At 58.8% G+C, this 461373-nt stretch carries 401 protein-coding genes, 5 tRNA genes, 4 rRNA genes and 4 pseudogenes (2 of these 414 cut by a window edge); 204 read left to right on the plus strand and 210 right to left on the minus strand.

Annotated features, from left to right (window positions below):
• The 3 genes from ACYZTW_RS00525 to ACYZTW_RS00535 form a co-directional block, all read left to right on the plus strand.
• On the plus strand, positions 1-297 hold the end of the coding sequence (locus tag ACYZTW_RS00525; RefSeq protein ID WP_462003320.1) for an AraC family transcriptional regulator. Its footprint begins 696 nt before the window's first position; the window shows 297 of its 993 coding nt (coding positions 697-993); its start codon lies off the left edge, out of view; its stop codon occupies positions 295-297.
• Positions 298-561: 264 nt separating this feature from the next.
• On the plus strand, positions 562-1593 hold the full coding sequence (locus ACYZTW_RS00530; RefSeq protein WP_462003321.1) for a histone deacetylase family protein: 1032 nt from the start codon (positions 562-564) through the stop codon (positions 1591-1593).
• Positions 1594-1605: 12 nt separating this feature from the next.
• Positions 1606-2721 (plus strand): polyamine ABC transporter substrate-binding protein, encoded by a 1116-nt coding sequence (locus ACYZTW_RS00535; protein WP_462003322.1) that lies wholly within the window; start codon positions 1606-1608, stop codon positions 2719-2721.
• A gap of 15 nt (positions 2722-2736) precedes the next feature.
• On the opposite strand, the gene pdxR is transcribed toward ACYZTW_RS00535, so the two are convergent.
• Positions 2737-4287 carry a MocR-like pyridoxine biosynthesis transcription factor PdxR gene (pdxR, locus tag ACYZTW_RS00540; RefSeq protein ID WP_462003323.1) on the minus strand — a complete coding sequence of 517 codons (1551 nt, stop codon included), beginning with the start codon at positions 4285-4287 and terminating at the stop codon, positions 2737-2739.
• A 90-nt stretch (positions 4288-4377) separates the two neighbouring features.
• Here pdxR and ACYZTW_RS00545 point away from each other — a divergent pair, with 90 nt between their 5' ends.
• From ACYZTW_RS00545 to ACYZTW_RS00555, 3 genes are read left to right on the plus strand one after another with little or no spacing between them, the layout of a single operon-like run.
• Positions 4378-5001 (plus strand): FMN-binding negative transcriptional regulator, encoded by a 624-nt coding sequence (locus tag ACYZTW_RS00545; protein WP_462003324.1) that lies wholly within the window; start codon positions 4378-4380, stop codon positions 4999-5001.
• 9 nt (positions 5002-5010) lie between these two features.
• Positions 5011-5457: a GNAT family N-acetyltransferase gene (locus tag ACYZTW_RS00550; protein ID WP_462003325.1), complete on the plus strand. Its 447-nt coding sequence runs from the start codon at positions 5011-5013 to the stop codon at positions 5455-5457.
• Positions 5458-5474: 17 nt separating this feature from the next.
• Positions 5475-6146, plus strand: a complete 672-nt coding sequence (locus ACYZTW_RS00555) for a GNAT family N-acetyltransferase (protein ID WP_462003326.1) — start codon at positions 5475-5477, stop codon at positions 6144-6146.
• Positions 6147-6266: 120 nt separating this feature from the next.
• On the opposite strand, the gene ACYZTW_RS00560 is transcribed toward ACYZTW_RS00555, so the two are convergent.
• Positions 6267-7166: a homocysteine S-methyltransferase family protein gene (locus ACYZTW_RS00560; RefSeq protein ID WP_462003327.1), complete on the minus strand. Its 900-nt coding sequence runs from the start codon at positions 7164-7166 to the stop codon at positions 6267-6269.
• Positions 7167-7278: 112 nt separating this feature from the next.
• Here ACYZTW_RS00560 and ACYZTW_RS00565 point away from each other — a divergent pair, with 112 nt between their 5' ends.
• Together ACYZTW_RS00565 and ACYZTW_RS00570 are read left to right on the plus strand one after the other, a co-directional pair.
• Positions 7279-8100, plus strand: coding sequence for an ABC transporter substrate-binding protein (locus ACYZTW_RS00565; RefSeq protein WP_462003328.1), 822 nt, complete (start codon positions 7279-7281; stop codon positions 8098-8100).
• Complete coding sequence (locus ACYZTW_RS00570) at positions 8097-8933, plus strand: amino acid ABC transporter permease (RefSeq protein WP_462003329.1); 837 nt, start codon at positions 8097-8099, stop codon at positions 8931-8933. The genes ACYZTW_RS00565 and ACYZTW_RS00570 overlap by 4 nt, the downstream gene beginning before the upstream one ends.
• A 99-nt stretch (positions 8934-9032) precedes the next feature.
• On the opposite strand, the gene ACYZTW_RS00575 is transcribed toward ACYZTW_RS00570, so the two are convergent.
• From ACYZTW_RS00575 to ACYZTW_RS00590, 4 genes are all read right to left on the minus strand, one after another.
• A complete protein-coding gene (locus ACYZTW_RS00575; RefSeq protein WP_462003330.1) occupies positions 9033-10172 on the minus strand; it encodes a BsuBI/PstI family type II restriction endonuclease in 1140 nt (379 codons plus the stop codon).
• Complete coding sequence (locus ACYZTW_RS00580; RefSeq protein WP_462003331.1) at positions 10126-11919, minus strand: HsdM family class I SAM-dependent methyltransferase; 1794 nt, start codon at positions 11917-11919, stop codon at positions 10126-10128. Before ACYZTW_RS00580 ends, ACYZTW_RS00575 begins: the two co-directional genes overlap by 47 nt.
• Before the next feature lie 229 nt (positions 11920-12148).
• Positions 12149-12448, minus strand: a complete 300-nt coding sequence (locus ACYZTW_RS00585; protein WP_462003332.1) for a hypothetical protein — start codon at positions 12446-12448, stop codon at positions 12149-12151.
• Positions 12449-12758: 310 nt separating this feature from the next.
• Entirely contained in the window at positions 12759-13070 is a 312-nt protein-coding gene (locus ACYZTW_RS00590) for a helix-turn-helix domain-containing protein (protein WP_462003333.1), read from the minus strand.
• A 461-nt stretch (positions 13071-13531) separates the two neighbouring features.
• Between ACYZTW_RS00590 and ACYZTW_RS00595 the strand changes: the two genes are divergently transcribed.
• Entirely contained in the window at positions 13532-15784 is a 2253-nt protein-coding gene (locus tag ACYZTW_RS00595; RefSeq protein ID WP_462003334.1) for an autotransporter outer membrane beta-barrel domain-containing protein, read from the plus strand.
• A 78-nt stretch (positions 15785-15862) separates the two neighbouring features.
• On the opposite strand, the gene oadA is transcribed toward ACYZTW_RS00595, so the two are convergent.
• Together oadA and ACYZTW_RS00605 are read right to left on the minus strand one after the other, a co-directional pair.
• The gene (oadA, locus tag ACYZTW_RS00600; RefSeq protein ID WP_462003335.1) at positions 15863-17671 is read right to left on the minus strand and encodes a sodium-extruding oxaloacetate decarboxylase subunit alpha; all 1809 of its coding nucleotides are present in this window, start codon (positions 17669-17671) and stop codon (positions 15863-15865) included.
• A gap of 11 nt (positions 17672-17682) precedes the next feature.
• Positions 17683-19098, minus strand: a complete 1416-nt coding sequence (locus ACYZTW_RS00605; RefSeq protein ID WP_008156643.1) for an acetyl-CoA carboxylase biotin carboxylase subunit — start codon at positions 19096-19098, stop codon at positions 17683-17685.
• A 190-nt stretch (positions 19099-19288) separates the two neighbouring features.
• On the opposite strand from ACYZTW_RS00605, the gene ACYZTW_RS00610 reads away from it, so the two are divergent.
• Positions 19289-20251 (plus strand): LysR family transcriptional regulator, encoded by a 963-nt coding sequence (locus tag ACYZTW_RS00610; RefSeq protein ID WP_462003336.1) that lies wholly within the window; start codon positions 19289-19291, stop codon positions 20249-20251.
• On the opposite strand, the gene ACYZTW_RS00615 is transcribed toward ACYZTW_RS00610, so the two are convergent.
• The 3 genes from ACYZTW_RS00615 to ACYZTW_RS00625 all read right to left on the minus strand — a co-directional run bounded on the left by ACYZTW_RS00615 (position 20193) and on the right by ACYZTW_RS00625 (position 24646).
• Complete coding sequence (locus ACYZTW_RS00615; protein WP_462003337.1) at positions 20193-20405, minus strand: PA3496 family putative envelope integrity protein; 213 nt, start codon at positions 20403-20405, stop codon at positions 20193-20195. The genes ACYZTW_RS00610 and ACYZTW_RS00615 overlap by 59 nt on opposite strands.
• 230 nt (positions 20406-20635) lie before the next feature.
• On the minus strand, positions 20636-21502 hold the full coding sequence (gene hexR / locus ACYZTW_RS00620) for a transcriptional regulator HexR (protein WP_008156648.1): 867 nt from the start codon (positions 21500-21502) through the stop codon (positions 20636-20638).
• Between the two features lie 270 nt (positions 21503-21772).
• Complete coding sequence (locus tag ACYZTW_RS00625; protein ID WP_462003338.1) at positions 21773-24646, minus strand: EAL domain-containing protein; 2874 nt, start codon at positions 24644-24646, stop codon at positions 21773-21775.
• Positions 24647-24904: 258 nt separating this feature from the next.
• Here ACYZTW_RS00625 and uvrD point away from each other — a divergent pair, with 258 nt between their 5' ends.
• The 5 genes from uvrD (at position 24905) to ACYZTW_RS00650 (ending at position 30883) form a co-directional block, all read left to right on the plus strand.
• Positions 24905-27088: a DNA helicase II gene (uvrD, locus tag ACYZTW_RS00630; RefSeq protein WP_462003339.1), complete on the plus strand. Its 2184-nt coding sequence runs from the start codon at positions 24905-24907 to the stop codon at positions 27086-27088.
• A 160-nt stretch (positions 27089-27248) separates the two neighbouring features.
• Positions 27249-27689 carry an EamA family transporter gene (locus ACYZTW_RS00635; RefSeq protein ID WP_046053914.1) on the plus strand — a complete coding sequence of 147 codons (441 nt, stop codon included), beginning with the start codon at positions 27249-27251 and terminating at the stop codon, positions 27687-27689.
• Between the two features lie 179 nt (positions 27690-27868).
• Positions 27869-28756, plus strand: a complete 888-nt coding sequence (locus tag ACYZTW_RS00640; protein ID WP_462003340.1) for a Tim44 domain-containing protein — start codon at positions 27869-27871, stop codon at positions 28754-28756.
• 277 nt (positions 28757-29033) lie between these two features.
• The gene (locus ACYZTW_RS00645) at positions 29034-30365 is read left to right on the plus strand and encodes an IS4 family transposase (protein WP_462000820.1); all 1332 of its coding nucleotides are present in this window, start codon (positions 29034-29036) and stop codon (positions 30363-30365) included.
• A 110-nt stretch (positions 30366-30475) separates the two neighbouring features.
• Positions 30476-30883 carry an SMI1/KNR4 family protein gene (locus tag ACYZTW_RS00650; RefSeq protein WP_008156656.1) on the plus strand — a complete coding sequence of 136 codons (408 nt, stop codon included), beginning with the start codon at positions 30476-30478 and terminating at the stop codon, positions 30881-30883.
• Positions 30884-31034: 151 nt separating this feature from the next.
• Here the strand turns inward: ACYZTW_RS00650 and ACYZTW_RS00655 are convergent, their stop codons facing one another.
• Positions 31035-32798 carry a cation:proton antiporter gene (locus ACYZTW_RS00655; RefSeq protein WP_462003341.1) on the minus strand — a complete coding sequence of 588 codons (1764 nt, stop codon included), beginning with the start codon at positions 32796-32798 and terminating at the stop codon, positions 31035-31037.
• Positions 32799-33087: 289 nt separating this feature from the next.
• Here ACYZTW_RS00655 and ACYZTW_RS00660 point away from each other — a divergent pair, with 289 nt between their 5' ends.
• Entirely contained in the window at positions 33088-33570 is a 483-nt protein-coding gene (locus ACYZTW_RS00660; protein ID WP_074872148.1) for an acyl-CoA thioesterase, read from the plus strand.
• Between the two features lie 53 nt (positions 33571-33623).
• On the opposite strand, the gene pdxY is transcribed toward ACYZTW_RS00660, so the two are convergent.
• The gene (gene pdxY, locus ACYZTW_RS00665) at positions 33624-34496 is read right to left on the minus strand and encodes a pyridoxal kinase PdxY (RefSeq protein ID WP_462003342.1); all 873 of its coding nucleotides are present in this window, start codon (positions 34494-34496) and stop codon (positions 33624-33626) included.
• Positions 34497-34616: 120 nt separating this feature from the next.
• Between pdxY and ACYZTW_RS00670 the strand changes: the two genes are divergently transcribed.
• Positions 34617-35030 carry a DUF3301 domain-containing protein gene (locus tag ACYZTW_RS00670; RefSeq protein ID WP_462003343.1) on the plus strand — a complete coding sequence of 138 codons (414 nt, stop codon included), beginning with the start codon at positions 34617-34619 and terminating at the stop codon, positions 35028-35030.
• Positions 35031-35130: 100 nt separating this feature from the next.
• Here the strand turns inward: ACYZTW_RS00670 and ACYZTW_RS00675 are convergent, their stop codons facing one another.
• On the minus strand, positions 35131-36096 hold the full coding sequence (locus ACYZTW_RS00675; protein WP_462003344.1) for a CobW family GTP-binding protein: 966 nt from the start codon (positions 36094-36096) through the stop codon (positions 35131-35133).
• Between the two features lie 26 nt (positions 36097-36122).
• On the opposite strand from ACYZTW_RS00675, the gene ACYZTW_RS00680 reads away from it, so the two are divergent.
• Positions 36123-36479 (plus strand): hypothetical protein, encoded by a 357-nt coding sequence (locus tag ACYZTW_RS00680; RefSeq protein ID WP_008156668.1) that lies wholly within the window; start codon positions 36123-36125, stop codon positions 36477-36479.
• 4 nt (positions 36480-36483) lie between these two features.
• Here ACYZTW_RS00680 and ACYZTW_RS00685 read toward each other — a convergent pair whose 3' ends face one another.
• Positions 36484-37134 carry a DUF1826 domain-containing protein gene (locus ACYZTW_RS00685; protein ID WP_462003345.1) on the minus strand — a complete coding sequence of 217 codons (651 nt, stop codon included), beginning with the start codon at positions 37132-37134 and terminating at the stop codon, positions 36484-36486.
• Positions 37134-38342 carry a zinc metallochaperone GTPase ZigA gene (gene zigA, locus ACYZTW_RS00690; RefSeq protein ID WP_462003346.1) on the minus strand — a complete coding sequence of 403 codons (1209 nt, stop codon included), beginning with the start codon at positions 38340-38342 and terminating at the stop codon, positions 37134-37136. The genes ACYZTW_RS00685 and zigA overlap by 1 nt, the downstream gene beginning before the upstream one ends.
• A gap of 143 nt (positions 38343-38485) precedes the next feature.
• On the opposite strand from zigA, the gene ACYZTW_RS00695 reads away from it, so the two are divergent.
• The gene (locus ACYZTW_RS00695; protein WP_462003347.1) at positions 38486-38863 is read left to right on the plus strand and encodes a glutamine synthetase; all 378 of its coding nucleotides are present in this window, start codon (positions 38486-38488) and stop codon (positions 38861-38863) included.
• On the opposite strand, the gene ACYZTW_RS00700 is transcribed toward ACYZTW_RS00695, so the two are convergent.
• Positions 38860-40056: an N-acetylmuramoyl-L-alanine amidase gene (locus tag ACYZTW_RS00700; protein WP_462003348.1), complete on the minus strand. Its 1197-nt coding sequence runs from the start codon at positions 40054-40056 to the stop codon at positions 38860-38862. The genes ACYZTW_RS00695 and ACYZTW_RS00700 overlap by 4 nt on opposite strands.
• Positions 40057-40142: 86 nt before the next feature.
• Here ACYZTW_RS00700 and folE2 point away from each other — a divergent pair, with 86 nt between their 5' ends.
• The 7 genes from folE2 to ACYZTW_RS00735 are packed head-to-tail and all read left to right on the plus strand — an operon-like array spanning position 40143 to position 45905.
• Positions 40143-41039 carry a GTP cyclohydrolase FolE2 gene (folE2, locus tag ACYZTW_RS00705; RefSeq protein ID WP_462003349.1) on the plus strand — a complete coding sequence of 299 codons (897 nt, stop codon included), beginning with the start codon at positions 40143-40145 and terminating at the stop codon, positions 41037-41039.
• Positions 41036-41704 (plus strand): metal ABC transporter ATP-binding protein, encoded by a 669-nt coding sequence (locus ACYZTW_RS00710; protein WP_462003350.1) that lies wholly within the window; start codon positions 41036-41038, stop codon positions 41702-41704. Before folE2 ends, ACYZTW_RS00710 begins: the two co-directional genes overlap by 4 nt.
• Complete coding sequence (locus ACYZTW_RS00715; RefSeq protein ID WP_462003351.1) at positions 41704-42567, plus strand: metal ABC transporter permease; 864 nt, start codon at positions 41704-41706, stop codon at positions 42565-42567. The genes ACYZTW_RS00710 and ACYZTW_RS00715 overlap by 1 nt, the downstream gene beginning before the upstream one ends.
• Positions 42568-42581: 14 nt before the next feature.
• Positions 42582-43457, plus strand: coding sequence for a metal ABC transporter substrate-binding protein (locus ACYZTW_RS00720; RefSeq protein WP_462003352.1), 876 nt, complete (start codon positions 42582-42584; stop codon positions 43455-43457).
• Complete coding sequence (locus ACYZTW_RS00725) at positions 43454-44014, plus strand: gamma carbonic anhydrase family protein (protein ID WP_076029221.1); 561 nt, start codon at positions 43454-43456, stop codon at positions 44012-44014. Before ACYZTW_RS00720 ends, ACYZTW_RS00725 begins: the two co-directional genes overlap by 4 nt.
• 2 nt (positions 44015-44016) lie before the next feature.
• Positions 44017-45354, plus strand: a complete 1338-nt coding sequence (locus tag ACYZTW_RS00730) for a dihydroorotase (protein WP_462003353.1) — start codon at positions 44017-44019, stop codon at positions 45352-45354.
• Positions 45355-45371: 17 nt separating this feature from the next.
• Positions 45372-45905 carry a His/Gly/Thr/Pro-type tRNA ligase C-terminal domain-containing protein gene (locus ACYZTW_RS00735; RefSeq protein ID WP_462003354.1) on the plus strand — a complete coding sequence of 178 codons (534 nt, stop codon included), beginning with the start codon at positions 45372-45374 and terminating at the stop codon, positions 45903-45905.
• Between the two features lie 24 nt (positions 45906-45929).
• On the opposite strand, the gene ACYZTW_RS00740 is transcribed toward ACYZTW_RS00735, so the two are convergent.
• Positions 45930-46451, minus strand: a complete 522-nt coding sequence (locus ACYZTW_RS00740; protein ID WP_462003355.1) for a DUF3617 domain-containing protein — start codon at positions 46449-46451, stop codon at positions 45930-45932.
• A 131-nt stretch (positions 46452-46582) separates the two neighbouring features.
• On the opposite strand from ACYZTW_RS00740, the gene cls reads away from it, so the two are divergent.
• Positions 46583-48022, plus strand: a complete 1440-nt coding sequence (cls, locus tag ACYZTW_RS00745; protein ID WP_462003356.1) for a cardiolipin synthase — start codon at positions 46583-46585, stop codon at positions 48020-48022.
• On the opposite strand, the gene cfaB is transcribed toward cls, so the two are convergent.
• The 5 genes from cfaB to hflK (ACYZTW_RS00770) all read right to left on the minus strand — a co-directional run bounded on the left by cfaB (position 48019) and on the right by hflK (ACYZTW_RS00770) (position 55390).
• Entirely contained in the window at positions 48019-49206 is a 1188-nt protein-coding gene (gene cfaB / locus ACYZTW_RS00750; protein ID WP_462003357.1) for a C17 cyclopropane fatty acid synthase CfaB, read from the minus strand. The genes cls and cfaB overlap by 4 nt on opposite strands.
• A 226-nt stretch (positions 49207-49432) precedes the next feature.
• A complete protein-coding gene (locus ACYZTW_RS00755) occupies positions 49433-51343 on the minus strand; it encodes a cation-translocating P-type ATPase (protein WP_462003358.1) in 1911 nt (636 codons plus the stop codon).
• The gene (hflK, locus tag ACYZTW_RS00760; protein ID WP_462003359.1) at positions 51340-52398 is read right to left on the minus strand and encodes a protease modulator HflK; all 1059 of its coding nucleotides are present in this window, start codon (positions 52396-52398) and stop codon (positions 51340-51342) included. Before hflK (ACYZTW_RS00760) ends, ACYZTW_RS00755 begins: the two co-directional genes overlap by 4 nt.
• Complete coding sequence (hflC, locus tag ACYZTW_RS00765; protein WP_462003360.1) at positions 52395-53435, minus strand: protease modulator HflC; 1041 nt, start codon at positions 53433-53435, stop codon at positions 52395-52397. Before hflC ends, hflK (ACYZTW_RS00760) begins: the two co-directional genes overlap by 4 nt.
• Positions 53432-55390, minus strand: a complete 1959-nt coding sequence (gene hflK / locus ACYZTW_RS00770) for a protease modulator HflK (RefSeq protein WP_462005878.1) — start codon at positions 55388-55390, stop codon at positions 53432-53434. The genes hflC and hflK (ACYZTW_RS00770) overlap by 4 nt, the downstream gene beginning before the upstream one ends.
• Positions 55391-55607: 217 nt before the next feature.
• Between hflK (ACYZTW_RS00770) and lpdA the strand changes: the two genes are divergently transcribed.
• A complete protein-coding gene (gene lpdA, locus ACYZTW_RS00775) occupies positions 55608-57008 on the plus strand; it encodes a dihydrolipoyl dehydrogenase (RefSeq protein ID WP_462003361.1) in 1401 nt (466 codons plus the stop codon).
• Between the two features lie 122 nt (positions 57009-57130).
• On the opposite strand, the gene ACYZTW_RS00780 is transcribed toward lpdA, so the two are convergent.
• Positions 57131-57604, minus strand: coding sequence for an Lrp/AsnC family transcriptional regulator (locus ACYZTW_RS00780; RefSeq protein WP_140675785.1), 474 nt, complete (start codon positions 57602-57604; stop codon positions 57131-57133).
• Positions 57605-57749: 145 nt separating this feature from the next.
• Between ACYZTW_RS00780 and ACYZTW_RS00785 the strand changes: the two genes are divergently transcribed.
• Positions 57750-58379, plus strand: a complete 630-nt coding sequence (locus tag ACYZTW_RS00785; RefSeq protein WP_462003362.1) for a LysE family translocator — start codon at positions 57750-57752, stop codon at positions 58377-58379.
• A gap of 3 nt (positions 58380-58382) precedes the next feature.
• Here ACYZTW_RS00785 and ACYZTW_RS00790 read toward each other — a convergent pair whose 3' ends face one another.
• The 26 genes from ACYZTW_RS00790 to rpmH all read right to left on the minus strand — a co-directional run bounded on the left by ACYZTW_RS00790 (position 58383) and on the right by rpmH (position 85990).
• Positions 58383-60497 (minus strand): hypothetical protein, encoded by a 2115-nt coding sequence (locus ACYZTW_RS00790; RefSeq protein ID WP_462003363.1) that lies wholly within the window; start codon positions 60495-60497, stop codon positions 58383-58385.
• Entirely contained in the window at positions 60484-61680 is a 1197-nt protein-coding gene (locus tag ACYZTW_RS00795) for a DUF3142 domain-containing protein (RefSeq protein ID WP_462003364.1), read from the minus strand. Before ACYZTW_RS00795 ends, ACYZTW_RS00790 begins: the two co-directional genes overlap by 14 nt.
• A gap of 160 nt (positions 61681-61840) precedes the next feature.
• A complete protein-coding gene (locus tag ACYZTW_RS00800; protein WP_462003365.1) occupies positions 61841-63871 on the minus strand; it encodes a pyridoxamine 5'-phosphate oxidase family protein in 2031 nt (676 codons plus the stop codon).
• Positions 63872-63934: 63 nt separating this feature from the next.
• Entirely contained in the window at positions 63935-64561 is a 627-nt protein-coding gene (locus ACYZTW_RS00805) for a glutathione S-transferase family protein (RefSeq protein WP_462003366.1), read from the minus strand.
• Between the two features lie 132 nt (positions 64562-64693).
• A complete protein-coding gene (locus ACYZTW_RS00810) occupies positions 64694-65596 on the minus strand; it encodes a LysR family transcriptional regulator (protein WP_462003367.1) in 903 nt (300 codons plus the stop codon).
• A gap of 78 nt (positions 65597-65674) precedes the next feature.
• A complete protein-coding gene (glmS, locus tag ACYZTW_RS00815) occupies positions 65675-67507 on the minus strand; it encodes a glutamine--fructose-6-phosphate transaminase (isomerizing) (protein ID WP_462003368.1) in 1833 nt (610 codons plus the stop codon).
• Position 67508: 1 nt separating this feature from the next.
• Entirely contained in the window at positions 67509-68285 is a 777-nt protein-coding gene (locus ACYZTW_RS00820) for a DeoR/GlpR family DNA-binding transcription regulator (RefSeq protein WP_462003369.1), read from the minus strand.
• Between the two features lie 240 nt (positions 68286-68525).
• A complete protein-coding gene (gene glmU / locus ACYZTW_RS00825; RefSeq protein ID WP_462003370.1) occupies positions 68526-69893 on the minus strand; it encodes a bifunctional UDP-N-acetylglucosamine diphosphorylase/glucosamine-1-phosphate N-acetyltransferase GlmU in 1368 nt (455 codons plus the stop codon).
• A 116-nt stretch (positions 69894-70009) separates the two neighbouring features.
• Positions 70010-70435 (minus strand): F0F1 ATP synthase subunit epsilon, encoded by a 426-nt coding sequence (locus ACYZTW_RS00830; protein WP_008155716.1) that lies wholly within the window; start codon positions 70433-70435, stop codon positions 70010-70012.
• A 45-nt stretch (positions 70436-70480) separates the two neighbouring features.
• On the minus strand, positions 70481-71860 hold the full coding sequence (atpD, locus tag ACYZTW_RS00835; protein WP_462003371.1) for a F0F1 ATP synthase subunit beta: 1380 nt from the start codon (positions 71858-71860) through the stop codon (positions 70481-70483).
• 27 nt (positions 71861-71887) lie between these two features.
• Positions 71888-72748 (minus strand): F0F1 ATP synthase subunit gamma, encoded by an 861-nt coding sequence (gene atpG, locus ACYZTW_RS00840; RefSeq protein WP_123367463.1) that lies wholly within the window; start codon positions 72746-72748, stop codon positions 71888-71890.
• 50 nt (positions 72749-72798) lie between these two features.
• Complete coding sequence (gene atpA / locus ACYZTW_RS00845) at positions 72799-74343, minus strand: F0F1 ATP synthase subunit alpha (RefSeq protein WP_008155713.1); 1545 nt, start codon at positions 74341-74343, stop codon at positions 72799-72801.
• Between the two features lie 21 nt (positions 74344-74364).
• Entirely contained in the window at positions 74365-74901 is a 537-nt protein-coding gene (locus ACYZTW_RS00850; protein ID WP_033059683.1) for a F0F1 ATP synthase subunit delta, read from the minus strand.
• Between the two features lie 12 nt (positions 74902-74913).
• Positions 74914-75384, minus strand: a complete 471-nt coding sequence (locus tag ACYZTW_RS00855) for a F0F1 ATP synthase subunit B (protein ID WP_150657769.1) — start codon at positions 75382-75384, stop codon at positions 74914-74916.
• Positions 75385-75440: 56 nt separating this feature from the next.
• Positions 75441-75698 carry a F0F1 ATP synthase subunit C gene (atpE, locus tag ACYZTW_RS00860; protein WP_002555987.1) on the minus strand — a complete coding sequence of 86 codons (258 nt, stop codon included), beginning with the start codon at positions 75696-75698 and terminating at the stop codon, positions 75441-75443.
• 133 nt (positions 75699-75831) lie between these two features.
• A complete protein-coding gene (gene atpB, locus ACYZTW_RS00865) occupies positions 75832-76701 on the minus strand; it encodes a F0F1 ATP synthase subunit A (RefSeq protein ID WP_134421078.1) in 870 nt (289 codons plus the stop codon).
• Positions 76702-76717: 16 nt separating this feature from the next.
• Positions 76718-77125, minus strand: coding sequence for a F0F1 ATP synthase subunit I (locus tag ACYZTW_RS00870; RefSeq protein WP_007948092.1), 408 nt, complete (start codon positions 77123-77125; stop codon positions 76718-76720).
• Positions 77126-77273: 148 nt separating this feature from the next.
• Positions 77274-78146 (minus strand): ParB/RepB/Spo0J family partition protein, encoded by an 873-nt coding sequence (locus tag ACYZTW_RS00875; RefSeq protein ID WP_129439758.1) that lies wholly within the window; start codon positions 78144-78146, stop codon positions 77274-77276.
• A 9-nt stretch (positions 78147-78155) separates the two neighbouring features.
• Positions 78156-78953, minus strand: a complete 798-nt coding sequence (locus tag ACYZTW_RS00880; RefSeq protein ID WP_008155709.1) for a ParA family protein — start codon at positions 78951-78953, stop codon at positions 78156-78158.
• 18 nt (positions 78954-78971) lie between these two features.
• Positions 78972-79616 (minus strand): 16S rRNA (guanine(527)-N(7))-methyltransferase RsmG, encoded by a 645-nt coding sequence (gene rsmG / locus ACYZTW_RS00885; RefSeq protein ID WP_008155708.1) that lies wholly within the window; start codon positions 79614-79616, stop codon positions 78972-78974.
• Positions 79613-81511 (minus strand): tRNA uridine-5-carboxymethylaminomethyl(34) synthesis enzyme MnmG, encoded by a 1899-nt coding sequence (mnmG, locus tag ACYZTW_RS00890; protein ID WP_462003372.1) that lies wholly within the window; start codon positions 81509-81511, stop codon positions 79613-79615. Before mnmG ends, rsmG begins: the two co-directional genes overlap by 4 nt.
• A gap of 550 nt (positions 81512-82061) precedes the next feature.
• The gene (mnmE, locus tag ACYZTW_RS00895) at positions 82062-83432 is read right to left on the minus strand and encodes a tRNA uridine-5-carboxymethylaminomethyl(34) synthesis GTPase MnmE (protein WP_462003373.1); all 1371 of its coding nucleotides are present in this window, start codon (positions 83430-83432) and stop codon (positions 82062-82064) included.
• Positions 83433-83511: 79 nt separating this feature from the next.
• On the minus strand, positions 83512-85197 hold the full coding sequence (gene yidC / locus ACYZTW_RS00900; protein ID WP_462003374.1) for a membrane protein insertase YidC: 1686 nt from the start codon (positions 85195-85197) through the stop codon (positions 83512-83514).
• A 2-nt stretch (positions 85198-85199) separates the two neighbouring features.
• Positions 85200-85445: a membrane protein insertion efficiency factor YidD gene (gene yidD, locus ACYZTW_RS00905; RefSeq protein WP_074872215.1), complete on the minus strand. Its 246-nt coding sequence runs from the start codon at positions 85443-85445 to the stop codon at positions 85200-85202.
• Complete coding sequence (gene rnpA, locus ACYZTW_RS00910) at positions 85438-85839, minus strand: ribonuclease P protein component (protein WP_027926203.1); 402 nt, start codon at positions 85837-85839, stop codon at positions 85438-85440. The genes yidD and rnpA overlap by 8 nt, the downstream gene beginning before the upstream one ends.
• A gap of 16 nt (positions 85840-85855) precedes the next feature.
• Complete coding sequence (rpmH, locus tag ACYZTW_RS00915) at positions 85856-85990, minus strand: 50S ribosomal protein L34 (protein WP_003213577.1); 135 nt, start codon at positions 85988-85990, stop codon at positions 85856-85858.
• Positions 85991-86557: 567 nt separating this feature from the next.
• On the opposite strand from rpmH, the gene dnaA reads away from it, so the two are divergent.
• The 6 genes and pseudogenes from dnaA to ACYZTW_RS00945 form a co-directional block, all read left to right on the plus strand.
• Positions 86558-88078 carry a chromosomal replication initiator protein DnaA gene (gene dnaA, locus ACYZTW_RS00920; protein WP_462003375.1) on the plus strand — a complete coding sequence of 507 codons (1521 nt, stop codon included), beginning with the start codon at positions 86558-86560 and terminating at the stop codon, positions 88076-88078.
• A 40-nt stretch (positions 88079-88118) separates the two neighbouring features.
• Positions 88119-89222: a DNA polymerase III subunit beta gene (dnaN, locus tag ACYZTW_RS00925; RefSeq protein ID WP_017341709.1), complete on the plus strand. Its 1104-nt coding sequence runs from the start codon at positions 88119-88121 to the stop codon at positions 89220-89222.
• 20 nt (positions 89223-89242) lie between these two features.
• Positions 89243-90346: a DNA replication/repair protein RecF gene (gene recF / locus ACYZTW_RS00930; protein ID WP_056738504.1), complete on the plus strand. Its 1104-nt coding sequence runs from the start codon at positions 89243-89245 to the stop codon at positions 90344-90346.
• A 5-nt stretch (positions 90347-90351) separates the two neighbouring features.
• Entirely contained in the window at positions 90352-92769 is a 2418-nt protein-coding gene (gyrB, locus tag ACYZTW_RS00935; RefSeq protein WP_462003376.1) for a DNA topoisomerase (ATP-hydrolyzing) subunit B, read from the plus strand.
• A gap of 513 nt (positions 92770-93282) precedes the next feature.
• Entirely contained in the window at positions 93283-94575 is a 1293-nt protein-coding gene (gene ltrA / locus ACYZTW_RS00940) for a group II intron reverse transcriptase/maturase (RefSeq protein WP_462001131.1), read from the plus strand.
• Between the two features lie 255 nt (positions 94576-94830).
• A pseudogene (locus ACYZTW_RS00945) lies at positions 94831-95458 on the plus strand (sensor histidine kinase); the annotation flags it as partial.
• 189 nt (positions 95459-95647) lie between these two features.
• Here ACYZTW_RS00945 and ACYZTW_RS00950 read toward each other — a convergent pair.
• The 4 genes from ACYZTW_RS00950 to glyQ all read right to left on the minus strand — a co-directional run bounded on the left by ACYZTW_RS00950 (position 95648) and on the right by glyQ (position 100059).
• On the minus strand, positions 95648-96427 hold the full coding sequence (locus tag ACYZTW_RS00950; protein WP_462003377.1) for a lysophospholipid acyltransferase family protein: 780 nt from the start codon (positions 96425-96427) through the stop codon (positions 95648-95650).
• 83 nt (positions 96428-96510) lie between these two features.
• Positions 96511-97050, minus strand: a complete 540-nt coding sequence (gene gmhB, locus ACYZTW_RS00955; RefSeq protein ID WP_462005879.1) for a D-glycero-beta-D-manno-heptose 1,7-bisphosphate 7-phosphatase — start codon at positions 97048-97050, stop codon at positions 96511-96513.
• Positions 97051-97054: 4 nt separating this feature from the next.
• Positions 97055-99109 (minus strand): glycine--tRNA ligase subunit beta, encoded by a 2055-nt coding sequence (gene glyS, locus ACYZTW_RS00960; RefSeq protein WP_462003378.1) that lies wholly within the window; start codon positions 99107-99109, stop codon positions 97055-97057.
• Positions 99106-100059, minus strand: a complete 954-nt coding sequence (gene glyQ / locus ACYZTW_RS00965; protein WP_462003379.1) for a glycine--tRNA ligase subunit alpha — start codon at positions 100057-100059, stop codon at positions 99106-99108. Before glyQ ends, glyS begins: the two co-directional genes overlap by 4 nt.
• 81 nt (positions 100060-100140) lie before the next feature.
• Between glyQ and tag the strand changes: the two genes are divergently transcribed.
• The 3 genes from tag (at position 100141) to ACYZTW_RS00980 (ending at position 101939) form a co-directional block, all read left to right on the plus strand.
• Positions 100141-100698, plus strand: a complete 558-nt coding sequence (gene tag / locus ACYZTW_RS00970; RefSeq protein ID WP_462003380.1) for a DNA-3-methyladenine glycosylase I — start codon at positions 100141-100143, stop codon at positions 100696-100698.
• Positions 100699-100738: 40 nt separating this feature from the next.
• A complete protein-coding gene (locus ACYZTW_RS00975; protein ID WP_462003381.1) occupies positions 100739-101626 on the plus strand; it encodes a lysophospholipid acyltransferase in 888 nt (295 codons plus the stop codon).
• Positions 101627-101699: 73 nt separating this feature from the next.
• Positions 101700-101939 carry a PilZ domain-containing protein gene (locus ACYZTW_RS00980; protein ID WP_462003382.1) on the plus strand — a complete coding sequence of 80 codons (240 nt, stop codon included), beginning with the start codon at positions 101700-101702 and terminating at the stop codon, positions 101937-101939.
• Here ACYZTW_RS00980 and ACYZTW_RS00985 read toward each other — a convergent pair whose 3' ends face one another.
• The 5 genes from ACYZTW_RS00985 to def all read right to left on the minus strand — a co-directional run bounded on the left by ACYZTW_RS00985 (position 101940) and on the right by def (position 106659).
• On the minus strand, positions 101940-102254 hold the full coding sequence (locus ACYZTW_RS00985; protein ID WP_134421096.1) for a tetratricopeptide repeat protein: 315 nt from the start codon (positions 102252-102254) through the stop codon (positions 101940-101942). It abuts the gene before it with no gap.
• Positions 102255-102432: 178 nt separating this feature from the next.
• Positions 102433-103806 carry a Trk system potassium transporter TrkA gene (gene trkA / locus ACYZTW_RS00990; RefSeq protein WP_149628582.1) on the minus strand — a complete coding sequence of 458 codons (1374 nt, stop codon included), beginning with the start codon at positions 103804-103806 and terminating at the stop codon, positions 102433-102435.
• Positions 103807-103828: 22 nt separating this feature from the next.
• Positions 103829-105139 (minus strand): 16S rRNA (cytosine(967)-C(5))-methyltransferase RsmB, encoded by a 1311-nt coding sequence (rsmB, locus tag ACYZTW_RS00995; RefSeq protein ID WP_462003383.1) that lies wholly within the window; start codon positions 105137-105139, stop codon positions 103829-103831.
• Entirely contained in the window at positions 105136-106095 is a 960-nt protein-coding gene (gene fmt, locus ACYZTW_RS01000) for a methionyl-tRNA formyltransferase (protein WP_462003384.1), read from the minus strand. The genes rsmB and fmt overlap by 4 nt, the downstream gene beginning before the upstream one ends.
• Before the next feature lie 57 nt (positions 106096-106152).
• The gene (def, locus tag ACYZTW_RS01005; protein ID WP_462003385.1) at positions 106153-106659 is read right to left on the minus strand and encodes a peptide deformylase; all 507 of its coding nucleotides are present in this window, start codon (positions 106657-106659) and stop codon (positions 106153-106155) included.
• A gap of 171 nt (positions 106660-106830) precedes the next feature.
• Between def and ACYZTW_RS01010 the strand changes: the two genes are divergently transcribed.
• From ACYZTW_RS01010 to ACYZTW_RS01020, 3 genes are all read left to right on the plus strand, one after another.
• Complete coding sequence (locus ACYZTW_RS01010; RefSeq protein ID WP_462003386.1) at positions 106831-107856, plus strand: LysM peptidoglycan-binding domain-containing protein; 1026 nt, start codon at positions 106831-106833, stop codon at positions 107854-107856.
• Positions 107857-107936: 80 nt separating this feature from the next.
• A complete protein-coding gene (dprA, locus tag ACYZTW_RS01015) occupies positions 107937-109037 on the plus strand; it encodes a DNA-processing protein DprA (RefSeq protein ID WP_462003387.1) in 1101 nt (366 codons plus the stop codon).
• Between the two features lie 54 nt (positions 109038-109091).
• Positions 109092-109649, plus strand: coding sequence for an L-threonylcarbamoyladenylate synthase (locus ACYZTW_RS01020; protein WP_462003388.1), 558 nt, complete (start codon positions 109092-109094; stop codon positions 109647-109649).
• 99 nt (positions 109650-109748) lie between these two features.
• On the opposite strand, the gene ACYZTW_RS01025 is transcribed toward ACYZTW_RS01020, so the two are convergent.
• Positions 109749-110726, minus strand: coding sequence for an NADPH:quinone reductase (locus ACYZTW_RS01025; RefSeq protein ID WP_462003389.1), 978 nt, complete (start codon positions 110724-110726; stop codon positions 109749-109751).
• 179 nt (positions 110727-110905) lie between these two features.
• On the opposite strand from ACYZTW_RS01025, the gene hemF reads away from it, so the two are divergent.
• The gene (gene hemF, locus ACYZTW_RS01030; RefSeq protein WP_462003390.1) at positions 110906-111820 is read left to right on the plus strand and encodes an oxygen-dependent coproporphyrinogen oxidase; all 915 of its coding nucleotides are present in this window, start codon (positions 110906-110908) and stop codon (positions 111818-111820) included.
• 13 nt (positions 111821-111833) lie between these two features.
• Positions 111834-112655, plus strand: coding sequence for a shikimate dehydrogenase (gene aroE, locus ACYZTW_RS01035; RefSeq protein WP_462003391.1), 822 nt, complete (start codon positions 111834-111836; stop codon positions 112653-112655).
• Here the strand turns inward: aroE and ACYZTW_RS01040 are convergent.
• From ACYZTW_RS01040 to betC, 3 genes are all read right to left on the minus strand, one after another.
• The gene (locus tag ACYZTW_RS01040; RefSeq protein ID WP_462003392.1) at positions 112652-114220 is read right to left on the minus strand and encodes a SulP family inorganic anion transporter; all 1569 of its coding nucleotides are present in this window, start codon (positions 114218-114220) and stop codon (positions 112652-112654) included. The two genes, aroE and ACYZTW_RS01040, sit on opposite strands and share 4 nt — an antisense overlap.
• Positions 114221-114494: 274 nt before the next feature.
• On the minus strand, positions 114495-115415 hold the full coding sequence (gene choX, locus ACYZTW_RS01045) for a choline ABC transporter substrate-binding protein (protein ID WP_462003393.1): 921 nt from the start codon (positions 115413-115415) through the stop codon (positions 114495-114497).
• 16 nt (positions 115416-115431) lie between these two features.
• Positions 115432-116946: a choline-sulfatase gene (gene betC / locus ACYZTW_RS01050; RefSeq protein ID WP_462003394.1), complete on the minus strand. Its 1515-nt coding sequence runs from the start codon at positions 116944-116946 to the stop codon at positions 115432-115434.
• A 114-nt stretch (positions 116947-117060) separates the two neighbouring features.
• On the opposite strand from betC, the gene ACYZTW_RS01055 reads away from it, so the two are divergent.
• A complete protein-coding gene (locus tag ACYZTW_RS01055; protein ID WP_095126794.1) occupies positions 117061-118011 on the plus strand; it encodes a choline sulfate utilization transcriptional regulator in 951 nt (316 codons plus the stop codon).
• Between the two features lie 108 nt (positions 118012-118119).
• On the opposite strand, the gene ACYZTW_RS01060 is transcribed toward ACYZTW_RS01055, so the two are convergent.
• The gene (locus ACYZTW_RS01060) at positions 118120-118785 is read right to left on the minus strand and encodes an NAD(P)-dependent oxidoreductase (RefSeq protein ID WP_462003395.1); all 666 of its coding nucleotides are present in this window, start codon (positions 118783-118785) and stop codon (positions 118120-118122) included.
• Positions 118786-118866: 81 nt separating this feature from the next.
• Between ACYZTW_RS01060 and ACYZTW_RS01065 the strand changes: the two genes are divergently transcribed.
• Positions 118867-119193 (plus strand): DOPA 4,5-dioxygenase family protein, encoded by a 327-nt coding sequence (locus ACYZTW_RS01065; protein WP_462003396.1) that lies wholly within the window; start codon positions 118867-118869, stop codon positions 119191-119193.
• A 5-nt stretch (positions 119194-119198) separates the two neighbouring features.
• On the opposite strand, the gene ACYZTW_RS01070 is transcribed toward ACYZTW_RS01065, so the two are convergent.
• Positions 119199-119600 carry a GFA family protein gene (locus ACYZTW_RS01070; RefSeq protein WP_462003397.1) on the minus strand — a complete coding sequence of 134 codons (402 nt, stop codon included), beginning with the start codon at positions 119598-119600 and terminating at the stop codon, positions 119199-119201.
• A 319-nt stretch (positions 119601-119919) separates the two neighbouring features.
• On the opposite strand from ACYZTW_RS01070, the gene ACYZTW_RS01075 reads away from it, so the two are divergent.
• Both ACYZTW_RS01075 and ACYZTW_RS01080 read left to right on the plus strand, forming a co-directional pair.
• Positions 119920-121227, plus strand: a complete 1308-nt coding sequence (locus tag ACYZTW_RS01075) for a CitMHS family transporter (protein WP_462003398.1) — start codon at positions 119920-119922, stop codon at positions 121225-121227.
• Positions 121228-121312: 85 nt separating this feature from the next.
• Positions 121313-122080, plus strand: coding sequence for a TerC family protein (locus ACYZTW_RS01080; protein WP_462003399.1), 768 nt, complete (start codon positions 121313-121315; stop codon positions 122078-122080).
• A gap of 150 nt (positions 122081-122230) precedes the next feature.
• Here ACYZTW_RS01080 and ACYZTW_RS01085 read toward each other — a convergent pair whose 3' ends face one another.
• A complete protein-coding gene (locus tag ACYZTW_RS01085; RefSeq protein WP_046044899.1) occupies positions 122231-122512 on the minus strand; it encodes a DUF6124 family protein in 282 nt (93 codons plus the stop codon).
• A gap of 468 nt (positions 122513-122980) precedes the next feature.
• Here ACYZTW_RS01085 and ACYZTW_RS01090 point away from each other — a divergent pair, with 468 nt between their 5' ends.
• From ACYZTW_RS01090 to ACYZTW_RS01135, 10 genes are all read left to right on the plus strand, one after another.
• The gene (locus ACYZTW_RS01090; protein ID WP_462003400.1) at positions 122981-123478 is read left to right on the plus strand and encodes a PAAR domain-containing protein; all 498 of its coding nucleotides are present in this window, start codon (positions 122981-122983) and stop codon (positions 123476-123478) included.
• 18 nt (positions 123479-123496) lie between these two features.
• A complete protein-coding gene (locus tag ACYZTW_RS01095; RefSeq protein ID WP_462003401.1) occupies positions 123497-124654 on the plus strand; it encodes a DUF2515 family protein in 1158 nt (385 codons plus the stop codon).
• Complete coding sequence (locus ACYZTW_RS01100; protein ID WP_462003402.1) at positions 124654-125286, plus strand: hypothetical protein; 633 nt, start codon at positions 124654-124656, stop codon at positions 125284-125286. Before ACYZTW_RS01095 ends, ACYZTW_RS01100 begins: the two co-directional genes overlap by 1 nt.
• 282 nt (positions 125287-125568) lie before the next feature.
• Positions 125569-127227 (plus strand): Na/Pi cotransporter family protein, encoded by a 1659-nt coding sequence (locus tag ACYZTW_RS01105; protein WP_462003403.1) that lies wholly within the window; start codon positions 125569-125571, stop codon positions 127225-127227.
• Between the two features lie 195 nt (positions 127228-127422).
• Positions 127423-128811, plus strand: coding sequence for a M16 family metallopeptidase (locus tag ACYZTW_RS01110; protein ID WP_462003404.1), 1389 nt, complete (start codon positions 127423-127425; stop codon positions 128809-128811).
• A gap of 241 nt (positions 128812-129052) precedes the next feature.
• Complete coding sequence (locus ACYZTW_RS01115) at positions 129053-130081, plus strand: DUF5924 family protein (RefSeq protein WP_462003405.1); 1029 nt, start codon at positions 129053-129055, stop codon at positions 130079-130081.
• Positions 130082-130135: 54 nt separating this feature from the next.
• Positions 130136-131284 (plus strand): ABC transporter permease, encoded by a 1149-nt coding sequence (locus ACYZTW_RS01120; protein ID WP_462003406.1) that lies wholly within the window; start codon positions 130136-130138, stop codon positions 131282-131284.
• Positions 131281-132084 carry an ABC transporter ATP-binding protein gene (locus tag ACYZTW_RS01125; protein WP_462003407.1) on the plus strand — a complete coding sequence of 268 codons (804 nt, stop codon included), beginning with the start codon at positions 131281-131283 and terminating at the stop codon, positions 132082-132084. The genes ACYZTW_RS01120 and ACYZTW_RS01125 overlap by 4 nt, the downstream gene beginning before the upstream one ends.
• A gap of 1 nt (position 132085) precedes the next feature.
• Positions 132086-133024, plus strand: coding sequence for an MlaD family protein (locus ACYZTW_RS01130; protein ID WP_462003408.1), 939 nt, complete (start codon positions 132086-132088; stop codon positions 133022-133024).
• Positions 133021-133647 carry an ABC-type transport auxiliary lipoprotein family protein gene (locus ACYZTW_RS01135; RefSeq protein WP_462003409.1) on the plus strand — a complete coding sequence of 209 codons (627 nt, stop codon included), beginning with the start codon at positions 133021-133023 and terminating at the stop codon, positions 133645-133647. Before ACYZTW_RS01130 ends, ACYZTW_RS01135 begins: the two co-directional genes overlap by 4 nt.
• 116 nt (positions 133648-133763) lie before the next feature.
• On the opposite strand, the gene ACYZTW_RS01140 is transcribed toward ACYZTW_RS01135, so the two are convergent.
• From ACYZTW_RS01140 to ACYZTW_RS01155, 4 genes are all read right to left on the minus strand, one after another.
• Entirely contained in the window at positions 133764-134993 is a 1230-nt protein-coding gene (locus tag ACYZTW_RS01140; RefSeq protein WP_150657803.1) for a nucleoside recognition domain-containing protein, read from the minus strand.
• 204 nt (positions 134994-135197) lie between these two features.
• Positions 135198-136529, minus strand: a complete 1332-nt coding sequence (gene gltP / locus ACYZTW_RS01145) for a glutamate/aspartate:proton symporter GltP (RefSeq protein WP_462003410.1) — start codon at positions 136527-136529, stop codon at positions 135198-135200.
• 796 nt (positions 136530-137325) lie between these two features.
• Positions 137326-137490, minus strand: coding sequence for a DUF1328 domain-containing protein (locus ACYZTW_RS01150; protein ID WP_003177151.1), 165 nt, complete (start codon positions 137488-137490; stop codon positions 137326-137328).
• Between the two features lie 80 nt (positions 137491-137570).
• Positions 137571-137858 (minus strand): hypothetical protein, encoded by a 288-nt coding sequence (locus ACYZTW_RS01155; protein WP_462003411.1) that lies wholly within the window; start codon positions 137856-137858, stop codon positions 137571-137573.
• 435 nt (positions 137859-138293) lie between these two features.
• On the opposite strand from ACYZTW_RS01155, the gene algB reads away from it, so the two are divergent.
• Both algB and ACYZTW_RS01165 read left to right on the plus strand, forming a co-directional pair.
• The gene (algB, locus tag ACYZTW_RS01160) at positions 138294-139640 is read left to right on the plus strand and encodes a sigma-54-dependent response regulator transcription factor AlgB (protein WP_462003412.1); all 1347 of its coding nucleotides are present in this window, start codon (positions 138294-138296) and stop codon (positions 139638-139640) included.
• 10 nt (positions 139641-139650) lie between these two features.
• Positions 139651-141441, plus strand: a complete 1791-nt coding sequence (locus ACYZTW_RS01165) for a KinB sensor domain-containing domain (RefSeq protein WP_462003413.1) — start codon at positions 139651-139653, stop codon at positions 141439-141441.
• A gap of 12 nt (positions 141442-141453) precedes the next feature.
• Here the strand turns inward: ACYZTW_RS01165 and ACYZTW_RS01170 are convergent, their stop codons facing one another.
• From ACYZTW_RS01170 to ACYZTW_RS01200, 7 genes are all read right to left on the minus strand, one after another.
• On the minus strand, positions 141454-143067 hold the full coding sequence (locus ACYZTW_RS01170) for an EAL domain-containing protein (RefSeq protein ID WP_462003414.1): 1614 nt from the start codon (positions 143065-143067) through the stop codon (positions 141454-141456).
• Positions 143068-143142: 75 nt separating this feature from the next.
• The gene (locus tag ACYZTW_RS01175; protein ID WP_462003415.1) at positions 143143-143922 is read right to left on the minus strand and encodes an N-acetylmuramoyl-L-alanine amidase; all 780 of its coding nucleotides are present in this window, start codon (positions 143920-143922) and stop codon (positions 143143-143145) included.
• A 103-nt stretch (positions 143923-144025) separates the two neighbouring features.
• Positions 144026-146101 carry a GGDEF domain-containing protein gene (locus ACYZTW_RS01180; RefSeq protein ID WP_462003416.1) on the minus strand — a complete coding sequence of 692 codons (2076 nt, stop codon included), beginning with the start codon at positions 146099-146101 and terminating at the stop codon, positions 144026-144028.
• Positions 146098-146976 (minus strand): endonuclease/exonuclease/phosphatase family protein, encoded by an 879-nt coding sequence (locus tag ACYZTW_RS01185; protein WP_462003417.1) that lies wholly within the window; start codon positions 146974-146976, stop codon positions 146098-146100. The genes ACYZTW_RS01180 and ACYZTW_RS01185 overlap by 4 nt, the downstream gene beginning before the upstream one ends.
• Before the next feature lie 14 nt (positions 146977-146990).
• Positions 146991-147632: a thiol:disulfide interchange protein DsbA/DsbL gene (locus ACYZTW_RS01190; RefSeq protein WP_462003418.1), complete on the minus strand. Its 642-nt coding sequence runs from the start codon at positions 147630-147632 to the stop codon at positions 146991-146993.
• A 200-nt stretch (positions 147633-147832) separates the two neighbouring features.
• Entirely contained in the window at positions 147833-148444 is a 612-nt protein-coding gene (locus tag ACYZTW_RS01195) for a c-type cytochrome (RefSeq protein WP_462003419.1), read from the minus strand.
• 46 nt (positions 148445-148490) lie between these two features.
• Positions 148491-148781: a c-type cytochrome gene (locus ACYZTW_RS01200; RefSeq protein WP_007947948.1), complete on the minus strand. Its 291-nt coding sequence runs from the start codon at positions 148779-148781 to the stop codon at positions 148491-148493.
• Between the two features lie 191 nt (positions 148782-148972).
• Here ACYZTW_RS01200 and yihA point away from each other — a divergent pair, with 191 nt between their 5' ends.
• On the plus strand, positions 148973-149617 hold the full coding sequence (gene yihA, locus ACYZTW_RS01205; protein ID WP_033059788.1) for a ribosome biogenesis GTP-binding protein YihA/YsxC: 645 nt from the start codon (positions 148973-148975) through the stop codon (positions 149615-149617).
• A gap of 287 nt (positions 149618-149904) precedes the next feature.
• Here the strand turns inward: yihA and polA are convergent, their stop codons facing one another.
• Positions 149905-152676: a DNA polymerase I gene (gene polA, locus ACYZTW_RS01210; protein WP_462003420.1), complete on the minus strand. Its 2772-nt coding sequence runs from the start codon at positions 152674-152676 to the stop codon at positions 149905-149907.
• Between the two features lie 74 nt (positions 152677-152750).
• On the opposite strand from polA, the gene ACYZTW_RS01215 reads away from it, so the two are divergent.
• Both ACYZTW_RS01215 and ACYZTW_RS01220 read left to right on the plus strand, forming a co-directional pair.
• Positions 152751-153041, plus strand: coding sequence for a DUF2782 domain-containing protein (locus tag ACYZTW_RS01215; RefSeq protein WP_008156001.1), 291 nt, complete (start codon positions 152751-152753; stop codon positions 153039-153041).
• Between the two features lie 58 nt (positions 153042-153099).
• The gene (locus ACYZTW_RS01220) at positions 153100-154050 is read left to right on the plus strand and encodes a homoserine kinase (protein WP_462003421.1); all 951 of its coding nucleotides are present in this window, start codon (positions 153100-153102) and stop codon (positions 154048-154050) included.
• A 119-nt stretch (positions 154051-154169) separates the two neighbouring features.
• On the opposite strand, the gene znuA is transcribed toward ACYZTW_RS01220, so the two are convergent.
• Complete coding sequence (znuA, locus tag ACYZTW_RS01225; RefSeq protein WP_462003422.1) at positions 154170-155090, minus strand: zinc ABC transporter substrate-binding protein ZnuA; 921 nt, start codon at positions 155088-155090, stop codon at positions 154170-154172.
• A gap of 66 nt (positions 155091-155156) precedes the next feature.
• Between znuA and zur the strand changes: the two genes are divergently transcribed.
• Genes zur through ACYZTW_RS01245 form a run of 4 tightly spaced genes read left to right on the plus strand, consistent with a single transcriptional unit; the run spans position 155157 to position 157959 of the window.
• Positions 155157-155639, plus strand: a complete 483-nt coding sequence (zur, locus tag ACYZTW_RS01230; RefSeq protein WP_462003423.1) for a zinc uptake transcriptional repressor Zur — start codon at positions 155157-155159, stop codon at positions 155637-155639.
• Positions 155639-156424, plus strand: a complete 786-nt coding sequence (gene znuC, locus ACYZTW_RS01235) for a zinc ABC transporter ATP-binding protein ZnuC (protein ID WP_095126769.1) — start codon at positions 155639-155641, stop codon at positions 156422-156424. Before zur ends, znuC begins: the two co-directional genes overlap by 1 nt.
• Entirely contained in the window at positions 156417-157205 is a 789-nt protein-coding gene (gene znuB, locus ACYZTW_RS01240; protein WP_046044875.1) for a zinc ABC transporter permease subunit ZnuB, read from the plus strand. The genes znuC and znuB overlap by 8 nt, the downstream gene beginning before the upstream one ends.
• Positions 157206-157242: 37 nt before the next feature.
• The gene (locus tag ACYZTW_RS01245) at positions 157243-157959 is read left to right on the plus strand and encodes a PA5502 family lipoprotein (protein WP_462003424.1); all 717 of its coding nucleotides are present in this window, start codon (positions 157243-157245) and stop codon (positions 157957-157959) included.
• A gap of 120 nt (positions 157960-158079) precedes the next feature.
• Here ACYZTW_RS01245 and katE read toward each other — a convergent pair whose 3' ends face one another.
• Positions 158080-160218: a catalase HPII gene (gene katE, locus ACYZTW_RS01250; protein WP_462003425.1), complete on the minus strand. Its 2139-nt coding sequence runs from the start codon at positions 160216-160218 to the stop codon at positions 158080-158082.
• A gap of 262 nt (positions 160219-160480) precedes the next feature.
• On the opposite strand from katE, the gene ACYZTW_RS01255 reads away from it, so the two are divergent.
• From ACYZTW_RS01255 to ACYZTW_RS01265, 3 genes are all read left to right on the plus strand, one after another.
• Positions 160481-161488 (plus strand): methionine ABC transporter ATP-binding protein, encoded by a 1008-nt coding sequence (locus ACYZTW_RS01255; RefSeq protein WP_462003426.1) that lies wholly within the window; start codon positions 160481-160483, stop codon positions 161486-161488.
• Positions 161488-162162, plus strand: coding sequence for a methionine ABC transporter permease (locus ACYZTW_RS01260; RefSeq protein WP_033059807.1), 675 nt, complete (start codon positions 161488-161490; stop codon positions 162160-162162). Before ACYZTW_RS01255 ends, ACYZTW_RS01260 begins: the two co-directional genes overlap by 1 nt.
• 91 nt (positions 162163-162253) lie before the next feature.
• On the plus strand, positions 162254-163027 hold the full coding sequence (locus tag ACYZTW_RS01265; protein ID WP_462003427.1) for a MetQ/NlpA family ABC transporter substrate-binding protein: 774 nt from the start codon (positions 162254-162256) through the stop codon (positions 163025-163027).
• Between the two features lie 172 nt (positions 163028-163199).
• Here the strand turns inward: ACYZTW_RS01265 and ACYZTW_RS01270 are convergent, their stop codons facing one another.
• Genes ACYZTW_RS01270 through ACYZTW_RS01290 form a run of 5 tightly spaced genes read right to left on the minus strand, consistent with a single transcriptional unit; the run spans position 163200 to position 167123 of the window.
• Positions 163200-163835, minus strand: a complete 636-nt coding sequence (locus ACYZTW_RS01270) for an SCO family protein (protein ID WP_462003428.1) — start codon at positions 163833-163835, stop codon at positions 163200-163202.
• The gene (gene cyoE, locus ACYZTW_RS01275) at positions 163832-164731 is read right to left on the minus strand and encodes a heme o synthase (RefSeq protein WP_140676021.1); all 900 of its coding nucleotides are present in this window, start codon (positions 164729-164731) and stop codon (positions 163832-163834) included. The genes ACYZTW_RS01270 and cyoE overlap by 4 nt, the downstream gene beginning before the upstream one ends.
• Complete coding sequence (locus tag ACYZTW_RS01280; RefSeq protein ID WP_462003429.1) at positions 164719-165798, minus strand: COX15/CtaA family protein; 1080 nt, start codon at positions 165796-165798, stop codon at positions 164719-164721. The genes cyoE and ACYZTW_RS01280 overlap by 13 nt, the downstream gene beginning before the upstream one ends.
• A gap of 10 nt (positions 165799-165808) precedes the next feature.
• Positions 165809-166417: a hypothetical protein gene (locus ACYZTW_RS01285; protein WP_462003430.1), complete on the minus strand. Its 609-nt coding sequence runs from the start codon at positions 166415-166417 to the stop codon at positions 165809-165811.
• Positions 166383-167123 (minus strand): SURF1 family protein, encoded by a 741-nt coding sequence (locus ACYZTW_RS01290; protein WP_462003431.1) that lies wholly within the window; start codon positions 167121-167123, stop codon positions 166383-166385. Before ACYZTW_RS01290 ends, ACYZTW_RS01285 begins: the two co-directional genes overlap by 35 nt.
• 70 nt (positions 167124-167193) lie before the next feature.
• On the opposite strand from ACYZTW_RS01290, the gene ACYZTW_RS01295 reads away from it, so the two are divergent.
• Positions 167194-167397 (plus strand): twin transmembrane helix small protein, encoded by a 204-nt coding sequence (locus ACYZTW_RS01295; protein ID WP_094469789.1) that lies wholly within the window; start codon positions 167194-167196, stop codon positions 167395-167397.
• Between the two features lie 4 nt (positions 167398-167401).
• On the opposite strand, the gene ACYZTW_RS01300 is transcribed toward ACYZTW_RS01295, so the two are convergent.
• The 4 genes from ACYZTW_RS01300 to coxB form a co-directional block, all read right to left on the minus strand.
• On the minus strand, positions 167402-168289 hold the full coding sequence (locus ACYZTW_RS01300) for a cytochrome c oxidase subunit 3 (RefSeq protein WP_462003432.1): 888 nt from the start codon (positions 168287-168289) through the stop codon (positions 167402-167404).
• A gap of 25 nt (positions 168290-168314) precedes the next feature.
• Positions 168315-168866 carry a cytochrome c oxidase assembly protein gene (locus tag ACYZTW_RS01305; protein ID WP_462003433.1) on the minus strand — a complete coding sequence of 184 codons (552 nt, stop codon included), beginning with the start codon at positions 168864-168866 and terminating at the stop codon, positions 168315-168317.
• Positions 168867-169073: 207 nt separating this feature from the next.
• Positions 169074-170666: a cytochrome c oxidase subunit I gene (gene ctaD, locus ACYZTW_RS01310; protein ID WP_008152477.1), complete on the minus strand. Its 1593-nt coding sequence runs from the start codon at positions 170664-170666 to the stop codon at positions 169074-169076.
• Between the two features lie 82 nt (positions 170667-170748).
• Positions 170749-171876, minus strand: coding sequence for a cytochrome c oxidase subunit II (coxB, locus tag ACYZTW_RS01315; RefSeq protein WP_462003434.1), 1128 nt, complete (start codon positions 171874-171876; stop codon positions 170749-170751).
• Positions 171877-172247: 371 nt separating this feature from the next.
• Here coxB and ACYZTW_RS01320 point away from each other — a divergent pair, with 371 nt between their 5' ends.
• Complete coding sequence (locus ACYZTW_RS01320) at positions 172248-172898, plus strand: hypothetical protein (protein WP_033059826.1); 651 nt, start codon at positions 172248-172250, stop codon at positions 172896-172898.
• A gap of 124 nt (positions 172899-173022) precedes the next feature.
• On the opposite strand, the gene ACYZTW_RS01325 is transcribed toward ACYZTW_RS01320, so the two are convergent.
• The 6 genes and pseudogenes from ACYZTW_RS01325 to ACYZTW_RS01350 form a co-directional block, all read right to left on the minus strand.
• Entirely contained in the window at positions 173023-174549 is a 1527-nt protein-coding gene (locus tag ACYZTW_RS01325) for a SulP family inorganic anion transporter (protein ID WP_462003435.1), read from the minus strand.
• Positions 174550-174718: 169 nt separating this feature from the next.
• Entirely contained in the window at positions 174719-175450 is a 732-nt protein-coding gene (locus tag ACYZTW_RS01330) for a carbonic anhydrase (RefSeq protein WP_462003436.1), read from the minus strand.
• Between the two features lie 243 nt (positions 175451-175693).
• The gene (locus tag ACYZTW_RS01335) at positions 175694-176752 is read right to left on the minus strand and encodes a PA0069 family radical SAM protein (RefSeq protein ID WP_462003437.1); all 1059 of its coding nucleotides are present in this window, start codon (positions 176750-176752) and stop codon (positions 175694-175696) included.
• Between the two features lie 70 nt (positions 176753-176822).
• Positions 176823-178127 (minus strand): c-type cytochrome, encoded by a 1305-nt coding sequence (locus ACYZTW_RS01340; protein ID WP_462003438.1) that lies wholly within the window; start codon positions 178125-178127, stop codon positions 176823-176825.
• 12 nt (positions 178128-178139) lie between these two features.
• Positions 178140-179925 (minus strand): annotated as a pseudogene (locus ACYZTW_RS01345) (GMC family oxidoreductase).
• 2 nt (positions 179926-179927) lie between these two features.
• Positions 179928-180668, minus strand: a complete 741-nt coding sequence (locus ACYZTW_RS01350; protein WP_462003439.1) for a gluconate 2-dehydrogenase subunit 3 family protein — start codon at positions 180666-180668, stop codon at positions 179928-179930.
• A gap of 299 nt (positions 180669-180967) precedes the next feature.
• Between ACYZTW_RS01350 and ACYZTW_RS01355 the strand changes: the two genes are divergently transcribed.
• Positions 180968-181612, plus strand: coding sequence for a phosphatase domain-containing protein (locus tag ACYZTW_RS01355; protein ID WP_462003440.1), 645 nt, complete (start codon positions 180968-180970; stop codon positions 181610-181612).
• Positions 181613-181621: 9 nt separating this feature from the next.
• Here ACYZTW_RS01355 and ACYZTW_RS01360 read toward each other — a convergent pair whose 3' ends face one another.
• The 3 genes from ACYZTW_RS01360 to prlC form a co-directional block, all read right to left on the minus strand.
• Positions 181622-183664 carry a M3 family metallopeptidase gene (locus ACYZTW_RS01360; RefSeq protein ID WP_462003441.1) on the minus strand — a complete coding sequence of 681 codons (2043 nt, stop codon included), beginning with the start codon at positions 183662-183664 and terminating at the stop codon, positions 181622-181624.
• A 114-nt stretch (positions 183665-183778) separates the two neighbouring features.
• On the minus strand, positions 183779-184066 hold the full coding sequence (locus tag ACYZTW_RS01365; RefSeq protein ID WP_149628638.1) for a YheV family putative zinc ribbon protein: 288 nt from the start codon (positions 184064-184066) through the stop codon (positions 183779-183781).
• Positions 184063-186141 (minus strand): oligopeptidase A, encoded by a 2079-nt coding sequence (gene prlC / locus ACYZTW_RS01370; protein WP_462003442.1) that lies wholly within the window; start codon positions 186139-186141, stop codon positions 184063-184065. The genes ACYZTW_RS01365 and prlC overlap by 4 nt, the downstream gene beginning before the upstream one ends.
• A gap of 62 nt (positions 186142-186203) precedes the next feature.
• Here prlC and ACYZTW_RS01375 point away from each other — a divergent pair, with 62 nt between their 5' ends.
• Complete coding sequence (locus ACYZTW_RS01375; protein WP_462003443.1) at positions 186204-186749, plus strand: gamma carbonic anhydrase family protein; 546 nt, start codon at positions 186204-186206, stop codon at positions 186747-186749.
• A gap of 26 nt (positions 186750-186775) precedes the next feature.
• Complete coding sequence (locus ACYZTW_RS01380) at positions 186776-187426, plus strand: HAD family hydrolase (RefSeq protein WP_462003444.1); 651 nt, start codon at positions 186776-186778, stop codon at positions 187424-187426.
• A gap of 118 nt (positions 187427-187544) precedes the next feature.
• Here the strand turns inward: ACYZTW_RS01380 and ACYZTW_RS01385 are convergent, their stop codons facing one another.
• Positions 187545-188621 carry an aminopeptidase gene (locus ACYZTW_RS01385; RefSeq protein WP_462003445.1) on the minus strand — a complete coding sequence of 359 codons (1077 nt, stop codon included), beginning with the start codon at positions 188619-188621 and terminating at the stop codon, positions 187545-187547.
• 60 nt (positions 188622-188681) lie between these two features.
• Here ACYZTW_RS01385 and ACYZTW_RS01390 point away from each other — a divergent pair, with 60 nt between their 5' ends.
• Entirely contained in the window at positions 188682-189104 is a 423-nt protein-coding gene (locus ACYZTW_RS01390; protein WP_462003446.1) for a PA0061/PA0062 family lipoprotein, read from the plus strand.
• 40 nt (positions 189105-189144) lie between these two features.
• Positions 189145-189567: a PA0061/PA0062 family lipoprotein gene (locus ACYZTW_RS01395; RefSeq protein WP_462003447.1), complete on the plus strand. Its 423-nt coding sequence runs from the start codon at positions 189145-189147 to the stop codon at positions 189565-189567.
• A gap of 6 nt (positions 189568-189573) precedes the next feature.
• Here ACYZTW_RS01395 and ACYZTW_RS01400 read toward each other — a convergent pair whose 3' ends face one another.
• Positions 189574-189807 carry a DUF1161 domain-containing protein gene (locus ACYZTW_RS01400; protein ID WP_046044848.1) on the minus strand — a complete coding sequence of 78 codons (234 nt, stop codon included), beginning with the start codon at positions 189805-189807 and terminating at the stop codon, positions 189574-189576.
• Between the two features lie 157 nt (positions 189808-189964).
• The gene (locus ACYZTW_RS01405) at positions 189965-190396 is read right to left on the minus strand and encodes an OsmC family protein (RefSeq protein WP_415772518.1); all 432 of its coding nucleotides are present in this window, start codon (positions 190394-190396) and stop codon (positions 189965-189967) included.
• Between the two features lie 241 nt (positions 190397-190637).
• Between ACYZTW_RS01405 and ACYZTW_RS01410 the strand changes: the two genes are divergently transcribed.
• Complete coding sequence (locus tag ACYZTW_RS01410) at positions 190638-191639, plus strand: LLM class flavin-dependent oxidoreductase (protein ID WP_462003448.1); 1002 nt, start codon at positions 190638-190640, stop codon at positions 191637-191639.
• A gap of 64 nt (positions 191640-191703) precedes the next feature.
• Here the strand turns inward: ACYZTW_RS01410 and ACYZTW_RS01415 are convergent, their stop codons facing one another.
• Both ACYZTW_RS01415 and ACYZTW_RS01420 read right to left on the minus strand, forming a co-directional pair.
• Complete coding sequence (locus ACYZTW_RS01415) at positions 191704-191928, minus strand: DUF1161 domain-containing protein (RefSeq protein ID WP_129439601.1); 225 nt, start codon at positions 191926-191928, stop codon at positions 191704-191706.
• A gap of 122 nt (positions 191929-192050) precedes the next feature.
• Entirely contained in the window at positions 192051-192266 is a 216-nt protein-coding gene (locus ACYZTW_RS01420) for a dodecin (protein ID WP_462003449.1), read from the minus strand.
• Between the two features lie 155 nt (positions 192267-192421).
• On the opposite strand from ACYZTW_RS01420, the gene ACYZTW_RS01425 reads away from it, so the two are divergent.
• Positions 192422-192748 (plus strand): ElaB/YgaM/YqjD family protein, encoded by a 327-nt coding sequence (locus tag ACYZTW_RS01425; protein ID WP_008152522.1) that lies wholly within the window; start codon positions 192422-192424, stop codon positions 192746-192748.
• Here ACYZTW_RS01425 and ACYZTW_RS01430 read toward each other — a convergent pair.
• The gene (locus tag ACYZTW_RS01430; RefSeq protein ID WP_462003450.1) at positions 192745-193638 is read right to left on the minus strand and encodes a LysR family transcriptional regulator; all 894 of its coding nucleotides are present in this window, start codon (positions 193636-193638) and stop codon (positions 192745-192747) included. The genes ACYZTW_RS01425 and ACYZTW_RS01430 overlap by 4 nt on opposite strands.
• 126 nt (positions 193639-193764) lie before the next feature.
• Here ACYZTW_RS01430 and trpB point away from each other — a divergent pair, with 126 nt between their 5' ends.
• The 3 genes from trpB to ACYZTW_RS01445 all read left to right on the plus strand — a co-directional run bounded on the left by trpB (position 193765) and on the right by ACYZTW_RS01445 (position 196377).
• Complete coding sequence (gene trpB / locus ACYZTW_RS01435) at positions 193765-195000, plus strand: tryptophan synthase subunit beta (RefSeq protein ID WP_134421205.1); 1236 nt, start codon at positions 193765-193767, stop codon at positions 194998-195000.
• Positions 195000-195812, plus strand: a complete 813-nt coding sequence (trpA, locus tag ACYZTW_RS01440) for a tryptophan synthase subunit alpha (protein ID WP_462003451.1) — start codon at positions 195000-195002, stop codon at positions 195810-195812. Before trpB ends, trpA begins: the two co-directional genes overlap by 1 nt.
• Before the next feature lie 121 nt (positions 195813-195933).
• Positions 195934-196377, plus strand: a complete 444-nt coding sequence (locus ACYZTW_RS01445) for an anti-virulence regulator CigR family protein (protein WP_462003452.1) — start codon at positions 195934-195936, stop codon at positions 196375-196377.
• Positions 196378-196420: 43 nt separating this feature from the next.
• On the opposite strand, the gene ACYZTW_RS01450 is transcribed toward ACYZTW_RS01445, so the two are convergent.
• The 11 genes from ACYZTW_RS01450 to ACYZTW_RS01500 all read right to left on the minus strand — a co-directional run bounded on the left by ACYZTW_RS01450 (position 196421) and on the right by ACYZTW_RS01500 (position 206522).
• Positions 196421-198382, minus strand: coding sequence for a DUF7844 domain-containing protein (locus ACYZTW_RS01450; protein ID WP_462003453.1), 1962 nt, complete (start codon positions 198380-198382; stop codon positions 196421-196423).
• On the minus strand, positions 198379-198699 hold the full coding sequence (locus ACYZTW_RS01455) for a DUF2388 domain-containing protein (RefSeq protein WP_149628652.1): 321 nt from the start codon (positions 198697-198699) through the stop codon (positions 198379-198381). The genes ACYZTW_RS01450 and ACYZTW_RS01455 overlap by 4 nt, the downstream gene beginning before the upstream one ends.
• 27 nt (positions 198700-198726) lie before the next feature.
• Positions 198727-199044 carry a DUF2388 domain-containing protein gene (locus ACYZTW_RS01460; RefSeq protein WP_462003454.1) on the minus strand — a complete coding sequence of 106 codons (318 nt, stop codon included), beginning with the start codon at positions 199042-199044 and terminating at the stop codon, positions 198727-198729.
• Positions 199045-199151: 107 nt separating this feature from the next.
• Positions 199152-199469 carry a DUF2388 domain-containing protein gene (locus ACYZTW_RS01465; protein ID WP_134421211.1) on the minus strand — a complete coding sequence of 106 codons (318 nt, stop codon included), beginning with the start codon at positions 199467-199469 and terminating at the stop codon, positions 199152-199154.
• 144 nt (positions 199470-199613) lie between these two features.
• Entirely contained in the window at positions 199614-199823 is a 210-nt protein-coding gene (locus ACYZTW_RS01470; protein WP_462003455.1) for a DUF1127 domain-containing protein, read from the minus strand.
• Positions 199824-200081: 258 nt separating this feature from the next.
• Positions 200082-200297: a DUF1127 domain-containing protein gene (locus ACYZTW_RS01475; protein ID WP_008154465.1), complete on the minus strand. Its 216-nt coding sequence runs from the start codon at positions 200295-200297 to the stop codon at positions 200082-200084.
• A 319-nt stretch (positions 200298-200616) separates the two neighbouring features.
• Positions 200617-202110 (minus strand): acetyl-CoA hydrolase/transferase family protein, encoded by a 1494-nt coding sequence (locus tag ACYZTW_RS01480; RefSeq protein WP_462003456.1) that lies wholly within the window; start codon positions 202108-202110, stop codon positions 200617-200619.
• A 180-nt stretch (positions 202111-202290) separates the two neighbouring features.
• Positions 202291-203727 (minus strand): NAD(P)(+) transhydrogenase (Re/Si-specific) subunit beta, encoded by a 1437-nt coding sequence (locus tag ACYZTW_RS01485; protein ID WP_462003457.1) that lies wholly within the window; start codon positions 203725-203727, stop codon positions 202291-202293.
• A complete protein-coding gene (locus ACYZTW_RS01490; RefSeq protein ID WP_017335806.1) occupies positions 203727-204050 on the minus strand; it encodes an NAD(P) transhydrogenase subunit alpha part 2 in 324 nt (107 codons plus the stop codon). Before ACYZTW_RS01490 ends, ACYZTW_RS01485 begins: the two co-directional genes overlap by 1 nt.
• A 15-nt stretch (positions 204051-204065) precedes the next feature.
• On the minus strand, positions 204066-205187 hold the full coding sequence (locus tag ACYZTW_RS01495; protein WP_008154472.1) for a Re/Si-specific NAD(P)(+) transhydrogenase subunit alpha: 1122 nt from the start codon (positions 205185-205187) through the stop codon (positions 204066-204068).
• Positions 205188-205625: 438 nt separating this feature from the next.
• Positions 205626-206522 carry a LysR family transcriptional regulator gene (locus ACYZTW_RS01500; protein WP_462003458.1) on the minus strand — a complete coding sequence of 299 codons (897 nt, stop codon included), beginning with the start codon at positions 206520-206522 and terminating at the stop codon, positions 205626-205628.
• Positions 206523-206679: 157 nt separating this feature from the next.
• Here ACYZTW_RS01500 and ACYZTW_RS01505 point away from each other — a divergent pair, with 157 nt between their 5' ends.
• The 9 genes from ACYZTW_RS01505 (at position 206680) to ACYZTW_RS01545 (ending at position 217694) form a co-directional block, all read left to right on the plus strand.
• A complete protein-coding gene (locus ACYZTW_RS01505; protein ID WP_462003459.1) occupies positions 206680-207861 on the plus strand; it encodes an acyl-CoA dehydrogenase in 1182 nt (393 codons plus the stop codon).
• Positions 207862-207874: 13 nt separating this feature from the next.
• The gene (locus ACYZTW_RS01510; RefSeq protein WP_462003460.1) at positions 207875-209095 is read left to right on the plus strand and encodes a CaiB/BaiF CoA transferase family protein; all 1221 of its coding nucleotides are present in this window, start codon (positions 207875-207877) and stop codon (positions 209093-209095) included.
• A gap of 642 nt (positions 209096-209737) precedes the next feature.
• A 16S ribosomal RNA gene (locus ACYZTW_RS01515) occupies positions 209738-211276 on the plus strand.
• A 161-nt stretch (positions 211277-211437) separates the two neighbouring features.
• Positions 211438-211514 (plus strand) — tRNA-Ile (locus ACYZTW_RS01520).
• A gap of 27 nt (positions 211515-211541) precedes the next feature.
• Positions 211542-211617, plus strand: a tRNA-Ala gene (locus ACYZTW_RS01525).
• A 235-nt stretch (positions 211618-211852) separates the two neighbouring features.
• A 23S ribosomal RNA gene (locus ACYZTW_RS01530) occupies positions 211853-214744 on the plus strand.
• Between the two features lie 167 nt (positions 214745-214911).
• Positions 214912-215027: ribosomal RNA gene (gene rrf, locus ACYZTW_RS01535) — 5S ribosomal RNA — on the plus strand.
• A gap of 106 nt (positions 215028-215133) precedes the next feature.
• Positions 215134-215249: ribosomal RNA gene (gene rrf, locus ACYZTW_RS01540) — 5S ribosomal RNA — on the plus strand.
• The 16S, 23S and 5S rRNA genes sit together here with 2 tRNA genes alongside, the layout of an rRNA operon.
• Before the next feature lie 564 nt (positions 215250-215813).
• On the plus strand, positions 215814-217694 hold the full coding sequence (locus tag ACYZTW_RS01545; RefSeq protein WP_462003461.1) for a methyl-accepting chemotaxis protein: 1881 nt from the start codon (positions 215814-215816) through the stop codon (positions 217692-217694).
• Positions 217695-217848: 154 nt separating this feature from the next.
• Here ACYZTW_RS01545 and ACYZTW_RS01550 read toward each other — a convergent pair whose 3' ends face one another.
• The 5 genes from ACYZTW_RS01550 to ACYZTW_RS01570 all read right to left on the minus strand — a co-directional run bounded on the left by ACYZTW_RS01550 (position 217849) and on the right by ACYZTW_RS01570 (position 224939).
• Complete coding sequence (locus tag ACYZTW_RS01550; protein ID WP_462003462.1) at positions 217849-218316, minus strand: SRPBCC family protein; 468 nt, start codon at positions 218314-218316, stop codon at positions 217849-217851.
• A gap of 31 nt (positions 218317-218347) precedes the next feature.
• On the minus strand, positions 218348-221764 hold the full coding sequence (locus ACYZTW_RS01555; protein ID WP_462003463.1) for an amino acid adenylation domain-containing protein: 3417 nt from the start codon (positions 221762-221764) through the stop codon (positions 218348-218350).
• A 13-nt stretch (positions 221765-221777) separates the two neighbouring features.
• Positions 221778-222707, minus strand: a complete 930-nt coding sequence (locus ACYZTW_RS01560) for a diiron oxygenase (RefSeq protein ID WP_223433171.1) — start codon at positions 222705-222707, stop codon at positions 221778-221780.
• Positions 222704-223480, minus strand: a complete 777-nt coding sequence (locus ACYZTW_RS01565) for a DUF3050 domain-containing protein (RefSeq protein WP_462003464.1) — start codon at positions 223478-223480, stop codon at positions 222704-222706. Before ACYZTW_RS01565 ends, ACYZTW_RS01560 begins: the two co-directional genes overlap by 4 nt.
• A 748-nt stretch (positions 223481-224228) precedes the next feature.
• Entirely contained in the window at positions 224229-224939 is a 711-nt protein-coding gene (locus ACYZTW_RS01570; RefSeq protein WP_462003465.1) for a GntR family transcriptional regulator, read from the minus strand.
• A gap of 232 nt (positions 224940-225171) precedes the next feature.
• Between ACYZTW_RS01570 and lapG the strand changes: the two genes are divergently transcribed.
• On the plus strand, positions 225172-225864 hold the full coding sequence (lapG, locus tag ACYZTW_RS01575; RefSeq protein ID WP_462003466.1) for a cysteine protease LapG: 693 nt from the start codon (positions 225172-225174) through the stop codon (positions 225862-225864).
• 14 nt (positions 225865-225878) lie between these two features.
• Complete coding sequence (gene lapD / locus ACYZTW_RS01580; protein ID WP_462003467.1) at positions 225879-227825, plus strand: cyclic di-GMP receptor LapD; 1947 nt, start codon at positions 225879-225881, stop codon at positions 227823-227825.
• A 136-nt stretch (positions 227826-227961) separates the two neighbouring features.
• On the opposite strand, the gene ACYZTW_RS01585 is transcribed toward lapD, so the two are convergent.
• Together ACYZTW_RS01585 and ACYZTW_RS01590 are read right to left on the minus strand one after the other, a co-directional pair.
• Positions 227962-228300, minus strand: a complete 339-nt coding sequence (locus tag ACYZTW_RS01585) for a tryptophan synthase subunit beta (RefSeq protein ID WP_415772560.1) — start codon at positions 228298-228300, stop codon at positions 227962-227964.
• Between the two features lie 148 nt (positions 228301-228448).
• On the minus strand, positions 228449-243175 hold the full coding sequence (locus ACYZTW_RS01590) for a retention module-containing protein (protein ID WP_462003468.1): 14727 nt from the start codon (positions 243173-243175) through the stop codon (positions 228449-228451).
• Between the two features lie 360 nt (positions 243176-243535).
• Here ACYZTW_RS01590 and ACYZTW_RS01595 point away from each other — a divergent pair, with 360 nt between their 5' ends.
• From ACYZTW_RS01595 to ACYZTW_RS01665, 15 genes are all read left to right on the plus strand, one after another.
• Positions 243536-244888: a TolC family outer membrane protein gene (locus ACYZTW_RS01595; protein WP_462003469.1), complete on the plus strand. Its 1353-nt coding sequence runs from the start codon at positions 243536-243538 to the stop codon at positions 244886-244888.
• A 42-nt stretch (positions 244889-244930) separates the two neighbouring features.
• A complete protein-coding gene (locus ACYZTW_RS01600) occupies positions 244931-247087 on the plus strand; it encodes a type I secretion system permease/ATPase (protein ID WP_462003470.1) in 2157 nt (718 codons plus the stop codon).
• The gene (locus tag ACYZTW_RS01605; protein WP_462003471.1) at positions 247077-248444 is read left to right on the plus strand and encodes an HlyD family type I secretion periplasmic adaptor subunit; all 1368 of its coding nucleotides are present in this window, start codon (positions 247077-247079) and stop codon (positions 248442-248444) included. Before ACYZTW_RS01600 ends, ACYZTW_RS01605 begins: the two co-directional genes overlap by 11 nt.
• A 310-nt stretch (positions 248445-248754) precedes the next feature.
• Positions 248755-249651: a TauD/TfdA dioxygenase family protein gene (locus tag ACYZTW_RS01610; RefSeq protein WP_192409757.1), complete on the plus strand. Its 897-nt coding sequence runs from the start codon at positions 248755-248757 to the stop codon at positions 249649-249651.
• An 18-nt stretch (positions 249652-249669) separates the two neighbouring features.
• Positions 249670-250695: an ABC transporter substrate-binding protein gene (locus ACYZTW_RS01615; RefSeq protein ID WP_462003472.1), complete on the plus strand. Its 1026-nt coding sequence runs from the start codon at positions 249670-249672 to the stop codon at positions 250693-250695.
• Positions 250696-250700: 5 nt separating this feature from the next.
• Positions 250701-251561, plus strand: coding sequence for an ABC transporter ATP-binding protein (locus tag ACYZTW_RS01620; protein ID WP_462003473.1), 861 nt, complete (start codon positions 250701-250703; stop codon positions 251559-251561).
• 20 nt (positions 251562-251581) lie between these two features.
• Complete coding sequence (locus tag ACYZTW_RS01625) at positions 251582-252448, plus strand: ABC transporter permease (RefSeq protein WP_415758432.1); 867 nt, start codon at positions 251582-251584, stop codon at positions 252446-252448.
• Positions 252449-252648: 200 nt separating this feature from the next.
• A complete protein-coding gene (locus tag ACYZTW_RS01630) occupies positions 252649-253569 on the plus strand; it encodes a LysR family transcriptional regulator (protein WP_462003474.1) in 921 nt (306 codons plus the stop codon).
• 217 nt (positions 253570-253786) lie between these two features.
• Entirely contained in the window at positions 253787-255322 is a 1536-nt protein-coding gene (locus ACYZTW_RS01635) for an MFS transporter (protein ID WP_462003475.1), read from the plus strand.
• A 26-nt stretch (positions 255323-255348) separates the two neighbouring features.
• A complete protein-coding gene (locus tag ACYZTW_RS01640) occupies positions 255349-256413 on the plus strand; it encodes an HlyD family secretion protein (protein ID WP_462003476.1) in 1065 nt (354 codons plus the stop codon).
• A complete protein-coding gene (locus ACYZTW_RS01645; protein ID WP_462003477.1) occupies positions 256410-257978 on the plus strand; it encodes an efflux transporter outer membrane subunit in 1569 nt (522 codons plus the stop codon). Before ACYZTW_RS01640 ends, ACYZTW_RS01645 begins: the two co-directional genes overlap by 4 nt.
• A gap of 164 nt (positions 257979-258142) precedes the next feature.
• Complete coding sequence (locus ACYZTW_RS01650; protein WP_462003478.1) at positions 258143-258916, plus strand: efflux RND transporter periplasmic adaptor subunit; 774 nt, start codon at positions 258143-258145, stop codon at positions 258914-258916.
• Positions 258913-260232 carry an efflux RND transporter periplasmic adaptor subunit gene (locus ACYZTW_RS01655; RefSeq protein ID WP_462003479.1) on the plus strand — a complete coding sequence of 440 codons (1320 nt, stop codon included), beginning with the start codon at positions 258913-258915 and terminating at the stop codon, positions 260230-260232. Before ACYZTW_RS01650 ends, ACYZTW_RS01655 begins: the two co-directional genes overlap by 4 nt.
• A complete protein-coding gene (locus tag ACYZTW_RS01660; protein ID WP_462003480.1) occupies positions 260233-262329 on the plus strand; it encodes a site-2 protease family protein in 2097 nt (698 codons plus the stop codon).
• An 11-nt stretch (positions 262330-262340) separates the two neighbouring features.
• On the plus strand, positions 262341-262838 hold the full coding sequence (locus tag ACYZTW_RS01665; protein ID WP_462003481.1) for a GNAT family N-acetyltransferase: 498 nt from the start codon (positions 262341-262343) through the stop codon (positions 262836-262838).
• A gap of 124 nt (positions 262839-262962) precedes the next feature.
• Here the strand turns inward: ACYZTW_RS01665 and ACYZTW_RS01670 are convergent, their stop codons facing one another.
• Together ACYZTW_RS01670 and ACYZTW_RS01675 are read right to left on the minus strand one after the other, a co-directional pair.
• Positions 262963-263274, minus strand: coding sequence for a DUF6916 family protein (locus ACYZTW_RS01670; protein ID WP_462003482.1), 312 nt, complete (start codon positions 263272-263274; stop codon positions 262963-262965).
• 54 nt (positions 263275-263328) lie between these two features.
• Positions 263329-263916, minus strand: coding sequence for a phage tail protein (locus ACYZTW_RS01675; protein ID WP_462003483.1), 588 nt, complete (start codon positions 263914-263916; stop codon positions 263329-263331).
• A 249-nt stretch (positions 263917-264165) separates the two neighbouring features.
• Between ACYZTW_RS01675 and ACYZTW_RS01680 the strand changes: the two genes are divergently transcribed.
• From ACYZTW_RS01680 to ACYZTW_RS01710, 7 genes are all read left to right on the plus strand, one after another.
• On the plus strand, positions 264166-265737 hold the full coding sequence (locus tag ACYZTW_RS01680; RefSeq protein WP_462003484.1) for a glycosyltransferase family 39 protein: 1572 nt from the start codon (positions 264166-264168) through the stop codon (positions 265735-265737).
• Positions 265738-265854: 117 nt separating this feature from the next.
• Positions 265855-266700 (plus strand): sulfotransferase family protein, encoded by an 846-nt coding sequence (locus ACYZTW_RS01685; protein WP_462005684.1) that lies wholly within the window; start codon positions 265855-265857, stop codon positions 266698-266700.
• Between the two features lie 53 nt (positions 266701-266753).
• A complete protein-coding gene (locus tag ACYZTW_RS01690) occupies positions 266754-274649 on the plus strand; it encodes an Ig-like domain-containing protein (RefSeq protein WP_462003485.1) in 7896 nt (2631 codons plus the stop codon).
• Positions 274650-274691: 42 nt separating this feature from the next.
• Positions 274692-276206, plus strand: coding sequence for a TolC family protein (locus ACYZTW_RS01695; RefSeq protein WP_462003486.1), 1515 nt, complete (start codon positions 274692-274694; stop codon positions 276204-276206).
• Positions 276190-276795: an adenylyl-sulfate kinase gene (cysC, locus tag ACYZTW_RS01700; protein WP_462003487.1), complete on the plus strand. Its 606-nt coding sequence runs from the start codon at positions 276190-276192 to the stop codon at positions 276793-276795. Before ACYZTW_RS01695 ends, cysC begins: the two co-directional genes overlap by 17 nt.
• The gene (locus ACYZTW_RS01705; protein WP_462005685.1) at positions 276792-277577 is read left to right on the plus strand and encodes an aspartyl/asparaginyl beta-hydroxylase domain-containing protein; all 786 of its coding nucleotides are present in this window, start codon (positions 276792-276794) and stop codon (positions 277575-277577) included. The genes cysC and ACYZTW_RS01705 overlap by 4 nt, the downstream gene beginning before the upstream one ends.
• On the plus strand, positions 277565-278533 hold the full coding sequence (locus ACYZTW_RS01710) for a sulfotransferase family protein (RefSeq protein ID WP_462003488.1): 969 nt from the start codon (positions 277565-277567) through the stop codon (positions 278531-278533). The genes ACYZTW_RS01705 and ACYZTW_RS01710 overlap by 13 nt, the downstream gene beginning before the upstream one ends.
• Positions 278534-278662: 129 nt before the next feature.
• Here ACYZTW_RS01710 and ACYZTW_RS01715 read toward each other — a convergent pair.
• The 3 genes and pseudogenes from ACYZTW_RS01715 to ACYZTW_RS01725 all read right to left on the minus strand — a co-directional run bounded on the left by ACYZTW_RS01715 (position 278663) and on the right by ACYZTW_RS01725 (position 280661).
• Positions 278663-279044, minus strand: a pseudogene (locus tag ACYZTW_RS01715) (DUF6124 family protein).
• A 325-nt stretch (positions 279045-279369) separates the two neighbouring features.
• On the minus strand, positions 279370-280128 hold the full coding sequence (locus ACYZTW_RS01720; protein ID WP_129439535.1) for a slipin family protein: 759 nt from the start codon (positions 280126-280128) through the stop codon (positions 279370-279372).
• A gap of 2 nt (positions 280129-280130) precedes the next feature.
• Positions 280131-280661 carry an NfeD family protein gene (locus ACYZTW_RS01725; protein ID WP_462003489.1) on the minus strand — a complete coding sequence of 177 codons (531 nt, stop codon included), beginning with the start codon at positions 280659-280661 and terminating at the stop codon, positions 280131-280133.
• A 199-nt stretch (positions 280662-280860) separates the two neighbouring features.
• Between ACYZTW_RS01725 and ACYZTW_RS01730 the strand changes: the two genes are divergently transcribed.
• The 4 genes from ACYZTW_RS01730 to ACYZTW_RS01745 all read left to right on the plus strand — a co-directional run bounded on the left by ACYZTW_RS01730 (position 280861) and on the right by ACYZTW_RS01745 (position 282368).
• Entirely contained in the window at positions 280861-281322 is a 462-nt protein-coding gene (locus ACYZTW_RS01730; protein ID WP_462003490.1) for an aminoacyl-tRNA deacylase, read from the plus strand.
• Positions 281323-281460: 138 nt separating this feature from the next.
• Positions 281461-281706, plus strand: a complete 246-nt coding sequence (locus ACYZTW_RS01735) for a DUF2789 domain-containing protein (RefSeq protein ID WP_462005686.1) — start codon at positions 281461-281463, stop codon at positions 281704-281706.
• A 145-nt stretch (positions 281707-281851) separates the two neighbouring features.
• Positions 281852-282097, plus strand: a complete 246-nt coding sequence (locus ACYZTW_RS01740; protein WP_462003491.1) for a type II toxin-antitoxin system Phd/YefM family antitoxin — start codon at positions 281852-281854, stop codon at positions 282095-282097.
• Positions 282087-282368 carry a type II toxin-antitoxin system RelE family toxin gene (locus tag ACYZTW_RS01745; protein ID WP_109627206.1) on the plus strand — a complete coding sequence of 94 codons (282 nt, stop codon included), beginning with the start codon at positions 282087-282089 and terminating at the stop codon, positions 282366-282368. The genes ACYZTW_RS01740 and ACYZTW_RS01745 overlap by 11 nt, the downstream gene beginning before the upstream one ends.
• Positions 282369-282384: 16 nt before the next feature.
• Here ACYZTW_RS01745 and ACYZTW_RS01750 read toward each other — a convergent pair whose 3' ends face one another.
• The gene (locus ACYZTW_RS01750) at positions 282385-282567 is read right to left on the minus strand and encodes a hypothetical protein (protein ID WP_462003492.1); all 183 of its coding nucleotides are present in this window, start codon (positions 282565-282567) and stop codon (positions 282385-282387) included.
• 196 nt (positions 282568-282763) lie between these two features.
• On the opposite strand from ACYZTW_RS01750, the gene ACYZTW_RS01755 reads away from it, so the two are divergent.
• The 7 genes from ACYZTW_RS01755 to ACYZTW_RS01785 all read left to right on the plus strand — a co-directional run bounded on the left by ACYZTW_RS01755 (position 282764) and on the right by ACYZTW_RS01785 (position 290330).
• Positions 282764-283192 carry a MarR family winged helix-turn-helix transcriptional regulator gene (locus tag ACYZTW_RS01755; RefSeq protein WP_462003493.1) on the plus strand — a complete coding sequence of 143 codons (429 nt, stop codon included), beginning with the start codon at positions 282764-282766 and terminating at the stop codon, positions 283190-283192.
• The gene (locus ACYZTW_RS01760; protein ID WP_462003494.1) at positions 283189-285261 is read left to right on the plus strand and encodes an FUSC family protein; all 2073 of its coding nucleotides are present in this window, start codon (positions 283189-283191) and stop codon (positions 285259-285261) included. Before ACYZTW_RS01755 ends, ACYZTW_RS01760 begins: the two co-directional genes overlap by 4 nt.
• Positions 285258-285467 (plus strand): DUF1656 domain-containing protein, encoded by a 210-nt coding sequence (locus ACYZTW_RS01765; protein ID WP_008148151.1) that lies wholly within the window; start codon positions 285258-285260, stop codon positions 285465-285467. The genes ACYZTW_RS01760 and ACYZTW_RS01765 overlap by 4 nt, the downstream gene beginning before the upstream one ends.
• Positions 285464-286351 carry an efflux RND transporter periplasmic adaptor subunit gene (locus tag ACYZTW_RS01770; RefSeq protein WP_462003495.1) on the plus strand — a complete coding sequence of 296 codons (888 nt, stop codon included), beginning with the start codon at positions 285464-285466 and terminating at the stop codon, positions 286349-286351. The genes ACYZTW_RS01765 and ACYZTW_RS01770 overlap by 4 nt, the downstream gene beginning before the upstream one ends.
• Positions 286348-287796, plus strand: a complete 1449-nt coding sequence (locus ACYZTW_RS01775; RefSeq protein ID WP_462003496.1) for an efflux transporter outer membrane subunit — start codon at positions 286348-286350, stop codon at positions 287794-287796. Before ACYZTW_RS01770 ends, ACYZTW_RS01775 begins: the two co-directional genes overlap by 4 nt.
• 82 nt (positions 287797-287878) lie before the next feature.
• Positions 287879-288514, plus strand: coding sequence for an NADH:ubiquinone oxidoreductase subunit N (locus ACYZTW_RS01780; RefSeq protein ID WP_462003497.1), 636 nt, complete (start codon positions 287879-287881; stop codon positions 288512-288514).
• 310 nt (positions 288515-288824) lie between these two features.
• Complete coding sequence (locus ACYZTW_RS01785) at positions 288825-290330, plus strand: YdgA family protein (RefSeq protein WP_462003498.1); 1506 nt, start codon at positions 288825-288827, stop codon at positions 290328-290330.
• A 119-nt stretch (positions 290331-290449) separates the two neighbouring features.
• On the opposite strand, the gene ACYZTW_RS01790 is transcribed toward ACYZTW_RS01785, so the two are convergent.
• On the minus strand, positions 290450-291979 hold the full coding sequence (locus tag ACYZTW_RS01790) for an FAD-dependent oxidoreductase (RefSeq protein WP_462003499.1): 1530 nt from the start codon (positions 291977-291979) through the stop codon (positions 290450-290452).
• 139 nt (positions 291980-292118) lie between these two features.
• Here ACYZTW_RS01790 and ACYZTW_RS01795 point away from each other — a divergent pair, with 139 nt between their 5' ends.
• The 5 genes from ACYZTW_RS01795 (at position 292119) to ACYZTW_RS01815 (ending at position 295956) form a co-directional block, all read left to right on the plus strand.
• Positions 292119-292679: a YbhB/YbcL family Raf kinase inhibitor-like protein gene (locus ACYZTW_RS01795; protein WP_462003500.1), complete on the plus strand. Its 561-nt coding sequence runs from the start codon at positions 292119-292121 to the stop codon at positions 292677-292679.
• A gap of 89 nt (positions 292680-292768) precedes the next feature.
• Positions 292769-294478, plus strand: coding sequence for a vWA domain-containing protein (locus ACYZTW_RS01800; RefSeq protein ID WP_462003501.1), 1710 nt, complete (start codon positions 292769-292771; stop codon positions 294476-294478).
• A 1-nt stretch (position 294479) separates the two neighbouring features.
• Positions 294480-295046 carry an RNA polymerase sigma factor gene (locus ACYZTW_RS01805; RefSeq protein ID WP_462003502.1) on the plus strand — a complete coding sequence of 189 codons (567 nt, stop codon included), beginning with the start codon at positions 294480-294482 and terminating at the stop codon, positions 295044-295046.
• Entirely contained in the window at positions 295043-295672 is a 630-nt protein-coding gene (locus ACYZTW_RS01810) for a hypothetical protein (RefSeq protein ID WP_462003503.1), read from the plus strand. The genes ACYZTW_RS01805 and ACYZTW_RS01810 overlap by 4 nt, the downstream gene beginning before the upstream one ends.
• Positions 295673-295692: 20 nt before the next feature.
• Complete coding sequence (locus ACYZTW_RS01815; protein ID WP_462003504.1) at positions 295693-295956, plus strand: hypothetical protein; 264 nt, start codon at positions 295693-295695, stop codon at positions 295954-295956.
• Between the two features lie 143 nt (positions 295957-296099).
• Here ACYZTW_RS01815 and ACYZTW_RS01820 read toward each other — a convergent pair.
• Positions 296100-296176 (minus strand) — tRNA-Arg (locus tag ACYZTW_RS01820).
• A 350-nt stretch (positions 296177-296526) separates the two neighbouring features.
• Here ACYZTW_RS01820 and gabD point away from each other — a divergent pair.
• The 3 genes from gabD to ACYZTW_RS01835 all read left to right on the plus strand — a co-directional run bounded on the left by gabD (position 296527) and on the right by ACYZTW_RS01835 (position 300795).
• Positions 296527-297969 carry an NADP-dependent succinate-semialdehyde dehydrogenase gene (gene gabD, locus ACYZTW_RS01825; RefSeq protein WP_054050229.1) on the plus strand — a complete coding sequence of 481 codons (1443 nt, stop codon included), beginning with the start codon at positions 296527-296529 and terminating at the stop codon, positions 297967-297969.
• Between the two features lie 183 nt (positions 297970-298152).
• Complete coding sequence (gene gabT, locus ACYZTW_RS01830) at positions 298153-299430, plus strand: 4-aminobutyrate--2-oxoglutarate transaminase (RefSeq protein ID WP_033058568.1); 1278 nt, start codon at positions 298153-298155, stop codon at positions 299428-299430.
• A gap of 150 nt (positions 299431-299580) precedes the next feature.
• Positions 299581-300795: an HDOD domain-containing protein gene (locus ACYZTW_RS01835; protein WP_462003505.1), complete on the plus strand. Its 1215-nt coding sequence runs from the start codon at positions 299581-299583 to the stop codon at positions 300793-300795.
• A 124-nt stretch (positions 300796-300919) separates the two neighbouring features.
• On the opposite strand, the gene ACYZTW_RS01840 is transcribed toward ACYZTW_RS01835, so the two are convergent.
• On the minus strand, positions 300920-301909 hold the full coding sequence (locus ACYZTW_RS01840) for a GGDEF domain-containing protein (protein ID WP_462003506.1): 990 nt from the start codon (positions 301907-301909) through the stop codon (positions 300920-300922).
• Between the two features lie 253 nt (positions 301910-302162).
• A complete protein-coding gene (gene desA, locus ACYZTW_RS01845) occupies positions 302163-303350 on the minus strand; it encodes a delta-9 fatty acid desaturase DesA (RefSeq protein ID WP_462003507.1) in 1188 nt (395 codons plus the stop codon).
• Positions 303351-303497: 147 nt separating this feature from the next.
• On the opposite strand from desA, the gene dibA reads away from it, so the two are divergent.
• The 6 genes from dibA to ACYZTW_RS01875 all read left to right on the plus strand — a co-directional run bounded on the left by dibA (position 303498) and on the right by ACYZTW_RS01875 (position 309904).
• Complete coding sequence (dibA, locus tag ACYZTW_RS01850; protein ID WP_462003508.1) at positions 303498-305417, plus strand: phosphodiesterase DibA; 1920 nt, start codon at positions 303498-303500, stop codon at positions 305415-305417.
• 296 nt (positions 305418-305713) lie between these two features.
• Positions 305714-305896: a sulfur starvation response protein OscA gene (gene oscA / locus ACYZTW_RS01855; RefSeq protein WP_007945260.1), complete on the plus strand. Its 183-nt coding sequence runs from the start codon at positions 305714-305716 to the stop codon at positions 305894-305896.
• Positions 305897-306038: 142 nt separating this feature from the next.
• The gene (locus tag ACYZTW_RS01860) at positions 306039-307052 is read left to right on the plus strand and encodes a sulfate ABC transporter substrate-binding protein (RefSeq protein WP_462003509.1); all 1014 of its coding nucleotides are present in this window, start codon (positions 306039-306041) and stop codon (positions 307050-307052) included.
• A gap of 155 nt (positions 307053-307207) precedes the next feature.
• Positions 307208-308026 (plus strand): sulfate ABC transporter permease subunit CysT, encoded by an 819-nt coding sequence (cysT, locus tag ACYZTW_RS01865; RefSeq protein ID WP_046047286.1) that lies wholly within the window; start codon positions 307208-307210, stop codon positions 308024-308026.
• A 12-nt stretch (positions 308027-308038) separates the two neighbouring features.
• A complete protein-coding gene (gene cysW / locus ACYZTW_RS01870) occupies positions 308039-308911 on the plus strand; it encodes a sulfate ABC transporter permease subunit CysW (protein ID WP_415772639.1) in 873 nt (290 codons plus the stop codon).
• Between the two features lie 3 nt (positions 308912-308914).
• A complete protein-coding gene (locus ACYZTW_RS01875) occupies positions 308915-309904 on the plus strand; it encodes a sulfate/molybdate ABC transporter ATP-binding protein (protein ID WP_462003510.1) in 990 nt (329 codons plus the stop codon).
• 104 nt (positions 309905-310008) lie between these two features.
• Here the strand turns inward: ACYZTW_RS01875 and ACYZTW_RS01880 are convergent, their stop codons facing one another.
• Positions 310009-310533, minus strand: coding sequence for an Mpo1 family 2-hydroxy fatty acid dioxygenase (locus ACYZTW_RS01880; protein WP_462003511.1), 525 nt, complete (start codon positions 310531-310533; stop codon positions 310009-310011).
• Between the two features lie 84 nt (positions 310534-310617).
• Here ACYZTW_RS01880 and ACYZTW_RS01885 point away from each other — a divergent pair, with 84 nt between their 5' ends.
• On the plus strand, positions 310618-311304 hold the full coding sequence (locus ACYZTW_RS01885; RefSeq protein WP_462003512.1) for a Crp/Fnr family transcriptional regulator: 687 nt from the start codon (positions 310618-310620) through the stop codon (positions 311302-311304).
• 244 nt (positions 311305-311548) lie between these two features.
• The gene (locus ACYZTW_RS01890; protein WP_436275028.1) at positions 311549-311914 is read left to right on the plus strand and encodes a response regulator; all 366 of its coding nucleotides are present in this window, start codon (positions 311549-311551) and stop codon (positions 311912-311914) included.
• A 155-nt stretch (positions 311915-312069) separates the two neighbouring features.
• Here the strand turns inward: ACYZTW_RS01890 and ACYZTW_RS01895 are convergent, their stop codons facing one another.
• Positions 312070-313074 carry an AraC family transcriptional regulator gene (locus ACYZTW_RS01895; protein WP_462003513.1) on the minus strand — a complete coding sequence of 335 codons (1005 nt, stop codon included), beginning with the start codon at positions 313072-313074 and terminating at the stop codon, positions 312070-312072.
• Positions 313075-313174: 100 nt separating this feature from the next.
• Here ACYZTW_RS01895 and ACYZTW_RS01900 point away from each other — a divergent pair, with 100 nt between their 5' ends.
• The 8 genes from ACYZTW_RS01900 (at position 313175) to ACYZTW_RS01935 (ending at position 320764) form a co-directional block, all read left to right on the plus strand.
• Positions 313175-314248: a fatty acid desaturase gene (locus tag ACYZTW_RS01900; RefSeq protein WP_462003514.1), complete on the plus strand. Its 1074-nt coding sequence runs from the start codon at positions 313175-313177 to the stop codon at positions 314246-314248.
• 385 nt (positions 314249-314633) lie between these two features.
• Positions 314634-315215, plus strand: a complete 582-nt coding sequence (locus tag ACYZTW_RS01905) for an alpha/beta hydrolase (RefSeq protein WP_223432440.1) — start codon at positions 314634-314636, stop codon at positions 315213-315215.
• Positions 315216-315289: 74 nt separating this feature from the next.
• Positions 315290-316219 carry a sigma 54-interacting transcriptional regulator gene (locus tag ACYZTW_RS01910; RefSeq protein WP_462003515.1) on the plus strand — a complete coding sequence of 310 codons (930 nt, stop codon included), beginning with the start codon at positions 315290-315292 and terminating at the stop codon, positions 316217-316219.
• 254 nt (positions 316220-316473) lie between these two features.
• Positions 316474-317256 (plus strand): MetQ/NlpA family ABC transporter substrate-binding protein, encoded by a 783-nt coding sequence (locus ACYZTW_RS01915; protein ID WP_077432234.1) that lies wholly within the window; start codon positions 316474-316476, stop codon positions 317254-317256.
• Positions 317257-317816: 560 nt separating this feature from the next.
• Entirely contained in the window at positions 317817-318482 is a 666-nt protein-coding gene (locus tag ACYZTW_RS01920; RefSeq protein WP_462003516.1) for an amino acid ABC transporter permease, read from the plus strand.
• Positions 318463-319122, plus strand: coding sequence for an amino acid ABC transporter permease (locus ACYZTW_RS01925; RefSeq protein ID WP_462003517.1), 660 nt, complete (start codon positions 318463-318465; stop codon positions 319120-319122). The genes ACYZTW_RS01920 and ACYZTW_RS01925 overlap by 20 nt, the downstream gene beginning before the upstream one ends.
• Positions 319119-319901, plus strand: a complete 783-nt coding sequence (locus tag ACYZTW_RS01930) for an amino acid ABC transporter ATP-binding protein (protein WP_462003518.1) — start codon at positions 319119-319121, stop codon at positions 319899-319901. Before ACYZTW_RS01925 ends, ACYZTW_RS01930 begins: the two co-directional genes overlap by 4 nt.
• Positions 319898-320764: a transporter substrate-binding domain-containing protein gene (locus ACYZTW_RS01935; RefSeq protein WP_462003519.1), complete on the plus strand. Its 867-nt coding sequence runs from the start codon at positions 319898-319900 to the stop codon at positions 320762-320764. Before ACYZTW_RS01930 ends, ACYZTW_RS01935 begins: the two co-directional genes overlap by 4 nt.
• 214 nt (positions 320765-320978) lie before the next feature.
• On the opposite strand, the gene ACYZTW_RS01940 is transcribed toward ACYZTW_RS01935, so the two are convergent.
• Positions 320979-322139 carry an AAA family ATPase gene (locus ACYZTW_RS01940; RefSeq protein ID WP_462003520.1) on the minus strand — a complete coding sequence of 387 codons (1161 nt, stop codon included), beginning with the start codon at positions 322137-322139 and terminating at the stop codon, positions 320979-320981.
• A 302-nt stretch (positions 322140-322441) separates the two neighbouring features.
• Between ACYZTW_RS01940 and ACYZTW_RS01945 the strand changes: the two genes are divergently transcribed.
• The 3 genes from ACYZTW_RS01945 to ACYZTW_RS01955 are packed head-to-tail and all read left to right on the plus strand — an operon-like array spanning position 322442 to position 327680.
• Positions 322442-323545, plus strand: coding sequence for an efflux RND transporter periplasmic adaptor subunit (locus tag ACYZTW_RS01945; protein ID WP_462003521.1), 1104 nt, complete (start codon positions 322442-322444; stop codon positions 323543-323545).
• Entirely contained in the window at positions 323542-324609 is a 1068-nt protein-coding gene (locus ACYZTW_RS01950) for an efflux RND transporter periplasmic adaptor subunit (protein WP_462003522.1), read from the plus strand. The genes ACYZTW_RS01945 and ACYZTW_RS01950 overlap by 4 nt, the downstream gene beginning before the upstream one ends.
• On the plus strand, positions 324606-327680 hold the full coding sequence (locus ACYZTW_RS01955) for an efflux RND transporter permease subunit (protein WP_462003523.1): 3075 nt from the start codon (positions 324606-324608) through the stop codon (positions 327678-327680). The genes ACYZTW_RS01950 and ACYZTW_RS01955 overlap by 4 nt, the downstream gene beginning before the upstream one ends.
• A 188-nt stretch (positions 327681-327868) precedes the next feature.
• Here the strand turns inward: ACYZTW_RS01955 and ACYZTW_RS01960 are convergent, their stop codons facing one another.
• The 13 genes from ACYZTW_RS01960 to ACYZTW_RS02020 form a co-directional block, all read right to left on the minus strand.
• A complete protein-coding gene (locus tag ACYZTW_RS01960; protein ID WP_462003524.1) occupies positions 327869-328495 on the minus strand; it encodes a class I SAM-dependent methyltransferase in 627 nt (208 codons plus the stop codon).
• 174 nt (positions 328496-328669) lie between these two features.
• Complete coding sequence (locus tag ACYZTW_RS01965) at positions 328670-329026, minus strand: DUF6124 family protein (protein ID WP_462003525.1); 357 nt, start codon at positions 329024-329026, stop codon at positions 328670-328672.
• A gap of 559 nt (positions 329027-329585) precedes the next feature.
• Complete coding sequence (locus tag ACYZTW_RS01970) at positions 329586-330230, minus strand: methionine ABC transporter permease (protein ID WP_462003526.1); 645 nt, start codon at positions 330228-330230, stop codon at positions 329586-329588.
• Positions 330220-331353, minus strand: coding sequence for a methionine ABC transporter ATP-binding protein (locus ACYZTW_RS01975; protein ID WP_462003527.1), 1134 nt, complete (start codon positions 331351-331353; stop codon positions 330220-330222). The genes ACYZTW_RS01970 and ACYZTW_RS01975 overlap by 11 nt, the downstream gene beginning before the upstream one ends.
• A gap of 2 nt (positions 331354-331355) precedes the next feature.
• Positions 331356-332165, minus strand: coding sequence for a MetQ/NlpA family ABC transporter substrate-binding protein (locus ACYZTW_RS01980; RefSeq protein ID WP_462003528.1), 810 nt, complete (start codon positions 332163-332165; stop codon positions 331356-331358).
• 128 nt (positions 332166-332293) lie between these two features.
• Positions 332294-333652, minus strand: a complete 1359-nt coding sequence (locus ACYZTW_RS01985) for an LLM class flavin-dependent oxidoreductase (RefSeq protein WP_462003529.1) — start codon at positions 333650-333652, stop codon at positions 332294-332296.
• Positions 333652-334845, minus strand: coding sequence for an SfnB family sulfur acquisition oxidoreductase (locus ACYZTW_RS01990; RefSeq protein WP_462003530.1), 1194 nt, complete (start codon positions 334843-334845; stop codon positions 333652-333654). Before ACYZTW_RS01990 ends, ACYZTW_RS01985 begins: the two co-directional genes overlap by 1 nt.
• Positions 334846-334883: 38 nt before the next feature.
• Complete coding sequence (locus ACYZTW_RS01995) at positions 334884-336125, minus strand: SfnB family sulfur acquisition oxidoreductase (RefSeq protein WP_462003531.1); 1242 nt, start codon at positions 336123-336125, stop codon at positions 334884-334886.
• A gap of 356 nt (positions 336126-336481) precedes the next feature.
• Positions 336482-337246, minus strand: a complete 765-nt coding sequence (locus ACYZTW_RS02000; protein WP_462003532.1) for a hypothetical protein — start codon at positions 337244-337246, stop codon at positions 336482-336484.
• 499 nt (positions 337247-337745) lie between these two features.
• Positions 337746-338501, minus strand: a complete 756-nt coding sequence (tcyN, locus tag ACYZTW_RS02005; RefSeq protein WP_462003533.1) for an L-cystine ABC transporter ATP-binding protein TcyN — start codon at positions 338499-338501, stop codon at positions 337746-337748.
• Positions 338502-338505: 4 nt separating this feature from the next.
• The gene (gene tcyL / locus ACYZTW_RS02010) at positions 338506-339171 is read right to left on the minus strand and encodes a cystine ABC transporter permease (protein WP_128873853.1); all 666 of its coding nucleotides are present in this window, start codon (positions 339169-339171) and stop codon (positions 338506-338508) included.
• Positions 339171-339965 (minus strand): cystine ABC transporter substrate-binding protein, encoded by a 795-nt coding sequence (tcyJ, locus tag ACYZTW_RS02015; RefSeq protein WP_462003534.1) that lies wholly within the window; start codon positions 339963-339965, stop codon positions 339171-339173. The genes tcyL and tcyJ overlap by 1 nt, the downstream gene beginning before the upstream one ends.
• A gap of 317 nt (positions 339966-340282) precedes the next feature.
• Positions 340283-341275, minus strand: a complete 993-nt coding sequence (locus ACYZTW_RS02020) for a D-cysteine desulfhydrase (RefSeq protein ID WP_462003535.1) — start codon at positions 341273-341275, stop codon at positions 340283-340285.
• A gap of 192 nt (positions 341276-341467) precedes the next feature.
• On the opposite strand from ACYZTW_RS02020, the gene epsC reads away from it, so the two are divergent.
• Positions 341468-342394 (plus strand): serine O-acetyltransferase EpsC, encoded by a 927-nt coding sequence (epsC, locus tag ACYZTW_RS02025; RefSeq protein ID WP_462003536.1) that lies wholly within the window; start codon positions 341468-341470, stop codon positions 342392-342394.
• Positions 342395-342787: 393 nt separating this feature from the next.
• Positions 342788-344743 (plus strand): choline transporter BetT, encoded by a 1956-nt coding sequence (gene betT / locus ACYZTW_RS02030; RefSeq protein WP_462005687.1) that lies wholly within the window; start codon positions 342788-342790, stop codon positions 344741-344743.
• Positions 344744-344770: 27 nt separating this feature from the next.
• Here the strand turns inward: betT and ACYZTW_RS02035 are convergent, their stop codons facing one another.
• A complete protein-coding gene (locus ACYZTW_RS02035) occupies positions 344771-345031 on the minus strand; it encodes a hypothetical protein (protein ID WP_462003537.1) in 261 nt (86 codons plus the stop codon).
• A 135-nt stretch (positions 345032-345166) separates the two neighbouring features.
• Positions 345167-345907, minus strand: coding sequence for an SDR family oxidoreductase (locus ACYZTW_RS02040; protein ID WP_462003538.1), 741 nt, complete (start codon positions 345905-345907; stop codon positions 345167-345169).
• Positions 345908-346042: 135 nt separating this feature from the next.
• Here ACYZTW_RS02040 and ACYZTW_RS02045 point away from each other — a divergent pair, with 135 nt between their 5' ends.
• Both ACYZTW_RS02045 and mgrA read left to right on the plus strand, forming a co-directional pair.
• Complete coding sequence (locus tag ACYZTW_RS02045) at positions 346043-346933, plus strand: LysR family transcriptional regulator (RefSeq protein WP_462003539.1); 891 nt, start codon at positions 346043-346045, stop codon at positions 346931-346933.
• A 167-nt stretch (positions 346934-347100) separates the two neighbouring features.
• Complete coding sequence (gene mgrA, locus ACYZTW_RS02050) at positions 347101-348138, plus strand: L-glyceraldehyde 3-phosphate reductase (protein ID WP_462003540.1); 1038 nt, start codon at positions 347101-347103, stop codon at positions 348136-348138.
• A 137-nt stretch (positions 348139-348275) separates the two neighbouring features.
• Here mgrA and tauD read toward each other — a convergent pair whose 3' ends face one another.
• From tauD to ACYZTW_RS02085, 7 genes are all read right to left on the minus strand, one after another.
• Positions 348276-349118: a taurine dioxygenase gene (gene tauD / locus ACYZTW_RS02055; RefSeq protein ID WP_462003541.1), complete on the minus strand. Its 843-nt coding sequence runs from the start codon at positions 349116-349118 to the stop codon at positions 348276-348278.
• A gap of 131 nt (positions 349119-349249) precedes the next feature.
• Entirely contained in the window at positions 349250-350083 is an 834-nt protein-coding gene (tauC, locus tag ACYZTW_RS02060) for a taurine ABC transporter permease TauC (protein ID WP_462003542.1), read from the minus strand.
• Positions 350080-350874, minus strand: a complete 795-nt coding sequence (gene tauB / locus ACYZTW_RS02065; protein WP_462003543.1) for a taurine ABC transporter ATP-binding subunit — start codon at positions 350872-350874, stop codon at positions 350080-350082. Before tauB ends, tauC begins: the two co-directional genes overlap by 4 nt.
• A gap of 15 nt (positions 350875-350889) precedes the next feature.
• Entirely contained in the window at positions 350890-351867 is a 978-nt protein-coding gene (gene tauA, locus ACYZTW_RS02070) for a taurine ABC transporter substrate-binding protein (protein ID WP_462003544.1), read from the minus strand.
• 349 nt (positions 351868-352216) lie between these two features.
• The gene (gene gshA / locus ACYZTW_RS02075; RefSeq protein WP_462003545.1) at positions 352217-353800 is read right to left on the minus strand and encodes a glutamate--cysteine ligase; all 1584 of its coding nucleotides are present in this window, start codon (positions 353798-353800) and stop codon (positions 352217-352219) included.
• Between the two features lie 364 nt (positions 353801-354164).
• Positions 354165-354548, minus strand: coding sequence for a PaaI family thioesterase (locus ACYZTW_RS02080; protein ID WP_050482828.1), 384 nt, complete (start codon positions 354546-354548; stop codon positions 354165-354167).
• Entirely contained in the window at positions 354548-356872 is a 2325-nt protein-coding gene (locus ACYZTW_RS02085; RefSeq protein WP_033058447.1) for a Tex family protein, read from the minus strand. The genes ACYZTW_RS02080 and ACYZTW_RS02085 overlap by 1 nt, the downstream gene beginning before the upstream one ends.
• Positions 356873-357233: 361 nt before the next feature.
• Here ACYZTW_RS02085 and ompR point away from each other — a divergent pair, with 361 nt between their 5' ends.
• Together ompR and ACYZTW_RS02095 are read left to right on the plus strand one after the other, a co-directional pair.
• A complete protein-coding gene (ompR, locus tag ACYZTW_RS02090) occupies positions 357234-357974 on the plus strand; it encodes an osmolarity response regulator transcription factor OmpR (protein WP_414909052.1) in 741 nt (246 codons plus the stop codon).
• Between the two features lie 115 nt (positions 357975-358089).
• Positions 358090-359403, plus strand: coding sequence for an ATP-binding protein (locus ACYZTW_RS02095; RefSeq protein ID WP_008149285.1), 1314 nt, complete (start codon positions 358090-358092; stop codon positions 359401-359403).
• 219 nt (positions 359404-359622) lie between these two features.
• On the opposite strand, the gene rimK is transcribed toward ACYZTW_RS02095, so the two are convergent.
• Positions 359623-360528, minus strand: a complete 906-nt coding sequence (rimK, locus tag ACYZTW_RS02100; protein ID WP_008149287.1) for a 30S ribosomal protein S6--L-glutamate ligase — start codon at positions 360526-360528, stop codon at positions 359623-359625.
• On the minus strand, positions 360525-361004 hold the full coding sequence (gene rimB, locus ACYZTW_RS02105; RefSeq protein ID WP_008149289.1) for a retropepsin-like aspartic endopeptidase RimB: 480 nt from the start codon (positions 361002-361004) through the stop codon (positions 360525-360527). Before rimB ends, rimK begins: the two co-directional genes overlap by 4 nt.
• A gap of 216 nt (positions 361005-361220) precedes the next feature.
• Between rimB and ACYZTW_RS02110 the strand changes: the two genes are divergently transcribed.
• On the plus strand, positions 361221-361628 hold the full coding sequence (locus tag ACYZTW_RS02110; RefSeq protein ID WP_462003546.1) for an RNA-binding S4 domain-containing protein: 408 nt from the start codon (positions 361221-361223) through the stop codon (positions 361626-361628).
• A gap of 96 nt (positions 361629-361724) precedes the next feature.
• Here the strand turns inward: ACYZTW_RS02110 and ACYZTW_RS02115 are convergent.
• A pseudogene (locus tag ACYZTW_RS02115) lies at positions 361725-362045 on the minus strand (phosphatase PAP2 family protein); the annotation flags it as partial.
• Between the two features lie 104 nt (positions 362046-362149).
• Between ACYZTW_RS02115 and hslO the strand changes: the two are divergent.
• The 3 genes from hslO to ltrA (ACYZTW_RS02130) all read left to right on the plus strand — a co-directional run bounded on the left by hslO (position 362150) and on the right by ltrA (ACYZTW_RS02130) (position 366577).
• Positions 362150-363052: an Hsp33 family molecular chaperone HslO gene (gene hslO, locus ACYZTW_RS02120; RefSeq protein WP_462003547.1), complete on the plus strand. Its 903-nt coding sequence runs from the start codon at positions 362150-362152 to the stop codon at positions 363050-363052.
• Positions 363053-363234: 182 nt separating this feature from the next.
• Positions 363235-364776, plus strand: coding sequence for a phosphoenolpyruvate carboxykinase (locus ACYZTW_RS02125; RefSeq protein ID WP_462003548.1), 1542 nt, complete (start codon positions 363235-363237; stop codon positions 364774-364776).
• Between the two features lie 508 nt (positions 364777-365284).
• Positions 365285-366577, plus strand: coding sequence for a group II intron reverse transcriptase/maturase (gene ltrA, locus ACYZTW_RS02130; RefSeq protein WP_462001131.1), 1293 nt, complete (start codon positions 365285-365287; stop codon positions 366575-366577).
• Positions 366578-366808: 231 nt separating this feature from the next.
• On the opposite strand, the gene ACYZTW_RS02135 is transcribed toward ltrA (ACYZTW_RS02130), so the two are convergent.
• The 5 genes from ACYZTW_RS02135 to ACYZTW_RS02155 form a co-directional block, all read right to left on the minus strand.
• The gene (locus tag ACYZTW_RS02135) at positions 366809-367162 is read right to left on the minus strand and encodes a DUF1493 family protein (protein WP_462003549.1); all 354 of its coding nucleotides are present in this window, start codon (positions 367160-367162) and stop codon (positions 366809-366811) included.
• 313 nt (positions 367163-367475) lie between these two features.
• Positions 367476-367772 (minus strand): hypothetical protein, encoded by a 297-nt coding sequence (locus tag ACYZTW_RS02140; RefSeq protein WP_462003550.1) that lies wholly within the window; start codon positions 367770-367772, stop codon positions 367476-367478.
• Positions 367773-367942: 170 nt separating this feature from the next.
• A complete protein-coding gene (locus tag ACYZTW_RS02145; protein ID WP_462003551.1) occupies positions 367943-368125 on the minus strand; it encodes a hypothetical protein in 183 nt (60 codons plus the stop codon).
• Positions 368126-368179: 54 nt separating this feature from the next.
• Positions 368180-369307 carry a hypothetical protein gene (locus ACYZTW_RS02150; RefSeq protein WP_462003552.1) on the minus strand — a complete coding sequence of 376 codons (1128 nt, stop codon included), beginning with the start codon at positions 369305-369307 and terminating at the stop codon, positions 368180-368182.
• Between the two features lie 103 nt (positions 369308-369410).
• Positions 369411-369674: a hypothetical protein gene (locus tag ACYZTW_RS02155; protein ID WP_462003553.1), complete on the minus strand. Its 264-nt coding sequence runs from the start codon at positions 369672-369674 to the stop codon at positions 369411-369413.
• Positions 369675-369982: 308 nt separating this feature from the next.
• Between ACYZTW_RS02155 and ACYZTW_RS02160 the strand changes: the two genes are divergently transcribed.
• The 4 genes from ACYZTW_RS02160 (at position 369983) to ACYZTW_RS02175 (ending at position 374665) form a co-directional block, all read left to right on the plus strand.
• On the plus strand, positions 369983-370486 hold the full coding sequence (locus ACYZTW_RS02160; RefSeq protein WP_462003554.1) for a polysaccharide deacetylase: 504 nt from the start codon (positions 369983-369985) through the stop codon (positions 370484-370486).
• A gap of 284 nt (positions 370487-370770) precedes the next feature.
• The gene (locus tag ACYZTW_RS02165) at positions 370771-372699 is read left to right on the plus strand and encodes a RecQ family ATP-dependent DNA helicase (RefSeq protein WP_462003555.1); all 1929 of its coding nucleotides are present in this window, start codon (positions 370771-370773) and stop codon (positions 372697-372699) included.
• Between the two features lie 145 nt (positions 372700-372844).
• Positions 372845-374071, plus strand: a complete 1227-nt coding sequence (locus ACYZTW_RS02170; RefSeq protein WP_462003556.1) for a 3-hydroxyacyl-CoA dehydrogenase — start codon at positions 372845-372847, stop codon at positions 374069-374071.
• A 174-nt stretch (positions 374072-374245) separates the two neighbouring features.
• Complete coding sequence (locus ACYZTW_RS02175; protein ID WP_462003557.1) at positions 374246-374665, plus strand: acyl-CoA thioesterase; 420 nt, start codon at positions 374246-374248, stop codon at positions 374663-374665.
• A gap of 69 nt (positions 374666-374734) precedes the next feature.
• On the opposite strand, the gene ACYZTW_RS02180 is transcribed toward ACYZTW_RS02175, so the two are convergent.
• The 4 genes from ACYZTW_RS02180 to ACYZTW_RS02195 form a co-directional block, all read right to left on the minus strand.
• On the minus strand, positions 374735-375223 hold the full coding sequence (locus ACYZTW_RS02180; protein WP_462003558.1) for a glycine zipper domain-containing protein: 489 nt from the start codon (positions 375221-375223) through the stop codon (positions 374735-374737).
• A gap of 336 nt (positions 375224-375559) precedes the next feature.
• Entirely contained in the window at positions 375560-377908 is a 2349-nt protein-coding gene (locus ACYZTW_RS02185) for an FdhF/YdeP family oxidoreductase (RefSeq protein WP_462003559.1), read from the minus strand.
• The gene (gene fdhD, locus ACYZTW_RS02190) at positions 377905-378759 is read right to left on the minus strand and encodes a formate dehydrogenase accessory sulfurtransferase FdhD (protein ID WP_462003560.1); all 855 of its coding nucleotides are present in this window, start codon (positions 378757-378759) and stop codon (positions 377905-377907) included. Before fdhD ends, ACYZTW_RS02185 begins: the two co-directional genes overlap by 4 nt.
• Before the next feature lie 94 nt (positions 378760-378853).
• Positions 378854-379741: a LysR family transcriptional regulator gene (locus ACYZTW_RS02195; RefSeq protein ID WP_462003561.1), complete on the minus strand. Its 888-nt coding sequence runs from the start codon at positions 379739-379741 to the stop codon at positions 378854-378856.
• A 136-nt stretch (positions 379742-379877) separates the two neighbouring features.
• Between ACYZTW_RS02195 and lysM the strand changes: the two genes are divergently transcribed.
• Positions 379878-380318 carry a peptidoglycan-binding protein LysM gene (gene lysM / locus ACYZTW_RS02200; RefSeq protein ID WP_462003562.1) on the plus strand — a complete coding sequence of 147 codons (441 nt, stop codon included), beginning with the start codon at positions 379878-379880 and terminating at the stop codon, positions 380316-380318.
• Between the two features lie 120 nt (positions 380319-380438).
• Here the strand turns inward: lysM and yrfG are convergent, their stop codons facing one another.
• Positions 380439-381101, minus strand: a complete 663-nt coding sequence (gene yrfG / locus ACYZTW_RS02205) for a GMP/IMP nucleotidase (RefSeq protein ID WP_462003563.1) — start codon at positions 381099-381101, stop codon at positions 380439-380441.
• A 90-nt stretch (positions 381102-381191) separates the two neighbouring features.
• Here yrfG and nudE point away from each other — a divergent pair, with 90 nt between their 5' ends.
• Both nudE and cysQ read left to right on the plus strand, forming a co-directional pair.
• Positions 381192-381758: an ADP compounds hydrolase NudE gene (gene nudE / locus ACYZTW_RS02210; protein ID WP_033058385.1), complete on the plus strand. Its 567-nt coding sequence runs from the start codon at positions 381192-381194 to the stop codon at positions 381756-381758.
• Positions 381755-382582, plus strand: a complete 828-nt coding sequence (gene cysQ, locus ACYZTW_RS02215) for a 3'(2'),5'-bisphosphate nucleotidase CysQ (RefSeq protein WP_462003564.1) — start codon at positions 381755-381757, stop codon at positions 382580-382582. Before nudE ends, cysQ begins: the two co-directional genes overlap by 4 nt.
• A 99-nt stretch (positions 382583-382681) precedes the next feature.
• Here cysQ and ACYZTW_RS02220 read toward each other — a convergent pair whose 3' ends face one another.
• The 4 genes from ACYZTW_RS02220 to rfbC all read right to left on the minus strand — a co-directional run bounded on the left by ACYZTW_RS02220 (position 382682) and on the right by rfbC (position 387029).
• On the minus strand, positions 382682-383137 hold the full coding sequence (locus ACYZTW_RS02220; protein WP_462003565.1) for a YiiD C-terminal domain-containing protein: 456 nt from the start codon (positions 383135-383137) through the stop codon (positions 382682-382684).
• A gap of 40 nt (positions 383138-383177) precedes the next feature.
• Entirely contained in the window at positions 383178-384572 is a 1395-nt protein-coding gene (locus ACYZTW_RS02225; protein WP_462003566.1) for a sigma-54-dependent transcriptional regulator, read from the minus strand.
• Complete coding sequence (locus tag ACYZTW_RS02230) at positions 384569-386377, minus strand: sensor histidine kinase (RefSeq protein ID WP_462003567.1); 1809 nt, start codon at positions 386375-386377, stop codon at positions 384569-384571. The genes ACYZTW_RS02225 and ACYZTW_RS02230 overlap by 4 nt, the downstream gene beginning before the upstream one ends.
• 106 nt (positions 386378-386483) lie before the next feature.
• Complete coding sequence (gene rfbC / locus ACYZTW_RS02235; RefSeq protein ID WP_462003568.1) at positions 386484-387029, minus strand: dTDP-4-dehydrorhamnose 3,5-epimerase; 546 nt, start codon at positions 387027-387029, stop codon at positions 386484-386486.
• A gap of 645 nt (positions 387030-387674) precedes the next feature.
• On the opposite strand from rfbC, the gene ACYZTW_RS02240 reads away from it, so the two are divergent.
• The 6 genes from ACYZTW_RS02240 to ACYZTW_RS02265 all read left to right on the plus strand — a co-directional run bounded on the left by ACYZTW_RS02240 (position 387675) and on the right by ACYZTW_RS02265 (position 395980).
• On the plus strand, positions 387675-390587 hold the full coding sequence (locus ACYZTW_RS02240) for an aminotransferase (RefSeq protein ID WP_462003569.1): 2913 nt from the start codon (positions 387675-387677) through the stop codon (positions 390585-390587).
• 307 nt (positions 390588-390894) lie between these two features.
• A complete protein-coding gene (aguB, locus tag ACYZTW_RS02245) occupies positions 390895-391773 on the plus strand; it encodes an N-carbamoylputrescine amidase (protein ID WP_462003570.1) in 879 nt (292 codons plus the stop codon).
• A gap of 5 nt (positions 391774-391778) precedes the next feature.
• The gene (gene aguA, locus ACYZTW_RS02250; RefSeq protein ID WP_056745555.1) at positions 391779-392885 is read left to right on the plus strand and encodes an agmatine deiminase; all 1107 of its coding nucleotides are present in this window, start codon (positions 391779-391781) and stop codon (positions 392883-392885) included.
• A gap of 245 nt (positions 392886-393130) precedes the next feature.
• Positions 393131-393343, plus strand: a complete 213-nt coding sequence (locus tag ACYZTW_RS02255; RefSeq protein ID WP_462003571.1) for a hypothetical protein — start codon at positions 393131-393133, stop codon at positions 393341-393343.
• 429 nt (positions 393344-393772) lie between these two features.
• Entirely contained in the window at positions 393773-394444 is a 672-nt protein-coding gene (locus tag ACYZTW_RS02260; RefSeq protein ID WP_462003572.1) for a DsbA family protein, read from the plus strand.
• 252 nt (positions 394445-394696) lie between these two features.
• Positions 394697-395980, plus strand: a complete 1284-nt coding sequence (locus tag ACYZTW_RS02265) for an OprD family porin (RefSeq protein WP_415772744.1) — start codon at positions 394697-394699, stop codon at positions 395978-395980.
• An 83-nt stretch (positions 395981-396063) separates the two neighbouring features.
• Here ACYZTW_RS02265 and ACYZTW_RS02270 read toward each other — a convergent pair whose 3' ends face one another.
• Positions 396064-396360, minus strand: coding sequence for a DUF3077 domain-containing protein (locus tag ACYZTW_RS02270; RefSeq protein ID WP_462003573.1), 297 nt, complete (start codon positions 396358-396360; stop codon positions 396064-396066).
• Positions 396361-396855: 495 nt separating this feature from the next.
• Between ACYZTW_RS02270 and ACYZTW_RS02275 the strand changes: the two genes are divergently transcribed.
• A complete protein-coding gene (locus ACYZTW_RS02275; protein ID WP_462003574.1) occupies positions 396856-397041 on the plus strand; it encodes a hypothetical protein in 186 nt (61 codons plus the stop codon).
• A gap of 53 nt (positions 397042-397094) precedes the next feature.
• On the opposite strand, the gene ACYZTW_RS02280 is transcribed toward ACYZTW_RS02275, so the two are convergent.
• The gene (locus ACYZTW_RS02280; RefSeq protein WP_462003575.1) at positions 397095-397418 is read right to left on the minus strand and encodes a helix-turn-helix domain-containing protein; all 324 of its coding nucleotides are present in this window, start codon (positions 397416-397418) and stop codon (positions 397095-397097) included.
• A 219-nt stretch (positions 397419-397637) separates the two neighbouring features.
• On the opposite strand from ACYZTW_RS02280, the gene ACYZTW_RS02285 reads away from it, so the two are divergent.
• The 9 genes from ACYZTW_RS02285 (at position 397638) to ACYZTW_RS02325 (ending at position 403498) form a co-directional block, all read left to right on the plus strand.
• Complete coding sequence (locus ACYZTW_RS02285; protein WP_033058337.1) at positions 397638-397859, plus strand: tautomerase family protein; 222 nt, start codon at positions 397638-397640, stop codon at positions 397857-397859.
• On the plus strand, positions 397856-398512 hold the full coding sequence (locus tag ACYZTW_RS02290) for a DsbA family oxidoreductase (RefSeq protein ID WP_462003576.1): 657 nt from the start codon (positions 397856-397858) through the stop codon (positions 398510-398512). The genes ACYZTW_RS02285 and ACYZTW_RS02290 overlap by 4 nt, the downstream gene beginning before the upstream one ends.
• A 43-nt stretch (positions 398513-398555) precedes the next feature.
• Positions 398556-399266 (plus strand): SDR family NAD(P)-dependent oxidoreductase, encoded by a 711-nt coding sequence (locus ACYZTW_RS02295; RefSeq protein WP_462003577.1) that lies wholly within the window; start codon positions 398556-398558, stop codon positions 399264-399266.
• Positions 399267-399333: 67 nt separating this feature from the next.
• The gene (locus ACYZTW_RS02300; RefSeq protein ID WP_462003578.1) at positions 399334-400176 is read left to right on the plus strand and encodes an oxidoreductase; all 843 of its coding nucleotides are present in this window, start codon (positions 399334-399336) and stop codon (positions 400174-400176) included.
• Between the two features lie 530 nt (positions 400177-400706).
• On the plus strand, positions 400707-401105 hold the full coding sequence (locus ACYZTW_RS02305; RefSeq protein WP_462003579.1) for a carboxymuconolactone decarboxylase family protein: 399 nt from the start codon (positions 400707-400709) through the stop codon (positions 401103-401105).
• A 121-nt stretch (positions 401106-401226) separates the two neighbouring features.
• Positions 401227-401427 carry a hypothetical protein gene (locus ACYZTW_RS02310; RefSeq protein WP_462003580.1) on the plus strand — a complete coding sequence of 67 codons (201 nt, stop codon included), beginning with the start codon at positions 401227-401229 and terminating at the stop codon, positions 401425-401427.
• A 580-nt stretch (positions 401428-402007) separates the two neighbouring features.
• Positions 402008-402850 (plus strand): hypothetical protein, encoded by an 843-nt coding sequence (locus ACYZTW_RS02315; RefSeq protein WP_462003581.1) that lies wholly within the window; start codon positions 402008-402010, stop codon positions 402848-402850.
• Positions 402850-403179, plus strand: coding sequence for a hypothetical protein (locus tag ACYZTW_RS02320; protein WP_462003582.1), 330 nt, complete (start codon positions 402850-402852; stop codon positions 403177-403179). The genes ACYZTW_RS02315 and ACYZTW_RS02320 overlap by 1 nt, the downstream gene beginning before the upstream one ends.
• Positions 403148-403498, plus strand: coding sequence for a hypothetical protein (locus ACYZTW_RS02325; RefSeq protein ID WP_313934404.1), 351 nt, complete (start codon positions 403148-403150; stop codon positions 403496-403498). The genes ACYZTW_RS02320 and ACYZTW_RS02325 overlap by 32 nt, the downstream gene beginning before the upstream one ends.
• Positions 403499-403921: 423 nt before the next feature.
• Here the strand turns inward: ACYZTW_RS02325 and ACYZTW_RS02330 are convergent, their stop codons facing one another.
• The 14 genes from ACYZTW_RS02330 to ACYZTW_RS02395 all read right to left on the minus strand — a co-directional run bounded on the left by ACYZTW_RS02330 (position 403922) and on the right by ACYZTW_RS02395 (position 417839).
• Positions 403922-404416 carry a hypothetical protein gene (locus ACYZTW_RS02330; protein WP_024778028.1) on the minus strand — a complete coding sequence of 165 codons (495 nt, stop codon included), beginning with the start codon at positions 404414-404416 and terminating at the stop codon, positions 403922-403924.
• A 58-nt stretch (positions 404417-404474) separates the two neighbouring features.
• A complete protein-coding gene (locus ACYZTW_RS02335) occupies positions 404475-404825 on the minus strand; it encodes a hypothetical protein (RefSeq protein WP_462003583.1) in 351 nt (116 codons plus the stop codon).
• Positions 404822-405802, minus strand: coding sequence for an integrase domain-containing protein (locus tag ACYZTW_RS02340; protein WP_462003584.1), 981 nt, complete (start codon positions 405800-405802; stop codon positions 404822-404824). Before ACYZTW_RS02340 ends, ACYZTW_RS02335 begins: the two co-directional genes overlap by 4 nt.
• A gap of 1038 nt (positions 405803-406840) precedes the next feature.
• Complete coding sequence (locus tag ACYZTW_RS02345; RefSeq protein ID WP_462003585.1) at positions 406841-408868, minus strand: hypothetical protein; 2028 nt, start codon at positions 408866-408868, stop codon at positions 406841-406843.
• Positions 408868-409326: a hypothetical protein gene (locus ACYZTW_RS02350; protein WP_462003586.1), complete on the minus strand. Its 459-nt coding sequence runs from the start codon at positions 409324-409326 to the stop codon at positions 408868-408870. Before ACYZTW_RS02350 ends, ACYZTW_RS02345 begins: the two co-directional genes overlap by 1 nt.
• Complete coding sequence (locus tag ACYZTW_RS02355; protein WP_223543280.1) at positions 409326-410231, minus strand: hypothetical protein; 906 nt, start codon at positions 410229-410231, stop codon at positions 409326-409328. Before ACYZTW_RS02355 ends, ACYZTW_RS02350 begins: the two co-directional genes overlap by 1 nt.
• A gap of 880 nt (positions 410232-411111) precedes the next feature.
• The gene (locus ACYZTW_RS02360) at positions 411112-412434 is read right to left on the minus strand and encodes a tyrosine-type recombinase/integrase (RefSeq protein ID WP_462003587.1); all 1323 of its coding nucleotides are present in this window, start codon (positions 412432-412434) and stop codon (positions 411112-411114) included.
• Positions 412435-412605: 171 nt separating this feature from the next.
• Positions 412606-412681, minus strand: a tRNA-Thr gene (locus ACYZTW_RS02365).
• A gap of 103 nt (positions 412682-412784) precedes the next feature.
• Complete coding sequence (locus tag ACYZTW_RS02370; protein WP_462005688.1) at positions 412785-413312, minus strand: serine acetyltransferase; 528 nt, start codon at positions 413310-413312, stop codon at positions 412785-412787.
• A gap of 323 nt (positions 413313-413635) precedes the next feature.
• A complete protein-coding gene (locus ACYZTW_RS02375) occupies positions 413636-414865 on the minus strand; it encodes a methyltransferase (RefSeq protein WP_462003588.1) in 1230 nt (409 codons plus the stop codon).
• Entirely contained in the window at positions 414846-415535 is a 690-nt protein-coding gene (locus ACYZTW_RS02380) for an ABC transporter permease (RefSeq protein WP_462003589.1), read from the minus strand. The genes ACYZTW_RS02375 and ACYZTW_RS02380 overlap by 20 nt, the downstream gene beginning before the upstream one ends.
• Entirely contained in the window at positions 415532-416227 is a 696-nt protein-coding gene (locus ACYZTW_RS02385; protein ID WP_462003590.1) for an ABC transporter permease, read from the minus strand. The genes ACYZTW_RS02380 and ACYZTW_RS02385 overlap by 4 nt, the downstream gene beginning before the upstream one ends.
• A 78-nt stretch (positions 416228-416305) precedes the next feature.
• Positions 416306-417052: an ABC transporter substrate-binding protein gene (locus tag ACYZTW_RS02390; RefSeq protein WP_462003591.1), complete on the minus strand. Its 747-nt coding sequence runs from the start codon at positions 417050-417052 to the stop codon at positions 416306-416308.
• A gap of 13 nt (positions 417053-417065) precedes the next feature.
• Entirely contained in the window at positions 417066-417839 is a 774-nt protein-coding gene (locus tag ACYZTW_RS02395) for an ABC transporter ATP-binding protein (protein ID WP_007897462.1), read from the minus strand.
• A gap of 563 nt (positions 417840-418402) precedes the next feature.
• Here ACYZTW_RS02395 and gabP point away from each other — a divergent pair.
• Positions 418403-419794: a GABA permease gene (gabP, locus tag ACYZTW_RS02400; RefSeq protein WP_462003592.1), complete on the plus strand. Its 1392-nt coding sequence runs from the start codon at positions 418403-418405 to the stop codon at positions 419792-419794.
• A 72-nt stretch (positions 419795-419866) separates the two neighbouring features.
• Here the strand turns inward: gabP and ACYZTW_RS02405 are convergent, their stop codons facing one another.
• From ACYZTW_RS02405 to ACYZTW_RS02420, 4 genes are read right to left on the minus strand one after another with little or no spacing between them, the layout of a single operon-like run.
• Positions 419867-420319: a hypothetical protein gene (locus tag ACYZTW_RS02405; RefSeq protein ID WP_462003593.1), complete on the minus strand. Its 453-nt coding sequence runs from the start codon at positions 420317-420319 to the stop codon at positions 419867-419869.
• Positions 420320-420325: 6 nt separating this feature from the next.
• Positions 420326-420742 carry a hypothetical protein gene (locus ACYZTW_RS02410; protein WP_462003594.1) on the minus strand — a complete coding sequence of 139 codons (417 nt, stop codon included), beginning with the start codon at positions 420740-420742 and terminating at the stop codon, positions 420326-420328.
• A gap of 33 nt (positions 420743-420775) precedes the next feature.
• Positions 420776-421750, minus strand: a complete 975-nt coding sequence (locus ACYZTW_RS02415; RefSeq protein ID WP_462003595.1) for an alpha/beta hydrolase family protein — start codon at positions 421748-421750, stop codon at positions 420776-420778.
• A gap of 48 nt (positions 421751-421798) precedes the next feature.
• Positions 421799-422878 (minus strand): PDDEXK nuclease domain-containing protein, encoded by a 1080-nt coding sequence (locus ACYZTW_RS02420; protein ID WP_462003596.1) that lies wholly within the window; start codon positions 422876-422878, stop codon positions 421799-421801.
• 261 nt (positions 422879-423139) lie between these two features.
• Between ACYZTW_RS02420 and ACYZTW_RS02425 the strand changes: the two genes are divergently transcribed.
• Positions 423140-423589, plus strand: coding sequence for a carboxypeptidase regulatory-like domain-containing protein (locus ACYZTW_RS02425; RefSeq protein WP_462003597.1), 450 nt, complete (start codon positions 423140-423142; stop codon positions 423587-423589).
• Positions 423590-423667: 78 nt separating this feature from the next.
• Here the strand turns inward: ACYZTW_RS02425 and ACYZTW_RS02430 are convergent.
• The 5 genes from ACYZTW_RS02430 to ACYZTW_RS02450 all read right to left on the minus strand — a co-directional run bounded on the left by ACYZTW_RS02430 (position 423668) and on the right by ACYZTW_RS02450 (position 427888).
• Positions 423668-423743, minus strand: a tRNA-Phe gene (locus tag ACYZTW_RS02430).
• A 103-nt stretch (positions 423744-423846) separates the two neighbouring features.
• On the minus strand, positions 423847-424119 hold the full coding sequence (locus tag ACYZTW_RS02435; protein WP_008149405.1) for an oxidative damage protection protein: 273 nt from the start codon (positions 424117-424119) through the stop codon (positions 423847-423849).
• Positions 424116-425183: an A/G-specific adenine glycosylase gene (gene mutY, locus ACYZTW_RS02440; RefSeq protein WP_462003598.1), complete on the minus strand. Its 1068-nt coding sequence runs from the start codon at positions 425181-425183 to the stop codon at positions 424116-424118. The genes ACYZTW_RS02435 and mutY overlap by 4 nt, the downstream gene beginning before the upstream one ends.
• Entirely contained in the window at positions 425180-427405 is a 2226-nt protein-coding gene (locus ACYZTW_RS02445) for an AsmA family protein (RefSeq protein ID WP_462003599.1), read from the minus strand. Before ACYZTW_RS02445 ends, mutY begins: the two co-directional genes overlap by 4 nt.
• Before the next feature lie 78 nt (positions 427406-427483).
• On the minus strand, positions 427484-427888 hold the full coding sequence (locus ACYZTW_RS02450) for an acetyl-CoA sensor PanZ family protein (protein WP_462003600.1): 405 nt from the start codon (positions 427886-427888) through the stop codon (positions 427484-427486).
• A gap of 222 nt (positions 427889-428110) precedes the next feature.
• Between ACYZTW_RS02450 and ACYZTW_RS02455 the strand changes: the two genes are divergently transcribed.
• The 7 genes from ACYZTW_RS02455 to ACYZTW_RS02485 all read left to right on the plus strand — a co-directional run bounded on the left by ACYZTW_RS02455 (position 428111) and on the right by ACYZTW_RS02485 (position 433952).
• Complete coding sequence (locus ACYZTW_RS02455) at positions 428111-429775, plus strand: OFA family MFS transporter (RefSeq protein ID WP_462003601.1); 1665 nt, start codon at positions 428111-428113, stop codon at positions 429773-429775.
• Positions 429776-430038: 263 nt separating this feature from the next.
• Complete coding sequence (gene hisB / locus ACYZTW_RS02460; RefSeq protein WP_129439274.1) at positions 430039-430632, plus strand: imidazoleglycerol-phosphate dehydratase HisB; 594 nt, start codon at positions 430039-430041, stop codon at positions 430630-430632.
• Positions 430632-431270, plus strand: coding sequence for an imidazole glycerol phosphate synthase subunit HisH (hisH, locus tag ACYZTW_RS02465; protein WP_033058292.1), 639 nt, complete (start codon positions 430632-430634; stop codon positions 431268-431270). The genes hisB and hisH overlap by 1 nt, the downstream gene beginning before the upstream one ends.
• Complete coding sequence (locus ACYZTW_RS02470) at positions 431271-431531, plus strand: DUF2164 domain-containing protein (RefSeq protein ID WP_462003602.1); 261 nt, start codon at positions 431271-431273, stop codon at positions 431529-431531.
• 42 nt (positions 431532-431573) lie between these two features.
• Positions 431574-432311: a 1-(5-phosphoribosyl)-5-[(5-phosphoribosylamino)methylideneamino]imidazole-4-carboxamide isomerase gene (gene hisA, locus ACYZTW_RS02475; RefSeq protein ID WP_462003603.1), complete on the plus strand. Its 738-nt coding sequence runs from the start codon at positions 431574-431576 to the stop codon at positions 432309-432311.
• 9 nt (positions 432312-432320) lie between these two features.
• Complete coding sequence (hisF, locus tag ACYZTW_RS02480) at positions 432321-433091, plus strand: imidazole glycerol phosphate synthase subunit HisF (protein WP_007949037.1); 771 nt, start codon at positions 432321-432323, stop codon at positions 433089-433091.
• Between the two features lie 105 nt (positions 433092-433196).
• Positions 433197-433952, plus strand: a complete 756-nt coding sequence (locus ACYZTW_RS02485) for a substrate-binding periplasmic protein (RefSeq protein WP_462003604.1) — start codon at positions 433197-433199, stop codon at positions 433950-433952.
• 147 nt (positions 433953-434099) lie between these two features.
• Here ACYZTW_RS02485 and ACYZTW_RS02490 read toward each other — a convergent pair whose 3' ends face one another.
• From ACYZTW_RS02490 to gpmI, 4 genes are all read right to left on the minus strand, one after another.
• The gene (locus tag ACYZTW_RS02490; protein ID WP_462003605.1) at positions 434100-434876 is read right to left on the minus strand and encodes a divergent polysaccharide deacetylase family protein; all 777 of its coding nucleotides are present in this window, start codon (positions 434874-434876) and stop codon (positions 434100-434102) included.
• Between the two features lies 1 nt (position 434877).
• Positions 434878-436194: a S41 family peptidase gene (locus ACYZTW_RS02495; protein ID WP_462005689.1), complete on the minus strand. Its 1317-nt coding sequence runs from the start codon at positions 436192-436194 to the stop codon at positions 434878-434880.
• Between the two features lie 31 nt (positions 436195-436225).
• Entirely contained in the window at positions 436226-437524 is a 1299-nt protein-coding gene (locus ACYZTW_RS02500) for a murein hydrolase activator EnvC family protein (RefSeq protein ID WP_462003606.1), read from the minus strand.
• Between the two features lie 252 nt (positions 437525-437776).
• Positions 437777-439306: a 2,3-bisphosphoglycerate-independent phosphoglycerate mutase gene (gene gpmI / locus ACYZTW_RS02505; RefSeq protein WP_462003607.1), complete on the minus strand. Its 1530-nt coding sequence runs from the start codon at positions 439304-439306 to the stop codon at positions 437777-437779.
• Positions 439307-439459: 153 nt separating this feature from the next.
• Here gpmI and ACYZTW_RS02510 point away from each other — a divergent pair, with 153 nt between their 5' ends.
• Genes ACYZTW_RS02510 through secB form a run of 3 tightly spaced genes read left to right on the plus strand, consistent with a single transcriptional unit; the run spans position 439460 to position 440656 of the window.
• Positions 439460-439873, plus strand: a complete 414-nt coding sequence (locus tag ACYZTW_RS02510) for a rhodanese-like domain-containing protein (RefSeq protein WP_462003608.1) — start codon at positions 439460-439462, stop codon at positions 439871-439873.
• A 1-nt stretch (position 439874) separates the two neighbouring features.
• Positions 439875-440129 carry a glutaredoxin 3 gene (gene grxC / locus ACYZTW_RS02515; RefSeq protein ID WP_008149430.1) on the plus strand — a complete coding sequence of 85 codons (255 nt, stop codon included), beginning with the start codon at positions 439875-439877 and terminating at the stop codon, positions 440127-440129.
• Between the two features lie 41 nt (positions 440130-440170).
• Positions 440171-440656, plus strand: coding sequence for a protein-export chaperone SecB (gene secB, locus ACYZTW_RS02520; protein WP_007949026.1), 486 nt, complete (start codon positions 440171-440173; stop codon positions 440654-440656).
• A 129-nt stretch (positions 440657-440785) separates the two neighbouring features.
• On the opposite strand, the gene ACYZTW_RS02525 is transcribed toward secB, so the two are convergent.
• Complete coding sequence (locus ACYZTW_RS02525) at positions 440786-441241, minus strand: tRNA (cytidine(34)-2'-O)-methyltransferase (protein ID WP_007949025.1); 456 nt, start codon at positions 441239-441241, stop codon at positions 440786-440788.
• Here ACYZTW_RS02525 and ACYZTW_RS02530 point away from each other — a divergent pair.
• Positions 441240-441680, plus strand: coding sequence for a hypothetical protein (locus tag ACYZTW_RS02530; RefSeq protein WP_462003609.1), 441 nt, complete (start codon positions 441240-441242; stop codon positions 441678-441680). The two genes, ACYZTW_RS02525 and ACYZTW_RS02530, sit on opposite strands and share 2 nt — an antisense overlap.
• Positions 441681-442293: 613 nt before the next feature.
• Here ACYZTW_RS02530 and ntrC read toward each other — a convergent pair.
• The 4 genes from ntrC to ACYZTW_RS02550 all read right to left on the minus strand — a co-directional run bounded on the left by ntrC (position 442294) and on the right by ACYZTW_RS02550 (position 446166).
• Positions 442294-443730 carry a nitrogen regulation protein NR(I) gene (gene ntrC, locus ACYZTW_RS02535; protein WP_008149434.1) on the minus strand — a complete coding sequence of 479 codons (1437 nt, stop codon included), beginning with the start codon at positions 443728-443730 and terminating at the stop codon, positions 442294-442296.
• Positions 443727-444812, minus strand: coding sequence for a nitrogen regulation protein NR(II) (gene glnL, locus ACYZTW_RS02540; RefSeq protein WP_008024908.1), 1086 nt, complete (start codon positions 444810-444812; stop codon positions 443727-443729). The genes ntrC and glnL overlap by 4 nt, the downstream gene beginning before the upstream one ends.
• A gap of 230 nt (positions 444813-445042) precedes the next feature.
• Complete coding sequence (locus tag ACYZTW_RS02545) at positions 445043-445660, minus strand: DUF4124 domain-containing protein (protein WP_462003610.1); 618 nt, start codon at positions 445658-445660, stop codon at positions 445043-445045.
• On the minus strand, positions 445657-446166 hold the full coding sequence (locus ACYZTW_RS02550; protein ID WP_462003611.1) for a DUF4124 domain-containing protein: 510 nt from the start codon (positions 446164-446166) through the stop codon (positions 445657-445659). Before ACYZTW_RS02550 ends, ACYZTW_RS02545 begins: the two co-directional genes overlap by 4 nt.
• Before the next feature lie 394 nt (positions 446167-446560).
• Here ACYZTW_RS02550 and ACYZTW_RS02555 point away from each other — a divergent pair, with 394 nt between their 5' ends.
• Positions 446561-447985, plus strand: a complete 1425-nt coding sequence (locus ACYZTW_RS02555) for an IS1182 family transposase (protein WP_462002779.1) — start codon at positions 446561-446563, stop codon at positions 447983-447985.
• A 145-nt stretch (positions 447986-448130) separates the two neighbouring features.
• Here the strand turns inward: ACYZTW_RS02555 and glnA are convergent, their stop codons facing one another.
• Positions 448131-449537 carry a glutamate--ammonia ligase gene (gene glnA, locus ACYZTW_RS02560; RefSeq protein WP_415772798.1) on the minus strand — a complete coding sequence of 469 codons (1407 nt, stop codon included), beginning with the start codon at positions 449535-449537 and terminating at the stop codon, positions 448131-448133.
• 330 nt (positions 449538-449867) lie between these two features.
• On the opposite strand from glnA, the gene thiI reads away from it, so the two are divergent.
• Both thiI and typA read left to right on the plus strand, forming a co-directional pair.
• Complete coding sequence (thiI, locus tag ACYZTW_RS02565; RefSeq protein WP_462003612.1) at positions 449868-451322, plus strand: tRNA uracil 4-sulfurtransferase ThiI; 1455 nt, start codon at positions 449868-449870, stop codon at positions 451320-451322.
• 139 nt (positions 451323-451461) lie between these two features.
• Positions 451462-453282 carry a translational GTPase TypA gene (typA, locus tag ACYZTW_RS02570; protein ID WP_033055293.1) on the plus strand — a complete coding sequence of 607 codons (1821 nt, stop codon included), beginning with the start codon at positions 451462-451464 and terminating at the stop codon, positions 453280-453282.
• 189 nt (positions 453283-453471) lie between these two features.
• On the opposite strand, the gene ACYZTW_RS02575 is transcribed toward typA, so the two are convergent.
• On the minus strand, positions 453472-453915 hold the full coding sequence (locus ACYZTW_RS02575) for a YkgJ family cysteine cluster protein (protein WP_123366988.1): 444 nt from the start codon (positions 453913-453915) through the stop codon (positions 453472-453474).
• Between the two features lie 255 nt (positions 453916-454170).
• On the opposite strand from ACYZTW_RS02575, the gene ACYZTW_RS02580 reads away from it, so the two are divergent.
• The 3 genes from ACYZTW_RS02580 to ACYZTW_RS02590 all read left to right on the plus strand — a co-directional run.
• Positions 454171-456621 (plus strand): glycogen/starch/alpha-glucan phosphorylase, encoded by a 2451-nt coding sequence (locus ACYZTW_RS02580; protein WP_462003613.1) that lies wholly within the window; start codon positions 454171-454173, stop codon positions 456619-456621.
• Between the two features lie 185 nt (positions 456622-456806).
• Positions 456807-460394, plus strand: a complete 3588-nt coding sequence (locus ACYZTW_RS02585) for a DUF2339 domain-containing protein (protein WP_462003614.1) — start codon at positions 456807-456809, stop codon at positions 460392-460394.
• On the plus strand, positions 460391-461373 hold the 5' portion of the coding sequence (locus ACYZTW_RS02590; RefSeq protein WP_462003615.1) for a DUF3999 domain-containing protein. The gene runs 391 nt beyond the window's last position; 983 of the gene's 1374 nt are visible here — the first part of the coding sequence; its start codon is at positions 460391-460393; its stop codon lies beyond the right edge, outside the window. The genes ACYZTW_RS02585 and ACYZTW_RS02590 overlap by 4 nt, the downstream gene beginning before the upstream one ends.

Below are 461373 nucleotides of genomic sequence, written 5' to 3' on the forward strand. Positions count from 1 at the left end.
CTGGGACGCATCCGCCAACTCCTCGCCGCACAATTGAGCGCGGCGCCGGGGCTGGATGGGCTGGCTGAACAGCTGAACTGCTCGGCGCGCACCTTGCGCCGACATCTCAAGGATCTGGGGTGCAGCTATCAAGAGTTGCTCGATGAACTGCGGTTCGAGCAGGCCAAACGCATGCTCTGCGAGGACGAACTGCCGATCTATCGGATTGCAGAAGCGCTGGGGTTCAGCGAGACCGCGAGTTTCCGCCATGCCTTTGTGCGCTGGAGCGGCGTGGCGCCGAGTCAGTTCAGGTCCTGACCCGCCCCTGTGGCGAGGGAGCTTGCTCCCGCTCGGCTGCGCAGCAGTCGCGACCCGGCAAATGCTATCTGAAGGGAGGAATGCGGTGTTTGGTTTGGGTCTGCTGCGCAGACCAGCGGGAGCAAGCTCCCTCGCCACAGAGGGGCGAATTTCGGTCAAATCTTTTGGCCACATTAATCCCCTTTTGGCCTTTCCTGCCGTTCTCTCAAACGCCGTGCGCCGCAAGACTGTGTTCAACCGAATCAGCCTGCGGAGAACAAGAAAATGCTGACGATCTACTCGGACGATCACCACCTGCACCACGGCCGTTGTGAATTGATGGACGGGCAACTGATGCCCTGCTTCGAAATGCCCTCGCGGGCCGACCATGTTCTGCAACGCGTGCAGTACCGCGATCTCGGCCCCGTGGAGGCGCCCCAGGATTTCGGCCTCGACCCGATCGCGCGCATCCATAGCCGCGACTACCTCGACTTCTTCAAAGGTGCCTGGGCGCGCTGGACCGAATTCAATACCGACGGCGACTTGCTGCCCTACACCTGGCCGGCCCGCACCCTGCGCCGGATCATACCCACCAGCCTGCACGGCCAACTCGGCTATTACAGCTTCGACGGCGGCGCACCGATTACCGCCGGCACCTGGCAAGCGGCATACAGTGCGGCGCAAGTCGCATTGACCGCTCAAGCCGTCATTCAACGTGGCGCCCGCAGTGCCTTCGCCTTATGCCGGCCACCGGGACACCACGCCGCCAGCGATTTGATGGGCGGTTATTGCTACCTCAACAACGCCGCCATCGCCGCGCAGGCTTTCCTCGACCAGGGCCACAAGAAGGTCGCGATCCTCGACGTCGACTACCACCACGGCAACGGTACTCAATCGATTTTCTACGAGCGCAGCGACGTGCTGTTCACCTCGATCCATGGTCATCCGGAAGCCGAGTTCCCCTTCTTCCTCGGCTATGAAGATGAGCGGGGTGAAGGGGCCGGCGAAGGCTTCAACTTCAACTACCCTTTGCCGGCTGGCAGCGGCTGGGACAGTTGGAGCGCCGCGCTGGAACAAGCCTGCAAAGAGATCGAAAAGTACGGCGCCGATATCGTCGTCGTATCCCTGGGCGTCGATACGTTCAAGGACGATCCGATCTCCCAGTTCAAGCTCGACAGCCCGGATTACCTGGCCATGGGCGCGCGCATCGCAGGCCTCGGCAAGCCGACGCTGTTCGTAATGGAAGGCGGCTACGCGGTAGAAGAAATCGGCATCAATGCCGTGAACGTTCTCGAAGGTTTTGAAAGCGCCCAATGAGGAATTAGAACAATGATCAGTCTCAAGCGTTTTATCGCGCCCGCACTCTTCCCCGCAGTGCTGTGCGCCACGGTGCTCAGTGGTGCTGTCCACGCCGAAGAGCGAACGTTGCGCGTCTACAACTGGTTCGACTACATCACCCCCAAAGCGCTGGAAGACTTCAAGGCCCAGAACACCCAGACCAAACTGGTCTACGACATCTTCGACACCAACGAAGCCCTCGAGGCCAAGCTCCTTACCGGTAACTCCGGCTATGACGTTGTGGTGCCGTCCAACGTATTCCTCGCCAAGCAGATCGAGGCCGGCGTTTTCCAGCCACTGGACCGCAGCAAACTGCCGAACTGGAACCACCTCGATCCCAAGCTGATGAAGCTGATCGAAGCCAACGATCCGGGCAACAAATTTGCCGTGCCGTACATGTACGGGACCATCCTGATCGGCTTCAACCCGGACAAAATCAAGGCTGCACTGGGTGCCAACGCGCCGGTGGACAGCTGGGACCTGATCTTCAAGGAAGAGAACATCAGCAAGCTCAAACAGTGCGGCGTCGCCCTGCTCGACTCGCCGTCGGAGATCCTGCCGCTGGCCCTGCAACACCTGGGTCTGGACCCCAACAGCAAGAAGCCGGCGGACTACGACAAGGCTGAAGCGCTGTTGATGAAGATCCGTCCGTATGTCACCTACTTCCATTCTTCGAAGTACATGGCCGACATCGCCAACGGAGACATCTGCGTCGCCGTCGGTTATTCCGGCAGCTTCTCCCAGGCGGCGAACCGCGCCAAGGAAGCCAAGAACGGCGTGATCGTCGACATGCGCCTGCCGAAAGAAGGCGCGCCGATCTGGTTCGACATGCTCTCGATTCCCAAAGGCGCGAAGAATCCGGAAGACGCCTACACCTTCATCAACTACTTGTTGCAGCCGCAGGTCATTGCACCGGTCAGCGACTTCGTCGGCTACCCGAACCCGAACAAGGACGCCACCGAAATGGTCGACCCGGCGATCCGCAACAACCCGAATCTGTACCCAACCGAAACGGCGATGAGCACGCTGTACACCCTGCAACCGCTGCCCCGCGATGCCGAACGGGCACGGACCCGGGCCTGGACCAAGATCAAGTCCGGGACCTGAAACCTGTCCTTGACCTCAGGGACGCCAGGCCTTTTGCAACCGCCCGAGCGCTGCGCTGATTGCCGCCTCGGGCACCGCCGCAAAGCCCAGCACCAGCCCGGCGCGTTCATCCACACTATTTCTCGAATCAGGTAACCAGTAACTGCTCAGGCCGTTGATCTCGACATCGACACTGGCGGCGACTTCAATCAGTTCGCGCTCGCGGGCCTGAGTGTCGACCGCCACCGTCAGGTGCAACCCAGCCGCCACACTCGGCAGGCTGCCAACCCCGGGAATATCCGAGGGCCAATTGGCCAGAAGCGTATTGCGGCGACTCAACGCGGCGCGGCGCATGCGGCGGATGTGTCGCTGGAAATGCCCGGCTGCCATAAACTCGGCCATTACCGCTTGAGTGCTCACCTCGGAATGCCGAACATCGACCGCTCGACGTTGAGAGAAAGCATTTACCAATGCCGGCGGCAGGACAAGATATCCCAGACGCAGCGCCGGAAAGGCGACCTTGCCGAACGTCCCGACGTAAAGCACCCGACCCTGCCGATCGAGTGCCGCCAACGGCGCCAGTGGTGCGCCGCTGTAACGGTATTCGCCGTCGTAGTCGTCCTCGACGATCCAGCCTTGGGTGCGCTCTGCCCAAGCCAGGAGCTCAAGGCGTCGCGCCAGGCTCATGACCACCCCGGTCGGGTACTGATGCGATGGCGTGACATACGCCAGACGACAATCGCCGAGTCCCGTCAATTCGCTACAGTCGATGCCTTCGCTGTCCACGGCCACCCCGTGCAATCGCGCACCGGCCACGGCGAACGCATGACCCGCCGCCCGATACCCCGGATTCTCAATCGCCACCCCATCGCCCGGCTCTACCAGCAGCTGTGCACAAAGGCTAATACCTTGCTGCGCGCCACTGGTGATCACTATTTGTTCAGCCGAGCACTGCATGCCCCGCGAACTGCGCAAGTACGCGGCTATCAGGCCGCGCAATCGTGCATCGCCCGCCGGATCGCCGTAACACAGCTGCTGTAAATCCGGTTTGCGCCAGAAAGCCGCATTCAGCTTGGCCCAAACCTCGAAAGGGAACAGATCGAACGCCGGAACACCGACCCGAAACGCACGAGGCGGACCACTCGGCGGCAAGGCTAAATGGTTCTTTTCCACGCGTCCCAGCGCACCGCTGTGGATAACTTTACTGGATGAAACCACAGGCAAATCCAGCCAATTTGTGGATAAGGCTGTGGGTAAGCCTGTTGACAACCCTGTGGATACTTTTGTGGATAATTTTTTCGTCGGTAATGCGGCTTGAGGCAGTTGCGCGACATAAGTCCCGTCGCCGACGCGCCCCTCGATAAAGCCTTCGGCATAGAGCTGATCGTAGGCGCGCACCACGCTATTGCGGGAAATCGCCAGCGCCGCCGCCAGATCTCGACTGGCCGGCAATCGGGTGCCACTGGCCAACCGCCCGTCGAGCACACGCAGTCGCAATGCCTGATAGAGCTGACGACTCAGGCCTTGGCGACGATCAAGTTCGATACCCGCCGGGTTGAACGACAGAGAAAGCGGCGCGTCGGTCATTGCAATGGACCTATGAAATTGGTCGTTAATGGCTCTTACAACAGACCAATAGCCTGCCTAGGATGAAGGCATTCGCCAAGGAATATTTCTATGTACACGCCCAGCGCATTTGCCATCAATGATTTGGATGAACTGCACCAGCAGATACTCGGCACTCGCCTTGCCATGGTGGTCACCCACGGGGAGCAAGGCCTGCAAGGCAGTCATCTGCCGCTGCTGTTCAACCCCGACCACGGCCCGAACGGTACCCTTTACGGCCACTTCGCCAAGGCCAATCCGCAATGGAAGGAACTGCAGAACGGCGCCGAAGCCCTGGTGATTTTTGCCGGTGTCGACGCTTACGTCAGCCCAGCGTTTTACCCGAGCAAAGCCGACCACGGCAAAGTCGTGCCGACCTGGAACTACGTCGCCGTGCACGCCTACGGCACGGCCGAAGTGTTCACCGACGCCGATCGCCTGCGTAACCTGGTCAGTGCGCTGACTGATCGTCATGAAGCGGGCCGCGCCAATCCATGGAAGGTCGCCGATGCCCCGGCCGACTACATTGACGGGATGCTCAAGGCCATCGTCGGGTTTGCCTTGCCGATCCAGCGTCTGGAAGGCAAACGCAAGCTCAGCCAGAACCGCAACACTGCAGACATCGCCGGTGTGCGCGAAGGGCTTGCCGCCAGCCCTGATGTGCACGACCAGGCCCTCGCCCACTTGATGCGTTAAGGAATGAACATGAGTCAGATCGACATCCGCCAGGTCACCGCCGACGATCACGCCGCCTGGCTACCGCTGTGGCAAGCCTACCTGCGCTTTTACAATACCGAACTGCCCGTGGCGGTCACTCAAAGCACCTGGCAGCGCATGCTCGACCCGAGCGAACCGACCCACGCCGCCCTCGCCTGGGCCGATGGCAAAGCGGTGGGCATGGTGCATTTCATCTACCATCGATCGAACTGGAGCATCGAAAACTCCTGCTACCTGCAAGACCTGTTGGTAACGCCTGAAACCCGTGGCACTGGCGTCGGCCGGCAGCTGATCGAATTCGTCTACGCGACAGCCAAAGAGGACGGTTGCTGCAAGGTCCACTGGCTGACCCACGAAACCAATGCCACTGCGATTCAGCTTTATGAGCGCATCGCCGAACGCCCCGGTTTTATCCAGTTTCGCAAAGCCCTGTAAGGTTCAAGGAGAACAGCATGTCGACTTCACTCGCCGATTGGAAAGGCGTTCCGGCGCCATCAGTCCAAACCATTGAAGGGCGTTTCATCCGCCTGGAAAAACTCGACCCGGCGCGTCACGCCGACGGTTTGTGGGAGGCCCTGCAAGGCCCGGGCTCCGACCCGAAACTCTGGGACTATTTGCCATACGGTCCTTTCCCGGAGCGCAGCGCGTTCAACGATTGGCTGAACAATCATGCGGCCAATAGTGACCCGTATTTCTTCAGCGTGATCGACCGGGTCAGCGGCGATGTGCAGGGCATCCTCAGTTTGATGTCGATTGTTCCTTCACAAGGTCGGATCGAGATCGGTCATGTCACTTTCGGTGCGCCGATGCAGCGTTCGCCGAAGAGTACCGAGGCGGTTTATCTGCTGGCCAAAGAATCCTTTGCGCTGGGTTATCGGCGGCTGGAGTGGAAATGCAACAACGGCAACGCCCGCTCCAAATACGCGGCCGAGCGGCTGGGGTTCAGTTTTGAAGGCGTGTTTCGTCAGCACATGGTGGTCAAGGGTCAGAACCGGGATACGGCGTGGTATTCGATACTGGACTCGGAATGGCCAGCGATCGGAGCGGGGTTTGAGCGCTGGCTATCCGATGAGAACCAGACGGATTCGGGGCAGGTGAAAACGTTGGCGGAGTGCCGCGGGTAAATCTTCGGCGCCTGGACGGACGTCTTCGCGAGCAAGCTCACTCCCACAGCGGATAAGAGCTGATCACAATCTTGTGGCCAACCCGAAACCCTGTGGGAGCGAGCCTGCTCGCGAATGGCATCACGCTAGTTTCTGGGCCAGCACTGCGATGTGCTCAGGCCCGATACCGCAGCAACCACCCAAATGACTGGCTCCACGCTTCTGCCAATCTGCCGCCCAGTGCAAGTAACCCGGCGGATCGAGATCATCGCGCAGCGGGTCCAGACCGTCGTTCGCTGTGGCCTCTTTCGGTTGCGGCGGGAAGGCATTGGCGTACGCGCCTATGTGAATCTTCACCCCCAAACGCTCGAAGGTTTCCCGGGCGGCATCGATCGCAGCACCGATCACTTCCGGCTGGCTGCAGTTGAACAGCAACGTCTCGACGCCCAGCTCAGCCGCCACGGCGGCGGCTTCAGCCACCGGCTCACCCGAACGCAAGCGCGGCACCTCGTCCGTGTCCTCATCCTTCAGGGTAAACGACAGCCAGAACGGCTTGCCGTCTGTTGGCAGACCGGCATGGATCGCTCGCGCTTCAACGATCGAGCTCTGGGTTTCCGCCAGCCACAGATCGACATGAGGTGCCAGACCGTTCACCAGCGGCGCCAACAATTCGGTCACCCGAGCTGCATCGAAAAGGTCCGGACGATAGGACCCAAACAGCGGCGGCAATGAACCGGCCACACGCACCGCTTTGCCCGAAGCCTCTACCGCGCGCCGAGCCAGCTCACCGGCCAACGCCGCGAGCGCCTGCCCTTCTGCTGCAAAACGCTCTTCGCCAATATGAAACGGCACCACCGCGTAACTGTTGCTAGTGATCACATTCGCACCGCTTTCGATATAAGCCGTGTGCACCGCCTCTACCGCTTGCGGCGCTTCGCTCAAGGCCAGCGCCGACCACTCGGGCTGTCTGAACGGCGCGCCTCGGCGCTGCAACTCACGACCCATGCCGCCATCCAGAATTACTGTGCTTGCTGCGCCCATATGCTTTTCACTCATAAGCTTATGAAAATAACTCACTACCAGAGTAGCTCTTATAACTATTTAATACGCACCATCCGGTTAATAACAACCTCTTTTTTATCAGGGATCGACTGTGAAATTCCAACCACTACTGGCCCTGGGCCTGACGATTCTGGCTGCCTCCACCCAAGCCTTTGGCGGCGCCACGCTGGACCGCGTCGAGAAAAAGCACGAACTGGTGGGCGTGTTGATGGAAAGCTATCCACCCTTCTCGTTCCTCAATGATCAGAACCAGCTCGATGGATTCGACGTCGACGTGGCCAAGGCCGTGGCAGACAAACTGGGCGTCAAATTGCGCCTTGAAACCCCGTCCTGGGACGTGATCGCGGCCGGCCGCTGGAGTGGGCGCTACGACATCTGCATCTGCTCCATGACCCCGAGCAAGGCCCGCGCCGAGGTCTTCGACTTCCCGGTCGAGTACTACGCCTCACCAGCGGTGATCGTGGTCAACGCCAAGGACGACAGCATCCACAGCGCCAAAGACCTGAGCGGCAAAAAAGTTGGCCTCACCAGCGCCTCTAGCTACGAAAGCTACCTGAACAAGAACCTGGTGATCGAAGGCGCCGAAGACACTCAATTGCAGTACCCGTTCGAGGACGTGCAGATCGCGCCTTATGACACCGACAATGTCGCCTTCCAGGACCTCGGCCTGGGCGCTGGCGTTCGACTGGACGCGATCCTCACCAACCTTGTCACCGCGCAACCGCGCCTGACCGAAGACAAACGCTTCAAGCTCGCCGGCGAGCCTCTGTACTCGGAGCCAAACTCGGTGGCCATTGAAAAAGGCGACGCCCAGTGGGACGCCAAAGTGCGTGACGTCTTCGCTCAACTGAAACAGGACGGCACCCTGAGCACGCTTTCGCAAAAATGGATCGGTGCTGACATCAGCAAATGACTTCTTTCCCCACACCTCCTCAGCCACCACAACCGGTGGCTGAGTCGCTGTTACAACGGATCTTCGGTTTCCGCACGCGGCTGTACCTGACCTGGGCGGTGATGCTCGGGTTGTTCGCCAGTTTCTTCCTGAGCTTCGACCTGAAGTTCTCGATCATCCTCGACAAACTGCCGAACCTGATCGGCCTGCACCTGGCACCCAACGGCTTCTTGCAAGGCGCGGCGCTGACATTGTTTTTGTGCCTGTGCTCGATCGTGACCTCCTCGCTGCTGGGCTTCATCACTGCCCTGGCACGACTGTCGAAAAGCGCCGTAGCCTTCGGAATTGCGAGCTTCTATGCCTCATTCTTTCGTGGCACACCGCTGCTGATCCAGATCCTGCTGATCTACCTCGGCCTGCCACAACTCGGTATCGTCCCGGGCGCCATCGCCGCCGGCATCATCGCCCTGTCGCTCAACTACGGCGCCTACCTGAGCGAAATCTTCCGCGCCGGTATCCTCGGCGTCCCCCACGGCCAACGCGAAGCGTCCCTGGCCCTCGGCATGCGTGAAACCGTGATCTTCTGGCGGGTCACCCTGCCCCAAGCCATGCGCACCATCATCCCGCCGACCACCAACCAATTCATCTCGATGCTCAAAGACTCGTCGCTGATCTCGGTGATGGGGGTTTGGGAGGTTATGTTTTTGGCGCAATCGTATGGGCGGTCGAGCTATCGCTACATCGAAATGCTGACGACGGCGGCGGTGATTTATTGGTTGATGTCGATTGGGCTGGAGCTGATTCAGGCGCGGATGGAGCGGCATTATGGGAAGGCGTATTTGCATAGGCGCTGAGTTAGCGAACCGCAAAACGACCGTGACCAAATGAAATAGGGGGAGTAGAACTCCCCACTATTGATCCGATGTCCAGCGCAAGCAAAGGCGCTTCTGAGGCTATGCTGGCTCACCAGCGAGTACGTTAAGACCCGATAGTCGACTCACGCCATTTTGTAGTAGCACGAGATTTTCGGGCTCAGACATAAACCACGCGAAGGATCCCCAAGCCAGACCGGTTACTGTTTTTTTGAACCCGGCGGCGTCCCTATCCGCATAAGCGGTCACAAAAGCAACTTGTGATCGACTGAACCCACCTTTGTCAGTGATCGCATACAAAGCAGCCTGCCTACGAGGCGTAATGGCCCCATCAGTTGCGACGACCTCAACAAATACGATCAGTGGTTCGACCGGACCTAGATCTACCAGAATCAAGTCCGGAAGATTCTTATGAGCCTCTATATCGAGTCCAATCATTGATGCCAGTTTCAGATCAGGATGGGCAACCTTGTTTCCTGATTCACTGAGCCAAATGACACCCGGATGCTCTAAGAACTTAGCCGCAAAAACCTCAACAACTGCTTTCGAGATGTCAGAGCTTGGCCCTGACACTAACCGGCGAGTATCTCCATTCGGGAAGTAGACCAGAACTCCCTCCTTCCCTGCTGTCCCGGCCCGCATTAGCGATACACGTGCTCGTGCGCTGCGTGAGAGATGTTTTTCCTGCCACGAAAAGATGGCGGCGATCAGGTCCTCGCCTACAAGGTCTGGATTGAAAAGAGCCGCCAGGTCAGCCTTGAGCGCATAGCGAGGAGCCCCTGATGTCGTAGGTACATCTGCTCGCTCAAGCACGGCGCCCACCACTAATAAACCTTCCCGCAAAGTTTCGTCGCGAATAGGCTCGCGAGTGTTGTCTGCGTACCACCGGATGCCTGGGACCTGGAAGGATTTCTTTCGCAAATTCGCACGATAATCCAGACGGGCCGCCTCGCAGCAATCTTCCGCTTGCATATCGGTCATGCGATAAACGTGTACAGGTCCAAGCCAGACATCTGCGCCCTCGACTGCTCCGATGTAAAGCATCGCGAAAACCGTGCTAGCCGCCAGCTCACGTGTGCAGTAAGAACGGTTAGGTGTTCCTTCCGGAAAGATCAGAGGCAACCTTTCAGATATCAACGCTCGTGAGACATAGGGTGGTAACACTATTTCTTCCTTAGAAAAGTTTTGAGCAGGCGGCTTCGACGGATTCCTTTGAACCACCGGACTCCACCACCCTCGTTAATTCCTTTAAGGCTGCCGGCGCGGGTAGCGGCAATGATTCCAGCTCGTAAGCTGAAACTGCCACGGAACCACTAACGCAACGAAACGCACGATCAGCCGCCCCGCTATTTAGAAAAGCGGCAAGCACTGAAGCTTTGACTTTCGGAGCGTCAGTAACAGGCCTGACCATGTTGATGTGGTTCTCGATCACAACCCCCCCATGCAACTGCAAGAACTCAATGGGTAAAGCTGTTGCAATAAGACGACGGCTCTGCTCTTTAGCTGTAGTGCGTTGTAAGAGAACACAAGGCTGAATCGTTACTAACCACTGATCAGATGGTTTCAATTCGAAATACGGAGCATGGTTCTTTTTCTCTGCGCGGAAAATGAATTCGCCATCGGCAGTAATGGCTTCAGCCCAAATCAACGGCAACCGGTTGCTGCCTGGCTGATAGGTCAATTGAGATTTATGACGATTCCAAACCAATGGACCCGTGCTGACCCCATACCCCCAATCTGCAAGACGGTAAGGCATATTGACAAGCTTCGCTACGAGCTCAGTTTGACTTGAGTTTCTGGGCAGTAACCATGGCAGAGTGAGGTCTTTCGGGAGAGTAATCGAGCCTGTATTTCTGGCTTCGATCACTCCGTCAGACGACGTGATCTCTGAGACCGCGACGGGGACTGCCTCACCTGCTCTGCGATAGGTAGTCAGCGCCATTTCCTGAAGTACATCATCAAAAACGCCTTTGCGCGCAGCAACAAAATCAATTGCAATTGGAGGTGCTTCTTGACCTATCAGCGCACGAAGATTTTTGAAATAGCCCCCCGCGAGGAAAGAAGTCGGGGTGACATAGGCGATCAAACCACCGGGCTTGGTTTGGCGAATCGCAAAATCAGTAAACAGGCCGTAGAGGTTGGCATGTCCGTACAGCGAGCGTTTGTATAGCTCGCGTGTCTCGGTATCTAGCTTCGCTCTACCATACGGGGGATTCCCAATGACCAGATCAAACCCGTCGTTGGTTGGGCTGTGCCGCAATGAATCACAAACAGTGACCATGACTGGGAGCCGCAGACCAGACGGGCCACTAATTGGCAACAACACAGCGTCCAGCGCAACTTGGCTCAGCCAAGCACCGAATGGATCAATCTCAAAGCCATGCAAGCGGTTACCGATGCTTTGCAACAGCAGCTTTGGGCTGCAATGAGCAAGCGTCTTCATGATTCGCTGCGCGATTGGCGCAAGGAACGCACCACCGCCACACGCCGGATCCAGAACACGACATTTAGCCCAATCAACATTCGCCGATGTGGCCTGATCAATGAGCCGGGAAGTTAGAGCGGGCGGAGTGTAGAAAATACCGTACTCGCCACGATGTTCCACAGGAAGCATGCTGGTGTAGGTGAGACCAATTTGGTAAGCAGCTGTCTCTGCATCGAACTTGGCTGCTGCCAAGCCAATCTGCTCTGCTAGAAAACTGGCTGAAGTAGAGAGTGTAGACGTCTCAAATGCAGCGATGGGTGCGCGAAGCTCTTGAGGGACGTTGTCTTGTTCGGTAAGACCACGCCACCAAGCCTTAATAACTTGAGCACCAAAGGTTCTGGCTAGGACAAGCTGATTGTCTGCTGGAAAGGTGTTCGATATTGCACGAGCCTCCGCCCGAGCAGCTGCCAATGATTGAACAGGAGCCTCCAAAGCGAATGGACGATCCAGCTCAGCAAATGTGTTTTGCGCCTCTTGTGCCATACACCCCCCATTGCGGGTCGCGATTCTACCTTGCTTTGAAGGTATAGGCGTCCCGCCCATCGCTGTGACGCGATGTTGCGTTAAAAAAAAATATTCAACAATTGGCAATTAATCGCGCCAGAGAAATGTCCAGCAATTGAACAGCCAACATAGCTGTATAAATATACAGCTTTGTTGGCGCAACGCTAACGAATCAGCCCTGTGGTTACGCTTACAAACCTGCTAGGGTTTATGTGGAACGACCGGAGGTTGATGCATCAGGACCGAATTTTCGATCGAGGCTCCAATTCAGCGCATCCAAGGCGTCACAACCGTCCTGGATCAAGATATGTGCAGCGTTGGCGAAATGTTCCAAGTCATGACCTTCCGCATCCTTCACGCACAGACACGTAACGCTATTAAGCAGATTGCGTGCGGCTTTGATTCGATGGGTGGCAGTTTCAAGAAGGTCGGAAGAACGGGCTTCGGTGTCGATGTACAGCGTCGGGCCGACGCTGAAGTTGCCTTGGAGCGGGTGATATTTGGACATGGGGATTTCTCTCTGAGTGAAGAGCTCCCACCGTTCGCGGCTAAGCAAATTTAGGTGACAGCTGTACGCGGGTTAGCCGACCGGACAAAGAGAACTCCGGCACACCCGAAGGTGTCCCACGCACAGCCGCCATAGACATAAAAACATAGGCAGCAAAAAGCGCCTCCTTTCAGGGGCGCCCGTGCACTCTTTGTTCGACCGGCTAAGATCGATCACCGATTCGTCGGCGACGGGCGAACTATAGGCGAGCCCTCAATCGATGTAAAACCCGGTTTCTTTATCTCAGAGCAGTCCTACACGAAGGTCCGCATTAGGTGGCAAGTTCACTACTGGCTCGGACGGCGGACACATGAAGCGGCTGACGTTTCACAACCCCAATCCTCATCCCAAACAACGTGAAAACGGCATTCAGCGACTTCAACGTCTGATTCCCCTCTCCATGCTCCATTTGCACCAACGTACGCACTGAGATTTTGCACATCTTCGCGAATTGACTCTGATGTAGGCCCGTCACCTCCACCCGCAGACGACGAACTGCCTCACCGATGGTAAGTGAATCATTGGAAAGATCTTCGAGAATGCTTTCGAGCAGAATTGTCCGCTCACGAACCGTCATGTTCATCCATCAATCCCCATAATCTCAACAACGTGCAAAATAGTGCGTTTACGTCCCTGAAAAACAATCTCGGCATGCATTAAATTGCATCTACAAGTGTTTTAGTTCGGCATAAACGCAAAAAATTGCAGATCCCCCCCCATCAAAATGCGTCACTCGGTCGCTAGTGCAGCGACAATCACTGGCACTGGCAGCTCCAACAGCGGTGAGATCAGCCGCATCAGACTGGATCCGGGATTGATCGAGCAGTGGCAGATCAGTTTCCGAGTTTGCGATAGCCGACCGTGTCTCAATTTGTTGTAAGAAAAAGCATCAGCCCGAACGGGTAAAAACAACCTTCCTCAGGAGGCTGGCAATTTTCTACACAACCTTCTGACAACCCCCGCAAGCCCGCCGGAAGCAGCTGACATCGGCACCTATAGCCTTCCTCTTAGAGTTTGGCCTCCTGTCAAAAGAGGCCGTACTCGATGCCCGTTCAACACAAATACCGACCACAACACCTGGCGTTGGCCATTGCGCTTGCAGTGGGTTGCATAGAAGTCTCCATGGCGCAGCAACCAGAGCCTGAAGTCATTTCCGACGCGCCGACCACCAAACCTCGTAAAAAAACCGCCAAGCCCAACGAGCGCTTTGATGATCTTTCGGCGATCAAGGAGTTCATCGGCCCACGTAAAAACGCTGCCCGGGCCACAAACGGGTCGGCTGAAGGACAGACAGCTCGACCAGTAACAACTGAACCGTTTGCCACCGCGGCAATCGACTTCGATGACGCCTTCTATGAGTCTCTTAACTTTCCCGAGCCCACCGCTTCCGAAGTGCCATCCACTCCTGCGCAGGTAGACCCGTTCGATCAGTTCCAGAACGACTACACCACTCAACACGCGCTCATTTCAGAACCACTCCAAAACATCGACGGCGTCTCGCTGGTATTGGGCGACGCGGATGACCTTCTGGTCATCAACAGAGGCGCCCGATGGGATGGAGAACTGGATGGCGGCAACGGAGTCAACGGGCTGCTCCTTAATTCCGTAGACGGCGGCACAGTAGGAGACACAACCAATTTTGCTGCCCTGCGGGTCGCGAAAGGCGCATGGACATTTACCGGCAGCAACGACTTCCATGAAGGTGCCGAGGTAAGGAAAGACGCTACGCTATTTAACGTAGGCGCTATAGAAGGCACTGTGTACGTTGATAACGGAGGCACCTATGGCGGCTACGGTAAAGTAGGCGGCTTGCACGTGGACGGTCTGTTACTGGTCAATGCAAGTGTGGGGGCTCCTTCCATTAGAGGGGATCTTACGCTTAGCGAAAGCGCCACACTCGCCTACGAAGTAACAGATAAGGCTGATACTTCAGAGACTATTTTCGTCGATGGAATCGCCAAGCTTGGTGGCGCGTCTTTACTGGTTACCGCTCTGCCAGGCGACTACGCACAAACCACTAATCACACGGTAATTTCCGCAGATCGGATCGAAGGAACATTCGGTCGAGTCAGCAGCAACCTGGCGTTCATGACGGCTACCCCGGACTATGGCGACGAAAAGGCCGTACGCCTGACCTACGCTCGCAACGAAGTACCTTTCGAGAATCTCGCGACCAACGAAAACGGTCGTGAACTCGCCCGCAGTATTGAAGAGCCCAAAGCCAGTCCGACGGCGCAGACCCCCTCCATTACTGCGAATGCCGCCGTCACGGCCCTGCTCGCCTCCACCACCGAAACAGCCGCCATGGCCATCGACCAGCTGGACGGCAGCCAGAACGCCAACCTCGCCAAGGCGACCCTGAACAGTGACAGCCCAATCAGCGCGACCATGCTCTCGGCCATGCGCCAGCTGGACAGCGCCAGTAGCTACAGCAATTCCGCCAAACGCAATGCACCACGTCTGGCCGCCGGCGGCGAAGACAATGGCCGAGTCTGGCTTCAAGCATTGGGTCACGGTGGGACGCTGGATCGCGACTACGACGCTCTGAAGCACACAACCCACGGCTTGGTACTGGGAGCGGATTGGGGAATCGACAAGGAATGGCGCATCGGTGTCTTGGGCGGGAAGTCAGAGACTCGCCTGGACAGCCGCGGACTCGACGGCGATCTCGACAGCTGGCATTTGGGAGCTTATGCCCTACGTCAAAACGGACCCATGTCCCTGCGCCTGGGCGCGACCTATAGCAACCACGATGGCAGCACTAAACGCCGGGTTGCCTTCAAAGGTTTCAGCGACCGTCCTGAAGGCCGTTACGATGCCAACACCCAGCAGGCCTTTGCGGAAGCGGGTTACAACCTGGGCCAGGCCAACGTCAGCATCGAACCGTTTGCCAGCCTTGGCTACCAACGCTATCAGCGCGACACCTACACGGAAAAAGGCGGCGCAGCGGCACTGAAGGTCCACGGTCAAACCCAGAACAACATGAACAGCACAGTCGGCCTGCGACTGGCAAAGCTCAACACGCTGGATAACGGCATGCAACTGACACCCCGATTCAGTGCCGGGTGGAAACACACTTATGGGGACGTCTACAGCGATACCCGCCAACGATTGGTTTCGGGCGGAAAAAACTTCACCGTTTCCGGTGCGCCGCTGGATCGTGACAGTCTGCTGGTCGATGCAGGGCTGGACCTTGGAGTGTCAGCAAAACACACCCTGGGCGTCGGCCTCACTGGTGAGATCGGCACCGACAGTCGGAACCATGGCGTAACGGGTCAGTGGCGAATGAGCTTCTAATACCCACAAATCCCGGGCGAAAAAAAAGGGGGGCACATGCCCCCCCGAGGTTTAAAGCGGTCAATCGAGGCTGTTAACTCAGCCTTCGATCTCGATCAGGATTTCGCCCGGGTTCACCCGGTCGCCCTTGGCCACGTGGATGGCGGTGACTTTGCCGGCGATGGCCGATTGGACTTCGGTTTCCATCTTCATCGCTTCGGTGATCAGCACGGCCTGGCCGGCTTTCACGGTGTCGCCTTCCTTGACCAGCACGTCGACGATGTTGCCCGGCATGGTGGTGCTGACGTGGCCCGGTGCAGTGGCTTGCTTGCGCTTGCTGCTGCCGCCGCTGACGAATTCGTTGAGCGGTTCGAACACCACTTCTTCCGGCATGCCGTCGATAGACAGGTAGAAGTGACGCTTGCCTTCAGCCTTGACGCCGACACCGGTGATGTCGACGCGGTAGGTTTCGCCGTGGACGTCGATGACAAACTCGGTCGGCACACCTTCGCCACCGGCCGAGGTCACGCCGCCGGCTTCAGGAATCGGTAGCAGCACTTCAGGCGTCAGGGTGCCGGCGGCGCGTTCTTCGAGGAACTTGCGACCGATGTCCGGGAACATGGCGTAGGTCAGCACGTCTTCTTCAGACTTGGCCACCGTGCCGATTTCGGCACGCAGTTTGGTCATTTCCGGCTTGAGCAGGTCGGCCGGACGCACGTCGATCACTTCTTCGCTGCCGATGGCCTGGCGACGCAGTTTTTCGTTCACGGTGCCTGGCGCCTTGCCGTAGCCGCCCTGCAGGTAGAGCTTCACTTCGTTGGTGATGGTCTTGTAGCGCTCGCCGGCCAGCACGTTGAAGAACGCCTGGGTGCCGACGATCTGCGAGGTCGGGGTCACCAGCGGTGGGAAGCCGAGGTCTTCACGAACGCGCGGGATTTCGGCCAGCACTTCGCTCATGCGGTTCAGGGCGCCCTGCTCTTTCAACTGGTTGGCCAGGTTGGAAATCATCCCGCCCGGTACCTGGTTGACTTGAACGCGGGTGTCGACAACGGTGAACTCGCTTTCAAACTGATGGTACTTCTTGCGCACTGCGTAAAAGTACAGGCCGATCTCTTGCAGCAGTTCAAGGTTCAGGCCGGTGTCGAACTCGCTGCCTTTAAGGGCGGCAACCATCGACTCGGTGCCCGGGTGGCTGGTCCCCCAGGCGAAGCTGGAGATCGCGGTATCGATGTGGTCGGCACCGTTTTCGATGGCCTTGAGTTGGCACATCGCAGCCAAACCAGCGGTGTCGTGCGAGTGAATGAACACTGGCAGCGATTGCTCGGATTTCAATGCCTTGACCAGTTCGCCGGTGGCGTACGGAGTCAGCAGGCCAGCCATGTCCTTGATCGCCACCGAGTCGCAACCCATGGCTTCCATTTGCTTGGCTTGCGCCACGAATGCCTCGATGGTGTGCACCGGGCTGGTGGTGTAGGCGATGGTGCCTTGAGCGTGTTTGCCGGCGGCTTTCACCGCTTCGATGGCAACGCGCAGGTTACGCACGTCGTTCATGGCGTCGAAGATGCGGAACACATCGATGCCGTTGACCGCGGCCTTGGCGACAAAGGCTTTGACCACATCGTCGCTGTAGTGGCGGTAGCCCAGCAGATTCTGGCCACGCAGGAGCATTTGCAGGCGAGTGTTAGGCAACGCCGCGCGCAGTTGGCGCAGACGCTCCCACGGGTCTTCCTTGAGAAAACGTACGCAGGCGTCGAAGGTCGCACCGCCCCAGACTTCCAGCGACCAGTAGCCGACTTTGTCGAGCTTGTCGCAGATCGGCAGCATGTCTTCGGTGCGCATGCGGGTCGCGAGCAGCGATTGGTGGGCGTCGCGCAGGATTGTGTCGGTAACGTAGATTTGTTTGCTCATTGTTCTATTCCTCACAGGCCTGCGTGGGCGGCGATGGCGGCGGCGATGGCCAGGGCCAGCTCTTCGGGTTTGCGCTTGATCGAGTAGTTGGTCAGTTCAGGGTGGCTTTCAACGAAGCTGGTGTTGAACTGGCCGCTACGGAATTCCGGGTTACGCAGGATTTCCTGGTAGTACGCGGCGGTGGTCTTGACCCCTTGCAGACGCATGTCGTCGAGGGCGCGCAAGCCACGGTCCATCGCCTCTTCCCAGGTCAACGCCCAGACCACCAGTTTCAGGCACATGGAGTCGTAGAACGGTGGAATGGTGTAACCGGTATAGATCGCCGTGTCGGTGCGCACGCCGGGGCCGCCGGGTGCGTAGTAACGGGTTATCTTGCCGAAACTCGGCAGGAAGTTGTTTTTCGGGTCTTCGGCGTTGATCCGGAATTGCAGCGCGAAACCGCGGTGCTGGATGTCTTCCTGCTTCACCGAAAGCGGCAGACCGGAGGCAATGCGGATCTGCTCGCGAACGATGTCGATGCCAGTGATTTCTTCGGTGATGGTGTGCTCCACCTGCACCCGGGTATTCATCTCCATGAAGTACACCTCGCCCTCGGCGAGCAGGAACTCCACGGTACCGGCGTTCTCATAACCCACGGCCTTGGCTGCACGCACCGACAGGTCGCCGATGTAGGCGCGCTGTTCAGGGGTCAGCTGCGGGCTTGGGGCGATCTCGATGAGCTTCTGGTTGCGGCGCTGGATCGAGCAGTCACGCTCGAACAGGTGCACCACGTTGCCGAAGCTGTCGCCGAGGATCTGCGCTTCGATGTGTTTCGGATTGACGATGCATTTTTCGAGGAACACTTCCGCCGAACCGAAAGCCTTGGTGGCTTCGGAAATGACTCGCGGGAATGCTTGTTCAAGTTCTTCCCGGCTGTCGCAGCGACGGATACCACGGCCACCACCACCGGAAGTCGCCTTGAGCATCACCGGATAACCGATGCGGTCGCCTTCGATCAAGGCTTCCGCAATATCCGCGACGTTGCCTTCGGTCCCCGGGGTGACGGGTACGCCAGCCTTGATCATGCTGCGACGGGCTTCGGTCTTGTCGCCCATGCGGCGAATCACTTCAGCCGATGGACCGATGAACTTGATGCCGCGCTCGGCGCAGATATCTGCCAGTTCAGCGTTTTCCGAGAGGAAACCGTAGCCGGGGTGCAGCGCATCGCAACCGGTTTCTACCGCCAGATTCACCAGCTTGCGCGCATTCAGGTAGCCGGCCAGTGGCTCGGCACCGATGCTGTGGGCCTCGTCCGCACGCTTCACATGCAGCGCATGGCGGTCGGCGTCGGAATAGATCGCGACCGAGCGAATGCCCATCTCGGCGCAGGCACGTACGATTCGTACGGCAATCTCACCACGGTTGGCGATCAGGATCTTTTTTATCACTTGGAGGTTCCCTTGAGCCGGTGGTACCCACGACCTGCTAAACCAGGTCGACGCGTGACTAAATGTTTCGATTTAGTCGCAGCCCCACACTAGCCCCCACAAGGGATTAACAAAAATGATTAATAATTGGGTCAGACATAAGTAAAGACTTATAGTTGATGCATCAGCCTGCGGTGAGAGTGCCTATAAAATGCGTAAGTCCTTGATGCGTATGACATTGCGTCAATTGCAGATCTTCAATGAGGTCTGTGATTTGCGGTCATACAGCCGCGCAGCCGACGAAATGTCTCTCACACAACCTGCCGTGAGCCTACAGATTCGTCAACTTGAGGAGCTGATTGGTCAACCTTTGTTCGATTACGTCGGTAAAAAGCTCTACATGACCGAGGCAGCCGAAGCCCTTCAACGCGCCAGCCGGGACATTTTCGGACGCCTGGAAAACCTCGACATGCAGCTTTCAGACATGCAGGGATCGCTGCAAGGTCAGCTGAAACTGGCGGTCGAGTCCAGCGCCAAGTATTTCGTTCCGCATCTGTTTGCCGCGTTCAAGCGCCAGCATCCAGAAGTGAACCTGCACCTGACGGTGGTTAACCGCGGACAAGTGATTCGACGCCTTTCGGACAACCGCGATGACTTGGTGATCATGTCGATGGTGCCACAAGATATGGGACTGGAATTTCTGCCGTTTCTCAATAATCCAATCGTGGCCGTGGCGCCGCCGGATCATCCGCTGTCCCATATGGGACCGCTGCGCTTGCAGGATCTGGAGCCTTATACGTTGCTATTGCGTGAACCGGGTTCCGGTACGCGACTGGCTTGCGAGGAGTATTTCAAGGAGAAGCGCGTGCACTTCACGCAGACCCAAGAGGTGGCGTCGGCCGAAGCCCAGCGTGAATGCGTACGGGCGGGTCTGGGCCTGGCGCTATTGACGCGCCACGCCCTGAACCTTGAGTTGGCGACCGGCGCACTCATAGAGCTGCCGGTCGAAGAGCTGCCGTTGTACCGCAGCTGGTGCCTGGTGCAAGCCAAGGCGAAACGGCTGTCACCCGTGGCGCACGCATTCCTTGCGTTTATTCGCAGTGAGCGGGTGCAGATCAGCGCGCTGGTTGAGCGTTTCGACGGGAAGTTGCTGGCGCTGCCTGCCAGTAGTTGAGTTCCAGATCATCAGGAAAATCGCCGATTTCGGCCAGAAGCTGGCGGCGTTCGCAGCGATCTTCGATAGCGCGGCGAAACTCCATGCGGCGCTGGTCTTCCTGCTGACGACGGGTTCTGGCGGCGCTGTTGCGTTCTTCGTAGGGCTGGGCCATTTCGAGTCTCCCAAGGCGATTACGGGAGTTTCAAGATAGGCGCGAGGGATGACGGTTTGGCGGCGGGCGGGTTACAGAACGATGAACCTCACCGGCTGACTGCGAACCTGTGGTGAGGGAGCTTGCTCCCGCTGGGTCGCGAAGCGGCCCTAAGATTTTGCGACTGCTGCGCAGCTGAGCGGGACGGTGCGGCGATCCGACAAGCTCCCTCGCCACAATTCCAGCCAGAATCAATCGTCCAGCGCTTTTACCGACTTGGGCGACAGCCGCAAGCTGCGCAGGCTGCGCTTGACGCTCTTGAGGTGATTGACCAGGCTCGGCCCGCGCGCCATGGCCACGCCCATCGCCAACACGTCGATCACCACCAGGTGGGCGATGCGCGACGTCAGCGGCGTGTAGATTTCGGTGTCTTCGTGCACATCGATCGCCAGGTTGACGGTCGACAGCTCAGCCAACGGCGTCTGGCTCGGGCACAAGGTGATCAGCGAAGCGCCGCTCTCGCGCACCAGGTTGGCAGTGATCAACAAATCTTTGGAACGGCCGGACTGGGAAATACAGATCGCCACGTCGGTCGGTTTCAACGTCACCGCTGACATCGCCTGCATGTGCGGGTCGGAATACGCCGCCGCCGTCAGTAACAAACGGAAGAACTTGTGCTGGGCATCGGCCGCCACTGCACCCGAAGCACCAAAGCCATAAAACTCGACCCGCTGGGCCTGAGACATGAGCGACACCGCCCGCTGCAACTCCACCGGATCGAGCTTCTCGCGAACTTCCATCAGGGTGTGCAGGGTAGTGTCGAAGATTTTCAGGCTGTAGTCAGCGACCGAATCGTCTTCATGAATCGCAAACTGCCCGAAGCTCGCGCCGGCAGCCAGGCTCTGTGCCAGCTTCAGCTTCAAGTCCTGGAAACCGGAGCAACCGATGGCCCGGCAGAACCGCACGATGGTCGGTTCGCTGATGCCCACGTTGTGGGCCAGGTCGGCCATGGAGCTGTGCATCACCGCCGCAGGATCAAGCAGCACGTGGTCGGCGACCTTGAGCTCCGACTTGCGTAAGAGGTGGCGTGACTGGGCGATGTGTTGCAGCAGATTCAAAGGGCTGGACTCTTTGTTATTGGCAGATGCCGGGGATGTAGCAAGCTTGTAGTTATACTACATGAATCGGCTTTTTGCCTGCTCAATGCGTAACTCGATGTCCCCATTCCACGCCACATGCGCTCCATGTAGCCCCCGAGACCCTGTAGCAGCTGCCGAAGGCTGCGTTCGGCGGCGCAGCCGTCGTAAAACCTGAGAACCGGACTATCCGGTAACCGCGTAACGCCCATTCACGACGGCTGCGCCGCCGAACGCAGCCTTCGGCAGCTGCTACAAGGAATTTGTGTCCTGACGTAAAAGTGCAGCCAGGCCATCAGCCTCGACCGGACGACTGATGAGATAGCCCTGCACTTCATCGCAGTGCTCGGCTTTCAAAAACTCCAACTGCTCTGCCTGCTCCACCCCTTCAGCCACTACTTTCAACGACAAGCCGTGCGCCATGGCAATAATCGCCCGGGTGATCGCCGCGTCCTCGCTGCCCTCCCCCAGACCGCGGATAAATGCCTGATCGATTTTCACGTAATCCACCGGGATGCGTTTGAGGTAGCTCAGGGACGAATACCCGGTGCCAAAGTCGTCAATCGCCAACTTAACCCCCAAATTCCGCAATTGCTGGAAGGTCGCGATGATGTGCTCGACGCTGTCCAGCAACTGACTTTCAGTGAGTTCCAGCTCGAGGTAGTGCGGCGCCAGACCGGTTTCTTCCAGCACCTGACGCACCAGGCTGACCAGTTTGCCCTGACGCAATTGATGCACCGACAGATTGACCGATACTCGAATCGGCGCAAGTCCCTGACGCTGCCACTCACAGGCTTGCCAGCAAGCCTGACGCAGCACGAACTCGCCGATCGGGCCGATCAACCCGGTTTCCTCGGCCAGGCCAATGAAGTCCCCCGGCGGCACACGGCCCATGGTCGGGTGATCCCAGCGCACCAGCGCCTCGGCGGCATTCAACCGACCCGTGGCGAGGCACAACTTCGGTTGGTAAAACACCTTCAACTGCTTCTCTTCGATGGCCTTACGCAGCTGATTTTCCAGCTGCAAACGCTCCAGCGTGCTGGCTTGCAGGCTGTCGGTGTAGAACTGGAAGTTATTTCCGCCCAGGTGCTTGGCGTGCTGCATGGCCATATTCGACTGACTGACCAGCGCGGAAATTTCTCGCGCGTTGTCCGGCAACAGACTGATGCCCATGGACGCGCTAATAACCAGCTCATGGCCCTCGACAGTGATCGGCAAGCGCAGCTTGGTCGACAGTCGGGTCGCCACCCGCGCCAGGCTCGACAGGTTGCCGTAGGCATTGAACAACACGGCAAACTCATCGCCGGATAAGCGAGCGATGGTGTCTGCTTCAGGCAACGCATTGACCAGCCGCCGGGCGATTTTCTGCAAGAGTTGGTCGGCGATTTCATGGCCAAGGCTGTCATTGAGCAGCTTGAAGCGATCCAGATTGATGTGCAGCAACGCCAGACTGCGATAGCCGCCCTGGCGCACCCGCTGATGAGCCTCACTTAGTCGTTCGCGGAACAGAGAACGGTTAGCCAGCCCCGTCAATTCGTCGTAATGCGTCAGGTAACGCATGCGCTCTTCAGATTCGCGCCGAGCCGATAGATCGGCGAAGAAACCCACGATATGGCTCACATTTCCCCGAGCATCGCGCACAGCGTTTAGTTGCAACCATTGCGGATACAACTCGCCGTTCTTGCGGGTTTCTACCAGCTCGCCCTGCCAACTGCCGTGCTGCTCCAGCGCCTGATGAATCGCCGCGTAGTGCCGGCGGGCATCGCGGCTGCACGGCAACTCGACCACGTTGCGTCCGATCATGTCTTCAATGTCATAGCCGGTGACTCGGCTGAAGGCCTGATTGACCGCGATCAGTGCGTAGTTCGGATCGAAAATCACGATGCCTTCGCTGGCCGCCTCGAACACGGTCGCGGCCAGTTGTCGCTGCGCCTCCAGACCTTTGCTAACGCTGATGTCGCGACGGGTGCCGACCATACGGATCACCCGGCCATTTTCGCCGCGCTCAACCGCTCGACCTCGGTCCTCGATCCAGACCCAATGGCCATCGCCGTGGCGCACGCGGTACTCAATCTGGTAATCCTCGCTGCGGCCCTTCAAATGCTCGACCAGCGCGCGCTTGAGTGACGGCAAGTCATCGGGGTGCAGGCGCGGCTTGAGGTGGCGAAGCATCGCCGTCACGAATTCCGGCTCCAGGCCGAACAGCTCCTGAAGCTGGGTGTGGTGGACTTCGTCGGTTTGCAGGTTCCAGTCCCACAAGCCCAATTCACTGGCCTTCAACGCCAGCGCCAGACGCGCTTCACTCTTGCTCAGGGCCTGATTGGCGGCGTCCAGCTCCAGGCTGCGCTGGGCAACACGGCTTTCCAGCTCGATCTGAATTTGCCGCAGCTCGTCTTCGGCACGACGACGCTGATCGATTTCCTTGCCCAGCTTTTGATTGAGCTGATCGCTGCAGCTTTGAGCCTGCTGCAAGTGCTCGATCAGTGCCTGATTCTGAAAGCGCCGCAACAGTCCGCTATCGATGAGCCGGTTGACCTGCCAGGCGACCACACTCAACGCGCCCAGTAAAATCAGGCCGAACCAGCCCCAGCCTTGACCTTGCTCATCGCCGCCCCAGAACAGATAGCCGATGGCCGGCAACAGACAGGGCAAGGTAAAGGACAGGAACCCCGGCAGGCTGACCGCGTAGGCAACGCTGGCCGAAAGCGCGGCGGCGCCGATCAGGCCGAACACCCAGGCTTGCTGTATGAAGTTATCGGCAGGTACCAGCGCAATGCCGGCGCCGGCCAGGGTCAGGCCGGTCATGGCCGAACCCAGCAAAAACATGCGGCGCCAGATCGGATGGGCCTGACGGTTGGGTATCGCCGAATCGAAGGCCGCGACTTGAATCACCCGCAACGCCACCAGCGACAACAGCCACACCAGCCAGACGCTGACCAGGAAGTAACGCTGCGGACTCCAAAGCAAGCCAGCGCAGACCAGACCATTGATCAACATGAATAATGTGGGCAGCAACGAGCCCTGATAAAGCAGACGCGTGCGTTCGACCGCCATTTCCAAGGCGTACTGTTTGCGGATAACCCGGGGCTCCACAACGGGGCCCGACAGGTCGGTGCTGAGGGTCATAGGCAATGTTCTTGTTCTTATAATGGTGAGCATGAGCCCGAAACGTCGACGGAGCATACACAAGCAAGGGCCTGGACCAAACTGCCCCAAGTTATAAAGTAGACCAAAGTCTCGACTGCTTGCACCCCTGTAAAAGCAGCCAAGCAAGCCCCGCCAACGCTTGCAGCCAGTGACCGACCGGTCGTCCTGCACCTATCTTTCATCGGCTAAAGCAATGCGGGGTTTGCCCGGTGTGACGCCGCCCCCTAGAATGCCCCGATGCGCGATGATCTCTCCCTTCTGCTGAACTCCCTCAACGATGCCCAACGCCAGGCCGTAGCTGCCTCCGTGGGTCGTCAGTTGGTCCTGGCCGGTGCTGGTTCCGGTAAAACCCGAGTGCTGGTGCACCGTATCGCCTGGTTGATCCAGGTCGAAAACGCCTCGCCCCACTCGATCCTGTCGGTGACCTTCACCAATAAGGCCGCTGCCGAGATGCGTCATCGCATCGAGCAGCTGATGGGTATCAACCCGGCCGGCATGTGGGTCGGCACCTTCCACGGCCTGGCGCACCGCTTGTTGCGGGCGCACTGGCAGGAAGCCGGCCTGAGCCAGACGTTCCAGATTCTCGACAGCGACGACCAGCAACGGCTGGTCAAGCGGGTGATCCGCGAGCTGGGCCTGGACGAACAACGCTGGCCGGCCCGTCAGGCCCAGTGGTTCATCAACGGGCAGAAAGACGAAGGTCTGCGTCCGCAACACATTCAAGCCAGCGGCGACCTGTTCCTGGCGACCATGCGCAGCATTTATGAGGCCTACGAGGCTGCTTGCCTGCGCGCAGGCGTGATCGACTTCTCTGAATTGCTGCTGCGCGCCCTCGATCTGTGGCGCGATCATCCGGGTCTGTTGGCGCACTATCAAAAGCGCTTCCGGCACATTTTGGTGGACGAGTTCCAGGACACCAACGCCGTGCAGTACGCCTGGTTGCGTCTGCTGGCCAAGGGCGGCGACAGCCTGATGGTGGTCGGCGACGACGATCAGTCGATCTACGGCTGGCGCGGCGCGAAAATCGAGAACATTTATCAGTATTCCGACGATTTTCCGGATGCTGAAACCATTCGTCTGGAGCAGAACTACCGCTCCACCGCCGGCATCCTTAAAGCGGCCAACGCTCTGATCGCCAATAATACCGGGCGCATGGGCAAAGAGCTGTGGACCGACGGCGGCGAAGGCGAAGCGATCAATCTGTACGCCGCGTTCAACGAACACGATGAAGCACGCTACGTGGTGGAAACCATCGAAAACGCGCTGAAAACCGGCTTGGCCCGCAGTGATATCGCGATTTTGTACCGCTCCAACGCCCAATCGCGCGTTTTGGAGGAAGCCTTGCTGCGCGAGCGCATTCCGTACCGCATCTATGGCGGTCAGCGCTTCTTCGAACGGGCAGAAATCAAAAACGCCATGGCCTACCTGCGCTTGTTGGAAGGTCGCGGCAACGATGCAGCGCTGGAACGGGTGATCAACGTTCCGGCCCGTGGTATCGGTGAGAAAACCGTTGAAGCGATCCGCGACCATGCCCGTCACAGCGATGTGTCGATGTGGGAAGCCATGCGCCTGCTGGTGGCCAATAAAGGCCTGACCGGTCGTGCCGCCGGCGCGCTGGGCGCATTTATTGAGCTGATCGAGAACCTCGCCGCCAAGTGCATGGAGATGCCGCTGCACCTGATGACCCAGACCGTCATCGAGCAGTCCGGGCTGATCGCCTATCACGAAGCGGAAAAAGGCGAGAAAGGCCAGGCTCGGGTAGAAAACCTTGAGGAACTGGTCAGCGCCGCGCGTAACTTTGAAAACGCTGAAGAAGATGAAGACCTGTCGCCACTGTCAGCGTTCCTCGGCCATGCGTCGCTGGAAGCCGGCGACACTCAGGCAGACGAGCACGAAGACAGCATTCAGCTGATGACCTTGCACAGCGCCAAGGGTCTGGAATTCCCTTATGTGTTCCTGGTGGGCATGGAAGAAGGCCTGTTCCCGCACAAGATGAGCCTTGAAGAACCGGGTCGTCTTGAAGAGGAGCGCCGTTTGGCCTACGTCGGTATCACCCGGGCCATGCAAAACCTGGTGATGACCTATGCTGAAACCCGACGCCTGTACGGCAGCGAAACCTACAACAAGGTCTCGCGTTTCGTACGTGAAGTGCCGAAAGGCCTGATCCAGGAAGTGCGGCTGTCCAACAGCGTCAGCCGTCCATTCGGTGGCGGTCAGCAGCAGAGCTCCAGCAGTCTGTTTGGCGGTAGCGAGATTCCGGATACCGGGTTCAGCCTCGGCCAGGCCGTGCGACATTCGGTATTCGGCGATGGTGTGATCCTGAACTTCGAAGGCGCCGGGGCTCAGGCTCGGGTGCAGGTGAACTTCAGCGAAGGCAGCAAGTGGCTGATGCTGGGTTACGCAAAGCTCGAAGCTATTTAATAGCTATCTGATTAGCTTTTCTGTGGGAGCGAGCCTGCTCGCGAATGGACGCGCCTCGGTTTGCCTGATAAACCGAGGCGTGGCAATCGCGAGCAGGCTCGCTCCCACAGGGCTTTGTGTTGAACCTACCTCAACAGGTTATCTGTAAAGGCGCGAAATAATGGGCTCAGGCTTCTTTTCTTCCTGGACATTCTGGGCCCTGTTGTCGGCGGCATTTGCTGCCATGACCGCGATCTTCGCCAAAATCGGCATCGAAAACGTCAACTCCGACTTCGCCACCCTACTGCGTACCGTGGTGGTTTTGGTCAGTCTGGCCTTGATTTTGTACGCCACGGGCCAATATCAGTCATTAGGATCGATCTCTGCCAGGAGCTACCTGTTCCTGCTGCTGTCGGGACTGGCCACCGGTGCCTCGTGGATCTGCTACTTCCGCGCACTGAAACTGGGGCCGGCCTCGCTGGTCGCTCCGGTGGACAAGCTCAGCGTGGTGCTGGTGGCGGTGCTCGGCGTGATCCTGCTGGGCGAAAAACTCGACCTGCGCCAATGGGGCGGAATCGGCCTGATAACGGCCGGTGTGGTCATGCTGGCGCTGCGACGCTAGACACCCTTCCTACAGAACTAATCCACTCGTCCTACGAACCAAAGTTAACAGGCCTTATTGCGCTGACTGAAGCTGAACGCAACCTGTCAGGCAAAAGCCCGAAACACTCTGCCGCTAGCCAGTAACACTTCAGCTGTGCAACATGGCGCGCGTGCCATCCACAAATGGGAATTCCCTTTATGAAACGTTTTCTTAGCATCGCCATGGCGTTGTGCATCGGCCTGACGATGAGCCTGGACGCCAACGCCAAGCGCTTTGGTGGCGGCAAAAGCGTCGGCGCTGCGCCGACCCACCAGACCAGCCAAATGGCGCCTTCTTCTGCCGCGGGCGGTGCTGCCGCCACTGCCGGTGCCGCCACTGCCGGTGCGGCCGGTGCCGCGGGCGCTGCCGCCAAAGCTGGCGGTGCTTCGCGCTGGCTCGGCCCTCTAGCCGGTATCGCGGCCGGTGGCCTGCTGGCCTCCATGTTCATGGGCGGCGGCTTCCAGGGCATGCAGATCTTCGACATCCTGATCATGGCCGTCATCGCCTTCCTGATCTTCCGCTTCATCGCCGCTCGTCGACGCAAGCAGCAGGAGCACCTGGCTCCGGCGGGCCACGCGCCGATGCAGCGTGAAGCGTTCGAACAGAAGCCTGCTGGCGGTTCGATCTTTGGCGGTTCGGCAGCACCGGTTGCCGCTCGTCCGGTAATCAATGCACCGGCCTGGTTCAATGAGAAGAACTTCATTGAAGCGGCTCGCAACCACTTCCAGTCCTTGCAGCAGCACTGGGACGCCAACGAAATGGACAAGATCGCCGAGTTCGTGACCCCGCAAATGCTGGAGTTCCTAAAACGCGAACGTGCCGATCTGGGCGACGGTTTTCAGTCCACCTACATTGATAACCTCAATGTTCAACTGGACGGCGTGGATGACCGTGCCGACAAGACCATCGCCACCCTGACCTTCACCGGTGTGTCGAAGACCTCGCGCTTCGACCAGGGCGAAGTGTTCAGCGAAAGCTGGAACATGGAACGTCCGCAGGGCGAGAACCAGCCTTGGCTGGTCGCCGGTATCCGCCAGAACGGCTGATACTTCCCGGTTCTGTCTGGAAGGTGCCGAGCTAAGATCAGACAAGGCAAAAACAGGCGAGGAACGGCTGGGGTCGCACCCGACTTGACTTTAGTCAATGAGCATTCCGAGCCTGTTTTTAACGCAGTATGATCGACGCGCAGGCACGTTCCAGACAGAACCTAGCATGCTGTAATGAAAACCCCGGCCTCGGCCGTAATGCTGTTCACTTAAGCATTTGAGTCCTAGCTGGGCTTATCCGAAAATCCGATGCCAGACCTCTGGCATCGGATTTTTTATGTCTGTTCAACAGGACCTGCTCGACCTCGGCGACCTTTTCAACTTCTGCGACCTGAGCACCTTTACCCAAAACATCCCCATTGAGTGGGTAGCCTCTGCGCTGGATCTTTCCAGTCAGGCCACCATTCGCCGACGTCGCTTGCCTGCTGACCAGGTGCTTTGGCTGGTGCTCGGCATGGCGCTGTTTCGTGACGAACCCGTTCACGAGGTGGCCAGACGCTTGAACATTTGCGCCCAAGGCCTGGCCTCCGACCACCTGTTGGCCCGTAGCGGTGTAACCGAAGCTCGAAAGCGGCTCGGCGCCGATCCTGTTGAGTGGTTGTTCCGCAAGACGGGTACCCAATGGGGTGCAGAGCGCTATAGCGGTGACGCCTGGCACGATCTGCAGGTGTTCGCGGTAGACGGTGCGCTCTTGCGCACTGCGGATACGCCCGAGCTTCGGGATCACTTCGGCTCGGGAAATACTTCGACCGACCGCCAGACACCGTTTCCCATGATGCGTCTTGTGGCGTTGATGAATGTACGCTCGCACTTGATTCTGGATGCGCAATTGAGTCCCTACCGGCGCAGTGAAATGCGCTTGGCCGATGAGTTCCTGCAACAGATCCCCAACCACTCGGTGACGCTGTTCGATAAAGGGTTCTGGGGGGCTGAAATGCTGTCGAGCCTGAGCAAAGCCGGGATCAACCGTCATTGGTTGATCCCGGCCAAAAAAGGCATGGTCTGTGAGGAAGTGGCCCGTTACGGCCAGCACGACCGTTTGGTGCGCATGAAAGTCTCGCCGCAGGCTAGAAAGCGCATTCCGACTCTTCCAACGCACTGGGAAGCCCGCGAAGTCAGCTATGAAATTCAAGGCAAGCTAAAAACCGTCATGACGTCGTTGCCGGCCGATACCTACAACACCAAGGCGGTTGCCAGGCTTTATCAGGAGCGCTGGGAAATTGAATTGGGCTTCAGGGACATCAAGAGCTCGATGCAACAGAACGCAGTGACCTTGCGCAGCAAAAAAGTCGATCTGGTCTATCAGGAGGTATGGGGACTCTTGCTGGCTTACAACGTAATTCGTCGGGAAGCCAGTCAGGCGGCGGTGGCGTTTGGTCGAGCGCCATCGGACATCCGTTTCAAACCGGCCTGCCAGTACATCGCAGTCCAACTGATCGTCATGGCAGCGGCTAACCCGGTTTCAGCGACCGGGAGACGATTGGCAGAGTTGAGGGCAGGTATCGGAGGATTGTTTCTGGACCACCGCCCCAGGCCTTCGAGGCCAAGGACGGTGAAGATCTCAAAGACCCGGTTTCCAGTGGACCGTAAGGCTGCTCCGCTTAAGTGAACAGCATTACGGCCTCGGCCGGGGTTTTCTATTTCGCAGTTGCATCTATAGCGAGCTACTGTATAAACCGGCCCATATAAACCGCGCCATCAAGCAAGAGGATCCCGGACGTGGAAGAAATCATCGAACAACTGCGTGAAGCCAACGAACCGGTACCGGTCCCCTTGGAGTTGCCCGACGAAGATCAACTGGTGGAAATCGAAGAACAGCTGTTCATCGACATTCCGTTTGTCTTCAGAGAGTTTTTGCTGACCGTCAGCGACGTCGTCTACGGCAGCCTGGAGCCGGTGACCGTTACCGACCCGCAATCCCACACCTACCTGCCGGACGTTGCCGCCAACGCCTGGGATGCGGGTGTTGATCGCAGCATGATTCCAATCTGCCAGGACGGTGACAACTACTACCTGGTCGAAGAAGACGGCACCGTGGTGTTGTGGTTGGCCGAAGAAGAGCTGATTGCCGAAGAAACCTGGGAATCGGTGTGGCACTGGGCGCGGGACGTCTGGCTGGAAAGCTAAGACGCCTCAACTTTGTAGCAGCTGGCGCAGCCTGCGTTCGGCTGCGAAGCGGCCGCAATATCAGGCAACGAGGTGTTTCAGGAAAACGAGTCATCCGGGTTTACGACTGCTGCGCAGTCGAACGCAGCCTTCGGCAGCTGCTACAGAGGTCTCAGTGGCTTGAGGAGTCCTTGTGGTTGTCCAATGTTTCGAGCAACGCCACCTGCATCCGCGTGTGCACGCGGATGAACCAGCGCCAGAGCAGCGCCGCTACAGCGGCCGCGACGACGACGATCAGCACCAGCAACTTGTTGGTCGGCAGAATACTGGCCGACAAGGCTGCCAACAGCAGGAAAATCACCAACAGCGAGAGGATCGGGATCACTTCGGCGATTACCCGACGCACTCGCTGCGTGTGGCGGCCGGCCATCTCCGGTTTAACGCCCATCTCCGCCAACAGCATCGAGAGCGCCTTGAGCTTGCGATAGGCGGCGATCAGGAACGGCAGCGACAACAGCAACGCCCCACCCCAGATCAACGCTTTCTGCCAACTCGGGTCACTGATCCAGTCTTGCAGGTAAGCGGACATGCGCTCGGCGAAATAAGCGCCCGAGAAGAAGATCGCAATCACCAGCGCCAGATTGACCCCCACCTGTAACAGAATCCGCCGAATCATCGATGCCAGCAGCGCGCCCTCGCCCTGAGGCTGGATGCTGCGCAGCCATTCGCCATACATCCCCAATACCCTTCCCAGGCGCTGCGGCATCACCGCGGCAAGCTTGATCGACAGCGGATCAGCCGCGCGGATCAGGTAAGGCGTCAGCAACGTGGTGATCACCGAGACGGCCACGGCGACCGGGTAGAGGAAGTTGCTGGTGACCTGCAACGTCATGCCCAACGCGGCGATGATGAAAGAAAATTCGCCAATCTGCGAAAGCCCCATCCCGACGCGAAGTGAGGTGCGTCCATCATTGCCAGCGATAAAGGCACCAAGGCCGCAAGACAACATTTTGCCCAGCACCACGGCCACGGTGATCACCGCAATCGGCCACGCGTATTGCAGCAGAATCATCGGATCGAGCATCAACCCGATGGCGACAAAGAAGATCGCACTGAACAGGTCGCGAACCGGTTCGATTAAGCGCTCGATTTTCAGCAATTGCCGGGATTCAGCCATGATCGCGCCAATCAGGAAGGCGCCGAGCACCATGCTGTACTCAAGTTTGACCACCAGTAAACAGAAGCCGAAACACAGGCCCAACACAGTGATCAGCAGCATTTCATTGCTGTCGAACTTCGCCACGTAGGCCAGTAATCGCGGCACCAGCAGGATGCCGATGACCAGTGCGACGATCATGAACAGTGAGAGCTTGCCGACCGTGGAAAACACTTCGCCGGAACTGACCGTGCCGCTGACCGCGATGCTCGATAGCAACGCGATGATGCCGATGCCAAGGATATCCTCGACGATCAGCACACCAAAAATCAGCTGCGCGAAGCGCTCGTTCTTCATCTTCAGGTCGTTGAGCGCCTTGACGATGATGGTGGTCGAGGAAATCGCCAGGATCGCCCCGAGGAACAATGAGTCCATGGTGTTCCAGTCGAACCACCGGCCGATCTCGTAGCCGATCCAGATCATCAGCACGATTTCCAGGAACGCCGCGATGAACGCCGTGGCGCCGACCTTGAACAGCTTGCGCAGGCTGAACTCCAGACCCAGGCAGAACATCAGGAAAATAACCCCGAGCTCGGCGAGGGTCTTGATGGTTTCTTCATCGTGGATCAGGCTGAACGGCGGGGTGTGCGGACCGATGATGAAGCCGGCGACGATGTAGCCGAGCACCACCGGTTGTTTGAAGCGATGAAACAGCACGGTCACCACACCCGCGATCAACATGATCACTGCCAGGTCTTGAATAAAACTGATGGCATGCATGGTGTGGGCTCCTTGGGTGACATTGCTCAAGCGACAGACGTGGGAAAGGTCTATTCGAGCAAGGTAAAAAATCCACTTTCCGCGTAGGAATTACCCTTGAGAAGGGGCTTTTGAAGGGTAACACCGCGACTTCCGGCAGAAAGGCGGTGCAATATATGGAAACAGATCGATCCGGGCGTGACGGCAGTCACCCACCCGGCGTCCCGATAACTGTTGGTTTGAAAAAGCTGACGAGGCACCCGCAGAGGTGCCGCCCTCCCGAAATTCTGCCTTGAACCGTGAGAACGCTATGGAACCCGGAAACGCACAACTGTCGATGACGGTATTGATGACCCCCGACATGGCCAATTTCTCTGGCAATGTCCACGGCGGGACCTTGCTCAAATACCTCGACGAAGTGGCCTACGCCTGCGCCAGCCGCTATGCGGGCCGCTACGTGGTGACCCTGTCGGTGGACCAGGTGATTTTTCGTGAACCGATCCATGTCGGCGAACTGGTGACCTTTCTGGCCTCGGTGAACTACACCGGCAACACCTCCATGGAGGTGGGCATCAAGGTGGTGACCGAAAACATTCGTGAGCGCTCCGTGCGCCACACCAACAGCTGCTTCTTCACCATGGTCGCGGTGGATGACGACCGCAAACCGGCTGCGGTCCCGCCCCTTCAACCGCAGAACAGCGAAGACAAGCGCCGCTTCATGCAGGCCCAGCAACGTCGGCAGATTCGTCAGGAACTGGAAAAGCGTTATCAGGACATCAAGGGCGACGCCTGATATCGACAAGGTCGCAGCCAGCGCAAAGGCTGCGATTTTTTTCGCGAATGTTGTTACAAACTGATCGCCGTCGCTTCGAACCGCACCCGTGGATGGGCAATCCGGTCCTGAGCCCGCACCAGCTCCAGCTCATAGCTGGCGCAAGCCTGGGTTTCCAGCAGCACTTCATGCACCGCCGATGCTGCGAATTCAAAAGCCGCCACCAAGCTATCGCCCAACAGTACGCGAGCCAGAAACAACCCGGAAGTCAGGTCGCCGACACCCACGGGCTGACGCGGGAACGCCAGCAGCGGACGGCGCAAATGCCAACTGTCTTCGGCCGTCACCAGCAACATCTCAAAAACATCCGCCGGTTTACCGGGATAGTCCAGATGCTTGACCAGCACAGCCTTCGGACCGCGCGCCAGCAACGCTCGCGCCATGGCCAGGCAATCGAACAACGATTGCGGCTTGCGCCCCGAAAAGCTGTCCAGCTCCAGCTGGTTCGGGCACATGAAGTCCGCCACGGCAGCCGCCTCCTCCAGCAGGAAATCGCTGACTTCCGCGGGTACGCTGCACCCCTTCTCCGGATGGCCCATCACCGGGTCACACAGATACAGGGCCTTGGGATTCATCGACTTGATCCGCGCCACACCTGTCAGGATCGCCCGGCCCTGGGCAGCACTGCCGAGATAGCCGGACAACACGGCGTCGCAGTTGCCCAGTTCGCCAATCGCCGCGATGCCTTCGACCAGGTCGGGAATCTGATGCGGCGCCAGCACTTCACCGGCCCACTGGCCGTACTGGGTGTGGTTGGAGAACTGCACCGTATTGAGCGGCCAGACATTCACCCCGACCCGCTGCATCGGGAAAACCGCGGCGCTGTTGCCAGCGTGGCCGAACACCACGTGGGACTGGATGGCGAGCAGATGGGGCGTACGTTTCATGCGGTGAGTTTTCCGTCAAACGATTGAAATTCAAGCCGCGCAGTATGCGACTAAACGCAGCCTGTACGACAGACTGGCGACGCAGTTAAGCTGACACTATCTAGTTGGAGCAACGTGTTGATGCTGACCCTTGGAAATATCTTCGTCCTGATGCTGCTTGCCACCGGTGGCGCGTGGTTATGGCACAACCATGGCTTGCGCGAGCGCGCGCTGGAGCGGGTCAAGCTGCATTGCACAAAGCTCGGAATCGAGCTGCTGGACGGCAACGTGGCCTTGAAGAAGATCACGTTCATTAAAGACGCCAACGGCCGACGGCGCCTCGCCCGTGTGTATAACTTCGAATTCACCGTGACCGGTGAAAGCCGTCACAACGGCACCATCACCCAGTTCGGCGCCCACAGTGCGCAGATTGAGCTGGCGCCCTACCCGATGCCGTTCGACGACACGCCTGCGGTGGCCGATGTAGTGAAACCGCGCGCCGAGGTGATCGAGATGAGTCAGTGGCGGCAAGAACACACTAAATGGCGTCCTTAAGTCAAAAGATCGCAGCCTCTGGCAGCTCCTACATGGGAATCGTATTTCAAATGTAGGAGCTGCCGAAGGTTCGGGCCGCGTTCGGACGATCTTTTGATCTTTAACTCGACCGGCAGTCGGCTAGATCTCTTTGCAATGAATCAACCTCCTGCGGCTCACTGAAAATCAGCTCGATACGCGAATCACGCCGCCATTCGCTGGGCTGCCAGTCCAGCACCGAGTTCTGCAGCGCATTCACCGAAACCCAACCGTCGACGCTGTGGATAACCAGCTTCGCCCGCCACCAGGCAAGGCTTTCAAGCCAACGACCAACAAGTGTCGCATCGAAAATCTGACTCGGATGCCAGCGCCACCCCACGCTCCAGCCGCCGTCCTGCTCCTGGCTCAAGCAAATTGGCAGCGTGGGAGCGGTCCAGATGGCTGGCAGCTGTGCCAATCCTTGGGGCGCGACGAAGTTATCCACACCCGCTACAGCCTGAACCCCAAGCCCTGGTAACTCACTCAATGGCAACGCGGCTTGCTGCGTCCAGTACAACGGACGCGCCGGCAACTGTCCGGCGATTCTCTGGCGATCAGCATCGTCGATATTTTCGGCTTTATTCATCAGCAACAACCCGGCGCTGTTCAGCGCCTCCTGTTGCGCCTTGGGCAGTGGTTTGCCAGCGGCGAGCGCCTGGGCGTCCAGCACCAGCACGCAGGGTTGAACAGCCAACACGCCTTGCCACGGCGCCTCACTCAACTGCCTGAGCAATTGCGCCGGATGTCCCAGCCCGGAGGGCTCGATGAACAGCCGATCCGGCCGCGCCTTGCGCAGCAAACGCCCGAGGCCGATCTGAAACGGCGCACCATTCACGCAACACAAACAGCCCCCGGCCACTTCACCCAGTGCGATACCATCGACGTCCCGGGTCAGCAACGCAGCGTCGAGGCCGATCTGACCGAACTCGTTGATCAGCACCGCCCAACGCTCATTCGCCGGCCGCTGCGCCAGCAGGTGCTTGATCAGGCTGGTCTTGCCGGCACCCAAGGGGCCAGCAATGACGTGAGTGGGAATATTCTGCAACATGGTCGAAATTTTCTGAGGAGGTGAGGATGCGGTTGATGGGATTGTCGTTGCTCCTGGCGCTCACTTCAGGTGAGGCGCTGGCTCAAGCCTGCGTGGTACATAGCACGGCTGCGCGACTCGACGTCAAAGTCTGCCAGCAGAACCGCAACATTCCGGAAAAACTGTTCGCCGATGGTTTCTGCCAGCCGAACCTTCCTGGTCAGAAAGTCGAGGTGCAGTACGTCGATCAATGCCCTACCGGCGCATTCGGCGTGTGCAGCAATGCCCAAGTCGCCAATATGCCTTACCGGCAGGATATTCACTATTACGGCGTGGCCACGGATGCGGCGTATTTGAAGCCGTTTTGCGAAGCCCAGAGCCAGGGAACCTGGCTCAAGCCGTGAGCCGCTAGCTTAGCCAGTCGAGCGTCAAGATCAGCCGCCGCTCACCGAACGCAAGCTGTGGCGACCGGTGAATAAGGCCGAAGCCTTCGTTGCCATGCCATTTCTCGCCTTTGAGCAGCGCGACTTCGCCGCTGGCGATCTGCTCGATCAGCGGACCGTCCTGGGGTTCGGCTTCGGGCTTGCCCAGTTGTCGGCGATCCATCGCACCTTCCTTCAGCCACTGGCTGCCGAGCCCGGAATACGTGGTGATCAACCGCACCGGCACGTGATCCACATGGAAGCGCGGACACATGGCCTTGTCCAGGACCCGCAGGCGCAGGCCGATACGCTTGGCGCCCAGCAAACAGGCGAAAGCACTGACCAGCCAGGAAACGTCGGCGATGAAACCTTCATAACCTTCCAGATCGCCGAAACCTGAGGCCAATCCGTGAAGATTGGGTTCGGTGTCATCGCTGGGCAGTTCCAGGACCAGCGACTCGGCCAACGGCTCGTTCAGTGACAGCAGCAAACTCCCGAAATCAGCGATGTGCGCCGGCAGTTGGCGCTGCCAAACGGCGAGGTTTACACCGTCATCCAGTATTCGGGTCAGCACTTGCGGCGTCTCACCTTGAACCTGATAAATGATCGGCCGCAGTTTCAGACTGGGTGCCAACATCAGGCTGCCACCTCTTCATGCCACGGGCCAAATGGATCTGGCAGTAGTCGCCAGCCCTCGACGCCTAACGCCATTTCAGCGTCCGTCAGCAGGCAATTGTCGAGTTCGGTGGTGAGTTGCGCGAAGTCGATATTCTGGCCGATGAACACCAGTTCCTGGCGACAATCGCCGGTGGTTGCAGTCCAGTTTTCCATGATCCCGGCGGTGCTTTCTTCGTCCTGCGGCCACTGGGTTTTCGGCACGAAACGCCACCAGCGCCCGGCGAAACCATGGCGCATCAATCCGCCGGCCTGGGACCAGCTACCGGCGTCCATGTGCTTGCTGGCCAGCCAGAAGAAACCCTTGGAGCGCAGCAGTCTGCCGTTCACCCACGGGCGGTCGATGAAGCTGAAAAAGCGCTGGGGATGAAACGGTCGGCGTGCTCGGTAGGCTGTCGAGGCGATGCCGTATTCCTCGGTTTCCGGTACGTGTTCGCCACGCAATTCCTGTAACCAGCCCGGCGCCTGGGCGGCCTTTTCGAAATCGAAACGACCGGTATTCAGGATCTTCTCCAAGGGAATTTCGCCCATGACCATCGGGATGATTTCCGCCTGAGCGTTAAGCCGCTCAAGGATCGCGATCAGCTCTTGGCGTTCGCTGCTGCTGATCAAGTCGATCTTGCTGATCAGAATCACGTCGGCGAATTCGATCTGCTCGATCAACAGGTCGGTGATCGAGCGTTCGTCCTCTTCGCCCAAGGTTTCACCACGGGACGCGAGGCTTTCGGCGGCCTGATAGTCGAGTAGGAAGTTCATGCCATCGACCACGGTGACCATGGTGTCGAGCCGGGCGATGTCGGCCAGGCTCTGCCCTTCTTCATCGCGGAAGGTGAAGGTTTCCGCCACGGGCAGCGGCTCGGAAATGCCGGTGGATTCGATCAATAAATAATCAAAGCGGCCCTCCTTGGCGAGTTTGCTCACCTCTTCCAACAAGTCTTCGCGCAAGGTGCAGCAGATGCAGCCATTGCTCATCTCCACCAGTTTTTCTTCCGCGCGGTTCAGGCTGACATCGCGCTGGACTTCGCCGCCATCAATGTTGATTTCGCTCATATCATTGACGATCACGGCGACGCGCAGGTTGTCGCGATTGCGCAGCACATAGTTGAGCAGCGTACTTTTACCAGCGCCGAGAAAGCCCGACAGGACGGTGACGGGGAGACGATTGGGCATCAGATATTCCTCACAGAGATGCCCGGTCGCAATGTCGGGCTTAACTTGATGTTATAGTATAACAACACAATCAAGCCACTCTCCTCTTGCCCACGACGACAAAGGGCACGATGCTCAAGCCCGTTCGGTCCGTGAGAAATCCTATGCGTGTCGCCCTGAAAATAACGCTGATGAGCTTTACGCTGCTGGTCGCTGTCGATGCCTGGGCGCAAATCCCGGGCCTGGCAAAATGCACCCGAAGTGCCAATCTGCTGGCCTGCGTGGATGGCGACGGCAATGCCTATAGCGTCAACACCGTCGGAAGCACGATCTATCTGCGGGGCTTCGAAGCGGCCGGGAAACGCCACTGGGCGCAGACCAACAGTCGCTACGGGCAACTCACGTTCTTCACTGGGCTCGCTTCCGATGGCGAGGCCTGGGTCGGCTACAACCGTCGCGTCGGCTGGACCACGATCAATCGGTTTTCCAGTTCCGGTGGCAGCAGTGGCAAGTTCACCTGTAGCCGAATTACAGGGTGTTAGGCCTGGGATTTCTTCTGCTCTTGCTGCCAAGCGATGTAACTGTTTACCGGCGGATTTTTCTGGAAATAGCGCTGTAATCCTTCGAACAAGCCATCGGCTACGGCCTGCTGGTGGCGCGCGGTGACCAGTCGTTGGCTGTCGCGAGCGTTGGAGATGAAGCCGGTTTCCACCAGGATCGACGGCACATCCGGCGACTTCAGCACCGCAAATCCCGCTTGTTCCACGCGCTTCTGATGCAATGTGGTGATGCCCGCCAGACTGCCGAGTACCGTGCTGCCCAGCTGCAAACTGGCGGCGAGGGTGGCGTTCATCGACATGTCGAGAATCACCCCGGCGAGCATCGGGTCCTTGTCCTTGAGGTTGAGCAGGCTGGTGGCGCCCAGCAGGTCTGCGCCGTTCTCACGTTGTGCCATGAAACGCGCCGTAGCCGAGGTTGCTCCACCCTCGGACAGGCAGTAGACCGAAGCGCCTGACGCCGTAAGGCGTGGCGCCGCGTCCGCATGCACCGAGATGAACATGTCGGCGTTGTGCTTACGGGCGATCTCCACACGCTTGCGCAACGGGACGAAGAAGTCGTCGTTGCGCACCAGTTTCACGTCGAAGCCTTTCTCGCATTTCAGCCGTTTGGCCAACAGCTGGGCGATGGACAGCACCACGTCTTTCTCACGCTCTCCTTTGGCGCCGACCGCGCCGGGGTCTTTTCCGCCGTGACCAGGGTCGACCACGACGATGATGTCGCGCTTGGGGTGAGCCTTATCGATGGCCGCCTCGGGCGCGGCCGCCATTTGTAACGGCGCAACCGTCTTCAGATCGAGTACCAGTCGATGGCCCTGTCCGTCCTGTGGCGGTAGCAAAAAACTGGCGAGCTGCACTGGGCCGCTGAGGTCAAGGACGATACGCGTATCACCAACGCCAAATTGTCCGGAGCGGATCGAGCGAATCACAGTGTTGCTGAGCGCCAACTGACTGAAATCGCCACTGAAGTTGGCGCCTCTCAGATCGATGATCAACCGTTCGGGAGCGCTCAGGGAAAACGTCTTGTATTGCACCGGCCCGCTCAGATCGAACACCAATCGCAACTTGTCATCCGAACGCCAGAGCCGCGCATTGCGAATCTGCGTGGCCGAAACGCCAAAGGGTAAAGCGAAGGCCGCGCTGGCCAGGATCAGGTTCAACAAGTGACGTCTGTGCATGATGAAAGCCTGTTCATGAAAAAGGCATGGTCGATTTAGATGTAATAACATAACATATGACATCGACTCCCACGATGGACCTGCTCATGAATGCGCTGACTCTGCCGGATATCGCCGCGCAGGCCTCACGCCAAGCCCTGCCACTCGATTGGGTGGGCATGTGCGGCATTGCTCTTCCTGTTTTATTCGATGGCCAACGAATGAGTGCAAAGGCCGACGCCGGCGTTAGCCTCGATGATGGAGAGGCGCGCGGGATTCATATGTCGCGGTTGTACTTGGCGCTTGAAATGCTCGAGCAAGAAAATCTGACACCCGCCTTGTTGCGGCGAGTTTTGCAAAGTTTTCTCAAGACTCATGAAGGATTGTCCAACAGCGCGTACTTAAAAATTCACACCGATTTACTGCTCAAAAGACCAGCGCTGGTCAGTCCATTGGCCGGCTGGAAAACCTATCCAGTGAGCATCGACGCACGTTTGAAAAACGCGATGTTCCACGTGGAACTAAAAATCGACGTGCCTTATTCCTCGACTTGTCCGTGTTCGGCCGCGCTTTCCCGGCAGCTGATTCAGCAGCAATTCATCGACGACTTCGCCAACAAGCCGCTGCAACACGCCGACGTGTTGACTTGGCTCGGCTCCACAAAAGGCATCGTCGCAACACCACATAGCCAACGGAGCACTGCGAGATTGCGGCTTCGAGTGGACGACTATCTGGATGACTTGCCGCTGATCGCGATCATCAACGACGCCGAAGCGGCCCTCGGCACCGCCGTACAAACCGCCGTAAAACGCGCCGACGAACAAGCCTTTGCGCTGGCCAACGGTCAGAACCTGATGTTCTGCGAAGACGCCGCACGACGTTTGAACCTGGCCCTGAAACGCTCCCCCGGCATCAACGCCTTCCACATACGAGTCGTCCACGCAGAAAGTCTTCACGCGCACGATGCGGTCGCCGAAAGCCGCTGGAATTGGGAGGCCGCATGATTCATTGCCAAGCCTTGCGTTGGGGCGCACCCGGCCAGCCACTGACTCCATCCGTGGATTTCGAACTGGCCAAAGGAAGTCTGACCGCCGTAATCGGTGCGAACGGTTCGGGTAAAAGCAGCCTGCTGAAAGTCATCGCGGGTTTGCAAAAACCGCTGACCGGCAAAATCATCCTGGATGTTCCACGCAAGGGCGGCCTCTCGTTCCTTCCACAGCAACAACATCTGGACCGCCAATTCCCCATCAGCCTGCAAGAGTTAGTGGCCGCCGGTTTCTGGGGTAGCACGCAGTCTCCCGAGATACGCAGACAACGCCTCAAAGCCGTGCTGGAAAACTGGTGTCTGAGCGGACTGGAACAGCGCCCATTGATGGCCTTGTCCGGCGGCGAATTACAGCGTGCCCTACTCGCCCGTTTGAGCCTCGCGGAGTCGCCACTCCTGTTGCTCGACGAACCCCATGCCGCCCTCGACGAGCTCGGTCAGGCACTGCTCTGGAAACACATTCACGCCTGGCATGCCGAAGGCCGAACCCAGGTCATCGTGTGCCATGACCTGGCCGCCGTTCGCCAACACATTCCTCAAACATTGCTGATCAAAAGCACCGGCTGCATCCTCGGGTCGAGCATTGATCTGATCCACCAACAACCACAAACGCGGGTGGCCTGATGCTCGCTGCCGCTCATCTTTGGCAACCATTCCACGAGTTCGTGTTCATGCGTCGAGCACTTCTCGGCGGGTTGGTTCTGGCATGCAGCACCGCACCGTTGGGTGTGTTTTTGATCCTGCGACGCATGAGCCTGATCGGCGACGCGGTGGCTCACGGCATTCTGCCGGGGGCCGCATTGGGCTTCTGGTTCGCTGGATTGAGTCTGCCGGCGCTGACCGTCGGCGGCCTCGGTGCCGGTCTCGGCATGGCCGGACTCGCTGCCTGGATCACCCGTCGCACCGGCCTGCGGGAAGATGCCAGCCTCGCCGCGATCTACCCGATCTCCCTTGCCTGCGGTGTGCTGATCCTCGGCATCGCCGGCAAACGCCTGGACCTGTTGCACCTGTTGTTTGGCTCGGCGCTGGCGGTCGATGGCCCGACGTTGACAGGCATGCTCTGGGTCTCCGGCTTCAGCCTCATCGCCATGGCGTTCATCTACAAACCGCTGTTGCTGGACACCCTCGACCCACTCTTTCTGCAAACCGTCAGCCGACTCGGCCCCCTGGCTCACGGCGTATTTCTAACCCTTGTGGTGCTGAATCTGGTGATCGGTTTTCAAGCCATCGGCGCGCTGATGGTGGTCGGTTTGATGATGTTGCCCGCCGCCGCGTCGCGCTTCTGGAGTCGTCGCTTGCCGACGTTAATGGCCATCGCAGCCCTGCTCGGCTGCCTCTCGGTGTGGCTCGGACTGTTGCTGTCGTTCTACTACTCGCTCCCCAGTGGCCCGGCGATCGTGCTGGTGGCTGGTGGTTTGTATCTACTGTCCGTGGTGTTCGGACCGGTGCACGGTTTGCTGCGCCGCCCGCCTTTGCTCACATCCTAATGAGGTGTTACCCGATGCGCGTTTTACTCGTGCTGTTCAGTTTGCTGCTGTCGATGTCGCTGTCTGCTGCGGAAAAACTTCAGGTAGTCACCAGCTTCAGCATCCTCGCCGACATGACCCATCAAGTCGGCGGCGACCATATCCAGATCACCAACATGGTCGGTCCGGATGCCGATGCTCACACGTACGAGCCGACACCTGACGACGCCAAGGCGTTGCTCAAAGCCAAACTCATCATCAAAAACGGCCTGGGTTTCGAGCCATGGCTGGACCGCCTGGTAACCAGCACCGAGACCAAAGCGCCAGTGATCAGCGCGAGCCACGGCGTCATCCCGCGCTCCCTGGATGAGGACGGCGAGACCGTTCCCGACCCGCACGCCTGGCACAACCTGGCGAACACTGAGCTGTACGTCAGCAACATCACCAAGGCACTGATCGCCGTCGACCCGGCGAACAAAGCCGACTACGAACGCAACAGTCAGGTCTACCTGAAACAGATCTACGCGCTGCTCGCCGAAGCCAAGGCCAAACTCGGCTCGCTGCCACCTGGCAATCGCAAAATCGTGACGTCCCATGACGCCTTCGGTTATCTCGGTCAGGCTTACGGCATCGACTTCATGGCCCCTCAAGGTTTGTCCACTGAGCGCGAACCGTCAGCCGCCGAAGTTGCTGCACTGATCACCCAGATACGCCAGGCCAAGGTCAAAGCGGTGTTCATGGAAAACATCAAGGATGCACGCCTGCTCAAGCAGATTGCCGATGAAAGCGGCGCGCACATCGGTGGCACGTTGTACTCGGATGCGCTCGCGGCTAGCGGTCCGGCCAGCACCTTCGTCGGGTTGTTCGAGTACAACCTCAACACTCTGTACGACGCGTTGAGCAAGCCATGATCCGCAAGAATCCTTCCGGTGATTTGCCACTGATTGCCGAGTCAGCGTACGTGGATAAAACCGCCATCATCTGCGGCAAAGTGGTGATCGGCGAGAACGTCTTCGTTGGTCCCTACGCGGTGATTCGGGCCGACGAAGTGGATGCCTCGGGTGAGATGGAGCCGATCACCATCGGCGCCAACTCGAACATCCAGGATGGCGTGGTGATCCACTCCAAGTCCGGCGCGGCAGTGACCATCGGCGAGTTCAGTTCCATCGCCCACCGCTCGATCGTTCATGGTCCGTGCAAGGTTGGCGACCGGGTGTTTATCGGGTTCAACAGCGTGCTGTTCAACTGCGTAGTCGGTGACGGTTGCGTGGTGCGGCACAACTCGGTGGTCGATGGTCGCGACTTGCCCGAAGACTTCTATGTGCCCTCCACCACCCGCATCGGCCCGAAGACCGATCTGTCGCAGTTCCCACCGGTGAGCGTCAGTGCCTCGGAGTTTTCCGAAGACGTGGCGCGTACCAACGTCGACCTGGTGCGCGGCTACAAAGCCCTGCAGAACGAGTTCTGACCATGAGCAGCGTGCTGATTCGCAATGCCCGGCTGGTGAATGAAGGCCGTGAGTTTGACGGCGATCTGTTGGTGAGCAACGGTCGAATCGTGAAGATCGCCAGCAGCATCCATGATGAAAATGCCGACCTGGAAATCGATGCACAAGGGCAATGGCTGCTGCCCGGGATGATCGACGACCAAGTGCATTTCCGCGAACCAGGCTCGCCGGACAAAGGCAGCTTCTACACCGAATCCCGAGCCGCAGTGGCTGGTGGCATCACCAGCTTCATGGACATGCCCAACACACATCCGGCGACCCTGACCCTCAGCGCACTGGCCGACAAAAAGCGTCGAGCGGCGATCAGCTCCGTCGCCAATTACGGCTTTCATTTCGGCGTGAGCAACGACAATCTCGACACCGTTGCCAGGCTCAACCCCTGTGAAGTAGCCGGCGTCAAAGTGTTCATGGGCGCTTCCACCGGCAATATGCTGGTCGATGACCCAAGGATTCTCGAGCGGCTATTCGCCGAGGTGCCGACCCTTTTGTTGGCCCACTGCGAACACACGCCCAGCATCGACGCCAACGCCGCGAACCTGCGTGAATTGTTCGGTGAACACATTCCTGCTGCAGCCCACTCGCTGATCCGCAACGCCGAGGCCTGCTTTCGCTCCTCCTCAATGGCCGTGGACCTGGCCAGGCGTTACGGCACCCGTTTGCACGTTTTACACCTGACCACCGCCCGCGAACTGGCGTTGTTCGAAGACAAGCCGCTGGCCCAGAAACGCATCACCGCCGAAGTCTGCCTGCACCACTTGCTGTTCGATGATCGGGATTACCCGAGCCTCGGCAACCTGATCAAGTGCAACCCGGCGATCAAAACCCAGGCCGACCGCGATGCCTTGCGCGAAGCATTGCTGAGCCATCGGCTCGACGTGATCGGCAGCGATCACGCGCCACACACATGGGCCGAAAAACAGCGGCCTTACAGCCAGGCGCCTTCCGGCTTGCCGTTGGTGCAACACGCCCTGCCCGCGCTACTGGAGTTGGTCGCGGATGAAGTGTTGCCGATCACTACGCTCGTGGCCAAGACCAGTCATCGCGTCGCCGATCTGTTCGCCATTCCAGACCGCGGTTATCTGCGCGAAGGCTATTGGGCCGACCTCGTTCTGATCAAACCCGAACCCGGTGGCGTCGCCGTTTCCCAGCAGCCGATTCTGTCTGAATGCGGCTGGACGCCTTTTGCCCGACAGCGTTTTCGCCACAGCGTCAGCACCACGATCGTCTCGGGGCAAATTGCCTGGCACGACAAACGTCTTAATGACAACTGCCAGGGTTTACCACTACGGTTTATGCGCTAGCACTCGAGAGCACCGACATGATTCACATCACCCTGAGCGATGGTTCATTGCGTGAATACGACCAGCCATTGTCGGTGTACGAGCTCGCCGCGAGTATCGGACCCGGACACTTCGAATCTACGACCGCTGGCCCGCATGTCCCCGCGACCAGAATGCTGCAAGCGTTCACCCTCGATCACATCAGCGGTACGTTGCAGCAACGGATTTACGGTACGTGCTGGTCCTGCCAACAAGAGCTTGATAACTGGCGCACACCGCCACACGTCATGATCGTCAGCATGGACGAACGTCGGACGGATTACGCGCAATCGGTGACCGAGGCATTGCGCCGAAGTGGCGTGCGCGCCCGCGCGGATCTGCGTCACGAGAAAGTCCGTCAAAAAATTCGCGAGCACAGTCAGCACGTGCCGTATCTGGTGGTCATCGGCGAGAAAGAAAAGGAAGGTGGGTTTATCAGTGTGCGCAGCCGCACAGGGGAAGACTTCGGGAGGATGGCGGTTGAGACAGTGTGTGAGTGGTTGAATCAAGCCCGCCCCCATACGGCCCTGTAGGGAGCGAGTCTGCTGGCGAAGCCTTTAAGCTCTCGGCTTGACGGTCCCGCAATCCTGCCCCAACCACACGGCGCGGCTATCGAGGCTGCCCTTCTGCTGAATACCGGTGGCATTGAACGTGCCATTAACCTTGGTGGTGAACTCACGATCACTGAGGAAAGTGGCGACACCGGTGCCCTGTGCTTTCGGACAGCTGAAGCGGAATTTCCACTGGTTGCCAGTGCGGTCAGTGATTTCCTGTTTGCAGCCCGATTGCGGATCCGTCAGCGGAATGTCATCCGACTTCACCTGTTCCGGAGTCAGGCACGCGCGAATCCCTTTGCCGCCCATGGTGATGCCCTGCTTCTCCAGCTGCGCACGCTGTGCCGGGGTCATCTGGCCCTGTAATTGGCCCAGGATCAGCTGCAAGTCCGGGAGGTTCTGGTCATCGACTTTCATATTGCTTGTGGTCAATTCCCACAAACCGGGTTGCAGCATCTGCGCCTGAGCGGCCACAGGAAGTGATAAACCAACAGCCATGGCCAAACCCAGAAGACGAACGTTCATCGAGTAACTCCTGATCAGTAGTGGCCGTTAGACGTCAGCCAGTGGCTTCGGTTCATGGGCCAATTAAATAGCGACATTCTGCACGGAACATGGTCTGTTAAGCATTGAATCTTCAGGAGCAAGGCTGCCCCATGGATTACTTTGGACCGCATATTTTCGGCTACATGATTGCACTGCTTCACACGCTGGGCCTGATCGCTGCCATCCACGCCGTACTCACCGTCCGGACCGCCCAGGGATCAATCGCCTGGGCCCTGTCGTTGCTGTTTATTCCCTACCTCACGCTCATCCCCTATCTAGTCTTCGGCCGCAGTACCTTCGATGGCTACATCAAGGCTCGGCGCCAGGCCAACGAAGAAATGCGCAAGGCGATCTCCGAGCTCAACTGGCGCCCTTGGGTAGAAGAGGCGCTGACCGCTCGCGCCTCAAATGCTTACGCGTCCTTGAGGGCCATGCCGAAACTGGGGCGCATGCCGTGTCTGGCGAACAACGAAGTGCGTTTGCTGATCGACGGCCAAGCCACCTTTAACGCCATTTTTGACGCCATCAGCAACGCGAAGGAAGCGGTGCTGATTCAGTTTTTCATCATCCACGACGATCGCCTTGGCCAACGCCTGCAAACCTTGCTGCTGAAGAAAGCCGCCGAAGGCGTGGCGGTTTATTTGTTGTACGACCGCATCGGCAGCCATTCCCTGCCTCACGGTTACGTGCAGCCGCTGCGCGATGCCGGCGTCGAGGTCAAAGCCTTTGCGACCCGCAGCGGCTGGCTCAACCGATTCCAGGTCAACTTCCGCAACCACCGCAAGATTGTGGTGGTCGATGGAGTATTGGGTTTCGTCGGTGGGCACAACGTCGGCGACGAGTACATGGGCGAGAAACCACCCCTGGCGCCGTGGCGCGATACCCATGTACAAGTCCGCGGGCCAGTGGTTGCCTGCATGCAGGAATCGTTTGCTGAAGACTGGTTTTGGGCCGCCCGCTCATTGCCGCCGCTGATCCTGCCGGACGTTTACCCGGGCGACGGCGTGCTCTGCCAATTGCTCGCCAGCGGTCCGGCGGATTCCTACGAAACCTGTTCGTTATTCTTCGTCGAAGCCATCCATGCGGCAACCGAGCGGGTGTGGATCACCAGCCCATATTTCATCCCCGACGAAGCCGTGTTCGCGGCGTTAAGGCTGGCGGTTCTACGAGGCGTGGATGTGCGGCTGCTGCTGCCCTCACGACCGGACCACCGAATCGTCTACGCTGCCTCCAGCCTTTATGCCTTCGAAGCCGTGCGCGCCGGCGTGCGGGTGTTCCGCTACGAGCCGGGATTCCTGCATCAGAAAGTGGTGCTGATCGACAGCGAAATCAGCGCCATTGGCAGTGCCAATCTGGACAACCGCTCGTTCCGGCTGAATTTTGAAGTGATGTTGTTGACGGTCGACAGCGCGTTTGCCGCCGAAGTAGAACAGATGCTCATCGATGACTTCGCCCAGGCTCACGAGATCGCCAAAGAAGAAAGCCGGGAGACCCGCCGCCTGCAACAGATCGGCATGCGGGTCGCCCGGCTTATTTCACCGATACTTTAAGGGTTGTAGATATCGTCGCGCGTCCATGGCAGTTCATGGCTGCCATCGGGGTGGGCTTTCACCGCGAGTATCTGGTGCAGGTTGATCCAGCCCTTGGCGAATGCGTAAGCACATCCCGCCAGGTACAGCCGCCAGATCCGCAGGGCCTGCTCTGGTACCAGCCTGGAAGCCGCTTCCAGATTGTCTTCCAGGCGTTCACTCCAATGGTCCAGGGTGCGCGCGTAGTGCAGGCGAAGACTCTCGACGTCGACAATCTCCAGCCCTGCTTCGCTGATCTCGGCAGAGATCATCGACAGATGCGGCAGCTCGCCATTGGGGAACACATACTTCTCGATGAATTCGCCGGCACCGCGCCCCACCGGACGGCCGTCGGTGTGTTTGGCGGTGATCCCGTGGTTCATCACCAGGCCGCCCTCTTTAACCGCACCGAACAAGGTCTTGCAGTACTCGGCCAGATTGGCGTGGCCAACGTGTTCGAACATGCCGACACTGACCACTTTGTCGAAACGACCGTCCTGCGGCAGGTCGCGGTAGTCGAGCAGCTGCAGTTCGACCAGATCGTCCAGGCCTTCGGCGGTCACCCGTTCACGGGCAAGTGCCAGTTGCTCTTTACTGAGCGTGATCCCGAACACCTTCGCGCCAAACTCCCGGGCCGCGTAGCGAGCCAATCCACCCCAACCGCAACCGACATCCAGCAGGTATTCGCCTGGTTGCAACCGTAGCTTGCGGCACAGGTGGCGGAATTTAGCTTGTTGGGCTTGTTCCAGCGTTTCGCTGCCGGTCTCGAAATAGGCGCAGGAATACGCCATGTCACTGTCGAGCCACAGCTGATAAAACGCGTTGGAAAGGTCGTAGTGGTAGGAAATCGCCTTGGCGTCGGTTTCCTTGTCGTGGACCGTGCGGACAGGCTGATTGTCATCGTCCTCGCTCAACAACGCCTGGCTCCACTCATCGCAGACGCGGATCACGTCGCTGATGGAGCCTTCCAGCTCAAGTTTACCTTCGACAAACGCCGCTCCGAGCGCGTCCAGGCTTGGGTGAGTGAACTGGGTAACCATTTGTGGGTCCTTGACCACAATTGTGACGCTGGGCGTCGGCCCCAGATTGAATTCATGGCCGTCCCAGAGTCGCAGGCGTAGCGGTATCTGCAGATTCTGTAAGGCCGGAGGAAGGTGCGCGAGCATGGATAGTCCCTCTTGTTTCAGACGTCTGATGTGAGGGTAGACCATCCTGGAAAAATAGCTGGCTATCGATTTAATAGCCGTTTTCTATGATTCGTAGCGTTCGGACCAACCGTCGCGAATTCACAAAAGTGATTGCCCTCACCTAGATGACTACGAATTCGTCGTACAGTTCTGAAAACTTGAAATCGCCCGTGATCGCGCTGTTTAGAGCATTCACTCGGCGTACTCAATCCTCATCCTTAAGCTTGAGTAATGGCTCCTGAAACCGCAGTAAACGCCCGGCGTTCCCCAACACCAGCAAGGTGCTGAAGTTGTGCAGCAGCGCAGCAATCATCGCTCCCGCAGCGCCAAGCCAGCCGAAGGCGGCGAAGGCTACAATCGCCATCGTCCAGCCCAGACCGATGATCACGTTGACCTGCAACGTGTGCCGGCATTGGCGACTCAAGCGCACACACGTGCCGAGTCGACGCAGGTCGCTGCCGATCAGGACGATGTCGGCCGAAGCCAGCGCGATGTCCGCACCGCCTGCGCCCATGGCCACGCCGACTACACCTGCCTTGAGCGCCAGCGAATCGTTGATCCCATCTCCCACGACCATCGGCCGGAAGCCACTGCCGATTTCTTTCAAAACACGATTGAGTTTGTCCTCGGGCAAGGCTTGAGCTTCAACGTCGTTGATCCCGACATCACGCGCCAGTGTGTGCGCGACGCTTTGCCGATCACCTGTCAGCAGTAACTGCCTTCCCAACCCCAATTCACGTAGCTCGCTCAAAGCAAATCGAGCCTCGGGTTTGACGCTGTCGGCCAGCAATAGCCAGGCGAGGAATTCACCATTGAGCGCCAGCCCGGCAATCGGGCCATCGTGGTCGGGGACACTTGAAGTGGCGATACCCAATTGCGCGAATAGCTCCGGACGACCGAGCGCCGCCTCGCCCTGCTCCGTCATCGCCACCACGCCCAGCCCCTGACGCTCGTGGATGTCGGAGAGCAGCAGAAAATGCTCCTGGGTCACCAACCCGGCGAGCGCGCGGCTGACCGGATGACTGCTGGCGGACCCGAGGCTGGCGGCAAGTTTAAGGACGTGGCTACGATCCTCGATTGGGCTGTCGATGGATTGCAAACGCAAGGTGCCGAAGGTCAGGGTTCCGGTCTTGTCGACCACCAGTGAAGTCAGGTCTGCCAACTCTTCGAGGAACGCGGAGCTGCGAATCAGAATCCCGTGGCGAGCGGCCACCGCCACGCCGGCAATCGCCGTGGCCGGTGCCGACAACACCAGCGCGCAAGGACAGGCCGCCACCAACACCGCGAGCATGGCCTGGGCATCGTTAGTGATGAACCAGGTCACGGCGGCCAGCAGTAACACCAGCACCATGTAGCTGCCGGCGTAGCGCTCCAGTAAACGCGTGATTGGCGGTTTGGAACGCTCGGCACTTTGCATCAGCGCGATGACTTTGCCGAGGGTCGATTCATTGCCAGTGCGGGTCACTTCGATGCGCAACAGACCGTCGAGGTTGATCGCGCCGCCGAAGACTTGCATGCCAACACCCGCCTCTATCGGCACCGATTCGCCAGTAATCGAAGCGGTGTCCAGGCTCGCCTGACCGGACAACACCCGACCATCCGCTGGCACTCGATCACCCGCACGCACCTCGACGAGGTCCCCGGCCTTGAGTGTGCCGTTATCGACTTCGACGATGGCGCCGTCCGCCTGAATTTTGCGTGCATGGCTGCGCGTCAGTTTGCCGAGGGCGTGAATCGCCTCCTGGGAACCGATCACGCTGCGCTCCTCCAGCACGTGGCCGAAGATCATGATGATCGGCAGCAACGCGGCGGTTAGCAGATCACCTGTGGCCCACGCCCCCAGCATGGCCAGGGCGATCAATTGATCAGTGATCCCGTGCAAGCTTGGATAACGCAGGCTGTACCAGGCTGAACGCATCACGGGCACGGCCACCAATAACGAAGCAAAGCCCAGCAGCAATTGACTGACGCCCGTCTGCTCCGGCGACAACCAGCGCCAGGTCAGACCAAGCGCAAGCAGGCCCAGTGCGAGCATGGCCAGGGTCAATTGCCGGGCGGCGCTGCGTTGTTCAGCCGAGGACAACATGCTCGGTGCGGCGGCGGTTTGGGTGGTCATTGTGCAGCTCCCTGAATGATCAGGCGGGAATCGTCTTTCGGGTTGACCGTGGTCACCGAACCGGCCTGACCGAGTATCTTCGGCAACCGCTCGCGGTAGATGCGCAGCAGCATTTGCGGGTCGGTCCCTTGTTGTTGCGCCTTGGCCAGACTCAATACCGTGGCCGTGTCAGCCGAGGCTTTGGCCAGACGTTCGCTCGCTTGGGCGTGAGCGACTTGCAGCGTGCGATCGGCTTGTTCGTTGGCAGTCTGAGTCAGTTTCTCGGCTTCAGTGCGAGCATTGGCCACGGCTTTGTCGGCTTGTTGACTGGCGGTCAGAACAGCGTTGAAGGCGTTGACCGCCGGGCCGGGCAGACTCGATTGCACGTCGACCCGCGTCACTTCAATGCCTACCCCCTGCCCCGTCGCGGTCAGGTCAGCCAGGCGCTGATTGATGCCTTGCACCAGATCACCGCGCAACCGTTCGCGGCGTTCAGCAGCCTGACTATCTGCGCCGATCAGCTCCGGTCGAGCAACCAGAATAGTGTCCAGATCTCGTGCCGCAGTGAGGGTCACCGCGCTGCGAGTCACCAATCGATCCAATGCCGGCAGTACATGTTCGCCTTGAAGGACGAAGGCATACGGCTCGGTGACTTTGTAGAAAACACGCACATCCAGTTGCACCACGCCCGCGTCACCGGTGAGCAAATAACCGGAGCCGGCGAGTGCATCACTGATCGGTGTGGCGAAACTCGCCACTCGATCTGCCTGCAACGCGGCATCGTTGCGCAGCAGGTTTTCCACCCGACGCTCAATCACTCGATCTGCTGCGGGCAACAAAATCACCTGCTCAAAGGGACGCGGCCAGGCCAATAACAGGCCAGCATTCTGGATGCGATCCAGCGCGCCAAAGTGCAACACCACCGCGCGATTTTGTGGATCTATCTGCCGCACATTAGAAAATGCCCACACCAAAGCGGCTAGCACTGTAACCGCGTAAAGCGCCAAAAAAGCCAATCGCCCAGCCTGAATCCAGGGACTGCTTAACTCATTTGTTCCACGTGGAACTAATTTCATGGCTGCGGCCCGGGCTTGTTATCGAGGGTCGGCGGACCGTCAACCAACACCCGGAACGGCGCAGCATCGGTGCGCAGAATCAGTTTGGTGCCGGGCGTGACGATCGTGCCTAGTGTGTCGAGGGAGCGCAGAAGGTTGTAGAGCTGTGGCGACCCGGCGTAGGCGCGGCCATAAATCTGTGCGGCTTCGACGCGCGACTGTGCTTCGATGTCCGCCGCTTTTACCGTGGCGTCAGCCTGCACGATGCGCGCATCACGTTCGGCAGCGGAACGGATTTGCGCCGCTTCACGCTTACCGATGGCCGTGCGTTCGGTCGCGATTGTTTCACGCTCGGCACGCATGCGATCGACCGTAGCGGTGAGGGTTACCGACGGCAGGGTCAGACGCTCGATGCCGACTTGCAGCACCCGCACGCCATAAGTCGTGAGCAACTGCTGGTCGATTTGCTGACGCAGTTGCGCTTCAAAATCAGCGATGTGAACCTGGTTGGCGTCGGTGTTCACCAGGTTAGCCAGATCAAAACTGCTGGCCGTGGTTTCCAGAGCCGAACCCACAAATGTACGAATCTGCCGCGCCGCTTCGTCCGGTTGATTCTGTACGGCGCGCATAAAGCGTTGCACGTTGTCCGGATCGCCCTGAACCTGCCAGGCCACGTAAGCCTGCACGATGATGCGCAAACCGTCCCGCGTCCCCACATCCTGCAAACCACTCGAGGTAGTGCGCAGTCGCAGATCGACAGGAATCGCGGCTTCAAAAGGAGCAGGCCAACGCCAGCCAAGACCCGGCTCCAGCAGTACCCGCGACGGATTACCGAAACGCGTGATCACCGTGGCCTCCCCCGAACGCACTTGCACCAGGCTCGCTGCCGCGATGGCGAACGCCACCAGCAAAGCCGCCCAACCCATTCGCCGCCACGGGAACGGGCTAGCTTCTTGGGGATCACCGTGGTGGTGATGGTGATGTCCGTGGTGATGCCCGCCATGGCCGTGATCGTGGCCAGTGTGGTCATCGTGATCGTGAGTGTGCGACTGGCTCAATTGGCAGCTCCTGGCTGAGCGGTTTTACGCGGCGGCGCAGTGTCAGCCGGCAGCGTGAACGTACGGAGGTCGATAGTCGGCGCGTTACTGCTACCGCCCAGACGATGATCGAGCACCAGCAACCTGGCATTGGCCAGGCCCTGGGAAAGTTGGCTGAAGTACTGCTCCAGCACGAAGGCCTGACCGGCGCTGGCGTAAGCCTTTTGCTCGGCGCTGAACCTCAGATCTGCCGCTTGGGCAGTGGCGTTGATTTCACGAGCGCTGGCCGTCGCTTGATCGCGCGCGATGCTGGCCTGCAATTGCGCCTGGTTGGTGGCCTCCGCCGCCGCCCCACGCTCGCGGGAAATCAATGCCTGGGCGCCAATCTGCGCAGCCTGGACACCGTGATAGGCATTGGCGGCACCGGCCGGCGGATGAATCGCCTCGACCACGGTGGCGAGAATTTCCACGCCGCTGTCGAGTGTGTGCAGGTCAGACTGTACCGCCCGACCAATCTCTTCGGCGAGCCCTACCCTGTCCTCACCGAGCAAACCGTCGAGGGTTCGCGAAGCGAAATCGTGAACCAGAATCCGGCTGGCGGTGCTGCGGATCAGTGTCGGGACATCAGCGCTGTTGTAGGTCGCGGCCAACGCCGCTTGATCGCTCAGACCGATGCGATAAACGAAACGTACGTCCATGTTGACGATCTGGAAGCTCTGTTTGTCGGCTCGGCGGCTGGCAATGACTTGGGATTTGTCGTTCACATGGCTCGCGTCCCACAAGCGATTGGCAATCGCGGGCGCCGGGCCTTCAGCGGGTTCGGCCACGACCGGCGCCGGTGTGTCGCCAACACTGGTGGCCAACTCGTGGACCACACCGTTCTCGACGCTCAACACTCTGCCCAAAGGCCAGGGCAAACCCGCGTGCAAACCAGGACCGAATACCTCCACCGGTTTGCCGAATCGCTCGTAGATGCCCCGCCCTTGCAGCGGTATTTCGTGAATGCCGGTCAGTGACCAACCCACTATCGAGACCACGGTCAGCACCGGCAAAAATGCCCGACGCATGTAGGTGAAAGCCCAGATCTGTCGCAGGTCGATGCCGAAGCGGTTGTGCAATTCGTGCTGCAGCGCCAGCAAGGGTTGCGGCGGCCAGCGCAACATGTCGGCGACGAAGCTTCGCGCCAGCAAGGCAGGTTCGAGTTGTTCGCGCTGCGGACTGAACAACGACAGCAGAGCACGCAACAGCAGCTCGACGGCGACCAACCCCGGCAGCAAGCCAATCAGTACCGCTAGACGCACCGGCCAGATCGAGGTTTCGCCACCCAACAACAGGCACAAAGCGCTAAGCACCAGGCAAATGATCGCCACCCGAGTCAATTGCGCCAGCGATGCTGCTTCGGGCCATTGGGCGACGTTTTCCTGCGCCAGTTGACGTTCCAGCACCAGCAAACCGAAGGCCAGCAGCAACGACAGCGCCGCACCGACACTGGCCGACAACCCCAGCGCAGTGGGCGGCAGTGCCAGGTTCCAGACTTGTTCGATGCTCAATAACGTCAACAGCGACCAACCCGCGAGCCACAGCGTCGGGGCGCCTATTTGCATCAGCATTCGCAGCCATCGCTGGCTGAGCCGATCCAGCAGCCGCTCGTACCAGCCCACCGGGGCAACGTCTTCGTCAGCAACGACGACCTGCACGACCGGGTTCAACACCCGCGCGCGCCACTGCGTCACCCACCAGGCCGATTGCAAACCGGCGACCAGCACCAGCAAACCGGCGCTCTGATTAACCAGCAATGCGGGCCAGAGCGACTGCGGCGCAAACAGCCCGACAAAAAACGCCAGCAACCAACCCGTCGCCGCAAGAGCGCCCAGACCGATTGCGAACTGACGCAATCGTCGCCCTTGAAAAACCGCCTGCTGGAAACGCGGCAGCCCGGCTACTTGCGTCCCATCGACATCGAGATCGACTTGCATACCACCCCAGTGTTTATCGTTGCTCATATCGCAATACGTTACGGTATAACGAAAGCCGTGAAATTTCCGTTCTTAAATGCTTTATCTAAAGGCGCTCAACCTGTCGCTTGGCTGAAGCCTTGACCGAAATGCTGCGGAACGCACATATTACGTTCGTAATTTTACCCAAGGACTACGTTTACCCATTCCGATCCCCGTTCACTCCAGGAGTACAACCATGAGTATCTATGACGTCGTGATTCTGGGCGGAGGCCCCGGTGGTTATAACGCAGCTATTCGCGCCGGTCAGTTGGGCCTCAGAGCGGTTTGCGTAGAAGGACGCGCTACCCTCGGCGGCACCTGCCTGAACGTCGGCTGCATGCCGTCAAAAGCGTTGCTGCACGCCTCCGAACTCTACGACGCCGCCATGGGCGAGGAATTCGCCAACTTGGGGATTGACGTGAAACCCACACTCAACCTCGCGCAAATGATGAAGCAAAAGGATGAAAGCGTTGCCGGGTTGACCAAGGGCATCGAGTTTCTCTTTCGCAAAAACAAAGTCCATTGGGTCAAGGGCTGGGGTCACATCGACGGTCCCGGCAAAGTGACGGTAACCGACAGCCAGGGCGGCAAGACCGAACTGAACACCAAGGACATCATCATCGCCACCGGTTCCGAGCCCACTCCCCTGCCCGGTGTGGACATCGACAACAAACGCATCCTCGATTCGACAGGCGCCTTGTCGCTGACCGAAGTGCCCAAGCATCTGGTGGTGATCGGCGCCGGGGTGATCGGTCTGGAGCTGGGTTCGGTGTGGCGGCGTTTGGGCGCTCAGGTGACCGTGGTCGAGTTTCTCGACCGGATCTGCCCCGGTGTGGATGGTGAAGCCGGCAAAACCCTGCAACGCTCGTTGAGTAAACAGGGCATCAGCTTCAAATTGAGTTCCAAAGTCACCAGCGCCACAACCTCGGCGACCGGCGTTCAACTCAGCGTCGAACCCGCCGCCGGTGGCACGGCCGAAACAATTGAAGCGGATTACGTGCTGGTATCCATCGGGCGCCGGCCTTACACCCAAGGCCTGGGGCTGGAAAACGTCGGCCTCGCCACGGATAAACGCGGCATGCTCACCAACAAGGGCCATCGTACTGAAGCCGCTGGCATCTGGGTGATCGGCGACGTCACGTCCGGACCGATGCTCGCCCACAAGGCCGAAGACGAGGCCATGGTCTGCATCGAGCAGATTGTCGGCAAGGCTGCCGAGGTCAACTACGACCTGATCCCCAACGTGATCTACACCAAGCCCGAACTGGCCAGCGTCGGCAAGACCGAAGAGCAGCTCAAGGCCGAAGGTCGCGCCTATAAGGTCGGCAAGTTTCCCTTCACCGCCAACAGCCGGGCAAAGATCAATCACGAAACCGAAGGCTTCGCCAAAGTGCTGGCCGATGAACGCACCGACGAGATTCTCGGCGTGCACCTTGTGGGTCCAAGCGTCAGTGAAATGATTGGCGAATATTGCGTGGCCATGGAGTTCAGCGCCTCTGCCGAAGACATTGCCCTGACTTGTCATCCACACCCGACCCGCTCCGAGGCCTTGCGCCAGGCGGCGATGAATGTGGAGGGGATGGCGACGCAGATGTAAGCCTGGAGATTGGCAGTGGTTGGTCTACCGCTATCGCGAGCAGGCTCGCTCCCACCTTGGTGTTGTGAACGCCACAGATCAAATGTGGGAGCGAGCCTGCTCGCGATTGGGTCGACTCGGTCTCAGGCCGGTAAATGCTCCAGCGGCAAAGCCCCTGGGGTCTTCACCGTATGAATCGCAAAGTTACTACGGATGTCGCTCACGCCCGGCAATTTCAGCAAACGCCCCGTGAGGAAACGGTCATAGGCACGCAGGTCCGGCACCACCACTTGCAGCAGGAAATCCGATTCCCCTGACACCAAAAAGGCCGAAATCACCTCGGGCAACGCGGTCACGGCCAGGCGAAAGGCTTCGGCCTGCTCATCGTTGTGCCGTTCGACCTTGACCCCGACAAATACCGTCAGCCCAAGCCCCACTTCGTCGCGATCCAGATTGGCCTGGTAACCGCGTATCACCCCGGCTTCTTCGAGCATCCGTACCCGGCGCAAACAAGGCGAGGCGGACAGACCGATCTCGTCAGCCAGTTGCACGTTGCTCAGGCGACCGTCCCGTTGCAGCGCAGCGAGAATCTTGCGGTCATAGGCGTCCAGTTTCATGGTTTGGCAAATCCTGATGGTTTACCTGCAATTGAGTGGCAGGTTATGCCAACCATTAGCATTTTAGAAGCGAACTACGCAACCACCTGCCCTGCCCTTCAGCTCTAGACTGGCCGTACCGAATCGACAACGAATGGGGTGCAACGTGGCAGGACTCTGGGTGTTTTTCATGGCGCTGGCGGTGGTTTACCTGTTGCCGGGCCCGGACATGATCCTGTTGTTGCAGACCGGTGCCCGTCAGGGCAAAGGCGCGGCGCTGGCCACTGCGGTAGGTCTGGGTATTGCCCGGGGATGCCATGTGGCATTGGCAGCGTTGGGGTTGGCGGCACTGTTTAAGGCTGCACCCTGGACGTTCGACGTGGTACGCCTGGCCGGGGCCGCCTATCTACTGTGGATCGGCATTCAATGCCTGCGAACCACAATGCTGCCGAGTTTGAACGGAGCAGACACCACCGCCGAGAAACCTCGCTGGCGCGCAGCGATTCAGCGCGGTTTGCTGACCAACCTGCTCAACCCCAAAGCGTTGCTGTTCTGTTCGGTGCTGCTGCCACAGTTCATCGATCCGCACGCCGGGCCGGTACTCGCGCAATTTGCGACCCTCGGAATTGTGCTGGTCGGTGTCGGCTTGCTGTTCGACAGCGCTTACGCACTGACCGGCGCAGCGCTGGGCCGTTGGCTGCAACGCAGTCCTTCGGCCCAGCGCCTGCAGCAATGGCTGTTTGGCAGCCTGTTGATCGGCTTCGCCGTGCGGCTGACCTTTGTGCAACAGGCTTGAGCCTTACCGCGTTTTACGGCGGCGATTGATCAGCAACAGCGCCGCTGCCGTGACCGCTATCACACCGCCAATCTGCAACGGTTTTTTGTAAGGCCGCAACTGCGCGCGCGCGGCGTCGGTGACCTGGGTCACATAGCGCTTGTCGGCGCTCTGGAAGTCCGGATCCTGGCATTGGTGACCAAAATCGCCGGCCCAGACCACATATGGACCTTCCTCGACATAACGACGGTAGAACGCGCTTTGCTCTTGCAGGCTGGCGCCCCACGACGAAGCCTTGCACAGCACCGAAGCAAACGCCTGACTGCTGTGGGGCAGATGATCAGCGGCTTTGCTCGCCAGAGCCGTGGCGACAAAACGGTAATGGAAACGCTCATCAGGCTGCGCCACCGTGGCTCGCTGGCGCTGCACTTCACCCTCGGCGATTAGCGGTCCGACCTTGAGTTCTGCACTTTCGAGACTGTAATTGCCGCCGAAGGTCGCGTAATCCGGGGACAACTCGTAGCCCAACAGCTCCATTCCGTCGAAACGGGCCAGTGTCGCGGCATAGTAATAAGCGAATGCCCGTTTGGTCGGCCACCATTTGGATTCGGCATCGTTACGCAACTGCCCGTACCACTTGGCCTTGGCCTGCAAGTCGGCGTTATCGAAATAGGCTGGTGCTTCGTCGTACCGCTCTTCGCGCAGCAAGCGCCGCCCGAGCAAATTGCGCAGTTTCGCCGCCACCGGCAATGGCACGTAGTTATCGCGATCCTGCTGAGTCAGAGGGGGTGGCGCCGGCACTTGAGTGTCGACGTATTGCTTGAGCTCATCGACGGTCAACACCCGCTCGGCGACCGTGGCGGCGTCGAACCAGTAGATATCTTTACTGCGATAAAGCTGATCGAACGCTTGCAGGTAATCCCCGCGTTGCAACGCCAGGATCGCGCTTTCACCCTCAACCCGGCACTTGGGCTGAAGCGTTTCGAAATCCCAATCTGGCGTCCACCGCTCACCCCACGACTCATTCTGCGGGAAGGCCTGGGCAGCCTTGGCATACGCTGCGGCAGCCGCGTTTTTATCGCCATCGCGCACGGCCAGTTTGGCCCGCAGCCACCACGCCAGTCCGCCATCACCGGCGTGTTCGAGGAACGCCTTGGCGCTGGCGTAATCACCCTGTTGATAATTCACCGCCGCCAACCGATCAGCGTTGTCGAGGCTACCGCGGGTGCTGTTTTGCAGCAGTTTGATCAGTTTCAATTCGTTCGGCGGTTGATCACCGAATGACCAGCCCAGTCGGCTGATCAACGACGCGGTCAACAGTTGCTGCACCGGTTTACCCTTGAGCAACTCGGCCAGTTGATCGTCGGGCATCGCCGCGAGGTCGGCCACCAACAGTTTCAGCGAGGTGTAACCCACCGCCGAACCCTGAAGGTTTTGCGTGGCGTAGAGTTCGATGGCGCTGTTCCAGTCGCCGGCGGTGCGGGCGACGCGGGCCTCTTCGCCGAGGCTGGCGACGCCGAGTTCCAGTGGATCGCTGAAGCCGTCGATGCTCAGTTGACGGGTCTGCTCGAAGGCCTTTCGAGATTGAGCCAAAAGATCAGGGCCAGCGTCCGCTTCCGCGCTCATGGCAAACAGCGCTCGACCTAACGAGTAAGCCGCCCACGTGCTGCGCAACGCCCGTTGATCCGCTGGCAATGCCAGCACCTTCTGGAAGTACTCGGCTGCCAGCCCATGATCACCGGCAGTAAATGCCACAGCGCCGGCCAGATAAAGCTTGAGCTCAACCGGCAGGCTCGCGCCCTGAATTTCGACCTCATGCGCATCGGTCAGGCTGCGCAGCTGTTTCACCAGCGCTTGCTGCTCAGCCGTCAAACCAGATTGCTCAGCCTTATCCCGCTGTTCTGCGTAGTCGGGCGCATCCATGTTATAGGCGGTTTCGGTGACGTTCTTCAGCCCGGCGACCGCATGCCCAAGGCGACTGATTTCAAATCTGAAATTACCTTCCGGCAGCTCCGCCAGCGACTGGCCGCGGTTGTCCAACAGACGCATAGGGAAATCCGGCCCGCAGGCCAGCGCCGAACCCAGCGGCAGGCTGAGGCTCAGGCAAAGCAGATGGCGGGGCCAGTTACGGGTAAACATTCGAACCTCCTTGATCAATATGTGCGCAACGAGCCCAACCCATGGCGCGCTGCCCGCCGGCCGGTATTCGACCGTCGCGCAGGCGGGTGAAGGTAAGCAGATCCGGACGCTGTTGCAGCGAATAACCGGCCAGCGCATCGGCACCGTCACAGCCCTGCACCGCGAGTGTCAGGCGTTCGGGCCAGGCGTTATCGAGATTGCCTTGATTGCTGAGGCTGATGTCATACAGGCCTTCTTGCGCGGAGAGTTTCAGCGTCAGGTGACTGTCGAGGGCATCGCCACGCGCCACGGCGCCCAAGGTCGTCAGGCTCCAGGTTCGACGGTCGTTGGCCAGCGGCAGACGAAACCAGATCAGGCCCGCCAGATGAGCCGGTGGATCGTTGCGCAACTCGGTCCCGAGCCGGCTCAGTTGCTGCGGATCGGCGAGCAATTCCCGGCGTTTGCCGCCCCGTTCGATGGGCACTTCGCTTTCCACTACCGGCGCACCGGTGCCGCCCGGCAACAACGCCACACCATAGGCCGGCAGCGCCAGATAGAAAGGTCTGGAGGTGATGCGGCTCCAGGCCCTGGTCCATTGACGGGCCTGATCCGGGTCGAACAAGCCAAGACGCGGATCGCTGACCGCGTGTACCTGCAACACGCTGCTGTCGACTGTGGATAACAATGTCGGCAACTCGGGACTGTCGAGCCAGGCCGGCAATGCTGTGATGCTCAGCGGAATAGAAGCCGGCAGGACTGCGCGCAAGTGCGTAAGAAATTCGCGATAGGCCGGTAGCCGAGCATTACCGGCATCGTGGTCGATTTCCACGCCGGAGAGATTGAGCCCCTGCCCTTGCCAATCGCCGAGCAGCTGCTGGATCTGCGCGGTGACTTCGTCCCGATCCAGCGACTTGAGTTGACCGTCGAGGCGAATCACTGCGATCAGCGGCCGACCATCACGTTTGAGCAGTGCCGGATCAATCCGCGCCCGGCTCCAACCCGCCTCGGGGAATGCCTGCAAGGCCAGCACCCGCAGGGTAGAAAAGTCAGCGCGGCTGTCCCTCAGCGCCGCTTCGTGGGTCGGCGTCCATTGCCGTTGCCAGATGTAGAGTTGTTGATCGAGCGGTGGCGCGTCCTGTTGTTCGCAACCGTTGAGCAGCACTACTGCGGCAAGCAACGCCGACAGACGAACGAAAAAATACATAAAGCCCCTTGAGCCGAATCAGATCCTTTGTAGCAGCTGCCGAGCCTGCGAGGCTGCGTTCGGCTGCGTAGCAGTCGCCAATACTACCTGTACGGTGTATCTGAAGAACCGCTGTGTCTGATTTTACGACTGCTTCGCAGCCTCGCAGGCTCGGCAGCTGCTACAAGTCGAGGACCAAAGGTTGCGACCCCTGCGCCGGAATCGCACAGCAAATCAGCACTTGTCCGTCGTCCGGCACTTCCGCCGGCGGCTGTGGATAATTTACCTGGCCGCTGATCAAGCGAGTTTTGCAGGTCCCGCAGGAACCGCCGCGGCAGCTGAATTCCGGACGCAATCCACGGCTTTCCGCCAACTCCAGCAAACTGCCACCGTCGGGTTGCCAGCGGGCCTCTTTAGCCGAGCGCTGAAACACCACCGGCACCGAGGTGGTAGCCGCGGGCGGTTGCACAATGACCACCGCGTCGGGGTCCGGCACCCGGCGCAAGGTCGAGGGGCCGAAGGTTTCGGCGTGAATCCTTGCATCACGGATGTCCAGTTCCCGCAGGCCGTCGTACAGCCCTTGGGTAAAACTGCCCGGACCACAGAGGACAAAATCCAGCTGATCGTAGTCCTCCACTTCAAGGAGGGTCTTGAGCAGCGCGGTGTCGATCCGCCCCGTCAGGTCGAAATCCTCTCCCTCCAAGGCCCCGGCTTCCGGCTGACTCACCAGACGCAGCACCCTGACTGCGTCACCCGCACCGTCGAGTAAACGATCCAGCTCAGGACGAAACACTTGATCGGCCAACGTGCGTGAACTCTGGAAGAGCCAGGTCGGCCGGATGCGGCGGGTGCGCAGGCCTTGGTAAACCACCTCGCGCAGCATCGACAGCAGCGGCGTGATGCCGACACCGGCAGCCAGCAGCACCAGCGGCCGACGCTCATTAGGTGCCACGGTGAAATGCCCCTGAGGCGCACGGGCCTCCAACAGATCACCGACACGCACCTGTTCATGCAGGTGCGAAGACACCAAGCCTTCACGCTTCACACTGATGCGGAAAAAATCATCGGACGGCGCGCTCGACAGGCTATACGTGCGGATATGCACCTCGCCGGCTATGTTGAAGCGCAGCGGCAAATGCTGCCCGGCCTGAAACACTGGCAACCCCGCGCCATCGGCAGGCTCCAGATAGATTGAGCGGATGTTGTGGCTTTGCGCTTCGATGCGCGCCACCCGCAGCAGCCGCCAACTATCACCCAAGGCCTGTGCTTGCAGACGGGCGTTGGCCTGCTCCCAGGTACCGGTCAGCAAACTGGTGGGTGACACGCCGTCGAAGCGCCACCGCAGAGCAAGCGCGGCGGGCCGACGCACCACGCTTTCCACCTCAAATGTCCACAAGCGCTCGGCCCCTTGAAACGCCTCGACCTGCGGGCCTTCAAGAATGACTTCGGTGCGACCGCTGAGGTGCAGCAGGTCTCCCGAATTGAAATCGATAAACAGCAAACCGGCCCGGGGATTGAGCAGCAGGTTGCCCAAGGTGTTGAAAAACAGGTTGCCGGCGAAATCCGGAATAGTCAGGCGATTGCCTTCTATCTGTACGAAACCGGCCTGGCCGCCGCGGTGAGAAACATCCACCGAGCGGTGGCCATCGACGTCCACGTAGCTGGCGACAAAAAACGTATCGGCTCCCGCGATCAGGGTTTTTGCCGCCTCATCCAGCCCATTGAGGTGTTGCGCGATGCGAGTCGACGGATCCGCCAACGGCACCGAGCGAAACTGCCGCAATTGGATGTATTGCGGGCAATTGCCGAAGGACTGCTCCACCGCTACATCGAAGCCGCTCGCCGTCATCGCACCGACTCGGCCATTGAGGCGGTTGCGGCGACGGGTGTGCAGTTCGATCCCCAGCAGGCCGATCGCCGCGCCCTCCGTCAATTGCGCCGGATCATCAGCGCCCGGCAGGCTGCTAAATTGCAGCGCACCCGGTTCGGGTGAGTGAGCGAAACCCGGTGGCCCTTCAAGAATACTGGCCCAAGGATTACCGTCGGCATCCACCGCGCCGTACAGCATGAACGGCAGTTGCTCATAGAACGTGCGGTGCTGATCCGGCATCTCGCTGCGAATCACCTTACGGCCGAGCACCTCCATTCGCTCGGCAATGCCCACATGAGCCTGCAATTGTTTCTCGCCGGCGTGCCAGGGTGAACGGTCCACAATGACTTCTCCCCTGCGCCATCGGCGCAGTGTGAACGACCCGACAGTGTCGAGCCGTAAGCATCAAGCTGTTTTTTGCAGACCGGCAACGGTGCGCGGCATGCCGACAAACCCTGGCAAGGCTTCGATCCGCGCCAGCCAGGCGCGGATGTTGGCGTAGTCATCCAGCGACACATTGCCTTCTGGCGCATGGGCGATATAGCTGTAGGCCGAAACATCGGCAATGGTTGGCTCGGTGCCAGCCAGATACGGCGTTGCCGCCAGTTCCTGATCGATCACTTTGAGTACGGTGTGGGAATAAGCGATCACCTCTTCAGCGTTGTAAGCCGCACCAAACACCGTGATCAGCCTGGCTCTGGCGGGGCCAAAGGCAATCGGTCCAGCGGCAACGGACAACCAACGCTGAACCTTGGCCGCACCGACCGGATCGGTTGGCAGCCAGCGGCCATTGCCATATTTCTGTGCCAGGTAGACCAAGATCGCGTTGGAGTCAGCCAACACCACACCTTGATCATCAAGGACCGGCACCTGACCAAAAGCGTTGAGCGCCAGGTAATCCGGCTGTTTGTGCGCGCCCTTGCGCAGATCGACAAAGATCAGCTCGGTCGGTAGTTGCAGCAGGGACAGCATCAGCTCTACACGGTGAGCGTGGCCGGAACGTGGGAAGTTGTAGAGCTTGATGGCTTGCATGGTTGACTCCGCTGGAGAGTGGCGCTGTTGAAGAGAGATCAGTACCGATGGGGAGCCATCTTCCACCCGCAACCAAAACAACAGAATAACCAGAAAACGCAATCCATTATTTCATCCAGTGCAATAACCGGCTCACGCCTGCAAGGACGGGTGTTCACGCAGCGCGCTCACCGCAAAATCCACAAAACTGCGAATCCGCGCAGGGGCCTTGCGCCCGCCTTGATAGACCACATGGATAGGCAATGGCGGCAGTTCGAAGTCAGCCAGAACGATTTCCAACTCACCGGAGGCGACTTTGCTCGCTACCTGATAAGACAGAACCCGGGTCAACCCCAACCCCAGGCATGCCGCCGTAATGGCTGCCTGATTCGCCGTCACTACCAGGCGCGGCTCCGGTCGAACACTCAGTGGCTCTCCCCCTTCAAGGAATGGCCAGGTTCTCAACTGACCGATAGAGGACGTCGCAATAACCGGCGCTTGAGCCAGATCCTGAGGATGTCGAGGTCGACCGTGGGCCGTCAGAAATTCTGGCGAGCCGCAAATCACCCGTCGAACCTCACCCACGCGAATCGCATGCTGGTTACTGTCGGGTAACTCACCGATCCGCACGGCGACATCGATGCCCTCCTCGACCATGCTGACCACTCGGTCTACCAGCACCCCATTGATGCTGACTTCAGGAAATTGCGTCAGATAATTCACCATCACTGGCGTGACAAACAGCTCACCGAACAACACCGGCGCGGTGATTGTCAGTTGCCCACGAGGATGAGCGTGACTGCCCGCCGCCGAATCCTCGGCTTCCTGCACCTCGGCGAGAATCCTCCGACAGTCTTCCAGGTAACGCTGACCCGCCTCGCTCAAATGCACACTGCGGGTGGTGCGTGTCAGCAGCAACGTGCCGATGCGTTTCTCCAGCGCCGCCACTGCGCGAGTGACACTGGCTGCCGACAGGCCCAAACGCCGCGCCGCCGCCGAGAAACCTTGGTCTTGGGCGACGGCAGCGAAGACCTGCATTTCCTGGAATCGGTCCATGGGCGTGTCCTCAATTCAGATAAAAAAAATCGCAACCGTAGGCTGCGATTTTTAATGTTTCCATCACCTGTGGATAACTTATTCCACCGTCACCGACTTCGCCAGGTTACGCGGCTGGTCAACGTCGGTGCCTTTCAACACAGCGACGTAATACGAGAGCAACTGCAGCGGGATGGTGTAGAGGATCGGCGACAGGATGTCGTGGATGTGCGGCATTTGCACAACATGAGTGCCTTCGCCATTAGTCATGCCAGCTTGTTCGTCTGCGAAGACGATCAGCTCGCCGCCACGGGCGCGAACTTCCTGGAGGTTGGATTTCAACTTCTCCAACAGCTCGTTGTTCGGTGCCACGGTGACAACTGGCATGTCGTTATCCACAAGCGCCAACGGGCCGTGTTTCAGCTCGCCGGCCGGATAGGCTTCGGCGTGGATGTAGGAGATTTCCTTGAGCTTGAGAGCCCCTTCCATCGCTACCGGGAATTGCGCGCCACGACCGAGGAACAGGGTGTGGTTTTTCTCGGCGAACAGCTCGGCGATTTTTTCGACGGTGCTGTCCATGGCCAGGGCTTCGCCCAAACGAGTTGGCAGACGACGCAGCTCTTCAACCAACGTGGCTTCGACGCCGTTGGCCAAGGTGCCGTGAACCTGACCCAAGGACAGGGTCAGCAACAGCAGACCGACCAACTGAGTGGTAAAGGCTTTGGTCGAGGCCACGCCGATTTCGCGACCGGCCTGGGTCAGCAGAGTCAGATCGGATTCACGCACCAGTGAGCTGATGCCGACGTTGCAAATCGCCAGGCTCGCGAGGTAACCCAACTCTTTGGCGTTACGCAGAGCGGCCAGGGTGTCGGCGGTTTCACCGGACTGGGAAATGGTCACGAACAGGGTGTCGGCCTGCACCACCACCTTGCGGTAGCGGAATTCGCTGGCGACTTCGACCTGGCACGGGATACCGGCCAGTTCTTCGAGCCAGTAACGGGCAACCATGCCGGCATGGTAACTGGTGCCGCACGCGACAATCTGCACGTTACGCACTTTGGCGAACAGCTCGGCAGCCTGTGGACCGAACGCTTGAACCAGCACTTGATTCTGGCTAATGCGACCTTCCAGAGTGCGCTGCACCACAGCCGGTTGCTCGTGAATTTCCTTGAGCATGAAGTGGCGGAATTTGCCCTTGTCAGCGGCTTCGGCGCCATCGCGGTACTGCACCGACTCACGTTCGACCACTTGGCCGCTCACGTCCCAGATCTGCACGCTGTCGCGGCGAATTTCGGCGATATCGCCCTCTTCCAGGTACATGAAGCGATCAGTGACCTGGCGCAGGGCCAGCTGATCGGAAGCCAGGAAGTTTTCACCCATACCCAGACCGATAACCAGCGGGCTGCCGCTGCGGGCGGCGACCAGACGATCCGGTTGCTGAGCGCTGATGACCGCCAAACCGTAAGCACCGTGCAGCTCTTTGACAGTAGCCTTCAGGGCCACGGTCAGATCACGCAGATCCTTGAGTTTGTGGTTCAACAGGTGAGCAATGACTTCGGTGTCGGTGTCCGAGGTGAACTCGTAACCCAAGGCTTTCAGTTGCTCGCGCAGGGCCTCGTGGTTTTCGATGATGCCGTTGTGCACCACCGCCAGATCACCGGAAAAATGCGGGTGAGCGTTGCGCTCGCAAGGCGCACCGTGAGTGGCCCAGCGGGTGTGGGCGATGCCCAGACGGCCGACCAGCGGTGTTTCGGCCAGCGCCAGTTCCAATTCACTGACCTTGCCCGGGCGACGCAGGCGCTCAAGCTTTTCGTCATGGGTGTAGACCGCTACACCGGCACTGTCATAGCCACGGTATTCCAGGCGTTTCAGGCCTTCGAGCAGGATGGCGGTGATGTTACGTTCTGCGACTGCGCCGACAATTCCACACATGCTATTTCTCCTGATTGACAGCCGCGAGGATCAAGTTGATTCCGCGGGCCTGAATCTGATCCCGTGCCTCAAGCGGCAGGCGATCATCGGTAATGAGGGTATGGACGCTGCTCCAGGGCAGCTCCAGGTTGGGAATCTTGCGGCCGATCTTGTCGGCCTCCACCATGACAACCACTTCACGGGCAACTTCAGCCATGACCCGGCTCAGTCCCAGCAATTCGTTGAAGGTGGTGGTACCGCGAACCAGGTCAATGCCATCGGCACCGATGAACAACTGGTCGAAATCGTAAGAGCGTAGGACCTGCTCGGCCACCTGCCCCTGAAAGGACTCGGAATGCGGGTCCCAGGTGCCGCCGGTCATCAACAACACCGGCTCATGCTCAAGTTCGCACAAGGCATTGGCGACATACAGCGAGTTGGTCATCACGACCAGGCCCGGTTGCTGGCCGAGTTCCGGAATCATCGCCGCCGTGGTGCTGCCGCTGTCGATGATGATCCGCGCATGCTCGCGAATTCGCGCAACGGCGGCGCGAGCGATGGCCTGTTTGTATTTGGACACCGGCTGACCAAGGTCGGCCACCAGCTCTTGAGGCAAGGTGATCGCTCCGCCATAACGGCGCAGCAGCAAGCCGTTGCTCTCAAGCGCCGCGAGGTCCTTGCGGATCGTAACTTCCGACGTTTCGAAGCGCTTGGCCAGCTCATCCACACTGACTTCGCCCTGCTCATTGAGCAAGGCGAGGATGTTGTGACGGCGTTGTGGTGTATTGCGTTTCGACATGGCTGGGTAAGTTTCGATTCGAAAGATAACGGAAGCAATCAAAACCTATTGGCGAAACTTCGTCAAGCGTGGAGCGATAAAAAGACCTGTGGATAAAAGCATCGTGGGCAAGCCTTGCTCCTACGGGTCAGAGTCATCCACATATTATGTGAACAACCTAAACCTGTAGGAGCAAGCGGTGCGGCGATCCGACTTGCCCGCGATTGCTATCTCAAGGACGCCAAATTAACTGTGGATAACTCAGCTCTTCTTGATCTTCTCCGGTCGCTTCCAGCCGTCGATATTCTTCTGCCGCGCACGACCCACGGCCAACTGTGCGTTATCCACATCCTGCGTAATGGTCGAACCAGCCGCCGTGGTCGCCCCCGAAGAGATATCCACAGGCGCGACCAACGAGTTGTTGGAACCGATGAACACATCTTCACCCAGCACGGTTTTCCACTTATTGGCGCCGTCGTAGTTGCAGGTAATGGTGCCCGCGCCGATGTTGGTACGCGCGCCGATCTCGGCATCACCCAGATAGGTCAGATGACCGGCCTTAGCGCCCTCGCCGAGATGAGCGTTCTTCAGCTCAACGAAGTTACCCACATGGGCGCGTGCTTCGAGCACCGTGCCCGGGCGTAAACGTGCGAACGGACCCGCATCGCTGCCTTCACCGAGAATCGCACCTTCGATGTGGCTGTTGGCCTTGATCACCACCCCTTTGCGCAGGGTGCTGTCCTTGATCACGCAGTTCGGGCCGATCACCACGTCGTCCTCGATAACGACCTTGCCTTCGAGGATCACGTTGATGTCGATCAGCACGTCGCGGCCGACGGTGACTTCACCGCGTACATCAAAACGAGCCGGGTCACGCAGGGTCACGCCTTGAGCCATCAAACGACGACCGGCGCGCAGCTGATAGTGACGCTCAAGCTCGGAAAGCTGCTTGCGGTCGTTGGCGCCCTGCACTTCCATGGCATCGTGGGGTTGCTCGGTGGCCACCACCAGACCGTCGCTGACTGCCATGGCGATCACGTCGGTCAGGTAGTACTCGCCCTGGACATTGTTGTTCGATAGACGGCTCATCCAGCCACCCAATTGCGCGAACGGCAGCGCCAGAATGCCGGTGTTGCCTTCAGTGATCGCTCGTTCGGCGTCGTTGGCGTCTTTCTGCTCGACGATGGCTGTCACTTTGCCGTCGGCATTGCGGACAATGCGGCCATAGCCGGTCGGGTCATCCAGTTCTACTGTCAACAAACCCAGTTGCTGCGGCGCTACTTGCTTGAGCAGACGCTGCAGGGTCTCGACTTCGATCAATGGCACGTCACCATAAAGAATCAGGACGGTGTCGGACTCAATGAAAGGCACCGCTTGAGCAACCGCATGGCCAGTCCCAAGCTGTTTGTCCTGCAGGACGAAATTCAGATCATCAGCCGCCAGACGTTCACGCACTGCATCGGCACCATGGCCAATCACGACGTGGATGCGCTGTGGATCAAGTTGCCGGGCGCTGTGGATAACATGGCCGAGCATCGAGTTGCCGGCAATCGGATGCAGAACTTTCGGCAAAGCCGAACGCATGCGAGTGCCCTGACCAGCAGCGAGGATAACAATTTCTAAAGACATGACTGGCTACCAATCCTGGGTGGTCAGCGGCTGCGACCAGGTTATGAATATCGGAAAAGAAAAAAGGGTAGCCGAGGCTACCCTTTTTAATCAATCACACAACAAGCGGTGGCCTATTAGTGGCCGAACTTTTTGCGGATCTGCTGGACGGTGCGCAGCTGAGCTGCAGCCTCGGCCAGACGTGCGGCGGCAGAACCGTAATCGAATTCTGCACCACGGTCATGCAAGGCCTTCTCGGCAGCCTTAACGGCTTCCTGAGCGGAGGCTTCGTCCAGGTCGGCAGCACGTTGCACAGTGTCGGCAAGTACCTTGACCATGTTCGGCTGAACCTCGAGGAAACCGCCGGAGATGTAATACACCTCCTCTTCCCCGCCCTGCTTGATCAGGCGGATCGGGCCCGGCTTGAGATTAGTGATCAGCGGCGCGTGACCCAGGGCGATACCAAGATCACCCAGTGCACCGTGCGCAACCACCATCTCGACCAGGCCGGAGAAGATTTCCCCTTCCGCGCTGACGATATCGCAATGGACTGTCATAGCCATCTGATTGCCTCAACCTAAATTAGCGCCCGTTGCCGGGCGCCGGGATTACAGTTTCTTGGCTTTCTCGATCGCTTCTTCGATGCCGCCGACCATGTAGAACGCTTGTTCTGGCAGGTGGTCGTAGTCACCGTTGAGGATGCCTTTGAAGCCAGCAATGGTGTCTTTCAGGGAAACGTATTTACCCGAAGCACCGGTGAAGACTTCAGCCACGAAGAACGGCTGCGACAAGAAACGCTGGATCTTACGAGCACGGTTTACCAACTGCTTGTCGGCTTCCGACAGCTCGTCCATACCCAGGATCGCAATGATGTCCTTCAGTTCTTTGTAACGTTGCAGAACATACTGTACGCCGCGAGCGGTGTCGTAGTGGTCCTGGCCGATTACGTTCGGGTCCAGCTGACGCGAAGTCGAGTCGAGTGGATCGACCGCCGGGTAGATACCCAGGGAAGCGATGTCACGGGACAGAACGACGGTGGCGTCCAAGTGGGCGAAGGTGGTCGCTGGCGACGGGTCAGTCAAGTCATCCGCCGGTACGTATACCGCCTGGATCGAGGTGATCGAACCGTTTTTGGTCGAAGTGATACGCTCTTGCAGAGTACCCATCTCTTCGGCCAGGGTCGGCTGGTAACCTACTGCGGAAGGCATACGGCCCAGCAGTGCGGATACTTCAGTACCGGCCAGGGTGTAACGATAGATGTTGTCGACGAACAGCAGAACGTCGTTACCTTCGTCACGGAACTTCTCGGCCATGGTCAGGCCGGTCAGTGCTACGCGCAGACGGTTACCCGGCGGCTCGTTCATCTGACCGTAAACCAGTGCCACTTTGTCCAGAACGTTGGAATCCTTCATCTCGTGGTAGAAGTCGTTCCCCTCACGAGTACGCTCACCCACACCGGCGAACACGGAATAACCGCTGTGCTCGATGGCGATGTTACGGATCAGTTCCATCATGTTTACGGTTTTGCCTACACCGGCACCACCGAACAGACCGACTTTACCACCCTTGGCGAACGGGCAAACCAGGTCGATAACCTTGATGCCGGTTTCCAGCAGGTCGTTGCCGCCAGCTTGTTCAGCGAAGGTTGGCGCAGGACGGTGAATGCCCCAGCGCTCTTCGGTGTCGATCGGGCCAGCTTCGTCGATCGGGTTGCCCAGTACGTCCATGATCCGGCCCAGGGTCGCTTTACCGACCGGTACGGAGATGGCTGCGCCGGAGTCTTTGACTTCCAGACCGCGCTTCAAGCCTTCGGTGGAACCCATCGCAATGGTACGAACCACGCCGTCACCCAGCTGTTGCTGAACTTCGAGAGTAGTCCCGGCCGCGCTTTGTACTTCCAGCGCGTTGTAGATGCTCGGTACGCTGTCGCGTGGAAATTCCACGTCGATAACGGCGCCGATGATTTGAACGATACGTCCGCTACTCATAGCTGGATCCTCTGAATATTTGAACCGTTAAACCGCGGCAGCGCCGCCGACGATTTCCGAGATCTCTTGGGTGATCGCAGCCTGACGCGCCTTGTTGTAGACCAGCTGCAAATCGCTGATCAAATCACCGGCGTTGTCGGTAGCGTTCTTCATCGCGATCATCCGCGCAGCTTGTTCAGCCGCGTTGTTCTCGACCACCGCCTGGTAGACCTGCGACTCAACGTAACGGACCATCAAGCCGTCAAGCAGCTCTTTGGCATCCGGTTCGTAGAGATAGTCCCAGTGGTGCTTGAGCGATTGATCCGGGGTTGCCTCCAGTGGAATCAACTGCTCCACAGTAGGCTGTTGCGTCATGGTGTTGATGAACTTGTTGGACACCACGGACAGGCGATCAATACGGCCGTCCAGGTAGGCATCCAGCATCACCTTGACGCTGCCAATCAGATCATTGATCGACGGCTCTTCACCCAGGTGGCTGATAGCTGCAACGACGTTACCGCCGAAGTTGCGGAAGAAAGCCGCACCCTTGCTACCAACAACACACAGATCGATCTCGACGCCGTTTTCGCGGTTTACCGCCATGTCCTTGACCAGGGCCTTGAACAGGTTGGTGTTCAAGCCACCACACAGACCACGGTCACTGCTCACTACGACATAACCGACGCGCTTGATTTCACGCTCGATCATGAAGGGGTGGCGATATTCCGGGTTAGCGTTGGCCAAATGACCAATAACCTGGCGGATGCGCTCCGCGTAAGGACGGCTAGCAGACATACGCATTTGTGCCTTGCGCATTTTGCTGACCGCCACTTTTTCCATGGCGCTGGTAATCTTTTGCGTGCTTTTGATGCTCGCAATCTTACTGCGAATCTCTTTTGCGCCTGCCATGTAACACCTATCAGGTTAGCAAGCGGGAGCCTCGCGGCTCCCGCTGCGGCTTACCAGGTTTGGGTGGCCTTGAACTTCTCGATACCGGCTTTCATGCCAGCGTCGATTTCGTCATTGAAGTCACCCTTCACGTTGATCTTCGCCATCAAATCGGCGTGATCGCGGTTGAAGAAAGCAATCAGCGCTTGTTCGAAGCTGCCGATCTTGGCGATTTCAACGTCAGTCAGGAACCCACGCTCAGCGGCATACAGCGACAGCGCCATGTCAGCGATCGACATTGGTGCGTATTGCTTCTGCTTCATCAGCTCGGTAACGCGCTGACCATGCTCAAGTTGCTTACGGGTCGCTTCGTCCAGGTCAGAAGCGAACTGGGCGAATGCCGCCAGTTCACGGTACTGAGCCAGAGCGGTACGGATACCACCGGAGAGCTTCTTGATGATCTTGGTCTGAGCGGCACCACCCACACGGGATACCGAAACACCGGCGTTCACTGCAGGACGGATCCCGGAGTTGAACATGGCCGATTCCAGGAAGATCTGACCGTCGGTGATGGAAATCACGTTGGTCGGAACGAACGCGGAAACGTCGCCAGCCTGGGTTTCGATGATCGGCAGTGCGGTCAGGGAACCGGTTTTGCCGGTCACTGCGCCGTTGGTGAACTTCTCTACGTACTCTTCCGAAACGCGGGATGCGCGCTCCAGCAGACGGGAGTGGAGATAGAACACGTCGCCTGGGTAAGCTTCACGGCCTGGTGGACGGCGCAGCAGCAGGGAAATCTGGCGGTAAGCCACTGCTTGCTTGGACAGATCGTCATAAACGATCAGCGCGTCTTCACCGCGGTCGCGGAAGAATTCACCCATGGTGCAACCGGAGTACGGTGCCAGGAACTGCAGTGCTGCAGATTCCGAAGCGCTCGCCGCCACGACGATGGTGTTAGCCAGTGCGCCGTTTTCTTCCAGCTTGCGAACCACGTTAGCGATGGTCGATTGTTTCTGACCGATAGCTACGTAGACGCAGAAGATGCCGCTGTTTTTCTGGTTGATGATCGCGTCGATCGCCAGAGCGGTTTTACCGATCTGACGGTCACCGATGATCAGCTCACGCTGGCCACGGCCGACAGGGATCATGGCATCGACAGCCTTGTAGCCAGTCTGTACAGGCTGGTCTACCGACTTACGCCAGATCACGCCTGGAGCAACTTTCTCGACCGCATCGGTCTCGGTGTTGTTCAGCGGACCTTTGCCGTCAACTGGGTTACCCAGTGCGTCGACTACGCGACCCAGCAGTTCCTTACCAACCGGAACTTCGAGGATGCGGCCAGTGCACTTGGCGCTCATGCCTTCAGCCAGAGACTGGTAGGAGCCCAATACAACGGCACCTACAGAGTCTTGCTCCAGGTTGAGAGCCATACCGAAGACGCCGCCCGGAAACTCGATCATCTCGCCGTACATTACGTCGGCCAGACCGTGAATCCGCACGATACCGTCAGATACGCTGACGACAGTGCCTTCGTTACGGGCTTGGGAGGTCACATCGAGCTTGTCGATGCGGCCCTTGATAATTTCACTTATTTCGGAAGGATTGAGTTGCTGCATTGCTCTGCTGCCCCTTCAAACTCAAGATTTCAATGCTTCGGCAAGGTTCGCGAGTTTGCCGCGAATCGAGCCATCGATTACCAGGTCGCCGGCGCGGATGATGACACCACCAATAAGGGTGGCATCCTCCGCAGCGTGCAGTCGCACTTCCCGGCCGAGCCGTGCACTGAGAACCTTGGCGAGTTTGTCTTGCTGTTCTTGGTTCAATGCAAAAGCACTGGTTACGTCCACGTCTACCGATTTCTCTTGTTCGGCCTTGTACAGGTCAAACAGAGCGGCGATCTCCGGCAAAAGCGGGAGACGGTCGTTTTCGGCAACGACGTGAATGAAATTCTGTGCCTTGGCATCGAACTTGTCGCCACACACGTCAATAAACGTGGTGGCCTTGTTTGCGCTCGTCAGTCGCGGGGCCTTGAGCACGCGCTGCATGGTGTCGTCTTGCGACACTGCTGCAGCCAGGCCGAGCATGGCTGACCAAGAGGCCAGTTGCTGGTGGGCCTGGGCGTGCTCGAAGGCTGCCTTAGCGTAAGGTCGGGCCAACGTGGTCAATTCTGCCATGATCGCCCTCGCTTAAATTTCAGCAGCCAGTTTGTTTACCAGCTCCGCGTGCGCGTTTTGATCGATTGTGGCACCCAGGATCTTCTCGGCGCCGCCAACGGCCAGAGCACCCAATTGGGCACGCAGCGCGTCTTTGACACTGTTCAGTTCCTGCTCGATCTCGGCCTGAGCCTGAACCTTCACACGGTCAGCATCGATACGGGCTTTTTCAACGGCCTCATCGACGATCTGATTACCGCGTTTCTTGGCTTGCTCAATGATTTCGGCTGCCTGAGCTTTTGCTTCGCGCAGTTGTTGACCCGCTTTATCTTGGGCCAACTCCAGGTCGCGAGCTGCTCGGGCGGCAGCGTCCAGTCCATCCGCGATCTTCTTCTGACGTTCGTGCAAAGCCGCGATGACCGGAGGCCACACGAACTTCATGCAAAACAGTACAAAAATGAAGAACGCAACGGACTGGCCAATCAGGGTTGCATTAATGTTCACGCCAACACCTCGCTCGTTCGTTGCACATCACACCAATTACTCGAAGGTTCGAGTAATTAGCCAGCGAGTTGACCAACGAATGGGTTCGCGAAGGTGAAGAACAGAGCGATACCAACACCGATCATGGTTACGGCGTCGAGCAGACCGGCAACGATGAACATTTTAACTTGCAGCATTGGAACCATCTCTGGCTGACGCGCTGCGCCTTCCAGGAACTTGCCACCCAACAGGCCGAAACCAATTGCGGTACCCAGTGCGCCCAGGCCGATCAACAGTGCAACAGCGATAGCGGTTAGACCAACTACAGTTTCCATCTTTCCTCCCGACTTTTACGTCGTATGGTTTAGGTTTTTTAGATTTTAAAGCGGTAAAACAAATCGTTTCATAGCCCTGTTCGGGCACCCACTCGTTTGACCGAGTGGGACATCAGACTAGTCGAGACTGGTCTTAATGGTTCTCTTCGTGCGCCATCGACAGGTAAACGATGGACAGCATCATGAAGATAAACGCCTGCAGGGTGATGATCAGGATGTGGAACACAGCCCACGCCCACTGCAGAACTACGCCCAGGCCGCTAAGCCAGAGCAGACCGCTGCCGAACATCACAGCAATCAGAATGAAGACCAGCTCGCCGGCGTACATGTTGCCGAACAGACGCAGTGCCAGGGAGATTGGCTTGGCAACCAGGGTCACGAATTCCAGCAGGAAGTTCACCGGAATCAGCAGGGCTTGAACGAAGATGTTCTTGCTGCCGAACGGGTGCAGGGTCAGTTCGCCGATGAAGCCGCCGATGCCCTTGACCTTGATGCTGTAGAAAATGATCAACGCGAATACCGACAGGGACATGCCCAGGGTCGCATTCGGGTCAGTGGTAGAAACAGCACGGAAGACCAGGTGCGGGTCGCCAGTAATGAAGGCAGCCAGCTTAGGAATCCAGTCAACCGGTACCAGGTCGACGGCGTTCATCAGGAACACCCAGACAAAAATCGTCAGCGCCAATGGCGCGATCAATGGATTACGGCCGTGAAAGGTATCTTTCACGCTGGTGTCGACGAACTCGATCAGAACCTCTACGAAGTTCTGCAAGCCGCCAGGCTGACCGGAAGTCGCCTTCTTTGCCGCCATGCGGAAAAGAAGAACGAAAATCAGACCCAACGCGACCGACCAGCCGAGGGTATCGACGTGGAAAGCCCAGAAGCCCATTTCTTTGGCCTCTGCTGCGGTGTGGGCAAAACCCCACCCGCCGGTTGGGTGCTGACCGAAGGTCAGGTTCTGCAAGTGGTGCTGGATATAGCCCGAAGCGGTTGTCTCTGCCATGGTTGCCTCAAACGCCCTAAGGTCTCGAAAGTCTTGTTCTCATCAGCAGGGGCGCGAACCAGCTGACCAGTTGGGTCAACACGAAGACGCCGAATACAGCTAGCGGCGCCAATGGCTTCACACCTGCAAACGTCAATGCAAAGAGCACTGCCGTCAAAATTAGTTTGCCCGCCTCGCCGGCATAAAAAGACCGGACGATGGCTTGAGCTGCTCGGGCGCCGGAAAACCGAAATGCCCTGTGAGCGAAATAAACATTGGGCAGCAAGGCTATCAGGCCCCCGCAAAGTCCTGAGTACCCGGCAACGACTCCATGCCAGTACCAGAGCGCCAAAGCGGCCAGTACCAAAACGACAAATTGAGCCAGTAATACCGGAAAAACTGCCAGGCGATGGAACGGCAAGCGGTTTGGCGTGCGGCTTTCCATCGTTTTTGCTCCCCAATGATCGGCTGCCATAATTCAATAACTTGGCATAATTTGTGCCGACAAAATGCGCGCAGAGTATAGGGGCGGTTCTGCCCCTATTCAACTGTCAGGTAGTGATTTCCGACTCCACGCTACATGAGGAAATGTTTCAGCGGATGTGTGCAAGTACACCTTGAAGCTCATCCAGGGAGTTGTAACCGATCACCAACTGCCCCTTCCCCTTTTTCCCGTGGCGAATCTGCACCGCAGAGCCTAGGCGCTCAGCCAGACGCTGTTCGAGTCGTGCGATATCCGGGTCCTGCTTTACCGGTTCAGCAGGTTCGTGTTTACCACTCAACCACTGGCGAACCAGTGCTTCAGTCTGGCGTACAGTCAGCCCCCGTGCGACAACGTGTCGCGCCCCTTCAACCTGTTGATTTTCCGGTAAACCGAGCAAAGCACGGGCATGACCCATTTCCAGGTCGCCGTGGGACAGCATGGTTTTGATGACTTCCGGCAACGCGATCAAGCGTAGCAGGTTGGCCACGGTCACGCGGGACTTGCCCACCGCTTCGGCCACTTGTTGCTGCGTCAGCTGGAATTCCTGCTGCAAACGCTGCAAAGCCACCGCTTCTTCGATCGGATTGAGGTCTTCACGCTGGATGTTCTCGATCAGCGCCATCGCGATTGCGGTTTCATCCGGTACATCGCGAACCATCGCCGGGATGGTTTCCTGGCCAGCCTGCTGACTGGCGCGCCAACGGCGTTCACCGGCGATGATTTCGAAGCGGCCGCTGCCGATCGGACGAACCACGATGGGCTGCATTACGCCCTGAGCCTTTATCGACTGCGCCAGCTCTTCCAGCGCCTGTGGGTCCATGTCCCGACGCGGCTGGTACTTGCCGCGCTGGATCAGGTCCAGTGGCAGGTGCTGCAGCTCACGCTGATCAGCCTGCACCGCTTGTTCTTCCAGCGAGCTGACAGTCGGACCACTCAGCAGTGCATCCAGTCCACGTCCGAGACCTCGTTTCTTGACGGCCATGGGGATTCCTTAAGTTGCCTGAGCAGCGGCGGTGCGTGAGTTTTTGCGTTGACGACGAACCATCTCGCCCGCCAATGCCAGATAGGCAATGGCACCCCGCGATGATTTGTCGTACGCCAGCGCCGGCATGCCATAGCTTGGCGCTTCGGCCAGGCGAATGTTGCGCGGAATCACCGTGTCGTAGAGCTGCTCACCGAAGTGTTCCTTGAGCTGCGCCGAAACATCGTTCATCAGGCTCAAGCGCGGGTCATACATGGTCCGCAACAGGCCTTCGACTTTCAGGTTCGGGTTCAGCAACTCAGCGATGCGCTTGATGTTATCCACAAGGTCGCTCAAGCCTTCGAGCGCGAAGTACTCGCACTGCATGGGGATAATGACCCCATCAGCCGCAACCAGTGCGTTAAGCGTGAGCATCGACAACGACGGTGGGCAGTCGATCAAAATGTAATCGTAGTTTTCACGGATCGGCGCCAGTGCACTGCGCAGGCGACTTTCCTTCATCTGCATTTCCAGCAGAACCACTTCGGCCGCGGTCAAGTCGCGGTTGGCCGGCAGTAGCTGGTAACCACCGTGCTCGGAATAGTGCATGGCCTGGGCCAGATCGCATTCGCCGATCAGCAGGTCGTAGACCGAATTCTCCAGGCCGTGTTTATCCACACCGCTACCCATGGTGGCGTTGCCCTGTGGATCGAGATCGATCAACAGCACCCGGCGCTTGGTAGCGACCAGGGAAGCTGCGAGGTTGATGCAGGTGGTGGTCTTGCCCACACCACCCTTTTGGTTCGCTATCGCGAATACCTTAGCCATTCTTGCTTGTGTTCCCAATCATGCCGTGCGGCGCAGTATCAGCAGATGGCGTTGGCCTTGGCAACCGGGTACGGCCAGGGCGTGTTCGCTATCGAGGTGGAAGTCTGCCGGCAATGCTACCAGCTCATCGGCGGGATGAACGCCCTTCATTGCCAGCCAACGTGTTTCGGTGTCGCCGAGGTGGCGAGTCCAGTTGCTGAAGTTCTCCATGCTGCTGAACGCCCGGGAGATGATCCCGTTGAATGGCTGAGCAGGTTGAAACGCTTCGACGCGACTGTGGATAACTTGCAGGTTATCCAGTTTGAGTTCGAGTTTGACCTGAGTCAGGAAGCGGGTTTTCTTGCCGTTGCTGTCCAGGCAAGTCACTTGGGACTCTGGAAACAGGATGGCCAACGGAATACCCGGCATACCACCACCGCTGCCGACGTCCAGCCAGCGGCCGTTTTCGACGAACGACATCACGCTCAAACTATCGAGCAAGTGGCGGGAAACCATTTCATCCGGATCGCGTACGGCGGTCAGGTTGTAAGCCTTGTTCCATTTGATCAACAGGGCCAGATAACCCAGCAGCTGAGCATGCTGGGTTTCTGTCAGCGTGACACCGAGCTGGCGAGCACCTGTGGATAACTCTTCTGCGTGTTGCGAGGTGACCAACGAACTCAAGCGCTTTGCTCCAACTGACGGCCCGCGCCGCGTTTTTTCAAATGAATCATCAACAGCGAAATCGCTGCCGGAGTGACGCCCGGGATACGTGACGCCTGGCCCAGGGTCTCTGGACGGGTCGCGCCGAGCTTGCTCTGGATCTCTTTGGAGAGACCGGAAATATTCGTGTAATCGATATCCACAGGCAATTTTGTGTCTTCGCTGGCCCGCAGCCGCGCGATTTCATCCTGCTGGCGATCGATGTAACCGGCGTATTTGGTCTTGATTTCGACCTGCTCGGCGACTTGTGAGTCTTCTGCGCCGCCACCTGTCACCGCGATCAGACCAGCGTAGTCGATTTCCGGACGGCTCAGCAGGTTAAGCAAGTTGTATTCGTGGGTCAGCGGCGTGCCGAATTTCTCGGAAATTGCATCGCCTTGCTCGGTGCCCGGGCGAACCCAGGTACTTTTCAGGCGTTGTTCTTCCAGCGTAATGCTTTCGCGTTTGGTGCAGAACGCAGCCCAACGGGCGTCGTCCACCAGACCCAGTTCGCGACCTTTTTCGGTCAAGCGCAGGTCAGCGTTGTCTTCGCGCAGGATCAGTCGGTATTCGGCGCGGGACGTGAACATCCGATACGGTTCCTGGGTACCCAGAGTAATCAGGTCGTCGACCAACACGCCGATGTACGCCTCGTCGCGACGCGGGCACCAGGCATCTTTGCCCTGAGCACGCAGTGCGGCGTTGGCCCCGGCCAGCAAACCCTGGGCGCCGGCTTCTTCGTAACCGGTGGTGCCATTGATTTGCCCGGCGAAGAACAGACCGCCGATGACTTTGGTTTCGAGGCTGTACTTCAGGTCACGCGGGTCGAAGTAGTCGTATTCGATGGCGTAGCCCGGACGAACGATGTGCGCGTTTTCCATGCCGCGGATCGATTGCACGATCTGCAGTTGCACGTCGAACGGCAGGGATGTGGATATCCCGTTCGGGTACAGCTCGTTGGTCGTCAAGCCTTCCGGTTCGATGAAGACCTGATGGCTTTCCTTGTCGGCAAAGCGATGGATCTTGTCTTCGATCGATGGGCAGTAACGCGGGCCGATGCCTTCGATCAGCCCTGCGTCGGAATACATCGGCGAACGGTCGAGGTTCGCCGCGATGATCTCGTGGGTACGGGCGTTGGTATGGGTAATCCAGCAGCTCACCTGTTTCGGGTGCTGTTCTTTGGAGCCCATGAACGACATCACCGGGATCGGTGTATCGCCGGCTTGCTCGGTCATCACCGAGAAATCCACAGAACGACCGTCGATACGTGGCGGTGTCCCGGTTTTCAGGCGACCGACGCGCAGTGGCAATTCACGCAAACGCTGAGCCAGGGCGATCGACGGCGGATCACCGGCGCGGCCGCCGGAAAAATTCTGCAGGCCGATGTGGATAAGTCCGCCGAGGAAGGTGCCAGTGGTCAACACCACGGAATCCGCGAAGAAACGCAGGCCCATTTGGGTGACAACACCGCGCACTTGTTCCTGCTCGACGATCAGGTCGTCGGCTGCCTGTTGAAATATCCACAGGTTCGGCTGGTTTTCGAGGATTTCGCGGACAGCTGCCTTGTACAGAACCCGATCAGCCTGAGCGCGGGTTGCCCGCACGGCCGGGCCTTTGCGGCTGTTTAATACGCGAAATTGAATACCACCCTTATCGGTGGCCATGGCCATCGCGCCGCCCAGGGCATCGATTTCCTTGACCAAATGGCTTTTGCCGATCCCACCGATAGCGGGGTTGCAACTCATGGCACCGAGGGTTTCCACGTTATGCGTCAGCAACAGGGTTTTTGCACCCATACGTGCTGAGGCCAGTGCTGCCTCGGTACCGGCATGACCGCCGCCGATGACGATCACTTCAAAACGGGAAGGGAAATCCACCACGCACCTCGTGCCTGCTTCAGTTAGGTAATCAGGAATAGTTTGAGCTCAGGTTTTTGGACCTGGGCGGCAAGTATAGGGACTTCGCCCTTCCTAAAGAACCCTTTGCACAAAATTTAACCAGCTGTGGAGAAGTCGCGGTTATAGAAATTAAAAAGAGAGAAATTTATTAAATCTTTGTTTTTATGTTTATTTCTACTGAGCTACCTTTCTGTGGATAGATTTATGCAGCCCTTTATTTTCAATGTGTACAGAGATTCAAAACCCTGTGGTCATGTGGTAAGGAGGCCCTTGGATAACCGGTTTAAGCCTGTGGATGAAAGGGGTGGTTATCCACAGAGGCGGTTATCTTCAGTTTTGAGGCCCTGTTATCAACTGCCCTTAGTGGCAGTTATTCACAGGGCTTAATCCACAGAAAAATACGAAATGAGCAACTCCAGGGCACGGAAAATCCGCTCAAGCAGAAAGAATCAGCTCAGCACTGAAGGAGAATTTAAGAAATGGAAGGAACAGACAGGCACGAATGGCCTGTCTGTGGACAACGGGAGGATTACTTACCGATACAGAAGCTGGAAAAGATCCGTCCCAGTAGGTCATCGGAGCTGAATGCACCGGTGATTTCGCCCAAAGAGTGCTGAGCTTGTCGCAAATCCTCGGCCAACAGTTCACCGGCACCCGCGAGGGTCAGCTGTGCACGGCCGTGCTCAAGGGAAGCACTGGCGTGACGCAACGCCTCTAGATGACGCCTGCGAGCACTGAAGCTGCTTTCCGAGGTCTGTTCGTAGCCCATGCAGGCCTTGAGGTGGTCGCGCAGCAATTCCAGCCCTTCACCTGCAGATTTGGCGCTCAGGCTGATAGTGACGTGGCCATCCTCGCTAATTTCCAGGGCAATGGCTTCGCCAGTGAGGTCAGCCTTGTTTCGGATCAGGGTGACTTTCGCCGGATCGGGACGGGTTTCCAGGAATTCAGGCCATAACGCGAACGGATCAAGTGCCTCAGGAGCGGTAGCATCGACCACCAACAGCACGCGATCAGCCTCGCCGATCGCTTTCAGCGCGCGTTCTACGCCGATTTTTTCCACCTGGTCTTCGGTATCTCGCAGACCTGCGGTGTCGACCACGTGCAGCGGCATACCATCAATGTGGATATGTTCACGAAGAATGTCCCGCGTGGTGCCGGCAATCTCGGTGACGATCGCGGCTTCACGACCGGCCAAGGCATTCAACAGGCTGGATTTACCGGCATTCGGCCGGCCGGCGATCACCACGGTCATCCCGTCACGCAGCAAGGCACCCTGCCCGGCTTCTCGTAGTACGGTGGATAACTCGTCACGCACTTTATCGAGCATGCTCAGTACGTGACCATCGGCGAGGAAGTCGATTTCTTCTTCAGGGAAGTCGATAGCCGCTTCGACATAGATGCGCAGGCCAATCAATTGCTCGGTGAGGTTATGCACACGCTCGGAGAATGCGCCCTGCAAGGAACGCAGCGCATTTCGTGCAGCCTGTGCAGAACTTGCTTCGATCAAGTCAGCGATGGCCTCGGCCTGAGCCAGGTCGAGTTTGTCGTTGAGGAACGCGCGCTCGCTGAATTCACCCGGCCGGGCCAACCGACAGCCCAGTTCCAGGCAACGCTTGAGCAGCATATCCAGAACTATCGGCCCGCCGTGGCCCTGGAGTTCCAGCACATCTTCACCGGTGAACGAGTTCGGACCCGGAAAATACAGGGCAATGCCTTGATCCAGAACCTCATCGTTTTCACTGAGAAATGGGCCGTAGTGGGCGAATCGCGGCTTGAGCTCACGACCGCTGAAGGCTTTGGCCGCAACGCTCGCCAACGGCCCGGAAATACGGACGATGCCTACACCGCCGCGACCTTGAGCGGTAGCGACGGCGGCGATGGTTTCACGAGGAACGCTCATAAACCGTTATCCAGACAAAAGTGACAGATAGCAAAACGCCCCACTAGGGGGCGTTTTGAGTGGTTATCCACAGTGTAAATCAGGCAGCTGCTTTGGTAGCTGCTTCGATCTTACGAGTGATGTACCACTGTTGGGCGATCGACAGGCAGTTGTTCACTACCCAGTACAGCACCAGACCAGCCGGGAACCACAGGAAGAAGAAGGTGAAGATGATTGGCATCAACTTCATCACCTTGGCCTGCATCGGGTCCGGAGGAGTCGGGTTCAGCTGCTGCTGGATGAACATGGTTGCACCCATGATGATCGGCAGAATGAAGAACGGATCCTTGATCGACAGGTCAGTAATCCACAGCATGAACGGCGCTTGGCGCATTTCGACGCTTTCCAGCAGAACCCAGTACAGCGAAAGGAAAACCGGCATCTGCACAAGGATTGGCAAGCAGCCACCCAGTGGATTGATCTTCTCTTTCTTGTACAGCTCCATCATGGATTGCGACATTTTCTGCCGGTCGTCGCCATGTTGCTCTTTCAGCGCCGCCAGTTTCGGTGCCACTGCACGCATGCGCGCCATGGATTTGTAGCTGGCAGCTGACAGTGGGAAGAAGATCCCTTTGATCAGCATGGTCAGGAAGATAATCGACCAGCCCCAGTTACCGACCAGCGCGTGGATGTGTTGCAGCAGCCAGAAGATTGGCTGGGCAATGAACCACAGAATGCCGTAATCGACGGTCAGTTCCAGACCTGGGGACAACTCTTTCAGCACTGCCTGGCTTTTCGGGCCTGCGTACAGAACAGCGCTGGTCTCGGCTTTTGCACCTGGCGCAACAGTCATTGCCGGAGCAGTGTAGCCGATGATGTAGTTGCCTTTGCTGTCTTTACGGGTCTGGACGAGGTTGTTCTCGCCTTTCGCCGGAATCCAAGCGGTCACAAAGTAGTGCTGCAACCATGCAACCCAACCACCGTTAACGGTTTCTTTCAGCTGAGCCTTGTCCATGTCCTTCATGGACACTTTCTTGTACGGCTCGTTACTTGTCCACAGGGCGGCGCCCAGGTAAGTAGCGGTGCCGGTGGCGGTGCTGGAAGAAGGATCGGAGCTGGCGTCACGCTTCAATTGCGCGAACATTGCACCGGACCAGGGCTGAGCGCTCTGGTTATCGATCAGGTAGGAAACGGTTACGTCATACAGGCCACGTTTCAGGGTGAAACGCTTGATGTAGTTGACGCCGTCCTTGCTGAACTTCAGGTCCACGACCAATTGGTCTTGACCGTCAGCCAGTTGGTAAATCTTCTTCTCCGAGGCGTAAACCGGACGTCCGGCAGGACTGGCGTCCGGACCGTTGGTGCCGATCAGACCGCTTTGAGCCAGATAAGTCCGCTCGTTGCCGTTATCGAACAACTGGAATGGAATTTCCGGATGGTCCTGGCGACGTGGATACAGCGGCAGCGTCAACTGGGCAACATCGCCACCTTGTGGATCGATTGCCAGGTTGAGCACATCCGTTTTGATCTGGATGAGGTCTTTGCTTGCAGCTACTGGTGTTTCAGCAGGTGCAGTTGCACTGGTATCGCTTGCGGCGCGTGGAATGTCGTCACTGACAGAAGCATTATTGCCAGTCGCCGTATCCGGTAGGCCCGGTGCGGTAGTACTGGAAGCAACATTCTGAGTCGGCAGGGCAGCCTGGCCGTAGTCTTGGTTCCATTTAAGAACCATAACGTAGGACACGATTGCCAGGGCGACGATCAGGATCGTGCGTTTGATATCCATGATTACTCGGCCATCGAAGAAGAACGGGAGGTAGGGATAGATGGAACCGGGTCATAACCACCGGGATTCCACGGATGACAGCGACCTAAACGACGAAAGGCCAGCCAGCCACCGCGCAGAAGGCCATGATTTTCTATGGCTTCATACGCGTAGCAGGAACAACTGGGGTAGAAACGACAGTGACTGGCCATCAGAGGACTAATGGCATAGCGATAAAACTGGATCGGAACGAGTGCCAGTTTACGCATCGGGACTGTCTACCCCTACAGTTTCGGTTTTGACTGCTGGTACCGGCGTGCTGCGTGCCAGACGCTTCCAGAGTTTGCCGAAATGCTGAATCAATTCGGGGTTTTCTACGTCACCCAAACCTTTGCGCGCGACGATAACGATGTCCCAGCCGACCAGCGAATCCTGGTGCAGACGGAACGATTCGCGCATCAGACGTTTGAGGCGATTGCGCTCGACGGAGAGCTTTACGCTCTTTTTCCCGATAACCAGCCCGAGACGGGGGTGATCAAGATCGTTGTTGCGCGCAAGGAGCAGGAGATTTTTCCCCGGAACCTTGCCGGTAGGGGAGTCAAAGACTGCCTTGAAATGCCGGGGAGTAAGCAGACGCTTTTCCCGACTGAAGTCCTGACTCACCTCCAGTGCCGGATTATCAAACTGCCAGACGCGCACGACCTTTGGCGCGACGACGCGACAGGACGGCACGACCGTTTTTGGTAGCCATGCGAGCACGGAAACCGTGGGTACGAGCGCGTTTGATAGTGCTTGGTTGGAAAGTACGTTTCATTGTCGTGTTACCTGGTTCGTCCACAACGGGCCGGAATGGCCCCCGTTTTAAGAGACCGGGGATTCTAGAGAAAGCAAGCCTCTAGGTCAATTTCCAACCAACGTTTCCTTATAAATAGATCTCCAGACGTTTTTCCTGCCGAGGTCCTTAGCTAGATATAGAAATTAAGAAGGAAAGTATTTAAAGCTTTTCTGTAAAGCTTATAAAAGCTAGGGGCACGATCATCTGTGGATAACTGCCACTAGCCCTTTAAAGTCGTGATGTACAGAGAATGACAACTACAGTGGAAAACAGTGGTAAGCCTGTGCTGCGCTGTCGGATAAGCTGTGTGTGAAAGGGGTACTTATCCACAGGGTGGTTATCCACCGAGTTTCGCCCCCACTTGTACAACGACCTTAGACCCGGTTATCCACAGAGCTTATGCACAGACCGCTGGTCGTCTTTTTTTCGTATAAATCACTGATTCTTCATGGATGGTGAACAACCTTCGTGTGGATAAGTCGGGGCTTGGTCGGCTACAATGGCCGCTTGTTTTTGCCTCACCGGCTTTCAACTTAGGGGATATCCGTGTCAGTGGAACTTTGGCAGCAGTGCGTGGAGCTTTTGCGCGATGAGCTGCCTGCCCAACAATTCAACACTTGGATCCGTCCACTACAGGTCGAAGCCGAAGGCGACGAGTTGCGTGTCTACGCACCGAATCGTTTTGTTCTCGACTGGGTCAACGAAAAGTACCTGGGCCGCGTCCTTGAGCTGCTGGATGAGCATGGCAATGGCATGGCGCCGGCGCTGTCCTTATTAATAGGCAGCAAACGCAGTTCGGCACCGCGTGCCGCCCCGAATGCTCCGTTGGCCGCCGCTGCTTCACAGGCTCAGGCTGCTCAGGCACCTGTCAGCGCCCCGGCGCCAACCCACGTAGCCGCGCCGACCAAGCGTGCGACGCAAAAAGTTGCCGAGGTCAATGAAGAGCCATCGCGCGACAGCTTCGACCCAATGGCCGGTGCCAGTTCGCAACAAGCTCCGATTCGCGCCGAACAGCGTACGGTGCAGGTCGAAGGCGCGCTCAAGCACACCAGCTACCTGAACCGCACCTTCACCTTCGAAAACTTCGTCGAGGGCAAGTCCAACCAACTGGCCCGGGCTGCGGCCTGGCAAGTGGCGGACAACCCCAAGCACGGTTACAACCCGCTCTTCCTTTATGGTGGCGTCGGCTTGGGTAAAACCCACTTGATGCACGCTGTGGGTAACCACCTATTAAAGAAGAATCCGAATGCCAAGGTCGTGTACCTGCATTCCGAGCGGTTCGTGGCCGACATGGTCAAGGCCCTGCAGCTGAACGCCATCAACGAGTTCAAGCGCTTCTACCGCTCGGTGGATGCGTTGTTGATCGATGACATTCAGTTCTTCGCCCGCAAGGAACGTTCCCAGGAAGAGTTTTTCCACACCTTCAACGCCCTGCTTGAAGGTGGCCAGCAGGTCATTCTCACCAGTGACCGCTACCCGAAAGAAATCGAAGGCCTTGAAGAGCGCCTCAAATCCCGCTTCGGCTGGGGCCTGACGGTAGCCGTCGAGCCGCCGGAGCTGGAAACCCGCGTGGCGATCCTGATGAAAAAGGCCGATCAGGCCAAAGTCGATCTGCCCCATGACGCGGCGTTCTTCATTGCCCAGCGTATTCGTTCCAACGTCCGTGAGCTGGAAGGCGCGCTCAAACGCGTGATCGCCCACTCGCACTTCATGGGCCGCGACATCACCATCGAGTTGATTCGCGAATCCCTGAAAGATCTGTTGGCATTGCAAGACAAACTGGTCTCTGTGGATAACATTCAGCGCACTGTCGCCGAGTACTACAAGATCAAGATCTCCGACTTGCTGTCCAAACGTCGTTCGCGCTCGGTAGCTCGTCCGCGTCAGGTCGCCATGGCTTTGTCCAAAGAACTGACCAACCACAGCTTGCCGGAAATCGGCGACGTGTTTGGCGGCCGAGACCACACGACTGTTTTGCACGCCTGCCGCAAGATCAACGAACTTAAGGAATCCGACGCGGACATCCGCGAGGACTACAAGAACCTGCTGCGTACACTGACCACTTGATGAACACCAGCGCAGCTTATTAAAGGCAAGGGACTAGACCATGCATTTCACCATTCAACGCGAAGCCCTGTTGAAACCCCTGCAACTGGTCGCAGGCGTCGTCGAGCGCCGACAGACCTTGCCGGTGCTCTCCAATGTGCTGCTGGTTGTCGAAGGCCAGCAACTGTCGCTGACCGGTACCGACCTGGAAGTCGAGCTGGTCGGTCGTGTACAACTCGAAGAGCCTGCCGATCCAGGTTCCATCACTGTGCCCGCGCGCAAGCTGATGGATATCTGCAAAAGCTTGCCGAACGATGCGCTGATCGACATTAAGGTCGACGAGCAGAAACTCGTGGTGAAGGCCGGCCGTAGCCGCTTCACCCTGTCGACCCTGCCGGCCAATGACTTCCCGACTGTGGAAGAAGGCCCAGGCTCGCTGACGTGCAGCCTTGAACAAAGCAAACTGCGTCGCCTGATTGAACGCACCAGCTTCGCGATGGCCCAGCAAGACGTGCGTTACTACCTCAACGGCATGCTGCTGGAAGTTTCGGCCGGGATCATCCGGGCCGTAGCCACCGACGGTCACCGTCTGGCCATGTGCTCGATGCAGGCTGATATCGGTCAGCCGGATCGCCATCAGGTCATCGTGCCACGTAAAGGTATCCTTGAACTGGCGCGCCTGCTGACCGAACCGGACGGCATCGTCAGCATCGTTCTGGGTCAACATCACATCCGCGCCACCACTGGTGAATTCACCTTTACCTCGAAACTGGTTGACGGCAAGTTCCCTGACTACGAGCGCGTTCTGCCTAAGGGCGGCGACAAACTGGTGCTTGGCGATCGTCAGGCACTGCGCGAGGCTTTCAGCCGTACCGCGATTCTGTCCAACGAGAAGTACCGCGGCATTCGTCTGCAACTGGCCAACGGTCAACTGAAGATTCAGGCGAACAACCCGGAGCAGGAAGAAGCGGAAGAAGAAGTGGGCGTCGAGTACAACGGCGGCAATCTGGAAATCGGTTTCAACGTTAGCTACTTGCTTGATGTGTTGGGCGTGATGACCACTGAGCAAGTTCGTTTGATCCTGTCCGACTCCAACAGCAGTGCGTTGGTGCAAGAGTCTGACAACGACGACTCGGCCTACGTTGTCATGCCGATGCGTCTGTAATCATGCTCAGCAGAAGCTAGATGTCCTTAAGTCGCGTCTCGGTCACCGCGGTGCGCAATCTGCACCCGGTGACCTTCTCCCCCTCCCCCCGAATCAACATTCTTTACGGCGCCAACGGCAGCGGCAAAACCAGTGTTCTGGAAGCCATTCATCTGCTGGGGCTTGCCCGTTCGTTTCGTAGCACCCGCCTGTTGCCGGTCATCCAGTACGAGCAGCTCGCCTGTACGGTGTTTGGTCAGGTGGAGATGGCTGAGGGTGGGCACAGCGCCTTGGGGATCTCCCGAGACCGCCAAGGAGAGTTCCAGATCCGCATCGACGGGCAGAACGCCCGCAGCGCGGCGCAACTGGCGGAAATCCTGCCGCTGCAGTTGATCAACCCTGATAGCTTCCGCTTGCTGGAAGGCGCGCCGAAGATTCGCCGGCAGTTTCTCGACTGGGGCGTGTTCCACGTGGAACCACGATTCATGTCCACCTGGCAGCGCTTGCAGAAGGCCCTGCGCCAGAGAAACTCTTGGCTGCGGCATGGTACACTTGACGCCGTTTCGCAAGCGGTTTGGGACAGGGAACTGTGCCAGGCCAGCGCTGAAATTGATGAATACCGCCGCGCTTACATCAAAGCGTTGAAACCAGTCTTTGAGCAGACCTTGAGCGAACTGGTTGAGCTCGAGGGCTTAACGCTCAGCTATTACCGAGGTTGGGACAAAGACCGTGAGCTGAGTGCAGTGCTCGCCGGGTCCCTTCAGCGGGATCAGCAAATGGGTCATACCCAGGCCGGACCACAGCGCGCTGATTTGCGTCTTAGATTGGGCGCACATAACGCCGCGGACATCTTGTCCCGTGGTCAGCAGAAGCTGGTGGTCTGCGCATTGCGGATTGCCCAAGGGCACTTGGTTAGCCAGGCCCGTCGCGGCCAGTGTATTTATCTGGTGGATGACTTGCCGTCCGAACTGGACGAGCACCACCGCCGCGCGCTTTGCCGCTTGCTGGAAGACTTACGCTGCCAGGTGTTTATCACCTGTGTAGATCACGAATTATTGAGGGAAGGCTGGCAGACGGAAACGCCAGTCGCTCTGTTCCACGTGGAACAGGGCCGTATCACCCAGACCCACGACCATCGGGAGTGAAGGCATTGAGCGAAGAAAATACGTACGACTCAACGAGCATTAAAGTGCTGAAAGGCCTGGATGCCGTACGCAAACGTCCCGGTATGTACATTGGTGACACCGACGATGGTAGCGGTCTGCACCACATGGTCTTCGAGGTAGTCGACAACTCCATCGATGAAGCGCTCGCTGGCCACTGCGACGACATCAGCATCATTATCCACCCGGACGAATCCATCACCGTTCGCGACAACGGTCGTGGCATTCCGGTAGACGTGCACAAAGAAGAAGGCGTCTCGGCAGCCGAGGTCATCATGACCGTGCTGCACGCCGGCGGTAAGTTCGACGACAACTCCTACAAAGTATCCGGCGGCCTGCACGGTGTAGGTGTGTCGGTTGTGAATGCCCTGTCCGAAGAGCTGGTCTTGACCGTTCGCCGCAGCGGTAAGATCTGGGAACAGACCTACATTCACGGTGTTCCAAAAGAACCGATGAAAATCGTCGGTGAAAGCGAATCCACCGGTACCCAGATTCACTTCAAACCGTCCGACCTGACCTTCAAGAACATCCACTTCAGCTGGGACATCCTGGCCAAGCGGATTCGTGAACTGTCCTTCCTCAACTCCGGTGTCGGCATCGTCCTCAAGGATGAGCGCAGCGGCAAGGAAGAGCTGTTCAAGTACGAAGGTGGTCTGCGTGCGTTCGTTGAATACCTGAACACCAACAAGACCCCGGTCAACCAGGTGTTCCACTTCAACATCCAGCGTGAAGACGGCATTGGCGTGGAAATCGCTCTGCAGTGGAACGACAGCTTCAACGAGAACCTGTTGTGCTTCACCAACAACATCCCACAGCGCGATGGCGGTACTCACCTGGTGGGTTTCCGTTCCGCACTGACGCGTAACCTGAACACCTACATCGAAGCCGAAGGCTTGGCGAAGAAGCACAAAGTCGCGACCACCGGTGACGATGCCCGTGAAGGCCTGACTGCGATCATCTCGGTGAAAGTACCGGATCCGAAGTTCAGCTCCCAGACCAAAGACAAGCTGGTTTCTTCCGAAGTGAAGACCGCGGTCGAACAGGAAATGGGCAAGTACTTCTCCGACTTCCTGCTGGAAAACCCGAACGAAGCCAAACTGGTCGTCGGCAAGATGATCGACGCGGCTCGCGCTCGTGAAGCGGCGCGTAAAGCCCGTGAGATGACCCGTCGTAAAGGTGCGCTGGATATTGCCGGCCTGCCGGGCAAACTGGCTGACTGCCAGGAAAAAGACCCTGCCCTTTCCGAACTGTACCTCGTGGAAGGTGACTCTGCTGGCGGCTCCGCCAAGCAGGGACGTAACCGCCGGACCCAGGCTATCCTGCCTCTCAAGGGCAAGATCCTGAACGTCGAGAAGGCGCGTTTCGACAAGATGATCTCTTCGCAAGAAGTCGGCACCTTGATCACTGCGCTGGGCTGCGGCATCGGCCGTGACGAGTACAACATCGCGAAGCTGCGCTACCACAACATCATCATCATGACCGATGCTGACGTCGACGGTTCGCACATCCGTACCCTACTGCTGACCTTCTTCTTCCGTCAGTTGCCGGAGCTGATCGAGCGCGGCTACATCTACATCGCTCAGCCACCGCTGTACAAGGTCAAGAAAGGCAAGCAAGAGCAATACATCAAAGACGACGACGCCATGGAAGAGTACATGACGCAGTCGGCCCTGGAAGACGCGAGCCTGCACTTGAACGAGGAAGCACCGGGTATTTCCGGACCAGCCCTCGAGCGTCTGGTGAATGACTTCCGTCTGGTGATGAAGACCCTCAAGCGTCTGTCGCGCCTGTACCCGCAGGAACTGACCGAGCACTTCATCTACCTGCCGGCAGTGAGCATGGAACAACTATCCGATCACGCTGCGATGCAGGATTGGATGGCTCAATATGAAGTTCGCCTGCGCACCGTCGAGAAGTCCGGCCTGGTTTACAAAGCCAGCCTGCGTGAAGACCGTGAACGTAACGTCTGGTTGCCAGAGGTCGAACTGATCTCCCACGGCCTGTCGAACTACGTCACGTTCAACCGTGACTTCTTCGGCAGCAACGATTACAAGACTGTTGTTTCTCTGGGCGCTCAACTGAGCACCTTGCTGGACGATGGCGCGTATATCCAGCGCGGCGAGCGCAAGAAGCCGGTCACCGAGTTCAAGGAAGCCCTTGAATGGCTGATGGCCGAAAGCACCAAGCGTCACACCATCCAGCGATACAAAGGTCTGGGTGAAATGAACCCGGATCAGCTGTGGGAAACCACCATGGACCCAAGCCAGCGCCGGATGCTCAAAGTGACCATCGAAGACGCCATTGGCGCGGACCAGATCTTCAACACCCTGATGGGTGATGCGGTCGAGCCTCGTCGTGACTTCATCGAAAGCAACGCCTTGGCGGTTTCCAACCTGGACTTCTGATCCCGCGAACCTGCCAAACGAAAAAGGCCAACGCTCAAGCGTTGGCCTTTTTTTATGTGCGCCCAGCATGGGCGCAATCTTGTGGGTGAAAGTCCCGCCGTAAGCTGACCACAGCGAACGAAGTGAAGCGCAACTGCATGAGGGCGACCGAGTGTGGGGAGGAAGCGTGGATCGAAGCCATGAGCCGATGTACAAGAACCGGATAGAAGGCGAAGCCGATCAGGGCGAGCGGGCATAAAACCGCGAAGCTCTTGTGGTCAAGGATCAGGTTGCGTAAATCCGGCGGTTGTGTGGTGAAGGATTGCGTTCTTACCTGGGGAGATCTCGCCTTGTGCCTGAAAGGGCGACGGTGCAAGCCGGAGCGAGAAGTCAGCAGAGGCCGTAGTAGTCTTTTTTTTTTTTTTGACGAAGGGCCGAACGAGAGAAAGCGTTATAGGCCATGTTGATGCGAACGACCGGAAGTCAGATGCCTGCCAAACGCGGGGCGGATGTGAGGACGCGAGCGGTGAAACCGTGAGAAGCCCCATCAGCGACGAGGTCAATCGCCCGCAAGATGAATCCGACAACGCAGGGCAAGGGCTGCTGGATCGGGCCTTTGCGAGAGAAAACCTGAAGCGGGCATGGAAGCGGGTCAAGGCCAACAAGGGAGCAGCGGGCGTCGATGGTCTGGATATTGAACAGACCGCCGAACATCTACTGAGCCAGTGGGCGGCGATTCGCGAACAGCTTCTTTCAGGCGTCTACCGGCCCAGCCCGGTACGACGTGTGGTCATCCCCAAACCTGACGGCGGTCAGCGCGAGTTGGGAATTCCAACGGTCACCGATCGCTTGATCCAACAAGCGTTGCTGCAAGTCTTGCAACCAGAACTCGATCCGACTTTCAGTGAACACAGCTACGGCTTTCGCCCGGGACGTTGCGCGCAGGATGCTGTTTTGGCGGCTCAGCGCCATGTGTCTTCAGGGCGAAGAGTGGTGGTGGATGTTGATCTGGAGAAGTTCTTCGACCGGGTCGATCACGATATTTTGATTGATCGTTTACGCAAGCGGATTGCGGATCGGGCGGTTATCCGGCTGATTCGGGCGTATCTGGATGCGGGAACGCAGATCAATGGCGTAGTCGAGAAAAGCCGCTGCGGGGCGCCGCAAGGCGGCCCGCTGTCGCCGTTGCTGGCGAACGTGCTGCTGGACGAAGTGGATCGGGAACTTGAACGTCGAGGTCATTGCTTCGTGCGCTATGCCGACGATGCGAATGTGTATGTTCGCAGCAAGAAGGCCGGGCAGCGAGTGATGGCCTTGCTCAAGCGTCTGTATGAAAAGCTGCACTTGAGCGTCAACGAGAGCAAGAGTGCGGTGGCGAGTGTATTTGGTCGCAAGTTTCTGGGGTACGCGTTCTGGGCTTCTCCACAAGGCGTCAAAAGGACAGTAGCGGTCAAAGCGCGTCAGCGCTTCAAACAGTGCATCCGCTGGTTTACCCGGCGCTCAGGTGGCCGCAGCTTGCAACAAGTTGTCGACCGATTAAGGCCCTACATGCTTGGCTGGAAGGGATATTTCGGCTTGTCGCAAACTCCCAGAATCTGGCGAGAGTTAGATGAATGGATACGACACCGACTACGAGCAATCCAGCTCAAGCAATGGCGGCGTAGTTCAACGATCTATCGAGAGCTGCGCAGGTTGGGTGCAAGTGAGGCTACTGCTCGCAAAGTGGCGGGAAGCTCTCGCTGCTGGTGGCGCAATAGCGCTCTTGAACTCAACCGAGTGCTCGATATAGCGTGGTTCGACAGAACGGGTTTACCGCGTCTCTCCTGACCTCAATCTCTCGAACCGCCCGGTGCGGACCCGCATGCCGGGTGGTGTGGCAGGGGAACGGCCTATGAAGGCCGTCCCCTATGCCGATGGCTTGTCTCGTCCTGAATAAGGTTTACACCTTCTGACTTCTTATCAGGAAGGTGCAATGGATACGGGCGCAAAACGCAGTCAGCGAGATTACACGCTGACTTTTAAATTGTCGGTTGTCGACCAAGTCGAAAAAGGCGAGTTGAGTTATAAAGAGGCTCAACGGCGCTGCTTGAATTCAGGGACATCAAGGAACGAAGCCTGCGTCTGGAGCGCGCCGCATTGCTGCCAGTGGACAGTGAAACGCCTATTGGCTGGTTATTGAGCCTGACTGACCTGAGTCGTGCTCTGGATCTGACCAATGGCTTCGTGCAACTGGGAAGGCTCCGAGGCCTATCAGTTTCAGCCAAGCCTGTTCGCGATGCTGGTGTTGGATGTCTTCGATCAGGCGCTGACCATCGCGCAATTGAAGCAGATCGAGCTGGTCCATCACGTGGATGATGAGGCGCGGGAAAGTTTGATCATGGCGGATCAGGCGCTATTGACCCGGGCATTGTTCAATCTCTTGGAAAACGCCATCAAGTGCAGTGACTCCGGCACCGGTATTAGCTTGCAGGTCATCTGTAGCGAAGGCTGGTTAACGTGCGAGCTTATCGACCAAGGCAAAGGCATCGCTGCAGAGGAGTTGCCCGAACTGTTCAGCCAATATCGGCGCTTGTCTTCGGCCCAAGGCATAGATGGGGTGGGTTTAGGATTATCGATGGTGAAGGCGGTGGTGGATCGTCACGGCGGGCGGATTGAATGTCAAAGTGTGGTTGGCCAAGGCACTTGCTTCAAGTCTCCATTTCCCGTTGTTCGAAGATTGAAACACCAGAACCGCAGGCATAAAAAACCGGCTATATCAGCCGGTTTTTTTACGTCCGAAAAAAACTTATGCACCTTTTTCGGTATTTTATGTGTTTATAAAATATGTATATAAATCATAAACCTACAAACTAAATCCGACGCTTTTCAACAAAACGGTACACAGGTTATCCACAAAATCTCAGATAGCCATTTGATCAGTAGCAGTCGGGGCTTGCGGGGCGGGTGGCAGCGAACCCATTTCTCGTTGCATCTGCTCGTTCCAGGCCTGGACCCGATCATTCAGCTCGGCAACCGCACGCGGCCCGCTACCCTCGGCATACATGGGCGCGCCGATGATCACGGTAATAACGCCCTGCTTCTTCGCCCAACCGGTTTTCGGCCAGAACTTGCCAGCGTTGTGCGCAATCGGCAGCACTGGAAGCGCGGCGTTGACGGCTAAAGCGCTACCACCCCGAGAGAATTTTCCGATGGTCCCGTACGGAACTCGCGTCCCCTCAGGGAAGATCAGCACCCAGACGCCGTCTTTCAGCAGCTCATCGCCCTTCTTCGCCACATGCTTGAGCGCCGCTTTCGGGTTGTCGCGGTCGATAGCGATCGGTCGGAGCATGGCCATGGCCCAGCCGAAAAACGGAACGTAGAGCAGTTCGCGCTTAAGTACCTGGCTCAATGGCTCGAAGTAGGCGGATAGAAAGAACGTCTCCCACGTGCTCTGGTGGTTCGACTGAATCACGCAGGGCTGGTGGGGCACGTTCTCGGCGCCCTTCACTTCGTAGCTGATACCCAGAAAGACTTTGCTCAGCCATAAGGCGCAGCGGCACCAGTACACATTGATGAAGCGATAGCGCGCCTTGAACGGCAGAAAAGGCGCGATAAAAAAGCTCAGGCTGCACCAGAGCAAGGAGCTGATGCCCAGCAGCAGGTAAAAGAGGAAGGATCTGATGGCCTGCAGTATCGACATGGCGACATTTACCGTTGCGGGCTCTGCCCGTCTATATAAAGCGCACTCCCGATCAATCCCTGGTCAGGAACAATCGAAGCACTCTAATTGTGGATAAGTTCTGCGGCAATCGCCGCCAGATCGTCAAAAATCAAGGTGCCTACCGGTAGGGTCTTGCCCATAGTCTTTTCGCCTTTCCCGGTCTTTACCAAAACTGGCTGAGAATCGACGGCTTTGGCGGCCTCCAGGTCACCAAGGGTATCGCCGACGAACCAAAGATCAGTCAGCGATACGTTGTAATGCGCGGCGATGGTTTTCAACATCCCGGGTTTTGGTTTGCGGCAATCGCAGCCATCGTCCGGCCCGTGCGGGCAATAGACGATCAGCCCGACTTCACCGCCCTGCTCCGCCACCAACGAGCGCAAGCGCTCGTGCATGGCGTCCAGGGTGGCGATGTCGTAATAGCCGCGAGCGATGCCCGACTGGTTGGTAGCCACCGCTACCGTCCAGCCGGCCTTGCTCAACTGCGCGATGGCTTCGATCGAACCCGGGAGCGGAATCCACTCCTCCACCGACTTGATGTATGCGTCGGAGTCGTAATTGATCACCCCGTCCCGATCGAGAATCAGCAGTTTCAACAGCAGCTCCTCAGCCCAGCAGCGAAATGTCGGCGACGCCGAGGAACAGCCCACGCAGACGCGACAGCAACGCATAACGGTTGGCACGGACCTTGGCATCTTCCGCATTGACCATCACGGCTTCGAAGAACGCGTCCACTGGCTCGCGCAAGGCAGCCAGGCGCGCCAGCGATTCGCTGTACTGACGCGCAGCGGCCATCGGCTGCACAGCCTGGTCAGCCTGCTGGATCGCCGAGTACAGGGAGAACTCGTTGGCGTTGTCGAAGTACTTGGCTTCCACGACCGAAGGAACAGAGCCTTCGACCTTGCTCAGCAAGTTCGAAACGCGCTTGTTCACCGCGGCCAGGGCAGCGGCTTCCGGCAATTTGCGGAAGGCTTCTACCGCTTGTACGCGCTGATCGAAGTCCAGCGCCGAACCCGGCTTCAGGGCACGCACCGACAGATAAGTCCCGACATCCACACCTTCGTCTTCGTAACGGGCACGCAGACGGTCGAAGATGAATTCCAGCACCGAATCGTTGAGGCCGGCAGCCTTGACCTTGGTACCGAACGCATTCACGGCGAAAGCCACGGCATCGTTCAGGTCGAGGTCGAGCTTCTTGTCGATCAGGATGCGCAACACGCCGAGTGCAGCACGACGCAGGGCATACGGGTCTTTGCTACCGGTTGGCAGCATGCCGATACCAAAAATGCCCACCAGGGTGTCGAGCTTGTCCGCGATGGCCACGGCCGCACCGGTCAGGGTGGTCGGCAGTTCCGCACCGGCACCGCGCGGCATGTACTGCTCGTTCAGTGCCAGTGCAACATCTTGCGGCTCGCCGTCGTTGAGGGCGTAGTAGTAACCGGCGACACCTTGCATCTCCGGGAACTCACCGACCATTTCGGTCGCCAGGTCGCACTTGGACAGCAGGCCGGCACGGGAAGCCCATGCAGCGTTGCCGCCAATGCGCTGAGCGATGAACGCGGCTAGTTTGGAAACGCGCTCGGCCTTGTCGTAGACGCTGCCGAGTTTTTCCTGGAACACCACGTTCTGCAGACGCAGGTTGAAGTCTTCGAGTTTCTGCTTCTTGTCTTGCTTGAAGAAGAACTCGGCGTCGGTAAGACGTGGGCGAACCACTTTCTCGTTACCGGCGATGATCTGCTGCGGGTCTTTGCTTTCGATGTTGGCCACAGTAATGAACCGTGGCAGCAACTTGCCGTCGGCATCCAGCAGGCAGAAATACTTCTGGTTGTCCTGCATGGTGGTGATCAGGGCTTCTTGCGGCACGTCGAGGAAACGCTCTTCGAACGAGCACACCAGCGGCACTGGCCATTCAACCAGCGCGGTCACTTCGTCGAGCAGGGCTGGCGGCACGATCGCCGTCCCTTCCTGCATCGTCGCCAGCTCTTCGACGCGCTTGCTGATCAGCTCGCGACGCTCGTTGGCATCGGCCAGCACATAAGCGGCGCGCAGGTCGGTCAAGTAGTTGGCCGGCGAAGTGATGCGCACGCTTTCCGGGTGATGGAAGCGGTGACCACGGGAATCGCGGCCGGACTTTTGGGCGAGGATCGTGCAGTCGATGACCTGGTCACCGAGCAGCATCACCAGCCACTGAGTCGGGCGAACGAATTCTTCCTTGCGAGCACCCCAGCGCATGCGCTTCGGGATTGGCAGGTCGTTCAGGGAATCTTCGACGATGGTCGGCAGCAGGCTCGCGGTTGGCTTGCCGGCAATGCTTTGGCTGTAGCGCAGTTTCGGGCCGCTCTGATCGATTTCGCTCAGGTCAACGCCGCACTTCTTGGCGAAGCCCAATGCCGCTTGAGTCGGGTTGCCTTCGGCATCGAACGCGGCCTGACGTGGCGGGCCGTCGAGGTTGATGCTGCGATCCGGCTGATGGGTAGCCAGCGAGGTGATCAGCACAGCCAGACGACGTGGCGCGGCGTAGACGGTTTTGGTCTCGTAGTTCAGGCCAGCGGCTTGCAGGCCCTTGTCGATACCGGCCAGGAACGCGTCGGCCAGGGTGTTCAGGGCTTTGGGTGGCAGTTCTTCGGTGCCCAGTTCAACCAGAAAATCTTGAGCACTCATTGTGCAGCCTCCAGCTTAGCCAACACTTCATCACGCAGGTCCGGGGTCGCCATCGGGAAGCCCAGCTTGGCGCGAGCCAGCAGGTAGGCTTGCGCAACGGAACGCGCCAGGGTGCGGACACGCAGAATGTATTGCTGACGCGCGGTCACCGAGATCGCCCGGCGCGCATCCAGCAGGTTGAAGGTGTGGGAAGCCTTCAACACCATTTCGTAGCTCGGCAACGGCAGCGGCTGGTCGAGTTCGATCAGGCGCTTGGCTTCGCTTTCGTAGAAGTCGAACAGTTCGAACAGCTTCTCGACATTGGCGTGTTCGAAGTTGTAGGTCGACTGCTCCACTTCGTTCTGGTGGAACACGTCGCCGTAGGTCACCTTGCCAAACGGACCGTCAGCCCAGACCAGGTCGTAGACCGAATCCACGCCTTGCAGGTACATGGCCAGGCGCTCGAGACCGTAAGTGATCTCGCCGGTCACCGGGTAACACTCGATGCCGCCCGCTTGCTGGAAGTAAGTGAACTGCGTCACTTCCATGCCATTGAGCCAGACTTCCCAGCCCAGGCCCCAGGCGCCGAGGGTCGGCGATTCCCAGTTGTCTTCAACGAAGCGAATGTCGTGGACCAGCGGGTCCAGGCCGACATGCTTGAGGGAGCCCAGGTACAGTTCCTGGAAGTTGTCCGGGTTCGGCTTCAGCACGACCTGGAACTGGTAGTAGTGCTGCAGACGGTTCGGGTTTTCGCCGTAGCGGCCGTCAGTCGGGCGACGACTGGGCTGCACATAAGCGGCGTTCCAGGTTTCCGGGCCAATGGCACGCAGGAACGTGGCCGTGTTGAAAGTCCCGGCGCCTACTTCCATATCGTAGGGCTGAAGTACCACACAACCTTGCTCGGCCCAGTATTGCTGGAGGGCGAGGATCAAGTCTTGGAAGGTACGCACGGCTGGCGTAGGCTGGCTCACGAAATTCACCTGTTTCTTGGGCTGCGATTTAAAGAGCGGGAGTATACCCGATTCGGTCCTGCGCACGCCCCCTGGAGCCTTATGCCACGCTGCTTTTGGTGTTCCGAAGATCCGCTGTACATGGCTTATCACGATCAGGAGTGGGGCACGCCGCTACGCGATGCGCAGGGTTTGTTCGAGTTGCTTTTGCTCGAAGGGTTCCAGGCCGGCCTTTCCTGGATCACCGTGCTGCGTAAACGTGAGCACTATCGTCAAGTGATGTTCGGCTTCGACGTACAGCGCGTGGCGCAGATGAGCGACGCTGAAATCGATGAATTGATGCTCGATCCGGGCATCATTCGCAATCGCCTCAAACTCAATGCGGCCCGGCGCAATGCCCAGGCCTGGCTGGCGCTGGAGGATCCGGTGGAGTTTCTCTGGTCTTTCGTCGACGGCCAGCCTGTGATCAACCATTTCAAGGATCGCAGCGAAGTGCCGGCCGTGACGCCGACCGCCGTGGAGATGAGCAAAGGCCTGAAAAAGGCCGGCTTCACGTTCGTCGGCCCGACTATTTGCTACGCGCTGATGCAGGCCTCGGGCATGGTCATGGACCACACCCAGGATTGTGATCGCTACGCGACGTTGGCCAACGGCGGTTAGAATAGCCGCCTCGCGCACAGCACAAAATCAGGAGTGACCTGTGGATAAGTTTAAAGGCGCCTTGCTGGTAGGCGCTCTGCGGCTGTTTGCCCTGCTCCCATGGCGGGCAGTGCAGGCCGTGGGCTCGGCCATCGGCTGGGTCATGTGGAAAACCCCCAACCGTTCCCGCGATGTGGTGCGGATCAACCTCGCCAAGTGCTTCCCCGACATGGCCCCGGCTGAACGGGAACGACTGGTAGGCCAGAGCCTTAAAGACATTGGCAAGTCCCTGACCGAAAGTGCCTGCGCCTGGATCTGGCCGGCCCAGCGCTCCATCGACCTGGTGCGTGAAGTCGAAGGTCTCGACGTATTAAAGGACGCCCTCGCCTCCGGCAAAGGGGTCGTCGGTATCACCAGCCACTTGGGCAATTGGGAAGTGTTGAACCACTTTTATTGCAGCCAGTGCAAACCGATCATTTTCTATCGCCCGCCAAAATTGAAGGCGGTTGATGATTTGCTGCGCAAGCAGCGGGTGCAACTGGGTAACCGGGTTGCCGCTTCCACCAAGGAAGGCATTCTCAGCGTCATCAAGGAAGTGCGCAAAGGTGGTGCAGTGGGCATTCCCGCTGACCCGGAACCGGCCGAATCCGCCGGGATCTTCGTACCCTTCTTCGCCACCCAGGCCCTGACCAGCAAGTTCGTACCGAACATGCTCGCGGGCGGCAAAGCGGTCGGTGTGTTCCTGCATGCACTGCGGTTGCCGGACGGTTCGGGTTACAAAGTGATCCTGGAAGCCGCGCCAGAGGCCATGTACAGCACCGATACCGAAACGTCCTGCGCAGCCATGAGCCAGGTGGTCGAGCGCTATGTGCGGGCGTATCCGAGCCAGTACATGTGGAGCATGAAGCGCTTCAAGAAGCGTCCGCCGGGTGAAGAGCGCTGGTACTGAGTTGATTGGCATGATCTGTGGATAACCTTGGGCACCAAGGTTATCCACAACCGTTCAATAAAGGGCGCAGAAGATGTCCGAACACCGCAAATCGTTTCGCATCAAGATCAGTCACCACAGTTTCGGCGAATGCCTGGGTCAGACGCGTAACCTGTCGACGACAGGTGTCTACGTCAAGCATCCGGGCTTGTCAGCGTTGCCCAAGGGCACGGTGGTGTACGGTCAGGTGCAGGACTTACCCACAGGCGCGCCGCGGGTGCGCATGGAAGTGGTGCTGGTGGATGCCGAGGGCATTGGCCTGCGATACCTCTGATCAGTGGGCCTGACGCTCAAGCTTCTTCAGAAACACCGTCATTTCCTTTTCGGCCTGCTTGTCGCCATGGGCGCGAGCGGCTTCCAGGCCCAGTTCCCACGCCTGACGTGCCGCCGCGAAATCCTTCAGCCCCAGATGCGCTTTGCCCAATAGCTTCCAGGCCGCCGAATACTTCGGATCGAATTCGACGCAACGCTGGAAATGCTCGGCGGCCTTGGCGTTTTCCCCAAGATCCAGATAACCCTTGCCCAGCCCGAAGCGCAGCAATGAGTTATCCACACCCTTGGCGAGCATTTTTTCCAGGGATTCGAGCATGGGTGGATTCCTTGTTGAGGAGAATCAGGAAGGGATGTTTCTCTGAAAGACCGCTTTCGCGAGCAAGCTCGCTCCCACAGTAGATCTTCAGTGAACGCATATTTTGAGTACGGTAAAAACCCATTGTGGGAGCGAGCCTGCTCGCGAAGAGGCCCGCTCGGCCACCGCAAATCCCGGATCAGAAGAAGCTCAGCCCCACATGAAACAACTTCTCCACATCCCGAATATGCTTCTTATCCACAAGGAACAGAATCACATGGTCGCCCGCCGCGATCACTGTGTCGTCGTGGGCAATGATCACCTCTTCGTCGCGGATGATTGCGCCGATGGTGGTGCCCGGCGGCAAGCCAATGTTCTCAATGGCCTTGCCGATGACCTTACTCGACTTCTCATCACCGTGGGCAATCGCCTCGATGGCCTCCGCCGCGCCCCGGCGCAATGAGTGCACGCTGACGATATCGCCGCGGCGCACGTGCGCGAGCAAGGTGCCGATGGTCGCCAATTGCGGGCTGATGGCGATGTCGATATCGCCGCCCTGAATCAGGTCGACGTAGGCCGGGTTGTTGATGATGGTCATCACCTTCTTCGCACCCAGGCGCTTGGCCAGCAGCGAGGACATGATGTTGGCTTCGTCGTCGTTGGTCAGGGCCAGGAAAAGGTCAGCGTCTGCGATGTTCTCTTCCAGCAGCAGATCCCGATCCGAAGCGCTGCCTTGCAGAACCACGGTGCTGTCGAGGGTGTCCGAGAGATGACGGCAGCGCGCCGGGTTCATCTCGATGATCTTCACTTGGTAACGGCTTTCGATGGCCTCGGCCAGACGTTCACCAATCTGCCCGCCGCCAGCGATGACGATGCGCTTGTAGCTCTCATCGAGGCGGCGCATTTCGCTCATCACCGCGCGAATATTCGCCTTGGCGGCGATGAAAAAGACTTCGTCGTCCGCCTCGATCACCGTATCGCCCTGAGGCAGGATCGGCCGATCGCGACGGAAAATCGCCGCGACGCGGGTTTCGACATTCGGCATGTGTTCACGCAACTGGCGCAGTTGCTGGCCTACCAACGGTCCGCCGTAGTACGCCTTGACCGCCACCAATTGGGCTTTGCCTTCGGCGAAGTCGATCACCTGCAAGGCGCCGGGATGCTGGATCAGGCGCTTGATGTAGTTGGTGACCACTTGTTCCGGGCTGATCAGCACGTCCACCGGAATCGCTTCGTTGTCGAACAGCTCGGAGCGAGTCAGGTACGCAGCTTCGCGCACCCGGGCGATTTTGGTCGGGGTGTGAAACAGGGAGTGGGCAACCTGGCAGGCAATCATGTTGGTTTCGTCGCTGTTGGTCACCGCCACCAGCATGTCGGCGTCGTCCGCGCCGGCCTGGCGCAGCACCGTCGGCAGTGAGCCGCGGCCCTGCACGGTGCGGATGTCCAGCCGATCGCCGAGGTCGCGCAGGCGTTCGCCATCCGTGTCGACCACCGTGATGTCGTTGGCCTCGCTGGCCAAGTGTTCCGCCAGCGAACCGCCGACCTGCCCTGCGCCGAGGATGATGATTTTCATCCAGTCACTCCCTTAAAACCCATTAACCGCGCGCGGCGGCGATCTTGATCAGCTTGGCGTAGTAGAACCCGTCGTGGCCGCCGTCCTGGGCCAGCAATTGGCGACCGTGAGGCTGCTTGATGCCGGCTTGGGTGGCGAGGTCCAGTTCGCGGGCGCCCGGCGTGCGAGCGAGGAAGGCCTTGATGACTTCAGTGTTCTCGGTCGGCAGCGTGGAGCAGGTGGCGTAAAGCAGAATTCCACCGACTTCCAAAGTTATCCACAGGGCGTCGAGCAGCTCACCTTGAAGCACCGCCAGAGCAGCGATGTCGTCCGGTTGGCGAGTCAGCTTGATGTCGGGATGACGACGGATGACGCCGGTGGCCGAGCATGGCGCGTCCAGCAGAATGCGCTGGAACGGTTTGCCGTCCCACCAGGTGGCGGTGTCGCGGCCGTCGGCGGCGATCAGCTCGGCGCTCAGGCCCAGGCGTGCGAGGTTTTCCCGCACCCGCACCAGACGCTTGGCTTCCAGGTCCACCGCCACCACGCCGGCGAGCGCCGGCTCGGCTTCAAGAATGTGGCAGGTCTTGCCGCCCGGTGCGCAGCAGGCGTCCAGCACCCGTTGGCCCGGTGCCAGGTCGAGCAGATCGGCGGCGAGCTGGGCGGCTTCGTCCTGCACGCTGATCCAGCCTTCGGCGAAACCCGGCAAGCTGCGCACGTCGGTGGCGGCGTCGAGAATGATGCCGTCCTGACTGTAAGTGCACGGCGTGGCGGCGATGCCGGCGGCGGTCAGCAACTCGAGATAAGCATCGCGACTGTGATGACGACGGTTGACCCGCAGGATCATCGGCGGATGCGCGTTGTTCGCTGCACAAATGGCTTCCCATTGTTCAGGCCAGAAGGCTTTCAGGGATTTTTGCAGCCAGCGCGGGTGGGCAGTGCGCACCACCGGATCGTGTTCCAGCTCCGCCAGCAGCGCTTCGCTTTCACGCTGGGCGCGGCGCAAAACGGCGTTGAGCAAGGCCTTGGCCCAGGGCTTTTTCAGCTTGTCGGCGCAACCCACGGTTTCACCGATGGCGGCATGGGCCGGAACCCGGGTGTAGAGCAATTGGTAGAGACCGACCAGCAACAGCGCTTCGACATCGGCGTCGGCTGCCTTGAACGGCTTCTGCAACAACTTGGCCGCCAGCGCCGACAAACGCGGCTGCCAGCGCGCGGTGCCGAACGCCAGGTCTTGGGTGAAGCCGCGGTCGCGGTCTTCAACCTTGTCCATTTGTGTCGGCAGGGAACTGTTGAGTGAGGCTTTTCCGTTAAGAACAGCAGCCAGTGCCTTGGCGGCGGCCAGACGTGGATTCATTGAGCGTCCGCCGCTTGACCGAGGACGGTGCCGACGGCGAATTTCTCACGACGGCTGTTGAACAAGTCGCTGAAGTTCAGCGCCTTGCCGCCGGGCAATTGCAGACGGGTCAGACACAGGGCTTGCTCACCGCACGCGACGATCAAACCATCCTTGCTGGCGCTGAGGATTTCCCCCGGTGCGCCCTGCCCTTCAGCGAGACTGGCGGCCAACACCTTCAATGCTTCGCCATTCAGCGTGCTGTGGCAGATCGGCCATGGATTGAAGGCGCGGACCAGACGTTCCAGCTCAACCGCCGGGCGGCTCCAGTCGATGCGCGCCTCGTCCTTGTTCAATTTGTGCGCGTAGGTGGCGAGGCTGTCGTCCTGCACTTCGCCTTCCAGCGTGCCGGCGGCGAGGCCGGCGATTGCTTGAATGACGGCGGGTGGACCCATTTCCGCCAGACAGTCGTGGAGGCTGCCGCCGGTGTCTTCACCGGTGATCGGCGTGGTGACTTTCAGCAGCATCGGCCCGGTGTCGAGGCCCAGTTCCATGCGCATCACGGTCACGCCGCTTTCGCTGTCGCCCGCTTCGACGGCACGCTGGATCGGCGCCGCTCCGCGCCAGCGTGGCAGCAAGGAGGCGTGGCTGTTGATGCAGCCCAGGCGCGGAATATCCAGCACCCCTTGCGGCAGGATCAGGCCATAGGCAACCACCACCAGCAAGTCCGGCTTCAGCGCAGCCAGTTCGGCCTGAGCGTCGTCGTTGCGCAGGGTTGGTGGTTGCAGCACCGGGATGTTGTTCTCGAGAGCCAACTGCTTGACCGGACTTGGCATCAACTTTTGCCCGCGACCCGCCGGACGGTCCGGTTGGGTGTAGACCGCAACGATCTCGTAAGGGCTGTCGAGCAGGGCCTTGAGGTGTTCGGCGGCGAATTCCGGGGTGCCGGCAAAGACGATGCGCAGTGGCTCAGTCATTCAAAAGGTCTCGCAAAAGAAAAAGGCTTGCCGCAGCAAGCCTTTGAAAGGAGGGCATCAAGCGTTCTGGCGATGGAGCTTTTCCAGTTTCTTCTTGATTCGGTCGCGTTTGAGATTGGACAGGTAGTCGACGAACAATTTGCCATTCAGGTGGTCGCATTCATGCTGGATGCACACGGCGAGCAGTCCTTCGGCGATCAGTTCGTAAGGCTGGCCGTCGCGGTCCAGGGCCTTGATTTTGACCTTCTGTGGGCGATCGACGTTTTCGTAGAAGCCCGGCACCGAGAGGCAGCCTTCCTGATATTGCTCCATCTCGTCGGTCAGGGTTTCGAACTCGGGGTTGATGAACACCCGTGGTTCGCTGCGGTCTTCGGAGAGGTCCATCACGACGATACGTTTGTGCACGTTGACCTGGGTCGCGGCGAGGCCGATGCCTGGCGCTTCATACATTGTTTCAAACATGTCATCGACCAACTGACGCACTTCGTCGTCCACTACGGCCACAGGTTTGGCGATAGTGCGCAGGCGCGAATCGGGATATTCGAGGATGTCTAAAATGGCCATAAGCTTAATTGCTGCACGTGTGAGGTAATGTCGGGTCGATGGCCTGGCGGGTCCGAAGATGCAGGCTACCGTTGTAAAACGTAGCTCCCTTTCTTTTCAGGAAAGAGCCGGGAGCGAGCCACGAGGGCTCCGGCGTTTCACGCGAACGTACATAATAAAGGGATTCACCGCATGAGGAAATCACTACTCGCCTTGCTCCTTCTGGCCTCGGCCGGTTTGGCGCACGGGCAAGTGCAACTCAAGGAAGGTTTTCCACAGCAATACACCGTGGTATCCGGTGACACACTTTGGGACATATCGGGGAAATTCCTTCGTGAACCGTGGAAATGGCCGGAGCTCTGGCAGGCTAATCCACAGATCGAAAACCCCAATCTCATTTACCCCGGCGACTCGCTGTCGCTGGTCTACGTCAACGGGCAGCCACGCCTGACCCTCAACCGCGGCGCTTCCCGGGGCACCATCAAGCTGTCGCCACGCATCCGCAGCAGCCCGGTTGCCGATGCCATCCCGAGCATTCCGCTGCAATCGATCAACAGCTTTCTGCTGAGCAACCGCATCGTCGACACGGTCGAGGACTTCGACAAGGCGCCTTATATCGTCGCCGGCGATGCTGAACGCGTGCTCAGTGGCACCGGTGACCGAATCTTCGCTCGCGGGCGCTTCGACCCGGCTCAGCCGGTTTACGGCATCTTCCGTCAGGGCAAGGTCTACACCGATCCTGTCAGTAAAGAATTTTTGGGGATCAATGCCGACGACATCGGCGGCGGGGAGATTGTGGCCACCGAAGGCGACGTCGCCACCCTGGCGCTGCAACGAACCACCCAGGAAGTCCGCCTCGGCGACCGCTTGTTCAGCGGTGAAGAGCGATCGATCAACTCGACCTTCATGCCCAGTGCGCCAAAAACCGAGATCAACGGGTTGATCATCGACGTGCCGCGCGGGGTTACCCAAATTGGCGCACTGGATGTGGTCACGCTGAACAAGGGCCGGCGCGATGGCCTCGCCGAAGGCAATGTGCTGGTGGTGATGAAAACCGGCGAGACCGTGCGTGACCGGATCACCGGTCAGCCACTGAAAATCCCGGATGAGCGCGCCGGTTTGCTGATGGTTTTCCGCACCTACGACAAGCTCAGCTACGGGCTGGTGCTCAACGCATCACGCTCCCTGGCGATCTGGGACAAGGTGCGAAATCCTTAAGCAGGCTCCACAAGTTACCAACAGAGTTATCCACAGCTTATTCCCGTTTGAACGGGGCTCATAACGATCAAGGATGATCCATGTCGCTGTCTGCTTTTGCACCGGTTTCCCCTGCGGAACTGGAAGCTCGTTTACGTTTGCATCGCTTGCCGGAACTCGGCCCTGCACGTTTCAAGAAATTGCTTGAGGCTTTCGGCTCGGCGTCCAAGGCTATTAGCGCGCCGGCCAGTGCCTGGCGTTCGCTGGGTTTGCCCCTCGCTTGTGCGGAGGCCAGGCGCTCCAGTGAAATCCGTGATGGCGCGGGCCACGCATTGGCCTGGTTAGAGCGTCCGGGCCAGCATTTACTGATGTGGGACCAATCTGACTATCCGGCATTGCTGGCGGAAATCAGTGATGCGCCGCCGCTGTTATTCGTTGCCGGCGATCCGGGCATTCTGGAAAAACCGCAGCTGGCGATGGTCGGCAGCCGTCGCGCTTCGCGGCCGGGCATGGACACCGCCGCCGCCTTTTCCCGCAGTTTGGCCGGCGCCGGTTTTGTCATTACCAGCGGTCTGGCGCTGGGCATTGATGCTGCCGCGCATCAAGCTGCTTTGGACGTGGGCGGGCGAACGGTCGGTGTACTTGGCACGGGACTTGAAAAGTTTTATCCACAGCGCAATCGACGGCTGGCAGACGCGATGATCGCCTCGGGCAGCGCAGTGCTTTCGGAGTTCCCGCTGGACGCCGGACCGACCGCCAGTAACTTCCCCCGGCGCAATCGGATCATCAGCGGTTTATCCCTCGGCGTGCTGGTGGTCGAGGCGAGTGTCGCCAGCGGTTCGTTGATCACCGCGAGGCTGGCGGCGGAACAAGGGCGTGAGGTGTATGCAATTCCAGGGTCAATCCACCACCCGGGCGCAAAGGGTTGTCATCAGCTGATCCGCGACGGCGCGGTGCTGGTAGAAACCATCGAGCATATCCTCGAAGCGTTGCGCGGCTGGCAGCAGTTGCCGTTATCCACAGCGACACCAGCGGTGACACATCCGTTGCTCATGCTGCTGCATGCCGCGCCCCATACCAGTGAAGCGTTGTCCGTTACCAGCGGCTGGGCCTTGCCCAAAGTGCTGGCAGCGCTGACGGAACTGGAAATGGATGGCCGGGCGGTCTGCGAAAGCGGGCGCTGGTTTGCGCGGGTGAGCTAGGTTTTATAAGGAAGATCGGTAAACTGCGCAGAGCCTTATTCCGGAGAGTTTTTCATGGTTAACAGTTGGCGTGTGCAACAAGCCGCACGAGCCATTCGCGCAGGCGCGGTGATTGCCTACCCAACCGAAGCTGTCTGGGGCCTGGGTTGCGACCCGTGGGACGAAGAAGCGGTGGACCGTCTGCTGCTGATCAAGGGACGGTCTGTGGATAAGGGCCTGATTCTGGTCGCCGACAATATCCGTCAGTTCGACTTCCTTTTCGAAGACTTCCCGGAACTGTGGATGGACCGCATGGCCAGCACTTGGCCGGGGCCGAACACCTGGCTGGTGCCGCATCAGAATTTGTTGCCCGAGTGGATTACCGGCGTGCATGAAACGGTGGCGTTGCGGGTCAGTGATCATCCGCAGGTGCGGGATTTGTGCGCGTTGGTGGGGCCGCTGGTGTCGACCTCGGCCAATCCACAGGGCCGGCCGGCAGCGCGCACACGAATTCGCGTGGAGCAATATTTCCGTGGGCAGGTTGATTTGGTGCTGGGCGGTAACCTCGGGGGACGCAAGAACCCGAGCGTGATCCGCGATCTGGCGACGGGCAAGGTTTTGCGCCCGGATTGATACCGCAGCGCGGCCATTCGCGAGCAGGCTCGCTCCCACAGGGTATTTGTGATCAACACATAACCAATGTGGGAGCGAGCCTGCTCGCGAAAGCGTCCCTCAAGGCAACAGAACAGTCGAGCCAGTCGTACGCCGCGCCGACAACTCGGTCTGCGCCTTCGCCGCTTCAGCCAATGGATACTTCTGGCTGATGTCCACCTTCAGCTTGCCGCTGATGATCATCTCGAATAGCTCATCCGCCATACGCTGCAAGTTCTCGGCGTTATTGGCGTAAGTCGCGAGCGTAGGCCGGGTCACGTACAACGAACCCTTCGCCGACAGAATTCCCAGGTTCACCCCGTCTACCGCGCCCGACGCATTGCCGAAGCTCACCACCAGACCGCGAGGCGCCGCGCTATCAAGCGAAGTCAGCCAAGTGTCCTTACCCACGCCGTCGTACACCACCGGGACTTTTTTCCCGTCAGTCAATTCCAGTACGCGCTGTGCGACGTTTTCATGGCTGTAGTCGATGGTTGCCCAAGCACCGTTGGCCTTGGCCAGTGCGGCTTTCTCCGGTGAGCTGACCGTGCCGATCAACTTCACGCCCAAGGCCTTGGCCCATTGGCAAGCCAGGGAACCGACACCACCGGCCGCGGCGTGAAACAGGATGGTTTCGCCACCCTTGAGTTCATACGTCTGACGCAGCAGGTACTGCACGGTCAGGCCCTTGAGCATTACGCCGGCGGCCTGTTCGAAGCTGATTGCGTCCGGCAGAAGCACCAGATTGGCCTCCGGCAACACGTGAACGTCGCTGTAGGCGCCCAATGGGCCGCTGCCATACGCCACGCGGTCACCGACCTTGAACCGGGTGACTTCACTGCCCACCGCCTCGACCACGCCCGCGCCTTCCGAGCCCAGGCCCGATGGCAGGGCTGGCGGCGCATAGAGGCCGCTGCGGAAATAGGTATCGATGAAATTCAGGCCGATGGCCTTGTTGGTCACGCGGACCTGCTGCGGGCCGGGCTCGGCGGGTTGGTAATCGACATACTCGAGCACTTCGGGGCCGCCGTGGGCGCGGAACTGGATACGCTTAGCCATCAGAACTCTCCTTAGGTCTTAGCTACTAGAGTTGTAGCGCGAAGCTCCCTATCGGACTCCTATGCTTGATCTTCGTCAACTGCGACGGGTGCACCTGCGATGTTATGCTACGCGCCCATTTGCGCCGGCCCCCGCTCCAATGGAGCGCCGCGTAGCTTTGCCCGATTCAAGGTGATGACATGACAACCCGCACCGAGGCCGTAAAAGCCTACCTGCTCGACCTGCAAGACCGCATTTGCGCGGCCCTCGAAGCTGAAGATGGCGGCACGCACTTCGTCGAAGACGCCTGGACCCGGCCTGCCGGTGGCGGCGGTCGCACTCGGGTGATCGAAAACGGCGCGGTCATCGAAAAGGGCGGCGTCAACTTTTCCCACGTCTTCGGCAGCGGTCTTCCTCCGTCTGCCAGCGCTCATCGGCCAGAATTGGCCGGCCGTGGCTTCGAAGCCCTTGGCGTCTCTTTGGTTATTCACCCGCACAACCCGTATGTGCCGACGTCCCACGCCAACGTGCGCTTTTTCATCGCTGAAAAAGAAGGCGAAGAACCGGTCTGGTGGTTCGGCGGCGGCTTCGACCTGACGCCTTATTACGGCAATGAAGAAGACTGCGTGCACTGGCACCGCGTCGCCGAGCAGGCCTGCGCGCCGTTCGGTCCAGATGTTTACTCGCGCTACAAGGCCTGGTGCGACAGCTACTTCCACATCAAACATCGCCACGAGCCGCGCGGCATCGGCGGCCTGTTCTTCGATGACTTGAACGAGTGGGACTTCGACACCAGTTTTGCCTTCATGCGTGCCATCGGTGATGCGTTCATCGACGCCTACCTGCCCATCGTGCAGCGCCGCAAAAACGATGCGTTTACCGCCAAACAGCGTGAATTCCAGGAATTCCGCCGTGGGCGCTACGTTGAATTCAACCTGGTCTACGACCGCGGTACGCTGTTCGGTCTGCAATCGGGCGGGCGTACCGAGTCGATCCTGATGTCTCTGCCACCGCAAGTACGCTGGGGCTACGACTGGAAAGTCGAGCCGGGCAGCGAAGAAGCACGGCTGACCGAGTACTTCCTGCAAGACCGCGATTGGTTGGCCAACGCCTGAACGAGGAATCCTGATGGACCGTTACGTCGTATTTGGTAACCCGATTGGCCACAGCAAGTCGCCGCTGATCCACCGTCTGTTCGCCGAGCAGACCGCTCAAAAGCTCGACTACAGTACATTGCTGGCGCCCCTCGACGATTTTTCCACCTTCGCCCGGATGTTTTTCCTCGAAGGTCGCGGGGCGAATGTGACGGTGCCGTTCAAGGAAGAGGCCTATCGTCTGGCGAACAGTCTGACGGCGCGGGCGCAGCGCGCCGGTGCGGTGAACACCCTGAGCAAACTCGCTGATGGCAGCCTGCTGGGCGACAACACCGATGGCGCCGGACTGGTTCGGGACCTGACGGTCAACGCCGGTTTCAGCCTCAAAGGCAAACGCATCCTGCTGCTGGGTGCCGGTGGCGCGGTGCGCGGTGCGCTGGAGCCGTTGCTGGCCGAGCAACCCGCCTCGGTGGTCATCGCCAACCGCACGGTGGAAAAAGCCGAACTGCTGGCGGAATTGTTCGCGGACCTGGGGCCGGTGTCGGCCAGTGGTTTCGATTGGTTGAAGGAGTCGGTGGACCTGATCATCAACGCGACGTCCGCCAGTCTGTCAGGGGATGTACCGCCGATTGCCAGCAGTTTGATCGAGCCGGGTAAGACGGTTTGCTACGACATGATGTACGGCAAGGAGCCGACGTCGTTCTGTCGTTGGGCCACTGAACATGGCGCGGCCGTGTCGATGGATGGCTTGGGGATGTTGGCCGAACAGGCGGCAGAAGCCTTCTTCCTGTGGCGCGGCGTGCGCCCGGACACGGCGCCGGTGTTGGCCGAGTTGCGTCGGCAACTCGCGCTTTAATCCTCAAACCGGATCGGGCATTTCTCCGCCCCTTCCAGCTTCCTCAACTCTTCCACCACCTGCGGCCGCGCGCGCCGCAGGGTCAGGCTGCGATCCTGGCGCAATAGCCGTCGCGCTTCCTGGTGCAGCATCTCCACGCCTGAATAGTCGATGAAGTTGATTTGCTGCGCTTCGATCACCACGCGCGCGCCGTGCATCCGTTGCAGGCGTACTTGCAGGTAATGGCTGGCGCCGAAAAAGATCGAACCGCCAACCCGCAGGATGTCCTCATCCCCATCTCGCCAATGCTGGACCCGCGGTTGCGAGGTGCGTTTGAGGTAGAAGAACAGCGATGCCAGCACCCCGGCGTAGATCGCCGTCTGCAATTCCAGCAGCAGCGTGGCGACACAGGTCAGCGCCATGACCAGGAACTCGGCGCGGCTGACCCGCAACAACGCGCGAATGCCGCGATGATCCACCAGCCCCCAGGCGATCAACAAAATGCTGCCGGCCATGGCCGGAATCGGAATGTGCGCGATCAAATTCGCGCCGAAGATGGCAAACAGCGCCACCCACACCGCCGAAAAAACGCCGGCCATCGGCGAGCAGGCACCCGCTTCGTAGCTCAGGCCCGAGCGGGTGAAGGAACCGGCTGACAGCGATCCGGAAAAAAACGCTCCGACCATGTTCGATAAACCCTGGGCGCGGACTTCCTGATTGGCGTCGAGCAACTGCTGGGAGCGGGCTGACAAGGATCGGGCAATCGACAGACTGGTGACCAGCCCGAGCATGCCCACTGCCACCGCGCTGGGTAGCAAGCGCAGAATCAGGTCCAGATCCAGCGGCAGCGGGCTGAAGGGCGGCAGTCGGCCGACAAACGCGCTGACCAACTTCACATGGCCGAACATCGATGGCCAGAGCCAGACCAGCAATCCGCTCAGCACCAGGGTGATCAACAGTGTCGGCCAGCGTGGCAACAGCAGTTTCAACACCACGCCCACCACGACTGTCGCCAAGCCCAGCATTAGCGAAGGTTTATCCACTTCGCCGAGATGACTGAACAGCATCATCAAGCTGTTCAGCGCTGTTGCCTGGTTGGGCAAATCCAGCCCCAACAAATTCGGCAGTTGGCCGATGGCAATCACCACCGCCGCGCCGAGGGTGAAACCCAGCACCACCGAGTGCGAGACGAAATTCACCAAGGCGCCAAAGCGCAGCAAACCGAGCAGCCACTGGAAAATACCGGCAAGCAGCGTCAGTAACAGGATCAGGGTGACGTAGTCCTCTGACGCAGGAACGGCCAGAGGACTGACGCTGGCGTACAAGACAATCGAAATCGCCGCCGTAGGACCGCAGATCAAGTGCCACGAAGAACCCCAGAGACACGCAATCAGCACCGGAATAATCGCAGCGTATAGACCGTATTCCGGCGGGAGACCGGCGATCAGCGCGTAGGCAATGGATTGCGGCAGCGCGAGAATCGCACCGCTGAGGCCAACGATCAGATCGCGACCGACGCTGGCGCGGGTTTGCCGAGGCAACCAGCTGAGGAAAGGGAAGAGCGAATGGCGGCTTGGGAAGGCCATGGGTCCTCTCGGGTGGGGGTTTGCGCAAGGGTAGCAGGGTGTGAGGAGTGTCAGATGAATCCACCCCTCCTAACCCTCCCGAAACGTCGGACCGCCCCAGAAGGTAGAGGGGACTGACCGAGTTGTTTTCTCAAGCTACATCGACCTGAAATATCGAGGTGAACGCAGGATTTGAAAAGCATGGAGATCGGCCCCCTTTCCCCTCTCCCCCGTGGGGAGAGGGCTGGGGTGAGGGGGCGATCTTGAGCCAGGCACAGAATCCAGCACTACTCGATCAAAGTTTGGCTTTTACCGCCGGCAACGCATCCTTCCCATCTACGGTCTTCACCCCATCCAGCCACTTATCCAGCACCGCCGGATTAGCCTTGATCCACGCCTTGGCCGCATCAGCATTACTAACCTTCTTGTTCACCACCTCGGCCATGATGCTGTTCTCCATGTCCTGGGTGAAATTCAGGTTGGTGAGCAGTTTGCCAACGTTCGGGCAGGCCTGTGCATAACCTTTGCGGGTCAGGGTGTGGACGCTGCCGGTGTCGCCGAAGTACTTCTCGCCGCCCTTGAGGTAATGCATTTTCAGTTGCACGTTCATCGGGTGCGGGGTCCAGCCGAGGAAGGTCACGAACTTCTGTTTTTTCACCGCGCGAGACACTTCCGCCAGCATTGCCTGCTCGCTGGACTCGACCAGTTTCCACTGGCCCATGTCGAAGTCGTTCTTCTTGATGATTTCCTGCAAGGAGATGTTGGCGGGAGCGCCGGAGCCGATGCCGTAGATCTTCTTGTCGAACTTGTCGGCGTATTTGTTCAGGTCGGAAAAGTTATGCACACCCGCGTCCCAGACGTAATCCGGGACGGCGAGCGTGAACTCGGTGCCGTCGAGGTTCTTTGCCAGTTGCGTGACATCACCGGTGGCCACGAACTTGTCGTAGAAACCCTGCTGTGCCGGCATCCAGTTACCCAGAAACACATCGACCTGGCCATCTTTCAAGCCGCCAAAGGTGATCGGCACTGCAAGCGTGTCGACCTTGGCCTTATAGCCCATGCCGTCCAGCAGAAACCCGGTGATGGCGTTGGTCGCGGCAATGTCGCTCCAGCCAGGGTCGGCCATTTTCACCGTCTCGCAACTCTGATCGGCATACGCCGATGCACTGCCCAGAGCCAGAAGCCCGACCGTCATTGCTGTGGATAACCTACGCATGGCATTCCCCTTAACATTATTGGTTTTGGCAGGGTTGTGGATAACGTGCTTTGCGCTCCAGATCGTCGAGGTCGATGTGGTTGCGCATGTACTGCTGACTGGCGTCCACCAGCGGCTGGTGATCCCAGCTCTTGAGCTTGCCGATGGTTAACGCCTCGGCGACAAAACGTCGGCGCCGTTGGCTGGCGAGCACTTGTTGGTGAATCGTCGGGATATCCCACTTGGCCCGGGCTTCAGCGAGAAATTCATCGAAAAGCGGCCGATGTTGCGGCGATTGGCTGAGTTCTTCCAGTTCACGCGGGTCGTTGTGTACGTCGAAGAGTAGGCAAGGGTCGTCTTCGCTGTAGATGAATTTGTAGGCGCCGCGGCGAATCATCATCAGCGGGCTAATAGTGCCTTCGGCCATGTATTCACCGAAGACCTCGTCATGACCGCCCTGCCCTTGCAGGTGCGAAACCAGCGAGCGGCCATCCAGCGGCAGCCCCGGCTCCAGCGAACCGCCGGCCAGTTCCACGAAGGTCGGCAACAGATCGGCAGTAGAGACCGCCGCGCTGACCCGGCCAGCCCCGAATTGCCCCGGTGCACTGATCAACAGCGGCACGCGGGCGGCCATTTCGTACCAATGCATTTTGTACCAGAGACCACGCTCGCCGAGCATGTCGCCGTGGTCGCCGGAGAACACGATGATGGTGTCGTCTATCAGGCCGGTTTCCTCGAGTGTTTGCAGGAGTTTGCCGACGTTGCTGTCGATATAGCTGCACGCACCGAAGTACGCCCGGCGCGCATCGCGAATCTTATCCACAGGCAACGGTTTGTCCCACAGGTCGTAAACTTTGAGCAAACGCTGGGAGTGCGGATCAAGCTCGGTCTGCGCCGGGGTTTCGGGCAACGGGATGTCGGCGTCGTCGTACATATCCCAGAAGGCCTTGGGAATGGTGTACGGGTCGTGTGGGTGAGTCATCGAAACGGTCAGGCAAAACGGCTGATCGCCCTCCTCGCGGATGTGATCGAACAAATACTGTTGGGCCTTGAACACCACCTCTTCGTCGAAATCCAGCTGATTGGTGCGTACGCACGGCCCGGCTTGCAGCACCGAAGACATGTTGTGAAACCAGGTTGGACGCACGTCTGGCTCGTCCCAGTTCACAGACCAGCCGTAATCGGCCGGGTAGATGTCGCTGGTCAGGCGTTCTTCATAGCCGTGTAGCTGATCCGGGCCACAGAAATGCATCTTGCCCGACAGCGCGGTGCGGTAGCCGAGTCGACGCAGGTAGTGGGCATAAGTGGGTACGTCGGCGGGGAAATCGGCCGCGTTGTCGTAGGCGCCGATCTTGCTCGGCAATTGACCGCTGACCAGGGTAAAACGCGACGGCGCGCACAGTGGGCTGTTGCAATAAGCGGCGTCGAACACCACGCCTTCGGCGGCGAGGCGGCTGAGATTGGGCAGTTTGATGGGCGAAGGGCCGTAGAACGGCAACATTGGCGCGGCCATCTGATCGGCCATGATGAAAAGAATATTCTTGCGCTTCATGTGATCGCGGCATTCCATAGTGAATATTTATGCGAGAGTGCTGCGATCGAGCATGTAGCCCAAGCAATTTGTGGTAAAGCCCATGCGCGGCAATGACTAGGATAAGCACAGCTTATGTATGACGCCCTTGGTGATTTGTCTCTGGATTTGCTTCGCGCCTTTGAAGCGGCGGCCCGTCAGCGCAGTTTCACGGCTGCCGCGGTGGAGCTCGGCACCACGCAACCGGCTATCAGTCAGCAGATCAAACGGTTGGAAGAACAACTCGGAACGCGGCTGTTCGACCGGATCTATCGCGGCATCGAACTGACCGAGGCCGGGACGATCCTGTTTGAGCAGGTTCAGCTCGGATTGCAGAACATCGACGCAGGATTAAGCGCGATCAGTGCACAGCACCAACATGAAGTGTTGCAGGTCGCCACCGATTTCGCCTTCGCCGCGTATTGGCTGATGCCGCGCCTGCATCGCTTTCATGCCGCCAACCCTCAAGTGGACGTCAGCCTGGTCACCAGCGAACGCAGCCTCAACATGCTGCGCACCGATATTGATGTGGCGGTGTTGTTTGGTGATGGCCGATTCAAGCAGGGCGAAAGCCATTGGCTGTTCAGCGAAGAAGTCTTTCCGGTGTGCAGCCCGCTGCTGTTGAAGGATCGTCCCCTGCCCTTGCCATCCCAGTCATTGCTCGAGTTCCCGCTGCTGCACCTTCGAGGCGAAAACAGCAGCAACTGGTTCGACTGGAGCGGCGTGTTTCGCGAGTTGGGGATCGCTTCGGCGCCAGCGCCGGGACAATTGCGTTTCGACAATTACACGTTGCTGATCCAGGCGGCAATTGGCGGCCAAGGCGTGGCCATTGGCTGGCGGCACCTTGTGGATAACTTGCTGGCGCAAGGTTTGTTGTGTCGACCGATTGCGGAAACGGTCATTTCCAGGCTCGGCTATTACGTGGTCCTGCCCCAGCGAAAACGGCGTGGTGCGCTGATTCAACAGTTTGTGGACTGGCTGATGGCTGAGCAGGCCAGCAGTGCGCAATCGTTGAATGGCTTACCGTTGCCGTCGATTGCCGTTTAGAAGCGAAAAGATCGCAGCCTGCGGCAGCTCCTACAGGGGGGGGCCGCGCATGCCAAAGATCGATGTCGATACGTGGAGCCCTGTAGGAGCTGCCGCAGGCTGCGATCTTTACGGCTCTGAAGTCGCAACGAAATTCACATGCTCACCGACATGCAGGTTCAACCGCAACTCATCGGCAATCCCAACGGCCACCCGGCTCAACCGCTCAAGCGGTTCGGCGAGGCCAGGCTCCAGGCTGCTGCTGACGTGGCTGAAATGCTCGATGGTCAGCCCGGCCACTCCGCGTGGCGCATTCACCAGCGTCCAGTGCAAGGTGCTGCTCTGCAGGGCCTCGCGGATTTCTTCGGCGGCGTGGCGTTGTAGTCGATCTTCGATCTCCGGATCGTCCAGTACCTCGAAATCTCCGACCAGAAACAGCCGGGCAATTCCCGAGGCCTGCATGCCATCGATCAGAGCATCCACCGCCAGCACTTGCTCGACCGGGCCCGGCACGATGTATTTTTCCACGTGCTCGCTGTTCATCGGCAACCCGGGTGCATCCAGCAGACAGATCACTGCCGAACACCCGGCGACGCTCTGCTTGACCCGCTTGGCGTCGAACAAATCGCCGGTCTTGGTCCGCAATCCCGGGCGCGGCGCGAGGGCCGTCAGGTCATCGAGAATCGCGATCACTTCATGTTGGCGCCGCAGCATTTCAGCCATCAGCGCACTGCCCAGGCTACTCATGGCACCATAAAGCACCACTTTCACCACCGGGGTTTCGGCATTTTTCATGGCCGTGCTCCGTTCTTCCTACCTATATGCGTGTGACCTGTGGGAAACAACGCCGGTTCGACTCGGTTCAGAGGCTTTCAAATGCAGCGGATCAAGGGCTACCACGCCCATGTTTATTTCGACGCCAGCACCCTTTCTCAGGCGCGAGCCTTGTGTGAGCAGGCGGCGCAATTGTTTCCAGTGAAAATGGGGCGCGTCCATGAACGCCCGGTGGGCCCGCACCCGGACTGGAGCTGCCAGTTGGCTTTCGAGCCGCAATACATCGGCGACGTGCTGCCCTGGCTTGCGCTCAACCGCAAGGGTTTGGTGGTGTTCCTGCATCCGGACACCGGGAACGATCTGCTCGACCACACCGAGCATGCCATCTGGATGGGCGCCATTCGGCCGCTGGATCTGTCTATTTTTTGATCAGTTTACAACTGTTCCTCAGCTTCGCCGGGCAAATGTTCGTCCAGATGCAGCCAGGGCAGACGGTTGTCAGTCCAGATATGCCTGTCGGCGGGTGCCTGCTCGGGATGATCGAGGGTGGCGATGGTCACGTCGATGCTGTCCGGGCTCAGGTGCGAAACCAGCGCCAGCTGCGCGCCACAGTTGCCGCAGAAATACCGCACGCAGGTTGTTGATGAGTCGTACTGCGCGGGTGTCCCTTTCACCCATTCAAAGGCTGACGCGGGCACGGTGATCCAAGTGGTCACGATCCCGCCGCTGACCCGTCGGCAAATCGAACAATGACAATGGGCGATGTCGTGCAAGGGCCCGCTGAATTGATAGCGCAGATGTCCGCAATGGCAGCCGCCCGTATGAATTTCGGCCATGTTTTTTCCTCCTGCCCTGTGTTCAGGGACTCGAAACCCGTCCGACGACCGGTTGCACATCTGGTCAATACGTTCATCCGCGAAAGCTGGGTGAAAGCTTCCCCGATTAGGATCGCCCCCACTGCCGGCAACAGACCGGTTGGCCAATGTGAGTGTTCGATTGCTTGCACGGTCCATTTAACAACAACAATGGTGATCCTGATGTCCTCTTCTACCCGCCGCTTCGCTGTCACTCCGCCCATACGCCTTGTGCTTCCCGTTCTGCGCTGACCCACCCGGTTCGCCCATTCCCTAGCCGCGCTATGCCTGGAGTATTCCCATGCTGACTTTCCTTGGCTTTGCCATGGTCATCACCTTCATGTTCCTGATCATGACCAAGCGCCTTTCCGCGCTGATCGCTCTGATCATCATCCCGATTCTGTTCGCGCTGTTCGGTGGTTTTGCGCCGAAGATCGGCCCGATGATGCTCGAAGGCATCACCAAGCTCGCACCGACCGGTGTGATGCTGATGTTCGCCATTCTGTACTTCGCCCTGATGATCGACTCCGGCCTGTTCGACCCGGCCGTGCGCAAGATCCTCAAACTGGTCAAGGGCGACCCGTTGAAAGTTTCGGTCGGCACCGCCGTACTGGCGCTGATCGTGTCCATGGACGGCGACGGCGCAACCACTTACATGATCTGCGTGGCCGCCATGCTGCCGCTCTACGCTCGCATCGGCATGAGCCCGCGAATCATGGCCGGTCTGATCATCCTCGCCGGTGGCGTGATGAACATGACGCCATGGGGCGGCCCGACCGCGCGTGCGGCCAGTGCGTTGCATGTGGACCCGTCCGACATCTTCGTACCCATGATTCCGGCGATGGCTTTCGGGGTGGTGGCCATCCTCATGATTGCCTACTTCTATGGCAAGCGTGAGCGTGCGCGCCTGGGTGAGCTGCACCTGGTGGGCGATGAAATCGACCACAGTGAAATCACCGTTTCGCAATTCCCGGATGCTCGTCGTCCGAATTTGATCTGGTTCAACGGCGCCCTGACCCTGGCTCTGATGGGCACCCTGGTCGCCGGTCTGTTGCCGCTGCCCGTGCTGTTTATGGTGGCTTTCAGTATCGCGATGATCGTCAACTACCCGTGCCTGCAACAGCAGAAGGACCGTGTCTCGGCTCACGCCGGTAGCGTGTTGGCGGTGGTCGGTTTGATCTTCGCGGCCGGTATCTTCACCGGTATCCTGTCGGGCACCGGCATGGTCGATGCGATGTCGAAAAGCCTGTTGGCGGTCATCCCGGACTTCCTCGGCCCGTACCTGGCGGTGATCACTGCACTGGTGAGCATGCCGTTCACATTCTTCATGTCGAACGATGCATTTTATTACGGCGTGTTACCGGTACTTGCGGAAGCCGCCAGCCATTACGGTATAACCGCGGTTGAAATGGCACGTGCCTCGATCGTCGGTCAGCCCGTCCACCTGTTGAGCCCGCTGGTACCATCGACCTACCTGTTGGTGGCCCTGGCCGGTATCGACTTCGGTGATCACCAGCGTTTCACCCTGAAGTGGGCAGTGCTGGTTTGCGTGTGCATACTGATCGCCGCTTTGCTGATGGGGATTTTTCCGCTGTTCAGCACGCTATAAGCCCAAGTCTCACCATGACGGGTCCAGGCTTTGTTGTTTGAAGCCTGGGCCCTTCGTGGTTTAACACATCCTCAAAGGAATACACATGGACTGGCTGACCAACCCTGAAATCTGGGTTGCCTTCTTTACCCTGACCGCCCTGGAAATCGTCCTGGGTATCGATAACATCATCATGATTTCGATCCTGGTCAGCCGCATGCCCAAGCACATGCAGGCACGCACACGGATTTTCGGCCTGGCACTGGCCATGGTCACGCGGATCCTGTTGCTGCTGTCGATCACCTGGGTCATGCGTCTCACCGCGGACCTGTTCGAAGTGTTCGGCCAAGGCATTTCCGGGCGTGACCTGATCCTGTTCTTCGGTGGTCTGTTCCTGCTGTGGAAAAGCTCGCAAGAGATGTATCACGCGCTGGAAGGTGAAGACGAAACCAATGAGGAGCCGGGCGGCAAGGGCGGCAACTTTCTCTACACCATCATTCAGATCGCAATCATCGACATCGTGTTCTCGCTGGACTCGGTCATCACCGCCGTGGGCATGGTGTCCTACGTACCGGTCATGGTCGCGGCGATCATCGTTGCCGTGCTGGTGATGATGTGGGCTTCTGGCACCATCAGCGAGTTCATCGACAAGCACCCGTCGCTGAAGATGCTGGCGCTGTCGTTCCTGTTGATCGTCGGCACTGTGCTAATTGCTGAATCCTTCGACGTTCACGTGCCAAAAGGCTACGTCTACTTCGCCATGGCGTTCTCGCTGGCGGTGGAAGCGATCAACATCAAGATGCGCACCGCGATGATGAAAAAGCGCAAGCAGCAGGACCCGGTGAAACTGCGCAAGGACATTCCGGGGCAGTAATCCGAACCTGTGCACAGGCTGGTGTCAGCCAGTGCACAAAACCTGTGGGAGCGAGCCTGCTCGCGATAGCGGCCTGTCAGTCAACATCAATGTTGAATGTGACGGCCCCATCGCGAGCAGGCTCGCTCCCACATTTTTTTTGCTCTGTGATTACCCTGGCGGATCGAGGTTATCCAGCACTCGATTCACCGCCAATTCCCCCAACATGATGCTTTGCTGAATCCCCAGCAGAGTGCTGCGCTGTGGGCCATCCAGAAACCCTGCGAAATCACTGGCCATTACGCTGGCTGACGCCAACGATTCGCAGGCGTGCCCGAGCAAGGTTTCGTTATCGACCTTGGGGTCTATGAAGAAAATGCTGCTGGGTTTACGCGGCGGGAAGTCGTGGGGGACCGGATCGGTGTCCGGTGGGTTGGGCGTTACCTTGAACATAGATAGAACTCCAGTACTGATTACGTGGAGCCATCACTCTCGCTACCAAACGAGGGGTGGCGGCCATACACAGGTTGGTAGACCGGAGTACTGGAACCGGCGCCCCCGAAGGGACCCTGCGCATGACCACCATAAAGCTGCGACCTCAATAAGCGTCCGCAAGAAGTGGCTATGCGCCAGACTCCGGGCTACCAAACCCGATCACTGTTTTTCAGCGACTGGGAAACGATAGAGACCCGGGCCAAGGCGCACAAGCCGGCGGATTCTGGCGCAGCCGTAGGCAACGACGCAAGGCGTTGTAGCCTCCGAGAAGTAACTCTGGGTGTCATTAAACATGTGTCGCAGAGCGCGTGAATCACACCAACGCAGTTGAAGAATTAGCCGACAGTTCTTTCCTAAGGTTGACGCACAGAGTTCTGGTGGTTAGCGTCCCTCGCTCGCTTCAAACGACAATGACAAGGAATGCATATGTCAGGAAAACCGGCTGCACGCCTCACGGACCCGACCACCTGTCCCCTCCCCGGTCACGGCACCAACCCGATTGCCAGCGGCTCACCCGATGTCTTTTTCAACGGTCTCGCCGCCGCTCGGGTCAGCGACAAATGCACCTGTGGTCAGGCCCTCAGCGGTGGATTCTCTTCAACGGTGTTCATCAACGGCCTGAATGCCATGACCCTTGACAGCACCGCCAGCCATGGCGGCGTGGTGATCGGCGGCTCCGGCAACGTCATCATCGGCAGCAGTCACACCCCCGCGCCATTCATTCCGCTCCTGCCGATCATTGGTCAGCCCTTGGTCGAATTCAAAGCCACCAGCGCCGGCAATGGCGAACCGATTGCCGAACAAGACTACGAAATCGAAACCGCCGAAGGCCGCATCGTCAAAGGCCAGACCAACGCCCTGGGCATGACCCAAAGCGTCGCCACCTTACAGCCCGACCTCGCCGTCGTCCGCTGGACCGTCTGAGCCTCAAGGAAGAATGAAATGACCGGACAATGCATCGCTCCAGACGATCTGGACATGAAAAAACTCTGGGACAGCACCTGCGAACTGCCCGCCTGCAAACGCGAAACCACCAAGGGCGGCCCCAACCCGAAAACCCGCGTCGAAGTGCCGTTGCTAACCTGTAACTGCCTCTGGCGCAGGTTTCAGAAAGAAGCCGAAGAATGGGTCGCACCGGGAGGTGTACTGATTGCCGACCCGCAAGTTCGCAACCGCAAGATCAACGCCGCGTATGCGCAGTTGTGGCTGGCGGATAACCGGTTTCAGTGGGCGGGGTTGGCGGCGTTTGCTTCGAAGCAGGTGGGGTGTGGGTTGATTCATGCCACCAAGTTGCAAACGGCTATTGCGGCGCAGAAGGCGGCGCAGGAGAAATTGCGGACGGGTAAGTCGGAAACCATTTTCGAAGGGTTTGGGTTCAAGCTCAGCAAGACTGATCCAGAAATCGAGAAAGAGTTAACGAACGCCAAAGCGGCCAATCCCCTTCCTACTGAAGATATTACCTTCGGCGACAACTCTCGTTCTGTTGTTCAGCAGCAGTTGGACTACGTGTATGAAATGCTTGCCCTCGGTAACACCTCACTGTTTCTGGATGTTTATCCGCTGCATCGGTTTTTTATGGTGCGGGGCTATAAGGAAATGGAGAAGTGCTTGAAGAGTCGTCGTGGCATTGTGAAAGATGTGATGTGGCCGATTGCGGGGAAAGTTGAGTTTGGCGCAGATACCCCGGAAATCTACGCAACGTTCAAAGCCATCGACGACGGAAACATCAAGGGTAGCGTCGAGCGAATGGCGACTCATGAACAAGTAAATATCCTGCAACCAGCAATGTACGACGAAACTCATTTCGCCATGCTCATGCGAGGCACTCATGGAGGCGATGTCATTTCGGTTGTAACGGGATTGTTGCCAGGGGCAGCCGAGGAGATCCAGCTTACCCTTGCTAGCCAATGCAAAGCGCCTGACAACAAGAAAGTTGCTTTCGGTAGTAATCCGCTCGCGAACCTCGCCGACAAGGACCAAAGGATGGAGTTCGTCTTACGCGCCGCCACTCAATTTGACACATTGCTTAATGAGCCAGCTTCTCGAGCAAAATTAAAACTGTCCATTACTGACATTGCGAGCGGCGGTGGTATCAAGTGATGCACAAGCGAAATACCTACTTACTTTCTGCTGCCGTTGCGTTGGTGACAATCACCGTGGCTTTTTTTTTCAGCCGTGGACCGGAGCAACTTTCCTTTCACATCGGAAAAAGTTACGACGATGTGGTGCGCGATTCGACATTTCCTGTAAAGGGCGAAACCGCCATCTATCCCGGTGAACCACCTCACCCAAGCTCCACCTGGATTAGCACGCCAGTAATAATTACTTTTGATGACAAGCAACATGGATTCACGTTGCCTGCCACAAAGTTCGGTGCGATTGGGTGGTCCGAATTCAAAGCGATCACCCTGACTACGTCGCCGATGCTGGAAACCTTGCCGTTCGAGCAAGCGGTAAAACTTCTTGAGGAGTTACAACAAAAGTTCAAACAAGTCGGGTGGACTCCAGAACCTGTGGAAGGTAACGACTGGCTAAAAATAGAAACCCAAGAGGATAAGGTGCAGCTTCAAGCCAAACTCTTTGATCAACTGGACGGTGTCATCCTGTTGATTCCGCACAAGTACAGCTTGATCCTTCACATCAAATGCTATGCCCGCTGCGACGAACGAAACCCCGAGACAGCCAAGTATCTGATCGACGTAGGACTGGGCGAGGATCACTTCAGCGATTGAACTCTCCCTCAATGGGGCTGCTGCGCAGCCCTGCGGGAGCAAGCTCCTTCACCACAGGGGTTGTGTTCGCGCACCTTTTCAACTGTCCGGCTGAGACCTTCGAGCCCCTTTTTCATATCTGCATCAACCTGTTTTCATGACAGTTTTGTTTCAATCGCTTCTTTAGCTGTGCGATGCTGGCGCGCAGACCGTTAGCCAACTACAGCTTAAGTACAGAACGTAGAAGAACGCGCGGCACCGTCATCTTGCCCCTTTGGGGCGCTACCACCCCAGGGGGCCTGCATGCTCACCCTGCTCAATTTGTTATCTGCCGTGGCCTTGTTGATTTGGGGCACGCACATCGTCCGAACCGGCATCTTGCGGGTCTACGGTTCAAACTTGCGCCACGTGATCGGCCGGAACATGTCCAAGCGCTGGCTGGCGTTCATCTCGGGCATCGTCGTGACGGCGATGGTCCAGAGCAGCAACGCCACCGCCATGCTCGTCACCTCCTTTGTCGGTCAGGGCCTGATGGCGCTGACCCCGGCCCTGGCGACCATGCTCGGGGCCGACGTCGGTACCGCGCTGATGGCGCGGGTGCTGACCTTGGACCTGTCATGGCTGTCGCCGCTGCTGATCTTTCTCGGGGTGATTTTCTTCCTGTCGCGCAAACAGACCCGGGTCGGACAGATGGGCCGCGTCAGTATCGGCCTGGGGCTGATCATCCTGGCGCTGCAACTGATCGTCGAATCCGCCGCGCCGATCACCCAGGCCCAAGGCGTGAAGGTGATTTTCGCCTCGCTGACCGGCGACATCCTGCTGGATGCCCTGGTCGGCGCGCTGTTTGCGATGGTTTCCTACTCCAGCCTGGCCGCCGTCCTGCTGACCGCGACCCTGGCCGGTGCCGCAGTGATCAGCCTGCCCGTGGCCATTGGACTGGTGATCGGCGCCAACATCGGCAGCGGCATCCTTGCCTTCCTCAGCACCAGCATGCAGAACGCCGCCGGCCGACAAGTGGCGTTGGGCAGCCTGCTCTACAAACTCATCGGCCTGTTGCTGATCATCCCGGTACTCGACCCGTTGGTGCACTGGATCGACAGTCTGGACTTCAGCCCTCAGGAAATGGTCATCGGCTTTCACCTGCTCTACAACACCGCGCGCTGCCTGATCTTGCTGCCCAGTGTCGGGCCAATGGCCAGGCTCTGCGCATGGCTGCTGCCGGAACGGCCGGAAATCAACGGTACCGCCAAACCGCGGCATCTTGATCCAACAGCGCTGGTCACGCCTAGTCTCGCGCTGGCCAATGCCGCCCGGGAAACCCTGCGCATCGGCGACCTGATCGACAACATGCTCGAGGCCATGCTCGACGTGCTGCACGGCAAGCAAACCGCCGTGACCCAGGAAATGCGGCGCCTGACCGATGATGTGGAATCGCTCTACGGTGCAATCAAGCTGTACCTGGCGCAAATGCCCCGCGAAGACCTCAGCGAGCAGGACAGCCGTCGTTGGGCGGAAACGATCGAGCTGGCGATCAACCTCAAACTCGCCAGCGACCTCATCGAACGCATGCTGCGCAAGGTCCAGCAGCAGAAAACCTCGCAGCGCCGGTCCTTTTCCGAGGTCGGCCTGGAAGAGTTGGCGGGGCTGCACAGTCAGTTGATTTCCAACCTGCGCCTCGGCTTGTCAGTGTTCCTCAGTGCCGATAAGGAAAGTGCCCGCCAGTTACTGCGTGAGAAACGTCGCTTTCGCGCACAGGAACGCCGCCTGGCCCATGCTCACGTCAGCCGATTGCAACGTAAGATCGTGCAGAGTATCGAGACCAGCTCGTTGCACCTGGAGTTGATTGCCGACATGAAGCGTCTGAATTCGCTGTTTTGCAGCAGCGCCTATGTGGTGCTGGAAACTACCGACACCGGCGCGCTGGCGGTCGACGATTTGGCTGACATCACGCATTCACCTTGAACGTCTGGCAGAGTGGTCAGTCAGTAACATTGATTCAGCATAAAGGCCGCCTTCGCGAGCAGGCTCGCTCCCACAGTGGATCTTCGGTGTACTCGGAAATTGTGTCCGACTCAGATCACCTGTGGGAGCGAGCCTGCTCGCGAAGGCGGCCTGGCTGACGACACGGATCTCCGATTGGTTGCCTGGAAGCTTGCTATGCGTTGTTTGTTGTTCGCCTGTCTGTTGCTTGGCTCATTCCCTTCATTTGCCCTGGATCGCTTTCAGGTCGAGGGCTATACGCTGCCCAACGGCCTGCAATTGCTGCTCAAACCCGGCACCGAGCGCGGGCATGTGGCAATTCGTCTGGTGGTCGGCGTCGGCATCGATGATTTCAGCTGCGCCGACAAGGAGCTGCCGCACCTGCTTGAGCACTTGCTGTTCAGCGGCATCGACGCCACGGGTGAAGGCGGGCTGGAAGAGCGCATGCAGGCCCTGGGTGGCGAGTGGAACGCCTACACCAGCAATGCCGACACGACGTTCGTCATCGAAGCCCCGGCGAAAAACCAGCGCAAGGTTCTGGATCTGCTGCTGGCGCTGCTGACCCAGACCCGAATCGACGACAACGCCATCAACGCCGCCAAACAAGTGGTCGAGCGCGAGGACGGCGGCCATTACTCGCACCTGCAACGCTGGCTGGATCGCCAGGATCTTGGCCACACGGCGAGTAATCAACTGGCGGTGGAACTGGGCCTCAAATGCCCCGAGCGGCCTGAGGTCGATCACCTGACCCGCGATCAGGTGGAAAAGGTACGCAAGGCCTGGTATGCGCCCAACAACATGACGCTGATCGTGGTTGGCGACCTCGAGCGGTTGCTGCCGGCCTATCTGGAACGGTCTTATGGCGCGCTTGAAGCGGTCGACCCGACCGATCACCCGCCCTTGCCGGCTATCCAGGCCAGTGCTGCACATGAGCGGACCCTGAGTCACGGTTTTATCGGCGGCAGTGCCAAGTTGCATTGGCTGGTGCCGGAGCCGGTGCTGGAAGATCAGCATGACGAAACCTTCGACTTGCTCAAGGACTATCTGGACTGGGCCCTCTACCGCCAATTGCGCCTGATCCATAGCTTGTCCTACGGGCCTTCGGCCGAGCGCGAGGTGTTTGGCGGCGTGGGCTTCATGAGCCTGAACGCCGACCTCGAACGCGACGACGTGTCCAAGGCCGAACAGGTGCTGGATGATCTGAAGACCGGGTTGCTCAGGGACGGTCTCAATGCCAACACCTTCAATCGCCTCAAACAGGCCGCCATCGCCCGTCAGGCCTGGGCCGTGCAAGGCAATAGCGCGCTGGCCGATTATTACTGGAGTGCCCTTGGGGACTACGAGAACGGCCGTTTCGCCGACCCGGCCAAGGAACTGCAAGGGGTGACGCTGGAGGAGGCAAACAAGGCCATGCGTGAATTGCTCATGCAGCCGGGCTACCTGCGGATCGAAAAGCCGTTGATCAGTGATGACCAGTTGATGTGGTCGATTGCCGGGGTGTTGGGGCTCATCGTATTGATGCTGCTGGGTTGGCGCTTGCATCGAAGGTCACCGCGAACCGTGTAGCGTTGTGGCGAGGGGATTTATCCCCGTTCGGCTGCGTAGCAGTCGTTAAACCTGCATCGCGGTCTGCCAGGCATAACCAACGTAACGATTCACGACTGCTTCGCAGCCGAACGGGGATAAATCCCCTCGCCACAACGCAGCTGCTACACGGGTTTTATGATCGGACCGCAGCCCCTCGCCACGCCGACCCGCGGCGGTTACCCTGTCGGGGATTTTTCCCACGACTATTGCGAACCGCCGAATGCCTACTCTGACCCTATACATCCAGCGCATCCTGGAATTGATGAAGCGCTACCCGGGGGTCATTGCGCTCGGTGGTTTCATTTCCGGAGTCGGCAGCTTCATTCTGGTGGATCGCCAGCAAGGTTTGGCAACCTGGATCACCACCATCATGCTGGTCAGCTGGATCTGGCTGATGCTGGAAAACAGCCTCACCAAGCTGTTCGCCAGGATCTTCAAACGCGAAATACCCCAGCCTCTGCTGCGTTACGCCACGCAGATGATCCACCAGGAAAGCCTGTTCTTCGTCCTGCCGTTCTTTTTTATCACCACCACCTGGAACAGCGGCCAGCTATTCTTCACCGGGCTGCTGGGCATCGCCGCGCTGATTTCCATCATCGACCCGCTCTACTACAAATGGCTGGCCCCCCGGCGCTGGGCGTTCCTGGCGCTGCACACCCTGACGCTGTTCGCTGCATTGCTGACCGCCCTGCCCATCATCCTGCACCTGACCACGTCCCAGAGTTTCAAACTGGCCCTGGGCACGGCCGTCGTGCTGTCGTTCCCGAGCCTGGCGTCGATCTTCCCGATCCGTACCGTGCGCAATGCCTTGGCGATTCTCAGTATCACGCTGGGCATCGGCGCGCTCGGTTGGGTGCTGCGATCCTGGGTGCCGCCAGCGACCCTATGGATGACCGACGTGGCGATCAGCACCGAAATGCAGGACCGCACCCCGGGCGACAGCCTCGATGAAGTCAGTGCCGAGCAGATTCGCGGCGGCGGGCTGTACGCCTACACCGCGATCAACGCCCCGCGCGGTCTGGATGAGCGGATCTATCACGTGTGGCAGTTCAACGGCAAAGAGGTCGACCGCATTCCCCTGGACATCCATGGCGGGCGCAAGGAAGGCTATCGGGCGTGGACCCACAAGCAGAATTTCCCCGGCAACCCCGCGGGTAAATGGCAGGTTCGGGTGCTGACCGAAGATGGCCAGGTTATCGGTGTGTTGCGCTTCACCATTACGGACAGCACACCGACCAAAGAAAAGTAATGCGGTTCATGCTATTACGTAGCTCTGCGAAATAGCCGAACAAGCACGGAGCTTATGAGCAGCAGCGCAATAGCCGGCAGTGCCCAACTGGACACCTCTCACTCCCCCGCTCAGTTGCGGGTCACGGGTGACTGGACGCTTGCCCATTACGCCGATCTCAAGCACCTGAGCGAAAAGCTCCACGGCCAATACGACGACAGCACTCACATCGACCTCAACGGCCTCGGCGCGCTCGACACCGCCGGCGCGTCGCTGCTGGTGGAATTGCTCGGGTCCGAGCGTTTGGGCCGATCCGCCGAGCATCCCGATTGCACACTGTCCTCGGCCGACCGTGCCTTGTTGCAGACTGTCTATTGCTCGCTGACCGACTTCTGCGTACCGATCAAAGACCCGGAAATCAGCGTCGGCATTCAACTGCTGACCCGCATCGGCCGGGCGGTCGACGCGGTCTGGCAGGACACCCTGGAACTGCTGGGTTTTGTCGGCCTGATCCTGGAAACCATTGCCCGTGGTCTGTTTCGTCCCAAGCGCTGGCGTATTACTCCGATGGTGGCGCACATCGAACAGACCGGCCTCGACGCTGCCCCCATCGTCGCCCTGCTGACCTTTTTGGTGGGCGCGGTGGTGGCGTTTCTCGGGGCGACGGTGCTGGCGAGTTTCGGCGCGAGTATTTTCACCGTGGACCTGGTGGCGTTCTCCTTCCTGCGTGAATTCGGTGTGTTGCTGACCGCGATCCTGATGGCCGGCCGCACCGCCAGCGCGTTCACCGCGCAGATCGGTTCGATGAAAGCCAACGAAGAAATCGACGCCATCCGCACCTTGGGCCTCGACCCGATGGAGTTGCTAGTGGTGCCGCGCGTGTTGGCCCTGCTGGTCGCGCTACCGATGCTGACCTTTCTGGCGATGCTCTCGGGGATTGTCGGCGGCGGTGTTGTCTGCGCAGTGTCGCTGGATATTTCGCCGGCGATGTTCCTGTCGCTGCTGCAATCGGACATCGGCGTTCAGCATTTTCTGGTGGGGATCGTCAAAGCGCCGATCTTCGCGTTTTTGATCGCCGCCATCGGCTGTCTTGAAGGCTTCAAAGTCAGCGGGAGCGCCGAGTCCGTGGGCGCGCACACTACGTCGAGCGTGGTGCAGTCGATTTTCGTGGTGATCGTACTCGACGCCGTGGCTGCGCTGTTTTTCATGGAGATGGGCTGGTGAGTCGTCTACCCCGAGCGCCCTCTGAGGCGGTGATCGAAGTCCGCGGGCTGTGCAATCGCTTTGGCCGCCAGAGCGTGCATGAGAACCTCGATCTGGATTTGTACAAGGGAGAAATCCTCGCCGTGGTCGGCGGTTCCGGCAGCGGTAAATCGGTGCTGTTGCGCAGCATCGTCGGGTTGCGCCAGCCTAGCGAAGGTGTGGTGAAGGTCTTGGGTAAAAACCTGCCGACGCTGTCTGAACACGAACGCTCGAAGGTCGAACGGCGCTTCGGCGTGCTGTTCCAGAAAGGCGCCCTGTTCTCTTCGCTGACGGTCACTGAGAACGTCGCCCTGCCCCTGATCGAACATGCCGGTTTGAGCCGAGAGGACGCTGAACACCTGGCGGCGGTGAAACTGGCCTTGGCCGGGTTGCCGCTGTCGGCGGCCGACAAATACCCCGCTTCGCTGTCCGGCGGCATGATCAAGCGTGCGGCCCTGGCCCGGGCGCTGGCGCTGGACCCGGACATCCTGTTTCTCGACGAACCCACCGCCGGCCTCGATCCGATTGGCGCGGCCGCGTTCGATCAATTGATCCTGACCCTGCGCGATGCATTGGGCCTGAGTGTGTTTCTGGTCACCCACGACCTCGACACGCTCTACACCATCACCGACCGGGTGGCGGTGCTGGCGCAGAAGAAAGTGCTGGTGGCGGATGCCATCGACAAAGTCTCGGAAACCGACGATCCGTGGATTCACGAATACTTCCATGGCCCTCGCGGCCGCGCGGCGCTGACCGCTGCTCAACAGCTTAAGGAGGTTTGACATGGAAACCCGAGCCCATCATGTATTGATCGGCCTGTTCACCGTGATTGTGGTGGCGGGCGCCCTGCTCTTCGGCTTGTGGCTGGCCAAGTCCAGCGTCGACACCGAGTTCAAGGATTACGAAATCGTCTTCAACGAGGCCGTCAGCGGCCTGTCCAAGGGCAGTGCCGTGCAGTACAGCGGGATCAAGGTCGGCGACGTGGTGACCCTGCGTCTGGACCCGAAAGACCCGCGCCGGGTATTGGCGCGGATTCGCCTGGGCGGTGACACCCCGATCAAGGAAGACACCCGGGCGATACTGGCGCTGACCGGGATTACCGGGACCTCGATCATCCAGCTCAGTGGCGGTACTCCGCAGAGTCCGAAGCTCAGGGGCAAGGATGGTGAGTTACCGACGATTATTGCATCGCCCTCGCCTATCGCTCGCTTGTTGAACGACAGCGGCGACCTGATGGCTGGCGTGAACATGCTGATGCATAACGCCAACCAGATGTTTTCCTCGGACAACGTCGAGCGCATCAGCAATACCCTTGAGCATCTGGAGCAAACCACCGGCACCATCGCCGACCAACGCGGTGATATCCGCCAGGCGATGCAGCAACTGGCGTCGGTCGGCAAGCAAGCCGGCGCGATGCTGGAACAGACATCGGCGCTGATGCGCAATGCCAACGGCATGCTCAACGATCAAGGCAAGCAGATGTTCGGCAGCGCCGAGCAGGCAATGAAGTCACTGGAACAGAGCAGCGCCACCATCAATACGTTGCTCACGACCAACCAGGATTCACTCAACAGCGGTATGCAAGGTCTCAATGGCCTGGCCCCGGCGGTGCGTGAACTGCGCGACACCCTGACGTCGTTGCGGGCTATTTCCCAGCGTCTGGAAGCCAACCCCGCCGGTTATTTGCTGGGCAATGACAAGAACAAGGAGTTCACGCCATGAAGCTGACTCACCTCGCCCTCCTCGCCAGCTTCATTGTACTCAGCGCCTGCTCGATCCTGCCCAAGGCCGAGCCGTCCGATGTCTATCGGTTGCCTTCGGCCCAGAGCAGCCCATCGGCCAGTCACGGAACGCCGCAGCGCTGGTCGCTGCGCCTGACCAAGCCGCAGGCCAGCGAGGCGTTGAACAGCCCGAAGATCGCCGTGATCCCTCAGGGTGATCTGATCAGCAGCTACACGGCTTCACGCTGGAGCGATCCGGCACCGGTGTTGCTGCGTAATCGTCTGTTGGATGGTTTTCAGCGTGATGGTCGGGTGCCGTTGCTGAGTACCGACGACAGCAACTTCCAGGCGGATCTTGAACTGGGCGGTAGCCTGCAGGCATTCCAGACTGAATACCAAGGAACGAACGCGAGCGTCGTCGTGCGTCTGGATGCGTTGCTGGTGCGCGGTTATGACCAGCGAATCCTCGCCAGCCGACGCTTTGAGGTGCGCCAACCGTTGAGCGATGTGAAGGTGCCGGCGGTGGTGGCCGGGTTTGGCTTGGCCAGTGATCAACTGACGGCGCAGGTGGTGAGCTGGGCGGTTGAGCAAGGGCAGAAAGTCGCCCCGCCGCTGAGACCCTGAAGACCTATACACATCAATGTGGGAGCGAGCCTGCTCGCGATGACTGAGTAACAGCCAACATTCATGTCGACTGATACACCGCTTCGCGAGCAGGCTCGCTCCCGCAGGGTTCTCGTTTAGCCGAAGAACCAGTAACAAACCCCAATCGCGCCCAATACCCCGGCCAATTCGGCCAGCAACGCACACCCCACCGCATGCCGCGCCCGCTGGATCCCCACCGCGCCGAAGTACACCGCCAATACATAGAAGGTCGTTTCGGTACTGCCCTGAATCGTCGCCGCCACCAGCGCCGGGAAGCTGTCCACGCCAGACGTTTTCATGGTTTCGATCAGCATCGCCCGGGCGGCGCTACCGGAGAACGGCTTGACCATCGCCGTCGGCAGCGCATCGACGAAGCGCGTGTCCCAACCGGCCCACTCCACCAGATGCCGGATCCCGTCCAGGCCAAAGTCCAGCGCTCCAGATGCCCGCAGCACGCCGACAGCACAGAGCATCGCCACCAGATACGGCAGCAGGTTCTTGGCCACGTCGAAGCCTTCTTTGGCACCTTCGACGAACGCTTCGTACACCTTCACCTTGCGTAACGCGCCGATCACCAGAAACAACATGATCAGCCCGAACAGCGTCACGTTGCCCAGGATCGATGACAGGCCAGCCAGAGCGGTGGCTGAGAGCGTCGCCAGCAACGCCATGAAGGCGCCGAGGGCCAGGGCGCCGGGAATCAGGTACGCGAGCACCACCGGGTCCCACAGGCGCAGACGCTGCATGAACGCCACTGACAGCAGGCCAACCAATGTCGAACAACTGGTGGCGAGCAGGATTGGTAGGAATACCAGGGTCGGATCGGGCGCACCTTGCTGGGCGCGGTACATGAAGATCGTCACCGGCAGCAGGGTCAGGGAGGAGGCGTTGAGCACCAGAAACAGGATCTGCGCGTTGCTGGCGATGGTGTCGCTGGGATTAAGCTCTTGCAGCGCCTTCATGGCTTTGAGGCCGATTGGCGTGGCGGCGTTGTCCAAGCCCAGGCCGTTGGCGGCGAAGTTCAGCGTGATCAGGCCGATGGCTGGATGCCCGGCCGGCACTCCCGGCATCAGCCGCAGGAACAACGGGCCCAGCGCTTTGGCCAGCCACTCGACGATCCCGGCCTTCTCGGCAATCCGCAGAAAACCCAGCCAGAGCGTCAGGGTGCCGAACAACAGGACCATGACTTCGACCGACAACTTGGCCATGGCGAAAATGCTTTCCACCATCGCCGCGAAGATCCCGGCGTTACCGCCGATCAGCCATTGCGCCAGTGCCGAAACGGCAGCCACGATGAAGAAGCCAAGCCATAGGCCATTAAGCATCAGTCAAATCCCCCGAAGAATGCGGCGAATGATAGCGGGGTAGCCAGAAACGACAAACCCCGGATTTCTCCGGGGTTTGTTTAGCGCGATGTACGCGGACCAATGTGGGAGCGAGCCTGCTCGCGAAAGCGGTGTGTCAGTCAACGAAGATGTTGAATTTAACGGCCTCTTCGCGAGCAGGCTCGCTCCCACAAGGAGTGTGCATCAGTTGCTGGAGACTTCGCCAACCGGCAGCTTTTCCTTGCTGCGCCAGTGTGGCAGGGAGTTCCAGTAGCGTTGGCCCTTGGCGTCGTCGTACATGCCTTCCCAACGGGAGATGACCAGTACGGCCAAGGCATTGCCGATGACGTTCAGTGCGGTACGGGCCATGTCCATGATGCGGTCGACACCGGCGATGAACGCCAGGCCTTCGAGCGGAATACCCACACTGCCCAGGGTGGCCAGCAGCACCACGAAGGACACGCCCGGTACGCCGGCAATGCCTTTGGAAGTGACCATCAGGGTCAGTACCAGCAGCAATTGCTGGCTGATCGACAGGTCGATGCCGTAGAGCTGGGCAATGAAGATGGCCGCGATGCTCTGGTACAGGGTCGAACCGTCGAGATTGAACGAGTAACCGGTCGGGACCACGAAGCTGCAAATGGCTTTCGGCGCGCCGTAGGCTTCCATCTTCTCGATCACGCGCGGCAACACGGTTTCGGAACTGGCGGTGGAGTAGGCCAGGACCAGCTCATCCTTGAAGATGCGCATCAGCTTGATCACCGAGAAGCCAAACAGGCGAGCGATCAGGCCCAGCACCACGAAGGCGAAGAAGGCGATGGCGACGTAAACCAGGATCACCAGTTTGGCCAGCGGCAGCAGGGAGGCGAAGCCGAAGTTGGCCACGGTCACCGCGATCAGTGCGAAAACGCCGATCGGGGCGTAGTTCATGATCATGTGAGTGACTTTGAACATGCTTTCCGACACGCCCTGGAACATCTTCACCAGTGGCTCGCGCAGGTCCGATTTCAGGCTCGACAGACCGAGACCGAACAATACGGAGAAGAAGATGATCGGCAACATCTCGCCGCGGGCCATGGCCGCGAAGATGTTCGACGGGATCAGGTTGAGGATGGTCTGGATGAATGCATGTTCATGCTGAACCTCGGCGGCAGTGGCCTGGTACTTGGAAATATCCACGGTACCCAGGGTGCTCATGTCGATGCCGGTGCCCGGATGGAACACGTTGGCCAACACCAGACCGACCACGATGGCAATGGTGGTGACGATCTCGAAGTAAAGGATGGTCTTGAGGCCGATACGCCCGAGCTTCTTCGCGTCGCCGACGCCTGCAATACCGACGATCAGCGAAGAGATCACGATCGGGATCACAATCATCTTGATCAGACGGATAAAGATATCGCCTGCTGGTTGCAGGACGTTGCTGACCCACCAGGCTTTTTCGGCGCTGAAATGGTTGAGCAGCGCACCGATTGCAATCCCCAATACCAGACCGATGAGGATCTGCCAGGCGAGGCTAAGCTTTGCCTTCTTCATATCTTTACCCTTACTTGCGTTTGACTCAGGCAGATGCAAGAACTGGAACGCTTGTGGCGAAAAAGTCTTGTGCATCTACCCCCGTATAAGGTGCCCCGGAGCGCTTGTTATCGGCTCTCTGGCAGGCGAAAAAAGGCGCAACTATTCAGATGCAAGGAAGCAACGTCTAATGCCGTAAACGCCTACCCTATGCCGAATCGGCATGAGCTTTTTTAACTGAAACCCGCGTCCCACCCGGTTCGAATACGACATTTCGGCAGGCATAAGTGCCGTGAACCGGCCATCGCAGAGGAGGTTGGTTGTTTTTTGAGCGAAGGAATGTGGGCTAAAAATTGGGAAAAAGCCTACGTTTAAGCGCGAAAATTCTCGGTCTTTCAGTTGCAGTATTCTCGATATACGGTCACCAAAGAAACACCGCGAAATGGCTTTGCGAGGGATTTACGGAGGTGGAGCGGAGGAGGCGAGCAGAACGCTCTAGGACAACACTTTGCGCTGACGAAGCTCTTCGCAGGTCCGTCGATCCATGAGTGATCGGCGAACTTGCGTCGCAGCTTCTGCCTGACCCGGCCCTTGCGCAGGCACTCCCTGTACCCGTAGGTCACTCCGCCCCTGAAACAGGCAGAACGTCCCGGCCCCTTGATCATGCGTCTACCTTCCTCGGGTAGCGCAGTGGAAAGAAGCCATGCTGCTTCTTTCATGTTACGAATTCAGTATCAGTGTGGATCTTCCGCTGTTGCCATGGCACTACCGCCCAGAAGCAGGGCGGCTGCCAGTGTCTTTAACAAAACGCTCATGTTCACCCTCGACCGCGACGGCCAAAGAAGAAGGAAGCAATGAACATCACCAGGAACACGACAAAGAGAATCTTGGCGATACCCGTGGCGGTGCCCGCGATACCACCGAAGCCCAGTACCGCAGCGATGATGGCAATGATCAAGAATGTGATTGCCCAGCTCAACATGGTGATTCTCCTTACGCTTCTATTTAGAGATGTTGCTTGTGGTGCTTTTCCCGGCGCATCGACGCGCCAAGTTCATCTGTTTAGAACACCCAACGTTCCTGGCGAGGCATCTCATCCACAGGCTGAGCCTGGTCGACGTCCATCATTCGCATTGGGGGGCTATCAGCCTGGTGACTGCTGGCCGCACTGAAATGGGTTTGGGTCGGGTGCTGAATCGACAAGCGTGGCGCTTCTTGCTGCTGGCTCTGCTCCCAACGCTGAAACTGCTGGCCGCCGATAAAGGTGATCAATAGCGCCAGAACAGCAAACAGACCTTGCTGGAGATGCAGTGGCGAGATACGCAACTGGGCGGCACGTTGGCGACTCATTCCTGAAGCTCCTCCCACACGGTGGTGATCTTGTCAGGGGCGACTTTTTAAATGCCCTGGTTAATCAGACCATTGCAGCCTGCATGCCAGCTTTTCACGATCATAAAAACCAATAAAATCAATTTGTTATGAATGATGTGTAAATCGGATCGGACGCATCCTGCACGATGGTCCTTTTGAGGTCGTGCGTAATGCACGATGTATTCGCAGGAACTTCAATATTTTTGAATTGCGAGGAGGGCGCGGATGTCACAAGGGGACACCAGCAATCGTCTGCGAACCGGCTATCTGATAAAAAAACAACAAAATCAGGCGATTAGCCGTAGGGTGAGGAGAGAGCTACGCTGCTGTGGCTGGAATCGACCAGAATCAACCATGCAACTTGCCCGATTTTTCCGGGACTAACCAAGATTATTCATTAAGGAGCGTAGGAAAATGGAATCAGCCACTGAGCATCAAGGCCGCATTCTGCTGGTGGACGATGAATCCGCTATCCTGCGCACTTTCCGTTATTGCCTCGAAGATGAAGGCTACAGCGTCGCTACCGCTAACAGCGCCGCCCAGGCTGATGCACTGCTTCAGCGCCAAGTCTTCGACCTGTGCTTCCTCGACCTGCGTCTGGGTGAAGACAATGGCCTCGATGTGCTGGCCCAAATGCGCATTCAAGCGCCGTGGATGCGGGTGGTGATCGTCACCGCTCATTCGGCCGTGGATACCGCCGTGGATGCCATTCAGGCCGGTGCCGCCGACTATCTGGTCAAGCCTTGCAGCCCCGACCAATTGCGCCTGGCCACCGCCAAGCAGCTGGAAGTGCGGCAACTGTCGGCACGCCTGGAAGCCCTTGAAGGTGAAGTGCGCAAACCCAAGGATGGCCTGGACTCTCACAGCCCGGCGATGAAAGTCGTGTTCGAAACCGCCCGCCAGGTGGCCAGCACCGATGCCAATATTTTGATTCTCGGCGAGTCCGGCACCGGTAAAGGTGAGCTGTCCCAGGCCATTCACGGCTGGAGCAAGCGCGCGAAGAAATCCTGCATCACGATCAACTGCCCGTCCCTGACCGCCGAACTGATGGAAAGCGAGCTCTTCGGCCACAGCCGTGGCGCGTTCACCGGGGCCAGCGAAAGTACTCTGGGTCGTGTCAATCAGGCCGACGGTGGGACGCTGTTTCTTGACGAGATCGGCGATTTTCCGTTGGTTTTGCAACCTAAACTGCTGCGTTTCATCCAGGATAAAGAATACGAACGGGTGGGCGACCCGGTCACCCGCCGCGCCGATGTGCGCATCCTCGCGGCCACTAACCAGAACCTCGAAGACATGGTCCGCGATGGCCGTTTCCGCGAAGACCTGCTCTACCGCCTGAACGTCATCACCTTGCACCTGCCGCCACTGCGCGAGCGCAGGGAAGATATTCTGAACCTGGCCGATCGCTTTCTGGCCCGTTTCGTCAAGGAATACGCGCGTCCGGCTCGGTGCTTCAGCGACGAAGCCCGTGAAGCGCTGCTCGGCTACCGCTGGCCGGGGAACATTCGCGAATTGCGCAACGTTGTGGAGCGGGCAAGCATCATTTGTCCACAGGAGCGGGTGGAGATCAGTCACTTGGGCATGGCTGAAACCCCGGTCAACAACGCGCCGCGCATTGGCGCTGCGTTGAGTCTGGATGAGTTGGAAAAAGCCCACATCGGAGCGGTCCTCGCCACCGCAGACACGCTGGACCAGGCCGCCAAGACGCTGGGAATCGATGCCTCGACGTTGTACCGCAAACGCAAGCAGTACAACCTGTGAGCTGTCTGCGATGAAACTGGCGATGAAGTTGCGCACGCGGCTGTTTCTGAGTATTTCCGCACTGATCACCGTGGCGCTGCTTGGGCTGTTGCTCGGGCTGGTCAGCGTGATGCAGATGGCGAGTTCCCAGGAAGCGCTGATTCGCAACAATTTCGTCACGCTCGACCTGGGGCTGAAATTGCGTCAGGCCCTGGGCGATCAACTGATGATCATGCTCAGCGAGAAGCCGGATCCTGCAGCGTTCGAGGCGTCCAAGCAGCATTATTTTCAGCTGCTTGATGACGGCATTGTCCATGCTCAAGAAGGCGATGAGCGCCAGTACGGTTTCGAACAGGCCAAGACTGACTACCTGAGCTTTCTGCAGGCGTACGACCTGTCCCGTGACTCGACGCAAGTGTTGAGTGGCAACGAAGAACTCACCGAAAAATTCAATGCGCTGCGCAATGGTTTGATCGTCGAGCAACAGCGTGCGCTGGATAACATCAATGCTACCGAGCGCCAGGCTCGAGAGAGGGCGCTCCTGATTGCCGGCCTGCTCGGGTTGGTGGGGCTGGCGGTGCTGATCATCGGCTTTGTCACCGCCCATGCTATCGCTCGACGTTTTGGTGCACCGATCGAGGCCCTGGCTCAGGCGGCGGACAACATCGGTCAAGGTAATTTCGAAGTGACGCTGCCGATTTCCTCGGCCGTGGAAATGAACCAGCTGACCAAGCGCTTCGGGATCATGGCCGAGGCCCTGCGCGAGCATCAGGCCACCAATGTCGATGAGTTGCTCGCAGGCCAGCAGCGTTTGCAGGCCGTGCTCGACTGCATCGACGACGGGTTGCTGATGATCGACCGCGAGGGGCATCTGGAACACCTCAACCCGGTTGCACAGCGTCAGTTGGGTTGGGACACCGATCGTCTCGGTCAAGGGCTGGGTACGGCGCTTGAGCGTCCCGAACTCGATGACCAGCTGCAACTGGTGCTGCGCGGCGGCACCCTGGAGCGGGCGCCTGAGGACCTGAGTATCGAGGTCGACGGTGAGTCGCGGTTGCTGACCTTTAGCCTGACACCGGTCAGCCATACACAGGGCCATATTCTCGGCGCCGTGATGGTGCTGCATGACGTCACCGAACAGCGGGCATTCGAGCGGGTGCGCAGTGAGTTCGTGCTGCGCGCCTCCCATGAATTGCGAACGCCGGTTACCGGGATGCACATGGCGTTCGGCCTGTTTCGCGAGCGCACGCACTTTGCCAAGGATTCGCGTGAGTCTGATCTGCTCGACACTGTGAATGAAGAGATGCAGCGTTTGATGCAGTTGATCAACGACCTGCTGAACTTCTCCCGCTACCAGAACGGATTACAGAAACTCACGTTGGCGCCGTGCGCCATCGAGGATTTTCTGGAGCAGGCCCGAGCACGTTTTGCCGGCCCTGCAGAAGAGAAGGGCATCGATCTGTTGGTGGAAGTGCAAGGGCCATTGCCGCGATTGCAGGCTGATCAGCCGCAGCTGGACCGGGTGCTCGATAATCTGATCGACAACGCGTTGCGCCACACCGCCCCCGGAGGGCAAATACGGTTACTGGCTCGACGCCATGGGGCGCGAGTGATTATCAGCGTCGAGGACAACGGCGAAGGCATTGCCTATGGCCAGCAGGGGCGGATTTTCGAACCCTTTGTACAGGTGGGTCGCAAAAAGGGCGGTGCCGGGCTCGGTCTGGCACTGTGTAAGGAGATCGTGCAGTTACACGGCGGTCGGATGGGTGTTTATTCGCGGCCGGGGCAGGGTACTCAGTTCTACATGGCGCTGTCGGTATAAGTCGCAGCCGCTTCAGGCTTCGTCATCGAGACGTCGGGCGGCCAATCGGCGACCACGGGTAATCAGCTCGATTAACTGCACCGCACTCAACGCATGGGCGAATAGCCAACCCTGACCGAACTTCACGCCTTCACTGCTCAGAAACGTCACCTGGGATTCATGTTCGATGCCTTCGGCAATGACTTTGAGTTGCAGGGCATGGGCCATATGAATGATGTGCGGTGCGACACCGCTACTCGCAGCGTCATGACCCAGCGCATCGATGAACGCCTTATCGATTTTCAGGCAATCGACTGGCAGGGTTTGCAGGTAGGCGAGGCTGCAATAGCCGGTGCCAAAGTCATCAATCAGCACCTGATGCCCGACATCCCGCAAGGCTTGCAGGTTTTCCCGGGCTACCACGACATCGATCAATCCCCGCTCAGTGACCTCGAAAGCAATTTGCTTTGCCGCGACACGGTGCAAGGTCAGCAGGCGTGCCATCACCTGACCGATACGCGGCACCATGACGTCGCAGGCCGCCAGGTTGACCGAGATGTACAGTTGCGGATTGGCCCGCAACAATTGACCAAGCTGCTCAAGCAGGCGTTGCAGGACGAAGTCGGTCATCTGGCGGATCTGGCCGGTGTTTTCCGCCATTGGAATAAACAGGTCGGGGCTGGTCAGGGTGCCGTCCGGCCTTCGCCAGCGCAGCAAGGCTTCTGCTCCGACACAGTTACGGCTGTCGAGGTCGAAGATCGGTTGATACAACACCTGCAATTCGCCTCGCCGTATGGCACCGGTCAGTTCGGCGTCCAGCGACTGTCGCTGGCGCACCAGCAGAAACACCAGAAAGCCCACGCATACGGCTAGCGCCAGGCTGGCCGGCAGCAACCACCACCAGACTGCGGGTACGTGCATGCCGGTGCGCGGACTGATAAGTACCAATTGGTATCCGGGATTGTTGGTGGGCATGCGGTAAATCAAGCGGGTTTGCGTCACTTGTAGCGCGTCGAGGCTTTTCGGGGGCCAGGCTTCGGTCGGTGGCCAGACCTGTGAGACACCCAGTACCGGAATCGCGCGCGTACCATTGTCGAGCACCACCAGCAGGCTGCTTCCCGGTGACAAGTCGACCATGTCAGTCAAATGCCCGCGAGACGTCGCGACACGAAAATTGCCGCGTCCGAGCATCAGCGCGGCGCGGTTTTCATCGGGTTCGGTGGTGGTGTTCAGCCAGTAACTGTAAGTCGGGCCCTTGATGTCTGGCGGTCTTATCATCGACAGCCCTTCCTGACGGGGGCGGTTGGAGCAGATTCGCGAGGCGTCCATATAAGCGGCTTCATAAACGAAGCGATAGTTGAAGCTGACCTGTTGCAAGGTCGCGATCATTTCGTCATCGCAGCCACGTAACGGCTGGGCTTCCAGGTCGTCGAGGCTTTCACGCAGCTGCCCGAAAAGTTGCTCCAGACGAGCAAGGAAGCGCTCGCCCTGGGCATTCATTTCTTCGCTTTCGCTCTGCTCGACTTGATGCATGGCCACGAACAGGCTGCCGGCCATCAGGAGTGTCGCGCTCAAGGCAGCAGCCAGTATCGCCAAAAACCAAGGGCGATAGAACCAACTACGTAGCGTCTCTCGAGCTGCAGGCATATGGAATATCCGAAGAATTACCAATGAGTTATAGCTGCTGATTGGGAAAAAGCCCTGACCGTCGGGCGGGCGTCATTATTTTGTCTGGATCAGTACTTGTAGAAGTGCCGCGGTTTGAGCATCCGGTGTGCCATCGAAACGTGATGGCCGGAAATGCATCTGGAAGGCCGCAATCACATGACGCGTTGCAACATCCAGTTCGCCGGTTTGCGGCGTGGGATAACCCAGGCGGGCCAGCTGTGCCTGAAACCAACTGATGGTTGGCAGTTGTACTTCGAACTGTGCTTGCTGACGCGTTACGGCCTGCTCATTTGGCCAGATCCCCAAGCCTTCGGCCGCCAGACGCTTCCAGGGGAACAGCGGCCCCGGATCGAGCTTGCGCAGCGGGGCGATGTCGCTATGGCCAATAATGCTGCGGGGATTGATGGTGTAACGCTTGCTGATGTCCTTGAGCAGGACGATCAGGGATTGAACCTGATCTTCGCTGTAGGGGTACCAAAGGCGCCCGGTAGGGGTGTCTTTAAAACCCGGGTTGACAATTTCGATGCCAATTGAGCTGGAGTTCAACCAGGTCCGGCCTTGCCATTCGCTTTCCCCGGCGTGCCAGGCTCGAAGGTTTTCATCCATCAGCTTGTAGATGGTGGCGCCCTTGTCGTCGCCAATCAGATAGTGGCTGCTGACGTCACCATGGGTCAGCAGTTGCAGCGAGCGCTCCAGTGACGCGGAGGTGTAGTGCACGACCACGAATTGAATACGGCTGTCGTAATTGGCTGAAGGGTGACGGGTGTCGAACCGGGGGCCGCTGGCACAACCGGCCAACAGAATCAGCGACACGATGAGAGATAGATATTTCATGGCAGAAGGCAATACACGCAAGACAGTAATGCAACAGTGTAACGTACTGCCTTGCTCGCAGGCGGCCAGCGCGAAGTTTTAAACAAAATGGAACAATTGATCGTCAGCCCAATTCCACCCGGTTACGGCCGGCATGTTTCGCGCGATATAGCGCCTGATCGGCTCTTTTAAGTACCAGATCGCTATGTTCGCCGGGCTTGAACGCAGTCAGGCCCATGGAAATGGTGATGGTGACCGGCTCACCCTTGAAGTGGAAAGGGCAGGCTTCGATCGAGGTGCGCAGGTTTTCCAGCAGTTTCGCACCGGCAGCTGGCACTGTGGCTGGCATCAACAGGACAAACTCCTCTCCGCCGAACCGGGCAATGAAATCCGTCCCGCGCAGGCGCTTGCGTAGCACGCTGGCGATGATTTTCAGTACTTTGTCGCCCGCCAGGTGACCATAGTTATCGTTAATGCGTTTGAAATGGTCGAGGTCGAGCATTGCCAGCAACAGGGTGTTGCCGTGTTGCTGCCATTGGGTGATTTCGTGTTCCAATCGTTCGCTCCAGGCTGCCCGGTTAGGCAGACCGGTCAGCGGGTCGATCAAGGCTTTCTGACGCTGCTCTTCGAGATGCTCGCGGTAGCCCAGGGCTTCCTGCTCCATGTGCGCAACGCGTTCGGCCAGACCATGGAGGCGGGCCGCGACTTCCTGCTCGCGCTCGTCACGCTGTTTCTGGTGCTGGTCCATGGTGCCGAGCAGGCCTTCCAGATGGTTTTCCAGGACGTGCTTGAGGTCGTCCAGGTCGGCAGCTTCCTGCATGCTGCTCTGCAAGCCATCGACCTGCTCGCGGATCTGCGTGTCCATCTCGCGTGCGGCAGAACGGTTGTCGGCATGGCCTTCACTGGCGGCTTGCAAGTTGCTTTGGAACGACTCGAGGCGTTCGTTGAGCTGCTGCAAATAGGCTTCGAATTCGTGCTGGCCGCTGTCGGTGATGGCCAGCATCAAGGTTGCCAGATCGTCGAGGATTGGCAGCAGTTCGTACCAATTCAAACCGTTTTGCAGGCGATCACGCATCGCTTCGGCTTGCGGACGATGGCGCTCGGGCAGTGTCAGGTCATCGAGCAGGCCCAGTAGCGTGTCTTCGATGTGCTTGGCCACCGAGCTGTAGGACGGCTCGGGTGAGTCCGGCAGGGCGTAGAGAATATCCGGCTCGGGTTGTTCAGGATCGACCGCGGCCAACACCTGGGCCATGGCCGGGGGCAGCGGCAGGCTGTCGAGATAGACCGCCGAGGTTAGTTCGTCGGGATTGATTGCCGGGAGAGCCTGTGTGGCTGGCTCGATGATTGATGGCGCGGATTCTTCTGGATGTTCAATGTCCGGTGGCGATTTCGGTTGCGTATCTGGAGTCTGGGGTCGTGCTTGCTCCGGCTCAAGCACCGGCGGGACAAACGCTACGACCGCAGGAGAAGGCGCTGGCAGAGACTCTGTCGCCAGTGGCTCGAGTGCGGCGGTAGCGGCGACTTGTGCAACCGCCACTTGCGGTTTATCGACCTCTGGTGCGAGATCGATAGCTATCTGTGGTGTTTCGGCATGAGGCACAGCTACTGCTTCGGCATGTTGCGGGATGGGCATAGGGACGGCGGCGGGGGTGACCTGTGATGCCGTTTCATCCGCTTCACGGCTACCAAACAGTCGTTGCAGCAAACCAGGGCGGCCGGGCTCCGCCGGGTTTTCGAGCTGATTCAGGGCTTTGCCTTGCAGACCGCTCAGTTCGCTGAGCAGCAACGGAATCTCGCGCGCCTGCCCGACTCTTGCATCCAGCTGTTTGGCGAAGTTTTTCAGCGGCCGGCTTACTTCCCGGGGCAGCGGTAATGTTTGAAGCTGCGAGACCAGCGCGGTCAATGCGGCGCTGGTCTGGTTAACCCGGGTCTCCCGGCGTTGTTCGGAGTCGAGCACGGCTTTTTCCAGCCGCGGAAGCAGGGCGGCCAGGCCGGCGTCCATGTCGTCGGTGCGCACGACTTCACGCATCTCCTTCATGCATTGGTCAACGACGCGGTCAGTGCCCTCGGCTGCCAGCGTGCTGCGCACCAGGCCACGACGCAGCAGGTCGAGCCGGGCGTCCCATCGACGTTCGAGCTTTTCCTGTTGTTCGATGCTTTTGAGGTATTTCTCTTTCCAGCGCTGTGCTTCGTCGCTCATTCATGGGATCCGCGAGGGGCAGGACTCAGCGCGGGCAATGCATCAGCCGTGAGCGAACCCGGCAGACGAATCTCTACCGCGACCGGCAGGTGATCGGAAATGGGTTGTGCCAGCACCTCGACCTTTTCAAGGGTCAGGGTGGGGCTCAGCAGAATATGGTCCAGGCAGCGCTGCGGGCGCCAGCTAGGGAACGTCGCTTCCAGTTGCGGCGCGAGCAGGCCGAGGTCGCGCAGCGGGGAATTTTGCAGCAAGTCACTGGCATGGGTATTCATGTCGCCCATCAGCACCTGGTGTTTATAGCCGCCGATCAACTCGCGAATGTAAGCCAGTTGCATGCTGCGGGCGCGAGCGCCCAGCGCCAGGTGCATCATGACCACTACCAGCGCCTCAGGACCTTCGCCAAAGCGCACCAGAATCGCCCCGCGACCCTTGGGCCCCGGTAGCGGATGATCTTCAATCGCCCACGGGCGCAGGCGGCTGAGTACACCATTGCTGTGCTGGCCGAGGCGTCCGAGATTGCGATTGAGTTGTTGATACCAGTAGGGGAATGCGCCGAGCTGGGCCAGGTGTTCAACCTGATTGACGTAGCCTGATCGCAGGCTGCCGCCATCGGCCTCCTGCAAGGCGACCAGATCGAAGTCGCCCAACAGATTGCCGATCTTTTGCAGATTGTCGGCACGCCCGGTGTGCGGCAACAGATGCTGCCAGCCCCGGGTCAGGTAGTGGTGATAGCGCTCGGTACTGATGCCAACCTGGATATTGAAACTGAGCAGACGCAGACGGCTGTCCGCAGGCAGGCCCGACGATTCCAGATGATGCTCGTTGACCCGCGGATCATGCAGGCCAACGACGCGTTCAGTACCCCAGCGGCGCATGGTAGGCCCCGCGCTTAGTTGGCAGCAGCCTTGTTAGCCGCTCGCTCTTTGTCGATCAGCTTGTCGGCCAGTTGTAATGCTTGCTCGGCGCCGCCGGCAGAGCCCACGTCGAAGCGATACTTGCCGTTGACGATCATGGTTGGAACGCCGGAGATTTCATATTTCTTGGCCAGCTCACGGGCCTTGTTGATCTGGCCTTTGATGGCAAAGGAGTCAAAAGTAGCGAGGAACTTGTCTTTGTCTACGCCTTGAGTTGCCAGGAAGTCGGCCATTTCATTCTTGTCGACGAGCTTCTTGTGTTCTTTCTGAATCGCATTGAACACCGCCGCGTGGACCTTGTTCTCGACACCCATGGCTTCCAGGGCCAGGAACATCTGGCCGTGTGCATCCCACGGGCCGCCGAACATGGCTGGGATCCGCACGAAGTTCACATCGGAAGGCAGTTTCTCAGCCCATGGGTTGATCACCGGTTCGAAAGCATAGCAATGTGGACAGCCGTACCAGAACAGCTCCACCACTTCGATCTTGCCAGGCACAGCTACCGGGACGGGATTGGTCAGTTCGACATAAGGCGCTGCGGGTGCTTCAGCAGCTTGGGCGGTCATGCCGAACAGGCTGGCAGCGACGAGTGCGGCGCTGATGATCAGATTACGCATGCTTTACTCCTGGACAATTTGGTTCGCCTCGCGCGACCTGTTTTCAGACAGATCCTGGCGGGCTTGAGTTCTGTAGTGTAACGGCAGCGGCCACAAAAAAGGGCGGCCTAAGCCACCCTTTTTATGCTTGCATCGACAGATTAATCGAGCGTTAACGTTGCGGGAGATGTGCACCTCTCGCAACGCCCGATTCGCCGGCCTTAGTGCAGGCCTTGAATGTAGCTGGACACCGCTGCGATATCTTCGTCGCTCAGCCGTTTGGCAATGGTCTGCATGGTTTTGGTGTCGCCATCGTTGCTGCGACCGCCTTCTTCCTTGCGGAAGTCGGTCAGTTGCTTGGCTACATACTGAGCGTGCTGGCCGCCCAGGTGCGGGAAGCCGGCGGCTGCGTTACCCGCGCCATTTGGCGAGTGGCAACCGGTGCAGGCTGGCAGGCCCTTGGCCAGATCGCCGCCACGGAACAGTGCTTCACCGCGAGAAACGACTTTCGGGTCGGCGGCGCCAACGCTGCCTTTCTGGCTGGCGAAGTAGGCGGAGATATCGGCCAGATCCTGATCGCTCAGGTTGGTCAGCAGGCCGGTCATTTCCAGTACCGTGCGTTTGCCGGACTTGATGTCGTGTAGCTGCTTGTTCAGATAACGCTCGCCCTGGCCTGCCAGTTTCGGAAAGTTAGGCGCCATACTGTTGCCATCCGGGCCATGACAGGCGCCACATACTGCGGCTTTCGCCTGACCAGCAGTCGCATCACCTGCAGCATGGGCAATGCCGGAGATCCCCACGGTCAACAGCAGACTCACGATCAATTTGTTCATCAGCTAATCCAACTACGGCTAAGGGTTAAAGAGTTATGGACCGGGATCACTCGCTCATCCACTGGATGATTGCTTGGTAATCCTCGGCACTGCAGTCCATGCACAAACCACGCGGCGGCATCGCCTTGAAACCCTGGGTCACGTGTTGCACCAGCGTCTCCATACCTTTCGCCAACCTCGGCGTCCAAGCTTCCTGATCGCCCTTTTGGGGCGCCATGGGTAGTTGGCCGGAATGACAGGCACCACAAACACGGTTGTACACAGCTTCCGGATCCTGTGTAGCCTGAGCGCTGTAAAGCGGCATCAAGACACCGGCAGCTAGCAGCCATTTCGTCATAAAACGACCTTTTCAGGGTTGAGAGCGTGCTGCGTTCTAGTGCGCAATCAAGGTTAATCGCTCTCGTGAACTTCATCCTACGCTGGGACAAAGCGCACACAAAATCTGCGGCATTATATACTGGCGTCACTGAAACGGAAACGACACTGCTCGCCGCGTCCATTCCCGGCGCCGCCCACATCGGAAATCCCATGCAACTCAAGAACCCCATCCTCGGCCTGTGCCAACAGTCCACCTTCATGCTCAGCGCTGCCAAAGTCGACCAATGTCCCGACGACGAAGGCTTTGAAGTGGCCTTCGCCGGGCGTTCCAACGCCGGCAAGTCCAGTGCGCTGAACACCTTGACGCACGCCAGCCTTGCGCGGACCTCGAAAACTCCGGGTCGCACGCAGCTCTTGAACTTCTTCAAGCTAGACGATGATCGTCGTCTGGTCGACCTGCCGGGTTACGGTTACGCGAAAGTGCCTATCCCGTTGAAGCTGCACTGGCAGCGTCACCTGGAAGCCTATCTGGGTGGTCGTGAGAGTTTGAAAGGTCTGATTTTGATGATGGACATCCGTCATCCAATGACCGATTTCGACCTGCTGATGCTCGACTGGGCCGTCGCCAGCGGCATGCCGATGCACATTTTGCTGACCAAAGCCGACAAGCTGACCTACGGCGCGGCGAAAAACGTCCTGCTCAAAGTTCAGGCAGACATCCGCAAGGGTTGGGGTGATGCGATCAGCATCCAGCTGTTCTCGGCGCCAAAACGCATGGGCCTGGAAGACGCCTACACTGTACTGGCAGGCTGGATGGAACTCGCGGACAAGGGCTCGGAGATTGCCGAGCAATAAATCGCGGGCAAAAAAAACCCCGGACTTCTTATGGGGAGGGGGAAGTTCCGGGGTTCAAGTTCCGGACCGCTAGGGCGGGGTCCAGATATCTGCCAACACTTAACACAACATTAGGAGCATCGAAGGGCTTCACCACCCATTCAGTAACTCTGAGTGGCGATTCAGGAGATTAGTTCAGAATTTTTTAAAAAGCCTTTGGAATAGGCCTTCGAATTTTCCGAACTAAGAGCCCTTCGGTCTTTCTGCCGCGGCACTATGCCGCAGCGGAAAACGCCTTTTCAGACGGTTCAGTGAGCCTCATCCCAGTTATTTCCTACCCCAACCTCGACCAACAGCGGCACATCAAGCTTCGCTGCGTCGCTCATGTGCACGCGAATTTCATCGCGGACCTGGTCGACCAAATCTTCACGCACCTCCAGAACCAATTCATCGTGCACCTGCAGGATGACTTTGGCGTCGAGACCTGACGCTGTCAGCCAGCTATCCACGGCAATCATGGCTTTCTTGATGATGTCCGCCGCGGTGCCTTGCATCGGGGCGTTGATCGCCGTGCGTTCGGCACCTTTGCGCAGGGCCGGGTTTTTCGCGTTGATTTCCGGCAGGTACAGGCGACGACCGAAGATGGTTTCAACGAAACCTTGTTCGGCGGCCTGGGCGCGGGTGCGTTCCATGTATTCCAGCACGCCTGGGTAACGGGCGAAGTAACGGTCGATGTAGGCCTGGGATTGCTTGCGATCAACACCAATCTGCTTGGCCAGACCAAACGCGCTCATACCGTAGATCAAACCGAAGTTGATCGCCTTGGCGCTACGACGCTGATCAGTGGTGACCTCTGCCAGTTCAACGCCGAAAACTTCGGCGGCGGTGGCCTTGTGCACGTCCAGGTCATTGCGGAACGCGTGCAGCAACCCTTCGTCCTTGGCCAGGTGAGCCATAATTCGCAGTTCGATTTGCGAATAGTCAGCGGCCAGCAGCTTGTAGCCTTTTGGTGCGACGAACGCCTGACGAATCCGACGCCCTTCAGCGGTGCGGATAGGAATGTTCTGCAGGTTCGGATCACTGGACGACAAACGCCCGGTTGCCGCTACGGCTTGGTGGTAAGAGGTGTGAATCCGCCCGGTGCGCGGGTTGATCTGCTCTGGCAGGCGATCGGTGTAGGTACTTTTCAGCTTGCTCATCGAGCGGTACTGCATCAGCACTTTGGGTAGCGGGAAATCCTGTTCGGCCAGTTCCGCCAGCACGGCTTCGGCGGTGGACGCCTGGCCCTTGGCGGTTTTGCTGAGGATTGGCAGGCCGAGTTTTTCGTACAGGATCACGCCCAATTGCTTCGGCGAGCCGAGGTTGAATTCTTCCCCGGCGATGGCGAACGCCTCACGCTCGAGGGCGACCATTTTTTCGCCCAGTTCAACGCTCTGAATGCCCAACAGGTTGGCATCGACCAGCGCGCCTTGGCGTTCGATCCGCGCCAGTACCGGCACCAACGGCATTTCGATTTCGCTCAGGACCTTGCTCAGGCTCGGAATTGCGTTGAGTTTTTCCAGCAGGGTTTGATGCAGGCGCAGTGTCACGTCGGCGTCTTCGGCGGCGTACGGCCCGGCCAGTTCCAGAGATATCTGGTCAAACGTCAGCTGCTTGGCGCCTTTGCCGGCGATGTCCTGAAAACTGGTGGTCGTGTGATTCAGGTACTTGAGCGCCAGGCTGTCCATGTCGTGACGGGTCGCGGTGGAGTCCAGCACGTAGGATTCGAGCATCGTGTCGAAAGCGACGCCTTGGACGGTGATGCCGCAGCTCTGATCGCCACCGATGGCGCAGTTGGCCAGGATGTTCATGTCGAATTTGGCGTGCTGCCCAACCTTGAGTTTGCTCGGGTCTTCCAGGATCGGCTTCAGCGCGCGCAGCACGGTATCGCGATCGAGCTGGTCGGGCACGCCCATGTAGGAATGGGTCAGCGGGATGTAGGCCGCTTCGTTGGCTTGTACAGCGAAAGACAGGCCCACCAGTTGCGCCTGCTGCGCATCGATGCCAGTGGTTTCGGTGTCGAAGGCAATCAGCTTGGCGTCGTTGAGCTTCTTCAGCCACAGGTCGAAATCAGCCTGGGTGAGGACAGTGGTGTACTTGAGTTCGGTATCGACGGTCGCTTCTTCAGCCACCGGAGCGGCGACTTCCTGGCCGGAACGCTTGGCGTCGCGCTGGTTCTCTTCGAACCAGCTCTTGAACTCCAGCAGGGTGTAGAGCTCGGCGAGTTTGTCGTGATCCGGCGTGCCCATTTGCAGGTCATCGAGGCCGATATCCAGCGGCACGTCGATTTTGATGGTTGCCAATTGATAGGAGAGAAACGCCATCTCCTTGTGCTCTTCGAGCTTGGCCGGCAGGGTTTTGGCCCCGCGAATCGGCAGGGTCGGGATGATGTCGAGCTGCGCATAGAGCTCGGTCAGGCCGCCGTTCACGCCGACCAACAGGCCGGAGGCGGTCTTCGGACCAATGCCCGGAACGCCCGGAATGTTGTCGGAAGAATCACCCATGAGTGCCAGGTAATCGATGATCTGCTCGGGAGCGACGCCGAATTTCTCCTTCACGCCCTCCACGTCCAGCGCGCTACCGGTCATGGTATTGACCAAGGTAATGTGGCCATCGACCAACTGCGCCATGTCCTTGTCGCCGGTGGAGATCACCACCGGGCGGTCGGCCGCCGCGCTGCTGCGGGCCAGGGTGCCGATCACGTCATCGGCTTCGACGCCTTCGACACACAGGAGCGGGAAGCCCAAAGCGATCACGCTCTGGTGCAGCGGCTCGATTTGCACGCGCATGTCGTCGGGCATGCTCGGGCGGTTGGCCTTGTACTCGGCGAACATTTCGTCCCGGAATGTCCCGCCCTTGGCGTCGAACACCACGGCGAACGGACTTTCCGGGTACTGCTTGCGCAGACTCTTGAGCATGTTCAGCACGCCTTTGACCGCACCGGTCGGCAAACCTTTGGAAGTGGTCAGCGGCGGCAGGGCGTGAAAGGCGCGGTACAGGTAAGAAGAACCGTCCACCAGGACGAGGGGGGCTTGGCTCATGAGCAGGATCAACCTTTTCGGCGGGTCCGGCGCTAGAATAGCGGGACCGTTGACGACAAAGGGACAAGGTTATCATGCGCACACTAAATCGCCTGTTGCTGGCTGGGTTGTTTGCATCCGTTCCGTTGGCCGTCATGGCGGCGGACGATGCGCCGACACCGGAGCCAGAAGTCACGATCCGCACGGAAGGGGACAAAACCATCCAGGAGTACCGCCAAAACGGTTTCCTGTACGCAATCAAGGTCACGCCGAAGGGCGCACCGCCGTATTTTCTGGTGCGCGCTGATGGGACAGATGCAAACTACATCCGCTCGGATCAGCCGGATATGCTGATTCCGTCGTGGAAGATTTTTGAGTGGAAGTAGCTTCTTAATTTCAATCGGCGCCGGCTCAAACAGCGGCGCCCGTACTGGCAGTTCAAACATGTCTGTGTTCACCCCGCTGGCTCGGCCCGAGCTGGAAACCTTTCTCGCCCCTTACGGGCTCGGCCGCCTGCTTGATTTCCAGGGGATTGCCGCCGGTAGCGAAAACACCAATTTCTTCATCAGCCTGGAGCAGGGCGAATTTGTCCTGACCCTGGTTGAGCGCGGTCCGGTTCAGGAAATGCCGTTCTTCATTGAACTGCTCGACGTGCTGCATGACGCCGACCTGCCAGTGCCTTATGCCTTGCGCACCACCGACGGCGTCGCCTTGCGCGAGCTGGCCGGCAAACCTGCGTTATTGCAGCCGCGTCTGGCCGGCAAGCACATCAAGGAAGCCAATGCGCAGCATTGCGCTCAGGTCGGCGAGTTGCTCGGCCATCTGCACCTTGCGACCCAGGCCAACATGATCAAGCGCAAGACCGATCGCGGCCTGGACTGGATGCTGGAAGAGGGCACGCAGTTGCTGTCGCACCTCAATGCCGAGCAAAGTGATCTGCTGCAACGGGCGCTGGACGAAATCACACAGAAGAAGACGAAAATTCTGGCGCTGCCGCGAGCCAACATCCACGCCGATCTGTTCCGCGATAACGCGATGTTCGAAGGCACTCACCTGACCGGGTTGATCGACTTCTACAACGCCTGTTCGGGGCCGATGCTCTACGACGTGGCCATTGCGTTGAACGACTGGTGTTCGGACGAGGACGGGTTGATCGACGGGCCGCGGGCGAGGGCATTGCTTGGCGCTTATGCAGCACTGCGACCGTTCACGGCGGCCGAGGCGGAGTTGTGGCCGACGATGCTGCGGGTGGCGTGTGTGCGGTTCTGGTTGTCTCGGCTGATTGCAGCTGAGTCTTTCGCCGGGCAGGACGTGCTGATTCACGATCCGATGGAGTTTCAGCAGCGTCTGGCGCAGCGGCAGCACGTCAAAACGCCGCTGCCGTTCGCCCTTTAAAAGCTTCGCGAGCAGGCTCGCTCCCACAGTTGACTGATGTGAGCACATGTTTTGTGTTCACTCGAAATTCCCTGTGGGAGCGAGCCTGCTCGCGAATGGGGGCGACACAAATGTCTGGGTTACAACGACTCCAGGCACCCCGCCAAATCATTCCCCAATTTCTCCAGCACCTGCTCATACCCCTGAGCGGTCGCCGGCGTGTATCCGCCAAGCGCATCAAGCTCTGCTAGCTTGACGGGCAAACCCGCCACCAGGGTTTCCGCCAGACGCGGACGCAACGGCGGTTCGCTGAACACACAGGTTTTGCCGACTTCCTGCAATCGAGTGCGCATCGCCGCGACGTGCTGGGCGCCGGGCTGGACCTCGGCGGCGACGCTGAATACGCCGGTGTGCTTGAGGCCGTAGGCGTCTTCAAAGTAGTCGAAGGCCTCGTGGAATACGAAGTACGGTTTGCCCGCGATACCGGCCAGACGCGCTTTCAAGCGAAGATCCATTGCATCCAGACGCTCATCGAACGCCTTGAGGTTGCTCTGATAACGTGCGGCATTGGCCGGATCGGCTGCACTCAAGTCAGCCGCCATTTTTGTGGCGATGACGCGGGCGTTGACCGGCGAAAGCCACAAGTGCGCGTCCAGACTGCCGGGGCGGTGATCGTGATCATGCTCGTCGGCTTCTTCAGCGTGGGAGTGGCTATCTTCGGCGAAACGTCGCAGTTTCAGGTCCGGCAGGTCCTGCACGGCGACGCTCGGCAGCGTACGACCACTCAGCACGCGTGGCAGGAAACCTTCCATGCCCGGCCCGATCCAGTAAACCAGATCCACCGATTGCACCTTCCGTACGTCGGATGGGCGCAAGGCATAGTTATGCGGGGAGGCGCCGGGCGGGAGCAAGACTTCCGGAATCGCCACACCGTCCTGCACCGCAGCGGCGATCAGCTGTAGAGGCTTGATACTGGTGAGAACTTTGACTTCGGCGTGAGCTGAACTCATCAGCAGAAAACTGGCGACAAATGCGACAAAGATAGAAAAAAGTCGGGACACGATGACCACTCGAAGAGGCGAGAACGGGTAACATAATAACGTCTCTCACAAAACTCGTCGCCGCTCATGCCTAAAACACCGATTGCCAGCCGTCCCCACGACCACTCTCATTGCGTCCATAGCGCATTGTCTGAGGCCGATGTTCTGTGCGCACGTCAAGGCCTGCGCCTGACCGCCTTGCGCCGGCGGGTGCTGGAACTGGTCTGGCAAAGCCACAAACCGTTGGGTGCCTACGACATTCTCGCGGTGCTCAGCGAGCAGGACGGCCGCCGTGCGGCGCCGCCGACCGTGTACCGTGCGCTGGATTTTCTGCTGGAAAACGGCCTGGTACACCGCATCTCCTCGCTGAACGCCTTCGTCGGCTGCAATCAACCTGGACACGCCCACCAGGGCCAGTTTCTGATCTGCCGTGAATGCCACGCCGCCATCGAGCTCGAACAGAAATCCATCAGCGACGCGATCATCGGTAGCGCCAAGGATGTCGGATTTGTCGTGGAAGGCCAGACCGTTGAAGTGGTCGGCCTCTGCTCAGGTTGCCAGGGGGTTTGATGAGCAACGCGCTGATCCGCCTCGAGCAGGTTGCTGTCACCTTTGCCGGGCAAAACGTGCTGGATAACATCGAGCTGAGCGTCGAGCCGGGGCAGATCGTCACCCTGATCGGCCCTAACGGCGCCGGCAAGACCACGCTGGTGCGCGCTGTACTCGGTCTGTTGAAACCGGACAGTGGCAGCGTGTGGCGCAAGCCGAAACTGCGGGTCGGTTACATGCCGCAAAAACTTCACGTCGATCCGACGCTGCCGCTGTCGGTGCTGCGCTTCTTGCGTCTGGTGCCAGGCGTGGACCGCGCCATGGCCTTGGCGGCACTCAAGGAAGTCGGCGCCGAACAGGTGATCGACAGCCCGGTGCAAAGTGTTTCCGGTGGCGAAATGCAGCGGGTGCTGCTGGCCCGGGCATTGCTGCGTGAGCCGGAACTGCTGGTGCTCGACGAACCTGTGCAAGGCGTTGACGTGGCCGGTCAGGCCGAGCTCTACAGCCTGATCACACGATTGCGTGACCGTCACGGCTGCGGCGTGTTGATGGTGTCCCACGATCTGCACCTGGTGATGAGTACCACCGACCAGGTGGTCTGCCTCAACCGTCACGTCTGCTGCTCCGGGCATCCCGAGCAGGTCAGCGGCGATCCGGCTTTCGTCGAGCTGTTCGGAAAGAACGCACAAAGCCTGGCGATTTATCACCACCATCACGACCACGCCCATGACTTGCATGGCTCGGTGGTCAGCGCGGCCCCGTCGGCCCCTACCCACGTTCACGGAGATAGCTGCAAGCATGGCTGATTTTCTGCTCTACGCCCTGCTTGCAGGTCTGGCCCTGGCGTTGGTCGCGGGCCCGTTGGGTTCGTTCGTGGTCTGGCGGCGCATGGCCTACTTCGGCGACACCCTTTCCCATGCCGCGCTGCTCGGCGTGGCACTGGGTTTTCTGCTGGATGTCAGCCCGACCGTTGCGGTCACCGTAGGCTGCCTGCTGTTGGCGGTGTTGCTGGTGACCTTGCAACAGCGCCAACCGCTGGCGTCCGACACGCTTTTGGGAATTCTCGCACCGAGCACGCTCTCTTTGGGCCTGGTCGTACTAAGCTTCATGCACGAAGTGCGGATCGACCTGATGGCTTATCTGTTCGGCGACTTGCTGGCGATCAGCCCGACCGATCTGGCCTGGATACTCGGCGGCAGCGCGGCCGTTCTGGCCTTGCTGGTGACGTTGTGGCGGCCATTGCTGGCAATCACGGTGCACGAAGAACTGGCCAGGGTTGAAGGTCTGCCGGTGGCGGCGTTGCGCCTGACCCTGATGTTGCTGATTGCCGTGGTGATCGCTGTGGCGATGAAAATCGTCGGTGTGTTGCTGATTACGTCCTTGCTGATCATCCCGGCGGCTGCGGCACAACGTCACGCCCGGTCACCGGAGCAGATGGCACTGGGCGCGAGCCTGCTGGGTATGCTCGCGGTCTGTGGCGGGCTGGCGCTGTCGTGGTTCAAGGACACCCCGGCGGGCCCATCGATTGTTGTGACGGCCGCCGCACTGTTTCTGCTGAGTTTTGTCCTGCCCCGTCGAGGGGTGTAGACTTGCTCGTTTTTTGCGCAAATAGAGAGTCGCAGGAATGAAGCCGTTCGCCTCCCGTTATCTGCTCCTTGTCGCATTTTCGCTGCTACTGGGCGCTTGCCAAAGCACGCCACCGGCGGCCACCGAGGCTACCGGTGCACGGGCCACGGCCATCGCACAGCTGGAACAAAGCCTCGCCAGCAGTGAGCTGGCGACTGCCGAAGATCAACTCGCTGCCTTGCAGGCCGAGTCGCCCAACGATCAATCCCTTGAGCAATACCAGCGGCAACTGGCCGAAGCCTATCTGCGCCGCAGTCAGATCGTGCTGCAAAAAGGCGATGTGAATGCCGCCGCGACGGCGCTGGCCCGGGCCCGGGCGTTGATGCCAAAGGCTCCGGCGCTGACCGGTGGGGTCAACAACGCCATCGTCAATGCCCGCAAAGCCGAGCTGGATAGAGCCGAAGCTGCGCTCATGGCTGCTGAAGCCAAGCCGCAGGCCAAAGTCATTGATCCGACGGCTGAAAGCACCACGGTTGCATTGAACCTGACTGATATGACGAAGCTTCGTCGCCAACTGGATGCGATCGCCGCCGATGTGGTGAATTACCAGTGCGACGTGAGTATTCAGGCGCCACGCACCCAGGACGTCCCTTGGTTGGCCACGTTGCTGACCAAGCGGGTGAAGAAACTCGATGCGGATTTTGATCTGAATCTGGAGAAGCAGATTCTGCGCAACGTGCCGGCGCAGATGGTTTTGAGCCCTCGCAAGCCTTAAAAGCTTCGCGAGCAGGCTCGCTCCCACAGTGTCTCGGGGTGAACACAAATCTGTGGTCAACCACAAATCCTGTGGGAGCGAGCCTGCTCGCGAAGGCGTCCTCTCTATCGATACAAAACGTTAAGCCGGAATCGCCTTGGCTTTCGGCTCTCTGTCCCACACCCGATGCTGTCCGATCGCGGCAAAAAACGCTTTGATCAACTTCGCATCCGCCCCCACGATCAACCCCGCATCAGCCTCCAGCTTCAACACATCCAGCAACTGTTTGGCTTCGCCCTGCAGCGCAATCGCCTTCAAGTGCTTGTACGCCTCCAGCACGTAATGCAGCGCCACACCGTCAGTGCTCAACGCCTTGATCGACGCCGCGCCACCGGGCACAAACACCGCATCGAACGCCACCGAAGGCGAGCCTTCCATCGACGCATCGACCGGCAGCGTCTTGCCATCGGCGGTTGTCACAGGCGCAGACGTCGGGCCGAGCAGTTTGGCGTGCGCACCTTCGGCCTTCAGCGCCTTCTTCATTGCCTCAATCGCTGCACCATCGACGCCATTGGCTGCCAGGATTGCCACTTTGCGGGTTTTGATATCCGCCGGCAGCAAGTTGGCCTGACTCAGGGCCGGCGAGCGATCCAGTGAGGTTTTGCGCACTTCGATCGTCCCCGCTTTGGGCGCTGGCAACCCCAGGTTCTGCGCCACGCGCTTAGCCAGTTCCAGATCGATGTTGGCCAGAATCTCATTCACCTGGCGCGCGCGGATGAACGCCCGCTCAACCTTGCCCAACTCGAAGCTGTAAGCCGAGATGATGTGCTCCTGCTCGTGCTTGCTCATGCTGTGGAAAAACAGCCGCGCCTGGGAGAAGTGGTCGCTGAACGACTCGCTGCGCTGACGGATCTTGTTGGCGTCGATGCGCTCTGGATAACTTTCGAAGCCGCCATCCTGGGCTGCCGGCGGCGTTTCTTTCGGCCACCCGCTATCAATGGAGTTCGGCTCGTAGGACGCGCGGCCCTTGTCGATGGTGCTGCGATGCAACGCATCCCGTTGACCATTGTGGAACGGTGCCACCGGGCGGTTGATCGGGATCTCGTGAAAGTTCGGCCCACCGAGTCGGCTGATTTGCGTATCGGTGTAGGAAAACAGCCGACCTTGCAGCAATGGGTCGTTGGAAAAGTCGATCCCCGGCACGATATGCCCAGGGCAGAAGGCGACCTGTTCGGTTTCGGCGAAGAAGTTATCGGGGTTACGGTTGAGGGTCATTTTGCCCAACGGGGTGATCGGCACCAATTCTTCCGGAATCAGCTTGGTCGGGTCGAGGATATCGAAGTCGAATTTATGTTCGTTTTCCTCCTCGATGATCTGTACGCCCAGTTCCCATTGCGGGTAGTCGCCCATCTCGATCGACTCCCAGAGATCGCGACGGTGGTAATCCGTGTCTTTACCGGCGAGTTTCTGCGCTTCATCCCACACCAGCGAACACGTCCCGGCAGTGGGGCGCCAGTGGAATTTGACGAAGCGCGATTTACCTTCGGCGTTGATCAGGCGGAAGGTGTGCACGCCGAAGCCTTGCATGCTGCGCAGGCTTTTCGGGATCGCCCGGTCGGACATGGTCCAGATCACCATGTGCGCCGACTCCGGTACCAGGGAGACAAAATCCCAAAAGGTATCGTGAGCTGAGCCGCCGGTGGGTATCTCATTGTGCGGCTCGGGTTTCACCGCGTGCACGAAGTCAGGAAACTTGATCGCATCCTGAATGAAAAACACCGGCATGTTGTTGCCCACCAAGTCGAAGTTGCCTTCGTCGGTGAAAAACTTCACCGCGAAACCTCGTACGTCGCGCACGGTATCGCCCGAGCCACGAGGGCCCTGCACCGTGGAGAAGCGGACGAAGACCGGGGTTTTTTGGCTTGGGTCTTGTAGGAACCCGGCCTTGGTCAGCACGGAATGGGTTTCATAAGTCTGAAAGTAGCCGTGAGCACCGGTGCCGCGGGCGTGGACGATGCGCTCGGGAATGCGTTCATGGTCAAAGTGCGTGATCTTTTCACGCATGATGAAGTCTTCCAGCAGCGATGGCCCGCGGGCGCCGACCTTCAACGTGTTCTGGTTGTCCGAGACTTTCACGCCCTGGTTGGTGCGCAGGGCCTGTTCAGTCGCGTCGGAGCGAAAGGGCTCCAGGCTGTCGAGCTTGGCATTGGTGTTACTGCGGTCCGGGGTATCGGTCCCGGCCAATGCGCTTTTTGGGGCGGCAGGTTTTTTAGTACTCATCAGACAAAACTCCTCGTTGCGATTCCCGCCGTAGCCGGACTTTTGAGCAATACCCCAGGCACGGACCGGGGGCGTTTTCGAGTTGCCTAATTAGTGACTGATGACGTTTTGCGCCGTTCCTTTTTTCTAACCTTTGATCGCGTTATTGCCAAATGGAAGGTTGAATGCGGAATAAATGCTAATAACCTCTATACGGACAGGCTAAAATGCGCGCCCGGCTAACCGCTGACCCTTTTCCAACGCGCCCCACAAGGTTCGCTACGTGATCGAGTTTCAAAACGTCCACAAAACTTACCGCGTCGCCGGTAAGGATATTCCCGCCCTGCATCCGACCAGTCTGACGATTGAGAACGGTCAGGTCTTCGGTCTGATCGGCCATTCCGGCGCGGGAAAAAGTACCCTGCTGCGTCTGATCAATCGCCTGGAAGAGTCCAGTGGCGGCAAGATATTCGTCGACGGCGAAGAAGTCACCGCGCTCGACGCCAACAGCCTGCGGCGCTTCCGTCAGCAGGTCGGGATGATTTTCCAGCACTTCAACTTGTTGGCATCCAAGACCGTGGCCGACAACGTCGCGCTGCCGCTGACCCTGGCCGGTGAACTGTCGCGCAGCGACATCGACCGGCGTGTGGCCGAATTGCTGAAGCGGGTCGGCCTGTCCGACCACGCCAAAAAGTACCCGGCGCAGTTGTCCGGTGGCCAGAAGCAGCGCGTCGGCATTGCCCGCGCCCTGGCGACCAAGCCGAAAATCCTGCTGTGCGACGAAGCCACCAGCGCACTGGACCCGCAGACCACTGCGTCGGTCCTGCAATTGCTGGCCGAGATCAATCGCGAGCTGAAGCTGACCATCGTGTTGATCACCCACGAGATGGACGTGATCCGCCGGGTCTGCGACCAGGTCGCGGTGATGGACGCTGGCGTGATCGTCGAGCAAGGTTCGGTGGCCGAGGTGTTCCTGCATCCGAAGCACCCGACCACCAAGCGCTTCGTGCAAGAAGACGAGCAGATCGACGAAAGCGAACAGCGCGATGACTTCGCTCACGTTCCAGGCCGCATCGTGCGTCTGACCTTCCAGGGCGAAGCGACCTACGCACCGCTACTGGGCACCGTCGCTCGGGAAACGGGTGTGGACTACAGCATCCTGGCCGGTCGTATCGATCGCATTAAAGACGTGCCCTACGGGCAGTTGACCCTGGCCGTTACCGGTGGCGACATGGACGCGGCGTTCGCCCACTTCACCGCAGCTGACGTCCACATGGAGGTGCTGCGCTGATGGAAGTCCTGACAAGTTTCTTCGTCAATATCGACTGGTTCGAAATCTGGCTGGCCACCGGCGATACCTTTCTGATGCTCTTCGGTTCGCTGTTGTTCACCGTTTTGCTCGGCCTGCCTTTGGGCGTGCTGTTGTTCCTCTGCAGCCCGCGTCAGTTGCTGGAAGCCAAAGGCGTCTACGCGATGCTGTCGCTGGTGGTGAACATCCTGCGTTCGCTGCCGTTCATCATTCTGCTGATTGTGATGATTCCGTTCACTGTGTTGATCACCGGTACTTCCCTCGGTGTCGCCGGTGCGATTCCACCGCTGGTGGTGGGCGCTACGCCATTCTTCGCGCGACTGGTGGAAACCGCTCTGCGTGAAGTGGATCGCGGCATCATCGAGGCGACCCAGGCCATGGGCGCGACGACGCGGCAGATCATCACCAATGCCTTGCTGCCGGAAGCCCGCCCGGGCATCTTCGCGGCGATTACGGTGACAGCCATTACACTGGTGTCCTACACGGCGATGGCGGGTGTGGTCGGCGCGGGTGGTCTGGGCGACCTGGCGATCCGTTTCGGTTACCAGCGTTTCCAACCTGATGTGATGGTCGTGACGGTGATGTTGCTGCTGGTGATCGTTCAGGTTCTGCAAACCGTTGGCGACAAACTGGTTGTCCATTTCTCCAGAAAATAAAGCGTTCACGTCAATAAGTCATGAGCCGGCCATTCGCTGGCAGGCGCCGAAGACCGGCGTCGCAAGCGAGTACCCACAAGGAGTTAGCTGAATGAAAAAATTACTCGTAGCGCTCGCAGCCGTTGCAGCGTTCTCTGCTCAGGCCGATGAAACCCTGACCGTCGCGGCCACCCCGGTCCCGCACGCAGAAATCCTCGAATTCGTGAAACCGGCCCTGGCCAAAGAAGGCGTGGACCTGAAGGTCAAAGTCTTCACCGACTACATCCAGCCGAACGTGCAGGTGGCCGAAAAACGTCTGGACGCCAACTTCTTCCAGCACCAGCCGTACCTCGATGAATTCAACAAGGCCAAGGGCACCAACCTGGTCGCCGTTGCCGGCGTGCACCTGGAGCCGCTGGGCGCTTACTCCAGCAAGTACAAAGCGCTGACCGAGCTGCCAGGCGGCGCCAACGTAGTAATCCCGAATGACGCCACCAACGGCGGCCGTGCGCTGTTGCTGCTGGCGAAGGCTGGCCTGATCAAGCTGAAGGATTCGAACAACATCCTCGCGACCGTCAAGGACATCACCGAGAACTCCAAGGACCTGAAATTCCGTGAACTGGAAGCCGCGACCATCCCGCGCGTGCTGACCCAGGTCGACCTGGCGCTGATCAACACCAACTACGCGCTGGAAGCCAAACTTGATCCGTCCAAGGACGCGCTGGTCATCGAAGGCAACGACTCGCCTTACGTGAACATCCTCGTGGCCCGTCCAGACGACAAGGACAGCGAAGCGATGAAGAAGCTGATTGCTGCCCTGCACAGCCCGGAAGTAAAAGCCTTCATCCTCGAGAAGTACAAAGGCGCGGTACTGCCTGCGTTCTGATCTACCGCTTGAACGAAAAATGGGGCGCATTGAATGCGCCCCATTTTTTTGCCTGAAACACAGTCCCCTGTGGGAGCGAGCCTGCTCGCGATAGCGGTGTATCAGTCGACATAGATGTTGAATGTACCGACGCCATCGCGAGCAGGCTCGCTCTCACAAGGGGATGTGGTGCTTATTTGCGGTTAAGCATCACCGGCAACTGCGCCACCAATTTCACGTTGTTCAACGGCGCCCGAATGAACCCACGCTGCGTCCCGTCCGGCCCGATCACCGCCAGGTTGCCGCTGTGATCGACGGTGTAATTCGGTTTACCGGTATCCGCCGGAATGAACGGAATGCTCACCGCGTTGGCCAGTGTCTGAATGTCTTCCACCGACGAGGCCGTCAGCCCTTTGAATTGCGGATCGAAGTAGCCCAGGTACTGCTTGAGCTGCTGGGGCGTGTCGCGGTTCGGGTCGATGCTGACCAGAATGATCTGCAACTTGGCCACAGCCTCTGGCGGCAGTTCGCTCTTGATCTGGCGCAGCTGGGCGAGGGTGGTCGGGCAGATGTCCGGGCAGAAGGTGTAGCCGAAGAACAGCAGCGACCATTTGTCTTTCAGCTCGTTGACCGCCACCGGTTTGCCGTCCTGGTCGGTCATCGTCACGTTCGGCAGGTTGCGGCTTTGCGGCAGCAGAATGATCCCTGCATCGATCAGAGCCGTCGGGTCGCCCTGGCCTTTACCGGACAGCACTTTGTTGATGGTCAGGCCCAGGACCAGCGCGATCAGGGCAACGAGGATGAAGACGGTTTTCTGAGTTCGAGTCATAGGTTCAACAGTAAGTAGTGGTCTACGAGCAGCGCGATAAACAGCAGGAACAAGTAGTAAATAGAGTACTTGAACGTGTTGATCGCCGCGTGCGGCCGAGTGCCACGGTACAGCACCACGGCCCATTGCAGAAACCTCGCGCCCAGTCCCAGCGCGCAAATCAGGTAGAGCACACCGCTCATGTGGATCACGTACGGCATCAGGCTCACGGCCAGCAGCGCGAAGGTATAAAGCAGGATGTGGACCTTGGTGTAGTGCTCGCCATGGGTCACCGGCAGCATCGGGATGTCAGCCTTGGCGTATTCCTCTTTGCGGTGAATGGCCAGGGCCCAGAAGTGTGGTGGGGTCCAGGCGAAGATGATCAGCACCAGCAACAGGGGTTCGGCGCTGACGTGGCCGGTGGCGGCGGTCCAGCCGAGCAGTGGCGGGGCGGCTCCAGCCAGGCCGCCTATGACGATGTTTTGCGGCGTCGCGCGTTTCAGGAAACCGGTGTAGACCACCGCATAGCCGAGCAGCGAGGCCAGGGTCAGCCACGCCGTCAGTGGATTGGTGAAGGCCAGCAGTACGGCTTGCCCAAGCACCGCCAATACCAAGGCAAACGTCAGCGCGGCCGCTGGCGACACCCGGCCTTCGGCCAAGGGACGTTTGTGCGTGCGGGCCATGACCGCATCGATGCGTCGGTCCACCACATGATTCACCGCCGCCGCACCGCCGGCACACAGCGCAATCCCCAGATTGCCGAACACCAGCACCGTCCATGGCACCCCGGCGCGGGTCGCGAGGAACATCCCCACCAGCGAGGTGATGAGCATCAGCACCACCACTTTCGGCTTGGTCAGCTCCAGGTAGTCACGCCAGATCGCTTGACTGTGACGTGCGCCGATCAGAGTCGCCATGGCATCTCTCCTTTTATTGTTATGGGCCCGGCTGAGTGTTTGCGCGGGCTGAACCGCCAGCGCGCAGGGGGTTGCTGCTTGACCCGAACCAGACTGGTTCGCGCGTGATAATTAACCAGCACCATCGTCAGCAATAGCGCCGCGCCGCCCGCGTTGTGCGCGACGGCCACTGGCAGCGGCAGGTGAAACAGCACATTGCTGATGCCGAGGGTGATTTGCGCGGCGAGTGCGATCAACACCAGCCCCGCCAAGCGCGTCATGCCGACCACCTTCAGTTGCCAGGCCAGCCCCAGCAACACCAGGGTCACCAGCAATGCGCCGATGCGGTGAGTCAGATGAATCGCCGTGCGGGCATCGCTGTCCAGTTGCCCGCCGAGGTAATTGGGGCCGATGTGTTGAGTCAGGTGAAAACCGTTGGCGAAGTCCGCAGGCGGCAGCCATTGCCCATGACAGGTCGGGAAGTCGATACAGGCCACCGCCGCGTAGTTGGAACTGACCCATCCACCCAAGGCAATTTGCAGGATCACCAGCAGCAACCCAGCGGTCGCCCAGTATTGCAAACGCCGTGGCACGGTCAGCGCCGGCAACACGCCGGACAATCGCAATGTCAGCAAAAACAGCAGGCTCAACGTCGCAAAACCACCGAGCAAATGCCCGGTGACCACTTGCGGCCAGAGCTTGAGCGTCACCGTCCACATGCCGAACGCTGCCTGGGCGAACACCACGGCCAGCAGGAACAACGGCAACTTCACCGGTTGCCCCGGATGACGACGATGGACCCAGGCGCGACCCGCCAGCACCGAGATCAGCAGCCCCAGCGTGCCGGCGAAGTAGCGGTGAACCATCTCGTTCCAGCCCTTATGGGCTTCGACGGGAGCGTCGGGAAAATGCAGTTCGGCATGGGCCAATTGAACTTCGTTTTTCGGCACGCTGATAAAGCCATAGCAACCCGGCCAGTCCGGGCAGCCGAGGCCGGCGTGGGTCAGGCGGGTGTAAGCGCCGAGCAACACCACAATCAGTGCCAGCAAGGTGGCAAACAGCGCGAGGCGAAATCCAGGTTTGGCCATGACGATGCCCTTATCCGATGTTCGACAGTTTCAGCAGATGACGCAGGTCGTTGAGCAGATCCTTACCCTTCACCGTCGGGTCGTAGCGCAGCACCAGATTGCCGTGAGGGTCGATGATCCACAGCTGTGGCACGGTCTTGTCCCCGGTGCCGGCGGTTTTGTTGAAGGTACTGAAGGTGGCGAGGTCCAGAGGATACCGTTGCAGTTGAGGATACTCGCGCGTCAGCTTGGCGTCGTATTCACTGCTCAGCGGTTGTGCCGCGGCCAAGGCATGACTGGCGCGCCCGGCATCACGGCCGAGGCCGATCTGGATCTGCCGCGCCAGATACACCAGTTGCTGGCAGTCCACCGAGCAATCCTTGGGCGCCGTGACCAATATCTGCCAGCGGTCCTCTTGTGCCTGCACGCCGAGTTCGGCGCGGGTCTGGCCGTTGCCGATCAATTCGCCGTGATAGCTGCGACCTTCCGGCACCCAGAACTGCAATTTGTACATGCCGGTGGCGAGGATCATCGGACCGATCACTCCAAGCAGGATCAGCAGCAACTGCAAGCGACCTTTGCGCCGACTCGCCGGCGTTTTCGCCTCAGACATGCCGGGTGGATTCATGGCCGCTCCCATGGTGTTTCTCCTTTGCGTTGTGCCAGCCGAGATAGAGATAAAGGCCGAACAGGGCGATCGACATGGCGAACCACTGCACGGCATAAGCCAGGTGTTTTTCCGGCCCCATGGCCACCACCGGCCAATCGGCCTGGTAGGACGCGGGGCCGTTTTCTGCGCGTATTTCGTAAGCAAAACCTTCACGATCCAGCGCCGTCCAGAGCTTGGCCGGTTCAACTGCGGTCACCAGTTGTGGCCACGAGGTGGTATTCGGGTCGGCGTGCAATTGGAAGGTGGCGCCGGGGGAGACGTAGACCCAGGCATCAAGACTCAAGGCCTGAGTCGGTGTGGTGAATTGCGGTGGGGTGCGGCGATCCGGCCACGGCAGCCAGCCGCGATTGACCAGCAACCAGAGCCCGGTCGCTTGGTCCTGAAACGGTTGCAGCAGCTCGACCCCGACCTTACCGTTGCGCTGACGGTTATCCAGCAACAGGCTGTGTGCGGCATCGAACTGGCCGTGCAGGTGAACCCGGCGGAAGGCCGGATCTGCGGTGTGTTGCAGCTCGGTGCTGGCCGTCGGTTCAGCTGCGCGGCGCTCGGTGTAGCTTTGCAGCAGCGCGCTTTTCTCTGCGCCCCGGCTCAATTGCCAGAACCCCAGTGACACCAGCATGGGCAACAACACCGCGACCACCAGGGTCGGTACGATGCCCGGCCGAAAGCGCTTCATGGCGTCGCCAGAAAGTCGCTAGTCGCGATAGCTATACTCAAGTGCATCGCCTTTCCCCCGGAGTCTCACCATGCTCAAAGCAGCCATCGTCCTGATGCTGATTGCCACGGTTGTCAGCCTGTTCAGCGGCCTGTTTTTTCTGGTCAAGGACGACAGCAGCTCGAACCGCCTCGTCATTGCCTTGAGTGTTCGTGTTGCCCTGGCCGCCATTACCGTCGGCTTGATTGCCTGGGGTTTTTTCAGCGGCCAGTTGGTCTCTACTGCGCCTTGGTAAAGCCTCAGAGCACGTAGACGAAAACGAACAGACCGATCCACACCACGTCCACGAAGTGCCAGTACCAGCTCGCCGCTTCAAACGCGAACTGGTGCTCGGCGTCAAAGTGCCCGCGCATGATCCGCATCAACATCACAAACAAGATGATGGTGCCGATGGTCACGTGGGCGCCGTGGAAGCCGGTGAGCATGAAGAACGTCGCGCCGTAGATGCCCGAACCGAGGGTCAGGCCCAGTTCGTGGTAAGCATGGATGTACTCTTCGGCCTGAAAGCCGAGGAATCCGCACCCCAGCAATACGGTGAGCGCCAGCCAGATTTTCAGCGCGCCGCGATGGCCTTTCTTCAAGGCGTGGTGGGCGATGGTCACGGTGACGCTGGAACTCACCAGCAAAACGGTATTGAGCAGCGGCAGGCCCCAGGGACTGATGACTTCCTTGGGCGGCGGGAAGAGTTTCGGGTCAGGGGTGTGCAGCAATGGCCAGGCGAACTGGAAATTCGGCCAAAGCATATGAGCGATGCCTTTGACCCCTTCACCCCCGAGCGCCGGGCCGGAAATGTTACGCACATAAAACAGCGCGCCGAAGAAGGCGATGAAGAACATCACCTCCGAAAAGATGAACCAGCTCATGCCCCAGCGGAACGAGCGATCCATCTGTGCGCTGTACAACCCCTGGCGGCTTTCCTTGATCACCGTACCGAACCAGCCGAACAGCATGTAGGCCAGCAGCAGGCCACCGACGAAAAAGATCAGCGGGCCGTGGGAGTCTGGCCGCGCCGCTTTCAGGTCGTTGAACCAGGTGGCCAGGCCGAACACGGTGGTGAGCATGCCGGCGGTGGCAATGATCGGCCATTTGCTCTGGGCCGGTACGTAATAGTGTTCATGAGTTGCCATTTATTGTTCTCCTTATCGGGCACGCTCAGCCGCCAGTATTTACAGCCACCGGTGGATGTCGGGCGGTGATATCGAACAGCGTGTAAGACAGCGTCAGGTGCTTCACATCCTTGGGCAGGTCACGGTCAACGATGAAACGTACCGGCATCTCGATCCGTTGACCGGGCTGCAGCACTTGCTGGGTAAAGCAGAAACATTCCGTCTTGTGGAAGTACGCCGCCGCGTTGCTGGGCGCGATGCTCGGAACCGCCTGGGCGCTCATCGGGCGATCGGTGGGGTTGTGGGCGATGAAAATCATCTCGTTCACCGCCCCCGGGTTGGCCGTCAGCTCGTCACCTTTGGGATAGAAATCCCAGGACATGTCCGCGGCATTGGTCGACAGAAACTGCACGCGCACCTGCCGCGAGGTGTCGACCGTTTGCTCGCCCTCGTACTGCCCGGCTGTCTTGCCATTGATGCCGAACGCCTTGCACATCACGTCGTAGATCGGCACCAGGGCAAACCCGAAGACAAACATAGCCACTACGACCAGCAGCAGGCGCGTGACCAGCTTCTTCAACGAAATCGAATCAGCCATGGTGCGAACCCTCAACACCCAATTGTGGTGACCACAAACCTGTGGCGAGGGGATTTATCCCCGTTGGGCTGCGAAGCGGCCCTAAAACCTGCAACCGCGCCGTATCAGACGTACAGCATGCTCTGGCTTTGGGGCTGCTTCGCAGCCGAACGGGGATAAATCCCCTCGCCACAAAGGCATGGCCAGTACTCACCAGGGTAGAGGTGTTCATTTCACTTCCGGCGGCGTGGTGAAGGTGTGATACGGCGCCGGTGACGGAATACTCCATTCCAGGCCTTCGGCCCCATCCCACGGTTTGGCCGGTGCTGGCGGGCCGCCGCGGATGGTCTTGATCACGATGAACAGGAAGAATATCTGCGTGGCGCCGAACATGAATGCGCCGATCGACGACACCATGTTGAAGTCGGCGAATTGCAGGTTGTAGTCCGGAATTCGCCGCGGCATGCCCGCCAGCCCCACGAAGTGCATCGGGAAGAACGCCATGTTCATGCCGATGAACGAGAGCCAGAAGTGCAGCTTGCCGAGGGTTTCGTCGTACATGTGGCCGGTCCATTTCGGCATCCAGTAGTAGGCCGAGGCGAAGATCCCGAAGATCGCCCCCGGTACCAGTACATAGTGGAAGTGCGCGACCACAAAGTAGGTGTCCTGGTACTGGAAGTCCGCCGGGGCGATGGCCAGCATCAGCCCGGAGAACCCGCCGATGGAAAACAGGATCACGAACGCCACCGCAAACAGCATCGGTGTCTCGAAGGTCAGCGAGCCTTGCCACATGGTGCTGGCCCAGTTGAACACCTTGACCCCGGTGGGTACGGCGATCAGCAACGTGGCGTACATGAAGAACAACTCGCCCACCAACGGAATGCCGACCACGAACATGTGGTGCGCCCAGACGATGAACGACAGGAACGCGATACTCGCCGTCGCATAGACCATCGAGGTGTAGCCAAACAGCGGCTTGCGTGAGAAGGCCGGAATGATCGAGCTGACGGCACCGAAGGCCGGCAGGATCATGATGTACACCTCGGGGTGACCGAAAAACCAGAACACGTGCTGGAACAGCACCGGGTCACCACCACCGGCGGCACTGAAGAAGCTGGTGCCGAAGTGGATGTCCATCAGCATCATCGTCACGCACCCGGCCAGCACCGGCATCACCGCGATCAGCAGGAACGCGGTAATCAGCCAGGTCCAGACGAACAGCGGCATTTTCATCAGCGTCATGCCGGGGGCGCGCAGGTTGAGGATGGTGGCGATCACGTTGATCGCGCCCATGATCGAACTGATCCCCATCAAATGGATGGCGAAGATGAAGAAGGTCACGCTTTCCGGCGCGTAGGTCGTCGACAGCGGGGCGTAGAACGTCCAGCCGAAGTTCGGTCCGCCGCCGGGGGTGAACAGGGTCGATACCAGCAGGATGAACGCCGCCGGCAATAGCCAAAAGCTGAAGTTGTTCATCCGTGGCAGGGCCATGTCCGGCGCGCCGATCATCAACGGAATCATCCAGTTGGCGAGGCCGACGAAGGCCGGCATCACCGCACCGAAGACCATCACCAGACCGTGCATGGTGGTCATCTGGTTGAAGAACTCCGGCTGGACGATTTGCAGTCCCGGCTGGAACAACTCGGCACGAATTACCATCGCGAACGAGCCGCCGAGCAAGAACATGGAGAACGCGAACCACAGGTACAGCGTGCCGATATCCTTGTGGTTGGTAGTCAGCACCCAGCGCATCAGGCCTTTGGCGGGGCCGTGGGCGTGGGCGGTGCCGGTATGAACATGGTCATCGACTACAGCAGTCATGTCCTGTCTCCTGCAAACAGATGGGCTGGGCAGGCCGGGACGTGATGCCCCGACTGGTTCCTTACGTGCGCAATAGACCGGGTCATTTGCTTTCCGCCTGTTTCAGCTCCAGCACTTCTTTAGGGGTGACCATGTCGCCCTTGTTGTTGCCCCAGGCGTTACGTTCGTAGGTCACGACCGCTGCGATATCGACTTCCGAGAGCTGCTTGCCGAACGCCGCCATGGCGGTGCCGGGCTTGCCGTGGAAGACAATGCTCAGGTGCCCTTCTTTCGGTCCGGTGGCAATTTTCGAGCCTTTGAGTGCCGGGAACATCGGCGGCAGGCCCTGACCTTCGGCCTGGTGACAGGCGACGCAGGTGGTGTGATAGATCTTGTCGCCGCGCTCTTTGAGCTCGTCGAGGGTCCATTCCTTGCTGGTCAGTTCTTTGAGCTGCATGGCCTCAGCCTTGCGTTCGCCCAGCCATTTTTCGTAATCGGCCTTTTCCTTGACCTCGACCACGATCGGCATGAAGCCGTGGTCCTTGCCGCACAATTCGGCGCATTGACCGCGGTAGATGCCGGGCTTGTCGATCCGGGTCCAGGCTTCGTTGACGAACCCCGGAATCGCATCGCGCTTGACCGCAAAGGCCGGCACCCACCAGGAGTGGATGACGTCGGCGGAAGTCACCAGGAAGCGCACCTTGGCGCCGATCGGCAGCACCAAAGGCTTATCGACCTCAAGCAAGTAGTGCTCGCTCTTGGCTTCCTTGTTGTGGATCTGATCGGCGGGGGTGGTCAGGTTGCTGAAGAACTCAACGTCCTGGCCCAGGTATTTGTAGTGCCACTTCCACTGATAGCCGGTGACCTGGATATCGATATCCGGCTCACTGGCGTCGTACATCTTGATCAGGGTTGCAGTCGCGGGAACCGCCATGGCCACCAGGATCAGGAAGGGCACGATGGTCCAGAGGATTTCAACGGTGGTGCTTTCATGAAATTTTGCGGCCACCTGCCCAGTCGAGCGGCGGTGGAGAATCATCGACCAGAACATGGCGCCGAAGACGATGATGCCGATCACTACACAGATCCAGAAAATGGTCATGTGCAGGTCAAATACTGCGTGACTGATTTCAGTCGCTCCCGGCGCCATATTCACAGTCCAGGCCGCTTGTGCCTGACTGAAAATCGACCACAACAGGAGGCCCATCCAGACGTGTGGATGTCGCATCATTGCGGGTTCCCCTTATCGTTCTTTTTATCCCGCCGGCTTTCACCTGTGGCAAGGGAGCGGCTTTTTCAGACTACGAACTTGAATCGCCGAGCCTTGCTGCGTGTGCAGTCGGGCGTCATCAGCTAACTCCATTCCCACCCGAGTATAGACAGCGACTGCCACCTCGCAATGTGAGGGCGTAAATCATCTGAAACAGCTGGGACTTGCGTTCTAGGTCACGAATGGAGAAGGATGCAGACGAGTGGTGGCAAACCGATATAACTTTGATGTCTCAAGGATGAAATATTTATGACAAATGCGTCTTAGCATTTTTCGTATGCCAGCTAAGTTATGTCTTCCCTATTTCATTGCCTTTGTTTCCTGGAGTTTTCATGAACACCGCCGCATTGCGCGAGCAGATCCAAAAAGCCCAACAACACGAAGCCGAAACCGGCCTGCTGACTCGTCAGCTGGAAACCCAACTGCCACACCTTCACTCCGCCATCCAATTGCCGGATGTCGACGCCAACGGCGTGATGACGCGTTTTGTGGCCGCGTATATAGAGCAAGTGCCGGACCTGCTGGACGCAGCCAATGAAGTCGCCAGGGAAGCGGGTATCGAATCACAGATCAAACCGGTGTTGAAAATCGCCGAGCAGTTCTTCCTCCAGCCGCCGGCGATCATGGCCGGTCATGTTGGTCTGGACAGCCTGCTGGACGAAGCCTATCTGGCGCACCGCCTGGTCGAAGAGGTCAATGACCTGTACATCAAGCATTTTGGCCAGCCGCTGATCCCACTGGACACGACTGTTGCCAACCTGATTGCTCACCAGCTGATCGGTGAGGAGTTCGCCAACCAACTGGATGAGGCGGTGCATCACGCCGTCGACGAGATGCTCAACGAAGACAGTTTCGCGCTGGAATCGGTAGAAGCCTACCGCGAGAAACTCAACAGCCCGGACACCGGCGCTGCATGGAAGCGCTGGCCGTGCCTGTCGCGCCAACTGGGCGTAGGGCTGGAGCTGGATCAGCCGGCGGCTTGATCCAACTGAGTAAACCGAACACCTGTGGGAGCGAGCCTGCTCGCGAAGGCGGTATGTCATTCAACATTTATGTCGACTGATACACCGCCTTCGCGAGCAGGCTCGCTCCCACATTGTTTTACCTCTATGCCGTAGAACCGACTCCGGCTGTGGTACGTAAACGCCCTTCAAGCCTGCGCTTCAACCCCCGCGCCTCAATCAGCAGCGTCGAACCTTTGGCCGCATTGGCCCGCCCCCATTCCTCCAGCAACTCCAGACACGAGTGATCGATATAGCTCAGGTTATTGAGCGGCACATGCACCGTCGCGCCTGCCGGAATGGTCCCCAGCACCTGGGTCAGCGCCGGCACCTTGAGAAAGGTCGCGGCGCCCATCAATCGCAATTCCATTTCGCCGTCCTTGGGCAGGTCGATCAGGCTGATTTTCAGTCGCGAAGCTTTCCACGCCAGTTTGGCCAGGGTCAGACCGAAGCCAATCAGCACGCCGGTCAGCAGGTCGGTAAAGATGATTGCCAGGGCGGTCGCCGCGTATGTAAACATCGGCATCCGCCCATAACGGCCCAGACCGCGAAAGGCCTTGAGGTCGACCAGTTTGAAACCGGTGTAAACCAGCACGCCCGCCAGGCTCGCCACCGGGATGCTTTGCAGCACGCTGGACAGCAGCAACACGAAAGCCAGTAACCACAGGCCATGGAAGATCGCCGACAGTCGCGTGGTGGCGCCGGCCTGGACGTTGGCCGAACTGCGCACGATCACGCCGGTCATCGGTAGCGCGCCGAGTAGAGCGCAAAGCATGTTGCCTACCCCTTGAGCCGATAACTCCCGGTCGAAGTCTGAGCGCTGGCCGCTGTGCATGCGGTCCACCGCGGCGGCGGAGAGCAGGGTTTCGGCGCTGGCGATAAACGCGACGGCAAATGCGGCGATCAGCAAGGTCGGGTCAGCTAGATTGAGCAAATCGGCAGGTTTCAGCCAGTCGATGGCTTCCGCCAGGTTGGCCGGGACTTCCACTCGTTTGACCTGCAAGGCGAGCACCAGGCTGGCGACGGTCGCCAAGCCTACGCCAAGGAGCGCGCCAGGAATGAAGCGCAGGGAATGGGGGCGGAATTTCTCCCACAACCACATCACCGCAATCGTCGACAGCCCGAGCAAACCGGCTTGCCAGCCAAAGGAGGGCAAGGCCTGGACGACGGCAGCCGGGAAGGCTGCGAGGTTATCCAGCCCGGAAGGCTTGGGCACGGCGTCGAGCATCACATGCACCTGGGACAACACGATCAGCACGCCAATCCCGGCGAGCATGCCGTACACCACCGCAGGCGCCGTGACCCGAAACCAGCAGCCCAGTTTCAAGCGTCCGGCCACCAGTTGCAGAAAACCGGCCAGCAGCAGGATTGGCCCGAGCATGGCGATACCATGCTGGCGCACCAGTTCGAACACCAGAACAGCCAAACCGGCCGCCGGGCCGCTGACTTGCAGTGGCGAACCGGCAATCCAGCCCACCACCAAGCCACCAATGATCCCGGTGATCAAACCCTTGGACGGCGGCAGCCCCGAGGCGATGGCGATACCCATGCACAAGGGCAGGGCGACGAGAAACACAACCACGGACGCCAGCAGCTCCCGTGGCAGAACAGCTTTAAGTTGAGCAGCACGCATGGTGACTCTCCCGAAGTTTTCTTCAGGCGTGGCAAAGCCAGGCTACTGGATCAGCAGCCTCGGCTAAACCACACAATGATCGGGTGTCCTGTCTCGCAAATACTGTTCATTTTTGACGGCGCCTGTTGCCGTCAAAAAAGAACGTATTTGTGAGGCAGGACACTAGGATTTAGAAGCGCGCTTTGGGCGTCGCCACCGGAATCGGATGGCTGCCATCGAGCGGCAGGAAACACCCCTTGTCCGCGTCGTAAGCTTTGATTTCGCTGGTTTCGATGTTGTAGATCCAGCCATGGATAAACAGCTGACCATTGGCCATGCGTGAGGCTACCGAGGGGTGCGTGCGCAAATGCTGCAGCTGGGCGATCACATTCTCCTCGGTGAGGACATGCATGCTTTCGTTTTCGTCAGCGCAATGGCAGTTGTCCTGGACCATGGTTTTTGCCACTTCGGCATGACGCAACCAGGCTTTGACCGTCGGCATTTTTTCCAGGCTTTGCGGGTTGAGCACTGCGCGCATCGCGCCACAGTCGGAGTGCCCGCAGATGATGATGTGCTGCACGCCGAGGGCCAGCACCGCGTATTCGATTGCCGTGGAAACACCGCCGTTCATTTGTCCATAAGGCGGCACAACGTTGCCGACATTACGGGTGACGAACAGGTCGCCTGGGGCGCTTTGGGTGATCAGCTCAGGAACGATGCGCGAATCGGCGCAGGCGATGAACATCGCTCTGGGGCTCTGGGCCGTGGCGAGTTTTTTGAAGAGTTCTTCCTGCTGTGGAAAAACCTCGTGATGAAAATGCAAAAAGCCGTCAACGATATGCTGCAGCGCTGCATCGGCGGTTTCCGCCTCCGGTTGGGCTGAAGCCGACGCAGCCAACGGCTGTTTATCCTTGTCACTCATGGTTCATCCTCTTTGGCGGAGTCAGGGAATTTTCCCGTTTTGTCCGGTGTGAAGCCAGTGGCTGTTTAAAAAACATCCAGGTTGAGAATCTCGACCCGTCAGTCACTCAATGAACAAGGTAGCCGTTGAAACTTAATTCAAACTGAATAAAACGCTCTAGGACGTGTGTTCCAGGTCACAAAAAACGTGACCGGCCTAAAGGCCAGGTGCTTTTCCCACTACTCAACCATAGGCCAATTGTCCTCAAATCAACGACATCTGGCGACCTGGCGGACAGAAGGCTTCGCAGTCAAGATTGAAACCTTCCCGACGATTGAGCCCCAGGCGTTTGATGGTTTTGGCAAAGCGCTGCGCCAACAGATCGGCAAACGGCCCTTCGCCGCGCATTCTGGCACCGAAGCGACTGTCATAGAGTTCCCCGCCACGGCTCTGACGAATCAGGCTCAACACATGAGCGGCACGCTGAGGATAGTGCGCGGCCAGCCATTCTTCGAACAGCGGCGCCACTTCCAGCGGTAGACGCAACATCATGTAAGCCGCACTTTGCGCACCCGCGGCATGCGCTTCGGTGAGCAGGCTTTCGAGTTCGCTGTCGTTGATCATCGGAATCATCGGCGAGCACAGAACGCCCACCGGAATTCCCGCTTCACGCATCACGCGGATCGCCCGCAACCGAGCCTTGGGTGCAGCGGCGCGCGGTTCGAGGATGCGTTTGAGTTCATCGTCCAGGGTGGTGAGGCTGATCATCACCGCCACCAGCCTTTGCTCGGCGAGCTCGGCCAGCAGGTCCAGATCCCGCAGAATCAGCGAGCCCTTGGTAATGATGGTCACCGGGTGGCGATAACGCAGCAGGACTTCGAGGGTTTTGCGGGTGATTTTGTATTCGCGCTCGATCGGTTGATAAGGGTCCGTGTTGGAACCCAGATTGATCGGCGCGCATTGATAGCCGCGCTTGGACAGTTGTTCTTCCAGGACATCGGCGGCGTTGGTCTTGGCGATCAGTTTGGTTTCGAAATCCAGCCCCGGCGACATGTCCCAATAAGCGTGGCTGGGCCGCGCGTAGCAATAGATGCAGCCGTGCTCGCAGCCGCGATAGGGATTGATCGAGCGATCGAAGGGCAAGTCCGGCGAGTTGTTGCGAGTGATGATGGTTTTCGCCGTTTCGATGCGCACTTCGGTGCCTTGGGTGATCGGCGCTTCCTGATACCAGCCGTCATCCTCGGCCACCGAGCGATTTGGCGCGAAGCGGTTGTGCGGGTTGGTGGCGGTGCCACGACCGCGTGGGGGAAGAGGGGTGGACATAAAAACGCCTCTGTACTGTTTTTATATACAGTATAGAGGCGTTATTCATCTGGCTAGTGCCGCTGGGCAGTCAGTTCTTCTGGGTAACTTGCCCAAAATCGTCACCCGACGTGGTCTTCATATCATCCGTGCGCAGGTTCGCCACCTCACTCGCCTTGACCGGCGAGCCGCCGTTGCCCCAGCTGCTGCGGATGAAACTCACCACATCCGCCACTTCCTGATCCGATAAACGCCAGGCGAACCCGGGCATCGTGAAGGTCGAAGGCGCCATGTGGGTCGCAGGCAGCGTACCGCCCTTGAGCACGATGTGAATCAGCGACGTCGGATCCTGCGACTGCAACACCGGGTTGCCCGCCAGCGCCGGGAACACTTTGGTGTAGCCATGGCCATCGGTACGGTGACAGGCCGCGCAGTTGTCGATGTACACCGAAGCGCCAGGCTTGCTGTCGTCCCCGTTCCACAGTGCCTGTGCGATCTGTTTGTCGTACGGGTGCGGCTGATCATTGGGATCATTCGCCGGCAAGGATTTGAGGTAATGGGCAATCGCGGTCAGATCGTTGTCGGTCATGTACTGCATGCTGTGCGTCACCACATCACTCATGCCACCAAACACTGCGCTGCGATCACTGCGACCGGTCTTGAGGAACTGCACCAGTTGTTCTTCGCTCCAGCTGCCGAGGCCGTCTTTGTGATCGCCACGCAGACTTTTCGCGATCCAGCCTTCAAGCGGCGCACTGCCTGACAGAAAGGCGCTGCCTTCTCCTGCATTCAGGGCTTTTTCCTGCATGGTCAGGGCACGCGGCGTATGGCACGCGCCGCAATGTCCGAGGCCTTCCACCAGATAAGCCCCACGACTGATCACCGCATCTTCGCCGGGTGCCGCTTTGTAGTCCGCCACGGCCGGGGCAAACATCCAGCGCCAGCCCGCAAGCGGCCAGCGCATGCTCAAAGGCCAGGGAATGTCGCTGGCCTTGTTCTCCTGAGCGACAGGCGCTACGCCGTGCATGAAGTAGGCGTACAAGGCTTTCATGTCGGTTTCGTTGACGCTGGCGTAGGACGGATAGGGCATCGCCGGGTACAAGGTACTACCGTTTTTGGCGACGCCATGGCGCACGGCTTTGTCGAAGTCTTCGAAGCTGTAGTCGCCCAGGCCGGTTTTATCCGGCGTGATATTGGTGGAGTAGATCGTCCCGATCGGCGTTTCCATCGGTAGGCCGCCAGCGAACGGCTTGCCGTCCTTGGCGGTGTGGCAGGCCACGCAGTCGCCGGCACGGGCGAGGTACTCGCCTTGTTTGATCAGGTTTTGATCAATTTCTGCGGCGTTGATCGGGCCACAACCGAGCAGCGCCAGGGTCGCGATAACAAGTGCTTTCATGGTTATCGCTCCTTAAGCCTGAACCAGCGGGCCGGGGTTTTTCAGGTACTGTTCGCGGATTGCCCGGGCCGACCAGTAGGTCAACGCTGCCACCAGGCCGGTAGGGTTGTAGCCCAGACCTTGTGGGAAAGCTGATGCACCAGGGACGAAAACGTTATGCACATCCCAGCTCTGCAAATAACGGTTCAGGGCGCTGGTTTTCGGGTCGGTGCCCATGATCGCGCCGCCGTTGAGGTGGGTGGTCTGGTAAGACGCGGTGTTGAAGTGATCGCCAACCTTCTTGCCCAGTACGGCGATGGCCTTGGGGTTCATCGCTTCGGCGATCTTGCCCATTTTCTCGACCATGAAGCGGTTCATCTTGATGTCGTTTTCCTGCCAGTCGAAGGTCATCCGTAACAGCGGCAAGCCGTAGGCATCGCGGTACACCGGGTCTAGATCGAGGTAGTTGCCGCGGTAGGATTGATGCGCGCCGTGGGCATCCATCGACACTTGATGGGTGTAGTAATCGGCGGTGGCACGTTTCCAGGCACTGCCCCAGGCCGGAGTGCCTGGCGGGTTGGATGTGCCAGCGATCGGTCGGCTGCCTGCCTGGTTGACCCACATCGGCGAGCCGCCGACGAAGCCATGGGGCCCGTGATCGAAGTTGTCGGCGTTGAAATCGTCCACCGCCACGCCGTTACCGCCGGCACCAATAAAGTTATTGGTGTGGGTGTCTTTGTCGAAGTAGGCTTTGATGGTGGCCATGTTCTGGTAAGCGAAGTTCTTGCCGACCACGCCTTCGCCGCTGATCGGGTCATACGGCTTGCCGATACCCGAAAGCAACATCAGCCGCACATTGTGGAACTGGAAGGCACCGAGGATCACCAGATCTGCCGGCTGCTCGATTTCCCGGCCTTGGCCGTCGATGTAGGTCACACCTGTCGCCTTGCTCTTGGTGCTGTCGAGATTGACCCGCAGTACGTGGGAGTTGGGCCGAAGCTCGAAATTGGGCAGCGGTTTGAGCGCCGGCAGAATATTTACGTTCGGCGATGCCTTGGAATACATGTAGCAGACATAGCCGCTGCAAAAACCGCAGAAGTTGCACGGCCCCATCTGTGCGCCGTAGGGGTTGGTGTAAGGGCCTGACGTATTGGCAGAGGGTAGGTTGTAGGGTTTGTAACCCACTGCGGTGGCCGCTTTCTGAAACAGCTGTGCGGAAACAGTGTTCTTCTGCGATTCCAGCGGGAAATGATTCGAACGATCCGGCGCATACGGGTTGCCGCCCTTGCCTTCGCCGACCAACTGACCGTTCACCGTCCAAGCCTGACCCGAAGTGCCGAAGACCTTCTCGGCGTAATCGAAAAACGGTTCCAGCTCTTCATAGCTGACGCCGAAGTCCTGGATGGTCATGTCCTTGGGGATGAAGCTTTTACCGTAGCGTTCTTCGTAGTGGCTGCGCATGCGCAACTCGATCGGGTCGACCCGAAAAGTGCACGCCGGACCAGTGCAGACCTGCGCCGCCCACGCCATTACCCGGCAGGAATGCGCCCAGTTGGCGGTTCGGTAGCGCGATGTCATTCACGCTATGGCGAATGGTCACGGTCTCCTTGGAAATGTCCTGGAAGAGTTTTTTGCGCACGCTGTAGGTGAGTTCGTCGATCACCTGTGGGTAATTGCCGTCGGGGTAAGTGTCCTGCATCGGCCCGCGCTCCAGCGCCAGCACATTCAGGCCGGCTTCTGTCAGCTCCTTGGCCATGATCGCGCCCGTCCAGCCAAAACCGACGATCACTGCATCGACCTTCTTCATTACCGTTGCCATGCTTACGCCCTCTCGCCGCGAATCGAAACTGCCGGGAAGGGGTATTGCTCGTTGCGTTCCACCCAATCCATGAAATCGGCGCGGGCGCCGGGGAAGCCGATCATGGTCCAGCCGATCATGCCTTTATTGCCGCCGTGAATCGGGTCGCAGAAGAACCCTTCTTTGGTGTTTTGCAGCAGCAGGTTGAAGAAAATCTTCGCTGGAACGCTGTCGAACTGAGGTTTTCCGGCCTCAAGTTGCTTGAGTAAATCGTCTCGGGTAGCGCTGTCTTGCTCAGCAAATACTTTACCGTTGAACGCATTCGACCAAGCATCCGTCGCGGCGATGCCCAGGCGATAAATCTCTTTGGGCACCAGTTTGCTCTGCCAGCCCATTTCTGGAGCGGCGTCTGCGTTGAACGGTCCCTGCATGAACCACAGCGCACCGGCCGCGTAAGGCGTGTTCATCTGGCGGTCGATGTATTCGGGCACACCGGCTTCCAGGGCGCCTGGCCCTTGGGCATCGCTTGGAATCAACTGGGCGACAGCCGCCTTGATGAACGTCCATTCTTCGGCGGTGAAATAGCCGGGTTCATAGGTGCTGGTGCTGACCGGCGCTTTGCCGGAACGGGTCGGGACTGCTTCGGGCGCGGCCATCAGGACCGTGCTGCCCAGACCGGTGCTGGCAACGGTGACCACCGGGATCAAGGTCAGGGATTTGCGCAAAAACTCACGCCGCGGGTTGTCTCGATCTTGATCGGACATGGGGGGGCACCTCATCAGGCATTAGCGGTTTTTCAGCCGTCTCGCAGGACGACTTTTCGTTTTGACACCGATGCAGAACGCCAGCAAACGGGGAGCAATAGGGCGCATCGGTAATATGGGGTAACAAATGGTAGCAGGCTAAGCATCAAGATGAACCGATTCAGCTAAAAAACCTCGGTTTTGCGACGAAAGCGATTGGCTGATTCACGATTCTTTGACAGACGGCTCACAGGCCTTTGACCGCTCGGGGGTGAAGCTGGGCGTCATCTTCCCGACTCTCCTGAACGGTCACCCCGAGCATGTCTCTATCGCGTTGTATCCCAGCGATCTGCCTGTCGCTGGCCGCACTTTTGAACCTGACGCTGGCCCTTGCCGACGACAGTGCGTTGCCCCGACCTGCGGAGTGGGCTCAATCGGTCGAGGTGCAATACAACCTCTTCAAAATGTCCCCGACGCTCTATCGCAGTGCATTGCCCGACAGCGGAGCGGTGCCGTTACTGGAAAAACTCAAGGTCGGGACCGTTATCACTTTCCTGCCCGAGTCGGACTCCAGCTGGTTGTCGACACCAGGTATCGCGCAGGTACAGCTGCCCTATCGCACCAACCATGTGGATGATGCGGATGTACTCAAAACCCTTCGCGCGATCCAGACTGCCGAAGCCAAGGGACCGGTGCTGATGCACTGCAAGCATGGTTCGGACCGCACGGGCCTGATGGCGGCCATGTACCGGGTCGTGGTGCAGGGCTGGAGCAAGGAGGACGCCCTGAATGAAATGACCCAGGGCGGCTTTGGTGACAGCACTCATTTCAAGGACGGCGTCCGTTACATGATGCAGGCCGATGTCGATAAGCTTCGCACCGCGCTGGCCAACGGCGATTGCAGCACGAGTCCGTTCGCCAGTTGTTCGATGAAGAGCTGGTTCAAATCGGCTCACGTCGAGTAAACCGTTGCGTCAGGGGGCAACGGCCTTTGATGAAAGCGCGAAAAGATCTTCGGCGATCGGTCGTTCAAGAAACGCTTCCATGGCGCTCAGCAAAGAGCGCGAATCGCCCTGAGAAAAAAACGCCTCGCGAAAGGCTCGCCCTGTTTGCGCGTTGAAGACCCAGTCCTGACGGAATCGCTTGAAGGCTTCGGTGGCCAGTACGCCTGACCACTGGTAGGCGTAAACCGAGGCCGCGTAACCAGTCACCATGTAGTCAAAGCTGTTTGCGAACCGGCAATAGGACGGCAGTTGCAAGTGGGGAGCCTCCCGTTGAACGTCTTCGAATACTTGCTGAACGCTACGGCCATCGCCTTGGCTGCGATGCAGTTCGAAGTCGCACAAGGCGCCCATCAGCAACTGCACGGTTTTCCAGCTGTTCTGGGTTTGAATGGCCATCAGCGCCACCTCGACTCGCTGCTCGGTCAAGCGCTCACCGGTCTGATGATGGGCGGCCAGCCACAGCAGAAACTCCCGTGACAGGCACCAACGTTCGAACAACTGCCCGGCGAACTCGGCGGTATCGCGTCCCAATTGGGAAATCCCGGAAAGGGTGTAGTGAGGCGAGCGCGTCAGAATATGCTGCAAGCAATGACCAAACTCATGGAACAGCACACGCAGGTCCAGGTGCGCGAGGAGGCAAGGATGATCGACGTTCCCAAGTGTGAAGTTGCCGTGAAGAACGGCGATGGGCAGCGTCAATCGACCTTCGGCGTTTATCCGCCGGTTGCGACGCGTGGCGGTCCAGGCGTAGTCCGCCGCCTCCTCTCGGTGGTAAGGATCAAGGTAAACATGCCCGATCACCTGCCCATGCTCGCTGATTTCAAACAGACGCACGCTGTCATGCCAGCGGCTGAACGTTTTCTGCTCGACGATCTGAATGCCGAACATGCGCTCGCTGAACAGGCACAGTCGGTGCAACGTTCCGTCCAGTGGGAAATAGGCCCGCAGGTTATTCAGGGAGCCACCGAGGTGGCGCTGACGTAATTGCTCGGCGAGAAATTCGCGGTCCCACGGTTGAATCTCGGCAATGCCCCGTTCGAGCGCAAACGCCTTGAGTGCCTGTGCGTCCTTCTCGACCTCTGGCGTTGCCAACGTTACTTGCCGTCGCAGGAATCCGCTCACTTGCGCGGTTGATTCCGCCATTTCCGTCGCCAGGGCGAGTTGTGCGAAATTCTCATACCCGAGCAACCCGGCTTTTTGGTGACGCAGGGACAGCAGCAACTCCAGTACAGGGCCATTATCGAATTGCCCGGCGTGCGGGCCTTGATCGGAAGCACGGGTGGTGTACGCAAAAAAGTATTCTTCGCGCAGCACTCGATTTTCGGCATAGGTCATGACCCGATTGTAGGTGTCCTGATTCAGACGGATCAGCCAGCCCTCATGTCCTGCCTGTTGCGCGTTGAGCGCCAGACGGTCCTTTGTCGCCTGGGATAAACCGTTGAGTTGCGTAACGTCATCAATGCGCTTGGTCCAGGCCGCAGTGGCGTTTTCCAAATGGCTTAGAAACAGGCTTTCGAGCAGGCTGATGTGCTGATTCAGGCGAACAAGTTGTTGCTGTTGCTCGGTAGGCAAGTCGATCCCCGACAAGTGAAAGCCGCGCAGAATCTTGGTCAGCACCGCTTTGCGGGACTCATCGAAATTGCGGGCAATGGGGCTTTGCGCCAGACGTTGATACGCTCGGAACAGCGCTTGATTGCTCATTTTTTCAGTCATGTACCGCGCCACGGCATCGACACACATCGCGCTCGCCACGTCCCAGGCGTTGCCGTCGTGTTTCACCATGCCCAGGGTTTCGATGACGCCCATGGTCTCATCCAGACGCGCGTCGGTTTCATCGACCGCCAGCACCAGGTCGTCCCAGGTCGGGAATGCGGATTGGGAGGCGATGATTTCAACAATGGCCAGGCGGTTGTCAGCAATGATGGATTCGATGGCCGGCACAAGATGCTCGGCGCGGATCGCCGAATAAGGCGGCAGGTCCCAGGCCTGTAAAAGTGGATTGGTGTCGGGCATGGCGTCTTCCTTGAGTAGAGGCTGAATTCGGTCAGCCTATAAAGGAAGCGCAGGGGAAAGGTGGTAAATAGATACCACCTTCCAATCCGTTCAGGAGTGGAAGGTGGTGTTGACTCAGTGTTGCTCGTCAGGCTTTTTCTTCAGCTTCGGGTTAGGGAAAAACTGCACAGCCTGAACCTTGGCGTCCGGCACCTTCAGCGCCGAGGTGTTGACCCGCGTGCCCAACTCCTTGGGTACTGACAGGCCTTGTTCATTCAGCGTGTCCGAATAACCGCAGGCCACGCACTCGCGGTGCGGGACGTCGTCTTCGTTCCACATCATCAACTTGTCCGGCTCGCTGCACGCCGGGCAGACCGCCCCGGCGATAAAGCGTTTTTTCGTCTTCACAGGCCCCTCGCTCATGCTGCCGCGACCTCACTCAGGCCGCTGTGGCGCAAGAGTGCGTCAATCGACGGCGGTCGTCCGCGGAAGTCGACGAACAGCACCATCGGCTCCTGGGAGCCACCGCGAGCCAGGATCGCTTCGCGGAAGGCACGGCCGGTGTCGGCGTTGAGCACGCCTTCTTCTTCGAATTTCGAGAAGGCATCCGCCGACAGCACTTCAGCCCATTTGTAGCTGTAGTAACCCGCCGCGTAACCGCCGGCGAAGATGTGGGCGAAGCTGTTCGGGAAACGGTTGTAGGCGGGTGGACGCATGACCGAAACCTCGTCGCGCACACCTTCAAGTACCTGCGCCACGCTACGGCCGTCGCCGTGAGTGGCGTGCAGGTCGAAGTCGAACAGCGAGAACTCCAGCTGACGAACCATCATCAGGCCGGACTGGAAGTTCTTCGCGGCGAGCATTTTCTCCAGCAGGTCTTGAGGCAGCGGTTCGCCGGTTTCGTAGTGACCGGAGATCAGCGCCAGACCTTCCGGCTCCCAGCACCAGTTCTCCATGAATTGGCTTGGCAGCTCGACCGCATCCCAGGCCACGCCGTTAATACCGGATACGCCGGCGTACTCGACGCGGGTCAGCAAGTGATGCAGGCCGTGACCGAATTCGTGGAACAGGGTGGTCACTTCATCGTGGGTCAACAGCGCTGGTTTGCCGCTGTCGGCCGGGGTGAAGTTGCACACCAGGTTGGCCACCGGGCTCTGCAGTACGCCTTCAGCCGTGCGGCGACGGTCGCGTGCGCCGTCCATCCAGGCACCGCCGCGCTTGTTGGCGCGAGCGTAGAGGTCGAAGAAGAAGCGGCCGACGTGCTGGCCGTTTTCCTTGATTTCGAACAGGCGAACATCCGGGTGCCAGGTGTCGAAGCCTTTCTGCTCGGCGATTTCGATGCCGTACAGACGCTGGACGATAGCGAACAGACCGCCCAGCACCTTGTCGATCGGGAAGTAAGCGCGAAGGGCTTCCTGGGCGACGCTGTAGCGTTGCTCGCGAAGTTTTTCACCGTAGAAACCGCTGTCCCAGCTTTGCAGGTCCGGGCAGCCTTGTTCGGCGGCGTACGCCTTGAGCTGTTCCAGATCCTGGGCGGCGAACGGCTTGCTGCGCTTGGCCAGATCGCGCAGGAAACTCAGCACCTGATCGCTGGATTCGGCCATTTTGGTGGCCAGGCTCAGCTCCGAGAAGCTGGCGAAGCCCAAGAGTTTTGCAAGCTCCTGACGCAGGTCGAGGATTTCTTCCATGACCGGGCCGTTATCGTTCTGACCGGCATTCGGGCCTTGGTCCGATGCACGGGTGCAGTAGGCGGCGTAGACTTCTTCGCGCAGGGCGCGGTCCTGGGCGTAGGTCATCACCGCGTAGTAGCTCGGGAACTCCAGGGTGATCAGGAAGCCTTCCAGGCCTTTGGCCTGTGCAGCCGCGGCCATTTGCGCCTTGGCCGAATCGGTCAGGCCGGCGAGGGTAGCTTCATCAGTGACGTGTTTGGTCCAGGCCTGAGTGGCGTCGAGCAACTGGTTGGAGAAGCGGCTGCCCAGCTCCGACAATTTGCTTTGCACTTCGGCGTAACGCTTTTGGTCGGCCTCCGGCAGGTCGATACCCGACAGACGGAAGTCACGCAGGGAATGTTCCAGGATAGTTTTCTGCGCCACGTCGAAACCGGCAGCTTCGGGACTATCAGCCAGCGCTTCGAATGCCTCGAACAACTCGCGGTTCTGGCCCAGTTCGGTGGAATAGGCGCTCAAGGCCGGCAGGCAGGACTCGTAGGCTTCGCGTAATTCGGCGCTGTTGCACACGGCATTCAGGTGGCTGACCGGGCTCCAGGCAGCGCCCAGGCGATCATTCAGCTCGTCCATCGCCAACACCAGGCCGGCCCAGGTTGGTTGTTTGCCCTGGGTTTTGAGGATCTCGATAATCGCGGCGCGGTTGTCAGCCAGGATCTGTTCGATGGCCGGTTGTACGTGTTCGGCACGGATCGCCGAGAACGGCGGCAGGTCGTAGGACTGCAAAAGAGGGTTGTTCACGCTCACGGTTGGCACCTTGGCTGGAAGAAACATTGCGCCATCTTAATTACAATCGACGCTCACCGCAGCTATCAGCAAAAGAGAGAGAGCCTATCGTGACCCTTCGCAAGTATCAGAACCACACGCCGCTACTGGGCAAAGGCGCCTTTGTCGACGGTTCGGCGGTGGTGATCGGCGACGTCGAAATCGGCGAAGACAGCTCGGTCTGGCCACTGACGGTGATCCGTGGCGACATGCACCGCATCCGTATCGGCGCGCGGACCAGCGTGCAAGACGGCTGTGTGCTGCACATCACCCACGCCGGGCCGTTCAATCCCGATGGCTTTCCGTTGCTGATTGGCGACGATGTGACCATCGCGCATAAAGTCATGCTCCACGGCTGCACCGTGGGCAGTCGGATTCTGATCGGCATGGGCAGCATCGTCATGGACGGTGCGGTGGTCGAGGACGATGTGATCATCGGTGCCGGCAGTCTGGTGCCACCGGGCAAGCGCCTGGAAAGCGGCTTCCTTTATGTGGGCAGTCCGGTGAAGCAGATTCGACCGCTGACTGATAAGGAAAAAGCCTTTTTCACCTACAGCGCGGCGAATTACGTGAAGCTCAAGAATTTGCATCTGGCCGAAGGCTACGACTCGCTCTGACCGTGCGCCCTTATTCAGGATTCAACATGCATTACCAAACCGTATTGTTCGACCTCGATGGCACCCTGACCGATCCACGCGAGGGCATCACCCGTTCGATCCAGTTCGCCTTGAGCAAACTGGGCATCGATGAGCCTGACCTGACCAAACTCGAACACTTCATCGGCCCGCCGTTGTTGCAGGCGTTCATGCAGTTCTACGACTTCGACGAGCCCAAGGCCTGGGAAGCGGTGAATTTCTATCGCGAACGTTTCAAGGTCACCGGCCTGTACGAGAACCGCGTGTTCGACGGCGTCACACCACTGTTGGAGACCCTCGGCGGGCAAGGGCGACAGCTGTACATCGCGACGTCCAAACCGTGGATTTTCGCCCGGGAAATTGCCCGGCACTTCGACTTCGCCAAACACTTCAAAGTGATCTATGGCAGCGAACTGGATGGAACCCGGACCAACAAAGTCGAGCTGATTGCCCACTTGATGGCCGAAGAAGGCCTGGACCCGGCCAGCACCTTGATGATCGGCGACCGTAAACACGACCTGATCGGTGCGCGCAGTAACGGGCTGGATGCGGCGGCGGTGGGTTACGGGTTTGGCAGTCGGGAAGAGTTGAGCGCTGAAGCACCGGCCTGGCACTTCGAGACGCTGGAAGAGATGCATCAGGCGTTTTTGCGGGGCTGATACTAAATTGTGGCGAGGGAGCTTGCTCCCGCTGGGTCGCGGAGCGGCCCCAAAATCGGCATGCACCGCATGGCGACGGCTTCGCCGCCGAACGGGAGCAAGCTCCCTCGCCACAACATTATTTGTCTGTCAGCTTCCTCAGCGCGGCTTTTCGCTCTCCAACGGGCAAGGCTCCAAGCTTCTCGACCGATGCATAAAACTTCACCCAATCCCCACCCTCCTGTCTGAACAATGCCGCAAACGCCGGCACCCATTGGTCGTACAGCCCAAACGGCAACAGCCGGGCATTGTTCATCGGTGCATTGATCCACGCGTCATAGCGTTTGTCCCCAGCCCATTGTCTGTCGCGCAACTGCCGGTATTCACCCCGCAATCGTTCGAACTCGTCGGCTTTGCGCTGGCGCATCTGGTCGGTGGGCAGGGGCAGGGTGTACAGCCGTTCAAGTCGCGTGCGGGTATCCAGAATCAACTGAATGAACTGGTCCCGTTGCTGCACCTGCGCGCCACTGTCCGGCGCTAGGCCGCGGAATGCACGCCATTGGCGGGTGCCTTCCTGTTCGACGAAGGTGGCGAAAGACTCATTGAATTCGGTGTCGTCCTTCACATAAAAGCGTTGATGCGCCAGTTCATGGAAGATCAGCGTGGCCACTCGTTCGTCACCCCAGGCCATCATCGAACTGATAATCGGATCATTGAACCAGCCGAGCGTCGAATAAGCCTCGACGCCACCGATCGACACGTCCATACCTTGCAGTCGTTGCAACGCCGCTGCACCGCGGGCCGCGCTCTGGCTATAGTACCCGCGATAGGCGACGCAACCGGCGATCGGGAAGCAATGGTTCTGTGGTGTCAGGGAAAATTCCGGTGTAGCGAAGACATTCCAGACTACGAACGGCCGGCCAATGTCGGCGTACAAACGGTAACTCTGGTTATCTGGCAGATGCAGCTGTTGGCTGGCGAACGTGCGGGCTTGTTGCGATTGAGTCAGGTGCGCACGCAATTGCTGATCGCGACGGGGATCGGCAATGACTGAGGAAACCGGCTCCCGCGCCCGCAGCAATTGAAGCTGACCACTGGCCAATTGGCCGTAATAGCTGACGCTGGCGCAACCATTGAGCAACAAATACAACACACCCGGAAACAAAATGCGTAAAACGCGATCAAGTAACCCAAGGCTTGGAAGCAGCCTGATCACAATAAAAACATCCCTGGAAAGTCTGCCCACAAGACTATCCCGCCTGAGTGGAGCTCCGCTATGCGCAAGTTGATACTGACAGGAGGCCTGTTGATGCTGGCCGGTTGTGCTGGATTCGGATTACCCCGCCACGACCCGGCTCAAGCGTGGATCGACCTGGATTCACAGCAAGAAGACACCGCGCTGCAAGCGTTGGAAGTCGATGACAAGGCCTCCACTGACAAGCGCTATTTCCAGGTTCAGCCTGGTAGCCATGAGCTCACCGTTCGTTACCAATTCCCGGTCGCGCCAAGCAACATCGGACCCGATGCCGAGCCACTGTGGCGTGACTGCCACCTAAACGTGAAATTCAAAGATTTCAACGCCGGCGAGCGGTATCAGTTGAAAGCAGGAAATATCGGCTTTCGGCCGTGGGCAAAACTCTACGATCAACAGCGTAAAGTCATTGGCCAGGGCACACCTGCAGGCTGTCAACGCACCTGATCAGCGTTATGCTGAATGACCAATCCTCGGGACATTCATCATGCGCAGGTTGATGTTGTTGCTGGCTGCAAGCGTTGTTGCTGGCTGCCAGAGCCCGTTGCCGGCGGTCAATCCGCAGATGGCGTGGGTCGAATTTTCTACGCCATTCCCCAATGACAAATTGTTGATGGCTGAACGACTGGACAAGCAGCGATTGCGCGACGGGCGTTTTTTCCAGGTCACTCCCGGCAGCCATGAACTGATCGTTCGATTCGACTTCGAAGTGCCCGGTGGTGGGGGCTTAGGTGTGATGGACGGTCCCTCGGAACGGCTGTGCTACCTGACCATCAACTACGATCATTTCGAAGCCGGCCAGCGTTATGTGTTGGTAGGCCAGTCGATGGCGTTTACTCCCGGCGCCCGGCTGTACAACGCCAAGCGGGAGATCGTCGCTGAAGACCGAGAGTCCTATTGCCTGATGTGAGGTGAATCAGCGGTCGTTCTTCTGGTAGATGATTTTCTTCGTGCCGCCTTCGCACGAGCCAACGACCATATTCTGATCGTGTACTTCGTCGTTGGTGACGATTTCCAGCGTGTAGGACGAGACGTTATTGGCCTGGATCTTGGCCTCGATCTCGGCCTTGAGTTCTTCACAGGATTTCGCTGCCGCCAGGGCCGATGTGGCCAGCGCGCAACAGATAACCGCCAAGGCAAAACGTTTCATGGTTGAAGCTCCTTTGAGGCAGCGCGCAGGGTAATGCGCTTTAGCTGCTGTCATTTATTCGACCACAATCTCGCCAGCCAGGTTTTGTTTCAGCGCAAAAAAAGAACGCAGCCCGCGGAGGCTGCGATCTTTTATCAGGGAGCGCGACAACCCCCTATCAGCTGACCAATGTTGCATCCAGGCTGATTTTCGCATTCAACACTTTGGAAACCGGGCAGCCTTCTTTGGCTTTATTGCTCAGTTCCTCAAATTGAGCCTGAGTCGCCCCAGGAATTTTCGCTTTGAGGATCAATTTCACTGCCGTGATCGCGAAACCGCCGTCCACCTGGTCCAGGGTGACTTCGGCATTGGTATCGATGCTGTCGGCCTTGAGACCGGCATCGCCGAGAATCATCGAAAATGCCATGGAGAAGCAGCCCGCGTGCGCTGCACCGATCAGCTCTTCTGGATTGGTGCCCTTGCCGCCTTCGAAACGTGCCTTGAAGCCGTAGGGCGCTTCTTTGAGGACACCGGTTTCCGTGGAAATCGAGCCGATGCCGGTTTTCAGGTCACCTTCCCAGTGAGCCGATGCTTTCTTTGTGATAGCCATGTTTGCCTCCTCAAGATCCGGCGCGAAGCGTCGCGCCTTTATGGTTTTCGGTTGCTAGGGTTCTGAGGATAGACCGTGGTGCAAAGTTCACCTCATCGGGTCAGTCCGGTTATTTCGCAGGAATTTTGTCTCTCCTATTGAAACTCGGGTATATGCCCTCATTGCATGAAACACGCTTATAGATTCGGCAGGTTTTCGTTTGTAAGAAAAAACCTGCGCCCTCAATTGGAGAAGCAGGCTTATGAAACGACTGTCCGATATCAAGTTCTCGACCCTTGATCTGGTGCCTGTGCGAGAGAACGGCAGCGCGGCCCAGTCGCTGCGCAATTCCCTGGACCTGGCTCAACACGTCGAAAAATTCGGCTACAACCGTTTCTGGGTTGCCGAACACCACAACATGGACGGCATTGCCAGTTCGGCAACCTCGGTACTGCTTGGCTACCTCGCAGGCGGCACCTCGACCATTCGTGTCGGTTCGGGTGGTGTGATGTTGCCCAACCACGCGCCGCTGGTGATCGCCGAGCAGTTCGGCACGCTCGAAAGTCTGTACCCGGGCCGGATCGACCTGGGCCTGGGTCGTGCCCCCGGTTCCGATCAGATGACCGCACGGGCGTTGCGCCGTGAACGCTCCGGTAGCGCTGACGATTTTCCGGAGGATGTGGCGGAACTGATGCGCTACCTCGGCCCGCGCACCCCGGACCAGCGGATCATCGCAATGCCAGGCACCGGCACTAATGTCCCGGTCTGGCTGCTGGGCTCCAGCCTGTTCAGTGCACAACTGGCCGGTGAACGCGGTTTGCCCTACGCCTTCGCCTCACATTTCGCGCCGCGCTTCATGCATGAGGCCATACGCGTCTACCGCAACCACTTCAAGCCTTCAGCAATATTGGATAAGCCCTACGTAATGCTCGGTGTGCCCTTGGTGGCTGCTGATACCGATGAGCAGGCCGATTATCTGGCGACCTCGGTCTATCAGCGGATTCTCGCCCTGATGCGTGGCCAAAGCCTGGTGCAACGTCCACCGGTAAAAACCATGGACGGCCTGTGGCTGCCTCATGAGAAAGAGGCGGTCGGCGATTTCCTTGGTCTGGCGATGGTCGGCAGTCCGCAGAAAATCCGCGCCAAACTGGAAGTGCTGATCGAGCAGACCCAGGCGGATGAGCTGATTTTCACCTGCGACCTGTACGAACATGACGATCGCGTGCACTCCTATGAGCTGCTGGCGCAGGTCATGAAGGGCTGACGCTCAAATAGCGAGCGCAAAAAAGCCGACGTCATTGCGTCGGCTTTTTCATTTTCGAGGGAGATCAGCCCTGCTTGTAGACGATTTGCTTGGAGCCTTTTTCACAGGTGCCGACGATTTTCCCGCCAGCAGCAGCGCCTTTATCAACGATTTCCAGTGAATAATTAGAAATGCCCTTGGCATCAAGTTTCGCTGTGATTTCGGCTTTCAGCTCTTCGCACGACTTGCCCTGAGCCAGGGCTGTTCCCGCAAGACTCAACAAGCCTACCGCCAAAATAAAATTCTTCATCGGTCGCATTCCCTGGTCGGATCAATAGGGGCACCCAGCAATCAGCCGGATGTAAATATGTAGCGCTTTGCCATTCCCTATGGCGCTCGGCCAGCGCGCAGGCTCAGAAGACTAGCTCAAACTCAGCTACTGGCAATCCGGAACCCGACTTTGAGCGTCACCTGGAAGTGTGCGGCCTTGCCGTCCTTGATGTGCCCGCGGGTTTCGGACACTTCGAACCATTCCATGTACTTGAGGCTTTTGCTGGCCTCGGCCAGTGCGTTGTTGATGGCGTCTTCAATGCTGCTGGTGGACGAGCCGACGAGTTCGACTTTCTTGTAGGTGTGATGGTCAGTCATGGCGTTCTCCTCAGGGTGTGAAATACAGCCTAGCAGTGATTTTTCGTATTACTTCTGTCGGCCAATCCGAAGTAGAAGTTCAGATTTACTGCACTTTCTCAAACCCCTGAAGTCCCAACCAACACACGCAACTCAATCAATGCAGGAGAGCCACCATGGCTAACACCTCTTTACGTAAAGCCTCATTGCAAAGCATGGAAGCCGAGATCGAGAGTCTGCTGAAATCTTTGGAAAACCTGAAGGACGACGCCTCGGACGAGTCGCGTAAAACCCTTAAGGCCTTGAAAAGCAACGCCGAGAACGCGCTGAAGCATTCGCGCCATCTGCTCAGCGATGCGTACGAAGAAGTCAAAGTCAAAACCCGTGAAACCGGGATTGCCACGCGGGACTACGCCCAGGAACACCCTTGGACGACAGCAGGTGTCGCCGTCGGTGCGTTGGGTCTGCTCGCGGCTTATCTGTTGTTCAAACGCGGTGACTAATCCGTCTGGCGCAGCTCGTTTTTGAGCCACTGCGCCAGTTGCCGAGCGCGCCCGTCCGCGGCGCGTTTGGGTAGCCACAACGCCAGTTGCGCCGGGGTTTCACTGAAGCCCCAAGGCGCAACCAGGCGACCGGCCTTCAAGTCCTCGGCCACCAGCGGCTCGGGCGCAATCGCCACCCCCAGGCCGGCCACTGCGGCCTCCAGCAAATAATACAAATGCTCGAAACCCTGACCGTACTTCAACGCCCTGGCGTCGAGGCCGCTTTGCTGTGCCCAGCTTGGCCAGGCCTGAGGGCGTGAGGTGGTGTGCAGCAATGGCTCGCTCAGCAGCGCTGCGGGCGGTGCGTGTTGCAGCCGTTCGTAACCCGCGAATCGCGGGCTCAGGACCGGGCCGATCCGTTCGCTCGCCAACTCATAGACCTGCATGTCCGCGGGCCACGGTGGCTCGGCAAACACCAGCAAGGCGTCCAGCCCCGGGCGACGTGGATCGAGATCACCTTCGCCAGCCGACAGGTGCAGGCGCAGGTCCGGCAGATCAGCATTCAGCCGCCCCAAGCGCGGAATAAACCAGCGCGCCAGCAGACTTCCCGAACAACCCAGCACGAACGGCGCATCGGCGGTACTTTGGGTCAGCTCTGCGCACACAGTCCGCAAGCGCTCGAACGCCTCGCCGCTGGCATCGCGCAAACGAATGCCGGCATCTGTGAGTTTAAGGCCGCGTCCATCCTTGATGAACAGGCTCACGCCGAGGTGCTCTTCCAACACCTTGAGCTGTCGGCTGACCGCGCCATGGGTGACGTGCAGCTGTTCGGCGGCTTTGCTGACGCTGTTCAGGCGGGCAGTCGCTTCGAAGGCCCGAAGGGCGTTCAGCGGAGGGAGATCGTGGCTCATGTTATATGTGAGCTTTCCTGACAGGTTGCGGCGATCTTATCGGTTTTCAGCCTGCGGCGTCAGGGGTAGAGTTAAGCCCACTCTCTCTTCAAAAGCATCATCCCACCCATTCAACCGGAGCGACTCATGACCCAGACTAATCTGCGCAACGGCCCCGACGCCAACGGCCTGTTTGGCGCGTTCGGCGGCCGTTATGTCGCTGAAACCCTGATGCCGTTGATCCTCGATCTGGCCCGTGAATACGAATTGGCCAAGGACGATCCTGCATTCAAAGAAGAATTGGCCTACTTCCAGCGTGACTACGTGGGTCGTCCAAGCCCACTGTACTTTGCCGAACGTCTGACAGAGTTCTGCGGCGGCGCGAAGATTTACCTCAAGCGCGAAGAGCTGAACCACACCGGCGCGCACAAGATCAACAACTGCATCGGCCAGATTCTGCTGGCGCGGCGCATGGGCAAGAAACGCATCATCGCCGAGACCGGCGCTGGCATGCACGGCGTGGCGACCGCCACCGTGGCTGCACGTTTTGGCCTCGATTGCGTGATTTACATGGGCACCACTGATATCGAACGTCAGCAGGCCAACGTATTTCGCATGAAGCTGCTGGGCGCCGAAGTGATCCCGGTCGTGGCCGGTACCGGCACCCTGAAAGATGCGATGAACGAAGCGCTGCGTGACTGGGTGACCAACGTCGACAGCACCTTCTACCTGATTGGCACTGTGGCCGGCCCGCACCCTTATCCGGCCATGGTTCGCGACTTCCAGGCCGTAATCGGCAAAGAAACCCGTACTCAACTGCAAGACCAGGAAGGTCGTCTGCCGGACAGCCTGGTGGCGTGCATCGGTGGCGGTTCCAACGCCATGGGCCTGTTCCACCCGTTCCTTGATGACAAAAGCGTCGAGATCATCGGCGTTGAAGCGGCCGGCTACGGTATTGAAACCGGCAAGCACGCCGCCAGCCTGAACGGCGGCGTACCGGGCGTACTGCACGGCAACCGTACCTTCCTGTTGCAGGACGACGATGGCCAGATCATCGACGCTCACTCGATCTCTGCCGGCCTCGACTATCCAGGCATCGGCCCGGAACACGCCTGGTTGCATGACATCGGCCGCGTTCAATACACCTCGGTAACCGACGACGAAGCCCTCGACGCGTTTCACAAATGCTGCCGCCTGGAAGGGATTATTCCTGCACTGGAAAGCGCCCATGCCCTGGCCGAAGTGTTCAAACGCGCACCAACCCTGCCAAAAGATCACCTGATGGTGGTCAACCTGTCCGGTCGCGGGGACAAAGACATGCAGACCGTGATGCACCACATGGAACACTCTCAGCAAGAGCAATCCAAGCAGGAGAAACACTGATGAGCCGCCTGCAAACGCGTTTTGCCGAACTCAAGGAACAGAATCGTGCCGCCCTGGTGACCTTCGTGACCGCTGGCGACCCGAGCTATGACACCTCGCTGGCGATCCTCAAAGGCTTGCCCGGCGCGGGTGCCGACGTGATCGAGTTGGGCATGCCCTTCACCGATCCAATGGCTGACGGCCCGGCAATCCAGTTGGCCAACATCCGTGCCCTCGGCGCCAAGCAGAACCTGGCGAAAACCCTGCAAATGGTTCGCGAGTTCCGTGAAGGCAATACCGAGACGCCGCTGGTGCTGATGGGTTACTTCAACCCGATCCACATGTATGGCGTGCCGCGGTTCATCGCCGACGCGAAAGAGGCCGGCGTTGACGGTCTGATCGTGGTCGACTTGCCGCCCGAGCATAACGGCGAGCTGTGCGACCCGGCCCAGGCTGCCGGTCTGGACTTCATCCGTCTGACCACCCCGACGACCGATGATGTGCGCCTGCCGACCGTTCTGAACGGCAGCTCAGGCTTCGTCTATTACGTGTCTGTTGCCGGTGTGACCGGTGCGGGCGCGGCGACGCTGGAGCATGTTGAAGAAGCGGTTGCGCGTCTGCGTCGCCACACCGATCTGCCGATCAGCATCGGTTTCGGTATTCGTACACCGGACCAAGCGGCGTCCATCGCGCGTCTGGCTGATGGCGTGGTGGTGGGGTCGGCGTTGATCGATCACATCGCCAATGCGTCGACTCCGGATCAAGCCATTGATGGTGTGTTGAGCCTTTGCTCGGCGCTGGCCGAAGGCGTGCGTAAAGCCCGCGTCAGCTGAAGGTAAAGTTCCTGATACAGAGGAATTAGAGCCTCGCGGCAGAGACTAAACAGCAAGACCGAGGGCTTCAGGACTACGTTCTGAAGCCCTTTTTGCTGTATGTGCAGTGAGGAAAGACCCGATGAAAATGCCGAAACGTCTGATTGCCAGCCTGGGTGTGCTGATGCTCAGTGCCACCCCGTTGCTGAATGCGAATGCCGATCAGCGCGACGATCACGACCGCGGCGGCCCGCAGCAGGGCCATTACGATAACCATGGCGACGATTACCGTGGCCCGCAGGACAATCATCGCGGCGGCCCTCCGCCACGGGACTTCGGCCCCGTGCGCCAGACTATCCACGATAACCATGGCTATTTCGTACGCGGTGCTCCGCCACCTCCGGGTATTCATCTGATGCGTGGCCGACCGCTGCCTCACGGCTATTACGGCGAACGCCTCGATAACCGGGCGTTGGGCCGGCTGCCGTATTACCCGGGGTACGAATGGCGACGGGCGGGCGGGGACATTGTGCTGATCGCCGTAGGAACCGGGATCGTTTATGAAATTCTGGAGGGCGTTTTGTAACGATGGATGGAAGTGCTTCGGACGATCTTTTGATTTTATGGCATTAAGGCAACTCCAACCCGCCGGATGCTTTATGCAACTTCCTCAGATGCTCGCCAACCTGCTTCAGGTTGGCTTCATTGGCGGCCATCTCGGCTGCACGGCTCGGTTCGAGCAGCGCTCTCACCTCTTTGTCCAGATCACCTGTGAGCGCCTGAAGCTGTTTCTGTCGCAGGCTGCTTTCCGATTCCAGGCGTTGCCACTCACTCGGCTGCGGCAATCCATAGCCACCGGTGCCGAGCAGCTCCGCCGGACGGCTGAGGAAGCCGCTGTTGGCAAGAATTTGCTGCAAAGTCGCATTGGCCTTGTCCATGCCGCCGTTCTTCAGTTCCCGAGCGCCCAGATAGCGCTGCTTTACTTCGTCCTGGGCCAGCACCAATTGTTGGCGGAAGGCTGCCTGCTCCAATAACAGCAAGGCTGCGCTGGTGCGCAAATCGGCTTGATCGATCCATTGCCGACGCTCTTCAGCTTTCAATGAGAGCCAGTCTTCGACCTTTTCCTGCTTGATCGGCAAGTGCTTCTTCAGCACTTCGAACATCGCTTGATAGCGATCGCGGAAGGAGTCAAATCGGTAGCCCAGGCGCAGCGCTTCTCGGGGATCGTCCAGCACGCTGGTGTCCGCCAGTCCGCGGCCCTTGAGCACTTCCAGCAAACCGTTGGGCATGATGCTGTCCAACCCGACCAGTTTTGTATTGTTGGTACTGCTACGCAGTAACTTCAGGCCCTCTACAGCGCAGTTATTGGACAGGAAGAAGTAGTTGCCGTCGTAACTCCAGTGCATTTCAGCGGCGTGTTCCACCACGTCTTCGATCTCGCCGCGAGACAGGTTCAGCGGCACCGAGGCCAGGCTGCGCAGTTCGGTTTTGGTGTATTCGTCGATCACCTGGGCCAGCGGCAGGACAAACAGGCGTGACGGATATTTGCCCACCAGTCCGTCCCAACTCGACAGCTGTACGTCACCGACGAAGGCGCGGTAGGACAACACCAGATGCTGATCCAGATCCAGACGACAATCCGGCCCACGGGGGCGGCCGGGTGCACAGATCACCAACCGCAACATGCTGTGACCCCAGCGGCTGACCCAGTTCTGGTTGGCTTCAGCCAGCAGATAGTCGACGGCGTAGACCCGTTCCGGATCGACCTGGCCCAGTGGCGTTTTGGCGAAATCGTTGCCGGCATTGAGAAAGGAGAAGGTTTTGCCGCAGGTGTCTTTCGCGGCGGGCGCCCAGCCGAAATGTTCTTTGTAGTAGCGGTACAACGCAGGACGGCGACAGGCATAGGCCGGGTCGAGAAGGAAATATTCCATGTTGACCGCGACGAACTCCTTGGGGCTGCTCGTCTCGTAAATGTCCGGGCTGCGGGCAATTTGCCGGTTGTACTGTTCGCGCTCGCCACGACGGCCGACATACTGTGGCCAGCCGGCGAGGTCGAGCAGGTGCGGGTCGTCGCTGAGCGTAAAGCGTCGGTCGGACTGGCCGCGGCATTGATCGGGAATGCCAATCAGCCCTGAGCTGCTGTTGCGCCGGGTGCATAGCTGAATCAGCGTGCGCTCCGCATCTGGCCACAGGCGCGAACGGTCATAGATGTGGGTGAGTTCATGCAACACCGTGGCAAGCATTTCGCGGCGCACGGTGCCATGGGGACGATAAGTCTTTTTGGTCGCGGCGCTGCCGTCAGTGAGGCTGGCAAGCAGGTTGCGGTTCAGATCGAGCTCGGACACCAGCGACGCCTGGCCGTAAGCGTTGCTCGGCATGTCATCGGTCCAGCCGACGTCGATGCGTCGGTCGAGCTGCTCGATGAACCGCGGCGGCAGCGCCTGCATGGCTTCATCGAGCAACGCCTGACTGGCCTGTTGTTGAGCGGGGCTGAGGCCGTCGGCTTTGAGCCTTAATTGCAAGTCAGCCTGGGCCGTGTTGCCGAGCAGCAACATGACCCCGGCCAACAGCCAGGCGACTGGCGACCTCACAGTGCGAGGATGGCTTCGGCGAGAACCTGATCACTGGCGTCGCGGGCTTCTGGTACGCGGGTGCGCAACGTGGTGAAGGCCGCTTCCAGGTGCGCGCCACGAATGTCGCCATCGCTGGCAACGAAACTGGCTGCATCGTCGTGGGCTTCACGAACGATCTTCGAGTCACGGATGGACGTCGTGGTATCGGAAGTGAAATCAAGGGTGCGCCGGGTGGCGTTGATGAGAATGTTACTGGTGGCAACCAGGGTGTGCGCCTGGGCCACATCGGCTAATAACAGCAGGCCAAGGGCGGCAACAATCAGGGGGCTACGCATGGAACGACTCCGCAAGAACAAGGATAACTATTGGACGAGAATTGCCTGCGCCAGTTCAAGGTCGCTGGCATGAAGTTTTGGCTGGGTCCGGCGCAGATAAATCAGGGCAGACTCCAGTTGTACTCCTCGCAGTTGGCCGTCACTGGCGATGAACGCTGCAGCGTCATCGTGTGCCGCGAGTAGCAGCTTACGATCGAAGGGGGCGGAGGCCACCATGCTTGTGGCGTAGCCGGTAGCGACGATGCCTTGTGTAGACAGGTTGAAAGCGTCAAATGCATGGGCCGAGCCTACCCAGCAGGCTGCCACGAAAAGCGGAGAGATCAACGGATTTGAAAGAAAACGCATGAGACTCGATAGCTGAAAGCAAGTCCCAAGGCTAGCGCAACGCCCGGTCTAGAGCCAGCGCTGAAACAGTAGGACACGGCGGGCGTGTCCCACGTCAGTGATGTCGCTTAGATAGTCAGTATGGCTTGCGCCAGTTGTGCATCAGTCGCGTTCAGCTGAGGTGCCTGGTGGCGAATATGGTCGAGTGCGCTTTCCAGTTTCACGCCACGAATGGCGCCTTCGCTGGCCACGAAGCTGGCGGCGTCGTCACGGGCGGCGCGCACGATTTTGTCATCGCGAAAGGAAGAAGTGACATCAGAGGTCGCATCGGACGTGGCCTTGAGCGCGTCGACGACGGTATCGGTGGTCACGATAAAGCTGGAGGCGTGGGAATTGGCAGCCACGGCAAGCAGGGCTGCAGCGCTGAGCAGACGAAGACGGGACATGGTGAAACTCCTTTGAAAAACCGATTGAGAGGTGGCGCATTGCCTGGTGAGTCAGACGCCTGTCATGCAGCGTTCGCCACGTTCTATCTGGATATTAGGCCTTTGAGTATCGGTTCGAACAGTCCCGTCTGTTCCAGTAGGAAGCTAGCGCCAGAACGGTTTATCCAGTTCGTTGAGACGATCCGAGAGGCTGATATTCAAGTCTGAGAGCTGCCGGTCATTGAGTTGGCCCAACAAACGCCGGGTTCTGGCCCTTTCAAGGCTGTTGGCGAGGCCCCTCAGCAATCTACGAACCCAGTGGGAGCGAGGCGTTGAGTGAGGCGTGGAAACGGAAAAGTTCAGTAAGTGATTCATGGCGCGGTCCTTTTGCTGGCAGTTCGGGATTTCATGGTGATCCCGCCCTCTCTTGCGCAACAGACACACTGCACTAAAATTGTACTGGTTAAGTTGTATAAATAGTAAAACTGTACCTGTGAAGTGATATCTATTCTGTATGACCCATGTTGAGGGTCCAAAACGACAAAGCCCGTCGTGGTTTCCCACGACGGGCTTTGTTTTTTCAATTTGGAGTGCTGGCGGTGGACCCGGTGGGTCAGAGCCAGCGACGCTAACTTAGCGCCAGAACGGCTTGCTCAGCTCTTCGTAGCGTTGTGCTTCGCTAATCCCTGCGTCAGCCAGCAGACGCGAATCCAGACGAGCCAGTTGGTGGCGGCTGGAGATGCGGCGCTGCCACAGCATCAGGTTGGCGAGAACGCGAAGAGGCGTGGAAGCCTGGGTTTTTACAGCGTTGTCTTCGAAAAACAGCTCGGAACTGAGTGTACGTTCCATGGTTGACATCCTTCCGCTTATGGCGGGATTAGGTAGTGGTTTAACTGATGCCAATGATCCTCTCGTTTGGCCAGTCTCTCTAGATACAGTTCACCTGTATTGTGAGGGACCAGTTAACTGTTAAAGGGTGGTGTACTGGTCAAAATTGAGGCAACTGTACCTATCAGCACCAATATGGTGCATTTTTGGTAAATTGACTCGGAAAGGTAGGCAATTACGGTAGGAAAAGACCAGTACAGCAGTACAGTTTTATTCAGTATTTAGTCTGGCAACAGCAAGCTGACGAAACTGTGTTTGCGTCAGCTGCTATCTGTACCAATTACTCCGCGAGCATCCGCCCGGTTTCTTCCAGGTTGATGTGCCAGCTCAGGGCATCGCGCAGGATGTGCGGCGTGTGACCGCCGAGAGCACAAGCGGCTGTGAAGTAGTCATCCAGGGCTTGGCGATAGTCCGGGTGCACGCAGTTATCGATGATGACCCGAGCACGCTCTCGCGGCGCCAGGCCACGCAAGTCCGCCAGACCGATCTCGGTGACAAGGATGTCGACGTCATGCTCAGTGTGGTCGACGTGGCTGACCATCGGCACCACGCTGGAGATCGCGCCGCCCTTGGCGATCGACTTGGTCACGAAGATCGCCAAATGCGCATTGCGCGCAAAGTCGCCCGAGCCGCCAATGCCGTTCATCATCCGCGTGCCGCAGATGTGGGTAGAGTTGACGTTGCCATACAGGTCGAACTCAAGCGCCGTGTTGATGCCGATGATGCCGAGCCGGCGCACCACTTCCGGGTGGTTGGAAATTTCTTGCGGGCGCAGCACCAGTTTGTCCTTGTAGCGCTCAAGGTTGCCGAAAACATCGGTATTGCGACGGCTCGACAAGGTGATCGAACTGCCCGAAGCAAAGCTCAGCTTCCCGGCGTCGATCAGATCGAACGTCGAATCCTGCAACACTTCTGAGTACATCGTCAGGTCTTCGAACGGCGAGTCGATCAGGCCGCACATCACCGAGTTGGCGATGTTACCAATCCCGGCTTGCAGCGGGCCGAGCTTGTTGGTCATGCGCCCGGCAGCCACTTCCTGCTTGAAGAAGTCGATCAGGTGGTCGGCAATGGCCTGAGTATCAACGTCCGGCGGCAGCACAGTGGACGGCGAGTCGGACTGATTGGTGATCACGATAGCGACAATCTTTTCCGGCGGAATCGGGATGGCCGTGCTGCCAATGCGATCGTCGACCTTCACCAGCGGGATCGGCGTGCGGGTCGGCCGATAGGTCGGGATATAGATGTCGTGCAGTCCTTCGAGATTCGGGTTGTGCGCCAGGTTGATCTCGACGATCACCTGTTTGGCGAAAATCGCGAAGCTGGCCGAGTTACCCACCGAAGTGGTCGGCACGATATGGCCCTGCTCGGTAATCGCCACAGCCTCAATCACCGCGATGTCCGGCAGTTTGAGCTGCTGGTTGCGCAACTGCTCAACGGTTTCCGAAAGATGCTGGTCAATGAACATCACTTCGCCGGCGTTAATAGCCTTGCGCAGGGTGCTGTCGACCTGGAAGGGCATGCGTCGCGACAGTACGCCGGCTTCGGTGAGCTGTTTATCGAGGTCGTTGCCCAGGCTGGCGCCGGTCATCAGCGTGATTTTCAGCGGGGTGATTTTGGCGCGTTCGGCCAATGCGTGGGGCACGGCCTTGGCTTCACCGGCGCGGGTGAAACCGCTCATGCCGACGGTCATGCCGTCTTGAATCAGAGCGGCAGCGTCAGCGGCGCTCATCACCTTATCCAACAACGAAGGCAAGCGAATACGATCACGGTACATGGATTGTTATCTCGGGCAACGAAAGCAAGGTGTGCAGTTTAGTGATTTCAAAAAAAATCCTCCCGCTACCATGGTCGAATGCAGAGCCCTGATTTAGAGCCTTTGGTCGGTTTTTAGCGGGTAATAAAAAACCCCAGCCTACTAAAGGCTGAGGTTTTTGGTATTGCGTTGGAGCAGGTTTTACTCGACGGCTTTGACCATGTCTTCGATGACTTTCTTGGCGTCGCCGAAGACCATCATGGTTTTGTCGAGGTAGAACAGTTCGTTGTCCAGGCCGGCATAGCCGCTGGCCATCGAGCGCTTGTTGACGATCACGGTCTTGGCTTTATAGGCCTCGAGAATCGGCATGCCGGCAATTGGCGATTTCGGATCGTTCTTCGCGGCCGGGTTGACCACGTCGTTGGCGCCGAGCACCAGCACCACGTCGGTCTGACCGAACTCGGAGTTAATGTCATCCATCTCGAACACTTGCTCGTAAGGCACTTCGGCCTCGGCCAGCAGGACGTTCATGTGCCCTGGCATCCGACCGGCCACCGGGTGGATCGCAAACTTCACGGTGACTCCCCGGTGAGTCAGCTTCTCCGCCAGTTCCATCAGTGAGTGTTGGGCGCGTGCCACCGCCAGGCCATAACCCGGAACGATGATCACGGTGTCGGCGTTGGTCAGCAGGAAGGTCGCATCGTCAGCCGAACCGGATTTCACCGGACGGGCCTCTTTCGAACCTGCCGGGCCAGCTGCATCTGCCGTGTTGCCGAAACCGCCGAGCAATACGTTGAAGAACGAACGGTTCATCGCCTTGCACATGATGTACGAGAGGATCGCACCGGATGAACCCACCAGCGAACCGGCAATGATCAGCATCGAGTTGTTCAGCGAGAAGCCGATACCTGCCGCTGCCCAGCCGGAGTAGCTGTTGAGCATCGACACCACCACCGGCATATCGGCGCCGCCGATCGGGATGATGATCAGCACACCCATCACGAAGGCCAGGGCCAGCATGATGGCGAAAGCACCGAGGTTGCCAGTCATCATGAAGGTGATGCCCAGGCCGAGCGTGGCCAAGCCCAACATCAGGTTCAGCTTGTGCTGGCCGCCGAACTGCACGGGTGCGCCCTGGAACAGGCGGAACTTGTACTTGCCCGACAGCTTGCCGAACGCGATCACCGAACCGGAGAAGGTGATTGCACCGATGGCGGCTCCGAGGAACAGCTCCAGGCGGTTACCGGCAGGAATCGAATCACCCAGTTGCTTGACGATACCCAGCGATTGCGGCTCAACAACAGCAGCGATGGCAATGAACACCGCGGCCATACCGATCATGCTGTGCATGAAGGCGACCAGTTCCGGCATCTTGGTCATTTCAACGCGTTTGGCCATGATCGAGCCGGCGGTGCCGCCGACCAACAGACCAACAATGACGTAGCCGATGCCAGCAGTAGCCAGCTCAGCACCCAGCTTATAGATGAGGCCGACGGTGGTGATGATCGCCAGCGCCATGCCGAGCATGCCGTACACATTGCCGCGCCGCGACGTGGTCGGGTGCGACAGGCCTTTCAGGGCCTGGATGAAGCAGATCGACGCGATCAAGTAGAGCGTCGTGACGAGATTCATGCTCATTACTTGGACGCCTCTTCTTTTACCGCTTTCGGGGCTTTTTTCTTGAACATCTCAAGCATCCTGCGGGTGACCAGGAAGCCACCAAACACGTTCACCGCTGCCAGAGCCACGGCCAGGGTGCCCATGGTTTTGCCCAGTGGCGTCACGGTCAATGCCGCCGCCAGCATGGCGCCGACGATTACGATCGCCGAGATCGCGTTGGTTACCGCCATCAAAGGCGTGTGCAGTGCAGGTGTAACGTTCCAGACCACGTGATAACCGACATAAATCGCCAGCACGAAGATGATCAGGTTGTAGATACCGGGGGAGATAAGCTCTTCCATCGTCTGAATCCCTGCTTAGGCGTTTTTGCGGATGACTTGGCCGTCGCGGCACATCAGGCACGCGGCGACGATGTCGTCTTCGAGGTTGATCTCGAACTGGCCTTCTTTGTTGAAGACCAGCTTCAGGAAGTCCAGCAGGTTGCGCGCGTACAGTGCCGAAGCGTCTGCCGCGACTGCGCCGGCCAGATTGGTCGGGCCGCAAATGATCACGCCATTCTCGACGACGACCTGGTCAGCCACGGTCAGTGGGCAGTTACCACCCTGGGCTGCCGCGAGGTCGATGACCACCGAGCCTGGCTTCATCTGTGCCACGGTTTCCGCGCTCAAGAGCGTCGGCGCCTTACGGCCCGGAATCAGTGCGGTGGTGATGACAATGTCAGCTTGCTTGGCGCGTTCGTGCACGGCCAGGGCCTGGCGCTGCATCCAGCTGGCGGGCATTGGCCGCGCGTAACCGCCGACACCGACGGCGCATTCGCGCTCTTCATCGGTTTCGTAAGGTACGTCGACGAACTTGGCACCGAGGGATTCGATTTGCTCTTTTACCGCAGGACGCACGTCAGACGCTTCGATCACTGCACCCAGACGTTTCGCCGTAGCGATTGCCTGCAAACCAGCTACGCCTGCGCCGAGAATCAGCACGCGTGCCGCTTTCACGGTACCCGCAGCGGTCATCAGCATCGGCATGAAGCGAGGATAGTGGTGAGCGGCCAACAACACGGCTTTATAGCCGGCAATGTTTGCCTGAGAGGACAGCACATCCAGGCTCTGAGCGCGGGAGGTACGCGGCGCGGCTTCCAGCGCAAACGCGGTAATGCCGCACTCAGCCAGCTTGGCAATGGTTTCATTGCTGAACGGATTGAGCATGCCCACCACAACGGTGCCGCTTTTTATCAGCGTCAGTTCGCTGTCGCTGGGGGCGACCACCTTGAGAATCAGCTCGGCACCAAACGCATCGTTGGCGCTGCCAATAATTGCGCCTGCCGCTTCATAGGCACTGTCGACAACGCTGGCGTTAATGCCGGCGCCGCTTTGCACAGTGACCTTATGACCCTGGCCGATCAGCTTCTTGATGGTTTCCGGGGTTGCAGCAACCCGTGTTTCACCGGTCTGGGTTTCGAGAGGAACACCAATGTGCACGTCAAATCTCCTGCGTGATCTTATTGAGTAAACCCAGGCACTTCGGATGGTGCGGCTGGGGGCGGCCGATCAGCACGATCCCGCCAAATCAAGGCGGGGCGCGGCATTTTGCAGGCGAACTTAGTGCCCTTCAAGGGTTTATGACGGGTGACGGAAAATTAACTACAAGTCACCCCGTGACCGAATGTCGCAACAACCCGGTTCAATCCCTTGCAGGCCGTGCCTTGTAAGGATTCTGGTGAAAATTGAAGAATTTACACATCGGTACGGTGAATGAGTTGTCATTGCATCCAAATAGAGGCTCAAAGCCATGTAGTCAGGCACTTGTGGGACGGTTGTACTGCTTGTTGGTACAGTTTTCGATATGCGACAAATACTTATATCTGTAGTGCTTTGATTTTGCTTACTACAAGCCGGGCTAATACGTTAAAGCCTTTATCACTCTAGGTTGTAGCTGTGTGCCTGACTCACCAACCAATCGCGAAATGCCCTTAAAGAGGCCGATTCCACCTTCCGCTCAGGAATCATCAGGTAATACGCCTTGATGCTTGATAACGCTTGGGCGTTGGCAATGACCAGGCGGTTCTCGGCCAGTTCGCGTTGAATCAGGAACGGTGGAATCAGCGCTATTCCCATATCGTGCATGGCCGCTTGGGCAAGCATGGAGAATAGCTCGTAGCGCGGCCCTGTCATGTCTCGAGGGACATTTAGGTTTTGAGAGTTGAACCACTGGCGCCAGGCATAAGGGCGAGTGGTCTGCTGCAACAGGGGTAATTCGGCAATGTCGCCGGGAGACAGCTTTGTCTTTTTCCCCAGTAGGTTGGGGCTGCACACCGGCATCGGATTTTCACCCATCAGCCTGTGGGATTCGGTACCCGACCAGTCCGCGTCGCCAAAATAGATAGCGGCATCGAAGTCGGTGTCGGCAAACAGGAAGGGGCGCGTTCGGTTGGTGAGGTTGACCGTCACTTCCGGGTGTTTTTGCTGGAAGTCCTTGAGTCGTGGCAGCAGCCATTGAGTGCCGAAGGTTGGAACCACCGCCAGCTCAATCACGTTGGCACCTTGTTGGCCCATCACTGACAAAGTGTCCCGTTCAACGGCATCGAGTTGGGTGGCTACCCGGCGGCTGTAGGAGAGACCGGCCTCCGTCAGCTTGACCCCACGTCGCGAGCGTCGGAACAGTTCTACGCTGAGGAACTCCTCAAGACTGGCGATCTGTCGGCAAATGGCGCCTTGAGTGAGCGAAAGCTCCTGAGCTGCCTTGGTAAAACTTTCGTGTCGAGCTGCCGCCTCAAAGCTGATCAGGGCAGTTGTACTGGGGATTTTCCTGCGCATGTACGTCAACCTCACTAATACACCGCATAAAAGCTATTTTGCGATGTTTCGGAGTGAGAAATTAGCACAACAGTATGCAAAATCCTCGTTTGCCGTGACGCCAAACCCGGCCTAGGATCAGCCCACGTTATTTGACCCGATTCGAGAGGACACACTCATGGGCGGTAAAGCTAGCTTCAACTGGATCGATCCCCTGCTGCTGGATCAACAGCTCACCGAAGAAGAACGCATGATCCGCGACACTGCTGAGCAATTCGCTCAGCAGAAGCTCGCGCCGCGTGTTCTCGAAGCTTTCCGCCATGAAAAGACCGACCCGGCGATCTTCCGCGAGATGGGTGAAGTCGGCCTGTTGGGCGCAACGATCCCTGAGCAGTATGGTGGTAGCGGCTTGAACTACGTCAGCTACGGCCTGATCGCCCGTGAAGTTGAGCGTGTCGACTCCGGCTATCGCTCGATGATGAGTGTGCAGTCCTCGTTGGTCATGGTGCCGATCAATGAATTCGGTACCGAAGCACAGAAGCAGAAGTACCTGCCAAAACTGGCCTCAGGCGAATGGATTGGCTGCTTCGGTCTGACCGAACCTGACCACGGTTCCGACCCGGGCGCGATGATTACTCGTGCGCGCAAAGTGGAAGGCGGCTACAGCCTGACCGGCAACAAGATGTGGATCACCAACAGCCCGATTGCCGATGTGTTCGTGGTCTGGGGCAAGGACGACGCCGGCGACATCCGTGGCTTCGTTCTGGAGAAAGGCTGGAAAGGCCTGAGTGCTCCTGCGATTCACGGCAAGGTTGGCCTGCGTGCATCCATCACCGGCGAGATCGTCATGGACAACGTGTTTGTCCCTGAAGAGAACATCTTCCCGGATGTCCGTGGCTTGAAAGGCCCTTTTACTTGCCTCAACTCGGCACGTTACGGCATTTCCTGGGGTGCGCTGGGCGCGGCCGAATTCTGCTGGCACACCGCTCGCCAGTACACCCTGGATCGTCAGCAGTTCGGACGCCCACTGGCCGCCACTCAGCTGATCCAGAAGAAACTGGCCGATATGCAGACTGAAATCACCTTGGCGCTGCAAGGCTGCCTGCGCCTGGGTCGTATGAAAGATGAAGGTACTGCGGCGGTCGAGATCACTTCGATGATGAAGCGCAACTCCTGCGGCAAGTCCTTGGACATTGCTCGCATGGCGCGCGACATGCTGGGTGGTAACGGTATTTCCGATGAGTTCGGTGTTGCTCGCCACTTGGTCAACCTGGAAGTGGTGAATACCTATGAAGGTACGCATGACGTCCATGCACTGATCCTCGGTCGTGCGCAGACGGGCATCCAGGCGTTCTATTAATAGGAGAACGGCCATGGGCGCGCTTTCGCATCTACGGGTACTGGATTTATCGCGGGTGCTGGCCGGGCCTTGGGCCGGACAGATTCTTGCTGACCTCGGCGCTGAGGTGATCAAGGTCGAGCGCCCGGGCAATGGCGATGACACGCGCGCCTGGGGGCCTCCTTTTCTTAAAGATGCTTATGGCGAGAACACCAGCGAGGCCGCCTATTACTTGTCGGCCAATCGCAACAAGCAATCGGTCACCATCGACTTCACGCACCCGGAAGGGCAAAAGCTGGTGCGTGAGTTGGCGGCCAAGTCCGACATCCTCATCGAGAACTTCAAAGTCGGTGGCCTGGCGGCTTATGGGCTGGATTATGAGTCGTTAAAGGCGATCAATCCTAATCTGATCTATTGCTCGATTACCGGGTTTGGTCAGACGGGCCCTTACGCCAAGCGCGCGGGTTATGACTTTATGATCCAGGGGCTGGGCGGTCTGATGAGCCTGACTGGGCGGCCCGAAGGCGATGAAGGTGCCGGGCCGGTAAAAGTCGGCGTGGCGCTGACGGACATCTTGACCGGGCTCTACTCGACGGTGGCGATTCTGGCGGCACTGGCTCATCGGGATCATGACGGGGGCGGTCAGCATATTGATATGGCGCTGTTGGATGTTCAGGTGGCTTGTCTGGCTAACCAGGCAATGAATTACCTGACTACTGGCAACGCTCCGAAGCGCCTGGGTAATGCTCATCCGAATATCGTGCCTTATCAGGACTTTCCTACGGCGGATGGAGACTTCATCCTCACCGTGGGCAATGACGGACAGTTTCGCAAGTTTGCTGAAGTGGCTGGTCAGCCGCAGTGGGCAGATGATCCGCGCTTTGCGACCAACAAATTGCGGGTGGCGAATCGTGCGGTGTTGATTCCGCTTATCCGCCAGGCGACGGTGTTCAAGACGACTGCTGAGTGGGTGCTGCAGCTGGAGCAGGCAGGAGTACCGTGCGGGCCGATCAATGATCTGGCTCAGATGTTTGCGGATCCACAGGTTAAGGCGCGCGGGTTGGCGATCGAGCTGCCTCATGTGCTGGCCGGGATGGTGCCGCAGGTGGCGAGTCCGATTCGTCTGTCTGAAACGCCTGTGGAGTATCGCAATGCGCCCCCTTTATTGGGCGAGCACACGTTGGAGGTTCTGCAGCGGGTGTTGGGTCTGGATGCTGGCGCGGTGGCGGCTTTCAAAGAAGCTGGGGTGCTCTGAGGATTTCTTCTATATAGAGGGAGTGGTTTTGCTCTCCTATATAGAGAGGAAACGGGCTGTTTTCCGGCGATCTGCAAGTATTTGATAGAAAAGCGTAATTAGGGGTTGACGGCAGATTCTGGAAGTCTATAATTCGCCCCACTTCCGGCGCAGTCGAAACGGAAAACTCCTTGGTAAACAAAGAGTTATGCAGTTTTCGGCGGCCAGTTGCTTCAGTTCATCGAAGCCCGGAAGGAGTTGAAAGAGCGGGGTTGTTTGGCTCTTTTAACGGTTCGATCTTCTCGGTCGAAAGCGGTGAAAAAGAGGTGTTGACAGCAGCGAGTAACGCTGTAGAATTCGCCTCCCGCTAACGAGAGATCGAAAGCGCAAGTGGTTGAAGTTGCAAAGGAAACTTTGAAAACTTCGAAAAATAACCGCTTGACAGCAACAGAGGCTGCTGTAGAATGCGCGCCTCGGTTGAGACGAAAGATCTTAACCAACCGCTCTTTAACAACTGAATCAAGCAATTCGTGTGGGTGCTTGTGGAGTCAGACTGATAGTCAACAAGATTATCAGCATCACAAGTTACTCCGCGAGAAATCAAAGATGTAACCAACGATTGCTGAGCCAAGTTTAGGGTTTCTTAAAAACCCAAAGATGTTTGAACTGAAGAGTTTGATCATGGCTCAGATTGAACGCTGGCGGCAGGCCTAACACATGCAAGTCGAGCGGCAGCACGGGTACTTGTACTTGGTGGCGAGCGGCGGACGGGTGAGTAATGCCTAGGAATCTGCCTGGTAGTGGGGGATAACGCTCGGAAACGGACGCTAATACCGCATACGTCCTACGGGAGAAAGCAGGGGACCTTCGGGCCTTGCGCTATCAGATGAGCCTAGGTCGGATTAGCTAGTTGGTGAGGTAATGGCTCACCAAGGCGACGATCCGTAACTGGTCTGAGAGGATGATCAGTCACACTGGAACTGAGACACGGTCCAGACTCCTACGGGAGGCAGCAGTGGGGAATATTGGACAATGGGCGAAAGCCTGATCCAGCCATGCCGCGTGTGTGAAGAAGGTCTTCGGATTGTAAAGCACTTTAAGTTGGGAGGAAGGGCATTAACCTAATACGTTGGTGTCTTGACGTTACCGACAGAATAAGCACCGGCTAACTCTGTGCCAGCAGCCGCGGTAATACAGAGGGTGCAAGCGTTAATCGGAATTACTGGGCGTAAAGCGCGCGTAGGTGGTTCGTTAAGTTGGATGTGAAATCCCCGGGCTCAACCTGGGAACTGCATTCAAAACTGTCGAGCTAGAGTATGGTAGAGGGTGGTGGAATTTCCTGTGTAGCGGTGAAATGCGTAGATATAGGAAGGAACACCAGTGGCGAAGGCGACCACCTGGACTGATACTGACACTGAGGTGCGAAAGCGTGGGGAGCAAACAGGATTAGATACCCTGGTAGTCCACGCCGTAAACGATGTCAACTAGCCGTTGGGAGCCTTGAGCTCTTAGTGGCGCAGCTAACGCATTAAGTTGACCGCCTGGGGAGTACGGCCGCAAGGTTAAAACTCAAATGAATTGACGGGGGCCCGCACAAGCGGTGGAGCATGTGGTTTAATTCGAAGCAACGCGAAGAACCTTACCAGGCCTTGACATCCAATGAACTTTCCAGAGATGGATGGGTGCCTTCGGGAACATTGAGACAGGTGCTGCATGGCTGTCGTCAGCTCGTGTCGTGAGATGTTGGGTTAAGTCCCGTAACGAGCGCAACCCTTGTCCTTAGTTACCAGCACGTTATGGTGGGCACTCTAAGGAGACTGCCGGTGACAAACCGGAGGAAGGTGGGGATGACGTCAAGTCATCATGGCCCTTACGGCCTGGGCTACACACGTGCTACAATGGTCGGTACAGAGGGTTGCCAAGCCGCGAGGTGGAGCTAATCCCAGAAAACCGATCGTAGTCCGGATCGCAGTCTGCAACTCGACTGCGTGAAGTCGGAATCGCTAGTAATCGCGAATCAGAATGTCGCGGTGAATACGTTCCCGGGCCTTGTACACACCGCCCGTCACACCATGGGAGTGGGTTGCACCAGAAGTAGCTAGTCTAACCTTCGGGAGGACGGTTACCACGGTGTGATTCATGACTGGGGTGAAGTCGTAACAAGGTAGCCGTAGGGGAACCTGCGGCTGGATCACCTCCTTAATCGACGACATCAGCTGCTCCATAAGTTCCCACACGAATTGCTTGATTCATTGAAGAAGACGATAAGAAGCAGCCCTAACAGGTTGTAGCTTAGTTGGTTGGAGCGCACCCCATGCTTTGTGGTAAAGAGCAGGGTGAGGTCGGCCTTAAAGCTCGAAATTGGGTCTGTAGCTCAGTTGGTTAGAGCGCACCCCTGATAAGGGTGAGGTCGGCAGTTCGAATCTGCCCAGACCCACCAATTTTGTGTGGGAACCTGTAGTAATACGGGGCCATAGCTCAGCTGGGAGAGCGCCTGCCTTGCACGCAGGAGGTCAACGGTTCGATCCCGTTTGGCTCCACCACTACTGCTTCTGTTGTTGAAAGCTTAGAAATGAGCATTCCATCGTTGAGATGGTGAATGTTGATTTCTAGTCTTTGGCTAGATCGTTCTTTAAAAATTTGGGTATGTGATAGAAAGATAGACTGGACCACACTTTCACTGGTGTGGGATCAGGCTAAGGTAAAATTTGTGAGTTAAATTGCGAATTTTCGGCGAATGTCGTCTTCACAGTATAACCAGATTGCTTGGGGTTATATGGTCAAGTGAAGAAGCGCATACGGTGGATGCCTTGGCAGTCAGAGGCGATGAAAGACGTGGTAGCCTGCGAAAAGCTTCGGGGAGTCGGCAAACAGACTTTGATCCGGAGATGTCTGAATGGGGGAACCCAGCCATCATAAGATGGTTATCTTAAGCTGAATACATAGGCTTAAGAGGCGAACCAGGGGAACTGAAACATCTAAGTACCCTGAGGAAAAGAAATCAACCGAGATTCCCTTAGTAGTGGCGAGCGAACGGGGACTAGCCCTTAAGTGGCTTTGAGATTAGCGGAACGCTCTGGAAAGTGCGGCCATAGTGGGTGATAGCCCTGTACGCGAAAATCTCTTAGTCATGAAATCGAGTAGGACGGAGCACGAGAAACTTTGTCTGAATATGGGGGGACCATCCTCCAAGGCTAAATACTACTGACTGACCGATAGTGAACTAGTACCGTGAGGGAAAGGCGAAAAGAACCCCGGAGAGGGGAGTGAAATAGATCCTGAAACCGTATGCGTACAAGCAGTGGGAGCCCACTTTGTTGGGTGACTGCGTACCTTTTGTATAATGGGTCAGCGACTTATTTTCAGTGGCGAGCTTAACCGAATAGGGGAGGCGTAGCGAAAGCGAGTCTTAATAGGGCGTCTAGTCGCTGGGAATAGACCCGAAACCGGGCGATCTATCCATGGGCAGGTTGAAGGTTGGGTAACACTAACTGGAGGACCGAACCGACTACCGTTGAAAAGTTAGCGGATGACCTGTGGATCGGAGTGAAAGGCTAATCAAGCTCGGAGATAGCTGGTTCTCCTCGAAAGCTATTTAGGTAGCGCCTCATGTATCACTGTAGGGGGTAGAGCACTGTTTCGGCTAGGGGGTCATCCCGACTTACCAAACCGATGCAAACTCCGAATACCTACAAGTGCCGAGCATGGGAGACACACGGCGGGTGCTAACGTCCGTCGTGAAAAGGGAAACAACCCAGACCGTCAGCTAAGGTCCCAAAGTTATGGTTAAGTGGGAAACGATGTGGGAAGGCTTAGACAGCTAGGAGGTTGGCTTAGAAGCAGCCACCCTTTAAAGAAAGCGTAATAGCTCACTAGTCGAGTCGGCCTGCGCGGAAGATGTAACGGGGCTCAAACCATACACCGAAGCTACGGGTATCACTTAGGTGATGCGGTAGAGGAGCGTTCTGTAAGCCTGTGAAGGTGAGTTGAGAAGCTTGCTGGAGGTATCAGAAGTGCGAATGCTGACATGAGTAACGACAATGGGTGTGAAAAACACCCACGCCGAAAGACCAAGGTTTCCTGCGCAACGTTAATCGACGCAGGGTTAGTCGGTCCCTAAGGCGAGGCTGAAAAGCGTAGTCGATGGAAAACAGGTTAATATTCCTGTACTTCTGGTTATTGCGATGGAGGGACGGAGAAGGCTAGGCCAGCTTGGCGTTGGTTGTCCAAGTTTAAGGTGGTAGGCTGGAATCTTAGGTAAATCCGGGATTCTAAGGCCGAGAGCTGATGACGAGTTACCCTCTGGGTGACGAAGTGGTTGATGCCATGCTTCCAAGAAAAGCTTCTAAGCTTCAGGTAACCAGGAACCGTACCCCAAACCGACACAGGTGGTTGGGTAGAGAATACCAAGGCGCTTGAGAGAACTCGGGTGAAGGAACTAGGCAAAATGGCACCGTAACTTCGGGAGAAGGTGCGCCGGTGAGGGTGAAGCATTTACTGCGTAAGCCCATGCCGGTCGAAGATACCAGGCCGCTGCGACTGTTTATTAAAAACACAGCACTCTGCAAACACGAAAGTGGACGTATAGGGTGTGACGCCTGCCCGGTGCCGGAAGGTTAATTGATGGGGTTAGCTAACGCGAAGCTCTTGATCGAAGCCCCGGTAAACGGCGGCCGTAACTATAACGGTCCTAAGGTAGCGAAATTCCTTGTCGGGTAAGTTCCGACCTGCACGAATGGCGTAACGATGGCGGCGCTGTCTCCACCCGAGACTCAGTGAAATTGAAATCGCTGTGAAGATGCAGTGTATCCGCGGCTAGACGGAAAGACCCCGTGAACCTTTACTATAGCTTTGCACTGGACTTTGAATTTGCTTGTGTAGGATAGGTGGGAGGCTTTGAAGCGTGGACGCCAGTTCGCGTGGAGCCAACCTTGAAATACCACCCTGGCAACTTTGAGGTTCTAACTCAGGTCCGTTATCCGGATCGAGGACAGTGTATGGTGGGTAGTTTGACTGGGGCGGTCTCCTCCTAAAGAGTAACGGAGGAGTACGAAGGTGCGCTCAGACCGGTCGGAAATCGGTCGTAGAGTATAAAGGCAAAAGCGCGCTTGACTGCGAGACAGACACGTCGAGCAGGTACGAAAGTAGGTCTTAGTGATCCGGTGGTTCTGTATGGAAGGGCCATCGCTCAACGGATAAAAGGTACTCCGGGGATAACAGGCTGATACCGCCCAAGAGTTCATATCGACGGCGGTGTTTGGCACCTCGATGTCGGCTCATCACATCCTGGGGCTGAAGCCGGTCCCAAGGGTATGGCTGTTCGCCATTTAAAGTGGTACGCGAGCTGGGTTTAGAACGTCGTGAGACAGTTCGGTCCCTATCTGCCGTGGACGTTTGAGATTTGAGAGGGGCTGCTCCTAGTACGAGAGGACCGGAGTGGACGAACCTCTGGTGTTCCGGTTGTCACGCCAGTGGCATTGCCGGGTAGCTATGTTCGGAATAGATAACCGCTGAAAGCATCTAAGCGGGAAACTAGCCTCAAGATGAGATCTCACTGGGACCTTGAGTCCCCTGAAGGGCCGTCGAAGACTACGACGTTGATAGGTTGGGTGTGTAAGCGCTGTGAGGCGTTGAGCTAACCAATACTAATTGCCCGTGAGGCTTGACCATATAACACCCAAGCAATTTGCGTCGGCTCCTTAATAAAGAGCAGCAGATTGCGGTGTGTGAAGACGACACGAACCGAAAGTTCGAGATACTCACAAAACACCAACCTATCGCATACCCATTCGCTGGAGCGTGAACCTGCAAAGGCCCACGACCTGGCTACCGAATTTCTTGACGACCATAGAGCATTGGAACCACCTGATCCCATCCCGAACTCAGCAGTGAAACGATGCATCGCCGATGGTAGTGTGGGGTTTCCCCATGTGAGAGTAGGTCATCGTCAAGATTAAATTCCGAAACCCCTATCTGCGTATGCAGGTAGGGGTTTTGTTTTAGTAGAAGTCACCAATTTTGCTGGCACGTTACGCTGTAACGGGCTGGTCACAGAATTTCTTGACGACCATAGAGCATTGGAACCACCTGATCCCATCCCGAACTCAGCAGTGAAACGATGCATCGCCGATGGTAGTGTGGGGTTTCCCCATGTGAGAGTAGGTCATCGTCAAGATTGAATTCCGAAACCCCTGTCTGCTAACGCAGACAGGGGTTTTGTCGTTATGGGCTCGCTAAACGCTCAATGGGCCATCAGCTGCAAATGCGCTTCCACTTCCAAGGCCAGTTCGTCTTCATGGTGTTCGCCCGCCAGACATCGCATTGCTGACATAGCCTGGCATTAGCCGAGTTGTTACGCAGACGCAACACCTGCTGATGCGGTTCACCGCGCGTTATCCACAGGCATCAGTGATACAGCGCGTCGGCGCACACAGCGCTCCACTGAACGCAGAGACAAACCCATTTGCTCGGCGATGTGTTTTTGTGGGTAAGCCCTTCGCACTGCGCCAGCAGAAACGGCTAAAGACTGAGCAGGCGCTCTGGCACGCCGTTCGGCGGGTAACTGACAGGAATGCCGACCATTTCGTACAAACGCCTAAGATTTCTCCGTTTTGTGCCGACAGACTGATGAGACATGCGTGCACCAAAGTAGAGCGGCCCCAGAGCCCTGCCTGCGCTGTTACATGGAATGTTGCAACCTGGAACGCATCCCCACTTTTTGCATAAGAAGTCCCATGAAATGAATCTCAAGTTCAGCCATAAAATCCTTCTGGCCGCCTCCGGCGTCGTGGTGCTGGCTTTTGCGTTGTTCACTTTGTACAACGACTATCTGCAGCGAAACACCATCCGTCAAAACCTTGAATCGAGCGTCCAGCAGGCCGGCGACTTGACCGCCAGCAGCGTGCAGAACTGGATGAGCGGCCGTGTGCTGGTGTTGGAAAACCTCGCGCAGAACGTGGCTCATCAAGGCGCCAATGCCGACCTCCCGGGGCTGGTCAATCAACCGGCCCTGACCTCGAACTTCCAGTTCACCTACGTGGGCCAGGCCAACGGTGTGTTCACTCAGCGCCCGGACGCGAAGATGCCTGACGGTTACGATCCGCGTCAGCGCCCCTGGTACAAACAGGCCGTGGCTGCCGACAAGACCATGCTGACCCCGCCTTACATGGCCGCCGTCGGTGGCCTGGTGGTGACCATCGCCCTGCCGGTGAAAAAGAACGGCGAGTTGCTCGGCGTGGTCGGCGGCGACCTGAGCCTGGAAACGCTGGTGAAGATCATCAACTCGGTGGATTTCGGTGGCATCGGCCACGCATTCCTGGTCAGCGCCGACGGTCAGGTGATCGTCAGCCCGGACAAAGATCAGGTGATGAAAAACCTGAAGGACATCTACCCGAGCGCTGGCGTGCGCATCGAGAAGGGCAATCAGGACGTCACCCTGAACAAGCAGGATCGAATCCTTTCCTTCACTCCGGTCAGTGGATTGCCGAATGCCGAGTGGTACATCGGTCTGTCGATCGACAAGGACAAGGCCTACGCACCACTCAGCCAGTTCCGCACTTCTGCGCTGATCGCGATGTTCATCGCCGTGACGGCCATTGCAGTGCTGCTGAGCCTGCTGATCAACGTGCTGATGCGTCCGCTGACCACCATGGGACGTGCGATGCAGGACATCGCTCAAGGTGAGGGCGATTTGACTCGACGTCTGGCCGTGGAAAGCAAAGACGAATTCGGTGAGCTGGGCGGTTCGTTCAACCAGTTCGTGGAGCGAATTCACGCATCGATTTCCGAAGTGTCGTCGGCAACCCGCCAGGTTCACGACCTGTCGCAACGGGTGATGGCTTCGTCCAACGCCTCGATCGTCGGCTCCGACGAACAAAGCGCCCGCACCAACAGCGTGGCCGCGGCGATCAACCAGTTGGGCGCCGCCACACAGGAAATCGCCCGCAACGCCGCCGATGCTTCCCAGCACGCCAGCGGCGCGAGCGAGCAGGCCGATGACGGTCGTCAGGTGGTGGAGAAAACCATTCTGGCGATGACCGAGTTGTCGCAGAAAATCAGCCTGTCCTGCACGCAGATCGAAACCCTGAACGCCAGCACCGACAACATCGGGCACATTCTGGATGTGATCAAAGGCATCTCCCAGCAGACCAACTTGCTCGCGCTCAACGCGGCCATCGAAGCGGCCCGTGCCGGTGAAGCCGGTCGTGGTTTTGCGGTGGTGGCGGACGAGGTGCGCAACCTCGCTCACCGTACTCAGGAATCGGCGGAGGAGATCCACAAAATGATCACCTCGCTGCAGATCGGTTCTCGCGAAGCTGTGACCACCATGAACGCCAGTCAGGTCTCCAGCGAACAGAGCGTCGAAGTGGCGAACCAGGCCGGTCTGCGACTGGTCAGCGTGACCCAGCGCATCGGCGAAATCGACGGCATGAACCAGTCGGTGGCCGCGGCGACCGAAGAGCAGACGGCGGTCGTGGAAACCCTCAACGTCGACGTTAACCAGATCAATCTGCTGAACCAGCAGAGCGTGGCCAACCTCAATGAAACGTTGAAGGATTGCGATGCGTTGTCCCTGCAGGCGAACCGGTTGAAGCAGTTGGTCGACAGTTTCAAAATCTGATTCCGGTCTGTTGGACCGCGTTATCGTTCTTCGCGAGCAGGCTCGCTCCCACAGGAGTTCTCAGTCGTTCACAAATGTTGTGATCACTGAAGATCCAATGTGGGAGCGAGCCTGCTCGCGATTGCGGTGTACCAATCACCGCTGAAACGAAGTCCTACGCAAACAGCTTCAACACATTGTTCATCGAGTCATCGGCAAAGCCCTGCACGAAATCCTTGAACCCCGGCAATGCCTCGGCGCCGCCCTGTGCGGGTTCGGCGATGATGGTCCAGGTCGCTCGGGATTTACCCGCGCCCAGCGGTTCAACACTCATCGCCGCCCACAAATTGGCCACGCCCAAGGTGTTGTAAATTGTGGTCCAGGTCATGTTCAGCGCTTGGTCATCCCGGGAGTTGAGTTGCTCGACCACCAGGTTGCCGTCCTTGAAGAATTTCTTGCGCAGGGACGACACGCCTTCACCGGTCATCTCGATGTGCGACAGCGCCGGAATGAATTGATCGAAGCCGGCAAAGTTACCGACCACTGCCCAAACCTTCGCGGCATCGGCCGGCACTTCCACCGAGGACACCACGTGGCAGCCTTGAGGATTTTTGATCAGGGTATCGGGTTGCAGAGTGCTCATGGTCTTGCTCCATTCTTGGGGTTGGGTTGAATCAGATGAAGTTGATTTCTTTGAGGTAGTCGCAGCCGCGACGCAGCAGCGCCGGGGATTTTTCCGGGTAATGCGCGCCCATCTGCCGCACGCCCGCTTGTGCGTTGGCGTGGCCGATCATTGAGATGTCGCCGATGTCTTCCTCAAAGCCGTTGAGGTAGAAACCGAGCACGCCGAACAACGCGTTGTCGCTGTCGACCCGGCCCAATTGCTGCTGCCAGTCGGCGACGCTGACCATGGAAAACTTCCGACCCGCCTCACGAAATGATGCGACGTAGGCATCCCAGCTCAGAGGCTCGGGGTTGTGCAGGTTGAACACCGCTTTTTCGGCTGAATAACGGCTGGCATGGAAGGCGATGAAGCGGGCGAGAAAATCCACCGGCATCAGGTCGAAATTCAGCGCGAACTCCGGCACCTGGCCGAGCTGGATCGAACCTTTGAGCATCAGCATCAAGCGGTTCTTGTGCGGCTGGCAGACACCGGTGAGGCTGTTGAAACTGATGTTGCCGGGGCGATAAAGATTGACCCGTACGCCACGTTCGCGAGCCCGTTCGAGGATCCGCTCACCGACCCATTTGGACAGGTTGTAGCCGTTCTTGATGTAGATCGGTGGGGTCTGCGCGGCGGGCAATTCCAGCACCCGGCCATCGGCGGCAATCGTGCTGGAAGCCGAGAGCGTCGAGACGAAGTTGAAGATCTTCTTGCTGCGTCCTTCGCACAACCGAAGGCACTCGAAAATCGGCTCGACGTTGTCCCGCGCCAGCGACTCGTAATCGAGTACGTGATTGACGTTGGCGGCGTTATGCACCAACGCGCCGAACTGCCGATCCAGTCGCTCGTAAACATCCGCTTCGAGCCCCAATGACGGACGCGTAATGTCCGCCGCATAAACCCGCACTCGACTCAGGTCCAGATGGTCCAGGCGGTTTTCTCGCAACGCATGGGCAAAACGCTCGGCCGCCGATTGCCCGCCGCCATCGCGCACCAGGCAGGCGACTTCGCTGGCGCCCCAGGCGAGCAACGCTTCGACGATGTGCACGCCGACAAAGCTGTTGGCGCCGGTAACGATCACCTTGTGCACATCGCCCATACGGTTGACTGGCAACGGCTGGATATCCAGTTTGCGGAAGGCATCGGCCAAGGCCTTTTCACTCAACACTTCTTCGGTGCCGGAGCCGCGCACCAAGGTCGCCAACTTGGCGATGGTCGGCAATTCGATGAAGCGGTTGATCGAGATGCTGCGACCGAACTCTTCCCGCAACCGCAAGAGCATGCGCGACAGCAGGATCGAGTGGCCGCCCAGGTTAAAGAAACTTTCGTCGGTGGAAATATCGCTGGCGGGCAGCTCCAGCAGCTCAGCCCAGATCTCCAACAATAGCGCCTCATCGGCACTGGCGGGCAAGCGCCGCAGCGTGTTTTCGGACACATTCACGGGCATTGCCAGCAGCGCCTTGCGATCGACCTTGCCGTTGCTGGCGAACGGCATGCTCGGCAGTTCGGTCCACGCTGTGGGCTGCATGTAATCCGGCAGAAACTGTGTCGCGTGAGCCTTCAGAGCTTCGCGAGCGACGCCGGGTTGGTCCTCCTGAGGCTGCGCGAGGAACGCCAGAATCCGTCGCTGGCTGTCGATGACCACTGCCACCTGGCGGTACAACTGACTGTCACGCAGGCAGCGTTCGATCTCTTCCGGCTCGACCCGAAAGCCGCGAATCTTCACCTGATTGTCCCTCCGTCCGCACAGCTCGATGCCGTCGCGGGTCCACTTCGCCATGTCGCCGGTGCGGTAGGCGCGCAGGCTCTGGCCATTCGGCAGGCTCAGATTCAGATAACGTTCGGCGGTCTGCTGCGGGTTGTTCAGATACCCCAGGCATACACCCGGCCCGACGATGTACAACTCACCGACAGTCTGCTCGGCCACCGGTTGAAAATCCTCATCGAGAATCAGCACCTGACTGTTAGCGATAGGCGCGCCGAGGGTGCGATTGCTGTCGCCGGTGCGCAGTTGCCGCGCGGTAATCAACACCGTCGCTTCGGTAGGGCCATAGAGGTTGTAGAGGTTGCCCTGACGGGTGAGCTGCTCGATGACGTAGGGTTCGCAGACATCGCCGCCGGTCATCACATGATCGAGGCATTGCAATTGATCCAGCGGCAGGATGCTCAACAACGCCGGCGGCAAAAAGGCGTGGCTCAGATGCTGATGGCGGATCAGTTCGACCAATTGCAACGGATCGCGGCGCTGATCGTCGCCGGGCACAATCAGTTCGGCGCCCTGGAGCAGTGTCGGGAAGATATCGATCAGCGACGAGTCGAAACTCAACGACGAAAACTGCAGCACCCGACTCCGCTCGCTCAGTTGCACATACTCGGCGTACCACGCGGTGAAGTGCGCGAGGTTGGCCTGGCTGAGCAACACGCCTTTGGGATGGCCGGTGGTGCCCGAGGTGTAGAGCGCCATGCAGGGCGCGCCTGGATCGGGTCGTTGGCGCATCAAGGGTTGATCGAGATCCACGTCACCGATGTCGATGCGGCTGATGTCGAGTCCCGGCATTTGCGCCGCGAGCGGATGCTCACCGTCATGCAGCAGCAACACTGCCCCGGCGTTTTCCAGGATGTACTGCTGGCGTTGCAGAGGATGGCTCGGCTCTAGCGGCAGGTACACCGCGCCACTGCCAAGGATCGCGAGAATCCCCGCATACAACGCGCTGCATTTTGGCAGGCAGATCCCGATCACCAACGGCCCGTGATGCTGAGCGAGCAACGGCTGCAAATGCTGCTGAATGGCGCGACTGTGGGCGTGCAAATGCCGATAGCTCAGGGACGTGCCGGCAATGTTCAGCGCGGGTCGCTCGGCACACTGGATGAAGCGCTGCTCAAGGCGCTCAATCATCGGGATCTGGCTGAGCGCCAGCAGCGCGGGGGCCGCCGTGAGGTTGAGTCGATGGAAAAACGCGAGGTTCTCCAGGTAGAGCAAGTTTTCCACCTGCTCGAAGCGAGCGGGAGCCGCAGGGTCGGCCAGTAGAAAATAGTCGGCATCGCGCGAGAAACGACTGACCAGCAGCGCCACGTGATCGACCAGTTCCTCCATTGCCCGCAGGCGCAATGCCTGGCCATTGCCTGAAGGTTCGTCGGTGATCGGCACACGAGTGAGCAGCGTCGAACCGAACGTGCACAGCACGTCCAGCGGTGGTAGGCCAGAAACCCCAGGTACACCGATACCCAGTTGCAGCGTCAGTCGCGGCGCATTGCCGACGTCTTGAACAGGCAGGCTGGCGTCGTCGATCAGTAAATCAGCGTTACCCAACGGCTGCTCGTCGACAGCCGTCAGGTGCACCAGAGAATGACCGTGTTGTTCAAGTTCCAGCGCCAGGTCGGTCAGGGCCCGGCTGTGTCCAATGAGCAGAATGTCGAGACGTCTCATGATGGGCTCCTCGTTAAACCAGGTAATCGCTGAGGGCGTCTTGCACGCACGGCGAATCGAGCAGCGAACTGCTGCGGAAAAACCGCACGATGTTGGCGACCAGCGGGTGATGACGATTGATCGGGAAGGCCAGCCCCGACACTTCGCTCTTCAGTGCGTGGCGTGCGCCATCGCTGATCTGCAAGGATTCGATCAGCCGGAAGTCGAACGACTTCTGGATGTCGTTGGTCAGGTAATGGCCGATGAACACCGGCAGGATGTGCGCGATGCAGCGGCGGTCGTCTTCGCTCGCGGTGTGCCAGTAGATGCGCACCAGCCGCGCCCAGAATCCGGAGTGGCGACCTTCGTCGAGCAAGTGGTCGGCCATCAGGCCCTTGATCGACTGCTTGACGGTGTCGTCCTTGGCGAACGCCGCGACATCGCCGGTCACGGTGTTCTCGGCGATGGCCACGCAGATCAATTCCACGGCGCTGCGCAGGTGTTCCGGCGCGAGCGCCACGGCCGCTGGAATGGCTCGGCTGAGTTCGATTTCATCCGGCAGTTCGATGGGCGTGATGCCGGTCATGGCGACGGTCTGTTGCATGAAATCCATCGCCACGAGTGCGTGGTAATCCTCGTCCACCACCACGGTCATGGCGTCGTAGCGGCAGGCGAACGGGAAGGCCACGGCGAAGCGATTCTTGGCGATGCTGCGGGCAGTCTTATCGACGATTTCGGTTTCGAAAATCACCACGTCGTTGATGAATTTGTAGAGCGTCTGCACCAGCGCAAAGTCGCGCTGCTCCGGGCATTCGCGCAGGAAGGTTTCGCTCAGCACCAACGGTTGGCGGCTCAACGGGTAGATCAGCTTGTCGTCGTTTTCCAGCACGCGCCGGGGGCGGGTACGGATGGTCGCGCGGCTTTCCCAGGCGTCGGCGAAGGATTGGTAGTCAGCGGCATTCATGCATTCACCTCGGCAACCGGTTCGCTCATGCTCAGGCGCAGGCCGTCCCACAGGGCGATGCGGCTTTCCACGGCGGCGATGGCGCTGGCGTAGACGTCTTCCTCGCGTTGCGGATCGCCATTGACCAGCCGCGCGAGAAGCCTTTCCGCTGCGGGGCCGTGGTCTTCGGAGTCGACTTCGATGTGGCGCTCAAGGTAGTAGCGAAAGGTCGGTGCTTGATCCAGGCCAATTCCCCAGTCATCGAGGATCCGCTGGAACATCTGCGGAATGACACTTTCCCGGCCATGCAGGAACACCGCGGCAACGCTATGCCCAGGCGCATGCAGCGCGGTGTGCAAGGTATGGCGCACGAACTGTGCGGCGGCCGGGTCGACGTCCACGCTTTGCAGCGCCACGTCATAGCTCACCCCCTCCTTTTGCAGCGTCACGAAGCGCTCGACCGCGACCGTGCTTGCACCGACCTCGCGCATCGCATCCAGGTACAACTCGAAATGGCTGTAGTGACCGTGAGCCGGACGATCATCGGACTCTTCACCCAGCACGATCTCGTTGATCAAACGCGCTGCCTGCGGATCTCGGGGTGGCAGCCAGGGCAGCTGAACGCAGGTCAGTTCCTGCTGCAGGCGTTTGGTCAGTGACATGAAATCCCATACCGCAAACACATGGGTTTCCATGAAGCGTTGCAACACCGACAGTGAGTTGATTTCGGAAAAGATCGGATGAGCGCTAAGTTCTGCTTTCTTCTGGTTGAGACGGTCTTTAGTTGGTTTCATGGGCGAGCCTATAAGTGAACTGGAAATACCGTTGGGGTGTTGGATAAATCAATGATCGTTAGTTAAGACTTTCTGTTGGCGAGCGAAGGCCTCAAGCGAATTGATCGGGGTGAGTTGCAATAGGTCGATCAGTGACGGTCTGGCGCCGTTATTCAAGGCAGCGGAGAAAAACTAATACATGATTAAAGTGTCGGGCAAGTTATTTTTATATTATTTGAAAGTTCAACTTTCTTGCGCGCGACAAGTTCCCATAAAACTTTTGATTTGAGTTTTATTTGGATGTAGTTACTCCTTCCGGCTTATATAAGTCAGAATTGAAATGAAGAGTGAATGCCTCACTCGAAGCAACTTTCTAACTGAATCGTTGAAGTGGATTAGGGGGGCGGAAGTTGGCTGGGATCAACGCCGGTTCTTCCTTTCCCGTGGCAAGACTCCTTCCGTTGGTTCTTGATGCGGGGACTGCTCCGCTCGTGCGGTGCGTCGCCCGTTCATTATTCGTTGGCAGGCCAAGAGTGAGCGTAATTCAAGGCAGCCGCTATCACCGACGCGTCATCTGATCGGCTCAATGAAGGGGCTTTAGGGTGGCAGGGCTTTGCACAGGGGCGTGGCGTCGCTAAACCGGTTCGGTGTGAGCGAAGGAGGATTTGTAAGCAGATTATTCGTCGAGCAATCCCGGGTGAGGATCGCTCGACGTCACAGCAAGCGAAGGAAGCTGTTCGATCTGCTCACTCAGGTCTGCCGCTGCGATTTACCTGGAGGTTTTCTTGTTCAGCGCTTCAGGGCTGTTGAGGTAGCGCGTGATGACCTCGACACCGCGGTTTAGGTGATTTTCGAGCATCTTCACTGAGCGTTCGACGTCCCGGTCTTCGACGGCCAGCAAAAGCGCCCGGTGATCTTCCTGGGACAGCTTGCCCAGCCCCATGGCTTCCAGGTTGAAGCGCAGGAAGCGCTCCTCTTCGGTCAATCCGTCTTCCACCAGCCTCAACAGCCGTTGGTTCGGCGCCTTGCAGTACAGCGACATGTGGAAGAGCCGGTTGAGCCGGCCGATTTCGGTGTAGTTGTTTTCCGTTTCCAGTTCGTCGATGTAGCGGGCAGCCTGTTCGAAGTCCTCACGATCGAGTAACGGGATCGACAGGCGCAGCGCCTCGGATTCCAGCAGGATCCGCAGCGCATAGGTTTCCACGGCATCACCCTGAACCAGCGGTGCGACCACTGCACCTTTATGGGCGATGACGTTGAGCAGCGCCTGAGCTTCGAGCTGGCGCAAGGCTTCACGCACCGGCATGCGGCTGACACCGAAAAGATCGGCCAAATCTTGCTGGCGCAGGGCGATGCCGCAGGGAATTCGACCGTCGAGAATGGCCGAACGCAGGGTTTCTTCGATCACCGAGCGTGCCAGGTGAGCGGGAATCGGCCCGTTGACCTTGATGCTGTTCAGAGGATTGGGCTTCTGTGTCACAACTACGCACCCTGTTTGACTGAAATAAATTTGGATCCAAGGTGACCCTAGTGACTGCCTGACAGGTTGTCAAACGGACAAAAGATCGCAACCTGACGTGGCCGCGATGTTTTTCCGGCACCTGCCATACAAAGTTTAGCGCGCCAGCAGTGATCTCACCGTGCCATTGTCTTTTACCGGGCTAACCTGCACCATCGACCGATTTCCACTTGCCTGATCTGGATGCCTCGCATTGGCGGTACGTTTCGCGATCCCTCGGACTTTGCGCTGGCTGTACTGCGCGTTGCTGCTGGCCGGCATTATGCTGGGCGGGCTGCATGCCGATTGGGATTTTTCGCTGATCAGCCGTCGCGCGCAGGCATTGTACGGGCCATTGGGCGAAGGGCAGCCACGCATTGATGCCTGGCAGCACTTATTGGCCACGCAAAAGCAGGTCGGCGAGCTGGAACAGCTTAAAGTGGTCAACCAATTCTTCAATAAGCAGATGCGGTACGAGGAAGACATCGACCTGTGGCACGAGGTCGATTATTGGGAAACACCCATCGAGGCCCTGTGGAAGGGCGCCGGCGATTGCGAAGATTATGCGATCGCCAAGTATTTCAGCCTGCGCCATCTCGGCGTGTCCAGTGACAAGCTGCGCATCACGTACGTCAAGGCCTTGCGTCTGAATCGGGCGCACATGGTGTTGACCTACTACTCAAGTCCCGAGGCCATGCCGCTGGTACTCGACAGCCTGGTCGATGCGATCAAACCGGCCAGCCAACGAACCGATTTGCTGCCGGTGTACTCTTTTAATGCCGAAGGCTTGTGGTTGCCGGGCGCCAAGGGCAACAAGAAAGTGGGTGACACCAAACGCCTGTCTCGCTGGCAGGATGTGTTGAAGAAAATGCAGGCCGAAGGTTTCCCGGTCGAGACGACTAACTAGGAGCACGCGCTCAGATGTCCTTGTTCAAACAGCTGTTGATCGCTATCTGTCTGTTCCTGGTGATCGCCTTCACCGGTAGCTTCGTGGTCAGCCTGGAAAGCTCGCGCACCCAATACGTCAACCAGCTGCGCTCCCACGCCCAGGATGCCGCGACCGCATTGGCACTGTCCCTGACGCCGAACATCGACGACCCGGCGATGGTCGAGTTGCTGGTCAGTTCGATCTTCGACAGCGGTTATTACGCGAGCATCCGCGTGGTCGACCTCAAGACCGATCAGACCATCGTCGAGCGCAGCGGCATTCCAGCGGTGAACAACGTGCCGGACTGGTTCGTCAAAATGATTGGGCTGGAAGCGGCCGGTGGTGATGCCCTCGTCAGCCGTGGCTGGGAGCAGGCGGCGCGGGTCGAAGTGGTCAGCCATCCGATGTTCGCGTTGGCCAAACTCTGGCAGAGCGCGCTGGGCAGTCTTGGCTGGTTGCTGATCTGCGGTGCGGTGAGCGCGGTGCTGGGCGCGCTGTTGTTGCGCCGGCAACTGAAGCCGCTGGATTACATGGTCAAGCAATCCCACGCCATCGCTCGCCGCGAATTCCTCAGCCTGCCGCAACTGCCGCGCACACCGGAACTGCGGCGTGTCGTGCAGGCCATGAACCAGATGGTCGAGAAGCTTAAAGCGCTGTTCCAGGAACAGGCTGAGCGCAGTGAAAAACTGCGGGCCGAGTCCTATCAGGACAACCTGACGGGGCTGGCCAACCGTCGTTATTTCGAAATGCAATTGAACGCCCGAGTGAGCAATCCGGAGCAGGCGAGTTCCGGTTATCTGCTGCTGTTGCGGGTCAGGGACCTGGCCGGGTTGAACCAGCGGTTGGGCGGTCAGCGCACTGACCAGTTGTTGAAAGCGGTTGGCGAGCAGTTGTCCCGAGAGTGTGCCAAATACCCGGAAACCCTGAACCTGGTGACGCGGATTCGCGGCGGTGAGTTCGCCGTGCTGGCGCCGGGGCTGGTGCGCGAAGAAGCGCTGCAACTGGCGCAGAACCTCGACAGTGCCTTGTCGAGCCTGCATGCGACGGGCGCCACCGACGTGGCCTCGGTGGCCTCGATCGGGCTGGCGCCGTTTGTTTATGGCGACTTGCCGCAAGCCGTGCTTGGGCTGGGCGATCAGGCGTTGGCTCAGGCGGAAAGTCAGGGCGATTCGAGTTGGGTTTGCCTGGATCACAGCGCGTCGGCCAGCGTCGGCGACGACCATCATGCCTGGCATAAATTGCTGGATCAGGCGTTGAGCCAGCAGCGTTTCGAGCTGTATTTCCAACCGGTGGTGGCCGCCCAGGACACGCAGTTGGTGCTGCATTACAAAGTGCTGTCGCGTTTGATCGACGGCGAGGGCCAGACCATTCCCGCAGGACGCTTCCTGCCGTGGCTCGAGCGCTTTGGCTGGACCGCGCGGCTTGATCGGCTGATGTTGGACTTGGTGCTTGAGCAGATGGCGGACCATGAAGAGTCGCTGGCGTTGAACCTGTCTTCAGCGACGCTGGCCGATCCGCAGGCATTGAATAAAGTCTTCGAGATCCTGCGTCAGCATTCGGATCTCGGGGAGCGATTGACCCTGGAAATCGGCGAGGAGCAGTTGCCGGAGCAAGCCATGCTGGAAGAACTGACGCAACGTCTGCACGAACTCGGGTTCTCCCTGAGCCTGCAACGCTTTGGCGGGCGCTTCAGCATGATCGGCAACCTGGCGCGGCTTGGGTTGGCTTATCTGAAGATCGACGGCAGTTACATCCGGGCGATTGATCAGGAGAGCGACAAGCGCCTGTTCATCGAGGCGATTCAGCGGGCGGCGCACAGCATCGATCTGCCGTTGATTGCCGAGCGGGTCGAGACCGAAGGGGAGTTGATGGTGATTCGCGAGATGGGGTTGTATGGGGTTCAGGGGCAGTTGTTTGGTGAGCCGAAGCCTTGGCAGTGAGGCTGATGCCGCCTTCGCGAGCAGGCTCGCTCCCACAGTTGATCTTCAGTGAACACAGCCTATGTGAACGACTGAAATCCAATGTGGGAGCGAGCCTGCTCGCGAAGGCGTCGGTACAGACAACAACAATGGGGCCTTAGATCAACCCCGTCTCATCATCATCGATCAATTGACTCAACCCGCCCAACGCCTCACGGGCCTGGGTCCGGTCCATGAGTTTGGCCTGGGCGGCGGCCGGCAGGTCGGTGACGCGGATCACGCCTTTGCTGGTCAGCACCTGGATCAAGTCGTCGAGAACCCGGATCATTTCCAGGTCGCTCTGCTTGAGCTGTTTGAGGCTGGTTTCCACTACTTCATTGGCATACCAGGCCTGGATTTCATGGTGGTCGGCCGGCAGTGTTTCCGTGGCCTCGGCGTAGGCCGCGGCTTCCACGCGCACTAACTGACCTTGCGCATCGCGTTGCACGTAGAACATTGAACATCCCTCGGAAATGGACCAGCGTCATGCTGTCAGCAGCATAGGCCAACTGGACGCGAGTATGCGGTGCGGCGACGAAATCGTCACTGGGGTGATGGGCGCAAACGTGACGGCCGCCCCATAAGGGCGGCCGTTTTTCGTTGGATCAGGTGTTGTTGTGATCGATTTTGATGGTCGGGTCACTGCCGGCAATCAACGAGTGAAGGTTGGCGGTGGACCAATTGTTGCCTTCCAGTTTGATCGTCACATCCGGTGCTGTCGCTGCGGCGTCGGCGCCGTTGAACTTGCCGGCGGAGCTGACTTGCAGGGACGAAACGCCATCCACGGTGGTGATCTTCAGGAAGTTGTCGATGGTGCTGCCGGTTTCACCCTGCAGCAGATCGCGCAAGTCGATGCGGTCACCCTCACTGGCCTTGAAGTCCTTGATCACGTCGTTCCCGGTGTCGCCAGCCTTCCAGACGAAGGTGTCGGCACCCGAGCCACCGGTCAGAATATCGTTGCCCTGACCGCCCATCAGCGAGTCGTTTCCGCTACCGCCGAGGAGGATGTCGTTGCCCTTGCCGGCGTCGAGCAGGTCATTGCCACCCTGGCCGAAGAGAATGTCATTGCCGGCACCGCCCAGCAGCGAGTCATTACCGTCATGCGCCCCGGACACATCGAACGCGGTGTAGTGCTCGGTGATGAACTGGTGCACGTTGCTGGTGGTGACTTTGCTGACGTCCACGCCGGTTTGCTGGGCGACGAACGCCTGCATCGCCTGATAACCCTCACCGGCGACGCCGTTGAAGCTCACCAGATCGCCGAACAGGATGTCGTTGCCGTCACCGCCATTGACCGTGTCGGAACCTGGTTGCGTCGCTTCGGTGTGACCGATGATCGAGTTGGCCAAGTTACTCGGATCAATGTTGGTTTGCGGCGTATGGTCCGAGTCGTACGGTCTCAGGTCGGCAAGGGTGACGCCCTTGTTCAGACCAATGGCTTCAACGTTGGACACATTGCTCAGCAGCGCGAAGCTGGAGGTGGAGTTGTCGACGATGGTCTGTGTACTGCCGCTGTCCGTCAGGGACAACTCGTAAGTACCATCGCCCTGCGCGTGAACGGTACCCACGTCACTGGCTTTCCAGTTCTTGGAGCCGTTTAAGGTGTACAGCGTCGCATTCCCGTCACTGTCGATGGTCAGTTTGTGAGTACTGTCGATTGTCGTGGAGAAGGTATCTCCCGGCTTGTAATTGCTGGTTTTCACCACGTCATCGAGCTTCACGTTGCCGTACAGCGTCGGGTTGGTCTGTTCGCCACTCTGGTAGTAGTTCGGCTGGCCGTCGGTGATGAAGTACGTGAGGTTCTTCGCCCCGGTGTTGGCCACGGCGTCAGCGCTCTGGAACCAATTGGCCGTGGTTTTGAATACATCTTCGTAGTTGGTCACACCGCCGGACGACATCGAGTCCAGTACCGATTTGAGCGCGGTCAGGGCGTTCGGATCGTTCAGGTTGACCGACACCGACTTGTTGATCTGGGTGTCGAAGTCCACCAGGAAGATATTCACCGTCCCCGAGTTGCCGCCCAAGCTCTGCTTGAGGGTGTTGAACACCGAGGTCAGCGAGTCCTTGGCTGAGTTGATCGACGACGCGCTCATACTGCCCGAACTGTCGACCATGAACGCAATGTTGTAATTGGTGCCCGGCACCACGGTCAGTCCGCCAATGTCGGCGACCATGATGTCGTTGCCGTCGGTGCCGGTGATGGTGTCGTCTGCCGCCGTGGCGGTGACGGCGTTGTAGATCGTCGGGTAAACCGTGACCGGGATCGTTGCGGTGCTTTGCGCCGAACCGCCGAGCGATTCGGTGGAGGTCGAGGTCACGGTCAGGTTGAACTGGCCGTTGTAGTACGGCGGCGGGGTGACGGTCAGGGTGCCGAGGTTCCAGCCCGTGACGTTGGCTTCACCAGAGGTCGCGCTGGCGGTGAAGGCGTGACCCGCTCCGTCGGTGAGCACCGAGCCCGCCGGGATGCCGCTGATTTTCACGCTCAGGCTTTCGGAGCCGTCGATGTCAGTCAGGGCCGTCTTGATCGCGGACAGGTGAATGCTGGTCCCTTCCGCGGCTTCATTGAGTTTGTAGCCTTCGTAGTAGCCTTCGCCGCTGGTGCCGTGCAAATCGGACACTGTCACACCGGAAGCGGCGAGATCCGCCACGCCGGTATACAGCGGCACGCCGGCGCTGCTCAGGTCGACCGCGGCACTGCCGTTGACCGATAGGTTGACGTCATAGCTGCCCGGGCCGCTCTGGTTGTGGTGATAGATGTCCAGGGTGTAGTAACCGCTGGTGGTCGGGGTGAACGATCCGTTCAGGCTGCCGCCCGCGCCCCACGTCGTGGCCGCCACGTTTTTACCGCCGATGGTCACCAGCAGGCTGTCGTCACCGGTGCCGCTGAAGGTGTAAGTCTTGCCGGCTTCGAGGTAGATCAGCCCGGAGGTTTTCGACGCCGTGCCAGCCGCGACGCTGCCGTCTGAATGCACGTCGGTCACCGTGCCACTGGAGTTCGGTTTGCCCGCGCCGTCGATGACGCTTTTCAGGGTGCCGGTGGCTGCGCCGCTGCCATCGGTGCCGAGCGGCAGGCCGGTCCAGACTTCCTTGATCAGGCCTGTGGATTTGACGCTGTTGTCTGCAACGCTCAGGGACGGGGCGTCGGCCACTGGTGTGATGTCGATTTTGATCGTGCCGGTGTTGCCCAGCAGTGAGCCGTCGGTTGGCTGGAATTGGATCTGTGCGTAGTCGGCCTTGATGTTTCCCAGACCGGGGTTGTAGCCGTTGCTGCCGGATTCGTTGGTATCCGGCAGGAAGCGCAACTTGCCAGCGTCGATATCAGCCTTGGTGAACGTCTGGTTGTTCGCTACATCGGTCCAGGTCTTGCCGTCAGTGGCCAGGAACTGCAATTTGCCTTCACCCGGCAGCTGGGTGATTTTCACGCCCAGGTTAGCGGCGGCGCTGTCGACATCACTGACGCCGAAGGTCGACCAACCGAGGGTCAGCGGCGTGTCTTCGGTACCGGTAACGTTAACCGGTGCGGCGGTCGGTGCGTCGTTTACGCCGACCACGTTGACGGTGGTGGTCGCGGTGTTGGAGTAGTTACTGCCATCGGTCACCGTCACGGTGATGATCCGCGGCACGCTGCTCGGGTCATCACTGCTGTTGGTGAAGCTGATGTTCTTGATCTGTTGCATGTAGTCGGCCAGCGTCGCGTTGCCGGACAACGTCAGTGTGACCGAGCCATCCTTGCTGTCGGCATTGATGGTGATGCCGTTGACGCTGTTGCCCAGGTTCAGCGCGTCGCCCGGCTGACGGTTGGTCAGCACGATGGTCGCGCCGGTCAGCAGGGTGCTGTCCGGGTCGGTGATTTTCAGATCGGTGTCGCCGATCGATACGCCCTGGCCGGTGGTGCCTTCGGTGAAGGTCACGTTGTAGTTGGCTCCCGTGGCGCCGCTGGAGTTGTTGGCGTCCAGGTCGAGGACCGGTGGCGCATCGTTGTCGATGATCGAGGTGCTGACGCTGCCGTTGGAAGCGCTGATCGCCAGGTTCTCGAAGTTGCCGCCGGTGGCCGAGTCGATCTTGACCACGAAGTTTTCAGTGCGTTCGGTAATCCTGTCGTCCAGGGTCGCGACGTTGAAGCTCGCGCTGCTACCGCCCGCCGGGATCTTCACGGTGTACACGCCGGTGAAGTCCGAACCGTCGGCGGCGGTGCCGCTGTAGACGATTTTCAGGGTGACTTCAGTCTGCGCCGGGTGAGTCAGGTTGACGGTGTAGCTGGCTGTCTGGCCTTCGGTTACCGAGGTGCTGCCGGTGATGCTGACTTCGGTCTTGTCGAAGGTATCAGTGACGCTGGTCACTGCTGGAGCCGTGCTCGGCACCAGGTTCTCGAAGTTGCCGCCGGTAGCGGTGGTGATCGTGGTGCTGACTTTGCCGGCGTCGATGTAGGCATCGTCTTTTGGCGCATCGACGGTTGCGGTGCCGGTGGTTTTACCGGCGTCGATGGTGATCACGGCGCCGTTGCTCAACGTCACGGTCACGGGTGTGCCGGCAGCGTGGGTCAACGTCGCGGTGTAGAGGATCGAGCCGCCTTCAGCGACCGAGTTGCTGGCGCTGAGCGACAGGTTGGTCGTGTCGACAGTGTCGGTCACGGTGGTGCTGACCGGCGTTTTGTCGGCCACCAGGTTTTCGTAGTTACCGCCGCTGACGTTGGTGATCGAGTTGGTCAGTGGCGCATGACCGGTCAACGCGTCGTTGGGTGCGAGGGTGGTCACGGTGCCGATGGTTTTACCGACTTCGATGGTGATCGTTTGGCCGTTGGCCAACGACACCGTCACTGGCGAACCGGTTACCGGCGCACCGACGGTGGCGGTGTAGGTGACGGTGCCACCTTCAGCCGCCGACTCGGTGGCTTTCAGGGTCACGGTCGACGTGTCGATGGTGTCGGTGACCTTGGTCACTGCCGGAACCGTGCTCGGCACCAGGTTCTCGAAGTTGCCGCCGGTAGCGGTGCTGATCGTGGCGCTGACTTTGCCGGCGTCGATGTAGGCATCGTCTTTCGGCGCATCGACGGTCGCGGTGCCAGTGGTTTTACCGGCGTCGATGGTGATCACGGCGCCGTTGCTCAACGTCACGGTCACGGGTGTGCCAGCGGCGTTGGTCAGGGTGGCGGTGTAAACGATCGAACCGCCTTCAGCGACGGAGTTGGTCGCACTCAGAGTCAGGTTGGTCGTGTCGGTGGTGTCAGTCACGGTGGTGCTGACCGGCGTTTTGTCGGCGACCAGGTTTTCGTAGTTGCCGCCGCTGACGTTGGTGATCGAGTTGGTCAGTGGCGCATGACCGGTCAACGCGTCGTTGGGTGCGAGGGTGGTCACGGTGCCGATGGTTTTGCCGACTTCGATGGTGATCGTTTGGCCGTTGGCCAACGACACCGTCACTGGCGAACCGGTTACCGGCGCGCCGACGGTGGCGGTGTAGGTGACGGTGCCACCTTCAGCTGCCGACTCGGTGGCTTTCAGGGTTACGGTCGAAGTATCGATGGTGTCAGTGACGCTGGTCACTGCTGGAGCCGTGCTCGGCACCAGGTTCTCGAAGTTGCCACCGCTGGCTGTGCTGATCGTGGCGCTGACTTTGCCGGCGTCGATGTAGGCATCGTCTTTCGGCGCATCGACGGTGACGGAACCGCTGGTGGCATTGGCGGCGATGGTGATCACGGCGCCATTGCTCAACGTCACGGTCACGGGTGTGCCAGCGGCGTTGGTCAGGGTGGCGGTGTAAACGATTGAACCACCTTCGGCCACCGAGTTGCTCGCACTCAGCGTCAGATTGGTCGTGTCGGCGGTGTCGGTCACGGTGGTGCTGACCGGGGTTTTGTCGGCGACCAGGTTTTCGTAGTTGCCGCCGCTGACGTTGGTGATCGAGTTGGTCAGCGGAGTGTGACCGGTCAACGCGTCGTTCGGTGCGAGGGTGGTTACGGTGCCGGTGGTTTTGCCGACTTCGATGGTGATGGTCTGGCCGTTGGCCAACGACACCGTCACTGGCGAACCGGTTACCGGCGCGCCGACGGTGGCGGTGTAGGTGACGGTGCCACCTTCAGCTGCCGACTCGGTGGCTTTCAGGGTTACGGTCGAAGTATCGATGGTGTCAGTGACGCTGGTCACTGCTGGAGCCGTGCTCGGCACCAGGTTCTCGAAGTTGCCACCGGTGGCTGTGTTGATCGTGGCGCTGACTTTGCCAGCGTCGATGTAGGCATCGTCTTTCGGTGCGTCAACGCTGACCTGGCCGGACACCGCATCCTTGAGGATGGTGATGGTCGCGCCGTTACTCAGTTTTACCGTCATGTCGCTGCCGGCGGCATGGGACAAGGTCGCGGTGTAGACGATCTGGCCACCTTCCTGGACCGAGCCGCTAGCGCTCAAGGTCAGGCTGGTAGTGTCAGCAGTGTCGGTGACTTTGGTGACGACGGCCGAGCGATCGGTGTCCAGTTTTTCGAAGTTGCCGCCAGTGCTGTCCGCGATCGCTGCACTGACGGGCGTCGCGCCGGTGTAGATGTCATTTGGCACGATATACGGCGCCGAACCGCTGGACTCGCCGGCCTTGATGTTGATCACCAAGCCGTTGTTCAGGGTCACGGTCATGGCCGTGTCGGCCGGGTGGCTAAGCGTGGCGGTGTAGACGATCTGGCCACCTTCGCCGACGGTGTTCACATCGGCACTGAGCTTCAGCGTGGTGGTGTCGGTGGTGTCATTGACGGTGGTGGTGTGGGTGGTTTGGCTGACGTCGAGCTTCTCGAAGTTGCCGCCGTCGGTGCTGGCGATGCCAACGGTGATCTTGCTGCCGTCCTTGTAGACGTCATCGGCCGGTGCAGGAACGGTAATGGAGCCCGACTTGTCGCCGGCCTTGATCACCACGCTCTCGCCATTGGTCAGTTTGACGGTCATGTCAGTGCCGGCGGCGTTGCTGAGGTTGACGGTGTAAGTGATCGTGCCGCCCTCGACCACGTAGTCGCTGGCGGTCATGGTCACTTTGGTGGTGTCCACGGTATCGCTGACAGCGGTGTCCGCCGGTTTGCCGTCGACGGCCAGCTTTTCGAAGTTACCGCCCTTGGCGTCGTCAATCTTCACACTCAAGGAGCCGCCGCCAGCCAAGGCGTCGTTCGGTGCGATGAAGTTAATGCTGGCGCTGCTGGCGCCAACCGGAATGGTGATGGTCTGACCGTTGGACAAGGTCACAACGACTGGCGAATCGGTCACTGGCGCGGTGACGGACGCGGTGTAAACCACGGTGCCGCCTTCGGCAACAGCGGGCGTTGCCGTCAGACTGACCGTCGACGTGTTGAGGGTGTCAGTCACCTCGGTCACCGCAGCCGCCGGGTTGGTGGCCAGGTTTTCGAAGTTGCCGCCGCTGGCCTCCTTGATGGTCGCTTCGACTTTGCCGGCGTCTTTGTAGACGTCGTCTTTCGGCGCGGCGACGGTGACGGATCCGCTGGTGGCGTTGGCGGCGATGGTAATGACTGCGCCGTTGCTCAGGGTGACGGTCACCGGCGTGCCGGCAGCGTTGGTCAGGGTGGCGGTGTAAACGATCGAACCGCCTTCAGCCACCGAATCAGTCGCGCTCAGACTCAGGGTGGTGGTGTCAGCCTTATCAGAAACCGAGGTGTCCGCCGACTTGCTGTTAACTTCCAGCTTCTCGTAGTTACCGCCCTTGGCATCATCAATCTTGACGCTTAAGGAGCCGCCGCCAGCCAAGGCATCGTTCGGCGCGATGAAGTTCACGCTGGCGCTGCTGGCGCCAACCGGAATGGTGATGGTCTGGCCGTTGGACAGGGTCACAACCACCGGCGAACCGGTCACTGGCGCGGTGACGGACGCGGTGTAAACCACGGTCCCGCCTTCAGCCACAGTGCTGTTGGCCATCAGGCTGACCGTCGACGTGTTGATTGTGTCAGTCACCTCGGTCACTGCCGGGACAGGGCTCGGGACCAGGTTTTCGAAGTTGCCGCCGCTGGCCTCCTTGATGGTTGCTTCGACTTTGCCGGCGTCTTTGTAGACGTCGTCTTTCGGTGCGGCCACGCTGACATGGCCGGACACCGCATCCTTGAGGATGGTGATGGTCGCGCCGTTGCTCAGCTTCACGGTCATGTTGCTGCCGGCGGCCTGGGACAGGGTCGCGGTGTAGACGATCTGGCCGCCTTCCTGCACCGAGCCGCTAGCGCTCAAGGTCAGGCTGGTAGTGTCAGCAGTGTCGGTGACTTTGGTGACGACGGCCGAGTGATCAGTGTCCAGTTTTTCGAAGTTACCGCCGGTGGTTTCCTTGATCGAGGTAAGGACGTCCGCTGCGCCGGTGTAGACGTTATTCGGTACGGTGAAAGGCGCAGAGCCGCTGGACTCGCCAGCCTTGATGTTGATCACCAGACCATTGTTCAGGGTCACGGTCATCGCCGTGTCCGCTGGGTGGTTCAGGGTCGCGGTGTAGGTGATCTGACCACCTTCGCCGACGGTGCCCAAGTCTGCGCTGAGCTTCAGCGTGGTGGTGTCGATCGTATCTTTGACGGTGGTGGTGTGCTCGGTTTTGTTGACGTCGAGCTTCTCGAAGTCGCCGCCACTGGTGCTGTCGATGCGGACAGTGATTTTGCTGCCGTCCTTGTAGACATCATCGGCCGGTGCAGGAATGGTAATGGAGCCCGACTTGTCGCCGGCCTTGATCACGATGCTTTCGCCGTTGCTCAACTTGACCGTCATGTCGGTGCCGGCCGCATTCGTCAGGTTGGCGGTGTAGGTGATGTTGCCACCTTCAAGCACCTGACCGCTGGCGGTCATGGTCACTTTGGTGGTGTCCAGGGTGTCGTTGATGGCGGTCGAGGTCGGGGTCTTGTCGGCGACCAGGTTCTCGTAGTTGCCGCCGGTCACATCCTTGATGGCGTTGGTCAGCGGCTCGTGGCCGACCAGTGCATCGTTCGGGGCTTTTACGGTGATCGAGGCCGTGCTTTCACCGACCGGGATGGTGATTTTTTCACCGTTGGCCAGGGTCACGACCACGTCCTTGCCGGTGACCTTCGAGGTCACGGAAGCGGTGTACACCACGTTGCCGCCTTCGGCTGCAGTGGGCGTTGCCTTCAGGCTGACCGTCGACGTATTGAGGGTGTCAGTCACCTCGGTGACTGCCGCCGCCGGGCTGGTGACCAGGTTTTCGAAATTGCCGCCGCTGGCGCCTTTGATGGTCGCTTCGACTTTGCCCGCGTCTTTATAGACGTCATCGGCAGGTGCCTTGACGGTGACAGAACCGCTGGTAGCGTTAGCGGCGATGGTGATCACCGCGCCGTTGCTCAAGGTGACGGTCACTGGCGTGCCGGCAGCGTGGGTCAGGTTCGCGGTGTAAACGATCGAACCGCCTTCAGCGACCGAATCAGTCGCGCTGAGGCTGAGGGTGGTGGTATCGGCAGAGTCAGTCACCGAGGTGTCCGCCGACTTGCTGTTAACTTCCAGCTTCTCGTAATTGCCGCCCTTGGCGTCGTCGATCTTGACGCTCAGGGAGCCGCCGCCAGCCAAGGCGTCATTCGGTGCAGTGAAGTTCACGCTGGCGCTGCTGGCGCCAACCGGAATGGTGATGGTCTGACCGTTGGACAACGTCACCACGACTGGCGAATCGGTCACTGGCGCGGTGACGGATGCGGTGTAAACCACGGTGCCGCCTTCGGCAACGGCGGGCGTTGCCGTCAGACTGACTGTCGAAGTATCGAGGGTGTCAGTCACCGCAGTGACCGCAGCCGCCGGGCTGGTGACCAGGTTTTCGAAATTGCCGCCGCTGGCGTCCTTGATGGTCGCTTCAACTTTGCCGGCGTCTTTGTAGACGTCATCGGCAGGTGCCTTGACGGTCACGGAACCGCTGGTAGCGTTGGCGGCGATGGTGATGACCGCGCCATTGCTCAGGGTGACGGTCACTGGCGTGCCGGCAGCGTGGGTCAGGTTCGCGGTGTAAACGATCGAACCACCTTCAGCGACCGAATTTGTAGCCGTCAGGCTAACCGTCGTGGTGTCGGCCGTATCGGTAATCGAGGTGTCCGCAGGCTTGCCGTTAACTTCCAGCTTCTCGTAATTGCCGCCCTTGGCGTCGTCGATTTTGACACTCAGCGAACCGCCACCCGCGAGGGCATCGTTCGGCGCGGTGAAGTTCACGCTGGCGCTGCTGGCACCAACCGGAATGGTGATGGTCTGGCCGTTGGACAACGTCACCACGACTGGCGAATCGGTCACTGGCGCGGTGACGGATGCGGTGTAAACCACGGTGCCGCCTTCGGCAACGGCGGGCGTTGCCGTCAGACTGACTGTCGAAGTATCGAGGGTGTCAGTCACCGCAGTGACCGCAGCCGCCGGGCTGGTGACCAGGTTTTCGAAATTGCCGCCGCTGGCGTCCTTGATGGTCGCTTCAACTTTGCCGGCGTCTTTGTAGACGTCATCGGCAGGTGCCTTGACGGTCACGGAGCCGCTGGTAGCGTTGGCGGCGATGGTGATCACTGCGCCGTTCGACAGGTTCACGGTGACCGGTGTGCCGGCCGCGTGAGTCAGCGTCGCGGTGTAGACAATCGAACCGCCTTCAGCGACCGAATCCGTAGCGCTCAGGCTCAGGGTGGTGGTGTCTTTGACGTCGGTTACCGACGTGACTGCCGGGGTTTTATTCGCCACCAGGTTTTCGTAGTTGCCACCGGTGGTGCCGTCGATTTTCACGCTCAGCGAACCGCCGCCAGCCAGTGCGTCGTTCGGTGCGGTGAATTTCACGCTGGCGCTGCTGGCGCCAACCGGAATGGTGATGGTCTGGCCGTTGGACAAGGTCACGACAACCGGCGAACCGGTCACTGGCGCGTTGACCGAAGCGGTGTACACCATGGTGCCGCCTTCCGCCACAGTGCTGTTGGCCGTCAGACTGACTGTCGATGTATTGAGGGTGTCGGTCACGTCGGTAACCGCTGGCGTCTTGTCGGCCACCAGGTTCTCGAAGTTGCCGCCGGCAGTCTTGGTGATGCTGGCTTCGACTTTGCCGGCGTCTTTGTAGACGTCATCCTTCGGTGCGGCGAAGTTCACCGAACCGGTGGTGGCGCCCTTGGCAATGTGGATCACCGCGCCGTTGTTCAACGTCACGGTCATCGCGGTGCCGGCGGCATTGGTCAGGGTCGCGGTGTAGACAATTGAACCGCCCTCGGCGACCGAGCCGGTGGCGCTCAGGCTCAGGCTGGTGGTGTCTGCCGAATCGGTGACGGTGGTAACCGCTGGCGAATGGTCGGTGACGACTTTTTCGAAGTTGCCGCCGCTCTGGCTGGCAATTGTTGCCTGGACTTTGCCGCCGTCGATGTACGGGGTGTTGGCCGGTGCGGCGAAGTTGACCGAACCGGTGGTGGCGCCGGCGGCGATGTTGATCACGGCGCCGTTGCTCAACTTCACGGTCATGGCCGTGTCTGTCGGGTTGCTCAGGGTGGCGGTGTAGGTGATCTGGCCACCTTCGCTGACGGTATGGCTGGCCGACAGGGACAGGGACGTGGTGTCGACCGTGTCTTTGACGGTGGTGGTCACTGACGCTTTGCTGATGTCGAGTTTTTCGAAGTTGCCACCGCTGGCATCCGTCATCGTCACAGTGAGTTTGCCGGTGTCTTTGTAGACGTCATCGCTTGGCGCCGCGATGGTCACCGAACCGGTGGTTTTGCCGGCTTCGATGGTGATGGTCTCGCCGTTGCTCAGCTTGACGGTCACCGGCGATTGCGCGGCGTTGGTGAGGGTCGCGGTGTAGGTGATGTGCGAACCTTCGAGTACCGACTTTTCAGCGCTGAGGGTCAGGTGTGTGGTGTTGGTGGTGTCCGCCACGTTGGTCACGGCCGGGGTCGGGCTGGTGACCAGGTTTTCAAAGTTGCCGCCAGCGGCGTCCTTGATGGTGACTTCCAGTTTGCCGGCGTCCTTGTAGACGTCGTCTTTCGGCGCATCGACTTTCACGGTGCCGGTGGTTTTACCGGCATCGATGGTGATGGTCGCGCCGTTGCTCAACGTCACGGTCACCGGGGTGCCGGCCGCATGAGTCAGGGTGGCGGTGTAGGTGATCTGGCCACCTTCTTTGACGTTGCCAGTGGCGCTCAGCGACAGGGTGGTGGTGTCGACGGTGTCGGTCACGCTGGTGCTGACCGGGGTTTTATCGGCGATCAGGTTTTCGTAGTTGCCGCCGCTGACTTTGGTGATCGAGTTGGTCACCGGCGCGTGGCCGCTGAGCACATCGTTCGAGACCACGGCATTGACCGTGCCGCTGCTTTTGCCAACGCCAATGGTGATGGTCTGACCGTTGGACAAGGTCACAACCACCGGAGAACCGGTGACCGGTGCGCCGACAGAGGCGGTGTAAACCACGGTGCCGCCCTCGGCGACGCTGCTGGTGGCGGTGAGGGTGACGGTAGAGGTGTCGAGGGTATCGGTGACGGTGGTGACGGCCGCAGCCGGATCTTTGACCAGGTGTTCAAAGTTGCCGCCGGTAGCGGTGGTGATTGTGGCGCTAACTTTGCCGGCGTCGATGTAAGCATCGTCTTTCGGGGCGGCGACGGTGACGGAGCCGCTGGTAGCGTCGGCAGCAATGGTGATCACCGCGCCGTTGCTCAACGTCACGGTCACTGGTGTGCCGGCCGCGTGGGTCAGGTTCGCGGTGTAAACGATGGAGCCGCCTTCAGCCACCGACTCAGTCGCGCTGAGGCTAACAGTCGTGGTGTCGGCAGTGTCAGTCACCGAGGTGTCCGCCGACTTGCTGTCGACTTCCAGCTTCTCATAGTTGCCGCCCTTCGCCTCATCAATCTTGACGCTCAACGAACCGCCACCCGCGAGGGCATCGTTCGGCGCGGTGAAGTTCACGCTGGCGCTGCTGGCGCCGACCGGAATGGTGATGGTCTGGCCGTTGGACAAGGTCACCACAACCGCCGAACCGGTCACTGGCGCGGTGACGGACGCGGTGTAAACCACGGTGCCGCCTTCGGCCACAGAGCCGTTGGCTGTCAGGCTGACCGTCGAAGTGTTGATTGTGTCGGTCACCTCGGTCACTGCCGGGGCAGTGCTCGGGACCAGGTTCTCGAAGTTGCCGCCGGTCGCGGTGGTGATCGTGGTGCTGACCTTGCCGGCGTCGATGTAGGCATCGTCTTTCGGCGCATCGACGGTGATGGAACCGCTGGTGGCGTTGGCCGCGATGGTGATCACTGCGCCGTTCGAAAGGGTCACGGTGACTGGCGTGCCGGCCGGATTGGTCAGGGTCGCGGTGTACAGAATCTGACCGCCCTCGGCCACTTCGGTGGACGCCGACAAGCTCAGGCCGGTGTCATCCTTGGAGTCGGTGATAGTGGTCAGGGCCGGCTCGGTGCTCGGGGTCAGCTGCTCGAAATTACCGCCAGTGGTCCCGGTGATGGTGGTACTGACGGTGCTGCCGTTGTTGTAGACGTCATTGGCTACGGTGTCGACGGTCACGCTGCCGGTGGTCTTGCCCGCTTCGATGGTGATGACCGAGCCATTGCTCAAGGTCACGGTCATCGGCGTGCCGGCCGGGTTGGTCAAAGTGGCGGTGTAAGTGATCTGACCGCCTTCGACGACGGTGCCGGTGGCGGTGAGGCTCAGGCCAGTGTTGTCTTTCGAGTCGGTAATGGTGGTCAGCGCCGGTACGGTGCTCGGAATCAGTTGTTCGAAATTACCGCCAGTGGTCCCGGTGATGGAGGTGCTGACGGTGCTGCCATTGTTGTAGACGTCATTGGCCGCGGTATCGACGGTCACGCTGCCGGTGGTCTTGCCCGCTTCGATGGTGATGACCGAGCCATTGCTCAAGGTCACGGTCATCGGCGTGCCGGCCGGGTTGGTCAAAGTGGCGGTGTAAGTGATCTGACCGCCTTCGACGACGGTGCCGGTGGCAGTGAGGCTCAGGCCGGTATTGTCGGCCGAATCGGTAATGGTGGTGACCGCTGGTGTGGTGCTCGGCACCAGGTTCTCGAAGTTGCCGCCGGTGGCGCCAGTGATCGTGGTGCTGACGGTGCTGCCGTTGTTGTAGACGTCATTGGCCGGGGTGTCGACGTTCACGGAACCGGTGGTTTTGCCGGCTTCGATGGTGATGGTCGAGCCGTTGGACAGGGTGACAGTGACGGGCGTTTGAGCCGGGTTGGTCAGGGTCGCGGTGTAGGTGATCTGGCCGCCTTCGGTGACTGTAGATCCCGCCGTCAGTGTGACCGTGGTGGTGTCCGGCGAGTCGGTAATGGTGGTCACGGCCGGAGCCGGGTTTGGTACCAGGCTCTCGAAGTTGCCGCCAGTGGCACCGGTAATGGTGGTGGTGACCGTGCTGCCGTTGTTATAGACATCGTTGGCTGGTGTCGGCACGTTCACGCTGCCGGTCGTGTTGCCGGCGTCGATGGTGATGGTCGAGCCGTTGGACAACGTGATGGTGACCGGCGTCTGGGCCGGGTTGGTCAATGTCGCGGTGTAGGTGATCTGGCCGCCTTCGGTAACGTTGGCGCCAGCGGTCAAGGTGACTGTGGTGGTATCGACAGTATCGGTGACCTGGGTCACGGCCGGGGTCGTCGACGGAGTAACGATGATGCCGCTGCCGCCCGTGGTGCCGGTGACGGTCACGTTGATCTGGGTAGGGTCGTTATAGACGGTGTCGATTGGCGCGAGCGGGACGTTGACGGTACCGGTCAACTGGCCAGCCTGGATCACAATCACCGAACCATTGGACAGGGTGATGGTCAGGTCGGTCAGCGGAGCCTGGGTCAACGTGGCGGTGTAAACCAGCACGCCACCGGCCTCGGTGATGGTCGGCGTGGCGCTCAGGCTCAGGGTCGATTCGCGCTGCACGTTGGCGCTGGTGTCGGCAGTCTGGCCGCCGATGGTGTTCTGTGCTGCCAACGCGGCAGTGCCGATGCCCGCAGTCGGGAAACCAATGGTCGGGTCCACCCGGCCAGCAGTTGCATCCAGCATCACGAAGCTGTGACCGCCACCTGCCGCGCCGCCTGTGCCGGCCGCCGTCGGGCCGGCTGCGGTGGCCTCAAGATCGGTGGTCGGGTCGGCACCGGCAGCGATGGCTTGCTGCAGCTCTTCAACCGATGGCGCGGCTTGTGCAGTGGCTTGTGCAAGGTCAGTGCTGGAATCCGGATCGCTGCCGCTCCACTGAGTGTCGCGGCCCAGGTCCAGGGTCCGGCCGTCAGCCAGTTCGAGCGTGACAGCACCTGCCGCACCGGTGTCTACCTGATCGCCGACAAACAACCGATCGCCTTCAACGAGTACGCGGCGGACGCCCTCTGGGGACACCGCGAAAACCTGACCGACAATGCTTTTGACGATGGCCACAACACTGCTCATTGAAGACTCTCCGGGTGTCACATTCAGTTGACGTCCATGGACCTGAGAGCGGTTGATCGCGCTCAGTCTGGATGTACTTTCAAACGATTCGAGGCACAACTTTGACGCGTCTAATCGTCAATAAATTGGCTATAATTTTTGGTTATAAACTTTATGCCAAACTATTGACCTTGAGGCCGTCATCCTAAACACTCGCCTTCGTAATGTCACATTGATATTTCGGTGTCGACCTGCCCCGCAGAGTGTGACGCAGTTCCAAAATTCAACTTTCCGACAAGCGGTCATTCCGGTTGTCATCATCCGATGCAGCGGCACGTTCTGCAGTGATTCAAGACAAGCAATTCCGGGAAAATTCCAATCATGCGTTTGCACCTGCTCAGGGCTTTACCCTTCGTCCTTGCCGCCAGTTTTGTTCAGGCGCAGTCCCTTCCGGAGGCCATGCAACAGGCACTGGATGTCCATCCGGAAATCCAGGCAGGGGTTAACAGTCGATTGGCCGCGGATTATCAATTAAAGGCAGCAAAAGGTGGATACCTCCCACGGGTCGATCTGCTGGGCGGTTATGGGCGAGAAGGCACCGACAACGTCACCACGCGTGCGGCCGGCAACAACAATCACTGGGAAACCCTGAATCGCAGCGAGTCGAGCGTGCGGTTGTCGCAAATGGTATTTGACGGTTTTGCGACCTCCAGTGAAGTGGGGCGTCAACAAGCCACTGTTAATTCCCGCGCTTACTCCTTGCTGGGCACGTCCGAACGCACCGCGCTCACCGTCGCTCAGGTGTATCTCGACGTACTGACCCGCCGCGAATTCGTACGCCTGGCAACCGAGAACCTGAAGAGCCACGAACGGATTTTCGACCAGATCAAACTGCGCACCCAGCGTGGCGTGGGCAGCGGCGCCGACCTCGATCAGGCCGAAGCGCGCATGGCTCAGGCCCGCAACAACCTGATCACCGAGCAGACCAACCTGGCGGACGCCGAGACCAACTTCCTCAGCGCCGTCGGCCAGATGCCCGATCAGTTGGAGCGTCCTTCCGATTTCATGGCGCTGTTGCCGGCCAACCTGAATGAAGCCCGGGCGCAGATGCTGGAAAACAGCCCGATCCTGCGTTCCGCCGAGTCTGACATTGCCGCTGCCGAGGAACAGTACGCGGCGGCCAAGTCGTCCTTCTACCCGCGCTTCGATGCCGAATTGGGTCGCACCGCCGATAACGATCTCGACGGCCAGAATGGTCACAGCAACGAATGGCAGGCCATGTTGCGCATGCGCTTCAATCTGTATGCCGGCGGCAGCAATAAGGCTGATCTGGAATCCAAGTCCTACCTGTCCACCCAGGCACTGGATATTCGCAACAACGCCTTGCGCGTATTGAACGAAGAACTGGGCCTGGCCTGGAATGCCTTGAACAACGCCAATGCCCAAGTGCCGATCGCCCAGCAATATGTCGATCACAGCACCAGCGTGCGCACCGCGTACCAGAAGCAGTTCAGTCTGGGCGAGCGCACCTTGCTCGACCTGCTCGACAGTGAAAACGAGCTGTTCTCGGCGTCTCGTCGCCTGGCGGAGATCAAGAACATTCAGTTATTTACTCAGTACCGAATCAAGGCGACCATGGGCGAGTTGCTCAAGAGCCAGGGAGTGGTCGCACCGTTGGCATCCGTTGTGCAAAACGACGTGAAGCCCAAGGTTCAACTCCCCGGGATGAATTGAGCAGAACCTTCATTGTTCAATTGTTAGCCAAGAGTGCCGAGCGTGGAATCAGAAGTCAGTCGAGTTCAACTCATTCATGATCCACGCGCGCTGCACGACGATCCGCTACTGGACGGTTTGCTGGCTCTTTGCACCCTGCATCAGAAACCGGCCAGCGCCGCGATGTTGACCACCGGCCTGCCGTTGCCCAAGCAGCGCCTGAGCGTTGAATTGCTGCCCCGCGCGGCGGCTCGCGCCGGCCTGCAAGGGCGGGTGCTGGTACGCAAACTGGAGCAGATCCCGGCGATTGCCATGCCGGCGCTGTTGCTGCTCAAGGATGGTCGCAGTGCCGTCCTGCTCGGCTGGCAAGGTGACGACCAGGCGCGCCTGCTGCTCAGCGAAAGCGATGGCGGCGAAAGTGTCGTCAGCCGCGAACTGCTGGCCGATGACTACATCGGCAAAGTGTTCTTCGCTCAACCCCAGCACAAATTCGACGTCAATCACGGCACGCTGATCCCGCGCGCGCGCTCGTGGTTCCGCGACACCCTCAAGCGTTCGCGCTGGCTGTATGCCGATGCCATCGCCGCCAGTTTCCTGATCAACATCATTGCCATGGCCGCGCCGCTGTTCGTGATGAACGTCTACGACCGCGTCGTGCCGAACCAGGCCGAATCGACCCTGTGGGTGTTGGCCATCGGCATCACCGGGGCTTACCTGTTCGATCTGATCCTCAAGAGCCTGCGCAGCCTCTGCCTGGACCTGGCCGGGAAGAAAACCGACCTGATCATCTCGGCCACGTTGTTCGAGCGCATCGTCGGTATGGCCATGAAGTACCGCCCGGCGCGGGTCGGTAGCTTCGCCCAGAACATCCATGAGTTTCAGAGCCTGCGGGACTTCCTCGCTTCGCTGACCCTCACCAGCCTGATCGACCTGCCGTTTACGCTGCTGATCTTCATGGTCATCGCGATTCTCGGCGGGCATCTGGTGTGGATTCCGGTGCTGGCGTTCCCGATTGCCCTGCTGATCGGTTATGCCTTGCAGAAGCCGCTGGTGGCGACCATGGAGCGGACCATGGCGCTGGGCGCCGAGCGGCAGTCGAGCCTGATCGAAACCCTCGCCGGCCTCGATGCAGTGAAGGTCAACAACGCCGAAAGCGAGCGCCAATATCAGTGGGAGCAGACCATCGGCACCCTCAGCCGCCTCGAGCTGCGGGTGAAAATGCTCTCCGGTCTGGCGATGAACATCACCTTGCTGATCCAGCAACTGGCCGGCGTGATCATGATCGTCTTCGGCGTGTACCAGATCATCGACGGCCACCTGAGCATGGGCGGTTTGATCGCCTGCTACATGCTCAGCGGTCGCGCGCTCAGCCCGCTGGCCTCGCTGTCTGGCCTGCTGACGCGTTACCAGCAAGCGCGGGTGACCATGACCTCGGTCGATCAGATGATGGAGCTGCCGCAAGAGCGCAATTTCGAAGAGCGTCCACTGAGCCGCAAGGTGCTGCAAGGCGCCATCGAATGCCGGCAGATGAACTTCACCTACCCGAACCAACAGAACGCGGCGCTGAAGAACATCAACCTGATCATCAAACCTGGCGAGAAGATCGGCATCATCGGGCGCAGCGGCTCGGGGAAAAGCTCCCTGGCCAAACTGCTCGTCGGCCTCTACCAGCCGGACGACGGCGCCCTGTTGGTGGATGGCGTCGATATCCGTCAGATCGACGTCAGCGAATTGCGCCACAACATTGGCTACGTGGCGCAGGACATCCAGCTGCTGGCCGGCACCCTGCGCGACAACCTCGTATCGGGCGCGCGCTATGTCGAAGACGAAATGGTGCTGCAAGCGGCCGAGTTGGCCGGCGTCCACGAATTCGCCCGTCTGCACCCGCAGGGTTATGAGCTGCAAGTCGGCGAGCGTGGGCAGAACCTGTCTGGCGGTCAGCGCCAGAACGTCGCCCTGGCCCGTGCATTGCTGCTCAACCCGCCGATCCTGCTGCTCGACGAACCGACCAGCGCCATGGACAACACCGGTGAAGAACGCCTCAAGCAACGCCTCGCAGCGGTGGTTGAAGGCAAAACCGTGGTGCTGGTGACGCACCGGGCTTCGCTGCTGTCGCTGGTGGATCGTCTGATCGTCATCGACCGCGGGCAGGTACTCGCCGACGGCCCGAAAGCCGCGGTGATGGAAGCGTTGAAGAAGGGGCAGATCAGTGTTGCTTAAGTCGGGTTTCAAGAATTCGATCGGCCGTTATTTCAAAGGCTCCGAGTCGCTGCATGGCCAACCACTTCCCGAGGTCAACAAAGCGCTGATCGAAGACGCCCCACGTGTGGTGCGGCTGACCATCTGGGCGATCATCGGCTTCTTCGTGTTCCTGATGTTCTGGGCCAACTTCGCCGTGATAGACGAAGTCACCAAGGGCGACGGCAAAGCCATTCCGTCGTCCAAGATCCAGAAAATCCAGAACCTCGAGGGTGGTATCGTCTCCGAGTTGTACGTGACCGAAGGGCAGATCGTCGAGGCCGGCGCGCCGCTGATTCGCCTGGACGACACGCGATTCGCCTCCAACGTCGGCGAAACCGAAGCCGATCGGCTGTCGATGCTGCTGCGCGTGGAGCGCTTGAGTGCTGAGGTCGATGACCGTCCGCTGAACTTCCCCGCTGACGTGCTGAAAGCCGTACCCGGTCAGGCGGCCAGCGAAGAGTCGCTGTACATCAGCCGTCGTCAGCAACTTCACGATGAAATTGGTGGTTTGCAGGAGCAGTTGATCCAGCGTCAGCAAGAGCTGCGCGAGTTCACCTCCAAACAGTCGCAGTACCGGAACGGTCTCGCGTTGCAACGCCAGGAAATCAACATGTCCGAGCCGTTGGTGGCCCAGGGCGCGGTATCGCCGGTGGAGGTTTTGCGACTCAAGCGTGCCGAGGTCGAAACCCGTGGGCAACTGGACGCCACCACGCTGGCGATCCCTCGCGCCGAATCGGCGATCAAGGAAGTGCAGCGCAAGATCGACGAGACTCGCGGCAAATTCCGCAGTGAAGCACTGACTCAACTCAATGAAGCACGCACTGATCTGAACAAGGCCCAGGCCACCGGCAAGGCGCTGGAAGACCGGGTCAGCCGGACGCTGGTGACATCGCCGGTGCGCGGCATCGTCAACAAGTTGCTGGTGAATACCATTGGCGGCGTGATTCAGCCGGGCAGCGACCTGGTGGAAATCGTGCCGCTGGACGACACCTTGCTGGTGGAAGCGAAGATTCGCCCGCAAGACATTGCGTTCTTGCATCCGGGGCAAGAAGCGACGGTGAAGTTCACGGCGTACGACTACACCATTTATGGTGGGCTCAAAGCCAAGCTTGAGCAGATCGGTGCCGACACCATCACCGACGAAGACAAAAAGACGACTTACTACATCATCAAACTGCGCACTGATCGCAGCCACCTGGGGACGGATGAAAAGCCGCTGCTGATCATCCCGGGGATGGTGGCTTCGGTGGACATCATCACGGGCAAGAAGACCATTCTCAGCTACCTGCTCAAGCCGATTATTCGGGCGCGCGCCGAGGCACTGCACGAACGCTAAGAAGCTAAACCTGTGGCGAGGGAGCTTGCTCCCGCTGGGGCGCGAAGCGGCCCCCTCTTTACCCCAAAAAAGGGGACTGCTACGCAGTCCAGCGGGAGCAAGCTCCCTCGCCACAGGGGACTCATCGCCTGTTCTGCCATATCGTTATTCGCTAACGGTATTTAAATTTCAGTTCTTATATCTATAAAGTCAATCTCCTGCGTACCTGCCGACCAATCGGCGCGCCGCACGACACGAACCAACACGGGACCTCCGTGAGTTTCTTGATCGACGCGCGCGCCTTTGAGCGTGCCGTGCGTGGGAGTGATTTATGTCTGCAGCAACGGCTTCCCCAAGCGCCGCGAACATCGCGCCGCAAACCTTCGACATCCGCCCGTTCAGTGGCGCCGTCGGTGCCGAAATCATCGGCCTCGACCTGTCCCGCCCGATCAATGATCAGGACTTCGCCCGCATTCACCGCGCGCACCTGGATCATCACGTCGTGGTGTTCCGCGACCAGCGCATTACCCCCGAGCAGCACATCGCCTTCAGCCGTCGTTTCGGCGTGTTGCAGATCCATGTGCTCAAGCAATTCCTGCTGGCCGGGCATCCGGAAATTCTCATCGTTTCCAACATCATCGAAAACGGCCAGTCCATCGGTCTTGGCGACGCCGGCAAGTTCTGGCATTCCGACCTTTCCTATAAAGAACTGCCAAGCCTGGGCTCGATGCTGCACGCCCAAGAGCTGCCGTCCGAGGGCGGCGACACCCTGTTCGCCGACATGCACAAAGCCTGGGACAACCTGCCCGAAGCGCTGCGCAAAGCCGTCGAAGGCCGCTCAGCCGCGCACTCTTACACCGCGCGCTATAGCGAGACCAAATTCGAAGGCAACTGGCGCCCGACGCTGACCCCGGAGCAACTGGCTCAGGTCGCTGAAGTGGTCCACCCGATTGTTCGTACCCACCCGGAAAACGGTCGCAAAGCGTTGTTCGTCAGTGAGGGTTTCACCACCCGGATCGTTGGTTTGCCGGAAGACGAGAGCAAGCAACTGCTCGATGAACTCTACGCCCACAGCGTGTTGCCGCAAAATATCTACCGCCATCAATGGCAGGCCCACGACCTGGTGTTCTGGGACAACCGTTCGCTGATTCATCTCGCTGCCGGATGCCCAAGCTACCTGCGCCGCAAGTTGTATCGCACCACCATCCAGGGCGACGCGCCTTTCTGATTTGTCGGAGAAACTCTCATGTCCAAACGTCTTCCATTTGCACCGTTGGCCGCGGCCATCGGTCTGGGTTTCAGCCTGATCGCCGGCAGCCTGGTGGCGCCGAGCGTGGCCCACGCGGAAGGTGAAATCCGCATCGCCGAGCAGTTCGGCATCGTTTACCTGTTGCTCAATGTGGTACGCGATCAAAACCTGATCGAGAAGTACGGCAAGCAGGAAGGCATCGACATCAAGGTCGACTGGACCCAGCTCTCCGGTGGTGCGGCGGTCAACGATGCGTTGCTCGCAGGTTCCATTGATATTGCCGGTGCGGGCGTCGGTCCGCTGCTGACCATCTGGGACCGCACCCACGGCAAGCAAAACGTCAAAGCCGTCGCCTCCCTCGGCAACTTCCCGTACTACCTGGTGAGCAACAATCCCAAGGTCAAAACCATCGCTGACTTCACCGAGAAGGACCGCATTGCGGTGCCGGCGGTCGGTGTGTCGGTGCAGTCGCGCATCCTGCAATACGCGGCCGCCAAGCAGTGGGGTGACAAGGAATTCAATCGCCTCGACAAGTACACCATCGCCGTTCCGCACCCCGACGCCACGGCGGCGCTGATTGCTGGCGGCACCGAGTTGACCGGACACTTTTCCAACCCACCGTTCCAGGATCAGGAGCTGGCCAACCCTAACGTCCACGTTGTGCTCAATTCCAATGACGTGCTCGGCCCGAACTCGCCGACGGTGCTGTTCGCCACCGAAAAATTCCGCGACGAGAACCCGAAAACCTATAAGGCATTCGTCCAGGCGCTGACTGAGGCGGCCGAGTTTGCCCAGAACGATAAAGGCGCGGCGGCTGACACGTACATCCGCGTCACCAAGGCCAAAATCGACCGTGCTGCGCTGCTGAAAATCATCGATAACCCGCAGTTCGAATTCAGCGTCACGCCGAAAAATACTTACCCGCTGGCCGAATTCCTCTACCGCGTCGGCGCGATCAAAAACAAACCGGACTCGTGGAAGGACTACTTCTTCCAGGACGCCAAACCGCTGCAAGGGAGCTGATCGAGATGAACGCCCCTTTGCAAGGCCACACGGTCAGCAAACCGATCGCGGCAGCCCAAGCGCTGCTGTCGGTCGACAACGTCAGCCTCGAATACCGCACGCCTCAGCGGGTGGTTCGTGCGACCCATCAGATCAGTTTTGAAATCGATCCGGCAGACCGCTTTGTGCTGCTCGGTCCGTCCGGTTGCGGCAAATCAACGTTGCTCAAGGCGGTCGCCGGGTTCATTCAGCCCTGTGAAGGCGAGATTCGTCTTCAGGGGCAAACCGTTCATGCCCCGGGGCCGGACCGGATCGTGGTGTTCCAGGAATTCGATCAACTGCCGCCGTGGAAAACCGTCAAACAGAACGTGATGTTTCCGCTGCTTGCTTCGAAAACCCTCAAGCGCAAAGAGGCCGAGGAGCGGGCGCTGCACTACCTGGACAAGGTCGGTCTGGCGGCGTTTGCCGACGCCTACCCGCATACCTTGTCCGGCGGCATGAAAGCGCGCGTGGCGATTGCTCGTGCGTTGGCCATGCAGCCGAAAATCCTCTTGATGGACGAACCCTTCGCCGCCCTCGATGCACTGACCCGCCGCAAGATGCAGGAAGAATTGCTGCTGCTCTGGGAAGAAGTGCGCTTCACGCTGCTGTTCGTCACTCACTCCATTGAAGAAGCGTTGGTGGTGGGCAATCGAATTCTGCTGCTGTCGCCGCATCCGGGGCGGGTGCGAGCCGAAGTCCACAGTCATCAATACGGTTTGCACAGCCTCGGTGGCGTGGCCTTTCAGGAGTCGGCGCGGCGCATTCATCGGTTGTTGTTCGATGAGGGTCAGTCCCCGGAAACCGAGCGTGAGCTGGACTTCTCCGACATCCGCATCGCTTATTGAGCCATTGAGAGGAGTGCCCGATGAGCCTTTTATCATCCCCGCGTGAAGAGTTTGAAACGGTGTTGCAGCCGCTGACGAGTGTGCCGCTGGAGCGTGAACTACCGCTGGGTCAACGCCTGTGGCAACAAGGCTGGTTACGCAAAAGCCTGATCCTGATTTTGCTCGCGGTCCTGTGGGAGGTGGTTGCTCGTGTTCAGGACAACGACCTGCTGCTGCCGAGTTTTCTGCAAACCGGGAGCGCGCTGTACGACGGTTTGCTCAGTGGCGAGTTGCTGGGCAAGGTGTGGATTTCGCTGGTGGTGCTGCTCAAGGGTTACCTGATCGGCATCGTGCTGGCGTTTGCCCTGACCACCCTGGCGGTGTCAACGCAGTTCGGTCGTGATCTGCTGAGTACGCTGACCTCGATGTTCAACCCGCTGCCGGCGATTGCGCTGTTGCCGTTGGCGCTGCTGTGGTTTGGTCTTGGGCAGAACAGTCTGATTTTCGTGTTGGTGCATTCGGTGCTATGGGCGCTGGCCTTGAACACCTATGCCGGGTTTCTCGGTGTCTCGGAAACCCTGCGCATGGCCGGGCGCAATTACGGCCTAAAAGGCATGCGTTTCGTGCTGTTCATTCTGATTCCGGCAGCGCTGCCGTCGATTCTCGCCGGGCTGAAAATCGGCTGGGCCTTTGCCTGGCGCACACTGATCGCCGCTGAATTGGTGTTCGGCGCCACCAGTGGCAAGGGCGGCCTGGGCTGGTACATCTTCCAGAACCGTAATGAGCTGTACACCGACAAGGTGTTTGCCGGGTTGGCGGTCGTGATCCTGATCGGCTTGCTGGTGGAAAACCTGGTGTTCAGCACGTTGGAGCGGGTCACGGTGAAGCGTTGGGGGATGCAGCGGTAAGATTTGCGGTGTTTGATCTGGCCCCTTCGCGAGCAGGCTCGCTCCCACAGTGGATCTTGAGCGGATGCGGATTTTGTTTTCGACACAAAACCTGTGGGAGCGAGCCTGCTCGCGAAGGGGCCAGACCAGTCAACACCCAACCAAGGGGTGTTTGCTAGCATTGCGTCTGAATCAATCCAGATCAGACACGAGTGCTCAGCATGCAACTCCCGGACATGAACTTGTTGGTCGCCCTCGATGCGTTGCTCGACGAGGGCAGTGTGGTGGGCGCCGCGCGGCGGATGAACCTCAGCCCGGCGGCGATGAGCCGGACGTTGACGCGCATTCGCGAGGCCATCGGCGATCCGATCCTGGTGCGCGCCGGTCGGGGCCTGGTGCCGACGCCCAAGGCGCTGGCGTTGCGCGAGCAGGTGCGTGACGTGGTGGAACAGGCGGCGCTGTTGTTTCGTTCGGCTGATGCGGTGGAGCTGGGCACGTTGCGCCGGCGGTTCAGTATCCGGGCCAATGACTTTTTCGTCGGCGTTTACGGCGGAAAACTGTTCGACACCCTGGATCGTCAGGCGCCGCACTGCGAACTGCGTTTTGTGCCGGAAGGCGATGGCGATGATGAGGCGCTGCGCGAAGGGCGGATCGACCTGAGCATCAGCAATACCCGGCCGCTGACCCCGGAAGTGAAGATTCAGAACCTGTTCTCTACCCACTTTGTGGGCCTGGTTCGCCAAGACCATCCGCTGTTCGACGAAGAGATCACGGCCGAACGTTTCGCCGGGTTTTCCCATATCAGCATGTCCCGTCGCGGCATCGCCCGTGGCCCGATCGATACTGCGCTCAACGCCTTGGGGCTGGAGCGGCGGGTGGCGGTGATTGCGCCGAGTTTCCATGCGGCGATGTTTGCTTTGCCTGATTCCGATTTGATTCTGCCGGTGCCCAAGGAGGCATTGCTGAGCGTCCAGCGCCTGGGCCTGAAGCTGCGTTCCTTCACGCTGCCGATTCCGCTGCCGACCCTTATGCTGACCCAGTCTTGGCATCCACGTTTCGACAAGGATCCGGCCCATCGCTGGCTGCGCGAAACCCTCAAGGCCTGTTGCGACGAAACGTGGCTGGCCGCGCAACCCACCTGAAGCCAACACAGACCCTTGTGGGAGCGAGCCTGCTCGCGAAAGGGCCATAACATCCAACATCAATGTTGACTGTTCCAACGCTTTCGCGAGCAGGCTCGCTCCCACAGGGTTCTGTATTGCTGCGTCCAGCGCACTTATAACCTGCTGATAAGTCAATTTTCGTAAGGTCCCGCGCTTCTTAAAATGCTTCGGTATTCAAACCCCGGAGCTTGCAGTCATGACTTCCCTCACGGTCACGGCCCCTCTCGCCGCGGCCAGTCCGGCCGCCGTCACGCCACCGGTCTTTGGTCCGCGGATTATCATCGGCCTGGTGGGCGTGTTGTTGGCGGTGCTGGTGTCGGGCCTGAACGAGATGGTGACCAAGGTTGCCCTCGCCGACATCCGCGGCGCGTTGGCCATCGGCTACGACGAAGGCACCTGGCTGGTCGCCAGTTACACCGCGACCTCGGTAGCGGCCATGGCTTTCGCGCCGTGGTGCGCGGTGACGTTCTCGTTGCGACGGTTCACCCTCTGCGCTATCAGCGCATTCACTCTGTTGGGCGTGTTGTGCCCGTTCGCTCCAAACTACGAAAGCCTGCTGGTCATGCGTACCTTGCAAGGCTTGGCGGGCGGCGCGTTGCCGCCGATGCTGATGACTGTCGCACTGCGTTTTTTGCCGGCCAACGTGAAGCTTTATGGTCTGGCCGGTTATGCCCTGACCGCGACGTTCGGCCCGGGGCTCGGCACTCCGCTGGCCGGGTTGTGGACCGAACACGTCGGATGGCAGTGGACCTTCTGGCAAATCATCGCACCGTGCCTGATCGCCATGGTCGCGGTGGCCTATGGCTTGCCGCAGGATCCGCTGCGCCTGGAACGCTTGAAGCGGTTCAACTGGCGCGGTTTGCTGCTGGGTTTTCCGGCGATCTGCATGCTGGTGATCGGCATTTTGCAAGGCAATCGGCTGGACTGGTTCGAGTCGAGCCTGATCTGCGGATTGCTCGGCGGCGGGTTGCTGCTGTTGGTGCTGTTCCTGATCAACGAATGGTCGCAACCGATGCCGTTTTTCAAGCTGCAGATGCTCGGCATCCGCAACCTGTCGTTCGCCTTGCTGACCTTGGCCGGGGTGCTGGTGGTGTTGTTGGCGGTGATCATTATTCCGTCCAGCTACCTGGCGCAGGTACAGGGTTATCGCCCGGTTCAGACCGCGCCGATCATGCTGCTGGCGGCGTTACCGCAGTTGATCGCGCTGCCGTTGGTGGCGGCGCTGTGCAACTTGCGTTGGGTCGATTGCCGCTGGGTGCTGGGGATCGGCCTGAGCATGCTGACGCTGTCCTGCATCGGTGGGTCGCAGCTGACGTCGGTGTGGATTCGCGACGACTTCTACGTGCTGCAACTGCTGCAAATCTTCGGTCAGCCGATGGCGGTGTTGCCGCTGTTGATGCTCTCGACCGGCAGCATCAGCCCGATGGAAGGGCCCTTCGCTTCGGCCTGGTTCAACACCGTAAAGGGCCTGGCGGCGGTGATCGCCACCGGCGTACTGGAGGTGTTGACCACCTCAAGGCTGCATTTCCACTCGATGATGCTGGTGGACAACCTCGGCAACTCACCCCTGGTCGATAGCGACAGCGCGAGCCTTGCCCACCGGCTGCATGAGCAGGCCGTGGTGCTGACGGCATCGGATCTTTATCTGTGCATGGCCGGCGTCGCACTGGCGCTGATCCTGCTGATTTTCTGGCTGCCGACGCGGATCTATCCGCCGCGCGCGCCGACTTGAATGCTCCACTGAAACAGAAGGTTTTTATGACGACTCAATCAAAGCAAAAAGTGGCCGTTGGCGTCGCCGCGGTGGTGGCGCTCGGGGTGCTGGTTTATCTGCTAGCGCCCGGCCTGCTCGGCAAGCGCACACAACAGAACACCAATGACGCCTTTGTCTCGGCAGATTTCACGCTGGTGGTGCCGCGCGTGGCCGGTTTCATCAAGGAAGTGCTGGTGGAGGACAACCAGCAGGTCAAGGCCGGGCAGTTGCTGGCGTTGATCGATGACCGGGATTTGCGCGCCGCCGCTCAAGCCGCTGACGCCGAAACGCTGGTGGCCAGGGCGCAACTGCAAAATGCCCGTGCGACCCTTGAACGTCAGGCTTCGGTGATCGCTCAGGCCCAGGCCACAGTCGTGTCGGCCAAGGCTGAAATGGCCTTCGCCGAGCATGAACTGAATCGCTACAACCACCTCGCCGGGGTGGGCGCCGGCACGGTGCAGAACGCTCAACAGGCGCGGACCCGCATCGATCAGGCCACCGCGCGGCTGGCTAACGTGACGGCGGTGCTGGCGGCGGAGCGCAAGCAGGTGGAAATCCTCACCGCTCAGCGTGACGCGGCGGAAGGAGGGCTGAAACGGGCGCAAGCCGCGCTGGAAATGGCCAGCTACGAGCTGTCCTACACGCGCATCGTTGCACCTCAGGACGGTATGGTCGGCGAGCGCGCCGTTCGGGTCGGCGCCTATGTCACGCCGGGAAGCAAGATCCTCGCGGTGGTGCCGCTTGCGCAGGCCTATGTGGTCGCTAATTTTCAGGAGACCCAACTGACCGACGTGCAACCGGGGCAGGACGTGCAAGTGCGTGTCGACAGCCTCGGCGGCGAGGCCCTGAGCGGTCGCGTCGAGAGCATCGCACCGGCCACGGGTGTGACGTTCGCCTCGGTCAAACCGGACAACGCCACCGGTAACTTCACCAAGGTGGTGCAGCGGATTCCGGTGAAAATCGTGCTTGAGCCGGGTCAGCCATTGGCCGAACGGTTGCGCGTGGGGATGTCGGTTGAGGCGAGTATTGATACTGCCAGCAGCGCCTCGCGTGAGGTGACTCAGCGATGAACTTCGGTCACCACCCATCCCTGTGGCGAGGGAGCTTGCTCCCGCTGGGCCGCGAAGCGGACCCAAAAACTGCGAGCGCTGCGCACTCGAGCGGGAGCAAGCTCCCTCGCCACAAGAGCCGCATTCAGTCTGCAGTTATTGCGCTGGGATTATTTTCACTGAGCGCTTGCACCGTTGGCCCGGATTTTCAGAAACCACAGGCACCGCCAATCGCCGAGTGGTCGAAACCGTCAAAGTCCGCCGCCAGCCAGGCCATCGCCGAAACCATGGACGAACGCTGGTGGGAGGTGTTCCACGACCCGAAACTCTCGGCCCTGACTCAACGCGCCTTGACCGACAACCTCGACCTGAAACTCGCCAGCAGCCGCTTGCAGCAAAGTCGCGCGGCGCGTCAGGTGATCACCGCCGACCGTTACCCCCATACCGCCGCCACTGGCAGCTACGGGCGTAAACGCAACAGCGGCGAAGGCCTGAACGATCCGTCGGGACACAACGGCGATTCGGCGTACAACCTGTGGGACGCAGGCTTCTCCGCGTCCTGGGAACTGGATTTCTGGGGTCGTGTGCGCCGCGAAACCGAAGCCGCCGACGCCACCCTGGAAGTCGCGGAAAACGATCGACGCGGCGTGCTGCTGTCAGTCCTTGCCGAAACCGCTCAGGACTACATTCAGCTGCGCGGTGTGCAAAGTACGCGCGCCGTCACCGAGCAGAACCTCGACGTCGCCCGCCACAGCCTGAAACTCTCGCAGCTGCGCCTGGCCGACGGTGTCGCCACCGACCTGGATGTCGCCGAAGCCGCCGCTCAGGTAGCCGCCATCGAATCGCGCCTGCCAGCGCTGGAACAGCGCCAGTCGCAACTGATCAACGCCTTAAGCCTGCTGATGGGCGAGCCGCCGCAAGCGCTGTCTGCCGAGTTATCCACAGACGCCCCGGTGCCGCAAACCCCGCGTCAGGTTGCTATCGGTCTGCCGTCGCAACTGGCCGAACGCCGCCCGGACATCCGCCAGGCCGAAGCCCGCTTGCACGCCGCGACCGCGAGCATCGGCGTGGCCAAGGGCGATTTCTATCCGCGGATCACCCTGTCGGGAAACATCGGATCGCAAGCCATGCAGCTCAGCGATTTCGGCTCCTGGGGCTCGCGTTCGTTCGGTATCGGCCCGCAATTCAGCCTGCCGCTATTTGACGGCGGTCGCCTGCGCGGCGTGCTGCACTTGCGCGAAGCCCAACAACAGGAAGCCGCCATCGCCTACCAGCAAACCGTGCTGCGTGCCTGGCATGAAATCGACGATCAACTGACCGCCTACAACGCCAGCCAACTCCGACGTGACAGCCTTGCCGAAGCCGTCCGCCAGAACCAGATCGCCCTGCGCACCGCGCAACGGCAATACGTGGAAGGGGTGGTGGATTTCGTCAACGTGCTGACGGTGCAAGGTGCGCTGTTGGCGACTCAGGAGCAGTTCGTGGAGAGTTCGACCGGGGTGTCGCTGGCGATGGTCGGGTTGTACAAGGCGTTGGGTGGGGGATGGGAGTCGGTGTATCCGTTGGCAGAGACGGCGAAGCGCTAATTCGCGGGTCTAAATCGAAAAAACCGGCCGAAGCCGGTTTTCTCACCCTAACTGCCAGTTTGTAAGGAAGCGAATACTCACGCTCCTCTAAACAATGACGGCCCTCCGCTTGACGCCCACCCACGCTGTCATAGACTCCGCTCATCCGTCAGGGAGATACGGTTATGCGACGTGCTCGTGTGTGGGTTATTGGATTGACCTTTGTAACGTGCGTTGTACAGGCGCAAACGCCTGCGCCAGATGATCCGCTGCTGGACAGCAGCGGCAGTGCAAATGCCAGCAGTGAGGCCCGAGGCGTGTTGCGTGCCCGGGATCAGGCGGTGCTGGCCAGTGAGTTGTCCGGGCGTATTGTCGAGTTGCCGTTCAGTGAGGGCGAGTCGTTCAAGAAGGGCGACACCCTGGCGCGTTTCGACTGTTCGGCTTATCAGGCCCAGCTCAATGCGGCCCAGGCTGCCAACCGTGGTGCCGGAGAAGAGCTGTCACACAACAAGCAACTGGCGGCGTTGAATTCGGTCGGGCGTTTTGAAGTGGCGCGGGCCGAGGCCAAGGTCAGCGAGACTCAGGCGCAGTCCCAGGTTTATCAGGTTCAGGTCAAGCGCTGCAGCGTGCTGGCGCCGTTCGATGGCCAGGTCGTCGAGCGCAAGGTCAAGCGTTATGAAAGCGTCGCTGCCGGCACGCCGCTACTGGACGTGGTCGACAACCGCACGCTGGAAATTCATCTGCTGGTACCGTCACGCTGGATGGCCCGGCTCAAGCCCGGCCAGACCTTCAGTTTTGTTCCCGATGAAACCGGTCAGCCACTGGATGCCACGGTCAAACGCCTCGGCGCGCGGATTGACGAAGGCAGTCAGACCCTACTGCTGGTGGCGACGCTTCCCAACGCCAACGGTTTGCTGGCCGGCATGAGTGGCACGGCACGTTTCGCGGAGTTCAAGTGAACGCTCCGGTCACGGGTGGCGCCGAACAGGTCTTTGCAAGGTTTCTGGATCTCGAACGCCTGACTCGCGCCGCTCGCACGCCTGCGCAACTGGCCTACAGCCTGGTCAATGACGGTCAGGCGCTGTTCGGCTTTCGCCACGCGGCGCTGTTGATTGCCGGCAAGGTGCAGGCCGTGACGGGGGTCAGTGCGGTGGAGCCGAATGCGCCGTTCGTGGCGTTTGTCGAGCAGGCAGTGGCGCAGTTGTTCAAGCTCGAGGTGCTGAAACAGGCGCGGGTGATCCCGGCGAATGTTCTCAACAAATCGATTCAGGCGGACTGGCAAAGTCTTTCAGCGGCGCAGGTGTTCTGGCTGCCACTGATCGATCACCAAGGTGAGGTGTTTGGCGGTCTGTGGCTGGCGCGGGATCTGCCGTGGAATCCTTCCGAGCAAGTATTGCTGTCGCAATTGGGTGACACCTACAGCCATGCCTGGCTGGCGCTGCAACCGCGCAAACCGTGGCGGCTGCGCTGGACGAGAAAGCGTCAGGTGGCGCTGGTCGCGGTGTTGTTGCTCGGGTTGTTCATTCCGGTGCGCCAATCGGTGCTGGCACCGGCCGAAGTTGTTCCGCTGGGCGGCCGAGTTGTTGCGGCGCCGCTGGACGGGGTGATTGCCGAGTTCCTGGTCAAACCCAATCAGACGGTAAAAGCCGGCGACCTGTTGTTGCGCTTTGAAAGCACCACGCTCAAGGCCCAGGCCGACGTGGCCGAGCGCGCCTTGGGTGTTGCTGAAGCTGAACTAAAGGCCAACTCCCAACGCTCGTTCGCCGATGCTGAATCGAGCTCGAAAATCGATCTGCTGGCCGCCCGAGTCGAGCAAAAACGTGCTGAACGGGATTACGCCCGCGAACTGCTCAAGCGCAGCGAAGTACGCGCCGAGCGGGGCGGTATTGCGGTGTTCGCCGACGCGGAACGCTGGACCGGTAAACCGGTGCAGACCGGCGAGCGGCTGATGGAAATCGCCGACCCGACCCAGGCTGAGTTGCGCATCGAACTGGCGGTGGGCGATGCGATTGCGCTGGAGCCGGGCGCGCAGGTCGCGCTGTTTCTCGACAGCGATCCATTGCAACGGCATCTGGCCCGGCTCGAACGCGCGGCTTACGAAGCACAACCCACGGCCGGCGGACAGCTGGCGTATCGGCTCGACGCCAGTTTCCAGCAAGCGCCACCGCGTATCGGGTTGCGAGGGACGGCGAAAGTCTTCGGTGATCGTGCACCGCTGGCGCTGTACCTGTTACGTAAACCCCTGGCCGGTTTGCGCCAGAGCGTGGGGCTTTAGATGAACCTGCCGAACCTGCGGGCAGATTTGCAACTGACGCCTGCATCACCGGCGCTCGATGGTTCGCCGCGCTGGACCCTGGCCGATCCAGTGCGCGGTCGCTATTTCAAACTCGGCGTGGCGGCGATGCGTCTGCTGCGCCATTGGTCCCTGAGTGACCCCGAGCAAGTGCTGAGTGCAGCCAACCGCGAACCAGGTTTGCCGCTGGATGGCGCGGAGCTTGAGCAATTGCTGGGCTTTTTGCGCAGCCACGATCTGATCACCGCCCTTGATCCGCAACAGCGCGCCAGTTACAGCCTCAAAGCGGCCGCTCAACGGCAGTCGCTGTGGCAGATCTTGCTGCACCAATACCTGTTTTTCCGCATTCCGCTGTGGCGTCCGGACGCTTTTCTCAATCGCGCCTGGCCATGGCTGGAGCGCTTGGGCCCGCGAGCATTACGCTACGGATTGCCGGTAACCCTGGGGCTCGGCGTGTTTCTGGTGTCCCGGGACTGGCAGCGCTTTATCGCGACCTTCCCGCATTTGTTCAGCCTCGGTGGCGCGCTGGCGTTCGGGGTGGCGCTGTTCTTCGCCAAGCTTTGTCACGAGTTCGGTCACGCCTTCATGGCCAAGCGCGCCGGTTGTCGGGTGCAGAGCATGGGCGTGGCGTTCATGGTGTTGCTGCCGATGTTTTACACCGATGTCAGCGACGCCTGGCGCGTCAATGATCGCCGCGCGCGGCTGCTGATTGGTGCTGGCGGCGTACTGGCGGAATTGCTTTTGGCCTGCCTCGCACTGCTCGCCTGGTCGTTGCTGCCAGACGGTCCGGGACGCACGGCGGCCTTCATGCTGGCCAGCGCCACCTGGATGACCACACTGGTGATCAACCTTAATCCGTTCATGCGTTTCGATGGCTATTTTTTGCTCAGCGATTTTTGGCAAGTCGACAACCTTCAGGCGCGTGCGTTTGCCCTGTGTCGCTGGCAATTGCGCGAGTTTTTATTCGGTTACGGTGCGGCGGCGCCGGAGCCATGGTCGCCGAAAATGCAGCGGCGTTTGCTGATCTGGGGTTATGGCTCGTGGCTGTGGCGCGCGGCGTTGTTTTTCGGGATTGCGCTGGCGGTCTACCACCTGTTCTTCAAGGTGCTGGGGATTTTCCTGATGCTGGTGGAGCTGGTGTGGTTCATCTTCCTGCCGATCATGAGTGAGTGGCGCCAATGGTGGACTCGCCGCGAACAGGCTCATGCGCCTCGGGTGCTACTCAGTGGCCTGGCCTTGCTTGGGCTGTTGCTGATGCTGGTTGTGCCGTGGCGCAGCGCGGTGGAGTTGCCGACGATGCTGGAGGCTGGCCGCGTCAGTGCCTTGCACGCACCCGTCGCGGCGCGGGTCAAAACGGTGAATGTTCACGATGGTGAAGCGGTTGCCCACGGCCAGGTGTTGATCGAACTGGAATCCCCGGACCTGGATTCGCGTCAGGCCATCGTCCGCCGCGAAATCCAGATCCAGCAGTTGCAGATGCGTCGCCAGGCCAGTCGCAGTGAAACCGCCGCCGACGCCGGTATCGTCGAACAGCGTCTGGCCGAAGCGGTCGCCGAATACCGAGGCCTGGCCGCCCAGCGTGAGCGCCTGCTGCTGCGGGCGCCCCACGCCGGCAAGGTGCGCGATCTGTTGCCGCAGTTGGCGGTCGGTCGCTGGTTGTCGACCAAAGATCCCCTGGCGCGGGTGGTCGAAGACGGCGCACGGTTGCGCGGCTATCTGGCCGAGGTCGAGCTCTGGCGTGTCGCCACGGGCGCCAGCGGACGCTTCATCGCCGACGATCCGATGCACCCGGCGATCGCCGTGCAACTGAGCGAAATCGACACCAACGGTGCAGCCTTTGTCGATCAGGAAGCATTGACCTCCGATCACCATGGGCCGATTGCCGTGCGCCGGGATCAGCATCAAAGAGCGGAGCCGGTACAGGCTCAATATGGGGCGCGGTTGAGCGTCCTCGAAGAGGTACCGACCCCGGTGCAACCCTTGCGCGGCATTGTGGTGTTGCAGGGGCGAGGCGAGTCGTTGCTGGGTGTCGCCTGGCGGCGTCTGGCGGCGCTGGGCGTCAGGGAAAGCGGTTTTTAAGGAGCGTAGCGATGGCGAATACCGATTCAGTGGCCGCTGATGGCTTGGTGGTTCGGCCTTCACGGGCCAGCGATGGGGCTTTTCTGCACAGTCTTTATCAGGCAGCGCGGCCGGATCTGCAGTGGATTGACGGTGAGCAAGAAGTGGTTGAGCAGGTGATGGCCCAGCAATTTCAGGTACAGGAACAAGGGCTGGGTGAGCACTTCCCCAACGCTATGCATTACGTGATCGAGAAGCTCGACACGGCCATCGGAGCGCTGACCACCGATTTTGGCCCTAATGAAATTCGTGTGTTGTACCTGGCGTTCATTCCCCAGGCTCGCGGCCAGGGCTATGGCCGCAAGGTGCTGCAAGGTGTACAGAAAGCCGCGCAACAGGTTCGTTGCCCGGTAGCGACGGTGGTTTGGGCTAACAATCCCCACGCGCGCCAGCATTACCTGGCGCTGGGGTTTCAGGTCGAAGAGCGCAACCCGGCGGCGGAGCGGTTGGTGTGGTATCCAATAGTTTGAAAACACCACCGTCCCCTGTGGGAGCGAGCCTGCTCGCGAAGACGGTGTATCAGTCGACATTCCTGTTGGATGTCATACCGCATTCGCGAGCAGGCTCGCTCCCACATTTTCAGATCATGCTTGTTCAATTAAATGCGATGTAAAAATACCCCACGCCCGGGTCACGTCCCATGGCCGGTACACGGGAGACAAAGATGTTTTCCACCTGACCCAGTTCCGGCAACGCCAGCGTACATAACCCATCGACAAACTCTGTGGGTCTCAGGCTGTTGAACTCGACGCTGAACGGCATGCGCTCGCTCTTGGGCATCCGCGAGCGGGGCGTTTCTTCAAGGCTGTCGATATGGATCGGCAATTCACTTCCATCCGGCAGCCGCAACGTCCCTGTCTTGCCCAGCAGCGCCTGAAAGTGTTGGCTTTGAACCTGTTGCAGCATGGCGTCACTCCAGTATTGAAAGTGGCCGGGGGATTTGAATCCCCCGGCTGCTCCTCAGTTGCGCGAAGGGAACAACCCGTTCAAGGCGATGCTGAAGTTGAGCACCAGGAACGGGTTCATCGTCTCCATCGGCAGGCCGTTACCCGCGGACGAGATTTCCCCCGTGACCGTGGTGGCCGCGCCTTTGAGTGGCACGGCTGAAGCGCCTTGCGCATCGGAGTAGATGCTCGCCGAACCCGGGCCGCCGCCCGAGGCACCGATGTACGAGTTGATCGCGGTCGGGTTGGTGACCGGGTTGCTCGCCGGGCTGGCCAGTTGCAGCGTGGTGGTGGCCGTGAGCCCGGACAAGGCGTGGGTGTGGTTGGGCAGGTTGGTGATGGTGGCGGTGACGTTCTCGGTCCCGGAGAATTCGCCGATGACGCGCGGGGTCCAGCCCAGGCCGTTGCCCTGTGCCATCGGCAGACGGCCTTGCAGGTTGGGTAGCATGAAATTGGTGGTGCCATTGCCTCCATAGTAGGTTCCCAGCAGTGAGAAAAGCGCCTGGTATTGCGAGATCCCCAGCGTCTGACCGTTGCACAGGGCCCAGCCATTGGGGGCAAAGTTAAAGGCGAAAGACTGAACAGTGCCCATGAATACTTCCATAGTTCCTCATCCCTCAGGTTAGTTGTCTGGCGCGAGACGCGGGTGGCCCGGGTATTCCGGGCAGACCGTTGTGATCAGCCGACTCCTTTCATCTCCGTGGCTAAATCACGCCATGCCAGAGCGTAGACCCGGATCCGCATGGCCGCCGAATGTCGTTGGTCGCAAAGCCAGCATCGACGACGGCGCTGCCGCTGTCCTACAGTGATTGCAGGTTTCAAGATTTTTCACCGGCAGTCCCGAGGGGAGGCAATGGAGGCGCACAGAGAAACGCCGCTTGACGGCACCCAAGGCCCCCACGCGGCACCCGGCGCCTGGGCGAGTGTTCAACGCTTGCTTCGATGGGTGCGCGAGCATTGGCTGCTGCCGATCCTGGCATTGGCCGCGCTGGTACGTTTTTATGACTTGACCGCGGCGGCGGTCTGGGGCGATGAAGGGTCCAGTCTGCTGCTGAGCCAGTATTCGCTGGCCGATATCTGGACGCATGCCGCCCATGATGTGCATCCGCCGCTGTATTTCATGCTGCTGCATGGCTGGATCGAATTGTTCGGCAATGGCATTTTTTCGATTCGAAGCCTGAGCGCGCTACCGGGGATTGCCACCGTGGCGCTTGGCGTCTGGCTGGTTGACTTGCTCGCCACTCGCCGCGCCGCGTTGTTGGCCGGCGTCCTGTTGGCGCTGCTGCCTACCGCCGTGCGTTACAGCCAGGAAGTGCGCATGTATTCGTTGCTGGGGCTGTGGCTGATCGGTGCCACGATTGCCCTGGTTTACTGGATCAAACACCCCGGGCGTAGGCGCTATCTGGTTATTTACGCACTGCTGATGAGCGCGGCGTTCTACACCCATTACTTCACGGCCCTGTGCGTGCTGTGTCACTGGCTGTATCTGGGGCTGATCCGCGTACAGCCTGGCTATCGCTTGCGGCATATCCAGCAGCCCGGCTGGTGGTGGGCGAACGTGGCGATTGTGTTGGTGTACTTGCCGTGGGTGCCCAACCTGATTGATCTGATGCAGCACATGGATCAGCTCAAAGCCAATGGCGATGTCGGGTGGGAGACACCGGTCACGTTCGCCTCGTTGCCTTCGATGATCTGGTCGTTCCTGATCCAGGACGATGGCGAGACCCTGGCCACACCGCTTTTCACCACGTTGCCTTTGGCGTCGCTGGCCTTGGTGTGGGTGGCGCTGGCGCGGGATCGCAGTGTCATTCGTGGCAGCGCGTTGCTGGTGATCTACACCGTTTTACCGTTGTTGCTGGTGTTTTCGGTGTCGTTCATCTCGCCAGTGTTCATCGAGCGTTACCTCACCGCGTATGCCCTCGGCCTGCCGATGATCGCCGCGCTGGCCATTGATCGTCTGTACGCCGTCTTCCGGGTGCTGGCCGTGACGGTGCTGGTGTTGTTTGTCGGCGTCGAACTGGTGGGCCTGAACAACAACGCCAAGGTCGATACCAACGATCAAATCAACGTCTTGGTGGACTACGTGAACCAGCGCTTCGTTGCCGGTGACCGGATCGTCACCAGCGACATGCTCTGGTACCTCAGTTACGTCTACTACAACCGCACCGACACCAAACCGCTGCTGTACACCCCGCCGTTGGCCAATGGCGCTTCGAGCCGGCCGAATGCCTATGGCTTCGGCACGCTGGTGACTCAGGATATTTACCTCGACAGCCTCGGTAATTTGCCCAAAGGCACCGGCCGGGTGTGGTTGATCGGCACCGTCGATGTGCCGAACGAATTCGTGCCGTTGCCCGCAGGCTGGCAGAACGTTGGCGTAACGCAGGCGGGAGGCGCCAACGCGCGCTTGTTCGTGTTGCATTGAGTCTGTAAAAAAAGGCGTTTTCCAGACGATTTAGCTTCGATTTGATATCAAAACACCACTACCCGTATGGCCATCCATGGTCTACGCTCCGTCGTACATAAAGGACTTATGACCAGGGTGAAGGGATTGCCACAGTTTCACTTTATTTCCGGCCTGCCGCGCTCAGGTTCGACCCTGCTTTCTGCGATTCTTTTGCAGAACCCGCGCTTTCATGCCGGCATGACCAGCCCCGTTGGCGCCCTGTTTTCCGGTGTTCTGGAGCAGTGCAGCGCCGGCAGCGAGTTCGGTGCGGTGATCGATACCGATCTGCGCCGTCGTTTACTTCGCGGTCTGTTCGATTCCTTCTACGCCGACAAGGCCGATAAACCGGTGGTGTTCGACACCAATCGGTTATGGAGTTCGCGCCTGCCGGCCATCAGCGACCTGTTCCCTCAAGCCAAGGTGATTGCCTGCGTGCGCAATGTCGCCTGGGTCATGGACAGCATCGAGCGTTTGTATCGCGCCAACCCCTTTGAAAACACCAAGCTGTTCGGCGACGCTGTCGAGCGCAATACGGTCTACAGCCGTTGCGAAACCCTGGCTCAGCGCAATCGTCTGGTGGGGTTTGCCTGGGCAGCGCTCAAGGAAGCCTATTACGGCGAACACGCCGACGCGTTGCTGATTGTCGATTACGACTTGCTGACCCAGGCGCCTGATCGGGTGATGCGGCTGGTCTACGACTTCATCGGCGAACCCTGGTTCGAGCATGACTTCAACAACCTCGCCTACGATGCGCCAGAGTTCGATCAAGCCCTCGGCGTCTCCGGTTTGCACAAAGTCAAACCCAAGGTCGAGCTGCAATCGCGGCGCACGATCCTGCCGCCGGACTTGTTCAAACAATACGCAGAATTGTCCTTTTGGCTCGATGGCTCAGCCAGCGCCGCCAATGTCATTCGTATGAAGGCCGACGCCGCGATCAGTTGATCGCGGCGTTTTCATTGACGCGTCAAGCAAAAGTTCGAGTCCGGGTGAGCAGCATGTGGTGGAGCAACGGCAAGTCGCGGGTTACCGAAGGTGCGCGGGCGCTGGCCTCGCCAATGATCATGTCCCTGGAGCCGCGAATGCTGTTCGACGGTGCGGTGGCCGCCACGGTGGCGGATGCCGCTCAGCCTGACAGCCATCCCACGGCCGATGCGGCCAAAGCGTCAACGGCCGATCAGCCGGTCGCGAGCAAGGACACTCACGGCCAGGCCGATGCCACGCCAGCGACAGCCCCCGTTGCCGTGCCGGGGCAGAGCGTGGTGTTCGTCGATTCCCGGGTCAAGGATGCCGACAGCCTGCTCAAGGGTGTGGCGCCCGGCACCCAAGTGGTTCAGCTGGATGCGACCAAGGACGGCTTGCAGCAGATTGCCGACTACCTCGATCACCATCAGGGCATCAGTTCGGTGCAGATCATTGCCCACGGCAACGCGGGCGATCTGTGGCTGGGCGATAGTTATCTGTCGGCTGACAACGTCGCGGCCCGCAGCGCCGTGCTGGCGGAAATCGGCAAGGACATGAACGTCGGCGGCGACATCATGATCTACGGCTGCTACACCGCCGAAGGTGAGCGCGGTTTGAGTTTCGTCGACTCGCTGGCGCAACTGACCGGCCGTGATATCGCCGCTTCCAGCAATCGCACCGGGGTCGGTGGCGACTGGAATCTGGAGATCGTCACCGGCAACATCGAAAGCGCCAACGTCCTCTCGACCACGGCCATGAGCGACTATCAGTGGGGCCTGGCGACCTGGACGGCCACCAACAACGCCAACACCGGCGTCGGCTCGTTGCGTGCAGCCCTCGCCTCGGCGCAGAACGGCGATATCGTCACCTTCAACGGCAGCATGACGGTGCAGCTGACGTCCGAACTGCTGATCAACAAGAACATCACCGTTGATGGCGACTTGAACAACGATGGCGCGGCTGACGTGATTCTCGACGGTCAGTACAAGACCCGAGTGATTGAAGTGGCGTCTGGCAGTACCGTGACGCTCGATGGCCTGGTGATCACCCGTGGCCTGGTGTCGGGCACGGGCGGCAACGGTGGCTACGGCGCCACGGGCGCGATGACCGGAGGGATTTTCAACGCAGGGATTCTGACCCTGAAAAACGTTACCGTGACCTCCAACGCCGCTTCCGGCGGTGGTGGCGGCGGCGGTGTCACGGGCGCTTTTTACGGCGGTGGCGGTGGTGGCGGCGGCGGTTTGGGCGGCCAGGGTGGCGGGCATGGCGGTTCGGCAGGGCCGGGCACCGGCACGTTGGGCGGAGGTGCGGGCGGCGGTGGTGTCGGTGGTTACGGCGGCGGTTATGACGCGACCCACATGGGCGGTCGCGGTGGTACCACCACTGGCGGTGCTGGCGGGCTGGGCGTTTCCTATTACAGCAACGGCGGTAACGGTGCGACGGCCACCAATGGCACGATTTCCATTGGCGGCGGCGGTGGCGGGGCCGGTTGGGACAAGGTCGGTGGCGCTGGCGGCAACGCGGTGGGCGGGATCTACAACGCCAGCAGCGGCACCATCACCATCGTCGGCACGTCGACCATCAGCAACAACATCGGCGCCGGTGGCGGCGGTGGCGGTGGCGGTGGCCAGGGCAGCAATGCCAGCAATGGCGGCGTGGGCGGCCGGGGCGTCGGTGCGATCTGGAACAAAGGCACGCTGTTGATCACGGCAGCCAACTTCGCGGCGATGGCCGGCAATGCGGCGGGCAGTGGTGCAGGCGGTACCGCGCAGGGCGGAGGTACAACCGGCACCTCGCCGACCTCCGTCGCGACCATCTACAACGACGGCGGTGTACTCAACACCGCGTATTCGCCGCCGCCGACCGCGACCATTGTGGTCGCTGACACCACACTGAGCATCGGCGAAACGTCCTTGGTGACGATCACCTTCTCCGAGGCCGTGACCGGTCTCACCAATGCTGACCTGACCATCGCCAACGGCACGTTGACCTCGGTGAGCAGCGGCGATGGCGGCATTACCTGGACGGCAACGTTCACGCCGACCGCCAGCATTTCCGATACGACCAACGTCATTACCCTGGACAACACCGGGGTGATCAACGGTCTGGGCACTGCCGGGGTCGGTACCACCAATTCCAACAACTACATCGTCGACACCGTACGCCCGACCGCCAGCATCGTGTTTACCGATACAGCCCTCAGGGTCGGCGAAACGTCGCTGGTAACCATCACCTTCAACGAAGCGGTCACTGGTCTCACCAATGCCGACCTGACGATTGCCAACGGCACCTTGACGGCGGTAAGCAGCAGCGATGGCGGCATCACCTGGACGGGGACTTTCACGCCAACCGCCAGCATCACCGATGCGACCAACCTGATCACCCTGGACAACACCGGGGTCAGCGACGGAGCGGGCAACGCCGGGAGCGGCACCACCGATTCGAACAATTACGCCATCGATACCGTGCGGCCAACGGCGACCCTCGTGGTGACGGACACGGCGCTGAAAATTGGTGAAACCTCACTGGTGACCATCACCTTCTCCGAAGCAGTGAGCGGTTTCACCAACGCCGACCTGACCATCGCCAACGGCACGTTGACCTCGGTGAGCAGCAGCGACGGCGGCATCACCTGGACCGCCACGTTCACGCCGAACGCGAGCATCAACGACACGACCAACCTGATCACCCTGAACAACACCGGGGTCAGCGACCTGGCGGGCAACACCGGCAGCGGCACCACCGATTCCAACAACTACGCAATCGACACGCTCCGTCCGACCGCGACCATCGTGGTGGCGGACAATGCGCTGAAAATCGGCGAAACCTCACTGGTGACCATCACCTTCTCCGAGGCGGTGAGTGGTTTCACCAACGCAGACCTGACAATCGCCAACGGCACCTTGACCGCGGTGAGCAGCGGCGACGGCGGCATCACCTGGACGGCAACCTTCACCCCGACCGCGAGCATCAACGACACCACCAACCTGATCACCCTGGACAACACCGGGGTCAGCGACCTGGCGGGCAATGCCGGCAGCGGCACCACCGACTCCAACAACTACGCCATCGACACCGTGCGGCCAACGGCAACCATCGTGGTCGCAGACACGGCGCTGAGAATCGGCGAAACCTCTCTGGTGACGATCACCTTCTCCGAAGCGGTGAGCGGTTTCACCAACGCCGATCTGACCATCGCCAACGGCACGTTGACGGCGGTGAGCAGCGGCGATGGCGGCATCACCTGGACCGCCACGTTCACGCCCTCCGCAAGCATCAACGACACGACCAACCTGATCACCCTGGACAACACCGGCGTGGCCGATCTGTCGGGCAACGCCGGTAGCGGCACCACTGATTCCAACAACTACGCCATCGACACCGTGCGCCCGACCGCCACGATTGTGCTGGCCGATACAACACTGACAGCGGGCGAAACCTCGCTGGTGACCATTACCTTCTCCGAAGCAGTGACGGGTTTCACCAACGCTGACCTGAGCATTGCCAACGGCACCCTGAGCGCAGTAAGCAGCAGCGACGGCGGGATTACCTGGACGGCCACGTTTACCCCGACAGCAGGCATCATCAGCGCGACCAACGTCATCAGTTTGGCTAACACCGGCGTGGCGGATCTGGCGGGCAATACCGGCAGCGGGATCAGTTCTTCGGGCAACTACGCCATCGACACCGCCCCACCGACCGCGACGATCGTGGTGGCCGACAACGCGCTGAAAATCGGTGAAACGTCGCTGGTAACCATCACCTTCAACCAGGCCGTGACCGGTTTCACCAACGCCGACCTGACGATTGCCAACGGCACGTTGACCGCGGTGAGCAGCAGTGACGGCGGCATCACCTGGACCGCCACCTTCACACCGACTGCCAGCATCACCGATACGACCAACCTGATCACACTGGACAATAGCGGCGTGCAGGCTGCCTCCACCGGCAACGTCGGCAGCGGCACCACCGATTCCAACAACTACGCCATCGACACCGTGCGGGCGACGGCCACCATCGTGGTCGCGGACACCGCGCTGAGAATCGGCGAAACTTCGCTGGTGACGATCACCTTCAGTGAAGCGGTGAGCGGTTTCACCAACGCAGATTTGACGATCGTCAACGGCACGTTGACGGCGGTGAGCAGCAGCGACGGCGGCATTACCTGGACAGCGACGTTTACCCCGAGTGCCAGCATCAACGACACGACCAACCTGATCACGCTGGACAACACCGGGGTCGCCGACCTGGCGGGTAACGCCGGTAGCGGCACTACCGATTCCAATAACTATGTGATCGACACCGTGCGTCCTACGGCGACCATCGTTCTGGCCGACCCGACCCTGAGTGCCGGGGAAACCTCGCTGGTGACGATCACCTTCAGCGAAGCGGTGAGCGGTTTCACCAACGCCGACCTGTCCATCGCCAACGGTACATTGACAGCGGTGAGCAGCAGCGACGGCGGCATCACCTGGAGCGCGACTTTCACGCCAACCGCTGGCGTTAATGACGTGACCAATGTCATCACACTGGCCAATACGGGCGTGGCCGATCTCTCCGGCAACGCGGGCAGTGGCACCACCAACTCCGGCAACTACACGATCGACACCGTGCTGCCGACGGCCACCATTGTCGTGGCCGACAACGCCCTGAAAATCGGTGAAACGTCGCTGGTAACCATCACCTTCAATCAGGCCGTGACCGGTTTCACCAACGCCGACCTGACGATTGCCAACGGCACGTTGACCGCGGTGAGCAGCAGTGACGGCGGCATCACCTGGACCGCCACCTTCACCCCGACTGCCAGCATCACCGATACGACCAACCTGATCACACTGGACAATAGCGGCGTGCAGGCTGCCGCCACCGGCAACGTCGGCAGCGGCACCACCGATTCCAACAACTACGCCATCGACACCGTGCGGGCGACGGCCACCATCGTGGTCGCGGACACCGCGCTGAGAATCGGCGAAACTTCGCTGGTGACGATCACCTTCAGTGAAGCGGCGAGCGGTTTCACCAACGCAGATTTGACGATCGCCAACGGCACGTTGACGGCGGTGAGCAGCAGCGACGGCGGCATTACCTGGACAGCGACGTTTACCCCGAGCGCCAGCATCAACGACACGACCAACCTGATCACGCTGGACAACACCGGGGTCGCCGACCTGGCGGGCAACGCTGGTAGCGGCACCACCGATTCCAATAACTATGTGATCGACACCGTGCGTCCTACGGCGACCATCGTTCTGGCCGACCCGACCCTGAGTGCCGGGGAAACCTCGCTGGTGACGATCACCTTCAGCGAAGCGGTGAGCGGTTTCACCAACGCCGACCTGTCCATCGCCAACGGCACATTGACAGCGGTGAGCAGCAGCGACGGCGGCATCACCTGGACCGCGACTTTCACGCCAACCGTCGGCGTGAATGACTCGAGCAACGTCATTACCCTGGCCAATACCGGTGTCACCGATGTGGCCGGCAACACCGGCAGCGGCACCACTAACTCCGGCAACTACACCATCGATACGGTGCTGCCGACGGCCACCATCGTCGTTGCCGACAATGCTTTGAGCGTCGGTGAAACGTCGCTGGTAACTATTACCTTCAGCGAAGCCGTCAGCGGTTTCTCCAATGCCGATCTGACCATCGCCAACGGCACCTTGAGCGCCGTCAGCAGCGGCGATGGCGGCATCACCTGGACGGCTACATTCACCCCGACCAACGCCATCACCGACACCAGTAACCTGATCACCCTGGACAACACGGGTGTGCAAAACGCCTCGGGCAACGCCGGCAGCGGCACCACCGATTCCAACAACTACGCCATCGACACCGTGCGCCCGACGGCCACCATCGTGGTCGCGGACGCGGCGCTGGCGGTGGGTCAAACATCGGTGGTGACCATCACGTTCTCCGAGGCGGTAACCGGTTTTACTACGGCCGACCTGACGGTGAGCAACGGTACCCTGAGCAATCTGAGCACCAGCGATAACATCACCTGGACCGCAACCCTGACGCCAACGGCGAGCGTCACCGATTCGACCAACCTGATTACCCTGGACAACACCGGAGTGATCGATGGGGCTGGCAACACCGGCAGCGGCACGACGGATTCCAACAACTACGCCATCGACAGCCAACGCCCGACCGCCACCATCGTGCTGAGCGATACGACCCTGAAACCGGGGGAAACCGCGCTGGTGACCATCACCTTCAGCGAGGCCGTGAGCGGTTTCGACAACAGTGACCTGAGCATCGCCAACGGCACTTTGAGTGCGGTAAGCAGCAGCGACGGCGGCATCACCTGGACCGGGACCTTCACCCCGACTGCCGGGATTACCGACGCCAGCAACATCATCACCCTGAGCAACAGCGGCGTCTCGGACCTGGCCGGCAATACCGGGGCGGGCACCACCAACTCGGCCAACTACGTGGTGGAAACCCAGGTGCCGACTGCGACCATCGTGATCGCCGACAACGCCCTCAAGGCCGGCGAAACCTCGTTGGTGACGATTACCTTCAGCGAGGCGGTAAGCGGTTTCACCAACGCCGACCTGACCCTCGCCAACGGCACGCTGAGCAACGTGTCGTCCAGCGACGGCGGCGTTACCTGGACCGCCACCTTCACGCCCACCATCAATGTGACCGATACCAGCAATCTGATCCGCCTGGACAACAGCGGTGTAACCAACGCCTCAGGCAACAGCGGCGTGGGCGTGACTGACTCCAACAACTACGCCATCGACACCGCCCGCCCGACCGCGACCATCGTGGTCGCGGACACAGCACTGGGCATCGGCAAGACCACCACGGTCACCATCACCTTCAGTGAAGCGGTATCCGGTTTCGACCTGTCGGACCTCAGCGTCGCCAATGGCGCTTTGTCCAACCTGCTCAGCAGCGATGGCGGCAAGACCTGGACCGCCACGCTGACCCCGACCGCCAACATCAACGACACCACCAACCTGATCCTGCTCGACAGCAGCAATGTGGCGGATGCCGCGGGCAACGCCGGTACCGGGATCGCGATCTCCAACAACTACGCGCTCGATGCGACTCGGCCGACGGCAACCATCGTGGTCGCCAACCCGAACCTGGGCATGGGTCAAACCACGCTGGTGACGATCACCTTCAGCGAAGTGGTAAGCGATTTCGATCTGTCGGACCTCAGTGTCACCAACGGCGAGCTGACCAACCTGGTCAGCAGCGATGGCGGCAAGACCTGGACGGCGACCTTCACGCCGACCGCGAGCATCACCGACCCGAGCAATTTCATCGCGCTGGACACCAGCAACGTCAGCGACGGTTCGGGCAATACCGGCACTGGTGTGGCGGTGTCCAATAACTACACCATCGACACCGTGCCGGTGCAGACGCCTGCCGTGGTCGTAACGCCTGACCCGCTGTCCCGGGTCCCACCACCGGTGACCGTACCCGATCAGCCCAACGTGCCACTGCAACCGATCATTTTCACTCCCCCGACCGGCGATCTCGGCTCACCGCTGACCTTTAGCCCGTTGTTCGAAGCCCGGGTGATCGGCAACGGCATCCGGCCGCTGGGCGACATCTTCATTAACCACGGCGCGCTGGCGCCCAGCTTCATCGCCCAGGTGTTCAGCAGCAGTGACAACGGTGGCGATGGCTCGGGCAACGGCTTCCTCGGCTTTGGCGGTGGCGATGGTGGGGTGTTCAGCACCAGTACGTTGTCCGGCCTGTTCAATCAGGACTCCAGCAACGGACGAGACTCGCTGAGTTCATTCGGCAGTCATTCGATCAAGGCCGGGGATGTTTCACAGGGGCTGCGCGGCGTGTTTGGCGCACCGAGTCTCGTCCAGCAATTGCAACAGCTCAAAGACACCGAGCAACGGCAGGTCGACAGCCTGGCCGCGGCTTTACGACAGGTCGGCATCAGCGAAATGCAGGCCTGAAAATAATACTTAAATCTGTGCGTCACCCAGGGGCAGTCAAGGATGAAGAAAAGTCAGAAGTTGTTCGGCGCCAGCCTGCTGGCGCTTGCGATCAACGGATGTGCAGTCACCAGTGTACCGATCGAACGCAGCGTCAGCGAACAGCGCGCCAGGAGCGACCTGCAAAACATGTACAAGGATCAGGAGCCCCTCAGCGGTCCGCTGACTCTGCATCAAGCCATGGCCCGCGCAGTGAAGTACAACCTCGAAGGTCGGCTCAAAATCATGGAAGAGGCCCTGGCCAAGCGCCAACTCGACCTCGCCAGTTTCGACATGCTGCCGCGCATGGCGCTGGACGCCGGGTACGTCGGCCGCAACAACGTCAACGCCTCCAGCAGCCAGAGCGTACGGACCGGAACCCAATCTCTGGAGCCATCGACCTCACAGGATCGCGACCGTGAAGTCGCCGACCTGACCATGGTCTGGAACGTGCTCGATTTTGGCGTCAGCTACATCAGCGCCAAGCAACAGGGCGATCAGCGACTGATCGTTCAGGAGCGTCGGCGCAAGGTGATCAACACCATCGTTCAGGACGTGCGTTCGGCCTATTGGCGGGCCATGGCCGCCGAGCGTTTGCTCAAGCAGATCGACAGCCTCATGGCCCGGGTCGAAACTGCGCGCGGCAACAGCCAGAGCATGAGCCAGCAGCGAATCGGCGATCCGATTCAGGCCTTGGGTTATCAACGCTCGCTGATCGAAGCCACTCGCCAACTGGAAGAACAGCGCCGTGCGCTGTCGCTGGCGAAAACCGAACTGGCGACCCTGATCAATCTGCCGCTGGGCACCGAACTGACCCTGGCGACCCAGGACGACTATGTCATTCCGGAATTGAAAGTTGACCTCGCCAGCCTGGAACAGGAAGCCCTGACCAGTCGTCCCGAGCTGCGCGAGCAGGATTACCAAAGCCGCATCAGCGCAGCCGAAACCCGTAAAGCCATGTTGCGGCTGCTGCCGGGTCTGGAGTTCTCGGCCGGCGGGCATTACGACAGCAACTCGTTCCTGGTGGAGCAGGGCTGGGCCGACTACGGCGTGAAAGTGACGTGGAACCTGTTCAACGTGATCTCCGCTCCGGCGGCGATCAACGTTGCCAAGGCGGGTGAAGAGGTCGCCGCGGCGCGCCGCCAAGCCATGTCGATCGCGGTGTTGGCGCAGCTTTATGTGGCCAACGCCAACTACCGCGAGGCGTTGCGGCAGTTCAAGACCAATCAGCAACTGTCGGAAATTGACGGACAGATCGTTGGCCAGCTGCGCAATCGTTATCAGGCGGCCAGTCTGGGTGAACTGGACTTGATCCAGGGCGAACTGAACACCTTGCAGGCCGATTTACGTCGCGACCTGTCGTACGCCGATCTGCGTAACGCTTACGGCCAGATCTTCGCCAGTGCGGGGCTCGATCCGCTGCCGGATCAGGTGCAATCCACCGAAGTCCAATCCATTGCCACCGCGTTGGCCACCCGCGAAGCGGCGTGGGCGGCCGGGAACATCACGATGCCGGTGGCCCATGCCCAGGCCCAGTAACCTGTTGGCACCGACGGCGAGCATCAGCCGCACAAAACGGGAGGCACGCAACGACCATCGCGGCACGGCGATTTTGCTGACCGGTTTGCCGGCGGCGGGCAAATCGACCCTGGCCCAGGCGCTGCATGCCGAGCTGTTCGAACGCGGCGTGCAGAGCATCGTGCTCGATGGCGACGGGCTGCGGGTCGGGCTCAATCGCGATCTCGGCTTTGCCGACAGCGATCGTCTGGAGAATATTCGTCGAGCCAGTGAAGTCGCTGCGCTGCTGGTGGAGAACGGGCAGATCGTCATCCTCGCGATGATCGCGCCGCTGTTGGAGTTGCGTGAGGTGTTTGCCCGGCGACTGGGCGAGGATTACCGCGAAGTCTGGTGCAGCGCTTCCCTGGCCGTGTGCGAGCAGCGTGACCCGAAGGGGCATTACGCCCGTGCACGACGGGGCGATTTGCCAGGATTTACAGGCGTGTCTGCACCGTATGAAGCCCCTTCGTCCGCCGCCTTGGTGCTCGATACCGGCGTGCAGTCGGTGGAGGCCTGTCTCGATCACTTGCTGACCTGGCTCGGCGAATGCGCGGTGTTGCCGAAACGATGAGCCGACCGGCGTTCTCCCGATTGCCGGTGGCCGTGGATTTGCCGCTGCTGTTGCAGGCATTGGCCGCCATTGACGAGGACGTGTGGCAGGGGCATTTCAACCGTGCTTACTACACCGGAGACTGGAGCGGTGTAGCGCTGATCTCTGCTGAGGATGCGTTGACCGAACTGGCGCCCGGTCGCGGTGAACCGCGCTTGCGCGCACTCTGGTTACGGGATGTCCGATGGCAGCAAGGCTTGCGCGACCTGCCGCTGGACATTGTCTGCGCGCGGCTACTGCGGCTGGGGCCAGACGGGCAAATTCACGAACATCGCGACTACGACCTCGGCGAGCCGGACGCCGATTTGCGTCTGCACATCCCGCTCGTCAGCGCGCCTCAGGTGGACTTTCTGCTCGACGGCCTGCGCATACCGATGGCTGCAGGCGAATGCTGGTTTCTCGACCTGTCGCGGCCTCATCGCGTGGACAATCGTGATACTCAGGCGCGCATTCATCTGGTGCTCGATTGTCGGCCTGGCGCCTGGCTGGAGCAGGCGATTATCGACGGTGAGTTGACCACGCCGAATGTCGATGTTTTTCACGGATGCTTTGCGCAGTTCAAGGCGCTGGTGGAAAGCGATCCGCCGCTGTGCAAAACCTTGCAGGCTTTGCAGGACAGCGAAGCTTTTATCTCCCGTGCCCTGGAATTGGCGGCTGAGCGAGGCCTTCCGCTCTCCCGCGAAGCACTGCGCGCCGCCATGCGCGACGGCCGCCGACAATGGAACGAACAATGGAAGGCATGAACCTCGAAGGCTGGTTGCCGATCCGGGTCTGGCAAGAGGCTGGGCAATGGCTCGTTGATTGGTGCTGGTTCGGTGACACCCCGCTGCATCAGCCGTTTTTTCGCGATGCCGTTGAGGACGCACTGCGATTGCCGTTCAATCAGGCGTTTCGCCGGGAAACGCCGTTGTCGACCCTTGCTGACTGGCAAATGTGCAGTCCCGGTCTGGCCCCGAGCGCATTCATCTTTCACGCGTCTCGTTGCGGCTCGACCCTCGTCAGCCAGATGCTCGCACAACTCGATAACCACATCGTGATCAGCGAACCACCGCCGCTGGATGCGCTATTGCGCAGCGACTTGTCCACGGTCGAACGTCGCGCTGCCATCGAAGGGTTGCTGTCTGCCTATGGACAGCGTCGGCGTGGTGTCGAGCAACGTTTGGTGATCAAACTCGATGCCTGGAACATCGGTGAACTGCCGTTGCTGCGTGAGTGTTTTCCCGACACGCCGTGGCTGTTCCTTTATCGCGATCCGCTGGAAATTGCCGTTTCACATCTGCGCCGTCCCGGCATGCACATGGTGCCGGGGATGATCGGAGCGAGTGTGCTCGATGATGAATTGCCGTTTGCTGGCCGAGAGGACTTTATCGCACGGCGGTTGGGGCGGTTGCTGCGAGCAGGGTTGGCGCAATGCCGGACGTTTGGCGGGTTGGCGGTGAATTACAGCGAGTTGCCGAGGGCTATGGCCGGACGGTTGGCTGATTTTTTTGAATTGGATGACGTGCAGCGTGGGCAAGTGTTTGCGGCGGTGGGGCAGCATGCCAAACGGCCTTCAGACGTGTTTGTCGGAGACAGCGATGACAAGCGTCGTGAGGCCACGGCGCTTTTGCACGAACGTGTGGAACGTTGGGCGCGAGCGCCTTATGAAGCGTTTGAAAGAGAGCGTGGCAGTGGCCAAGTCATGTATCGACGGGTCTGACGCCTTCGCGAGCAGGCTCGCTCCCACAGTTGATCTTCAGTGAACACAGCTTCTGTGTACGACCGAAATTCAATGTGGGAGCGAGCCTGCTCGCGATGGCGGCGGTCAATTCACCACAAACCTACCTGGCTAAACCTTGACCCGAGCCTGCATGATCTCCGACTCCTCCCAATGATCCAGCGCTCGCTCTACGAGCAACTGCACGCCATCGGCCATGCGGCTGAGCGCCAGGGCTACCGAGCGCCGTGTCCCGTCCACATCGTCCGCCAGATTGGCAGCAATGGCGCTGATGGACAGCAGGTCTTCGGAGGCGTTGGCCAGTAGGGCTTCGGTGTCGATGTCGGGAGAGACGGTGAAGAGGTTGCCTTTGCGGCGTTTAGCCGGTTTTTCGGTGGCCGGGGGGAAGTAGTGGGCGAAGGCGCGTTCGGCGGCTTCTTTGAGTTTTTCGTCTTCGAGGGATTCTTCGGACTGGGTGCCAGTTATCTGGTGGATTTGGAGATACCTTGAACATATAAAATTTCCTAAACAGTAAGTTGGAGCCGTCACCCTTCGTTTGCACACGAATTGGGTGGCGGCCGTGCGCAGGTGTGCAAGACCGGGACTGTTTAGGACACCCAGCAGATCCGAGGATCTCCTGCGCGCAGCCGCCATAAAGCAATGAGCCATGGCAATTGCGCCCCAAACAGTTTCGTCGGACTTGCACGTCCGTGTCACCGTTTATTCAGTGACAAGGCCAGACTAGACCTGGGTTTGGGCCGGAACAAGTTCACCAACACCGCTACAACTTGAAGGAAATCTCCGATGGGATTACCGGACGTTGGTGTCTGTAGGAAAGGTCAGGGCTTGGACGACAAATCCGCCATCCCCTTGAGCAACTCGATCGGCAGCGGAAAGACAATGGTCGAGCTTTTGTCCCCGGCAATCGAACTCAACGTCTGCATGTACCGCAGCTGCATGGCCCCAGGCTGGCGCCCGAGCATTTCAGCGGCCTGCATGAGTTTTTCCGAGGCTTGCAATTCGCCTTCGGCGTGGATCACCTTGGCCCGGCGTTCCCGCTCGGCTTCGGCCTGTTTGGCGATGGCGCGGATCATCGATTCGTTGAGGTCCACGTGCTTGATCTCGACGTTGGCGACCTTGATGCCCCACGCATCGGTCTGGGCGTCGAGCACTTGCTGGATGTCGATGTTCAACCGCTCACGCTCGGCCAGCAGTTCATCGAGTTCGTGTTTACCGAGCACCGCCCGCAAGGTGGTCTGGGCCAGTTGACTGGTGGCCATGAGAAAGTCTTCAACTTGAATAATCGCTTTCTGCGGATCGAGGACGCGGAAATACAGCACCGCGTTGACCTTGACCGAGACGTTGTCGCGGGTGATGACGTCTTGCGGTGGTACGTCGAGCACCACGGTGCGCAAGTCGACGCGAACCATTTGCTGGACCACTGGAATCAGCAGGATCAGGCCAGGGCCTTTGACCTGCCAGAAGCGCCCGAGCTGGAAGACCACCCCGCGCTCATATTCGCGCAGGATGCGGAAGGTCGACCCCGCCAGTGCAATCACCAGTAACAGCAGCGCGGCAAAACCCAGTTGCAAGCCCATGGTTATTCTCCACCCGGCGCCGCGTCAGCCGCGGCCACTTCCAGCAATAATCCCTTGCGTGCCACCACCCGGACCCTTTGCCCGGGTTGCAGCGGCGTGGCGCTGAGCACTTGCCACTTTTCTCCTTGCAGGTGCACCCAACCGTTGTAGGCATTGCCGGCCAGCGACATCACCGGGGCCACGCTACCCACCAGTCCTGCATCGCCACTGACGTTTTCGCGCGGTCGGGTTTTCAGAGCGTGGATCAGCAGGAAGATCAGCAGCAGGGCACTGATCAGTCCCAGGCCGATCATCAATGGAACAGGCACCTCGGTGTTGGTCAGAATCACCGCGCCGATCACGAACATCACAATGCCGCCCAGACCGATCACGCCGTAATTGGGCAAGGCCGCCTCGGCGATCAGAAACGCGATGCCGAACGTGATCAGCCAGATCCCGATGGGGTTGGGCACCAGCAAGACGACGGTGTCCGCTGCGAATACCGATCCGCTCAAGGCCAACAGCAGCGCAACTGCACAACAACGAATGTTCACGTGACCCTCCGGGAGAGTCATTGATGGTTCTTTATACAGTCTAGCTGAGCTCTGGATTGTACGAATTTTGATCAGTTGTTGACGTTATTCCGGCGGGCAGATTTCCCGCGCGATGGCGCCAGCGGGCCTAGACTTTTTAGTGGAGAGAAAAAGTTTAACCATCGTCCGCGAAACGTTGTTGCGGACACCGAGGTGCATCATGCGTATGGCAAGAACTGTGCAGGACAGCCTTAACAAGGCTCAATGCGAATTTGACGTTGTCACCCATCCGCACTCGGCCAGCAGCCTTGAAACGGCGCGGGTCGCGGGCATTCCTGCCGAGCGGGTGGCCAAATCGGTGATCCTCGACGACCACCACGGCCATTACCTGATGGCTGTGCTGCCAGCGAGTCGTCACCTGGACCTGAGCAAAGTACGCGGCAGTGGCGAATGGCAGATCACCCGGGAAAGTACCCTGGCGCATCTGTTCCAGGATTGCGAACGCGGCGCGGTGCCTGCGTTGGGCGAATCCTATGGCATGGACATGGTCATCGACCCATTGCTGACCCGGCAAAAAGACATCTACCTGGAGGCTGGTAACCACAACAACCTGGTGCACATGAGCGTGCCGGAATTCCTGAAAATGGTGCCGCATGCTGAAGTGTGTGAGTTGAGTCAGTAGTTTTTGCGGCGTCAGTTACATCGCCATCGCGAGCAGGCTCGCTCCCACAGGGTTTACGCGATTCCTGTGGGAGCGAGCTTGCTCGCGATTGACCGCGAAGCGGTCGCCCAATCATTTGCCATAAAAAAGGAGCCCGACATGGAATCCCCAACCCACAGCCTTCCCAACCTGTTCAAACAACTCGGCCTGCCTGATGACGCCGAAAGCATCGATAAATTCATCGCCACCCACTCACCGCTCAAACCTGAATTGCATTTGGCCGATGCGTTCTTCTGGACCCAGAGCCAAGCGCAGTTTTTGCGTGACGATATTCTGGATGACGCAGATTGGGCGGAGGTGGTGGATCAACTGGATGTGCTGATGAGGAAGGGGCGGGGGGTGTAAAAAAATCTGAGAGGAAATGGCCAAATGTAAAAAAAACTGGTGAGCGGTAAAAAAATCTGGGTGGAAATCCAACTTCAGGGTTTTTTCTAGGTTGCTCATAAAGTGTGAATAGACCAGAATCGTGACCTGAATTGAGGTCTTAATTATGCAAAATGTTCTGGCCGACATCGCTGTAAGCGTGTCTGAGTTGAAGAAAAATCCATCAGCAGTACTGAACGGCGCCCATGGCGGGCCTGTGGCAGTGCTAAATCACAATCGCGTCATGGGCTACATGGTTCCGGCCGATGTTTTCGAGTGCATGATGGAGCGACTCGATGATCTTGAACTGGCGGAGATTGTTCGCTCACGCAGGCATGAGACACCGATCCCGGTAAATCTGGATGACCTATAAGCTCGAATTCCTGCCGTCCGCACGCAAGGAGTGGGACAAACTGGGTCATACGCTGCGCGAGCAATTCAAAAAGAAACTGGCAGAGCGACTTCAGCTCCCGCGAGTACCGTCAGACTCACTACATGGAATGCCTGACTGCTACAAAATCAAGTTGCGCTCATCAGGGTACAGGTTGGTGTACGAAGTTATTGATGAGCGTGTGGTCGTTTCCGTGGTGGCAGTGGGCAAGCGTGAACGTAGTGCTGTTTACGACCGAGCCAAGAAACGTTAATAGTCTCCGACCTTTCTTATTCCGCCGCCTGCGCCCGCTTGGCGGCAAATTCAGTTTCGACCTCTTCATTGCTGAAGTATTGGCCTTGACGCTGTGATAGCCGTGCCGCGTCCACTTTCCTTTGCAGGAAATCGCGGTACTGCTTTGAGTATGCAGAATCCAGGGTGTTTTCAGATTCTGATTCAGGAGGTTTAGTCATTGGTTTAGTCTCGGTCCGGTCGCAAAGCGTTACGCAGTTTCGAATGCTACGGCGATTCCTACCGAAGCTAGGCATGGGTTATGCCCACCAAATTGTTTCAAAACTTGACCAACTTTCCCCTCAAATGCCATATTGATAGTTAGCAAGCTAACAGTGTGTATTTCCCCTCGTGCCGAAAAACCTCGACGCTCTCCAGATGAACATCAGCAGCTCCATGGTGGTGGCCGCCAGGCATTGGCGCAGGATCTGCCAGACCACGCTGGTCAACTATGGAATCTCCGAAGCCTGCGCCGTTCCGTTGTTGATGATCGGGCGTTTGGGCGAGGGTGTGCGGCAGGTGACGGTGGCGCAGGCGGCCGGGATGGAGAGCCCGTCCCTGGTGCGCTTGCTGGACCAGCTGTGTCATGCCGGTTACGTCTGCCGTTCCGAAGACGCCCATGACCGTCGCGCCAAATGCCTGAGCCTGACCGAGACGGGGCGTGAGTTGGTGCAAGCCGTCGAAATCGAGCTGGTGCGCTTGCGCCATGAAGTACTCGAAGGGATCGATCAGCGTGATCTGGAAGCGGCGTTGCGGGTACTGAGGGCTTTTGAATCGGCCAATCATCTGCCGGTGGTGAACCCTTGAGCGGATTTTTCACCGGCGTTCCCCCGGCGCGGGACTGGTTTTACGGAGTGCGAACGTTCGCGGCATCGATGATCGCGCTGTACATCGCCATGCTCATGCAAATGCCCCGGCCTTACTGGGCGATGGCCACGGTCTACATTGTTTCCAGTCCGTTTGTCGGCCCTACCAGTTCCAAGGCGTTGTACCGCGCAGTCGGCACCCTTCTCGGTGCCGCCGCCGCGGTTTTTTTCGTGCCGATGTTTGTCCAGAGCCCCTATGTGCTGGTGGTAGTCATTGCGCTGTGGACCGGGACTCTGCTGTTTCTCTCCCTGCACCTGCGCACCGCCAACAATTACGCGCTGATGCTCGCCGGGTACACCTTGCCGCTGATCGCTCTGCCGGTGGTGAATAACCCGCTGGGGGTGTGGGACGTGGCCGAAGCGCGGACGGAAGAAATCTTCCTCGGCATCGCCGTGGCGGCGGTGGTCGGCGCCATGTTCTGGCCCCGGCGGCTGGCGCCGGTGTTCAACGATTCGGTGAACAAATGGTTTGCCGATGCCTCGACTTACAGCCTGCGTTTCCTCAGCCGCAACGTGCAGCCGGACGAAGTCAGTGCGCTGCGTTCGTCGATGGTCGCGACCTTCAACACGCTGGAATTGATGATCGGTCAGTTGCCCCACGAAGGCACGCGGCCGCAAACGGTGCGCAACACCAAGGAACTGCGCGGGCGCATGATTCACCTGCTGCCAGTGATCGACGCCCTCGACGACGCGCTGTATGCCCTTGAGCGGCGCACCCCCGAGCTTGTGGATAAGTTCGCGCCGCTGCTGGCTGCAACCACTGAATGGCTCGGCCACAAAGATGCCGACCTCGCCCGCTGGCAAACACTGAAAAACCAACTCGAAGCCCTGCAACCGTCCGCCGAAGCGTTGGATGATCGCAAGCAGCTGCTGTTCTCAAACGCCCTGTATCGCCTCGGCGAGTGGATCGATGTGTGGCAGGACTGTCGCAGTCTGCAGCACGCCATCCAGTGCGAAAGCCAGGACAGCTGGCGCGCGGTCTATCGGCACTGGCGGCTTGGTCGGCTGTCGCCGTTTCTCGACCGTGGGCTGATGCTCTATTCGGCGGCGTCCACGGTCACCGCCATCATTGTCGCTTCGGTGCTGTGGATTTTGCTCGGCTGGACCGACGGTGGTTCCGCGGTCATTTTGGCAGCGGTGGCGTGCAGCTTTTTTGCTTCGATGGACGACCCGGCACCGCAGATCTTCCGATTCTTTTTCTGGACGGCGATGTCGGTGTTGTTCGCCAGTCTTTATCTGTTTCTGGTCCTGCCCAACCTGCATGACTTCCCGATGCTGGTGCTGGCGTTTGCCGTGCCGTTCATTTGCATCGGCACCCTGACGGTCAAGCCGCAGTTTTATCTGGGCATGCTGCTGACCCTCGTCAACACCTCGTCTTTCATCAGTATCCAAGGCGCCTACGACGCGGATTTCCTCAGCTTCGCCAACTCCAACCTGGCCGGCCCCGTAGGCTTGTTGTTCGCCTTCGTCTGGACCCTGATCGCCCGGCCGTTCGGCGCCGATCTGGCGGCCAAGCGCCTGACCCGTTTCAGTTGGCGCGACATCGTCAGCCTCACCGAGCCGGCCACGTTGTCTGAGCACCGGCACTTGGGTGTGCAGATGCTCGATCGCCTGATGCAGCATTTGCCGCGCCTGGCCATGACCGGCCAGGACACGGGCATCGCCCTGCGGGAAGTGCGCGTGGCGCTGAACCTGCTGGATTTGCTCGCCTATACACCGCGAGTCCTCGGCGCACCGCAAGTGCTGCTGCACCAAGTGGTGGCCGAGGTGGGTGAGTATTTCAAGGCCTGCCTCAAGGCTGGCGAACGTTTACCGGCGCCGAGTCCGTTGTTGATGACCCTGGATCGCACCCGCCGTGCACTCAACACGGAGTGCGATGAAGGTGCGCGTCTGCATCTGCTGCATGCCTTGAGCGGTCTGCGCCTGTCGCTGCTGCCAGGGGTGGAGTTCGTCGGCACCGGCGAACTCGAAGAACCGCTGCCCCATGGCATCGATGGAGCGCCTTTATGATCGGTGATCTGGATATCAGCGGGGTGTTTCTGCCCACGCTGCTGGTGCTGATGGGCATTACGTACGTGTTGTTCCTGCTGGTGCACGGGTTGCTGACGCGTCTGCACTTTTACCGTCTGGTCTGGCACCGGGCATTGTTTAACGTGGCTCTCTACGCTTTGCTGCTCGGCGCCGTGGACTCACTCAGTCGATACCTGATGACATGAAAAAACCTTTTTTGACCCTCGGTCGCGTGGTCCTGACCCTGCTGATCGTGAGCTTCGCCGTTGTCGTGGTCTGGCGCATGGTGATGTATTACATGTTCGCGCCCTGGACCCGGGACGGCCACATTCGTGCCGACATCGTGCAGATCGCGCCGGACGTGTCCGGGCTGATCCAGCGGGTCGACGTGCGTGACAACCAATTAGTCAAACGTGGCCAAGTGCTGTTCAGCATTGATCAGGACCGTTTCAAACTGGCCCTGCGTCAGGCCAAGGCGGCGGTCGCCGACCGTCAGGAAACCCTGGCTCAGGCGCAACGCGAAGCCAAGCGTAACGGCGGCCTCGGCAATCTGGTGCCGGGTGAGCAACTGGAAGAAAGCCAGTCCCGGGTGGCCCGCGCCGAGGTGGCGCTGATGGAAGCTCAGGTGGCGGTGGACAGCGCCCAGCTCAACCTCGACCGCTCGACCATCCGCAGCCCGGTGGACGGCTACGTCAACGACCGGGCGCCGCGCAACCAGGAATTCGTCACGGCCGGGCGGCCAGTGTTGTCAGTAGTGGACAGCAATTCATTCCACATCGACGGTTATTTTGAAGAAACCAAACTGGACGGCATTCATGTCGGCCAGAGCGTCGATATTCGAGTCATCGGCGACCGCGCTCGCCTGCGCGGGCATGTTGAAAGCATCGTCGCCGGCATCGAAGACCGCGACCGCAGCAGCGGCAGCAACTTGCTGCCCAACGTCAACCCGGCATTCAGTTGGGTGCGGCTGGCCCAGCGGATTCCGGTGCGGATTGCATTCGATGATGTACCGGCGGATTTCCGCATGATCGCCGGTCGCACGGCGACGGTTTCTATTATAAATGACCACCCGCAGGAGCCCGCGAAATGAGCAGGGCCTCGGGTTTGGCGGTTGCCGGATTAGGCTTGCTGCTGTCGGCCTGCCAGGTGGTCGGGCCGGATTATCACTTGCCGGACGAGGCTGCTGTGCATCGTGAAGACTTGCAGGGCGACTTGGCGGTGAACGGCAAAAATGTCGTCTCGGCGCCGGTGCCCAGCGATTGGTGGCGCTTGTATCAGGATCCGCGCCTCGATCAATTGGTCGAGCAGGCTATGGCTTCCAACACTGATTTGCGCGTGGCGGCGGCGAACCTTTCCCGGGCGCGCGCGCAGGTCGATGAAGCTCAAGCGGCAGGTGGCTGGAGCGGCGGGGTGAAGATGGGCGCCCAGCGTTTGCAGGAGTCCGGCGAAGCGTTCTTGCTACCGGAGAAAGTGCCCGTGGCCAACGTCGGTGACATCGGCATTACCACCTCGTATCAGTTCGACCTGTTTGGCACGTTGCAGCGCGGCATCGAGGCGGCCAAAGCCAATGCCGATGCGACGCAAGCTGCGGCGGATACTGCGCGGATTACCTTGGTGGCCGATGTGGTTCGGGCCTATACCCAAGTCTGCGCGGCCAACGAAGAGCAGGAAATCGCCCAGCATTCCCTCGATTTGCAAGCCCAGAGCACCACGCTGATCCAGCGTCTGCGCGACGCCGGGCGTGGCGATGAAACCCAGGTCACCCGCTCGCAAACCCAATTCAAATCCTTGCGCGCCGACATGCCGCGTTATGAGGCGGCGCGTCAGGCCGGGTTGTTCCGGTTGTCGATGCTGCTGGCCAAACCTGTGGATCAACTGCCGGCCGGCACCGACCGCTGCGCCGAACTGCCGAAAATTGCGCAATTGTTGCCGGTGGGTGACGGCGCGACGTTGCTCAAGCGTCGCCCCGATGTGCGGCAGGCCGAGCGACGACTGGCTGCCGCGACCGCCGGTATCGGCATCGCCACCGGCGAGTTGTACCCGGAGATCAGCATCGGCGCGACCGTTGGTACCGTCGGCATCCTGGAAAACCTCGGCAAGCCGGCGACCAATCGCTGGGGCTTCGGGCCGTTGTTGACCTGGACCGTGCCATCCAACGGCTCCCGCGCACGAATCCGCGAGGCCGAAGCGACCACCCAAGGCGCGCTGGCACATTTCGATGGCGTGGTGCTCAACGCCATCCGCGAAACCCAGACGGGTCTGGCCCAATACTCCGCGTTGTTGCAACGCCGCGATGCGCTGGCCGATGCCGAGCAATCGGCGCAACTGGCGGCGGACCAGACCCACCGCTTCTTCCAGGCCGGCCGCGCGTCGTTCCTGGCAGACTTGCAGGCGACCCGCACCTACACCGACGTGCGGGCGCAACTGGCTTCCGCCAGCACGCAGGTTGCCATGAGCCAGATCGATTTGTTCCTGGCCTTGGGTGGCGGCTGGGAAAGCGGACGAACGCAAGGCACGAACTCCGGCAAACCCTGAGGCCGTTGCTATGCTTTGATTTGATGAGGTCGCGCGTCGAGTTCATCAATCAAGGCTCGCGTTGGTCATGGGGATTCCAATAATGAAAAACCCTTATGCTCCCGGCTTCTGGTGCGCTATAGCGGCATTGGTGTTGCTGTCGGCCACCTATTTCTACGGCATCATGCTGGCCCACCAGATCGACAAGGCGCTGGTGTTCCTCGACAGTGCTTCAGCGCTGATTGCCGTGATGGCAATCGTGGTGGTGGCCGTGGCGACGGTCCAGGGGCAGCGTGTCAAAAAAAGACAGTGCGAACGAGGCAAGACCCTGGTGCTGATCTGGGACACCAAGGTGGCTTTACGTCGGGTTGAAACAGTGTTCGACCGATATTTCTGGGGCAGCTACTGGCAGCCGGGGCGCACGTTTCAGGAAGTCATGGGTGAACTCACCGGCACCCCACTGGAAAAAAGCCTCGAAGCGCTCAAGAAACAATGTCTGGAGCTGGACAAGCAAATCGCTGAAGACGGCCGACACTGGCTCAGCAACGCCCGGGAGCTCTCGGATGTCGCCACCGCCATGGCCCGCGAACGTTATCAACTGGACTTCTGCGACCCGCGCGCTGAGGTGACGGGCGGTGCGGTGATCAATCGGGATTTCGAGGTGCTGGTCTATACATGGACCGCACGGCTCAAGAGCTTTGATCATCAGCTGGATGAGATTGAGGTTCAGTATTCCTGAATTGATGTTGCCTGTACTGACGCCTTCGCGAGCAGGCTCGCTCCCACATGGGTTATGTGTCGATCACAACACCCTGTGGGAGCGAGCCTGCTCGCGAAGGCGATCTAATGAACACTGAAACTCTCGCCCCCTGCCAGTTGTCCACAAGCAGTGGCATTCCATAGACACTCTTTAACCTTTAATCATTGGGCCGCCCCGTGCGCCTGATGCTAATCTGCATCGCACTTTTAGCGCAGTCGTGACCGCAACCCCGTCATGGGTTCAGGGAAGACGACCACACCTTCAACAACGGACATTGATCGGGTCATTCATGAATAAATCAGCAGGCGTGCTTCTTGGAATCGTCGTTGCCATCGGTGCAATCAGCGCCGGCGGTGCCTGGTACACCGGCACCAAACTCGACGGTGTGCTGAACACCTCGATCGCCGACGCCAACAAAGAGCTGCAAGCCGCGCTGGTCGGTACCAACGGCACGGCGTCGCTGGAGCTGGTGTCGCTGGAACGCCATGTGTTCAGCAGCACGGCGCACTACCGCCTCAAGGGCGAAGGCGAGATGTTCGGCGAAGCACCGGTGGAGCTGCTGTTCGTTGATCACGTCGAACACGGTCCGCTGCCGTTTTCACGCCTGGTGTCGCTCAAGTGGCTGCCGGTCCTGGCCACCAGTCACTACGAGCTGGAAAGAACCCCGATCACCGAGAAGTGGTTCGCCGCCGCCAAGGACAAATCGCCGCTCACGGGCGTGGTCAACATCGGTTACGACAATGCCACCAACGGTACCCTGCAATTGCTGCCGCTGGACGTGGCGCTTGACGACAAGTCCAACCTGAAATTTTCCGGGTTGAACCTCGATGTCGCCGCCAGCGCTCAAGCGCAGAAGGTCAAGGCCGACGGTTACATGGACAGCCTGACACTGAGCACAGTGGCTGAAGATCAGACGCCGGTGAAGGTCGAACTGAACGGCCTGACCCTGGCCAGCAACCTGACAAAAAGTACCTACGGCTACTACACCGGCGAGAACACCGTCGAGCTGACCGACAGCAAGACCACCTTCGGCGCCAAGCAGTCGGTCTTGGGTTTCAAGAAATTCGAAATGAAGAACCAGACCGAGGAATCGGGCACCAGCGCCTCGGGGCGTGCCGATTACAAGGTGGGTGAGGTGTCCTTGAACGGCAAGGCCGTCGGCTCTGCGCAGATGGCCATGAGCCTGAAGAACCTCGACATCCCGGCAACAATGTCGTTGATGCAGATTTACCAGACCAAACTGCAACCGTACGAGAGGGCCGCCGCTGAGGCCGCGGCGGCGGGTGAACCGGCGCCAGAGCTGATCCTGACCCCGGACGAAGAGGCACAAGTCAAAAACGGCCTGGAGAAACTGCTGGCCGCCGGCCCGCAGGTCGCCCTGGAGAATCTGTCGTTCAACACCACCAATGGCGAAAGCCGCGCCAACCTGGTGCTCGACCTGACCAAACCACAATCCATGGACCTGCCGCCCGACCAGCTGACCCAACAACTGATCGCGCTGCTGGACGTCAACGTGAAAGTGTCCAAGCCAATGCTCGTTGACCTGCTGAGCGTGCAGTCGCAAATCGACGGTCAGACCGACGCCAAACTCATCGCCGATCAGGCCACCGCCACCTCCGACATGTTCAGCAGCATGGCGGTCGGCACGCAGTTGGCGAAACTGGAAGGCAATAACATCGTCTCCAAACTGCACTACGCCAATAATCAGGTGGAATTCAACGGCCAGAAAATGACCGTCGAAGAGTTTGTCGGGTTTGTCATGAGCAAATTCGGCGGTGATGTCACCGTCCAGTAAAACCAGGGCTTACACACCTACGCCCGGCCTCTGCGCAACGCAGACGCCGGGCGTTTTGCTGTCTGGCTTGTGGCGAGGGAGCTTGCTCCCGCTAGAGGCCGAAGGACTCCCACATCCTGTTAATTCAAGTCCCGAACCAGCCGCCACGCCTCATCCACCGGCAACGGCTGTTTCATCCGTTCGGCGAGCATCGCTATCGCACGTTCTTCATCGCATGCCACCGCGGCGACCACCAATCCGTCCTTGCCGAACAGGCCGATAAAGGGAGGTTGGTCAGGGTCGCCTTTGAACTCGACCTCGTCCCAGGTCTCGGCGTGTCCAAGGTAGTCGTAGTTTTTACCGAAGTGCCAGGTCCAGAAATAAGGCACATCGAGGTAATGCTCGTCGCCGCCGAGCATGTTCATCGCCGCGATCCGTGCCTGTTGCTGTGCCAGGCGCCAGTGTTCGATCCGTTGGGGCTGGCCGTTGAGCGGGAAGGTCGCGATATCGCCGGCGGCCCAAAGCCCATCGGTCACGCGCATCCCGCCGTCGACCTTCAGCGACTGGTCCTTTTCCAGGGGAAGGCCGGTAAATGCACCGGTTGCCGGGCTGACGCCGATGCCGACCAACACCAGATCCGCCGGTAAGCGTTGACCGTTGTCCAGGCGCACCGCTTCGACCCTTGTGGTTCCTTCGACGTGCGTTGCTTGGCCATCCGTATGAAACACCACGCCGTTGGCCTCGTGCAGGGCACGAATCGCCTTGCCGACGGCATCGCCAAACTGTTTGGCAAAAGGTATTGCGTGGCGGGCCAGAACGGTGACGTCCAGGCCGTATTGACGCAGAGAGGAAGCGGATTCCATGGCAATAAAGCTGTCGCCGATGATCACCGCTCGTTGGCCTGGTGTTGCCGAGTCCAGAATCCGCTGCGCCTGATCCTTCGAACGCAGCACGAACACCTGCGGCAGGTCGGCGCCAGGCAGCGTAAGCGGATTGGGTGTGCCACCGGTGGCGAGCAGGGCCGCGTCGTAGCTCAGCGATTGACCATCAGCCAGGCGTAACGTCTTGTTTGCGGCGTCCAGGCTCGTCACTTCAGCGTTTATTCGCTCAATGCGCTGTTCTTGGTAAAAGGGTTCATCACGTAGCGGCGGGACTTCTTCCGGCGGCATCTCCCCGGCAATCACGAATTTGCTCAAGACCGTGCGGTCGTAACCGGCGTCGGTTTCACGGTCGATCAACAGCACTCGGCCACCGAAGCCCTTTTCGCGCAACGCCGCCGCGCACGCCGTGCCTGCCGCACCGGCACCGATGATCACAAACGTTCGCTCGTCGTCCGCCGGTGGGGTGTGAGCGTCGGACATCGGCTGATCGTCGACCCAGACCTCGTCATCGCGCACTTCCAGCGGATAGCGCTTGAGGCTGTCCAGGGCCGGCGGTTCGCACAGCGCACCGTCTTCGATCCGATACGCAGCCTTGTGCCACGGGCAGATCAAACGTCCGTGGCACAGCGCACCGTCGGCCAGCGGCGCTCCGGCATGGGGGCATTCGCCCTGAAAGGCGCGCAGATGATCGCCTACCCGCAGCAGGACAATTTTCGTGTCCGCGATCTGGACTTCAAGGCCCCGGTTTTCGGGCACATCGGCGAAGCGGGCCACGCGGTGCAGTGCCATGATCGTTCTCCAGGCAGGCGTTTCACTTAAGAGTTTGGCGCTTATATGGAGGTTCAGCCAATTCTCACTGCCACCGAATGAACGGTCCGGCTATAGTTTGCACGCCGACGACGGCCCCACCCGCACAAGGTGCTCCGGTATGACCCGATTGACCTCTCTGAAACCTTGGCTGGCGGCCGTTGCAGTCGCCCTTTGCGTGCAATTGCCGGCGCAGGCCCAGGAGCGTTTCACCCTGAACATCCCAGGTGTCACCGACGATCGACTGTTCCTCTCGGCTTCCGCCAGCGATGCGCCCAATTGTGGTGGGCACAACCAGTCACCGGCCTTGAACTGGAACGCCGGCCCGGCGGGCACCCTCAGTTACGCCATCGTCATGCATGACCCCGATGGCGCGAAAGGCCAGGGTGTCGATCACTGGGTGCATTACGGCATTAAACCGACCACCCACCAGATCCCGGCCGGTGTCGGCGCCAAATCCGCCCTCGAAGGCGTTGGTGGTATGAACGTCAAAGGCACCACGACCTATATCGGCCCTTGCCCTCCGGTCGGCGATAGCGCGCACCACTACATCATCCAGATTTATGCCCTGGACCTGGCACCGGACGCCTTGCCTGCTGGCCTTACCCGCGCACAGCTACTGGAAAAGATCAAAGACCATGTGCTGAGAAACAGCAGCGTAGTGCGGCGTTATCACCGCTGAAGATTCTTTTCACTGCGGTTTAACCCGAACCTGTCGGGCTGTCCGTCTCAGAGGATGAATGGATCAATTTCCTCCTGAGGTCAGCCCCCATGTCCCTCCCTCTGCATTTCCTCCGCCCGGCCGCCCAGGGTTTCGCCGCCGGGTTGCTGCTGGCCATTGCCGGTTGCGGCGTTTCATCCAAGCCTGATTCCGCCTCGGTTGCGCCACCGGCACAAGGTGCGCTGCCGGCTGAAGTAGTGGTGCGCAGCGAGGCGGTCATGGAGGACACCTCGATGGCCAAGCGCAGCGTTCGCCCAGCACCGACGGCGAGCTATGCGCCGATGCCGGCGGGCGAGGTCTATCCGCAGGGCTATCGGGATGAGCAGCGGGAGCAGTATCAAGCACTGGCGGATAACCCGATTCACAGCGTGGCCGAAGCGCCCGTCTCGACCTTCAGCGCCGACGTCGATACCGGTGCTTATGCCAACGTCCGCCGCTTGCTCAATCAGGGGCGCCTGCCACCGGAAGGTGCGATGCGACTGGAGGAGATGGTCAATTACTTTCCCTACGATTACGCATTGCCCACCGATGGCTCACCCTTCGGCGTGACCACAGAGTTGGCGCCGTCGCCGTGGAACCCGCATACCCGATTGCTGCGCATCGGCATCAAGGCCTCGGACCGCGCGGTCGCGGAACTGGCCCCGGCGAATCTGGTGTTTCTGGTGGACGTGTCCGGCTCGATGGACCGACGCGAGGGTTTGCCGTTGGTCAAAAGCACCCTGAAATTGCTGGTCGATCAATTGCGCGAGCAGGACCGGGTTTCATTGGTCGTCTATGCCGGCGATTCGAGAGTGGTGCTGGAGCCGACGTCCGGACGCGACAAAGCGAAAATTCGTACAGCCATCGAACAACTGACCGCTGGCGGCTCCACCGCTGGGGCGTCAGGCATCGAACTGGCCTATCAAATGGCGCAGCAGGCGTTTATTCCCAAGGGCATCAACCGCATCCTGCTGGCCACCGACGGTGACTTCAACGTCGGCATCAGCGACTTCGATAGCCTCAAGCAAATGGCTGTGGATAAACGCAAGACCGGCGTTTCCCTGACCACATTGGGTTTTGGTGTGGATAACTACAATGAACACCTGATGGAACAGTTGGCCGATGCCGGCGACGGCAACTATGCCTACATCGACAACCTGCGTGAGGCGCGCAAGGTGCTGGTGGATCAGCTCGGCTCGACCCTCGCGGTCGTGGCGAAAAACGTGAAGCTGCAAGTGGAGTTCAACCCGGCTCAAGTCAGTGAATATCGGCTGTTGGGGTATGAGAATCGCGCGTTGAAGCGTGAGGATTTCAGTAACGACAAGGTCGATGCCGGTGAAATCGGCGCAGGGCATACGGTGACGGCGTTGTACGAAATTGTGCCCAAGGGTGAGAAGGGCTGGCTGGAGCCGCTGCGGTATGGCAATCCTGGGGCAGTTGCTTCCGGGAAATCTGGGGAAATGGCCATGCTGCGCGTGCGATATCAGTTGCCCGAAGGTGGGAACAGTCGCTTGATCGAGCGGCCGATCACTGACACTGCTGCGCCAGCCAGTGAAGACCTGCGATTTGCGGCGGCAGTCGCGGCGTTTTCCCAGCAGCTCAAGGACGGGCGCTATACCGGTGATTTCAGCCTGAAGGACACCGAAGCTTTGGCTCGCGGTGCGCGGGGCGAAGATCGATTTGGTCTGCGTGCCGAGTTCGTGCAGTTAGTGGAGTTGGCGCAAAGTCTGCGAACCACGACTGCATCCAATAGTGAGCCGCTTAAAGGAGGCTACAACTGAAATGTCTGCTCCTGAATCGAGCGACGAATCGCTGCTGGCCCGTTATCGCGCAGGCGACGGGCCGGCGTTCGAGATTTTGTACGCGCGTCACCGCCAAGGGCTCTACCGATTCCTGCTCGGCCTGAGCGGCAAGTCCGAGCTGGCCGAAGAGGTTTACCAGGAAACCTGGTTGAGCTTGATCCGCAGTACCAGTCAGCCACAAGGTCGGGCGAATTTTCGTACCTGGCTTTACCAGATTGCCCGCAATCGGCTGATCGACCACTGGCGCAAGCACGGAATCCACAACCCCTTGCACGACAGCTACGACGAACAAACCCACGCCCTGATCGATGACACTGCCGATCCCGAACAACTGCTGAGCCTGAGCCGTGACAACCAGCGCCTCGAAGCGGCCCTGCAAAATCTCCCCGCTGACCAGCGCGAAGTGTTCCTGCTCCGCGCCCACGGCGATCTCGACCTGCCGCAGATCGCCACCCTCACCGAAACACCGCTGGAAACCGTCAAAAGCCGCTTGCGCTACGCCCAGCAAAAACTGCGTCGGCTGCTGGCCGAGGAGGTACTGACATGACTGACGCCCGTCCTACGCCAGAAGACGAAGTGTTGAAGCACTATCGTGAACACGCGACCAGCGAACCGCCGGCCCATCTCGACGCATTCCTCCTGGCTGCCGCACACCGTGAAGTCCCTGTGCAGAAGCCAGGACTGTGGAAACGCTGGGTCCAGGCCTGCCAGAAACCCCGTTGGCAAGTTGCATTTGCCAGCCTCGTCGGTGTGGCCCTGATGCTTGCACTGGTGCAACGCACGGAGGAGCAACCGCCGAGTTACGACTTCGCTCCTGCATCCAAAGCGTCTGCGCCGGTCGCCAAAAAAGAAGCTGCAGAGGCACCCCCTTCGGTTGCTCGCTCGCTGGCGGCCCCGGCCGGCGCGATGTCCGCCCCCGCGCCTGCGGCGCCAATGGCCGACTTTGCCGCCCCCGCGCAGAGCGAATCGATCAATGCCGAAATGGCCGATGAAGCCAAGGTCAGCAAACGTGCAGCAGCGCCGGCGAAAACGCTGGATGAGCAATTGCGTGAAGTGGTGCGTCTGCAAAAGGCCGGACAGACGCAAGCCGCCGATGCGCTGTTGAAAACATTGCACAAGCGTTTCCCTGACGAAAACCTCACGGCCCGACTCAAGGCGTTGCAGAAAAACTGAAGAACACAACTGTCGCCAATTTGGCATCGACGCCGGAAAGCGCGCACTATCGGCCCATAGCCGATGCGTTGGAGGTAGCCATGGCGAAAAAAATCGACCGCATCGCCCAAATGCTCAACTGCCCGGTGAAGGGTCAGGAATTACGGCGCGCGGTGACTGAGAGCCGTAAGGAGTTTCTGCTGGCGAAGCAGGCAGAAGAAGCGGTAGAGGAAGACGTTCTTGATGAAGTGGTCGAGGACGAAGAGGATGATGAATACGACGAGTTTGATTGGACGACTGAATGAAAAAAACCGCTTTGGCGGTTTTTTTTCAGACTCAGTTGTTCGGTTAAACCGAACAGCTGCATCCAGCGCCCGTTCTGAGGCTTTAACGACACCCACAAAAAAGCCCCAGACCCTAAGATCTGAGGCTTTCTCGTTTCTACGTATGGTGCACCAGGCGGGATTCGAACCCACGACCACTGCCTTCGGAGGGCAGTACTCTATCCAGCTGAGCTACTGGTGCAATGCGGGCGCCATGATACTCATATGCACTGCGGGCGTCCATGCTGCTGAATCGTCTGCGTTTTTCCAAAGCGTAACCTGCGGTTGCTACGTTGATCAGAAAAATTAGGCAAATGCGGCGTTTTCGTTCTTTTTTTCGAACAGGCTATTGTCCTTTACCCCCTTTGATCCTAGGATTCGTTTGAGATTTCAAACGCTCTTGTCTGGGTGCTGAACCGCACGAGTTTCAATCAGTGCGCTATTTATGTGCTTCAGCCCGGTGAATGATTTCCCTGACGGCAGCCTATAAGGCGCCTTTCTACAATCATAATTCGCTCCGCGCTTGCCGCGGTGCTGTTAAGGAAAGCCGACATGCAGCTTAAAGACACCCAATTGTTCCGCCAGCAAGCCTTTATCGATGGCGCTTGGGTTGATGCGGACAATGGTCAGACGATCAAGGTCAACAACCCGGCAACGGGCGAAATTCTGGGCACCGTGCCGAAAATGGGCGCTGCCGAAACCCGCCGTGCGATCGAAGCCGCTGACAAAGCGCTGCCGGCATGGCGTGCACTGACCGCCAAGGACCGCGCGAACAAGCTGCGTCGCTGGTTCGAACTGATCATCGAGAACCAGGATGACCTGGCTCGCCTGATGACCCTGGAACAGGGCAAGCCATTGGCCGAAGCCAAGGGCGAAATCGTTTACGCCGCTTCCTTTATCGAGTGGTTCGCCGAAGAAGCCAAGCGCGTCTACGGTGATGTGATTCCGGGCCACCAGCCAGACAAGCGCCTGATCGTGATCAAGCAGCCAATCGGCGTGACCGCTGCAATCACCCCGTGGAACTTCCCGGCCGCGATGATTACCCGTAAAGCCGGCCCGGCACTGGCCGCCGGTTGCACCATGGTGCTCAAACCTGCTTCGCAAACCCCATTCTCGGCGTTCGCTCTGGCTGAACTGGCCCAGCGTGCCGGCATTCCGAACGGCGTGTTCAGTGTTGTGTCCGGCAGTGCCGGCGACATTGGCAGCGAGCTGACCAGCAACCCGATCGTGCGCAAACTGTCCTTCACTGGCTCGACCGAGATCGGTCGTCAGCTGATGGCTGAATGTGCCAAGGACATCAAGAAAGTCTCCCTGGAACTGGGCGGCAACGCGCCGTTCATCGTGTTCGACGACGCGGACCTGGATAAGGCCGTCGAAGGCGCGATCATTTCCAAGTACCGCAACAACGGCCAGACCTGCGTCTGCGCCAACCGTCTGTACATTCAGGATTCGGTCTACGACGCGTTCGCCGAGAAGCTGAAAGTGGCCGTGGCCAAACTCAAGATCGGCAACGGTCTGGAAGAAGGCACCACCACTGGCCCGCTGATCGACGAAAAAGCCGTGGCCAAGGTTCAAGAGCACATTGCTGACGCGATCAGCAAAGGCGCGACCGTTCTGGCCGGTGGCAAGGTTATGGAAGGCAACTTCTTCGAGCCGACCATCCTGACCAACGTGCCGAAGAACGCTGCCGTGGCCAAGGAAGAAACCTTTGGTCCATTGGCGCCGCTGTTCCGCTTCAAAGACGAAGCCGAAGTGATCGCGATGTCGAACGACACCGAGTTCGGTCTGGCTTCGTACTTCTATGCTCGCGACCTGGGTCGTGTGTTCCGTGTGGCTGAAGCCCTGGAATACGGCATGGTCGGCGTCAACACCGGGTTGATCTCCAACGAAGTCGCGCCGTTCGGCGGCATCAAGGCGTCGGGCCTGGGCCGTGAAGGCTCCAAGTACGGCATCGAAGATTACCTGGAAATCAAATACCTCTGCCTGGGCATCTAAACCCAGCTGGGCATTGCTTCAAGCGCAAAGGGCACGAGAGCGCTGTCCCTTTGTGCGCTTCAAACGGAATTTTCTCTGTGGCCGGGAAAGCTATGGCAGTCGATCATCGAATGCTGCCGTAGTTGCCTCCCCGCCGCATTTTCCTTGAACCACGCCGCCCGATGAGCGGTGAATGAGGACTTTATGAGCAAGACTAACGCATCCCTGATGAAACGCCGCGAAGCCGCTGTACCACGCGGTGTTGGCCAGATTCACCCGATCTTCGCCGAGTCCGCGAAGAACGCCACCGTGACCGACGTTGAAGGTCGCGAGTTCATCGACTTCGCCGGCGGTATCGCCGTGCTGAACACCGGCCACGTGCACCCGAAAATCATCGCCGCTGTGACCGAGCAGCTGAACAAGCTGACCCACACTTGCTTCCAGGTACTGGCTTACGAACCGTACGTAGAAGTGTGCGAAAAAATCAACGCCAAGGTGCCGGGTGATTTCGCCAAGAAAACCCTGCTGGTGACCACCGGCTCCGAAGCCGTGGAAAACTCCATCAAGATCGCCCGTGCCGCCACAGGCCGTGCCGGCGTGATCGCGTTCACCGGTGCTTACCACGGTCGCACCATGATGACCCTGGGCCTGACCGGTAAAGTCGTGCCTTACTCGGCCGGTATGGGCCTGATGCCAGGCGGCATCTTCCGCGCGCTGTACCCGAACGAACTGCACGGTGTGAGCATCGACGATTCGATCGCCAGCATCGAACGCATCTTCAAGAACGACGCCGAGCCGCGTGACATCGCTGCAATCATCATCGAGCCGGTTCAGGGCGAAGGTGGTTTCTACGTCGCGCCTAAAGAGTTCATGAAGCGTCTGCGCGCGCTGTGCGACCAGCACGGCATTCTGCTGATCGCTGACGAAGTACAGACCGGCGCTGGACGTACCGGCACGTTCTTCGCCATGGAACAGATGGGCGTTGCTGCCGACCTGACCACCTTCGCCAAATCCATCGCTGGCGGCTTCCCGTTGGCCGGTGTTTGCGGCAAGGCCGAATACATGGACGCCATTGCTCCAGGCGGCCTGGGCGGCACTTACGCCGGTAGCCCGATCGCTTGCGCCGCGGCCCTGGCCGTGATGGAAGTGTTCGAAGAAGAGCACCTGCTGGACCGCTGCAAGGCTGTCGGCGAGCGTCTGGTCACTGGCTTGAAAGCCATTCAGGCCAAGTACCCGGTGATCGGCGAAGTCCGTGCCCTGGGCGCGATGATCGCGGTCGAGCTGTTCGTTGATGGCGACAGCCACAAGCCGAACGCTCCAGCGGTAGCCGCCGTTGTGGCCAAGGCTCGCGACAAGGGTCTGATCCTGCTGTCCTGCGGCACTTATGGCAACGTTCTGCGCGTCCTGGTACCGCTGACTTCGCCGGACGAGCAGCTGGATAAAGGTCTGGCCATCATCGAAGAGTGCTTCTCCGAGCTGTGATCTCCAAGCTCTGATCGATGTGTGAACTGATCGACAAAAAAACCCGCTTCGGCGGGTTTTTTTGTGTCCCCGGAACCCATCGATGGCAAATGCGCTGTATCGAATGGCCTGCATTGGCTAAGGTGCAAGCACGACCTTTGGAGTGTGTAAATGACTGCTGTGGTGTTACCCGCTGCACCGCGTGTGCTGATTGCCGAGGCCGACCCTTGGTCGCGCGACCTGCTCAAGCAAGTTTTGTTGAAGGTGCGCTGCGATGCGCGGCTGGACCTGTGTGCCGATGGTCAGGAAGCGCTGCACCTGTTGGCGGAAAATCCTTACGACCTGGTGATCGTCGACTGGGAGCTGCCCGGCGTCGATGGTTTGAATGTCTTGCGCAATGTTCGCCAGCGCAAACGTAATCCACCCCTGCCGTTCATTCTGATGAGCAGCCGCAACGACAGCGCCAGCGTGCGCGAAGTCTTGCCCCTGGTGCCTGCGGCGTACCTGACCAAACCCCTGAACATGGAAAGCCTGACCCACCGTCTGCAGGACTTGCTGCTGAACGCCGGTGAAGAGCTGTCTTGCGAGATGCCATCATTGGCGCCGGGCATCACCTTGTCGGCGTTTCTGGAGCGTCGTCGTGAGTTTGCGGACGGTGCGCCGCTGATGACTGACGTGCAGTTGGCGGTCAAACGCAGCCTCAATCCCAACGGCCTCGATTTGACCGTGCTGGAGGACGAGATCCGTACCGATCCGCAGGTCACCGCCGTGCTGATCGCCGCCGCCAATAGCGCCGCCCATCACCTGGGCGCCACGGTGCAGACCCTGTCTCAGGCGCTGCACCGCCTCGGCACCGGGCAAAGCATGAACCTGATTCTGGGGTTGGCCCTCAAACGCAGTGCCCGCCTCAGCGATCCATTTCTGGCCGACTATGCCGAACGTTATTGGGGGTTGTCACTGCGCACCGCCGAGTATGGCCGGACCCTGGCGCGCTTGCTGGATCTGGATCAGGAGCGTTGTTATTGCGCCGGCATGTTGCATCGCCTCGGCGACCTTGCGCTGTTGCGGTGTTTACAGGAATGGAAGCAGGCCGGGGGTGAGCTGGATGAATGGGAGGAGGTTGGCGAGGCGCTGGCCGAATTCGGCGCGGCTTATGGTTCGGCGCTTCGCACTCGCTGGCGCCTGCCGCTGGAACTGCGAGAGCTGATTGCGGCGGTCTACCAGCTCGGTGGCGGGGTTTACTCCCGCGAAGCGCTGGTGATGAACATGGCTGCGCAATTGGCGCGACTGACCGAGCATGAGGGCATTGAGGAGCTGGCGAAGAGCCGGATGGCGCGGTTGCTCAAGATCGGGTTGCCGGAATTGATGCGTTTGCGCAAAAAATAGGCATCACACAAAACCTGTGGGAGCGAGCCTGCTCGCGAAGGCGGACTCTCAGTTCTATTTATATTGCCTGACATGCCGCTTTCGCGAGCAGGCTCGCTCCCACATTGGTTCTCCGCCAGAGCAGCTACGCGGAAATGATGCGGTTCTTGCCCTGGTGTTTGGCTCTGTACATTGCCGCATCCGCGCGAGCAAACAGGCTGTCGACGCTTTCGTCCTCGGCCGTGAGGCTGGTCAGGCCCTGGCTGACCGTGATGCCGAACGTCTGGTCGCCATGGTTGAAGCTTAATCGCTGAATCTCCCGTTGCAGGCGCTCGGCCACTTGCATGGCCATGTCTGGCGCACAGCCGGGAAACACTGCTGCGAATTCCTCACCGCCAACTCGCCCGAACACATCGCCGCGGCGCAGCGCCGCGCGACCGGTTTCGGCGATTCGTTGCAGCACGTTGTCGCCTTCCTGGTGGCCGTAGGTATCGTTGATCACTTTGAAGTCATCGATGTCCAGCAGCAGGAATGCCAGCGGCGTGCCTTGGTGCCGTGCCTGTTCGAATTCACGGTGGGCGCAGTCGAAGAAGTGTCGGCGGTTGCTACTCTGGGTCAGCACGTCGGTGGTGGCCAGGCGTTGCAGCTCGGTTTCCATCTGCTTCTTGTCAGTAATGTCTTCGGCAATGCCGACGATGATCACCGGTTGCCCCGGCTCGGCCTGACGGTTGATGAAGCACTTGTCACTGAGCCAGCGGACCTGGCCGTCGGCGGCAATGATTCGGTACTCGCGGTCTTCAACGGCGCCTTTGACCAGTACTTCGCCCAGGCTGCGTTCGGCATAGTCCAGATCGTCGGGGTAAATGCTGTCGCGCCATTGGTTGTTGTCGGAGAGCAACAAGCCTGCGGAGCGGCCGAAAATCCGTTCATACGCGGGGCTGACATAGAGCACCCGACGGGATTCCCAGTCGAAGGCCCAAAGCACCGCGTTGACGCTCACCAGCAGAGCGCTGAACAGCTGCTCGCGCTCGCTCAGGCGCGCCACTTCGCCTTGTGCATGCATTAGCGCCAGCAGGGTTTGTGCGGCGTCGGGCCACTGCGGGAGGAATGAGTCTTGTAGGTTTTTATTGACCATCGACACAAAATCTCAAAGGGCGTGTGCCGCTCGAGGTTCGAAAGCGGCCATTGCCAGGGCCCGCCTGAATGGCGAAGTGTCTTTGAGATAGGGGATTTGGAGCTAAGTTCCCGCCTTCTGTGGTGAGGGAGCTTGCTCCCGCCGGGCGGTACTGGCGACGCGTTTCTCAGTGAAAGAACGCGTCGTCAGGTATTGCGACTGCTGCGCAGTCGAGCGGGACGGTGCGGCGATCCGACAAGCTCCCTCGCCACAGTCAGACTGCGGCGGCGGGGCGCAGGGAGTAGGTTTTCAACTGATCGGCGAAGTCGCGCAGGGATTGAATCCCGCTGGCTTCGGCTTCGTGTACCCAATCCTTGATGGCGGCCAGCATGTCGTGACCATTTGAGCTGGTCTTGACCCAGATCTGCTGCAAGGCCAGGCGTTTCTCGTAAATTACCTTCAGCGCCTGACTGTGCTCGAGCATGGTCTGGATGCGAATGTGGTGTTTGTCGTCCAGCAGGCTGGTTTCCCGCGAAAGCAGGCGCTTGGCGCGGTGGAACTGGTGACGGACCGAGTGATCGACCTTTTCCAGCTCTTGTTTGACCAGCGGTGCGATCACCAATTTGCGGTACTGGGCCATGATCTGGAAGCGGTTGTTGAGAATCGCCATGGCGGTGTCCATGTCCAGGTTGCCTTTGCCTTCGACCCGATGGGCGATTGGCGCGACCCGCTGAACCTTGGCCAGACGCAGGAAGCTGAAGACCTGGATCCAGGCCCAGCCGAGATCGAATTCCCACTTCTTCACCGACAGTTTTGCCGAATTAGGGTAGGTGTGATGGTTGTTATGCAGTTCTTCGCCGCCGATCAGGATGCCCCAGGGCACCAGATTGGTTGCCGCATCGCGGCATTCGAAGTTGCGGTAGCCGATGGCATGGCCCAGGCCATTGACCACGCCGGCGGCCCAGACCGGGATCCACATCATCTGGATGGCCCAGATGGTGATGCCGATGGTGCCGAACAGCAGCAGGTCGATGACGCCCATGATGGCCACGCCCAGCAGCGGAAAACGGCTGTACAGGTTGCGTTCGATCCAGTCTTCGGGGCAGTTCTTGCCATAGATGCGCAGGGTCTCGGGGTTTTCCGCTTCGGCACGGTACAGCTCGGCACCTTTGCGCAGAACGGTGGACAGGCCCTTGATGACCGGGCTGTGCGGGTCATCGACGGTTTCGCATTTGGCGTGGTGTTTGCGGTGGATAGCGGTCCACTCACGGGTGTTCTGTGCCGTGGTCAGCCACAGCCAGAAGCGGAAGAAATGTTTCAGGCCAGCATTGAGCTCAAGCGAGCGATGGGCTGAATAACGATGCAGATAGACCGTGACGCCGACGATCGTCACGTGGGTCATCAGCAGGGTGACTGCCACCAGTGACCAGGGCGACAAGCCGAGAAAACCTTCGTACCACATAGGCTATTGGGCCCTCGATAAAGAAAATAACAGCCGTTGCATTATCACTAAGCCCACAGATAAAACCAGTCGCCCTTTCAGATAAGAGTGGCTGGATGTTTCTTTAAACTATAATTCCATCCTTTTTGAAGGGACATGGACGGCCGAATGTCTGCTACCTATCGCGATGCTCTGCGTGCAGCACTGCTTTACCTTCTGGTTTCTGTAGGTTGGCTGCTGTTCAGTGGTTATTTATTGAACAGTTTCTTCGATAGCTCTGCTGAGCTGTTGCGATGGCAACTGATCAACGGTTATGCCTGGGTGGTATTCAGCGCCGGTTTGATTTTCTTCGCCCGGGCGCGATTGTTTCGTTGCCTGGGGATCGGCGCAAAATTGCATGAACGCACTGAAGAGCGCGAGCGTTTGCGTCAGGCGGCCGCGGTGTTCGATTGCACTCGCGAAGGCGTGCTGGTCACTGATAGCGAAGGCTTGATCGTTCATGTGAACCGGGCCTTCATGGCAATCACCGGCTATCAGAGCGAGGAGGTGCTTGGCCAGCGCCCCAATCTGTTCAAGTCCGGTCATCACCCGCCGGCTTTCTACCAGGCGATGTTCGCGACACTCAACAGCACCGGCGAGTGGAGCGGGGAAATCTGGAACCGCCGCAAAAGCGGCGAGATCTACCCGCAATGGCAGACCATCCGCATCATTGACGACGAGAGTGGGCGGCGCAGCCATTATGTGGCCGTGTTTTCCGACATTAGCGCAATCAAGAACTCCGAACATGAACTGACGCACCTCGCGCACTACGATCCGCTGACCGATCTGCCCAACCGCTTGCTGTTCACCGACCGCACCGAGCAGGCCCTGGCTTCGGCGCAAATCCACAAGCGCGGCTGCGCGTTACTGATGATCGATCTTGATCACTTCAAGATGATCAACGACAGCCTCGGGCATAGCATTGGAGACCAGTTGCTCAAGGGCGTGGCCGAGCGTTTGAAAGCGCTGGTCGGTCCGGGGATCACGCTGGCACGCCTCGGCGGTGACGAGTTCGCCGTGCTGGCTGAAAGCTGTCCGCAAATGGTGCACGCGGCGGCGCTGGCACAGCGGTTCATCGATGGCCTCAAAGAGCCGTTCCAGATCGACGGGCATCAGTTGTTCGTCAATATCAGCGTCGGCATCAGCCTGTTCCCCGGCGACGCCTTGAGCGCCGAGCAGCTGTTGCGCAACTCTGACTCGGCGCTGTTCAAGGCCAAGAGTGCCGGGCGTAATGGCTACGCCCTCTATACCGAAGAATTGACCGCCCATGCCCAGCAGCGGGTCGAGACTGCATTCGAATTGCGCCGTGCGCTGGAGCAGCAGGAGTTGCGGGTTTATTACCAGCCGGTTCACGACCTCAAGACCAGTCGTCTGATCGGCGTCGAGGCATTGGTGCGCTGGGAGCATCCGCAGCGAGGGTTGGTGTCGCCGGCAGAATTCATTCCCATTGCCGAGCGCACCGGTCTGATCGCCGAAATTGATGCCTGGGTGATGCGCCAGGCGTGTGAGCAGATGTGCCATTGGCAGCAGGCCGGGGTGGTGTTGTCGTTTGTTGCAGTGAATGTTTCTTCTCGATTATTCGCTGGCCGCGAGCTGTTTCAGCAGGTGGCGAAGGTGCTGCACGAAACCGGGCTGGATCCTGTCTGTCTGGAACTGGAAGTCACCGAGAGCGCTGTGATGGATGACCCGGAAGTCGCGCTGGAACAGATGCACCAATTGCGCGAGTTGGGCGTACGGTTGGCCATCGATGACTTCGGCACCGGCTATTCGTCGTTGCTGCGACTCAAGCGTTTACCCGTGCAGAAACTCAAGATTGATCAGGGGTTTGTCGCGGGGTTGCCGTGGGATGAGGATGACGCGGCGATTGTGCGGGTGATCATCGCGCTGGCCCAGAGCATGGGCATGCAGGTGCATGCCGAGGGCATCGAACAGGTCGAGCAGGCGGGTTTCCTGCTTGAGCACGACTGCGATCTGGGGCAGGGGTACTGGTTTGGACGGCCGGTGCCGGCTGCACAGCTCGATTGGGCGCGGGCTCCTGTAATCAAATAACACGCGCGTCTGTTTTTTGTGGCGAGGGAGCTTGCTCCCGCTGGGTCGCGCAGCGGCGCAAAATGTCACGTCTGCTGCGCAGCCGAGCGGGAGCAAGCTCCCTCGCCACAGGTTCCGGGGCGACCGTAAAAATCGCTAAACCCTCGCAAACCCTCGCCCCATCAAATAATTTCTTTTGGTTATATTAAAATTCTTAAATAGTCTTTTTAAGAATATCCGCGCGTCTCTACTATTGCTCTCACGCCGCAAGCAGTCCCGACACTGCCAGGCAACCTCTAAGTTGAAGGAGCAGCACCATGAGCGCATCCCTACGTAGCGTTGACGGCCAGGACGAAGCAACCATTTTGCGTGAGATCCAGAGCGCCTTGCGCGATCTGCGTTTTGGCGCAGTGGAAATCACCGTGCACAACGCCCAGGTGGTCCAGATCGAACGCAAAGAGAAATTCCGTTTGCAGAACCCGAGCAACAAACCGAGCTGAAACAAAGATCAAAAGATCGCAGCCTGTGGCAGCTCCTACGGGGGCTTTGTGTAGGAGCTGTCGAAGGCTGCGATCTTTGGCAGGCAACCCCGATTCCAGACCATAAAAAGCCATTACAAACAGAATTCCAGGAGCTTTCACCATGTCGTCGATTCGTCATTTCGCTTTGGCCGCCCTGGCCAGTGCCCTTTTTGCTGGTTCCGCGGTTGCCAAGGATTACGAACTGCTCAACGTGTCGTACGACCCGACTCGCGAGCTGTATCAGGACTACAACGCCGAATTCGTCAAGTTCTGGCAGAAAGACCATGCTGGCGACAGCGTGAAAATCCAGCAGTCCCACGGTGGTTCGGGCAAGCAGGGCCGGGCGGTGATCGACGGTCTGCGTGCCGACGTGGTGACCCTGGCCCTGGCTGGTGACATCGATGAAATCGCCAAACTCGGCAAGACCCTGCCGGCGGATTGGCAGAAGCGTCTGCCGGAGGCGAGCACGCCTTACACCTCGACCATCGTGTTCCTGGTGCGCAAGGGCAACCCTAAAGGCATCAAGGACTGGGGCGACCTGACCAAGAACGGCGTGGAAGTCATCACCCCGAACCCGAAAACCTCCGGCGGTGCACGCTGGAACTTCCTCGCCGCCTGGGCCTATGGTCTGAAAGCCAATGGCGGTAACGAAGCCAAGGCCAAGGAATACGTGCAAACCTTGTTCAAACACGTTCCTGTGCTGGACACCGGTGCTCGCGGCTCGACCATTACCTTCGTCAACAACGGTCAGGGCGACGTGTTGCTGGCCTGGGAAAACGAAGCCTTCCTGGCCCTGAAAGAAGATGGCGGCGCTGACAAGTTCGACATCGTCGTGCCTTCGCTGTCGATCCTCGCCGAACCTCCGGTAGCCGTGGTCGACAAGAACGCCGAGAAAAAGGGCAACACCGAGATCGCCGAAGCGTACCTCAAGCACCTGTACAGCCCGGCCGGCCAGGAAATCGCGGCAAAAAACTTCTATCGTCCACGTGACAAGGATATTGCCGCCAAGTACGCCAAGCAGTTCCCGACACTGGACCTGGTGACCATCGACAAGGACTTCGGCGGCTGGAAAACCGCTCAACCGAAATTCTTCAACGACGGTGGCGTGTTCGACCAGATCTACCAGGCGCAGTAATCCTGATGTCAATTGGCTAAGGTGTGTGGGAGCGAGCCTGCTCGCGAAGGCGGTATTTCAGGCAACAGGGATGTTGACTGGAATTCCCCCCTTCGCGAGCAGGCTCGCTCCCACATGATTGCACTTGGCAGAACAATTTTTAACCAAGGACTTTTATGTCACGTCGTATCTCCCCCGTCATACCCGGCTTCGGGCTGACGCTGGGCTACACCTTGGTGTACCTCAGCCTGATTGTGCTCATTCCACTGGCGGCGATGTTTGTCCATGCCGCTCAACTCACCTGGGACCAGTTCTGGGCGATTATCTCGGCGCCACGGGTGCTGGCGGCGTTGAAGCTGAGCTTCGGCACCGCGCTCTATGCCGCGATCATCAACGGCATCATCGGCACGCTGCTGGCCTGGGTGCTGGTGCGCTACACCTTCCCCGGACGCAAAGTCATCGACGCGATGATCGACTTGCCCTTCGCGTTGCCCACTGCGGTGGCCGGTATCGCGCTCACTGCGTTGTACACCCCCACAGGATTGGTGGGTCAGTTTGCAGCGGACCTGGGTTTCAAGATTGCGTATACCCCCCTCGGCATCACCCTTGCCCTCACTTTTGTGACGCTTCCATTCGTAGTACGTACCGTACAGCCAGTATTGGCTGATATCCCTCGTGAAGTGGAAGAAGCGGCGGCTTGCCTCGGTGCAAAACCGTTGCAGGTTTTTCGCTATATTCTGGTGCCCGCGTTGTTGCCAGCGTGGCTGACCGGTTTCGCGTTGGCCTTTGCCCGCGGGGTCGGCGAGTACGGTTCGGTGATTTTTATCGCCGGCAACATGCCGATGAAAACAGAGATCCTGCCGCTGCTGATCATGGTCAAACTCGACCAGTACGATTACACCGGTGCCACGTCCATTGGTGTACTGATGCTGGTGGTTTCTTTCGTCCTGTTGCTGCTGATCAACTTGCTGCAGCGGCGCATCGAAACCCCATAAGGAGGCGCGAAAATGTCCCAATCGTCTATTAGCGCCGCTTCCTCGGCCAACGCCGCCCGCCGTGGCAGTGCCACTTCGCGGCGAATCCTGATCAGCCTCGGCTGGTTGATCTTTGCGCTGTTCCTGTTGCTGCCACTGTTCATCGTGGTGTCCCAGGGGCTGAAAAATGGCCTGGGCGCGTTCTTCACTGCGATATTCGAGCCCGACGCCTTGTCGGCCCTGAAACTCACGGTGATCGCCGTGCTGATTTCGGTGCCGCTGAACCTGGTGTTTGGTGTCAGCGCCGCATGGTGCGTGAGCAAGTACTCGTTCCGCGGCAAGAGTATGTTGGTCACGTTGATCGACTTGCCGTTCTCGGTGTCGCCGGTGATCGCAGGTTTAGTCTACGTGCTTATGTTCGGCGCCCAGGGCCTGTTCGGGCCGTGGCTGCAGGACCACGACATCCAGATCGTCTTCGCCTTGCCGGGCATCGTGCTGGCGACGATTTTCGTCACCGTGCCGTTCGTGGCGCGCGAGCTGATCCCGTTGATGCAGGAGCAGGGCACGCAGGAAGAAGAGGCCGCACGTTTGCTCGGGGCCAATGGCTGGCAGATGTTCTGGCACGTCACCGTTCCCAACATCAAATGGGGCCTGATCTACGGCGTGGTGCTGTGTACGGCGCGGGCCATGGGTGAATTCGGTGCGGTGTCGGTGGTTTCCGGGCACATTCGCGGGGTGACCAACACCCTGCCGCTGCACGTCGAGATCCTTTACAACGAATACAACCACGTGGCCGCGTTCGCCGTGGCGAGCCTGTTGCTGATCCTGGCGCTCTTCATCCTGCTGCTCAAGCAGTGGAGCGAAAACCGTATTAACCGCCTGCGCGCCAGCGCCGCGGAGGAATAAGTCATGTCGATCGAAGTGCGTAACGTCAGCAAGAATTTTCACGCGTTCAAGGCGCTGGACAACATCAGCCTGGACATTCAAAGCGGCGAACTCGTGGCGCTGCTTGGCCCGTCCGGTTGCGGCAAGACCACCCTGTTGCGGATCATTGCCGGTCTGGAAACCCCGGATCAGGGCAACATCGTGTTCCACGGTGAAGACGTGTCCGGCCACGACGTGCGTGATCGCAACGTCGGTTTCGTGTTCCAGCACTACGCGCTGTTCCGCCACATGACCGTGTTCGACAACGTCGCGTTCGGCCTGCGCATGAAGCCGAAAAACCAGCGCCCGAGCGAAAGCCAGATTGCGGTGAAAGTCCACGAACTGCTGAACATGGTGCAACTGGATTGGCTGTCGGATCGCTACCCGGAACAACTCTCCGGCGGTCAGCGTCAACGTATTGCTTTGGCTCGTGCCTTGGCGGTTGAACCGAAAGTCCTGCTGCTCGACGAACCCTTCGGCGCCCTCGACGCCAAGGTTCGTAAAGAACTGCGTCGCTGGCTGGCGCGGCTGCACGAGGACATCAACCTGACCTCGGTATTCGTGACTCACGACCAGGAAGAAGCGATGGAAGTCGCCGACCGCATCGTGGTGATGAACAAGGGTGTGATCGAGCAGATTGGCTCACCGGGCGACGTCTACGAAAACCCGGCCAGCGATTTTGTTTATCACTTCCTCGGTGATTCGAACCGGCTGCATCTGGGTGAAGACAATCACGTGCTGTTCCGTCCACACGAAGTGTCGCTGTCGCGCCATGAACTGGAAGATCATCACGCGGCCGAGGTGCGGGATATTCGTCCGTTGGGCGCGACGACACGGGTGACGCTGAAGGTCGAAGGCCAGAGCGAGTTGATCGAAGCTGAAGTGGTGAAAGATCACGACAGCCTGATCGGGTTGGCAAAAGGCGAGACGCTGTTCTTCAAGCCGAAGGTCTGGCAGAAAATCGCCAACATCTAAAGCAAAAGATTCGTCGGAGCGCCGCCCGGAGCAGGCTCGCTCCCACAGGGGTTCTATGCACACCATAGATCCAATGTGGGAGCGAGCCTGCTCGCGAAGGCGTCCTACGCCGCAGCGTTTTTCTGACGCAAACGCACACCGCCCACCCGCGCCTCGATCTGCTCTTTCAAGTCACGCCGCAACCCCAGCAAAAACGCCAGCTCAACCACCACAAACAACGGCCCGACAATCAGCCCCGTCACATCATCGACAAACGCCGGTTTGCGTCCTTCGTAGTGATGACCGACAAACTGAATCGCCCAACCCACCACAAACATCCCGATGCCGCTGGCAAGCCAGACGAGCGTGCTCTGCTGTGCAAGCACATGACCCAGCCAAACACAAAGCCCCAACAACACCGTCATCAGCACGCCCAGCCGTAACTCCAATCGCAGATAAAACCACGCCGAAGCCAGCGCCAAAAGCACTGCCGGTGACAGCCAAACCCCGGCCAGCGGCCACTCGGGCCGTGACAGCAGCACCGCAACCGCGACGACGATCAGCGGAATACCGATAAAGTGGCTGGCAATATTGCGCGGGTCACGGTGGTAGGCGGCGTATTGACTGAGATGGTCGACGAGGCTTTTCATTGTTGTTCCTCCTGTTGGGTGATGGATCATGCCCCGGGTCCACAGCTCGCTCTGTCAGGCAGGCGACAATCTCTAGGAGTTTTCATGGATATGCAGGTCTGGCGTCCACGCCTGATGAGCGGCCAGTGGTTCAGCCATTTACCTGTTCCTTTACAGGATAGTCTGCTGGCCGCCGCCAAAGTGCGGCGGTTGTCACCGGGCCAGCGGCTATTCAAGCGCGGCGATCCACCGTGCGGGCTGTACGCGGTGCTCGAAGGTTCGGTGCGCATCGGCGCGGTGAGCGAGCAGGGCAAGGAGGCGTTGCTGAGCCTGGTGGAGTCGCCTCACTGGTTCGGCGAAATCTGCCTGTTCGATGGCCAGCCGCGCACTCATGATGCGTTCGGTCTGGGCCATTGCACCTTGTTGCACATCCCGCAAACCGCGCTGCTGACGTTACTCGATGAACAACCGGTGTACTGGCGGCAGCTGGCATTGCTGATGAGCCAAAAACTACGCCTGACCTTCATCAATCTCGAACAACTGAGCCTGATGCCAGCCGCCGCTCGACTGGCTCATCGCTTGCTGATGATCGCCGAGGGTTACGGCGAAATCGACCCGCCGCGACGGGTGTTGCAACTGCCCCAGGAGCAATTGGCGTCGATGCTTTCGCTGTCGCGTCAGACCACCAACCAGATTCTCAATGACTTGCAGGGCCAGGGGATTGTGAATCTGAAGTATGGCGAGATCGAGATTCTGGATGCCGAGCGGTTGCGGGCGTTGGCGATGGTTTAAACATTTCAGCGTGCAACGCATACCGTGTAGCAGCTGGCGAAGCCTGCGTTCGGCTGCGCAGCAGTCGTAAAATCAGACAATGCGGTGTATCTGACCGACCGCGCATTCAGGGTTTACGACTGCTGCGCAGCCGAACGCAGGCTTCGCCAGCTGCTACAGATATTGTTATGGCTTAACTGGTCGGTATTGGTGGGCTTTGGACGCGAAGGCGCCTAGCCTGTGATGACGACAATCGAGGTGTGCCATGCGTGTGCTGTTAGTGGAAGACGAACCCGAGACCGCCAAACTCCTGGCCAAGGGCCTGAGTGAGGCAAGTTATTCGGTGGATGTGGCGCTCAATGGTATGGACGGCCGGCGCTTTATCGAGTCTGGCGAATACGAGCTGATCATCCTCGACGTGATGCTGCCGGGGCTCAATGGCTGGCAGTTGCTGCAGCAGATCCGCAAGCTCGGCGAAACGCCGGTGCTGTTCCTGACCACCAAGGACGGCATCGAGGATCGCCTGCGCGACCTGGAGTTGCATGAGGATGATTACCTGCTCAAGCCGTTTGCTGTGAGTGAACTGGTGAAGCGGGTGCGCAAGTTGTTAAGGCGGGATCGGGGGCGCTGAGGGTTCTGTGGTGCCTGAGCTATTGCCTTCGCGAGCAGGCTCGCTCCCACAGGGGAGGCTGCATTGCTCAACGATTTCGTGTTCACTGACGATCAAGTGTGGGAGCGAGCTTGCTCGCGAAGAGGCCAGGCCAAACAACCCATATTCCGGATCTGTCACTGCAACCCATCCCGAAACTGCCCCGGTGTCATCCCCGTCCAGCGCTTGAACGCGCGGCTGAAGCTACTCGTATCCGCAAATCCCAGCAAGTAGCTGATCTCGCTCAATGAGCATTGCGGATCGCGCAAATGCAGCAGCGCCAGATTCTCGCGGCTTTCGTTGAGCAGCGTGTCGAACCGGCAACCCTCGTCCGCCAGATGCCGTTGCAGGCTGCGCAAACTCAGATGCAGAGCCTGGGCGATATGTTCGGCGCTGGGCTCACCTTCCGGCAATTGCTCCTCAATGGCGTCGCGAACCTTTCGTTCCCAGGTCAGGGGTTTGAGTTGTGCGAGGGTGCGTTTGAGCACGGCTTCGTTGTGCTCGGCCAGTTCCGGGTTGGCGTCGTCCAGGTGGCTGTCGAAGTCCACGACGGCGAATTCCAGTCGGTCTTCATCGGCGGCGAAGTACACCGGTGAACGGAAGACTTTGTGCCATTGATGCGGGTCCGCCGGTTCCGGGCGGCGCAGGTACACCGCCAGCGGGGCGTAATCGCGGCCCAGGCGATTGCGGCAGGTGCGCACGTAAATCGCCGTGAAGGCATCGATGGCTTCGAAAGCCGGGGCCGGATTGCCTGGCGGGATTTTAAGGCGGAAGCGGTAGCGGTCCTCGGTGCGGGTCAGTTCCAGTTCCAGGGCATCGCTGACCACCTGGTGATAACGCACGATACGCTCGAACACTTCTCGTAGACTGCCGCTGGCCACCAGCGCATAACCGAGCGCGTGAAACGTGGTGGGGCTGACGAAGCGCGATACCCGCAAACCAATCGCCGGATCACCGCTGACCTGCACCGCGATTTCCCACAGGCGCGTGGTGCCGGACAACGGGTAACGGGCGTTCGGGTCGTCCATCAGTCGCGGGTCGAGCCCCGCCTGTTGGCACAGGGCGGTGCTGTCGAGGCCCAGGGCATCGAGTTGCTTGCGCAGGGCGCGGGTCCAGCTGGCGAGGGAGGTCGGTTCAGTCATGCTGATTGGCGCTTCCGGTCAACAGGTTGGCGTTCACGGCTACCGCTCTGGCAGGGTACTCAGGGCAGGATGCGAACATCAATAACCAGAGGATGGAAGCATGCACGGTACTTCTGCAAGTCCCCAGCGACTGAATGTAGCGCAACGTTCAGCACATATTCGCGAAGTGGTGTTGGCCAAGGGCGTTGAACTGCGTCAGCGCTACCCGATTCTCAACCATCAGGACGCCCTGGGCGCGAGCATTCTGGCCTTCGCGCTGGTCGGCATGATTGGCTCGGCGACGCTCTACATGGCCGGGCATATGGTGTGGTGGGTATGCCTGTTGCTCAACGCATTTTTTGCCTCGTTGACCCACGAACTCGAACACGACCTGATCCATAGCATGTACTTTCGCAAACAGCGCGTGCCGCACAACCTGATGATGGGACTGGTGTGGCTGGCGCGGCCGAGCACGATCAATCCGTGGATTCGCCGGCATCTGCACCTCAATCACCACAAAGTCTCCGGCACGGAATCCGACCTGGAAGAGCGCGCCATCACCAACGGCGAGCCTTGGGGTTTCGCGCGGCTGTTGATGGTCGGCGACAACGTGATGTCGGCGTTCATCCGTATGCTGCGGGCCAACACTTGGGCTCACAAGATCAGCATTATCAAGCGCGCGCTGAAGGTCTACGCGCCACTGGCGCTGGTGCATTGGGGGGCTTGGTACATGTTCCTGGGTTTCCATGCGGCCAATGGCATCGCCTATCTGATGGGAACGTCGATCGAATGGTCGGCGACCACGCTGTCGGTAATGCAAGTCATCGATATCGCTGCGGTGGTGATCATCGGCCCGAACGTGTTGCGTACGTTCTGCCTGCACTTTGTCAGCTCGAACATGCATTACTACGGTGACGTTGAGCCGGGCAATGTGATTCAGCAGACCCAGGTGCTGAACCCGTGGTGGATGTGGCCGTTGCAGGCGTTCTGCTTCAACTTCGGCAGCAGTCACGGCCTCCATCATTTTGTGGTCAAGGAACCGTTTTACATCCGTCAGATGACCGTGCCGGTGGCGCATAAGGTGATGCGTGAGATGGGTGTTCGGTTCAATGATTTCGGGACGTTTGGGCGGGCGAACCGGTTTGTGCGCAAGGAAGCTACAGAGACGCAGGAGGTTCGTGCTGCTCAGGCTTGATCGATGTGTCCGGAAACTCAAAACAGCAAAGGCGCCCGTCATCAATCTGACCCAAAAGGGCGATACGTTATGACGCAAGCAGGGTTGCCTGGTGGTGACTGTATCGCTGATTGATATATGCTTTTTGGATCTAATAAAGTAATTAAATATTCCTTTATTGGATAACCGTTTCAGTCAATCATCGCATCCAGTGATGTTGTTCGCGCTAGCAGATTTTGAGTTTCCGGGGCCGTCTCCTTGGCAGGGTGCGGTCCCTTTTTTTTGTCTATTCAAAACTGCTGTATATTCCTTATAGGTCTTAATAAATAGCTTCTTATTCCTTAACGAATATAACTCTCCTCCCTATACTTGCACAGGAACAGACACGCAGCAGGAGAGCTCCCCCATGCGCAACGAATCAATTCGCTACCTGATTGTGCCGGGCTGGCAAGGATCGCCAGAAGATCATTGGCAAAGCCATTGGCAGAACAGCCTGCCGAACAGCGCGCGGGTGGAGCAGGCCGACTGGCTGACCCCACGTCGTGAAGACTGGGTGGCGGCACTGGCTGAGGCGATTGCCGCCGACAGCACGCCGGTGATCCTGATCGCCCATAGCCTGGGTTGCATTACTGTCGCGCATTGGGCCGCTACTGCGCCCGTGCAGTTTTTGCGTCAGGTTCGCGGCGCCTTGCTGGTCGCCCCTGCGGACGTCGAGCGTCCGGCCTGCGCACCGGCCCTGCGCAACTTTGCACCGATTCCAACCCATCTGCTGCCGTTCCCGAGTCAGGTTGTCAGCTCCGACAACGACAGCGCCGTGAGCACACCGCGCGCATTGGAACTGGCACGTCACTGGGGCGCCGAGGCGGGGATTTTGTCGGGTGCCGGACACATCAACGTGAAGTCCGGTCACCAACGCTGGGAGCAGGGTTTTGCCTATCTCTATCGCCTGCAAAACCGAATGGAACACCACGCCCTGCGACGTGCTTGAACCTTTTCTTTTTTTTTCTTTTGTTTTTTAAAACAACGCCCCCGTCTCCCGGCGGTTTTGGGCGGGAGTCTGCCATGAGTTTTGAAGCCTTCGGTCAGCCGCTGCTGACCTTCCCCGACGCAGAAAAAAGTCCCCTGAGCATTCGCGCCAAGGCGCTGGTGTTTGTCGATCCTCGTTCGCGTCAGTTACGCCAGGAGCTGGAGCTATTGGCACCGCGCTCGATCTCGGTGTTGATCCGTGGCGAAACCGGCAGTGGCAAGGAGTTGCTCGCGCGGCACATCCATCGTGCGAGTGATCGTGGCGGGTTGTTCGTGTCGGTCAATTGCGGCGCGATCAGTCCGACTTACGCCGACGCTGAATTGTTCGGCTATGCCGCCGGCAGTTACAGCGGTTCGGCCAGCAGTCGCGCGGGTTGGTTCGGTTCTGCCAACGGCGGGACGCTCTACCTGGATGAGATCGGCGACTTGCCGCTACCGATCCAAATCAAGTTGCTAGCGGCCCTGGAAAACCACGAAGTCACTCGCGTCGGCGCTCACCAACCAAGCCCGGTGGACGTGCGCCTGGTCGCCGCGACCAGTATCGACCTGGCCCAAGCGGTGGCCGCCGGAAAATTCAATGAGCGGCTCTACCACTACCTCAGCGAAGGCCAGCTCGAACTGCCGGCCTTGCGTGAACGGGTGGGCGATATTCTGTCGCTGTCCGAATATTTCCTCGGCATCTACAGCCAGCGCCTGGACCTGCCGGTGCCGCTGATCAGCGAAGCCGCACAGCATCTGTTAGAGCAACACAGTTGGCCGGGCAACACCCGGGAGCTGGAGAACGTCATTCACTTTGCGTTGTTGGTCAGCACCGGCGATGAGATTTTGCCGGAGCATTTGAATCTGCCTGAAGCTCCTGCGCCATTAGTGCAGATCGAGCGGCAGCTGAAGCAGGTTCTCACCAGCGGTTCTGTCGCCGAAAAAGTAGCCTTGAAACAACTCCTCAAACAGACCGCGCTCTTGTAGGAGCAAGGCTTGCCCGCGATGGCGTTTGAGAGACAGACCGCGTTGCCAGGATCGCGAGCAAGCTTTGCTCCTACGGGTAGATGCGTGAGTTAGAGCTGTATGAACAAAATGGAATATGAAAGTGAATAAAAGATATTGTTCGGGAATAAAAAATCCCGGTATTGTCCGCGTCACGCCAGCGATAGCACTTCACTGGCACTCGTACTAAACAAGCCGTCGTCGATGACGACCGTGATTTTCGATAAGGACACTGCATGAAAAAGGTTCTGTTGTTCACCGCATTGGCGGCTGCCCTGACCGCGGGCCTGGCCCAGGCTGGCGAGAAACTGGTGGTTGCGGCGACCCCCGTTCCACACGCCGAGATTCTGGAACTGATCAAACCGACCCTCGCCAAAGAAGGCGTGGACCTGGAAATCAAAGTCTTCACCGACTACGTTCAGCCGAACGTACAGGTCGACCAGAAGCGTCTGGACGCCAACTACTTCCAGACCCTGCCGTACCTGAAAAGCTTCAACGAAGGCAAAGGCACTAATCTGGTGACCGTGATCGGCGTGCACGTCGAACCCTTCGGCGGCTACTCGAAGAAAGTCAAAACCCTGGCTGAGCTGAAAGACGGCGCAACCATCGCGATCCCGAACGAAGGCAGCAACAGCGGCCGTGCCCTGATCCTGCTGCAGAAGGCTGGCCTGATCGAGTTGAAAGACCCGAAAAACGCTCTGGCCACCCCGAAAGACATCGCCAAGAACCCGCACAACTTCAAGTTCAAGGAACTGGAATCGGCCATGCTGCCGCGTGTTCTGGACCAGGTCGACCTGGACATGATCAACACCAACTACGCGCTGGAAGCAGGTCTGAACCCGGCTAAAGACGCGCTGGTGATCGAAGGTTCGGATTCGCCATACGTGAACTTCCTGGTGGCTCGTCCGGACAACAAGGACAGCGTTGCCATCCAGAAACTGGCCAAGGCGTTGACCAGTCCTGAAGTGAAAGCCTTCATCGAGAAGAAGTACAGCGGCGCGGTATTGCCGGCGTTCTGATTCGCGAGGTAAACCCCTTCAAGGTTTCAAACGCCGACGGCTGATAGAGCGTCGGCGTTTTTTTATTGCGCCAGGATCAAAAGATCGCAGCCTCGTTTCACTCGACAGCTCCTACATTGAAATGCGTATCCCCTGTAGGAGCTGTCGAGTGAAACGAGGCTGCGATCTTTTGCTTTGAAGGTTTTAGGCCGCTCTGGCCTCCAACGCTCTGCGCAACGCCACCAACAACTTCACGATGTCCTGCGGATCCAGCCGCTGTGGCACTTTTACGTCAGCCATGTTCTCTTCCTTGTGAGGGTTCGGCCGGGGGAGTCTGGCCAAAAATTGTTCGTCCTTGGAGGGGCATTTTGAAAAAAAGATCCTTCCTGCAACGCAAAGAAAAATAGTCGTCTTCTGCTGCCGCAGCAAATGCGGAAGATAGTTTTTTGCGTGATATCAATATGCTTTAACGGTATTTAAATTCTTCTTTTTATACCTTTAAAGTCGGTGCCTGCCGGGTAGTTATCCACTGCCCATGGACTGCACCACCGTCGCTTACCCTGCGGCGTCCAGGATGTTCAATGAACTTCGATTACGCATTTATCCTCAGCACCTTGCCGGCGTTTCTTAAAGCCGTGGGCGTGACGCTGCAGGTCGGCTTTATCGCCATTGGCACGTCGTTGCTGGTGGCGCTGATCAACGCAACGATTCTGGTGTTCCGCACGCCTTACTTGCAGCGCCTGGTCGGGCTGTACGTGGAACTGGCGCGTAATACACCGCTCCTTATTCAGCTGTTCTTCGTTTACTTCGCCTTGCCGGCGCTGGGCATCAGCGTTTCAGGCTTTGCGGCGGCGATCATCACCATGACCTTCCTCGGCGGTGCCTACCTCACCGAAGTGCTGCGCGCCGGCGTCGACGCGGTGCCTGCGGCGCAGCTCGAGTCCGGCCGCTCCATCGGCCTGTCCCACGGGCAATTGCTGCGCTACGTGATCCTGCCGCAAGCCGGCATCCTCAGCCTGCCGTCGTTGTTCGCCAATTTTATTTTCCTGCTCAAGGAAACCACCGTGGTCTCAGCGGTGGCGGTGCCGGAGATTCTCTACACCACCAAGAGCTACATCGCGCTCTACTACAAAACCTACGAAATGCTCGCCGTGCTGACGTTGATTTGCGTGCTGCTGTTTCTACCGCTGTCGCTGCTGCTCAGCCGTCTGGAAAGGAGGCTCCAGCATGGCCAGTTCGGGTCTTGAGTTGTTGTGGGTGTCGTTGCCGCAATTGGGCAAGGGCGCCGCGCAAACGCTGTCGATCTCTTTCCTGAGCATCGCCATCAGCACCGTTGGCGGCGTGCTTTACGGTGTGCTGCGCACGCTGAATTCGAAATGGCTGAACGCGACCCTGCGGGTCTACCTGGAACTGTTCCGCGCAATTCCGGTGCTGGTCTGGCTGTATTTGCTGTTCTTCGGTCTGCCGATTTTCTTCGGCCTGAGCATTCCGAGTTTCTGGTGCGCAGTGCTGGTGTTGTCGTTGTGGGGCGCCAGCGAAGTCGGCGAAGTGGTGCGCGGCGCGCTGCATTCGCTGCCGCGCGGGCAGCGTGAGGCGGGGTTGTCGATTGGCCTGAACGGCCCGCAACTCTACGGCTATGTGTTGCTGCCACAAGCGCTGAAACGCATGACGCCGCCGACCATCAACGTTTACACGCGCATCATCAAGACCAGCTCCCTGGCGGTGTTGATCGGTGTGGTTGACGTGATCAAGGTCGGCCAGCAGATCATCGAACGCACTTACGAATCGGTGCTGATCTACGGCGCACTGTTCCTGTTTTTCTTTTTCATCTGCTACCCGCTTTCAGCCGCCTCGCGCGTGCTGGAGCGGCGCTGGACGCAAGCATGAGCGCATTGATCGAGTTCAAGGGTTTCAACAAGTTTTTCGGCGAGCAACAGGTACTCAAAGAGATCGATCTGCAAGTGAAGTCGGGCGAAGTGATCGTCATCCTCGGCCCCAGCGGCTGCGGTAAAAGCACCTTGCTGCGTTGCCTGAACGGTCTTGAAGTCGCCCACAGCGGCAGCTTGAATTTTGCCGGTCGCGAGTTGCAGGGCAAGGGCACCGACTGGCGCGAAGTGCGGCAGCAGATCGGCATGGTGTTCCAGAGTTACCACCTGTTCCCGCACATGAGCGTGCTCGACAACCTGCTACTCGGCCCGGTCAAAGTGCAGAAGCGCGACCGCCGCGAGGCCCGTGCCCAGGCCGAAGCGTTGCTTGAGCGCGTGGGCCTTTCGGACAAGCGCGATGCTTATCCAAGACAGCTCTCCGGTGGCCAGCAGCAACGCATCGCCATCGTCCGTTCGCTGTGCATGAACCCGAAGGTCATGTTGTTCGATGAAGTCACCGCCGCCCTCGACCCGGAAATGGTCAAGGAAGTACTGGAAGTTATCCAGGGTCTGGCCCGCGAGGGCATGACCCTGCTGATCGTCACCCACGAAATGGCGTTTGCCCGCGCCGTGGCTGACCGAATTGTGTTCATGGATGCCGGGCGAATCCTTGAGCAAAACCCTCCCGAGATTTTCTTTACGAACCCGCAAACCGCACGAGCGCAGCAGTTCCTGGAGAAGTTCTCCTACGTCGCCGCACTACCCAAAACGACTCAAACAAAGGAACTGGAACTGTTATGAAAACTGCCAAGTCTTCTCTGCTGCTACTCCCGCTGCTCGGCCTCGTGTTGCTGGCCGGTTGCAACAAAACCGAAGAACCCGCCAAACCAGCGGCCACCAGTGCCAGTTATCTGGAAAAAATCAAAGCACGGGACAAGCTGATCGTCGGTGTCTTCACCGATAAACCGCCGTTTGGTTTCGTTAATGAAGCCGGACGTTACGTCGGTTTCGATACCGACATCGGCCGTCAATTCGCCAAAGATCTGCTGGGCGATGAGAACAAGGTCGAGTTCGTCGCGGTAGAACCGGCGAGCCGGATTCCGTTCCTGCAAAGCGACAAAGTCGATTTGATTCTGGCCAACATGACCGTTACCCCCGAGCGCAAGGAAGCGGTGGAATTCACCAACCCTAACCTCAAGGTGGCGGTGCAGGCGTTGGTGCCACAGGCCAGTTCGGTGAAAAACCTTGATGACCTGGCGACGCGCACCACCATCGTCACCACCGGCACTACGGCCGATATCTGGCTGACCAAGAACCACCCGGACTGGAAACTGCTGAAATTCGAGAAAAACTCTGAATCTCTGCAAGCGCTGGCCAATGGGCGCGGCGATGCGTATGCGCAGGACAATCTGGTGCTGTTCAGCTGGGCGAAACAGAACCCTGGCTATCGCGTGCTCACCCAGACGTTGGGCGCTGAAGCACCGATTGCGCCGGCGGTGAAGAAGGGCAATATCGAACTGCGCGATTGGGTGAATGCCGAGTTGGCGAAGTTGGGGGAGGAGAAGTATTTGCTCAAGCTGTATGACCAATATGTGCGTAAAGAGCTGAGCGATGACACCAAGCCTGAGAGCGTGATTGTCGAGGGTGGGAAGTGGCAGGGGTGATTGGATTTTGAAATGTGGGTGGGTCTAAGATCCACCCCTCACCCCAGCCCTCTCCCCACGGGGGAGAGGGGGAAAGGGAGCAGATTGGGGGCCTTTCAGAACCTGAGTTCGACTCGGACTTTCAGGTCGATGTAACTCGAAAGTACAACTCGGTCAGTCCCCTCGCCCCTCGGGGAGAGGGCTAGGGTGAGGGGGGGATCGAAAGTCCAGCCAATCAATCCGGCCAATACCACGCCGGCTCATCCAGCATCCGCTGCCCGACAATCCCGGTCTGGCCCAGATTCTTCTCCAACACAATGCAATTGCACTCCGGATCCTCCTGCAACGCCGAGATCAACCGCCGCGCATGGGACACCACCCACACCTGACACTGCTCCGACGCGCGAATAATCAACCGTGCCAACGCTGGCAACAGGTCCGGGTGCAGACTGGTTTCCGGCTCGTTCAACACCATCAGCGTCGGTGGCCGAGGCGTCAGTAGCGCGGCGACCAGCAGCAAATAGCGCAATGTCCCGTCCGACAACTCGGCCGCCGACAAGGGCCGCAACAATCCTTCCTGGTAAAACTCGATCGCAAACCGACCACCCTGAAGCGGCGCGATGTTCAATCGCGCGCCTGGGAAAGCGTCGCTGACGGCGGCTTGCAAGGCCTCGGGATCGCCGATTTCGCGGATCGTCTGCAACGCGGCCGCCAGATCCCGACCGTCGTGATGCAGCACCGGCGTGCGGGTGCCCAATTGCGGTTGGCGAACCGGCGCGTCGGCGTCGCTGCGAAAGTGATCATAGAACCGCCAGCGGCGGATGAATTCACGCAACTGCATGACTTCCGGCGAGGTGCGAAAGCTGCCGACCTGATCGAACAGGCTGTCGAAATTCGGTGTGTGCTGGGCCAGTACGTCCCAGGCGCGACCGACCCGGGTGCGAATCATTGGGCCGTTGCGGTCCACCAGCAGGCTGGCCGGGCGGTAAAACGGACCGGACCAGATGCATTCCTTTTTGATTTCCGGGTCCAGAGAAAACTCGGAAAGGCTCGGCTCCGGCAGACCCAACGCGATCGAGTAGCTGAAATCTTCCCCGGCAAACCCCAGACGCAGGCGTTTGGCGCCGTGTCGAACGGTTGCCTCGATCGGGACTTCACCATTACGCATGCGTCGGGTGATGTTCTCCGGCCCGGCCCAAAAGGTCGAATCCAGCCCACCCTCGCGGGCCAAGGCATTGACCACGCCGCCCTGAGCGGTTTCCGCCAGCAGGCGCAACGCGCGGTAAAGGTTGGATTTGCCGCTGCCATTGGGGCCGGTGATCAAGTTCAGCCGACCCAATGGAATCACCAATTTATTGATCGAGCGGTAATTGGCCACCGCGAGGGTTTTGAGCATGGGAAGCTTCCTGCTGCATGGTTCGCCAGTTTGCCTTATTGTCGGAAGCACTGTGCCCCTGTAGCAGCTGGCGAAGCCCTGTGGGAGCGAGCCTGCTCGCGAAAGCGGCGTTTCAGTCGGCATCAATGTGGGCTGATACACCGCCTTCGCGAGCAGGGCTCGCTCCCACAGGGCTTCGCCAGCTGCTACAAGGATCGTGATGTGATCGCTTTATTTGAAGCTGTCAGGTGTCCCCTTGAACCCTGTTCTAAGCTCACAGTCGTATCGCCATCGGCACGTCCGTACAACGCAAAGGAGTCTGCATGGCTGGTCCCGGCTTGAAAATAGTGGTTGGCTTGGGCGTCCTTGCCTTGCTGGCCGCGTGCGGCGATAAAAAACCGGTCGAGAAGGATCGGCCGCGGGTGTTCGTGCAAGAGGTCAAGTCGGCTGATTACGCAGCGTCGGTGACACTTACCGGCGATGTTCAGGCGCGTGTCCAGACAGAATTGTCGTTCCGCGTGGGTGGCAAGATCATCCAGCGCATGGTCGATGTCAGTGACCGGGTATCGGCCAAACAAGTGCTGGCCAAACTCGATCCCAAGGACCTGCAAACCAACGTCGACTCGGCCCAGGCTCAGGTCGTTGCCGAACAGGCCCGAGTCAAACAGACCGCCGCCGCTTTCGTTCGCCAGCAAAAACTCCTGCCCAAGGGCTATACCAGCCAAAGCGAATACGATTCCGCCCAAGCCGCCTTGCGCAGCAGCCAAAGCGCCCTGACCGCTGCCCAGGCGCAACTGGCCAATGCCCGTGAACAACTGAGCTACACCTCGCTGGTCGCTGATGCGCCGGGAGTGATTACCGCGCGTCAGGCCGAAGTTGGCCAGGTGGTACAGGCCACGGTGCCGATTTTCAGCCTGGCCCGTGACGGTGAGCGCGACGCGGTGTTCAACGTCTACGAATCGCTGCTGACAGAGCCGCCAGAGGGAAAAACGGTGGTCGTCAGCCTGCTCGACAACCCCGGGATCAAAACCACCGGCACCGTTCGGGAAATCACCCCGGCCGTCTCCGCGCAGACCGGCACGGTGCAGGTCAAAGTCACCCTCAACGGGCTCCCGGAAGGCATGCAGCTTGGCTCGGTGGTGAGTGCCACGGCCAAGACACCGGGCAAATCGGCGGTCGAACTGCCCTGGTCGGCACTGACGAAAAATCTCAGCGACCCGGCCGTATGGCTGGTGGACGACGAGGGCAAGGCACAGCTGCACACCGTCACTGTCGGTCGCTACCTGACCGGCAAAGTGATCATCAGCGCCGGTCTGAAGGGGGGCGAAAAAGTCGTCATCGCCGGCGGCCAGTTGCTGCACCCCGGCGTGAAGGTGGAAATCGCCGAAAACACCTACAAGGATTTAGCCGCGGGAGCCCAGCCATGAAGCGTCTGCTACTGGTTTTCGCCGGTGTGATGCTGGTGGCCTGCTCGAAAAAAGAACCGCCACCGGAGCCGGTGCGCCCGGTGCTATCGATTAAGGTCCAGGCGCTGGATGAAGAAAGCCTGGGCCGCTTCGCCGGCAGCATCCAGGCCCGTTATGAAAGCAATGTCGGGTTCCGGGTGCCGGGGCGTATCGCCAGCCGTAACGTCGATGTCGGTGCCGAAGTCGATAAGGGCGCGTTGCTCGCCACGCTCGACCCCACCGATCAGCAGAACCAGTTGCGTTCCGCTCAGGGTGATCTGGCCAGCGTCCAGGCGCAACTCATCAACGCCCAGGCCAACGCCCGGCGTCAGCAAGAGTTGTTCGATCGTGGTGTGGGTGCCCAGGCGCAACTCGACATTGCACAGACCGACCTCAAAACCACCCAGGCCTCCCTCGATCAAGCGAAGGCTGCGGTCGATCAGGCCAAGGACCAGCTCAACTACGTCGAACTGCGCGCTGACCACAAAGCCATTGTCACCGCGTGGAACGCCGAAGCCGGTCAAGTCGTCACCGCTGGCCAGCAGGTAGTGACCCTGGCGCAGCCGGACATCAAGGAAGCGGTGATCGACCTGCCGGACACCCTGGTCGACCAGTTGCCGGAAGACGTGGTGTTTCAGGTTGCCGTCCAGCTCGACCCGAGCATTACCACCACCGCTATCGTTCGCGAAATCGAACCCCAGGCGCAAAGCGCGACCCGCACCCGTCGCGCCCGCCTGACACTGACCGACACGCCACCGGGGTTTCGCCTGGGCACGGCGATCAGCGTGACCCTCAGCTCCGCGATCAAACCGCGTATCGAACTGCCCCTGACCGCGCTCCAGGAAGTCGATGGCAAATCGCGCATCTGGGTCATCGACCCGCAGACCCAAACCGTTTCTCCGCGAGACGTCAGCCTGATCAGCCGCACTGACTCAACGATGGTCCTGGCCAACGGCGTGAAGTCCGGCGAGCGGGTGGTCAGTGCCGGCGTGAATAGCCTGAAACCGGGGCAGAAAGTAAAAATCGATGAGGACAGCCCGCAATGAAAGGGAGTTTCAACTTATCCGAATGGGCCCTCAAGCATCAGTCGTTTGCCTGGTATTTGATGTTCATCGCGCTGCTGATGGGCGTGTTCTCGTACATGAATCTCGGTCGCGAGGAAGACCCGTCGTTCACCATCAAAACCATGGTGATCCAGACCCGCTGGCCAGGTGCGACCCAGGAAGAAACCCTCAAGCAGGTCACTGACCGGATCGAGAAAAAACTCGAAGAGCTTGATTCGCTCGACTACGTGAAAAGCTACACCCGCCCTGGCGAGTCGACGGTCTTCGTTAACTTGCGTGACACCACCAGCGCCAAGGACATTCCGGAAATCTGGTACCAGGTGCGCAAGAAGATCAACGACATTCGCGGCGACTTCCCCCAAGGCCTGCAAGGGCCGGGATTCAACGATGAATTCGGTGACGTGTTCGGCTCGGTGTACGCCTTTACTGCAGACGGCTTGTCGATGCGCCAATTGCGCGACTACGTCGAGCAGGTCCGCGCCGAGATCCGCGAAGTACCGGGGCTGGGCAAGGTCGAGATGGTCGGCGAGCAGGACGAAGTCCTGTACCTGAACTTCTCCACCCGCAAACTGGCGGCGCTGGGCATCGATCAGCGCCAGGTGGTGCAGAGCCTGCAATCGCAGAACGCGGTGACCCCGGCCGGTGTGATCGAGGCCGGTCCCGAGCGGATTTCCGTGCGTACGTCTGGGCAGTTTGCCTCCGAGAAAGACCTGGAAAACGTCAACCTGCGACTCAACGATCGCTTCTACCGCCTCGCCGATGTTGCCGAGATCAGTCGTGGCTATGTCGACCCGGCGACACCGGAGTTCCGCTTTAACGGCCATCCTGCCATCGGCCTCGCCATTGCGATGAAGAAGGGCGGCAACATTCAGGTGTTCGGCAAGGCGTTGCACCAGCGCATGACCGACCTGACCGCCGACCTGCCGGTAGGCGTCGGTGTGCACAACGTTTCCGACCAGGCCGAAGTGGTGGAAAAAGCCGTCGGCGGCTTTACCAGCGCACTGTTCGAAGCGGTGGTGATCGTGCTGATCGTCAGCTTCATCAGCCTCGGCGTGCGCGCCGGGCTGGTGGTGGCGTGCTCGATTCCGCTGGTGCTGGCGATGGTCTTCGTCTTCATGGAATACAGCGGCATCACCATGCAGCGGATTTCCCTCGGCGCGCTGATCATTGCGCTCGGACTGCTGGTGGATGACGCGATGATCACCGTCGAGATGATGGTCACGCGCCTGGAAATGGGCGAGACCAAGGAGCAAGCGGCCACGTTCGCTTACACCTCGACCGCGTTCCCGATGCTCACCGGTACGTTGGTGACGGTGGCCGGTTTCGTGCCCATCGGCCTGAACGCCAGCTCGGCGGGCGAGTACACCTTCACGCTGTTCGCGGTGATCGCGGTGGCCATGATCGTGTCGTGGATTGTTGCGGTGCTGTTTGCCCCGGTGATCGGCTTGCACATCCTCAGCGCCAACGTTAAACCTCACGACGCAGAACCGGGGCGCATCGGCAGGACGTTCAATTACGGCTTGCTTTGGGCCATGCGCAATCGCTGGTGGGCGATCGGCATCACCATCGCGCTGTTCGTGGCGTCGGTGTTTTCCATGCAGTTCGTGCAGAACCAGTTCTTCCCGTCCTCGGACCGTCCGGAAATCCTCGTCGATCTGAACCTGCCGCAAAACGCCTCGATCGCCGAAACCCGCAAGGCTGTGGACAAGCTCGAGGCGACGCTCAAGGGCGACCCGGACATCGTGCGCTGGAGCACTTACATCGGCGAAGGGGCGATCCGTTTCTACCTGCCCCTCGACCAGCAATTGCAGAACCCGTACTACGCGCAATTGGTGATCGTCAGCAAAGGGCTGGAATCGCGTAACGCGCTTAGCCAGCGCTTGCGCGAGCGGCTGCGCAAAGATTTTGTCGGTATCGGCAGCTACGTCCAGGCGCTGGAAATGGGCCCGCCGGTAGGGCGGCCTATTCAGTACCGGGTCAGCGGCAAGGACATCGATCAGGTGCGCAAGCACACCATCGCCCTGGCCACCGAACTGGATAAAAACACCCACATCGGCGAAATTATTTACGACTGGAACGAACCGGGCAAAGTCCTGCGCATCGACATCGCGCAGGACAAGGCGCGGCAATTGGGGCTGTCTTCGGAAGACGTGGCCAACCTGATGAACAGCATCGTGGTCGGTGCACCGGTGACTCAGGTCGACGACGATATCTACCTGATCAACGTGGTGGGTCGCGCTATCGATGCGGAGCGCGGCACGCCGGAAACCCTGCAGAATCTGCAGATCGTCACGCCGGGCGGCACGTCGATTCCGTTGCTGGCTTTCGCCACTGTGCGCTATGAACTTGAGCAACCGCTGGTCTGGCGCCGCGACCGCAAGCCGACGATCACCATCAAGGCTGCTGTGCGCGACGAGATTCAACCCACCGACCTGGTGAAACAACTCCAACCCGACATCGATAAATTCGCCGCCAATTTGCCGGTGGGCTACAAGGTCGCCACCGGCGGCACCGTCGAGGAAAGCGGCAAGGCCCAAGGGCCGATTGCCAAGGTCGTGCCGTTGATGCTGTTTTTGATGGCGACCTTTTTGATGATCCAGCTGCACAGCGTGCAGAAGCTGTTCCTGGTGGCCAGTGTCGCGCCGCTCGGGCTGATTGGCGTGGTGATAGCGCTGATCCCGACGGGCACGCCTATGGGTTTCGTGGCGATCCTCGGGATTCTGGCGCTGATCGGCATCATCATCCGCAACTCGGTGATTCTGGTGACGCAGATCGACGCGTTGGAGAAGGACGGTCATGCACCGTGGGATGCCGTGGTGCGAGCCACGGAGCATCGTCGCCGGCCGATTCTGCTGACGGCTGCGGCAGCGAGCATGGGGATGATCCCGATCGCCCGGGAAGTGTTTTGGGGGCCGATGGCTTACGCGATGATTGGCGGGATTATTATTGCGACGTTGCTGACGTTGCTGTTTTTGCCGGCGCTGTACGTTGCCTGGTACAAAATCCGCGAACCGAAGAAAGGTGATCGGCTTGAGACCCACCCCTCACCCTAACCCTCTCCCCAGGGGGTAGAGGGGACTGACCGAGGTGTTCCTGAGAAATTTTGCGACCGGGGAAATAGAGTCGAACTCAGGTTTGAAAAGCTTGAAGATCTGCTCCCTTTCCCCTCGCCCCTTTGGGGCGGTCCGACGTTTCGGGAGGGTTGGGGTGAGGGGTGGATCTCATTGACACACCCCAACAATCACACCCGACGCCAAACACTCGCCAACCAAGGCTGCTGCTCCCTCGGTAGCCCCGCCGGCCGGTAGTAATGCTCCAACTCCACAAACCCTGCCTCAGTCAGCAACTCGCGCCATGCATTGAGGTCGTGATACGCCCCATAACGCGGCCCATTCCACCCCTCCTGATTCTCGCCACGCGGATTGGAACTGAACAACACCCCGCCCGGCTTCAGCGCCCCGCGCAACTCCTTCAACACCCGAGGCAATTCCTGACGCGGAATATGAAACAACACCGCATTGGCGAAGATCCCGTCAAAGCGCTCGGCCGGCAAATCCAGTTTTAGAAAATCCTGCTGCCAGACCTCGCAACCACTGTCTTCACGCGCCATCTGCGCAAACTTCTCCGAGCCATCAAGCCCGACCGCCGTATGGCCCATGCGCGTGAAGGTTTGCAAATCACGCCCCGGCCCACAGCCAAAGTCGAGAATGTCGAACGGCGCCTCGCCCTGAATATGCCGCAGCAGCGCATCAATGTTCTGGCTGACATCGTGATCGCGAGTCCCTTCGCGAAAACCTTCGGCCACCGAGTTGTAATGGCCCAGGGTGGTGGAGGTGATCTGCTCGAGGTCGGCGGGGGTCTGTTTCATGGTCGGCTGCGCAGGCAATGTGAGTTCGCCGAATATACGCCATGGGGCAGAAGGCTGCTTCGCAGCCATTCGCGAGCAGGCTCGCTCCCACAGGGAACCGCGTCCGTCTGGACAACTCGGTCAATTGTGGGAGCGAGCCTGCTCGCGAAGGCGGTATTACTACCGACCGATATCTCAGCCCTGTTTCATCCCCAGACAATCAATGGACCGATCAACCATGGCTTTGGCAATCTCCAGCAAATGCCAAACGGAAAACACCATGGCTCTGTCGGCGCCTTTGAGGTGATCGCCACACTGATAAGCCGTGACCGAAGCACAGCGCAGCAGATCCGCGACATAGAGTTGGGCATCTTCGAAACTCACATCCTCACTGACGTTGTAGAACCGCAGTTCATCGGGTGCCGAAGGCTGCTTGCCGGTGAGATGAAAATCGATTGCACGGTACAGCGCGGAACGGTCCTTGAGCAGGTCGTCGGTGAAGGCTTTATTGGAGGATGTTTCGGGAGGTGGATCGGGAATGGATCTTTCCATGAGTGTTGCTCCTATTGCTGCATGGGAGCCGCCACTATTCGCCTACTAAACGATGGGTGGCGGCTGTACGCAGGTTAGTAGGCCGGTCAATAGGTAAACCGGTGCACCCGAAGATGCCCCACGCACAGCCACCATATTCAGCATTCGGCAAAAAGTGCCGAACATGAGCATGAAATGCTATGCGCCTATTGATCCGGGCTACTAAACCCGATCACTGATGAGCAGTGACGGGCCGAAGACTAGTCATCAGATTCTGTCGGCGCAAGCGAGCGGAATGATCTAGGAAACGTCCTGCAAATGAAAGGGATTGGCCCTGCTGGCACCCTGATTTTCTTGTGCGAAATGTTCCCTTCTGAAGTGGCTCATTACCTGTGGCGGCCGATGCTTTTGTGGCGAGGGGGTTTACCCCCGTTGGGCTGCGAAGCAGCCCCAAAACCTGCCGACCTGTTTTGCCTGACACACCTCTTTTAATGGCTTTGGGGGCTGCTTCGCAGCCCAACGGGGGTAAACCCCCTCGCCACAAAAGCCCCTTCACCCACAAAAAGTGTTCGCAACAGGCTTAGCGCTTGTTGAGCCCTCGCGCCAGCCGATCCCCACCCAACTGAATCACCGCCACCAACACCACCAGCAACACAATCACCGTCAACATGATCTGGCTATCAAACCGCTGATACCCGTACCGATACGCAATGTCCCCCAACCCACCGGCGCCAATCGCCCCGGCCATGGCCGACGAGTTGATCATCGTCACCAAGGTGATGGTGAAACCGCCGACAATCCCCGGCAGCGCCTCGGGCAACAACACATGCCAGACGATATGCCCGCGCCGGCAACCCATCGCCTGCGCCGCTTCGATCAACCCGTGATCAACCTCACGCAAACTGACTTCGGCTATGCGCGCAAAGAACGGTGTGGCAGCAATGGTCAGCGGCACCACGGCCGCCCAAACGCCGTAAGTGGTGCCGACGATCAACCGCGTAAACGGAATCAGCGCCACCATCAAAATCAGAAACGGAATCGAGCGGAACAGGTTCACGAATCCCCCCAACGCACGGTTCAGCGCCGGCGCTTCATAGATCCCGCCCTTGGAGCTGGTGACCAGAATCACCGCCAGCGGAATGCCCGCCAGCAGCGCGATCAATGACGACACGCCGACCATCAGGAAGGTGTCGATGAAGCCTTGCAGCAAGCGATCAAACCACATAACCCAGTACCTCCACCTGTTGCGCCCAGTTGCCAGCGCGTTGACGCAATTCCTCTGCGCCGAGGGACGAACCGGTCACCGCCAACAGCAATTGCCCCAATGCATGGCCCTGAATCCGTTCCACGCCACCTTGCAGCAAGCGCACACGGCCGCCGAGGGCGGCGAACAGTGCGGCCAGATCCGGTTCATCGCTGGCGCTGCCGGTGAACTGCAAGCGCAGCACCACAGCGGCATCCGAGGACTGTGGGTGTGCCTGCAAACGGCTTTGCAATTCGTCCGGCAAACCGTGTTGCAGCGGCGCCAGCAAGGTTTTGCTGACCTCGTGCTGCGGGTTGCCAAAGACTGCCCAGACCGGGCCTTGTTCGACGATTCGTCCGTGTTCCAGCACGACGACCCGATCACAGATATCGCGAATCACCGCCATCTCGTGAGTGATCAGCACGATGGTCAGGCCCAGGCGCTGATTGATCTCGCGCAGCAGGCCGAGGATTGATTGCGTGGTTTCCGGGTCCAGAGCCGAAGTGGCTTCGTCGCACAGCAGAATCGCCGGGTCATGCACCAAGGCGCGGGCGATGCCGACGCGCTGTTTCTGCCCGCCGGAAAGCTGCGCCGGGTAGGCCTTGTGCTTCTCTTGCAGGCCCACCAGTTCCAGCAATTCGCGGACTTTGTGCTCGCGTTTTTCCTTGGGCACCCCCGCGACTTTCAGCGGCAACTCGACGTTCTGCCAAACCGTCTTGGCCGACATCAGGTTGAAGTGCTGGAAGATCATGCCGATGCGCCGACGCAGCGCCACCAGGCGGTCTTCATCGAACTCGCCGATGTCGACCTGATCGATCAGCACGCGCCCCGTACTCGGTTGTTCCAAGCGGTTGATGGTGCGAATCAGCGACGACTTGCCGGCGCCGCTGCGACCGATGATACCGAACACTTCACCGCGCTGGATCGCCAGGTCGATGCCGTGCAGGGCGGCCACGGGGCCTTGCTGACCGTTGTAGGTTTTGCCCAGGCCAATGAAGCGCACATGAGCGCGGTTCAGGTCGGGGTGCAGTTCGGTTTGTATAGCATGCTCTGGGGTATGGCGAGGCTCTGGAATTTCCAGTCGCAGTTGAGTGGCTGCCGTCATCCTCAGCTTTCCCAGCCGGCTTGGTAGAGCTTGCCGTGGGCCTTATCCAGCGCTGCACGAACGGCCGGCGAATGCTGGTAAATGTCGACAAATTTGATTAGGCGCGGGTCGGTTTTGCTTTTCGGCTGGATCACGAACTGGATCACGTATTCCTTGTGGTCGAGGCCGTCGAACAGCAGGGCGGAGCCGGCATCGAAGGTCTTCGACAGGCGGATGTAAGCCGGGTAACCCTGAACCAAATCGGCGTCGTCATAGGCGCGTACCAATTGCACGGCTTCGACCTGCAGGATCTTGATTTTCTTCGGGTTGGCGATGATGTCTTCTTCGGTAGCCTTGTAACCGACACCCGGTTTGAGCGTGATCAGTCCGGCCTTGGCTAACAGCTGCAAGCCACGACCGCTGTTGATCGGGTCGTTGGCAATCGCCACGCTGGCGCCTTCCGGCAGTTCGTCGAAGCTTTTGTATTTCTTCGAGTAGAGGCCGACGTTGTTGATGATCCCCGGCGCGAACGGCACCAGGTCAAAACCGGCGGCGGCTTTGGCGTTTTCCAGGAACGGGACGTGCTGGAAGTAGTTCACGTCGATGTCGCCGGCGGCGAGGCTGACATTGGGCGCGATCCAGTCGCTGAACTCCACCAGGTCGACTTGCAGGCCTTGTTTCTTGGCTTCTTCGACGGCGGCTTCCAGGGGAATGGCGAAAGCGGCGGTGGTGCCGACTTTTAGCGGCGCGTCGGCGGCGAAGGTGATGGAGCTGAAAAGGCCGAGGGCCAGGGCCAGTGCTTTGACTGGGTGAGAGAGGTAGTTTTTGGTCATGATGGTTATTCCAGTCAGTGCATAAAATTGGGGTGTTTTGGCGGGCCTCTTCGCGAGCAGGCTCGCTCCCACAGTGGATCTTCAGTGGTCACACAATCCCTGTGGGAGCGAGCCTGCTCGCGAAGCTTTTAGCGTCGGTAGGCCGATCCAGTATGTTGCTCAGGCAAATGCGCTTCCCCGTGAAACAGTTTCTCCCGCAGGCTGCCGTTGTCGTAAGCGGCCTTGTACGACCCTCGGCGTTGCAACTCCGGAATCACCAAGTCGATGAAATCCACATAGCTTTCCGGCGTGACAATTCGCGTCAGGTTGAAGCCATCCAGCCCGGTTTCCGTGATCCACGATTCCAGCTCATCAGCCACTTGCTCAGGCGAACCGACCACGGTGATGTAGCGTCCACCGAGGGCGTGTTGCTCGAGTAATTTGCGGCGGGTCCAGTCGTTGTTTTGCAGGTTTTTGGTGGCGGACTGGATCGCGTTGCTCTTCACGTACTGGATCGGTTCGTCGATTTCGTACTCGGAAAAATCGATCCCGGTGGAGGCCGAGAAATGCGCCACGCCGGCCTCGGCGCTGGCGTAGCTCAAGTACTCGGCATGCTTGGCCCAGGCCAGCGCTTCGGTGGCGCCGACAATCACGTTCAGCCCCATGAACACCTTGATGTCCTCGGGGTTGCGCCCGGCTTCGACGGCACTGGCGCGCACCTTGTCCACTTGAACTTTGGTCGACGGTTTGTTCTGGCCGCTGATGAACACGCACTCGGCATGTCGCCCGGCGAACAGCAAACCACGATCCGAACTGCCGGCCTGGAACAGCACGGGTGTGCGCTGCGGCGAGGGTTCGCAGAGGTGATAACCCTCGACCTGATAGAACTCGCCCTTGTGCTCGACCTTGTGCACTTTTTCGGGTTGCGCGTAGATCCGCTGCTGCGGGTCGTTAAGCACTGCGCCGTTTTCCCAGCTGCCTTCCCAGAGTTTGTAGAGCACTTGCAGGTATTCATCGGCCTGGTCGTAACGACGGTCGTGTTCCACCTGTTCGCTCAGGCCCATGGCTTTGGCGGCGCTGTCGAGGTAACCGGTGACGATGTTCCAGCCGACCCGACCACGGCTCAGGTGATCGAGCGTGGACATGCGTCGGGCGAACAAATAGGGCGGTTCGTAAGTCAGGTTGGCGGTGAGGCCGAAGCCAAGGTTTTTGGTGACCGCAGCCATGGCCGAGACCAGCAGCAGCGGGTCATTGACCGGTAACTGGATTGACTCTTTGAGCGGCACATCCACCGAGTTTTGGTAGACGTCGTACACGCCGACAATGTCGGCGATGAACAATCCGTCGAACAACCCGCGTTCCAGCAACTGCGCCAATTCGGTCCAGTATTCGATCGTTTTGTACTGAGTTGAGTTGTCCCGTGGATGCGTCCACAGGCCATGGTTGATGTGCCCGATGCAGTTCATGTTGAACGCGTTGAGCAGGATCTTCTTTTTGGCATCGGCCATCAGATGGTCCCTCGCAATGGAGGGTTTTCATCGTTGAGGTAGTAATTGCCGACGGCGTGATACTTCCAGCGCACCGGGTCGTGCAGGGTGTGCACGCGGGCGTTGCGCCAGTGGCGATCCAGACCATGTTCGATCAGGGTTGCCTGGCTGCCGGCCAATTCAAACAGCGTGCTGCCAGCGGCGAGGGAAATCTCGGTGCTGATGGCGCGAGCTTCGGCGACGGCAATCGACGCAGCGGCGACGGTCTCGGCGTTGGTATCGGCCTGAGCCTTGTCGAGGAATTCGCCGGAGCGTTCCAGCAAGGCTTCGGCGGCGTGCAAACGAATGCTTAAGTGACCGAAGCTCTTGATGGTCAGCGGGTCTTCAGTGGCTTTGTCGTTGCCGGAATCAATCCACGGCCGGGTCTTGGTGCGCACGAAATGCAGCGCGTCTTCATAGGCGGCGCGGGCGATACCGGTGTCGATGGCGGCATGAAGAATCTGTGCCAGCGGGCCGACGGTGGTCGGGCGTTCGAACGCACTTTGAAACGGGATCACGTCTTCGGCGGCGACGTAGACATCTTCAAACACTACCGAACCGCTGCCGGTGGTGCGCTGGCCGAAACCGCTCCAGTCGTCGATCACCGTCAGACCTTTGGCGTTACGAGGGACGAAAGCGAGTTGCTGAACGCCGTTTTCGTCCACGACCGACGTCGGAATGCGCTGGGCATAAATAGCGCCCGTGGCGTAAAACTTGCGGCCGTTGATGCGATAGCCGTCACCGTCGCGGGTCAGGCTGGTGACGCGGTCATGGGCGGTTTTGGTGCCCAGTTCTGCGAGGGCATTGCCGAAGCGTTGGCCGGCCAGTACTTCTGCGTAGAGGCGTTTTTTCTGCTCTTCGCTGCCATTCACACGCAACACTTCGAGCGCGTAGAAATGGTTCTGCGGGATCTGGCCGAGGGAACCGTCAGCCTGGGCGATCAGCGCGATCACCTTGGCCAGGGTGACGTTGGAAACCCCGGCGCCGCCGTATTCTTTTGGCACGCTGATGCCCCAAAGACCCGAACGGGAAAACACTTCCAGCTCCGGGTGTGGCAGACGACGTTCGCGGTCGCGTAGGGCGCTGTCGCGTTTGAAGTCTTCGGCCAGGTCACTGGCGACGATCAGGGCTTGCTCATCGCTGGTTATGACCGCGACGTGGTGAGAAAGAGTCATGTGTTTCTCCAGAGATCTGGTCAAAAGTGTTCTGGTCGTTAAATCCAGGAATGCCGAGCGGGCAGCGTGCCGTTCAGGTGATAGGTGCCGACGGCGTGATATTTCCAGCGCACCGGGTCGTGCAGCGTGTGCACGCGAGCGTTGCGCCAGTGGCGGTCGAGGTTGAATTCGGCGAGGGTGGCGCGGCTGCCGGCCAGTTCGAAAAGCTTTTCGCTGGCCAGCAGCGAGATCTCGGTGGTCAGCACTTTGGCTTCGGCCACGGCAATCGAAGCGCGGGCGGCAGACTCGGCGGTGAGCGGCGCGGCATTGACTTGATCGAGCACTTGCCCGGCCTTGCGCAGCAGCGCTTCGGCGGCGTGCAGCTCAATCTTTAGCTTGCCGATGTCGGCGATCACATAAAGGTCGTCGCTGGCCCGTTCGACCTTGGCGTCGATCCACGGCCGTGCGCGGGTTTTCACGAACGCGATGGCGTCGTCGATGGCGCCCCGGGCGATGCCGGCGTCAATGGCTGCTTGAATCAGCTGCGACACGGCACCCTGAATGTTCGGGCTGTCATTGATCTTCCAGTTATCCACCACCAGCTCGGCGTCGACCTGCACGTTGTTGAGCAAAAGGGTGCCGCTGGCGGTGGTGCGTTGGCCGAAGCCCGACCAGTCATCCACGATGCGCAGGCCCGGTGTACCGCGGCGCACGAAGGCCAGTACTTGCTTGCCGTCGTCGTTCAGCGCCTTGACGGCGACCCAGTGGGCGAACAGGGCGCCGGTGGAATAGAACTTCTGCCCGTTGAGGACGAAGCCGTCGCCGTTGGCGGTGATTCGCGCCTTGAGTTCAAGGGTGTTTTTGGTGCCGCGTTCAGGTCCCGCGTTACCGATCCGCCAGCCGTCGAGCACGCTTTTGAACAGCTGTTTTTTTTGCGATTCGGTGGCGCTACCGAGCACCAGATTGAGAATGCCGAACTGGTTCTGCGGGATCTGTCCCAATGCCGGGTCGGCCGCGGAAATGATCGCGAATACCTCAGCAAGGGTGACGTATGAAACCTGCGGGCCACCGTACTCACGCGGGATAGCAATGCTGCCCAAACCACTGCGGGTGAACTGTTCGATTTCCGACCACGGCAGCTTGCGCAGCTGGTCGCGTTTAGCCGCATGCAGGCGAGCGACTTGCGCCAGCTCATGGGCAGCTTTGATGGCTTGTGCGTCGTTGCGCAAGACCTGCGCGGGCAACAACAGGGGGGCGATGTCCAGATCACTCTGGACGATTGCATCTGCCAGACTGGACATCAGTGCCGCTCCTTGGCTGCACGCAATGCCCTGGCGATCTGCACTGGGGTGATTGTGTTCCGGACCATACCTACCTCACATCTCATGGAAACGTCGCGAGGGCTGCGACGAACGAAAACAAGAATGTCCGGTGGTCCGGTGTATATACCCTAAGCGTGTATAAAAAATTAATAAACTAACTTTTAGGAATATGCATAGAAGGGTCTCACACAACCTTGTAGCAGCTGGCGAAGCCTGCGTTCGGCTGCGTAGCAGTCGCAAAATCAGGCACCGCGGTCATTCAGGTTAATCGCGGACTCAGGATTTACGACTGCTGCGCAGCCGAACGCAGGCTTCGCCAGCTGCTACAAGGGATCTCAGCGTTTGCGGGGTTCGGCGGCCATGAGTAGCTCCTTCGGCCGGGCCTTCAAATAGGGATTGGCGCAACCGATCTTCAGCCTGCGCGGTGGTGCCCAGCGGGAGTTGTTACCCACCCGGTCGAGGATGCAGTAAGTCACTTCCAGCCGCAGGTCTTCGCCGGCTTCGAGAATGATCGCCGGCGGCACCCAGACCTGGATCGGCTGGCCCACATCGCCGGCCTTGAGTCGTGGCAGATCCATGCGCACATCGCCCCAGCGCAGGGTGATTTCGTCGTCGGTGGCCATGTTCAGGTAGGGCTCGATGGTCAGCGGGACACCGCGCTTGATCTGGTTCGGATTGACCCCCTGACGGCGAATGGTCTCGGGGATGTTCACGGGCTCCAGACTCTGGTTTTCATCGCCGCACAGCGCAGACGGTTGGCCGCCGGGGCAGTCGAGTTTGATCTGCACCCGTTTGGCGGCGGACAGGGTTGGCCCTTGCCCGATCTGCATGATCCGGTAGTGAACGCGCGAGATGCCATTAGCGATGAAGCTCTGGGGCACACGCAGTTGGACCGGTTGGCCGACATCGTCGGCCGTCAGCACTCTGGAGGCCACGTAGCAGTTGTCCCAGAACAATTCGATCAGGTCGCCTTCGTCCATGCCGGAATAGGGCGCCACATCGATCAGCAGGTGCGCCGCCGAGGTGATGTTGATGCGGGTCTTGTGAGATTGCGCCAGGGTCGGGGCCGCAAGTTCGGGTTTGTTCGAAGTGCTTGTCATGGGTTTCTCCTTGAAGCCTTGCAGCGAAAGTCCGTTTCTGAAAGTTCGAAAGACGTGAATTACCGAGCAACAAAGTCATTCACTATTTGTGAGGTTAAATAATGAATGAGCGTGAGGTTCAACGCCTGTTGGAGACTAGATAAGAGTGCGCTTGAATAGGTGTCAATAGAGTTGGCTAGTTAAGTATGGGATCTAGTGTTATTCAGAAAAATCCTACGCATGGAAGTTAATAAGCGGCGCCGCTCTGTCGAACTTGGCCTTGGTTTATGGGCTTTTAGTGCGTTGTTGATGGCGAGGATCGGCTCGGTGAGGGTGCTGGGTTTGGCGAATTTTAGGCGAGGTTATTCTGTTGCAGGACATATATATGTACCGCACGCAGCTATAAAAAATTAACTATTATTTGGGTGGATGAATAAGCGCAGAGAACGTATCGAGAGGTTCTGCTAGTAGGGGGTTGTCACTTCCATCCATGGAAGTTAACAAGTAGTGACGCGATGTTTCAGTTGTGCGCGTTATTCAGGAACTTGCTGAGGAACTGTTTCGTCCGCTCTTCTTTCGGATTGGCAAACAGCGCCTTGGCTTCGCCTTGTTCGACGATCACACCTTTGTCGAAAAACACCACGCGGTTCGCCACGTCCCGGGCAAAGCCCATTTCGTGGGTGACGATGACCATGGTGCGTCGCTCTTCGGCGAGGCTGCGGATGGTCGCCAGCACTTCACCCACCAGCTCCGGGTCGAGGGCTGAGGTGGGTTCGTCGAACAGAATCACTTCCGGCTCCATCGCCAGCGCGCGGGCAATCGCCACACGCTGTTGCTGACCACCGGACAGGCGTCGCGGGTAAGCGTCTTCCTTGCCCGCCAGACCAACCCTGGCCATCAGCTTTTTACCCAGGGCAACGGCTTCGGCGTGCGGGATCTTCTTTACGATGATCGGGCCTTCGATAACGTTTTCCAGGGCGGTGCGATGAGGGAACAGGTTGAAGTTCTGGAACACGAAGCCCACGTGCTGGCGCAAACGTCGCACCAGGCCTTGCTGCTGGTTCAGCGGACGGCTGCCATCGATCTCGATGTCACCGACCTTGATCCGGCCGCTGGTGGGTTCTTCCAGGAAATTCAGGCAACGCAGGAACGTGGTTTTACCCGAGCCGCTAGGCCCGATGATCGCCACCACCTCGCCTTCCTTCACTTGCAGATCGATGCCGTTGAGCACGACTTGACCCTTGAACTGCTTTGTCAGTTTTTCCACGACAATCATTGGGTCAGGACTCCTGGTCGTGCCGATTGACCCGCTCTTCCAACTTGTTCTGCAGGTGCGACAGCACCGTGGCCAGAACCCAGTAGATCAGCGCGGCGGCAAGGTACATGGTGAACACTTCGAAGGTGCGCGCGGTAATCAGCTGCGCCTGGCGGAACAGCTCCGGCACCTGGATGGTGGCGGCCAGCGCGGTGTCCTTGACCAGCGAAATGAAGCTGTTGCCCAGCGGCGGCAATGCGGTGCGCATCGCTTGCGGGATGATGGCCCGGCGCAGGGTCTGCGCACGGGTCATGCCGATGCTGGCGGCAGCTTCCCACTGACCGCGCTCAATGGAGCTGATCGCGGAACGCAGGATTTCACAGGCGTAAGCGGCCATGTTCAGCGAGAAGCCGATCAGGGCCGCCGGTAGCGGATCGAGTTCCATGCCCAATTGCGGCAAGCCGTAATAGATCACGAACAGTTGCACCAGCAACGGCGTTCCGCGAAAGAACGACACGTAGATGCGGGCGATCCAGCTCACCAGCTTGAAGCGCGACAGGCGCATCAGTGCCAGGCCGAAGCCCAGCATGAGGCCGAAGAACATCCCGCCCAGGCTCAAGATGACCGTGTAGTAGGCCCCCTTGAGCAGGAAGGGCAGGGAGTCCAGTGCGAGTTGGAAAGCTTCTTCCATTATTTGGTGACGTCAGCGCTGAAGTATTTTTCCGAAAGCTTTTTCAGCGTGCCGTCGGCGCGCAGCTTGTCGATGGCCTTGTTCACGGCGGCCAGCAATTCAGGCTCGCCTTTGCGCAGGGCAATACCGGCTTCCTGACGGGAGAACGCTTCGCCGGCGGCGACAGTGTCCTTGGCTTTCTTGGCGTATTCCAGCGCGGCGAGGCGGTCGATCAGAATGGCGTCGATTCGGCCGACACGCAGATCCTGGAACTTGGTCGGATCATCGTCATAGGTCTTGATAATGGCTTTAGGCTGATTGTCCTTGAGCCATTGTTCGTAGTTGGTGCCCAGGCCTACACCGACTTTCTTGCCGTCCAGATCGGCGGCGGTCTTGATGGTGTCTTTGTTCTTGGTCAGAACCAGCGCCTGAATCCCGGAAACGGTGTACGGCTCCGAGAAGTCGTACTTCTTCTTGCGCTCTTCCGAGATGGTCACCTGGTTGATCACCGCGTCCAGACGCTTGGATTCCAGTGCTGCGAGGATGCCGTCCCATTTGGTCGGCTGCAGTTTGACCTTCACGCCCAGCTCTTTGGCCAGGGCTTCGGAAAACTCGACTTCGAAGCCAGCCAGCTTGCCGTCAGCGTCGACGAAACTGAACGGTGGGTAAGTGCCTTCCAGGCCAACGTTGATCACGCCAGCGTCTTTGATTTTTTGCAGCTGCTCACCGGCAACCGCTTGCCCCAGCAGACCGGCGCTCAGCGCCAGGCCCAGCGAACCTACCAGCAGATTTCGTCGTAGTGCGGAAAAATTCATGACAAGCCCCTGTGTTTTCTTATGAAGACGCTTTTAGGAATGTTGGCAAATTCGGGATTTGAACGACTGCAATATCCTGCCCTAAAGCAGCGTATGCGTCTCGCTGCAAATTCGCCTGCGGCGTGACTATATGATGGCGCTTTTAGATTGGAAAATAATTAATATCAATTTTGTTATTCTTTTTTAGAATATAAGTTGCCTTCGAAAAGATCGCAGCCTGCGGCAGCTCCTACATGGATCATGCTCGGCGCAAACTCCGGGTTAACGCCGATCAATGTAGGAGCTGCCGCAGGCTGCGATCTTTTGATCTTCGATCCTTACAAAAAACTGGTATAGGCAAACAACGCCGGTGCCCCACCGGTGTGCAGGAAGATGATCGGGCCGTCATTGAAGCGCTGGCGGCCGATGCCATCGAGCAAACCCGCCATGGCCTTGCCGGTGTAAACCGGGTCCAACAGCAAACCTTCCTGACTCGCCACCAGCTTCACGGCTGCCAACGTCCCGGCATTCGGTTCACCGTAGCGCGGGCCGAAATACTCGTCCCACAACTCGACCTTGAAACTCGCTGGCAGGTTCACGCCCAGCAGCTCGGCAGTGCGTTCGGCGAGGCCTTGGACTTTCGGGCGCTGGTCTTCGTCGCTGCGAGAAACCGTGACACCAATCACTGGCAAATCCGGCAGTGCTTCACTCAACGCCAACGCCAGACCGCTATGGGTCCCGGCACTGCCCGAGGCCAGAACCACGGCGGCGAATGTCAGCCCGGTGTCCTTGATCTGCTCGGCCAATTCCAGCCCGGCGCGCACATAACCCAAAGCGCCTAATGCATTCGAGCCACCAATCGGCACCAGATACGGCTTTTTGCCGTTGTTGCGCAGACGATCGGACAGGGCTTGCAGTTGTTCGTCGGCGTTGTCGAGGTTTTCCACCAACTCGACCTTGGCGTCGAACAGGTCCAGCAACAGCCGATTGCCGTTGCCGACATAGTTAGCGTCGTCAGTGCCCAAGGGGTTTTCCAGCAGGGCTACGCAGCCCAGGCCAAGCTTGGCTGCAATGGCAGCAGTCTGGCGCACGTGGTTGGACTGAAGCGCGCCAGCGGTAATCAAGGTGTCGGCGCCTTGTGCCAGTGCATCGGCCGCCAGGTATTCGAGCTTGCGCAGCTTGTTGCCGCCCATCGCCAGCGGCGTCAGGTCATCACGCTTGACGTACACATCGCGGCCCAGCCAGGTCGATAGGCGTTCGAGTTTTTCCAGGGAAGTAGGATGACCGAGCAGGTCTAGACGGTTAAAGCGGGCAAGCTGTTGTTTGATCATGGGGTCCGTACTGGCGGAGGGAGATGACAGGACTATAGGCACGCCTATTTAGCGGGGCAACTGCCAATCGCCTTATGCCCAAAAGTGCTGAGTACAGCACAATCGGTTCTTAATTCGGCTTCCAGACCATGCCGTAAAGTAATCGCGGTTAACGCGGCCAGACAGTCCGGCCGCCCGTGAGGAGTTTTTACCGTGAGCGAGCGTTCCAGTCATTGGCAACTGCAGACCATCGTCAGCCAACTGCGCACGGCGCGTGACCAGTGGCGCTTACAAAATGGCCGCGCCAGCACCGAACAGGGCGGTCGCGAGTTGCCTTCCCGTGCGGCCATGGCAGAGATTCTCGAAGCCTTCTGTGGCGCATTGTTCCCGATGCGCCTGGGGCCGGTGGATTTGCGCGAGGAGAGTGAAGACTTCTACGTTGGCCACACGCTGGACGTTGCGTTGAACGCGTTGCTGGCTCAGGCGCGACTCGAATTACGCTACGCCGCTCGCCACAGTGCTCAGGCCGACACTGAAGTCGAGGCCAAAACGATTCAGATCATTCAGGACTTCGCCCTCGCATTGCCGGGGCTGCGCAGTTTGCTCGACACCGACGTGCTGGCGGCCTATCACGGCGATCCGGCGGCTCGCAGCGTCGATGAAGTGTTGTTGTGCTATCCGGGGATTCTGGCGGTGATTCACCATCGCCTGGCCCATCACTTGTACCGCGCCGGATTGCCGCTGCTGGCACGGATCAGCGCGGAAATCGCGCACTCGGCCACCGGCATCGACATTCACCCTGGCGCGCAGATTGGTCGCAGCTTCTTCATCGATCACGGGACGGGTGTGGTGATCGGCGAGACGGCAATTATTGGTGAGCGCGTGCGGATTTATCAGGCCGTGACGTTGGGTGCCAAACGCTTCCCGGCGGATGAAGACGGTCAGTTGCAGAAGGGGCAGCCGCGACATCCGATTGTCGAGGATGACGTGGTGATCTATGCCGGTGCGACGATCCTGGGCCGGATCACCATCGGCAAGGGCTCGACCATTGGCGGCAATGTCTGGCTGACCCGCAGCGTGCCGGCGGGGAGCAACCTGACTCAGGCGAATCTGCAGCATGATGACGGGACGCAGAAGTAAGTCCCCGGCTTTTTGGTGACAGATAAACAGTCTTCGCTGGCTGTAGGAGCTGTCGAGTGAAACGAGGCTGCGATCTTTTCAAAGCACCCTAAAAACCAAAGTCAAAAGATCGCAGCCTCGTTTCACTCGACAGCTCCTACAAAATCCCCCAAACCCCGCGTCATACCCATCCTTTAGCTGGCGTACGAACAGTGCCGCCGAGCCTTGCGATTAGTCCTTAGCACCCTATTCATGTTTAACTTGAACGCTCATTCAAGTTAAACCGTCGGTTTGCTGCCCGCTCACAACAGGAGGCTTGCTTTTGCCGAGTCCGTTATTGATTGCCCTGTTTCACCCCCTTGAGGTGCGCGTTTCATGAGTGCATCGTCCCTCCCTCCAAGCGGCCAGGTCCGCATGAATCCGCCGGTGTTTTACTTCGCGGCGACCTTCATCCTGCTGTTTGGCATTGTCGTCATCGCCATGCCTGAACAGGCCGGCGCCTGGCTTCTGAAAGCGCAAAACTGGGCGGCCAACACGGTCGGTTGGTATTACATGCTCGCGATGACGCTGTATCTGGTCTTCGTGGTGGTCACCGCCTTGTCCGGCTACGGCAAGATCAAGCTCGGTGCCGACCACGACGAGCCCGAATTCAGTTACCTGTCCTGGGCCGGCATGCTCTTCGCCGCCGGGATCAGCATCACGCTGTTTTTCTTTTGCGTGTCCGAACCACTGACCCATTTGGCGCAACCCCCGCAAGGCGAGGCCGGCACGGCGGATGCGGCGCGTCAGGCGATGCAGATTCTGTTCCTGCACTGGGGCCTGCACGGCTGGGGCGTGTTCGCCTTCGTCGGCATGGCACTGGCCTACTTCGCTTATCGACATAACCTGCCGCTGGCCCTGCGTTCGGCGCTCTATCCGCTGATCGGCAAACGCATCAACGGCCCGATCGGTTACGCAGTGGACGGCTTCGGCATCATCGCCACGGTGTTCGGCCTCGGCGCCGACATGGGCTTTGGCGTGTTGCACCTCAACTCGGGTCTGGACTACCTGTTCGGCATCGCTCACACGCAGTGGATTCAGGTCGGCCTGATCACGCTGATGATGGGCGCGGCGATCATCGTGGCGGTGGCTGGCGTCGATAAAGGTGTGCGCGTGATGTCCGACATCAACATGCTGCTGGCCTGCGCGCTGCTGCTGTTTGTGTTGTTCGCCGGCCCGACTCAGCATTTGCTCAACACCTTGATCCAGAACATCGGTGACTACCTCGGCGCCTTGCCGATGAAGAGTTTCGACCTGTACGCCTACGACAAACCCAGTGACTGGCTGGGCGGTTGGACGGTGTTCTACTGGGCCTGGTGGATTGCATGGTCGCCGTTCGTGGGCCTGTTCATCGCACGGATTTCCCGTGGCCGGACCATCCGCGAATTCGTGTTCGGCGTGCTGTTGATTCCACTCGGCTTCACCCTCGCGTGGATGTCGATTTTCGGCAACAGCGCCATCGATCAAGTCCTCAACCACGGCATGAGCGCCCTCGGCATGTCGGCCATCGATAACCCGTCGATGACCCTCTATCTGCTGCTGGAAACCTACCCGTGGAGCAAAACCGTCATCGCGGTCACGGTGTTCATCAGCTTCGTGTTCTTCGTGACGTCTGCGGACTCCGGCACCGTGGTGCTGTCGACACTGTCCGCCAAGGGCGGCAATCCCGATGAAGACGGGCCGAAATGGCTGCGGGTGTTCTGGGGCGCGATGACGGCGCTGGTGACCAGCGCGCTGCTGTTCTCCGGCAGCATCGATGCGCTGAAATCAGCAGTGGTGCTGACCTCGTTGCCGTTTTCGCTGATCTTGCTGCTGATGATGTGGGGGCTGCACAAGGCGTTCTACCTGGAGTCGCAGAAGCAGATCGCGCAACTGCATTCCCTGGCACCGGTATCCGGATCGCGGCGTGGCGGCTGGCGTCAGCGCCTGAGTCAGGCGGTGCATTTCCCGTCACGCGATGAGGTCTATCGTTTCCTTGATACGACGGTGCGCCCGGCGATTGAAGAAGTCTCGGCGGTGTTCGTCGAGAAGGGCTTGAACGTGGTCACTCAGCCGGACCCGGCCAACGATAACGTCAGCCTGGAAATCGGTCACGGCGAGGAGCATCCGTTTATCTATCAAGTGCAGATGCGTGGCTACTTCACGCCGTCCTTCGCCCGTGGTGGCATGGGTTCCAAGGAACTCAACAACCGTCGTTACTACCGGGCCGAAGTGCATTTGAGCGAGGGCAGCCAGGACTACGATCTGGTGGGTTACACCAAGGAGCAGATCATCAACGACATCCTGGATCAGTACGAGCGGCACCTGCAGTTTTTGCATTTGGTGCGTTGATCGAGAACCGATGGCGCCAGGCCCTTTTCAGGTCTCGGCGCTCAACACCTTGAACAGTACCAGCGCCGCCACCGGCACACTGAACACCATCGTGCCGATCATCAGTTCCGAACTCAGTGACTGGCCGGCCGTGACCACACCAACGGCACCATTGATCATTGTCAGCGCCAGCCACAGGACCACGAAGCTGTAGGTCAGTGTCTGTTGGCTGAAGCCGATTTTTTCGCCGATGAACAACATCAGCGCCAGCAGGATCAGGCCGAAGGTGATGATGATGGTGGTGTGCATGGTGTGTTCCGCCCTTCGAATGTGTGTTGCTTTTGGGGCCGCCTTCGCGAGCAGGCTCGCTCCCACAAGGTCGTCGCAATCCTGTGGGAGCGAGCCTGCTCGCGATAGGGGCGCTGCGATGTCAAGTGAGCATAGTTAAACTAGCCCGCCGTTGACGCGCAGGACTTGCCCGTTGACCCACGCCGAATCCGGACCGACCAGGAAGGACACGACGCGGGATATGTCTTCTGGCTGCGCCAGACGTTCCAGTGGGGCCATCTTGGCGAAGGACTGGATCTGCTCCTCGCTCTTGCCGTGCAGGAACAGATCGGTGGCGACTGGGCCAGGCGCCACGGCGTTGACGGTGATGTTGCGACCGCGCATTTCCTTGGCGAACACCTGGGTCAGGGATTCCACCGCCGCTTTGCTGGCGATGTACACCGCGTAGCCCGGCAGGTTCATGCCGACGGTGCTGCTGGAGAAGTTGATGATCCGGCCACCGCTGTTCAGGCGAGTGGCGGCTTCACGCAGGGTGTTGAACGTGCCGCGAGCGTGGATGTTGAAGTTCTGGTCGAACAGCTCATCTGTGTGTTGCGCCAGCGGCAGGACTTTGAGAATGCCGGCGTTGTTCACCAGCACATCGACCTTGCCCAGTTGTGTTTCGGTCTCGTCGAACATCCGGCGTACGTCGTTGGCGTTCGCGACATCAGCCTTGATCGCTATGGCCTGGTGGCCGGCCTGGCGCAATTCGACAACCAGAGCCGAGGCTTCAGTGGCGCTGCTGGCGTAGTTGATGGCGACGGCGAAACCCTGGTTGGCCAAGTGTTTGGCGATCACCGCGCCGATGCCGCGGGAGGCGCCGGTCACGATGGCAACTTTCGAAGTTTGAGTAGTCATGGCGGTGATTCCTTTGAGTCGTGAGTTGTTTGCTCGGTGTGAAGCCAGATTCACATGTTTACTCAGGCGGATAAATGCACGAGAGTTGCCTTGACTGTTCAATAATCGCCAACAATCGACCGCCAGGAGACCCGCATGGATCAAGTCAAAGCGATGAAGGTTTTCGTGCGGATCTACGAGCGCAGCAGCTTCACGCTGGCTGCCGACGACCTGAATCTGCCGCGGGCGACGCTGACCCACACGCTGAATCAATTCGAAGCCTGGCTCGGCACACGTTTATTGGAGCGAAGCACTCGCAAGGTGCGTCCTACGCTGGATGGCGAGGCTTACTACCTGCGTTGTGTGCAGCTGCTGGCGGAACTGGAAGAAGCTGAACTGGCGTTTCGCAGCGTGGCGCCGAAGGGGCGATTGCGCGTGGACTTGCACGGCACGTTAGCCAAGCACTTTGTCATCCCTGCGTTGCCGCAATTCATGGCGCGCTACCCGGATATCGAGTTGTCCATCAGTGAGGCGGATCGTTTTGTCGATCTAATCGCTGAAGGCGTCGACTGCGTGCTGCGCGCCGGCACCTTGGGCGACTCCGCGCTGATCGGCCGCCGCGTCGCCAACCTGCGCCAAATCACCTGCGCCAGCCCCGCGTACCTGCGCAAATACGGCGAACCGAAAAGCCTCGACGACCTGAAACATCATCGTGCCGTGAACTACGTCTCGCGAACGACTGCCAAGTTGTTTCCGTTCGAATTCATGGTGGATGGCGAGCTGAAGGAAGTGGCTATCGATGGCGCGCTTTCAGTTTTCGGCGCGGAAATTTATGCGGCGTCGGCGATTGCCGGGCTGGGCCTGATCCAGTGCCCGCATTACCGAATGGAAACGCAGATTTCCCAGGGCTTGGTGCAGGAAGTCCTGATCGATACGCCACCACCGCCGATGCCGGTTTCGGTGTTGTATCCGCACAACCGACACATGTCGCCACGGGTTCGGGTGTTCATGGATTGGCTGGGGGAAGTGTTTGCGGGGGCACAGTAGCCTCGGTTCCACAGAGCGTGAGAACGATCAACTGGCGGCAAAGATGAAATATGTGAAACGTTTCAGCATTTTCTCGAGTCCGAGGTTCATCGGCGTTTGTCTGGGCGTATGCTGGGCAACTTGCGAAGCAGTCGATACCAACTTCAAGACAGACAAGAGAGGATTCGATGACCTACACCGCTGCCGAAAACCGCTACGACTCCATCCCTTACCGCCGCGTGGGTCGCAGCGGGCTGGTGCTGCCGGCACTGTCTCTGGGCCTGTGGCACAACTTCGGCGACAGCACGCCGATCGACACCCAGCGTTCGTTGCTGCGTACCGCGTTTGATCTTGGCATCAACCATTTCGACCTGGCCAACAACTACGGCCCGCCGTACGGCAGCGCCGAGATCAACTTCGGTCGTTTGCTGCGTGAAGACTTCAAGCAGTATCGCGACGAGCTGATTATCTCGAGCAAGGCCGGTTGGGACATGTGGGCCGGCCCTTATGGTCAGGGTGGCGGTTCGCGCAAATACGTGCTGGCCAGCCTTGATCAGAGCTTGCAGCGCCTGGGCCTGGACTACGTGGACATCTTCTATTCCCACCGCTTCGACCCGGATACGCCGCTGGAAGAAACTGCCAGCGCACTGGCCACCGCCGTGCAACAGGGCAAGGCGTTGTACATCGGTATCTCCTCATACTCGGGCGTTAAAACCCGTGAAATGGCCGCACTGCTGAAAGAGTGGAAAGTCCCGTTGCTGATTCACCAACCGGCTTACAACCTGCTCAATCGATGGGTGGAAAAAGACCTGCTGGATACGACGGACGAACTCGGTACGGGCGTGATTGCGTTTACGCCGCTGGCTCAGGGGTTGTTGACCGACAAGTACCTCAACGGTGTGCCGGCGGACGCGCGGGTCAATCGTCCGGGGGGTGGTTCGTTGCAGGCGGCGCACCTGTCCGAAGCCAACATCGCTCATGTGCGTGCACTGAATGAGATCGCCAAGCGTCGCGGTCAGAGCCTGGCGCAGCTGGCATTGTCGTGGACGTTACGCGATCCGCGTGTGACGTCGGCGCTGATCGGTGCGAGCCGGCCCGAGCAGATTATCGAGAACGTCGGGGCGTTGAAGAATCTGAGCTTTAGCTCGGAGGAATTGGCAGAGATTGACCGGTTTGCCCAGGAGGGCGGGGTTAATCTTTGGGAGAAGCCTTCGACGGCGGAGTAAGTGTTCGGTGCCGGATCTTCCGGCGACTGTTCCGCCGCCATCGCGAGCAGGCTCGCTCCCACATTGGATTGCATTTCAACTGTGAGAGCGAGCCTGCTCGCGATGGGGCCAGTACAGGCAGTGGATATGTCAGAAACTCACCGAAAAAACGGCACATCCCCCAACACCGTCGCCCGCTGCATCACCCGCCGCGCTGGCCGGTAATCATCCACGGCGTAATGCTGTGTCACGCGGTTATCCCAAAACGCCACGTCGTCCTTCTGCCAACGCCAGCGAATGGTAAATTCCGGCCGTGTCGCGTGGGCAAACAGAAACTTCAGAATCACCTCGCTTTCGGTTTCCGACAGTTCATTGATCTTCGACGTGAAGCCTTCATTGACGAACAACGACCGGCGTCCGCTCACCGGGTGTGTGCGAATGACCGGGTGCGACAGCGGCGGGTTTTTCCTGCGCGCTTCTTCCCACTGAGCCAATGCTTCAGGTGTGTTGCCATAGCGCTCCAGTGGGAACGAACGAGTGAAATCGTGGGTCGCAGTCAGCCCTTCGAGCAAGGACTTCATCGGCGCGGACAACGCTTCATACGCCGCAATACCACTGGCCCACAACGTGTCGCCCCCAAACTCCGGCAGCAGCTTGGCGCTGAGCACCGCGCCCATGGCCGGGGTCGGCAGGAAGGTCACGTCGGTGTGCCAGATCGCGTTGTCGCGCACGTCGGTGACGGCGGTGTCGAGGATTAGCACTTCGGGCTGTTCCGGCACATTCGGGTAGATCGGGTGAATGTGCAGGTCGCCGAAATTGGCAGCGAAACGCGCCTGTTGCTGGGGTGTGATCGGCTGATCGCGGAAGAACAACACTTGATGTTTGAGCAGCGCCTGCTCGATGGCGTCGCGCTGTTCCAGGTTCAGCGGTTGGCTGATGTCGACGCCGCTGATGTGTGCGCCGAGGGCGTAGCTTAAGGGGACGACGGTCAGGTTGCTCATGGTCTTTCTCTAATCAGGGGCGCCGAGCTTTTTGTGGGAGCGAGCCTGCTCGCGAATGCGGTGTTTCAGTCGAAGCAATGTTGCCTGACACTCTGCATTCGCGAGCAGGCTCGCTCCCACATGATGAATAGTCAGTGAGCCTGGCCATGCCACGGCACCAGTTTGCGTTGCAGGGCGCGCAAGCCCATCTCCATGGCGAAGGCGATCAGCGCGATCACCAGAATCCCCAGCACCACCACATCAGTGACCAGGAACTGCGCGGCCGACTGCACCATGAAGCCCAAACCACTGGTGGCGGCGATCAGTTCGGCGGCGACCAGCGTCGACCAACCCACACCCAAGCCAATCCGCACACCGGTCAAAATGTCCGGCAACGCGCTCGGCAGAATCACATGGCGAATCAACTGCGCCCGGGTCGCGCCCAAGGACTGTGCAGCACGCAATTTGGCCGGGTCGACGGTACGCACGCCGGTCGCGGTAGCGATGGCGATCGGGGCGAAGATCGCGAGGTAGATCAGCAAGACTTTCGACAGCTCACCGATGCCGCACCAGATCACGATGAGTGGCAGATAAGCCAACGGTGGAATAGGGCGGTAGAACTCGATCAGCGGATCGAGAATGCCGCGAGCAATGCGGTTGTGGCCGATGGCGATGCCGACCGGCACGGCGGTCAGCACCGCGAAGCCCAGGCCCAGGCCAATTCGGCTGAGGCTCGCGCCCAAGTGCTGCCACAACGTTGAATCCATGTAGCCGGTGGTCACCAGCAGCCAGCCTTTTTGCAGTACGGCGGAGGGTGGCGGCAGGAACAGCGGTTCGATCATTCCAGTGGCGGTGACGGCCCACCAAATGACCACGAGCGCGACGAGCGTCAGCAGACTGATCAAGCGAGTACTAAGGCTGCGTCGAACAGGAATCACCGTCGAGTTCGGTTTGACCGTGACGGCCGGAATCTCGTAGCTGCTCATACGGTCTCCTGCCGCTGGGCGGCGCTGCGTTGGGAGAACACTTTGGCGAGCACGTGTTCGCGGGTTTCGATAAAACGCGGGTCGGACTTGATCGATCGAGCCGACTCACCGGCGGCGTAACGCTGACCGAAATCCAGGCTCAGGCGTTCGACGATTTGCCCAGGATTCGGCGCCAGCAGAATCAGGTCCGTGGCGAGAAACACCGCTTCTTCGATGTCGTGAGTAATCAGAAATACCGGTTTGGCGGTGCGCTGCCAGACTTGCAGCAGCAACTCCTGCATTTGTTCACGGGTGAAGGCATCGAGGGCGCCGAAGGGCTCGTCCATCAGCAAAACGCGCGGATCAGCAGCGAGGGCGCGGGCCAGGCCGACACGTTGCTTCTGGCCGCCCGAGAGTTGCCAGATCCGACGGTTTTCGAAGCCGGAAAGGTCGACCAGCGCGAGCATTTCCCGGGCGCGGACTTCGCGTTTGTCTCGGGAAATACCCGCCAATTCCAGACCGAAACCGACGTTGGCCAGCACGTCCTGCCAGGGCAGCAGCGCGTCGTCCTGGAACACCACGCCGCGTTCGGCGCTCGGGCCTTTGACCGGCACGCCGTCAAGGGTGATGCGCCCGGCGCTAGGCTCGACGAAACCGGCAATCAGGTTCAACAGCGAAGTCTTGCCACTGCCGGACGGGCCGAGGGCAACCAGCAATTGCTGGGGCCCAAGGCTCAGGGAAATATCCGCCAGCACCGGTTCCGGGCTGCCGGGATACTGTGCGCTGATGCGCTCCAGCTGTAGCAAAGCCATCGCGGTTAACTCCGATCAGTTGGTGATGTACTTGGCGCTGACGTAGGGGGCGTAGTCCGGCAGCACGGCTTCGACTTTGCCTTGTTCTTTCAGGAACGCGGCGGTGTCGGTGATGGCCTTGGTGGTCGGCGCGCCAAGGGTGATCACCTGATCAGCCGCCAACGGGTAGACGTTGCCTTGCAGCAGCAATGGAATGTCGCTGGCCTTGGCACCGGAGAGTTTCACCAGCTTGTCGACGTTGCTTTGGTTGGCGAGCCAGGCTTTTGGATCTTTGCGATAGTCGGCGTAGGCATCGAGGGTCACTTTGGCGAACGCGGTGACGATTTCCGGGTGCTTCTCGGCGAAGTCTTTACGCACGATCCAGGCATCAAAGGTCGGTGCGCCGAACTTGGCCAGTTCACCGGAGGTGATCAGTACTTTGCCGTTTTCCTTGGCGACACCGAGGGCTGGGTCCCACACGTAAGTGGCGTCGATATCACCGCGTTTCCACGCGGCAATGATGGCTGGCGGGGCGAGGTTGAGGACGGTGACTTTCGATGGGTCGATGTTCCAGTGCTTCAGCGCGGCCAACAGGCTGTAGTGGCCGGTGGAAACGAACGGCACGGCGATTTTCTTGCCGATCAGGTCTTGTGGGGTTTTGATCCCGGAACCGTCGCGAGCAACCAGGGCTTCAGCGGCACCGATCTGGGTAGCGATGAGGAAGGTTTCTACCGGGACTTTGCGGGTGATTGCCGCCGTCAGGGGGCTGGAACCGAGGTAACCGATCTGCACGTCGCCGGAAGCGATGGCGGCGATGATGTCGGCGCCGTTGTCGAATTTGCGCCAGTCGATTTTGGCGTTAGTGGCTTTTTCGTACGCGCCGTCAGCCTGGGCGACTTTCGCCGGGTCTACGGTGGTCTGGTAGGCGACGGTGACGTCAGCCGCCTGGGCAAAGAAACTCACCGCAGCCAGAGACGCGGCCGCCAGGAGGCGAAGGGGGAAAGTCAGTTTCATTGAGAAGCTCCTTGTCAGGCGACCGAGAGTCGGCGTGAAAAAGAGACTAAATGATATAAGAATCCGAAAATAAATAACTTTTTCGAATGAGCTTATGAGCGGAAAATTCTAAGGAATGGGTGAGAGGGTAGCGGAGATTTTGTGATTGTGTGCAGTCAGGTGGATCGACCCCTCACCCCAGCCCTCTCCCCACGGGGGAGAGGGGGAAAGGGGGAAAGGGGGCCGATCTTCATGCTTTTCAGACCCTGAGTTCGACTCGGGCTTTCAGGTCGATGTATGACGTGAGACACCTCGGTCAGTCCCCTCTACCCCTTGGGGAGAGGGTTAGGGTGAGGGGTGGATCTTGAGGTCAGTTACTGATCGCCAAAATACTGGCCTGATACGACCCGACAAACACATCGAAATCGCCAACTTCGTTCTGCTCCAGCTCTACTTGCTCGGCCAGAGACGAACGCGCCCGCTCTTCAAATTTCGCCTGGTCTTCGCTTGAAAGCGGCTCGCTGCGGAAAAACTCCGCATGTGCCTGGCTCTGACGCAGAGAGAACTGACTGAAGCTCTCCTTGTGCTCTGCCATCGCCGCCAGCACCTGGGCCGATGGCGTCAGCGAAGGGTCCTTGACCTTGGCCAGCTGCGCATCCAACGCCTTGCTGTGTGCATCGCCGCCATGACTCTGATCCAGCATCGCCGCCAGGGGTGCAATCTTCTCCAGCAACTCGCTGGCCCACTCTTTCAGGTCCACCGGATGACCGTCGCGTTGCAGTTGCAGGCCCGGACGGCGACCTTCCTTTACCACGCTGAGGAAGTTCGAGGTCGCGTTGCCGCACGAGGTATTGGTCAGCAGCGGGCTGTCGTTCAGCGCGCAATACAGCAGGAACGCGTCGAGGAACCGCGATTCCGGCAGGTCGATGCCCATCGGCAGGAACGGGTTGATGTCCAGGCAACGTACTTCGACGTACTGAATGCCGCGGGCCACCAGCGCCTGGATCGGCCGTTCGCCGGTGTAGGTCACGCGTTTCGGGCGGATGTTGGAGTAGTACTCGTTTTCGATTTGCAGGATGTTGGTGTTGAGCTGAACCCACTCTCCGTCCTGATGCGTGCCGATTTCGACGTACGGCGCGTAAGGCGTTGCGACTGCTTTGCGCAGGCTATCGGTATAGCTCGCCAAGTCGTTGTAGCACGGCGTCAAACCGGCCTGGGCGTTGCTCTGGTAACCCAGGTCGCTCATGCGCAGGCTGGTGGCGTACGGCAGGTACAAGGTGTCCGGGTCCAGTTGTTCCAACTGATGCGAACGACCGCGCAGGAATCCCGCGTCCAGCGCCGGCGAGGCACCGAACAGGTACATCAGCAGCCAGCTGTAGCGCCGGAAGTTACGGATCAGCGCGATGTAGGCCGACGATTGATAGTCGCGGTCGGTGCCGACAAAACCTTCTGCTTCCTTGAGCAGCGGCCAGAGCTTTTCCGGCAGGGAAAAGTTGTAGTGAATCCCGGCGATGCACTGCATGGTCTTGCCATAGCGCAGGGCCAGGCCCTTGCGGTAGACGTATTTGAGCTGACCGATGTTGGAGGTGCCGTAATAGGCGATCGGGATGTCTTCCTCGGCCGGCAACGGGCACGGCATCGATGGACTCCACAGGTACTCGTTGCCGAGCTTGCTGTAGGCAAAACGGTGAATCTTGTCCAGGCTCGCCAGGGTGTCCGCCGGGTCGGGCAGGGCAGGCGTGATGAACTCCAGCAGCGACTCGGAATAGTCGGTGGTGATTTGTTCGTTGGTCAGCGCGGAACCCAATTCTTCCGGGTGCGGCGTTTGCGCCAGGCGACCTTCGCCGGTCACGCGCAGGCATTCACGTTCGATGCCGTGAAGGCACTGTTCGAGCAGAGAGAGGTTAGCGCGCTCGCCGAGCAGAGCCAGGCGGCGGTTGAGAAGTTCGCTCAAGTTGGATTCCTTCACGCGTCAGTCGCCCCAATATGGGGGTGGGCAAGACGGTCTACAAGGGTGAAGTTAAAACTGGCGTTGTCGCCTGGTTTTCGGACCGCACACGGCTGCTGGCAGCCAGCCAAGGATTGATCGCCGCAATCCCCTGTGGGAGCGAGCTTGTGTGGCGAGGGGATTTATCCCCGTTGGGTCGCGAAGCGGCCCTGAACCTGTGATTACGGTGTTTCAGAAAAACCGTATTCACCGGGTTTGCGACTGCTTCGCAGCCGAACGGGGATAAATCCCCTCGCCACAGCTCGCTCCCACAGGAAACTCCGACGCTGCGGTCACAGCGCCGAAATTAACTCAAATTGGGCATGGGGAGCTATAGGACAGCGAACGTGCCTTGTGCTTTTGCGACGAGTTTGTCGCCTTGCATCACGTCGGCTTCGACCACCAGCGTGCGCCGGCCCGGGTGGATCACCCGCGCCGTGCACATCACTTCACCGTCTGCGACGGCGCGAATGTAATTGATCTTGCACTCGATGGTCGCGCTCTGCTGGTCAAAGCCGTGGGTGCTGGAACAGGCCAGCCCCATGGCAATGTCCACCAGGCTGAACAAGGCCCCGCCGTGCAGCTTGCCGCCGCGATTGCGCAGCTCTGGCGCAAGCCCGAGGGCGACTTGCGCCACCCCGGCCTCCAGACTGTGCAAGCGACACCCCAGCAACTTGAAAAAAGCGCTTTCGGTCAGCCCGGCCGGGATGTCCATCAGCGTTTCTTCAACTGCTTGGCGTTGGCGAACAGCGAAGCCATGGCGTTGTTGGCCGGAGCCGCCGCCGTGGTTTCTTTACGCGGTGCGGTGTTCTGGGACTGGCGTGGCGCCGAACCCGGACGTGCACCACGGGCACCGTCGATTTTCTCGCCCGGCGTGTCGCTCATGCGCATCGACAGGCCCACGCGTTTGCGCGGGATGTCGACTTCCATGACCTTCACTTTCACCACGTCACCGGCCTTCACCGCTTCACGCGGGTCCTTGATGAACTTCTCCGAAAGCGCAGAGATGTGCACCAAACCGTCCTGATGCACGCCGATGTCGACGAAAGCACCGAAGTTGGTCACGTTGGTCACCACGCCTTCGAGGATCATCCCCAGCTCCAGGTCCTTGAGGTCTTCGACGCCTTCCTGGAACTCGGCGGTCTTGAACTCGGGACGCGGATCGCGGCCAGGTTTTTCCAGCTCTTGCAGGATGTCGGTGACCGTTGGCAGACCGAAGGTTTCGTCGGTGTACTTTTTCGGATCAAGACGCTTGAGGAAGCTGGCGTCGCCGATCAGCGAGCGAATGTCGCGGTCAGTCTCAGCGGCGATGCGCTGGACCAGCGGATAGGCTTCCGGGTGAACCGCAGACGAATCCAGCGGGTTGTCGCCGTTCATGACGCGCAGGAAGCCAGCGGCCTGTTCGAAGGTTTTCTCGCCCAAACGAGCGACTTTCTTCAGTGCCGCGCGGGTTTTGAACGCGCCGTGTTCGTCGCGGTGGCTGACGATGTTTTGCGCCAGGGTCGCGTTGAGGCCAGAGATGCGGGCCAACAGCGCCACGGAAGCGGTGTTGACGTCGACGCCGACGGCGTTCACGCAGTCCTCGACTACAGCGTCCAGGCCACGCGCCAGTTTCAGCTGCGACACGTCGTGCTGGTACTGGCCGACGCCGATGGATTTCGGGTCGATCTTCACCAGCTCGGCCAGTGGATCCTGCAGGCGACGGGCAATCGACACCGCGCCACGGATCGACACGTCGAGGTCCGGGAATTCCTTGGAAGCCAGTTCCGACGCCGAGTAAACCGATGCACCAGCCTCGGAGACCATGACTTTGGTCATCTTCATGGCTGGGTATTTTTTGATCAGCTCAGCGGCCAGTTTGTCGGTTTCGCGGCTGGCGGTGCCGTTGCCGATGGCGATCAGGTCCACCGCGTGCTTGGCGCACAGGGCGGCGAGGATCGCGATGGTCTGGTCCCACTTGTTGTGCGGCACGTGCGGGTAAACCGTGGCGTGATCCAGCAATTTGCCGGTGGAATCGACCACGGCCACCTTGCAACCGGTGCGCAGGCCCGGATCGAGACCCAATGTGGCACGCGGGCCAGCCGGCGCCGACAGCAGCAAGTCATGCAGGTTGTGAGCGAACACGTTGATCGCTTCGGTTTCCGCGCCATCGCGCAGTTCGCCCAGCAGGTCGGTTTCCAGATGGGTGTAGAGCTTGACCTTCCAGGTCCAGCGCACCACTTCGCCGAGCCATTTGTCGGCGGCGCGGTTCTGGTTCTGGATGCCGAATTGCTGACCGATCATGCCTTCGCACGGGTGCATGGTGCCCGGCAGTTCGTCGCCGACTTTCAGCGCCGAACTCAGAATGCCTTCGTTGCGGCCACGGAAAATAGCGAGCGCGCGGTGCGACGGCATGCTTTTCAGCGGTTCGTCGTGTTCGAAGTAGTCGCGGAACTTGGCGCCTTCCTCTTCTTTGCCGGCGATGACGCGGGCACTCAGAGTGGCTTCCTGCTTGAGGTAACTGCGCAATTTGTCCAGCAAACCGGCGTCTTCGGCGAAGCGCTCCATGAGGATGTACTTGGCGCCTTCGAGGGCAGCCTTCACGTCGGCCACGCCTTTTTCGGCGTCGACGAAGCGTGCGGCTTCGGCGTCTGGCGTCAGGGTCGGGTCGTTGAACAGGCCGTCGGCCAGCTCGCCGAGGCCGGCTTCCAGGGCGATCTGACCCTTGGTGCGGCGCTTCTGCTTGTACGGCAGGTACAAGTCTTCGAGGCGGGTCTTGGTGTCGGCGAGTTTGATGTCGCGTTCAAGTTGCGGGGTCAGCTTGCCTTGTTCCTGGATGCTGGCAAGGATGCTGATGCGCCGTTCGTCGAGTTCTCGCAGGTAGCGCAAACGCTCTTCCAGATGACGCAACTGGATGTCATCGAGGCTGCCGGTCACTTCTTTCCGGTAGCGGGCGATGAAGGGCACCGTGGAGCCTTCATCGAGTAGCGCGACGGCCGCTTCGACCTGTTGTGGGCGTACACCGAGTTCCTCGGCGATGCGGCTGTTGATGCTGTCCATAAAACCACCTGACAAATTGTGAAAGCAGGCTCGCAGGCGCAGAGATAAGGGCTCGGCGAGTCTGGTTGAGCGGCCTGGCCTGCGCCGCTACCTGGATCAACAGGTATTCCGTTGACCCGTGAAATCGAACAATTACTGCCGCAGCCGTGAAAATAAAAGGTGGCCACTCGCAGCAATGATCAGACGTTGCCTGACACAAAAGGCCGCGCATTATAACCAGCGTTCTGTCATTCGGGGGCATCGCAGGCTGTAGGCATAAAGGCCGGATTTCTGGCGATGAAGGAAAAATCTGCTAACAATGCACACGGTGCGTATAACGGCAGCTACGCCATAATGCGCGCCGAGATCAAAGGAGCATCTAATGAGCAGCACTGCAAACATTGCTGAAGGCGAAAAAATTCTTATTGTTGACGACGATCCAGGGCTGAGCAGCCTGCTGGAACGTTTTTTCGTCAGCAAGGGCTACCGCGCCCGCGCCGTACCGAACACGGAACAAATGGATCGCCTGCTGGCGCGTGAAGTGTTCAACCTGGTCGTCCTCGACCTGATGCTGCCCGGCGAAGACGGCTTGACCGCCTGCCGCCGTCTACGCGGCGCGAACAATCAGATCCCGATCATCATGCTCACCGCCAAGGGCGATGAGCTGAGCCGAATCAAGGGCCTCGAACTGGGCGCCGACGATTACCTGGCCAAGCCGTTCAACCCGGACGAGCTGATGGCGCGTGTCAAAGCCGTCCTGCGCCGTCAGTCGACGCCTGTGCCGGGCGCACCGGGCAGCGAAGACGAAAGCGTGACCTTCGGTGACTACGAACTGTCCCTGGCGACCCGCGAACTCAAGCGCGGTGACGAAGTGCACATGCTCACCACCGGTGAGTTTGCGGTACTCAAGGCGTTGGTCATGAACGCCCGTCAGCCACTGACCCGCGATAAACTGATGAACCTGGCCCGTGGCCGCGAGTGGGATGCCCTGGAGCGTTCCATCGACGTGCAGATCTCCCGTCTGCGCCGGATGATCGAGCCCGATCCTTCCAAACCGCGTTACATCCAGACAGTCTGGGGCGTGGGTTACGTGTTCGTTCCGGATGGCGCCGCCACCAAGTGATCGGTGATTTGTAGGAGCGGGTCTTGCGGGCAACGGGTCAGATGACCTTGTCCGCAGACTCGCGATCCGCAATATGCGAGCATCGCTCGCTCCTGCAAGTGTGTAGCGGTTATCCATGAAAACCCCCGTTTGGTTCCCCCAGAGTTTCTTCTCCCGCACCCTTTGGCTGGTGCTGATCGTCGTCCTGTTCTCCAAGGCGCTGACCCTGGTTTATCTGTTGATGAACGAAGACGTGCTGGTGGACCGCCAATACAGCCACGGCGTCGCCTTGACGCTGCGCGCTTATTGGGCGGCCGATGAAGAAAACCGCACGAAGATTGCCGATGCCGCGACCCTGATCCGGGTAGTGGGCGCTGGCGTGCCGGAAGGTGAGCAGCACTGGCCTTACAGCGAGATCTATCAGCGGCAGATGCAGGCGGAGCTGGGGGCCGACACCGAAGTCCGATTGCGTATGCATTCGCCGCCAGCCCTGTGGGTTCGGGCGCCAAGCCTGGGTGACGGCTGGCTGAAAGTGCCGCTTTACCCGCATCCGTTGCGCGGCCAGAAAATCTGGAACGTGCTCGGCTGGTTCCTCGCTATCGGCTTGCTGTCCACCGCCTCGGCGTGGATTTTCGTCAGCCAGCTCAATCAACCGTTGAAACGTCTGGTCTATGCCGCGAGGCAACTCGGCCAGGGCCGCAGTGTGCGCCTGCCGATCAGTGACACGCCGAGTGAAATGACCGAGGTCTATCGCGCCTTCAACCAGATGGCCGAAGACGTCGAACAGGCCGGTCGCGAGCGCGAACTGATGCTCGCCGGGGTCTCCCATGACTTGCGCACACCGTTGACCCGTTTGCGGCTGTCTCTGGAGTTGATGGGCGACCACAGCGACCTGACGGACGACATGGTGCGCGACATCGAAGACATGGACGCGATTCTCGACCAGTTCCTGGCGTTCATTCGCGATGGTCGCGACGAGTCGGTGGAAGAGGTGGACCTGAGCGATCTGGTGCGCGAGGTCGCGGCGCCGTACAACCAGAATGAAGAGAAAGTGCGCCTGCGCCTGGAGCCGATACAGCCGTTTCCGTTGCGTCGGGTGTCGATGAAGCGGCTGCTGAACAACCTGATTGGCAACGCCCTGCATCACGCTGGCAGCGGGGTTGAGGTGGCAGCTTACGTGTCCGGGGATACCAGCGCGCCGTATGTGGTGCTGAGTGTCATGGACCGTGGGGCGGGGATTGATCCGTCGGAGCTGGAAGCGATCTTCAACCCGTTTACTCGGGGTGACCGTGCCCGGGGTGGCAAGGGGACCGGGTTGGGCTTGGCGATCGTGAAGCGGATTGCTTCGATGCATGGCGGGAATGTTGAGCTGCGTAACCGTTCTGGTGGTGGGCTGGAAGCGCGGGTGCGGTTACCGCTTGGGTTGATGCTGCCTAGAGACGCGGTGTAGCCAAAATCCACCCCTCATCCCAACCCTCTCCCCACGGGGGAGAGGGGGAAAGGGAGCAGACCGCATGTTTTTCAAATCCTGAGTTCACCTCGATTTCTCAGGTCGATGTAGCTCTAAGAACACCTCGGTCAGTCCCCTCTACCCTCTGGGGCGGTCCGACGTTTCGGGAGGGTTAGGGTGAGGGGTGGATTTAGCTGACACCCCCCCACCCGCAAGCCATCAACCCTTGCCTTTGGTCCGCGTCATATTCGGCCCACCATTCTTCTCAAGATGCTCAATGATGATCCCCGCCACATTCTTGCTAGTGGTGGTTTCAATCCCTTCCAGCCCCGGTGACGAATTCACTTCCATCACCAGCGGCCCGTGATTGGAACGCAGGATATCCACACCTGCCACCGCCAACCCCATGACCTTCGCCGCGCGCAACGCCGTCATGCGTTCTTCCGGCGTGATCTTGATCAGGCTGGCGCTGCCACCGCGATGCAGGTTGGAGCGAAACTCCCCAGGCTTGGCCTGGCGCTTCATCGCCGCGATCACCTTGTCGCCCACCACGAAGCAGCGAATGTCCGCCCCGCCGGCTTCCTTGATGTATTCCTGAACCATGATGTTCTGCTTCAGGCCCATGAACGCCTCGATCACCGACTCCGCCGCCGTCGCCGTTTCACACAGTACGACGCCGATGCCCTGAGTGCCTTCCAGTACCTTGATCACCAGCGGCGCCCCATTGACCATCTCGATCAAGTCGGGAATGTCGTCCGGGGAGTGAGCAAAACCAGTAACCGGCAAACCGATCCCCCGGCGTGACAGTAATTGCAGGGACCGCAGTTTGTCCCGCGAGCGGGCGATGGCCACCGATTCGTTGAGTGGAAAAACGCCCATCATTTCGAACTGACGCAACACCGCGCAGCCATAAAAAGTCACCGACGCGCCAATCCGCGGGATCACCGCATCGAAACCCTCCAGCGGTTTGCCTCGGTAGTGGATCTGCGGCTTGTGGCTGGCGATGTTCATGTAGGCGCGCAGGGTGTCGATCACCACCATTTCATGGCCACGCTCGGTACCGGCTTCGACCAGACGACGAGTGGAATACAGACGCGGGTTCCGCGACAGCACAGCGATCTTCATGCAACACCTGTGGAGGAGGTAGATACCGGGAACACCGGCTTGTCTTGTACGTACTTAATGCCCGGATTGACCACCAACTGGCCGTCAATCAAGGCTTTGGAACCGAGTAACAGGCGATAACGCATGGACTTGCGACAGGCGAGGGTGAACTCGACCCGCCAGACCCGATCACCGAGGGCCAGGGTGGTGCTGACCACGTAACGCATCTGCGCGTGGCCGTTGGAGCTTTTGATCGTTTTCATGGTTACCAGCGGTGCTTCGCAGCGCCGGTGACGCAGTTGCACTACCGTGCCCAAGTGAGCAGTAAAGCGCACCCACTGTTCCCCGTCGCGCTCGAACGGCTCGATGTCGGTGGCATGCAGGCTGGAGGTGCTGGCGCCGGTGTCGATTTTTGCGCGCAGGCCCGCGACTCCCAAATCCGGGAGCGCCACCCACTCGCGCAGACCGACAACGGTCAAATGGTCAAATGTCTTCAAAGGTGCTCAACCGGTAGAAACCGCTCAGGCCGCACGCGGCCGAATTCGCGGTATTCACGCAGAATAATGGGTAAAAGGCGACAGATATCTACGGCCCGGATTTCCAGCCCTCAAGGGAGGCGCAGGAACGTGTGCATTGTAATCCGAGCCGGCGTAATTCATGGCACGACAGAAACGGTAGTACAGTTCAGCAATATTTCAGGATGAGGAAATTCCATGGCACAAAAAAGCGAAGAGGACGACAAAGTCCGTCTCGATAAATGGTTGTGGGCCGCGCGTTTTTATAAAACACGTGCGTTGGCGAAGGCGGCGATTGAAAGTGGCAAGGTGCATTGCCGGGGCGAGCGCTGCAAACCGGGCAAGGAACCGAGGGTCGGCGACGAGTTTCAGATTCGTGCAGGGTTCGAGGAACGCACGGTGGTGGTTCAGGCGCTGTCGATCGTACGCCGTGGCGCACCAGAGGCTCAGGCGCTGTACGCCGAAACCGAAGCCAGCATCGCCAAGCGCGAGGCGGCTGCGGCCATGCGTAAGGCCGGTTCGCTGGGCGTGAGCGCCGATGGCAAACCGAGCAAAAAGCAACGACGGGATTTGTTCAAGTTTCGTGGTAGCAGCAACGACGAGTAAGGCAATTGTTTCTGTGTTGCCTGTGAGGCAGCCTTCGTCGGATCGCCGCCCGGAGCAAGCCCGCTCCCACAGGTATTGCTCAATCCTTGTGGGAGCGAGCCTGCTCGCGATCGAGTGCGCAGCACTCGCCTGGCCGGCGAATTTGGCGAACAACATGCGGATAACCAGCAGCACCAGCAGAATCACCCCAACCACCGCATCGAAGGGTCGCAGACTTGCAATTGCCCAAACGTGTAGCCATATCGGGTTAATCGCCAGCAGCACGTTGAATGGGTGAAAGAACCACTCGTCGAAAATCACGCACAGCCTCTGACCTGTAGGCCATAACCAGAAGGCCAGCAGCGCGAGAGGCAAAAAATTGCATAAAGCCAACCGGCGGAAGTTCCACCTTGCTTGGAACAAGCCCGGATTGTTCATAAAATGCCTCCCATGGCTGAACATTGCGCACCAAAATGGTGCCGCAGAGGCGCAATTTCTCACTGTTTGAAATCATTTTGTCATTACTTCAGATACCCAGACCTATGACCGATTTACCGGATACCGACTACACCCAACGCTTCATCTTCGATGACAGCGACACCCGCGGCGAGCTGGTTGCGTTGGAGCGTAGCTACGCCGAAGTCCTCGCTAAACACCCGTACCCGGAGCCGGTTGCACAACTGCTCGGCGAGCTGATGGCGGCGGCGTCGTTGTTGGTCGGCACCTTGAAGTTCGATGGCTTGCTGATTCTCCAGGCCCGTTCCGAAGGTCCGATCCCGCTGCTGATGATCGAGTGCTCCAGCGAGCGCGAAATCCGTGGCCTGGCCCGATACGAGGCCGAGCAGATCGCGCCGGATGCGACCCTCGCCGACCTGATGCCCAACGGCGTATTGGCACTGACCGTCGACCCGACCCAGGGCCAGCGTTACCAGGGCATCGTCGACCTTGATGGCGAAACCCTGTCGGAGTGCTTCACTAATTACTTCGTGATGTCCCAACAAGTCGGTACGCGTTTCTGGTTGTACGCCGATGGTCGTCGCGCCCGTGGCCTGTTGCTGCAGCAACTGCCTGCTGATCGATTGAAGGACGAAGAAGAACGCGCCGCCAGTTGGCAGCACATCACCGCGCTGGGCAGCACCCTGACCGCCGATGAATTGCTGAGCCTGGATAACGAAACCATCCTCCATCGTCTCTACCACGAAGAGCAGGTTCGTCTTTTCGATGTGCAGAAACTACGCTTCCGTTGCAGCTGCTCCCGCGAACGTTCTGCCAATGCGCTGGTCAGTTTGGGTCTGGAAGATGCTCAGTCGCTCGTGGTCGAACACGGTGGCAATATTGAAATTGACTGTCAGTTTTGCAACGAACGCTACCTGTTTGACGCTGCCGATATCGCTCAATTATTCGCTGGAGCGGGTGTCGATACGCCGTCAGATACCCGTCACTAAAACGGTTCAGCGCAGGTAAATTCACTGGTTAGTGCCGGAATAACGCCGTTCTGACGGGAGGGCCCTACTATTTTTGGGCTTTTCTGGCATAATCCGGCCCACTTTTTGTCGCGGTAGTAGTGCACGACTTTCTACTACAAAACGTTTGGAGCACACTCGGCCACTGGCCGACGGGGAATCTCATGACGCAAGCCAATAACGCCGTGTACACCGATCTGAGTGTTGATGATCTGGTAAAAGAAGCTCTGAGTCGCGGTGAGGGCGAGCTTGCCGATACCGGCGCGCTGGTTGTTCGCACCGGCCACCGTACCGGCCGCTCGCCAGTCGATCGTTTCATCGTTGACGAGCCATCCACTTCGGCTTCCATCGCCTGGGGCCCGATCAACCGCAAGTTCCCGGCCGACAAGTTCGATGCCCTGTGGGCTCGCGTCGAAGCCTTCAACAACGCGCAAGAGCATTTCGTTTCCCACGTGCATGTAGGTGCGGCTGAAGACCACTACCTGGCCGTGAAGATGACCACCCAGACTGCCTGGCAGAACCTGTTCGGCCGTTGCCTGTTCATCAACCCGCAAAAGTACAACCCGGCTGGCCGTGATGAGTGGCAAGTGCTCAACGTTGCCAACTTCGAATGCGTGCCAGAGCGTGACGGCACCAACTCCGACGGTTGCGTGATCCTCAACTTCGCTCATAAGAAAGTGCTGATCGCCGGCATGCGTTACGCCGGTGAAATGAAGAAAGCCATGTTCTCGGTGCAGAACTTCCTGCTGCCGGCTGCCGATGTGCTGCCAATGCACTGCGCCGCCAACATCGGCGAAGAGGGCGACGTGACCCTGTTCTTCGGTCTGTCCGGCACCGGCAAGACCACCCTGTCCGCCGATGAAAGCCGTTACCTGATCGGTGACGACGAGCACGCCTGGGGTGAAGGCGTTGTCTTCAACATCGAAGGCGGCTGCTACGCCAAGTGCATCGACCTGTCCGAGAAGAACGAGCCGGTCATCTGGAAAGCCATCAAGCACGGCGCAGTCCTGGAAAACGTCGTTATCGATGACGCCAAGCACGCCGATTACGCTGATGTCAGCCTGACCCAGAACAGCCGCGCCGCCTACCCGCTGGAGCATGTTGCCAAGCGTTCCGAGAAGAACCTCGGTGGCGAGCCAAACGCTGTGATCTTCCTGACCTGCGACCTGACCGGCGTACTGCCGCCAGTCTCGATCCTCAGCGAAGAACAAGCGGCCTACCACTTCCTGTCCGGCTACACCGCGCTGGTGGGCTCGACCGAAATGGGTTCCGGCAGCGGCATCAAGTCGACCTTCTCCACCTGCTTTGGCGCACCGTTCTTCCCGCGTCCGGCTGGCGAATACGCAGAACTGCTGATCAAGCGCATCCGCGGCTTCGGCTCCAAGGTCTACCTGGTCAACACCGGCTGGACCGGCGGCGGCTACGGCGTCGGCAAACGCTTCAACATCCCGACCACTCGTGGCGTGATCGCAGCGATCCAGAGCGGCGTGTTGATCGGTGCTGAAACCGAACACCTGGACACCATCAACCTCGACGTGCCGTTGGCGGTGCCGGGCGTTGAAACTGGCCTGTTGAACCCACGTAACACCTGGGCTGACAAGGCTGCTTACGATGAAGCCGCTAAAGCACTGGCTGGGTTGTTTGTTGAGAACTTCAAGAAGTTTGAAGTGAGCGACGCGATCAAGGCTGCTGGGCCGAAGTTGTAAGATTTGGTTTGATGTAATGAGAAAGCCGCCCTTTGGGGCGGCTTTTTTTATGTGCGCCCAGCATGGGCGCAATCTTGTGGGTGAAAGTCCCGCCGTAAGCTGACCACAGCGAACGAAGTGAAGCGCAACTGCATGAGGGCGACCGAGTGTGGGGAGGAAGCGTGGATCGAAGCCATGAGCCGATGTACAAGAACCGGATAGAAGGCGAAGCCGATCAGGGCGAGCGGGCATAAAACCGCGAAGCTCTTGTGGTCAAGGATCAGGTTGCGTAAATCCGGCGGTTGTGTGGTGAAGGATTGCGTTCTTACCTGGGGAGATCTCGCCTTGTGCCTGAAAGGGCGACGGTGCAAGCCGGAGCGAGAAGTCAGCAGAGGCCGTAGTAGTCTTTTTTTTTTTTTTGACGAAGGGCCGAACGAGAGAAAGCGTTATAGGCCATGTTGATGCGAACGACCGGAAGTCAGATGCCTGCCAAACGCGGGGCGGATGTGAGGACGCGAGCGGTGAAACCGTGAGAAGCCCCATCAGCGACGAGGTCAATCGCCCGCAAGATGAATCCGACAACGCAGGGCAAGGGCTGCTGGATCGGGCCTTTGCGAGAGAAAACCTGAAGCGGGCATGGAAGCGGGTCAAGGCCAACAAGGGAGCAGCGGGCGTCGATGGTCTGGATATTGAACAGACCGCCGAACATCTACTGAGCCAGTGGGCGGCGATTCGCGAACAGCTTCTTTCAGGCGTCTACCGGCCCAGCCCGGTACGACGTGTGGTCATCCCCAAACCTGACGGCGGTCAGCGCGAGTTGGGAATTCCAACGGTCACCGATCGCTTGATCCAACAAGCGTTGCTGCAAGTCTTGCAACCAGAACTCGATCCGACTTTCAGTGAACACAGCTACGGCTTTCGCCCGGGACGTTGCGCGCAGGATGCTGTTTTGGCGGCTCAGCGCCATGTGTCTTCAGGGCGAAGAGTGGTGGTGGATGTTGATCTGGAGAAGTTCTTCGACCGGGTCGATCACGATATTTTGATTGATCGTTTACGCAAGCGGATTGCGGATCGGGCGGTTATCCGGCTGATTCGGGCGTATCTGGATGCGGGAACGCAGATCAATGGCGTAGTCGAGAAAAGCCGCTGCGGGGCGCCGCAAGGCGGCCCGCTGTCGCCGTTGCTGGCGAACGTGCTGCTGGACGAAGTGGATCGGGAACTTGAACGTCGAGGTCATTGCTTCGTGCGCTATGCCGACGATGCGAATGTGTATGTTCGCAGCAAGAAGGCCGGGCAGCGAGTGATGGCCTTGCTCAAGCGTCTGTATGAAAAGCTGCACTTGAGCGTCAACGAGAGCAAGAGTGCGGTGGCGAGTGTATTTGGTCGCAAGTTTCTGGGGTACGCGTTCTGGGCTTCTCCACAAGGCGTCAAAAGGACAGTAGCGGTCAAAGCGCGTCAGCGCTTCAAACAGTGCATCCGCTGGTTTACCCGGCGCTCAGGTGGCCGCAGCTTGCAACAAGTTGTCGACCGATTAAGGCCCTACATGCTTGGCTGGAAGGGATATTTCGGCTTGTCGCAAACTCCCAGAATCTGGCGAGAGTTAGATGAATGGATACGACACCGACTACGAGCAATCCAGCTCAAGCAATGGCGGCGTAGTTCAACGATCTATCGAGAGCTGCGCAGGTTGGGTGCAAGTGAGGCTACTGCTCGCAAAGTGGCGGGAAGCTCTCGCTGCTGGTGGCGCAATAGCGCTCTTGAACTCAACCGAGTGCTCGATATAGCGTGGTTCGACAGAACGGGTTTACCGCGTCTCTCCTGACCTCAATCTCTCGAACCGCCCGGTGCGGACCCGCATGCCGGGTGGTGTGGCAGGGGAACGGCCTATGAAGGCCGTCCCCTATGCCGATTACATCTATTAACTATTTAGTAGTCGATACGCGGGAGAAGCGGCGCTGTTTTTCTAGCCATGAAGCTAATATTCCTTCACTTCTGGGGTGATAGCGCCAGAATAATTGCAGTTCGGCGTGCCGTTTCAGAAGCGGCATCTGCTTTATTTGCTTTGCAGTTCCTGCGTATCCCAGTGTTGGACCTTGATGGCGCGATAGAGCATACCGATGGTCAGCGGGACTTTGTCACCGCGACCCTTTGCCCTTCGCTTCAGATGTACATCAAACCCTTCCGGCTGAAAGTAGCGATAGGCGTCGTAATCCACGAAGTCGATCCCAAACTGTTCTTCCAGCGCTTCCATCAAATGCCGCGCATCAGCGCCGTCGCAGCCCAGGTCGAAATTGATCGAGGTGGTGAGGCTGATGGTTTTGCGTTCGGGCAGGCCGAGTTCTTCGTGTAGCAACTGCATGAGCAGGTGCATGGCGTGGTCGTCGGGGAAGTTGGGGTCGAGGTTCATGGGGCGTCTTCTGTTTAGGGCCATTTCGTGAGACGGATTAAGCCTGATTTTGCGATGTGTTGGATGTCGATCAGAGCTGCAAGCATGGAGTTCGCGGGAAGGCTGGCGCTCACCCCGGACGATCTCGTTCATTTGTTGCACGCTTTCCATCAGCTCATCAAAAAATTTGCTCAAGGTTATCCCCGGGTTTTGATCGTTCCAACGCTCTGCGCGGGAATGCAGCCCGGGACGCTCTGCGTCCCTTTTGAGAGCTGGAACGCGGAGCGTCCCTTGAGGCATTCCCACGCAGAGTGGGAACGATCTTCGCTCGGCGTCAGGTTGGTGCTTTCCAGCCCATCATGCGTTGTTGGGCGACTTTCAGTAGGTCGCAGCCGTCCTGAGTCAACAGGTAGAGGGCGTGGGTGATATGCGGGATGTCTTCCACGTCACCGTTTTTGAAGCATTGGCAATGTAGGGTTTTGAGTAGGTCGCCGGAGGCTCGGATTCGCTGGAGGGCGGCTTCGAGGATGTCCTGGGGGTTGGCCTCTGTGTCGATGATCAGGGGCGGGGAATCGGTGAGGTTGGTTTGGAGTGGGCGGTAGCGGCTTGGAAACGGATTTAATGTGGTCACTGAAGAACACCTCTAATCAATTGGGAATGTGCGCTCTCTTTGTCGGGTGACCAAGCCCGAGTCGCTGAATTAGCAGCGACAGCCCGACTATAGGTGTGAGCAGCCGGGCAGCGATAGACGACAAAGAGTCCCCGCTTGTAGGAACGGGCCGAACCTCGGCCAGGCCCTTTCTATAGGAATTTTCCACGACGCAATTTCTCACGTTTTTCCGCCATCAGCTTCTTGGCGTCCTCATCAGAAATGCTCGGCAGTGGATCATCGATACTGGTCTGAACTTGTCTGATGAACCATGCCTCATAGGCAGCATGGTCGATGTGAGCCTCACAGCATTGGCGGGGCACTTTGTCTTTCATCGGGTTTCACCTCTGATTGTTTCAGCTGAGCGGCCGAACCCCGCTCCCATCAATTCAACGAATATGCTGATACGAAGCAACATCCAGCAGGCCAGTGGTCAACCCAGTCGCCGGCGCGTAGATCGTGCCTTTCACTGCTGAGAACTTGACCCCGTTGCTGCCCAGCGAAACATATCGCTCGCCCTGGTCCAGTTCGGTGAAGTAGGTGTACGAGCACTTTTCCATCGCTTTGTATTTCGCGGCGGTGCTGACCATGGTTTTGTGGTGGTTCTGCAGGTCGGCCGGGGTCAGGTTGAGGGTTTTGTTCAGCGGCACGCCCCAGCGCTTCAGGCACACTTCGGCAAAGTGGCGGACGATCAGGCCGGGTTCGGCCAGCGCTTTAGGGCCGCTGACACCGTCTGCTGCGGCGTTGCCAACCAGCGTGCCATGGCGGCCGGGCATGGGATAAATGTGGGTTCGGGTGCCGGTGGCCGTTTGCGGGATGACACAGCTGAAGCCTTTGGAGCGCTCGTCTCGGGCGTAGAAACCGACGTATTCTTTTACGTTGGCATTTAGTTTTACTTTGTCTTCCTGAAAGTTACCGATGCCCGGTACCGGATCAATCGCAAAGATATTCACCGGGATGTTCTTCAGTGCGCTGTCCTTGAACATGGCATTGGCCAGCATATGACAACTAATACCGCCTCGGCTCCAGCCCACCAAGTTGACTTTGGTTGGAAGGATGCCGTCCTTGCGGAACTGTTTAATAATTTGTTCTTGCAACTTCTGACTGGTCACGGCGCGGTCGCCGTAGTTGTATTTGCGCCACAGCCAGGAGCCTTCGACAATCACGTCTTCTATGGGAATGCCGGCAGCCTTTAGGCGGTTGTACTCGGCTTCGGTCAGCTTTTCACGCTGCCAGTCACACTTGCCTTTAATAATGTTGATTGCATGTTGGACGTTCTCTTCCCAGCCCTTGCCGAACAGCGTGCCGCTCAGGCCGTAGTCCTTGGATTTGGTGAACAGCTCATCAGCTTGCAGGTTGCTGGTGCCAGGGCCGTCAATGACGATCCACTCGGCAAACTCGCGACCACCGTGATGGGAGGCCAGTGTCGAGACCAATTCGCCGTTCCAGTAAGTTGGGTTCTGGTTGTCGAATTTGGTCGAGCCGGTGCCGCAAAAGGAAATAGTTAGTGTAGTCATTGTAATGCTCTTGAATGGTTTAAGAGCTTGTAGGCTATCGTGTGTTACTTATTCATTGAAGTGCTTGGTTGTTTCTGTATTTGTAAGTTTCATATGTGTAGGCTTATTGTTCTATTCTTTGTTTTGCAATATCTAGAAGTTCGCAACCATCCTGCGTTAATAAATAAAGCGCATTCACTATATGAGGGATGTCTTTAACATCGGCCTGTTTGAAGCACAGACAATAAAGCGTTTCGAGCAAATCGCTGGCTGCGCGCAGGCGTTGGTGTGCTGCGTCGAGGACGGCGCCGGTGCTGGCCGCGGTGTCGATAACGAGGACGGGTGTTTCGCTGTAGCTGGTTTTGAGTGGACGATAGCGGTCTTGCATTTAGGTCAGTCCTGTAGGAAGTCGGGCAGTCTCGCCGGCAGGTCGACACCCTGTTTTCAGCCGCGCCGCAAACTATGAAGGTGGCGACGCAGCTCGGCAATACGGCCGCAATGGACAGGATTTGTAGGGGATTTACTGGCCCTCGAGCATGGGTCCTACGCATTTCCTGAGGCTTTTTAAAGCGAATCCCCTAGAAGTTATTGTTCCTACAGGTTTGTCAGGCGCAACGCATCAAACCTCTGTATGGTGCGCGCCAGAATCAGTAGGACGTTTCAAAACGTCCGTCCAACGCTTAAAGGGAATTAGGTATGCAATGGCTACGTATGGCCTCGATTTTGTTGCTGTGGGCCGGGGTTTGTCGCGCGGCGGGTGCTGCTGATGCAGGTAACTCGATGGTCCTGGCCAATATGGGCCGCACCGTTTGGCCGGATGCGCTGATCAGTCAGGCGAGCATGGACACCGCTTTTCGCGCTGAAGTGCTGATGTTCGGCAAGGCATTGCTGGCCAGCGAAGTGCTGGACGAACAAAGTCTGAAACAACAACTGGGCGTGCAGGATGTGAAGCTCAAGTCGGTCAGGCAGGTGCGTGACGGGCTGTGGGACTGGCTGCTGATAGCCTACCGCAGCGCCAGTCAGAACTGCGACGGCGAACCTTTCTGCCCTCGCGTGCGCAGCGTCGCGGATTTGCGTCAGTTGGCGGCAGCTTTCACCGGCGAAATCAGCCCGGCCCATGCCATTTGGGCGAGCAAGAGCCAGGTGTTTCATGAGCAGGCATTGAATGAGCAACTGCGAGTGGCGGTGTTGGTACCGTGAGTTTGTCCGGGTTGTTGTGGTGAGCTTGCTAGCCTCTTCGCGAGCAGGCTCGCTCCCACAATGGTTGCGGGTCGCACACAAAATCTGAGTCAACTGAAGTTCAACTGTGGGAGCGAGCCTGCTCGCGATAGCGATCTATAAGCCGCCTCCTCTCTCGAGCGTTACCGTGCCCTCGCGTCATCCGCTGTATCATCCCGTATCGTTTTGGTCCCCGACCTTTTCTCGACTCGCTGCGTTTGCCGGCTAGGCTTTGGGCTTCGCAGCGGTCAACGGAGTGACAGCTTATGCACAACACCCTGGAACAGGTTTTCGGTTATCCACAGTTTCGGCCCGGTCAGGAAGCGGCGGTCAGCGCGGTGTTGGCCGGGCGCTCGGCGGCGGCGATTTTCCCCACCGGCTCGGGCAAGTCCCTTTGTTATCAATTGCCGGCCTTGCTGCTGCCGCACCTGACTTTAGTGGTCTCGCCGCTGCTGGCGTTGATGCAGGATCAACTGGCGTTCCTGCAGCGCCACGGCATTGCGGCGGGCAGTATCGATTCGGCCCAGAGCCGCGATGACGCCAGCGACGTGATGGCTCGGGCCAAGTCTGGCGAGCTGAAAATTTTGATGATCTCCGTCGAGCGCCTGAAGAACGAGCGCTTCCGCAATTTCTTGCAGCAGGTGCCAATCTCGTTGCTGGTGGTGGACGAGGCGCACTGCATCTCGGAATGGGGCCACAACTTTCGCCCCGACTACCTTAAGCTCCCCGACTATCAGCGCCAGTTCAACATCCCTCAGGCCTTGCTGCTGACCGCCACTGCGACTCCCAAAGTGATCGCGGACATGGAGGCAAAATTCGCCATCGCCCCTGAGGACGTAGTGACCACCGGTTTCTACCGGCCGAACCTCAATCTGTTGGTGGAGCCGGTGCGCGGTCAGGACAAACGCCGACGCCTCGTTGAATGGATGAGCGAACGTCCAGGCCAGCCGAGCATCGTTTACGTCACCTTGCAGAAAACCGCTGAGCACATCGCCGAGCACCTGGGGCGCAACGGCATTCAGGCCGAGGCCTATCACGCCGGTCTGCCCCACGAACAACGTGAAGCCATCCAGCGCCGGTTCATGGGCGGGCAGTCCAATTGCATCGTTGCCACCATCGCCTTCGGCATGGGCATCGACAAGAGCGACATCCGCGACGTGGTGCATTTCGACCTGCCCAAATCCATCGAGAACTACAGCCAGGAAATCGGCCGCGCCGGGCGTGACGGGCAGCCGTCCGACTGCCTGGTATTGGCCAACCGCGATAGCCTCAACGTGCTGGAAAACTTCGTCTACGGCGATACGCCTGAGCTGGATGGTATCCGCTATGTACTCGACGAGTTGCAAGCCGCCGCGCCGGAGGGGCAGTGGGAGTTTCTGTTGGGGCCACTGGCGGACCAAAGCAACATCCGCCAATTGCCGCTCAAGACCTTGCTGGTGCAGTTGGAACTGCGCGGAATCATTGTGCCGCGTTACGCCTATTACGCCGAATACCGCTTCAAATACTTGCAGGAACCCGAGGCTTTGCTGGCCCGCTTCGAGGGTGAGCGCAAGGACTTCGTCGCGGCGATCATCCAGACCTCGAGCCGCGCACGGACCTGGGCCACGGTGAATTTCGATGCGCTGTATGAGCAGCATCAAGCCGAGCGTAATCGGGTGGTCAAGGCACTGGATTATTTCCAGGAAAAGGGCTGGGTCGAGCTCGAAAGCAAGCAGATGACCGAGGTCTACAGCCTGCTGCAAACGGACTTCAACAGCCAGGCCCTGAGCGCCGAGCTACACGCCTACTTCACCCGGCACGAGCGCACCGAGATCGCGCGGATTCACGCCATGCTGGACCTGTTCGCCACGGACCATTGCCTGGGTTATCGCCTGGCCGAGTACTTCGGTGATGAAAACGCGCCGCAGCAGTGCGGGCATTGTTCGGTGTGTCACGGGGATGTGGCGCGACTGCCCGCGCCACCGGAATTGCCGGCGCTTGTGGATAAAAATTTCGAGGCGTTGTGCGGTGATTTTATCCACAGGCATGAGCAGCACACCGGCAACGCTCCATCGGCGGAACGCGTGACGCGGTTTTTGTGCGGGATCAGCGTGCCGCTGTTCACCAAGCTCAAGGCGCGGTCGATTCCGGGGTTTGCGGCGCTGGAGGATTATCCGTATGCCGAAGTCCGCGACTGGTCCCAGTCGCACCTCTAACCTTCGGCAGCTCCTACAGGGGGAGTCGGTGTTTTCGAAGCACATCCATCCGCTGAATGTCGCCCATCACAGGAATAAATTTCAAAAATGCGCGGTGGCTGACTATGGTGAAGGCTGTCTTTGGATCGCCAACAAGAGAACAACTATGAGCCAGACACCGTTCACTATTCAGCGCGCCGCCGTCATTGGCGCGGGCACCATGGGCCGTGGCATTGTCATGTGCCTGGCTAACGCCGGCGTCCCGGTGCAGTGGGTCGATAACAATCCACAGGTGCTTGAACAGGCGCTGGCTACCGTGGCGGACACCTACGCCCACAACGTGCGTCAGGGTCGAATCGATCAGGCCGAGGCGGACGCTCGCATTGCGCGGGTAATGGCGGCTGCTGATTACGCGGCAATCCGCGATGTCGATCTGGTCATCGAAGCGGTGTACGAAAACCTCGAACTCAAGCAGAAAATCTTCCGTGAGCTGGACGATCTGCTCAAACCTGAAGCGATTCTGGCCAGCAATACCTCGGCGCTGGATATTGACGCCATCGCCGCGGCCACCCGCCGTCCGCAACAGGTCCTGGGCCTGCACTTCTTCAGCCCGGCGCACATAATGAAGCTGCTGGAAGTCGTTCGCGGAGCCCAGACTTTACCGGCGGTGCTTGAGGCCGCCTTGGTGCTGGGCAAGCGCATGGGCAAGGTCAGTGTGGTGTCGGGCAACTGCCATGGGTTCATCGGCAACCGCATGCTGCATCCGTATGTGCTCGAAGCGCGCAAGATGTTGCTCGAAGGTGCTTATCCACATCAGGTCGATGCGGCGCTGCAAGGTTTTGGCTTCGCCATGGGGCCGTTCCGCATGTACGACGTGGTCGGCATCGATCTGGAGTGGCGCGCTCGGCAGTTGGCCGGCATAGGGCAAGATGCGCCTGAGGTTCAGGTGGACAATCGTCTGTGCGAATTAGGTCGTTTCGGCCAGAAAAGTGGCAATGGCTATTACCACTATGAGTCGGGCAGTCGCCAGGCTGAGCACGATGTTGAAGTCGATGCGCTGGTGCTGAAGGTTAGCGAAGGGTTGGGCTTCCAGCGGCGCGAGATCGGGCCTGAGGAGATTCTGGAGCGCTGCTTGCTGGCACTGGTCAACGAGGGTGCGAAGATCCTTCAGGAAGGGATTGCCGAATCGGCGCACGACATCGATCTGGTGTACCTCAACGGTTATGGCTTCCCGGCGGACAAGGGCGGGCCGATGGCTTGGGCGGATCAGCAAGGGTTGGCGGATATTCATCAGCGTTTGATGGCGCTGGAGACCCGGCAGGGTGATCACTGGAAGCCGGCGCGCTTGATTGGCGAGTTGGAGGCGGCAGGTAAGGGGTTTTCTGACAGGTGATTGATGCAGCGCCTGTGCCGACGCCTTCGCGAGCAGGCTCGCTCCCACATGGATCTCGGTCGTCCACGAACGCTGTGTTCACCGAAGGTCAATTGTGGGAGCGAGCCTGCTCGCGAAGAACGATAACGCGGTTTTCGCCTTAGACTGGTAATCCAACTTCAGGAATAGACGCTGATGCAACAACGCACCGACTACCCGCACTTCCAACCCATCACCACCCGCTGGCACGACAACGACGCTTATGGTCACGTCAACAACGTCACCTACTACAGCTTCTTCGATACGGCAGTGAACACCTACCTGATCGAAGTCGGCGGTCTGGATATCCATGACGGCGAAGTGGTGGGCTTTGTGGTGAGTTCGGCCTGCGATTACTTTGCTTCCATTGCCTTCCCCGATCGAATCGAGATCGGTTTGCGGGTGGGCAAGTTGGGTAACAGTTCGGTGCAATACGAACTGGCAGTGTTCAAGGCCGGGGAAGACGAAGCCTGCGCAGCGGGACGGTTCGTGCACGTGTTTGTGGATCGGGCGTCGAATCAGCCGGTGGCGATTCCTGTCGGGTTGCGCGGTGCAATGGAGCGTTTGGTGGTTTGACGGGCAAAAAAAATCGCAGCCCTTGGGCTGCGATTTTTTGATGCATCGGCACGCTAGGCGATTCAAGCCTCAGTCGCGATAGCGATGGTGATGCTTGCGATGGCCATAGGCATGACCGCGCCCCGGATGGCCGTCACGGTAGTAGCGACGATCACCATGGCCACCACGATAGGAGCGACGATCATCATCATCGTCATTGCTCTTGTTGCCCATGTAGTTACCCAGCGCGCCACCGGCGCCGCCACCTGCTGCGGAGCCGATCAGGCTGCCGGTGGTGCCGCCCATGCTGCGGCCAACCACGTTACCGCCTGCTGCGCCCAACGCACCGCCAATGGCGGCTTCGCCACGGCTGTGTTTGTCTGCGCCAACGGCGCTACCACCCGCGCCGCCCAGGGCCGCGCCAATGGTGGAACCTGTACTGCCGCCTAATGACTGACCGACGACCGAGCCCAGAACCCCGCCCAATGCGCCGCCCACACCTGCTTCGGTGGTGCCGCCAGCAGAAGCGAAGCCACTGACCAGGCCAAGGGACAACAAGAGAATCGAGGAGAACTTCATAGAGGAACCTCAAGGGGATGACGGCGCGATCCTGAGGCTGTGTCATGGTTGTGACAATCGAAATCCGACGAGTAACACGACTTCAACACATTTCTATAAGTTACTGTTTTTTAGCTGGAACTTAAGTGTTTTTCGCCGGTCTTTAGCTACTTCGGATAGGCCGTTTTTATACAAAACGGCCTTTTTTGTGGGCGTTTGGAAAGTTCTGGATCCGGAAGATTCGTTGAATGATCCACCGCTTTCGCGAGCAGGCTCGCTCCCACAGTGGATTTGTGTTCAACGCAGATCAAATGTGGGAGCGAGCCTGCTCGCGAAGGGGCCAGACCTGCTGCCGCGTTAAGCCGACTTCGCCATAATCAACCCAGTCTCACTCGCCGCTTCCAGCCGGATCGCCACAAACTTCGACGTCGGCGTATGGCTGCCATCCCCGATGCTTTCCAGCGGCACCAGCGGATTGACTTCCGGGTAGTAAGCCGCCGCTTGTCCGGCAGGAATATCAAACGCCAGCAGCGTAAAGCCCTTCACCCGACGCTCACGGCCATCATCCCAGATCGAAACGATGTCAGCTTTCTGCCCTGGTTTGAAGCCCAGCCGAATGATGTCGGCTTCATTGACGAACAACACATCACGCTGACCTTTCACGCCGCGATAGCGGTCATCAAGCCCATAAATCGTGGTGTTGTACTGATCGTGGGAACGCATTGACTGCATGATCAGGTCCGGCAATACGCCGGTGGCGCGAGTGCGTTCGTGCACCAGATCTTTGGGCAGGATGTTCGCACGGAAATTGGCGCGACCCGACGGCGTGTTCCAGCGTCGCGCGCCGGCGCTGTTGCCGAGGTAGAAACCACCCGGGTTTTTGAGCTTCTCGTTGAAGTCGCGAAAGCCCGCAATGGTGTCGGCGATCAGGTCGCGGATGCGGTCGTAATCGGCCACCAGCCAGTTCCAGTCCACCGGTTTGCTGCCCAGGGTCGCGGCGGCGATGCCGGCAATGATCGATGGCTCCGAGCGCATCTGGTTCGACAGCGGCTGCAACTGGCCGTTGGAGGCGTGAACCATGCTGAACGAGTCTTCGACGGACACCGCTTGCGGGCCTTCGGTCTGGATGTCGATGTCGGTACGGCCCAGGCACGGCAGGATCAGCGCCTCTTTACCGTGCGCCAAATGGCTGCGGTTGAGCTTGGTGCTGATTTGCACGGTCAGGTCGCAGTTGCTCAGGGCCTGGAAGGTCCGTGAACTGTCCGGGGTGGCTTGGGCGAAGTTGCCACCCAGCCCGATGAACACTTTCGCACGGCCGTCGGCCATGGCATGAATCGCCTCGACCACGTTGTGGCCATTTTCGCGCGGCACCTTGAACTGGAAGCGGCGCTCCAGGGAATCGAGGAACACCGCAGGCGGACGCTCGTTGATGCCCATGGTCCGGTCGCCCTGCACGTTACTGTGGCCACGCACCGGGCACAGGCCGGCACCCGGCCGGCCGATGTTGCCGCGCAGCAGCATCAGGTTGGCGATTTCCTGGATGGTCGGCACCGAATGGCGATGCTGGGTGATGCCCATGGCCCAGCACATGATGACGTTCTTGCTCTTGGCGTACATGCGCGCCGCTTGCTCGATCTCCACCAGCGGCAGGCCGGATTGCTCGACGATCTGCTCCCACGGGGTATCGTCGATGGCGGCAAGATAGTCCAGCACGTTGACGCTGTGTTCATTGAGGAAGTCGTGATCGAACACCGCTTCAGCGCCAGTCTTCTGCGCGTCGCGCTCCCATTGCAGCAGGAATTTCGCCATGCCGCGCAGGATCGCCATGTCGCCACCGAGGGCCGGACGGAAGAACGCGGTGTTGGTCGGCTTGTCGCCGTTGGTGAGCATTTCGATCGGGTGTTGCGGGTGCTGGAAGCGTTCCAGGCCGCGCTCCTTCAAAGGGTTGATGCACACAACCTGAGCGCCGCGTTTCACCGCTTCGCGCAGCGGTTCGAGCATCCGCGGGTGGTTGGTGCCAGGGTTCTGACCCCAGACAAAAATCGCATCGGCGTGTTCGAAGTCGTCGAAGGTGACCGTGCCTTTACCAACGCCGACACTTTGCGCCATGGCCACACCGCTGGCCTCGTGGCACATGTTCGAGCAATCGGGGAAGTTATTGGTGCCGTAGGCACGCACGAACAATTGATACAGGTACGCCGCTTCGTTGCTGGCGCGGCCCGAGGTGTAGAACTCGGCCTGATCAGGGCTCGACAGCCCTTGCAGGTGTTTGCCGATCAAGGCGAAGGCCGCTTCCCAACTGATCGGTTTGTAGCGATCGGTCTCGGCGTCGTAGCTCAGTGGCTCGGTCAGGCGGCCCTGATATTCCAGCCAATAGTCGCTCTGTTCCAGCAGCGAGCTGACGCTGTGCTTGGCGAAGAATGCAGCGTCGACACGCCGTTTGGTCGCTTCCCAGTTCACCGCTTTGGCGCCGTTCTCGCAGAACATCACCATGCCCTTTTCCGGAGAATCGCCCCAGGCGCAACCGGGGCAGTCGAAGCCGCCGTTCTGGTTGGTCTTGAGCATTATGCGGAGGTTTTTCAGCGCGTTATCGCTGGTTAACCAGGCCTGGGCGACGCTGATCAGCGCGCCCCAGCCACCGGCTGGGCCTTTGTAGGGCTTGTAGCGGGGGACGGGTTTCTGGTCGGCTTGACGATGTTGACTCACGCTTGGTTCTCCGTCGCAGGGCTGTAGACCCGCGGCGCACTTTTCTGCGGCAGGTGGATGAGATTGAGGTTGTGACGACGGGCCCATTGCACGGCAAGGCCCGTGGGCGACGACAGGCTGACCAGGGTCTGGATGCCTGCGCGCAATACTTTCTGGATCAATTCGAGGCTGCAACGGCTGGTGACAATCGCCAGCCCGCCGGTGGTCGGGATCTTCTGACGGATCAGTCCGCCAATCAGTTTGTCGAGGGCGTTGTGCCGTCCGATGTCTTCGCGACCCAGCAGCAATTGGCCCTGACTGTTCATAAACACGGCCGCGTGCACCGCGCCGGAGTACTGGCCAAGAGGCTGGAACGCACCGATGCGCTGACGCAAACCATCGAGCCATTCGGCGGGCGGCAAGGGCGCGCCGGGCAGGACTTTGAGGTCTGGCAATGCCTGTTCCACCGCTTCCACACCGCAGAGCCCGCAACCGCTGGTGCCGGCCATTTGCCGACGTTGTTGCTTGAGGTTCCAGAAGGCGCGGTTGGCGATGGTCACTTGCGCGTACTGCGCCGAACCCGAGCCGCTGAGTTGCAGGTCATAGATGTCGCAGGCGTCTTCGATGATGCCGCTGCCGAGGCTGAAACCGACGATGAAGTCTTCCAGATCCGTCGGCGTCACCAGCATCACAGCCTGGCTGATGCCGTTATAGGCGATCGCCAACGCGACTTCTTCGGCCAGCGCGGTGCTGGCCGATTCGGCGCTTTGCGTTTCGGTGTGGCGAAGGTCGCAGTAACTGTATGTCTGGCTTGCAGCGGGCGCTGGCGTTTCGAGGGCAGGCGCCGCGCAGGCAGGGCGCTTGGTGTTCATGAGGCATCACCGACGGTTTAGGCTGCTTTAAGCCTAGGCGCGTCAACTTGTCGCGTCTAATCGCTAATACTGATCTGCCGATAGATGGCGTCGATCAAGAGCTCGGCAGCGATTGCTGAAGAATCGCGAAACAGGCTTCCGCGAGCGCCGAACGCGGGGCGCTACGACGCATGATCAGCCCCAGCCGGGCGAGGGTTTGAGCATTTTCGATGGGTTGCAGGCGCAAATGATCGGTGAGTTTTTCCAGGCCGCCGTCCAGCGGCATCACGGCGCAGCAGAATCCGCCGTGCACCGCTTGTAACAATTGGTGGACGGCATCGGTCTGCAATAAGGGTTGTGGGGTGAGGCCGCGGCTGTGGAAGTTGTGGTCGATGGACTGCCGAAAATGCATACCGCTGGTGAGCATGCCCAGCGGCAGCTCGATCAGCGACTCCCAACTCAGCGGCGCTTCACCGAAACTGAAGAAGCGCTGATCGTAGAGCAGACCCATGCGGGTTTCGCTGAGCGCCAGGGAATCGAAGCGTTCGCCGTCCAGTCGCTCCAGATACGACACGCCCAGATCCAGTCGATTGTTCGCCAGTTGTTCGAGGATCTGCTCGGAACTCAGCGCCGAGAGTTCGAAGCGCAGGTTCGGGTGTTCGGCGTGCAAGCGTTGCATCAGCGGCAGCGGATCGAAGCTCGACAGCGGCACCACGCCCAGACGCAACGTACCGACCAGATTGCCGCGACAGGCAGCCGCCTCGGCCTGCAAGCCGTCGTAGGCCGCCAGCACGGTACGCGCCCAGGCCAGCACCCGTTCACCTGGTGCGGTGAAGCCTTCGAAGCGCTGGCCGCGATTGACCAGTGGCAGCTCGAGTTCTTCTTCGAGGCTGCGCAGGCGCATGGACAGGGTAGGCTGGGTGATGTGACAACGGGCGGCGGCCTGGCCGAAATGCCGGGTTTCGTCGAGGGCGATGAGGAATTTCAGTTGCTTGATGTCCATCTTCGCTCCAGGGCGCGGGAAGGTCGGGATTCTAGCGCTTGGGGGGAAGCGGCGTCATTGGTCGGGTTGGAACCGGGGTTCTCAGGCTTGGTCTAGTCTTTTGCGTCTGGAACCCAAAACCCAAGGAGAGTGCACCATGAGTATTTTTAGCTTTGTGAAAGAAGCAGGCGAAAAACTTATCGATCTGCTGACGCCAGGCAACGCCAATGCCAGCGAGCAGTTGAAGGAACACATCAGCAAGGTCGGCCTGGGTAACCCGAATGTGCAGGCGACGGTGGATGGCGACAAGGTCACGGTGACCGGCGAAGTGGCGAGCCAGGAAGAGAAGGAAAAAATCCTGCTGGCGGTGGGCAATATCGCCGGTGTCGGTAGCGTAGACGATCAGATTACGGTGACCGGGCCTGTTGCTAAGGCGGCGCGTTTTGTCACGGTGAAAAAAGGCGACACGCTCAGCGCGATCTCCAAGGCTGAGTACGGCGATGCCAACAAGTACAACAAGATCTTTGAGGCCAACAAGCCAATGTTGTCGCACCCGGACAAGATCTATCCGGGGCAGTCGTTGCGGATTCCTGAGTAACCCTCAGGACCGCTTTCGCGAGCAGGCTCGCTCCCACATTGATCTTCAGTGAACACATTATTTGTGTACGACGCAGATCCGTGTGGGAGCGAGCCTGCTCGCGAAGCAGGCGACTCGCTCTCAAAGTCCGGCAATCAACTCCCGATAGTCTCCCACCGCCGCAAACTCCGCCGTGTCCTTCGGCCCTTTGTGGCTGTCCGGCTCACTCACGGCCAACAGATGCGCCACACCAAAATTCCGCGCACTGCGCAGGATTGGCAACGTATCGTCGATAAACAGACTGCGCGCCGGGTCGAAGCCGATGTCCGCCTGAAGGGCATCCCAGAACTGCGGGTTTTCCTTGGCGAAACCGTAATCGTGAGAGCTGATCAACCGCTCGAAATACGGCGCCAGTTCGATTCTTTCCAGTTTCAATGACAGCGAATCGCGGTGTGCATTGGTGATCAGCACCACGCGCTTGCCGGCCTGTTTGATAGCGGCCAGAAAGGTGTCCGCATCCGGACGCAGGGCAATCAAATGTGCGGTTTCCAGTTTCAGTTCGCGCACCGGCAGTTTGAGCTCGGCGCTCCAGAAATCCAGGCAATACCACTGCAACTGGCCGGCGTTGCTTTCGAACAGCGGCTGCAGTTCCATCTCGGCCATGGCCCGGCTCACCCCGTGCAATTCGGCGTAACGCTGGGGCAGGTGCTCCATCCAGAAATGGTTGTCGTAGTGCAGGTCCAGCAGCGTGCCGTCCATATCCAGCAGAACGGTGTCGATGTCACGCCAGGGCAGCAAAGACATAAAAAACTTCTCCAGCGGTAATAAAGATATCCGAGGTAAACAATCAGGATAGGCCGGGTATAGTAATCCGCTATCGCCAAGGAGCCGCTCATGCGCCAGAAACCCACCATCCTCGCCCGCGAGATCGTCGCCACCAGCCGCTTGTTCTGCGTCGAAGAGCTGAAGTTGCGCTTTTCCAATGGCGTGGAGCGCACGTATGAGCGACTGGTCGGCAAGGGCGCCGGTTATGGCGCGGTGATGATCGTGGCGATGCTGGATGCGGACCACGCGGTACTGGTCGAAGAGTATTGCGGTGGCACGGATGAATACGAGCTGTCCTTGCCTAAAGGCTTGATCGAACCGGGCGAGGACGTGCTGGCGGCGGCCGAGCGTGAGCTCAAGGAAGAGGCTGGGTATGGCGCGCGGCAACTGGAGCATCTGACTGAGTTGTCGTTGTCGCCCGGTTACATGAGCCAGAAGATCCAGGTGGTGCTGGCGACCGATCTGTACGAAGAAAGCCTTGAAGGCGATGAGCCCGAGCCGATGGGCGTGGACAAAATCAACCTGCGTGAGCTGTCGGCCCTGGCCCAGAACCCGCGATTCACTGAGGGCCGTGCATTGGCAGCACTGTATCTGGCCCGTGATCTGCTGACTCAGCGTGGAGTGTTCCAGCCATGATTTTCCCCCATCCGTTGATGGCGCCTGTTGTTGAACTGGCTTTGAAAGCCGGTGAAGCGATTCTGCCGTTTTGGCGTGCCAACGTCGCCGTAACTGCCAAATCCGATGATTCCCCGGTGACGGCCGCCGACATGGCCGCTCACCATGTGATCCTGGCCGGGCTGACAGCGCTGGACCCGAGCATCCCGGTGCTGTCCGAAGAAGACGCCAACATTCCCCAGAGCGTGCGCGCCGGGTGGCAGCGCTGGTGGCTGGTGGACCCACTGGACGGGACCAAGGAGTTCATCTCCGGTAGTGAAGAATTTACCGTCAACATTGCGCTGATCGAGCAGGGGCGTGTGGTGTTTGGCGTGGTGTCGATGCCGACCAACGGGCGCTTTTACGTCGGTGGTGCGGGACTGGGTGCGTGGCGTGGCGATAAAGACGCGGAGCCTTTGCCGATTCAGGTTCGCGACGTGCCTGCTGCAGGTGAAGCGTTTACCGTGGTTGCCAGTCGTCGGCATTCAAGTCCTGAGCAGGAGCGCTTGCTGGCCGGGTTGAGCGACAGTCTGGGTGAGCTGCAACTGGCCAATATCGGCAGTTCGCTGAAGTTCTGCTTGTTGGCGGAAGGGGCAGCGGATTGTTATCCGCGGTTGGCGCCGACTTCGCAGTGGGACACGGCGGCGGCGCAAGGCGTGCTGGAAGGGGCGGGCGGTGAGGTGCTGGATTTGAGCGGTGCGCCGTTTTGTTATCCGGCGCGTGAGTCGTTGTTGAATGAGTTTTTTTTGGCGCTGCCGGCTAAAGCGGCTTGGCGGGAAAAGCTGTTGGCGTTGGCTCGGGCCTGAAGATCAAGGGATCGCAGCCTCGTTTCACTCGACAGCTCCTACAGGGGGCGCGTTTCTCTGTAGGAGCTGTCGAGTGAAACGAGGCTGCGATCTTCTGCTTTACCGGTGCAACACGTACTGCCCTGTAAACGTCACCGCATCGTCATCACTGTCGGCGTTGACGATCCGCGAATGCAGTGTCAACCGCGCTCTCCCATACCGCTTATACATCGCCAAAAACTTCTTCCAAACTGCCGCACTCGGCGCATGGCAAATCGCTTTCGCGTCCATGGTCACCGGCAGCGGATAGCTGATCTGTCCTTCCTGAATCACGATGTGCCCGCCTTCAACCCCTTCTTCACGCAATCGCAAATGCAGCCAGCCCCAACCGGCCAGCACCGCGCCGCAATACAGGCTGCCACCGAACATGGTGCTTTTGTGATTGACGTTGGCCTCCAGCGGCAAGTGCAGGCGCAGTTGCTGGTCGTGCCAATCGAGCACTTTGAGGCCCATGTCCCGCGTAAGGGGAATGTCGCGATGGAGGACTGATTCCAGATGACGACTGTCGCGGCTCATGCATGAGTCTCTTGTATGAAGATAATGATTTGACGGTAGCTCAATCGGGTTCGTCGGTGTGGGTGTGGCCGCCGCTGTCCGCGAAGTTCAGCCCGTGCTTGCGCAGTTTGTCGTGCAAGGTTTTGCGTGGGATGCCAAGGGCTTCGGCGAGGCTGCGCACGGAGCCGTGAGGGCGCGCCAGCTCGGCAGCGATCAGGGTTTTTTCGAAGTTTTCCACTTGTTCGCTGAGACCGCCGCTGATCACTTCGACCGTCATGCCGACAGCGCCATCCGCTGCGTTATTGTCCAGGGCCAGTTCCAGGCCCAGGGCAAAACGTTCGGCGGCGTTCTGCAATTCCCGCACGTTACCCGGCCAGGTGTGGCGCAGCAGCAGTGCGCGTTGTCCCGGTTGCAACTCGTGGGGTGGCAGACCGTGGCGAGCGCTGGCTTCGTCGGCAAAGTGCTGGAACAGCATCAGCGCATCCTCGCCGCGCTCGCGCAGCGGTGGAATACGCAGCGGTGCGACATTCAGGCGGTAATACAAGTCGGCACGGAAGCGGCCCTGATCGGCGGATTGACGCAGGTCTTCCTTGGTCGCAGCGATGATGCGGATGTCCAGCGGGATCAACTGATTGCCGCCCAAGCGCTCGACCACCCGCTCTTGCAGCAAACGCAGCAATTTCACCTGTACATCCAGGCTCATGCTTTCGATTTCATCCAGGAACAACGTGCCGCCATTGGCGAATTCGAACTTGCCGATGCGACGCTTTTGCGCGCCGGTAAAGGCGCCGGGCTCGTGACCGAACAGCTCGCTTTCTACCACCGACTCGGCCAGGGCGCCGGCATTGATCGCCACGAACGGGCCGTTACGACGGTTCGACAAATCGTGCAGCGCTCGGGCCACGACTTCTTTGCCGGCACCGGTTTCGCCAAGGATCAGCACATCGGCCTTGGTCGCCGCCAATGCACCGATCTGCTCGCGCAGGCGCAGCATCGACGCTGATTGCCCGACCAATCGGGTGCTCAGTTCATTGCGATCGCTCAGGGCCAGACGCAGGCTGCGGTTGTCCAGCACCAGCCGGCGCAGGGCCAGGGCGCGGCGGACGCTGTCGAGCAGGGCGTCGCTGGCGAAGGGTTTTTCCAGAAAGTCGTAAGCCCCGGCACGCATGGCCTGCACCGCCAGCGGCACATCGCCGTGACCGGTAATCAGCAGCACCGGCAGTTCCGGGTCCTGGGCATGCAGCTCGGTCAACAGTTCGAGACCGTCCATGCCCGGCATGCGGATGTCACTGACCACCACGCCGGGCCAGTCGCGCTCCAGTTGTGCGGCCAGGCCCTTGGCTTCGGCCAGTGGCAGAATTTTCAGGCCGGCGAGGTCCAGGGTCTGGCTCAGGGCCTGACGCAGGTGCGGATCGTCGTCGATCAGCACGACCTGGATGCGGTTGTCGATGGTCATGCACTTCGGTCCTCGGACGGTTGCAGGCTCACACCCGGTGCGCCTGCACGCAGCTTCAGAGTAATCAGGGCGCCGCCTTCCTTGTGGTTGGCGAACGACAGTTCACCACCGAAGGCACGCATCAGGGTTTCGCAAATCGCCAGCCCCAACCCAAGACCCTGAGTGCGGGTCTTGGTGGTGTAGAAAGGCTCGCTGGCACGACCAAGGGCTTCCATGCAAAACCCGGGGCCATTGTCGCGAATGTACAGATTGACGCCGTCGGCGGTGGATTGGGCACTCAACCAGAGCTTACGCGGCGGGCCTTTTTCCGTCAGTGCGTCCAGGGCGTTGGCCAGCAGATTGCCGAGCACCTGACGCAGACGGGTTTCCCCGGCCTCGACCCACAGGGTGGCGGCCGGCAAGTCGCGGATCAGCTCGACTTCCATGCTACGCCGGCGCTTGGCCAGCAGCGCCAGCGCATCGTCCAGCGCCGGTTGCAGGGCGACGCTTTCCGGGGCGTGGCGATCGCGCCGGGCGAAGGCGCGCAGGTGGGCGATAATCGACGCCATGCGCCCGGTCAGTTCGCTGATCAGCTTGAGGTTGCCGCGCGCATCGTCGGTGCGCTGATGATCGAGCAGCACTTCGGCGTTTTCCGCGTAGCTGCGGATCGCCGCCAGTGGCTGATTGAGTTCGTGGCTGATGCTTGCGGACATCGTCCCCAATGCCGACAGTTTGCCGGCCTGCACCAGATCATCCTGAGCGCGAACCAGCTCTTGCTGGGCCTGTTCGCGCTCCAGCACTTCCTGTTTCAGTCGACGGTTGAGGCCTTCGAGGTCGCTGGTCCGCTCGGCTACCCGGCCTTCCAGCTCGCGACGGGCCTTGGCTTCGAAGGCGATTCGATCAAGGTAATGCCGGCGTCGCTGCATCATCAGACCCAGCAACAGCATCAACACCAACAGCGTCGCGCCACCAATGGCGACGACCGTGCGTACCGGACGATCGATCAAGGTGCGCGGAGCGAGGATGCTGACATTCCAACCGGTTTCTGCGATTGGCTGGGTCTGTGTCAACCAGGCGCTGGGGTTGAGCTTCAACGGTTTGGGATTGCGGGTCGGATAGGGTTGAATCGCGGTGATCGCGTTGCTTTCCTCTTCGCTCAACGAGCGGGTCGAGCGGAATCGCCACTCGGGCCGCGATGTGAGAATGACCACGCCGTTATGGTCGGTCAGCAGCAGTTGTTCCGGGGTTTTGCCCCAGAGGCTTTCGGTGTGGTCCAGGTCAACCTTGACCACCAGCACGCCGATGATCTGTTCGCCGTTACGCACGGCGGCGGCGAAGAAATAGCCGCGCTTGGCAGAGGTCGTTCCCAAACCGAAAAAACGCCCCAGCCGTCCGGCCATGGCTTCGCTGAAATACGGCCGGAAGGAAAAATTGCGCCCGACGAAACTGTCGTGTTTGTCCCAATTGGACGCGGCCAGGGTCTTGCCCGTGGTGTCCATCAAGTACATGACTTCGGCGCCGGTCTGGGCGCTGATGTTTTTCAACAAGCGATTAGCATTGCCTTGGGTGACGCCATCGTCGGGCGCACCGAGGACGGCTCGCAGGGCCGGCAGATCGCCGAGGATCTGCGGCAATACTTCATAGCGGTGCAGGGTGCCCAGCAAGTTGGCAACGTAAAGGTCGAGTGTCTGACGGTTCTGCCCGGCCAGTTCGCTGCGGTAGTAACGCTCGGCCAGATGTTCCAGGGGCCACAGCAATGGCGCCAGGCACAGTGCGAGCAGGGCCAGGCTGCGCCAGCGGGGTCTGCGGGGAAGGGTCGGAGTCATGAGCATCGAGCGCCTGTGGGTACAGGCGCATTATGCCTAGGCTTGCGGGCGCAGTCTGCGCACCGTGGGTCAGGCACCCATGTGCGGTGAAGATTCAGACGGTGTTTCAGGAAAAGACGTCAGCGTCCTTGAAGAACGCGGCGGCCTGATCTTTACCGGACAGTTGCGGTGCTTCATCCAGTTGCCAATCAATGGCCAGGTCCGGATCGTCCCAGCGAATGCTGCGCTCGGCGGACGGTGTGTAGTAGTCGGTGGTTTTGTAGAGAAATTCGGCGGACTCGCTCAGCACCACGAAACCGTGGGCGAAACCCTCCGGGACCCACATTTGACGATGGTTCTCGGCGGACAGACGCACGGCCACCCATTTGCCGAAATGTGGCGAGCTGCGGCGAATGTCCACAGCCACGTCGAGTACTTCACCCACTGTGACGCGAACCAGTTTGCCTTGAGTGTTTTCCAGTTGGTAATGCAGGCCGCGCAATACGCCTTTTTGCGAGCGGGAATGGTTGTCTTGAACGAAATTCGCTTCCAGGCCAGTCACTTCTTTGAAAGCCTTGGCATTGAAGCTTTCATAAAAGAAACCGCGCTCGTCACCAAATACCTTGGGTTCGATGATCAGAACACCGGGCAGGTCGGTGGTGACTACATTCATGGTCTTTCTCCAGCAACAGACGTTGATAGGCGACATTCTTGCCTAAAGTGGTGTCCGGGCGCGAGTGGACCGTGGTTCAGGCAATCAAATTCTGGAAGAGCAGACCACCATTGCATTTATCAACATCGAAGTATTCAAGTATTGTTCAGCTGAAAATTTGAGGTTTTCGACGCGCAAGGCGCTGAAGGTTTTGTACCTCCAATGGTCTTCTTCCGAGCCATCGTTGGCTACGTTCACCTCGCCGAAGTACCAGTGCTTGGACTATAGGTGCTGTCCGTCTTCATCTACGTGAACAAAATTTCATCTCCACGATGAAAACAGGCCTTGTCAGGGGAAAAACCCTTAGATTCGGTCACTTGGACAATTCATTGTGTCGTCCAGGGATGTTGCGAAGCTTTTTCTTGCTGACCTGAAAAGGCAAATGACCACGATTATTCGACAGTCGACGGCATTTTCAGGCCTGGCCTGGTGAAATGAAGGCCTGCCTGACGGCAGGCCATTATCGGCCCGCACACAAAAAAATCTGACACCCTCTCGCTGACTGGAGACCCTCCCCAATGCACACCTCCTGACCGGTATAAGGGGTTGCGTATCGCCCCAAGCAGTGGCGATATAAGCGCCTAATAAAATTTCAGGGGTCGTTGTATGCCACTCGCCACCTTGATTCATCGCGCCAGTTTGCCCAGCCCGCAAGTGTCTGCGGAGCAAGCGCTTGAGCTGTTGAAGGGGCATTACGGGCTGAGTGGAAAGTTGCAGGCCCTCGGCAGCCAGCAGGATCTTAACTATCGGGTCGACAGCGACCAGGGGCGTTTTGTCCTGAAAATATGCCGTGGCGACTACTCGGCGCTGGAGCTGCACGCCCAGCACGCCGGGCTCAAGCATTTGGGTGAACACCCCGATGTGCATGTGCCACGAGTTATTCCCGCCAAAAACGGTGCAGACCTTCTCTCCCTGGAAGTCGGCGGCCAACCGGTGCATGTGCGCCTGCTCGATTACATCGAAGGCCAGTCGCTCACACACCTTGATCATCTGCCCGGTTCAGTGGTGGCCGGTTTCGGTCGGCTCTGCGGTGAAATGGATCTGGCCCTGGCCGGTTTCGACCATCCGGGTCTCGAGCGCACCCTTCAATGGGACGCCCGCCACGCCAACACGTTGATCGCGCATTTGCTGCCGGTCATCAAGGATGACCAGCAACGCCGGCTGATTGCCGATGCGGCTGAACGGGCCGAGCGTCATTTGCAGCCGCTTGTGGATAAGTTGCCGGTACAGGCGATTCACATGGATATCACCGACGACAATGTGGTGTGGCAGCGAGACTCGCAACGCCAGTGGCAATTGCAGGGTGTGATCGATTTCGGCGACTTGGTCCGTACCTGGCGCATCACTGATCTGTCGGTGACGTGTGCGGCGCTGCTGCACCACGCCGATGGCGATCCGTTCTGCATTTTGCCGGCGGTCCAGGCCTATCACGCCGTCAATCCGCTGCAACATGAAGAACTGTTAGCGCTCTGGCCGCTGATCGTCGCCCGTGCGGCGGTGTTGGTGCTCAGCGGCGAACAGCAGGTCAGCATCGATCCTGGCAACGCGTACAGTCGCGACAACCTCACCCATGAGTGGGAGATTTTCCGTGTCGCTACATCGGCGCCTTTGGCGTTGATGGAAGCGGCGATCCTTACTTCGGTCGGCCATAGCTTGCCGAGCATCGGCAGCGAAGGCTTCGCGCCGCTGCTGCCAAGTCTGGTCGGGCGTGAGTTTGCGCTGATCGATTTGGGCGTGCTCAGTCCGCATTTTGAAGCCGGCAACTGGGAGCAGGAGGGGATCGATCAGCGTCTGCTGACCGAGGCTGCTGCGGCTCACGGTCTGGCGGCCAGTCGTTATGGGCAATATCGCTTGTCCCGCACCCGCCCGGACTGCGCCACTGAGTCAGACACGTGCCCATTGCACGTCGAATTGCGAGTGCCCCACGGCACGGCGGTCGAGTCACCGTTTGCCGGGGTGGTGCATCAGCCGGCGGTGGGTGTGCTGCAACTGGACGGCCCGCAACTGAGCGTGCGTCTGTGGGGCGTGACCCCGTCGCTGCACAGGGGCGCAGCGCTGGTCAAAGGCCAGGTGCTGGGTTCGGTCAGCGGGCCACTGATCGTGCAGTTGTGCCGAGGCGCTTCGTTCAATGCGCCCTTGTTTTGTTCGCCTTCTCGCGCCGCGGCCTGGCAAGCGTTGTGCCCGTCGCCAGCGACTCTGCTGGGGTTGGCCTGTGACGCTGAAGAAGAACTCGATTCGCAGACGTTGCTGGCGCGCCGTGATGCCAGTTTCGCCCGTACCCAGAAGCACTATTATGTCGACCCACCGCGCATCGAACGTGGCTGGCGCAATCACCTGATCGACATGCAAGGCCGCTCCTACCTCGACATGCTCAACAACGTCGCGGTGCTGGGCCACGGTCATCCGCGCATGGCCGCTGTCGCCAGCCGTCAGTGGTCACTGCTCAACACCAACTCGCGTTTTAACTACGCGGCGATTGCCGAGTTCTCCGAACGTTTGCTGAAACTGTCGCCGGACTCCATGGACCGGGTGTTTCTGGTCAACAGTGGCAGCGAGGCCAATGACCTGGCAATCCGCCTGGCATGGGCCTACAGCGGCGGTCGCGACATGGTCAGCGTGCTGGAGGCCTATCACGGCTGGACAGTAGGCGCGGATGCGGTCTCGACCTCGATTGCCGACAACCCGAAAGCCTTGAGCAGCCGTCCGGACTGGGTGCATCCGGTCACCGCGCCAAATACCTATCGCGGCGAATTCCGTGGACCGGATAGCGCGCCGGACTACGTGCGCAGCGTCGAACACCACCTGGCGAAAATTGCCGAGCAGAAACGTCAGCTGGCCGGTTTCATCTGCGAGCCGGTGTACGGCAATGCCGGCGGTATCTCGTTGCCGCCTGGGTATTTGAAGCAGGTTTATGCGCTGGTTCGCGCTCAGGGCGGTGTGTGTATTGCTGACGAAGTGCAGGTCGGTTACGGCCGCATGGGTAACTTTTTCTGGGGTTTCGAAGAGCAGGGTGTGGTGCCGGACATCATCACCATGGCCAAAGGCATGGGCAACGGCCAGCCGCTCGGTGCGGTGATCACCCGTCGGGAAATCGCCGAAGCGCTGGAAGCCGAGGGTTACTTCTTCTCGTCGGCCGGCGGCAGCCCGGTCAGTTGCCAGATCGGCATGGCGGTGCTGGATGTGATGGAAGAAGAAAAGCTCTGGGAAAACGCTCAGGTCGTGGGAGGACATTTCAAGGAACGGCTTGAAGCGCTGATCGATGTTCATCCGCTGGTGGGCGCGGTGCATGGTTCCGGCTTCTATCTGGGCGTCGAGTTGATCCGCAACCGCGAAACCCTGGAACCGGCGACCGAAGAAACCACGGCGCTGTGTGATCGATTGCGCGAGCTGGGGATCTTCATGCAGCCGACCGGTGATTACCTGAACATCCTCAAGATCAAACCGCCGATGGTGACCTCGCGTCAGAGTGTGGATTTCTTCGTGGATATGCTGTCGAAGGTGCTCGCAGAGGGTCTGTAAACACCCATCCCCCTTGTGGGAGCGAGCCTGCTCGCGAAGGCGGTCAACCATTCAGCCTGTGTGTTGACTGACCCAGCGCTTTCGCGAGCAGGCTCGCTCCCACAGGGACTGCGTTAAAATTCGATTGTTATCGGGTTTAAGTGCTTTGTTTTTCGACAGATGGAAGATTAAATGCTTTTAAAGCCGATTTTTATCGGCTATAAAGTCACCGCTGCGCCGGTGTGGACCCTCCACGCCCGGTGCTTCCCATTTCTGTCATCGGTCGATGCCTCACTCGACCCTCAAGCAATTGCCCCGGAGATGATTCATGAGCCGTATCGTTACCGTCGCCGCCACCCAGATGGCCTGTTCCTGGGACCTTGAAGCCAACATCGAGACCGCTGAGCGGCTGGTCCGTGAGGCTGCGGCGAAAGGCGCGCAGATCATTCTGATCCAGGAACTGTTCGAGGCTCCGTACTTCTGCCAAAAGCCGAACCCGGATTACCTGCAGCTGGCCACGACCGTTGAAGACAACGTCGCCATCAAGCACTTCCAGAAAGTCGCCAAAGAACTGCAAGTCGTTTTGCCGATCAGCTTCTACGAACTGGCGGGCCGGGCGCGTTTCAACAGCATCGCGATCATCGATGCCGACGGTTCCAATCTCGGGATTTATCGTAAAAGTCATATCCCGGACGGCCCTGGCTACCACGAAAAGTACTACTTCAATCCGGGCGATACCGGCTTCAAAGTCTGGAACACCCGTTACGCGAAAATCGGCGTGGGCATCTGCTGGGACCAGTGGTTCCCGGAATGCGCCCGCAGCATGGCGTTGCTGGGCGCGGAAATCCTGTTCTACCCGACCGCGATCGGCAGCGAGCCACACGACAAGACCATTTCGTCCCGTGATCACTGGCAGCGCGTGCAACAAGGCCATGCCGGCGCCAACCTGATGCCGCTGATCGCCAGCAACCGCATCGGCAACGAAGAGCAGGACGGCTACGACATTACGTTTTACGGCTCGTCGTTCATCGCCAACCAGTTCGGCGAGAAGGTTCAAGAACTCAACGAAACCGAAGAAGGCATACTGGTTCAGAGCTTCGACCTCGACGAGCTGGAGCACATCCGCAGCGCGTGGGGTTCGTTCCGCGATCGTCGCCCGAACCTGTATGGCACACTAAAGACCCTCGACGGTTCCCTGGAGTCCTGATCGCTATGACCACTTTGAACAGCACCCCTCGCGCCGACGGCTTTTACATGCCGGCCGAGTGGGCGCCGCAAACCCAGACCTGGATGATCTGGCCCGAGCGCCCGGACAACTGGCGTCTGGGTGGCAAACCGGCGCAAGCCGCGCACGTCGCGGTGGCTAAAGCCATTGCGCGTTTCGAACCGGTGACCGTGGCGGTTTCCGCCGGCCAATACGAAAACGCCCGTGCCCGTCTGGACGTGCCGAATATTCGTGTGGTGGAAATGTCCAGCGACGACGCCTGGGTTCGCGATACCGGCCCGACGTTTGTTATCAATAACAGTGGCGAAGTCCGTGGTGTGAACTGGGACTTCAACTCCTGGGGCGGTTTCGACGGGGGGCTTTATTCGCCGTGGAATCGCGATTCGCAGGTGGGCGGCAAGATCCTTGAGATTGAGCGCAGCCAGCGCTACCGCACCGAGGGCTTTGTGCTCGAAGGCGGTTCGATCCATGTCGATGGCGAAGGCACGCTGATCACCACCGAAGAATGCCTGCTTAACCGCAATCGCAACCCGCACATGAACCGTGCAGAAATCGAAGCGGTGCTCAGTGCGAATCTGGCTGTGGATAAAATCATCTGGCTGCCGGACGGTTTGTTCAACGACGAAACCGACGGCCATGTGGATAACTTCTGCTGCTACGTGCGTCCGGGCGAAGTCTTGTTGGCCTGGACCGATGACCCGCAGGACCCGAACTACCCACGCTGCCAGGCGGCAATGAAAGTGCTGGAAAGCAGCACCGACGCCAAGGGGCGCCCATTCACGGTGCACAAGATGCCGATTCCGGGGCCGCTGTATGCGACCGAAGAAGAGTGCGCCGGTGTGGATCCGGTGGACGGTACTCAGGAACGTAATCCGACCGTTCGTTTGGCGGGTTCCTACGTGAACTTTCTGATCGTTAACGGCGGCATCATTGCGCCGAGCTTTGACGATCCGTTGGATGGCCCGGCAAAAGAGATTTTGCAGGCACTGTTCCCGCAGCACGAAGTGGTGATGGTGCCCGGCCGCGAACTGTTACTGGGAGGCGGTAACATCCACTGCCTTACCCAACAACAGCCAGCACCGCACAAGGAGTGAGTGGGGTTGTAACAGCTTGAGTTGATTGCAGAATCAGCACGGCCACCGTTTTCCCTTCCCGCCTTACAGGAAGCCCGCAGCCCTTCAGGACCGCGGGCTTTTTTGTATCCGCTTGTCGACAGTTGCGAAACCTTGGCACAGCTCTTGTATCTCTCATGGCGCAATACAGGGAGGGGGAGAACTGCGATGTTCTGTCATAAACCTTGGATAAGTTAGCCGCTCACAAACCAGGAGAGAGCGCGGAAATGAACGCCGAAATGAATGTAGTGAGCGAACGGGCGTTGCATCCCCTGGCAGCAAACAGCGAATCGCTCCAGGTCCTGGCGCACTGGTTGAAGTCCAATGGAACGCGTCAGATCAGAGAACCTGATCCGCGCCGGATGATGATCGAGCGCTACCCCGCTGGTTTATTCAGCGAAGCGGAGCTGGAAGCGTTGTGGGATGTGATGGAAGGATAAGAAGAAAAAACAACGGATTGGTAAAAGCGCTGCCGGGATGGCGGCGCTTTTTTATGGGCGAAGGTTTTGTGAGTTACACACCGAGCACCTGTGGGAGCGAGCCTGCTCGCGAAAGCGGTCTGACAGTCAACAGTGATGCTGAATGTGCCGACCTCTTCGCGAGCAGGCTCGCTCCCACAGGTGCTCGGTGTGAATACATTATTTGTGATCCACACCGGTAAAACGGTGTTTAGAAGCTATAGGTGCCGGTCACGACCAGGCTGCGCGGTGCGCCCGGCTGAATCTGCGCCGTCGAGATTGCTGCAACGGGGCGGGTTCATTCGACCGATTCATGAAACAGACTGAAAGCCATTCCAGCATTTTTCAGAAACGGTTGGGGGACTAATCTGCCGGCATCTCGTTTTCCTACGCTTTTGCCGGAGCCTTCCCATGATCCTTCACTACATTTACGACCCGTTATGCGGCTGGTGCTACGGCGCAAAACCACTGGTGCAAGCCGCCCAGGCTGTGTTGCCAGTGATCGCCCACGGCGGCGGCATGATGACCGGCGCCAACCGCCAGACCGTCTCGCCACAACTGCGCAACTACGTGATGCCCCATGACCGGCGTATCGCCGAGTACACCGGTCAGCCGTTCGGCGAGGCGTATTTCGAAGGATTGCTGCGCGATGAGACAGCGGTTTTCGATTCCGTACCGCCGATTGCCGCGGTGCTGGCAGCCGAGCAGATCGCCGGCCGCGGACTGGAGTTGCTGGGACGTTTGCAGAGTGCTCACTACGAGGAAGGTCGACGCATTGCCGAAGAAGCGGTCCTGTTTGAACTCGCACAAGACATCGGTCTGGAGTCCCAAGCGTTCCAGGCTGCGTTCAAAGACGCTGAAACCGATCGCCATATCAAGGACAGTCGAGCACGCTTGGCTGAGGTCGGCGGTCAGGGTTTCCCGACCTTCGCCCTGGAACACAACGGCCAATTCACCCTGATCGATATCAGCCCCTGGCTCGGCAAGCCGCAAGCCTTCGCGGCATGGCTGAGTCAGTCGCTTCCCGCACAAGCGTTGTCATCGGAGCTTCAAGCCTGTGGCCTGAACGGCTGCACTCATTGACGGCGACAAGTGATTTCTTAGACGTTTTTCGCCTATTTACAGACGATTCATGAAATTGACACATCGTTAAGGGCGCGGCTAGGATTCGCCCCACGCCTGTGGCTAACCGCCATGACTCATAAAATAACAAAAAGGCCCGCCACGATTTCTTCGTGCGCGGGCCTTTTTGTTTGGGGTGAAAAAAGAGTGCGATAGCGCCGTTTCAGCCGTTCGACACAGCGCGTATCAACCGATCATAAGGAAAAGAACAAAATGTTGAACAAGCGAATCAGCCTGATCGCTCTGGGGATGTTGAGTGCTACACAGGTCATGGCTAACGACCAGGCCGAATCCAAGGGTTTTGTTGAAGACAGCAGCCTCAAAGTACTGCTGCGCAATGCCTACATCAATCGCGACAAAAAAGACGGCAACGACGACCAGCGTGAATGGGGCCAGGCTGCCATCGGCACCTACACCTCGGGCTTCACCCAAGGTACCGTCGGCGTGGGCGTTGATGCCTTCGGTCTGTACGGCTTGCGTCTGGACCGTGGTAGCCACAGCGGCGGCCAAGGCATCGACTTCTTTAAGGAAGGCGATAGCGGTAACCCGGCCGGCGACCTGGCCAAAGCCGGTGGCGCGGTAAAATTCCGCGTATCCAGCACCGTTCTGACTTACGGCGACCAGATGCCAGTCCTGCCGGTGTTGAGCTACGACAACGGGCGTCTGCTGCCGGAAAGCTACACCGGCACCCTGATCACCTCCAAGGAGATCAAAGGCCTGGAGCTGAACGCCGGTCGCTTCACCGCCGAATCGCGCAAAAGCGCTGAAGGCCATGACAGCGGCGGCCTGAAGTCGATCAACGTGTTGGGCGGTAGTTACCAGTTCACCGAACAGTTCAAGGCTGCGCTGTACGCCTCCGACGTCGAAGACGTGCTGAAGAAGCAATACGTGAACGCCAACTACGTATTCCCGATCGACAAGGATCAGTCCCTGACCCTGGACTTCAACGGCTACCGCACCAAGCTGGACGATTCCTACGTCCGCGACAGCGGTGCCACCGGCGACGACAACAAGATCTGGAGCCTGGCCGCCACATTCGCCACCGGCGCGCACTCGTTCACGCTCGCCCACCAGCGCAGCACCGGCGACAGCAACCTGGGCTACCCGTACGGCGGCTACCAGAAAGACCAAGGTCGCGTCGGCGATGGTGGCAACACTATCTACCTGGCGAACTCCTACTGGTCCGACTTCAACGCCGAAGACGAACGCAGCTGGCAGTTGGGCTACGGCCTCGACTTCAGCACCTTCGGAATTCCAGGCCTGAGCTACAACTTCGCCTACGTACGTGGCGACAACATCACCACCTCCACCAGCGAAGGCGGTACCGAGCGCGAAATCTTCAACCAGTTCAAGTACGTCGTGCAAAGCGGCCCGGCCAAAGACCTGAGCGTGAAACTGCGTAGCTCCATCCTGCGTGTGTCGCAGAAGTCGAGTGAGTACAACTCCAGCGGCAATGAAGTGCGTGTGTTCGTGGATTACCCGATCAACATTTTCTGATGATCGGTTGCGCTATCGAGGCCTGATGCAAGGCTGAGAAAGAAGAAGCCCCGACTGGTTCGGGGCTTTTTTGTGGGTGCGATTTAGATCGGAACGGCGTTATTTGCTCGGTTGTTACCCGGCGCATCGAGCACCTTCGCCACGTCATCAATGATTGCCTTGCTCATATCCTGCAAAAAATGCGACGCCCAAGCATGCCGATCGGAGTCTCGAATCATGGCGGCGTCTGATGCGAGAAGTTTGGCGACGTGGAGCAGATCGGAGGCGTGGGAGAGGGCTTGGATGACCGGGACACCGGCGTTGATGCGGAACAGCGGTTGGTTGGCGTGGTAGGAGAAAGGGGTGAGGCCGATGGTTTTCAGGTCTTGGGGGTTGGTCATTGGGCACCTCCGGTTTTTGGGCGGTGGTGGGTAACCAGTGAAGCAGAAATGAAAATTTTGGACGGATCGATAGCGGGCATTAGCAAAAACTCCTGAATCAAAGTTAGAGCTACCACGTTCGTTATCAGGCGAATGGGTGGCAGCTATGCGCGGGCTGATAAACCGGAGATACAGGAACCCGGCAGACCCGAAGGTCTCCCACGCACAGCCGCCATTACACGGAAATGCAGGCACAAAAAAACGCCAACAATCGTGATTATGGGCGCTTGTGCGCCTGTATCTTACTCGGGTTATCAGGCCCGGTCGCTGAATTGGCAGCGACGGTCTGAAGGTAGCTTGAGGGAGGAGGATGCGCAATCGTGGCTAGGTGGTGGCGTGGGTTGAAGGTTTTAGTGATTTTTATGGCTGGGCAATAATTATTGCCCAGCCATAATTTTCATAATTTGAAGAAGGCGTGCTGATAGCCTTGCCGACTTGCTGAAGGAGGCGCCAGGAATGGACATCGAATTGGATCAGTTTCAAAAGGATTTACTGGAATCTGTACGCGAAATGAATGAGAGCCACGCCCTTCCCATAGCTGGGGTTAGGCCGTTAATGCCGGAGCGCTTCGACTCGCACATGTCGTCGCCAGCGACACGTCCTCATAACGTGTCGCAAAAATTGAAAAAATGCGACACGTAACAAGACGGACTACATCAGAAGGGGCTGAGTCCTACTGCAAAATCGCACAACGTCTAGCAGGCGTTAGCTTGTGAAATTACGATCTGAGGTAAAGCCCCGGCATCGTTGGATGGCAACGTAAAAGTCGTTCGAAAACCGAGTTTATCCAGCATGTCCATCATTGCATCGATCGTAAATTTCTCGATCTTGCCAGTGGTGAGTTCTGAGACGCGTGATTGGGTCACGTTCAACCTGGCTGCAGCCTCACTTTGTTTGAGGCCCAGGGTTTTGATGTAGTCAGTGATGAATATCGATAGCTCCATCTTCAACGCTTTTTTGCTAGCGACTTCGCTGTCATGCGTGGCATGGAATGGGCTGTCGAAAAATTGAACTGCCATGAACGTCTCCCTCCTTTGAGTTATCTAAAATTTGCAATAAATGCAGGCTAGTCGATTGATCGTTTTTAATGCAAACGTATTGTGTCTGCGAGACATAACTCATTACACCAAGTAACTAATGATGTTCCCGCCCCCACCTTTATCCCCTCCAGCTAACTCCCTACATTGAGCTCCAACGCCTCCCCATCATCCAGATGAGAAGGTCACTGGAGATTCCTCATGCCTTTCGTAAGCGTACGCATCACCCGCGATGGCGTTACCTCTGAGCAGAAAGCTCAGGTGATCGCCGAAATCACTGAAACCCTGGAACGCGTCCTGAAGAAGGATCCGCACCTGACCCACATCGTGATCGAAGAAGTCGACACCGATAACTGGGGCTACGCTGGCATCACCACCACTCAGTACCGCAGGCAACTGGCAGAGGCGGAGGACAAGTCATGACCGCGTCCGTCTCCATCGATTTCATCTCCGACGTGGTGTGCCCGTGGTGCGCGTTGGGCGCGACGGCGCTGGAGCAGGCGATCGAGAACGTGGCGGGTGAGGTCTCGGTGGAGCTGACCTACAAGCCCTTCGAGTTGAACCCGGACATGCCGGCGGTCGGCGAGAAAGCGGTCGAGCATTTGATGCGCAAATATGGACGAACCGCCGAAGACGTCGCCGCCGGCAAGGCGATGCAGATCGAACGTGGCGCGGCCATTGGTTTCAAGTTCGATCTGGAGAAGCGCAGCCACTTCTACAACACGTTTGATGCTCATCGGTTGTTGATGTGGGCGTTGCAGGAAGGGCGGCAGGTCGCCCTCAAGAAAATCCTGCTCCGCGCTTACTTCACCGACGGCCAGAACCCGAGCGATCGCGAGACGCTGGTTGGCCTGGCTGCTGAAGCGGGACTGGATGCGGCGGCTGCTCAAGAAGTATTGGCGTCCGGAGCGTTCACCAAAGAAGTGCGTGAGCTTGAAGCGTTTTACCGCCAGCGCGGCATCAACTCGGTACCGGCCATGATCCTCAACGGTCGTCACCTGGTGTCCGGTTCGCAGTCGGTCGAGTACTACGAACAAATGTTGAGACAAATGGCCAAGGCCCCCGCCGAAGCCTGATTACTTATTTTTCAAACCATCTTTTATTTAGTAGAGGTTCATCATGAGCAATTCGAAAAAAGTCATCGTTATCACTGGCGCATCCCAAGGTCTCGGCGACGGTATGGTCAAGGCCTTCCGTGAACTGGGTTACCAAATTGTCGCCACTTCGCGTTCGATCAAGCCGTCCACCGATCCGGACATCCTCACCGTGGCTGGCGACATTGGCGAACCGGCGACCGCACAGCGCGTCATCCGTGAAGCGATCGCACGTTTTGGTCGCATCGACACCCTGGTCAACAACGCCGGTATCTTCATCGCCAAGCCTTTCACCGCGTACACCGCTGAAGACTATGCCAATGTGCTGTCGGTGAACGTCAATGGCTTCTTCTACATAACTCAGCTCGCCATCGCCGAGATGGAAAAACAGGGCAAAGGCCACGTTGTCAACATCACCACCAGCCTGGTGGACCACGCCATCGACGGTGTGCCATCGGTACTGGCTTCGCTGACCAAAGGTGGCCTGAATGCCGCAACCAAATCCCTGGCCATCGAATACGCCAAACGCGGTATTCGTGTGAACGCGGTCAGCCCCGGCATCATCAAGACGCCGATGCACGGCGAAGAAACCCATGAAGCGCTGGGGAATCTGCACCCGGTCGGGCACATGGGCGAGATCAGCGACATTGCGCAGGCCGTCGTGTATCTGGACAGCGCCAACTTTGTCACGGGTGAAATCCTGCACGTTGATGGTGGTCAGAGTGCCGGTCACTAAGACCTGACTTGATCCGTCCGCAGCGCCGTCGATCAATGTCGACGGCGTTTTCATTGGAGAGCGCACCATGAATGCCCACGTTCACAAGGTTTTCCTGATCACCGGGGTCAGTTCAGGCTTCGGCCTGGCTTTTTCGCAAGCAGCGCTGGCGGCGGGCCACACGGTGGTGGGTACGGTGCGGCGCGAATCCGAGTGTGCTGCGTTCGAAGCGCTGGATGCTCATCGCGCCAAAGCGTTCGTGCTCGACGTCACCGATTTTCCGGCGATCGAGCCGCTGGTGGCCAATATCCTGCGTGAGGTGGGCCGGATCGATGTGTTGGTGAACAACGCCGGTTATGGTCATGAGGGCATCCTCGAAGAGTCACCTCTGACAGAGATGCAGCGCCAGTTCGACGTTAATGTGTTTGGCGCGGTGGCAATGATCAAGGCGGTTCTGCCCGGTATGCGTGAGCGGCGCAGCGGGCATATCGTCAACATCACCTCCATGGCCGGCTTCATCACTTTGCCGGGCATCGCCTACTACAGCGGCAGCAAATTCGCCCTCGAAGGCGTCAGTGAAGCGCTGGCCAAAGAAGTGGAAAGTCTGGGTATTCACGTGACCGCCATGGCACCGGGCTCGTTTCGTACCGAATGGGCAGGCCGCTCGATGATCCGTTCGGGTCGCACATTGAGTGAGTACGACGCGGTGTTCGATCCGGTCCGCAAGGCGCGTGAAGAAAAGAGTGGCAAGCAGGCCGGCGATCCGCACAAGGCGGCGCAGGCATTGTTGACCCTGGTGGCTGCGCAAAAGCCGCCGGTTCATCTGTTACTGGGTAAGGATGCAGTGAGGCTGGTGCGCGAAAAGATTGCGCACCTTCAGGCGGAAATCGACGCCTGGGAGCACCTTTCGGAGTCGACGGAATTCGACTGATCGAAACCCTCGTCGCATAGAAACTCAAACCCCGGAAACAACAAAGCCCTCGTATTTCTACGAGGGCTTTGTTTTGTAGGGTGCGGCACCAGACGAACGGTATGTTGTGGGGAGGCGAGGTTTTCCTGGGGGCTGGATTTCGGTGGAAAATTCGGCGTACCCCAACTAGTAACTATAAATAAATCAGCTAGTTATGGCGCTCAGTGGAATCGAACCCGGAATTTATAGCGCATCAGCACGCTTTACCTGCACGTGCATCATCCGAAGTCAGCTAATGCTCAGGTAACGTCGATGAATTAAATCACTACGCCCTCTGTATCGTCTCTGAGCCAGCCCGCCAAGTTTGATAACTCCAGATACTTAGTGGTACGTCATTGCGCCTAAAAGAACTAAATCCATCCTATTGTTTCTACGATGTTTAAGAATTCATTGCTGGAGTCGTCCTTCTGCCGGCTCTGGCATGGCCGCCAGCGAACTAAACTAGTTGTATCTGTGTAGCAGATGTCTCTAGAGAGGCAAGGAGGTGTCAAATGGCTATTCAAGATACCTATCGGGAAATTGAACAGACCCTGGGTCAGGTACCGGAGTGGATTAAGCAGATGCCGGAAAGCGGAGCGAGCGGATTCTGGGGCGTGGCTCGGGACTTCTGGCTGGCGGATACCAAGATTCCTAATAAGTACAAGGAGTTGATAGGTCTGGCGGTGTCGGGGGCGACCCGTTGTAAGTATTGCGCCCTGTTCCATACCGAAGCTGCGCGCTTGTTTGGCGCGAGCGACGAGGAAATTTCCGAAGCCAGCTTTATGGGCGGGCTAACCATGATGGGCAGCACCTTTATTAACGCCCAGCAGATCGACTACGAGCAGTTCCGGCGGGAGACGCTGAGTATCGTCCGGTATGTCAAAGATCACTCGCAACCCAAAGCCGCTTAAGCCGTTGCGGGAACCAGTCCTTCGCCAGCTGACGAAGGATAAGCTGATTGCAATCACCAGCGATGGTCCTAGGACCACCGCTCGGTGGCAAGCGGCTGTGCTGCGAGCCATCGGCGAACTAATGCAATACAGCGATACCGCCCGCGAAGAAAGCCAAGACCTGCGCATTCCCTTCGCCAAAGCACTCCATGACCTCTATGCGGGACAGAAGTCCGACGCCGAGTTGACGGAAATGGTGTTGCTGATGCTGGAAGTGGAAACCGCCCCCTTGCTCGGCAAAGGGCCCCAGGCAGGAGCGGCATCTGGGAACAATGGCCTCTGAGAAGTGGAAAAGGGAAAACTTTATTTTCCCAAATGGAAACCGTCGTTTATCCCCTGGTCTTGAGCAAAAAAGCCCCGCACGATTTGAGCATGCTGATTACGGCAACCTAGGCTTGGCGGGTGTATTGGCGTGCGTTTTAGGTGGGTGCAATCGCTCGTCGACGTCACGCTGAAGCGAATGTGTAACGGCAGGGGGGGCTATCAAGGTCGGGTGGAAGCAGATTCTCCAACCCCAGAAACAACAAAGCCCTCGTATTTCTACGAGGGCTTTGTTTTGTATGGTCGGCACCAGGAGTCGAATTGGATATTAATCTATTGATTTATAGGGATTATTTTTTTCTGTAATGTGATTTCTATCTCTACTGATACCCTTGTGATGCAAAATGCCGATGCAGGTACGTAGGGCAATAGTAAAGATATTTTGGATATTTGGGCATGTCAGACTGTAAGTCTAAAACCCTCGGGTTGATAATTAACTGTGTCTAGCAAGTGTTGCAGGCTTATATGGTTATAGTTTACGATTGATGGCAGAAATTGATTTTGGTGATCAGTTGATACTTTATTTTTAATGGATTAAAAGGATGTTGAAAACAGTTGTGTGTTTTCTCGGTCGTCTGAGAATTATCTCTAGTTTTATTTGGCTGGGATGGCTACTTCTTTTAAATTTCAGTGCTGCAGCAAGTGATATGCAGGTTTTAAGTTTGCAACAACCTGCGCTGAAGTTTGATCGAGCAATCATCGGCTATCATGATCCTAGTTCTATGGTTGTGGACGATGATTTTACGTATGGATTGGAAGAAATCACCCCAATCCTACGGCCAAATCCTACGGGGTATATTGATCAAAAGGAGACGGATATCCATTCGGATTCTTGGTGGTCTAGTTTGAGTCCAGTAGATTTTTTGATATGGGTGCCTCTGATTGCCTTAATTGTTACTAACTTCGTGTCAATTTATAACCTCAGAGAAGCATCCAAGGCAGCCATAAAGAAAGAACTTGCAGTTGATTCGTATAAGCATATTAAAAATCAGCTATCCGAATTCTATGACCCGCTAAATGCGTTGGTTAGTACTAATTATGATATGTTTCAGTCGCTAGGGCCTAAAACATTTCCCGAAGATTTTTATAAAGGGGGAGAGGCTGCTGAGCTTTGGGATGATATAGTCAATGAAGTCATTTTGCCTAATAATGAATCGATAGTAGAAATTATAAAAACAAAATCTTATCTAATTGACCCATCGGATGATCTTGATAACTATTTTTATTATGTAAAGCATGCTCAGTCTTATATGCTTTTTAGAAAACAGGCCAACAGCCTGCATGGAAAGTTTCCCTACCCGAACGAATTACTTGGTAACATAGTTAAAGTGCGCAGTTTGGTAATAAGTAAACTTAAGAGCAAGGAAAAGGAGCTCAGTGCATAATGGGTATTCAATGGTTGAAGGCACAGATTGAGAATCACGATAGGATTATATCAACCTCGTTTCCGGGAGGAAGGTGTCTAAAAATCGAATATAGGTTGGAAAGTGGTGGTTCGGCCGAGGAGATTGTTTATATTCCCGACGGGCAAGAGTATTTGATCGGGGATGATGTCATTGACCGAGTTGCCGGCCTCGGGGTTACATTAATCGTGCCTTCACATTTCAGCAAGGTTACTGGTGCGGCTAAAATGTACGGTCGAACGAGGAATATTAGAGTTTTAGATAATATGAAGCAGTTTTTTGCAATTCTACACGCCGGAGACTCCTATTAAACGTAGTGATGTGTATAGGCTTTGGTTGCGAGACAAATATCAGTCAGACGTGAAGGCCATTAAGTTGGCCTTTATCTTTGGTAGTGTTGCTCGACACGACGGAGTTTATGGCGACTGTGATTTAATGATCTGCAGTTATGAAGGCCCCGGTACCCGTGCGTGGGCTAGCTTGAGGGGCTGCAATGATATAAATAAAGAGAAGTTTGAGTCGTTGTTTGGTATTAAACTCTCGGTATTGCTGCTGACTCAGCAGGAGTATGAAGAAGATATTGATATTTTAAATAGAATAAAAATAGCGCCTAGGGTTAATGTGTACTAATTTTGTCTGCCCTTATTGAAAGTTGATTTATTTATTCCTCAGGGCATCTTGGGAATAAGTAAATCAGCTTGATTTCTGTCGTCCGAAAAAACATCCAGAGATCGGAGAAAAAAAACGGGGACAGACCACGATTAATTTGGCGTCTGCATATTCATTTAAGCTAGGAATCGTGGTCTGTCCTCGAATTACGAGTCGTTTCTGGTGCGGAAATTGTGCCGGCTGAAAAATGATCCGTGGAGTTAGCTATGGCCTGGCCGTTGGCCCCCGCGGGGTTCGAATGTTAGCGTTGACGAGTCAACGCTAACGCCCATCACTTTTTTGCTGCAATCGTGGGCCGATAAAGCTAAAGAAGGTAGTCAAAATAAGGCAACACGTGTTCTGCAAGGACATTCCGTGTATCGGTGATTGCGGTGCCGAGTGGTGTCAGTACTGCTCTGGTACGCTTCTCGCGTGTATTGCCATCTTCAAAAATTTGGCAAGTTCACGCTCGATAACGTCCTTATTTAGGGAGGGTAGTCCAAAATCAGTACGGTCGGTCCCGTGTTTCCCGGGACGCTGATCGTAATAGCTTACATATTCTACTTTCTGAGAGGTGATCATTCCGTTGATTGAGAACACTACCTGGGCACTTCTATTTGTTCCAAAAACCGCCCCTTTCTCTGGGATCAAACGTAAGGAAACATAAATAGTTTCCTCTCTACTGCGAATTTCCTCTACCTCAGCCGGGAAGCCATATTTTTTTGCATCTGCGACAAACTCCGCGAAGATCGGTTCTACAACACTCGATACCGTTGCGTTGAACTTTTCTACGAAATCATTTTGTGCTGCTTGCTTGAGCGCCTGCGCATCTGCAATGCGCGCTTCCATCTCTGCTTTTTTCTTATCGTGCTCTTGGATTACGCTATCGAAAATTGACAAAGCTACATCTCCATTAAGTGTTTTTTACCCTATGTCAATGCTGGCCCAATGACCTCAATCAGGTCAATCTAAATCGATCTGTGGTGGTCAAGTGCACCTCACCTGAGGTTCGCGATGGATACGAATTTTCACCTAGTACTTTGAATTTCCAGGATTTTCCTAAGCGACGAATGAGAAGATTCACTGTCAGCAGATAGTAATAGCGCGTTGACTTGGAGCGATGATTCACATGGTGATTTAAAAACCAGTCGAGATGCTTTTGCTGCCAGGTCCATGGGTTATCTCGGTGCCAGCGTTTAGAAATCGCTACTTGGATGGCCTTTGATTGGCGTAGGTGACGATTGCGTGTGGCGTAAGAACCGGTCAGAACCCCTAGGAGAAAAAGCTCCATGTTGAATGGCTTATTCATCCTTGACCACCGATGTACGCCGATACTACGCCGATACGACCGTGCCCCAATTCATAGCTGATTTGTGAGCGTGCCTCTCGATCAAGCCCTGGATCAAGTTGGCTACACCTGCCGTCGTTGATGGGCGCTAAATGATTGGTAATCTGCTCGTAGCGTTCGCATGCATAGGCTGCGCGCAGTTCGTGGAAGCCTTTTAGGTTCTGGGTGTGAAGAACATCTCGTGCTGGGCGTACGGCACCTCGCTGGAAATCCATATAGCTTTCGTTCGGCGCAAGCAGGTTTCGGCTGCCATCGGGTGAGACCTTTTCGGCATGCCTGAGAGCTTCATGGATATTCTCATCCACCTTGATCCAACGAGGAGCTGACGCACCCGAACGGCCACCTTTGGTCCCATTCTGGATGTTGATCTTGCCGTAGTGTTCGGCCTCACGCTTCAGGCGTGGAATGTCGGCCAAAATGGCCTCGCGCAAGCGCATCCCAGTGGCGCGTGCCAACAGTGCAATGGCCGCCGCGCGCGCGAGTTGGTGTTCGCAAAGCGCATCGACGATTCGCTTTATTTGCTCGCGATCCTGACCTTGGGAAACTGCTGTGCGAGTGTGGGAGCGTTGCATTCCCAATGCTTTGCTTGGACTTGGCACTTTCACATATTGATCACCGCGCAGCGCGGCCATGGTCCGGTTCACACTGGATAATCGGTTTTGCGCGGTCGCGATGGCCAACTCACCATCTTCAACTTGCTGGCGCAGATGTCCGGCGTAGTCCAGCAAGGTCTGCCGATCAATCTGCCGCGCATCGTTAAACCCTGGCCCATCCTCCGACCGGCACCAGCGTACAAACGCCTGCCAACGATCACTGTGCGCCTTGACCGTCCCGTAATGTCCGCCGCCAAATAGATCGCGCAACGCCTGTGGCCCGGCATAACTCAATTGCCGGCCATAGCCGAAATTGCGCCCATCTCGCCTACCGACCAATGCCATGACCGAACTCCTCTCGAAGCCAAACCGTTAAAACCTTCCCCACGTCATCCCGCCACGAATGTTGAGTGTTATCAGGGATCAAGGCCCCTGCGACCTGTGAGGGTTGTCCACTAACGCGGGACTGGCGGCTCTTTTCGACCGGGAGCTTGGGCCTCTCATGATCTGGCCTCCTGAGCACTTCCGAGGAAGTGGGCGGGTGGAGGCTGCGCTGGCTGACGAGACCAACGCCGCGAGATCCTGAGCCGGGTGAAGGCAGTAATGCGATGACCGGGGTATGCCTGACTGTCAGTCAGGTGCAGTCCATTCCATAGGCTGCGGCACCATCATCTGCATCGCTGTTGCTGGTGACTTAGGTGTTTGTCACGCCGATTGTCACGAGGGGAAATGCCGCAATGCCTTGTACGAGGTGAGCTGCAGCAGTGGTAGGAGCGCCCGTCTCTTTCCGGAAGAAAGAGACGGGCGCAAGTTGGCGCAAGGAAATGGCCAAGCGGATAGGTTGCTGCAGGGCAGCTATAAAGGGGTATGAGTTGCCGCAGTGGGCACTCTGGTAGAAGTAGGCATCCATCACATCGCTGTGACCGTGCGAGCCGCCGGACGCTAATCGCACTTTGGGAGAACCACCACGGTGTGGCGTAGCCTCAAAGGTTCTGGCTACCTGGGTTACTGTCAACGACAGCGCTCTGCCCGATCTTTTCTACGCCTGTGGATAATTCGGGTCAAGGCTCGAATTTTCCGGAGTTCTGCGGCTGTGGATGAAATTATTCACCCGTGGAAATCAGTGGTTTTCCACAGACAGCTGCGTGGGCTTTTAGATTTTTTAAGTGAGCTTCATGCAAGCAGGGAGGCTCCGTGGTCCGACAATAGAATCACCGCAATATGCGAGCATAGCCCTGTTCGATATGCGTCATATATTGCTTTTAAATGATGTGCGTTAGGGGGGCGAGATTTGGTCTAGCTCAATTTAGGGTTTTTAATGAGCAGGGTCTACACATGCTAGTCGACCCTGCTACAAGAGAACATACTTTAATCTGCACTTTGTTATATAAGGGGACTGCTTTCAGAGGGGGCTGTTTTTTGAACTGATGGTTTAAGTATGTAGTCGTCAAAAAAGTATATATTCAGATCCTTGCCTTTGCATGCACTTTCCAGTTCGCTTTTTTCCATGCTCGTGGCGAAAATAACCTGGCCACCATAAGACTTGCTTTTTAACGCTGTATCGATCAATGAAATAAAGCTATTTTTACTTGCTTCGTGCTGTCGCGGTTCGTCAAATACCACAAAACCACCATGGTTTATCTCTTTCTCCGTTCCTGCGAGTTCTAAAAGTCCGAGAGTGTAAGCCCAAATAACACGGATATAATCACTCGCAGAAGTTTCTGCTACAATATCATATCCCTCTTGCTCTGGTCGCAAAGTTTGATCCGACACAGATATGGAATTTATTGCCGCGTGATCGAATTGGAATGACTCAAGGTTGCGTCGTATTATCTGTTCTAATTTTGTTATGGTCGCGTACTTATTAGTTTCAGAGCTGTTTTTTCTTGCCAGCCTCAATGAGTCAGAAGCCGTACGCCACGCGGATTGAATTCGTTCAATTTGCTCATTAAGATTTTTTTCTGAATCTTGGAGCTTTTCCACTTCCTTAAGTTGTATTTCTGCTTGTATTTTTTCTCTTAGGATTGCTTTTGTTGCGGCATTTATATCCTCAAAGTCGGCTCTTAAATTATTTAGCTTATCTTGCTCGACGCCTAGTCGTGCTTGGATTAGCTTAGAGCTAGCTTGGAAGTGTTGGATTTCTCCGGCGGTCTTTAATTTGATAGAACTGAAGAAGTCTATTTGATTTTTGAGGAATTCAATATTTTCCTCGAGCGTCATAGGCGCTCTTTGGGTTGAGTTAGAACCTAAGGTGTCGTACATGTTGCTGTCACAAATTGGACATTTGGAAATGTCTAGCTCATCATTGATGACACTTCCCACAGATTTAAGTCGTCGCAACTGTTGGTATTGGTTTAAATCATGTTTCAAAGTTGACGTTTTTTTATCCGTTTCCGATAGAGATAGTAGTGAATTCTCTATTTTTCTTGCTGTATTTTCCGACTCTCTCTGAAGGGTGCGGATTATACTCGCTTGCGATTCAATCTTCTCATTACTTGGTTGGTTTTCAGAAATGCCGTTGCTCAGTTTTTCGATTAGTTTTTTGAGCGAGGATCGCTGGTTGTTTAGGCTTATGTATATGTCATTCTCTAAGTAGGAGAAGTTCACGTACGCCTTTTCCTTTGTTTTTTCTATGTCGGGGATTATATTGATTCTGACACTGTTGAAGTCGGCGATACTTTCGGCGGTAGATCTTATTTTTTCCCACTCTTTTTCCGCGGAATCTACTTTGGCTTTGAGCATGAAGATCTTTTTCTCTTGCTCAAAACTGTTGAATCCTAGGCAGAATTCGGCTGCGTTTTTCTTAACATTTCTGATGTTGTAATGGGTAGGTATGTTTGCTTGTATTTCTGACCATCCGCGTTTTTGTTCGATGAAAAATAGAGGAAATATACATTCTAGATATAGTTTTGTTTCTTTGCCATCGAAAGTAACTACCTCAGGGAGCGTCCAACCAATGAATTTTGCAAGCCAGTGATGAAAACCTAGTTCGCTTTTTGCAGAGCCAACTTCTCCAGCTGCACCTAGAAAATAATCTTGCGTTGATATCAATGAGCTAACCGTGATTTTTTGGCTGTTTCCTTCGATTTCTCTTAGTAGGGTTGCCTCATCTCCGCGACTATTGACTATCTTTAATTGCACATTGGAGCTTTGTACTAAATATGGTGTCTCGTCGGTTTTGCTTTTGTAAATGACTTCATAGAGGGACTTGGGGAACGGTCTTTTACGACTTGGGCCGAGAATTGCCTCAAGCCCGAGTCCAAATGCAATGGCGTTAATACAGGTTGATTTGCCGGAGGAGTTATTTGCACGTATTATATTCAAGCCGTCATTAAAAAATAGCTTTGCAGAGAAAGGGCCGCTTGAAGTATTGACGGAGATTTCTAGTTCTTTGATTTTTAGACCAAGCATTATATTAGTCCCCCTGTGAGGCTTTTAACTTTAGCGTCAGTGAGTTTTTTTCCAAAGTTATCTAAAAAATCTATTTCTTCTTGCATCACTGCGCTTTCAAGAATGATTCTATAGATATCTTGACCAGCATCTGTAATGTGGACTCTACCATCGGATAATGTAACTAATGCTTTTGCCACACAAATCTCGATTGCTTTGTATGTCGCTGTATCCACTGATATTAGGGGTATATCAAGGGTTCGATCTTTTAAATAGTCTTCATATTCTGGCCATCTATTTTTTCTAATAAGCATCCAGATCAATATGTTCAGTTTTTTGGAATCTAAGTATTTCTTTTCGTTGGATACCCGCTCAATACTGATAATAATCAGCGAGATCCTCCAGAGTGGCCGCATCTCTATAGGTATAGGGTATGGCTTATCACTTATTATCGGAGTTATCTGACGTTCATTTTTCATTATTTAAAGTCCATGTAGCACTCTGCAATCCATTTGGAAAGATAGCCAAAGGTTAATGATTGAACGTTAGTGTCGGACATGAATTTCGAGTGCTTTGAAAAGGCTTCTTTATTATTTTCAACAATACTTTTTACAAAGTCAGAATCTAGCTTCGATAGGAATATGGAATTCTCTTTTATGCTTTCTAATTGCGCTCTTGCACTATCTTCGATTGTCGCATGAAGGTTCGGGTGATCATCACGAAGCTGTTCAAGAAATTTATCAATCTGAATATATTTTGAAACGACAATGTTTTGGAAGTCTTCACTCCGTTCACCCATTAATTTGGTGGATTTTCTTGCGATATTTGAAGAGAACTGCGCATTACTTGATATCCAAGTATTTCGTAAGCTTTCATCAACAGTTAATAATGGAATGTTGATTGCTGCATTGTAAACGCCTTGAGCATAAAGCTTACCATCGGGATAGCTCTCTGCTGTCTCTATTTTTACTTTGAATGTGGAGTTTTCTATATAGGAAATGTCTTCAAGTATTACTTCTTTTTTCTTTTTGTTACAGTATGAAATTAAGTCTTTAGACTTGAATTCAGGGGTTAGTAGTACCCATTGATTTATTTTGATGTCGTCAATTAGTTTTAATATTTCTTTTTCGTTTTCTTTGAGTTTTTTAAGATCGTCGTTTATTTTCTTTTGTATTCTTTTTTTATATATTCCCATTTCAATACCGCTGTCTGGGTAGTAGCACTGAAATATTGTCCCATCAATCGTGTAAAACTCTAAGCCTAAATCTCCGCCATCTTGATCGGGGACAGTGTAGAAATTTTTTGCACCGAAATGCTGTCTAAGCATTACTTCGCAAAAACTTTCCCATTCCTTTGGCGAGAGATTTTCAATAAAGCCGCTCATTTCAACGTTCCCAGATATGAATCACTATTTTTTTGGAATTTGTTTTATTTTGATATCGGCTTTGGTTAGAACTTACAACTGTAAGCATCTTTAGATTTTGTAGAGGTGGCCACTTAAAGATTTGGACGGTTTTGTGATAAATATTTATAGGTATAACGGCTTTACGCTTGGCCCAGGTATTAGCCAGAGAGCAGACATGTGCGTATAGGTTAAGCCTAATGAGTTTTTTGGAGGCTACGCGATTTTTCAGCTCTAATCGAAGGCAACAGCAATGGGGATTGGCGTTGAGAGGGCCAGCTAGACTCGTTGCGCGGATTTTCATTGAACTCCTTCTCAACTTCGCTGACGATTGAAGTTTACTGCTCCTTTGACGGCTTTCCATTAAAGGTCTGGGCCTTGCCAGTCCTTTCTTCGATGGATGCCCACCAAAATGTGCATTTTGGTCGAGATTGCTGCTTGCCATGGGCGAGGTTCGCCCTCTCAACGCAGTGTGCCACAATTTTGCCATCAGCTTTACAGGAGCGTCTATGGGCCGCAACGCAAACACCTCTTTCAACCGGGTTGTTGCGGTTCGACTGTTTCAGTCCACAATTTGGGATTTTCGGTTTGTGGTTCCTAGTGCATCAGTCGAACTGAGCCTTCAGCGGAAGTGATTGTTCGTTTTCGCCTAGAGTTGGGGACAATGTGTAACCCCCTTGATTCCGGCGCGTCTGAAGTTGTGGGTTAAATTATCCACCTGTGGAAATCAGTGGTTTTCCACAGACCGTTGGGTGGGCTTTAGATTTTTTAAGTGAGGTCCATCCAAACAGGGCGGCTTTGCAGCCCTGTTTGGATGGACCCGCGTAGACAAGCGGATCACTGAGATATGAAGACCGAGCGCTTACTCAGTTGCACCACGTTTTGCTTTTAAGCGAGTGACGTTCGGTCCGGTCTGGTTCGCGAATTCGTGTGGAGTGACATGCTCCTGCCGGTTGGCCTCCAAGTACCGGCTCCACCAGTTCATGATCAGCCTGCGCTCCTCGATGAACTCGGCCTTGTGGATGTAAGCGGCGCGGACGTTGTTGCGTTCCTTGTGGCTCATCTGCCTTTCGATCGCGGTCTCGGACCACAGTCCTGATTCAATCAGTGCACTACAGGCCATTGAGCGAAAGCCATGACCGCAGAGTTCGGTTTTGGTGTCATAGCCCATTTTTCTGAGTGCGCTGTTCACCGTGTTTTCAGACATGGGTTTCCAGGGCTTGGCATCGCCTGCAAACACCAGGTCGAATTCGCCGGTGAGGACGTGGATCTGTTCAAGCAGAGTCACGGCTTGCGGCGATAAGGGTACAAGGTGGATGTCCCCGGCCATCTTTGTACCCCTTGTGGAAAAGGGCACTCCGTCCAATGGCGGACGAGTGTCCGGTATCTCCCAGGTGCCGCGCTTGAGGTCGAACTCGCCCCAGCGGGCGAAGCGCAGTTCGCTGGAGCGTACGAACACATGCAGCGAGAGCATGACCGTCAGCCGGGTAAGTGCGCGGCCTCTGTAGGTGTCGATACGCTCCTGCAATTCAGGCAGACGCGATAAGGGTAAAGCAGGGCGGTGAATCACCCTCGGAGCTTTGATCAAACCTTCAAGGTCGGAGGCAGGGTTTGCCGCGATCTGTCGAGCTCGTTTCGCCTCGCGCATGATGCTTTGCAGGTAGTTTTGTACCCTTAAAGCGACGTCAATCGTGCCGCGTTTCTGGATCGCTTCCAGAGGTTGCATCAGGTCATGGGTGTCCAGATCGACAATAGAGCGAGCGCCGATCAGCGGGAAGACATGGGTTTTGAGACGGCTCAGGACGGTCTTGGCATGGCCCGGAGCCCATTTGGCAGACATCGCTTTGTGCCAGTCCAGTGCGGCGCTTTCAAAGGTTCGGCCTTTGATTGCGGCCTGCGTCTTGGCTTGGTGTTTGGTCTCTATGGGGTCGATGCCTTTCGCCAGCATCCGCTTGACCTCCAGGCGCTTGTTGCGCGCATCGGCGAGGCCGACCACGGGATAGCTGCCGAACGAGGTCAGTCCTTCGCGTCCATCAGGTTTGACATACCTGAGACGCCAGCCTTTACGGCCATTGGGTTGGACTAGAAGGTAGAGGCCGTCGCCGTCGAAAAGCTTGTAGGCGCGGTCGGTGGGCTTGGCTGAGCGGCAAGCCGAATCGGAGAGTGGAGCAGTGGTGCGCGACATAAGGGTACTCCCCCTTTATCGAATTACCTTACCCCTAACATTACCCCTAAAACGGCTGGAATCCACCAGATTTTGACGTAACCCGACAGAACCCCAAAACGAAAAAACCCGCCAGAAGGCGGGTTTTTCGGGGGTTCCAGAGATTTTGAAAGCCTTCTCTGGAACCTTGTATGGTGCCGGCACCAGGAGTCGAACCCGGGACCTACTGATTACAAGTCAGTTGCTCTACCAACTGAGCTATACCGGCGTGTTAGGGCGACGATTATAGCGATTGGATTGGTTCTGTAAACCCCTGAATTCAGACTATTTTTGCGCAGGCCTCAACTGAGGTTTTCTGGCAGGCCTTGCAGTCATCGCGCGTTGTAAAACGTCGTCCCTTCAGGGATGTCTTTATTGACGAACGACATGGCCCCGATCGTGACGTTATCCCCGATACGCAGGGTGTCCGCGATGATGCAACTGTTGGCCCCCACGCTGACATTGTCACCAATGATCAGGTTGTACGTGTCCAGCCCAAGGGTCTTGATGCCAATGGTCGTGTTTTGCCGGATGAAAAAATTCTGACCGATTTTGACGCTGCCGGTGATGACCACGCCCGGCAGGTGGCCGATTCGAAAGCCAGGCCCTATCTGGGCGTCGATACTGATATCGACTCCGTACTTGAGATTGAGCTTTCTCTCCAGGCGCTTGGCATAGCGGCGCGCAACACCGTTTCCGGAATAAAGGTACTGGGCCAGTCGGTACATGAACAAATACCGGAGCGTGTTGTTTTTTCGGGTTCGTTTGAGAATGTTGCTGACAAGGCCTATGCGGCTGCCACGCTTTTTCTTGTTCGAGACTTCGGACTGCCAATGCAATATCAAGGTGTCGAGATTCAAAGCGTAGCCCCTGTTAAACCATACGGCGGTGAGAAGCGGCGGAGTGTAGCGGGTGCTTTGTACGCTGGATACGAGGCGCAATTAATCCTCGGTTTTGGTGATTATGTCCTTTTGATGGAATGCTTATGCACAACGGGCCGGCATAAGCGAGCGCTTACAGCTGAATGTGTAGACCCATTCTCATTTTGCTCGCAAATACCTGTTTTTCTGGTTTTTTATTCATGTGTACGAAAATTGAACAGTAGTGTTTCAACCCCGAAACAGGTGTGGATATTGGATCCACGATAATTCCATCAACAGAGTTATCCACAGGCTGAGCCTATTTAAGGGCGTTCGGCCAAGAGTAGAAAATTACGCGGTGTGAGCGGGGTTTCGCAGAAGGTGCCGAGGCGAACGGCATAACCCTGCTGGAACAGGAAAAGCGCCCGATCGAGTACCAGCCAAAGCTCCAACGGGCGTCGGAAAAGTCCGCGCAACAGCTCCAGATTGCGCACTTCGGCCAATCGCTGCCAACCGGAGGCTTCAAGTGCTGACCAATCCTGCGGGCCGATTGTGGATAACTCCTTGTACGCGGCCAAATGATGGCAGTAATCGACGAAGGATTTATCCAGCCAGGCGCTGGGCAGGGACGGGGTGGGCAGGTATTCGTCTACGCCACGCAGTTGCCGCTGCAGCAGGTCGAAGGCCAGGCGTCGGGCCATGGAGGTGTCGCGCTGACGTCGGACGCGAGCGCCGGCGGTGACGGTTTCGCTCATCGGTAGCGAAAGATCATCGAGGGACAGCTGTAGGTCGGAGCGCTTGGCCGACGAGGAAAGCGGCTGATACTCGCTCAGACTGATTCGGTTATAGCAGCAAGGCGCGATGGCCAGTTGCTTGCAGCCAGACGCACTGGCGAGCTGGATCAGCCGCACATGCAGATCACCGCAGGCGTGCAGCGCTACGGGCGTGTGATCGGCATTCAAAAAAGAGGCGGCGTCTGCAGCGAGCACGTCTTGTTGGACATGCAGCGCATGCAATTGATGGCGCTGGCTGAGTGCCTGGCCGCTGGCGACCAGTGCTGGGTCGTATTCCAGGCAGGTCAGTTGTTGCCCGGTTTGCAGCAGACGTCGTCCCAAGTGTCCTTTGCCTGAGCACCAGTCCAGCCAATGGCTCGGCGCGTCAGCAAACTGCAAGCGACTGGCGAAAGCTTCGATCTGCTGCCACTTGCGCCCCGGCACATCGACATTCAGTCGATGACCCGCCGTTTCAAGCGCATGCGCCGGCAACTCATCCACCGCGCTCAACTCAAGGGACATCGCCGCCAATGAGGCAAACGGCTCCGGCGCGTCCAAAAGAGCTGGGTTGTTGTGAGCGTGTTCCGCGTCCTCCAGCGATCGCCTGCGTAGCCAGGTCGCCAACTCGGGGTAGGACGCTTCCCATGGAAGTTGCTGATGGGTAAACGGCCGAGGTTTCCACAGCGCCTGATGCTCGATCAGAAAAGCATCCAGCGCCGTGAAACGGGCGAGTAAGGCCTCACCCGTTAACACGCAGGAATCAACGCCCCTGGCAGGCATCGACGCGCAGCCAGCGCTCCAGCAGCTTGAAGCTGCGAACCAGCACGTAAGCCATCAGCAGATAGAACATGCCGGCCGCGAAGAAGATCTCCACCGGCAGGTAGGTCCGGGCAATGATGGTGCGGGCCATGCCGGTCAGTTCCAGCAGGGTCACGGTGCTGGCCAGGGCGCTGGCCTTGAGCATCAGGATGACTTCGTTGCTGTAGGCCGGCAGACCGATGCGCGCCGCTCGGGGCAGGATGATGTAGACCAGCGCCTTGGCCCGGGACATGCCCAAGGCGCGCGCCGCTTCGATCTCACCGGGTGGAATCGCTTGGATCGCGCCGCGCAGGATCTCGGCGATGTAGGCCGCGGTGTGTAACGTCATGGTCGCCGTGGCGCACCAGAACGGATCGCGCAGGTACGGCCACATCGAGCTGTTACGGATCGCGTCGAACTGCGCCAGGCCGTAGTAGACCAGGAACAGCTGAACCAGCAACGGCGTGCCACGGAAAAAGAAGATGTAGCCGTAGGGGAATGCCCGCACGTACCAGCGTCGCGACGAGCGTGCGATGCCCAGCGGAATCGCCAGTAGCAAACCCGCGATCACGGCGATGGCCACCAGTTCCAGGGTCAGCGACGCGCCGTGGGCCAGTTTCGGCAGCCACTTGATGATGACTTCCCAGTTCATTGGGTGCTCCTCGCGAAGCCGCGAGCGGCACGTCGTTCCATAAAGTACATGCCGGTCATGGCGAGAATCGTCAGGCCCAGGTACATAAACGCGGCCACCATATAGAAGGTGAACGGCTGCTTGGACACGGTCACGCCGATTTGCGCGTGACGCATGATTTCTTCCAGGCCGATGACCGATACCAGCGCAGTGTCTTTCATCAGGATCATGAACAAGTTGCCCAGGCCGGGCAGGGCGATGCGCCACATCTGCGGCATGATCAGTTTGGTGAAGATACGGAATTTTGACAGGCCCAACGCCACACCCGCTTCGCGGTGACCTTTGGGGATAGCCAAAATTGCACCACGAAACACTTCCGTGGCGTAGGCGCCGAAGCACAGCCCCAGGGCAATTACGCCGGCGGCGAAGGCATTGAGTTCGAGGTCGGGGTTGCCGAAGAACTCGCCCAAGGCGCGCATCAAGTTGACCGTGCCGAAGTAGATCAACAGCACCCAGAGCAATTCCGGGATGCCACGAACCAGTGTCGAATAAGTACCGCCAAGCCATTGCAGCGGCTTGTACGGGGAAGTCTTGGCCAAGGCGCCGAGCAGACCGAGCACCAGCCCCAGGCACAAGGCCGAGAGAGCCAGTTTCACAGTCATCAGCGCACCAGCGGCGAGCGCCGGGCCGAATCCGTAGAGATCGATAGTCATGGATTTCTTTTCAAATCGCGGCAGGCAATACCAGGGACTGGCGCCGTCAAAAAGCGGCGCCAGTCAGGCAGGTCAGAATCAATAGATGCTGAACGGGAAGTACTTGTCGTTGATCTTCTTGTAGGTGCCGTCAGCAACGATTTCTTTCAGTGCGGTGTTCAACTTTGCGCGAATCTCATCGCCTTTACGTACAGCGATACCGATCTTGTCGCTTTCTTCCACCGGGTCGCCCTTGAATTCGTAGGACCGGCCGGCGTCGCTTTTCAGCCACTCGTAGTTGACGTACTTGTCCGCCAGGATGCCGTCCAGACGACCGGAGGTCAGGTCGAGGTAGGCGTTTTCCTGGGTGTCGTAGAGTTTGACTTCAACGCCTTCCATGTTGTCTTCCAGCCAGGTGCCAGCGAGGGTCGCACGTTGTGCGCCGATCACTTTGCCTTGCAGGGAAGCCTTGTCGGTTTTGAAGTCGACGTCTTTCTTGGCGATGAATTGCAGCTTGTTGGAGTAGTACGGGTCGGTGAAGTCCACCGCTTGCTTGCGCTCGTCGGTGATCGACATCGAGGAGATCAGGAAGTCGAATTTCTTGGCGTTCAGGGCCGGAATGATGCCGTCCCAGTCGGACGTAACCACGGTGCATTCGACTTTCATCTTGGCGCACAGGGCGTCGCCGATTTCTTTGTCGAAGCCGACGACATTGCCACTGGCATCTTTGTTGTTGAACGGCGGGTAGGCCGCTTCGATGCCCATCTTCAAGGTCTCGGCGGCGGCACCGGCGCTGAAGGCCAGGGTGACGGCAGCTGCCAGAAAGATTTTTTTGTAGTTCTGCATGCGGGTAGCTCCGTTAGCGGTTGCTGGACATGAATTGTTTGCAGCGCGCCGAAAGCGGGTTTTCAAACACCTGCTGTGGCGATCCTTGCTCTTCTACCAGGCCCTGGTGGAGGAACACCACCTCGCTGGACACCTGACGGGCGAAGCCCATTTCATGGGTGACCAGCAGCATGGTGCGGCCTTCTTCGGCCAATGCGCGGATGACATTAAGTACTTCCTGGACCATTTCCGGGTCAAGGGCGGAGGTGGGTTCGTCGAACAGGATCACCTTGGGTTGCATTGCCAGGGTGCGGGCAATGGCCGCCCGTTGTTGCTGACCGCCGGACAGTTGCGCCGGGTAGGCGTGGCGTTTGTCAGCGATGCCGACCTTGGCCAGCAAGGCTTCGGCAACTTCGATGGCTTCAGCCTTGCTCTGGCCGAGTACGCGGCGGGGGGCTTCGATGATGTTGTCGAGCACGCTCATATGCGGCCAGAGATTAAAGTTTTGAAAAACAAAACCGATCTCGCTGCGCAGGCGATTGATCTGCTTGCCGTCGGCAGCGACCAGTTCGCCGTTCTTGGCGGCTTTGAGCTTGAGTTCTTCGCCGGCCACCAGGATTTGGCCCTGATGCGGGTTTTCCAACAGGTTGATGCAACGCAGGAACGTGGACTTGCCGGAACCGGAAGAACCCAGGATCGAGATCACGTCGCCGTCGCGGGCGGTCAGCGAGATGCCTTTAAGCACCTCAAGCTGTCCGTAGCGTTTGTGCAAGTTGCGGATTTCAAGCGCGGGCGTGGCCTCAGCCATGTGCGTTCCTCATAAGTATTTCGCTCCTGCTGTTGGCGGCCTTCCTGGCGAGGCGGCCAAGCTAGCATAGCGTCTGAATGGCAGCCAACAGCGCTACGGGCGGTAAACGGGTGGTCTGTGGCAGGTTGTCGCATCGGTACAGCAGACTGTCGCGCTGCTATCAACCGAACAGCCGTTTGAACCCTGCCTGTCGATAAAAAAGGGCGGGGCGGTCCCAAAAAAGGGCGCGATGTTGCCAGCTTTGGCGGGGGGTTGGAAGTGCTAACCGGCCAAACGTTCCTGATCTGCACTTTTATTGTGCGTCGCGCATTTTCCGGGTGTGTTTCCGGTGCGCGAATTCGTTCTCAAAGTGAGTCGCAGGGTAACGCTTTGGCAAAGTGCTATTATTTTCAATGGCTTGCGATGACTGTCCGGTCTGGATGAGATCGCCGTGGTAGAGGGATTTGAAACATTTTGGCGCAATTATTGCGTACAGAATCCAGAACGCCCCGTTGGTTTCTTTTTACGAGAAAGAAATTCAGGCGGGATGCACGCATTCGCTTTTCCTTACAAAGGTAGTTTCAATGAGCAGTACCCAAAGCTCCAATGGCCTCGAACAGGGGCTCAAACCGCGTCATGTGACCATGCTGTCGATCGCCGGGGTTATCGGTGCCGGCCTGTTCGTCGGCTCGGGCCACGCCATCGCCGCCGCTGGCCCGGCCGTGCTTTTGGCCTATGCTGCCGCCGGTATGCTGGTAGTGCTGGTGATGCGCATGCTCGGCGAAATGGCCGTCGCTTCGCCGGATACCGGCTCCTTCTCGACGTATGCCGATCGCGCGATCGGTCACTGGGCCGGTTTCACCATCGGCTGGTTGTACTGGTGGTTCTGGGTGCTGGTCATCCCGCTGGAGGCCAACGCCGCCGCGACTATCCTGCATGCCTGGTTCCCGAATGTGGCGATCTGGGCCTTCACGTTGATCATCACTTTGCTGCTGACAGTCACCAACCTGTTCAGCGTGAAGAATTACGGTGAGTTCGAATTCTGGTTCGCCCTGGTTAAAGTCGTGGCGATTATCGGTTTCATCGGCCTTGGCATTCTGGCGATCTTCGGCTTCCTGCCGAACAGCCAGGTCAGCGGCGTTTCGCACCTGTTCGACACTCAAGGCTTCCTGCCAAACGGCATGGGCGCAGTGTTGGGAGCGATCCTGACCACCATGTTTTCCTTCATGGGCACCGAGATCGTGACCATCGCGGCCGCGGAATCGAAGAACCCTGGCCAGCAAATCTCCAAGGCCACCAACTCGGTGATCTGGCGGATTGGCTTGTTCTACCTCGTGTCGATCTTCATCGTTGTGGCCCTGGTGCCATGGAGCGACCCGATTCTGGCCAGCGTCGGTTCCTACCAGACCGTGCTGGAACGCATGGGCATCCCGAATGCCAAGCTGATCGTAGATATCGTGGTGCTGGTTGCTGTAACCAGCTGCCTGAACTCGGCGTTGTACACCGCCTCACGCATGATGTTCTCCCTGGGCAAACGCGGTGATGCACCGGCCATTTCCCAGCGCACCAACAAGAGCGGCACGCCGTACTGGGCCGTCATGTTGTCCACCGGTGCTGCGTTCATCGCGGTTTTCGCCAACTATGTGGCCCCGGCCGCCGTGTTCGAATTCCTGCTGGCCAGCTCCGGCGCTATCGCGCTGCTGGTGTACCTGGTGATCGCCATCTCACAACTGCGTATGCGCAAGCAGCGTATGGCTCGTGGTGAAAAAATCGCCTTCAGCATGTGGCTGTTCCCGGCCCTGACCTATGCGGTGATCATTTTCATCGTTGCGGCCCTGACGATCATGTTGTTCCAGGACGCGCATCGTGTGGAAATCCTCGCCACTGGTTTGCTGAGCGTGTTGGTAGTGGCTGCCGGTTTGTTTGTGGCTCGCCGTCGCAAGCTGCAGAAGATGGGTGCGGTGGTGCTGAGCTGATTCGCACCGCATAACGCAAAACGGCCGCTGTCAGTGATGACAAGCGGCCGTTTTTGTTTCTGAGGCGAGTGTTTACTCAGCCTTTTCTTCCTGCGCATCCAGCGATTCGCGATAGCTGTCCAGTGCATCGCCAAAGTCGGTGATGAACTGCGGATCTGTCAGCCAGGCCTGGGCGGTGTCGCGGTCCATGCCGTCGGCCCACATGCGGTAATCGATCAGCATGTCGGCGGCCAGGTGAGTGGCGGCCATGGCTTCGTTGTCGGCGTTTTCCATGTCCAGCAGTTCTGGATGGTCGCTGATGATTCCGGCGAGGTTCGACAGCAAGGTCAGCAGCATGTCGTTGCGGCTGGTGGCTTCTGCGTCACGCATTTTGCTGAACATCGCCAGGGTGTATTCGGGGATTGGCTCGCCGATTTCCCCCAGGTCATCGTCCAGTGCGGCGGGTTTTCTGCCGTGGATGTTGATTTGTTTGGCTTTGATCTTGGCGCGTTTGGCGCGTTTCTGTTGCTTGTTCAGGGATGCCATGGGAACTCAGTTTGCTTTCTGTTGGGTTTGAGCCGCGATGGCGTCGGACGCCGCCACGTAGTCGGCCTGGAAGGCCGGTGATTCGATCCACGCCAAGGCACCGGCTTCGTCGACTTCGGTGGACCATTGGCGATATTCAATCAGCGCGGCGACGATAAAGTCTGTCGCTGTTTCTTCGCCTTCCTGCTCCAGCACCAGCGCGAGCAGCGGGTGTTCAAGAAAGGCCGCGCACATGGCTTGTTGGCTGATCTTTTCCGCGTCGATCATTTCTTTGAACAGATCGGTCAGGTCAACCGATTCGAAGTCGATGCGATCATCGTTCGGATCGAGTTCGACCGGTGCGGCGGCCCGTTGGGTGCGGTTCTGCTTGGCCTTGGCTTTGGCGCGTGTGGCGCGTTTTTGCTGCTTGTTGGCGGAGGCCATGGGCGTCGTTCCGTATTTCGTTGAGTGGGCAAGTCAGCTGCGTGGCACTAGCCGCCCGGGTGTGTCGGGGGTCAGTTCGCCGGTCTGCAGCCAGGACAATGCAATGGGCCATAGTGTGGCTTGGTATGCGCTACGAAAAAAGGCGAAATGTCCGACTTCTTGTTCGCCGATGTCTTCGGGGGCGATTCGCAGGTGGCTGGTCGTTGCGCCGGTGAAGTAACCGAGCAGGCGCTCGACGGCTGGAATCGTGCCGTAGGGATCGTCGTTGATGCTGATGGCCAAGGTGTTCGCGATGACATTGGCAAACGGGAGCTGGCCGTGTTTCGCGTGAATGGCGCGACCGCTGGGGCGCTTCTCGTAGCGGGCGGTGGGCATGCTCCAGTCGCGGACCACGCCAGCGGGGGTGTCCTCTAGCCAGCCGAGACGTTTGCCGGGGAAGTAGCCGCAAAGCAATGTCATCAACGGCATCACCAGATGCCACTTGCCGAACATTCGCCAGCGATGGGCGGGCGCGTAATCGCGCCAGTAAGCGAATTGCGCACCGACGGTCACCAGACGTCGAATCATATGCCCGGAAGCTCCCAGGCCCGCTGCACAGCCTCCAAAGCTGTGGCCTACAACATCGATGGGTTGCCCGGGAAATTTACGCTGAGCGCGCTTGAGCATCGCCTCAAAGTCCAGCGCGCCCCAATCTGACCATGAAGCCCGAAGCCCTTTCAGCGAAGCGGGTCGCGATTCGCCGATGCCACGGTAGTCGTAAGTGATCACGTCGAAGCCGTTGGCGTACAGGTAATCGGCGAAGCGTGAGTAGTGGCGACAGCGGACTGAGGTGGCGGCGTTGATGATCACCACAGGACGGGTCGAGTCTTGATGCGCATGCCGCCAGGTGAAGCCGCCAAGGATGAAACCGTCGGCGGCGGGTTCCTTGAAAGAGTCACCAGGTGTGCCGGTGGGTAACGGCAATTCAAGTTGCGTCGGGGCCAGTGAGGGCATGTCCTGCAAATTCATCGGCTTTGAACCTTTGCGGTTAGCCAGTCACCATAGTCTTCACGCCGTTTATGAACAATCCACCCGTGCTTTTCGGGGCCTTTGCTTGAGTAATCGCTCCTCAAGCACTGCCCACTCCCGATCCAGTTCTGCGCGCAGTTCCTCCTCGCTTGGCAGCACCAACTTGTACTTGCTGGCGAACAGTTGTTCGTTACCTTCCAGTACTGAATAGCGCACCACCGACTCGTCTTTTTGCGCGCAGAGAATAATGCCAACGGTGGGGCCATCTCCCGCTCCGCGTTTGAGGTCGTCGTACATACGCACGTACATGTCCATCTGGCCGACATCCTGGTGGGTCAGTTCGCCGCGCTTGAGGTCGAAGATGACGAAGCACTTGAGCAGGTAGTTGTAGAACACCAGATCGATGTAGAAGTCTTTGCTCTCGGTACTGATGCGTTGCTGGCGAGCGATGAAGGCGAAGCCTTTGCCCAATTCGAGCAGGAAGCCCTGGAGTTGATTGATCAATGCTTGTTCAAGTTCACTTTCCTGGATCAAGCCCGCATTGGGCAGGCCGAGAAACTCCAGTAGCACTGGGTCCCGGATGAAATCCCGAGGGTGCGCTTTCATGTTCTGAATGTTGGTGGCGGCTTCCTGTTTGACGGCGCAGCGGTCTCGGCTCGCCAGCAGGCGCTCGTAGTAGAGCGTGTTGATCTGGCGTTCCAGCGCGCGGCTTGACCAGTTCTGAAGGGCTGATTCGTTCATGTACCAGTGGCGAGCGTGGTCGTTGTCGACGCGAAGGAGCCTGCGGTAGTGAGTCCAGCTCAATTCGGAACGCACTGCGTTCCAAATTGGAAAGGTCTGATAGAAATCTCGCATGTACCGCAGGTTGCGTTCGTCAAAACCCTTCCCGAACTCCGCAGTCAGCACCTTCGCCAGCGATGCCAGCAACTGCTTGCCATAACCCGCCCGCCGGGCCCCCTCCTGCTCGAACTCCACAATATGCCGCCCGATCTGCCAGCAGGTTTGCACCTGGACGGTATCGACCGCACGTAGCACCTTCTGCCGCGCCTGACGGATCAATTCGCCAAGATTGCCAAGCAGTGAGGCGAGTTGTGGGTCTTGGGTGTTATCGGGTTTGAGTGCGCTCATGAAGTCTTCCGCGGCTGGATGAACAGGCAGAAGAGGATTGCAGGGGGAGGTTGGTCAGCGATGCCGGGCGCGGCTGGTAAATCGGAAGGAAAGTCCGACTGGTTTTGCGGGATCACGCCGACGGCAATCCACGCTTGAGGAATACAACGTGTAGTCCAATTCGCAGTGAACCCAAGTACTAATCAATCTAAAACTTGAGCATTCAGCGAGAAATCTAAAAGGAGTAACGAAAGGGTTCTGTGGAGCCCGGGAGTCACCATCATGAAGTTCGTCCATTCACTCATGTTGCCCATCGCCGCAGTCGGCGCGTTGATGTTTTCAGGCATTTCACCGGCCGCCAGTCTGGAGCCCATCGACAGCTCAGGTGTGCAAGTCCAGAGGCAAGAGCAAAACGGGATCGCTTACTTGTCCGGCGGTGTTGGCGAGGATGAGTCAAAGGCCATCCAGCAAACCACTGGGTACAACCTGCACATGACCTTCTCCACCGGGCCTGCGAGCGAATACGTTCCCGACGTGGATGTAATCATCCAGAAAGCCGAGGGGCAGCCCGTGCTGACACTGAGTGAGGCGGGTCCGCTGGTCTACGTTCAACTGCCTGCCGGCAAGTACACAGTTGTCGCCACGCATAGAGGTGAAGTCCGGCGTGATACGGCGGATGTAGGCAGCGGCGCCGCTCATAACCTGGTCTTCCACTGGGGGGCTGAGAACTAGCGACGACTGCGTAGCGTCATCAACTAAATCGCAGGCATAAAAAAACCCTGAATCTTGCGATTCAGGGTTTTCGGTATTTGGTGCCCAGAGACGGAATCGAACCGCCGACACGGGGATTTTCAATCCCCTGCTCTACCGACTGAGCTATCTGGGCAACGGGGCGCATTAAACTGGTTTTTCAGGGGGTCGTCAAGAAAGTTTTCAAAAAAATTTTAATTATTACCGTCGCTTACGTTCCGACCCTCGAAAAAGCGGGATTATTCAGCCGGCGGAACGTAGCCGTCAGCCTTGGCGTATTCCTCGCCGGAAAAGAACTTGTCCATCTCGCCCTGAAGGTATTTGCGGTCTTCGGCGTTCATCATGTTCAGGCGTTTTTCGTTGATCAGCAGAGTCTGGTGCTTTTGCCAGTCTGCCCAGGCTTTGGCCGAGACGTGGTCAAAAATGTCCTGACCTTTTGCGCCTGGAAATGGAGCGCGCTCCAGGGCGGGCAATTCTTCTTTGTACTTGCGGCACATGATGGTGCGGGTCATGACGACTCTCCTGCGTTCAATACGGCGGCCGCGCGTTCGAGCAAGGTTTTGACCGGGGCGGCAAGGCCCAGGCGCGGCGGGGTGGCGAGGTTATACCAGAGCCAGTCGGCCTCGGCCACGTGATGGCCAGCCTCCTGGACCTGAACCAGCCAGGGTTCGATGGACAACTGAAAATGACTGAAGGTGTGTACCAGGCTCGGCAGCGCCTGTTGGCTGCCAAGCTCCAGCGAATGCTGCGAAGCCAGATGTTGCAGGTCGTCGAGGTCGTCGAGTTCCGGCAGGCTCCATAGACCGCCCCACAAGCCCGTGGAAGGGCGACGGTAAAGCAGAATCGCGCCTTCGCCGTTGGCGAGCATCGGCATCAGCGTGCGCTTCTGAGGCACGGCTTTACGCGGTTTGGGGATTGGATAGCGCGTCTCCAGGCCGAGCATGTGCGCTTCGCAGCCTTTTTTCAGCGGGCAGAGCAGGCAGCTCGGCTTGCTGCGGGTGCAAAGCGTGGCGCCCAGATCCATCATCGCCTGGGTATAGGCATTGACCCGATCATGCGGCGTAAAGCGCTCAGCGTTCGCCCACAGCTGTTTGGCGACCTTGGGCTCGCCCGGATAACCTTCTTGCGCGGTAAAGCGCGCGAGTACCCGTTTGACGTTGCCGTCGAGGATCGGCGCCCGCAGGCCCATGCTCAGGCTGGCGATGGCGCCCGCCGTGGACAGGCCGATACCCGGCAGATCAGTGAGTTTTTCCACATCCCGCGGAAACTCGCCGCCGTACTCGGCGACAACAATCTTCGCGGTCTTCTGCAGATTGCGTGCGCGGGTGTAGTAACCCAGGCCGGTCCACAGGTGCAGGACTTCGTCTTCCGGCGCGGCGGCCAGGGCTTCGACCGTTGGCAACGAGGCCATGAACCGATCGAAGTAGTTCAGCACAGTGCTGACCTGGGTCTGCTGCAACATGATTTCCGAGACCCACACCCGATACGGGGTGATGCCTTGTTGCCAGGGCAGGTCGTGACGGCCGTGGCGGTCGTACCAGTCCAGCACCGCCGTTGAAAACTGCTCGGCTTTCATCGCTTGAACAGCCCCTTCAACGCGTTTTTCAGTTCCGGGCTGACTTTGTCGCCGAGTTTCTCGTCGATTTTTTCGCTGATCCGCTCGCCAGCCAGTTTGCTCGCGACCTGGCCCATGCGTTCGTTATCGAGGCGGCAAGCCTTGGCGCCCAGTTCCAGCGGGCCACGGCAGCGCAGCGGCCACTCGATGCCGACGAACTTCTCGCCGACCTGGCAAGCCGGGTCCGGCATGTCGCTCTTGTCGCCTTCGACGATAACGCCCACACGGTAATCCATGCCCAGCACCCTCAGATCGACGTCACCGTCGCCGTTGACGGTCATGCCCGGGATGCGCACTTTCAGGTCCGGGTTGCTGGCCACGCCGTTACGGAAGGTCAGGTTGCCCTTGAGCTCCTGGAACGGTGTGTCCTTGCCCCGTGGCTCGCTGCTGAGGGATTTACGGTTCAGGGTGGCGATGCCTTTGCACAGCTGTTGTTCGAGGTTGGCATTGAGCAGAACGCCATTGTTGATGACGAAGCTGGCGTTGCCGTTGAGGCTTTCGATCAGTGCTTTCTGGCTGTTGCCGCTGCCGGTCAGGTTGCTGTTGAGCGTCACCAGGCCTTTGACCGGCGGATTTTTACCTTGGCTTTCGAGGATTTTTTCTACCGGCACTTTGCTGATGTTCGTCTGCATGTTCACCGCCGGCACTTGCTGACGCACATCGAGGGTGCCCTTGGCGTCGAAGTTGCCGTCGTACAAGTCGCCGCGCAGGCTTTCCAGTGTCAGCAGACCGCCCTGGCCTGTGGCCTTGAGCGCAGCGTTCTGGATCGGCAATTTATCGAGGGTCAGCTGGCCGAAAGTCAGGTCCGCGTCCACATCGAGTTTGCTCAGGCGTTCCACCGGCAGGAGGCGCTCGTTGCTCCACGCGTCTTTGGTCGGTGCTTGCGGCAGCGGGGTGTTGCCCGGGCCAGCCATGGCGTCGGCTTCGGTGCTGGCCACTTCGGCCTGACGCACCTGCGTCGCGCTATTGGCTTCGGCAGATTTTGGTGGCAGATAACGGTCGACGTTGAAGGTGTCGGCCTTGAGGGTCGCCCGCAGCGATTGTTTGGCGAAGTCCTCGACGGCGATGCGGCCGCTGAAGGTGCTGTCGTCGACTTTGAGGTTGATGTTGTCCAGGATCACGCTGGTCGGCGTGCCGGCAAGGCGGCTGGCCAGTTCGACTTTGCTCAGGCTGCCTTCAGCCATCGCCGGAAGCTTCTGGCCGATGCTGTCGACGAATTTCGCCAGATCGAACTGGGCAATCGACAGGCCGCCGCTGATTTGCGGCGTCTTGTCGAGGTCGTTGACCTTCAGTTCACCCAATGCGCGCAGTTGGTTGGCTGAGATCTTGATGCCGGTCCATTCGGCGACGTTCGCGGCTTTATCCAGCAGCAACTGGCCCTGGGCGGCGAAGGTCATGGTTTTGCCTTGCAGCGGATCGCCAGCCACTTCGCCGGAGAGTTTCATGTCTTCGAATTTGTAGCGCTGCAGTGCGCGCTCGAAACGCAGCTCGCCGTTGAGCTCGGTACGGACACGCAAGACCGGCTGGTTGGTGCCCAGGAACGCGGTGAGTTTGACCGGGATGTTGGTGGAGTCATGCACCGGGCCGGTACTCAGCTGGATGCTTTCGGCGCTGAATTGCTTGCCGGTTTTCTCGTCGCTGTATTCAACGCGGGCGTTGTTGACGGTCAGGCTGTCGATGTCCAGGCGGATCGGCTGAGCCGGTTTTTCCGCTTGGGCGGTGGTCTCGGTCGCTGGTTCGCCAGTGGTCGCGGGCGGCGTGGCCGGGGTGGCCGGCGCCGGGGTCTTGCCGATGTCCTGCCAGTTGCCGTGGCCGTCCTTGTCGCGGTTCAGGCGCAGGTTCAGGCCTTCGACGCGCACATCGCTCATCTGCACTTCACGGCGCAGCAGCGGAAGCACGCGAACCGACAGGCCGAGCATCTGCAAATCAGCGAACGGCTCGGTGGGCTTGGCCAGGGTCGCGACGCTGGCTTCGTGCAATTCCAGGCCCAGCCACGGGAACAGGCTCCAACCGATATCGCCATTGAGCGTCAGCTCGATGTGGGCCTTGTCGCGGGCTATCTGGCGAATCTCGTCTTTATAGTCGTTGGGATCAAAGAGGTGGGTCAGGGCAAAGCCCAACGCCACAATGATCAGCAACAGCCCGAGAAGTACCAGACCCAGGATTTTGCCGAACGCTTTCATGGGCGAGTCCTTGTAGTTAGTCGAATTCGAAATTTAGCCGGGGAGTATAGCGCTCCGTAGCGGACGACCGGTCAGCGATCACGTCGGCAACTCATCCAGCGGTATTTTCAGTTTGGCCGCCAGCGCTTGTGCCTCCAGGTGCCCGGCAGGCGCCAGCAAGCGCAATGTTGCGCCCGATTGCGAGGCCATTTTCTGCGCTTCATTCACCAGGCGCTCGGCCACGCCACGCCGCCGAGTAATTTTTCGTACACATAGTTGGGACAGATACCAGACATCCTGGTGCCGTTGCAGGCGTGCCGCGCCTAACAGTCGATCGTTGAAGCGGCCGGCGATCAGGGAGCCATCCAGCAGGCAGCCTTCGATCAGTTGCAAATCCCCGGCAAACGGGGCAAACAGCCAGTCCGGCGCATCACGGTAGATCTTCTGCAGATCTTGCTGATCCTGATAAGTGGCTTCGTTTAGCGGCTCGACAATGATCGGCATGAGGGTTCCTTCAGTGGTACGAGAACTGATGACATACAAAAGGTGATATCACTTTGGTTTTTCTGTCACGTACAGATGGTAACCTCTGCCGGTTCGTCCGTCCTTCTGCGACGTGATGTCGCACCAAGATGGAGCTTTACCCCAAAAAACAGTCATGCGTGCGCATAAAGGCTGGGGGGTGAGGAGCGCTGACGAACCCTACTAATAATTGGGGGATACACAATGACCACGAGCATCACGGCGGACGGCCTCAAAGCCGACCAGCCCGCGTTCCTGTCCAAGGAGCGCATCATCGCCAAACCCGGTTTCAACCGTTGGCTGGTACCGCCGGCCGCCTTGGCCATCCACCTGTGCATCGGCATGGCCTATGGCTTTTCGGTGTTCTGGTTGCCACTGTCCAAAGCCTTGGGCGTGACCAAGGCAGTGACCTGCGCGCCGGACATGAGCTTCATCTCTCAAGTCTTCTCGTCCCAATGTGACTGGCCGATCTCGATGCTCGGCTGGATCTATACCCTGTTCTTCATCTTCCTCGGTTGCTCGGCCGCCATCTGGGGCGGCTGGCTGGAACACGCCGGGCCACGCAAGGCTGGCGTTGTATCGGCACTGTGTTGGTGTGGCGGTCTGCTGATTTCAGCGCTGGGGGTCTACACCCACCAGATATGGCTGATGTGGATCGGCTCCGGGGTCATTGGCGGTATCGGTCTGGGCCTGGGTTACATCTCGCCGGTCTCGACCTTGATCAAGTGGTTCCCGGACAAACGCGGCATGGCGACCGGCATGGCGATCATGGGTTTCGGTGGTGGCGCGATGGTCGGTGCTCCGCTGGCCGCAGCGCTGATGGGTCACTTCGCTTCGCCAACCAGCGTCGGCGTATGGCAGAGCTTCCTGGTGATGGCCGCGATCTACTTCGTGTTCATGATCGGCGGCGCACTGTCCTACCGCGTTCCGCCAACCGGCTGGAAACCTGAAGGCTGGACAGCTCCGGCGAAGAAAGCTTCCAACGCGATGATCACCCACCGTCACGTCCATGTGAATGTGGCGTGGAAAACCCCGCAATTCCGTCTGGTGTGGCTGGTGCTGTGCCTGAACGTTTCGGCGGGTATCGGCATCCTCGGCATGGCTTCGCCGCTGTTGCAGGAAGTATTTGCCGGTAAATTGCTGGGTAACGGTCTGACTTTCGGTCAGCTCGACGCCTCGCAGTTGGCCTCGATCGCTGCGATTGCTGCCGGTTTTACTGGTTTGCTGAGTCTGTTCAACATCGGTGGCCGGTTCTTCTGGGCTTCTTTTTCGGATTACCTGGGCCGCAAAAACACCTATTTCGTGTTCTTCGCCCTGGGTTTTGCCCTGTACGCGCTGATCCCGAACCTCGGTCATCTGGGCAACGTTGCGCTGTTCGTGGCGGCGTTCTGCATCATCTTGTCGATGTACGGCGGTGGTTTTGCGACGGTGCCGGCTTACCTGGCGGACCTGTTCGGTACGCAAATGGTCGGCGCGATCCATGGTCGTCTGCTGACGGCCTGGGCAGCGGCGGGCGTGTTGGGGCCGGTGTTGGTGAACTACCTGCGTGAGTATCAGCTGAGCATCGGTGTTGAACGCGCCGCGGCTTACGACATCACCCTGTACATCCTCGCGGGCCTGCTGGTGCTGGGTTTCATCTGCAATCTGCTGGTGCGTCCGGTGGCGGACAAGTACTTCATGACCGACGCTGAACTGGCTGCCGAACAGGCGCTGGGCCACGACAAGGGGGCTGACAGCAGCACCGTTTTGGAGTGGAAAGCGGATGCGGGCACCAAGCCTTTGGCAGTGGTTGCGTGGTTGGTGGTGGGTATTCCGTTGGCGTGGGGTGTGTGGGTGACCCTGCAAAAGACTGCAGTACTCTTCCACTAAGTAAACGTATCACCCCTGTGGGAGCGAGCCTGCTCGCGAATGCGGTCTGACAGTCGACAGAGATGTTGAATGTGAAGGCCCTTTCGCGAGCAGGCTCGCTCCCACATTTGTTATGTGGTGTATACAAATCGCTTGTATGGACATGTCTATCCCCGACAGCGCCGGATTCACTCCGTCAGTCATATCACCTCCCGTGTTTCTGTTTGGCGCTCGCGCCCCTATAATGGTTGCCTTTTTCGCCCAATGATTTTGCGGAGCTGGTGATGGCCGAACGTAAGGCGTCAGTCGAGCGCGACACTCTGGAAACCCAGATCAAAGCCTCGATCAACCTGGATGGCACCGGAAAGGCCCGATTTGATATCGGTGTTCCTTTTCTTGAGCACATGCTGGACCAGATCGCCCGTCACGGGCTGATCGACCTGGATATTGTCAGCAAGGGCGACCTGCATATCGACGACCACCACACGGTGGAAGACGTCGGTATCACCCTGGGGCAGGCCTTCACCAAAGCCATCGGCGACAAGAAAGGCATCCGTCGCTACGGCCACGCCTACGTGCCGCTCGATGAAGCGCTGTCGCGCGTGGTGATCGACTTCTCCGGCCGCCCTGGCCTGCAGATGCATGTTCCTTATACCCGCGCCACCGTCGGCGGTTTCGACGTTGACCTGTTCCAGGAATTCTTCCAGGGCTTCGTCAACCACGCCAACGTCAGCCTGCACATCGACAATCTGCGTGGGCACAACACCCACCACCAGATCGAAACCGTGTTCAAGGCTTTCGGCCGCGCACTGCGCATGGCGGTAGAGCTGGATGACCGCATGGCCGGTCAAATGCCGTCGACCAAAGGCGTTCTGTAATGCAGACGGTCGCGGTTATCGATTACGGCATGGGCAACCTGCACTCGGTGGCCAAGGCCCTCGAGCACGTCGGTGCCGGCAAGGTCCTGATCACCAGCGATGCCGACGTGATTCGCGAAGCCGACCGGGTGGTATTCCCCGGCGTCGGCGCGATTCGCGATTGCATGGCGGAGATCCGTCGCCTGGGCTTCGATTCGCTGGTGCGTGAAGTCAGCCAGGACCGTCCGTTCCTCGGCATCTGCGTCGGCATGCAAGCCTTGCTCGACAGCAGTGAAGAGAACGATGGCGTCGACTGCATCGGCCTGTTTCCGGGCGCGGTGAAGTTCTTTGGCAAAGACCTGCACGAAGACGGCGAACACCTGAAAGTCCCGCACATGGGCTGGAACGAAGTGAAGCAGACGGTGAGTCACCCGCTGTGGCACAACATTCCGGATCTGGCGCGTTTTTACTTTGTGCACAGCTACTACATCGCTGCCGGCAATCCGCGGCAGGTGGTGGGTGGCGGTCACTACGGTGTCGATTTCGCTGCGGCGCTGGCCGATGGCTCGCGTTTCGCCGTGCAGTTCCACCCGGAGAAGAGCCATACCCATGGCCTGCAATTGCTGCAGAACTTCGCTGCGTGGGATGGTCGCTGGTAAATGACAGCCAAGAAAACGAAGCCGCCGATCCTGACCCTCACTCCCGAACAGGAGAGCGAGGCCAATCACAAGATCAAACGCTTTATGGAAGATCGCTTCGAACTGGACCTGGGTTCGTTCGAAGCGGCTGAAATCCTTGAGCTGTTTACCCGTGAAATTGCTCCGCATTATTACAACAGGGCGATTTTCGATGTGCAGACGCACCTCAAAGAGAGGTTCGAAAGCATCGAAAGCGACTTGTGGGCGCTCGAGAAAAACTGATTTTCGAGCGAAGCTGAACAATCGAATTTGAAGGTTTGCCAGATGCTGATTATTCCCGCTATCGATCTTAAAGACGGTGCCTGTGTTCGTCTGCGCCAGGGCCGCATGGAAGATTCCACGGTGTTCTCCGATGACCCGGTGAGCATGGCTGCCAAGTGGGTGGAGGGCGGTTGCCGTCGTCTGCATCTGGTCGACCTGAACGGCGCCTTCGAAGGCCAGCCGGTCAACGGCGAAGTGGTCACCGCCATCGCCAAGCGCTACCCGAACCTGCCGATCCAGATCGGCGGCGGTATCCGTTCCCTGGAAACCATCGAGTATTACGTGAAAGCGGGCGTGAGCTACGTGATCATCGGCACCAAAGCCGTGAAAGATCCGGCCTTCGTCGCCGAAGCCTGCCGCGCGTTCCCGGGCAAGGTGATTGTCGGTCTGGATGCCAAAGACGGTTTTGTCGCCACCGACGGCTGGGCTGAGATCAGCACCATTCAGGTGATCGACCTGGCCAAGCAATTCGAAGCCGACGGCGTGTCCGCGATCGTTTATACCGACATCGCCAAAGACGGCATGATGCAGGGCTGCAACGTACCGTTCACCGCTGCGCTGGCTGCCGCGACGAAAATTCCGGTCATCGCTTCGGGCGGTATCCACAATCTGGGTGACATCAAGTCGCTGCTCGACGCCAAGGCGCCAGGCATCATCGGCGCCATCACCGGCCGGGCGATCTACGAAGGCACCCTCGACGTCGCTGAAGCGCAAGCTTTCTGCGATTCGTACAAAGGCTGAGGACTGACCATGGCGCTGGCCAAACGCATCATCCCTTGCCTGGACGTGGATAACGGCCGGGTGGTCAAGGGCGTCAAGTTCGAGAACATTCGTGACGCCGGTGACCCGGTGGAAATCGCCCGTCGTTATGACGAGCAGGGTGCCGACGAGATTACTTTTCTCGACATCACCGCCAGCGTCGATGGCCGCGACACCACGCTGCATACCGTCGAACGCATGGCGAGCCAGGTGTTCATTCCGCTGACCGTGGGTGGCGGCGTGCGCACCGTGCAGGACATTCGCAATCTGTTGAATGCCGGCGCGGACAAGGTTTCGATCAACACTGCTGCGGTATTCAATCCTGAGTTTGTTGGTGAAGCGGCTCAGCATTTCGGCTCGCAGTGCATCGTCGTTGCCATCGACGCCAAGAAGGTTTCGCTGCCGGGCGAAACCCCGCGCTGGGAAATCTTCACCCACGGCGGTCGCAAGCCTACCGGCCTCGACGCCGTTGAATGGGCGAAGAAAATGGAAGGCCTCGGCGCCGGTGAAATCCTGCTGACCAGCATGGACCAGGACGGCATGAAAAACGGCTTTGACCTGGGCGTCACTCGCGCCATCAGTGATGCATTAGGTATTCCGGTGATCGCCTCCGGTGGTGTCGGCAACCTGCAACACTTGGCCGACGGCATCCTTGAAGGCCACGCCAGTGCAGTGTTGGCGGCGAGTATTTTCCACTTCGGCGAATACACCGTGCAGGAAGCTAAGGCCTACATGGCTCATCGCGGAATCGTGATGCGTTAGGCGCCTGCGAAAACTACCTGCGCCTAAACAAATCGATGCAGGCCAGTGGACAGCATGGCGGGCTCAAGGCACTCTTGGGTACGCCATGGATCTCGGTAGCCAGACATGCTTAAACGCCTTCTTCTTGTCCTCGCCAGCGCTTCTCTATTGCTCATCAATGGAGTGCACGCTGAAGAAAGTCCCGGCACCGACCTGGTGTTGCTGACGGAAAACTTCCCGCCATACAACATGGCCAAGAACGGCAAGAACTTCGCTCAGGACGAGAACATCAACGGCATCGCCGTGGACGTCGTCCGTGAGATGTTCAAGCGCGCCGAGATTACCTATAGCCTGACGCTGCGTTTCCCTTGGGAGCGCATCTACAAACTCACCCTGGAGAAACCCGGCTACGGTGTATTCGTCATGGCTCGGCTGCCGGACCGCGAAAAACTCTTCAAGTGGGTTGGCCCTATTGGTCCGGATGACTGGGTCATGCTGGCCAAGGCTGATAGCAAGATCAACCTCGAAACCCTGGAAGATGCGCGCAGGTACAAGATTGGTGCGTATAAGGGCGATGCGATCGCCGAGACTCTGGCCAAGCAAGGGTTAAATCCGATCGTCGTACTGCGCGATCAGGACAACGCGAAAAAGCTGGTCAGCGGCCAGATTGATCTTTGGGCTACTGGCGACCCGGCCGGCCGTTACCTCGCTCGACAGGATGGCGTGACTGGCCTCAAGACTGTGCTGCGATTCAACAGTGCCGAGTTGTACCTGGCATTGAACAAGGATGTGCCGGACGAAGTGGTGGCCAAGCTGCAGGCTGCGCTGGATCAGCTGCGCAAGGAAGGCGTAGTGGACGACATCATGGCGCGGTATCTCTAAATCCAAACGCCAAATCTTGTGCCATGCACAATTCAAAGTGGGAGCGAGCCTGCTCGCGAAAGCGGATTGACAGTCAACGTATGCATCGACTGTGATGGCCCCTTCGCGAGCAGGCTCGCTCCCACAATGGTTTAGTGGTGTGGCGAGTTACCAATACACACCGTTCTTACCATGTGCAGCCGTTGCGCGATTGCCGCGCACGCTGATCATCATTTTGATATCGATCCAGTCAATTCCCTGAGCCTTGAGCCTGGGCAGCTCTCGCTCCAGCACCGCCAGCGTCTGCGGGTAGGGATGCCCGATCATCACCGCCGAGCCTTGTTTTCGCGCCAGGCCGATCGCCGTCTGTAGCTGCGTGAAGATCGCCGCTTCGGTGCGTTCATCGTCCAGAAACACATCCCGCGAAACGCTCGCCAAGCCAATTTTCTGCGCCTCGGCGGCCGCCACGGTTTGCGCGCTGGTGCGGCTGTCGACGAAGAATTTGTGCCGACGTTGCAGGTCGGCCATCAACCAGGCCATGGCAGCCGGCTGAGCGGTCATGCGACTGCCCATGTGATTGTTGATGCCAGCGGTGTACGGCACGACCTTGAAGGCCGCGTTCAGGCGTTTCTCAAGCTCGTCGATGGGCAAATCGGGATGCCAGGCGAACGGGCCGGTGGCCGGGTCCATGGGCATGTGCAGAATGACGATTTTGCCGGCGCGATGAGCCTCGCGGGCGAATTCGGTGGCGTGGGGCGTGTCGGGCATGATCGCGGTGGTTACGGGCCCGGGCAGGGCCAGCACGCGACGATCCCGGGGCAGGTTCTGCCCCAGGTCATCGATGATCAGGCTTAGATAGGCCTTTTGAGGCGCCGTCGCGACGGGCGTAGCGTGAGCAACACCCGCCAGACAACACAGCAGACCGAGGAATAACCGCAGGCGCATCTCAGCGGCCGGAGGTGATGCTCAACCCTTTGAGCAGGCTCAGGGCCTGGGCCAATTGGTAATCATCATCCTGCGGCATTGCCTTGGCTTTGCTGCTGGAAGTCGGTTTGTCGGCGCCGCCGTTGCCATTGCCCAAGTGACCTTGCAGATCGGCTTCCTTGAAGTACTCGCCGTCCTGCTCGTTGGTGATCTTGGCCTTGCGCACTTCGATGTCCGGGACGATGCCCTGAGCCTGGATCGAGCGGCCGTTCGGCGTGTAATACAGCGCCGTGGTGATCTTCAGTGCGCGTTCGTTGTTCAGCGGCAGCACGGTTTGTACCGAGCCTTTGCCGAAACTGGTGGTGCCCATGACCACCGCGCGTTTCTGATCCTGCAAGGCACCGGCGACAATTTCCGAGGCCGAGGCGCTGCCGCCGTTGATCAGCGCGACCATTGGCACGGCTTCGCTTTCGTCCTTGCCGGTGGCGGAGAAGCGCAGTTCGGAGTTGGCGATACGGCCCTTGGTGTAAACGATCAGGCCCTTGGTGATGAAGTGGTCGACCACTTCCACCGCCGCTTGCAGCACGCCGCCCGGGTTATTACGCAGGTCGAGAATGATGCCTTTGAGCTTCTTGCCGTTGTCCTTGCGCAGCTTGGCCAGGGCCTTGGAGACTTCTTCGCCGGTCTTGACCTGGAACTGAGTGATGCGGATGTAGCCGTAGCCCGACTCCAGCAACTGCGCCTTAACGCTCTTCACCTGGATGATGGCGCGGGTCAGGATCACGTCGAACGGCGTACCGCCGTCGCGCACCAGGGTCAGGGTGATTTTCTGGCCGATCTTGCCGCGCATCTTATCCACTGCTTCGGTCATGCTCTGGCCGCGGGTCGGCTGGCCGTTGATCTTGACGATGAAGTCGCCGGCCTGAATGCCAGCCTTGGAGGCCGGGGTGTCATCGATCGGCGAAACCACCTTGATGAAACCGTCTTCGGCGCCAACTTCGATGCCCAGGCCGCCGAACTCACCGCTGGTGCTTTCCTGCAATTCAGCGAAGTCTTCCGGGCCCAGGTAGGCGGAGTGCGGGTCGAGGTTGCTGAGCATGCCCTTGATCGCGTTTTCCAGCAGGGTCTTGTCGTCCACCGGCTCGACATAGGCAGCCTTGATCCGATCCATGACCTCGGCAAAGGTGCGCAACTCTTCCAGAGGCAATGGCGCCTTGGTAGTCGCAGCAGTGCCCGCAGGCGCGGCCGCCGGAGCAGGTTGAGCGGCGAACGCCAGAGGCGCGCCGATCACCAGGGCGATCGTCAGGGCCAGCGAGGTAAGGCGGGACAAATGCAGCATGTCGAACGAACTCCTGAAGTAGATGGCGTACTTATCCTTGCGCACGACACCATTGCGCCGGATCACTCGGGTGACCCTGCTGACGAATAGCGAAATACAGCGCTGGTGTGTCCTGCCCGCCACTGTTACCCACAGTGGAGATGGACTCACCGGCTTTTACCACGTCACCCGCAGACTTGAGCAGCGTCTGGTTGTGACCATAAAGACTCAAAAAACCGTTGCCGTGGTCGAGAATCACCAGCAGCCCGGCGCCTCGCAACCAGTCGGCGAACACCACGCGACCGCCATGCACGGCGTGCACCTGGCTGCCGGCGGAGGCGCTGATCATCACGCCATCCCACTTGGTGCGGGCGTCGTCGCCACGGGTTTCGCCAAAGCGTGCCAGCAGTCGACCATCAACGGGCCACGGAAGTTTTCCCCGGCTTGAAGCAAAGGGGCCGCCAAACGTCTCGCCTGAGCTTGATACCAAGGCGCCGGGTGTCGATTTAACGGGTTTGCGTGGGGCGTCAGTGGCGTCTGCGTCTGCTGCAGCCTGAGCCTCACGTAAACGCTTTTTTTCGGCTTCCTGCTGGGCGATCAGCGCTTTTTGCCGCGCTTCTTCTGCCTCTCGGGCCTGACGGGCCAAGGTTTCTTCAATGGTTTTAAGGACTTTAGACAGGTCGGCCTGATCCTGCTCGCGGGCTACCAGCTTCTGGTCGCGGGCCTTCACGTCGTCGCTGAGCTTGGCCAGGACTTGCTGGCGCTCCTTGCGGACTTTGTCGAGTTCGTCGCGCTGGCTGTCGAGGCTGCTTTTCTGCACCAGCAATTGCGCCTGTTGCATGGCGATGTCTTTTTCGACATTGGCCAGTTGGCGCAGGGTTTCGTTGAAATTCTTCAGCTGCTCCAGGCGGGCCTGGCTCAGGTAGTCGTAATAGGTGAGGGTGCGGGCGAATTTTTCCGGGTTCTGCTGGTTGAGCAGCAGCTTCAAGTACTCCTGACGACCGTTTTGATAGGCCGCGCGGGCCTGAATGGCGATCAGTCGCTGCTGTTCAATGCGCGCGCTCTGGAGTTTTTTTTTCTCGGCATCGAGTCGCTGCAGCTCGGCTTCGCTTTTCTTCAGCTCTTTTTGCAGGGCTTCGACCTGCTTCTCAAGCTTGCCCATCTCGGTCTCGGTGCCTTTGAGGTCTTTTTGCACACCGGACTTTTCTTCCTGGAGCTTGCCCAGCAGTTTTTTCAGCTCGGCAATGTCCTGACGCGTGGCGTCCAACTGTTGTTGGGTTTGCGCGCGCTCGTCAGCAAAGGCCGGTTGGAGCAGGCATGTCAGAGCAAGGGCTATCAGGACGCGAAGCATAGAGGCGGGCGACACCAGGGAAAGGGACAGCCTAGTATGCCCGCCAAGCGTGGCAAAAAAAATGCCCAATTGGGGCTGTGTGATGACTGGACCGGGTTGCGGAGAAAATTGTTCTATCAAACCACCCAAAACCAATGTGGGAGCGAGCCTGCTCGCGATGGCGTCCTAATATTCAACATCGATGTTGGTTATCAGATTGCTATCGCGAGCAGGCTCGCTCCCACAGGGATTAGAGGCGTTTGAACGATCGGGTTACACCAGAATCGATGTCCCGGTCATTTCCGCCGGTTTCTCAAGCCCCATCAACATCAGCATGGTCGGCGCCACATCCGCCAGCACGCCTCCGTCGCGAACCTTGAAGTCACGCTTGCCGACATAGATGAACGGCACCGGTTCGGTGGTGTGCGCGGTATGCGCCTGGCCAGTGGAGGCGTCGGACATTTGCTCGACGTTGCCGTGGTCGGCTGTGATCAGCGCTTCGCCACCGACTGTTTCCAGCGCATCGACGATGCGGCCGACACACAGGTCGAGGCATTCAACGGCTTTGACGGCTGCGTCGAACACGCCGCTGTGGCCGACCATGTCGCCGTTGGCGTAGTTGACTACGATCACGTCGTAACGCTGGTTTTCGATGGCATCGACGATGCGGTCGGTGACTTCCGGGGCGCTCATCTCGGGCTGCAAGTCATAGGTGGCGACTTTTGGCGACGGGATCAGGATGCGTTCTTCGCCCGGGAATGGTTCTTCGCGACCGCCTGAGAAGAAGAAGGTCACGTGGGCGTATTTCTCGGTTTCAGCGATGCGCAGTTGGGTCTTGCCGTTTTTCGCCAGGTAGTCGCCCAGCACGTTGTCCAGGCTGCCTGCGGCGAAGGCCGATGGCGCAGGAATGCTGGCGGCGTACTGGGTCAGCATGACGAAGCCGGCCAGTTTTGGCTGGCGGGCACGTTCGAATTCCTTGAAATCGTCTTCGACGAATACGCGGGTCAGTTCACGGGCGCGGTCGGCGCGGAAGTTCATGAACACCACGGCGTCGCCGTCTTCGACTTTAACCGGCTCGCCGATGGAGGTGGCTTTTACGAATTCGTCGCTCTCGCCACGATCGTACGCGGCTTGCAGGCCTTCCTGAGCGGTGGCGGCGTTGAATTCGCCGTTGCCATCGACAATCAGGTTGTAAGCTTGGGACACGCGGTCCCAACGGTTGTCGCGGTCCATGGCGAAGTAACGGCCGATAATGCTGGCGATCCGGCCTTTGCCGAGGGCCTGGAAGGCTGCATCCAACAGTTCGATGGACGACTGAGCGCTTTTCGGCGGCGTGTCGCGACCATCAAGGAAGGCGTGCAGATAGATTTTTTCGGCGCCGCGCTTGAAAGCCAGTTCGGCCATGGCAATCAGGTGATCCTGGTGGCTGTGAACGCCGCCATCGGACAGCAGGCCCATGAAATGCACGGCTTTACCGGCAGCGACGGCTTTATCGACAGCGGCGCAGAGGGTCGGGTTCTCGAAGAACTCGCCGTCGCGGATCGATTTGGTCACCCGCGTGAAGTCTTGATACACCACGCGGCCAGCGCCGAGGTTCATGTGGCCGACTTCGGAGTTGCCCATCTGGCCATCCGGCAGGCCGACATCCATGCCGCTGCCCGAGATCAGGCCGTTCGGCACGGTGGCCCACAGACGGTCCAGTACGGGCTTCTTCGCCGCAAAGATGGCGTTGGATTCAGGGCTCTCACTGTGACCGAAGCCGTCGAGAATAATCAGGACCAAAGGTTTAGGCGTGGTAGTCATGGATTCCACTCGTGGCTGAGTTAAAAGAGGGCGATGGAAAAGGGAGTGGCAGTTTAAAGCTAAGTTCCGACGGCGTCACCGCCGGACGGGGTTTGGCCCACCATAGTGGCTGTGTATACTGGCCGACATTTTAACGCCCTGGAACCTCCTTCGATGGTTGCTCACCTGATTGAATTTGCCACTAACCACTATCTGCTCGTCGGTATCTTCGTCGTACTGCTGGCGTTGCTGATCGCTTATCAGATGCAAGGCGGCGGCCGCAGCCTGAGCACCGGTGAACTGACCGGGCTGGTCAACAAAGATGCTGGCGTGGTGATCGACATTCGTTCGACCAAGGATTTCGCCGCCGGTCACATCGTTGGCGCGTTGAACATTCCTCACGACAAACTGACCGCTCGCGTCGGCGAATTGGAAAAGCACAAGGCCAAGACCATCATCCTGGTCGACGCCGTGGGCCAGACTGCCGGCACTCATGCCCGCGAACTGATGAAGTCCGGCTTCACCGCCGCTAAGCTCTCCGGCGGTATTTCCAGCTGGAAAGGCGACAACCTTCCGCTGGTGAAGTGATATGAGCAACGTCGTCGTCTATTCCAGCGATTACTGCCCTTACTGTTCGCGAGCCAAATACCTGCTCGAGAACAAAGGCGTGGCCTTCGAAGAGATCAAGGTCGATGGCAAGCCGCAGGTGCGTGCCGCCATGGCTCAGAAGGCCGGACGTACGTCCGTGCCGCAGATCTGGATCGGCAGCACCCACGTGGGTGGTTGTGATGATTTGTTTGCCCTTGAGCGCGCCGGTAAGCTCGACGCGATGCTCAAGGCCTGAATGCCTTCCCTATAAGACCCCAAGATCAGAAAGGATCTGAGATGACTGACCAACAGAACACTGCAGCTAGCGAAGAAGAAACCGCACCGCAATTCTCCTTGCAGCGCATCTACGTACGTGACTTGTCCTTCGAAGCCCCGAAAAGCCCGGCCATCTTCCGCCAGCAGTGGGAGCCGAGCGTCGGTCTGGATCTGAACACCCGTCAAAAGGCCCTGGAAGGTGACTTCCACGAAGTCGTACTGACCCTGTCCGTTACCGTGAAGAACGGCGACGAAGTGGCGTTCATTGCTGAAGTGCAACAGGCCGGGATCTTCCTGATCAAGAACCTCGACGACGCTTCGATGAGCCACACCCTCGGGGCGTTCTGCCCGAACATCCTGTTCCCGTACGCTCGCGAAACCCTGGACAGCCTGGTCACCCGTGGCTCGTTCCCGGCCCTGATGCTGGCTCCGGTGAACTTCGACGCGCTGTACGCACAAGAATTGCAACGCATGCAGGCCGCGGGCGAAACCCCGACCGTTCAATAAGCAGTTTTAAGCACCAAAGCAAATTCAATGTGGGAGCGAGCCTGCTCGCGAATGGGAGTGTCAGAGACGTCAATGTCGACTGACACACCGCTTTCGCGAGCAGGCTCGCTCCCACATTTGTTTGTGGTGTTATTTGAACCCGAGTTGGCGCCAGCCTTCGTACACGGCAACCGCCACGGTGTTCGACAGGTTCAGGCTGCGGCAACCTTCGCGCATCGGCAGGCGCAGGCGCTGTTCGCCGGGCAGGGCATCGAGCACTTCCGCCGGCAAACCACGGCTTTCCGGGCCGAACAGGAACGCATCGCCCTCGGCGAAGCTGGCATCGTGGAACGGCCGCGAGCCCTTGGTGGTGAAGGCGAACAGCCGAGGATGACCGAGGCTTTCCAGACAGCTGGCGAGGTCTGCGTGGCGTTGCAGGGTGGCATACTCGTGGTAATCGAGGCCGGCCCGGCGCAGACGCTTGTCGTCCATCTCGAAGCCCAGCGGTTCGATCAAATGCAGGTGGCAGCCACTGTTGGCGCACAGCCTGATAACGTTGCCGGTATTCGGCGGAATTTCTGGTTGGAAAAGGATGACGTGAAACATGCACGGCTCCGAAGGTAAAGATGAGCGGCATTCTACGCCTGAAGCTGACCCGCGTTCGAAGCTATTCCCGCGAGTGATGGTTTCGCTGGCGATTGTCGGGGTGATGGTAGGGCTGATGATCGGTCGCCTGACCACCCCTGACCCCAGCGAATTGCAGCAGGTTGAGGTGACGAACGATGGGTTGGTGGTGTGGTTCAACAACGAACCCAAGGCCCACGGCGAGTTCGTCGACGGTAGCCTCGCGCTGTTGTTCGAGGCTGAAGGCAAGGCGCAGAAAGGTCAGCTCAAAATCAACGACAAGAGCGTGAACTGGCGGGTACGTTTGAGTGATGGGGGATTGTTGCTGACGGTGGTGGCGGCTCGGCCACTGCAGGGCGAGTGGGCCGGTAGCGAGGTCGATGACCGCTGGCGGCTGGAGATCCATCTCCGAGAGCAATAAAAGAGGGAATCCCCGGCCTGCCTGTACCAAGGTTCCCAAAACGGCAGGGCTCGCGCATTGCGACGAAAGCCCGGTGTAAAGAAGGAACCCCTGACCTGCCTGTATCAAGGGCCCCAAAACTGCTTGGGCTCGTCGCTAGTGCGGTGTGAGCCCGATGTAAAGAGGGGAATCCCCGGCCTGCCTGTACCAAGGTCCCCGAAACTGGGTAGTGAACTGATTCACTGAATGGACTATTGCAGGGGGCGTGCCAGGTTTTGACAGGTTGATACACAAACCCTCCAGGAAGCGCTGAAAGCCCCGTAATACGGGGCTTTTGTGTTTTTGCTATTCGGGTTTTGTAGCTGATGAATCGAGGATTTCAGAGCAGATGCCGTGCGCGATTGCGGTTCACGGTGCATTGCGGCGGTGCACAGGGCTCGAAATGTGGGAGCGAGCCTGCTCGCGAAAGCGATATGTCAGTCAATATGTATGTTGGATGTGACGGCCCCTTCGCGAGCAGGCTCGCTCCCACAGTGGATTTTCGGTGGCTCACGATTGCGTGAAACCGATGAGCCCTGTGGGAGCGAGCCTGCTCGCGAATGGCTGTAACAGTCAGCGAAGATCTGAAGGTCGATTAACCCTCATCCCCCTCATCATCATCCCCACCATCAACCTTCATCCCCAATTCCTTGATCTTGCGCGTCAGGGTATTACGCCCCCAGCCCAGCAAAACCGCGGCATCGCGGCGGCGGCCGGCGGTGTGTTTGAGGGCAGTTTCGATCATGATCCGCTCGAACGCCGGTACAGCGCTGTCCAGCAGGCTTGACTGACCACGGGCCAGCGCCTGATCGGCCCACTGACGCAGCGCTTGCTCCCAGTTAGTCACTGGCGCCGAATCCTGCGGCAGGTTCAGCAGCTCCGGCGGCAGGTCGCTGATGTGCACTTCGCGACCCGAAGCCATTACCGTGATCCAGCGGCAGGTGTTCTCCAGCTGACGCACGTTGCCGCCCCACGGCAGGTTCTTCAGGTATTCCTCGGTTTCGCTTTTCAGCAGCTTCGGTTCCACCGCCAGTTCTTGCGCAGCACGGCTGAGGAAGTGCTTGGCCAGGGTCGGGATGTCTTCGCGACGGTCCGACAACCGTGGAATGTGGATGCGGATCACGTTGAGGCGGTGGAACAAGTCCTCACGGAATTTCCCGGCGTGCACCAGGGTTTCCAGATTCTGGTGAGTTGCGGCGATGATTCGCACATCGACCTTCACCGGCACATGGCCACCGACGCGGTAGAACTCGCCGTCCGCCAACACCCGCAGCAAACGAGTCTGGGTGTCTGCCGGCATGTCGCCGATTTCATCGAGGAACAGCGTGCCGCCGTCAGCCTGTTCAAAGCGCCCGCGACGCAGGTTGGCCGCGCCGGTGAACGCGCCTTTCTCATGGCCGAACAGCTCGGATTCCATCAGGTCTTTCGGGATCGCCGCCATGTTCAGCGCAATGAACGGCGAAGCCGCACGCGGACTGTGACGGTGCAGCGCGTGTGCCACCAACTCTTTACCGGTACCGGATTCGCCGTTGATCAGCACAGTAATGTTGGAGTGGCTCAAGCGCCCGATGGCGCGAAACACTTCCTGCATCGCCGGCGCTTCACCGATGATTTCCGGGGTGCGGGTCAAGGCGACCGGGACTTCCAGGCCTTGCTGTTCCTGGGCGTGCTGGTTCGCGCGTTTGACCAGCGACACCGCTTCGTCAACGTCGAACGGTTTTGGCAGGTATTCAAACGCGCCGCCCTGATAGGACGCGACAGCGCTGTCCAGATCGGAGTGAGCGGTCATGATGATGACCGGCAGCCGTGGGTGTTGTTCGCGAATCCGTGCCAGAAGGTCCAGACCGCTGGCACCCGGCATGCGGATGTCGGAGATGATCACGTCCGGCTGCTGGCGCGCCAGGCGGCTCATCACGCCATCGGCGCTGTCGAAGCTTTGCGTGGTCATGCCTTCTTGTTGCAAGGCTTTTTCCAGGACCCAACGGATAGAACGGTCGTCATCGACGATCCACACGGTTTCACTACGGCTCATGTCGATGTGGCTCCTTGTTCCAGTGGCAGAAAGATCGAGAAGGTGGTGTGGCCTGGATGGCTGTCACATTCGATCAGGCCCTGGTGCTGGCTGATGATGTTCTGGGTAATGGCCAGGCCCAGCCCGGTACCGTCCGGACGGCCGCTGACCATGGGAAAGAAGATGGTTTCCTGCAACTCCGCGGGAATGCCCGGGCCGTTGTCGATGATTTCGATCTTGGTCACCAGGCGATGACGCACGTGGCCGATGGTGAACTGGCGCATGGCGCGGGTGCGCAGGCTGATGCGGCCAAGGCGCAGCTCGTTCTGGCTACTGATGGCCTGCATCGCATTGCGCACGATGTTCAGCACGGCCTGAATCATTTGTTCGCGGTCGATCAACACGTCGGGAATGCTTGGGTCGTAGTCGCGCACCAACGTGATGCAGCCCTGACTTTCGGCCTCCACCAGATGACAAACGCGTTCGAGCACTTCGTGGACGTTGCACATGGCCAACGACGGCAGTTTGTTGGAGCCGAGCATGCGATCGACCAGATTGCGCAGGCGGTCGGCCTCTTCAATGATCACGTTGGTGTAGTCGCGCAGGCTTTCTTCCGGCAGTTCTCGGGCGAGCAATTGCGCCGCGCCGCGTATTCCGCCGAGAGGATTCTTGATTTCGTGAGCGAGGCCGCGCACCAGCATCTTGCTGGTTTCCTGCTTCGACAACTGCGCCTCTTCCTTGGTGATCCGCAACAAGCGGTCACGGGGGTGGACTTCCAGCAGCAACATCGTGGCGCCGTTGGCCAGGATCGGTGTTACCGCGTAGTCGACGGTCAGCGTCTGGCCGGTGAGGGCGGTGAGCATCGCTTCGCGCTTGGTGAAGGGGTGCGCCTGCTCGACCGCCTGGCGCAGGGAGTTCAGCGCTTCGGTAGATTCGGTGAACAACTCACTGATGAACTGCCCATGGCTGCGCTGACCACTGATGGCCAGGAGCATCTCCGCCGCCGGGTTCATGTACTCGAGGCGCAGTTCGGCGTCGAGCAGAATGGTGGCGGTGGTCAGGTTGTCGAGTAGCAATCGATGCAGTGCGTCGCTAATGGTCATCAGGACCTCTTTTGGAGCAGGGCGCGCGCATGAATAAAGCGCTGATACGAGGAAAATGCAAAAACCAAACCAAGGCTCCGAAAAGAAGCGTTTAAGGCCTGAAACGGGCGTTTGACGCTCGTTTGCGTGGCGTTCTGCCAGCTTTGACGGGTACTTTCGAACCAAAATGGGTTGAGATGTGGGTACGGTGCAGCCTATTGCACCAATATAGTGCGCAAAGCTGAACGGCGTTAGAAGAAGCGCAGGAAGGGATTTTTTTCTTCTATGGGTTTGTCTTTGAGCGGGCATTCCGGCCGTTGGCCGTAATCGGGGAGGGCGCAGGGTTTGACCTGACGCTTCTGCGCGAGGGAGATGCGCAGCATGTGGAACGGCTGGTTGGCTGTGCGCTCGACCGTGCGGCCCTGCTCGTCGAGGATTTCCACGGAGAGGTTATGGCTGCCGCGATCAATGTTGCTCAGGGCGAACACCGGGCTCAGGCCGGGATCTGCGGTAGGTTGGCCGTCGAGCAGCAGTTGGTAGCGATGGCCTCGCTGCAGGCTGGGTTCGCTGGTAACGCTGACGATAATCTCGCCAGCGCTGCTGCGCACCGTGGCGTCTGGCTCCGGCACCAGGACTCTCAGCATGTCGTAGTGGAACAGTGGTTTTTCGGTCTTCTTTCCAGCCATCACCGGTGCTGCGCCGCCAGGGTTGGCGGACATGCGATTGCTCGTTGCCAGCGGCACGCGCTTGGCGTTGCCGGAGCCCGGCTGGTCGGTGTAGACCCGATTGCCCTGGGCGTCGACGTAGGTGAACACCTCGGCCGTCACCGGCAGGGCGATCAAACATGCGATCAGCAACCACAGCCTCACGGCTTATGCACCCGTTGTACGGTGAACGTCACGGTGGGGCTTTGTTGCACGATGTTCTCTCCATCGATCACCTGCACCGCGAGGCTGTGTGTGCCGCGATCGACGTTCACCAGTTGCAGGATCGGCACGTTACTCGGCTGGCCGTAAGGTTGATCGTCCAGCAACAGCCTGAATAAATGCGGGCCTTGCAGGCGGGGTTTGATCAGCACGTTGACGGTGAAGGTGCCGTTGTTGGCGCGCAGTGCTTCGGTAGTGGGTAAGTTGGTCAGCTCCAGCACCTCGTAAGCGCTGTGCGGCTGTTCGCGGCTGGTGGCTTCGACAGGTGGCGCAGAAGGGGCTTGGGGTTCAACCCTGTTAAGCGGTGGCAACTCGACCGGCTGAGCCTTCACGCCATCGGGCGGTTGATTGCTGTAGGCGGTGTTGCCGTCGGCGTCGGTGTACTTATAGATCTGCGCGGCGGCGGGCAGGGCGATCAACAGCAACATCAGTAGAAAACCACGACCCATAAAATCGACCAGAAGCGAAAGCGTTGAGGTTCAGCATAGGTCAGGGGCGGTGGTTGACCCAAGTTGTTAACATTTGGCGATGAAATTTGTCGGTTTCGAAATCCACCCCTCTCCCCAGAGGGTAGAGGGGGCTGACCGAGTTGTTTGCTCTAAATACTTCGAGCTGAGAGTCCGAGTTGAACTCAGAATTTGAAAAGCATGAAGATCGGCCCCCTTTCCCCTCGCCCCTCTGGGGAGAGGGTTGGGGTGAGGGGTGGATCTTGAAGTCTGCATCCATATTCAAATTACAGCAGCCACAAAAAAGGCCTCCCGAACAGACTGTGTGAAAACCTAGCAATCTGCGCGGAGCTCAAAGAAAATGCTCCGTATCGAAAGATACGGAGCATTTTTCGTTATGGCCTACATCCAAGGACAGTCCCGCAGCCAGACCAGCCTGTTCCCGGTCTCGCTGGAAGAGTTGATCCCCGAGGATCACCTCGTTCGTGTGATCGACACCTACGTCGCCAAGCTTGATCTTGTGCGCTTGGGTTTTGATAAAGCCTTATCAAAAGGTACCGGGCGCCCCTCTTACGATCCCGCCGATCAGCTCAAGCTGTTCCTCTATGGCTATTTCCAGCGGATTCGCTCATCGCGGCGTCTCGAAGCCGAGTGCCAGCGCAACATCGAAGTGATGTGGTTGATCAACCGGCTCAAACCCGACTTCAAGACCATTGCCGACTTTCGCAAGAACAACAAAGCTGCCTTTATCGCGACCTGTCGTGCCTTCGTCCAGTTTTGCCGCACGGTGGGTCTCATCGCCGGCGAGCTGGTGGCCATCGATGGCAGCAAGTTTCAGGCGGTTGCTTCCTCGCGGCGTCATATGAATTTGAAGCGGCTCAAGCACCAGGAGCAGAAGCTGGATAAACGCATCGCTCAGTATTTGGCCGAGTTGGATGAGGCGGATAAAAACGAAGCCAATGAGGTGGTTGATCGCAGTGCGGTCAAGACGGCTTTGGCGCAACTTGAACTCAGGCACTCCAATAACCTGACGTGCCAGGCACTGATGAAATCAATGGAGCTTGAGCAATTCAATACCCACGAAAGCGATGCCCGAATGATGCGAACGCACAAAGGGCCGCGGGTTGCGTACAACGTGCAAACCGCCGTGGACGCTGAGCATTGCCTGATTCTGCATCATGAAGTCACTCAGGACAGTGATGATCGCAAGCAACTTGAGCCGATGGCCAAGGCCGCCAAGGAACAACTGCAGCAAGATGAACTGACGGTCACTGCCGATGCGGGCTACTCGAATGGCAGGCAGTTCCAGGCTTGTGAGGATGAGAACATCACGGTTTATGTACCGCCGAATCGGTCAAGTAACTCCTGCGGTAAGGAGCAGGCGTTCTTCGATCGAACAGTGTTTACCTACGATGCAGCGCAGGATCGATATCAATGTCCTGCCGGCAAATGGCTGACACTCAAGCAGATCAGTAAGGGGGATCGCATCTATCAGGCGGCGGTTAGCGACTGCGCCGCCTGTCCGCTGAAAGCGCAATGTACTGAGGCCCAGCGCCGCTATGTCACACGCCATGCTCATGAAGAGGCTTTCGAACGAATGGAGCAGCGAATGCTGGCGCATCCAGAAATGATGACCGCTCGAAGATCCATCGTTGAGCATCCGTTCGGCAACCTTAAGCAGTGGTTGTTTGGCAATGCTCGCTTCCTGCTGCGACAGCTTGAGGGTACAAGAGCCGAAATGGCCTTGGCAGTGAACGCCTACAACCTGAAACGAGCAATTAACGTGCTCGGCGCGCGCCAACTGATGGCGTTGATGGGCTGAAAAGCCTTTTTCGCCTGCTGTCTGCACAAAAGCAAACGCCCCGAACAAGTCGGGGCGTTTGCTTGGAACCACCATCAGTGCGTTTTCACACAGCCTGCGAAGGAGGCCTCTTTTTTGTCACGCCGCTTGCGCAGGTGCTACCGGATCAGCAGCTGTAGTACAGCTCGTATTCCAGTGGGTGTACGAAGGTACGTACTTTGATTTCTTCTTCGCTTTTCAGGGCGATGTAAGCATCGATGAAGTCGTCGCTGAAAACGCCGCCTTTGGTCAGGAACGCACGACCTTTGTCCAGCTCTTCCAGGGCTTCTTTCAGGCTGCCGCAAACTTGTGGGATCTCTTTCGCCTCTTCAGGCGGCAGGTCGTACAGGTTTTTGTCAGCAGCATCGCCAGGGTGGATCTTGTTCTGGATGCCGTCGAGGCCAGCCATTACCAGGGCAGCGAAGGCCAGGTATGGGTTGGCTGCCGGATCCGGGAAGCGGGCTTCGATACGGCGAGCGCGAGGGCTGGACACGTAAGGAATACGGATCGAAGCGGAACGGTTGCGAGCCGAGTAGGCCAGCATTACTGGAGCTTCGAAACCTGGGACCAGACGCTTGTAGGAGTTGGTCGACGGGTTGGTGAAGCCGTTCAGCGCCTTACCGTGCTTGATGATGCCGCCGATGAAGTACAGAGCGGTGTCGGACAGGCCGGCATAGCCTTCGCCAGCGAAGGTGTTCTTGCCATCTTTGGCGATGGACAGGTGAACGTGCATACCCGAACCGTTGTCGCCGTACAGCGGCTTAGGCATGAAGGTCGCGGTGCGACCGTATGCATCAGCAACGTTGTGTACGCAGTACTTCAGGGTCTGAACTTCGTCAGCCTTGGCCACCAGGGTGTTGAACTTCACACCGATTTCGTTCTGGCCGGCAGTGGCCACTTCGTGGTGGTGAACTTCGATGACCAGGCCCATTTCTTCCATGGCGTTGCACATGGAGGTACGGATTTCGTGGTCGTGGTCGAACGGCGGAACCGGGAAGTAGCCGCCTTTGACGCCTGGACGGTGGCCTTTGTTGCCGCCTTCCACGTCCTGGTCGGACATCCACGAACCTTGTTCGGAGTGGATTTTGAACATGGAGCCGGAGATGTCGGACTTGAACTTCACTTCGTCGAAGATGAAGAATTCGGGCTCTGGGCCAACAAATACGGTGTCGCCGATACCGGTCGACTTCAGGTATTCCTCGGCACGCTTGGCGATCGCACGTGGGTCACGGTCGTAGCCTTGCATGGTCGAAGGCTCGATCACGTCGCAAACCAGGATCAGGGTTGGCTCTTCGGTGAACGGGTCGAGAACGGCAGTGGAATCGTCCGGCATCAGGATCATGTCGGAGGCTTCGATGCCTTTCCAGCCAGCGATGGAGGAACCGTCGAACATTTTGCCTTCTTCGAAGAAAGCTTCATCCAGCGCGTCGCGAGCCGGCATGGTCACGTGGTGCTGAGTGCCTTTGGTGTCCGTGAAGCGCAGATCAATCCACTTGACGTCATGATCTTTGATGAGTTGAACCGACTTCGACATAGTGTCCTCCGGGTGGCTTCGGGCTTAGTAGTGGATGCCCTTAGAATGTGGGTGATGCCGGCGCGAATACTCTGCCAAGGCAACCTGCCTCACAAGGGAGCAAATTGCATGCCAGTGCCCCACCATGGGTTTTTTGCGCCAATTTCACGCTTATAAAGGTACAAAGCGGAGCAATGCTGGAAATAGCGCCCCGTAATGTAGCGTGAATTTGAGTAAATGACCTGTTTTGGTGCGCGCAAAACCTTCTGCACATTAACTGGTTAAACCTTGAGCAATTTCCGCTATAATCCGCGCCCCCCTTTTTCGGCTGGCCCAGCGCGCGCTGTTTTCATGAAACTAATCGTAAAAGTCTTCCCCGAGATCACCATCAAGAGCCGCCCGGTACGGATGCGTTTCATCCGCCAGTTGGCCAAAAACATCCGTACCGTGCTCCGCGATCTGGACCCGGCTGTGGTGGTGAACGGTGTGTGGGACAATCTCGAGCTGGAAACCCGCGTCAGCGAGCCCAAAGCCCTGAAGGAGATGACCGACCGTCTGAGCTGCATGCCGGGCATCGCGCATTTCCTGCAAGTCGACGAATACCCGTTGGGTGACTTCGACGACATCGTCGCCAAGTGCAAGCAGCACTTCGGTGATGCGTTGGCCGGGAAGATCTTTTCGGTGCGTTGCAAGCGTGCCGGCAAGCATGAATTCAGCTCGATGGACGTCGAGAAATACGTCGGCAGCCAACTGCGTCGTCAGTGCGGCGCCGCCGGAATCTCGCTGAAAGACCCGGAAATCGAAGTTCGAATCGAAATTCGCGACAAACGGTTGTTCGTGATCCACAGCCAGCACAACAGCATCGGCGGTTATCCGCTGGGTGCCCTGGAACAGACGCTTGTGCTGATGTCCGGTGGCTTCGATTCCACCGTCGCCGCTTACCAGATCATGCGCCGCGGGCTGATGAGCCATTTCTGCTTCTTCAATCTGGGCGGACGAGCCCATGAACTGGGCGTTATGGAAGTCGCGCACTTCATCTGGAAGAAGTACGGCAGCTCCCAACGCGTGTTATTTGTGAGTGTGCCGTTCGAGGAAGTACTGGGAGAAATTCTCGGTAAAGTCGATAACAGTCATATGGGCGTAGTTTTGAAGCGTATGATGTTGCGCGCTGCTTCCCGTATTGCCGATCGGCTGGACATCGATGCGCTGGTCACCGGCGAAGCGATTTCCCAGGTGTCGAGCCAGACGCTGCCGAACCTGTCCGTGATCGACTGCGTGACCGACAAGCTGGTCTTGCGTCCGCTGATCGCCAGTCACAAGCAGGACATCATCGACCTGGCCAACGAAATCGGTACTGCCGACTTCGCCAAGCACATGCCGGAATACTGCGGGGTCATCTCGGTGAACCCCAAGACCCACGCCAAGCGTCCGCGCGTGGAGTACGAAGAACAACAGTTCGACATGGCAGTACTTGAGCGTGCGCTCGAGAACGCCAAACTGGTGCCGATCGATCGCGTGATCGACGAATTGGGCCAGGACTTGCAGATCGAAGAAGTCAGCGAAGCGCTGGCTGGTCAGATCGTCATCGACATCCGTCACCCGGATGCCGCTGAAGACGACCCGCTGGGCCTCGTTGGCATTGAGGTACAAGCGATGCCGTTTTATGCATTGAACGCTCGTTTCAAGGAACTGGACCCTACTCGCCAGTACCTGCTGTATTGCGACAAAGGCGTGATGAGTCGCCTGCATGCCCACCATTTGCTCAGTGAGGGGCATGCCAATGTGCGCGTTTATCGACCGAGCTAAGTGCCCGGGGCTGTTTGCCTGTGGCCTGCGTCACCGGCCCCCCGACGCCGCCGTCAAGCTGTAACGGCTTTGCCGGACTCTACTGTTAATCGCTGCCAAGACTTGTCAGCACACCGAATCCTCTGATCGAGATACACAAGTGATCGAAAATCTACGCAACATCGCCATCATTGCTCACGTTGACCATGGTAAGACCACCCTGGTAGACAAACTCTTGCGTCAATCCGGCACCCTGGAGCGCAACGAGCTCAACGACGAGCGCGTGATGGACTCCAACGACCAGGAGAAAGAGCGCGGTATTACCATTCTGGCGAAAAACACCGCCATCAACTGGAACGGCCACCACATCAACATCGTGGACACCCCGGGCCACGCCGACTTCGGCGGCGAAGTTGAACGCGTAATGTCGATGGTTGACTCCGTTCTGCTGCTGGTTGACGCTCAAGACGGCCCTATGCCGCAAACCCGTTTCGTGACCAAGAAGGCTTTCGAAGCCGGCCTGCGTCCAATCGTGGTCATCAACAAGGTTGACCGTCCAGGCGCGCGTCCGGACTGGGTTCTGGACCAGATCTTCGACCTGTTCGACAACCTGGGTGCTACCGAAGAACAGCTGGACTTCAAAGTCGTCTACGCCTCGGCCCTGAACGGCATTGCCGGTCTGGAACACACCGACATGGCTGAAGACATGACCCCGCTGTACCAGGCGATCATTGACCACGTTCCGGCTCCAAAAGTTGACCGTGACGGTCCGTTCCAGATGCAAATCTCGGCACTGGACTACAACAGCTTCCTGGGTGTTATCGGCGTTGGCCGTATCGCCCGTGGTCGCGTCAAGCCGAACACTCAAGTTGTGGCTATCGACGCCGACGGCAAGCGCCGTAACGGTCGTATCCTGAAGCTGATGGGGCACCACGGTCTGCACCGTATCGACGTTGACGAAGCAGCTGCCGGCGACATCGTCTGCATCAGCGGCTTCGACCAGCTGTTCATCTCCGACACTCTGTGCGACCCACTGAACGTCGAAGCGATGAAGCCGCTGACCGTTGACGAACCAACCGTTTCCATGACCTTCCAGGTTAACGACTCGCCGTTCTGCGGTCGTGAAGGCAAGTTCGTTACTAGCCGTAACATCAAGGAACGTCTGGACAAAGAACTGCTCTACAACGTTGCTCTGCGCGTTGAAGAAGGCGACACCGCCGACAAGTTCAAAGTCTCCGGCCGTGGTGAGTTGCACCTCTCGGTACTGATCGAAACCATGCGTCGCGAAGGCTTCGAAATGGGTGTTGGTCGTCCGGAAGTGATCATCCGCATGGTTGACGGCGTGAAGCACGAACCGTACGAAAACGTGACCATCGACCTGCCAGAAGAATCGCAAGGTTCGATCATGGAACAGATCGGTATCCGTAAAGGCGACCTGACCAACATGGTTCCGGATGGCAAGGGCCGTGTGCGCCTTGAGTACAACATCCCGGCTCGTGGCTTGATCGGTTTCCGTAACGAGTTCCTGACCCTGACCTCCGGTGCAGGCATCCTGACCTCGATCTTCGACCGTTACGACGTGATGAAGTCCGGCGACATGTCCGGCCGTCAGAACGGCGTGCTGGTTTCGGTGGCTACCGGTAAGGCGCTGACTTACTCGCTGGAAACCCTGCAAGCTCGCGGCAAACTGTTCCTGGGTCACGGTGAAGACGTATACGAAGGTCAAATCGTCGGCATCAACAGCCGCGACAACGATCTGGGCGTCAACCCAACCAAAGGCAAGAAGCTCGACAACATGCGTGCTTCGGGTAAAGACGAAACCATCGCTCTGGTTCCGCCTATCCGTTTCACTCTGGAACAAGCTCTTGAGTTCGTGCAAGAAGACGAACTGTGCGAAGTCACTCCTAAGTCCATCCGTCTTCGTAAGAAGATCCTGGGCGAAAGCGAGCGTACCCGCGCTGCCAAGAAAGCCGGTAACTGAGTTTCGACTTAGTTAGCGCTTAAAAAAACGCCCCCGACCGCAAGGTCGGGGGCGTTTTTGTTTGTCTGGGGTTTGTGCGGTGTTTGTTCCGGCCCCTTCGCGAGCAGGCTCGCTCCCACAGGTGAACGCATTTCAATGTGGGAGCGAGCCTGCTCGCGAAGGGGCCCTGTCAGGCATTGAGATTCCGGATCAGAACTTCTCGAGGGTGCGACGGCTGGCGCTGGTCTCACGCGCCACTTCTTTCGGCTTATACGCGCAATACCCCGGCCGCGGCCCGATTTTCGGGTGATTACGGCAAGTATCCGGGCGCTTTTCATAAATAGTGCACAGACGGCTCTTACGATCCAGGTACAGGCAATCGTTGTTGCTCATGCGCTGGAGGGTGAAGATCTCGGACTTCTGGTTGTAACGCTCGACGATCCCTTCCTTCTGCAAACGCTTGGCGATGTTCTTTGGCGGCTCGCCGCGCTCGAATTCATCGACGATGCCGATACGGATCAGATCCTTGATCTTGACCTCGACCGGCAGGGTGCAGCAGCTGGAAACACACGAACCACACATCGGGGCAGAGTACTTGGCCCAGGTATCGAGGCGATCGATCTCCGCGGCGGCGATCAGGTTGGACTTCATCATCGGTTGTTACCAGCGTGCATCAGGGCGCGCGATCATACCGGGACTGGTGGATTTTTGAACAACCTTTCGCCAGATTTTTTCGTGTGCCGCCCAATAACACCTGTATTCCGGCACGGGCCCTGCATTCTTTCCGGCACATGACGTTGTAATGTCGACCTATCTTGCACTATCAGGAAAAACTGCCGAACCAGAGTTCCAACGGCCTGTCAGACCGTCTAGGCTCAGACAATTCCAAGCTCGCTCGAGGTCCTATCGATGACTCAAGAACCACTTGTTCGCGAAGCAGAGGTGGCCGCATTCCGCGACGCCGTCTTGACCAAACTCACCTACGCGGTGGGCAAAGACCCGGATCACGCCTTCGACCACGACTGGTTCGAAGCCATTGCCCTGGCGGCGCGCGATCACATGGTCGAGCACTGGATGGATCACACCCGGCAGATCTACCGCAAAGGTCAAAAGCGGGTGTATTACCTCTCTCTCGAATTTCTGATCGGCCGTCTGCTCTACGACAGCCTGAGTAACCTCGGCCTGCTGGACGTGGCCCGCGAGGCCCTGACGGAGCTCGGCGTCGACCTTGAACGCATCCGCCTGCTGGAACCCGATGCGGCGCTGGGCAACGGCGGCCTCGGTCGTCTGGCCGCGTGCTTCATGGAAAGCATGTCGACCCTCGGAATCGCCGGCCACGGTTACGGCATTCGTTATGAACACGGCTTGTTCCGCCAGGCCATCGTCGACGGCTGGCAGCAGGAACAGACCGAACACTGGCTGGATTTCGGTAACCCTTGGGAGTTCGAGCGACCAGAGGTCGTTTACCCGATCGGCTTTGGCGGCAGTGTCGAAACCGTCACCGACGAAATGGGCAAGTCCAAGCAAGTCTGGACGCCAGCGGAAACCGTTCGCGCGATTGCGTATGACACGCCGGTCGTCGGCTGGCGCGGGGCGAGCGTCAACACGCTGCGCCTGTGGCGCGCCCGGGCCATGGAAGATTTGCACCTGGAACGCTTCAACGCCGGCGACCACTTGGGCGCCGTGGCAGAAGTCGCCCGGGCTGAAAGTATTTCTCGTGTGCTTTACCCGGCGGACAGCACCGAAGCCGGCCAGGAGCTGCGCCTGCGTCAGGAGTATTTCTTCGTCGCCGCGTCCTTGCAGGACTTGCTGCGCCGCCATCGCAACATGCACACCTCGGTCCTGACCCTGGGCGATCATGCTGCGATCCAGCTCAACGACACCCACCCTTCGATAGCCGTGGCCGAACTGATGCGTCAGCTGGTCGACGTTTACGACGTCGCGTGGGATGCGGCGTGGCAAGTCACCGTCGACACGCTGTCCTACACCAACCACACGCTGCTGCCGGAAGCGCTGGAAACCTGGCCGGTCGGTTTGATGGAGCGGATGTTGCCGCGGCACATGCAGATCATTTACTTGATCAACGCCCAGCACATCGATTCGCTGCGGGCCAAGGGTATCCATGACTTCGAGGTCCTGCGCGCGGTGTCGCTGATTGAGGAAGACAACGGCCGTCGCGTGCGTATGGGCAACCTCGCGTTCCTCGGCTCCCACAGTGTCAATGGCGTGTCCGCGTTGCACACGCAGTTGATGCGCAAAACCGTGTTCTCCGAACTGCACAACCTCTACCCGGAGAGGATCAACAACAAGACCAACGGCATCACCTTCCGCCGCTGGCTCTACCAGGCCAACCCCGAGCTGACCTCGATGATGGTCGACGCGCTCGGCCCGGATCTGCTGGACAACCCCGAAGAGCGTTTGCTCGACCTGGAACCGTTCGCCGAGAAAACCGCGTTCCGCAAGGCGTTCGCCGAGCAGCGCCTGCACAGCAAAAAAGCCCTGGCGTACATCATTCATGAGCGACTTGGCGTTGCGGTCAACCCGGCAGCGATGTTCGACGTGCAGGTCAAACGGATCCACGAATACAAACGGCAGCTGCTCAACCTGTTGCACACCGTCGCGCTGTATCAGGCGATTCGCGCCGAGCCGGAAATCGACTGGGTGCCGCGGGTGAAGATCTTCGCCGGCAAGGCGGCGGCCAGTTATCACCAGGCCAAACTGATCATTAAACTGACCAATGACATCGCCCGAGTGGTGAACAACGATCCGACGGTGCGCGGTTTGTTGAAAGTGGTGTTCTTGCCCAACTACAACGTCAGTCTGGCGGAAAGCATCATCCCGGCAGCGGATTTGTCGGAGCAGATTTCCACCGCAGGCTTCGAGGCTTCGGGCACCAGCAACATGAAGTTCGGCCTGAACGGCGCGCTGACCATCGGCACCCTGGACGGGGCCAACGTGGAAATGTGCGAGCGCATCGGCGTCGAGCACATGTTCATCTTCGGCCTCAGCGCTCAGCAGGTTGAAGCGCGCAAGCAGAACCATGAGTTCAACGCGACGCCGGACATTGCGGCATCCCACCGTCTGAATGACGTGCTGCAAGCGATTCGCGGCGGGGTGTTCTCTCCGGATGATCCTTCCCGTTACGCAGGATTGATCGATTCGCTGATCGACTACGATCGCTTCCTGGTCTGCGCCGATTTCGACTCTTACTGGGAGGCGCAGATGCGCGTTGAAGCCCATTGGCACGATTCGAAAGAATGGTGGCGTTCGGCAGTGTTGAGCACTTCCCGGATGGGCTGGTTCTCGTCCGACCGGACCATTCGCGAGTACGCCACGGATATCTGGAAAGCGTTGGAGTAAGCCTCCGCTCGGATCGATATACTGGCGCCCCGGAAAAGATCGCAGCCTTTGGCAGCTCCTACAGCCAGCGTTCACCTAACATTGGGTGAACGCGGTCGGTGTAGGAGTTGCCGAAGGCTGCGATCTTTGCTGTACGGGCTGCGCTAATCTTCTTGGATTGGCCACTGCGCTTAGGGATATCGACCATGCAATGGATCTTCATGCTGATTGGCTTGGTGCTGGGTTGGGTACTCGACGAGTCGTTCAGCGATGCGCTGTTGGGCGCGCTACTCGGGTTGGGTATTGGCCAGGCCATTCGCATAGGCCGCTTGGGTTCACAGGCTGTCGAGCAGCGCCGGCTGCTTGAACAGGCGCAGGTGGCGCTGAATGCGGTCGAGCAACGTCTGGCATTGCTGGAGGTGTCAGGCGTCAAAGCGCCGCATACCAGTGAGCCAGTTGTCAGCGAAGCCGCTGCACCTCCTGAATTCATTCTCGACGAAATCCCTGTCGAGGCCCCGGAGCTGATCTGGGAACTCCCCCCCGAACTCGAACCGATCACCGCGGCCGCCGCCGAAAGCAGCCGTCCAGTGCCCGTCGATCCCTGGAAACCCGAACCGGTCACCCGCGAGCCGCAACAACCCGCCATCCCGCGTGGCCCGAACTTCATCGACCGCGCCATCAGTGGCGCGCGCAACTGGCTGTTCGGCGGCAACACCGTGCTGCGGGTCGGTGTGGTGCTGTTGTTTCTCGGCTTGGCCTTCCTGTTGCGTTACGCCACCGAAGGCATGGTGGTGCCGATCGAGTTGCGTTACGCCGGTGTTGCGGCGGCGGCATTGGGTCTTCTGGGGCTGGGTTGGTGGCTTAGAACACGCAACAGCAATTACGCGTTGATGTTGCAGGGCACCGGGATCGCGGTGTTGTACCTGACCGTGTTTGCCGCGATGCGCCTGCATCCGCTGCTCGATCCTACGGCGGCGTTAGGCCTGCTGGTTGCGGTGACGGTGTTCTCGGCGATTCTTGCCATCACCCAGGATGCCTTGGGCCTGGCTGCCGCTGCGGCACTCGGTGGTTTCGCGGCGCCGATCCTGACCTCCACCGGCGCCGGCAACCATGTCGCGCTGTTCAGCTACTTCGCCTTGCTCAACGCGGGCATCCTCGCCATCGCCTGGTTCAAGGCCTGGCGGCTGCTCAACCTGATCGGCTTCGTCGGCACCTTCGGCATCGGATTCGCCTGGGGCCTGCGCTCCTACACGCCGGAGTTGTTGTGGAGCACCGAGCCGTTCCTGATTGTGTTTTTCCTGATGTACCTGGCCATCGGTCTGCTGTTCGCCCGGCGCAAGTTGCTGGAAATGAGCGACGCACCCGAGGACGACAGTCGTGAAGCGCTGCTGCGCTGGTCGACGCGCAAGGGCGATTACGTCGACGGCACAATGCTGTTCGGTCCTCCGTTGGTGGGCTTCGGCTTGCAGTTCGCGTTGGTCCAGCACTTGGAACTCGCCGCAGCCTTCAGCGCGTTGGCGTTGGGCATGATTTACATGGGCCTGGCGCGGCTGCTGATGGGCGGACGAGCGTTGCTGTTGGCGGAAACCTGTCTGGCGCTGGGGGTGATCTTCGCCAGCCTGGCGATTCCGTTGGGGCTCGATGCGCGTTGGACCGCTGCTGCCTGGGCCGTTGAAGGCGCCGGCATCTTCTGGCTGGGCCTGCATCAGCAACGACCGCTGGCCCGAGCCTTTGCCTTGCTGCTGCAACTGGGCTCGGCGCTGGCCTTCCTCAGCGAATTGCGGATCGGTGAAAGCAGCCTGCTCGACGGTGCGCCGCTCGGTGCGTTGATGCTCGGCGTGGCGCTGTTGTTCAGCTTCTACCAGTTGCGCAAAGCCTTGCCCGAGCAGACATCGGAATGGGAGCGCAAAGGGCTGCCGGTGTTGGCTTGTCTCGGTCTGACCTTTCTCTATCTGCTGGCGCCGTTGTTCTTCTTCACTCACGGAACGACGATCAGTTGGGCGCTGGCGGGGTTGGCGACTTTGTTTGTTGGCCTGCGTCTGCAATCGCGCACCTTCCTGTTCACTACATTCGCCGTGCAGTTGCTCGGCGGTGCGTTGTTCCTGCTGCGGCTACAGGGTTCGAGCGGTGAGTCCGGCGCCGTGTTCAGTGCGGGTTGGAGTGGTCTGCTGAGCGCATCGTTGATCGGTCTGGCGCTGATCGCTGGCATGTTGTTGGCGGCGCGCGATGAGATGGTCCGAAGCGACGTGCGATTGCTGCGCGGCTTGTCAGTGGTGCTGTTCGCCGGTCTGGTGTTGATCAATCTGGCGGTGCTGTTCGTCCTGCCTTGGCAAACGGCGAGTGCGGTATGGGCGGCCAGCGGTTTGTTCATCATCTGGCTCAGTCTGTACCTGAAGCAGCGCGTGAGTTTTGTCTTCGGTTTGCTGTTGCAGGTGATTGGCGGCGCGGCGTTCCTGATGGCCGGGCCTGATTTACTCGGACCGCTTGCGAACGAAGGATTGAAGCCTCTGGCTCACAGCGGTTTCTGGACGCCGCTGGTGTTGGGTTTGGCTGCGATGGTTGGCGCCTGGCGCTTGCAGCTCGGCAACCATGCCTCGGCCTTCGATGTACTGAGTTTGCAGCGTTTGTCCGAAGTGTTGCTGGTGTGGGGCGCGGCTTGGTGGGCGCTGGCGTGGGTCAGTGAAGTGCTGCGCTTCGCACCGTTCAATCTGCAAGCGACGTTGTTGCTGGCGGTCGCGGCAGTGAGCGTTGCGCTGTGGACGGTGTTGGCGCTGCGCCTGAAATGGCCGTCGCTAGGCTTGCTCTGCACCTTGCTGATGCCTGCTGCCGGTTTGGTATTACTGGCTGCGTGGCACTCGCGATATCACCCGGCAGCCAACGTCGGTTGGCTGGTCTGGGCGGCCGTGTTCGTTGTGCACTTCATCTCTCTGCGGCGTCTGGCGCCGATGCTGCCGGCGCGCGCCCTCAGTACCGCCCATGTGCTCGGCTGCTGGCTGTTGATCGGTGTGTTGGCCCTGGAGCTGCGTTACGGCCTGTTGCTGTTGTCCGAGCAGTACAACGCCTGGCGCTGGTTGGGTTGGGCAATTCTGCCGAGCTTGTATTTGGTGCTGATGTCGGCAACCCGTGCCTGGCCATGGCCGGTGTCGGCTTATTCACGCGAATACCGTGTATATGCGGCGGCACCGCTGGCGTTGCTGATGCTCGGCTGGTTTTGGCTGGCGAACGTCGTCAGCGACGGCACCGCCGAGCCGTTGCCTTACGTGCCGCTGATCAACCCGCTGGAGTTGGGTCTGCTGTTTGCGCTGTTCGGCGTCTACTTGTGGTCCCGCAGCGCCGTGACACAACTGGCGATTCGCAAGGACTACTTGGATCAGGCCACGCAACTGATCGCTGGCGCCTCGCTGTTTGTGTTCTTTACTGCGCTGGTGATGCGCACTGCTCACCATTGGGGCGGTGTGCCGTTCGAACTGGATGCGTTGCTCGAATCCATGCGGGTGCAGGCCGGTCTGTCCATCGTCTGGACCTTGATGGCCCTGAGTCTGATGATCGGCGGCCATCTGCGTCATCGCCGCGAAGTCTGGCTGATCGGCGCGGCGCTGATCGGTGTGGTGGTGGCCAAACTGTTCTTTGTCGAATTGAGTAACCGCGGCGGGCTGGCCCGGATCGTGTCGTTTATCGGCGTTGGCGTGTTGCTGTTGGTGGTGGGTTATTTCGCCCCGTTGCCGCCCAAGCGCTTTGATGCTGTGGCGGAGGCTGAAAAACCGGCCCCGCAAACCGAAGGAGTGTCGTCTTGAGTCAGAAGCTGAACCTTGTCTGGTTGGGCGCTGTTGCGCTGGGTGTGGCGCTGTCGGCCAGTGCTCAGGAAAAATTGGCGGACTTTGCCACGCAGGTGCCGTTGTCGGTCAGCGGCGAAGGTCCGTGGTATCGCCTCGAATTGCCGTTGAGCGTGCAATTGAATGCGCGGCAAACCGATCTCAGCGATGTGCGCGTGTTCAATGCCGGCGGTGAGGCTCAGGCGTATTCCTTGGCTCGCGCGCCAGCGCAGACCAGCGAAAACCGTACCCTGACCGACGTGAAGTGGTTCCCGCTATACAACTCGGCGGACTCCACCGAGCACGCACCGAGCGTGCGGGTGCAATCGAGCGCCAACGGCACGCTGGTCGAAGTGCAGCCGTCCAGTCAGTTGGAGGTGGGCGAAGAAATGCTGCGTGGCTGGTTGCTTGACGCCAGCGCCATCAAAGCACCGTTGCAGCAGTTGATCCTCGACTGGACCAGCGAACGCGATGGTTTCCAGCGTTTCACCATCGAAGCCAGCGACGACCTGCAGCATTGGCAGTCGTGGGGCGAAGGGCAGGTGGCACGCCTGACGTTCGCCGACGAGCGGGTCGAGCAACATGAAGTCGCCCTGCCGGGTCAGTCGGCCCGTTATCTGCGATTGCTATGGAGTACGCCGCAATCGGCACCGACGTTGACCTCGGCGCAACTGCAAAGCGCCAAGACCCGCAGCCTGCCGCTACCGTTGGTCTGGTCGCAACCGCTGGCCGGCAACAGCGTGAAGGCCGGGGAATACACCTGGCAATTACCCATGGGGCTGAATGTCGAGCGCTTGCAGGTCGAGTTGAGCCAGCCCAACAGTTTGGCGCCCGTGACCTTGTCCGGTCGTCGGGAAAGCAGCCTGCCATGGCAACCGCTGAGCAGTGGTTTGCTCTATCGCCTGACCCAGAGTGGCCAGGACGTGGTGCAGAACGAATTGCAGCTGTCGGGGCAGACCGT

It is taken from the genome of Pseudomonas sp. LB3P25 (genome assembly GCF_054897985.1).

Excerpts from the sequence above, each read along its gene's own strand:
- ACYZTW_RS00530 (WP_462003321.1), top strand. The coding sequence starts at position 562 with ATGCTGACGATCTACTCGGACGATCACCACCTGCACCACGGCCGTTGT.
- ACYZTW_RS00535 (WP_462003322.1), top strand. The coding sequence starts at position 1,606 with ATGATCAGTCTCAAGCGTTTTATCGCGCCCGCACTCTTCCCCGCAGTG.
- pdxR (WP_462003323.1), bottom strand. The coding sequence starts at position 4,287 with ATGACCGACGCGCCGCTTTCTCTGTCGTTCAACCCGGCGGGTATCGAA.
- ACYZTW_RS00545 (WP_462003324.1), top strand. The coding sequence starts at position 4,378 with ATGTACACGCCCAGCGCATTTGCCATCAATGATTTGGATGAACTGCAC.
- ACYZTW_RS00550 (WP_462003325.1), top strand. The coding sequence starts at position 5,011 with ATGAGTCAGATCGACATCCGCCAGGTCACCGCCGACGATCACGCCGCC.
- ACYZTW_RS00555 (WP_462003326.1), top strand. The coding sequence starts at position 5,475 with ATGTCGACTTCACTCGCCGATTGGAAAGGCGTTCCGGCGCCATCAGTC.
- ACYZTW_RS00560 (WP_462003327.1), bottom strand. The coding sequence starts at position 7,166 with ATGGGCGCAGCAAGCACAGTAATTCTGGATGGCGGCATGGGTCGTGAG.
- ACYZTW_RS00570 (WP_462003329.1), top strand. The coding sequence starts at position 8,097 with ATGACTTCTTTCCCCACACCTCCTCAGCCACCACAACCGGTGGCTGAG.
- ACYZTW_RS00580 (WP_462003331.1), bottom strand. The coding sequence starts at position 11,919 with ATGGCACAAGAGGCGCAAAACACATTTGCTGAGCTGGATCGTCCATTC.
- ACYZTW_RS00585 (WP_462003332.1), bottom strand. The coding sequence starts at position 12,448 with ATGTCCAAATATCACCCGCTCCAAGGCAACTTCAGCGTCGGCCCGACG.
- ACYZTW_RS00590 (WP_462003333.1), bottom strand. The coding sequence starts at position 13,070 with ATGAACATGACGGTTCGTGAGCGGACAATTCTGCTCGAAAGCATTCTC.
- ACYZTW_RS00595 (WP_462003334.1), top strand. The coding sequence starts at position 13,532 with ATGCCCGTTCAACACAAATACCGACCACAACACCTGGCGTTGGCCATT.
- oadA (WP_462003335.1), bottom strand. The coding sequence starts at position 17,671 with ATGAGCAAACAAATCTACGTTACCGACACAATCCTGCGCGACGCCCAC.
- ACYZTW_RS00610 (WP_462003336.1), top strand. The coding sequence starts at position 19,289 with ATGCGTAAGTCCTTGATGCGTATGACATTGCGTCAATTGCAGATCTTC.
- ACYZTW_RS00615 (WP_462003337.1), bottom strand. The coding sequence starts at position 20,405 with ATGGCCCAGCCCTACGAAGAACGCAACAGCGCCGCCAGAACCCGTCGT.
- ACYZTW_RS00625 (WP_462003338.1), bottom strand. The coding sequence starts at position 24,646 with ATGACCCTCAGCACCGACCTGTCGGGCCCCGTTGTGGAGCCCCGGGTT.
- uvrD (WP_462003339.1), top strand. The coding sequence starts at position 24,905 with ATGCGCGATGATCTCTCCCTTCTGCTGAACTCCCTCAACGATGCCCAA.
- ACYZTW_RS00635 (WP_046053914.1), top strand. The coding sequence starts at position 27,249 with ATGGGCTCAGGCTTCTTTTCTTCCTGGACATTCTGGGCCCTGTTGTCG.
- ACYZTW_RS00640 (WP_462003340.1), top strand. The coding sequence starts at position 27,869 with ATGAAACGTTTTCTTAGCATCGCCATGGCGTTGTGCATCGGCCTGACG.
- ACYZTW_RS00645 (WP_462000820.1), top strand. The coding sequence starts at position 29,034 with ATGTCTGTTCAACAGGACCTGCTCGACCTCGGCGACCTTTTCAACTTC.
- ACYZTW_RS00655 (WP_462003341.1), bottom strand. The coding sequence starts at position 32,798 with ATGCATGCCATCAGTTTTATTCAAGACCTGGCAGTGATCATGTTGATC.
- ACYZTW_RS00660 (WP_074872148.1), top strand. The coding sequence starts at position 33,088 with ATGGAACCCGGAAACGCACAACTGTCGATGACGGTATTGATGACCCCC.
- pdxY (WP_462003342.1), bottom strand. The coding sequence starts at position 34,496 with ATGAAACGTACGCCCCATCTGCTCGCCATCCAGTCCCACGTGGTGTTC.
- ACYZTW_RS00670 (WP_462003343.1), top strand. The coding sequence starts at position 34,617 with ATGCTGACCCTTGGAAATATCTTCGTCCTGATGCTGCTTGCCACCGGT.
- ACYZTW_RS00675 (WP_462003344.1), bottom strand. The coding sequence starts at position 36,096 with ATGTTGCAGAATATTCCCACTCACGTCATTGCTGGCCCCTTGGGTGCC.
- ACYZTW_RS00680 (WP_008156668.1), top strand. The coding sequence starts at position 36,123 with ATGCGGTTGATGGGATTGTCGTTGCTCCTGGCGCTCACTTCAGGTGAG.
- ACYZTW_RS00685 (WP_462003345.1), bottom strand. The coding sequence starts at position 37,134 with ATGTTGGCACCCAGTCTGAAACTGCGGCCGATCATTTATCAGGTTCAA.
- zigA (WP_462003346.1), bottom strand. The coding sequence starts at position 38,342 with ATGCCCAATCGTCTCCCCGTCACCGTCCTGTCGGGCTTTCTCGGCGCT.
- ACYZTW_RS00695 (WP_462003347.1), top strand. The coding sequence starts at position 38,486 with ATGCGTGTCGCCCTGAAAATAACGCTGATGAGCTTTACGCTGCTGGTC.
- ACYZTW_RS00700 (WP_462003348.1), bottom strand. The coding sequence starts at position 40,056 with ATGCACAGACGTCACTTGTTGAACCTGATCCTGGCCAGCGCGGCCTTC.
- folE2 (WP_462003349.1), top strand. The coding sequence starts at position 40,143 with ATGAATGCGCTGACTCTGCCGGATATCGCCGCGCAGGCCTCACGCCAA.
- ACYZTW_RS00710 (WP_462003350.1), top strand. The coding sequence starts at position 41,036 with ATGATTCATTGCCAAGCCTTGCGTTGGGGCGCACCCGGCCAGCCACTG.
- ACYZTW_RS00715 (WP_462003351.1), top strand. The coding sequence starts at position 41,704 with ATGCTCGCTGCCGCTCATCTTTGGCAACCATTCCACGAGTTCGTGTTC.
- ACYZTW_RS00720 (WP_462003352.1), top strand. The coding sequence starts at position 42,582 with ATGCGCGTTTTACTCGTGCTGTTCAGTTTGCTGCTGTCGATGTCGCTG.
- ACYZTW_RS00725 (WP_076029221.1), top strand. The coding sequence starts at position 43,454 with ATGATCCGCAAGAATCCTTCCGGTGATTTGCCACTGATTGCCGAGTCA.
- ACYZTW_RS00730 (WP_462003353.1), top strand. The coding sequence starts at position 44,017 with ATGAGCAGCGTGCTGATTCGCAATGCCCGGCTGGTGAATGAAGGCCGT.
- ACYZTW_RS00735 (WP_462003354.1), top strand. The coding sequence starts at position 45,372 with ATGATTCACATCACCCTGAGCGATGGTTCATTGCGTGAATACGACCAG.
- ACYZTW_RS00740 (WP_462003355.1), bottom strand. The coding sequence starts at position 46,451 with ATGAACGTTCGTCTTCTGGGTTTGGCCATGGCTGTTGGTTTATCACTT.
- cls (WP_462003356.1), top strand. The coding sequence starts at position 46,583 with ATGGATTACTTTGGACCGCATATTTTCGGCTACATGATTGCACTGCTT.
- cfaB (WP_462003357.1), bottom strand. The coding sequence starts at position 49,206 with ATGCTCGCGCACCTTCCTCCGGCCTTACAGAATCTGCAGATACCGCTA.
- ACYZTW_RS00755 (WP_462003358.1), bottom strand. The coding sequence starts at position 51,343 with ATGACCACCCAAACCGCCGCCGCACCGAGCATGTTGTCCTCGGCTGAA.
- hflK (WP_462003359.1), bottom strand. The coding sequence starts at position 52,398 with ATGAAATTAGTTCCACGTGGAACAAATGAGTTAAGCAGTCCCTGGATT.
- hflK (WP_462005878.1), bottom strand. The coding sequence starts at position 55,390 with ATGCAAGTCGATCTCGATGTCGATGGGACGCAAGTAGCCGGGCTGCCG.
- lpdA (WP_462003361.1), top strand. The coding sequence starts at position 55,608 with ATGAGTATCTATGACGTCGTGATTCTGGGCGGAGGCCCCGGTGGTTAT.
- ACYZTW_RS00780 (WP_140675785.1), bottom strand. The coding sequence starts at position 57,604 with ATGAAACTGGACGCCTATGACCGCAAGATTCTCGCTGCGCTGCAACGG.
- ACYZTW_RS00790 (WP_462003363.1), bottom strand. The coding sequence starts at position 60,497 with ATGTTTACCCGTAACTGGCCCCGCCATCTGCTTTGCCTGAGCCTCAGC.
- ACYZTW_RS00795 (WP_462003364.1), bottom strand. The coding sequence starts at position 61,680 with ATGTATTTTTTCGTTCGTCTGTCGGCGTTGCTTGCCGCAGTAGTGCTG.
- ACYZTW_RS00805 (WP_462003366.1), bottom strand. The coding sequence starts at position 64,561 with ATGCAAGCCATCAAGCTCTACAACTTCCCACGTTCCGGCCACGCTCAC.
- ACYZTW_RS00810 (WP_462003367.1), bottom strand. The coding sequence starts at position 65,596 with ATGGACCGATTCCAGGAAATGCAGGTCTTCGCTGCCGTCGCCCAAGAC.
- glmS (WP_462003368.1), bottom strand. The coding sequence starts at position 67,507 with ATGTGTGGAATTGTCGGCGCAGTCGCAGAACGTAACATCACCGCCATC.
- ACYZTW_RS00820 (WP_462003369.1), bottom strand. The coding sequence starts at position 68,285 with ATGTCGAAACGCAATACACCACAACGCCGTCACAACATCCTCGCCTTG.
- glmU (WP_462003370.1), bottom strand. The coding sequence starts at position 69,893 with ATGTCTTTAGAAATTGTTATCCTCGCTGCTGGTCAGGGCACTCGCATG.
- ACYZTW_RS00830 (WP_008155716.1), bottom strand. The coding sequence starts at position 70,435 with ATGGCTATGACAGTCCATTGCGATATCGTCAGCGCGGAAGGGGAAATC.
- atpD (WP_462003371.1), bottom strand. The coding sequence starts at position 71,860 with ATGAGTAGCGGACGTATCGTTCAAATCATCGGCGCCGTTATCGACGTG.
- atpG (WP_123367463.1), bottom strand. The coding sequence starts at position 72,748 with ATGGCAGGCGCAAAAGAGATTCGCAGTAAGATTGCGAGCATCAAAAGC.
- atpA (WP_008155713.1), bottom strand. The coding sequence starts at position 74,343 with ATGCAGCAACTCAATCCTTCCGAAATAAGTGAAATTATCAAGGGCCGC.
- ACYZTW_RS00850 (WP_033059683.1), bottom strand. The coding sequence starts at position 74,901 with ATGGCAGAATTGACCACGTTGGCCCGACCTTACGCTAAGGCAGCCTTC.
- atpE (WP_002555987.1), bottom strand. The coding sequence starts at position 75,698 with ATGGAAACTGTAGTTGGTCTAACCGCTATCGCTGTTGCACTGTTGATC.
- atpB (WP_134421078.1), bottom strand. The coding sequence starts at position 76,701 with ATGGCAGAGACAACCGCTTCGGGCTATATCCAGCACCACTTGCAGAAC.
- ACYZTW_RS00870 (WP_007948092.1), bottom strand. The coding sequence starts at position 77,125 with ATGGAAAGCCGCACGCCAAACCGCTTGCCGTTCCATCGCCTGGCAGTT.
- ACYZTW_RS00875 (WP_129439758.1), bottom strand. The coding sequence starts at position 78,146 with ATGGCCGTCAAGAAACGAGGTCTCGGACGTGGACTGGATGCACTGCTG.
- ACYZTW_RS00880 (WP_008155709.1), bottom strand. The coding sequence starts at position 78,953 with ATGGCTAAGGTATTCGCGATAGCGAACCAAAAGGGTGGTGTGGGCAAG.
- mnmE (WP_462003373.1), bottom strand. The coding sequence starts at position 83,432 with ATGAGCGTTCCTCGTGAAACCATCGCCGCCGTCGCTACCGCTCAAGGT.
- yidC (WP_462003374.1), bottom strand. The coding sequence starts at position 85,197 with ATGGATATCAAACGCACGATCCTGATCGTCGCCCTGGCAATCGTGTCC.
- yidD (WP_074872215.1), bottom strand. The coding sequence starts at position 85,445 with ATGCGTAAACTGGCACTCGTTCCGATCCAGTTTTATCGCTATGCCATT.
- rpmH (WP_003213577.1), bottom strand. The coding sequence starts at position 85,990 with ATGAAACGTACTTTCCAACCAAGCACTATCAAACGCGCTCGTACCCAC.
- dnaN (WP_017341709.1), top strand. The coding sequence starts at position 88,119 with ATGCATTTCACCATTCAACGCGAAGCCCTGTTGAAACCCCTGCAACTG.
- recF (WP_056738504.1), top strand. The coding sequence starts at position 89,243 with ATGTCCTTAAGTCGCGTCTCGGTCACCGCGGTGCGCAATCTGCACCCG.
- ACYZTW_RS00950 (WP_462003377.1), bottom strand. The coding sequence starts at position 96,427 with ATGTCGATACTGCAGGCCATCAGATCCTTCCTCTTTTACCTGCTGCTG.
- glyS (WP_462003378.1), bottom strand. The coding sequence starts at position 99,109 with ATGAGTGCTCAAGATTTTCTGGTTGAACTGGGCACCGAAGAACTGCCA.
- tag (WP_462003380.1), top strand. The coding sequence starts at position 100,141 with ATGCCACGCTGCTTTTGGTGTTCCGAAGATCCGCTGTACATGGCTTAT.
- ACYZTW_RS00980 (WP_462003382.1), top strand. The coding sequence starts at position 101,700 with ATGTCCGAACACCGCAAATCGTTTCGCATCAAGATCAGTCACCACAGT.
- ACYZTW_RS00985 (WP_134421096.1), bottom strand. The coding sequence starts at position 102,254 with ATGCTCGAATCCCTGGAAAAAATGCTCGCCAAGGGTGTGGATAACTCA.
- trkA (WP_149628582.1), bottom strand. The coding sequence starts at position 103,806 with ATGAAAATCATCATCCTCGGCGCAGGGCAGGTCGGCGGTTCGCTGGCG.
- rsmB (WP_462003383.1), bottom strand. The coding sequence starts at position 105,139 with ATGAATCCACGTCTGGCCGCCGCCAAGGCACTGGCTGCTGTTCTTAAC.
- fmt (WP_462003384.1), bottom strand. The coding sequence starts at position 106,095 with ATGACTGAGCCACTGCGCATCGTCTTTGCCGGCACCCCGGAATTCGCC.
- def (WP_462003385.1), bottom strand. The coding sequence starts at position 106,659 with ATGGCCATTTTAGACATCCTCGAATATCCCGATTCGCGCCTGCGCACT.
- ACYZTW_RS01010 (WP_462003386.1), top strand. The coding sequence starts at position 106,831 with ATGAGGAAATCACTACTCGCCTTGCTCCTTCTGGCCTCGGCCGGTTTG.
- dprA (WP_462003387.1), top strand. The coding sequence starts at position 107,937 with ATGTCGCTGTCTGCTTTTGCACCGGTTTCCCCTGCGGAACTGGAAGCT.
- ACYZTW_RS01020 (WP_462003388.1), top strand. The coding sequence starts at position 109,092 with ATGGTTAACAGTTGGCGTGTGCAACAAGCCGCACGAGCCATTCGCGCA.
- ACYZTW_RS01025 (WP_462003389.1), bottom strand. The coding sequence starts at position 110,726 with ATGGCTAAGCGTATCCAGTTCCGCGCCCACGGCGGCCCCGAAGTGCTC.
- hemF (WP_462003390.1), top strand. The coding sequence starts at position 110,906 with ATGACAACCCGCACCGAGGCCGTAAAAGCCTACCTGCTCGACCTGCAA.
- aroE (WP_462003391.1), top strand. The coding sequence starts at position 111,834 with ATGGACCGTTACGTCGTATTTGGTAACCCGATTGGCCACAGCAAGTCG.
- ACYZTW_RS01040 (WP_462003392.1), bottom strand. The coding sequence starts at position 114,220 with ATGGCCTTCCCAAGCCGCCATTCGCTCTTCCCTTTCCTCAGCTGGTTG.
- choX (WP_462003393.1), bottom strand. The coding sequence starts at position 115,415 with ATGCGTAGGTTATCCACAGCAATGACGGTCGGGCTTCTGGCTCTGGGC.
- betC (WP_462003394.1), bottom strand. The coding sequence starts at position 116,946 with ATGAAGCGCAAGAATATTCTTTTCATCATGGCCGATCAGATGGCCGCG.
- ACYZTW_RS01055 (WP_095126794.1), top strand. The coding sequence starts at position 117,061 with ATGTATGACGCCCTTGGTGATTTGTCTCTGGATTTGCTTCGCGCCTTT.
- ACYZTW_RS01060 (WP_462003395.1), bottom strand. The coding sequence starts at position 118,785 with ATGAAAAATGCCGAAACCCCGGTGGTGAAAGTGGTGCTTTATGGTGCC.
- ACYZTW_RS01065 (WP_462003396.1), top strand. The coding sequence starts at position 118,867 with ATGCAGCGGATCAAGGGCTACCACGCCCATGTTTATTTCGACGCCAGC.
- ACYZTW_RS01070 (WP_462003397.1), bottom strand. The coding sequence starts at position 119,600 with ATGGCCGAAATTCATACGGGCGGCTGCCATTGCGGACATCTGCGCTAT.
- ACYZTW_RS01075 (WP_462003398.1), top strand. The coding sequence starts at position 119,920 with ATGCTGACTTTCCTTGGCTTTGCCATGGTCATCACCTTCATGTTCCTG.
- ACYZTW_RS01080 (WP_462003399.1), top strand. The coding sequence starts at position 121,313 with ATGGACTGGCTGACCAACCCTGAAATCTGGGTTGCCTTCTTTACCCTG.
- ACYZTW_RS01085 (WP_046044899.1), bottom strand. The coding sequence starts at position 122,512 with ATGTTCAAGGTAACGCCCAACCCACCGGACACCGATCCGGTCCCCCAC.
- ACYZTW_RS01090 (WP_462003400.1), top strand. The coding sequence starts at position 122,981 with ATGTCAGGAAAACCGGCTGCACGCCTCACGGACCCGACCACCTGTCCC.
- ACYZTW_RS01095 (WP_462003401.1), top strand. The coding sequence starts at position 123,497 with ATGACCGGACAATGCATCGCTCCAGACGATCTGGACATGAAAAAACTC.
- ACYZTW_RS01100 (WP_462003402.1), top strand. The coding sequence starts at position 124,654 with ATGCACAAGCGAAATACCTACTTACTTTCTGCTGCCGTTGCGTTGGTG.
- ACYZTW_RS01105 (WP_462003403.1), top strand. The coding sequence starts at position 125,569 with ATGCTCACCCTGCTCAATTTGTTATCTGCCGTGGCCTTGTTGATTTGG.
- ACYZTW_RS01110 (WP_462003404.1), top strand. The coding sequence starts at position 127,423 with ATGCGTTGTTTGTTGTTCGCCTGTCTGTTGCTTGGCTCATTCCCTTCA.
- ACYZTW_RS01115 (WP_462003405.1), top strand. The coding sequence starts at position 129,053 with ATGCCTACTCTGACCCTATACATCCAGCGCATCCTGGAATTGATGAAG.
- ACYZTW_RS01120 (WP_462003406.1), top strand. The coding sequence starts at position 130,136 with ATGAGCAGCAGCGCAATAGCCGGCAGTGCCCAACTGGACACCTCTCAC.
- ACYZTW_RS01130 (WP_462003408.1), top strand. The coding sequence starts at position 132,086 with ATGGAAACCCGAGCCCATCATGTATTGATCGGCCTGTTCACCGTGATT.
- ACYZTW_RS01135 (WP_462003409.1), top strand. The coding sequence starts at position 133,021 with ATGAAGCTGACTCACCTCGCCCTCCTCGCCAGCTTCATTGTACTCAGC.
- ACYZTW_RS01140 (WP_150657803.1), bottom strand. The coding sequence starts at position 134,993 with ATGCTTAATGGCCTATGGCTTGGCTTCTTCATCGTGGCTGCCGTTTCG.
- gltP (WP_462003410.1), bottom strand. The coding sequence starts at position 136,529 with ATGAAGAAGGCAAAGCTTAGCCTCGCCTGGCAGATCCTCATCGGTCTG.
- ACYZTW_RS01150 (WP_003177151.1), bottom strand. The coding sequence starts at position 137,490 with ATGTTGAGCTGGGCAATCACATTCTTGATCATTGCCATCATCGCTGCG.
- ACYZTW_RS01155 (WP_462003411.1), bottom strand. The coding sequence starts at position 137,858 with ATGAGTCGCCAACGTGCCGCCCAGTTGCGTATCTCGCCACTGCATCTC.
- algB (WP_462003412.1), top strand. The coding sequence starts at position 138,294 with ATGGAATCAGCCACTGAGCATCAAGGCCGCATTCTGCTGGTGGACGAT.
- ACYZTW_RS01165 (WP_462003413.1), top strand. The coding sequence starts at position 139,651 with ATGAAACTGGCGATGAAGTTGCGCACGCGGCTGTTTCTGAGTATTTCC.
- ACYZTW_RS01170 (WP_462003414.1), bottom strand. The coding sequence starts at position 143,067 with ATGCCTGCAGCTCGAGAGACGCTACGTAGTTGGTTCTATCGCCCTTGG.
- ACYZTW_RS01175 (WP_462003415.1), bottom strand. The coding sequence starts at position 143,922 with ATGAAATATCTATCTCTCATCGTGTCGCTGATTCTGTTGGCCGGTTGT.
- ACYZTW_RS01180 (WP_462003416.1), bottom strand. The coding sequence starts at position 146,101 with ATGAGCGACGAAGCACAGCGCTGGAAAGAGAAATACCTCAAAAGCATC.
- ACYZTW_RS01185 (WP_462003417.1), bottom strand. The coding sequence starts at position 146,976 with ATGCGCCGCTGGGGTACTGAACGCGTCGTTGGCCTGCATGATCCGCGG.
- ACYZTW_RS01190 (WP_462003418.1), bottom strand. The coding sequence starts at position 147,632 with ATGCGTAATCTGATCATCAGCGCCGCACTCGTCGCTGCCAGCCTGTTC.
- ACYZTW_RS01195 (WP_462003419.1), bottom strand. The coding sequence starts at position 148,444 with ATGAACAAATTGATCGTGAGTCTGCTGTTGACCGTGGGGATCTCCGGC.
- ACYZTW_RS01200 (WP_007947948.1), bottom strand. The coding sequence starts at position 148,781 with ATGACGAAATGGCTGCTAGCTGCCGGTGTCTTGATGCCGCTTTACAGC.
- yihA (WP_033059788.1), top strand. The coding sequence starts at position 148,973 with ATGCAACTCAAGAACCCCATCCTCGGCCTGTGCCAACAGTCCACCTTC.
- polA (WP_462003420.1), bottom strand. The coding sequence starts at position 152,676 with ATGAGCCAAGCCCCCCTCGTCCTGGTGGACGGTTCTTCTTACCTGTAC.
- ACYZTW_RS01215 (WP_008156001.1), top strand. The coding sequence starts at position 152,751 with ATGCGCACACTAAATCGCCTGTTGCTGGCTGGGTTGTTTGCATCCGTT.
- ACYZTW_RS01220 (WP_462003421.1), top strand. The coding sequence starts at position 153,100 with ATGTCTGTGTTCACCCCGCTGGCTCGGCCCGAGCTGGAAACCTTTCTC.
- zur (WP_462003423.1), top strand. The coding sequence starts at position 155,157 with ATGCCTAAAACACCGATTGCCAGCCGTCCCCACGACCACTCTCATTGC.
- znuC (WP_095126769.1), top strand. The coding sequence starts at position 155,639 with ATGAGCAACGCGCTGATCCGCCTCGAGCAGGTTGCTGTCACCTTTGCC.
- znuB (WP_046044875.1), top strand. The coding sequence starts at position 156,417 with ATGGCTGATTTTCTGCTCTACGCCCTGCTTGCAGGTCTGGCCCTGGCG.
- ACYZTW_RS01245 (WP_462003424.1), top strand. The coding sequence starts at position 157,243 with ATGAAGCCGTTCGCCTCCCGTTATCTGCTCCTTGTCGCATTTTCGCTG.
- katE (WP_462003425.1), bottom strand. The coding sequence starts at position 160,218 with ATGAGTACTAAAAAACCTGCCGCCCCAAAAAGCGCATTGGCCGGGACC.
- ACYZTW_RS01260 (WP_033059807.1), top strand. The coding sequence starts at position 161,488 with ATGGAAGTCCTGACAAGTTTCTTCGTCAATATCGACTGGTTCGAAATC.
- ACYZTW_RS01265 (WP_462003427.1), top strand. The coding sequence starts at position 162,254 with ATGAAAAAATTACTCGTAGCGCTCGCAGCCGTTGCAGCGTTCTCTGCT.
- ACYZTW_RS01270 (WP_462003428.1), bottom strand. The coding sequence starts at position 163,835 with ATGACTCGAACTCAGAAAACCGTCTTCATCCTCGTTGCCCTGATCGCG.
- cyoE (WP_140676021.1), bottom strand. The coding sequence starts at position 164,731 with ATGGCGACTCTGATCGGCGCACGTCACAGTCAAGCGATCTGGCGTGAC.
- ACYZTW_RS01280 (WP_462003429.1), bottom strand. The coding sequence starts at position 165,798 with ATGGCCAAACCTGGATTTCGCCTCGCGCTGTTTGCCACCTTGCTGGCA.
- ACYZTW_RS01285 (WP_462003430.1), bottom strand. The coding sequence starts at position 166,417 with ATGGGAGCGGCCATGAATCCACCCGGCATGTCTGAGGCGAAAACGCCG.
- ACYZTW_RS01290 (WP_462003431.1), bottom strand. The coding sequence starts at position 167,123 with ATGAAGCGCTTTCGGCCGGGCATCGTACCGACCCTGGTGGTCGCGGTG.
- ACYZTW_RS01295 (WP_094469789.1), top strand. The coding sequence starts at position 167,194 with ATGCTCAAAGCAGCCATCGTCCTGATGCTGATTGCCACGGTTGTCAGC.
- ACYZTW_RS01300 (WP_462003432.1), bottom strand. The coding sequence starts at position 168,289 with ATGGCAACTCATGAACACTATTACGTACCGGCCCAGAGCAAATGGCCG.
- ACYZTW_RS01305 (WP_462003433.1), bottom strand. The coding sequence starts at position 168,866 with ATGGCTGATTCGATTTCGTTGAAGAAGCTGGTCACGCGCCTGCTGCTG.
- ctaD (WP_008152477.1), bottom strand. The coding sequence starts at position 170,666 with ATGACTGCTGTAGTCGATGACCATGTTCATACCGGCACCGCCCACGCC.
- coxB (WP_462003434.1), bottom strand. The coding sequence starts at position 171,876 with ATGATGCGACATCCACACGTCTGGATGGGCCTCCTGTTGTGGTCGATT.
- ACYZTW_RS01320 (WP_033059826.1), top strand. The coding sequence starts at position 172,248 with ATGAACACCGCCGCATTGCGCGAGCAGATCCAAAAAGCCCAACAACAC.
- ACYZTW_RS01325 (WP_462003435.1), bottom strand. The coding sequence starts at position 174,549 with ATGCGTGCTGCTCAACTTAAAGCTGTTCTGCCACGGGAGCTGCTGGCG.
- ACYZTW_RS01330 (WP_462003436.1), bottom strand. The coding sequence starts at position 175,450 with ATGAGTGACAAGGATAAACAGCCGTTGGCTGCGTCGGCTTCAGCCCAA.
- ACYZTW_RS01335 (WP_462003437.1), bottom strand. The coding sequence starts at position 176,752 with ATGTCCACCCCTCTTCCCCCACGCGGTCGTGGCACCGCCACCAACCCG.
- ACYZTW_RS01340 (WP_462003438.1), bottom strand. The coding sequence starts at position 178,127 with ATGAAAGCACTTGTTATCGCGACCCTGGCGCTGCTCGGTTGTGGCCCG.
- ACYZTW_RS01350 (WP_462003439.1), bottom strand. The coding sequence starts at position 180,668 with ATGTCCGATCAAGATCGAGACAACCCGCGGCGTGAGTTTTTGCGCAAA.
- ACYZTW_RS01355 (WP_462003440.1), top strand. The coding sequence starts at position 180,968 with ATGTCTCTATCGCGTTGTATCCCAGCGATCTGCCTGTCGCTGGCCGCA.
- ACYZTW_RS01360 (WP_462003441.1), bottom strand. The coding sequence starts at position 183,664 with ATGCCCGACACCAATCCACTTTTACAGGCCTGGGACCTGCCGCCTTAT.
- ACYZTW_RS01365 (WP_149628638.1), bottom strand. The coding sequence starts at position 184,066 with ATGAGCGAGGGGCCTGTGAAGACGAAAAAACGCTTTATCGCCGGGGCG.
- prlC (WP_462003442.1), bottom strand. The coding sequence starts at position 186,141 with ATGTTTCTTCCAGCCAAGGTGCCAACCGTGAGCGTGAACAACCCTCTT.
- ACYZTW_RS01380 (WP_462003444.1), top strand. The coding sequence starts at position 186,776 with ATGCATTACCAAACCGTATTGTTCGACCTCGATGGCACCCTGACCGAT.
- ACYZTW_RS01390 (WP_462003446.1), top strand. The coding sequence starts at position 188,682 with ATGCGCAAGTTGATACTGACAGGAGGCCTGTTGATGCTGGCCGGTTGT.
- ACYZTW_RS01395 (WP_462003447.1), top strand. The coding sequence starts at position 189,145 with ATGCGCAGGTTGATGTTGTTGCTGGCTGCAAGCGTTGTTGCTGGCTGC.
- ACYZTW_RS01400 (WP_046044848.1), bottom strand. The coding sequence starts at position 189,807 with ATGAAACGTTTTGCCTTGGCGGTTATCTGTTGCGCGCTGGCCACATCG.
- ACYZTW_RS01405 (WP_415772518.1), bottom strand. The coding sequence starts at position 190,396 with ATGGCTATCACAAAGAAAGCATCGGCTCACTGGGAAGGTGACCTGAAA.
- ACYZTW_RS01410 (WP_462003448.1), top strand. The coding sequence starts at position 190,638 with ATGAAACGACTGTCCGATATCAAGTTCTCGACCCTTGATCTGGTGCCT.
- ACYZTW_RS01415 (WP_129439601.1), bottom strand. The coding sequence starts at position 191,928 with ATGAAGAATTTTATTTTGGCGGTAGGCTTGTTGAGTCTTGCGGGAACA.
- ACYZTW_RS01420 (WP_462003449.1), bottom strand. The coding sequence starts at position 192,266 with ATGACTGACCATCACACCTACAAGAAAGTCGAACTCGTCGGCTCGTCC.
- ACYZTW_RS01425 (WP_008152522.1), top strand. The coding sequence starts at position 192,422 with ATGGCTAACACCTCTTTACGTAAAGCCTCATTGCAAAGCATGGAAGCC.
- ACYZTW_RS01430 (WP_462003450.1), bottom strand. The coding sequence starts at position 193,638 with ATGAGCCACGATCTCCCTCCGCTGAACGCCCTTCGGGCCTTCGAAGCG.
- trpB (WP_134421205.1), top strand. The coding sequence starts at position 193,765 with ATGACCCAGACTAATCTGCGCAACGGCCCCGACGCCAACGGCCTGTTT.
- trpA (WP_462003451.1), top strand. The coding sequence starts at position 195,000 with ATGAGCCGCCTGCAAACGCGTTTTGCCGAACTCAAGGAACAGAATCGT.
- ACYZTW_RS01445 (WP_462003452.1), top strand. The coding sequence starts at position 195,934 with ATGAAAATGCCGAAACGTCTGATTGCCAGCCTGGGTGTGCTGATGCTC.
- ACYZTW_RS01455 (WP_149628652.1), bottom strand. The coding sequence starts at position 198,699 with ATGCGTAGCCCCCTGATTGTTGCCGCCCTTGGCCTGCTGTTATTAGCC.
- ACYZTW_RS01460 (WP_462003454.1), bottom strand. The coding sequence starts at position 199,044 with ATGCGTTTTCTTTCAAATCCGTTGATCTCTCCGCTTTTCGTGGCAGCC.
- ACYZTW_RS01465 (WP_134421211.1), bottom strand. The coding sequence starts at position 199,469 with ATGTCCCGTCTTCGTCTGCTCAGCGCTGCAGCCCTGCTTGCCGTGGCT.
- ACYZTW_RS01470 (WP_462003455.1), bottom strand. The coding sequence starts at position 199,823 with ATGAATCACTTACTGAACTTTTCCGTTTCCACGCCTCACTCAACGCCT.
- ACYZTW_RS01475 (WP_008154465.1), bottom strand. The coding sequence starts at position 200,297 with ATGGAACGTACACTCAGTTCCGAGCTGTTTTTCGAAGACAACGCTGTA.
- ACYZTW_RS01480 (WP_462003456.1), bottom strand. The coding sequence starts at position 202,110 with ATGTACCGTGATCGTATTCGCTTGCCTTCGTTGTTGGATAAGGTGATG.
- ACYZTW_RS01485 (WP_462003457.1), bottom strand. The coding sequence starts at position 203,727 with ATGAGCATGAATCTCGTCACGACGCTCTACTTGATCGCGTCGATCTGC.
- ACYZTW_RS01490 (WP_017335806.1), bottom strand. The coding sequence starts at position 204,050 with ATGGAAGAGCTTATCTCCCCCGGTATCTACAACCTGATCATCTTCGTG.
- ACYZTW_RS01500 (WP_462003458.1), bottom strand. The coding sequence starts at position 206,522 with ATGCGCAGGAAAATCCCCAGTACAACTGCCCTGATCAGCTTTGAGGCG.
- ACYZTW_RS01505 (WP_462003459.1), top strand. The coding sequence starts at position 206,680 with ATGGGCGGTAAAGCTAGCTTCAACTGGATCGATCCCCTGCTGCTGGAT.
- ACYZTW_RS01510 (WP_462003460.1), top strand. The coding sequence starts at position 207,875 with ATGGGCGCGCTTTCGCATCTACGGGTACTGGATTTATCGCGGGTGCTG.
- ACYZTW_RS01545 (WP_462003461.1), top strand. The coding sequence starts at position 215,814 with ATGAATCTCAAGTTCAGCCATAAAATCCTTCTGGCCGCCTCCGGCGTC.
- ACYZTW_RS01550 (WP_462003462.1), bottom strand. The coding sequence starts at position 218,316 with ATGAGCACTCTGCAACCCGATACCCTGATCAAAAATCCTCAAGGCTGC.
- ACYZTW_RS01555 (WP_462003463.1), bottom strand. The coding sequence starts at position 221,764 with ATGAGACGTCTCGACATTCTGCTCATTGGACACAGCCGGGCCCTGACC.
- ACYZTW_RS01560 (WP_223433171.1), bottom strand. The coding sequence starts at position 222,707 with ATGAATGCCGCTGACTACCAATCCTTCGCCGACGCCTGGGAAAGCCGC.
- ACYZTW_RS01565 (WP_462003464.1), bottom strand. The coding sequence starts at position 223,480 with ATGAAACCAACTAAAGACCGTCTCAACCAGAAGAAAGCAGAACTTAGC.
- lapD (WP_462003467.1), top strand. The coding sequence starts at position 225,879 with ATGTCCTTGTTCAAACAGCTGTTGATCGCTATCTGTCTGTTCCTGGTG.
- ACYZTW_RS01585 (WP_415772560.1), bottom strand. The coding sequence starts at position 228,300 with ATGTTCTACGTGCAACGCGATGCGCAAGGTCAGTTAGTGCGCGTGGAA.
- ACYZTW_RS01590 (WP_462003468.1), bottom strand. The coding sequence starts at position 243,175 with ATGAGCAGTGTTGTGGCCATCGTCAAAAGCATTGTCGGTCAGGTTTTC.
- ACYZTW_RS01595 (WP_462003469.1), top strand. The coding sequence starts at position 243,536 with ATGCGTTTGCACCTGCTCAGGGCTTTACCCTTCGTCCTTGCCGCCAGT.
- ACYZTW_RS01610 (WP_192409757.1), top strand. The coding sequence starts at position 248,755 with ATGTCTGCAGCAACGGCTTCCCCAAGCGCCGCGAACATCGCGCCGCAA.
- ACYZTW_RS01615 (WP_462003472.1), top strand. The coding sequence starts at position 249,670 with ATGTCCAAACGTCTTCCATTTGCACCGTTGGCCGCGGCCATCGGTCTG.
- ACYZTW_RS01620 (WP_462003473.1), top strand. The coding sequence starts at position 250,701 with ATGAACGCCCCTTTGCAAGGCCACACGGTCAGCAAACCGATCGCGGCA.
- ACYZTW_RS01625 (WP_415758432.1), top strand. The coding sequence starts at position 251,582 with ATGAGCCTTTTATCATCCCCGCGTGAAGAGTTTGAAACGGTGTTGCAG.
- ACYZTW_RS01630 (WP_462003474.1), top strand. The coding sequence starts at position 252,649 with ATGCAACTCCCGGACATGAACTTGTTGGTCGCCCTCGATGCGTTGCTC.
- ACYZTW_RS01635 (WP_462003475.1), top strand. The coding sequence starts at position 253,787 with ATGACTTCCCTCACGGTCACGGCCCCTCTCGCCGCGGCCAGTCCGGCC.
- ACYZTW_RS01640 (WP_462003476.1), top strand. The coding sequence starts at position 255,349 with ATGACGACTCAATCAAAGCAAAAAGTGGCCGTTGGCGTCGCCGCGGTG.
- ACYZTW_RS01645 (WP_462003477.1), top strand. The coding sequence starts at position 256,410 with ATGAACTTCGGTCACCACCCATCCCTGTGGCGAGGGAGCTTGCTCCCG.
- ACYZTW_RS01650 (WP_462003478.1), top strand. The coding sequence starts at position 258,143 with ATGCGACGTGCTCGTGTGTGGGTTATTGGATTGACCTTTGTAACGTGC.
- ACYZTW_RS01660 (WP_462003480.1), top strand. The coding sequence starts at position 260,233 with ATGAACCTGCCGAACCTGCGGGCAGATTTGCAACTGACGCCTGCATCA.
- ACYZTW_RS01665 (WP_462003481.1), top strand. The coding sequence starts at position 262,341 with ATGGCGAATACCGATTCAGTGGCCGCTGATGGCTTGGTGGTTCGGCCT.
- ACYZTW_RS01670 (WP_462003482.1), bottom strand. The coding sequence starts at position 263,274 with ATGCTGCAACAGGTTCAAAGCCAACACTTTCAGGCGCTGCTGGGCAAG.
- ACYZTW_RS01675 (WP_462003483.1), bottom strand. The coding sequence starts at position 263,916 with ATGGAAGTATTCATGGGCACTGTTCAGTCTTTCGCCTTTAACTTTGCC.
- ACYZTW_RS01680 (WP_462003484.1), top strand. The coding sequence starts at position 264,166 with ATGGAGGCGCACAGAGAAACGCCGCTTGACGGCACCCAAGGCCCCCAC.
- ACYZTW_RS01690 (WP_462003485.1), top strand. The coding sequence starts at position 266,754 with ATGTGGTGGAGCAACGGCAAGTCGCGGGTTACCGAAGGTGCGCGGGCG.
- ACYZTW_RS01695 (WP_462003486.1), top strand. The coding sequence starts at position 274,692 with ATGAAGAAAAGTCAGAAGTTGTTCGGCGCCAGCCTGCTGGCGCTTGCG.
- cysC (WP_462003487.1), top strand. The coding sequence starts at position 276,190 with ATGCCCAGGCCCAGTAACCTGTTGGCACCGACGGCGAGCATCAGCCGC.
- ACYZTW_RS01705 (WP_462005685.1), top strand. The coding sequence starts at position 276,792 with ATGAGCCGACCGGCGTTCTCCCGATTGCCGGTGGCCGTGGATTTGCCG.
- ACYZTW_RS01710 (WP_462003488.1), top strand. The coding sequence starts at position 277,565 with ATGGAAGGCATGAACCTCGAAGGCTGGTTGCCGATCCGGGTCTGGCAA.
- ACYZTW_RS01720 (WP_129439535.1), bottom strand. The coding sequence starts at position 280,128 with ATGGGCTTGCAACTGGGTTTTGCCGCGCTGCTGTTACTGGTGATTGCA.
- ACYZTW_RS01730 (WP_462003490.1), top strand. The coding sequence starts at position 280,861 with ATGCGTATGGCAAGAACTGTGCAGGACAGCCTTAACAAGGCTCAATGC.
- ACYZTW_RS01735 (WP_462005686.1), top strand. The coding sequence starts at position 281,461 with ATGGAATCCCCAACCCACAGCCTTCCCAACCTGTTCAAACAACTCGGC.
- ACYZTW_RS01740 (WP_462003491.1), top strand. The coding sequence starts at position 281,852 with ATGCAAAATGTTCTGGCCGACATCGCTGTAAGCGTGTCTGAGTTGAAG.
- ACYZTW_RS01745 (WP_109627206.1), top strand. The coding sequence starts at position 282,087 with ATGACCTATAAGCTCGAATTCCTGCCGTCCGCACGCAAGGAGTGGGAC.
- ACYZTW_RS01750 (WP_462003492.1), bottom strand. The coding sequence starts at position 282,567 with ATGACTAAACCTCCTGAATCAGAATCTGAAAACACCCTGGATTCTGCA.
- ACYZTW_RS01755 (WP_462003493.1), top strand. The coding sequence starts at position 282,764 with ATGAACATCAGCAGCTCCATGGTGGTGGCCGCCAGGCATTGGCGCAGG.
- ACYZTW_RS01765 (WP_008148151.1), top strand. The coding sequence starts at position 285,258 with ATGATCGGTGATCTGGATATCAGCGGGGTGTTTCTGCCCACGCTGCTG.
- ACYZTW_RS01770 (WP_462003495.1), top strand. The coding sequence starts at position 285,464 with ATGAAAAAACCTTTTTTGACCCTCGGTCGCGTGGTCCTGACCCTGCTG.
- ACYZTW_RS01775 (WP_462003496.1), top strand. The coding sequence starts at position 286,348 with ATGAGCAGGGCCTCGGGTTTGGCGGTTGCCGGATTAGGCTTGCTGCTG.
- ACYZTW_RS01780 (WP_462003497.1), top strand. The coding sequence starts at position 287,879 with ATGAAAAACCCTTATGCTCCCGGCTTCTGGTGCGCTATAGCGGCATTG.
- ACYZTW_RS01785 (WP_462003498.1), top strand. The coding sequence starts at position 288,825 with ATGAATAAATCAGCAGGCGTGCTTCTTGGAATCGTCGTTGCCATCGGT.
- ACYZTW_RS01790 (WP_462003499.1), bottom strand. The coding sequence starts at position 291,979 with ATGGCACTGCACCGCGTGGCCCGCTTCGCCGATGTGCCCGAAAACCGG.
- ACYZTW_RS01795 (WP_462003500.1), top strand. The coding sequence starts at position 292,119 with ATGACCCGATTGACCTCTCTGAAACCTTGGCTGGCGGCCGTTGCAGTC.
- ACYZTW_RS01800 (WP_462003501.1), top strand. The coding sequence starts at position 292,769 with ATGTCCCTCCCTCTGCATTTCCTCCGCCCGGCCGCCCAGGGTTTCGCC.
- ACYZTW_RS01805 (WP_462003502.1), top strand. The coding sequence starts at position 294,480 with ATGTCTGCTCCTGAATCGAGCGACGAATCGCTGCTGGCCCGTTATCGC.
- ACYZTW_RS01810 (WP_462003503.1), top strand. The coding sequence starts at position 295,043 with ATGACTGACGCCCGTCCTACGCCAGAAGACGAAGTGTTGAAGCACTAT.
- gabD (WP_054050229.1), top strand. The coding sequence starts at position 296,527 with ATGCAGCTTAAAGACACCCAATTGTTCCGCCAGCAAGCCTTTATCGAT.
- gabT (WP_033058568.1), top strand. The coding sequence starts at position 298,153 with ATGAGCAAGACTAACGCATCCCTGATGAAACGCCGCGAAGCCGCTGTA.
- ACYZTW_RS01835 (WP_462003505.1), top strand. The coding sequence starts at position 299,581 with ATGACTGCTGTGGTGTTACCCGCTGCACCGCGTGTGCTGATTGCCGAG.
- ACYZTW_RS01840 (WP_462003506.1), bottom strand. The coding sequence starts at position 301,909 with ATGGTCAATAAAAACCTACAAGACTCATTCCTCCCGCAGTGGCCCGAC.
- desA (WP_462003507.1), bottom strand. The coding sequence starts at position 303,350 with ATGTGGTACGAAGGTTTTCTCGGCTTGTCGCCCTGGTCACTGGTGGCA.
- dibA (WP_462003508.1), top strand. The coding sequence starts at position 303,498 with ATGTCTGCTACCTATCGCGATGCTCTGCGTGCAGCACTGCTTTACCTT.
- oscA (WP_007945260.1), top strand. The coding sequence starts at position 305,714 with ATGAGCGCATCCCTACGTAGCGTTGACGGCCAGGACGAAGCAACCATT.
- ACYZTW_RS01860 (WP_462003509.1), top strand. The coding sequence starts at position 306,039 with ATGTCGTCGATTCGTCATTTCGCTTTGGCCGCCCTGGCCAGTGCCCTT.
- cysT (WP_046047286.1), top strand. The coding sequence starts at position 307,208 with ATGTCACGTCGTATCTCCCCCGTCATACCCGGCTTCGGGCTGACGCTG.
- cysW (WP_415772639.1), top strand. The coding sequence starts at position 308,039 with ATGTCCCAATCGTCTATTAGCGCCGCTTCCTCGGCCAACGCCGCCCGC.
- ACYZTW_RS01875 (WP_462003510.1), top strand. The coding sequence starts at position 308,915 with ATGTCGATCGAAGTGCGTAACGTCAGCAAGAATTTTCACGCGTTCAAG.
- ACYZTW_RS01880 (WP_462003511.1), bottom strand. The coding sequence starts at position 310,533 with ATGAAAAGCCTCGTCGACCATCTCAGTCAATACGCCGCCTACCACCGT.
- ACYZTW_RS01885 (WP_462003512.1), top strand. The coding sequence starts at position 310,618 with ATGGATATGCAGGTCTGGCGTCCACGCCTGATGAGCGGCCAGTGGTTC.
- ACYZTW_RS01890 (WP_436275028.1), top strand. The coding sequence starts at position 311,549 with ATGCGTGTGCTGTTAGTGGAAGACGAACCCGAGACCGCCAAACTCCTG.
- ACYZTW_RS01895 (WP_462003513.1), bottom strand. The coding sequence starts at position 313,074 with ATGACTGAACCGACCTCCCTCGCCAGCTGGACCCGCGCCCTGCGCAAG.
- ACYZTW_RS01900 (WP_462003514.1), top strand. The coding sequence starts at position 313,175 with ATGCACGGTACTTCTGCAAGTCCCCAGCGACTGAATGTAGCGCAACGT.
- ACYZTW_RS01905 (WP_223432440.1), top strand. The coding sequence starts at position 314,634 with ATGCGCAACGAATCAATTCGCTACCTGATTGTGCCGGGCTGGCAAGGA.
- ACYZTW_RS01910 (WP_462003515.1), top strand. The coding sequence starts at position 315,290 with ATGAGTTTTGAAGCCTTCGGTCAGCCGCTGCTGACCTTCCCCGACGCA.
- ACYZTW_RS01915 (WP_077432234.1), top strand. The coding sequence starts at position 316,474 with ATGAAAAAGGTTCTGTTGTTCACCGCATTGGCGGCTGCCCTGACCGCG.
- ACYZTW_RS01920 (WP_462003516.1), top strand. The coding sequence starts at position 317,817 with ATGAACTTCGATTACGCATTTATCCTCAGCACCTTGCCGGCGTTTCTT.
- ACYZTW_RS01925 (WP_462003517.1), top strand. The coding sequence starts at position 318,463 with ATGGCCAGTTCGGGTCTTGAGTTGTTGTGGGTGTCGTTGCCGCAATTG.
- ACYZTW_RS01930 (WP_462003518.1), top strand. The coding sequence starts at position 319,119 with ATGAGCGCATTGATCGAGTTCAAGGGTTTCAACAAGTTTTTCGGCGAG.
- ACYZTW_RS01935 (WP_462003519.1), top strand. The coding sequence starts at position 319,898 with ATGAAAACTGCCAAGTCTTCTCTGCTGCTACTCCCGCTGCTCGGCCTC.
- ACYZTW_RS01940 (WP_462003520.1), bottom strand. The coding sequence starts at position 322,139 with ATGCTCAAAACCCTCGCGGTGGCCAATTACCGCTCGATCAATAAATTG.
- ACYZTW_RS01945 (WP_462003521.1), top strand. The coding sequence starts at position 322,442 with ATGGCTGGTCCCGGCTTGAAAATAGTGGTTGGCTTGGGCGTCCTTGCC.
- ACYZTW_RS01950 (WP_462003522.1), top strand. The coding sequence starts at position 323,542 with ATGAAGCGTCTGCTACTGGTTTTCGCCGGTGTGATGCTGGTGGCCTGC.
- ACYZTW_RS01955 (WP_462003523.1), top strand. The coding sequence starts at position 324,606 with ATGAAAGGGAGTTTCAACTTATCCGAATGGGCCCTCAAGCATCAGTCG.
- ACYZTW_RS01960 (WP_462003524.1), bottom strand. The coding sequence starts at position 328,495 with ATGAAACAGACCCCCGCCGACCTCGAGCAGATCACCTCCACCACCCTG.
- ACYZTW_RS01965 (WP_462003525.1), bottom strand. The coding sequence starts at position 329,026 with ATGGAAAGATCCATTCCCGATCCACCTCCCGAAACATCCTCCAATAAA.
- ACYZTW_RS01970 (WP_462003526.1), bottom strand. The coding sequence starts at position 330,230 with ATGTGGTTTGATCGCTTGCTGCAAGGCTTCATCGACACCTTCCTGATG.
- ACYZTW_RS01975 (WP_462003527.1), bottom strand. The coding sequence starts at position 331,353 with ATGACGGCAGCCACTCAACTGCGACTGGAAATTCCAGAGCCTCGCCAT.
- ACYZTW_RS01980 (WP_462003528.1), bottom strand. The coding sequence starts at position 332,165 with ATGACCAAAAACTACCTCTCTCACCCAGTCAAAGCACTGGCCCTGGCC.
- ACYZTW_RS01985 (WP_462003529.1), bottom strand. The coding sequence starts at position 333,652 with ATGGCCGATGCCAAAAAGAAGATCCTGCTCAACGCGTTCAACATGAAC.
- ACYZTW_RS01990 (WP_462003530.1), bottom strand. The coding sequence starts at position 334,845 with ATGACTCTTTCTCACCACGTCGCGGTCATAACCAGCGATGAGCAAGCC.
- ACYZTW_RS01995 (WP_462003531.1), bottom strand. The coding sequence starts at position 336,125 with ATGTCCAGTCTGGCAGATGCAATCGTCCAGAGTGATCTGGACATCGCC.
- ACYZTW_RS02000 (WP_462003532.1), bottom strand. The coding sequence starts at position 337,246 with ATGACAAGCACTTCGAACAAACCCGAACTTGCGGCCCCGACCCTGGCG.
- tcyN (WP_462003533.1), bottom strand. The coding sequence starts at position 338,501 with ATGATTGTCGTGGAAAAACTGACAAAGCAGTTCAAGGGTCAAGTCGTG.
- tcyL (WP_128873853.1), bottom strand. The coding sequence starts at position 339,171 with ATGGAAGAAGCTTTCCAACTCGCACTGGACTCCCTGCCCTTCCTGCTC.
- tcyJ (WP_462003534.1), bottom strand. The coding sequence starts at position 339,965 with ATGAATTTTTCCGCACTACGACGAAATCTGCTGGTAGGTTCGCTGGGC.
- ACYZTW_RS02020 (WP_462003535.1), bottom strand. The coding sequence starts at position 341,275 with ATGATCAAACAACAGCTTGCCCGCTTTAACCGTCTAGACCTGCTCGGT.
- betT (WP_462005687.1), top strand. The coding sequence starts at position 342,788 with ATGAATCCGCCGGTGTTTTACTTCGCGGCGACCTTCATCCTGCTGTTT.
- ACYZTW_RS02035 (WP_462003537.1), bottom strand. The coding sequence starts at position 345,031 with ATGCACACCACCATCATCATCACCTTCGGCCTGATCCTGCTGGCGCTG.
- ACYZTW_RS02040 (WP_462003538.1), bottom strand. The coding sequence starts at position 345,907 with ATGACTACTCAAACTTCGAAAGTTGCCATCGTGACCGGCGCCTCCCGC.
- ACYZTW_RS02045 (WP_462003539.1), top strand. The coding sequence starts at position 346,043 with ATGGATCAAGTCAAAGCGATGAAGGTTTTCGTGCGGATCTACGAGCGC.
- mgrA (WP_462003540.1), top strand. The coding sequence starts at position 347,101 with ATGACCTACACCGCTGCCGAAAACCGCTACGACTCCATCCCTTACCGC.
- tauD (WP_462003541.1), bottom strand. The coding sequence starts at position 349,118 with ATGAGCAACCTGACCGTCGTCCCCTTAAGCTACGCCCTCGGCGCACAC.
- tauC (WP_462003542.1), bottom strand. The coding sequence starts at position 350,083 with ATGAGCAGCTACGAGATTCCGGCCGTCACGGTCAAACCGAACTCGACG.
- tauB (WP_462003543.1), bottom strand. The coding sequence starts at position 350,874 with ATGGCTTTGCTACAGCTGGAGCGCATCAGCGCACAGTATCCCGGCAGC.
- tauA (WP_462003544.1), bottom strand. The coding sequence starts at position 351,867 with ATGAAACTGACTTTCCCCCTTCGCCTCCTGGCGGCCGCGTCTCTGGCT.
- ACYZTW_RS02080 (WP_050482828.1), bottom strand. The coding sequence starts at position 354,548 with ATGGACATCCCGGCCGGGCTGACCGAAAGCGCTTTTTTCAAGTTGCTG.
- ACYZTW_RS02085 (WP_033058447.1), bottom strand. The coding sequence starts at position 356,872 with ATGGACAGCATCAACAGCCGCATCGCCGAGGAACTCGGTGTACGCCCA.
- ompR (WP_414909052.1), top strand. The coding sequence starts at position 357,234 with ATGAGCAGCACTGCAAACATTGCTGAAGGCGAAAAAATTCTTATTGTT.
- ACYZTW_RS02095 (WP_008149285.1), top strand. The coding sequence starts at position 358,090 with ATGAAAACCCCCGTTTGGTTCCCCCAGAGTTTCTTCTCCCGCACCCTT.
- rimK (WP_008149287.1), bottom strand. The coding sequence starts at position 360,528 with ATGAAGATCGCTGTGCTGTCGCGGAACCCGCGTCTGTATTCCACTCGT.
- ACYZTW_RS02110 (WP_462003546.1), top strand. The coding sequence starts at position 361,221 with ATGGCACAAAAAAGCGAAGAGGACGACAAAGTCCGTCTCGATAAATGG.
- hslO (WP_462003547.1), top strand. The coding sequence starts at position 362,150 with ATGACCGATTTACCGGATACCGACTACACCCAACGCTTCATCTTCGAT.
- ACYZTW_RS02125 (WP_462003548.1), top strand. The coding sequence starts at position 363,235 with ATGACGCAAGCCAATAACGCCGTGTACACCGATCTGAGTGTTGATGAT.
- ACYZTW_RS02135 (WP_462003549.1), bottom strand. The coding sequence starts at position 367,162 with ATGAACCTCGACCCCAACTTCCCCGACGACCACGCCATGCACCTGCTC.
- ACYZTW_RS02145 (WP_462003551.1), bottom strand. The coding sequence starts at position 368,125 with ATGAAAGACAAAGTGCCCCGCCAATGCTGTGAGGCTCACATCGACCAT.
- ACYZTW_RS02150 (WP_462003552.1), bottom strand. The coding sequence starts at position 369,307 with ATGACTACACTAACTATTTCCTTTTGCGGCACCGGCTCGACCAAATTC.
- ACYZTW_RS02155 (WP_462003553.1), bottom strand. The coding sequence starts at position 369,674 with ATGCAAGACCGCTATCGTCCACTCAAAACCAGCTACAGCGAAACACCC.
- ACYZTW_RS02160 (WP_462003554.1), top strand. The coding sequence starts at position 369,983 with ATGCAATGGCTACGTATGGCCTCGATTTTGTTGCTGTGGGCCGGGGTT.
- ACYZTW_RS02165 (WP_462003555.1), top strand. The coding sequence starts at position 370,771 with ATGCACAACACCCTGGAACAGGTTTTCGGTTATCCACAGTTTCGGCCC.
- ACYZTW_RS02170 (WP_462003556.1), top strand. The coding sequence starts at position 372,845 with ATGAGCCAGACACCGTTCACTATTCAGCGCGCCGCCGTCATTGGCGCG.
- ACYZTW_RS02175 (WP_462003557.1), top strand. The coding sequence starts at position 374,246 with ATGCAACAACGCACCGACTACCCGCACTTCCAACCCATCACCACCCGC.
- ACYZTW_RS02180 (WP_462003558.1), bottom strand. The coding sequence starts at position 375,223 with ATGAAGTTCTCCTCGATTCTCTTGTTGTCCCTTGGCCTGGTCAGTGGC.
- fdhD (WP_462003560.1), bottom strand. The coding sequence starts at position 378,759 with ATGAACACCAAGCGCCCTGCCTGCGCGGCGCCTGCCCTCGAAACGCCA.
- ACYZTW_RS02195 (WP_462003561.1), bottom strand. The coding sequence starts at position 379,741 with ATGGACATCAAGCAACTGAAATTCCTCATCGCCCTCGACGAAACCCGG.
- lysM (WP_462003562.1), top strand. The coding sequence starts at position 379,878 with ATGAGTATTTTTAGCTTTGTGAAAGAAGCAGGCGAAAAACTTATCGAT.
- yrfG (WP_462003563.1), bottom strand. The coding sequence starts at position 381,101 with ATGTCTTTGCTGCCCTGGCGTGACATCGACACCGTTCTGCTGGATATG.
- nudE (WP_033058385.1), top strand. The coding sequence starts at position 381,192 with ATGCGCCAGAAACCCACCATCCTCGCCCGCGAGATCGTCGCCACCAGC.
- cysQ (WP_462003564.1), top strand. The coding sequence starts at position 381,755 with ATGATTTTCCCCCATCCGTTGATGGCGCCTGTTGTTGAACTGGCTTTG.
- ACYZTW_RS02220 (WP_462003565.1), bottom strand. The coding sequence starts at position 383,137 with ATGAGCCGCGACAGTCGTCATCTGGAATCAGTCCTCCATCGCGACATT.
- ACYZTW_RS02225 (WP_462003566.1), bottom strand. The coding sequence starts at position 384,572 with ATGACCATCGACAACCGCATCCAGGTCGTGCTGATCGACGACGATCCG.
- ACYZTW_RS02230 (WP_462003567.1), bottom strand. The coding sequence starts at position 386,377 with ATGACTCCGACCCTTCCCCGCAGACCCCGCTGGCGCAGCCTGGCCCTG.
- rfbC (WP_462003568.1), bottom strand. The coding sequence starts at position 387,029 with ATGAATGTAGTCACCACCGACCTGCCCGGTGTTCTGATCATCGAACCC.
- ACYZTW_RS02240 (WP_462003569.1), top strand. The coding sequence starts at position 387,675 with ATGCCACTCGCCACCTTGATTCATCGCGCCAGTTTGCCCAGCCCGCAA.
- aguB (WP_462003570.1), top strand. The coding sequence starts at position 390,895 with ATGAGCCGTATCGTTACCGTCGCCGCCACCCAGATGGCCTGTTCCTGG.
- aguA (WP_056745555.1), top strand. The coding sequence starts at position 391,779 with ATGACCACTTTGAACAGCACCCCTCGCGCCGACGGCTTTTACATGCCG.
- ACYZTW_RS02255 (WP_462003571.1), top strand. The coding sequence starts at position 393,131 with ATGAACGCCGAAATGAATGTAGTGAGCGAACGGGCGTTGCATCCCCTG.
- ACYZTW_RS02260 (WP_462003572.1), top strand. The coding sequence starts at position 393,773 with ATGATCCTTCACTACATTTACGACCCGTTATGCGGCTGGTGCTACGGC.
- ACYZTW_RS02265 (WP_415772744.1), top strand. The coding sequence starts at position 394,697 with ATGTTGAACAAGCGAATCAGCCTGATCGCTCTGGGGATGTTGAGTGCT.
- ACYZTW_RS02270 (WP_462003573.1), bottom strand. The coding sequence starts at position 396,360 with ATGACCAACCCCCAAGACCTGAAAACCATCGGCCTCACCCCTTTCTCC.
- ACYZTW_RS02275 (WP_462003574.1), top strand. The coding sequence starts at position 396,856 with ATGGACATCGAATTGGATCAGTTTCAAAAGGATTTACTGGAATCTGTA.
- ACYZTW_RS02280 (WP_462003575.1), bottom strand. The coding sequence starts at position 397,418 with ATGGCAGTTCAATTTTTCGACAGCCCATTCCATGCCACGCATGACAGC.
- ACYZTW_RS02285 (WP_033058337.1), top strand. The coding sequence starts at position 397,638 with ATGCCTTTCGTAAGCGTACGCATCACCCGCGATGGCGTTACCTCTGAG.
- ACYZTW_RS02290 (WP_462003576.1), top strand. The coding sequence starts at position 397,856 with ATGACCGCGTCCGTCTCCATCGATTTCATCTCCGACGTGGTGTGCCCG.
- ACYZTW_RS02295 (WP_462003577.1), top strand. The coding sequence starts at position 398,556 with ATGAGCAATTCGAAAAAAGTCATCGTTATCACTGGCGCATCCCAAGGT.
- ACYZTW_RS02300 (WP_462003578.1), top strand. The coding sequence starts at position 399,334 with ATGAATGCCCACGTTCACAAGGTTTTCCTGATCACCGGGGTCAGTTCA.
- ACYZTW_RS02305 (WP_462003579.1), top strand. The coding sequence starts at position 400,707 with ATGGCTATTCAAGATACCTATCGGGAAATTGAACAGACCCTGGGTCAG.
- ACYZTW_RS02310 (WP_462003580.1), top strand. The coding sequence starts at position 401,227 with ATGCAATACAGCGATACCGCCCGCGAAGAAAGCCAAGACCTGCGCATT.
- ACYZTW_RS02315 (WP_462003581.1), top strand. The coding sequence starts at position 402,008 with ATGTTGAAAACAGTTGTGTGTTTTCTCGGTCGTCTGAGAATTATCTCT.
- ACYZTW_RS02320 (WP_462003582.1), top strand. The coding sequence starts at position 402,850 with ATGGGTATTCAATGGTTGAAGGCACAGATTGAGAATCACGATAGGATT.
- ACYZTW_RS02335 (WP_462003583.1), bottom strand. The coding sequence starts at position 404,825 with ATGAATAAGCCATTCAACATGGAGCTTTTTCTCCTAGGGGTTCTGACC.
- ACYZTW_RS02340 (WP_462003584.1), bottom strand. The coding sequence starts at position 405,802 with ATGGCATTGGTCGGTAGGCGAGATGGGCGCAATTTCGGCTATGGCCGG.
- ACYZTW_RS02345 (WP_462003585.1), bottom strand. The coding sequence starts at position 408,868 with ATGCTTGGTCTAAAAATCAAAGAACTAGAAATCTCCGTCAATACTTCA.
- ACYZTW_RS02350 (WP_462003586.1), bottom strand. The coding sequence starts at position 409,326 with ATGAAAAATGAACGTCAGATAACTCCGATAATAAGTGATAAGCCATAC.
- ACYZTW_RS02355 (WP_223543280.1), bottom strand. The coding sequence starts at position 410,231 with ATGAGCGGCTTTATTGAAAATCTCTCGCCAAAGGAATGGGAAAGTTTT.
- ACYZTW_RS02360 (WP_462003587.1), bottom strand. The coding sequence starts at position 412,434 with ATGTCGCGCACCACTGCTCCACTCTCCGATTCGGCTTGCCGCTCAGCC.
- ACYZTW_RS02375 (WP_462003588.1), bottom strand. The coding sequence starts at position 414,865 with ATGCCTGCCAGGGGCGTTGATTCCTGCGTGTTAACGGGTGAGGCCTTA.
- ACYZTW_RS02380 (WP_462003589.1), bottom strand. The coding sequence starts at position 415,535 with ATGAACTGGGAAGTCATCATCAAGTGGCTGCCGAAACTGGCCCACGGC.
- ACYZTW_RS02385 (WP_462003590.1), bottom strand. The coding sequence starts at position 416,227 with ATGACTATCGATCTCTACGGATTCGGCCCGGCGCTCGCCGCTGGTGCG.
- ACYZTW_RS02390 (WP_462003591.1), bottom strand. The coding sequence starts at position 417,052 with ATGCAGAACTACAAAAAAATCTTTCTGGCAGCTGCCGTCACCCTGGCC.
- ACYZTW_RS02395 (WP_007897462.1), bottom strand. The coding sequence starts at position 417,839 with ATGGCTGAGGCCACGCCCGCGCTTGAAATCCGCAACTTGCACAAACGC.
- gabP (WP_462003592.1), top strand. The coding sequence starts at position 418,403 with ATGAGCAGTACCCAAAGCTCCAATGGCCTCGAACAGGGGCTCAAACCG.
- ACYZTW_RS02405 (WP_462003593.1), bottom strand. The coding sequence starts at position 420,319 with ATGGCATCCCTGAACAAGCAACAGAAACGCGCCAAACGCGCCAAGATC.
- ACYZTW_RS02410 (WP_462003594.1), bottom strand. The coding sequence starts at position 420,742 with ATGGCCTCCGCCAACAAGCAGCAAAAACGCGCCACACGCGCCAAAGCC.
- ACYZTW_RS02415 (WP_462003595.1), bottom strand. The coding sequence starts at position 421,750 with ATGAATTTGCAGGACATGCCCTCACTGGCCCCGACGCAACTTGAATTG.
- ACYZTW_RS02420 (WP_462003596.1), bottom strand. The coding sequence starts at position 422,878 with ATGAGCGCACTCAAACCCGATAACACCCAAGACCCACAACTCGCCTCA.
- ACYZTW_RS02425 (WP_462003597.1), top strand. The coding sequence starts at position 423,140 with ATGAAGTTCGTCCATTCACTCATGTTGCCCATCGCCGCAGTCGGCGCG.
- ACYZTW_RS02435 (WP_008149405.1), bottom strand. The coding sequence starts at position 424,119 with ATGACCCGCACCATCATGTGCCGCAAGTACAAAGAAGAATTGCCCGCC.
- mutY (WP_462003598.1), bottom strand. The coding sequence starts at position 425,183 with ATGAAAGCCGAGCAGTTTTCAACGGCGGTGCTGGACTGGTACGACCGC.
- ACYZTW_RS02445 (WP_462003599.1), bottom strand. The coding sequence starts at position 427,405 with ATGAAAGCGTTCGGCAAAATCCTGGGTCTGGTACTTCTCGGGCTGTTG.
- ACYZTW_RS02450 (WP_462003600.1), bottom strand. The coding sequence starts at position 427,888 with ATGCCGATCATTGTCGAGCCGCTAAACGAAGCCACTTATCAGGATCAG.
- ACYZTW_RS02455 (WP_462003601.1), top strand. The coding sequence starts at position 428,111 with ATGACCACGAGCATCACGGCGGACGGCCTCAAAGCCGACCAGCCCGCG.
- hisB (WP_129439274.1), top strand. The coding sequence starts at position 430,039 with ATGGCCGAACGTAAGGCGTCAGTCGAGCGCGACACTCTGGAAACCCAG.
- hisH (WP_033058292.1), top strand. The coding sequence starts at position 430,632 with ATGCAGACGGTCGCGGTTATCGATTACGGCATGGGCAACCTGCACTCG.
- ACYZTW_RS02470 (WP_462003602.1), top strand. The coding sequence starts at position 431,271 with ATGACAGCCAAGAAAACGAAGCCGCCGATCCTGACCCTCACTCCCGAA.
- hisA (WP_462003603.1), top strand. The coding sequence starts at position 431,574 with ATGCTGATTATTCCCGCTATCGATCTTAAAGACGGTGCCTGTGTTCGT.
- hisF (WP_007949037.1), top strand. The coding sequence starts at position 432,321 with ATGGCGCTGGCCAAACGCATCATCCCTTGCCTGGACGTGGATAACGGC.
- ACYZTW_RS02485 (WP_462003604.1), top strand. The coding sequence starts at position 433,197 with ATGCTTAAACGCCTTCTTCTTGTCCTCGCCAGCGCTTCTCTATTGCTC.
- ACYZTW_RS02490 (WP_462003605.1), bottom strand. The coding sequence starts at position 434,876 with ATGCGCCTGCGGTTATTCCTCGGTCTGCTGTGTTGTCTGGCGGGTGTT.
- ACYZTW_RS02495 (WP_462005689.1), bottom strand. The coding sequence starts at position 436,194 with ATGCTGCATTTGTCCCGCCTTACCTCGCTGGCCCTGACGATCGCCCTG.
- ACYZTW_RS02500 (WP_462003606.1), bottom strand. The coding sequence starts at position 437,524 with ATGCTTCGCGTCCTGATAGCCCTTGCTCTGACATGCCTGCTCCAACCG.
- gpmI (WP_462003607.1), bottom strand. The coding sequence starts at position 439,306 with ATGACTACCACGCCTAAACCTTTGGTCCTGATTATTCTCGACGGCTTC.
- ACYZTW_RS02510 (WP_462003608.1), top strand. The coding sequence starts at position 439,460 with ATGGTTGCTCACCTGATTGAATTTGCCACTAACCACTATCTGCTCGTC.
- grxC (WP_008149430.1), top strand. The coding sequence starts at position 439,875 with ATGAGCAACGTCGTCGTCTATTCCAGCGATTACTGCCCTTACTGTTCG.
- secB (WP_007949026.1), top strand. The coding sequence starts at position 440,171 with ATGACTGACCAACAGAACACTGCAGCTAGCGAAGAAGAAACCGCACCG.
- ACYZTW_RS02530 (WP_462003609.1), top strand. The coding sequence starts at position 441,240 with ATGCACGGCTCCGAAGGTAAAGATGAGCGGCATTCTACGCCTGAAGCT.
- ACYZTW_RS02525 (WP_007949025.1), bottom strand. The coding sequence starts at position 441,241 with ATGTTTCACGTCATCCTTTTCCAACCAGAAATTCCGCCGAATACCGGC.
- ntrC (WP_008149434.1), bottom strand. The coding sequence starts at position 443,730 with ATGAGCCGTAGTGAAACCGTGTGGATCGTCGATGACGACCGTTCTATC.
- glnL (WP_008024908.1), bottom strand. The coding sequence starts at position 444,812 with ATGACCATTAGCGACGCACTGCATCGATTGCTACTCGACAACCTGACC.
- ACYZTW_RS02550 (WP_462003611.1), bottom strand. The coding sequence starts at position 446,166 with ATGGGTCGTGGTTTTCTACTGATGTTGCTGTTGATCGCCCTGCCCGCC.
- ACYZTW_RS02555 (WP_462002779.1), top strand. The coding sequence starts at position 446,561 with ATGGCCTACATCCAAGGACAGTCCCGCAGCCAGACCAGCCTGTTCCCG.
- glnA (WP_415772798.1), bottom strand. The coding sequence starts at position 449,537 with ATGTCGAAGTCGGTTCAACTCATCAAAGATCATGACGTCAAGTGGATT.
- thiI (WP_462003612.1), top strand. The coding sequence starts at position 449,868 with ATGAAACTAATCGTAAAAGTCTTCCCCGAGATCACCATCAAGAGCCGC.
- ACYZTW_RS02575 (WP_123366988.1), bottom strand. The coding sequence starts at position 453,915 with ATGATGAAGTCCAACCTGATCGCCGCCGCGGAGATCGATCGCCTCGAT.
- ACYZTW_RS02580 (WP_462003613.1), top strand. The coding sequence starts at position 454,171 with ATGACTCAAGAACCACTTGTTCGCGAAGCAGAGGTGGCCGCATTCCGC.
- ACYZTW_RS02585 (WP_462003614.1), top strand. The coding sequence starts at position 456,807 with ATGCAATGGATCTTCATGCTGATTGGCTTGGTGCTGGGTTGGGTACTC.